General features: G+C 58.8%; 390 protein-coding genes, 17 pseudogenes, 1 riboswitch and 1 other annotated feature (2 of these 409 cut by a window edge). Of the genes and pseudogenes, 205 read left to right on the top strand and 202 right to left on the bottom strand.

All coding sequences use genetic code 11. The features are described 5' to 3' along the window. A protein-coding gene (locus tag ACR9ZQ_RS34785) for a glycoside hydrolase family 94 protein (protein ID WP_481430030.1) crosses the window boundary here: on the top strand, window positions 1-4,207 show its final stretch. It extends 4,289 nt beyond the left edge of the window; the window shows 4,207 of its 8,496 coding nt (coding positions 4,290-8,496); its start codon lies off the left edge, out of view; its stop codon occupies window positions 4,205-4,207. A 66-nt stretch (window positions 4,208-4,273) separates the two neighbouring features. Here ACR9ZQ_RS34785 and ACR9ZQ_RS34780 read toward each other — a convergent pair whose 3' ends face one another. From ACR9ZQ_RS34780 to ACR9ZQ_RS34755, 6 genes are all read right to left on the bottom strand, one after another. Next, the gene (locus tag ACR9ZQ_RS34780; protein WP_481430029.1) at window positions 4,274-5,332 is read right to left on the bottom strand and encodes an adenylate/guanylate cyclase domain-containing protein; all 1,059 of its coding nucleotides are present in this window, start codon (window positions 5,330-5,332) and stop codon (window positions 4,274-4,276) included. An 88-nt stretch (window positions 5,333-5,420) separates the two neighbouring features. Then, complete coding sequence (locus tag ACR9ZQ_RS34775) at window positions 5,421-5,867, bottom strand: SRPBCC family protein (RefSeq protein WP_113320024.1); 447 nt, start codon at window positions 5,865-5,867, stop codon at window positions 5,421-5,423. 190 nt (window positions 5,868-6,057) lie between these two features. After that, complete coding sequence (locus tag ACR9ZQ_RS34770; RefSeq protein WP_481430028.1) at window positions 6,058-6,426, bottom strand: c-type cytochrome; 369 nt, start codon at window positions 6,424-6,426, stop codon at window positions 6,058-6,060. Between the two features lie 4 nt (window positions 6,427-6,430). Next, window positions 6,431-7,018, bottom strand: a complete 588-nt coding sequence (locus ACR9ZQ_RS34765) for a GXWXG domain-containing protein (protein WP_481430027.1) — start codon at window positions 7,016-7,018, stop codon at window positions 6,431-6,433. Between the two features lie 109 nt (window positions 7,019-7,127). After that, window positions 7,128-7,757 (bottom strand): glutathione S-transferase family protein, encoded by a 630-nt coding sequence (locus tag ACR9ZQ_RS34760; RefSeq protein ID WP_481430026.1) that lies wholly within the window; start codon window positions 7,755-7,757, stop codon window positions 7,128-7,130. A 106-nt stretch (window positions 7,758-7,863) separates the two neighbouring features. Then, window positions 7,864-8,280: a DUF2000 domain-containing protein gene (locus ACR9ZQ_RS34755; protein WP_481430025.1), complete on the bottom strand. Its 417-nt coding sequence runs from the start codon at window positions 8,278-8,280 to the stop codon at window positions 7,864-7,866. Between the two features lie 132 nt (window positions 8,281-8,412). Here ACR9ZQ_RS34755 and ACR9ZQ_RS34750 point away from each other — a divergent pair, with 132 nt between their 5' ends. The 8 genes from ACR9ZQ_RS34750 (at window position 8,413) to ACR9ZQ_RS34715 (ending at window position 17,116) form a co-directional block, all read left to right on the top strand. Next, entirely contained in the window at window positions 8,413-8,880 is a 468-nt protein-coding gene (locus ACR9ZQ_RS34750) for an Lrp/AsnC family transcriptional regulator (protein WP_007823392.1), read from the top strand. A 368-nt stretch (window positions 8,881-9,248) separates the two neighbouring features. Then, on the top strand, window positions 9,249-10,943 hold the full coding sequence (locus tag ACR9ZQ_RS34745; protein WP_481430024.1) for an ABC transporter substrate-binding protein: 1,695 nt from the start codon (window positions 9,249-9,251) through the stop codon (window positions 10,941-10,943). Between the two features lie 19 nt (window positions 10,944-10,962). Continuing rightward, a complete protein-coding gene (locus ACR9ZQ_RS34740; RefSeq protein ID WP_481430023.1) occupies window positions 10,963-11,943 on the top strand; it encodes an ABC transporter permease in 981 nt (326 codons plus the stop codon). Further along, window positions 11,943-12,845, top strand: coding sequence for an ABC transporter permease (locus ACR9ZQ_RS34735; RefSeq protein WP_037096740.1), 903 nt, complete (start codon window positions 11,943-11,945; stop codon window positions 12,843-12,845). Before ACR9ZQ_RS34740 ends, ACR9ZQ_RS34735 begins: the two co-directional genes overlap by 1 nt. Continuing rightward, the gene (locus ACR9ZQ_RS34730; RefSeq protein WP_481430022.1) at window positions 12,842-13,657 is read left to right on the top strand and encodes an ABC transporter ATP-binding protein; all 816 of its coding nucleotides are present in this window, start codon (window positions 12,842-12,844) and stop codon (window positions 13,655-13,657) included. Before ACR9ZQ_RS34735 ends, ACR9ZQ_RS34730 begins: the two co-directional genes overlap by 4 nt. Continuing rightward, on the top strand, window positions 13,654-14,580 hold the full coding sequence (locus ACR9ZQ_RS34725; RefSeq protein WP_481430021.1) for an ABC transporter ATP-binding protein: 927 nt from the start codon (window positions 13,654-13,656) through the stop codon (window positions 14,578-14,580). Before ACR9ZQ_RS34730 ends, ACR9ZQ_RS34725 begins: the two co-directional genes overlap by 4 nt. Before the next feature lie 13 nt (window positions 14,581-14,593). Continuing rightward, window positions 14,594-15,064 (top strand): GNAT family N-acetyltransferase, encoded by a 471-nt coding sequence (locus ACR9ZQ_RS34720; protein ID WP_481430020.1) that lies wholly within the window; start codon window positions 14,594-14,596, stop codon window positions 15,062-15,064. Window positions 15,065-15,088: 24 nt separating this feature from the next. After that, entirely contained in the window at window positions 15,089-17,116 is a 2,028-nt protein-coding gene (locus ACR9ZQ_RS34715; RefSeq protein WP_481430019.1) for a beta-N-acetylhexosaminidase, read from the top strand. Between the two features lie 126 nt (window positions 17,117-17,242). On the opposite strand, the gene ACR9ZQ_RS34710 is transcribed toward ACR9ZQ_RS34715, so the two are convergent. Next, window positions 17,243-17,704: a winged helix-turn-helix transcriptional regulator gene (locus tag ACR9ZQ_RS34710; protein WP_025668273.1), complete on the bottom strand. Its 462-nt coding sequence runs from the start codon at window positions 17,702-17,704 to the stop codon at window positions 17,243-17,245. An 85-nt stretch (window positions 17,705-17,789) separates the two neighbouring features. Here ACR9ZQ_RS34710 and ACR9ZQ_RS34705 point away from each other — a divergent pair, with 85 nt between their 5' ends. Further along, the gene (locus ACR9ZQ_RS34705; RefSeq protein ID WP_481430018.1) at window positions 17,790-18,605 is read left to right on the top strand and encodes an oxidoreductase; all 816 of its coding nucleotides are present in this window, start codon (window positions 17,790-17,792) and stop codon (window positions 18,603-18,605) included. Between the two features lie 49 nt (window positions 18,606-18,654). After that, window positions 18,655-19,656 (top strand): NADP-dependent oxidoreductase, encoded by a 1,002-nt coding sequence (locus ACR9ZQ_RS34700; protein ID WP_481430017.1) that lies wholly within the window; start codon window positions 18,655-18,657, stop codon window positions 19,654-19,656. A 215-nt stretch (window positions 19,657-19,871) separates the two neighbouring features. Here ACR9ZQ_RS34700 and ACR9ZQ_RS34695 read toward each other — a convergent pair whose 3' ends face one another. After that, window positions 19,872-20,735 (bottom strand): helix-turn-helix domain-containing protein, encoded by an 864-nt coding sequence (locus tag ACR9ZQ_RS34695; RefSeq protein ID WP_481430978.1) that lies wholly within the window; start codon window positions 20,733-20,735, stop codon window positions 19,872-19,874. Window positions 20,736-20,889: 154 nt separating this feature from the next. On the opposite strand from ACR9ZQ_RS34695, the gene ACR9ZQ_RS34690 reads away from it, so the two are divergent. Then, window positions 20,890-21,801, top strand: coding sequence for a DMT family transporter (locus ACR9ZQ_RS34690; protein ID WP_481430016.1), 912 nt, complete (start codon window positions 20,890-20,892; stop codon window positions 21,799-21,801). A 100-nt stretch (window positions 21,802-21,901) separates the two neighbouring features. Here the strand turns inward: ACR9ZQ_RS34690 and ACR9ZQ_RS34685 are convergent, their stop codons facing one another. Continuing rightward, window positions 21,902-23,104 carry an ROK family transcriptional regulator gene (locus ACR9ZQ_RS34685; RefSeq protein WP_310390228.1) on the bottom strand — a complete coding sequence of 401 codons (1,203 nt, stop codon included), beginning with the start codon at window positions 23,102-23,104 and terminating at the stop codon, window positions 21,902-21,904. A 297-nt stretch (window positions 23,105-23,401) separates the two neighbouring features. Between ACR9ZQ_RS34685 and ACR9ZQ_RS34680 the strand changes: the two genes are divergently transcribed. Next, the gene (locus ACR9ZQ_RS34680) at window positions 23,402-24,316 is read left to right on the top strand and encodes a DMT family transporter (protein WP_481430015.1); all 915 of its coding nucleotides are present in this window, start codon (window positions 23,402-23,404) and stop codon (window positions 24,314-24,316) included. Here the strand turns inward: ACR9ZQ_RS34680 and ACR9ZQ_RS34675 are convergent. From ACR9ZQ_RS34675 to ACR9ZQ_RS34650, 6 genes are read right to left on the bottom strand one after another with little or no spacing between them, the layout of a single operon-like run. Then, window positions 24,313-25,458, bottom strand: coding sequence for a glycosyltransferase family 2 protein (locus ACR9ZQ_RS34675; RefSeq protein WP_481430014.1), 1,146 nt, complete (start codon window positions 25,456-25,458; stop codon window positions 24,313-24,315). The two genes, ACR9ZQ_RS34680 and ACR9ZQ_RS34675, sit on opposite strands and share 4 nt — an antisense overlap. Window positions 25,459-25,468: 10 nt before the next feature. Then, window positions 25,469-27,208, bottom strand: a complete 1,740-nt coding sequence (locus tag ACR9ZQ_RS34670) for an ABC transporter ATP-binding protein (protein ID WP_481430013.1) — start codon at window positions 27,206-27,208, stop codon at window positions 25,469-25,471. Further along, entirely contained in the window at window positions 27,205-28,293 is a 1,089-nt protein-coding gene (locus ACR9ZQ_RS34665; protein WP_481430012.1) for a glycosyltransferase family 2 protein, read from the bottom strand. The genes ACR9ZQ_RS34670 and ACR9ZQ_RS34665 overlap by 4 nt, the downstream gene beginning before the upstream one ends. 6 nt (window positions 28,294-28,299) lie before the next feature. Next, window positions 28,300-31,311: a glycosyltransferase gene (locus ACR9ZQ_RS34660; RefSeq protein ID WP_481430977.1), complete on the bottom strand. Its 3,012-nt coding sequence runs from the start codon at window positions 31,309-31,311 to the stop codon at window positions 28,300-28,302. Continuing rightward, complete coding sequence (locus tag ACR9ZQ_RS34655; protein ID WP_481430011.1) at window positions 31,305-32,483, bottom strand: glycosyltransferase family 2 protein; 1,179 nt, start codon at window positions 32,481-32,483, stop codon at window positions 31,305-31,307. Before ACR9ZQ_RS34655 ends, ACR9ZQ_RS34660 begins: the two co-directional genes overlap by 7 nt. 33 nt (window positions 32,484-32,516) lie before the next feature. Then, on the bottom strand, window positions 32,517-33,515 hold the full coding sequence (locus tag ACR9ZQ_RS34650; RefSeq protein WP_481430010.1) for an NAD-dependent epimerase/dehydratase family protein: 999 nt from the start codon (window positions 33,513-33,515) through the stop codon (window positions 32,517-32,519). A 698-nt stretch (window positions 33,516-34,213) separates the two neighbouring features. Here ACR9ZQ_RS34650 and ACR9ZQ_RS34645 point away from each other — a divergent pair. The 7 genes from ACR9ZQ_RS34645 to ACR9ZQ_RS34615 all read left to right on the top strand — a co-directional run bounded on the left by ACR9ZQ_RS34645 (window position 34,214) and on the right by ACR9ZQ_RS34615 (window position 40,929). Beyond that, on the top strand, window positions 34,214-34,882 hold the full coding sequence (locus ACR9ZQ_RS34645; protein ID WP_481430009.1) for a hypothetical protein: 669 nt from the start codon (window positions 34,214-34,216) through the stop codon (window positions 34,880-34,882). 385 nt (window positions 34,883-35,267) lie between these two features. Further along, window positions 35,268-35,501, top strand: a complete 234-nt coding sequence (locus tag ACR9ZQ_RS34640) for a hypothetical protein (protein ID WP_481430008.1) — start codon at window positions 35,268-35,270, stop codon at window positions 35,499-35,501. Window positions 35,502-35,922: 421 nt separating this feature from the next. Beyond that, complete coding sequence (locus ACR9ZQ_RS34635; protein ID WP_481430007.1) at window positions 35,923-36,237, top strand: hypothetical protein; 315 nt, start codon at window positions 35,923-35,925, stop codon at window positions 36,235-36,237. Window positions 36,238-36,268: 31 nt separating this feature from the next. Further along, window positions 36,269-36,535: a hypothetical protein gene (locus ACR9ZQ_RS34630; RefSeq protein WP_481430006.1), complete on the top strand. Its 267-nt coding sequence runs from the start codon at window positions 36,269-36,271 to the stop codon at window positions 36,533-36,535. Window positions 36,536-36,804: 269 nt separating this feature from the next. Further along, on the top strand, window positions 36,805-37,464 hold the full coding sequence (locus ACR9ZQ_RS34625) for an ABC transporter ATP-binding protein (protein WP_481430005.1): 660 nt from the start codon (window positions 36,805-36,807) through the stop codon (window positions 37,462-37,464). Further along, on the top strand, window positions 37,461-39,869 hold the full coding sequence (locus ACR9ZQ_RS34620) for an ABC transporter permease (RefSeq protein WP_481430004.1): 2,409 nt from the start codon (window positions 37,461-37,463) through the stop codon (window positions 39,867-39,869). Before ACR9ZQ_RS34625 ends, ACR9ZQ_RS34620 begins: the two co-directional genes overlap by 4 nt. Then, window positions 39,859-40,929, top strand: a complete 1,071-nt coding sequence (locus ACR9ZQ_RS34615; RefSeq protein WP_481430003.1) for a lipocalin-like domain-containing protein — start codon at window positions 39,859-39,861, stop codon at window positions 40,927-40,929. The genes ACR9ZQ_RS34620 and ACR9ZQ_RS34615 overlap by 11 nt, the downstream gene beginning before the upstream one ends. A gap of 717 nt (window positions 40,930-41,646) precedes the next feature. On the opposite strand, the gene ACR9ZQ_RS34610 is transcribed toward ACR9ZQ_RS34615, so the two are convergent. Then, on the bottom strand, window positions 41,647-42,012 hold the full coding sequence (locus ACR9ZQ_RS34610; protein WP_481430002.1) for a hypothetical protein: 366 nt from the start codon (window positions 42,010-42,012) through the stop codon (window positions 41,647-41,649). A gap of 296 nt (window positions 42,013-42,308) precedes the next feature. Between ACR9ZQ_RS34610 and ACR9ZQ_RS34605 the strand changes: the two genes are divergently transcribed. Continuing rightward, window positions 42,309-43,118 carry an SH3 domain-containing protein gene (locus tag ACR9ZQ_RS34605; protein ID WP_481430001.1) on the top strand — a complete coding sequence of 270 codons (810 nt, stop codon included), beginning with the start codon at window positions 42,309-42,311 and terminating at the stop codon, window positions 43,116-43,118. A 543-nt stretch (window positions 43,119-43,661) separates the two neighbouring features. On the opposite strand, the gene ACR9ZQ_RS34600 is transcribed toward ACR9ZQ_RS34605, so the two are convergent. From ACR9ZQ_RS34600 to ACR9ZQ_RS34590, 3 genes and pseudogenes are all read right to left on the bottom strand, one after another. Beyond that, a complete protein-coding gene (locus ACR9ZQ_RS34600; RefSeq protein ID WP_310389139.1) occupies window positions 43,662-43,994 on the bottom strand; it encodes a hypothetical protein in 333 nt (110 codons plus the stop codon). A 68-nt stretch (window positions 43,995-44,062) separates the two neighbouring features. After that, the gene (locus ACR9ZQ_RS34595) at window positions 44,063-44,509 is read right to left on the bottom strand and encodes a pyridoxamine 5'-phosphate oxidase family protein (protein ID WP_481430000.1); all 447 of its coding nucleotides are present in this window, start codon (window positions 44,507-44,509) and stop codon (window positions 44,063-44,065) included. A gap of 724 nt (window positions 44,510-45,233) precedes the next feature. Beyond that, window positions 45,234-45,329: pseudogene (locus ACR9ZQ_RS34590) on the bottom strand (carboxylesterase family protein); the annotation flags it as partial. Window positions 45,330-45,750: 421 nt separating this feature from the next. Here ACR9ZQ_RS34590 and ACR9ZQ_RS34585 point away from each other — a divergent pair. The 7 genes from ACR9ZQ_RS34585 (at window position 45,751) to ACR9ZQ_RS34555 (ending at window position 54,050) form a co-directional block, all read left to right on the top strand. After that, entirely contained in the window at window positions 45,751-47,277 is a 1,527-nt protein-coding gene (locus ACR9ZQ_RS34585) for an ABC transporter substrate-binding protein (RefSeq protein WP_481429999.1), read from the top strand. Between the two features lie 78 nt (window positions 47,278-47,355). Further along, complete coding sequence (locus ACR9ZQ_RS34580; RefSeq protein WP_481429998.1) at window positions 47,356-48,297, top strand: ABC transporter permease; 942 nt, start codon at window positions 47,356-47,358, stop codon at window positions 48,295-48,297. Then, on the top strand, window positions 48,297-49,166 hold the full coding sequence (locus ACR9ZQ_RS34575) for an ABC transporter permease (protein WP_481429997.1): 870 nt from the start codon (window positions 48,297-48,299) through the stop codon (window positions 49,164-49,166). Before ACR9ZQ_RS34580 ends, ACR9ZQ_RS34575 begins: the two co-directional genes overlap by 1 nt. Beyond that, entirely contained in the window at window positions 49,167-50,375 is a 1,209-nt protein-coding gene (locus ACR9ZQ_RS34570) for an amidohydrolase/deacetylase family metallohydrolase (protein WP_481429996.1), read from the top strand. Window positions 50,376-50,411: 36 nt separating this feature from the next. Beyond that, window positions 50,412-50,930, top strand: coding sequence for a RidA family protein (locus ACR9ZQ_RS34565; RefSeq protein WP_481429995.1), 519 nt, complete (start codon window positions 50,412-50,414; stop codon window positions 50,928-50,930). Window positions 50,931-50,981: 51 nt separating this feature from the next. Next, complete coding sequence (locus ACR9ZQ_RS34560; protein ID WP_481429994.1) at window positions 50,982-52,178, top strand: aminotransferase class V-fold PLP-dependent enzyme; 1,197 nt, start codon at window positions 50,982-50,984, stop codon at window positions 52,176-52,178. Between the two features lie 36 nt (window positions 52,179-52,214). After that, window positions 52,215-54,050 (top strand): ABC transporter ATP-binding protein, encoded by a 1,836-nt coding sequence (locus ACR9ZQ_RS34555; RefSeq protein ID WP_481429993.1) that lies wholly within the window; start codon window positions 52,215-52,217, stop codon window positions 54,048-54,050. 59 nt (window positions 54,051-54,109) lie between these two features. Here the strand turns inward: ACR9ZQ_RS34555 and ACR9ZQ_RS34550 are convergent, their stop codons facing one another. Then, window positions 54,110-54,307, bottom strand: coding sequence for a hypothetical protein (locus ACR9ZQ_RS34550; protein ID WP_310389122.1), 198 nt, complete (start codon window positions 54,305-54,307; stop codon window positions 54,110-54,112). A gap of 256 nt (window positions 54,308-54,563) precedes the next feature. Between ACR9ZQ_RS34550 and ACR9ZQ_RS34545 the strand changes: the two genes are divergently transcribed. Then, window positions 54,564-55,739: an adenylate/guanylate cyclase domain-containing protein gene (locus tag ACR9ZQ_RS34545; protein WP_481429992.1), complete on the top strand. Its 1,176-nt coding sequence runs from the start codon at window positions 54,564-54,566 to the stop codon at window positions 55,737-55,739. Between the two features lie 251 nt (window positions 55,740-55,990). Here the strand turns inward: ACR9ZQ_RS34545 and atzF are convergent, their stop codons facing one another. The 7 genes and pseudogenes from atzF to ACR9ZQ_RS34510 all read right to left on the bottom strand — a co-directional run bounded on the left by atzF (window position 55,991) and on the right by ACR9ZQ_RS34510 (window position 65,589). After that, window positions 55,991-57,796 carry an allophanate hydrolase gene (gene atzF, locus ACR9ZQ_RS34540; protein WP_481429991.1) on the bottom strand — a complete coding sequence of 602 codons (1,806 nt, stop codon included), beginning with the start codon at window positions 57,794-57,796 and terminating at the stop codon, window positions 55,991-55,993. 3 nt (window positions 57,797-57,799) lie between these two features. Further along, on the bottom strand, window positions 57,800-61,339 hold the full coding sequence (uca, locus tag ACR9ZQ_RS34535; protein WP_481429990.1) for an urea carboxylase: 3,540 nt from the start codon (window positions 61,337-61,339) through the stop codon (window positions 57,800-57,802). Between the two features lies 1 nt (window position 61,340). Then, entirely contained in the window at window positions 61,341-61,991 is a 651-nt protein-coding gene (locus ACR9ZQ_RS34530; protein ID WP_481429989.1) for an urea amidolyase associated protein UAAP2, read from the bottom strand. A gap of 10 nt (window positions 61,992-62,001) precedes the next feature. Beyond that, window positions 62,002-62,822, bottom strand: a pseudogene (locus ACR9ZQ_RS34525) (urea amidolyase associated protein UAAP1). After that, window positions 62,819-63,643: an ABC transporter ATP-binding protein gene (locus ACR9ZQ_RS34520; RefSeq protein WP_310389112.1), complete on the bottom strand. Its 825-nt coding sequence runs from the start codon at window positions 63,641-63,643 to the stop codon at window positions 62,819-62,821. Before ACR9ZQ_RS34520 ends, ACR9ZQ_RS34525 begins: the two are co-directional and overlap by 4 nt. Further along, on the bottom strand, window positions 63,640-64,458 hold the full coding sequence (locus ACR9ZQ_RS34515; RefSeq protein WP_310389110.1) for an ABC transporter permease: 819 nt from the start codon (window positions 64,456-64,458) through the stop codon (window positions 63,640-63,642). The genes ACR9ZQ_RS34520 and ACR9ZQ_RS34515 overlap by 4 nt, the downstream gene beginning before the upstream one ends. A 57-nt stretch (window positions 64,459-64,515) precedes the next feature. Then, on the bottom strand, window positions 64,516-65,589 hold the full coding sequence (locus ACR9ZQ_RS34510) for a putative urea ABC transporter substrate-binding protein (protein ID WP_310389108.1): 1,074 nt from the start codon (window positions 65,587-65,589) through the stop codon (window positions 64,516-64,518). A gap of 74 nt (window positions 65,590-65,663) precedes the next feature. Next, window positions 65,664-65,777: riboswitch (guanidine-I (ykkC/yxkD leader) on the bottom strand. A gap of 336 nt (window positions 65,778-66,113) precedes the next feature. Between ACR9ZQ_RS34510 and ACR9ZQ_RS34505 the strand changes: the two genes are divergently transcribed. The 9 genes from ACR9ZQ_RS34505 (at window position 66,114) to ACR9ZQ_RS34465 (ending at window position 77,769) form a co-directional block, all read left to right on the top strand. Further along, complete coding sequence (locus tag ACR9ZQ_RS34505) at window positions 66,114-68,453, top strand: helix-turn-helix transcriptional regulator (RefSeq protein ID WP_481429988.1); 2,340 nt, start codon at window positions 66,114-66,116, stop codon at window positions 68,451-68,453. Window positions 68,454-68,739: 286 nt separating this feature from the next. Further along, window positions 68,740-70,299: an ABC transporter substrate-binding protein gene (locus ACR9ZQ_RS34500; protein ID WP_481429987.1), complete on the top strand. Its 1,560-nt coding sequence runs from the start codon at window positions 68,740-68,742 to the stop codon at window positions 70,297-70,299. Window positions 70,300-70,408: 109 nt separating this feature from the next. Next, complete coding sequence (locus ACR9ZQ_RS34495; protein ID WP_481429986.1) at window positions 70,409-71,431, top strand: ABC transporter permease; 1,023 nt, start codon at window positions 70,409-70,411, stop codon at window positions 71,429-71,431. Then, entirely contained in the window at window positions 71,431-72,312 is an 882-nt protein-coding gene (locus ACR9ZQ_RS34490; protein WP_310389100.1) for an ABC transporter permease, read from the top strand. Before ACR9ZQ_RS34495 ends, ACR9ZQ_RS34490 begins: the two co-directional genes overlap by 1 nt. Further along, a complete protein-coding gene (locus ACR9ZQ_RS34485) occupies window positions 72,309-73,151 on the top strand; it encodes an ABC transporter ATP-binding protein (protein WP_481429985.1) in 843 nt (280 codons plus the stop codon). The genes ACR9ZQ_RS34490 and ACR9ZQ_RS34485 overlap by 4 nt, the downstream gene beginning before the upstream one ends. Beyond that, window positions 73,148-74,032 carry an ATP-binding cassette domain-containing protein gene (locus tag ACR9ZQ_RS34480; protein ID WP_481429984.1) on the top strand — a complete coding sequence of 295 codons (885 nt, stop codon included), beginning with the start codon at window positions 73,148-73,150 and terminating at the stop codon, window positions 74,030-74,032. Before ACR9ZQ_RS34485 ends, ACR9ZQ_RS34480 begins: the two co-directional genes overlap by 4 nt. Window positions 74,033-74,037: 5 nt before the next feature. After that, window positions 74,038-75,585, top strand: a complete 1,548-nt coding sequence (locus ACR9ZQ_RS34475; protein ID WP_481429983.1) for a hydantoinase/oxoprolinase N-terminal domain-containing protein — start codon at window positions 74,038-74,040, stop codon at window positions 75,583-75,585. Then, the gene (locus ACR9ZQ_RS34470; protein ID WP_481429982.1) at window positions 75,575-76,678 is read left to right on the top strand and encodes a DUF917 domain-containing protein; all 1,104 of its coding nucleotides are present in this window, start codon (window positions 75,575-75,577) and stop codon (window positions 76,676-76,678) included. The genes ACR9ZQ_RS34475 and ACR9ZQ_RS34470 overlap by 11 nt, the downstream gene beginning before the upstream one ends. 8 nt (window positions 76,679-76,686) lie before the next feature. After that, window positions 76,687-77,769 carry a DUF917 domain-containing protein gene (locus tag ACR9ZQ_RS34465; RefSeq protein WP_481429981.1) on the top strand — a complete coding sequence of 361 codons (1,083 nt, stop codon included), beginning with the start codon at window positions 76,687-76,689 and terminating at the stop codon, window positions 77,767-77,769. Window positions 77,770-77,907: 138 nt separating this feature from the next. On the opposite strand, the gene ACR9ZQ_RS34460 is transcribed toward ACR9ZQ_RS34465, so the two are convergent. From ACR9ZQ_RS34460 to ACR9ZQ_RS34435, 6 genes and pseudogenes are all read right to left on the bottom strand, one after another. Further along, the gene (locus ACR9ZQ_RS34460; RefSeq protein WP_481429980.1) at window positions 77,908-78,225 is read right to left on the bottom strand and encodes a hypothetical protein; all 318 of its coding nucleotides are present in this window, start codon (window positions 78,223-78,225) and stop codon (window positions 77,908-77,910) included. Window positions 78,226-78,463: 238 nt separating this feature from the next. Continuing rightward, window positions 78,464-79,695 (bottom strand): IS3 family transposase gene (locus ACR9ZQ_RS34455; protein WP_112904619.1). Its coding sequence is split into 2 segments (ribosomal slippage): window positions 78,464-79,404 and window positions 79,404-79,695, totalling 1,233 coding nucleotides; the frame shifts between segments, so codons are not numbered across the junction. After that, window positions 79,295-79,411: a sequence feature (AL1L pseudoknot), on the bottom strand. It overlaps the preceding gene by 117 nt. Window positions 79,696-79,742: 47 nt before the next feature. Next, the gene (locus ACR9ZQ_RS34450; RefSeq protein ID WP_481429979.1) at window positions 79,743-80,165 is read right to left on the bottom strand and encodes a membrane dipeptidase; all 423 of its coding nucleotides are present in this window, start codon (window positions 80,163-80,165) and stop codon (window positions 79,743-79,745) included. Window positions 80,166-80,291: 126 nt separating this feature from the next. After that, window positions 80,292-80,747 (bottom strand): annotated as a pseudogene (locus tag ACR9ZQ_RS34445) (transposase); the annotation flags it as partial. Between the two features lie 31 nt (window positions 80,748-80,778). Beyond that, the gene (locus tag ACR9ZQ_RS34440) at window positions 80,779-82,176 is read right to left on the bottom strand and encodes a transposase (protein WP_481427946.1); all 1,398 of its coding nucleotides are present in this window, start codon (window positions 82,174-82,176) and stop codon (window positions 80,779-80,781) included. Window positions 82,177-82,231: 55 nt separating this feature from the next. Continuing rightward, a pseudogene (locus tag ACR9ZQ_RS34435) lies at window positions 82,232-82,990 on the bottom strand (IS256 family transposase); the annotation flags it as partial. Window positions 82,991-83,868: 878 nt separating this feature from the next. Between ACR9ZQ_RS34435 and ACR9ZQ_RS34430 the strand changes: the two are divergent. From ACR9ZQ_RS34430 to ACR9ZQ_RS34410, 5 genes are all read left to right on the top strand, one after another. Beyond that, the gene (locus ACR9ZQ_RS34430; protein ID WP_481429978.1) at window positions 83,869-85,806 is read left to right on the top strand and encodes a GTP-binding protein; all 1,938 of its coding nucleotides are present in this window, start codon (window positions 83,869-83,871) and stop codon (window positions 85,804-85,806) included. A gap of 165 nt (window positions 85,807-85,971) precedes the next feature. Then, complete coding sequence (locus ACR9ZQ_RS34425; protein WP_481429977.1) at window positions 85,972-86,337, top strand: hypothetical protein; 366 nt, start codon at window positions 85,972-85,974, stop codon at window positions 86,335-86,337. A gap of 462 nt (window positions 86,338-86,799) precedes the next feature. Next, entirely contained in the window at window positions 86,800-87,303 is a 504-nt protein-coding gene (locus tag ACR9ZQ_RS34420) for a GrpB family protein (RefSeq protein ID WP_481429976.1), read from the top strand. A gap of 391 nt (window positions 87,304-87,694) precedes the next feature. Beyond that, window positions 87,695-88,084, top strand: coding sequence for an ASCH domain-containing protein (locus ACR9ZQ_RS34415; RefSeq protein WP_481429975.1), 390 nt, complete (start codon window positions 87,695-87,697; stop codon window positions 88,082-88,084). A gap of 168 nt (window positions 88,085-88,252) precedes the next feature. Beyond that, entirely contained in the window at window positions 88,253-89,062 is an 810-nt protein-coding gene (locus ACR9ZQ_RS34410) for a nucleotidyltransferase domain-containing protein (RefSeq protein ID WP_481429974.1), read from the top strand. Window positions 89,063-89,951: 889 nt separating this feature from the next. Here ACR9ZQ_RS34410 and ACR9ZQ_RS34405 read toward each other — a convergent pair. The 3 genes from ACR9ZQ_RS34405 to ACR9ZQ_RS34395 all read right to left on the bottom strand — a co-directional run bounded on the left by ACR9ZQ_RS34405 (window position 89,952) and on the right by ACR9ZQ_RS34395 (window position 92,661). Further along, window positions 89,952-91,067, bottom strand: a complete 1,116-nt coding sequence (locus tag ACR9ZQ_RS34405; protein WP_481429973.1) for an IS110 family RNA-guided transposase — start codon at window positions 91,065-91,067, stop codon at window positions 89,952-89,954. A 158-nt stretch (window positions 91,068-91,225) separates the two neighbouring features. Further along, window positions 91,226-91,927, bottom strand: coding sequence for an alpha/beta fold hydrolase (locus ACR9ZQ_RS34400; protein WP_481429972.1), 702 nt, complete (start codon window positions 91,925-91,927; stop codon window positions 91,226-91,228). Window positions 91,928-91,938: 11 nt separating this feature from the next. After that, on the bottom strand, window positions 91,939-92,661 hold the full coding sequence (locus tag ACR9ZQ_RS34395) for an isochorismatase family protein (protein WP_481429971.1): 723 nt from the start codon (window positions 92,659-92,661) through the stop codon (window positions 91,939-91,941). A gap of 255 nt (window positions 92,662-92,916) precedes the next feature. Here ACR9ZQ_RS34395 and purN point away from each other — a divergent pair, with 255 nt between their 5' ends. From purN to ACR9ZQ_RS34370, 5 genes are all read left to right on the top strand, one after another. Next, window positions 92,917-93,516, top strand: a complete 600-nt coding sequence (gene purN, locus ACR9ZQ_RS34390) for a phosphoribosylglycinamide formyltransferase (RefSeq protein ID WP_481429970.1) — start codon at window positions 92,917-92,919, stop codon at window positions 93,514-93,516. Window positions 93,517-93,667: 151 nt separating this feature from the next. Next, window positions 93,668-94,705 (top strand): hypothetical protein, encoded by a 1,038-nt coding sequence (locus tag ACR9ZQ_RS34385; RefSeq protein WP_481429969.1) that lies wholly within the window; start codon window positions 93,668-93,670, stop codon window positions 94,703-94,705. A 12-nt stretch (window positions 94,706-94,717) separates the two neighbouring features. Beyond that, window positions 94,718-95,500 carry a thermonuclease family protein gene (locus ACR9ZQ_RS34380; protein WP_481429968.1) on the top strand — a complete coding sequence of 261 codons (783 nt, stop codon included), beginning with the start codon at window positions 94,718-94,720 and terminating at the stop codon, window positions 95,498-95,500. A 4-nt stretch (window positions 95,501-95,504) separates the two neighbouring features. After that, complete coding sequence (locus tag ACR9ZQ_RS34375; RefSeq protein WP_481429967.1) at window positions 95,505-95,690, top strand: hypothetical protein; 186 nt, start codon at window positions 95,505-95,507, stop codon at window positions 95,688-95,690. A gap of 312 nt (window positions 95,691-96,002) precedes the next feature. Next, a complete protein-coding gene (locus tag ACR9ZQ_RS34370) occupies window positions 96,003-97,223 on the top strand; it encodes an IS1595 family transposase (RefSeq protein ID WP_481429966.1) in 1,221 nt (406 codons plus the stop codon). 1 nt (window position 97,224) lies between these two features. On the opposite strand, the gene ACR9ZQ_RS34365 is transcribed toward ACR9ZQ_RS34370, so the two are convergent. Then, complete coding sequence (locus ACR9ZQ_RS34365) at window positions 97,225-97,587, bottom strand: type II toxin-antitoxin system RelE/ParE family toxin (protein ID WP_481429965.1); 363 nt, start codon at window positions 97,585-97,587, stop codon at window positions 97,225-97,227. After that, a complete protein-coding gene (locus tag ACR9ZQ_RS34360) occupies window positions 97,587-97,865 on the bottom strand; it encodes a CopG family ribbon-helix-helix protein (RefSeq protein WP_439014760.1) in 279 nt (92 codons plus the stop codon). Before ACR9ZQ_RS34360 ends, ACR9ZQ_RS34365 begins: the two co-directional genes overlap by 1 nt. A gap of 549 nt (window positions 97,866-98,414) precedes the next feature. On the opposite strand from ACR9ZQ_RS34360, the gene ACR9ZQ_RS34355 reads away from it, so the two are divergent. From ACR9ZQ_RS34355 to ACR9ZQ_RS34340, 4 genes are all read left to right on the top strand, one after another. After that, window positions 98,415-98,885 (top strand): hypothetical protein, encoded by a 471-nt coding sequence (locus ACR9ZQ_RS34355; protein ID WP_481429964.1) that lies wholly within the window; start codon window positions 98,415-98,417, stop codon window positions 98,883-98,885. Between the two features lie 63 nt (window positions 98,886-98,948). Then, window positions 98,949-99,185, top strand: coding sequence for a hypothetical protein (locus ACR9ZQ_RS34350; RefSeq protein WP_481429963.1), 237 nt, complete (start codon window positions 98,949-98,951; stop codon window positions 99,183-99,185). A gap of 79 nt (window positions 99,186-99,264) precedes the next feature. Beyond that, entirely contained in the window at window positions 99,265-99,747 is a 483-nt protein-coding gene (locus ACR9ZQ_RS34345; RefSeq protein WP_481429962.1) for a hypothetical protein, read from the top strand. Window positions 99,748-100,054: 307 nt separating this feature from the next. Further along, the gene (locus tag ACR9ZQ_RS34340; protein WP_481429961.1) at window positions 100,055-100,543 is read left to right on the top strand and encodes a hypothetical protein; all 489 of its coding nucleotides are present in this window, start codon (window positions 100,055-100,057) and stop codon (window positions 100,541-100,543) included. Between the two features lie 1,163 nt (window positions 100,544-101,706). Here the strand turns inward: ACR9ZQ_RS34340 and ACR9ZQ_RS34335 are convergent. Both ACR9ZQ_RS34335 and ACR9ZQ_RS34330 read right to left on the bottom strand, forming a co-directional pair. Beyond that, entirely contained in the window at window positions 101,707-102,807 is a 1,101-nt protein-coding gene (locus ACR9ZQ_RS34335) for a serine hydrolase domain-containing protein (protein WP_481429960.1), read from the bottom strand. 270 nt (window positions 102,808-103,077) lie between these two features. Further along, window positions 103,078-103,389: a DUF982 domain-containing protein gene (locus ACR9ZQ_RS34330; protein ID WP_481429959.1), complete on the bottom strand. Its 312-nt coding sequence runs from the start codon at window positions 103,387-103,389 to the stop codon at window positions 103,078-103,080. 369 nt (window positions 103,390-103,758) lie between these two features. Here ACR9ZQ_RS34330 and ACR9ZQ_RS34325 point away from each other — a divergent pair, with 369 nt between their 5' ends. Both ACR9ZQ_RS34325 and ACR9ZQ_RS34320 read left to right on the top strand, forming a co-directional pair. After that, window positions 103,759-104,343 (top strand): nucleotidyltransferase family protein, encoded by a 585-nt coding sequence (locus ACR9ZQ_RS34325; protein WP_481429958.1) that lies wholly within the window; start codon window positions 103,759-103,761, stop codon window positions 104,341-104,343. 488 nt (window positions 104,344-104,831) lie between these two features. Next, on the top strand, window positions 104,832-105,341 hold the full coding sequence (locus ACR9ZQ_RS34320) for a GNAT family N-acetyltransferase (RefSeq protein WP_481429957.1): 510 nt from the start codon (window positions 104,832-104,834) through the stop codon (window positions 105,339-105,341). 185 nt (window positions 105,342-105,526) lie between these two features. On the opposite strand, the gene ACR9ZQ_RS34315 is transcribed toward ACR9ZQ_RS34320, so the two are convergent. After that, entirely contained in the window at window positions 105,527-106,138 is a 612-nt protein-coding gene (locus ACR9ZQ_RS34315) for a L,D-transpeptidase (RefSeq protein WP_481429956.1), read from the bottom strand. 142 nt (window positions 106,139-106,280) lie between these two features. Here ACR9ZQ_RS34315 and ACR9ZQ_RS34310 point away from each other — a divergent pair, with 142 nt between their 5' ends. Next, the gene (locus ACR9ZQ_RS34310; protein ID WP_481429955.1) at window positions 106,281-106,814 is read left to right on the top strand and encodes a GNAT family N-acetyltransferase; all 534 of its coding nucleotides are present in this window, start codon (window positions 106,281-106,283) and stop codon (window positions 106,812-106,814) included. Between the two features lie 164 nt (window positions 106,815-106,978). Here ACR9ZQ_RS34310 and ACR9ZQ_RS34305 read toward each other — a convergent pair whose 3' ends face one another. Beyond that, window positions 106,979-107,758, bottom strand: coding sequence for a class I SAM-dependent methyltransferase (locus ACR9ZQ_RS34305; protein WP_481429954.1), 780 nt, complete (start codon window positions 107,756-107,758; stop codon window positions 106,979-106,981). A 190-nt stretch (window positions 107,759-107,948) separates the two neighbouring features. Between ACR9ZQ_RS34305 and ACR9ZQ_RS34300 the strand changes: the two genes are divergently transcribed. Continuing rightward, complete coding sequence (locus tag ACR9ZQ_RS34300) at window positions 107,949-108,179, top strand: hypothetical protein (RefSeq protein ID WP_481429953.1); 231 nt, start codon at window positions 107,949-107,951, stop codon at window positions 108,177-108,179. A gap of 118 nt (window positions 108,180-108,297) precedes the next feature. On the opposite strand, the gene ACR9ZQ_RS34295 is transcribed toward ACR9ZQ_RS34300, so the two are convergent. Continuing rightward, window positions 108,298-108,786, bottom strand: a complete 489-nt coding sequence (locus ACR9ZQ_RS34295; RefSeq protein ID WP_481429952.1) for a GNAT family N-acetyltransferase — start codon at window positions 108,784-108,786, stop codon at window positions 108,298-108,300. A gap of 489 nt (window positions 108,787-109,275) precedes the next feature. On the opposite strand from ACR9ZQ_RS34295, the gene ACR9ZQ_RS34290 reads away from it, so the two are divergent. After that, a complete protein-coding gene (locus ACR9ZQ_RS34290; protein WP_481429951.1) occupies window positions 109,276-110,001 on the top strand; it encodes a phosphotransferase in 726 nt (241 codons plus the stop codon). A gap of 135 nt (window positions 110,002-110,136) precedes the next feature. After that, window positions 110,137-110,679 carry a P-loop NTPase family protein gene (locus ACR9ZQ_RS34285; protein ID WP_481429950.1) on the top strand — a complete coding sequence of 181 codons (543 nt, stop codon included), beginning with the start codon at window positions 110,137-110,139 and terminating at the stop codon, window positions 110,677-110,679. A gap of 683 nt (window positions 110,680-111,362) precedes the next feature. On the opposite strand, the pseudogene ACR9ZQ_RS34280 reads toward ACR9ZQ_RS34285, so the two are convergent. Next, a pseudogene (locus tag ACR9ZQ_RS34280) lies at window positions 111,363-111,629 on the bottom strand (transposase); the annotation flags it as partial. Between the two features lie 356 nt (window positions 111,630-111,985). Between ACR9ZQ_RS34280 and ACR9ZQ_RS34275 the strand changes: the two are divergent. After that, window positions 111,986-112,231 (top strand): hypothetical protein, encoded by a 246-nt coding sequence (locus tag ACR9ZQ_RS34275; RefSeq protein WP_481429949.1) that lies wholly within the window; start codon window positions 111,986-111,988, stop codon window positions 112,229-112,231. Window positions 112,232-112,625: 394 nt separating this feature from the next. Here the strand turns inward: ACR9ZQ_RS34275 and ACR9ZQ_RS34270 are convergent, their stop codons facing one another. From ACR9ZQ_RS34270 to ACR9ZQ_RS34220, 11 genes and pseudogenes are all read right to left on the bottom strand, one after another. Further along, window positions 112,626-112,985, bottom strand: a complete 360-nt coding sequence (locus ACR9ZQ_RS34270; RefSeq protein ID WP_481429948.1) for a hypothetical protein — start codon at window positions 112,983-112,985, stop codon at window positions 112,626-112,628. Window positions 112,986-113,191: 206 nt separating this feature from the next. Further along, the gene (locus ACR9ZQ_RS34265; RefSeq protein WP_481429947.1) at window positions 113,192-116,125 is read right to left on the bottom strand and encodes an FAD-binding and (Fe-S)-binding domain-containing protein; all 2,934 of its coding nucleotides are present in this window, start codon (window positions 116,123-116,125) and stop codon (window positions 113,192-113,194) included. Window positions 116,126-116,961: 836 nt separating this feature from the next. Next, window positions 116,962-117,359: pseudogene (locus ACR9ZQ_RS34260) on the bottom strand (malonate decarboxylase subunit alpha). 102 nt (window positions 117,360-117,461) lie between these two features. Then, window positions 117,462-118,253 carry an alpha/beta hydrolase gene (locus ACR9ZQ_RS34255; RefSeq protein ID WP_481429946.1) on the bottom strand — a complete coding sequence of 264 codons (792 nt, stop codon included), beginning with the start codon at window positions 118,251-118,253 and terminating at the stop codon, window positions 117,462-117,464. Between the two features lie 498 nt (window positions 118,254-118,751). Continuing rightward, window positions 118,752-119,177 (bottom strand): organic hydroperoxide resistance protein, encoded by a 426-nt coding sequence (locus tag ACR9ZQ_RS34250; protein WP_481429945.1) that lies wholly within the window; start codon window positions 119,175-119,177, stop codon window positions 118,752-118,754. Window positions 119,178-119,185: 8 nt separating this feature from the next. Further along, window positions 119,186-121,000 carry a PAS domain-containing protein gene (locus tag ACR9ZQ_RS34245; RefSeq protein WP_481429944.1) on the bottom strand — a complete coding sequence of 605 codons (1,815 nt, stop codon included), beginning with the start codon at window positions 120,998-121,000 and terminating at the stop codon, window positions 119,186-119,188. Window positions 121,001-121,078: 78 nt separating this feature from the next. Beyond that, window positions 121,079-122,065, bottom strand: a complete 987-nt coding sequence (gene cydB / locus ACR9ZQ_RS34240; protein WP_481429943.1) for a cytochrome d ubiquinol oxidase subunit II — start codon at window positions 122,063-122,065, stop codon at window positions 121,079-121,081. Window positions 122,066-122,070: 5 nt separating this feature from the next. Next, window positions 122,071-123,477: a cytochrome ubiquinol oxidase subunit I gene (locus ACR9ZQ_RS34235; protein WP_481429942.1), complete on the bottom strand. Its 1,407-nt coding sequence runs from the start codon at window positions 123,475-123,477 to the stop codon at window positions 122,071-122,073. A 93-nt stretch (window positions 123,478-123,570) separates the two neighbouring features. Continuing rightward, the gene (locus ACR9ZQ_RS34230; protein ID WP_481429941.1) at window positions 123,571-125,472 is read right to left on the bottom strand and encodes an FUSC family protein; all 1,902 of its coding nucleotides are present in this window, start codon (window positions 125,470-125,472) and stop codon (window positions 123,571-123,573) included. Beyond that, on the bottom strand, window positions 125,456-126,508 hold the full coding sequence (mdtN, locus tag ACR9ZQ_RS34225) for a multidrug transporter subunit MdtN (protein ID WP_481429940.1): 1,053 nt from the start codon (window positions 126,506-126,508) through the stop codon (window positions 125,456-125,458). The genes ACR9ZQ_RS34230 and mdtN overlap by 17 nt, the downstream gene beginning before the upstream one ends. Before the next feature lie 2 nt (window positions 126,509-126,510). Further along, a complete protein-coding gene (locus ACR9ZQ_RS34220; RefSeq protein ID WP_481430976.1) occupies window positions 126,511-126,726 on the bottom strand; it encodes a YtcA family lipoprotein in 216 nt (71 codons plus the stop codon). On the opposite strand from ACR9ZQ_RS34220, the gene ACR9ZQ_RS34215 reads away from it, so the two are divergent. Further along, the gene (locus ACR9ZQ_RS34215; protein WP_481431024.1) at window positions 126,644-126,832 is read left to right on the top strand and encodes a hypothetical protein; all 189 of its coding nucleotides are present in this window, start codon (window positions 126,644-126,646) and stop codon (window positions 126,830-126,832) included. The two genes, ACR9ZQ_RS34220 and ACR9ZQ_RS34215, sit on opposite strands and share 83 nt — an antisense overlap. Window positions 126,833-126,875: 43 nt before the next feature. On the opposite strand, the gene ACR9ZQ_RS34210 is transcribed toward ACR9ZQ_RS34215, so the two are convergent. After that, window positions 126,876-128,588 carry a thiamine pyrophosphate-dependent enzyme gene (locus tag ACR9ZQ_RS34210; protein WP_481429939.1) on the bottom strand — a complete coding sequence of 571 codons (1,713 nt, stop codon included), beginning with the start codon at window positions 128,586-128,588 and terminating at the stop codon, window positions 126,876-126,878. A gap of 127 nt (window positions 128,589-128,715) precedes the next feature. Further along, a complete protein-coding gene (locus ACR9ZQ_RS34205) occupies window positions 128,716-129,960 on the bottom strand; it encodes a serine hydrolase domain-containing protein (RefSeq protein ID WP_481429938.1) in 1,245 nt (414 codons plus the stop codon). A gap of 141 nt (window positions 129,961-130,101) precedes the next feature. Between ACR9ZQ_RS34205 and ACR9ZQ_RS34200 the strand changes: the two genes are divergently transcribed. From ACR9ZQ_RS34200 to ACR9ZQ_RS34175, 6 genes are all read left to right on the top strand, one after another. Beyond that, window positions 130,102-132,939, top strand: a complete 2,838-nt coding sequence (locus tag ACR9ZQ_RS34200) for an ATP-binding protein (RefSeq protein ID WP_481429937.1) — start codon at window positions 130,102-130,104, stop codon at window positions 132,937-132,939. A 109-nt stretch (window positions 132,940-133,048) separates the two neighbouring features. Beyond that, window positions 133,049-135,874, top strand: coding sequence for an ATP-binding protein (locus tag ACR9ZQ_RS34195; RefSeq protein ID WP_481429936.1), 2,826 nt, complete (start codon window positions 133,049-133,051; stop codon window positions 135,872-135,874). 216 nt (window positions 135,875-136,090) lie between these two features. After that, on the top strand, window positions 136,091-136,834 hold the full coding sequence (locus tag ACR9ZQ_RS34190; protein WP_481429935.1) for a sensor histidine kinase: 744 nt from the start codon (window positions 136,091-136,093) through the stop codon (window positions 136,832-136,834). Next, the gene (locus ACR9ZQ_RS34185; protein ID WP_481430975.1) at window positions 136,818-137,609 is read left to right on the top strand and encodes an SDR family NAD(P)-dependent oxidoreductase; all 792 of its coding nucleotides are present in this window, start codon (window positions 136,818-136,820) and stop codon (window positions 137,607-137,609) included. The genes ACR9ZQ_RS34190 and ACR9ZQ_RS34185 overlap by 17 nt, the downstream gene beginning before the upstream one ends. Window positions 137,610-137,637: 28 nt before the next feature. Continuing rightward, window positions 137,638-137,772, top strand: coding sequence for a hypothetical protein (locus tag ACR9ZQ_RS34180; RefSeq protein WP_481429934.1), 135 nt, complete (start codon window positions 137,638-137,640; stop codon window positions 137,770-137,772). A gap of 262 nt (window positions 137,773-138,034) precedes the next feature. Further along, on the top strand, window positions 138,035-138,259 hold the full coding sequence (locus tag ACR9ZQ_RS34175) for a hypothetical protein (RefSeq protein ID WP_481429933.1): 225 nt from the start codon (window positions 138,035-138,037) through the stop codon (window positions 138,257-138,259). Window positions 138,260-138,277: 18 nt separating this feature from the next. Here ACR9ZQ_RS34175 and ACR9ZQ_RS34170 read toward each other — a convergent pair whose 3' ends face one another. From ACR9ZQ_RS34170 to ACR9ZQ_RS34160, 3 genes are all read right to left on the bottom strand, one after another. Further along, window positions 138,278-139,870, bottom strand: coding sequence for an IS66-like element ISRle3 family transposase (locus tag ACR9ZQ_RS34170; RefSeq protein ID WP_016737534.1), 1,593 nt, complete (start codon window positions 139,868-139,870; stop codon window positions 138,278-138,280). Between the two features lie 74 nt (window positions 139,871-139,944). Continuing rightward, window positions 139,945-140,289: an IS66 family insertion sequence element accessory protein TnpB gene (tnpB, locus tag ACR9ZQ_RS34165; protein WP_003592504.1), complete on the bottom strand. Its 345-nt coding sequence runs from the start codon at window positions 140,287-140,289 to the stop codon at window positions 139,945-139,947. Continuing rightward, entirely contained in the window at window positions 140,286-140,636 is a 351-nt protein-coding gene (locus tag ACR9ZQ_RS34160) for a transposase (protein ID WP_082935752.1), read from the bottom strand. Before ACR9ZQ_RS34160 ends, tnpB (ACR9ZQ_RS34165) begins: the two co-directional genes overlap by 4 nt. Before the next feature lie 140 nt (window positions 140,637-140,776). Between ACR9ZQ_RS34160 and ACR9ZQ_RS34155 the strand changes: the two genes are divergently transcribed. Both ACR9ZQ_RS34155 and ACR9ZQ_RS34150 read left to right on the top strand, forming a co-directional pair. Then, window positions 140,777-141,115 (top strand): response regulator transcription factor, encoded by a 339-nt coding sequence (locus ACR9ZQ_RS34155; RefSeq protein WP_481429932.1) that lies wholly within the window; start codon window positions 140,777-140,779, stop codon window positions 141,113-141,115. Between the two features lie 65 nt (window positions 141,116-141,180). After that, window positions 141,181-142,677, top strand: coding sequence for a mechanosensitive ion channel family protein (locus tag ACR9ZQ_RS34150; protein ID WP_481429931.1), 1,497 nt, complete (start codon window positions 141,181-141,183; stop codon window positions 142,675-142,677). A gap of 512 nt (window positions 142,678-143,189) precedes the next feature. Here ACR9ZQ_RS34150 and ACR9ZQ_RS34145 read toward each other — a convergent pair. After that, a pseudogene (locus ACR9ZQ_RS34145) lies at window positions 143,190-143,312 on the bottom strand (cupin domain-containing protein); the annotation flags it as partial. A gap of 677 nt (window positions 143,313-143,989) precedes the next feature. On the opposite strand from ACR9ZQ_RS34145, the gene ACR9ZQ_RS34140 reads away from it, so the two are divergent. Continuing rightward, window positions 143,990-144,454: a DUF992 domain-containing protein gene (locus tag ACR9ZQ_RS34140; RefSeq protein WP_481429930.1), complete on the top strand. Its 465-nt coding sequence runs from the start codon at window positions 143,990-143,992 to the stop codon at window positions 144,452-144,454. A gap of 686 nt (window positions 144,455-145,140) precedes the next feature. Here ACR9ZQ_RS34140 and ACR9ZQ_RS34135 read toward each other — a convergent pair. Both ACR9ZQ_RS34135 and ACR9ZQ_RS34130 read right to left on the bottom strand, forming a co-directional pair. Next, a complete protein-coding gene (locus tag ACR9ZQ_RS34135; protein WP_481429929.1) occupies window positions 145,141-145,509 on the bottom strand; it encodes a response regulator transcription factor in 369 nt (122 codons plus the stop codon). Window positions 145,510-145,577: 68 nt separating this feature from the next. Then, window positions 145,578-146,228: a response regulator transcription factor gene (locus tag ACR9ZQ_RS34130; protein ID WP_481429928.1), complete on the bottom strand. Its 651-nt coding sequence runs from the start codon at window positions 146,226-146,228 to the stop codon at window positions 145,578-145,580. 497 nt (window positions 146,229-146,725) lie between these two features. Between ACR9ZQ_RS34130 and ACR9ZQ_RS34125 the strand changes: the two genes are divergently transcribed. Then, on the top strand, window positions 146,726-149,632 hold the full coding sequence (locus ACR9ZQ_RS34125) for an ATP-binding protein (protein WP_481429927.1): 2,907 nt from the start codon (window positions 146,726-146,728) through the stop codon (window positions 149,630-149,632). A 107-nt stretch (window positions 149,633-149,739) separates the two neighbouring features. Here the strand turns inward: ACR9ZQ_RS34125 and ACR9ZQ_RS34120 are convergent, their stop codons facing one another. Together ACR9ZQ_RS34120 and ACR9ZQ_RS34115 are read right to left on the bottom strand one after the other, a co-directional pair. Beyond that, on the bottom strand, window positions 149,740-150,489 hold the full coding sequence (locus ACR9ZQ_RS34120) for a hypothetical protein (RefSeq protein WP_481429926.1): 750 nt from the start codon (window positions 150,487-150,489) through the stop codon (window positions 149,740-149,742). A gap of 181 nt (window positions 150,490-150,670) precedes the next feature. Then, window positions 150,671-151,300: a winged helix-turn-helix transcriptional regulator gene (locus tag ACR9ZQ_RS34115; protein WP_481429925.1), complete on the bottom strand. Its 630-nt coding sequence runs from the start codon at window positions 151,298-151,300 to the stop codon at window positions 150,671-150,673. Window positions 151,301-151,419: 119 nt separating this feature from the next. On the opposite strand from ACR9ZQ_RS34115, the pseudogene ACR9ZQ_RS34110 reads away from it, so the two are divergent. Further along, window positions 151,420-151,833 (top strand): annotated as a pseudogene (locus tag ACR9ZQ_RS34110) (recombinase family protein); the annotation flags it as partial. Here the strand turns inward: ACR9ZQ_RS34110 and ACR9ZQ_RS34105 are convergent. Further along, window positions 151,715-153,136 (bottom strand): flagellin N-terminal helical domain-containing protein, encoded by a 1,422-nt coding sequence (locus tag ACR9ZQ_RS34105; RefSeq protein ID WP_481429924.1) that lies wholly within the window; start codon window positions 153,134-153,136, stop codon window positions 151,715-151,717. The pseudogene ACR9ZQ_RS34110 and the gene ACR9ZQ_RS34105 overlap by 119 nt on opposite strands. 351 nt (window positions 153,137-153,487) lie before the next feature. Between ACR9ZQ_RS34105 and ACR9ZQ_RS34100 the strand changes: the two genes are divergently transcribed. Next, a complete protein-coding gene (locus ACR9ZQ_RS34100; RefSeq protein ID WP_481429923.1) occupies window positions 153,488-154,033 on the top strand; it encodes a DUF4365 domain-containing protein in 546 nt (181 codons plus the stop codon). Further along, window positions 153,940-156,105, top strand: a complete 2,166-nt coding sequence (locus ACR9ZQ_RS34095; protein WP_481429922.1) for an adenylate/guanylate cyclase domain-containing protein — start codon at window positions 153,940-153,942, stop codon at window positions 156,103-156,105. Before ACR9ZQ_RS34100 ends, ACR9ZQ_RS34095 begins: the two co-directional genes overlap by 94 nt. Before the next feature lie 13 nt (window positions 156,106-156,118). Here ACR9ZQ_RS34095 and ACR9ZQ_RS34090 read toward each other — a convergent pair whose 3' ends face one another. Both ACR9ZQ_RS34090 and ACR9ZQ_RS34085 read right to left on the bottom strand, forming a co-directional pair. Further along, on the bottom strand, window positions 156,119-156,622 hold the full coding sequence (locus tag ACR9ZQ_RS34090; protein ID WP_481429921.1) for a YHS domain-containing (seleno)protein: 504 nt from the start codon (window positions 156,620-156,622) through the stop codon (window positions 156,119-156,121). 13 nt (window positions 156,623-156,635) lie between these two features. After that, on the bottom strand, window positions 156,636-157,232 hold the full coding sequence (locus ACR9ZQ_RS34085) for an ankyrin repeat domain-containing protein (RefSeq protein WP_481429920.1): 597 nt from the start codon (window positions 157,230-157,232) through the stop codon (window positions 156,636-156,638). 890 nt (window positions 157,233-158,122) lie between these two features. Here ACR9ZQ_RS34085 and ACR9ZQ_RS34080 point away from each other — a divergent pair. Continuing rightward, window positions 158,123-159,544 (top strand): ISNCY family transposase, encoded by a 1,422-nt coding sequence (locus ACR9ZQ_RS34080; RefSeq protein ID WP_477921601.1) that lies wholly within the window; start codon window positions 158,123-158,125, stop codon window positions 159,542-159,544. Between the two features lie 6 nt (window positions 159,545-159,550). On the opposite strand, the gene ACR9ZQ_RS34075 is transcribed toward ACR9ZQ_RS34080, so the two are convergent. Next, entirely contained in the window at window positions 159,551-160,288 is a 738-nt protein-coding gene (locus ACR9ZQ_RS34075) for a hypothetical protein (protein ID WP_477921599.1), read from the bottom strand. Between the two features lie 311 nt (window positions 160,289-160,599). On the opposite strand from ACR9ZQ_RS34075, the gene ACR9ZQ_RS34070 reads away from it, so the two are divergent. After that, a complete protein-coding gene (locus tag ACR9ZQ_RS34070) occupies window positions 160,600-161,967 on the top strand; it encodes an ISNCY family transposase (RefSeq protein ID WP_222350584.1) in 1,368 nt (455 codons plus the stop codon). Between the two features lie 254 nt (window positions 161,968-162,221). Beyond that, window positions 162,222-163,589, top strand: coding sequence for an ISNCY family transposase (locus ACR9ZQ_RS34065; protein WP_222350584.1), 1,368 nt, complete (start codon window positions 162,222-162,224; stop codon window positions 163,587-163,589). A gap of 361 nt (window positions 163,590-163,950) precedes the next feature. Here the strand turns inward: ACR9ZQ_RS34065 and ACR9ZQ_RS34060 are convergent, their stop codons facing one another. Beyond that, window positions 163,951-165,750 carry a hypothetical protein gene (locus tag ACR9ZQ_RS34060; protein WP_481429919.1) on the bottom strand — a complete coding sequence of 600 codons (1,800 nt, stop codon included), beginning with the start codon at window positions 165,748-165,750 and terminating at the stop codon, window positions 163,951-163,953. Window positions 165,751-166,012: 262 nt separating this feature from the next. On the opposite strand from ACR9ZQ_RS34060, the gene ACR9ZQ_RS34055 reads away from it, so the two are divergent. Together ACR9ZQ_RS34055 and ACR9ZQ_RS34050 are read left to right on the top strand one after the other, a co-directional pair. Beyond that, window positions 166,013-166,480 (top strand): hypothetical protein, encoded by a 468-nt coding sequence (locus ACR9ZQ_RS34055; RefSeq protein WP_481429918.1) that lies wholly within the window; start codon window positions 166,013-166,015, stop codon window positions 166,478-166,480. A gap of 35 nt (window positions 166,481-166,515) precedes the next feature. Next, the gene (locus tag ACR9ZQ_RS34050; RefSeq protein WP_481429917.1) at window positions 166,516-167,007 is read left to right on the top strand and encodes a CYTH domain-containing protein; all 492 of its coding nucleotides are present in this window, start codon (window positions 166,516-166,518) and stop codon (window positions 167,005-167,007) included. A 3-nt stretch (window positions 167,008-167,010) separates the two neighbouring features. Here ACR9ZQ_RS34050 and ACR9ZQ_RS34045 read toward each other — a convergent pair whose 3' ends face one another. From ACR9ZQ_RS34045 to ACR9ZQ_RS34035, 3 genes are read right to left on the bottom strand one after another with little or no spacing between them, the layout of a single operon-like run. Continuing rightward, window positions 167,011-167,949, bottom strand: coding sequence for a DUF2950 family protein (locus ACR9ZQ_RS34045; protein WP_481429916.1), 939 nt, complete (start codon window positions 167,947-167,949; stop codon window positions 167,011-167,013). Window positions 167,950-167,978: 29 nt separating this feature from the next. Further along, window positions 167,979-169,382 (bottom strand): DUF3300 domain-containing protein, encoded by a 1,404-nt coding sequence (locus ACR9ZQ_RS34040; protein WP_481430974.1) that lies wholly within the window; start codon window positions 169,380-169,382, stop codon window positions 167,979-167,981. A 41-nt stretch (window positions 169,383-169,423) separates the two neighbouring features. After that, complete coding sequence (locus ACR9ZQ_RS34035; RefSeq protein ID WP_481429915.1) at window positions 169,424-169,738, bottom strand: hypothetical protein; 315 nt, start codon at window positions 169,736-169,738, stop codon at window positions 169,424-169,426. A gap of 324 nt (window positions 169,739-170,062) precedes the next feature. On the opposite strand from ACR9ZQ_RS34035, the pseudogene ACR9ZQ_RS34030 reads away from it, so the two are divergent. The 4 genes and pseudogenes from ACR9ZQ_RS34030 to ACR9ZQ_RS34015 all read left to right on the top strand — a co-directional run. After that, window positions 170,063-170,284: pseudogene (locus ACR9ZQ_RS34030) on the top strand (DUF3302 domain-containing protein); the annotation flags it as partial. A gap of 69 nt (window positions 170,285-170,353) precedes the next feature. Next, a complete protein-coding gene (locus ACR9ZQ_RS34025; RefSeq protein ID WP_481429914.1) occupies window positions 170,354-172,072 on the top strand; it encodes a SulP family inorganic anion transporter in 1,719 nt (572 codons plus the stop codon). An 18-nt stretch (window positions 172,073-172,090) separates the two neighbouring features. Further along, complete coding sequence (gene ppk2, locus ACR9ZQ_RS34020) at window positions 172,091-172,933, top strand: polyphosphate kinase 2 (RefSeq protein ID WP_310389080.1); 843 nt, start codon at window positions 172,091-172,093, stop codon at window positions 172,931-172,933. 38 nt (window positions 172,934-172,971) lie between these two features. Next, the gene (locus tag ACR9ZQ_RS34015; RefSeq protein ID WP_481430973.1) at window positions 172,972-174,123 is read left to right on the top strand and encodes an AI-2E family transporter; all 1,152 of its coding nucleotides are present in this window, start codon (window positions 172,972-172,974) and stop codon (window positions 174,121-174,123) included. On the opposite strand, the gene ACR9ZQ_RS34010 is transcribed toward ACR9ZQ_RS34015, so the two are convergent. From ACR9ZQ_RS34010 to ACR9ZQ_RS33975, 8 genes are all read right to left on the bottom strand, one after another. After that, window positions 174,105-174,341 (bottom strand): hypothetical protein, encoded by a 237-nt coding sequence (locus ACR9ZQ_RS34010; protein WP_481429913.1) that lies wholly within the window; start codon window positions 174,339-174,341, stop codon window positions 174,105-174,107. The genes ACR9ZQ_RS34015 and ACR9ZQ_RS34010 overlap by 19 nt on opposite strands. 99 nt (window positions 174,342-174,440) lie before the next feature. Further along, on the bottom strand, window positions 174,441-174,746 hold the full coding sequence (locus ACR9ZQ_RS34005) for a potassium channel family protein (protein WP_310389172.1): 306 nt from the start codon (window positions 174,744-174,746) through the stop codon (window positions 174,441-174,443). Between the two features lie 200 nt (window positions 174,747-174,946). Next, the gene (cax, locus tag ACR9ZQ_RS34000) at window positions 174,947-176,038 is read right to left on the bottom strand and encodes a calcium/proton exchanger (RefSeq protein WP_442207496.1); all 1,092 of its coding nucleotides are present in this window, start codon (window positions 176,036-176,038) and stop codon (window positions 174,947-174,949) included. 132 nt (window positions 176,039-176,170) lie between these two features. Then, window positions 176,171-177,091 carry an amino acid ABC transporter substrate-binding protein gene (locus tag ACR9ZQ_RS33995; RefSeq protein ID WP_442207495.1) on the bottom strand — a complete coding sequence of 307 codons (921 nt, stop codon included), beginning with the start codon at window positions 177,089-177,091 and terminating at the stop codon, window positions 176,171-176,173. Between the two features lie 17 nt (window positions 177,092-177,108). After that, entirely contained in the window at window positions 177,109-178,467 is a 1,359-nt protein-coding gene (potE, locus tag ACR9ZQ_RS33990) for a putrescine-ornithine antiporter (RefSeq protein ID WP_481429912.1), read from the bottom strand. Window positions 178,468-178,487: 20 nt separating this feature from the next. Next, window positions 178,488-180,851 carry an ornithine decarboxylase gene (gene speC / locus ACR9ZQ_RS33985; RefSeq protein ID WP_481429911.1) on the bottom strand — a complete coding sequence of 788 codons (2,364 nt, stop codon included), beginning with the start codon at window positions 180,849-180,851 and terminating at the stop codon, window positions 178,488-178,490. Next, window positions 180,848-183,109, bottom strand: a complete 2,262-nt coding sequence (locus tag ACR9ZQ_RS33980) for an Orn/Lys/Arg family decarboxylase (RefSeq protein ID WP_481429910.1) — start codon at window positions 183,107-183,109, stop codon at window positions 180,848-180,850. Before ACR9ZQ_RS33980 ends, speC begins: the two co-directional genes overlap by 4 nt. Window positions 183,110-183,265: 156 nt before the next feature. Next, the gene (locus tag ACR9ZQ_RS33975; protein ID WP_481429909.1) at window positions 183,266-184,195 is read right to left on the bottom strand and encodes a cation diffusion facilitator family transporter; all 930 of its coding nucleotides are present in this window, start codon (window positions 184,193-184,195) and stop codon (window positions 183,266-183,268) included. A 166-nt stretch (window positions 184,196-184,361) separates the two neighbouring features. On the opposite strand from ACR9ZQ_RS33975, the gene ACR9ZQ_RS33970 reads away from it, so the two are divergent. Continuing rightward, the gene (locus ACR9ZQ_RS33970) at window positions 184,362-185,717 is read left to right on the top strand and encodes an amino acid permease (RefSeq protein WP_481429908.1); all 1,356 of its coding nucleotides are present in this window, start codon (window positions 184,362-184,364) and stop codon (window positions 185,715-185,717) included. Between the two features lie 14 nt (window positions 185,718-185,731). On the opposite strand, the gene arcC is transcribed toward ACR9ZQ_RS33970, so the two are convergent. The 5 genes from arcC to ACR9ZQ_RS33945 all read right to left on the bottom strand — a co-directional run bounded on the left by arcC (window position 185,732) and on the right by ACR9ZQ_RS33945 (window position 189,854). Continuing rightward, the gene (gene arcC / locus ACR9ZQ_RS33965; RefSeq protein ID WP_481429907.1) at window positions 185,732-186,667 is read right to left on the bottom strand and encodes a carbamate kinase; all 936 of its coding nucleotides are present in this window, start codon (window positions 186,665-186,667) and stop codon (window positions 185,732-185,734) included. A 1-nt stretch (window position 186,668) separates the two neighbouring features. After that, on the bottom strand, window positions 186,669-187,673 hold the full coding sequence (locus ACR9ZQ_RS33960) for an ornithine carbamoyltransferase (RefSeq protein WP_310389063.1): 1,005 nt from the start codon (window positions 187,671-187,673) through the stop codon (window positions 186,669-186,671). 40 nt (window positions 187,674-187,713) lie between these two features. Beyond that, window positions 187,714-188,940, bottom strand: a complete 1,227-nt coding sequence (arcA, locus tag ACR9ZQ_RS33955; protein WP_481429906.1) for an arginine deiminase — start codon at window positions 188,938-188,940, stop codon at window positions 187,714-187,716. 171 nt (window positions 188,941-189,111) lie between these two features. After that, entirely contained in the window at window positions 189,112-189,318 is a 207-nt protein-coding gene (locus tag ACR9ZQ_RS33950; RefSeq protein WP_113319962.1) for a hypothetical protein, read from the bottom strand. A 185-nt stretch (window positions 189,319-189,503) separates the two neighbouring features. Next, window positions 189,504-189,854, bottom strand: coding sequence for a hypothetical protein (locus ACR9ZQ_RS33945; RefSeq protein WP_481429905.1), 351 nt, complete (start codon window positions 189,852-189,854; stop codon window positions 189,504-189,506). A gap of 272 nt (window positions 189,855-190,126) precedes the next feature. Between ACR9ZQ_RS33945 and ACR9ZQ_RS33940 the strand changes: the two genes are divergently transcribed. From ACR9ZQ_RS33940 to ACR9ZQ_RS33930, 3 genes are all read left to right on the top strand, one after another. Further along, entirely contained in the window at window positions 190,127-191,347 is a 1,221-nt protein-coding gene (locus ACR9ZQ_RS33940) for a sensor histidine kinase (protein ID WP_481429904.1), read from the top strand. Then, window positions 191,337-192,005, top strand: a complete 669-nt coding sequence (locus ACR9ZQ_RS33935) for a response regulator transcription factor (protein WP_310389055.1) — start codon at window positions 191,337-191,339, stop codon at window positions 192,003-192,005. Before ACR9ZQ_RS33940 ends, ACR9ZQ_RS33935 begins: the two co-directional genes overlap by 11 nt. Window positions 192,006-192,097: 92 nt before the next feature. Continuing rightward, window positions 192,098-193,876, top strand: coding sequence for a hypothetical protein (locus ACR9ZQ_RS33930; RefSeq protein WP_481429903.1), 1,779 nt, complete (start codon window positions 192,098-192,100; stop codon window positions 193,874-193,876). 5 nt (window positions 193,877-193,881) lie between these two features. Here the strand turns inward: ACR9ZQ_RS33930 and ACR9ZQ_RS33925 are convergent, their stop codons facing one another. After that, window positions 193,882-194,847, bottom strand: a complete 966-nt coding sequence (locus ACR9ZQ_RS33925; RefSeq protein ID WP_310389164.1) for a hypothetical protein — start codon at window positions 194,845-194,847, stop codon at window positions 193,882-193,884. Between the two features lie 144 nt (window positions 194,848-194,991). Here ACR9ZQ_RS33925 and ACR9ZQ_RS33920 point away from each other — a divergent pair, with 144 nt between their 5' ends. The 7 genes from ACR9ZQ_RS33920 (at window position 194,992) to ACR9ZQ_RS33890 (ending at window position 201,704) form a co-directional block, all read left to right on the top strand. Then, window positions 194,992-195,651, top strand: coding sequence for a helix-turn-helix domain-containing protein (locus ACR9ZQ_RS33920; RefSeq protein ID WP_310389050.1), 660 nt, complete (start codon window positions 194,992-194,994; stop codon window positions 195,649-195,651). 45 nt (window positions 195,652-195,696) lie between these two features. Then, window positions 195,697-196,044, top strand: coding sequence for a hypothetical protein (locus ACR9ZQ_RS33915; RefSeq protein ID WP_113319956.1), 348 nt, complete (start codon window positions 195,697-195,699; stop codon window positions 196,042-196,044). A gap of 249 nt (window positions 196,045-196,293) precedes the next feature. Beyond that, the gene (locus ACR9ZQ_RS33910) at window positions 196,294-197,451 is read left to right on the top strand and encodes a Gfo/Idh/MocA family protein (protein ID WP_310389047.1); all 1,158 of its coding nucleotides are present in this window, start codon (window positions 196,294-196,296) and stop codon (window positions 197,449-197,451) included. A gap of 13 nt (window positions 197,452-197,464) precedes the next feature. Continuing rightward, window positions 197,465-198,349 (top strand): carbohydrate ABC transporter permease, encoded by an 885-nt coding sequence (locus ACR9ZQ_RS33905; RefSeq protein WP_025669760.1) that lies wholly within the window; start codon window positions 197,465-197,467, stop codon window positions 198,347-198,349. Continuing rightward, window positions 198,346-199,203: a carbohydrate ABC transporter permease gene (locus tag ACR9ZQ_RS33900; RefSeq protein ID WP_481429902.1), complete on the top strand. Its 858-nt coding sequence runs from the start codon at window positions 198,346-198,348 to the stop codon at window positions 199,201-199,203. Before ACR9ZQ_RS33905 ends, ACR9ZQ_RS33900 begins: the two co-directional genes overlap by 4 nt. A 76-nt stretch (window positions 199,204-199,279) precedes the next feature. Beyond that, window positions 199,280-200,485: an extracellular solute-binding protein gene (locus ACR9ZQ_RS33895; protein WP_310389163.1), complete on the top strand. Its 1,206-nt coding sequence runs from the start codon at window positions 199,280-199,282 to the stop codon at window positions 200,483-200,485. Window positions 200,486-200,570: 85 nt separating this feature from the next. Beyond that, window positions 200,571-201,704: an ABC transporter ATP-binding protein gene (locus tag ACR9ZQ_RS33890; RefSeq protein ID WP_481429901.1), complete on the top strand. Its 1,134-nt coding sequence runs from the start codon at window positions 200,571-200,573 to the stop codon at window positions 201,702-201,704. A gap of 16 nt (window positions 201,705-201,720) precedes the next feature. On the opposite strand, the gene ACR9ZQ_RS33885 is transcribed toward ACR9ZQ_RS33890, so the two are convergent. From ACR9ZQ_RS33885 to ACR9ZQ_RS33875, 3 genes are read right to left on the bottom strand one after another with little or no spacing between them, the layout of a single operon-like run. Further along, entirely contained in the window at window positions 201,721-202,821 is a 1,101-nt protein-coding gene (locus ACR9ZQ_RS33885; RefSeq protein WP_481430972.1) for a D-TA family PLP-dependent enzyme, read from the bottom strand. A gap of 1 nt (window position 202,822) precedes the next feature. Further along, window positions 202,823-204,298 (bottom strand): M81 family metallopeptidase, encoded by a 1,476-nt coding sequence (locus ACR9ZQ_RS33880; RefSeq protein WP_481429900.1) that lies wholly within the window; start codon window positions 204,296-204,298, stop codon window positions 202,823-202,825. Window positions 204,299-204,327: 29 nt separating this feature from the next. After that, window positions 204,328-204,813, bottom strand: a complete 486-nt coding sequence (locus ACR9ZQ_RS33875; RefSeq protein WP_481429899.1) for a hypothetical protein — start codon at window positions 204,811-204,813, stop codon at window positions 204,328-204,330. 111 nt (window positions 204,814-204,924) lie between these two features. Between ACR9ZQ_RS33875 and ACR9ZQ_RS33870 the strand changes: the two genes are divergently transcribed. The 6 genes and pseudogenes from ACR9ZQ_RS33870 to ACR9ZQ_RS33845 all read left to right on the top strand — a co-directional run. After that, window positions 204,925-205,311, top strand: coding sequence for a RidA family protein (locus ACR9ZQ_RS33870; RefSeq protein ID WP_477820702.1), 387 nt, complete (start codon window positions 204,925-204,927; stop codon window positions 205,309-205,311). Window positions 205,312-205,336: 25 nt separating this feature from the next. Then, window positions 205,337-206,200: a MurR/RpiR family transcriptional regulator gene (locus ACR9ZQ_RS33865; RefSeq protein ID WP_481429898.1), complete on the top strand. Its 864-nt coding sequence runs from the start codon at window positions 205,337-205,339 to the stop codon at window positions 206,198-206,200. A gap of 19 nt (window positions 206,201-206,219) precedes the next feature. Further along, the gene (locus tag ACR9ZQ_RS33860; protein ID WP_481429897.1) at window positions 206,220-206,996 is read left to right on the top strand and encodes an SDR family oxidoreductase; all 777 of its coding nucleotides are present in this window, start codon (window positions 206,220-206,222) and stop codon (window positions 206,994-206,996) included. 31 nt (window positions 206,997-207,027) lie between these two features. Then, window positions 207,028-208,944, top strand: a complete 1,917-nt coding sequence (locus ACR9ZQ_RS33855) for a beta-N-acetylhexosaminidase (RefSeq protein WP_481429896.1) — start codon at window positions 207,028-207,030, stop codon at window positions 208,942-208,944. A 254-nt stretch (window positions 208,945-209,198) separates the two neighbouring features. Then, the gene (locus ACR9ZQ_RS33850) at window positions 209,199-210,401 is read left to right on the top strand and encodes an MFS transporter (protein WP_481429895.1); all 1,203 of its coding nucleotides are present in this window, start codon (window positions 209,199-209,201) and stop codon (window positions 210,399-210,401) included. 57 nt (window positions 210,402-210,458) lie between these two features. Then, a pseudogene (locus ACR9ZQ_RS33845) lies at window positions 210,459-210,677 on the top strand (IS30 family transposase); the annotation flags it as partial. On the opposite strand, the gene ACR9ZQ_RS33840 reads toward ACR9ZQ_RS33845, so the two are convergent. From ACR9ZQ_RS33840 to ACR9ZQ_RS33820, 5 genes are all read right to left on the bottom strand, one after another. After that, window positions 210,677-211,057, bottom strand: coding sequence for a hypothetical protein (locus ACR9ZQ_RS33840; RefSeq protein ID WP_481429894.1), 381 nt, complete (start codon window positions 211,055-211,057; stop codon window positions 210,677-210,679). The pseudogene ACR9ZQ_RS33845 and the gene ACR9ZQ_RS33840 sit on opposite strands and share 1 nt — an antisense overlap. Window positions 211,058-211,212: 155 nt before the next feature. After that, window positions 211,213-211,410 carry a hypothetical protein gene (locus ACR9ZQ_RS33835; protein ID WP_481429893.1) on the bottom strand — a complete coding sequence of 66 codons (198 nt, stop codon included), beginning with the start codon at window positions 211,408-211,410 and terminating at the stop codon, window positions 211,213-211,215. Then, window positions 211,411-211,692, bottom strand: a complete 282-nt coding sequence (locus ACR9ZQ_RS33830) for a toxin C-terminal domain-containing protein (RefSeq protein WP_481430971.1) — start codon at window positions 211,690-211,692, stop codon at window positions 211,411-211,413. A 422-nt stretch (window positions 211,693-212,114) separates the two neighbouring features. Then, the gene (locus ACR9ZQ_RS33825; RefSeq protein ID WP_481429892.1) at window positions 212,115-212,729 is read right to left on the bottom strand and encodes a hypothetical protein; all 615 of its coding nucleotides are present in this window, start codon (window positions 212,727-212,729) and stop codon (window positions 212,115-212,117) included. Then, the gene (locus tag ACR9ZQ_RS33820) at window positions 212,707-213,525 is read right to left on the bottom strand and encodes a hemagglutinin repeat-containing protein (protein ID WP_481429891.1); all 819 of its coding nucleotides are present in this window, start codon (window positions 213,523-213,525) and stop codon (window positions 212,707-212,709) included. Before ACR9ZQ_RS33820 ends, ACR9ZQ_RS33825 begins: the two co-directional genes overlap by 23 nt. Window positions 213,526-213,933: 408 nt before the next feature. Here ACR9ZQ_RS33820 and ACR9ZQ_RS33815 point away from each other — a divergent pair. The 4 genes and pseudogenes from ACR9ZQ_RS33815 to ACR9ZQ_RS33800 form a co-directional block, all read left to right on the top strand. Next, window positions 213,934-214,068, top strand: a pseudogene (locus ACR9ZQ_RS33815) (IS5 family transposase); the annotation flags it as partial. A 105-nt stretch (window positions 214,069-214,173) separates the two neighbouring features. After that, entirely contained in the window at window positions 214,174-214,524 is a 351-nt protein-coding gene (locus ACR9ZQ_RS33810; RefSeq protein ID WP_082935752.1) for a transposase, read from the top strand. Further along, window positions 214,521-214,865 (top strand): IS66 family insertion sequence element accessory protein TnpB, encoded by a 345-nt coding sequence (gene tnpB / locus ACR9ZQ_RS33805; RefSeq protein ID WP_003592504.1) that lies wholly within the window; start codon window positions 214,521-214,523, stop codon window positions 214,863-214,865. The genes ACR9ZQ_RS33810 and tnpB (ACR9ZQ_RS33805) overlap by 4 nt, the downstream gene beginning before the upstream one ends. A gap of 74 nt (window positions 214,866-214,939) precedes the next feature. Further along, window positions 214,940-216,475 (top strand): IS66-like element ISRle3 family transposase, encoded by a 1,536-nt coding sequence (locus tag ACR9ZQ_RS33800; RefSeq protein ID WP_481429890.1) that lies wholly within the window; start codon window positions 214,940-214,942, stop codon window positions 216,473-216,475. A gap of 62 nt (window positions 216,476-216,537) precedes the next feature. Here ACR9ZQ_RS33800 and ACR9ZQ_RS33795 read toward each other — a convergent pair. Then, window positions 216,538-216,993: pseudogene (locus tag ACR9ZQ_RS33795) on the bottom strand (transposase); the annotation flags it as partial. A 68-nt stretch (window positions 216,994-217,061) separates the two neighbouring features. Here ACR9ZQ_RS33795 and ACR9ZQ_RS33790 point away from each other — a divergent pair. Continuing rightward, complete coding sequence (locus ACR9ZQ_RS33790; protein ID WP_481427946.1) at window positions 217,062-218,459, top strand: transposase; 1,398 nt, start codon at window positions 217,062-217,064, stop codon at window positions 218,457-218,459. A 15-nt stretch (window positions 218,460-218,474) separates the two neighbouring features. On the opposite strand, the pseudogene ACR9ZQ_RS33785 reads toward ACR9ZQ_RS33790, so the two are convergent. Then, window positions 218,475-219,236: pseudogene (locus tag ACR9ZQ_RS33785) on the bottom strand (IS256 family transposase); the annotation flags it as partial. A gap of 192 nt (window positions 219,237-219,428) precedes the next feature. Between ACR9ZQ_RS33785 and ACR9ZQ_RS33780 the strand changes: the two are divergent. Then, window positions 219,429-219,542 (top strand): annotated as a pseudogene (locus ACR9ZQ_RS33780) (IS5 family transposase); the annotation flags it as partial. Here the strand turns inward: ACR9ZQ_RS33780 and ACR9ZQ_RS33775 are convergent. Together ACR9ZQ_RS33775 and ACR9ZQ_RS33770 are read right to left on the bottom strand one after the other, a co-directional pair. Further along, complete coding sequence (locus ACR9ZQ_RS33775) at window positions 219,539-219,946, bottom strand: hypothetical protein (RefSeq protein WP_481429889.1); 408 nt, start codon at window positions 219,944-219,946, stop codon at window positions 219,539-219,541. The pseudogene ACR9ZQ_RS33780 and the gene ACR9ZQ_RS33775 sit on opposite strands and share 4 nt — an antisense overlap. Before the next feature lie 10 nt (window positions 219,947-219,956). Further along, the gene (locus ACR9ZQ_RS33770; RefSeq protein WP_481429888.1) at window positions 219,957-228,242 is read right to left on the bottom strand and encodes a hemagglutinin repeat-containing protein; all 8,286 of its coding nucleotides are present in this window, start codon (window positions 228,240-228,242) and stop codon (window positions 219,957-219,959) included. Window positions 228,243-228,378: 136 nt separating this feature from the next. Here ACR9ZQ_RS33770 and ACR9ZQ_RS33765 point away from each other — a divergent pair, with 136 nt between their 5' ends. The 8 genes from ACR9ZQ_RS33765 to ACR9ZQ_RS33730 all read left to right on the top strand — a co-directional run bounded on the left by ACR9ZQ_RS33765 (window position 228,379) and on the right by ACR9ZQ_RS33730 (window position 236,660). Further along, complete coding sequence (locus tag ACR9ZQ_RS33765; protein ID WP_481429887.1) at window positions 228,379-229,218, top strand: invasion associated locus B family protein; 840 nt, start codon at window positions 228,379-228,381, stop codon at window positions 229,216-229,218. 9 nt (window positions 229,219-229,227) lie between these two features. Further along, window positions 229,228-230,964, top strand: coding sequence for a ShlB/FhaC/HecB family hemolysin secretion/activation protein (locus ACR9ZQ_RS33760; protein WP_481429886.1), 1,737 nt, complete (start codon window positions 229,228-229,230; stop codon window positions 230,962-230,964). Between the two features lie 278 nt (window positions 230,965-231,242). Continuing rightward, window positions 231,243-231,836 carry a flavin reductase family protein gene (locus tag ACR9ZQ_RS33755; protein WP_481429885.1) on the top strand — a complete coding sequence of 198 codons (594 nt, stop codon included), beginning with the start codon at window positions 231,243-231,245 and terminating at the stop codon, window positions 231,834-231,836. Between the two features lie 233 nt (window positions 231,837-232,069). After that, on the top strand, window positions 232,070-232,300 hold the full coding sequence (locus ACR9ZQ_RS33750; protein WP_481429884.1) for a hypothetical protein: 231 nt from the start codon (window positions 232,070-232,072) through the stop codon (window positions 232,298-232,300). 198 nt (window positions 232,301-232,498) lie between these two features. Next, a complete protein-coding gene (locus tag ACR9ZQ_RS33745) occupies window positions 232,499-233,374 on the top strand; it encodes a carbohydrate ABC transporter permease (RefSeq protein WP_439018002.1) in 876 nt (291 codons plus the stop codon). Further along, window positions 233,371-234,279 (top strand): carbohydrate ABC transporter permease, encoded by a 909-nt coding sequence (locus tag ACR9ZQ_RS33740; protein ID WP_481429883.1) that lies wholly within the window; start codon window positions 233,371-233,373, stop codon window positions 234,277-234,279. The genes ACR9ZQ_RS33745 and ACR9ZQ_RS33740 overlap by 4 nt, the downstream gene beginning before the upstream one ends. Window positions 234,280-234,283: 4 nt before the next feature. Then, window positions 234,284-235,387 (top strand): ABC transporter ATP-binding protein, encoded by a 1,104-nt coding sequence (locus ACR9ZQ_RS33735; RefSeq protein ID WP_481429882.1) that lies wholly within the window; start codon window positions 234,284-234,286, stop codon window positions 235,385-235,387. A 25-nt stretch (window positions 235,388-235,412) separates the two neighbouring features. Continuing rightward, complete coding sequence (locus tag ACR9ZQ_RS33730) at window positions 235,413-236,660, top strand: ABC transporter substrate-binding protein (RefSeq protein ID WP_481429881.1); 1,248 nt, start codon at window positions 235,413-235,415, stop codon at window positions 236,658-236,660. Window positions 236,661-236,736: 76 nt separating this feature from the next. On the opposite strand, the gene ACR9ZQ_RS33725 is transcribed toward ACR9ZQ_RS33730, so the two are convergent. Together ACR9ZQ_RS33725 and ACR9ZQ_RS33720 are read right to left on the bottom strand one after the other, a co-directional pair. Next, complete coding sequence (locus ACR9ZQ_RS33725; RefSeq protein ID WP_481429880.1) at window positions 236,737-237,180, bottom strand: VOC family protein; 444 nt, start codon at window positions 237,178-237,180, stop codon at window positions 236,737-236,739. A gap of 3 nt (window positions 237,181-237,183) precedes the next feature. Next, window positions 237,184-237,618 carry a VOC family protein gene (locus ACR9ZQ_RS33720; RefSeq protein WP_310389007.1) on the bottom strand — a complete coding sequence of 145 codons (435 nt, stop codon included), beginning with the start codon at window positions 237,616-237,618 and terminating at the stop codon, window positions 237,184-237,186. Between the two features lie 258 nt (window positions 237,619-237,876). Here ACR9ZQ_RS33720 and ACR9ZQ_RS33715 point away from each other — a divergent pair, with 258 nt between their 5' ends. Continuing rightward, window positions 237,877-238,740, top strand: a complete 864-nt coding sequence (locus ACR9ZQ_RS33715) for an IclR family transcriptional regulator (RefSeq protein ID WP_310389005.1) — start codon at window positions 237,877-237,879, stop codon at window positions 238,738-238,740. A 75-nt stretch (window positions 238,741-238,815) separates the two neighbouring features. Here ACR9ZQ_RS33715 and ACR9ZQ_RS33710 read toward each other — a convergent pair whose 3' ends face one another. The 3 genes from ACR9ZQ_RS33710 to ACR9ZQ_RS33700 form a co-directional block, all read right to left on the bottom strand. After that, complete coding sequence (locus ACR9ZQ_RS33710) at window positions 238,816-239,940, bottom strand: Gfo/Idh/MocA family protein (protein WP_481429879.1); 1,125 nt, start codon at window positions 239,938-239,940, stop codon at window positions 238,816-238,818. Between the two features lie 9 nt (window positions 239,941-239,949). Continuing rightward, window positions 239,950-240,879, bottom strand: coding sequence for a sugar phosphate isomerase/epimerase family protein (locus ACR9ZQ_RS33705; RefSeq protein ID WP_310389001.1), 930 nt, complete (start codon window positions 240,877-240,879; stop codon window positions 239,950-239,952). 208 nt (window positions 240,880-241,087) lie between these two features. Then, window positions 241,088-242,146, bottom strand: coding sequence for a substrate-binding domain-containing protein (locus ACR9ZQ_RS33700; RefSeq protein WP_481429878.1), 1,059 nt, complete (start codon window positions 242,144-242,146; stop codon window positions 241,088-241,090). Window positions 242,147-242,372: 226 nt separating this feature from the next. On the opposite strand from ACR9ZQ_RS33700, the gene ACR9ZQ_RS33695 reads away from it, so the two are divergent. The 10 genes from ACR9ZQ_RS33695 to ACR9ZQ_RS33650 all read left to right on the top strand — a co-directional run bounded on the left by ACR9ZQ_RS33695 (window position 242,373) and on the right by ACR9ZQ_RS33650 (window position 254,139). Next, a complete protein-coding gene (locus ACR9ZQ_RS33695) occupies window positions 242,373-243,302 on the top strand; it encodes an aldo/keto reductase (RefSeq protein ID WP_481429877.1) in 930 nt (309 codons plus the stop codon). Between the two features lie 227 nt (window positions 243,303-243,529). Continuing rightward, window positions 243,530-244,276 carry a phosphoglycerate mutase family protein gene (locus ACR9ZQ_RS33690; RefSeq protein WP_481429876.1) on the top strand — a complete coding sequence of 249 codons (747 nt, stop codon included), beginning with the start codon at window positions 243,530-243,532 and terminating at the stop codon, window positions 244,274-244,276. A gap of 162 nt (window positions 244,277-244,438) precedes the next feature. Continuing rightward, window positions 244,439-245,137, top strand: coding sequence for a GntR family transcriptional regulator (locus ACR9ZQ_RS33685; RefSeq protein WP_310388994.1), 699 nt, complete (start codon window positions 244,439-244,441; stop codon window positions 245,135-245,137). Window positions 245,138-245,371: 234 nt separating this feature from the next. Then, window positions 245,372-246,919 carry an ABC transporter ATP-binding protein gene (locus tag ACR9ZQ_RS33680; RefSeq protein ID WP_481429875.1) on the top strand — a complete coding sequence of 516 codons (1,548 nt, stop codon included), beginning with the start codon at window positions 245,372-245,374 and terminating at the stop codon, window positions 246,917-246,919. Then, the gene (locus tag ACR9ZQ_RS33675; RefSeq protein ID WP_481429874.1) at window positions 246,909-247,985 is read left to right on the top strand and encodes an ABC transporter permease; all 1,077 of its coding nucleotides are present in this window, start codon (window positions 246,909-246,911) and stop codon (window positions 247,983-247,985) included. The genes ACR9ZQ_RS33680 and ACR9ZQ_RS33675 overlap by 11 nt, the downstream gene beginning before the upstream one ends. Beyond that, window positions 247,985-248,905 carry an ABC transporter permease gene (locus tag ACR9ZQ_RS33670; protein ID WP_481430970.1) on the top strand — a complete coding sequence of 307 codons (921 nt, stop codon included), beginning with the start codon at window positions 247,985-247,987 and terminating at the stop codon, window positions 248,903-248,905. Before ACR9ZQ_RS33675 ends, ACR9ZQ_RS33670 begins: the two co-directional genes overlap by 1 nt. 42 nt (window positions 248,906-248,947) lie before the next feature. Next, a complete protein-coding gene (locus ACR9ZQ_RS33665) occupies window positions 248,948-250,048 on the top strand; it encodes a BMP family ABC transporter substrate-binding protein (RefSeq protein ID WP_481429873.1) in 1,101 nt (366 codons plus the stop codon). Window positions 250,049-250,124: 76 nt separating this feature from the next. Next, window positions 250,125-251,324 carry an amidohydrolase family protein gene (locus tag ACR9ZQ_RS33660; RefSeq protein WP_481429872.1) on the top strand — a complete coding sequence of 400 codons (1,200 nt, stop codon included), beginning with the start codon at window positions 250,125-250,127 and terminating at the stop codon, window positions 251,322-251,324. Beyond that, entirely contained in the window at window positions 251,324-252,898 is a 1,575-nt protein-coding gene (locus tag ACR9ZQ_RS33655) for a gamma-glutamyltransferase family protein (protein ID WP_481429871.1), read from the top strand. The genes ACR9ZQ_RS33660 and ACR9ZQ_RS33655 overlap by 1 nt, the downstream gene beginning before the upstream one ends. Beyond that, on the top strand, window positions 252,895-254,139 hold the full coding sequence (locus ACR9ZQ_RS33650; RefSeq protein ID WP_481429870.1) for an amidohydrolase family protein: 1,245 nt from the start codon (window positions 252,895-252,897) through the stop codon (window positions 254,137-254,139). Before ACR9ZQ_RS33655 ends, ACR9ZQ_RS33650 begins: the two co-directional genes overlap by 4 nt. 52 nt (window positions 254,140-254,191) lie before the next feature. On the opposite strand, the gene ACR9ZQ_RS33645 is transcribed toward ACR9ZQ_RS33650, so the two are convergent. The 7 genes from ACR9ZQ_RS33645 to ACR9ZQ_RS33615 form a co-directional block, all read right to left on the bottom strand. After that, window positions 254,192-254,935, bottom strand: a complete 744-nt coding sequence (locus ACR9ZQ_RS33645; protein ID WP_310388980.1) for a tyrosine-protein phosphatase — start codon at window positions 254,933-254,935, stop codon at window positions 254,192-254,194. Window positions 254,936-254,937: 2 nt separating this feature from the next. Then, window positions 254,938-255,798 carry a carbohydrate ABC transporter permease gene (locus ACR9ZQ_RS33640; protein ID WP_481429869.1) on the bottom strand — a complete coding sequence of 287 codons (861 nt, stop codon included), beginning with the start codon at window positions 255,796-255,798 and terminating at the stop codon, window positions 254,938-254,940. Continuing rightward, a complete protein-coding gene (locus ACR9ZQ_RS33635; RefSeq protein WP_481429868.1) occupies window positions 255,788-256,741 on the bottom strand; it encodes a carbohydrate ABC transporter permease in 954 nt (317 codons plus the stop codon). Before ACR9ZQ_RS33635 ends, ACR9ZQ_RS33640 begins: the two co-directional genes overlap by 11 nt. 81 nt (window positions 256,742-256,822) lie before the next feature. Then, window positions 256,823-258,118, bottom strand: a complete 1,296-nt coding sequence (locus tag ACR9ZQ_RS33630; protein ID WP_481429867.1) for an ABC transporter substrate-binding protein — start codon at window positions 258,116-258,118, stop codon at window positions 256,823-256,825. Between the two features lie 16 nt (window positions 258,119-258,134). Beyond that, window positions 258,135-258,977, bottom strand: a complete 843-nt coding sequence (locus tag ACR9ZQ_RS33625; RefSeq protein ID WP_113321721.1) for a metallophosphoesterase — start codon at window positions 258,975-258,977, stop codon at window positions 258,135-258,137. Between the two features lie 111 nt (window positions 258,978-259,088). Next, complete coding sequence (locus ACR9ZQ_RS33620) at window positions 259,089-259,730, bottom strand: TetR/AcrR family transcriptional regulator (RefSeq protein ID WP_481429866.1); 642 nt, start codon at window positions 259,728-259,730, stop codon at window positions 259,089-259,091. A 158-nt stretch (window positions 259,731-259,888) separates the two neighbouring features. Next, on the bottom strand, window positions 259,889-261,613 hold the full coding sequence (locus tag ACR9ZQ_RS33615) for a peptidoglycan D,D-transpeptidase FtsI family protein (protein WP_481429865.1): 1,725 nt from the start codon (window positions 261,611-261,613) through the stop codon (window positions 259,889-259,891). A 365-nt stretch (window positions 261,614-261,978) separates the two neighbouring features. Between ACR9ZQ_RS33615 and ACR9ZQ_RS33610 the strand changes: the two genes are divergently transcribed. Continuing rightward, window positions 261,979-262,152, top strand: a complete 174-nt coding sequence (locus ACR9ZQ_RS33610) for a hypothetical protein (protein WP_481429864.1) — start codon at window positions 261,979-261,981, stop codon at window positions 262,150-262,152. Between the two features lie 43 nt (window positions 262,153-262,195). On the opposite strand, the gene ACR9ZQ_RS33605 is transcribed toward ACR9ZQ_RS33610, so the two are convergent. The 6 genes from ACR9ZQ_RS33605 to ACR9ZQ_RS33580 all read right to left on the bottom strand — a co-directional run bounded on the left by ACR9ZQ_RS33605 (window position 262,196) and on the right by ACR9ZQ_RS33580 (window position 270,569). Then, window positions 262,196-263,506 carry an HlyD family type I secretion periplasmic adaptor subunit gene (locus ACR9ZQ_RS33605; RefSeq protein ID WP_481429863.1) on the bottom strand — a complete coding sequence of 437 codons (1,311 nt, stop codon included), beginning with the start codon at window positions 263,504-263,506 and terminating at the stop codon, window positions 262,196-262,198. Then, window positions 263,493-265,340, bottom strand: a complete 1,848-nt coding sequence (locus tag ACR9ZQ_RS33600) for a type I secretion system permease/ATPase (RefSeq protein WP_481429862.1) — start codon at window positions 265,338-265,340, stop codon at window positions 263,493-263,495. The genes ACR9ZQ_RS33605 and ACR9ZQ_RS33600 overlap by 14 nt, the downstream gene beginning before the upstream one ends. 7 nt (window positions 265,341-265,347) lie before the next feature. Then, complete coding sequence (locus tag ACR9ZQ_RS33595) at window positions 265,348-266,085, bottom strand: hypothetical protein (protein ID WP_481429861.1); 738 nt, start codon at window positions 266,083-266,085, stop codon at window positions 265,348-265,350. A 76-nt stretch (window positions 266,086-266,161) separates the two neighbouring features. Beyond that, the gene (locus ACR9ZQ_RS33590) at window positions 266,162-268,561 is read right to left on the bottom strand and encodes a TonB-dependent receptor (protein WP_481429860.1); all 2,400 of its coding nucleotides are present in this window, start codon (window positions 268,559-268,561) and stop codon (window positions 266,162-266,164) included. Window positions 268,562-268,934: 373 nt separating this feature from the next. Next, complete coding sequence (locus tag ACR9ZQ_RS33585) at window positions 268,935-269,951, bottom strand: FecR family protein (protein ID WP_481429859.1); 1,017 nt, start codon at window positions 269,949-269,951, stop codon at window positions 268,935-268,937. A 117-nt stretch (window positions 269,952-270,068) separates the two neighbouring features. Continuing rightward, entirely contained in the window at window positions 270,069-270,569 is a 501-nt protein-coding gene (locus tag ACR9ZQ_RS33580) for an RNA polymerase sigma factor (RefSeq protein WP_310388957.1), read from the bottom strand. 421 nt (window positions 270,570-270,990) lie between these two features. Between ACR9ZQ_RS33580 and ACR9ZQ_RS33575 the strand changes: the two genes are divergently transcribed. The 4 genes from ACR9ZQ_RS33575 to ACR9ZQ_RS33560 all read left to right on the top strand — a co-directional run bounded on the left by ACR9ZQ_RS33575 (window position 270,991) and on the right by ACR9ZQ_RS33560 (window position 275,397). Then, the gene (locus tag ACR9ZQ_RS33575) at window positions 270,991-271,662 is read left to right on the top strand and encodes a L,D-transpeptidase (protein ID WP_310388955.1); all 672 of its coding nucleotides are present in this window, start codon (window positions 270,991-270,993) and stop codon (window positions 271,660-271,662) included. 13 nt (window positions 271,663-271,675) lie between these two features. Continuing rightward, window positions 271,676-272,212 (top strand): OmpA family protein, encoded by a 537-nt coding sequence (locus ACR9ZQ_RS33570; RefSeq protein ID WP_310388953.1) that lies wholly within the window; start codon window positions 271,676-271,678, stop codon window positions 272,210-272,212. 286 nt (window positions 272,213-272,498) lie between these two features. Then, window positions 272,499-273,809: a polysaccharide biosynthesis/export family protein gene (locus ACR9ZQ_RS33565; RefSeq protein WP_481429858.1), complete on the top strand. Its 1,311-nt coding sequence runs from the start codon at window positions 272,499-272,501 to the stop codon at window positions 273,807-273,809. 79 nt (window positions 273,810-273,888) lie between these two features. Continuing rightward, window positions 273,889-275,397, top strand: coding sequence for an O-antigen translocase (locus tag ACR9ZQ_RS33560; protein WP_481429857.1), 1,509 nt, complete (start codon window positions 273,889-273,891; stop codon window positions 275,395-275,397). A 71-nt stretch (window positions 275,398-275,468) separates the two neighbouring features. Here the strand turns inward: ACR9ZQ_RS33560 and ACR9ZQ_RS33555 are convergent, their stop codons facing one another. Genes ACR9ZQ_RS33555 through ACR9ZQ_RS33530 form a run of 6 tightly spaced genes read right to left on the bottom strand, consistent with a single transcriptional unit; the run spans window position 275,469 to window position 281,003 of the window. Then, complete coding sequence (locus tag ACR9ZQ_RS33555; protein ID WP_481429856.1) at window positions 275,469-276,686, bottom strand: DegT/DnrJ/EryC1/StrS family aminotransferase; 1,218 nt, start codon at window positions 276,684-276,686, stop codon at window positions 275,469-275,471. Continuing rightward, window positions 276,683-277,657 carry an NAD-dependent epimerase/dehydratase family protein gene (locus ACR9ZQ_RS33550; protein ID WP_310388944.1) on the bottom strand — a complete coding sequence of 325 codons (975 nt, stop codon included), beginning with the start codon at window positions 277,655-277,657 and terminating at the stop codon, window positions 276,683-276,685. Before ACR9ZQ_RS33550 ends, ACR9ZQ_RS33555 begins: the two co-directional genes overlap by 4 nt. Further along, window positions 277,654-278,373, bottom strand: a complete 720-nt coding sequence (locus ACR9ZQ_RS33545; RefSeq protein ID WP_310388942.1) for an acyltransferase — start codon at window positions 278,371-278,373, stop codon at window positions 277,654-277,656. Before ACR9ZQ_RS33545 ends, ACR9ZQ_RS33550 begins: the two co-directional genes overlap by 4 nt. Continuing rightward, window positions 278,363-279,466, bottom strand: coding sequence for a DegT/DnrJ/EryC1/StrS family aminotransferase (locus ACR9ZQ_RS33540; protein ID WP_481429855.1), 1,104 nt, complete (start codon window positions 279,464-279,466; stop codon window positions 278,363-278,365). The genes ACR9ZQ_RS33545 and ACR9ZQ_RS33540 overlap by 11 nt, the downstream gene beginning before the upstream one ends. Next, entirely contained in the window at window positions 279,463-280,500 is a 1,038-nt protein-coding gene (locus ACR9ZQ_RS33535; RefSeq protein ID WP_007813020.1) for a Gfo/Idh/MocA family protein, read from the bottom strand. The genes ACR9ZQ_RS33540 and ACR9ZQ_RS33535 overlap by 4 nt, the downstream gene beginning before the upstream one ends. Beyond that, window positions 280,497-281,003, bottom strand: coding sequence for an acyltransferase (locus tag ACR9ZQ_RS33530; RefSeq protein WP_481430969.1), 507 nt, complete (start codon window positions 281,001-281,003; stop codon window positions 280,497-280,499). The genes ACR9ZQ_RS33535 and ACR9ZQ_RS33530 overlap by 4 nt, the downstream gene beginning before the upstream one ends. 554 nt (window positions 281,004-281,557) lie before the next feature. On the opposite strand from ACR9ZQ_RS33530, the gene ACR9ZQ_RS33525 reads away from it, so the two are divergent. Next, window positions 281,558-282,346 carry a response regulator transcription factor gene (locus ACR9ZQ_RS33525; RefSeq protein ID WP_113321733.1) on the top strand — a complete coding sequence of 263 codons (789 nt, stop codon included), beginning with the start codon at window positions 281,558-281,560 and terminating at the stop codon, window positions 282,344-282,346. A gap of 277 nt (window positions 282,347-282,623) precedes the next feature. Here the strand turns inward: ACR9ZQ_RS33525 and ACR9ZQ_RS33520 are convergent, their stop codons facing one another. From ACR9ZQ_RS33520 to ACR9ZQ_RS33495, 6 genes are all read right to left on the bottom strand, one after another. Then, on the bottom strand, window positions 282,624-283,616 hold the full coding sequence (locus ACR9ZQ_RS33520; RefSeq protein WP_481429854.1) for a glycosyltransferase: 993 nt from the start codon (window positions 283,614-283,616) through the stop codon (window positions 282,624-282,626). Between the two features lie 72 nt (window positions 283,617-283,688). Then, the gene (locus tag ACR9ZQ_RS33515) at window positions 283,689-284,123 is read right to left on the bottom strand and encodes a glycosyltransferase (RefSeq protein ID WP_481430968.1); all 435 of its coding nucleotides are present in this window, start codon (window positions 284,121-284,123) and stop codon (window positions 283,689-283,691) included. Next, window positions 284,077-284,658 (bottom strand): glycosyltransferase family 8 protein, encoded by a 582-nt coding sequence (locus ACR9ZQ_RS33510; RefSeq protein WP_481429853.1) that lies wholly within the window; start codon window positions 284,656-284,658, stop codon window positions 284,077-284,079. Before ACR9ZQ_RS33510 ends, ACR9ZQ_RS33515 begins: the two co-directional genes overlap by 47 nt. Before the next feature lie 95 nt (window positions 284,659-284,753). Further along, entirely contained in the window at window positions 284,754-285,806 is a 1,053-nt protein-coding gene (locus tag ACR9ZQ_RS33505; RefSeq protein ID WP_481429852.1) for a UDP-glucuronic acid decarboxylase family protein, read from the bottom strand. A 45-nt stretch (window positions 285,807-285,851) separates the two neighbouring features. After that, window positions 285,852-287,345, bottom strand: coding sequence for a sugar transferase (locus tag ACR9ZQ_RS33500; protein WP_481429851.1), 1,494 nt, complete (start codon window positions 287,343-287,345; stop codon window positions 285,852-285,854). Between the two features lie 15 nt (window positions 287,346-287,360). After that, window positions 287,361-288,218: a WecB/TagA/CpsF family glycosyltransferase gene (locus ACR9ZQ_RS33495; RefSeq protein WP_310388928.1), complete on the bottom strand. Its 858-nt coding sequence runs from the start codon at window positions 288,216-288,218 to the stop codon at window positions 287,361-287,363. 368 nt (window positions 288,219-288,586) lie between these two features. Between ACR9ZQ_RS33495 and ACR9ZQ_RS33490 the strand changes: the two genes are divergently transcribed. The 6 genes from ACR9ZQ_RS33490 to ACR9ZQ_RS33465 all read left to right on the top strand — a co-directional run bounded on the left by ACR9ZQ_RS33490 (window position 288,587) and on the right by ACR9ZQ_RS33465 (window position 296,892). Then, entirely contained in the window at window positions 288,587-289,417 is an 831-nt protein-coding gene (locus tag ACR9ZQ_RS33490) for a phytanoyl-CoA dioxygenase family protein (protein WP_310388926.1), read from the top strand. A 727-nt stretch (window positions 289,418-290,144) separates the two neighbouring features. After that, complete coding sequence (locus ACR9ZQ_RS33485) at window positions 290,145-291,095, top strand: glycosyltransferase family 2 protein (RefSeq protein WP_481429850.1); 951 nt, start codon at window positions 290,145-290,147, stop codon at window positions 291,093-291,095. After that, window positions 291,092-292,192, top strand: coding sequence for a glycosyltransferase family 4 protein (locus tag ACR9ZQ_RS33480; RefSeq protein WP_481429849.1), 1,101 nt, complete (start codon window positions 291,092-291,094; stop codon window positions 292,190-292,192). Before ACR9ZQ_RS33485 ends, ACR9ZQ_RS33480 begins: the two co-directional genes overlap by 4 nt. Further along, the gene (locus tag ACR9ZQ_RS33475) at window positions 292,186-293,328 is read left to right on the top strand and encodes a glycosyltransferase family 4 protein (protein WP_481429848.1); all 1,143 of its coding nucleotides are present in this window, start codon (window positions 292,186-292,188) and stop codon (window positions 293,326-293,328) included. The genes ACR9ZQ_RS33480 and ACR9ZQ_RS33475 overlap by 7 nt, the downstream gene beginning before the upstream one ends. Then, window positions 293,325-295,535, top strand: coding sequence for a GumC family protein (locus tag ACR9ZQ_RS33470; RefSeq protein ID WP_481429847.1), 2,211 nt, complete (start codon window positions 293,325-293,327; stop codon window positions 295,533-295,535). Before ACR9ZQ_RS33475 ends, ACR9ZQ_RS33470 begins: the two co-directional genes overlap by 4 nt. Before the next feature lie 127 nt (window positions 295,536-295,662). Then, the gene (locus ACR9ZQ_RS33465; protein WP_481429846.1) at window positions 295,663-296,892 is read left to right on the top strand and encodes a right-handed parallel beta-helix repeat-containing protein; all 1,230 of its coding nucleotides are present in this window, start codon (window positions 295,663-295,665) and stop codon (window positions 296,890-296,892) included. Window positions 296,893-296,985: 93 nt separating this feature from the next. Here ACR9ZQ_RS33465 and ACR9ZQ_RS33460 read toward each other — a convergent pair whose 3' ends face one another. Continuing rightward, a complete protein-coding gene (locus tag ACR9ZQ_RS33460) occupies window positions 296,986-298,560 on the bottom strand; it encodes a hypothetical protein (RefSeq protein WP_481429845.1) in 1,575 nt (524 codons plus the stop codon). A 571-nt stretch (window positions 298,561-299,131) separates the two neighbouring features. Between ACR9ZQ_RS33460 and ACR9ZQ_RS33455 the strand changes: the two genes are divergently transcribed. From ACR9ZQ_RS33455 to fcl, 5 genes and pseudogenes are all read left to right on the top strand, one after another. After that, complete coding sequence (locus ACR9ZQ_RS33455) at window positions 299,132-300,229, top strand: glycosyltransferase family 2 protein (protein WP_481429844.1); 1,098 nt, start codon at window positions 299,132-299,134, stop codon at window positions 300,227-300,229. 1 nt (window position 300,230) lies between these two features. Beyond that, window positions 300,231-301,268: pseudogene (locus ACR9ZQ_RS33450) on the top strand (O-antigen ligase family protein); the annotation flags it as partial. A 192-nt stretch (window positions 301,269-301,460) separates the two neighbouring features. Continuing rightward, entirely contained in the window at window positions 301,461-303,668 is a 2,208-nt protein-coding gene (locus ACR9ZQ_RS33445) for a GumC family protein (RefSeq protein ID WP_481430967.1), read from the top strand. Between the two features lie 138 nt (window positions 303,669-303,806). Then, complete coding sequence (gene gmd / locus ACR9ZQ_RS33440) at window positions 303,807-304,910, top strand: GDP-mannose 4,6-dehydratase (RefSeq protein ID WP_310382150.1); 1,104 nt, start codon at window positions 303,807-303,809, stop codon at window positions 304,908-304,910. Then, window positions 304,903-305,874 (top strand): GDP-L-fucose synthase, encoded by a 972-nt coding sequence (gene fcl / locus ACR9ZQ_RS33435; protein WP_481429843.1) that lies wholly within the window; start codon window positions 304,903-304,905, stop codon window positions 305,872-305,874. The genes gmd and fcl overlap by 8 nt, the downstream gene beginning before the upstream one ends. Before the next feature lie 48 nt (window positions 305,875-305,922). Here fcl and ACR9ZQ_RS33430 read toward each other — a convergent pair whose 3' ends face one another. Then, window positions 305,923-307,779: a bifunctional diguanylate cyclase/phosphodiesterase gene (locus ACR9ZQ_RS33430; protein WP_481429842.1), complete on the bottom strand. Its 1,857-nt coding sequence runs from the start codon at window positions 307,777-307,779 to the stop codon at window positions 305,923-305,925. A 213-nt stretch (window positions 307,780-307,992) separates the two neighbouring features. Then, on the bottom strand, window positions 307,993-308,628 hold the full coding sequence (locus ACR9ZQ_RS33425; RefSeq protein ID WP_481429841.1) for a GntR family transcriptional regulator: 636 nt from the start codon (window positions 308,626-308,628) through the stop codon (window positions 307,993-307,995). 176 nt (window positions 308,629-308,804) lie between these two features. On the opposite strand from ACR9ZQ_RS33425, the gene ACR9ZQ_RS33420 reads away from it, so the two are divergent. From ACR9ZQ_RS33420 to ACR9ZQ_RS33395, 6 genes are all read left to right on the top strand, one after another. After that, window positions 308,805-310,229, top strand: coding sequence for a M20 family metallopeptidase (locus ACR9ZQ_RS33420; RefSeq protein WP_481429840.1), 1,425 nt, complete (start codon window positions 308,805-308,807; stop codon window positions 310,227-310,229). Further along, window positions 310,226-310,945 (top strand): ABC transporter permease, encoded by a 720-nt coding sequence (locus ACR9ZQ_RS33415; protein ID WP_481429839.1) that lies wholly within the window; start codon window positions 310,226-310,228, stop codon window positions 310,943-310,945. The genes ACR9ZQ_RS33420 and ACR9ZQ_RS33415 overlap by 4 nt, the downstream gene beginning before the upstream one ends. Continuing rightward, the gene (locus ACR9ZQ_RS33410; RefSeq protein ID WP_481429838.1) at window positions 310,945-311,685 is read left to right on the top strand and encodes an ABC transporter permease; all 741 of its coding nucleotides are present in this window, start codon (window positions 310,945-310,947) and stop codon (window positions 311,683-311,685) included. The genes ACR9ZQ_RS33415 and ACR9ZQ_RS33410 overlap by 1 nt, the downstream gene beginning before the upstream one ends. Then, the gene (locus ACR9ZQ_RS33405) at window positions 311,682-312,464 is read left to right on the top strand and encodes an ABC transporter ATP-binding protein (protein ID WP_481429837.1); all 783 of its coding nucleotides are present in this window, start codon (window positions 311,682-311,684) and stop codon (window positions 312,462-312,464) included. Before ACR9ZQ_RS33410 ends, ACR9ZQ_RS33405 begins: the two co-directional genes overlap by 4 nt. Window positions 312,465-312,501: 37 nt before the next feature. Next, window positions 312,502-313,359 carry a transporter substrate-binding domain-containing protein gene (locus tag ACR9ZQ_RS33400; protein ID WP_481429836.1) on the top strand — a complete coding sequence of 286 codons (858 nt, stop codon included), beginning with the start codon at window positions 312,502-312,504 and terminating at the stop codon, window positions 313,357-313,359. A gap of 267 nt (window positions 313,360-313,626) precedes the next feature. Next, window positions 313,627-314,004 carry a hypothetical protein gene (locus tag ACR9ZQ_RS33395; protein WP_481429835.1) on the top strand — a complete coding sequence of 126 codons (378 nt, stop codon included), beginning with the start codon at window positions 313,627-313,629 and terminating at the stop codon, window positions 314,002-314,004. Window positions 314,005-314,118: 114 nt separating this feature from the next. On the opposite strand, the gene ACR9ZQ_RS33390 is transcribed toward ACR9ZQ_RS33395, so the two are convergent. Then, on the bottom strand, window positions 314,119-314,685 hold the full coding sequence (locus ACR9ZQ_RS33390) for a DUF309 domain-containing protein (RefSeq protein WP_481429834.1): 567 nt from the start codon (window positions 314,683-314,685) through the stop codon (window positions 314,119-314,121). Between the two features lie 111 nt (window positions 314,686-314,796). Further along, window positions 314,797-315,717 (bottom strand): MYG1 family protein, encoded by a 921-nt coding sequence (locus ACR9ZQ_RS33385; protein ID WP_481429833.1) that lies wholly within the window; start codon window positions 315,715-315,717, stop codon window positions 314,797-314,799. 478 nt (window positions 315,718-316,195) lie between these two features. Between ACR9ZQ_RS33385 and ACR9ZQ_RS33380 the strand changes: the two genes are divergently transcribed. Both ACR9ZQ_RS33380 and ACR9ZQ_RS33375 read left to right on the top strand, forming a co-directional pair. Then, a complete protein-coding gene (locus ACR9ZQ_RS33380; RefSeq protein WP_113320331.1) occupies window positions 316,196-316,396 on the top strand; it encodes a DUF4167 domain-containing protein in 201 nt (66 codons plus the stop codon). Next, window positions 316,393-317,418, top strand: coding sequence for a fatty acid desaturase (locus tag ACR9ZQ_RS33375; protein ID WP_481429832.1), 1,026 nt, complete (start codon window positions 316,393-316,395; stop codon window positions 317,416-317,418). The genes ACR9ZQ_RS33380 and ACR9ZQ_RS33375 overlap by 4 nt, the downstream gene beginning before the upstream one ends. A 28-nt stretch (window positions 317,419-317,446) precedes the next feature. Here the strand turns inward: ACR9ZQ_RS33375 and ACR9ZQ_RS33370 are convergent, their stop codons facing one another. Continuing rightward, window positions 317,447-318,250: a helix-turn-helix transcriptional regulator gene (locus ACR9ZQ_RS33370; protein WP_310382137.1), complete on the bottom strand. Its 804-nt coding sequence runs from the start codon at window positions 318,248-318,250 to the stop codon at window positions 317,447-317,449. Window positions 318,251-318,440: 190 nt separating this feature from the next. Between ACR9ZQ_RS33370 and ACR9ZQ_RS33365 the strand changes: the two genes are divergently transcribed. The 5 genes from ACR9ZQ_RS33365 (at window position 318,441) to ACR9ZQ_RS33345 (ending at window position 323,254) form a co-directional block, all read left to right on the top strand. After that, a complete protein-coding gene (locus ACR9ZQ_RS33365; protein WP_481429831.1) occupies window positions 318,441-319,532 on the top strand; it encodes an ABC transporter ATP-binding protein in 1,092 nt (363 codons plus the stop codon). Between the two features lie 22 nt (window positions 319,533-319,554). Beyond that, window positions 319,555-320,718 (top strand): polyamine ABC transporter substrate-binding protein, encoded by a 1,164-nt coding sequence (locus ACR9ZQ_RS33360; RefSeq protein WP_310382135.1) that lies wholly within the window; start codon window positions 319,555-319,557, stop codon window positions 320,716-320,718. 82 nt (window positions 320,719-320,800) lie between these two features. Further along, window positions 320,801-321,667, top strand: coding sequence for an ABC transporter permease (locus tag ACR9ZQ_RS33355; RefSeq protein WP_481430966.1), 867 nt, complete (start codon window positions 320,801-320,803; stop codon window positions 321,665-321,667). Continuing rightward, window positions 321,667-322,479, top strand: a complete 813-nt coding sequence (locus ACR9ZQ_RS33350; protein ID WP_481429830.1) for an ABC transporter permease — start codon at window positions 321,667-321,669, stop codon at window positions 322,477-322,479. The genes ACR9ZQ_RS33355 and ACR9ZQ_RS33350 overlap by 1 nt, the downstream gene beginning before the upstream one ends. A gap of 13 nt (window positions 322,480-322,492) precedes the next feature. After that, window positions 322,493-323,254, top strand: coding sequence for an SDR family NAD(P)-dependent oxidoreductase (locus tag ACR9ZQ_RS33345; RefSeq protein WP_481429829.1), 762 nt, complete (start codon window positions 322,493-322,495; stop codon window positions 323,252-323,254). Here the strand turns inward: ACR9ZQ_RS33345 and ACR9ZQ_RS33340 are convergent. The 7 genes from ACR9ZQ_RS33340 to ACR9ZQ_RS33310 form a co-directional block, all read right to left on the bottom strand. Continuing rightward, on the bottom strand, window positions 323,251-324,294 hold the full coding sequence (locus ACR9ZQ_RS33340; protein WP_310382131.1) for an L-idonate 5-dehydrogenase: 1,044 nt from the start codon (window positions 324,292-324,294) through the stop codon (window positions 323,251-323,253). The genes ACR9ZQ_RS33345 and ACR9ZQ_RS33340 overlap by 4 nt on opposite strands. Window positions 324,295-324,303: 9 nt before the next feature. Beyond that, window positions 324,304-325,710 (bottom strand): TRAP transporter large permease, encoded by a 1,407-nt coding sequence (locus tag ACR9ZQ_RS33335; RefSeq protein ID WP_310382130.1) that lies wholly within the window; start codon window positions 325,708-325,710, stop codon window positions 324,304-324,306. Window positions 325,711-325,714: 4 nt separating this feature from the next. Next, window positions 325,715-326,287, bottom strand: a complete 573-nt coding sequence (locus ACR9ZQ_RS33330; protein ID WP_310382129.1) for a TRAP transporter small permease — start codon at window positions 326,285-326,287, stop codon at window positions 325,715-325,717. Between the two features lie 64 nt (window positions 326,288-326,351). Beyond that, on the bottom strand, window positions 326,352-327,323 hold the full coding sequence (locus tag ACR9ZQ_RS33325; RefSeq protein WP_310382128.1) for a sialic acid TRAP transporter substrate-binding protein SiaP: 972 nt from the start codon (window positions 327,321-327,323) through the stop codon (window positions 326,352-326,354). 23 nt (window positions 327,324-327,346) lie between these two features. After that, window positions 327,347-328,105, bottom strand: coding sequence for a FadR/GntR family transcriptional regulator (locus ACR9ZQ_RS33320; RefSeq protein ID WP_310382127.1), 759 nt, complete (start codon window positions 328,103-328,105; stop codon window positions 327,347-327,349). 109 nt (window positions 328,106-328,214) lie between these two features. Next, the gene (locus ACR9ZQ_RS33315; RefSeq protein WP_310382126.1) at window positions 328,215-329,288 is read right to left on the bottom strand and encodes an Ldh family oxidoreductase; all 1,074 of its coding nucleotides are present in this window, start codon (window positions 329,286-329,288) and stop codon (window positions 328,215-328,217) included. A gap of 120 nt (window positions 329,289-329,408) precedes the next feature. Further along, the gene (locus ACR9ZQ_RS33310; RefSeq protein WP_310382125.1) at window positions 329,409-330,263 is read right to left on the bottom strand and encodes a helix-turn-helix domain-containing protein; all 855 of its coding nucleotides are present in this window, start codon (window positions 330,261-330,263) and stop codon (window positions 329,409-329,411) included. A gap of 102 nt (window positions 330,264-330,365) precedes the next feature. Here ACR9ZQ_RS33310 and melA point away from each other — a divergent pair, with 102 nt between their 5' ends. The 9 genes and pseudogenes from melA to ACR9ZQ_RS33265 all read left to right on the top strand — a co-directional run bounded on the left by melA (window position 330,366) and on the right by ACR9ZQ_RS33265 (window position 340,099). After that, the gene (gene melA / locus ACR9ZQ_RS33305; protein WP_481429828.1) at window positions 330,366-331,682 is read left to right on the top strand and encodes an alpha-galactosidase; all 1,317 of its coding nucleotides are present in this window, start codon (window positions 330,366-330,368) and stop codon (window positions 331,680-331,682) included. A gap of 202 nt (window positions 331,683-331,884) precedes the next feature. After that, complete coding sequence (locus ACR9ZQ_RS33300) at window positions 331,885-332,679, top strand: DeoR/GlpR family DNA-binding transcription regulator (RefSeq protein WP_481429827.1); 795 nt, start codon at window positions 331,885-331,887, stop codon at window positions 332,677-332,679. Continuing rightward, window positions 332,676-333,637 (top strand): annotated as a pseudogene (locus ACR9ZQ_RS33295) (N-acetylglucosamine kinase). Before ACR9ZQ_RS33300 ends, ACR9ZQ_RS33295 begins: the two are co-directional and overlap by 4 nt. Before the next feature lie 27 nt (window positions 333,638-333,664). Further along, a complete protein-coding gene (locus ACR9ZQ_RS33290) occupies window positions 333,665-334,921 on the top strand; it encodes an ABC transporter substrate-binding protein (protein WP_481429826.1) in 1,257 nt (418 codons plus the stop codon). Next, window positions 334,918-335,835: a carbohydrate ABC transporter permease gene (locus ACR9ZQ_RS33285; protein ID WP_481429825.1), complete on the top strand. Its 918-nt coding sequence runs from the start codon at window positions 334,918-334,920 to the stop codon at window positions 335,833-335,835. The genes ACR9ZQ_RS33290 and ACR9ZQ_RS33285 overlap by 4 nt, the downstream gene beginning before the upstream one ends. Next, window positions 335,835-336,692 carry a carbohydrate ABC transporter permease gene (locus ACR9ZQ_RS33280; protein WP_481429824.1) on the top strand — a complete coding sequence of 286 codons (858 nt, stop codon included), beginning with the start codon at window positions 335,835-335,837 and terminating at the stop codon, window positions 336,690-336,692. The genes ACR9ZQ_RS33285 and ACR9ZQ_RS33280 overlap by 1 nt, the downstream gene beginning before the upstream one ends. A gap of 11 nt (window positions 336,693-336,703) precedes the next feature. Continuing rightward, on the top strand, window positions 336,704-337,660 hold the full coding sequence (locus tag ACR9ZQ_RS33275; RefSeq protein WP_310382119.1) for an SIS domain-containing protein: 957 nt from the start codon (window positions 336,704-336,706) through the stop codon (window positions 337,658-337,660). Continuing rightward, on the top strand, window positions 337,657-338,958 hold the full coding sequence (locus tag ACR9ZQ_RS33270) for a D-tagatose-bisphosphate aldolase, class II, non-catalytic subunit (protein ID WP_310382118.1): 1,302 nt from the start codon (window positions 337,657-337,659) through the stop codon (window positions 338,956-338,958). The genes ACR9ZQ_RS33275 and ACR9ZQ_RS33270 overlap by 4 nt, the downstream gene beginning before the upstream one ends. Window positions 338,959-339,028: 70 nt before the next feature. After that, window positions 339,029-340,099 carry an ABC transporter ATP-binding protein gene (locus tag ACR9ZQ_RS33265; RefSeq protein ID WP_310382117.1) on the top strand — a complete coding sequence of 357 codons (1,071 nt, stop codon included), beginning with the start codon at window positions 339,029-339,031 and terminating at the stop codon, window positions 340,097-340,099. Between the two features lie 76 nt (window positions 340,100-340,175). On the opposite strand, the gene ACR9ZQ_RS33260 is transcribed toward ACR9ZQ_RS33265, so the two are convergent. Further along, window positions 340,176-342,404, bottom strand: coding sequence for a methyl-accepting chemotaxis protein (locus ACR9ZQ_RS33260; protein WP_481429823.1), 2,229 nt, complete (start codon window positions 342,402-342,404; stop codon window positions 340,176-340,178). A 437-nt stretch (window positions 342,405-342,841) separates the two neighbouring features. Between ACR9ZQ_RS33260 and ACR9ZQ_RS33255 the strand changes: the two genes are divergently transcribed. Then, entirely contained in the window at window positions 342,842-343,981 is a 1,140-nt protein-coding gene (locus tag ACR9ZQ_RS33255; RefSeq protein WP_029868575.1) for a helix-turn-helix transcriptional regulator, read from the top strand. Between the two features lie 105 nt (window positions 343,982-344,086). Here the strand turns inward: ACR9ZQ_RS33255 and ACR9ZQ_RS33250 are convergent, their stop codons facing one another. Next, window positions 344,087-344,500 carry a cupin domain-containing protein gene (locus ACR9ZQ_RS33250; protein ID WP_029868574.1) on the bottom strand — a complete coding sequence of 138 codons (414 nt, stop codon included), beginning with the start codon at window positions 344,498-344,500 and terminating at the stop codon, window positions 344,087-344,089. Window positions 344,501-344,759: 259 nt separating this feature from the next. Between ACR9ZQ_RS33250 and ACR9ZQ_RS33245 the strand changes: the two genes are divergently transcribed. Then, window positions 344,760-345,950 (top strand): MFS transporter, encoded by a 1,191-nt coding sequence (locus tag ACR9ZQ_RS33245; protein WP_310382115.1) that lies wholly within the window; start codon window positions 344,760-344,762, stop codon window positions 345,948-345,950. Between the two features lie 19 nt (window positions 345,951-345,969). Here the strand turns inward: ACR9ZQ_RS33245 and ACR9ZQ_RS33240 are convergent, their stop codons facing one another. Further along, a complete protein-coding gene (locus ACR9ZQ_RS33240; RefSeq protein WP_481429822.1) occupies window positions 345,970-346,995 on the bottom strand; it encodes a LacI family DNA-binding transcriptional regulator in 1,026 nt (341 codons plus the stop codon). Window positions 346,996-347,163: 168 nt separating this feature from the next. On the opposite strand from ACR9ZQ_RS33240, the gene ACR9ZQ_RS33235 reads away from it, so the two are divergent. The 5 genes from ACR9ZQ_RS33235 (at window position 347,164) to ACR9ZQ_RS33215 (ending at window position 353,349) form a co-directional block, all read left to right on the top strand. Next, entirely contained in the window at window positions 347,164-348,408 is a 1,245-nt protein-coding gene (locus ACR9ZQ_RS33235) for an ABC transporter substrate-binding protein (RefSeq protein ID WP_481429821.1), read from the top strand. Window positions 348,409-348,484: 76 nt separating this feature from the next. Beyond that, window positions 348,485-349,411 carry a carbohydrate ABC transporter permease gene (locus ACR9ZQ_RS33230; RefSeq protein ID WP_051942136.1) on the top strand — a complete coding sequence of 309 codons (927 nt, stop codon included), beginning with the start codon at window positions 348,485-348,487 and terminating at the stop codon, window positions 349,409-349,411. 20 nt (window positions 349,412-349,431) lie between these two features. After that, the gene (locus ACR9ZQ_RS33225; protein ID WP_029868568.1) at window positions 349,432-350,280 is read left to right on the top strand and encodes a carbohydrate ABC transporter permease; all 849 of its coding nucleotides are present in this window, start codon (window positions 349,432-349,434) and stop codon (window positions 350,278-350,280) included. Window positions 350,281-350,309: 29 nt separating this feature from the next. After that, window positions 350,310-352,241 carry a glycoside hydrolase family 127 protein gene (locus ACR9ZQ_RS33220; RefSeq protein ID WP_310382114.1) on the top strand — a complete coding sequence of 644 codons (1,932 nt, stop codon included), beginning with the start codon at window positions 350,310-350,312 and terminating at the stop codon, window positions 352,239-352,241. A gap of 10 nt (window positions 352,242-352,251) precedes the next feature. Beyond that, window positions 352,252-353,349, top strand: a complete 1,098-nt coding sequence (locus ACR9ZQ_RS33215; protein ID WP_310382113.1) for an ABC transporter ATP-binding protein — start codon at window positions 352,252-352,254, stop codon at window positions 353,347-353,349. A gap of 44 nt (window positions 353,350-353,393) precedes the next feature. On the opposite strand, the gene ACR9ZQ_RS33210 is transcribed toward ACR9ZQ_RS33215, so the two are convergent. Then, window positions 353,394-354,692 (bottom strand): alpha/beta fold hydrolase, encoded by a 1,299-nt coding sequence (locus ACR9ZQ_RS33210; protein WP_481429820.1) that lies wholly within the window; start codon window positions 354,690-354,692, stop codon window positions 353,394-353,396. Window positions 354,693-354,788: 96 nt separating this feature from the next. Here ACR9ZQ_RS33210 and ACR9ZQ_RS33205 point away from each other — a divergent pair, with 96 nt between their 5' ends. The 12 genes from ACR9ZQ_RS33205 (at window position 354,789) to ACR9ZQ_RS33150 (ending at window position 365,156) form a co-directional block, all read left to right on the top strand. Continuing rightward, window positions 354,789-355,934 (top strand): M24 family metallopeptidase, encoded by a 1,146-nt coding sequence (locus tag ACR9ZQ_RS33205; protein ID WP_481429819.1) that lies wholly within the window; start codon window positions 354,789-354,791, stop codon window positions 355,932-355,934. A gap of 267 nt (window positions 355,935-356,201) precedes the next feature. Further along, entirely contained in the window at window positions 356,202-356,990 is a 789-nt protein-coding gene (gene phnF, locus ACR9ZQ_RS33200; protein ID WP_481429818.1) for a phosphonate metabolism transcriptional regulator PhnF, read from the top strand. After that, complete coding sequence (locus tag ACR9ZQ_RS33195) at window positions 356,983-357,441, top strand: phosphonate C-P lyase system protein PhnG (protein WP_481429817.1); 459 nt, start codon at window positions 356,983-356,985, stop codon at window positions 357,439-357,441. The genes phnF and ACR9ZQ_RS33195 overlap by 8 nt, the downstream gene beginning before the upstream one ends. Further along, entirely contained in the window at window positions 357,441-357,986 is a 546-nt protein-coding gene (gene phnH, locus ACR9ZQ_RS33190; RefSeq protein WP_310382108.1) for a phosphonate C-P lyase system protein PhnH, read from the top strand. Before ACR9ZQ_RS33195 ends, phnH begins: the two co-directional genes overlap by 1 nt. Beyond that, window positions 357,986-359,083, top strand: a complete 1,098-nt coding sequence (locus tag ACR9ZQ_RS33185; protein ID WP_481429816.1) for a carbon-phosphorus lyase complex subunit PhnI — start codon at window positions 357,986-357,988, stop codon at window positions 359,081-359,083. The genes phnH and ACR9ZQ_RS33185 overlap by 1 nt, the downstream gene beginning before the upstream one ends. After that, entirely contained in the window at window positions 359,080-359,994 is a 915-nt protein-coding gene (locus ACR9ZQ_RS33180) for an alpha-D-ribose 1-methylphosphonate 5-phosphate C-P-lyase PhnJ (RefSeq protein ID WP_481429815.1), read from the top strand. Before ACR9ZQ_RS33185 ends, ACR9ZQ_RS33180 begins: the two co-directional genes overlap by 4 nt. Continuing rightward, on the top strand, window positions 359,991-360,824 hold the full coding sequence (locus ACR9ZQ_RS33175) for an ATP-binding cassette domain-containing protein (RefSeq protein ID WP_481429814.1): 834 nt from the start codon (window positions 359,991-359,993) through the stop codon (window positions 360,822-360,824). Before ACR9ZQ_RS33180 ends, ACR9ZQ_RS33175 begins: the two co-directional genes overlap by 4 nt. Window positions 360,825-360,845: 21 nt before the next feature. Beyond that, the gene (locus ACR9ZQ_RS33170; protein WP_439018886.1) at window positions 360,846-361,586 is read left to right on the top strand and encodes a phosphonate C-P lyase system protein PhnL; all 741 of its coding nucleotides are present in this window, start codon (window positions 360,846-360,848) and stop codon (window positions 361,584-361,586) included. Continuing rightward, entirely contained in the window at window positions 361,573-362,745 is a 1,173-nt protein-coding gene (locus tag ACR9ZQ_RS33165; protein ID WP_481429813.1) for an alpha-D-ribose 1-methylphosphonate 5-triphosphate diphosphatase, read from the top strand. Before ACR9ZQ_RS33170 ends, ACR9ZQ_RS33165 begins: the two co-directional genes overlap by 14 nt. Window positions 362,746-362,844: 99 nt before the next feature. Further along, entirely contained in the window at window positions 362,845-363,204 is a 360-nt protein-coding gene (locus ACR9ZQ_RS33160; protein ID WP_481429812.1) for a PhnE/PtxC family ABC transporter permease, read from the top strand. Window positions 363,205-363,265: 61 nt separating this feature from the next. After that, window positions 363,266-364,075 carry a PfkB family carbohydrate kinase gene (locus ACR9ZQ_RS33155; protein ID WP_481429811.1) on the top strand — a complete coding sequence of 270 codons (810 nt, stop codon included), beginning with the start codon at window positions 363,266-363,268 and terminating at the stop codon, window positions 364,073-364,075. 121 nt (window positions 364,076-364,196) lie between these two features. Next, complete coding sequence (locus ACR9ZQ_RS33150) at window positions 364,197-365,156, top strand: S1C family serine protease (RefSeq protein ID WP_481429810.1); 960 nt, start codon at window positions 364,197-364,199, stop codon at window positions 365,154-365,156. A gap of 80 nt (window positions 365,157-365,236) precedes the next feature. On the opposite strand, the gene ACR9ZQ_RS33145 is transcribed toward ACR9ZQ_RS33150, so the two are convergent. The 16 genes from ACR9ZQ_RS33145 to ACR9ZQ_RS33070 form a co-directional block, all read right to left on the bottom strand. Continuing rightward, window positions 365,237-366,130: a haloalkane dehalogenase gene (locus tag ACR9ZQ_RS33145; protein ID WP_481429809.1), complete on the bottom strand. Its 894-nt coding sequence runs from the start codon at window positions 366,128-366,130 to the stop codon at window positions 365,237-365,239. Further along, window positions 366,120-366,524, bottom strand: a complete 405-nt coding sequence (locus tag ACR9ZQ_RS33140; RefSeq protein WP_481429808.1) for a TetR family transcriptional regulator C-terminal domain-containing protein — start codon at window positions 366,522-366,524, stop codon at window positions 366,120-366,122. Before ACR9ZQ_RS33140 ends, ACR9ZQ_RS33145 begins: the two co-directional genes overlap by 11 nt. After that, window positions 366,488-366,667 carry a TetR/AcrR family transcriptional regulator gene (locus tag ACR9ZQ_RS33135; RefSeq protein WP_481429807.1) on the bottom strand — a complete coding sequence of 60 codons (180 nt, stop codon included), beginning with the start codon at window positions 366,665-366,667 and terminating at the stop codon, window positions 366,488-366,490. Before ACR9ZQ_RS33135 ends, ACR9ZQ_RS33140 begins: the two co-directional genes overlap by 37 nt. Before the next feature lie 392 nt (window positions 366,668-367,059). Further along, window positions 367,060-367,476, bottom strand: coding sequence for an organic hydroperoxide resistance protein (locus tag ACR9ZQ_RS33130; RefSeq protein WP_113320380.1), 417 nt, complete (start codon window positions 367,474-367,476; stop codon window positions 367,060-367,062). 159 nt (window positions 367,477-367,635) lie between these two features. Next, a complete protein-coding gene (locus ACR9ZQ_RS33125; RefSeq protein ID WP_439018092.1) occupies window positions 367,636-368,961 on the bottom strand; it encodes an ATP-binding protein in 1,326 nt (441 codons plus the stop codon). Further along, a complete protein-coding gene (locus tag ACR9ZQ_RS33120; RefSeq protein WP_007826946.1) occupies window positions 368,958-369,698 on the bottom strand; it encodes a response regulator in 741 nt (246 codons plus the stop codon). The genes ACR9ZQ_RS33125 and ACR9ZQ_RS33120 overlap by 4 nt, the downstream gene beginning before the upstream one ends. 132 nt (window positions 369,699-369,830) lie before the next feature. Continuing rightward, complete coding sequence (locus ACR9ZQ_RS33115) at window positions 369,831-370,871, bottom strand: alpha/beta fold hydrolase (RefSeq protein WP_481429806.1); 1,041 nt, start codon at window positions 370,869-370,871, stop codon at window positions 369,831-369,833. 137 nt (window positions 370,872-371,008) lie between these two features. Next, window positions 371,009-371,380 (bottom strand): DUF488 domain-containing protein, encoded by a 372-nt coding sequence (locus tag ACR9ZQ_RS33110; RefSeq protein ID WP_481429805.1) that lies wholly within the window; start codon window positions 371,378-371,380, stop codon window positions 371,009-371,011. A 755-nt stretch (window positions 371,381-372,135) separates the two neighbouring features. Then, complete coding sequence (locus ACR9ZQ_RS33105) at window positions 372,136-372,873, bottom strand: site-specific integrase (RefSeq protein WP_481429804.1); 738 nt, start codon at window positions 372,871-372,873, stop codon at window positions 372,136-372,138. A 114-nt stretch (window positions 372,874-372,987) separates the two neighbouring features. Beyond that, a complete protein-coding gene (tnpC, locus tag ACR9ZQ_RS33100) occupies window positions 372,988-374,577 on the bottom strand; it encodes an IS66 family transposase (RefSeq protein WP_481426900.1) in 1,590 nt (529 codons plus the stop codon). Between the two features lie 53 nt (window positions 374,578-374,630). Further along, window positions 374,631-374,984 carry an IS66 family insertion sequence element accessory protein TnpB gene (tnpB, locus tag ACR9ZQ_RS33095; protein WP_477924912.1) on the bottom strand — a complete coding sequence of 118 codons (354 nt, stop codon included), beginning with the start codon at window positions 374,982-374,984 and terminating at the stop codon, window positions 374,631-374,633. Continuing rightward, entirely contained in the window at window positions 374,965-375,387 is a 423-nt protein-coding gene (gene tnpA, locus ACR9ZQ_RS33090; RefSeq protein ID WP_481426899.1) for an IS66-like element accessory protein TnpA, read from the bottom strand. The genes tnpB (ACR9ZQ_RS33095) and tnpA overlap by 20 nt, the downstream gene beginning before the upstream one ends. A 53-nt stretch (window positions 375,388-375,440) precedes the next feature. Continuing rightward, window positions 375,441-376,325, bottom strand: coding sequence for a hypothetical protein (locus tag ACR9ZQ_RS33085; protein WP_481429803.1), 885 nt, complete (start codon window positions 376,323-376,325; stop codon window positions 375,441-375,443). A gap of 1 nt (window position 376,326) precedes the next feature. Next, window positions 376,327-376,821, bottom strand: a complete 495-nt coding sequence (locus tag ACR9ZQ_RS33080; protein ID WP_481429802.1) for a hypothetical protein — start codon at window positions 376,819-376,821, stop codon at window positions 376,327-376,329. Beyond that, the gene (locus ACR9ZQ_RS33075; protein ID WP_481429801.1) at window positions 376,799-379,153 is read right to left on the bottom strand and encodes a hypothetical protein; all 2,355 of its coding nucleotides are present in this window, start codon (window positions 379,151-379,153) and stop codon (window positions 376,799-376,801) included. Before ACR9ZQ_RS33075 ends, ACR9ZQ_RS33080 begins: the two co-directional genes overlap by 23 nt. A gap of 11 nt (window positions 379,154-379,164) precedes the next feature. Further along, window positions 379,165-381,252, bottom strand: coding sequence for a hypothetical protein (locus ACR9ZQ_RS33070; RefSeq protein WP_481429800.1), 2,088 nt, complete (start codon window positions 381,250-381,252; stop codon window positions 379,165-379,167). Window positions 381,253-381,747: 495 nt separating this feature from the next. On the opposite strand from ACR9ZQ_RS33070, the gene ACR9ZQ_RS33065 reads away from it, so the two are divergent. After that, window positions 381,748-382,362 carry a hypothetical protein gene (locus tag ACR9ZQ_RS33065; protein WP_481429799.1) on the top strand — a complete coding sequence of 205 codons (615 nt, stop codon included), beginning with the start codon at window positions 381,748-381,750 and terminating at the stop codon, window positions 382,360-382,362. Window positions 382,363-382,548: 186 nt separating this feature from the next. On the opposite strand, the pseudogene ACR9ZQ_RS33060 reads toward ACR9ZQ_RS33065, so the two are convergent. The 8 genes and pseudogenes from ACR9ZQ_RS33060 to ACR9ZQ_RS33025 form a co-directional block, all read right to left on the bottom strand. Then, a pseudogene (locus ACR9ZQ_RS33060) lies at window positions 382,549-382,860 on the bottom strand (P-loop NTPase family protein); the annotation flags it as partial. A gap of 180 nt (window positions 382,861-383,040) precedes the next feature. After that, window positions 383,041-383,721, bottom strand: coding sequence for a phosphotransferase (locus ACR9ZQ_RS33055; RefSeq protein WP_481430965.1), 681 nt, complete (start codon window positions 383,719-383,721; stop codon window positions 383,041-383,043). Between the two features lie 404 nt (window positions 383,722-384,125). Next, entirely contained in the window at window positions 384,126-384,524 is a 399-nt protein-coding gene (locus ACR9ZQ_RS33050; RefSeq protein WP_481429798.1) for a hypothetical protein, read from the bottom strand. Between the two features lie 26 nt (window positions 384,525-384,550). Next, window positions 384,551-385,051 (bottom strand): hypothetical protein, encoded by a 501-nt coding sequence (locus ACR9ZQ_RS33045; RefSeq protein WP_481429797.1) that lies wholly within the window; start codon window positions 385,049-385,051, stop codon window positions 384,551-384,553. Window positions 385,052-385,063: 12 nt separating this feature from the next. Then, a complete protein-coding gene (locus ACR9ZQ_RS33040; RefSeq protein WP_481429796.1) occupies window positions 385,064-386,275 on the bottom strand; it encodes a hypothetical protein in 1,212 nt (403 codons plus the stop codon). 54 nt (window positions 386,276-386,329) lie between these two features. After that, window positions 386,330-387,097: a TfuA-like protein gene (locus ACR9ZQ_RS33035; protein WP_481429795.1), complete on the bottom strand. Its 768-nt coding sequence runs from the start codon at window positions 387,095-387,097 to the stop codon at window positions 386,330-386,332. Next, entirely contained in the window at window positions 387,087-388,208 is a 1,122-nt protein-coding gene (locus tag ACR9ZQ_RS33030) for a YcaO-like family protein (RefSeq protein WP_481429794.1), read from the bottom strand. Before ACR9ZQ_RS33030 ends, ACR9ZQ_RS33035 begins: the two co-directional genes overlap by 11 nt. A 51-nt stretch (window positions 388,209-388,259) precedes the next feature. Beyond that, on the bottom strand, window positions 388,260-391,232 hold the full coding sequence (locus ACR9ZQ_RS33025) for an ATP-binding protein (protein ID WP_481430964.1): 2,973 nt from the start codon (window positions 391,230-391,232) through the stop codon (window positions 388,260-388,262). A gap of 264 nt (window positions 391,233-391,496) precedes the next feature. On the opposite strand from ACR9ZQ_RS33025, the gene ACR9ZQ_RS33020 reads away from it, so the two are divergent. Both ACR9ZQ_RS33020 and ACR9ZQ_RS33015 read left to right on the top strand, forming a co-directional pair. Next, window positions 391,497-392,219 (top strand): isochorismatase family protein, encoded by a 723-nt coding sequence (locus ACR9ZQ_RS33020; protein WP_481429793.1) that lies wholly within the window; start codon window positions 391,497-391,499, stop codon window positions 392,217-392,219. 12 nt (window positions 392,220-392,231) lie between these two features. Further along, entirely contained in the window at window positions 392,232-392,933 is a 702-nt protein-coding gene (locus tag ACR9ZQ_RS33015; RefSeq protein ID WP_481429792.1) for an alpha/beta fold hydrolase, read from the top strand. 689 nt (window positions 392,934-393,622) lie between these two features. On the opposite strand, the gene ACR9ZQ_RS33010 is transcribed toward ACR9ZQ_RS33015, so the two are convergent. Further along, entirely contained in the window at window positions 393,623-394,066 is a 444-nt protein-coding gene (locus tag ACR9ZQ_RS33010) for an ASCH domain-containing protein (protein WP_481429791.1), read from the bottom strand. A gap of 334 nt (window positions 394,067-394,400) precedes the next feature. On the opposite strand from ACR9ZQ_RS33010, the gene ACR9ZQ_RS33005 reads away from it, so the two are divergent. Further along, complete coding sequence (locus ACR9ZQ_RS33005; RefSeq protein ID WP_481429790.1) at window positions 394,401-395,450, top strand: dipeptidase; 1,050 nt, start codon at window positions 394,401-394,403, stop codon at window positions 395,448-395,450. Between the two features lie 326 nt (window positions 395,451-395,776). Here ACR9ZQ_RS33005 and ACR9ZQ_RS33000 read toward each other — a convergent pair whose 3' ends face one another. Both ACR9ZQ_RS33000 and ACR9ZQ_RS32995 read right to left on the bottom strand, forming a co-directional pair. Then, window positions 395,777-396,424 carry an SOS response-associated peptidase gene (locus ACR9ZQ_RS33000; RefSeq protein ID WP_481429789.1) on the bottom strand — a complete coding sequence of 216 codons (648 nt, stop codon included), beginning with the start codon at window positions 396,422-396,424 and terminating at the stop codon, window positions 395,777-395,779. Window positions 396,425-396,459: 35 nt separating this feature from the next. Next, window positions 396,460-397,125, bottom strand: a complete 666-nt coding sequence (locus ACR9ZQ_RS32995; RefSeq protein ID WP_481429788.1) for an SOS response-associated peptidase family protein — start codon at window positions 397,123-397,125, stop codon at window positions 396,460-396,462. A gap of 339 nt (window positions 397,126-397,464) precedes the next feature. Between ACR9ZQ_RS32995 and ACR9ZQ_RS32990 the strand changes: the two genes are divergently transcribed. Next, window positions 397,465-398,385, top strand: a complete 921-nt coding sequence (locus ACR9ZQ_RS32990) for an ornithine cyclodeaminase family protein (protein ID WP_481429787.1) — start codon at window positions 397,465-397,467, stop codon at window positions 398,383-398,385. 93 nt (window positions 398,386-398,478) lie between these two features. Here ACR9ZQ_RS32990 and ACR9ZQ_RS32985 read toward each other — a convergent pair whose 3' ends face one another. The 3 genes from ACR9ZQ_RS32985 to ACR9ZQ_RS32975 all read right to left on the bottom strand — a co-directional run bounded on the left by ACR9ZQ_RS32985 (window position 398,479) and on the right by ACR9ZQ_RS32975 (window position 401,462). Continuing rightward, window positions 398,479-399,345 (bottom strand): protein-L-isoaspartate O-methyltransferase family protein, encoded by an 867-nt coding sequence (locus tag ACR9ZQ_RS32985; protein WP_481429786.1) that lies wholly within the window; start codon window positions 399,343-399,345, stop codon window positions 398,479-398,481. Window positions 399,346-399,499: 154 nt separating this feature from the next. Continuing rightward, window positions 399,500-400,831, bottom strand: coding sequence for a hypothetical protein (locus ACR9ZQ_RS32980; protein ID WP_481429785.1), 1,332 nt, complete (start codon window positions 400,829-400,831; stop codon window positions 399,500-399,502). 265 nt (window positions 400,832-401,096) lie between these two features. Beyond that, window positions 401,097-401,462, bottom strand: coding sequence for a hypothetical protein (locus ACR9ZQ_RS32975; protein WP_481429784.1), 366 nt, complete (start codon window positions 401,460-401,462; stop codon window positions 401,097-401,099). A 353-nt stretch (window positions 401,463-401,815) separates the two neighbouring features. Here ACR9ZQ_RS32975 and ACR9ZQ_RS32970 point away from each other — a divergent pair, with 353 nt between their 5' ends. From ACR9ZQ_RS32970 to ACR9ZQ_RS32960, 3 genes are all read left to right on the top strand, one after another. Beyond that, entirely contained in the window at window positions 401,816-402,478 is a 663-nt protein-coding gene (locus ACR9ZQ_RS32970) for a hypothetical protein (RefSeq protein ID WP_481429783.1), read from the top strand. 857 nt (window positions 402,479-403,335) lie between these two features. Next, window positions 403,336-405,147, top strand: a complete 1,812-nt coding sequence (locus ACR9ZQ_RS32965; protein WP_481429782.1) for an ATP-dependent nuclease — start codon at window positions 403,336-403,338, stop codon at window positions 405,145-405,147. Then, window positions 405,134-406,927: a UvrD-helicase domain-containing protein gene (locus tag ACR9ZQ_RS32960; RefSeq protein ID WP_481429781.1), complete on the top strand. Its 1,794-nt coding sequence runs from the start codon at window positions 405,134-405,136 to the stop codon at window positions 406,925-406,927. The genes ACR9ZQ_RS32965 and ACR9ZQ_RS32960 overlap by 14 nt, the downstream gene beginning before the upstream one ends. 220 nt (window positions 406,928-407,147) lie before the next feature. Here the strand turns inward: ACR9ZQ_RS32960 and ACR9ZQ_RS32955 are convergent, their stop codons facing one another. The 3 genes from ACR9ZQ_RS32955 to ACR9ZQ_RS32945 are packed head-to-tail and all read right to left on the bottom strand — an operon-like array spanning window position 407,148 to window position 412,646. Beyond that, window positions 407,148-410,465 (bottom strand): error-prone DNA polymerase, encoded by a 3,318-nt coding sequence (locus ACR9ZQ_RS32955; RefSeq protein ID WP_481429780.1) that lies wholly within the window; start codon window positions 410,463-410,465, stop codon window positions 407,148-407,150. Next, window positions 410,465-411,979, bottom strand: a complete 1,515-nt coding sequence (locus tag ACR9ZQ_RS32950; protein WP_481429779.1) for a Y-family DNA polymerase — start codon at window positions 411,977-411,979, stop codon at window positions 410,465-410,467. Before ACR9ZQ_RS32950 ends, ACR9ZQ_RS32955 begins: the two co-directional genes overlap by 1 nt. Beyond that, window positions 411,897-412,646, bottom strand: coding sequence for an ImuA family protein (locus ACR9ZQ_RS32945; RefSeq protein WP_481429778.1), 750 nt, complete (start codon window positions 412,644-412,646; stop codon window positions 411,897-411,899). The genes ACR9ZQ_RS32950 and ACR9ZQ_RS32945 overlap by 83 nt, the downstream gene beginning before the upstream one ends. Before the next feature lie 626 nt (window positions 412,647-413,272). On the opposite strand from ACR9ZQ_RS32945, the gene ku (ACR9ZQ_RS32940) reads away from it, so the two are divergent. Continuing rightward, a complete protein-coding gene (ku, locus tag ACR9ZQ_RS32940; RefSeq protein ID WP_481430963.1) occupies window positions 413,273-414,178 on the top strand; it encodes a non-homologous end joining protein Ku in 906 nt (301 codons plus the stop codon). Window positions 414,179-414,189: 11 nt separating this feature from the next. Next, window positions 414,190-415,002, top strand: coding sequence for a non-homologous end joining protein Ku (ku, locus tag ACR9ZQ_RS32935; RefSeq protein WP_481429777.1), 813 nt, complete (start codon window positions 414,190-414,192; stop codon window positions 415,000-415,002). A gap of 374 nt (window positions 415,003-415,376) precedes the next feature. Here the strand turns inward: ku (ACR9ZQ_RS32935) and ACR9ZQ_RS32930 are convergent, their stop codons facing one another. Both ACR9ZQ_RS32930 and ACR9ZQ_RS32925 read right to left on the bottom strand, forming a co-directional pair. Next, on the bottom strand, window positions 415,377-416,096 hold the full coding sequence (locus ACR9ZQ_RS32930; protein WP_481430962.1) for an AAA family ATPase: 720 nt from the start codon (window positions 416,094-416,096) through the stop codon (window positions 415,377-415,379). After that, on the bottom strand, window positions 416,059-417,567 hold the full coding sequence (locus tag ACR9ZQ_RS32925) for an AAA family ATPase (protein ID WP_481429776.1): 1,509 nt from the start codon (window positions 417,565-417,567) through the stop codon (window positions 416,059-416,061). The genes ACR9ZQ_RS32930 and ACR9ZQ_RS32925 overlap by 38 nt, the downstream gene beginning before the upstream one ends. A gap of 151 nt (window positions 417,568-417,718) precedes the next feature. On the opposite strand from ACR9ZQ_RS32925, the gene ACR9ZQ_RS32920 reads away from it, so the two are divergent. Both ACR9ZQ_RS32920 and ACR9ZQ_RS32915 read left to right on the top strand, forming a co-directional pair. Next, window positions 417,719-418,567 (top strand): hypothetical protein, encoded by an 849-nt coding sequence (locus ACR9ZQ_RS32920; protein ID WP_481429775.1) that lies wholly within the window; start codon window positions 417,719-417,721, stop codon window positions 418,565-418,567. 1,434 nt (window positions 418,568-420,001) lie between these two features. Next, entirely contained in the window at window positions 420,002-420,709 is a 708-nt protein-coding gene (locus ACR9ZQ_RS32915) for a hypothetical protein (protein ID WP_481429774.1), read from the top strand. A gap of 595 nt (window positions 420,710-421,304) precedes the next feature. On the opposite strand, the gene ACR9ZQ_RS32910 is transcribed toward ACR9ZQ_RS32915, so the two are convergent. Continuing rightward, complete coding sequence (locus ACR9ZQ_RS32910) at window positions 421,305-421,646, bottom strand: hypothetical protein (RefSeq protein ID WP_481429773.1); 342 nt, start codon at window positions 421,644-421,646, stop codon at window positions 421,305-421,307. 777 nt (window positions 421,647-422,423) lie between these two features. Here ACR9ZQ_RS32910 and ACR9ZQ_RS32905 point away from each other — a divergent pair. Then, on the top strand, window positions 422,424-422,603 hold the full coding sequence (locus ACR9ZQ_RS32905) for a hypothetical protein (protein WP_481429772.1): 180 nt from the start codon (window positions 422,424-422,426) through the stop codon (window positions 422,601-422,603). 130 nt (window positions 422,604-422,733) lie between these two features. On the opposite strand, the gene ACR9ZQ_RS32900 is transcribed toward ACR9ZQ_RS32905, so the two are convergent. The 6 genes from ACR9ZQ_RS32900 to ACR9ZQ_RS32875 form a co-directional block, all read right to left on the bottom strand. Continuing rightward, complete coding sequence (locus ACR9ZQ_RS32900; RefSeq protein WP_481429771.1) at window positions 422,734-423,993, bottom strand: phosphorylase family protein; 1,260 nt, start codon at window positions 423,991-423,993, stop codon at window positions 422,734-422,736. A gap of 1 nt (window position 423,994) precedes the next feature. Further along, on the bottom strand, window positions 423,995-424,447 hold the full coding sequence (locus ACR9ZQ_RS32895; RefSeq protein ID WP_481429770.1) for a response regulator transcription factor: 453 nt from the start codon (window positions 424,445-424,447) through the stop codon (window positions 423,995-423,997). Next, the gene (locus tag ACR9ZQ_RS32890) at window positions 424,428-427,562 is read right to left on the bottom strand and encodes a hypothetical protein (protein ID WP_481429769.1); all 3,135 of its coding nucleotides are present in this window, start codon (window positions 427,560-427,562) and stop codon (window positions 424,428-424,430) included. Before ACR9ZQ_RS32890 ends, ACR9ZQ_RS32895 begins: the two co-directional genes overlap by 20 nt. Window positions 427,563-429,040: 1,478 nt before the next feature. Next, window positions 429,041-429,772 carry a DUF5983 family protein gene (locus ACR9ZQ_RS32885; protein WP_481429768.1) on the bottom strand — a complete coding sequence of 244 codons (732 nt, stop codon included), beginning with the start codon at window positions 429,770-429,772 and terminating at the stop codon, window positions 429,041-429,043. 130 nt (window positions 429,773-429,902) lie between these two features. After that, complete coding sequence (locus ACR9ZQ_RS32880) at window positions 429,903-430,664, bottom strand: metallophosphoesterase (protein ID WP_481429767.1); 762 nt, start codon at window positions 430,662-430,664, stop codon at window positions 429,903-429,905. An 85-nt stretch (window positions 430,665-430,749) separates the two neighbouring features. Further along, on the bottom strand, window positions 430,750-431,598 hold the full coding sequence (locus ACR9ZQ_RS32875; RefSeq protein ID WP_481429766.1) for a hypothetical protein: 849 nt from the start codon (window positions 431,596-431,598) through the stop codon (window positions 430,750-430,752). Between the two features lie 654 nt (window positions 431,599-432,252). On the opposite strand from ACR9ZQ_RS32875, the gene ACR9ZQ_RS32870 reads away from it, so the two are divergent. The 3 genes from ACR9ZQ_RS32870 to ACR9ZQ_RS32860 all read left to right on the top strand — a co-directional run bounded on the left by ACR9ZQ_RS32870 (window position 432,253) and on the right by ACR9ZQ_RS32860 (window position 436,380). Next, entirely contained in the window at window positions 432,253-432,807 is a 555-nt protein-coding gene (locus ACR9ZQ_RS32870) for an XRE family transcriptional regulator (protein WP_481429765.1), read from the top strand. 995 nt (window positions 432,808-433,802) lie between these two features. Next, the gene (locus ACR9ZQ_RS32865; protein ID WP_481429764.1) at window positions 433,803-435,578 is read left to right on the top strand and encodes a cytochrome c biogenesis protein DipZ; all 1,776 of its coding nucleotides are present in this window, start codon (window positions 433,803-433,805) and stop codon (window positions 435,576-435,578) included. 43 nt (window positions 435,579-435,621) lie between these two features. Further along, on the top strand, window positions 435,622-436,380 hold the full coding sequence (locus ACR9ZQ_RS32860; protein ID WP_481429763.1) for an alpha/beta fold hydrolase: 759 nt from the start codon (window positions 435,622-435,624) through the stop codon (window positions 436,378-436,380). Window positions 436,381-436,412: 32 nt separating this feature from the next. On the opposite strand, the gene dhaL (ACR9ZQ_RS32855) is transcribed toward ACR9ZQ_RS32860, so the two are convergent. The 13 genes from dhaL (ACR9ZQ_RS32855) to ACR9ZQ_RS32795 all read right to left on the bottom strand — a co-directional run bounded on the left by dhaL (ACR9ZQ_RS32855) (window position 436,413) and on the right by ACR9ZQ_RS32795 (window position 450,751). Then, entirely contained in the window at window positions 436,413-437,069 is a 657-nt protein-coding gene (dhaL, locus tag ACR9ZQ_RS32855; RefSeq protein WP_113320385.1) for a dihydroxyacetone kinase subunit DhaL, read from the bottom strand. 60 nt (window positions 437,070-437,129) lie between these two features. Then, window positions 437,130-439,220, bottom strand: coding sequence for a bifunctional sugar-binding transcriptional regulator/dihydroxyacetone kinase subunit DhaK (locus ACR9ZQ_RS32850; RefSeq protein ID WP_481429762.1), 2,091 nt, complete (start codon window positions 439,218-439,220; stop codon window positions 437,130-437,132). A 153-nt stretch (window positions 439,221-439,373) separates the two neighbouring features. Further along, a complete protein-coding gene (dhaL, locus tag ACR9ZQ_RS32845; RefSeq protein ID WP_481429761.1) occupies window positions 439,374-440,021 on the bottom strand; it encodes a dihydroxyacetone kinase subunit DhaL in 648 nt (215 codons plus the stop codon). A 14-nt stretch (window positions 440,022-440,035) separates the two neighbouring features. Beyond that, window positions 440,036-441,031 (bottom strand): dihydroxyacetone kinase subunit DhaK, encoded by a 996-nt coding sequence (locus ACR9ZQ_RS32840; protein ID WP_310382092.1) that lies wholly within the window; start codon window positions 441,029-441,031, stop codon window positions 440,036-440,038. Window positions 441,032-441,053: 22 nt separating this feature from the next. Beyond that, window positions 441,054-441,824, bottom strand: a complete 771-nt coding sequence (locus ACR9ZQ_RS32835) for an SDR family oxidoreductase (protein ID WP_007816802.1) — start codon at window positions 441,822-441,824, stop codon at window positions 441,054-441,056. A 59-nt stretch (window positions 441,825-441,883) separates the two neighbouring features. After that, window positions 441,884-442,870: a substrate-binding domain-containing protein gene (locus ACR9ZQ_RS32830; protein ID WP_113320389.1), complete on the bottom strand. Its 987-nt coding sequence runs from the start codon at window positions 442,868-442,870 to the stop codon at window positions 441,884-441,886. Between the two features lie 94 nt (window positions 442,871-442,964). Then, window positions 442,965-444,041 (bottom strand): ABC transporter permease, encoded by a 1,077-nt coding sequence (locus tag ACR9ZQ_RS32825; RefSeq protein ID WP_439018101.1) that lies wholly within the window; start codon window positions 444,039-444,041, stop codon window positions 442,965-442,967. Further along, window positions 444,010-445,488 (bottom strand): sugar ABC transporter ATP-binding protein, encoded by a 1,479-nt coding sequence (locus ACR9ZQ_RS32820; RefSeq protein WP_481429760.1) that lies wholly within the window; start codon window positions 445,486-445,488, stop codon window positions 444,010-444,012. Before ACR9ZQ_RS32820 ends, ACR9ZQ_RS32825 begins: the two co-directional genes overlap by 32 nt. A 100-nt stretch (window positions 445,489-445,588) precedes the next feature. After that, window positions 445,589-445,762 carry a hypothetical protein gene (locus ACR9ZQ_RS32815; protein ID WP_481429759.1) on the bottom strand — a complete coding sequence of 58 codons (174 nt, stop codon included), beginning with the start codon at window positions 445,760-445,762 and terminating at the stop codon, window positions 445,589-445,591. Between the two features lie 260 nt (window positions 445,763-446,022). Then, window positions 446,023-447,006, bottom strand: coding sequence for an ABC transporter permease (locus tag ACR9ZQ_RS32810; protein ID WP_481429758.1), 984 nt, complete (start codon window positions 447,004-447,006; stop codon window positions 446,023-446,025). After that, window positions 447,003-447,998, bottom strand: coding sequence for an ABC transporter permease (locus ACR9ZQ_RS32805; RefSeq protein WP_481429757.1), 996 nt, complete (start codon window positions 447,996-447,998; stop codon window positions 447,003-447,005). The genes ACR9ZQ_RS32810 and ACR9ZQ_RS32805 overlap by 4 nt, the downstream gene beginning before the upstream one ends. Then, window positions 447,995-449,533, bottom strand: coding sequence for a sugar ABC transporter ATP-binding protein (locus ACR9ZQ_RS32800; protein ID WP_481429756.1), 1,539 nt, complete (start codon window positions 449,531-449,533; stop codon window positions 447,995-447,997). Before ACR9ZQ_RS32800 ends, ACR9ZQ_RS32805 begins: the two co-directional genes overlap by 4 nt. A 78-nt stretch (window positions 449,534-449,611) precedes the next feature. Continuing rightward, complete coding sequence (locus tag ACR9ZQ_RS32795) at window positions 449,612-450,751, bottom strand: sugar ABC transporter substrate-binding protein (protein WP_439018105.1); 1,140 nt, start codon at window positions 450,749-450,751, stop codon at window positions 449,612-449,614. A 235-nt stretch (window positions 450,752-450,986) separates the two neighbouring features. On the opposite strand from ACR9ZQ_RS32795, the gene ACR9ZQ_RS32790 reads away from it, so the two are divergent. Further along, complete coding sequence (locus ACR9ZQ_RS32790) at window positions 450,987-452,030, top strand: LacI family DNA-binding transcriptional regulator (protein WP_481429755.1); 1,044 nt, start codon at window positions 450,987-450,989, stop codon at window positions 452,028-452,030. On the opposite strand, the gene ACR9ZQ_RS32785 is transcribed toward ACR9ZQ_RS32790, so the two are convergent. Then, on the bottom strand, window positions 451,993-454,296 hold the full coding sequence (locus tag ACR9ZQ_RS32785) for an FdhF/YdeP family oxidoreductase (protein WP_481429754.1): 2,304 nt from the start codon (window positions 454,294-454,296) through the stop codon (window positions 451,993-451,995). The genes ACR9ZQ_RS32790 and ACR9ZQ_RS32785 overlap by 38 nt on opposite strands. Before the next feature lie 249 nt (window positions 454,297-454,545). Between ACR9ZQ_RS32785 and ACR9ZQ_RS32780 the strand changes: the two genes are divergently transcribed. From ACR9ZQ_RS32780 to nirB, 6 genes are all read left to right on the top strand, one after another. After that, on the top strand, window positions 454,546-455,133 hold the full coding sequence (locus tag ACR9ZQ_RS32780; protein WP_310382085.1) for an ANTAR domain-containing response regulator: 588 nt from the start codon (window positions 454,546-454,548) through the stop codon (window positions 455,131-455,133). A gap of 43 nt (window positions 455,134-455,176) precedes the next feature. Continuing rightward, entirely contained in the window at window positions 455,177-456,454 is a 1,278-nt protein-coding gene (locus ACR9ZQ_RS32775; protein ID WP_481429753.1) for a CmpA/NrtA family ABC transporter substrate-binding protein, read from the top strand. A 358-nt stretch (window positions 456,455-456,812) separates the two neighbouring features. Continuing rightward, window positions 456,813-458,111 (top strand): CmpA/NrtA family ABC transporter substrate-binding protein, encoded by a 1,299-nt coding sequence (locus tag ACR9ZQ_RS32770; RefSeq protein ID WP_481429752.1) that lies wholly within the window; start codon window positions 456,813-456,815, stop codon window positions 458,109-458,111. A gap of 59 nt (window positions 458,112-458,170) precedes the next feature. Continuing rightward, the gene (gene ntrB / locus ACR9ZQ_RS32765) at window positions 458,171-459,061 is read left to right on the top strand and encodes a nitrate ABC transporter permease (protein ID WP_481429751.1); all 891 of its coding nucleotides are present in this window, start codon (window positions 458,171-458,173) and stop codon (window positions 459,059-459,061) included. An 11-nt stretch (window positions 459,062-459,072) separates the two neighbouring features. Then, window positions 459,073-459,870 (top strand): ABC transporter ATP-binding protein, encoded by a 798-nt coding sequence (locus ACR9ZQ_RS32760; RefSeq protein ID WP_481429750.1) that lies wholly within the window; start codon window positions 459,073-459,075, stop codon window positions 459,868-459,870. A gap of 3 nt (window positions 459,871-459,873) precedes the next feature. Beyond that, window positions 459,874-461,373, top strand: the 5' portion of a protein-coding gene (gene nirB / locus ACR9ZQ_RS32755; RefSeq protein ID WP_481429749.1) for a nitrite reductase large subunit NirB. 951 nt of this gene lie beyond the right edge of the window; the window shows 1,500 of its 2,451 coding nt (coding positions 1-1,500); it begins with the start codon at window positions 459,874-459,876; the stop codon falls past the right edge of the window.

Genomic DNA, 461,373 nt, shown 5'->3' with positions numbered 1-461,373 from the left:
GTATCACCCGGTCGCCGCACTCGAAAACCTCAACAGGCTGAGGGCTGTCGGCGCGCTTGGCATGTATGGCTTCCATGATGCCGTCGACTTCACGCCGAACCGCGTGCCTGAGGGCAAGCAGTGCGCCGTGGTCTATAACTACTATGCGCACCATCACGGCATGTCGATCGCAGCCGTCGCCAACGTCGCCTTCGATGGAATGCTGCGTGAGCTTTTCCATGCTGATCCTGTCATCGAGGCAGCCGAGCTGCTGCTGCAGGAAAAGGCACCGCGCGACATCCCTGTCATGGCGGCCAAGCATGAAACCGATGCGCCTGCTACCATCCAGGGCGACCTCATGCGTCCGGAAGTGCGTCGCCTGGAAGACCCGGCATCGCGCGAACGCGAGTTGCTGCTGCTGTCCAACGGTCGCTATTCGACCATGCTGACAGCGACGGGTTCCGGCTACAGCCGCTGGAAGAACCTTTCCGTCAACCGTTGGCGTGCCGATCCGACCGAGGATCGCTGGGGTTCCTTCATCTTCCTGCGTGATACAGAATCCAACGAATGGTGGTCTGCGACGGCCGAGCCGCGCTCGATCGCCAACGAACACGTGCGCGTCAGCTTCAGCGACGACAAGGCCGAGTTCGTCAAGACCGTCGGTGAGCTGACGAGCGAGATGGAAGTCTTCGTCGCGAGCGATCACGATGCGGAGGGCCGCCGTCTGACGATCACCAATACCGGCACTGAAGATCGCGTCATCGAAGTGACCTCCTATATGGAACCGGTCGCGACACTCGATGTCGTCGATACCGGCCATCCGGTCTTTGCCCGCATGTTCCTGAAGACCGAGATTGCCGCTGCCGGCGACGCGATCGTCGTCGAACGCCAGAAACGCGGCCTGACCGATCCCGATGTCACCATCGCGCAGCTTATCGTCGATACGTCAGGCGAAAATGCCCCGACGCAATATGAGACTGACCGTATGCGCTTCCTCGGCCGGGGCCGTACCCTGACCGAAGCCGCTGCGTTCGATCCGGATGCCAAGCTGTCGGGCACGGACGGCTTCACCATGGATGCCTGTGTGTCGCTGCGCCGTAAGCTTCGCGTGCCGGCCGGCGAAAAGGTCAGCGTGACTTTCTGGACCATTGCGGCCGCCGAACGCGCCGAACTCGAAACGGCGCTGGAGCACTATCGCCAGCCGGAAAGCTTTGCCCAGGGCCTCGTTCAGGCCTGGACGAGGACGCAGAGCCAGCTGCGCCAGATCGGCGTCAACTCGAAGGAGGCCGCCGCCTATCAACGGTTCGCGCGCTACATCATCTATCCCGACATGGCGCTGCGCGCCGACAGCAAGGCGGTTCGCGAGGGTCTTAAGTCGCAGTCCGTTCTCTGGGGTGCAACGCTATCAGGCGATGCGCCGCTGATGACGCTGCGCATCACCGACGAACTCGGCACCGATCTCGTCAAGGAACTGCTGCGGGCTCAGGGTCTCCTGCAATCGCGCGGCGTCGAGGTCGATCTCGTGATCTTCAACGAGCGTGCCGGCGAGGCGGCTGCGGAAATGCAGCGCACGATCGACCAGCTCTGCGATGCGGCGCGCCATGCAAGCGAAATTGCCGGCATCCAGCGCAACATCTATGTACTGCGCAAGGACCTGACGACACCGGAAGCATATGGCGCCATCATCGCTGCCTCGCGCGTTGTTCTGCGTGGCCGCGACGGCAGTCTCATCGACCAGCTGCAGAAGGCTCGTTCCGTTGCCGGATCACCGGCGCTGCTCGGCCAGTGGGGCGATTCGACCCTGGTGCCGAGGATGGTCCGCGGTACTGCTGAGCCCGTAGAGGCCGATGGCACCGATCTCGCCTTCTGGAACGGCTATGGCGGCTTTGCGGCCGAGGGCAGCGAATATGTCGTGCGCCTGTCGGGCGGCGAGCAGACGCCGCAGCCGTGGGTCAACATCATGGCCAATGATAGTTTCGGCTTCCATGTTTCGGCCGAAGGTGCGGCCTTCACATGGAGCCAGAACTCCCGCGATCACCAGCTGACGCCCTGGACCAATGACATGGTCACCAACCGGCCGGGCGAAGCCTTCTACCTGAAGGACCTCGATCGCGGCTCGGTCATCGTGCCCTATGCGTCTCTGGCGCAGCGCTCCCACACGCGCTTCGAAGCCCGCCATGGCCTCGGTTACTCGGTCTTCTCGACGGTCCAGGATGACATCGCCCTGGAGGTCACGCAGACCCTGCATATGGAAAAGTCGGTCAAGCTGACGCAGTTGCGCATCCGCAACGATGCGGGCGAGGCACGCAAGCTGCGCCTTTATGGCTATGCCGAATGGATCCTCGGCAACAACCCGACGAAGAGCAAGCCCTTCATTATCTCCAGCTATGACAGCGCGAATGGGGCGGTCTTCGCGAGCAATCCGTTCAGCGTGAGCTTCGGGACGCGTGTCGCAGCCTTTGCGGCAAGCGAAACGCCGTCGAGCGTTTCCACAAGCCGTCGCGAATTCATCGGCCGGCACGGAACGATCCAGCAGCCGCGCACCGTCTCGGCGGGCTCGCGTCTCTCCAACGCGTTGGATCTCGATGGCGATCCGGCAGCCGCTATGGCCTTCGATCTGACGATCGGGCCTGGCGAGGTACGCGACATCTGCTTCTATATGGGCGATGCTGCCTCGCAGGAAGACGCCGCTGCTTTGATTGCCGAGATCCGCTCCGTGAGCTTCGAAGAGGTTCTCGGTCAGACCCGTGACTTCTGGAAGAATTTTACCGGCAAGACGCGTGTTTCTACGCCGGATCAGCGCCTCGACTTCATGGTCAACAGCTGGCTGCCTTATCAGACCTATGGCTGCCGTATCATGGCTCGCACCGCCTTCTACCAGTCGAGCGGCGCGTGGAACCTGCGCGACCAGCTGCAGGATTCGCTGGCCTTCCTGCTGCACTCACCGGAGATCGCCCGCAAGCAGATCCTCAATACCGGCCGACGCCAGTTCCCGGAAGGCGACTTCCAGCACTGGTGGCTGGCTGACAGCGGCGCCGGTGTGCGCACGAACATCTCCGACGATCCGGTCTGGCTCGCCTATGCGGTCGATCAATATTGCACGGCGACCGGTGATGCTGCGATCATGGACGAGATGCTGCCCTTCGTCGAAGGCGCGCAGCTCAGCCCTGGTCAGTACGACGCCTTCCTGCAGCCGCGTATCTCGGACACGACCGCATCGCTCTACGAGCATGCCGCCCTCGGCCTCGATCTCGCGATCAAGCGTACCGGGGTCAACGGCCTGCCGCTGATGATGAGCGGTGACTGGTGTGACAAGATGGATCGGGTCGGTATGGCCGGCCGCGGCGAGAGCGTCTGGCTCGGCTGGTTCCTGGCCGGCGCACTGCGCCGCTTCATCGCCTATGCCGAGGCGCGCGGAGATACTAAACGTGTCAGCCACTGGACGACGCATCTTGGCAAGCTCAAGGAAGCGATCGAAACGGCCGGCTGGGACGGCGAATATTATCGCCGTGGCTACTATGATAACGGTGCGCCACTCGGCTCCAGCCAGTCCGAAGAGGACAAGATCAACTCGATCGCCCAATCCTGGAGCGTACTTTCGGGCGAGGGCAATCCGGAACGCAGCGACATGGCGATGACGGCGGTCCTTGGCAAGCTCGTCGATGAAGAGGGCAAGTTCATCCGTCTCTTGACGCCGCCCTTCGTCAAGTCGGTCAACGATCCTGGTGTGATCAAGGCCTATCCGCCTGGCGTTCGCGAAAACGGCGGCCAGTATACCCATGCTGCCACTTGGGCAGTGCTGGCTCTCGCCCGCATGGGTCGGGCCGAAGACGCTTGGCGCGCCTTCGAAATGCTGAATCCGATCAACCATTCGCTCGATAAATCGTCTGCGGACGTCTATCGCATCGAGCCCTATGTGATCGCCGGCGACGTCTATGGCGAGGGTGCGCTCAAGGGCCGCGGCGGCTGGAGCTGGTACACCGGTTCGGCCGGCTGGCTCTACCGTGTGGCAGTCGAGGGCATCCTCGGCATCCGCTCGGAGAACGGCCGCCTGCATGTCAAGCCGGCCCTGCCGGCCGGATGGAACGGCTTCTCCGCTGAGCTCGATCTGCCGAGCGGGAAATATCAGGTTTCCGTTTCGAAGGTGGATGCGGACCGCTGCTCTGTGACGATCAACGGCACGGCGCTCGATGATTTGAGCGAGGGATATTTGTTGGCGGCCAAATGAGAACTCACTGCCGGGGCAGATTGACTGGTGTCACTGCCACGGCGATTGCCCCGATCTGCGCGTCGTTCAATCCGTTGGCAGAGTGAAGACCGCGCAGGGGTCGGCGATGCCTCGCAACCGGTGTTCACCCAGGGGAACCAGTTGTGTCGAAACCTCCGCAGCGAGCGCACCTGATATCAGCACACGATGACCAAGGGACTTGCAGAGCCCTTCCAGCCGGCTGACCAGATTGACCGCGGGGCCGATGGCGGTGAAGTCCAGCCGGTCGGCCGCACCGATATTGCCCCAGAGCATTTCGCCGAAATGCAGCGCCACGCCGAAGGGTAGCGGCGGCAGGCCTTGTGCCTGCCGCGCGATGTCGAGATGGGCCATGCCGGCACGGGCGGCCGCGACGGCGCGTAGCGACGCTTCGCAAGCTTCACCAGGCGTTCCGGTAACGGGAAAGATCGCCAGAACACCGTCACCAATGAACTTCAGCACCTCACCCCCAAAAGCGTGTACCGCGCCTGCAACACGATCGAACCAGGCATCGAGGGTGGTGATCATGAGAGAGGGCTCGGTTTCTTCGGAGAGGGCCGTGAAATCGCGCAGGTCAGCACAGAGCAAAGCGGCGCGAATGGTTTCACCGCTGCTGCGGCCGAGTGCTCCGGCCTGCACCTGCGCGGCACTGCGTTTACCGAGGTAGGCCTCTAGAAGGGTTGTTAGCGCGGTTCGTGCGGTCAGAGCCGCCAAGGGTGCTAATGCAAAGCGCGCTGCCTGGTGCAGCCGGTCCGCCTCGTTCGGATCGAACGAGCGGGATCCAGCCCAGCCCAATATCGGACTGTCGGAGCCTCTGCCGATCTTTCCTTCATATACTGGCCCAAGCCCGGCAAGCCAGTCGCCCGCAGCCTTGTTGAGCGAGCTGCCGGCAAAGTCGAGCGCCTCGATGACGGTGCCGCTCTCGGCCCGCCACAACCAGGTGCGACGCGCAATGATCGGATGTGGAACGGCAAGGGTGAGGGCTCCGCCGGCGAGCGGCAGGCCATCGGCAAGCAACTGGCGGCCAAGCTCGGCTATGAAGTGTTCGGGACCGGACGAGGCGCCGGCCTCATCGATCAGCCAGGCGAGGTGGGCGGGCAAATCCATGCCTCGATCATGCCATAGCGGTCACCTGATGTCAGCCAGACGTAGCCTTCCTCGTGAATTCGGCTTCTCTTTCAAATGAGAATCTTGGTCATTTCCTGCCATAGAAGGGATCGGGTCCCGGGTCGCGTCCGGCCGCCACGGTGCTCAGCCGACCAAGGTAGTGAGCCCAGCCCTCGGCATGGCCGGCGCATTGCTCGGCATTGGGCAAGCCGGTATGCGTCAGACGCAGGAGCGTTCCATCAGGCTGTTCGATCAGATCAATCTCGACTAGGCTGGAGCCCGGCGGCACCACTTCGCTCCCATCCCAGCCGAAACTATAGGCCAGGCGGTGGACCGGCACCACTTCGCGGAAAGAGCCGCGAGCGAAACGTGCGCCGGTAACGTTGACGAGATAGAGCCCTCCGGGCTGCGGCTCGATCTCTGCTTCCGTGCCCATCCAGCGGAGGATCTTTTCCGGATCCGTCAGCAGGGCGAACACGGCCGCGGGCGGCGCTGAAAGATGCGTTTCGCGGCGAACGACGAGGGCCTCTTGCATCGCTTTCTCCCAAGTTTGGTCCGCGCCGACCGAGCGCGCGGCGCGGTATACTGAACTAGAGGGAAGATCACTCGCAGCAAGGGTGTCATGTGTTACGAGCGCTTGAATTGCGAAGGGCGCTCATCCTGCGAATTCACGTGGAGGAGGCGACAGAGCTCATATATGCCTACCACCTTCCGCCGCCGCGCTACTACGGATTTGCCTTCAGGAAGGCGATAAGGTCGTCGATTTCGAAGCTCCAGAGTCCCCAGAAGCGCATCTTTATGCCGGGGATTTTTCTGCTCGGGCTTGTCAGAAATTCCGCAAGTTCATGCTCGTTCCACGCAAGCCCGTCTTCGCCGGCTTTCTTCAGGGCGGGAGAGTAGGCATAATCGTCTATGATAGCTGCCCGCCGTCCCACAACACCCTTCAGGGAGGGGCCGAATGTACTCCTGGTGTCATCGATAATGTGACATGAAGAACAGGCCCGGTAAATTCTCGCGCCACGATCCGCATCAGCCGCGAAACCGTTGCCCGCAACCGAAGCTGCCGTAATTGCCCATGCGATTGTTCTCAACATCGCGCTAACCTTGCGCGTCCATCTTCGTGAGTTTGAAGAAAAACCGCCTTTCGTCGTCGCGCACGCACATCATCCCAGCCAGCGTATTTTCATCCACCCGTCTGAAGTGGTCGACGATCGGCTGCTCGTTGTAGACCATTGCAGCGCTTGCGATGTGCTCGAATGTCCGAACCTCCAGTGCGGCTGTCGTGCCTCGCGCGCGGAATACCTTATGAAAATACGAAAACGTGGTTTGGGCGAGGGCGGTCCGTCCGAATGGCGCCAGCTTGATCGCAAGCCCGATAGGGACGAAGCGCGGATCGATGGCCACGAGCCGTCCCGGATGCCACTGGAAGAGTAGGGCGTCGGCCCGCATGTCAGGATGAAAGCGTTTGCCGAACCATCGCAGGTTTTCGAGGACGCCATCGAGCGGATGCCCCGATGGAACGCCGCCGCCTCGCCACAATCCGACCATCTCAACGGGCTTGACGGGCTCCAGCGACTGGAACCAGGCCGTCATATCTTTTTGCAGGTCCGCTTGCACGGGCTCACCTTCTCCCACGATCACATCAGGAATGAAGTAGCGATTGCCGGCGAAGATTCCGAGACCCAATTGGATATCTCTGTGCGGAACCTTCAAAGTCGATGCTGGATATCTGCTCTTAACCGCCGTGGCTCGCCACTAACGCCGACACCGCGAGCATGCGGTTAAACACCAGAGTTCACGGCAGCGCATCGTAACCGCCTCGCCGGAAGGACGGTCGTTCCTTGAGGCGATCGAAGTAGGCTGTGACCGCCGACAGCGCGGGTCGTTCGATCGGTGTGCGAAGCCAGCGATTGACCGACAGGCCGATCAAAATATCGGCCAGCGTGAAGTGATCTCCCGTCACGAAAGGTCCGCCCGTCGAGAGGGTATTTTCCAGGACTTCCATCGTACCGTTCCAATCCCTGGCGCTAGCGGCAATGATTGAGGGGGCCGCATAAGCGGCGTCTTTGCGCACAAGACCCTGGAACGCGCCGCGCCAGGCACTGTTCAGCTCTGTTGCCTGCCAATCCATCCATCGCTCGACCAGTGCCCGCCTCCAGGGGGACGACGGTAGGAGATCGTCGCGGCTGTGTCTGGACGCGAGATAACGGCAGATCGTGTTGGATTCCCACAAGATGCCGTCATCGCTTTCGATGACCGGCACGAGACCATTCGGATTGAGTGCGAGGAATTCCGGTGTCCTGGTCGAGGCAAACCCCGTTCCCCAATCCTCCTGCACGTAATCGATGCCGATCTCTTCGCAGGTCCAGAGCACCTTGCGAACGTTGATGGATGATTGCCTGCCAAGAACTCGAAGGACGCTCATGATCTACTCCAAACCAGTCGGCCTTGGGTATCGATTAAGACGTCACTTTGCACCACCAAACATGTCCCGGCGACAACAAAGCCCTTTGTTGTGCTTGCTCGCCGATCTAGCGCAGTAATTTAAGGGAACCGGTCAGCGACCTCACCCATTTCGCTGGCCCTGCAAGGCCTAATCCATTGATCTCTTCTTCGCTCAAGTCCGTGTCCGGGAAACTGCGCTGATAATCAGCATAATCATGCAGTGACCGCGCAAAAGCGGGAAACGGTACGATGGCATGTTCCTCCGGCTGGTTCAGCGCCTTCAACATGATCTGGCGGATCGTCTGTCCGTCGGCCTGCAGAATCGGCACTGGTCGGTTGGAGATGATATCGGTGGTCCTTCCGGTGTGGTCGCTAAGCCTTTCGGCGCCGAGAGGGGGCATCTTGGCGCCCATGCCTATGCCGATGGCGCTGACGGTATTTGCAATAAGAGCTGGCGGGAGTTTGGGATCGACGACAATGGCAATGCGGATATCTGAGAGCATGGAAAAGACCTGAGATTGCGATGGCCACAGCCTAAGCGATCCCGGCAGAAGGATCCTATCTACTATTGCTGTTCAGCGTGGATATTTGGTAGGTTTCACCCAGTTGACGTGATTTTTGGGTAGATATTACCGATGACGACATTTGAGCCAGTTGAGCTGAAAATTCTTTCAAGCCTACAGGCTGAGGGGCGGCTGACAAATCAGGAACTGTCCGAGCGCGTCGGCATGTCGACGTCTCCTTGTTGGCGAAAGGTACGTCAGCTCGAAGAGACGGGTGTGATCCGGGGTTACCGGGCCGATCTCAATCGGCGCAAACTCGGGCTTGGGGTCCTTGCCTTCATCCGAGTGAAGATCGATGGCCATAACGAGGCGGAGGCGGACGCCTTTGCCGCCGAAGTTGCACGGCTGCGGGAGGTTGTCGCCTGCTACAGCATTGCCGGAGACTCAGATTTTCTGTTGCAGGTCGTCTCTCCCGATCTCGATTCCTATGCCGATTTCGCGATGTCCGTCGTGCGCCGTCTGCCGCGTATCAAGGAAATGCAGACCACCTTCGTTCTCAAGGAAATCAAGCCGTTCGAAGGTTTTCCGGTAGGTCTTTAGGAGGTTTATCTGAACCGATAATTGGTGAAATAGCCGCCCAGCAGATGCTGGACGGCTGATCGTGCTGAAAAGTAGGCCGTCATGGCTTCAACATAGGCTGGATCAAATAGTCACGCCTTAACGAATTCAGTCTGGCGGACGGCGCTTGCGCCAGGCTTTTCGCGACGCACAATAAGTATGACAATTCAGTTTTCCCGACAAAGCCGCGGTTGGCAAGCAATCTGTCGGCATCTGCGTCGACGCGATCAAGTTCAGATGCTGGAGCCGAAATTTTAGTTTCCACCCGATTGACCGGATCGGAAATCTTGCGTTAGCTTGATTAAATCAATTTGATTGAATCTAAAAAATAACAAGCAAGGGAACGTAAAATGGGACTGGATAAGAGCGTAATCCGCAATGTTTCCGCGCGTGCCGGCTGGGCGGCGGCGACCGCCTTGACGGTGGTGATGGCGTTTGGTGCATCGGCTGTTTCGGCCGCCGAAGCCGTACTGACGATGCATATCGAAGAGCAGACGAGTTGGGTGCAGAACTTCAATCCGTTCGATCTTGCCGGCCGCCGGCAGAGCACCATGGATTTCATCTATGAGCCGCTCGTCATCTTCAACGCACAGGACGGTGGCAAGCCGGTCTGGCGCCTTGCCACGAACTACAAGTTTTCCGACGACATGAAGTCGATCACCTATGAACTGCGCCCGGGCGTGAAATGGTCGGACGGCCAGCCGCTGACATCGGCGGACGTCAAATATACGATCGATCTGATGCTGAAGAACGCTGCGCTCGATACCGTTGGTGTCGGCGAAACCGTGGCATCCGTCGAGGCGCCTTCGCCGACTGAGGTGACGATCAAGCTCAAGGCCGTCAATTCCGACTTCCCGGAATCGCTGGCCGACCTCGCCGTCGTTCCCGAGCATGTCTGGAAGGATGTTTCCGATCCCGTGGCATTCAAAAACGAGAAGCCGGTTGGCTCCGGTCCGATGACGGAAGTGCGCCGCTTCACACCGCAGGTTTATGAGCAGTGCCGCAACCCGAACTATTGGGATGCAGCCTCTTTGCATGTCGATTGCCTGCGCCTGCCGCAGATTTCCGGCAACGACCAGATGCTCGCGATCCTGCCCGAGGGCAATATGGACTGGATCGGCTCCTTCATTCCCGAGATCGACAAGACATTCGTGGCGCTCGACGCCGAACATAACGGCTATTGGCAGCCCCCGGCCGAAACCGTTGCCTTCCAGATGAACTTCAAGACCAAGGATGAGGGCAATCTGGAAGCCTATAAGGACCTCAACTTCCGCCACGCCTTCAGCCTTGCCATGGACCGCAAGTCGATGGTCGATATTGCCGGCTTCGGTTATCCTGTTGTCAACGAGCACGCCTCCGGTCTGCCACCACGTTTTGAAGGCTGGAGCAACAAAGCGGCTGAAGGCGACAAGGATGCCTTCATGGGCCTGGATACCGACAAGGCCAGCAAGATCCTCGACGATGCCGGTTACAAGAAGGGTGCGGACGGTTTCCGCACGACCCCCAGCGGCAAGCCGATCGCCTTTCCGATCATCGTCCCGAACGGCTGGACGGACTGGATCGACGCCGTGCAGATCGCCGTTGAAGGCCTGCGTGCGGCCGGCATCGATGCCTCGGTTGCCACTCCCGAATACGAACAATGGCGCAAGCAGATTCTCGATGGCAGCTTCGAGGTCGTCATGAACTCGCGCGCCGATGGCGCCACACCTTTCCGCGGCTATTACCAGAACCTCTCGACCGCCTATGGCGGGCGCATCACTGGTGCTCCCTCGCGCTACTCGAACCCGAAACTCGATGCGCTTTTCGATCAGTATCTGAAGGCGACATCGGATGAGGATCACATGAAGATCTTCAACGACATCCAGCTGCTGGTTGCCGATGACTTCCCAGTCGTGCCTGTCTTCAACGGTCCGACCTGGTATCAGTTTTCGAGCAAGCGTTTCACCGGCTGGGTGACCGACAAGGATCCGGTCATGAACCCGGAAGATCATGACAACAACCGGATGCGCCTTATGCATCTCCTGCGCCTGAAGCCGGTCCAATAAGACCGGCGAGGGAAGGGATATGCGTGTTTCCGGACGGCGCCTCGGCGTCTATGCGGTCGCCCTGGCGTTCGCCATCGTGATGAATTTCATTCTTCCCCGGCTCATGCCGGGGACACCCGTCGATGCGATGGTCGCTCAGCTCGGCCCGCGGGCCACACCCGCAGCCGTCGAGGCGATCAAGGTTCGCTTCGGTGCCGTCGATCAGCCGATGCTTCTGCAATTCGTCGATTATCTGAAGGGGCTTGCGAGTTTCGATCTCGGCGTCTCGGTCAAATATTATCCTCAGACCGTCGTTCAGGTTCTTGCCCGCTCGACGATCTGGACCATTTTCCTCGTCGTGACCGCCATCATCTTTTCGCTCTGCATCGGCGTCGTGCTTGGCGCGGTCTCGGCATGGCGCCGCGGTGGCCGCTTCGACACGATCGTCTCGCCGCTATCGGTCATCATGATCTCGGTGCCGCCTATCATCATCGCGCTGACGACGCTTTTCGTCTTCGGCGTCTCGCTGCGCTGGTTTCCGGTCGGTTACGCCTATGACCCGAATCTCGATCCTGCGTTCAACTTCACCTTTGCCGGCAGCGTCTTCATGCATGCCATCCTGCCGGTACTGACGCTGTCGCCTTTCCTGATCGGTGAATTCCAGACGACCATGCGTTCGTCGATGATCTCGATCCTCGGCGAGGACTATGTAACGATGGCCCGCGCCAAGGGTCTCAGTCATCTTAACGTGATGTTCGGCTATGGCGCGCGCAACGCCATGCTTCCTGTCCTGACAAACCTCGCCCTCATGCTTGGCGCTGTTTTCGGCGGTTCGATCGTGACCGAGATCGTCTTCAATTATCCGGGGCTCGGCCTGACGCTCTATACGGCGAGCATTGCCCGCGATTATCCGGTCATCCAGGGGCAGCTGCTTCTGATGACGCTCGCAACGCTCGGGGCCAACTTCCTCGTCGACATCATTTACGGGTTTATCGACCCCCGACTGCGGGATGCTGTGTAATGGGCTTCACGCTGAGATCCATCCTTCGCCAGAAGAAGGCCGTCGCCGGCCTCATCATTGTCGTCGCTCTCTGGCTCATGGCGCTATCTGCACCGATCATTGCGCCCGGCGAACCCGGCGCCCGTGTCGGCCGCTCTCACCAGCCTCCGTCCATCGAGCATGTGCTCGGCACGACGAAGATGGGCCGCGACGTCTATCGCCAGTTCGTCTGGGGTGCGCGCAGTTCGCTCACCGTCGGTTTTGCAACGGGCATCGCAATCACCGTAATCGGCACCGCCATCGGCCTCGTCGCGGGCTATGTTGGCGGCAAGACGGATGCCGCCCTCGATCTCGCAACGAACGCGGTGCTCGTTGTTCCGAATATGCCGCTCTTGATCCTGCTTGCTTCTTTTGCCGGCACGGTCGGGCCGATGACAATCATGACGATCATCGCCCTGACCTCGTGGCCATGGGGTGCCCGTATGACACGGTCGCAGACGATGGCGCTGCGCAATCGCGATTTCGTCACCGCGTCGAAAATGATCGGCGAGCCCGCCTGGCGGATCATCTTCGTGGAGATCCTGCCGAACCTCACACCGCTGATCGGTATCAACCTCGTCGGCAGCATCATCTATGCGATCGTCGCGCAGACGACGCTCGAATATCTCGGCTTCGGCGATCCGCTGAAAGTGTCCTGGGGCACCATGCTCTATAATGCCCAGAACGCTTCGGCGATCATGGTCGGCGCCTGGTGGGATGTCGGTGTCCCGGCGGTCGGCATTGCCGTGACGGGCCTTGGCCTCGCACTGCTCAATTTCACCTTCGACGAGATCGCCAATCCTCAGCTTCGCTCCGGGCCGGCGCTGTCGCGCTGGTTCCGCCTGACCCGTGCCCGCAACCGTCAACTGGAGGCCGGCCGATGAGCGACAATCTGCTGGAAATCGAAAAGCTCAACGTCGACTACCTGCTCGACAAGGGCGAGTTCCGTGCCGTCAGGGACGTGTCGTTCAGTATCGGTCGAGGCGAGATCTTCGGGCTGGCGGGTGAATCCGGTTGCGGCAAGAGCACCATCGCCTATGCCATCACGCGGCTTTCCAAGGCTCCGGCCTGGATCAGCGGCGGCAGCATCCGGATGGACGGGCGGGATCTTCTCAAAATGCCGGAGCGGGAGCTGCAGAGGATCCGCTGGAAGCGCATCGGCATGGTCTTTCAGAGCGCCATGAACTCACTCAATCCTTTGATGCGCGTTGAGGCACAGTTCCACGATGTGCTCTACCGGCACACCGGCTGCTCGCGCCAGGAGTCACGGGCGCGCGGCGAGGAGATGTTCCGGCTCGTCGGCATACCGCCGCAGCGCATCAGCGATTATCCGCACCAGTTTTCCGGCGGCATGCGCCAGCGCATCGTCATTGCCATCTGCCTAGCGCTGAGGCCGGAGCTCATCATCATGGACGAGCCGACGACGGCACTCGATGTCGTCGTGCAGCGCGAGATCCTCGAACAGGTCGTCGATCTGCAGCGGACTTACGGTTTCTCGGTACTGTTCATCACCCACGACCTGCATCTGATGGCGCAGCTTTGCCAGCGTATCGGCATCATGCTGAAGGGCGAACTGGTCGAAGTCGGCGATGTCAGGCAGGTCAGCCAGGCGCCGCTGCACGACTATACGCGCAAGCTCTGGAACGCCATTCCCCAGCTTCCGAGCAAGCCCCATCTTTCAGGAGCATTGGCATGAAGTCCGAGGCACACCTGTCCCCGGCCGGAGCCGTCATACGGCTCGAGGAGATCAGGCGCCAGTTCGGCCCGGTACATGCGCTGAAGGGCGTCTCCTTCTCGCTCTTTCCCGGCCGTGCGTTAGCACTTGTTGGCGAATCCGGCTGCGGCAAGACGACCTGCGCCCGCATCATCGCGCGTCTCGACCGGCCGACCGGCGGCAAGCTGTTCTTTCACGGGCAGGATCTGACCGCTCAGGGGACGGCAAAAGACGAGCGTCTTTATCGCAAAGACGTGCAGATGGTCTTCCAGGATCCGTTCTCCTCGCTCAACCCCGCCTTCACCGTCGGCCATCATCTCTCGCGGCCGCTGCAGCTTCACAGCCAGAACACATCGCGGAGCGCCCTTGAGAATGGCATTACGGGATTGCTGGAAAGCGTCGGCCTGGACCCGGCCGTGTCGAAGCAGAAGTTTCCGCATGAGCTGTCGGGCGGCCAGCGTCAACGTGTCAACATCGCCCGGGCACTTGCGGTGTCGCCGAGCGTGCTTGTCGCTGACGAGCCGACCTCGATGCTCGATGTTTCCATCCGCAAGGATATTCTCGATCTGCTCGCCCGGGTGAAGCAGGAGAATGAGCTGGCGATGCTCTATATCACCCATGATATCGCGACGGCGGCCCACGTGGCCGAGGAGATTGTCGTGATGTTTGCCGGTCAAATGGTCGAATGGGGCGACACCGAAACGGTGCTCTCCAGTCCGCGTCATCCCTATACCCAGCTGCTGCTTTCCGCAGTACCTGACGGCGGACGGCCCTTCGTAACCGGCGGCAGCGCGCGCTTCCTTGAACAGGCAGCGCGCGTCCGGTCACTCAGCCGCCCGGAATCCACCGTGATCGAGCAAATCGGTCCCAATCATTTCATGCGCGCGCTCGGCGCGCAGAGCTAACAGGACGTCTTTCATGGATTATCTCGTCAACCTGTCGACCCTTCCGCAGGACACAAAGTCACCGGACGCCATGGCAAAGGCAGGTGTCACCATCCGCCGGGCACTGCCGCCCGAACTAAAGCTGATTGCCGGCTGGATCGACGAGCATTTCGGCGAAGCCTGGGCAAGTGAGGCAACGGTTGCGATGACGCGCCAACCGCCGACCTGCTTCATTGCCACGCGCGAAGGCAAGCTTGTCGGCTTTTCCTGCCACGAGGCGACCGCACCCGACTTCTTCGGGCCGACCGGTGTCGACGAGAGCCTGCGCGGGCTTGGCATCGGCAGGGCACTGCTCTTTGCCAGCCTCAATGACCTGAAAACCATGGGCTATGGCTACGCGATCATCGGGGATGTCGGCCCGTCCACCTTCTACGAAAAAGCCGTCGGCGCAACTGCGATCCCCGATTCCGCTCCCGGCATCTATGCCGGCATGCTCAAGTCCTGATTTCGACAATACGAATAGAAAGAAATGATCATGTCCACACCGCGACCTCAGACCCTGCGGCTCGAAACAGTCTGGAATCCGCCGGCCGAGGGCAAGGATTTTTCCTATGTCCTGCAGCTCAAGAACCCCAATGCCGAGCCGCTATCCGGCTTCTCACTCTGTGTCAGCGGCCCCGGGCGGGTCGATCCCGCCGGTCGCGTCGAGGGTGCGACGGTTTCAAAAAGGCTGTCAAATTTCACCGAATTTCATCCTCCGGAAGGCTTCGTTCTCGATAGGGGCGAGACCTGGACGATTTCCGTCCATGCATTGAGCTGGCAGTTCCGTCATTGGACGGATGGTGCAACGAGCGCCTATCTGGCCTTTGCCGACGGCAGCACAGTTTCGCTTGGGCTCGAGCCGACGCGGTCTTCCGCCAGCAATGCACCATTGAAGCGTGGCGCGGAGATCTTTCCGGTACCTGCCAATGTGCCCGTTCAGGTTTCAATCATTCCCTGGCCGAACCACGTCGCCGTCGGCTCGCGCCAGCCCTTGCCGGCCGGGTTTTCGCTGCAGGCCGACGATCCGGACGCAAAAGCGGCTGCCGACAGCTTCAAGGCGCTGGTCGACCATCTCTTCGCTGTCGAAGGCATCATCCGCACTGCCGCGGAAGGCGCTTCAAGCGTCAGCTTGAAGAAGACTGCCGGTTTCGGCCCCGAAGCCTATCGGCTGAGCTTCGAAGGCGAGGCGATCACCGTCGAGGCGAGCAGTCGCGCCGGCTTTCTCTACGGCCTTGTGACGCTCGGGCAGATCTGGCGCGGTGCGCGCCTGCATCCGAGAACCTTCCAGTTCCCCGCCTCGGGCGAGATTGTGGATGAGCCGTCGATGGGCTGGCGCGGGCTGCATCTCGATGTTGCCCGTCAATTCTATGGGGAGGCCGAAATCAAGAAGCTGATGGCGGTGCTAGCGTGGAACAAGCTCAACCGTTTCCATTGGCACCTCTCCGATGACGAAGCCTGGCGCGTCGAAATCGATGCCTATCCGGCGCTGACCGAAATCGGTGCCTGGCGTGGTCATGGTCTTGCCCTGCCGCCGCTGCTCGGCTCCAGCCCGGCCCGCACCGGCGGCTACCATACCAAGGCTGCCATTCGCGAGATTGTCGCCTACGCCCAAGGGTTCGGCATCGAAATCGTGCCGGAGATCGACATACCCGGCCATTGCTACGCCATGCTGCAGGCCATACCGGAACTGCGCGATCCGCAAGAGGCCGGCAGCTACTATTCGGTTCAGGGCTTCCCGGACAATTGCATCAATCCCGCCCGAGAAAAGACCTATGAGGTCATCGAAACGATCTTTTCGGAACTCATCGAGCTTTTCCCCTTCAAGACCATCCACATCGGCGCCGACGAAGTACCGCTCGGCGCATGGTCGGGCTCGCCGGAGGCGCTCTTGGAGCTGCGTTCCCTCGCCGGTGATGAGGTTGCCGATGCGCATGCCAAGCGCCTGAACGTCATCACCAATACGCATGGCGCTGATGATATCCATGGTTCGGGTGCGGCCTTCCTGCAGGCAGAGTTCCTGAAGCGCATTCAGAGCTTCCTCGCCTCCAAGGGCTGCATTACCGGCGGCTGGGAAGAAGCGGCGCATGGCGACGTCATCGACAAATCGAAGAGCTATCTTTGCAGCTGGCGCAATGTCGAAGTCGCGGCCGAACTTGCCAATCGTGGCTATGAGATCGTAGTCTGCCCGGGGCAGGTCTATTATCTCGACATGGCGTTGCGGCCCGACTGGGATGAACCGGGCGCCAGCTGGGCCGGCACGTCGGATGCCGAGAAGATCTATACGTTCGACCCGGTCGGCGGCTGGACGGAAACCCAGAAGCAGAAGCTTCGCGGCATTCAGGCCTGCATCTGGTCCGAACCAATGACCGATCGCGCCGTCTTCGATCGCCTGGTCTTTCCGCGCCTGTCCGCGCTTGCCGAAACGGGCTGGACGAAACCGTCCTCCAAGTCGTGGGAGCGTTTCAGGGCGCTCGCAGGGCTGATGCCGCTGCTCTACGGGCTGCAGCAATCGTAAGCTCAGGTTAGGATTGAAGACTATTTTTGCCATCACCGGAGACGGTGATGGCAATGGATACGGACATTGCTCTCAAGCTGCGAGCTTGAGCGTCGCAGACCCACCGAAGCAAGCCTGCGCCGGCAGTCAGTCCTGTTGATCCTGCGGTGGAGCGGCGCATCCGGGTTCGGCAATGCGAATGGGGCGGGTTCCAACAGGAGCGCCGGTTGCGCGATCGATGGTGACGGGATCGATCTCGGTTCCGGTTTCAGCATCGAAGAAGCGGGTGACTTCGCCGCCGCCGCGGTGCTTGCGGCCCCATGCGCCGATCGCAAACAGAACTGGTAAAAAGTCGCGGCCGGCCTCTGTCAGCACATATTCGTCGCGCGGCGGGCGCTCGGAATAGCGACGTTTTTCCAGCAGCCCTTCCTCCGTCAGCGATGACAGCCGCCCCGTCAGCATCGTCGGGGCAATGCCGAGGCTTTTTCGAAAATCATCAAAGCGGGTCAACCCGGCATGGGCGTCGCGCATGATCAGCATGCTCCACGCATCGCCCACGAGCGCCAGGCTGCGGGCGATAAGGCAGGGCTGATCCGAGAGTTTTTTCATGTCGATATCTTTTTAGTAGTGACTTACTATCAATTTAATAGTAACAGAATGCGCATCGATGTTCCATGACAAAACGAAGGCAGAGATGAGCAAGAGAGAACGCGGCATTGCCCTGGTCACCGGGGCGTCCTCCGGCATCGGGCTGGTGACGGCGAAAGCGCTGCGGCGCGACGGTTACCGTGTGTTCGGCACCAGCCGAAGGTCGATGCCCGATACCGCCGACGGGATCACGATGCTGATCTGCGATGTCACCGACGATCAATCCGTGCAGGGCGTCGTTGACGAGGTTCTGAGCCGGGCAGGGCGGATCGATCTTCTCGTCAACAATGCCGGGATCGGCCTGCTTGGTGGCGCCGAGGAATCGACGACGGCACAGGCGAAATCCGTATTCGACGTCAACGTCTTCGGCACCATACGGATGACGAATGCGGTACTGCCGGTGATGCGGCGGCAACGCAGCGGCCGGGTCGTCAACCTAAGCTCGATCCTCGGGCTGATCCCGGCGCCCTTCAACGCGCTCTACGCAGCGACCAAGCACGCGGTCGAAGGCTACTCGGAATCCCTCGACCACGAAGTGCGCACGCAAGGCATCCGTGTGGTGCTCGTCGAACCGGGCGTCACCCGTACCTCCTTCGAGGAGAACATCACGCGGCCGGACCGGCCGCTTGCCATCTATGATGCGGTACGCGCCGACGCCGAAAAGCTGATGCGCGAAATCATCTCGAAGGGCGATGCACCCGAGGTGGTGGCCGCAACTGTCGTCCGAGCCGCCAATGCGCCATCGCCAAAGAGACGCTACACGGCCGGAAAAGCCGCCGGACAGGTGCGCTTTATCCGCCGCTTTCTGCCCGAGTCCTTCGTCGACAGGAACCTCCGGAAATTCAACAAGCTTCCCGACTGAGCCTGCCTTGTCGCTGTGCCGGCTCACCACAGAAACGAAAGTTCGTCCAATGAAAGCATTCCTGATCGATCGCTACAAGAAAGGCGGCGCCCTCAGGCTCGGCCACAGCCCCGAACCGCAACTGCGTGCAAACGACGTGATCGTCGAGATCCATGCTGCCAGCGTGAACCTGCTGGATGCCAAGATCCGCGACGGGGAATTCAAGCTCGTCCTGCCCTATCGGCTTCCGCTGGTGCTCGGCAATGATGTCGCGGGCGTCGTGGTCCGGGTCGGGGCGAATGTCCGGCAGTTCAAGCCGGGCGACGAGGTCTATGCGCGGCCTGGCCGGGATCGAATCGGGACGTTTGCCGAGTATATCGCCATCGATGCGGCCGATGTCGCGCTGAAGCCTGCCAATCTCAACATGGAAGAGGCCGCGTCGATTCCGCTGGTGGCGCTGACCGCATGGCAGGTTCTGGTCGAGCGTGCCAAACTGCAGAAGGGACAGAGAATACTGATCCATGCGGGCTCCGGCGGCGTCGGCACGGTTGCCATCCAGCTTGCCAAACATCTCGGCGCCCATGTTGCGACGACCACTAGCACGGCAAACATCGATCTGGTGAAAAGCCTCGGTGCCGACGTGGTGGTCGATTACAAGAAGGACGACTTCGAAAGGGTGCTGACGGGCTATGACGTCGTGCTGAACAGCCTCGGCAAGGATACGCTGGAAAAATCGCTCGCCGTTCTGAAGCCGGGCGGCAAGCTGATCTCGATATCAGGTCCGCCCGACCCCGATTTCGCCAAGGAGAACGGCTCGGGCTGGCTGCTGCGGCAAGTCATGCGCCTTTTGAGCTTCGGCATCAGGCGGAAAGCAAAACACCGGGGGATCGGCTATTCTTTCCTCTTCATGACCGCAAACGGCGCTCAGCTCGGCAAGATCACCTCGCTGATCGAGGCAGGCGCCATCCGCCCCGTCATCGACCGGGCCTTCGAGTTCGAGAAGACCAACGAGGCGCTGGACTATGTGGAAACGGGCCGCGCGAAAGGCAAGGTCGTCATCGCGGTGAAGTGAGGTCTGGAAGGCCGAAAAGCGCTCGGTTTAGCCGAGCGGCTTTTGCAGGCGTCGAGGCGCGGATTGGTTCGGAAAAGAGAAGTGCGCAGGCATCCGCGTCGATAGCTATGGGTACCCGGCCGAAAACAGCGGAAGTACCAGCGCCGGCGTTATCCGTCAGAGATCAAGGCTGCCGTCTCGCCACAACGAACAAACACTTGTCAAGCGAAGGGACTTCACTGTCGTTGCCGGTAGGCAGAGGGTGTGACGCCTGTGCCCAGCTTAAATGCCCGTGTCATGTGGCTCTGGCTGCTGAAACCGCAGGCCGAAGCGATCTGCACGATTGGGTCCGTGCCGCATAGCATCGATTTGGCGCGCTCGACACGCCGGTGGGCCACCCAGCCATGCGGGGACACACCATAACTTGCTCGGAACATCCGCTGAAAATGAAAGGCGCTGAGCTGCCCGATCGCCGCCAGATCCTGCAAGCGGATTGCCTCATCGAGATGGGCCTCGATATACTCCAGACTCCGGCGCCGCACATGAGGAGCGAGCCCGCCGCTGATCGTGCAGGGACGCATCCCTCCATAACGCGGATCAACGAAGAAATCGTTGATCGTCTGTGTCATCGCTTCTTCAGCCTGCAGATGACTGCCCGCCACCATCGCTTTCGTCATCTGAAGAAGCGTACGCGCCAAGGCGGGTGCATCTGCGAAGGTCACTTCGGGAAGGGCCATAAGCCGAGCATCGCGGTCAAACGTCTCCGCAAACATCCGGCGCATCTGATCATCGGGAACATACAGATGGACGAATTGGGAGAAGTCGGAGATTTCCCATTCGGACGAGTGCTCCTGTGGCATGATGCACAGGACTCCCGGCCGACCGCGCGCGGCGGGACTGCCATCCAGGCGACGCGTTCCCGCGCCACCCCTCAGATAAAGACTGAACGTATGACCGTTCGGCCGCTGATAGCTCATCCTGTCGTGTGCATTGCTCCAGATTGCAGCTGATCGCCCGAACCCCAAATCGATAGACTGTGACATCCGCGCAGTGGGAGATGCGGACAAAAACCTGAAAACCGAGGGGTGACTATATTTCACCAATTCTTCCCCACACCTGACCATGCCGTGTGAATAATACCGGCGGACGACCCGCATGGCGAGCCGGAAGTCCGGGCAGATCGATTTCATAGCAAGAATCTGCAAGAGGCCTGCTCACGGTTCGCCTATCGGTCGGGAAAACGAGGATCACTCCATGGCAAATGCCGCTCTCTTCATCGCGACCGTGCTTATATGGGGGACGACATGGATCGCCATTGCGATGCAGGTCGGCCCCGTGTCGGTCTTGGTCTCGGTCTTTTACAGATTTGCGGTCGCAGCAGTGATCCTTGTCACCATCCTGGCTGTCATGCGGCGGCTCAAGCTCCCTGCCTTGCGCGATCAGCCTTTCATTCTTGCGCAAGCGCTCTGCCTGTTCAGCCTCAATTTCATATGCTTCTACAACGCAGCCGCCTCGATCCCGTCCGGGCTAATCTCCGTGATCTTCTCGCTCGCAACGATCTACAATGCCGTCACTGCCCGCCTCTTCTTCGGCGACCGCATTACAGGCCGCACGCTTCTCGCAGCCGCGCTCGGAGCAACCGGCCTTCTCCTCCTTTTCGGACAGGACGTTGTCGTCGATTTCGATATGGGTACGTTGAAAGGGATCGGGCTCGCGGCGCTTGGCACGCTGTTCTTCTCGCTGGGCAATATGGCATCGCGTCGAAACAGCGCTGCCGGAATCTCACCGCTTACCGCCAATACCTGGGGCATGACCTATGGCGCGATCATCCTCCTCTTCCTCATTGCCGTGACGAAAACGCCGATCGTGGCGCCGCCCAACATCACCTATCTTGCCGCACTGCTCTATCTCGCGGCGATCGGATCGGTGATCGGCTTCACCACCTATCTCATGCTGGTATCGCGCATCGGCTCCTCACGCGCTGCCTATGCCACCGTCCTGTTCCCAATCGTCGCCCTGTCGCTATCGACTGTTTTCGAGGGTTACCACTGGAGCGGTCTAGGCCTCATCGGCCTGGCGCTGACGCTTCTCGGGAACGTGGTCATCTTTGCGCGACCTCTGGCCCGTCGCCCGCACCAAGCCGATGCGAGGCCGTCTGCCTCCTGAGGGCGCCGATAGGGCGGTCATCGATACTTTCGATGACCGCCGCGTAAACATCTTCCTTTCGAACGGAGCTGTGGCGGTGACCTGACCAATGAGCCTCGGCTCAGCCGAGGGGCTTCTGCAGAACATCGAAGCGCGGATTGGTTTCGGAAAATATCGGCAGGGCGGCGGCGCCGAGAATTGCCGTATCCTTGCCGGTCATGCCGATCATGACGCGAGGAATGGTCCGCTTCTGGCTGGGGTCGATCGGAATGTGCAGCGGCTCCAGCCGCTCGGCGAGCCGCTGCATCAGCGATGTCGATATGCTGCCCCCCAGCACGATGGTCTGCGGATCAAAGGCCAGTTCCAGAAAATCGACGGTCTGCCGCAGCGGCTGGACGGCCTGGTCCAGCCAGGCATCCAGACCGTCGCCGCCTTTGGCGATCAGCGCATCGAGTTCATCTGGCAAAAGCTCTTCAGCATTCGCAATACCCATGAATTCATATGCGACAGTCGGCGATACGTAGCGATCGAGGCACCCGCGCTTGCCGCAGCTGCAGAGCCGGCCATGCGGCTCAACGATGATGTGGCCAATCTCGCCGGCATTCTGCCGGCTGCCTTTGTAGAGGTGCCCATCGAGAAACATGCCGGCGCCGATGCCGCCGCCGCCGGCAAGAAAAAGATAGACGAAGCTGCTGAAGCCGCGGGCAACACCATGCAGGCGCTCGCCGATGGCAGCCGCCGTTGCGTCATTCTCGACAAGCACCGGCACCTTGACGCGCCGTTCCAGCTCATAACCGACTGGGAAGTCCTGCCAACCGGGCAGGTTCTGCGGGCTGAGCGATGTGACCCCTCCTTCCGCATAGCGGCCGGGTAGGGCCATGCCGACACCGAGCAGCCTGTTGCGATCGAAGGAGAAAGCTTGCTGCAGATCCTCGACAATAGAACCGAGGACAGGCATCGCCTGTTCGGGATCGGGATGTTCGACGTGACGCTCGATGCGCGCACAGACGGCGCCCGAGAGATCGGTCAGCACACCGCTGGCACGCTGGCGGCCAAGTTCGAGGCCGACCGAATAGGCACCGTGCGGGTTGATCGAGTAGGGAATGATCGGCTGACCACGCGCAAGCTTCTGCGCTTTCGCTGGGACGAGCAGGTGAGAACGCTGCAATTCCTCGACGATGTTCGAGACTGTCTGCGCCGTCAGCGCGGTCATACGGGCGATCGCGGCGCGCGACAGCGGACCGTTGGTACGGATAGCCTCAATCACGACACGCCTGTTGTGTGACTTGGCCTGCTCGAGATTGGTGCCTGAAATCGCTTTCATGATGTCTTTATGGAGGTTGAGTATCACCATTGCCACAAGACGACCATGTGGGGAAGGGGAGAAGTGTCCAGTCTTTTCAATGTGATCGCGCCGACAATTGATACCGATTGTTTCGCCGGTTCTTAAAGTATCACTTTAACGGCTGTGTCGCGGAGATCGATGCTGTTGACGGCGTCGGACAGGTGTCGAATTCCCCGGCATGATAGGAGATCGGTCATGAAAGTCGCCTGCACGCAATCGACGGCGCCAGGATGAAGTTCTATGGCAGGTGGAAAGCCTAACCAATTGGGACGAATCATGAATTTGCGCATCAGCCGCACCGCAGGAAACACGGTACTCCTTGGCGTGCTGCTGATGCTTCTCGGCGATTTCCTGTTTTCGCTCAATGATGCCATGGGCAAATGGCTGGTGGCGAGCTTTGCGGTCGGTCAGGTCCTGGTGATCCGTTCGCTCGGCTCCTTTCTGATCCTTGCACCGATGATTGCCAGGCAAGGACCTCGCTCGCTATTTCAGGTCGAGCGTGTGCCCTTGCAGATCCTGCGGGTGATCCTGACGACGGGGGATGTCGCATTTTTCTATGCCGCGGTCGCCTACCTTCCGCTCGCCGACGTCATGACCTTCTACATGGCCGGCCCCATCTATGTAGCCGCCCTTTCGCACTTCTTCCTCGGTGAAACGATCGGCTGGCGCCGCTGGCTCGCCGTCATCATAGGCTTCATCGGCCTCGTGATAGCGCTGAGACCTTCGACGGCCATGTTATCCTGGCCGTCGATCTTCGGCCTGATCGGCAGCCTTTCCTTCGCGCTGACGCTGATCCTCGGCCGTCGGCTGCGGCAAACAGGTGATGCCACGCTTGTGACATGGCAGACGGTCGGCGCCCTCGTCACGGGTCTAGTTCTAAGCGTGGGTGACTGGCGGGCCATGTCCATCCTCGACTTCGTAGCGATGCTGGCGCTGGGCATCGTCGCGGGCAGCGCCCATATGATGATCACGCGCGCGCTGAAGCTTGCCCCAGCCTCCCTGCTTGCACCGCTGCAATACAGCCTGCTCTTATGGGCAATCGTGCTTGGCTATATTTTCTTCGGCGAGCTGCCGGACAGCCAGATTTTGATCGGCTCCGTCATCATCGTTCTCGCAGGCCTCTTCATCTTCCATCGCAAGAACATCGTGGACGTCACGCCCAAAGCCGACGTTCCACCCGATGGCCATTAGGGGTCAGGCTGTCTTGTGGTGATTTCACCGCTGGGGAAATCTGCCCGCTCATCGCTCTCACGGATTGAACTCAGCCTGGCATCCACAGCAGTCAGTCGCATCAGATGACGTCGTGAGGAGGGGGTCTCTTCCGCGCCCTCAACAGGCGAAAGGATGATTTGCTCGTCGAATTTTGATTTGTTCAACATACCACGCGCCATTCCTGGCTTGGGAGCATGGCGCTGCTTCATGACAAGCAGGATGGCTTGCCTTACGAAACTGAGCATAAAACGCGGGTTTTGAAAAATCGCCCAAGCGGTCACCATTGACAGATGCAGATTCCCCGCCTTTCTGTACTGCCGGAATGCATATTTTTGAGTGAGCGCGATAGCGCTTCTGGCTGCGTATCTCGGAAGCCGCGGATTTGCGGCGATCGAGCGCTTGATTACTTCCAAAAGACCTTGAGCCATTCGCGTGTAATTTGACGACATGTTGCCGGGATATTTTCTGTATCCCACAAGGCGTTCGGGAACGACTTCCATGCAATAACGTGCGGCAAGCCTGAGTTCGAAATCGACGTCTTCGCAGCCTCCAATACCTGCTGCTGCGTATGAGCTATCAAACCCACCGATCTCAAGCGCAACGTCCCGTCGGACGAGAAGCGCGCTTCCGTTACCTATATATTTGAAATTCAGATGCCGGGCATAGATATAGCCCCTTGCGATTTTGGATCCGCCGAGCCCAATGATCTCGTCGTCCTTATCGATGATATAATGCAGCACATAGACCGCGGCCCATTGTGGAGATAAGCGACTGAGAGCGTTGACCTGCTTCTCGATTTTCGTCGGGTGCCAGAGATCGTCGGCGTCGAGGAATGCTACAAATCGACCTGATGATGCTTCGATTCCGATATTCCTTGCGGCAGCGACACCGCGGTTTGGTGTGGACAGGAGGCGGATGCGTGAATCCGTGATGGCTATCTGCTCGACCAGTTGTGCCGTGTCATCCGTGGAGCCGTCATTGACGACAATGATCTCCAGGGCGGTATAGGTCTGGCGTGCAGCGGATCGAAGCGTGCGCTCAATATACGCGGAAGCGTTGAAGGCCGGAATGACCACCGAAACCAAGGGCTGGGTGGAATAAAAAGCGTCTCCTCGATCCATTGATTATTCCTTATGCTGCTGGCGGGACGAGACAGATCTGATGCTTCATCAGGCTGGCAACGGACGATCTATGGCTGACGATAATCAGTGTCCGGCTCTGGTATTCCCCAAGCAGAAGGGAAAGCACCCGCGCCTCGGTCGCTTCGTCAAGCGCGTTGGTGGCCTCGTCGAGGAGCAGTATCTCGGGCCGGCCGGCGAGTGCACGTGCCAGGCCGATGCGCTGCCGCTGGCCGCCAGAAAGCCTTATTGCCTCATCGCCCAGCCATTCATCGAAGCCGGAAGGCAGTTTCTCGATGAACTCAGTCGCGCAAGCCACATCTGCCGCCCAGCGGACATCCTCCTCGGAAATTTCGCGGCGGAACCGGATGTTGTCGAGGACCGTACCTTCCATCAATTCGACGTCCTGACCCGAAACTGAGAATAGCCGCAGCCAGCTCGATCGTTCGATGGCCGAAAGATCCCTGCCGTCGAAGGTTATGCGACCCTCACTCGGCTGGATGAGGTCGAGCAGCATGTTGAGGATCGTTGTCTTGCCGGAGCCGCTCGGCCCGGTCAGCGCGGTCGTCTCTCCTGTCCTGATGGAGAAGCTGGCTCGGCTGACGGCAGGAACGCTGCTGCCTTCATAAGAGAAGGAGACATCATGGAAAACGATTTCCTTCTGTAGATGTTTGAGCTTTTCTCCGCAGGCGACCTGTCTGGTATCGTCCGCCTCGGAGACTATCGCCAGAACGTTCTGTAAGGGGGCCTCCAGGGCATGCAGGCCAAGGATCTGGGAATCAAATTCCTTGATATACGGTTGAAGCCTGTAAAGAAGGATGGTCGCCGACAACGCTGCGCGGAAGTCTACCGGCAGAAATTGCGAGGACAGGATGATCGTCAGGATCACGCCGAATGTCAGCACCTCGCTCAAAAGTGAGGTTGCCGCACTCATCCGGTCGGAATGGGACCAGGTTTTCCCGACATCCGTGGAAAGCGCGTCGAAAATGCTTTCGTGGCGCTTTTCCAGGCCGAAGCTCTTCACCGCCTTTAAGGTCTGCAGCGTGGTCCAGGTTAGTTGTGTCAGGTCCTCCACTGCCGAAATGGCGGCCGCGCCTGTACGCCGATAGGCCTCGGCAAACAGGCCGAGGGTCAGGTTATGAACAACGCCGAAAATAAGCCCGAGCACGGCGATCGGCCATGCCATCACGAGCATTCCGGCACCGAAGATGACGATAGTCCCGAGATTGATCCCAAGGCGAACCAGGCTCGCGTGAGCCGAAGCGACCGCATAGGATTCCGTTGCGATCACATTCATGAGGTCGCTGCGTTCGTAATGCTGAAAGCGCTGAAATGGGATCGTCAGGATTTTTGAATAAAGACGATGCCGAATGCTGCCGCTGATTTGATGGCTAACGGTGCTCGCGATGATCGAATTGGCGAAACCCAGAACGATCCTGAGGATGATTGCGCAGATCAGGATGGTGACCAGCATAGATTTCGATATCGCGGTTTCAAACCCACCGAAAAATGCAGGAAGTCCGGCGATTGCAGCGCTGGAAGAGGAGCCCTGCTGGCCGAGAACAAAAACGAGGCTCACCAGGAAGGTGATCCCGACCATTTCCATCAGACCGCTCAGGATGCCGACCACGACCATCACCGACGTCTTGAGCCGAAGCGACGGCACGAGTTTCAGAAGCTCGCGGAAGCGGGCTGCGACGATCAGATTGAAGGCGCCCGCCGGCTTGGCGGAAACGGATTTTTGCAGTGTCATGATGCACCACCTCCGCGCGGTTCGATGAACACGCCAGTCTGTCCAACAGTCGCCGCTTCAAAACGGTCACGGAATGATGTGCCATTCTCGGGGAAAGCGATGACTGTCATTGCTTCCCCTGGGGCAGGCCGCTTTCCGGTCACGCGTGCCGACAATCGATTTGCCAATCGTCGTGCGCGGCCCTTGACTGAGCGCCAGATAAGACCGGCACCATGAATGGCGAGCCTCAGAGGGAAGCGCCCAGCCATCATCGGCGCTAGCTTTCTGACCTGATCATGGTCTTTGCTGGAAAGCGCCTTATGGAAATACCACCGTGCCGTATCGAATTCCGCGGTAGTGGCGGCGGCGGCAAGGTGCGGGTGGCGTTTTTTGACCTCTGCCATCACCAGGGTGTGAGATCTCAGCATGCGACAGGCATTACTCGACATGTTTCCCTGAGCAAAACGGTATCCCGTCAGAAAATCAGGGACCGGGGCGAAAGGCAGCCTTTCGGCCAGCGCCAGATAAAGCTTCTGATCTTCGCATCCCTCAGCCTTCTGATCGCGCAGCGACGGATCGTAGCCACCACACGCCAGGACATCCGCACGCGGCATGAGCGGCGTGCTGCCGTTGCCGATAAAATTTTCCCGAACCATGATTTCGAAGACGTCGCCCTTGTACAGCACAGGTTTTGAATGGGCGAAAATCACGTCATTCACATCGATGGCCGCGTACCAATTGTAGGCGACCCCATGCCCGTCGGGGAGGCTTGCGAGCGCTCGGAGCTGCAATTCGATTTTGCAGGGATGCCAGAGATCGTCGGCATCGATCGGGGCAATATAGCTGCCGGCCGCTTCGCGGATTGCCAGGTTGCGGGCGCGAGCCACGCCGCCGTTTTCTTGTCTCAGGACCCTGATGCGTGAATCTTGAAGGCGATATTCGTTTGCCAGTTCGTAGGTTTCGTCCTCAGAACCATCGTCGACCACGAGAATTTCGAGGCATTCATGGGTCTGTTTCGATACGCTGCGAAGTGTATTCGCGAGTGTTTTCGCAGCGTTGTAGGCAGGAATAACAACCGTGACCAAGGGGAGCGAATCGACGTTCATGGTTCGCTATCCAATGAAGGCGTCGGGTTGGCCCATCAGCTCGGCGAAGGCCTGGAGAGGACGGTCCCCGCGAACTTCAAGGCGTGGCAGGGATAAGGGGTGGTCCGAGAAGCTCGTCCTCGCGGGTTTTGTTGAAAAGCCGATCTCGTAACCGGCTTGAGCAAGAATGCCGGGAACGCGGAAATCGGTGGAACCGAAGGGAAGGGCGATGGACATCACGGCCTCGCCCAACCGGCTTTCCAACGCATCGCGCGAAAGGACCGCTTCGCCGAGCAACGTGGCATTGTCCAGCGAACTTGCCGGCCTGTGAGACGCAAGATGGGACCCGAAACGGATTCCTTGTCGGTGCAAGCTCTGGATATCGGCCCAGGACATCAGCGGTGCCGTATCCCCGTAACCGGCATCCCAATCCGACCTGCCGCCCACGTTGTCCGTCACCACGAAGACGTCTGCGCTAAACCCGCTTTCAGCCAGGATCGGGAAGGCATCGGTGAGAAAATCGAGATAGGCATCGTCAAAGGTCAGAACGACGGGCCGCCCCTGGATGGGTTTGCCCTCACGCAACAGCTTGGTCAGGCTCTCGGCCGTCAGCGCATAATAGCCCTGCCGCCGGAGGAACCGCATCTGTTTACGGAAGGCTTCCGGTGCGACCCGAAAGCGATTGAGCGAGTCCGGCCCGTCGAGTGCGATTCTGTGATACATGAGCACCGGAACCGAGGTCACGACCTCATTCGTCCTTGCGGCCTCGCGATCGACGCCGGCCGGCCCCCAGATTATGTATTTGGCGACGTTTGCATCGAGCGGTGCACCATAGGGCTCGATATGCACGACTGGTATTGCCGCATTGCGCTTTGCGAACCGATGAATGGCATAAAGCTCCGTCTCGATCGTTTCTTCCAGAACGAGATCAGGCAGGTTTGACAGGACCTTCTTGATCGTGCCCATGCCAAAGGGATTGTTCCAGTCGAAACCGGTTCTGCCGGGCTCGTCGCGCCGGAGATAGGCGTGGGCCGTGACAAGATAGCCGCCTGGTTTCAAGGCGGCCGCGATTTTCCGGCATGCCTGCTCCAAGCTTGCCTCGTCGTCTATGAAGTAGAGGACCTCCGAACAGATGATCAAATCCTGTTCGGGCGGAAGTTCGTTTTCAACGAAATCCAGGACGCGAAGCTCCACGTTTGGAAGATCTCGGCATCTCTCGGTTGCCCTTTCAACAGCGCGGCTGGAAATGTCCGCAGCCATCACGAAGCCGACCTTTTGCGCAAGCTTTGCCGTGAACAGCCCTTCCGCGCAGGCAAGCTCCAGGGCTTTTTCGACCCCGTCCGGAATGAGGCTCAGCGTCTGCTCGTATTTGACCTGTTCGTATACCGAGACATAGTTCCAGGGATCCGGGCGCTCGAAAAAACGTTCCCAATATTCCTTTTTCGTCGTTGCCTCAGGCAGGGCCGTTTGTTCGCCTCTCACTTCAGAGGACTCGTCGGTCCTCGCGACGACAGGGGTGGCAAGCCGTTGCTGATAGTCGGATTCCGTCTCCAGCAAGGATGCGTCATTATTCCCTCGTCTTCTAGCTGCAGTTTCGACGAGCGCGGTCAGATGTACCTTTTTGAAGAGATATTTGATCTGCCGCCGTCGCCCGCTGCGCTGTCGGACAATTTTGCCGAAAGCTCCCATATTGCGAACGGCTCCGGCCGTCCAGGAGCGGGCATAGGAGAACGTTAAAGGTGTGGGCAACCGATCTTCGGCCTGCAATTCATCGATAATCAGGCGAACTTGAGTGCGAACCGAGAGATCTCCCCACAAGGGGCCGACATGCGATCCGATATATAGTCCTCTAGCAAAGACGTGCAGCAGCAGCGTATCGGCCCCATTAACCTTGGTGATCCAGGCCAGCTTGTCGATGTCGATGGCAGCCACCTGCAGATGGCCGAGCGCGAAGGAGCGAGACATGTCGGGTGCCGAGATTGACCAGACAACGAGCTCTTCCACCCGGCGCCCGGTTCCGGGCAGGGAGTGCCGCTCAAGCAATTGTACGAGATCGAGGAATGCCGGCTTCCAACGCTCCAGCAAATCGACGAGATCGGCGGGACGCGCTACTTTCAGGCCGATCTGCAATCCATGCAATATCACTTCAGTCAGGAAGTTCTCATAACCGGAAGCGTTGGGAAATTCGGGCAGAAGCTCTGCAAGCGCGGCAAGTTCGTCTCCCGCGCAGAGGTTGACTGAGGCGGCCCAGGCGAGCATTCGCAATTGACCGAGCGCAGGCGCCGTCCATCGGGCGTCCTCACCATCCGGCGACAGCCCCTCTTTCGAGCGCAGCGCTTGCGCCCTGCTGGTGACACGGACTGCATCCCTCAGCATTTTCAGCGGATCACCAGAGAGAGAGCCGGTCTTCATGCGATAAAAGGCAAGGCACCTTTCGACCTGCCGGAACGAAACTCCCGCAAAAGCCATACGGAGCCAGAGATCCCATTCCTCGCAAGTCTGCAGTTCGACATCCAAGCCGCCCAGCCGGATGAAAAGGTCTCTGGGAAAGACCACCGTATGAATGGCCAGGGCACAGAAGGACGAGAATTCCCGCTTTGCCTTGTCGCCTGCGAGGTCAGGGGGTATTTCGACACCCAGCATCCGGCCATCAGGCGTGACACGGCGATGGCTGCAATAGGCAATGATCGGTTGCTGGCCATCGGCGGCAACTGGCAGCATGCTTTGGATGAAAACAGGGTCCAGCCAGTCATCCGCATCAAGCATGCAAAGCAGGGGAGCGGTTGCAAATCCGGCGGCCGCGTTACGCGCCGCGGATGCGCCGGCATTCGGCTGACGGTGGATCAGGATCCGGCTATCCGCTTGCGCAAAGCCCTCGAGCACTTCCCAGGTATCGTCTTTCGAACCGTCATCGACGACCACCGCCTGCCAGTTCGACACCGACTGTTTTTGCAAGCTGCCCAAGCAGTCGGCCAGGGTTTCCGCCGCGTTATAGGCGGGGATAAGGAACGATATGTCCGGCTTCGATGCGGTTACCATGCCGGCATCTTCCAGCGGCGAAGGACATACCAGGCGCCGTTCAGGCATCCCAGCATTTCCTCCTTCAGAAAGAAGTTGTCCGAGGTTGCTCCCCTCGGCAGCCGTTTCCTCAACTTTCGAAGATAATACCGGGGCAGGGCGACAAGGATGCGCCGCAGATTGCCCCGGTTTCCGGTGTTCTGGTACTGGATGAGCAGGGCCGCCACATGGCCGCTCATATATTGGCGGATCTGCTTGGCGAGCCCCTTCATCTCCTTGCGATGGAAATGCCAGGAAACCGCGGTCGGCTCGTAGCGACAGGTGCCGCCGTGGTGGAGAAGTCGATTCCAGAGTTCGGAATCGCCCGAGCACCCTGCCGCGCCCATATCCAGCCGCACGTCGAACAATCCGATATCGTCGAATATCTGGCGGCGGAATGCCTGGCTTGCTCCCGCGCCTATCAGCCAGGCAGGCGCCCCGTATGATGCGCTCTGGCGATAGAAGTCTTGACCGAAGTCCTGACGTGTATAGCCTCTGCCAAATCCCCAATGGGTTTCGAATATCAGTTGCGCGGGCGTGGAAAGCTCTCCGGGAAGGACAAGGCCGGTAACGCATCCAATCTCGGGCCGGTCAAAGGCCTTCATCAGGTTCTCCAGCCACAGTTCATGCAGCACCACGTCGTCATCCGTGAACGCCAGGAACTCGGTCTTTGCCGCGCGCACGGCGGCATTGCGGGCGTAGTCCAGCCCGACCCTATTCTCGCGTACGTAGGTCGCGCCGGCGGCCTCCACGACGCGGCGCGTACCATCACCGGCTGAGGCGTTGTCGACGACGATTACCTCAACTGGAGGCAGGGACTGCTTGGGGATTGACGCGAGACATCTAGCCAGTTCGTCCGGCCGATCCTTGGTGCAGATCAGAAGGCTCACGTCGCGGTTCCTGATCGGCGCCTGCATCACATTCCGAGCGTGTTCGATGGTCTCCGGCAACACGGCGCGCGCAGCCAGAGCGTTCGGGATTTCTGACCCCTCGATATAGGCCTGACCGACGGGAAGGCCTGCGGAGACGAAGACGACGAGCCCGGCGCTGATCGCCGGGGCATTCGGACCAACGTCATCCGACGAAAGATCCAGGTATCGGATGGGCACAGGAAAGACATTGTCTTTCATGTCACTCGGTATGGCGTCACTCATTAGTATACTCTGCGCCAGATGCCGGGGAACTGTTCAGCGTCCTGCCTTGGCCAGCCGGTGGGAGCCCGCCTGAGCTGCCTCTGTCGCGGTAATTTTCATCTCCTGCCTGAACCACTCCAGAGTCTTTGCAACGCCTTCTTCATAGCTGATCGCGCACGACCATTCGGGCATCACGTAGTTCGCATTCGTCAGATCTGGCCGTCTGTTTGTCGGGTCATGCGGCGGCGAGGGCTCGAAGACGATCGGAATGCCGCCCATCAGGCGCGAGACATACTGCGCCACTTCCAGGACTGAGATCTCCCGATCGTTCCCGACGTTAAGCGGACCCCTGTAATCCGTTTCGTTCATCCAGAAGTAACGTGCAAAGCCATCAATGATGTCATCGACATAACCCCAACTTCGGGACTGCAGGCCATCCCCGAACACCGTAATGGGGCGGCCGGTCAGGGCCTGGGCGACGAAGTTAGAGACGGCTCGGCCGTCGTCCGGCCGCGTCCTCGGTCCATATACGTTGAAGGGCCGAACGATCTTAAGGTCCAGACCCTGCGTGCGCTGCATTTCGAACAGTAAGGACTCGGTGCAGCGTTTGCTTTCGTCATAGGATGAGCGTGGCCCAGTGCAATCGACCTGGCCCTTATAAGACTCCGGCTGCGGCGAGACCAGCGGATCGCCATAGACTTCTGAGGAAGAGGTGAAACAGAAGCGGCCTCCTCTTTTCAGAAGGTCCAGAAGACGGAAGGCTCCAATGAGATTTGCCGAAATGGTTCTCTTGGGTTCCTTCATGTACCACGGCGGCGAGGCCGGAGAAGCAAGGTGATATACTTCGTCAAACTTATCCGAAGTCTGAAGCTCTTCCACGTCGGATTGCACAAAATGGAAGCGGGGATCCTGGATATGGGAAATATTTGCCTCGCGGCCAGTCCAAAGATTGTCGACAAGAACCAGCTTTTCGATGTCGGTGCGATTTAAAAGCCTATCGCACAAATGTGATCCGAGAAAACCAGCTCCGCCTGCTACAAGCACCTTCTTCATTACTTCTCCAGCAGATGACATGTTTCGCTTTTCTGGAATTTAAAGTTCAGAACTTCGATTGTTCAGTTCGGCGAGTGGCGGTTACTTTGGATTTTTGCAACGCCTCTATATACAAATCGATGCGCCAAGAATGATCTCCATCCAATGCACCGTTCTAGAGAAAGAATACTGACGTCCGCCTTCGGCGCACCTCAATGTCCTCGATAAAAAGCAACGCAATCGTGTTCTAGCTTTTTTGCGCGCTGGCCAACACGGACTTAAGTCCGATATAGCCGACCTTCCTCTGAGTGGACGCCGAAACGCTTAAAGAACGAGACGGATGCGCGACCTGCGGCCCAAGCCAAGGGCATAGCTGGAAGGTATGTTGGACGCAGATGGGTCGCCACTCTTGCCAGCCGAAGGCGGCGCAGAAGAGATATTCTGCGTTGTCGCCAGTTCTGAGCTAGGTCCTTGAAAGGCAGGCCAGTCGACATCACTTGAGGTGCTATCGGATCGTTGCACCGATAGCACCATTCCCAGGGGCTTTATAGGAACTGTGGTCGCCGATGACATGATGTCGTCAGTTCGCTCGATGGCGCCGGACCGGCGGAAACGGAGTTCCCTATCATTTAAGTTCAAGGCAAACTGAAGCGGAAAGTGCTGATTCCGTCTGTGCGTGCCTCTATGCAACTCACATCTCCCATTCAACGAGGTGACTATTGACGCAGTTCTTCGAAACCACTCAAGGGATCATGGCAATGGGCGCGTTCATCGGCGCTGGCGGTTTGGCTTCTGGTTGCTTGCTTACCATCGTCATTGGCTTTGCGAAGTCTGGGATCAACCGGCCCCAGAAAACCGAAGCTAGAAACCTTGCGATGATGACGGTGCTGGCCTTGGATGACTTTGTCGGAGCCAGCTATGCGGCCATTCACGACATGCCCGAATTCAATCCCATGGATGAAGGCGAATTCGCGTTTCACGTTCCAGATCCGACCCTTGCGCTTCCACAGGGCGCAAATTGGGACCTTCTTGACCACGAGCTTTCAGAAGAAATTTTGTGGTTGTCGAACCGGGTAAAGACCCTTTCCTATGCGTTGGACAGTCTCGACCTTTCCAAGCCCGGATACGATGGCTTCTTCGAGCGGCGCCAGGAAGGTTATGCTGGTCTGGCGGCTGAAGCGATGGACATCATTGAGCGTATGCTCGAAGAGTTTGACCTCACCCTGCCTGCCAAGCCCGACTTTTATCGCCAGCGTGAAGGTCTCGTTTCAGCTATCCAAAAGGCTGGAGAAAACAACTCGCGGCGCCGAAAGGCAGGCCCTGTCGCGCCGTCGAATGGTTCAAATGTGCTGCAGCTCTTCCCCAAGGCGAATGAGGACGCCGAGTAAGCATTCAAGATGCCATCACTGATCCGGGCTACTTTCGGCCGGATGATCCGTCGCTGCATAGCTGCATTGCACAAAAAATGTTTTCCAACTGGTCAAAAAAAGAGCATAACGATTACAGCTGATGCAACACGACGGCTTTCCTCCCAGTTCCGTCGTTTCAGCTGTTCCCCTCTGGAGGTTTATAACCTTCACAATTAATGGGCCACGGTTCTCCGTCGGCCCTCTTTTTTGCCAGCGAAGATCGTGTGTCGCCGCTGGATAAGTCCCGAAGTCTTCGGCCTTGGATGTCCGATCGCTCCGAGGGCATCGTGCTAGGTTGACGAAAGCAGTTTTCACCATAATAGGGTCAGGCCGAACAACGCCAGAGAACATGAACCGGAGTACAATGGTGACCGAACCGACCGTAGCAGATGCAATAGACCGCGTTTATGTTTCGATTCAGTCTGACAATGCTGACATCGACGCACATATCGCATCCCTCAAGGCAGCGTTGGTCCGGGAGGGTTTGAAAGAGGCCGTATTCGACCCGGCAAGGCTCGTGCAGAACAATCGTTCCGGTAGGAAGCTCATGCAGGCCTACTTTCGGCAGCGTGGCGTGACGGTGAAATTCTCAGCTTAGTAAAGCCTCCCAGTGACGCCGGAGGTAGAGGGCACCTTTTGCAATGTTCGATGAGGGTGTCTCGGGGATCGCGACAGGCTGACGCTGAACTCCGTGAACAGAACGTCGACGCGACCAGGGCGAGGGGACGAAGAACATCATCCCTTTCACCAAATCGATCGCCAGGGTAATCCCCGGCCGCGACGGCTCCATAGAAAACTTATAGGGCGCTCAACCCGTTTTCCGGGGAGCGCCCTTTTTGTTGCTCAAAGCGCAAAAACCGACAGACTCGGCAGGCGATTTGACGTGCGGCGGAGATATCGGAGGGACGGCTTTGCGTAAAGAGCTTTTACTGCAGATCTGCCACGCTTGTGTCCTCGCAACGAATAGAGCACCATTTTGCGTGGATAAGTGAAGGCCTTATGGGAGGTTATCATGATGTATGCACGCGATCGGCCTTCCCGCCCATCGCGCGATGCCCGACGCGTACGTGACCGCACACCATCTGGGGGACATGCTGAACGAGTCCACCTTCGAGCAGTTGGTGGAATGGAGCCGAGAGCCGGGACGGTTGCCACGAGTGCCTTCTGGCACCGAGCGCGGCAAGAGTTGGGATCAACGGGATATTGCGATATTGCAAGTGTTCGCTCGCGATCGCGATACCGACGTCCGTTTCAGCGCGGAGACCGAACTTCACCGTCGTGGCGACGCGGAAGTAACAGTGACTGACAAAGACGAGCAGGGAACGTTGCTTTAAATGTGGTGCGCCACGCCGGGGTGAGGTTTTGATGTCAGAACGAATGTCGGAACGCGCCAAGGGCGACATCGACGCCATTTTGGAACGGCTCTATAGGGCTTCCCCGGAGCTGGATAAAATCGCCGCCGATTGCGAGAGAGTTTTGCGGCTCAACGCCGAAACCAGAGGCGATTACATCTCGCCGCGAACAGTGCAGGCGTTTTCCGAAATGCGCGATGCGATAGGCAAACTGTACGGTTCCGCACAGAATGCGATGAGCGAAGCTGATAGGTTCTTTAAGCCGAAATCGTCGGTCTGATGTGCTGCGAGTGCGCAAAAGGGGCTGTGGTGCCAACGAAATCAGGAAATGCTGGATGAACCAACCCAGCGCCGTCGGTATTTTGCTGTTGCTTGGCATGCCACACGGCCAACACCGGCGGGACCGGTGCCTTTTGCGTCAATCGACCAGCTGGATGCCTTTAATGGAGTGCCAGTGGCCGTGCATCTAGTATAAATCTTTCGAATTTCGTTTTCGGCGTTCTGCGCTGCACTCGATACCGCCTTGATGAGCCGCATTGTGAGCTTCTGATGATCCTGTCCCTATCTGGCGTTCGCAAATCCTACACCACCGCCGAGGGGATAATCGACATTCTAAAGGGCATCGACCTGGATGTCGCACCCAACGAAAGCGTCGCCCTGACGGGTGAATCTGGGAGCGGCAAGAGTACACTTCTCCATCTGGCGGGCGGCCTTGACCATCCGGATGGTGGGTCGGTGATGATGGAAGGGCAAGATCTCGCTGCATTCAGTGATATCGAGCGTGCCAGGTATCGGCGAACGCAGGTTGGCCTCGTCTTTCAGCAGTTCAATTTAGTCCCATCGTTGAACGTGGGCGCCAACATCTCGTTTCACGCCAAGCTTGCCGACAGGTACGACGCGGCCTGGGAGGCGACCCTGACGAAAAAATTGGGGTTGGAGACCTATCTCACTCGATATCCCGAGCAGCTGTCCGGCGGGCAACAACAGCGCGTGGCAATTGGGCGAACGTTAGCGGCACGACCGCGTCTCATCCTGGCTGACGAGCCGACTGGCAATCTGGACGAGACCACCGGCGACGCCGTGCTTGACCTGATGTTGTCACTCGGGCGTACCGCTGGGTCGGCCCTACTTCTCGTAACCCATTCGTCGAGGCTGGCGGACCGTCTCGACCGAAAAGTTGTCCTTCGTGGCGGGAGGATCGCCGATTGAAAATCGTTGCTTTCACCGCGTTGCTGTCGCACTGGCGGCGAAAGCCATTGCAACTCCTGACGCTTGTCATGGGGATCGCTCTTGCGACTGCGCTTTGGTCCGGTGTGCAAGCCATCAACGCCGAAGCTCGCGCTAGCTACGCCCGAGCCGCCTCCGTCTTGGAGCAGGCCGCTTTGGCGCAAATCGTATCCAGTAACGGCAGCGGGATTTCCATCCAAACATATGGCAAATTACGCCGGGCCGGCTGGAATGTATCGCCGGTCGTCGAAGGCATGTATCGCTTCGGCACCACGCGGATAAGGCTGATCGGCGTCGACCCGCTCAGCATGCCAAAGGAAGGTCAAGTGGCGTCTATCGCTGACGGCTCCGACCTTTTCAGCTTCCTCTCCGCCCCAGGCCAGCTGATTGTCTCGGCGGCGACGGCGGATATGCTTCGCGGCATGTCCGACATGGGTTTAAAACTTTCGGACAGGGTGCCGGACGGCGCTGCCTTCGTGGACATCTCGATCGCCGACCGGCTGCTTCAGGCACACGGGCGGATAAGTCGACTGGTCGTCGCGGAAGATCAAAGGCCAGGACTGGATCCAATCGATGAAATCGCCCCCGAGGTCGTGGTGCGCGAGAACCGCGATCAACCGGATGTTGCTCGCCTTACGGATAGTTTCCATCTCAATCTTACGGCGTTCGGCTTCCTATCGTTTGTCGTCGGACTTTTCATTGTGTATTCGGCGACCGGCTTGGCGTTTGAGCAGAGGCGAGGAACCTTTCGTACGTTACGGTCGCTTGGAGTTTCACTTGTCGCGCTGACAGCAATGCTGGTAATCGAACTTGCAGGGATAGCACTGATCTCCGGGTTCCTTGGTGTCATATTGGGTTACTTTATTGCGTCGGCGTTGATGCCCGGCGTGGCGACAACTCTCCAGGGCCTCTATGGCGCCAGCGTGCCTGGCTCCTTGTCGATTCGTCCGCAGTGGTGGGTGGCCGGATTGGCGATCGCGCTTGGCGGGACAGCTTTATCATCGGCGCAAAGCCTCTGGCACGTTTGGAGGTTGCCGATCCTGGCCGCTGCCCAGCCGAGAGCTTGGGCCAGAGCGTCGACGAGGGCGCTTATCTTTCAAGCCGGAATCGGAGGGGTATTGCTTGGTCTCGGCTCGATCCTGGCATTGGTGGGTTCGGGCCTCGTGATGGGATTTGCGGTGCTGGGGTGCCTGCTGCTTGGTGCCGCTCTTTTGTTGCCAAGTCTCCTCGCCACCGGCCTTACCGTAGCTGAACGCGTTTCTCGCAACGCGCTGACGCAATGGTTCTGGGCCGATACCCGCCTGCAGCTGCCTGGCTTGTCGCTCGCGCTGATGGCTCTCCTGCTCGCACTGTCGGCAAACATCGGCGTGGGGACCATGGTTTCCAGCTTCCGGTTGACTTTCCTTGGATGGCTGGACCAGCGGCTGGCGGCGGAACTCTATGTCACGGCCAAGGATGAAGATGACGCCAAACGGCTTCGAGGATGGCTTCCTCAACATGCGACGGCGGTTTTGCCGATCTGGAGCATTGAGGGCAATGTTCTGGGGGAGCAGTTGCAAATCTTTGGCGTGGCTGACGATGCGACCTATCGAGACCATTGGCCCTTGCTCGTGGCAGACCCAAAGGTATGGGACGCGGTCGCCTCTGGGACGGGCGCTCTTATCAATGAGCAAATGTGGCGACGCGGCGCCGTCAGACTGGGTCAAAAGATCGACATGCCAGGTGGCTGGAACGCCACCGTCGTCGGGATCTATTCGGATTATGGTAACCCGAAGGGACAGGTGATCGTCGGGATAGACACTCTGGTCGCACATTATCCCGATGTCTCCAAGCTTCGTTATGGAGTGCGAGCTCCGCCTGAACGCGCTCAAGATCTGAAGCGGCAGCTCGTTACCGAGTTCGGACTCCCCGAAACCGCCATTGTTGATCAAGCCTCGCTCAAGCAGCAATCCAGGGCGGTTTTCGAGCAGACATTCACCGTCACCGGAGCATTGAACGTCTTGACGCTTGGGGTGGCCGGATTTGCAATGTTCTCCAGCTTGCTGACGCTTTCAGCGATACGGTTTCCTCAACTTGCCCCGGTCTGGGCAATGGGCGTTCGACGGCGCGACCTTGCGCTCTATGAGGTTGGCCGCACATTGGCGCTCTGGCTCGCCACCTTCGTCGCCGCGATTCCGGTCGGCCTTGGATTGGCATGGGTGTTGTTGGCGATCGTGAACGTAGAGGCGTTTGGCTGGCGTCTCCCGATGACGGTTTTCCCCTTGGACTGGTTGTGGTTGGGGGCGATCGCGCTCGTGGCTGCTCTTGTGTCCATTGCAGTGCCGGTTCGACGCCTGGCCATCATTAATCCGGCCGATTTGCTCAGGATTTTCTCGAATGAACGTTAAGATGCTGGTTTTTGCACTGGCGGCACTTTCAGTTGCGGTTCCGCTTCAAAGCAGTCGATCCCAAGGCTTCGCTGGGCTCGGCACCAACGCGGAGGGTTTCGCCGCCCCCCGGCAAGGGCACGTTCTCTCGTTCCCAGCCGATCACGGCGCCCATCACGATTTCCGCATCGAATGGTGGTACGTGACAGCCAATCTCGAAGGCGATGATGGCAAACGCTACGGAGCGCAGTGGACGTTGTTCCGATCAGCTCTGGCACCCGGTGATAGCCAGGGTTTTGAGGATCCGCAGATTTGGATCGGCCATGCGGCGGTCACTACGGATCACCAGCATTACGTAGCGGAACGTCTGGGCCGGGGAGGTGTCGGCCAAGCAGGAGTTGTCGCCGCGCCGTTCGAGGCCTGGATCGACGATTGGAAGATGAAAGAGGCCGGGCCGCCGGCCTCCGATGATCTTCGTGATCTCCAGCTCGCCGCTCACGGTACAGACTTTAGCTACAGCCTTGACCTGAAGGCAACGGGCCCCCTTGTCTTGCAGGGAGATCAGGGATTTTCGGTAAAGTCCGCGAAGGGTCAGGCAAGTTACTATTATTCGCAGCCCTTCTATGAGGTGTCAGGGGCGATCGAACTCGCCGGAGCGAAGCTGAGAGTTGCGGGGAAGGCGTGGCTCGATCGAGAGTGGTCGTCTCAGCCACTTGCGAGCAATCAAACCGGTTGGGACTGGTTCTCTCTGCATCTCAACACGGGCGACAAGCTTATGGCCTTCAGGCTGCGTGACGACAAAGAGGGTTTCATTTCGGCAAACTGGATTTCGGCTGATGGACACAGTACGCCGCTTTCCAAGGATGGCCTCCAAATTCAGCCGGTGCGACGGGCAAAGGTGGACGGACGCGACATGCCAGTAGCCTGGCGCATCCAGGTTCCGGGAAAGTCGTTTGACGTGACCACCGGTCCGTTGAACGATCAGTCATGGATGGCAACGTCCACGCCGTATTGGGAGGGCCCAATCGCCTTCGAAGGCAGCGTGTCGGGGGTAGGTTACCTGGAGATGACCGGATATTGAGGGCGGGCTTAGATTAGATGTGGGGAAGATCAGTCCGGTAGACAAACCCGGCCTACCGGTGCTGAGCGAAGCCGTAATGATCGAGTTCGAAAGTTATCAAAAAGCTTGCCGACCAGATGGGGCTGCAAAGAGAGAAGGGCGGTTCAGTTTTCCGAACCGACGCCCCGGTTCATCTCCGAAAAGATTACGGCGATAAGCCTCATGACGTGTCGATACCACTTGTTCGGAGGTCTAGCGTCTTGCAAACGGCGTCGCCGCCTTAATTCAATAATCAGAGTTTATAGCCTCTCGCACTCGATCATCTTCGAACATTGGGCGCTCCCACATTTCCGTCAGGCCAATCATCCCGTTCGGTCGTGATGTTCTCGTGACAAGATGAAGGCGTGGTGAAGTGGAGCACGGGCGATGTTTCGAGGCAAACCAATGCGACAAATGGTGACGACCTTCCTGACAATCTCGTCAGCGTTGCAACAGGCCTCGGCGACCTGGTTCGCGCGAAACGACAGTAGCGGGAAGTTGGTCCCCGTCGGTATCGCCGCGAATCCTGACGAAAGCTATACAGCGGCCTTCGTCCCCTGACGCACTGGATTGAATGCATCGTCAGGCAATAGGTACGCCTGAATTCTATTTCCCGATGGCCACCGACCGAGGGGCTACCACAACTGTTTCGCCACGGCACCGAGCGATGCAGCATTCGTCTGTTTTGCGAGCGGTGACTTAACCGGAAATCTTAAGGTTCTGATTTGATGCTTGGGGTCTTTCGCCTTGCTGCAGCACGAATACGGCTTCTCCGAAGATCTCCCGCCGCCGCTGTATCCTGGCGCTGAACGCGCGAGCTTCCTCCGTCTTTGGATGGTCAGTCTCAAAGGAAGCCTCGTTCTCAACCATGTCCAGGAGGAGGTTGCGCATCACCATGTTTTGCTCCCTCAAGTGCATCACCTCTAGGTTCAGCGGAGATGTGGAAAGCTTCCGTGCAATTGCTTCGTCAAGAACGGCCTGAGTGAGCCGCGCCTTGATTACATAGTACCTTCCCACGTAAATCGCGCAGGCAATGACGAACAGGGCAGGGATGATGTACAGCATTTCAGGGCTCCGATTGCCAATCTGAGATCGTGATCCTGGGAGCGTATTTCAATATGCCCGCGACGTGAGGCAATCGCAAACGTTGGAGCGCCACGCGCCATGAGGAGCGAAACCAAGCAGCAATCTCATGCCACGTTCAAGCTGCGTTCATCGGCGCGGCGCTATAAATCATTACGAGACAAAATGGATGAACGACACCTCCTAAACGGCTGTCTCCGCTTAACTATTTTATAGCGGCGGAAGCCGTCCAGCGAAGCTCATGGTGACGGCAGAACCGCGCCGATAGGGAGTTGAATGTGAGAAATGCCCTTCTTAAGATTGCGGCAACTGGCCTGCTTTTGCTGGCGCCCGCGATAGCTGAAGCCGCCGAAGGCTATTCCACGGCGAACGTCAACATGCGCGCCGGTCCAAGCACCAGCTATCCCGCAGTCGCCGTGATCCCGGTCGGCGAATCTGTCGAAATCCACGGCTGTCTTGCAGATGTTCCGTGGTGTGACGTCGAATTCTACGGCGGCCGCGGCTGGGTCGCTGGTCGCTATGTTCAGGCCGTCTATCAAAGTCGCCGCGTCTATGTCGGCCCGGAATACTATCGACCGCTTGGAATTCCGACGGTGGTCTTCAGCGTTGGCAACTATTGGGACCGCTACTACCGTAACCGTGATTTCTACCGCGACCGAGACCGCTGGCGTCGCGGCCCGGACTTTTACCGCCCGCCGCCGCCCCGCGACTTCGACAGGCGTCCTGATTTCGATCGACGCCAGGACGCTGACCGGCGCCCCGATTTCGACCGCAGGCCCGACTTTGACAGGGCCCCGGATGCCAATCGCGACCAGAGACGTCAACCTGATTTCAATCGCGATCGCGATAACCGAAGGCTGGACGCCACTGGTGACCAGAACCGGCGCCCGCAATTCGATCGCCAGCCGGATTTCCGCCGCGACGGTAATGATGGTGGCAACCGTGACCGACGTGATTTTCAGCGTCGGGGCAACGACGACGGCGATAACCGCAACATGCGCCGGGGAGGCGATAACCGCGGGCCGGATAACGACCGTAGGAGACCACGTGGCGCCTGCGATCCAGGGGATCCGAATTGCAACAACTGATTTATAGGGGCGGCATTTTTGCCGTCCCCTTTCTTTTGCGGGAGCCTACGGTGACGAACTACGTCGCGCTCCCGCAATTGCTCACGTAGTCGGTAAGGCCCCCGTCTCGCGGTCAACAAATGACGCCACGGGGCTCAGGTCGCTTTTGTTTGGTTAGGAGTGAGACATTCTCGGCACGAAAAGCTCAAGGAATTGTATTGCGTCGACCTAAGATGGTGGGAAGCGCTGGGATTTGACGTCTGGTGATCTTGAGCGCCTTATAAGGCGGACTGCATCGCCTATCGAACAGCTCGCTTCCCTCCAGCCGTCCTCAGGCAGCATCTGCTCGGTAATGTTCCACTGAGTTTGCGATGAATAGGAATAATGAGTTTAGCCTAGGGTGTACTTCGATGGGGCTCATGGAGGTCGACCAAAGGTGTCGCTCCCCACCGATCCGCAGTGAAGTGCACTAATGCTGGAAGCGTCCTTATAAAAAATGAAATCGGGCGGCCAACTGCTGACGTTCTTCATCAAACCTGAGTTTTAATTCCCCCAAAATTATCGTTACCTTTCCTCTTTCAGTTTTAGGCATGCATGTTTTATGTCCTCAAGACCATCCGCTTGGACTTGAGCATCTCTCAACAAATCTTCCGCGTAGTTTTGCGCATCGACTATGTCTCGGAAATGAAGCCCCAGATTTCGGCCGGCAATCTCGACGCCGCGCAGTATATCTGCGGTCAAGTCTGCCGTTTCCTGTCCGTCGTGGAGACTAAGCAACCTTATCGAGCAACTCAAAGCGATGAGCTCGAGAACAAGAAGACGAGCTTCAATCTCTCCACTTGTTGGTGCAGTGGCAATACTGTGGTCGCCAGAATTTTGGCCTTCAATTTTTGGCATGGCAGAAATCCTTTGGTCAGACGAGAAAGCGGCTCTTTGCTTTCTTCACTTCGCGAAATTTCCCTCGGTTAGCTTGCCGTGGCGCGGCCGCTTACATCGACTATATCGAGCGCAAAGAAAATGTGCGTCTTTGCAACTGCATCTGTCCATCTGGATGGCGGCTTCAAAGCGCCTGGCTCCCACCAATCGAGACGTCGCGCGAGCAGAGACCAAGCCTGATGCTTCTCTTCGCGACTTTCGTCGCCTTCAAGATCAATATATCTCGCGTCGATAATTACACTTTTCCAAGAGTGCTTGCTTTTGAGCTGGTCAATTTGGACGCAAACATTTGGGTTCTGTCTCATGATCTCCAACTTTTTGCCGGGCAAAGTGAAGATATACAGCCTGTCATCGACACATGCATATTGAACAGGCACAACATAGGGGATGTCGGCGTGAGCGCATGCCAACCTTGCAAGCCGTTGTCTTTTAACGACGGCAATACACTCCTTGTATGGCATTTCCCGAATGTTCATAATTGCCGTACCTTGTTATATGGATCTTCGATCGGGTAACGATAGGCCCGCCGGCTCCATGGATTTCGGCGGTTCGAGTGTCCGCCTGAAGCGATATCGGTGACGCGGTAATCAAGACTGATTGACGTGATGACGTCGGATCCTGAAGTCGGCGACAACTGCCTGATTGCCCTTTCCTACTCAGGGCTCAGGACCTCACTGCCTTGGAGCTGCAGATCCACCTGCCCTATCCAGAGCTTCGTCAACCATCTCTTTTGCATATTTCGAAGCAGCGGCGATATCAGCGCCAGGCAATTTCGCCCGCGCACATTTTCGTTCGATAGTGCGCTGAAGTGCCTTTATGAGCGCGGCTTGGCCGTTGGCATCACGACGCCTCAATAGCCTCGTTAGGGAAACAGTCGCCATCACCCGGAGAACGAAGGCACGGCCCTCAAATTCCCCCAAAGACGGTATCGCGCTGCCTTGCGGGCCACCGATACTGTCGCGCTTTGCTCTCAGCATAGTATCGCTCCTGAAGAGGGATGCGTTCATCCAAACTGTTAGGATGATCTTCAATTCGATTAGTGCATTGAGGCAAATCAAGGATCATTGTAAAAATGCCGAGTTGGCACCGGCCGTTCGGATCCGATCAGGTTGGACTTCCTTTGAAGACGGCCGCATGTAGTATCCAGACGTCATCGGACTTAACGATGATTTGGGCGTCCCGTCCAATGGGCACACGTCATCGCAGATTACCGACGGGCGGTGCGGCATAAGGAATGCCCTTGAAGCTGACGATGCCGTGCGACGTGCTTCCCTCGAGTTGACCAGAATCCATGGTTGCGCGGGCAAGTAGGTGTGGTTGAGCCCGAACTTTAAAGTGAGCGGTTCCTCTGGGGGCTGATCAACAAAGTGTCGCGTCGGACAAAAGCCGCTGCTGCCGCCGAACATATCAGCGAAGTCGCCCGGGCGCGAGGGATGTAACAGCCGCCGCTCATTCTAGCGCAAGACCCACCGCGTTCTGGGTATTAAAATTGCATCATTGTACTCAAAAAAGGCCGAGATTGCTCCAATCAACAGGGGCATCGTGCGCGTAAGGTCGCACCGGGTGGAAGAACAAATCGTGTTTTGTACCATCCGTCCGCGCACCTATTCATTTCAACAATGGAGCCACTTTCCCGATTGACAGGACCACTTCCGTCGTTATTCTATTATAAAAACCGATATAACATAATTGTGGAACATTAAACCGGGAGTATGAAATGAAGACACTTGTCGCATTCCTTCTCGGCACTGCGCTGGTCGCCTTGCCGACAACTTTGCTGGCTCAGGAAAAGGGTGGCGTTATCAACGTCGCGACGATCGGCGAGCCGCCGACGCTTGACCCTATGTCCTCGACTGCCGACCTCGTCGGCATCGTCACGCAGCACATCTTCGAAACGCTCTACACCTTCGACAAGAAGTGGAATGTCACGCCGCTTCTGGCTGAAAGCCCGCCGGAAATCAGCGCCGACGGTAAGACCTATACGATCAAGCTGCGCACCGGCATCAAGTTCCACGATAATTCCGACATGACGTCTGAAGACGTCGTCGCCTCGCTGAACCGTTGGACGAAGATCGCCTCGCGCGGCAAGCAGGTCGCAGGCTTCATCGACTCCATCACCGCCGCCGATCCGGCGACCGTCAAGATCGCGCTGAAGCAGCCTTATGCGCCATTGACCTCGCTGCTCGCCTTCAACAACTCGGCCGCCATCATCATCCCCGCTGAAAAGCAGGATGAACCGATGAAGGAATTCATCGGTACCGGCCCCTATATGCTAAAGGAGCGCAAGGCGGACCAGTATATCCAGCTCGTCCGCTTCGATGGCTACAAGTCGCGCGATGGCGAGAGCGACGGTTACGGCGGCGCGCGCCACCAGTATCTCGACGAAATCCGCTTCGTGCCGGTTCCGGATGCAAACACCCGTGTCGAGGCGGCCGTTTCCGGCCAGTATGATTATGTAGACTCGATCCCGGTCGAATCCTTCGACAAACTGAAGGCATCAAGCGCGTCGCAGCCGGTTATCCTGAAGCCATTCGGCTATCCGGTCTTCGTCTTCAACACGAAGGAAGGCCTTGCCAAGAATGTCGAAGTCCGCAAGGCAATCCGTCAGGCGCTCAGCATGGAAGACATGCTCGCCGCCGCTTTCGGCAGCACGGATTTCTATACGCTCGACGGCGACATCTATCCTAAGCCCTACGTCTGGAATACCAATGCAGGTGTCGAGGGCAATTACAATGTCGCCGATCCAGAAGGCGCCGCCGAAGCGGCCAAGAAGGCCGGCTACAATGGCGAGCCGATCCGCATTCTGACCAGCCGCCAGTACGAATTCCATTACAAGATGGCGCAGGTTGCCGCCGAATACCTGAAGACAGCGGGCTTTGCCGTCGACCTGCAGGTCGTCGACTGGGCAACGCTGACACAGCGCCGCACCGATCCGAAGCTCTGGGATATCTACATCACCCACAGCCCCTTCCTGCCAGAACCGGCACTGATCGGGTCACTGTCTCCGAGCTCACCCGGTTGGTGGGATACGCCGGCGCGCAAGACCGTCGTCGATGCTTTCACTTCCGAGGTCGATCCGCAGAAGCGCGTGGCACTTTGGGCAGATGTCCAGAAGGCCATGTATGACGAATTGCCTTACATGAAGATCGGTGATTTCAACGCCGTGTCGGCGAAATCGACCAAGCTCGAAGGCGTCGACCCGGCTCCGTGGCCGTACTTCTGGAACGCATCGGTCAAGAAGTAACGCACCGTCGCGGGATACCGGTGCGCCTGCGCCGGTATCCTTCTTCCATTGTGCCCACCCGGCACCGGGACAGACTTCATGATACGTTACATTTTCCAGCGCCTGCTCGGCATGATCGTGGTGATGTTTCTCGTCGTCACCATCGTCTTTGTCAGCGTGCGCGTTACCCCCGGCGATCCGGCTGCCGTCATGCTCGGCCCCGATGCGACGCCGCAGGACATCGCCGATCTGCGGGCCAGCCTTGGCCTCGATAGGTCGATCGGAGTGCAATATCTCTATTATATCGGCCAGTTGCTGAAGGGCGATCTCGGACAGTCGATCTTCCTCAATATGCCTGTTACCTCGGCGCTGCTCGATCGTGCTGAACCGACCTTCTTCCTGACGATCTTTTCGCTTGTTATCGCCAGCCTCATTGCGCTGCCGATCGGCATTTATGCCGCCTATCGCCGAGGTTCCTTCGTCGACCAGGCGGCAACCACGCTTGCAATGTTTGCCGCCAGCATTCCGAGCTTCTGGCTCGGCCTCATCCTGATGCAGGTCTTCGCCGTCCGCTTCGGACTGTTTCCTGTCTCAGGATACGGCGGGCCGGGCTCGACATTCCTCGACCGCATGTATCACCTGACGCTGCCTGCATTTGCGCTGGGCATCGTCTCCTCGGCGCTCATTCTGCGCTTCACGCGCGCCTCGATGCTCGACGTTCTCGGAGACGATTATATCCGCACGGCCCGCGCCAAGGGGCTGATCGAACGCAGGGTGATCCTCAAGCACGCCCTGAAGAATGCGCTGATTCCGATCCTGACCGTTCTCGGCCTCACCGCCGCCGTGCTGATATCCGGTGCGGTTGTGACCGAGACCGTCTTCGGTCTTCCGGGTGTCGGCAATCTCGTCGTCTCGGCGGTGCTGCGTCGCGACTATCCTGTTATCCAGGGGGCGCTTCTGGTGATCGCCGCACTCTACGTCCTGATCAATTTTGCGATCGACATGCTCTACCTGCTCGTCGATCCGAGGGTGCGCTACTGATGACGGATATCGCGATCAAGCCGGCCGAAAGTGAAGGCCGCAAGTTCCTCCGCCAGTTCATGAAGCGCAAGACAGTCGCCGTTGGCTTGCTCATTCTCACAATTTTCGTGCTGCTGGCGATCCTGGCGCCATGGGTTGCACCCTATTCGCCGTCGAAGCTCTCGATCATCAACCGTCTGAAGCCACCGAGCGGGACATATTTCTTCGGCACGGACGAGTTCGGCCGGGATGTGCTGTCGCGCACCATCTTCGCCGGCCGCCTGTCGCTGCTCGTCGGCGTCGCGGTCGTCGCACTTTCGGCGGCGATCGGGGTCACGCTCGGACTGCTTGCGGGCTTCTTCAAGAAACTCGACACACCAATCGCTCGCCTGATTGATGCGATGATGGCCTTCCCGGATATCCTGCTGGCGATTGCGCTTGTCGCGGCTCTCGGCCCGTCGCTGACGACTGTCATCATTGCGCTGTCGATCGTCTATGCACCGCGTCTAGCCCGCATTGTCCGCGCCTCGACGCTTGTTATCCGCGAGTTGCCTTATGTCGAGGCCGCACAAGCGCTGGGGATCTCGACCTTCCATATCATGACGCGCCATGTGCTGAGGAACCTGCTCTCGCCGATCATGGTGCAGGCGACTTTCCTCTTTGCCAGCGCCATGCTCGCCGAGGCCGGCCTTTCTTTCCTCGGCCTCGGCGTCAGCCCGGAAATCCCGACCTGGGGCACGATGATTGCCGCTGGCCGGCAATATATCGGTCAGGCCGACTGGATGACGCTGTTTCCGGGCGTCGCCATCATTCTCTCCGTGCTTTCGCTCCAGATGGTCGGTGACGGTCTGCGCGACATGCTCGATCCCAAACTTCGAAAGGACCTTTAAATGACCGGTGAAAAAGTGGGCAAGCCGCTCCTCCTCACCAACGTAAAGCCTGTTGGCTTCGGTGCCGGCACGCCTGATGGGGCAATCGACATTCTGGTCGATGCCGATGGCAAGATTGCCAAGCTTGGCCCGTCCCTGGCTGTGGCCGATGACGTGGCGCGCCTCGACGGCAAGGGTGCCTTCGTCTCGCCCGGCTGGGTCGACCTGCACGTGCATATCTGGCATGGTGGCACCGACATCTCCATCCGCCCGTCCGAATGCGGCGTTGAGCGTGGCGTGACGACGCTGGTTGATGCCGGTTCTGCTGGTGAGGCCAATTTCCACGGTTTCCGCGAATATATCATCGAGCCGTCGAAGGAACGCATCAAGGCTTTCCTCAATCTCGGTTCCATCGGCCTGGTTGCCTGCAATCGTGTTGCGGAACTGCGCGACATCAGGGATATCGACCTCGACCGCATCCTCGAATGCTACGCTGAAAACAGCGAGCACATCGTCGGCATCAAGGTGCGCGCCAGCCACGTGATCACCGGTTCCTGGGGTGTCACCCCGGTCAAGCTCGGCAAGAAGATTGCCAAGATCCTCAAGGTGCCGATGATGGTGCATGTCGGCGAACCGCCGGCGCTCTATGATGAAGTGCTGGAAATCCTCGGCCCCGGCGATGTCGTCACCCACTGCTTCAACGGCAAGGCCGGTTCGAGCATCATGGAGGACGAAGACCTTTTCAATCTCGCTGAGCGCTGCGCGTCTGAAGGCATCCGCCTCGACATCGGCCATGGCGGTGCCTCCTTCTCCTTCAAGGTGGCGGAAGCGGCAATCGCCCGTGGCCTGTTGCCATATTCGATCTCGACCGACCTGCATGGTCATTCGATGAACTTCCCGGTCTGGGATCTGGCAACGACCATGTCGAAGCTCTTGTCGGTCGGCATGCCCTTCGACAAGGTGATCCATGCTGTGACCCATGCGCCGGCATCCGTCATCAAGCTGTCGATGGAAAACCGTCTGAGTGTTGGTGCTGCCGCCGAGTTCACGATCTTCGATCTCGTCGATTCCGACCTCGAAGCCACCGATTCCAATGGCGACGTCTCGGTGCTGAAGAAGCTCTTCGAGCCGCGATATGCGGTGCTGGGCAACGAGGCATTCACCTCCAGCCGCTACGTGCCGCGTGCCCGCAAGCTGGTGCGCCACAGCCACGGTTATTCCTACCGGTAAGACCAGAACACAAGACATAGCATCACAGGAGTTTGCGTGAACCAGTCTTCCGCCACCGCCGGCCCGCCCGTTACCGCAGGTCAGCCCAGCACGTCGCCCTACGAGCGGCTAGTAGCGCTTGGCATCAAGCTTCCGACCCCACCGCCGCCGATCGCTAATTTCGTCACCCATGTGCAGGAGGGCAACATGCTTTACCTGTCGGGGCAGGGGCCCCGCGAGCCGGACGGCTTCATGCATGTCGGCAAGGTCGGCGCCGAGGTCGGCGTCGAAGCGGCCTACGCGCATGCAAAGCTCACCGGCATCAATCTGCTTTCCGTCATGCATGAGGCGCTTGGCGACCTTTCGCGTGTCAAGCGTGTCGTCAAGCTGCTCGGCATGGTCAATGCCGTACCGCATTTCGTCGATCATCCCTCGGTCATCAACGGCTGTTCGGATCTCTTCATCGACGTCTTCGGCGACGAGGTCGGACAGCATGCCCGCTCTGCTGTCGGCTTCGGATCGCTGCCAGGAAACATCACCGTCGAAATCGAGGCCATCGTCGCGCTCAGGGATTAATGAGGATGCGCATGATTGCTCCTGCCCAACAGATTGAAATTGGAGACACCCATGTCTGAGGACATCCGCATATCGATCGGCCTTCGCCCGGTCATCAACGTTTCCGGTACCATGACCAGCCTCGGCGCCTCGATCGTCGTTCCCGAGGCCATCGCCGCTATGTCGTCGATCCTGCCGCAGTTCGTTGAGATCAACGATTTGCAGCGCAAGGCAAGCGGGGTTATCGCCCGGCTGACCGGCGGTGAGGCGGGTTTCGTGACCGCCTCCTGCTCGGCGGGCATTTCGCTCGCCGTCGCTGGCGCGATTACCGGCAACAACCTGCTCGCCATCGAAAAGCTGCCGGATGTGGTGCCTGACAAGAATGAAGTTCTCGTCCAGATGGGCCATATCGTCAGCTACGGCGCACCAGTTGATCAGGCGATCCGGCTTGCCGGCGGCAAGGTTGTGATGGTCGGACAGGCAACATCCACCCATCGCTTCCATATGGAGAACGCGATTACCGAGAAGACGGCCGCCGCCGTCTATGTCGTTTCGCATCATGTCGTCGACTATGGCTTGCTGAACCTCAAGGAATTCGTCGAGATTGCCCATGCCAAGGGCGTCCCCGTTATCGTCGATGCAGCCTCGGAATATGATCTGCGGATATTCCTGGAGCAGGGGGCCGATGTGGCGCTCTATTCCGGCCACAAGTTCCTGGGCGGCCCGACCTCGGGCATCGTCGCCGGCAAGAAGGAGCTGGTGCGCAACGCCTTCCTGCAGAATATGGGCATCGGCCGTGGCATGAAGGTCGGCAAGGAAAGCATTTTCGGCGTCATGGCGGCGCTCGAAGCCTGGGAGACGCGTGACCACGCAGATATCCGCGAGCGTGAGACTGGTTATCTCAGCCTCTGGAAACAGACGCTCGACGGTCGCCCCGGCGTGACCGCACTGATCGAGCCGGACCCGACCAACAACCCGCTCGATCGCATGCGCGTGATCATCGATACCGATGAGGCCCATATCACCGCCTGGGACCTCGCCGATGCGCTCGGCCGCGGCTCACCGCCGATCATCGTGCGCGATCACGAAGTCGAGCATCGCTACTTCTACCTCGACCCCTGCAATCTGCACCCGGGCCAGGAGAAGATCGTCGCCAGCCGCCTGGCCGAGGAGCTCGACAAGGCGCGCGCCTCCAACGAGATCATTGCAACACCGATCGAAAACCGCAGCAAGCGACGTTTCGAAGGTGCGCTGAAGTGGCCGGATTGATCCGAGAAACAAGGCGCGAATTCTAAGGAAGCGATCATGACAGGCATCCAGGCACAATCCATCGCAACGGCGGAGCCGGTTCTCTCCGTCCAGAACCTGACGACATCGTTTCTGGTCGATGGCGCCTGGAAGCCGGTCGTTCGCAATGTCTCCTTCGATGTCGCACCGGGAGAGACGGTCGCGATCGTTGGCGAGAGCGGCTCCGGCAAGAGCGTGACTTCGCTATCGATCATGCGCCTTCTGCAGGCGGATTCGAGCCGCATCGAAGGCAAGATCATACTCGGCGGGCGCGACCTTCTGGCCCTGCCGGAAGGCGAGATGCGCAAGGTTCGCGGCAATGATGTCGCGATGATTTTCCAGGAACCGATGACGAGCCTCAATCCGCTCTTCACGATCGGCGACCAGATTTCAGAGGCGTTGTTGTGCCACCGGCCGATGTCGAAGACCGAAGCCCGCGCCGAGACGATCCGCTTGCTCGAAAAGGTGCGCATTCCTTCGGCTGTCTCGCGCTTTAACGAATATCCCCACCGCTTCTCCGGCGGCATGCGCCAGCGTGTGATGATCGCCATGGCGCTTGCCTCACGGCCGAAGCTCCTGATCGCCGACGAACCGACGACGGCACTCGACGTGACGATCCAGGGCCAAATCCTCGATCTGATCAAGATGTTGCAGGAAGAGGAGGGTACGTCGGTTCTGTTCATCACTCATGATATGGGCGTGGTTGCCGAGATCGCCGATCGTACCGTCGTCATGTATCGCGGCGAGCAGGTGGAAACGGGAGCGACACCCGATATCTTCCATCGTGGCAAACATCCCTACACCCGTGCCTTGCTGTCGGCTGTACCGGTGCTCGGTTCCATGCAAAATTACCGGCGGCCGTTACGCTTCCCCGTCGTCAATACGGCGACGGGAGAATCAGACATTCCGGTCGAAACGGCTGATACGGTCGTCGCAACATCTCGCCCGGTTCTAGAGGTGAAGAACCTCACCAAGCGCTTCGACATTCATTCCGGGCTCTTCGGCAAGCTGACTGGTCGCGTCCACGCGGTCGAGAACGTTTCCTTCGATCTCCATGCCGGCGAGACGCTGTCGCTCGTCGGCGAGTCTGGCTGCGGCAAGTCGACGACCGGGCGCGCAATCATGCGGCTGATCGAGGCGCAGAGCGGTTCTGTCATTGCCGATGGCAAGGATGTGCTGGCGCTCGGCAAGGCGGGCATGCGCGAGATGCGCAAGACCGTGCAGATGATCTTCCAGGATCCCTTTGCCAGCCTCAATCCCCGCATCCGTGTCGGCGACGCCATTGCCGAGCCTTATCTCGAGCACAGAATGGGGACGGCAAAGCAGGCGAGGGAACGCGTCGCAGACCTCCTCACCAAGGTCGGCCTGACGCCCGACATGGCCTCGCGCTTCCCGCATGAGTTCTCCGGCGGGCAACGCCAGCGTATTTGTATTGCGCGTGCGCTTGCATTGGAGCCGAAGGTCATCGTGGCGGATGAAAGCGTTTCGGCGCTCGATGTGTCGATCAAGGCGCAGGTCATCAACCTGATGCTGGACTTGCAGCAGAGCCTCAATCTCGCATTTCTGTTCATTTCTCACGACATGGCCGTCGTCGAGCGCGTCAGCCACCGCGTCGCGGTCATGTATCTCGGTGAAATCGTCGAAATCGGGCCGCGCGCTGCCGTCTTCGGCGACCCACAGCACGACTATACCAAGAAGCTGATGGCAGCCGTCCCGGTTCCCGATCCTGATCGCCCTCGCGAAAAGCGGTCAGTCGCGAATGACGAGATCAAGAGCCCGATCCGGCCCGTCGATTACAAGATCAAGCCGCTCGGGTACCGTGAGGTATCGCCGGGGCATCTGGTGGCAAACTGAGCGCAGTTCGGGGGCGACAATTTCAGCCGCCACGACGCTTAACGCCGCGTCAGGGAATCTTAGTGGGTGATATCGTCGGCTCGAAGCTGGTCGATCGCGTCAAGGGCTTCGTCTGCCGTCCAACCGGCGCGCAATGCCGCGGCAACGAGCCGGACCTCAGCCTCCATTTCGAGCCTTAGGTAAAGTCCCTCCAGGGCCTCTTTGGCCGTAACCACGTGATCGTCATGCGGCACAACATCAGCAGTCCGTAAGGTCATAGACACGTTCCTTTCCTTCCTCGAAGTGGGGTTGTGCTTCTTGTTAGCGCGATAACAGGCTTTCTTGCGTCCCAGGGAGGATTTACGCAGCAGCGCCGATTTTGTTCCACACATTTTGCTTCAATCGGCGCGCGCATGAAGATTTTTTGCGGCGATGATACCCGACGCCCGGGAATGACACGACCGATGGACCATTGATAAAATTGCGGTAGAACGGCAGACCTCCAAAAAAATCCGGAGGCCGAAGGACGTGACCATGCCCCGCTTGCAGGAACTGATAGACTGGATCATCGCCGAAGGACTATCGACAGATACCATTGAGACCATTTTGCAGGGCGTCGCGGAACGACTGACGGATCTTGGATATCCAATCCTTCGTGCGTCGATAGCGATGCCGTCGATCGATCCCCTGCAGCGGGGATTTTCGCTTGCGTGGTATCGTTCTTCCGGCTTCTCGACGGAAGTTCAAGGGCATGACGAAGCGGGTCAGGAATTGTTCCGGCGCTCTCCCATCTCCTTCCTCCTGGAGAATAATCTGCAATATGCCCGTTGGCGATTGCCGCCAGGACCGGATGCTCCGGCGATTCCACTGCTGACTGAATTGACGGAGCTCGGAGCCACCGATTATCTGATGAAGCTCGTTTCATTCCCCGGCGATACCGCGCTGGCGGGCGTCAGCTTCTCGATCGCCGTTGATGACCCCGATGGCTTTTCGGACAGGCTGATTGCCGATCTGGAGAGGTTGGTCCCGGCGCTGTCACTCGCCTGCTGCCGCATCGCTACCACGCGGGTTGCGAGCGATGTGCTGGCTGTCTATACGGGCACACGGACCAGTGGACGTATTCTGAGCGGTCATATCAAGCGCGGGGACGGTACCGCGGTCTATGCCGCGATCCTTCTTGCCGATCTCAAGAAGTTCACTTCGCTCAATGAAAAGCATCAGCCTGAACGCATCGTTGCCTGGCTCAACGAGCATTTCGAAGCGATCGGCGCTCCGGTCGAGCAGGAGGGCGGTGAGATCCTGAAGTTCATGGGCGACAGTCTGCTCGCCATCTTCCCTGCCGATGTCGATAACCCTGCCGAGGCATGCGGCCGCGCCCTGGCGGCTGCACGAGCTGCCATGGACGCCAATGACGATGTCAATCGCAGGCGAGCGGAAGCCGGAGAACCGGGGCTTCTTGTCGATATCGTCCTTCACGTCGGCGAAGTGTTCTATGGAAATGTCGGTGCGGCTCGCCGCCTCGACTTCACCGCCATTGGCAGAGCGGTCAACGAGGCAGCACGCATGGAAAAGCTGGCCGACGAGATCGGCCACAGCCTGCTGGCATCCGCCGATTTCGTTTCGCAGGCGCCAGGCCGTTTCGAGAAAGCGGGCATTTTTCCGCTCAAAGGTGTCGCTCGTCCAGCCGCGATTTACGCCTGGCTGGATTGAAGCGACTGTCGCCAGCGGCGCCGTTATCGGCGCCGTGGGAGTTACCGGGCCGTCGCTGCGGCTCTCACTCAAAGTCATAGAAAAGTTTGTACCAGCCGCTGCTCGATACGGTGGCCATCATTTCGACCCGTCTCGGCCATGGAGCGGGCTGCGGACAAAGATGACAGGTCGACCTCGTAGCGCGCCCGCACGCGCCAGGAGTCCATTCATCAGCAGCCGGACTATGAATTTCACTGTCGTACCCCTCCGGTTCAGGCGGCCGATTTGCTGCGCATATAGTTCCGCCAGCCGCCGAGAGCAGTGATCTCCTCGGCCCCCTTCACAGCATGGGCTTCGCAGAGGAAGCACGACACGCTCGAACCGTCCTCCAGCGTGACCTTGCCGATACCAAGCGGGGCAGGGATCTTGGCAACGAAACGGCCGAAGCCCTCTGGGGGCAAGGCCCAGACCTCAATCTCTAGTCCGAGACCGTCCTGTCCCGGTTCGCGCACGAGGCCGGGCTTCTGCGGGGTCGTATTCGGCAGCACGAAGAGGCGATAATCACCTGCTGTGCGGCAGGCCTTTACCAACGTGCCACCCAATGTGGTCAGTTCGTGATTGAGCGGCATGCCCGTCAGATGCGCACCGACCACGGCGATGGCGATGGTATCGTCTGTCAATGAGGCGACACGGCTCTGCTCGGGGATGACCGCAGCGCGATCGACGCCCATGCCGGCGGCGGCAGCGCGGTGCAGCGCATCGGCAAGGGGAGCCAGCGCATCGTCGGTGAAGGCTGGCGAAATCAGCGTCACACCGCCCGGCAGGCCATTGGCGCCGAAGCCGGCGGGAACGGCAATCGCGGCGCAATCGAGCAGGTTGACGAAGTTCGTGTAGCGGCCAAGCCGGCCGTTGAGCACGATCGGATCGGCCTGCATGTCGGCAACCTTGTAGGTCGTCGGTGCCGTCGGCAGCAGCAGGACATCCGCCTTCGCCCATTCGACTTCCGTCTTACGGCGCAGCTCTTCGAGCTTGTAGCGGCCATTAAAAGCTTCGACGGCCGTCTTGCCTTTGGCGCCTTCGATGATCTTGCGAACCGTGGGATCGAAATCGGCGGCGTTGCTCGCCAGGAAATCTTCGACGGCTGCCAGGCGCTCGGCAACCCATGGGCCGTCATAGAGGAGAGAAGCTGCCTCACGGAAGGGCGCATAATCGAAGGGAACGATCGTCGCGCCGAGCACCTTGGCCCGCTCGATTGCCTGATCGTAGAGCGCTTCGACATCGGTATCGCCGAAGAATTCCCGCTCTGCGCCGTCGAGAACGCCGACGCGCAGGCTGGCAATCGGAAGGGAAGCCGGCTTGGCGCGCCTGGAGAACGGGTCGGCGGCATCGAAGCCCTCGGCAATCTTGCGGATTGCGACGCCGTCGCCGACAGTCGCGGCAAAGATGGTTATGCAGTCGACGCTCTTGCAGGCTGGCACGGCGCCGGTATTCGACAGCAGGCCCGGAGTGGGCTTGATGCCGACGAGATTGTTGAAAGCGGCCGGCACGCGGCCTGAACCGGCCGTATCCGTGCCGAGCGCGAAGGTGGCGAGGCCGGATGCCACCGTCACTGCAGAACCGGAGCTCGAACCGCCTGAAATATAGTCGGCATCGAAGACCGATCGTGGCGCTCCATGGGGTGAGCGCGTGCCATTGAGGCCGGTCGCAAACTGGTCGAGATTGGTCTTGCCGATTACGATCGCACCTGCCGCCCGCAGTCGTGCAACGACAGTTGCGTCCTTCTTGGGACTATAGGCGAAAGCCGGGCAGGCGGCGGTGGTCGGTAGCCCCGCCACGTCGATATTGTCCTTCACCGCGAAGGGAATACCCCAGAGCGGCAGGCTGTTCGGCTCGGGCGCACGTTCCATCAGAGCTCGTGCTTCAGCCCGCAATGTATCATCAGGCGCCGGTGTGATGAAAATTGCCGGATCCTTCGAGGCGGCACGACGCGTAATGACGGTCTCGATGACATCGAGCGGACTTTGGCCTGCCTCATAGGCTGCGCGAAGGCTTGTCAGATCAAGAATGGTCGGCAGCATGGTTCAGCATTCCTCCAGAACAACAATGATATCGCCCGCTTTGACGTTTCGTCCGGGGCCGGCGCGCAGGTCGCGAACACGGCCCGGCGCATGTGCGGTGACGTTGATTTCCATTTTCATGGATTCGATGATGGCAAGCGTGTCACCGGCCGCGACCGGTGCGCCCGGCTCGACCAGAAGTTTCCAGATATTGCCGGGTACGGCGCTGGCAACGCCGAAGCAGCCTTCGGGAATATCTCCGTCAGGGCTTTCACCAGTGCCTTCGTCGGTGACGAAGCTGTCGAGGCCCGCCTCCTTCCAGCGCTGGCGCTCGGAATCGAAAGCCGCCTGCTGGCTCGCCTTGAAGGTCCCGATCGAGGCGGCATTCGCCTGCAATTCCTTCTCGTATGCTGCGTAGGAGAATTCCGTCTCCTCGATTCTCACAGGATAACCGCCATGGAGGAAGGCGCTACGCGCCTCCGTCAGCTCCTGGTGGGTGACAGGAAAGAAGCGGATCTGATCGAAGAAGTTTAAAAGCCAGGGCTTGCCCTTGGCAAAGACCGGTGTCTGCCGCCAGGTGTTCCACACCTGGATGGTGCGGCCGAAAAGCTGGTATCCGCCGGGGCCCTCCATGCCGTAGATGCACATATAGGCGCCGCCAATGCCGACGGCATTTTCCGGCGTCCAGGTGCGGGCCGGATTGTACTTCGTCGTCACCAGCCGATGGCGTGGATCGACCGGGGTGGCGACCGGCGCGCCGAGATAAACGTCGCCGAGGCCGAGCACGAGATAGCTCGCATCGAAGACGACGTCGCGCACCGCCTGTTCGTCCGCCAGCCCGTTGATGCGGCGAATGAATTCGATATTGGACGGGCACCAAGGCGCGTTCGGCCGCACGAGTTCCTGATATTTGCGCATCGCAAGTTCCGCATCCGGATCGTTCCAGGAAAGCGGCAGATGCACGATGCGGCTTGGCACCTTGACGTCCTGGGCTGCCGGCAGGCTCGCCTCGATCTCGGCCAGCAGGCCGAGCAGACGTTTACGGGTCAATGCCGTACCGTCATATTGGATCTGCAGCGAGCGGATGCCGGGCGTGAGATCGATGATCCCGGGCAGGCGGGCCTGCGATACGGCCTGCATCAAGAGATGTACCCTGAGCCGCAGGGCGATATCGAGCGTCATCGGTCCATATTCGACCAGCAGATTGTCATCACCCTGGCGGCGGTAGACGACAGAGACAGGTCCGCCGTCGCTCTTGCCAATAACAGGCGAGCCTGTGTCTTCTTTCGCCCGATGCACGACCGGCCCGGCAATCGGGTCCTCAGACCGCGTGACGGGATGGAAGCGGATGCGATCGCCCGGCTTGAACTGGCCCATCTTCCATTGCTCGTCGCGAGCGATCACCGCTGGGCAGACGAAGCCGCCGAGGCTTGGCCCGTCCGGTCCGAGGATGATCGGCATGTCGCCGGTGAAATCGATCGCGCCGATCGCATAGGCATTGTCATGCAGGTTGGAGGGATGAAGGCCGGCTTCGCCGCCATCGCTGCGCGCCCATTTCGGCGCGGGACCGATGAGGCGTACGCCGGTGCGCGCGCTGTTGAAATGCACCTCGTAACTCGTCGAAAACAGCGTCTCGATATCGCCATCCTGAAAGAAATCAGGTGCGCCATGCGGACCGTAGAGAACGCCGACCTCCCATTCGCGCGTCAATTCCGCTGGTTCGATTGGTGGCTTTGGCGGTTCGGCGGCGGCCTGACGGGCAAGATGCAGCACATGGCCGGTCTTCAGCGTGCCGGTGGCGTTGCCGCCGAACTGGCCGAGCCCGAACGTGGCGCGGGAGCCCAGCACGACGGGAGCGGAAAAACCGCCCGCCACGGCGAGGTAAGCTCGCTGCCCTGGCCCATCGATGCTGCCGATCGAGAGGATCTGGCCAGCGCGGATTGTTGCGGCTTCGTCATGCGGCAGTTTCACACCATCGGCGCTCATCGCCATCCTGGCGCCGGCAAGCGCAACCACAGTGTCGGTATGGAATTTCAGCACCGGACCGGACACTGTCAGCTCCAGTGCCGCGACCATATCGCCATTGCCGACGAGACGGTTGGCATGCCGGAATGAGCGCTCGTCCATCGGACCGCTCGGCGGCACGCCGACATGCCAGAGGCCGAGCCTGCCCGGCAATTCCTGAATGCTCGACTGCGCGCCCGGGGCGATCACCTCGATAACGTCAGGCACGAAGGAAAAGGCGCGCAGCGCTGTCGTCGCCACCTTGCCGCTGGCAAGAAGCTCGGAGCTGGCGATGGCGCGAAGATAATCGAGATTGGTCTCGATGCCGGATATCGATGTTCCGGAGAGTGCTGCCCTCAGCTTCTCGATTGCCGCTGGGCGATCCTCGGCGGAAACGATCAGCTTGGCGAGCATCGGATCGTAGAAAGGCGTCACCTCTGTGCCGGTCTCGATCCAGCCGTCGAGGCGGACATCTTCGGGGAAGACGACCTCCGTCAGCAAGCCGGCGCTCGGGCGGAAATCGGCGTGCGGCATCTCGGCATAGACGCGCACTTCGATCGCGGCTCCCTTCGGCTGCAGAGCCTCCGCACCGGCAAGCGTATCCTCGCCCGCGGCCTGGCGGATCATCCATTCGACGAGGTCGATGCCGAACACGGCTTCCGTAACGGGATGTTCGACCTGCAGGCGTGTGTTCACCTCGAGGAAGTAGAATTCCTCGCGCACGGGATCATAGATGAATTCGACGGTACCGGCGGATTCGTAGGAGACAGCCGAACCGAGATCGACGGCTGCCTTGTGCAGGCGGGCGCGGGTTACGGCCGAAAGACCGGGGGCGGGGGTTTCCTCCACCACCTTCTGGTTTCGCCGCTGCAGCGAGCAGTCGCGCTCGCCGAGCGCGATGACCTTGCCTTTGCCATTGCCGAAGATCTGCACCTCGACATGCCGTGCCTCCGCCACGAAACGCTCGATATAGACGCGCGCATCGCCAAAGCTTGCCCGCGCGGTGCGTTGCACGCTTTCGAAGGATGCCTTCAGGCTTTCGGGATCAGCGCAGAGCTGCATACCGATGCCGCCGCCGCCGGCCGTACTTTTCAGCATCACCGGATAGCCGATCGTTTCTGCCGCCGAGAGCGCTTCATCGGCGCTCGAGAGCAGGCCGGTGCCGGGCAGGAGTGGAACGCCGCTCGCCTTGGCGAGTTCGCGCGCCGTATGCTTCAGGCCGAACGCGGAGAGGTGTTCGGGCCGCGGGCCGATGAAGGCGATGCCTTCGGCGGCGAGCCGCTCGGCAAAACCGATATTTTCCGAGAGAAACCCATAGCCGGGATGCACTGCTTCCGCCCCCGTCGCCTTGCAGGCGGCGATGACGGCATCGACATTGAGATAGCTTTCGCTCGCCGGTGCCGGCCCAAGCCGGATTGCTTCATCGGCCACCATTGCGGGTTTGGCGAAGCGGTCGGCATCGGAATAGACGGAGACCGACGCAATGCCCATGCGCCTCAGGGTCTTGATGACCCGGATGGCGATTTCGCCTCGGTTGGCGATCAGGACTTTCTTGAACATGTCAGTCCTCGCCATCCCAGATCAGCACCCGGATCGGCGTTGGGTCGAAGCCGTTGCAGGGGTTGTTGATCTGCGGGCAGTTGGAGATGACGCAGAGCACGTCCATCTCGGCGATGAGTTCTACATAGTCACCCGGAGCGGAAATGCCGTCGACGATCGTCATCTCGCCATTCGGCTTGATCGGCACGTTCATGAAGAAGTTGATATTCGGGACGATATCGCGCTTGCCCATGCCGTGCTTGCTGACTTCAAGCACGAAATTGTCGCGGCAGGCGTGAAGATATTTTGTGCCATGGCCGAAGCGCACGGTGTTGCTCTCGCAGGAGCAAGCGCCGGCCGAGGTGTCATGGCGGCCGCAGCTGTCGGCCGTCATGGTCAGCATGACATTGCCTTCGTTCGACACAATTTTCGTACCGATGCCGATATAGGCGGCACCCTGCATGCGCATCGTATCCTGATTGGAATAGCGCTCGGAGACATCATCGGCACGATAGAAGAGCGTGTCGATCGCCTGCTGGCCGTAGCTGTCCTCGATGCGGATCGTCTGGCCCTTGCGCACGATGCCGGACCACGGTGCTTCGGCCGCGATGAAATGATCCTCGATGGCGGTTTCCGGGCTGCGGGCAGGGGAGGTCTGGATGAAATCGGACACCGGTCTCTCCTCAGGCCTGCATCAGGATGTTGTTTTCGAAACCACGCACGGCTTCGGCAGTTGCCGTGCGGCAAAGATCATCCGCAGCCGGAGCCGCCACCTTGTAGCGGGTGATGACAACAGGCTTCGGTTGGTAGGTCGGATCCGGATCGAGGGGATGCGGGCAATTGGAAAAGCCGACCAGCATGTCCATTTCGGAACGCAACTCGACGTAATCGCCGCTGTTGGAGCGTTTGCCCTGCCAGCCAAAGCCACCGGCCTCGGCAAGGCGCACTGGCGCGAAGAGATTGAGGATGCCTGGAATATCGCGACGGTCGAGGCCGAGCTTGACCGCAGCGAGGACGAGGTTGTCGCGGGTGTTTCGGGTCTTCTGGCCGGCATATTTCGCTGCGTTCGAGGCGGCCGTCGAGCCACCCATCAGGCAGTCGTGAGCGCCGGAACTGTCCTCGATCATCGAGAACATGACGCGGCCCATGTCGGAGAAGATCACGCGCCCCTTGCCGAGCGCCGTCGTCCACTGGACCTTGGCGGTATCGACGAGATTGATCCGCTCGCTCGTATCATCGGCATTCCAGGCGACGAGCGCCACGGTGGAATTGCCTTCGGCCTGATCGACGCGGATCGCCTCGCCACGCAAAAGCTTCGTCGACCAGTACCAACCACCGGGGATGGTCTCCTGGTGGATGACGGTGTTCGCATCGATGGCCGGCGCCGGCAGCGGGCTTGGGCCGGGCAGGGCCTTGGGGGCGAATTCCAGGCCCTTCTTCTGATGCTCCTCGTAGCGCGCACGATTGGCGGCGATCTCCTCGGGGAGCGTCTTACATGCATCATTGCATCTCTCCTGACGGTGCCAGGTCGTCCCGGCTGTGCCCCGGGGAAGCGACCGGGCCGTCCCGGTCGGGGCTGAAGATCGTTGACTGGCCGGCAAGGCGCGGCGGCCAGATGGAAATGTCCTTTGTAATGGTGGCGCCGTAACGCTCCTTCTCTTCCGGCCGGTCGCGACGGCGTTCGAAGGCGACGACGCGGCTGGCGAGTGTGAAGGCCTCGCGCATGTCGTGGGTAACCATGACGACGGTCATCTGCGTTTCGTGCCAGAGCCGCTTCATCAGCGTGTGAATTTCGGCGCGGATGCCGGGATCGAGCGCGCCGAAGGGCTCGTCGAGCAACAGTACCTTCGGCTTCATGATGAGTGCCTGGGCGAGCGCAAGGCGCTGCTGCATGCCGCCGGAAAGCTGGGCCGGATATTTCCCCTCCGAACCGGCAAGCCCGACCTCGGCGATCAACTGGCGCGCTTCCGCGATGACGTTGCGACGTGCCGCGCCAAAGAGCTTGGCCTTGTAGCGCGCGGCGGACAACTCCTTGCCGAGCAGCACATTGCCGAGCACCGTCAGATGCGGAAAGACGGAATAGCGCTGGAAGACGACACCGCGATCCGGTCCCGGCTCCTGTGGCAGCGGCACGCCGTCGAGCAGGATCTTACCCTTCGTCGGCCGTTCCTGGCCAAGCAGCATGCGCAGGAAGGTGCTTTTACCGCAGCCGGAGGGGCCGACGAGGGCGACGAAGGCCCGCGAGGCAACGGTCAGCGATACATCCTCGAGCACGATTTGGTCGCCATATTCCTTCCAGACCCTTTCGATCCTGAGTTCGCTCATGCCTGCTTCTCCAGTTCTGACCAAGGGAAGACGGCAATGCGCAGACGGTCGAGCAAAGTGTTCATCACCACGGCGAGCAGGGTGATCCAGACCACATAGGGAAAGATGATATCCATCGAGAGATAACGGCGGACGAGGAAGATGCGGTAGCCGAGGCCGGAATCCGAGGAGATCGCCTCGGCCGCAATCAGGAACAGCCAGGCCGGGCCGAGCTGCAGCCTGAGGCAGGTAATCAGCCGCGGCAGGATCTGCGGCAGCACGACGCGCAGGCCGATCTGCCAGGAGGAGCCGCCAAGCGTCTCGGCCTTGACGATCTGTTCGCGAGGCAGTTCCAGCGCCTTCAGTGCCAGGTCGCGGATCATCGTCGGAGCGACACCAATGACGATGAGGGCGATCTTCGAAGTCTCTCCGAGACCCATAACGATGAAGAGGATTGGCAGAAGCGCCAACGGCGGAACCATGGAGATCACGGCGACAAAGGGGGAAAGCAACGCCCTCAGATAGGGCAGCATGCCGATCAACATGCCAATTGCGAGCGCAATTGCCGTCGAGATGCCGAGGCCGGAGAGCAGGCGGATCAGGCTCGCGCCCGTGTCCGACCAGAGCAGAAATTCGCCGGTACGCTGGTCGGCGACGAAGGCCAGACGGTTGATCGCATCGGCAAAGCCGGCAAGGCTTGGCAGAAGCTTGTCATTGGCATTTTCCGCCAGTCGTGCGGCCGAGCCAAAGGCATAGGCGACAACGAGCAGCACGAAGGGTAGCAGCATCAAGGCAAATTGCGTGCCCCGGCTCGGCCTCGTGTTGATCCAACGCATGGGAACTGCTCCGCTGGTGAAGGGAAGGGGCGCGGCTAAGCCGCGCCGCCATTGCGATCAGAGCGAACCGTCGGCGGCTGCCTTCATGTAGGTCTCGGTGAAGCGCAGCTTCACATTGCCCGTGTCGCCCAGTACCTTGCCATCGGGCATTTCAATGCCGATGACGTCAGCGGACGGCGCGCCATTGCCGAGCAACCCCTTCTCGAAAAGGAAGGTGCGCACCAGATCCATGGTCTTCGGCAGGCCGGGCGAGGCGGTGAAGGCAACGGCATCGGCCGGCTTGTCGAAGAGCTTGGTGGCGGCCAGCTGAGCTTCGAAGCCGGCGAGATCGGTGCCCGAAGCGGAGCCCATGGCCTGGCGGGCCGCCTTGCCTTCGGCAGTATCGGCTCGCAGTAGGGCAGCCGTCTCGTACCAGATGCCGGCGAGTGCCTTGCCGAAATTCGGATTGTCCTTGAGCACGCCGCTATTGGCGACCATCAGGTCGATGATTTCGCCTGGCACCTGCGAGCTGTCAAAAACCTTCTTGGCTGTGGGATCTTCGAGGATGGTCGAGACCAGCGGGTTCCAGGTGACAACGGCGGAGACATCGGCGGTCTTGTAGGCCGCGACCATGTCGGCATCAGACGTGTTGACTACCTTTACGTCGCGCTCCGTCAGCTTGATGCTTTCGAGCGCTCGGGCGAGCAGATAGTGCGAGACGGAGAATTCGACGAGATTGACGTTCTGGCCCTTGATATCGGCAAGGCTCGCCTTGTCCTTCAGGATGACGGCGTCATTGCCATTCGAGAAGTCGCCGACGATGACGGCGGTCGTATCGACGCCGCCGGCGGCCGGGATCGACAGGCCGTCCATGTTGGTCAGCGTCACGGCATCGAAGGCGCCGGCCGTATACTGGTTCATCGACTCCACGTAGTCGTTGAACTGGGTGACATCGATCTTGATGTCGTATTTGTCGGCCCATTTCTTGACGATGCCGTGGTCAGCCGCATAGCCCCAGGGCATCCAGCCGACATAGATCGACCAGGCGACCTTGAATTCGGTCTTCTGCTCGGCCCTGGCGATGGAGCCAAAGCCCAGCGCCAGCGAGGCGGAAAGAGCGGTAATGGAAAGGATCTTCGAAAAAGTCTGCATTGAAATTCCCCTTTTGCTTTTCTTCAAAAGGGATCGGCAATGACCATCGTGCCGCCAATCCCTTGGCTTACGAGGTCTCCCGGGCTTTTGTCCCGCCGTGCACCCGACAGGATTTCTCCCCCACCGGTAGTAGCTCTCGGACCAGTCGCGCTTTTTTGAAAAACGCCGGAACCCTAGCCACCAACTCTACCTGTCTCGAAGCAATCGCTATGCCAGATCGCGTATGTGTTTGATTTTCAAAGATTGGCGTGTGTCGCGCATTATTCAGCGCTGTGAAAGTGCATACTGATGCCTATCTGATGGGCAATTTGTGAAATGGCGTTGATAAAACGCACAAGAGTTGTGCGGCCGCAAGAGACCGGCTAAATCAGGAAGTAGTCGGTTTCTGCAGCAAAGTGACCAGCACGTAGATCGTCAAAATACTCCTGAGAAAGAGCTAGTTCATTCGGTACCTCACTGCTGCTATGACATGCGTGAAGAGGGTTGATGAACGCATGTTCACCCCAGAGAATTGAGTACAGCATTTGGTCCACAGACCTCGAGTCTTTGATGCTCTTCTGGCGCGCCGCGAGCCGATCGTCGTTCTCGATGCGCCCGCCGGCATGGGCAAGACGTCGGCTCTGAATGAGATTGCCGCTCATTTCGGCGCCGAGATTTACGCCGATGAAACGGCACCCGCATGGCGACCTGATCAGGTCTGCATCTGGGATATCCCACCCCATGGCAAGCCGGCCGCCTTACCTGAAGCCTTTCTGTCGACTCAGGCGCAGATTTTTATCGCAAAGCGCCCCGATACGTTGCTGCCAGGCCTCTCGCGAGCTATCGCCTATGGTCAGGCCTATGTCGTGGACCAAGCCTTTCTGCTCATCGATGAGCACGAAGCAGCAGAGATTTTTGCCGATGGTGCGTTCGATATCATGCATGTATCGGGCGGGTGGCCCCTGATTGCATTCAATCCGACATTGAGCGCTGAACGCTTGAGCGCATTCCTCGAAAGCGAGCTTCTTCAATCCGCGCCACCCGAAGTCCTTGTCGATCTCCGCATCGTTCTGGATACGGGCAAAGGGGATTTTCGCGAACAATCCCATTTCCTTCCCCTCGTTGCGGAGAACGGCCTGCGCGTAAAGGCGATCGCCAGCGAGATCGATCGTGCGCTCGATGCCGTGATAGCGGAGCGGATCAAGGTGCTAGCAGACGCGAAGGCGATTGCGGACAGTTTTGCAGCCCATGGCCATCCGATACGAGCGATCGAGATATTCCAGCGCATTGGCCTATACGACAACGCGCTCAAGGTCTTCACAGAGGCGAAAGGCATCTTCCTCCTCTATTTCCATGGGCCGGAAGCCTATGATCGAATTCTCGCCGGATTTCCGCGAAGCTACGCGCTGCAAAGCGAAGTCCTCGTGCTGGCACTTGCGCTGCAGGCATTGAAACTCGGGGATGTGTCGCGTGCGCGTCGACTGCTTGCCGACCGTTTCGGCGATTTGGCCAACGATCCGGAGGCAGTCTTTGCCCAGAATGCCGTGTTCTCTCGAGAATTCAGGGCATTCCGGCTGCTGATGCTCATCTATGAGGACTATTTCTTCTCCGAAAAGCTCCTGGAAACCTGCTTCGCGCTCGTTGCCGAATTCCCGCTCGACGACCATCTCTTTCGCGGCAGCTTCTATAATTCCGTGCTCGAATTCTACATCCGCAACCGACGTTTTGCGGAGGCAGAGGAAGTGGCGCAACGTGCAATGCACCATTACGAGCGCGCCAACGCCCCGATGCTCTGCTTTTATGTCAGCCTCCATCAGGCGCTGATCCGTCTCTTGATGGGTGATGCACTGGCGGCCCGCAAACATTCGCTCCGGGCTGCGGAAAGTCTTCGCGAGCTTCCATTCGAAAGCCGAAATGATCGGCGTCTTCAATTGCTCCTTGAGGCCTGCGTCGAATACGAGACCGGACGGGCTGAACCGCTTGCGCGGTTTCTCAGCCTCGAGATCGACGATTTCTCCCATAGCGAGATCTGGCCAAGTCTGCTGGAATTTGCGTTGCACTACGGCAGCCAGGCACTTGGAGACCATTTCTCGACGATCGCGGCGCGTAGCTTTCTCGATCGTTGGCGAGTTTATCAGGTGTCCAACCGCCAATTCCAGGCGATGATCGAAATCCGCGAAGCGGCCATCCTGCAGAATGCAAATCGCTGGCAGGAGGCGTCGCAATGCCTTGCAGCAATCATGTCGCGCGTCGACCGGAACCGGGTGGTGAGCAATGACGGAGAGCTGGTCCATTTGCATGATCGCGACGAAATAGCGCTCGCGCTCGCATGGCTGCGCCAGATAACGTACGAGCAACCCGCACGCCCTGGCCTGGAAGGCCTGATCGAAGGCATTATCGGCAACCTGCATCTGACCGACCGCCAGCGCCTGAGTGGGCAGATCTGGCTCGCCTATATTGCCAAGCGCCAGCGCAACCTGACGCGTGCCCGCGCCATCCTGCAGAAGATCTTCGAGGATTGCGCCCGGCTCGGCGCCATTGCTCCGCTTTCGGAAGAGCGTGTTTTCCTGGAGGAGTTGATCGACAACCAGCGCATCGGTGGCTTCCTGGCGACGTCGCTGCCTATCAGGCAGATCATCCGCAAGCTGCGCGACAGTGGAAGATTGTCGAGCCGCTCTGCCGGCGGGCGCAATGACCTGTCGCGGCGCGAGAGCAAGATCCTGCTGATGATTTCGGAAGGCGCTGCCAACAAGTTCATTGCCAGCACCCTCGGCCTCAGCGAGGCGACGGTAAAATTCCATCTCGGTAATGTCTATCGCAAGCTCGGCTGCCGCAACCGGCAGGAGGCGATCAGCGCGGCAAGGGCGCTCGGTTTTGTCAGCTGATTCAGAATTCGGGCGAGATTGGCGTCTCCACGGACACAAAACCTAGACCATTTAAACGAAAACCTAGACCCGTCATCTGTTGAGCAGGTTGCTTTGCATATGCAATCTTCTTCTCAGACCTCCTCTGGCGGACAATCGGATGGGTCAGCGAAGGGAATGCGGCAAACCGGCAACCCAAGTGCTGGATGTTCCTCTCGAGCAGACCGTACGGTTTAGTGCCGGGTGGAAGGCGGTCCAACAAAAGCGATCAAAATGGTCGCAGGGAACTTTTGAACCGGGAGATATCATGAGCAGATTACAGCTGATTGCTTCTACCGCTATGGCCGTGCTTGCCGCCGGCTTTGCGGGCTCGGCCGCGGCCAAAACGACCGTGACCATGAATACCGTCCAGATCTTCGGTACGATCGATCCCGCCAAGATCTCTGATTACACCGACTATATGGCTGCCGTGAACCTCTATGATGGTCTGGTGACCGTCGATTCCAGCGGCAACCTGCAGCCTGAGCTCGCCGAGAGCTGGACGGTCTCGCCGGATGCCAAGGAAGTGACCTTCAAACTGCGTTCCGACGCGCATTTCAGCGATGGTTCGCCGGTAGAGGCTGCAGACGTCGTCTATTCCTTCGAACGGCTTTTGAAGATCAATCTCGGGCCGGCCAACCTTTTCGCAGACGTGCTGAAGCCGGGTTCGGTCGTGGCCGTCGATCCGCACACCGTTAAATTCACCCTCTCGAAAGCCTTCGCGCCGTTCCTCAGCACGGTCCCGGCCGTCTTCATCGTCAATGCTGACGTGGTCAAGGCCAATGCCGGCAGTGATGACGGCCAGACCTATCTTTCGACGAAGACTGCCGGTGCGGGTCCCTACACCCTGAAGAACTGGGACCGTGGCGCGTCAATGACGATCGAACGCGATCCCAAATACTACAAGGGCTTCAATGACGGCCCGATCGACGAAGTGCGTTGGATCATCACCAATGACGAGGCGACCGTACGCTCGCTTGCAGCCTCTGGCGAACTCACGATGAGCAGCCAATACCAGGCGCCCGATACCTACAAAGCGCTGCAGGAGATGGGCCGCTTCAACATCGTCAGCGAAGATACGACTATCGGCTTCTACCTGAAGCTCAATACCAAGGTACCGCCGACCGACGATATCCATATTCGCCGTGCACTTGCCTATGCAACCGACTACGACACGATCCGCAGCGTCATCGTGCCGGGCGGTCAGCTGAACGGTCCCCTGCCTTCAGGTTTTGCTGACTATTATGCGAGCGACCTGCCGGCACCGAAATACGATCTCGAGGCTGCCAAGGCGGAGATTGCCCAGTCGAAATATGCCGGCGGCGAGATACCGATCACGCTCGGCTATGTTGCCGGCACCAAGTTCGAGGAAGAGCTCAGCCTGCTGATGCAGTCGAACCTCGAACAGCTAGGCTTCAAGGTGACACAGCAGGCCGATCCGTGGAACCGAGTGACGGAAATTGCCGGCAAGGTCGAAACGACGCCAAACGTCAACCAGATCTTTTTCGGCCCGACCTATCCTTCGCCGGATTCCATGTTCTTCACGCAATATCATTCGAAAGCGGCCGGCACCTGGGCTTCGGCCGAATGGCTGCAGGATCCGGCAATCGATGCCCTGATCGATCAGGCTCGCGAAACGCCCGATAAGGCCAAGCAGGCCGAGATCTACAAGGAATTGCAGCACAAGATCGTCGATCTGCAGCCGGATGTCTTCCTGGAAACGCAGACGGTACAGCATGCCATGGACAAGTGCCTGGAAGGCTTCCATGCCGTGCCGATGCAGTCCTTTGACTACAAGTTCACCCGTTATCGCTGGACCTGCAAGTAACGGCTGAGCGCGTTTCGGGCAGTGTCACCCTCATGACGAACTGCCCGGAAAGGATGGCCCGAAAGGGCCGTCCACATCCTCTATCATGAATTGAAACAGGGCTGGAACATTGGAATTCCTCCTCTTCCTGGTCAGGCGCGCCTTGTGGTCGCTGCTTGTTCTTTTCGGACTGTCGGTGGTGATCTTCACGATCGCTCGCGGCATGCCGGGGGATCCGGTGAGATTGGCGCTCGGGCCGCGTGCCAGCAATGAACAGGTCGAGCAATTTCGCCAGACACTCGGCTTCGACAAGCCGCTGATCCAGCAATACGGGATTTATGTATCCGGGCTCGTCAGCGGCGATCTAGGCGTGTCGCTTCTGACCAAGCGCCCGGTCAGCAACGATATCCGCGAGACCTTCGCAGCGACCTTTGAACTGGTGCTCGCAACGATCACCATCGCCTTCCTGTTCGGTGTTCCTTTGGGTGTCGCTGCTGCGCGCTGGAAGGACAAATGGCCAGATAATTTGGTGCGGCTGATTGCGATCTTTTCCGCCGTAACGCCGAGCTTCTTCCTTGCGCTGGTACTGCAGATTCTTGCCGGCTATGTGCTGCATATCCTGCCGACGACCGGGCGCCTGCCGCCAGGCATGGTCTTCAGTGCCGATATTACCGGTCTCGTCACGCTCGATTCCCTGCTGCACGGGCGGCTGGACGTTTTCGGCGAGGGCCTGCGCTATCTCCTTCTTCCCTCACTCGCGCTCTCTGCGGCGACCATGGGTCAGATCGCCCGCATCACGCGCTCCTCGATGATCGACGTCGCCAGTCAGGACTATATCGAGGCGAGCCGTGCCTTTGGCGTTCCCGAGCGTGTGCGCGTCTTCAAATATATGTTGCGGCCGAGTTTCGTCCCGCCGCTCACCATTTCCGGCCTCGAATTCGCATCGCTGATCGGCAACGCCTTCGTCGTCGAACTCGTCTTCGCTTGGCCCGGCATGGCCGCCTATGGCGTGCGCACCATCATGCAGAAGGACCTGAACGCAGTCATGGGCGTGGTGATCGTCTCCGGCGTCTTCTTCGTCATCGTCAATCTCGTCATCGATGTGCTGGTCGGCATTGTCGATCCGCGCATTCGTATCCGGGGGAGGCGCTGATGTCCGATACGCCTGTTATCGAGGCAGAACGCCTCTCGAATGCCTATCAGAACTGGTATCGCTTCTCGCGCAATCCGACCGCCGTCATCGGTGCAGCGATCGTCATCATCTGCGTGCTCGCCGCGATCCTCGCGCCATGGATCACGCCGCATCCCGAACATGTCGGTGCTGCCGTCAATTTTCGCGCCCGCCATCTGCCGCCATCAGGCGACTTCTGGTTCGGCACGGACAATGTCGGCCGCGATATCTTCAGTCGCGTGATCTTCGGCATGCGTATCTCCTTGCTTCTGGCGCTGGTCGTGCTCGGCACGGCCGTTCCGATCGGCACCATCCTCGGCATTCTCGCCGGCTATTTTGGAGGCTGGGTCGAGGTGCTGATCATGCGCGTGACTGATATCGCGCTCGCCATCCCGCCGCTCGTCATGGCGCTCGCCGTCGCCGCGGTGCTGTCGCCAAACCTCATCAATTCGCTGCTTGCCATATCGGCGCTCTGGTGGACCTGGCATACACGACTGATCTATTCGATCACCAAGCAGATCCGCGCCCAGGAATTCATCGAGGCGGCGGAGACACTCGGTGCGAGCAAGTTCCATATCCTCTTCCGCGAGATCCTGCCGAACTGCGTCTCGGCAATCGCCGTGAAGACCTCGCTCGATTGCGGCTTCGTCATCCTCGTCGGCGCCTCGCTCTCCTTCCTGGGCCTTGGCATCCAGCCGCCGACGCCGGATCTCGGCACGATGGTCGCCCAAGGCGCCGCCTTCCTGCCGGATTACTGGTGGGAATCGGTTCTGCCTGGCTCCGCCATTCTTTTCGTCGCGCTGGGCTTCAACCTGCTGGGTGATGGCCTGCGAGACCTCTTCGACGTCCAGGAGGTCCGATGAGTTTCCCTCTCCTGCGTGTCAGCAATCTCTCGGTCGAGTTCTCCACCTATGGCCGCACCAGCCGCGTGCTGCACGACGTCAGCCTCGACGTCCCGGCCCGGTCGCAAGTTGCCCTTGTCGGCGAAAGCGGCTCTGGCAAGACGGTGACGATGAAGGCGATCATGGGCCTGCTACGCCAGCCACCCGCCCGCATCACATCCGGCGAGATCTATTATGATGGCGCCGATCTGCTCACCATGCCCGAGAAGGACCGGCTGCGGCTGCGCGGTACCGCCATGTCCATGGTGTTCCAGGACCCGATGAGTTCGCTCAATCCGGTCTTCACCGTTGGCGACCAGATGGGCACGATCCTGAAATATGCGGATAAGCGTCTCGGCCGCTCGCGCTCGCGCAGGGAGCGCGTGGTGCGCGTCCATCAGGTGCTCGAACAGGTTCGCATGCGCGATCCCGAGCGCGTTACGCAGGCCTTCCCGATCATGCTGTCAGGCGGCATGCGCCAGCGCGTGCTGATCGCCATGGCGCTCTTGAGTGAACCGCAGCTTTTGATCGCCGATGAACCGGGCACCGCGCTCGACGTCACCACGCAGGCGCAAATCCTGAAGCTGCTGAAGGATCTTGTTGAAGAGCGCGGTCTGGCGCTGCTGATGATCACCCACAATCTCGGCGTTGTGCGCGAGACCTCGAACTATGTCTATGTCATGAACAAGGGCGCCATTGTCGAACACGGCGAGACCGCCGGTATCTTCGACAATCCGCGCGATCCCTATACCCGCAGCCTGATCGATGCCGTTCCGCGGCTGACGGGTGGCACGCGCTCTAGCGGGGAGGTGACCGCATGAGCACGCCGATGCTTGAGATCCGCAATCTTGCGAAATCCTTTCCCGTTCGCAATGCCTTCGGCCGCCAGATCGGCGAGGTGAGGGCGGTTGACGACGTTTCCTTCTCGATCGAGAAGGGGAGGGTCTACGGCCTCGCTGGGGAAAGCGGCTCCGGCAAATCGACCATCGCCCGCATGATCATGGGGCTCGAAAAACCGGATGCCGGCGAAATCCTGATTGATGGCGAAGGTCTTGCGAAAGCGGGGCGTCACCATTCTCGACATGTGCAGATGGTCTTCCAGAATCCAGGCTCCTCGCTCAATCCGCGTCGTACCGTTGGCCAGTCCGTCGCCGTGCCGCTCGATGCGCACGGTTTTGCCGGCAACAGGCGTCAGCGCATTTCCGAGCTCCTGGAGATGGTGCAACTGCCGGCGAATTTCGCCGAGCGTTATCCGCACGAGCTTTCCGGCGGTCAGAAGCAGCGCGTGGCGATTGCACGCGCCCTTGCCGTCGAGCCGAAACTGCTCGTGCTCGACGAACCGACCTCGGCGCTCGACGTCTCGGTACAGGCGCGTGTCATCGACCTGCTGACCGATCTCGCCCGGCGCATGGATCTCACCTATCTTTTCATTTCCCACGATTTGAGCCTGATGCGTAACTTCGCCGGCACTGTCGGCGTGCTCTATCGCGGCCAGATCGTCGAAACCGGGGTGGTATCCTCCGTCTTCGAAAACCCATCCCACGATTATACACGGCTTCTCCTCGCCTCCGTTCCCGTCGTTTCGAAGGAGGAAGAGGCGATGCGCCCGAAGATTCCATTGATCGACGGGGAGATCCCGACAGCCGAGAAATTGCTGGCGCTCAGGGAAGTCGATCAACAAGCAAGTCACCAACGAGGTTAGGACTGATGATCAGAATTGGTATTGACGTCGGCGGCACCAATACGGACGCCGTCATCATGAATGGACCGGACGTGATTGCCGGCGTGAAGTCGGCGACAACAGCAGATGTTATGAGCGGCGTCGTCAACGCGCTGCGTGACGTGCTCGCCGCCTCTGGGATGGAGGCATCCGCGGTCGACTTCGTCATGATCGGCACGACACATTTCACCAACGCCGTCGTTCAGCGACGCGATCTCGCCCAGACGGCTGCCGTGCGGCTTGGCCTTCCGGCCACCGCCTCGCTGCCGCCGATGGTCGACTGGCCGGAGGATCTGAAGCAGGCAATCGGCAATCATGCCTATCTCGCTCACGGCGGCAATGAATTCGATGGCCGGGTGATCTCGCCGCTTGACGAGGAAGAACTGTTAAAGATTGCCGCCGACATCAAGGCGAAGGGCATCGACACGATCGCCATCACGTCCGTCTTCTCGCCTGTGAGCACTGACTTTGAAAAGCGCGCTGGCGAGATCTTCGAACAGGCTCTTCCAGGCGCTCATATTACGCTGTCCAGCGAGATCGGCCGCATAGGCCTGCTCGAACGCGAGAATGCGGCGATCATGAACGCCTGCCTGCGCGATCTCTCGGCCCATGTGATCGATGCCTTCCGCAAGGCGATCGCGGAGACCGGCATCAAGGGCAAGTTCTTCCTGACGCAGAATGACGGCACACTGATGGATGCCGCCTTCGCCGAGAAATTCCCAGTCCTGACCTTCGCCTCGGGTCCCACCAATTCCATGCGCGGTGCGGCCTTCCTCTCTGGTGTCAGCGATGCAATCGTCGTCGATATCGGCGGCACGACATCGGATGTCGGCTCCCTGTATAAAGGTTTCCCACGGCAGGCCACGGTCGCCGTCGAAGTGGGTGGCGTGCGCACCAATTTCCGCATGCCCGACGTCTTCTCGATCGGCCTTGGCGGCGGTTCGCATGTCGTCGAAACGGAGAATGGCATCAAGGTCGGTCCGGTGTCGGTCGGCTACCGTATTCAGACGGAAGCGCTCATCTTCGGTGGAAAGACGCTGACAACGACCGATATCACCGTTGCTGCCGGCAACGCGACACTCGGCGATCCTGCCAAGGCTTCCCATCTTCCGGCCGATCTGCTGCAGCGCGTACAGCAAAAGATCCACGACATGCTCGAGGATTGCGTGGAGCGCTCCCGCCTGTCTCCCGATCCCTTGCCTGTCATTGTCGTCGGCGGGGGCTCCATCCTCGTGAATCGGCCGATTGCAGGACTCGAAGTGATCAAACCATCGCATTTCGGCGTCGCCAACGCCGTCGGCGCGGCGATCGCGCAGGTCTCGGGTGAAGTCGACCGGGTCTATGCACTCGCCGAAATGGGACGCGAGAAATCACTCGAAGATGCCAAGAGCCGAGCCATCGAAGCAGCGGTTGCGGCAGGCGCTGCACGCGACTCCATCGAGATCGTCGATGTCGAGGATGTGCCGCTCGCCTATCTGCCGGGCAATGCTACCCGCATCCGCGTCAAGGCTGTGGGAGAGCTCAATGCCCGCTGAAGGTTACCTGCTTAGGGAAGAGGATCTGTTGCCGCTGTCGATCGGTGCCGCCCTGCTCGGTACCGGCGGTGGCGGCAATCCCTATATCGGCATGCTGCGCGCCCGCGAATTGATGCGCAAGGGAGCGCAGGTGCGAGTGATACCGCTGGAGGCGCTTGCGGAGGACAGCTGGGTCGCTGAAGTCGGCGGCATCGGGGCGCCCGTTGTCGGTGTCGAGAAGATCGAGGAAGGCGGCGAATGCTATCGCGCGATGCGCGCGGTCGAGGAGGCCGCGGGTGTCAAGGTTTCGGCAGTGATTTCCGCCGAAATCGGAGGCGCCAATTCCATCGAACCGATCATTGCCGCCGCGATGGCCGGACTGCCGGTCGTCGATGGTGATGGCATGGGTCGCGCCTTCCCCGAGGTGCAGATGACGACTTACATGATCTACGGCGCACCGGTTTCGCCGGCGGCTATCGCCGATGAGAAGGGCAATGTCGTCGTTTTCAAGGACGTCATCGACATGTTCTGGCTCGAGCGTTTCGCCCGCGACACGGCCGTCGCCATGGGGGCAGGGGCCGGCTTCGCCACCGCGCCGATGCGCGGCGACTTCGTCCGCCGCAACGCCATTCCCGGCACGGTCAGCCAGGCACTGGAAATCGGCCGCACCGTGCTCGATGCCCGCGCCAAGCGTCAGAACGTGGTTGAGCGCGTGATTGAAAGCGCCGGCGCCAAGCTCTTCTTCACCGGCAAGATCGTCGATATCCGCCGTGAACTGAAGGGCGGCTTTGCGCGTGGCCATGCCATCATCGCCGGCACTGGTGACTGGACGGGTGCGGAAGCCCGCATCGCCATCCAGAACGAAAACCTCGTGCTCTGGATCGACGAGAGGCCCGTCATCATGGTGCCAGACCTGATCATGAATCTCGAAATCGATACTGGCGAGCCGATCACCACCGAGATGCTGCGCTATGGCCAGCGCGTCGCCGTCATCGGCCTGCCGGTGCACGATTTGATGAAAACGCCGCGCGCACTCGAAATCGTCGGGCCGAAAGCCTTCGGCTTTCCGGAGCTGACATTCGAGCCGCTGGTTACGCGCGAAATCGCGCGATAGGGGGAATGATGAAGACGTTGAGAACGATCCATGCCGAAGATCTCGAAGACATCGCGATCGGCGGCGCTATTCTCGGCACAGGTGGCGGCGGCGATCCCTATGTCGGCAAGCTGATGGCGCAGGAGGCGATCCGCAAGCATGGCCCGGTCAAGCTTGTCGATGTCGACGACTTGCCGGACCACGCGCTGGTCGTGCCCGTCTGCATGATGGGCGCTCCAACCGTCATGACCGAAAAGCTGCCCCAGGGCGACGAACTGATGAATGCTTTCCGTCAGCTCGAGAAAGTGCTGGGGCGAAAGATCGACGCGGTGCTCTGCGGCGAGGCAGGCGGCATCAATTCGACCACGCCTTTCGTCGTCGCTGCAGCAAGTGGCCTGCCGCTCGTCGATGGCGACGGCATGGGGCGCGCCTATCCCGAACTGCAGATGGAGACTTTTACGCTGCACGGCGTCTCGGCAACGCCGATGGTGCTTTGCGACGACAAAGGTAATTCACTGATTCTGGAAACCGTGAGCAACGGCTGGACGGAGCGTCTGGCGCGTGCCGCAACCGTCGAAATGGGTGGTTCCGCGCTGCTCGCCTTCTATCCGATGAGCGGGGAGGTCGCTAAGAAGGCGGTTGTGCGTGGGACGCTGTCGCTCTGCGTCAACCTCGGCCGCACGCTGCGGGAAACCCGAACGGCACATGCCGATCCGGTCACCGCGATCACCAAATTGCTCGGCGCGAGCATCATCTTCCACGGCCGCGTCAAGGATGTCGATCGCCGCACCATCGGTGGCTTCGCCCGGGGTAGTGCGCGTTTCGACGGGCTCGACGAATGGAAGGGCCACGGCTTCAGGCTGGATTTCCAGAACGAATTCCTGATGGCTGAGCGGGATGGCAAGATAATCTGCACGACGCCTGATCTCATCACGCTGCTGGAGGCTGAGACGGGGGCTCCCGTGACCGCAAACTCCTTGCGGTATGGATTACGCCTCGTGGCGCTTGCCTTCCCGTGTAACCCGCAATGGCAGACACCGGCCGGGATCGCCTTGGTGGGGCCGCGCTACTTCGGTTACGATACGGATTACAGGCCTTACGCGTTCACCTAGGTGTGGGACGGTTTGCTGTGATGGTTGGAGTGTGGCGATGGTTCGAGTGTTCAGCACGGCTTTGTATGCGCTGAATACCGAAGTTGTGGCGCTTTCCGCATGACTGCCCAGCTTTAACTGTATGGTCCGTCCGGCGATCTACGGAATGTCTCTCGACTCTAGTTCCGGGCAGCTTGACTCGTTTCCGAAGGTGATCTCCTTGCGATCCCCGTTAATGGTCAGCCCTCTGAAGGTCAGCACGTTCTCGTCGCGATAGACGATCTCGCTGCGGTAAATGCCGGCGCGTATTGCTCTGTTTCTGGCCCGACTGACGTTGCACTGCCCGATTGGCGGCGTCACATGCCAATTGGATGTGCCTTGCGTGTCGGTCTGCCAGCCGCCCGCGGAAGCAAACGTCGAACTGGCGAGCAACGCAAATGCTGAAAGTACAAGTTTGGACGACAATCGAGACTTCACGATGTTACTCCGAGGCAATTCCGCTATCGATGCCTCTGCTATTATCCGAAATTGCTCAATAGATCATCCAACGGCGCCCCAATCGGCTTTGACTTCTCGGCGAATGGTGAACAACCACTCTAACAACATGCTTCCTCTTTAGCCCGGGTCATCCCTTGCCGACTTATGTTGCTGCTTCGCAGTAGCGGGTTTGGGAGTCTGAACCGCCCCGGCTTTGCCGGAGACCGTTTGGTTTAAGTTATGCGGCCATGGCTGGTGCATCCAGCATGGCGTAGTAACGTTGTTCGGCTTCGGCTGGCGGGATATTCCCGATGGGCTCCAGAAGACGCCGGTGGTTGAACCAATCGACCCATTCGAGGGTGGCAAACTCCACGGCTTCGAAGTTGCGCCAGGGTCCTCTCCGGTGGATGACCTCGGCCTTGTAAAGACCGTTGATCGTTTCGGCCAGAGCATTGTCATAGGAGTCGCCAACACTTCCGACGGAGGGCTCGATGCCCGCCTCTGCCAGTCGTTCGGAATAGCGAATGGACACGTATTGAACACCGCGGTCGGAATGATGAATGAGCCCGCCGCGATGGACGGGCCGCCGATCATGAAGCGCCTGGTCCAGAGCATCGAGGACGAAACCCGCATGAGCGGTCCGGCTCGCCCGCCAGCCGACTATCCGGCGGGCGAAGGCATCGATCACGAAAGCGACGTAAACGAAGCCCTGCCAAGTGGCCACATACGTGAAATCGGAAAGCCACAGCCTGTTTGGCGCTGGAGCCTTGAACTGGCGGTTGACGCGATCGAGCGGGCATGGTCCGCCCTTGTCGGACACGGTGGTTTTGACGGGTTTGCCGCGAATGATGCCTTGAAGGCCCATCGCCCTCATGAGCCGAGCGACGGTGCAGCGGGCGATGTCGTAACCCTCTCGCTGCAACTGTCGCCAGACTTTCCGCACGCCATAGACCTGGAAGTTCTCGTTGAACACCCGGCGTATCTCGACTTTCATGGCGATATCATTCCGCTCGCGGGCCGATAAGCGGCCCACGTCCCTGCGCTTGGCAATGACCTCATAGTAGGTGGACGGGGCAATCGGCAGCAGTCTACAGATCGGCTCGACCCCGAGCACCGCGCGGTGTTCGTCGATAAAGGAAATCATCGCTTCAGTGGGCGGTCGAGCTCCGCCTGGGCAAAATATGCCGACGCCTTGCGCAAAATCTCGTTGGCCTGACGTAGCTCGCGGTTCTCCCGCTCCAGAGCCTTCATCTTCTCGGCCACATCGCTCGGCAGGCCTGCCCGCTTGCCACTATCGACCTCCGCCTTCTTCACCCACTCATTCAGTGTGTGCGCCGAGCAGCCGATCTTGGCCGCAATCGAAGATACTGCCGCCCATCGAGAACGATGCTCGGCTTCATGGTCCGCCACCATTCGAACGGCACGGGCGCGGACTTCAGGAGAGAATTTGTTCGTCGTCTTGCTTGCCATAGACCCTACTTCTCACGAGTTGGGGTCTCCGGTAAATCCGGGGCGGTTCATTTCGATATCGTTTGCCGACCAAATCCGGCTCTACCCATAGCCTCGAACAAGTGCGGCACTCCACTGACATCCTTAATCTGGCTCGGCACCGTGGTGCCGTCAAAATCTGATCCAAGCGCTACCCGGTCCTCACCAACGCGGTTGATGAGATACTCGATGTGGCGAACAACGGTATCGAGAGACGTATTATCATCGAGATGCGCGTCCGCGCGGATGTCATAGACCGCGGGGTTGAAACCTATGACGCCGTCCTCCCGACATTCGAGACGACGTCGGAGTGAGGCGGCGTAGATGTTGAGCGCGACCGCAAACGCTGGTTGGTGCGATGTTACGATCCGCCGAGCAAATGGGATTGCTCGATCATTGACAGGACGCGTTAGGCTCGACTGAACGGAACAGCGTCTAGGAGATGTGCTCATGACGACGGGCAATGTAGAGATGAGTTTCGTAATCCGCCGATCATCCCATAAACCGGATCGATGATGTCCCAGGGAGTGGTGTAGCTCGTTCGATCGTCGAGCTTTCCGGGCAGGGCCGGGAACGGGTCAACCTGCAGCGGGCAAGTTGATCAGCGGATCATCGCTCATTGTAGCGATGGTTTCCAGTGTCATGTATCGCGAGCGCTGAACAGCCCACTCGTCATTTTGCTCTAGCAGCAAAGCGCCGACGAGTCTGACGATGGCATCGTCGTTGGGAAAGATGCCGACGACCTCTGTCCTTCGCTTGATCTCGCCGTTCAATCGCTCAATGGGGTTCGTGCTGTGAAGCTTGGTCCAGTGCTGCTTGGGAAAGGTCATATAGGCGAGGACATCTTCCTCGGCGCTATCCATGAGGCCGGCGAGTTTCGGCACTTTCGGCCTGATCTGATCGGCGACGTTGCGCCACTGTTGGCTGGCAGCTTCCGGCGTGTCCTGGGCAAAAGCCGTTGCAATGAAGGCTGAGACCACGCGTCGCCCGCTCTTGCCGGCATGCGCCAGCGCATTGCGCATGAAGTGAACCCTGGGGCTGTTGAAGAACCAATCGTCGGCGGAGCTACGCGGAAGTCACCGACAAGGCGATTCCAAAAACTTTCCTTTGCCTGGAGGGATGTCGGGCTGAGCTGGTAGCTTCTTGGCTGTACACGAACAGCAAAATTGACAGAAAAGCACTTGCCAGTCGCTTCAAGTTGACTGCCGCGGCCGTCAGATAGGCTTGGATTTTCATATTTATGAGGCCGCGCCGGATCGCTCTTGATAGCCCGTGCCAAGTCTTCGCTTCGCCGTGATATCCCTCTGAGCGCCAGCGGTGACGCTGGTACAAAGCTCGGTCCTCGTCCGACCATCGTTCTCTTCGGCGACGAGCTCGCAGGAGTGCCGGATAGTCATCGCCGAGCACTACCGCCTTGTTCACACGGCCATTGGAAAGGCAAAGTCGCGCCAGATCGCAGTGCCGACAGTCTGCCGCACGAGATGTAAAGAAGCGCCCATGTTTAACGGCACGGCCCGCCTTCAGCATCTTGCCACGTGGACATTTAAGGGTGTCGTGCTTGGCGTCATAACGAAAGCGGCGCATAGGCACAGGGCTACGGATTGGCTCTGCCTTTGCCGGAATAACCGCTTCGATCGCGCGTTGCTCCATTCCTGCGAACACCTTAGCATACGCATAGCCGGCGTCGGCCGTTGCCGTTTTGATTATCGTGCCGGTCATCGCGGCGACCGCGTCGAGACGACTGAGTATAACTTGCCCCTCATTAATCTCGCCTGTGGTGACCTCCACATCTAAAATTACGCCGCAAGCATCATCCACCACGGCATGTTGCTTGTAGGCCGGCTCCAGTCTCCGATTACGCCCGTTGGTCGCCATGGACGCGTCAGGGTCGGTGACGCAGACTTTCTTGTATTTGCCTGTTTTGCGGCTTTTTCGTTCGCTCTCAGCGGCTTCGTTGGCGTCGGTGACCGCATCTATATGGCGGACCGCAAGACTTTCCCAACTGACGTCGGCCCGAATGAGTGAGGCGTCGACATGAACGACCTCACCCTTGGCGACTTTGGCCGCTACGCAGACCTTTACCGTCCGCTCAAAGATAGTTCGGAAACGTTCTGCACCCCAGCGCTGACGGATACGGGTCAACGACGAATGGTCCGGGAGAGCTTCGTGCAGACCGAAGCCGATAAACCAGCGAATAGCGATGTTTACCTGAGCCTCCCGCATCAGCCGACGGTCATGGACAATTCCGAGAAGAAAGCCTGCAAGCATCAGCCGGACTGCTACTTCCGGGTCGATGCCGGGTCGGCCGAAGCCCGCCGCATAAAGCTCAGCCACCTCCTCGTGTAGCCAGGAGAGGTCGAGAACTCGATCGACCTTCACCAATACGTGATCGTCAGGGACCAAATCCCGAAGCGAGCCGCACATGTACAGTTCAAGCTGATCGCGTTCCTTACGGCCGAGCATCGTGGGGGCTCCAGAGAATCAACGACTGCTCAATTGAATCAGATACATAGCACTTCTTCAACAGCCCCACCCTGCATCTTTGCCAGGTAGCGGAAAGGACCTTGGAAACGGCGGCTTTGATGCCTTCGTGGGCATCGGACACGGCGAGTTTGACGCCACGCAAACCGCGCCGTGTGAGCTTACGCAGGAACTCCGTCCAGATCGGCTCAGCCTCAGAGGTGCCGATTTCCATGCCGAGCACTTCGCGTCGACCATCCGTGTTGACGCCGATCGCGATGATCACCGCGACGGAGACGATGCGTCCGCCACGCCGGACCTTGAGGTAGGTGGCATCGATCCAAAGATATGGCCAGTCACCTTCGATGGGGCGGGAGAGAAAGGCCTTCACCTTGTCGTCGATCTCTTCGCAAAGCCTGGAAACCTGGCTTTTGGAGATGCCACTCATGCCCATCGCCTTGACCAGGTCGTCCACCGAGCGGGTCGAAACGCCCTGGATATAGGCCTCCTGGATCACCGCGGTCAGTGCCTTCTCAGCCATGCGACGCGGCTCCAGAAAGCTTGGGAAATAGCTGCCCGTGCGTAGCTTCGGAATACGAAGTTCGACAGTTCCAGCGCGGGTCTCCCAGTCGCGATCGCGATAGCCGTTACGCTGAGCAAGCCGAAAGTCGTTCTTCTCGCCGTAGGCCGCACCGGTCTTGGCACCGACCTCCAGCTCCATCAGCTTCTCGGCCGCAAAGCCAATCATCTCGCGCAGCAAATCCGCATCAGCACTCTTCTCAACAAGAGAGCGCAGGTCCATCATGTCATTGGTCATCGGTGGTCTTTCCAAAAGGTTGTGCTTGAACAACCCAACCCTACCGGAAAAAGCCGATGACCACCGCTATCGACCTACACCACCTCTAGGGACATCATCACCGGATCGATGAACTGTTGCCCTGGAATACGCTCAAGTCGGCGATTGTCGCGTCCGTTATGCAGCCATAGAGTGAGTTCCCAATCTAAGCACCACAAGCCAGTGGAGTTTGTCAGGTTCCGGTCGGGCCATTGATTGCGGGGGGCTGACAACGTTGCCACGGGGGCAGTTCAAGAATGAAGGTTTGGAAAATCGCGAGTGTAGCTGCTCTGTTCGCTTTGGTTACGCTCTACATCTACCAGGAAATCCAGTTCAGAAAGCCGCTAACGACAGCCGAAATCGACGGACTCGCAGCGATTACTGCAGGGCAGATGGACTGCGGCTGGCCCTATGACTCGACGCGCAAAGGCAAATGGCTGAGGCAAAGATCGGTCGCCGAACGAAAGGCGGACGTGACATTCCAAGCAAGGTTCATGACTGCGATGGGAAGATATCAGAAGCTTGACCCAGACGAGAAGTGTGCGTTGTTGAACAAGTTTCCTGACTTGGTTCGACGGTGGCACGATTAGCGCTGGCAGCGGATGGGTCTATTCCGAATTGCTGATCACCCGATCAAAAGAGTCGATGAACCGCTGTCTGGGAGCGAAACTTAGCACGACGATAACGACTGACCGGACGCTTGCCGATCAACCTTGACGATATTGGCTATCTTTAGTTACGATGTCACTTGCTTCCGGGAATTGCTCGCGAGGTATCGTAAGACGCTCATTCGGAGGTCCCAATGCGCCGAGTCCCTTCTCAAAAAACTCAGATCGGAAATTTTGAGAAGATGATTAGATATGCGCGTTATGAATCTGGGCATTCTGGCCCATGTGGATGCAGGTAAGACCAGCCTCACTGAACAACTCCTCTTCGAAACCGGTGCCATCGACAGGCTGGGAAGCGTGGATGGCGGAAACACCCAGACAGATAGTCTGGAATTGGAACGGCAGCGTGGAATAACCATCGCTGCCGCTGTCGCCGCTTTTCGTATCGGCGACCTTCGCGTCAACCTGATCGATACCCCCGGTCACCCTGATTTTATCGCCGAGGTGGAACGGGTATTACGACTGCTCGACGCGGCGATTGTCGTTGTTTCGGCCGTGGAAGGAGTGCAAGCGCAGACGCGTGTCCTTGTCCGTGTGCTTCAGCGACTTGGCATTCCTTTCCTGTTTTTCGTCAACAAGATGGATCGTGCCGGTGCGCGGTATGATGAAGTGCTCTCCGATATGGCGAGGGAATTGGCGGTCCGGCCACTTACCATGTCGACCATCGGCAATATCGGCAGTCGCCAAGCCTACGTCGAGCCTGTCGATATGGAGATGGATCAAAACATCTCCCACCTTTGCGAGGTGCTTGCCATCGGCGACGAAACGCTTCTCGATGACTATGTCCTGGCTCCCGAACGATTGACCGCAAAGAGATTTCGAAGCGCCATCGCGACACAGGTTCGTGGCGACCTTGTGCATCCAGCCTACGGAGGAGTTGCGATGACGGGACTTGGTGTTCCGGAACTCATCAAAGGGGTAGTCGACCTTTTGCCCAGCCGCGTCCCGGACACCTCGGCCGATCTGCGCGGCAGTGTTTTCAAAATCGAGCGTGGCTGGGGCGGTGAAAAAATCGCGTACATTAATGTGGAAGCCGGGACGATAGGCGCTCGCGATCTTATCGAACTGCCGACCGGACCCGCCAAGGTCACAAGCCTCCAGGTATTCGGCGAGAAGGGATTGCGCAGATGTGACCACGCCGCCGCAGGGGAAGTCGCTAAGGTTGCGGGGCTCTCAGGCGTCAGGATCGGTGACGAAGTCGGGGTAGGCAGCAAACAAGCGTTTACGCGACAGTTTGCTCCTCCCACGTTAGAAACACATGTCGTGCCACGGCGGGCGTCTGACAGAGGTGCGCTGTGGCTCGCCTTGCAGCAGCTTTCGGAACAGGACCCGCTTATCAACCTGCGCACGACCGACGATGCGCATGAAATGTATCTGTCCCTCTACGGGGAGGTTCAGAAGGAGATAATCGAGGCGATCCTGCTAGCCGACTTCGGCGTCGATGCGGATTTTGAGGAAAGCACCGTCATTCATGTCGAGCGCCCGACTGGATCGGCGACCGCGCTGGAAACCATCTTCAAATCCCCCAATCCATTTCTTGCCACGGTGGGTCTGCGGGTTGAGCCTCGATCTCCGGGCTCCGGCAATGCCTACACGCTGGAAGCGGATGTCGGGCAGATGCCGATCAGTTTCTATCGCGCAATCGAGGAGACTATATCAGATGCCCTCAAGGCTGGTTTTTACGGATGGCAGGTTATTGACTGCCACGTTGTGCTTACGGCCGTTGGGCAAAGCTCGCCAGCCACGACGGCAGCAGATTTCCGAGGATTGACGCCCTTGGTTCTGGCTGACGCACTTTCTCAGGCTAAGGTGGTCGTTTGCGAACCCGTCGAGCATTTTCGGCTGCAGGTTCCAGCGACGACGCTTCCTATGCTGATCACCCTGCTTGCCAAATGTGGTGCATCTATATCGGAAACGGTGATAGAGAACGCCGTTGCCCGGCTCCAGGGCAAGATTGCATCGGTTCACGTTCAAAGCATTCGCCGTCAACTACCGGGGCTTACCGGCGGTGCGGGTGCAATGGAAACTGCGTTTGACCATCATGCACCGCTAACCGGGGCACCTCCCAGTCGGTCCCGCTCGTCGGCCTCTCCATTTAACCGCGCGGAGTATCTCGCTATGACAAGGTAAGGCGCACCAGTATAACGAGAGAAAGAACGATCACCAAAAAGCCGGGCCGGGAATGTCCGCGCCCGGCCCGCCAATAGCCGTCATTGAATCATTGTAGCCGCTTGAAATGGTTGCGCCCACAAACAGAAACTGCTTTTCTCCGCGACACAACTTAGGCGGAGCGCCATGCTGGACAAGATTCGATTGATTGCGGCTCTCGTAGCTGTGCTCGCTATCCCATCGTTGGTCAGAGCAGACGACGGTCCATGGAACAGCGAAACGTTTGAATATTATGCGTCGATCATTCGTGAGCAGCCAGCAATACGTCCGCGAATTATCAAAGGATGTTCTGAGAGCGGGTTGTCGGCGATGAGGGATCGACTGCGGGCAGAGTTCGAATTGGATAGCGGAATGCCCGCAGAGAAGGCTGCTGTCGAGGTGTGCCGTCGCTTTATCACGGGAATCGCGTCCGGTGCGGTCAAATATGAAACCTATCGAGCATGGGTGGAGACGCCTGACGATAAGAGTGTTGTCATTCCTGATTACAAGTGAGGTCTGGTTAGGACCCGACAGCCGACTTCAGCCGCGTGTTCGCGCCGTACTTCCACGGCATTAGCTGGTTGTCGATCTGTAACCGGTGTTCTGCCTCCACAATGTCCTCGTCTTTCTGATCTGTGATCGGTTTTCCATGGACGAGCAACGGGAGTTTCTCCACGGAGACTACATTGGAGGTTCTCACACGACCAGGAAGGCTGGACGTGAGGCTAACCGGCACGGGCCAGACGAGGTCAAGGCGCAGATTATTTCGCGGTGCACGGCGAAACCCCGGAAAATTCCAGCTCCCGCTGGCCCAAAATCGGGAAGCACTTCAGGCCAGAGCGATGGAAAGTGAGGTCGCAGAGCGATATGGGTTCAAGGAGAGCCAGAAGGATGCCCCGGCTGCAGCGCCAATGTTGGGCAATCCCACGGCCGACATCTCTACCGCATTCCGGCGGTTTTCTCGGAGGACTAACGATGGCTCTGACGAGCAAAATCTCAGATTATGACAGTCGCTGGCCGTCTATGTTTATTGCAGAAAAACAGCGGATTGCGGGCAGCTTCGGCGCTGAGGTTGCTGCGATTTATCATGTAGGCAGCACTGCGGTTCCTGGACTTTCTGCAAAGCCGGAAATCGACATCTTGGTCGAAGTCTCGGAACATCGCAACGAGACCGCACGGGATGACTCCATGCGCACCCTGGGATATGTTCGTGGGACAAACCTTTCAGATGGACATCACTTCTATCGCCGGGATGTCGACGGAGTGCGGACGCATAAGGTGCATGTCTGCATGGTCGGTCACTGGCAAATTGAACGAATGTTAGGTTTCCGAAATCTCTTGAGGGGCGACCCCGTTCTTCGGCAACAGTATCAGGAGTTGAAGCTGCAGTTGGAGGCAAGCAATCGCGACGGGATCGTGGAATACCTTGCAAAGAAGGCTCCCTTCATCGATGCCCTGATGGGGCCTCCTCCCGAGTGATCCCCTCACTCATGCAAATTACCTCCTGTTCTGAGTGCCGCAGAAGACCTACGGGGCGTTTGTGACGCGGCTTTTGCACGAAAACGTTGACGATCAGGAGCGGCAAGGTACGCGACCCGCCACCACTCGCCATCTCCGGCATTTCCAACAATAGCAGTCCGTGTCATCTCGGTTCTTTCCGGGAAAAGGTAACAGGTTGGCCCCCAAATATCTGCCCATCGACTTGGTCCTCTTGGGCGACTTCAGATTTCTTTGCGCGAGCGTTTCAACGAAGGTATCTGTTGTAGGAGCCCCATAAATCATCAATCCTCGGTGTAGAGATTTCCGCGTTGCAATATGATCAGTGACGAACTGCGTTCAGGGGTCCAACGGGGAGACCCAGTGGGAAACATTGGATCGCTTCGCCTTCGGCGATCATCCAGCTCTTGCCGATGAGTTGCTCGACCTCGTTTTACGTGCCCTGAAGACCGCGACATGCTGGCCAATCGAAGAAGGACAACAAACGGAAGTCGGTCGCCGATCCGTCGTATGTGACGGCAAAGGCCGTCCAAGAGCAGTATTGGAGACAGTCTCTATTGAGCAGGTGGCGTTCGATCAGGTCACCCAAGAGTTTGCAGCCAAGGAAGGAGAAGGAGATGCAAACCTCGACCATTGGCGTATCTCGCACCGCGAGCATTTCGAGCGGGCGGGTGCCTATCGGCCTGACATGTTGCTGTGGTGCGAAACTTTCCGGTTGATCTCGATAATCGAAACGTCACCACAATCCCCGGATGGCCGCTAAGGGGCCGCTCGGTCAGAGCCTGCGACAGCGACCTTGCATGCCGGTAGGGCCATTGTGGATGAAAAAACGGTCGCGGGTTGATTTGGTGAGCTTCGTCACAAGAGAATAGGGTCTCCTGGGCGCTGGTAGACCACTGCAGACCTCGGAAGGAGAGTTAGAATGCCTCCCATGGGTGCCTTTAAGCTCGCACAGCTAGAAGAAGCAAGAAGCAACCTCATTTCGACCGCACTGGTGCATTTTAAAGCCGATTCCGACGTGTTGGGCATTTTCGTCGGCGGATCACTGGCAGCGGGCACGGCGGATGCCTATTCCGACATTGACCTTCGCATCGTGGTGTGCGCAGACCGCCATGAGTGGTTTGTGGAGCAGCGCCGCGAAATTCCAAGGCAATGGCCAGGTTTTCGGTTCAACGAGTGGCTTCCCCGTGCACAGCACTGTGTGTCGCACTTCGAGCCATTCGGAGAGATTGACATATTTTATTACAGCGCGGCCAGGTTGACCCCTTCGCCGTGGTTTCGGCTGCCGATCCAGATTCTTCACGACCCACTGGAGATTGTTGCTGATTTGATCCTGCGGTCGGCGAGCCTTGAGTTCACCGTCATCGAGGATGACGTCGATTTTTCGATTAGCAAGGGCTTGGCTGCGGCGCATGAAACCTATCGCCGGGCGCAGCGCGGTGAACTTTTCTATGCACAAACACTCCTGGACGAACTGCGGCAACATATAATGCAAGCCGACGATTGGTTGTTCAATCGAACCCCGGAAGCGGCTGTTCTTTCAAAGTTCGAGCGACGTGCAAGTGAGGCGGTCCGGACGGCCCTGATGGCCTCCTATTGTCCGTGTGACGCCGATGCGATCTTACCTGCCTTGCAGCGCTTGTTGACGCTCTATCGGGAGCAGGTCCTGGGGCTGCACCGGAAGTTTCGGCTAGATCGGAGCATCGCAAACGACATCGAGGCCTTGGAGTTTCTCGGGTAAAGTCAGGTTGCGGTTTTCCACGCCACCTTGACAGAGATTTTATAGTCGTTGGCGGCGATTACGTTCATGATGGAGATGGTGATTACGCGCCAAAGGCGCGACCGGAGATGAGGATGCCTGGCTACAGTGCTGAGCAAGTTTTTGCGCCTTTGATGAGTGAATCGGCCTGGCATGTCATTGCGGTTTTCGGGACCGACGATTACGGTTCGCGCGGGAGGGCCGCCGCGTGAAGATTTTGCTTCCGACAATTGGCACACTCTTGTATCTCATGACCGCAACCACGACCGCATATGCTTGCGCCGCACCTCGGCCGTTCTTTTACAGCCTAGTTGCCGCCGACGCGATCGTGCGGGGGAGCTTATAAACTACGAAGCCACAACGCCAGGCCGTGCGCGTGTGACATTCGAAGTTTTCGAGAGCCTGAAGGGCAGTATCCCCACAGGTCGACTTTCCGTGGACTGGAATCATCGCCTCCAAGGTAAACCACGCACTATGCCCGACGAGGCGATCGTCACCCTTAGGAAGCTCAGCTCTCAAGAAGGCGACAAGTACGAAGTTATGTCTGGCTGTATGGTCCAGGGAATATACTGGACGGCTGCCGATAAAAAGATTGCGATGAAGGTCTTGGAAAATCACGGTCGATGATCGCTTCTGGCGCACAGTTGCCGTGTTCATCATGCTGCGATCAACAAAATCTAGTTCGGTCAAGGTGCGAGCGGCACGCCGCTCTGATGCGCGGATTGGATACCGCATTCCCGATAATGCGTCCGGGGCTATTCCTATCTTACTACGGGCGTCGGTCGGTACCGGCCACAAAGCGGCTGACGGATGTTCCCCTGCCGTTGTCCCGCCTCCGCCCATGCGCGAGGTGTAAGTTGGCTGCGGTGACCTATGTCCTGTTCGCCTGCGCCTCCCTTGCAACAGCCCACATGAAGCCAGCCAGTTCACGAGCAATTGCGGTGCAAACTACCGTCGTTCGTTTTCCCCGTGCTGCGAGCAAGCGATATCGAGCTGTCAATCTGCTCTGAGCTTTCCACGCGGTCTCTCTGACTGCCGGAGGCGCTTCTCGCAGGAGATAAAGCTTCCTCACGCCCAGCTTAGGTGGATGCCGGTACGTCCAGGCACTCTCAACAAGCATGTGCCGAACTCGTCCATTGCCAGCCTTCGTTATCGCGCCTCGTCTTACGGTCTCCCCCGTGGATCGCTCGCCAGGAACGAGACCGAGATAGCCCATCAATTGGCGTGGGCTTTCAAAGCGGGTCACGTCACCGACTTCCGTGGCAAAGGTGACGGCGACAATCAGATCGACCCCGCGCAGCGTTTGCAGCGCTCGAACAACCGGGCCGAGAGACCAGTCCGGAACGAATTCCTCAATCACTTTCTCCAATCGTTCGACACGCTCCTTCGAGATGCGAACTGCCTCGACCATTTCTTGCAGTGCTATCTGATGTGCCGGATGATCGAACCACTGCTCTTGCAGCCAGTGCAGATACCGCATCGTCCAGCCTTTCTTGCGCGGATAGACGCGCCCGTGCTTGAGCATGAAGGCACTTACCTGTTGCCGATGAACCCGCAACGTCTCGACAGCGGCAGAGCGGGCGCGAACGAGATCTCGCATAGCTTCGTGACCCTCGTCGGGAACCCAGACCGCCGTGAGCTCGCCGGCCCTCAATAGCCGGGCGAGCGCAAGCGCGTCTCGACGGTTCGTCTTGACGCGATCACCAGGCTTTCTCGGGATCAGCGACGGAGCGACCACCATGCAGTCATGGCCCAGCGACTTGATGAGCCGGTGGAGGCCGTAACCGGTGGGGCCAGCCTCGTAGCAGAAATGCACCTGATCAAACTTTGCGGCTATACGCTGGATAATGCGGCGCATGCTGGCATCCGATGCCTCAACCTCGCCGACATAACGGATCTCTCCGTTCCGGCCAGATTCAGCAATCGCAATCGCATTCCTCAGCTTGGCAACATCGATTCCAACAAAAGCTTCTCTATAATCTGCCACGGCTCGTCCTCCTGTGATGAGGATCGGCTCGGCCTGTCCGAGCAACCCTCGGAAGACCAGTGTAGGGCGAGCCACCTCAGCCACGAAGAAGGACATACGGACTTACTTTTTACCCACGAACACAACTTGAGAATCGACAGCAAATGATTGACGAGCAGCTAACCGCTCATCTGATCGATCAATTGACGGACTATCGAATTTAGCGCCTCTGGCCGTTCCATCGGCACGTAGTGCCCGCATTCGGGGATGACATGCAGGCAACCGTTTAAGGCTATATCGGCTTGCTTGGAACTGGTCGCGAGTCCTGGTAGGACGTCGTCCGCGCCCGTGACTATGCGCACTGGGCCTGGAAATGTCGAAAGGACATCATCTCGGCTTTGGCGGGTGTGGAATGCCTCAACGCCAAGCACCACATCCTCAAGTGGTTGGCGCATGAGGATGCGCTTGGCTTCGGCGATGATCGCGGGTGAAGTCGAGGTCGAAAAGGCAGGCTCCCACCATTCGCGCCAAGCAGCCCCCAGCCCTTGTTCCCGAAGGGTTTTGATAGCTGTTGCGTGAAACTCCGGGTCCTGCCGTCGCGCAGCCTTTGTCCCGATAAGGACTAATCCCGCGACACGCTCCGGAGCGAGCGCGGCAACCTCCAAAGCACATGAGCCACCAATTGAGCAACCTACGACGATGACTTGGTTACCTCTGGGGAGTTTTAGTGCTTCGGCCGCCCAATCCTCTACACGATCACCGAAACCATAAAGCGTCGGCGCATATGTTGCCCCTGGCAAGAGGTCGAGTTGGGCGGCCCACATCGATCCATCCAAAGGCAGCGCATGGAGTAGTAGAAGTTCCAGATTCTTTCTACACATCGCAGAGAACCCTATGCAGCCGTCGAAGTGGACAAGAGGCTGAGAGCTTCGTTTGTCGGTCGCACATCGCCAAAGCTCCGATAGATATTGTGGAGTGCTGCGTTGTGGTCCTGATCACGCCTAGCAGCCGTCCCGTCAGCTATGAAAATTACCCGGAACCCGCTGGCGTAGGCGTCTCGGGCCGAGGACTCACAGCAGATGTTGGTCAACGTTCCGGTGATGAAAACCGTGTCGATGTCGCGAGCGCGAAGGACAGCTGCCAGGTCCGAAGACCCAGGAAAAAACGCGCTGTAAGCGGACTTCTCGAAATACAGGTCTTCCACTTTCGGCGATAGAACAGGCCACACTCTCTCTGATATCGGGCCAGTCCCGCCCGACGTCCTGAAAATCTCCGCTACCTCTACGCCAAAGAATTCCCGTGTGAGGCCAGGATGTGGTTGATCGGAGCCCGGAACGACCCACGCCACTGCGCCACCAGCGAGCCGAAGGGCGTCTGCGAGGCGAATGATGTTGGGAAGTATCCCTCTGCAATAGCCGCTTTCCTCGACGAAAAACGGGACCATGTCGATCACGATAAGGGCCGTTCGGCGAGCGTCGACAAATTCGTATGCATGCCGTCGTCCACGTCTCTGCTCCTGTCGGTCGTACTCACGCTGCTCAATCAGCCAATTGTGGAGCTTTGGGTGTGGGCCGGTAACATTCGGTGCAATTGCGCTGCCCTGATCAGAAACCATCTCGGCAAATCCTTGTGCGATGCAACGATGATCAGCGGCCGCTACATTGGCGTCAATGACGTCAACCTAAGATGTCTGGAGCGCAGTCCTCGCATTATCAGAGGAAGCCTCGACGACTTCGCTACGGACGCTTCAGACCGGAAGCAGACGAGTGATTGCGGCCGGATCGCGCCACATCCGGTCATTGAAAATCTTCCCCAGTTACCATTAAAGGGAACTCGATAGTCATTTGTGCATCGACCAACGAGGCGTTGAATGAACCGGCTTGGCATCGCATTTTTGGCGTCGAACAACGGCACTTCCTTTCGCGCCATCAACGAGGCCATTCGAGAACATCGCATCGACGCGGCTGCAGTCGTGTTGATCAGCAATAAAGCTTCATCCTCAGCGCTTGGTTATTCCGAGGCCAACGGTATCCCCTCACTCCACATCCCGACAAAGGGCATGGAGACAAGGGCAGATCAGCGGCTTAGGGAGACACTCATCAAGCACGGGGCTGAACTCGTTATTTTGTCTGGCTATCTCAGGAAACTCGGACCCCTCACGCTGGAAGCTTTTGATCGACGGATTCTGAATGTCTACCCAGGGCTTCTACCGAAATATGGCGGCTTGGGGATGTACGGGCGCAGGGTACACCAAGCTGTGCTCGACAACGGAGAGACTGAAACGGGAGCTACGATCCATCTCGTCGATGGAGAATATGACCATGGTCGAACCGTCGCCACTGAAGCTGTTCGGATCGATCCATCGGACGATGTGGTCTCGCTGGAACGACGGGTGATGAAAGCCGAATGCGGCCTCTTCATCGACGTTATCCGTCGCATCAGTGCGGGCGATCTACGCCCGCCACTATAGGCTGGAAGTCTGCTTTGGGCTGAATGCCGCCATGATCTTCGAATGTCGCGTCTTTCAACTCGATATTTGCGTGCAATTTAACCGAAGTATTTCACAATTCATCCTCAGGTTGATGCGATAGAAGCATCTTTCAGGCGGATACGACGACTTCATGCAGTACCAACTTCTCAGTCTCGTAGGCCCGGCTTACGCCTTTGGCTTCCTGGCCCTGTGTTTCTGGTGGCGTTGGTGGTTGCTTGTGTCCGCTGGAATCGTGGCGGCTGTTCTGGCCAAAATCGAATTCGCGAGCGTCAATGCCTCGGACGGGGCAGGCGCAGCATTTGGGATCATCCTCGTCGTCTTTGTGGTGATTGGTGCCGCGAGCGGTTTCGTTGCAAGCGGAATTGTGCTCATCGGCCGCACCGCTCAATTGCAGGCGCTGCGGGCCGTATTCGTGCTTCCTGTCGTTTTCATCTTAGGCTTCGGAAGTTATTTCGTCGTCACCTGGACCCAGCAGAAAACCAGGGAGGCTCGCTATAGGCCGGCCGCTGCCGCATGCCTCGACAACTTGCATCCAGCCCGGATCGCCGATGTCGACATCGCGATTCCAGTCGCGCCTGGTATCTTTCTCTACGGCGAGGGAATGAACAGCGACCATTACCTTCTTTGGAGCAATCCAGATGCACGCGCCTTCTGTGGCGAGGCAGATGGGGGCAACGCGACGTTGAAGTCGGTTGTCTTCATGCTGGACGGCCTCCCGGCGCGGAGAGAGATGGAAACCAAACGACCGTTCTGTTCGCGCCCACACCCTGAATATCCCTGGGCGGAAATGGCCTGTCACCTGATCCCGATGGACGTTATCCCTGATAAGCCGGTCAAAATGACCGTTTCCATCAAGGCCCCGAGCGTTGATCCCTCGGTCCGGGAACGGGAGGCCATGTTGAAGAACCAGCCCACCGTGGCTTCCGACGGCCTCAGAACCTATCGCTCACAAAATGACCTCTATCTGCAGCGGCCGGACGGCTATTTCGCCCGATGCCACGACCATCGTTCCAAAAGCCAACCTTGGCTCTCCTGCACGGCAACGGAGGAGTTATCAGACAAGCTCGCCATCTCGTATGATTTCAGGAGCACTGCGGAGCTTTTCATAACGCAGTCAGCTACCGTCGCGGCCAATGCCCGAGCGATCTTCAATTCCCTAAAACCGTGAAAGCTCGCTCCAATGGACCCGGCTGGCAACCTCCGAAACGATATCGAAACAGCACTACTTCGCCAGAACCTAACGGCTTGGCAGCGAACCTTTCTGACCGACATCCACGCTCGTCTCGAACGATCCGGTGGACAGGCTCGCCTTTCCGATAAACAGTGGCGGAAGATTTTCGAAATTCTCGGGCGACAGAACAGCGTAATTACGCAGCCGCCGACTATCATCAGCGGCTATCCAACTCGCCATCGGGCAAGGAGATCATTCAGGCTCCCTTTGGGCCGCACCGGCAGACGGTTGAAGTGGCGTCTCGAACGCCTGGTCCTGGGACTTCTGATCGTCGCAGCTGTGGCCATCGCCCAGCAGATATTCGAATTCGGATCAGGACAATTTCAGTCAGCTCCCGCGACGACGCTTGCGTCGCAGACACAGGAATTTACGGTGACCGATGGAGACACTGTTCACGTTGTTGGCGAGGCGGCAGGTACCCGGTTGGTTGGCTTTAATACACCGGAGAAGTTTTCGCCGGAATGCGAGTACGAACGCCAGCAAGGCGAGCGGGCCTCGGCACGGCTTCGGCAACTGGTCGCCCATGGCCGCGTCCAGCTGACAAAGGTCGCATGCGCATGTGCGCCAGGCACGCAGGGGAGGGCGAAATGCAACCACGGGCGCTATTGCGGCACGCTAACCGTCGACGGGAAGGACGTCGGCAGCATTCTCATCAGTGAAGGCCTTGCTGTGCCATTCGTCTGCGGCAGAACGAGTTGCCCGCCGACGCCCCGGCCATGGTGCACGGGATGACGCAATGAACGGACCTTCTCGCAACGCAAATGGCTTGTTAACGCTTGTCCGCACGTTGATCCGCTTCGTCTTAAGCTTCGTTTTCTGGGCGATCCTCCTTGTTTTTGCGGCCATCGTCCTCGTGCCCATGTTACTGATGGCGGGCAAGGCTCCTCCGACCCCAGTGCTGCCGACCAACGAGACGAGATAGCAAATCTACAACCTGGCATGAAGCAAGGGACTTTCCGGCGGATCGCATGCTGAACGCGAGTTGATATCGCGGCGACGTCCTCTCGTTGAGATGCGCCATCCAATTCGGGTGCTCCTGGCGTCGCAACCTTATGATATTCCTTGGGGCTACTTCGCTAGTCGACCAAATCCGACGAGCTTCAACTGCCCGCCACAAAAACAAGCAAACCTCCAGTATTGGAACGGCTTATCCCTCTAGCGCCGGTTTAACCATATCTTGAGGTTCTGGCGGCTGACGCTCGCCAAGGCGCACGCCCTGGTTTAGTTGAGGCGCATGGCCCACCAGTCTGTCTTCAGATGGCGATACGACCGCCCCCTTTCGCTGGAGCAGTTCCAACTGCAATTTCCGGACGACCACTCCTGCGCGGCGTACCTGGCGAAGAAGCGCTGGCCCGACGGGTTCGTCTGCCCGCACTGCGGATCGCGAAAGGGCTGGAAGCTGCGGTCGAAGCCGTGGGTCTGGGAATGCGGTGGCGACAAGGCCGACGAACATGGCGAGCTGATCCCGTGCCGCAAACAGACCTCGGTCATCGCTGGCACCATCATGCACAAGACACACCTGCCGCTGCGGCAGTTGTTCCTGGCCGCGCACCTGGTGACGACGCACTCGAACGGCATTTCGGCCCTTCAGCTCCAGGCCAAGCTGGGCATCGGCTCTTACAAGACGGCGTGGCTCCTCCTCCACAAGCTGCGCCGTGCTATGGTCAATCCCGACCGAGAGAAGCTGGGCGGCTACGACGAGGTCGTGGAGATCGACGAGACAAGCATTCCATTCCGGACAAAGGACGAGCCTGTCGGTGGCGGACAAGGCCGCAGCCCCATCGGCAAGCTCAACGTGATCGGTGCGGTGGAATGGCGCGACGAGGGAAGGTCGGGCCGCATTCGGCTTGAGCCGATCCGCAGCAACGGCAAGGAATCCCTGCATCCTTTCGTCCTGCGCAACACCGCTCCCCACACGACGATCTTCACCGACGGCAACCAAGCCTACCAGGGAATCCCGGACCGCAAGCACGCCTCCAAGGTCGTGGGCAAGCTTCCCGCTCACCTCTGGTTCAAGCGCATACACCGCGTCTTCTCGCTGTTGAAGCGGTGGATGATGGGCGTCTACCACGGCGTCCGCCGCCGTCACCTCGACATCTACCTCCAGGAGTTCGTCTTCCGATGGAACCGGCGGCGGCAATATCGCGCGGCGTTCGACAGTCTCGTCGCCATCGGCAATGAGGTCGGTCACGCCAGTCTCCGCGACATCGTCGGTAGGCCTCCGGTCCTCAAGACCCTCATGGAACAGGTGCGGGACGGGACGGATGTGGATCGCCGACAGGCTTACCTGGAGGCCCTCGCCAAGGGCGTTCCCAAAGTGTACGCGCGGCGACTGCTCGATTCCGAGTATGTCGCGCCGGAACCTCGTATCTATCGGCGCAACGTTCCGCCGCGCCCTGTCTTGGCCAGATCACGGTCGGCATTCGTGTTCGCTCCATATCCACTAGGCCTGTAAGTCAGAACCCTGGCTTCGCGCCGCCGGTATACGTCTCTTTTTTGTCGTCTTCATCATCATTGTCGTCTGCAACGCTCAGCTCGGCTGGCGCGTATGCGTCCTTCTGCCGTGCGTCCCTGATCGCCGCAATCTCGACCATGCCGTTGCGTTCGCGAATGGTGAGTACCAAAGGAGGCATGCTCACCTTTCGCGTCCCTTCCAGAATTCCTTTTTCAGTCATCTGCGGAAATGATGAAAGGAGGCCTTTCTGCCTCTCCAGACGTTCAATGAGCTTTCTGGCGGCGGCAGGGTTCACCTCCGCAAGTTCGGCAACCTCGCTCAGGAACCAGCGCTCCGCGCTTTTGGATAAACGAACAGGAGGCATCAACCGACCAGCTTACCGCGTCGATATTCGGCGGCATCGACGATTGTCCGGGCCTTCTCAAGCACGTCCTCAAGATCGACGCTTTCCCCGCGATCCAGTTCATCGATGCCTTGAGCATCTCGGAGAATTTCAGCCCCTTCACCTGCCAGGTATTGACTGAGCGCCTTCTGCATCACCCAAGTACGATCTCGGTCCAGAATCGCGGCGATCCGGTCAAATTCCGCAACCAAAGGTGCCGGCAGCCTCAGGGATACTTGAGCTTTTTCGGTATGCAGCATGGTCGATGGCTCCGTATTTCGATGAAATACACTGTAACCCATTCATGGCGAAAGTCAATCTTCACTGGGCTTTGCGGCGTGGAGGGAATCGCATAAGCCCTTGATTAATCGAAGTTTAGATGAATTTTATGGATCATCAATATCTAGTGGCTCCGGAACTAACGGGATAAGCCGTGTATTGGATACCCAGCCTCGACATGCCCGAGGGAGAGATCAGCTATAGCGGAACGACAAACAGACCAAAGGAACGTGCTAGGCCTAACCCGGGACCTGACGAGTTGGTCGTGGAAGCTTTTTGGATCGTTGGATACGATGATGACCGTTCGCACGGGCGAAGAACGATTGAATGGCTAAAGGAGGCAAGACAGCTCGATGGTCGTTCAAGGATTTGCGAATGTACGCGCGGCTGATCTTCGATAAGGATGCCATCCCTCAGCACGAAGTCATTGTCGACGGACTTCGCACCCTTCTATCCCGCTGGCGGACGTCGCGCTGATCACGAAAGGACGAATTGCAATGGGTGCAAATTCGACGCGAAATCGGAAACGAATGCTTCAGGAAAACCTGAAGGCGATGCGACCTGAAAACCTGGTCCATCCGGAGGAGCGTCTTCTACCCGCAGAGTTCCGTGAAAAGCTACGAAAACATGGGCTAGTTGGTGGTGCTCTTCCACTTTTCGTCAGTACCCACGCCAGCTACCCGTCTGGCTATTCGATAGCTTTGCCGGAATCTGGCGGTGGCAATACGCTTTGGGGCTGCGAGGCCTATACCCGAGATGACGATGGGCACGACCAACTAACGCGTATGGCAGACCTGAAGCTTTGGGGAGAAGTAGGCAACTGGAACATCTGTGTGTGGGAATGGGTGCCTGGGCCGGGCCCTGGCGACTTCAAGAAGAGACATATGTCCTTGGACGAGGCTCTTGAGAGCATACTCAGCTACTTTTTCGACCCAAATGATGAGAATTTCAAACAAGCTGAACTCGCCCGCCTCGACATGGATCGGCGAAGCCGACGTTGAAATCATTTCCGCAACGTCGCTCAGGTCATTGACGCGCTTCTTTGCGCGGCTCAAGTTCATCAGATGGACGACATATACTCGCCTGACATTCCCAGAGACGATCCTGAACGCTTCATCCGATGCCAGGAAGCCCTCCATCTCGCGTTTGCAAGCTTCGTGGATCGAGCAGTCGCGCTCGGTTGGCAGGCCGACGAAGTGCTCACCGTCATTATCGAGCTGGCGGACAATCACGCACTCATGCTCGCAGCCAATGCAGACCTCGAAGCGGCGTTGACACCCTTGAGAAAACGCCCCTCTTGACTCCTCCGAAAAATAGAACAAAATAAGAACATCCGTACGGCAGTAGCTTCTAATCCTAACCAAACAAGGAGGATTCCGCATGCCTACGATCTTATTCAGACACGAGCCGGACGTCTCGTCGCAGGACGTTATGAAGGTGGCGGTCTTCGCCGAATATGTCGGCAACCAGTGCTTCGACGTCTTTGGCGGTGACGGATCAAAATCTCGGTCGGAGACCCTGTCGCTTCGAGCGCAGGAAGTGCCCGACGCGCTCGATTTCGGAGACGAGCCACACTTTTCGCATGAGACGATACAGAAGATCATCGATCTCCGAAGTATCGTTGCAGATATGTGCTTCGATAAGTTCGGCGAGCGGGGACACATGGGAAAGTCCATGGACTTGATCCGAATGGATCAGGAGGTGAATCAGGTCCTCGACAAACTTGTCGTCGTCCAGCTGTCGCCTGAGGAGGCAGAAGAGGCTGAAGCCGATTGGGACCATGAATCCCAGTTCTATCCAACCGTGGACGGTGGCAGTTCCGATGCAGTTCGCCACAACATGGACTTCCAGGCGGACGTATGAATCGTACGATCTGATCAACGCCACAACCTCGATAAACGCGGCGGCCAGCGGCCGCCGTTTTCTATAGTCCTGTCGCTTCAAGCGTTCTCCTAAGACGTATTGGATAGTCCCGCGCGAGACCCGGCCCACGGCGGGTACTACAGCAATCCAGACAATGCGCCGATCGCTTGAAATATCGGATATTTTGGGGGGAACGCTGCAAGTCTCCCTTAACCTGGATCGTGCTTTCTAGTGTTGCTGACTGGGGAGAGCGCGGAGCCGTTCTTGACAATCGGCGTTCCCCGTCGTCGGCCATATCGGGGGGAAGATGTTGACGGAACTCAATCTGAAAGGACAACTCACTTTGAAACGCATCTTCAGGTCGCTTGTCGCGCTCTCCATCTTGTCGGGGTGCAATTCTACCGCGACTACCGGGCCTGCCAAACTCCCACGTCCGGCCTCAAGCACATCCGCAGACATTTCAGAGCTTGCTCAATTCAAGTCAGACCCGAAGACACTGACAGCCACCCGCTCGTTTCCAGAGAGTTTTGATGTGATGTATAAACGTGTCGCAAATCAAGCGGACCGTTGTTTCAATGGAGCAAGTGATCTTTATGCCGATCAAGGTATTGGAATTGCGTTCAACAATTACGATCTTGGCGGCGCTTATGTGTATTGGGTAAAGATCGAAAAGGCAGGCACAGGTTCGAAGGTTACGGTCTATACCGGCAATAATATGGCGAAACAAAAATACGTTGACGACATGTTCCGGTGGGCGTCCGGCGATACAAAATGCACCAAAGGTTGGATTCTCTAAAGGCCGCAAGCTCGCTCAACATCGGATAGATTAGCAGGCCTTCGGGTGTCATTTCGCCCCCTACCGAAACTGATCTCTTTTACTTAGCGGGTCACCCTCTGGCGCGGCGCTCGGCGGAAGGAACAAGACGCGCAAGCTTCGCGAGCCGCATCGTGGGCAACGCAAGCGGTCGGCAAGATTCAGGATCGGGAAATCTCGGCCTCTGGTGGCGACAAGCGTCGCCATTTCGAGGTCGTATTTCCAATCGCGGGAAGGCGGCGCTGTCCTCCCACGTGGTCGGTCATCGACTGAGCTGCGTCGCCCAGCGTTGCGATGACGGACGACAGCAGCATCATCGCGACTACTCAGATGCCGGATCGGGCCCCTGACTGAAATATGGAATCTAAGCAGCTACTGAAGCGCCTACAGGCGGAAGCCTCGCCTCAATCTCAGATGATCTTGATAACCCATCTCCCCGCAGTTATGTTTTCCGCATTGGGTGCCTTACCGAACCTGCTGCCGGGTTGAAGGGTGAATATCGCAATTTAAGGGCGGCCGTGTTTAACAAGGTCGATGGGTAATCGGCGGACTTCGACACAACACAGCGGATCGTCTTATGCGCCCGTCTCCGACTTTCATATTTTCGGCTGCCAACGTCGCAGCGTTAAAGAAGGCACTCCGTAACGAGTATCCCAATATCCGGTCATCGCACGCAGATGAGGCTTTAGCCGCGTCGTTCGGGTTCAAAACGCACGCTGCAATGCTCATTGTTTTGCGCCAACTAGATGGCGCTGCCCGCTTGATCGTTGGAGTAGATCATGTTCAGCTGGCCGTTAGACTGGCGCAACTCGGTTATCTACACGTTTCAGCCGCCCGCTTATGGTCTTTTGTTTGGACGATTGAATTTCCCGTTCGCCAATACGATGACGAAGGCGAGCGTAGTATTAGGATGCAGCTAATGCCTGATGCTGCAAACTCCCCGTAAAGCGAGGCTTGTTCCGACCCCAGTTGACTTATGGGCATCTCATGCGGTTGCCGAAGCGGTCGAGCGAACACCGAGGCTGCGGCCCAAGATTGGAAACTGACCATCCGCGGGGATGTCATGTGAGCGTCTGGAGCAACCGCCTATTAGGGCAGCACTCAACGAATTTCAGTTATCAGAACGAGTGCAAAGACGGTGATTTTCAGGTGTCTGCCAGACTGGGCAGGAATACATTGTACAACAGCGCGGCGGGTGCCCTCCACTGATCTGGGGAATTGTAATTGCCGGCGGTGATGGCGAGGACAAAGTCAAAGCCTGGGAAGATGAACAGCCGCTGCCCACCATTGCCGAGGGCAGCGATGAAACGCTCGCCATAGGTTCCTGTCTTGTCTGTTACAGCTTCCTCGCCCAGATACCAGAGATAACCGTAATGCATTCCCGGCCAACCGATATCAACGATGGCGGCAGGTTGGAAACTTTCATCGAGCCACGATTTTGGAATGACACTGCGGCCTTGCCATTCGCCGCCCTGCAAGATCACCTGCCCGATGCGGGCCAGTGAGCGAGGCGACAGCCGTAGCCCCGATGCAGCCGACGGCTCGCCGTCTTGGCCCCGAATCCATTCCATGGCGTCAATGCCGAGGGGATCAAACAGCACCTCTTTCGCGAAGTCCGGCAAGCTCTGGCTGGTCCCTCGCTCAATGATCTTGCCAACCAGCGCAACCGCCCCGCCACTGTAAATCCAGCCCCTTCCCGGTTTGGCAAGGATCGGGCGATCCAAGATGAAGCGATAGCGGTCGGGCGCTTGCTCCATGGCGATCTCGCTATTGGCAGGATCGGTATAGGGGGCGTTTTCGTTCCATTCCATGGCCAGCGTCATGGTCAGTGCATGGCGAATGGTGATGCGCTCGCGTTCAGGATCACGGCCAAGATCAGCATATTCCGGAAACTGCGCGACGATCGGCGTGTCGAGGGCCGGCACGCGCCCTTTGGCAAGAGCTATACCGTAAAGCACACCGACGATGCTTTTAGTAACGGACCGGATGTCGTGAAGGGTTTCTGGCCCGAACTTAACATTTTCCAGCGACTCCCCCCATTTCATGTCGTCGCCGTCCATATAGCGTTCAAAGACGATACGACCGCCGCGCAATGCGACAACCCCGTGCACACCCGATAGCTTTCCGCCTTTCGCCAGATCGTCGAAACGCGTTACGGGGTCGGACTTGAATCCTGTCTCAGCTGTCGCAGCAATCTGCCAATCGGTATGCTTTCCGTCCGCGATGGCGGGTGTCGTGCTGACCATTATTGTTGCTCCCATGTACTTGAGGATGTCTCTGCGATTTGCTCGGGTGGTCATTGGCAACCTGTCAATTAAGGGGTCTGCTTTGTGATTTCTTGATAGATTTTGCTGACCTCGAACAACTTCAGCCCATCATCGCGGACGCAACGAGCTAAGGCATTCTTCAGACCGCCAGGTCCTTATTGCGAGGATCGTCGAGTTGCATTCACTCCTCGGAGGCAATACGGAAAAAACTTCGGGTGGAGTTTGGAAGCCACCATACTGAGGGATAGACTAATTGCACTGCTGGGAGGGCCGATCAGGTTGGGTCTGTTCCAATCCGTGATGGACGACAGTTAGAGCAGCAAAGCCAGCTTCATTGGCCGCACGTAAGAGGATTTCCCGAAATTGCTCCGGTGAGATGTTTCCGGTAATGGCGTCGACGCAAGCTTTCACGGCAGCCACATACTCCTCGCCGTCATCGGACGGCCAGTCCTTCATTAGGAGATGTGCTGCATCACCCAGGGTGCGCACGATTCTGCGTGTTGCTCTGTCGCGCAGAACAATCCCGACCGGCGTGAATGCCGATGATGTATTCCAGCACATTTTCCTCAACCCCAAGGCACTAATATTTCAATCCTCGTGTGCAACATACGCGCGTATTATATAATTTGGAATTGAAATTATCCTGGAGAAAGCGACCCCATCGAAGCTGTCGGGTATAAAAGAAAAGGGCGCTCTACGACACATGTCGGAGCGCCCTGAGCTGCGTCAGCCTTTGTTGCGTTGGTGGACGACCGCAGCAACACCAGTTGATTGGATTTGTAATAGATTGCAACCGGAGGCGTTTCGACCAGGTGTTTTACGACTATGTATATTTCGCCTCCACTCGATGATGTGGTGTGGCAGAATCGGTCAGAATCGGTCGTGCTGACACACCATTGAAATTGATCGCGTTCGACGGAGGAAGTTGGCATGAAGGAACAGTTCCTGCGATTGCAAGCCGTTGTTCTCGACAGCCCTTTATTGCCGGTCCTGCTGGAAAACTGGGACAAGGTTGCTCTGCCAGATTCCTGGCTAGTGGCTGGGGCGATTGCTCAAACGGTATGGAACCATGAGGCGGGGTTCCCTCTGGCTCATGGCATCAATGACATCGATATCGTCTATTTCGATGCCAATGATCTCTCCGAGGACACCGAAGCGGAACACGCAGCTCGAATACGTAGCGCCTTTTCCGAACTGGGTGTTTGGATCGATGTGAAAAATGAGGCAAGGGTTCACCTCTGGTACGAGGCGAAATTCGGCTTTCCGCTCAAACCATACCTGTCGACCGTCGATGCTATAGCGACGTTTCCGACGACGGCCACGGCCGTTGGCCTTCGTCCCGACACTGGCAGCCTGGAGTTTTGTGCTCCCTTCGGCCTTTCTGATCTCCTTGAGGGTATTGTCCGTCCGAACAAGAGCCAGATCAGACAGGAGATTTACGAGCAGAAGGTCAACCGATGGATCAAAATATGGCCGAAGCTCCGTGTTGTGCCTTGGGTTGAGGAAGAAGGATGAGGAGCGGTTCTGTGTCGGTGCCGAGCCAGCTTCGCCGGAAGGACCCGGCTCGGCGATGTTGCGTTTTATACGCCGAGGTCGCCGATCTGTATCGTTTCGAGTTCCTTCGGCATGATGCATCCTCAATGAAGGGCAGTTGCCGTGATCCGAACTAAGGTCGATACGTGGCAGGAAACCATAGAGAGGTTGCTCAGCGCGCCGTTTCGTTCGAAGATTGGAGTCCGAAACCGCCGCGTATCGGTCACATAACGCTATTCAGGTTCTCTGCGGAAGAATGGCTGTGGGTACCAAACATCGACGCCGAGTTGTTGCCCATCGAACTTAAAGTAAAAACGCTCCATGGCACGGCACATTCGGCAAATTGATTGTGGACACCCAGAGAGGGCGTGCACGGAGAAGAAGTTTATGTTTGCAACGCAACAGCGCAAATCGACCTTCGCGACGCAAACTCGATATAGCGCTCCGATTATCTCGACGGAGAACATTGGATGTCCCACCAGACCATCATATTAAGTGCAGGGTTGGAGGACAAGGCGACAATCGCTAACCTGCAGCTCTATCTATATGACATGACAGCTGATTTACCATTTCCAGTTGGGCGTAACGGCAGGTTCGAATACGACTACCTGGATCGGTTCTGGCAGCATCCATATCTGATACTGCATGATGATGAACTGGCTGGTTTCGCCCTCGTCATAGACCGAAGTCCAGTCACGGGAAGTGCCGAAAGGCACTTCATCGCGGAGTTCTTCGTGCTTAAGGCGTATCGAGGGAGGGGAGTTGGGAGGAGAGCGTTTCAAGAAATTGTCCACAACCATCCTGGTGCGTGGCAGATCGGCGTCATTGAAAAGAACGTTGGAGCGAGTGTGTTCTGGAAGCAGGTGACGCGGCCCTACCAACCTACATTCTACTCACATGGTTTCGATGGTGAGGATTGGCTGATCTATGAGTTTGCTTCGGCCAAATCTCAGCCCGATGCGTTACCACATTCGGCCTAACAGACTTGGGCCACTCCAGGGAGGAAATCCTCGAAATTCTACGCCTGGAGTTCGAAAAGCCACGCGGCCACGGCCAGAGACATTTCGATCCTTGAAGACGATGTCGGAATAGGCAGTCGCTTGCCAAGCATGACATCTGCGAAGACAGGGGCGAGGCCCCGACGGTTCGATCAAGCGAAATTCGACTATCGCTGGACGATCACCTGGGTCCCCGGTTGCACCATCTCGTAAAGCTCCTCGACGTCTTCGCGATACATCCGAAAGCATCCGCTCGATGCATTGGTGCCGATAGAGGAGGGATCGTTGGTGCCGTGGATGCGGAGCAAGCCGTCGGCAAGGTAGATCGCTCGGGTACCGAGGGGGTTTGAGGGACCTGGCCCTACGACGGTTGGTAACCTTGGATTTTTCTGTCGCATGCTTGCAGTTGGCCGCCATTCGGGATGCTCGCGCTTGGATACAACCCGCGTCGACCCGTACCATTGTTTGCCTTCGCGCCCGACTGCGATGGGATAAGCAAACTGTTCACCCCATGCCGTCGTGTAGACAAGCGTGTGCTCGCGTGTCGCGATCACGATCATCCCCCGTGCGCTCGGTGTCGCCCGTCGCCTGCGCTCACGCGAGGGTTCCTGGTATCGAGGCGTTGGCTCGTAGTAAGGAGGAGGAGGCGGATAGGGACTATATGGATCGTCATAATAGTAGCCGCCGTAGTCGTCGTAGCCATCGTCCGGCCGGTACTCTTGGGCTTGAGCGTTAAAGACCGTCAGCAAAAGGGCCGCTGCGAGTGCCAGCAATCTCATTTTATGCCATCCGCTTGTTATACAAGCATGATTGGGCGGAATTTCTGTGGCGGCACTATGGCAGGAAAACGCTATGAGCGGTCATTGTGCCAGCCCCCGTTTGATTTAGACTAACTGCATTGATCGGTTCGTAATCGAGGTAATGATGACTTGCTTGGAAGGCCCAAGCTTGCGGCTACGGCCCGCTTCGCCTGACGATGCCGCAGCCCGATTTTCCCTGGGAAACAACTCCGACATTGTGAGGATGTTCGGCGTGAGCCATTCCGACACGAAACCTATGACAATGGATGCCGCGAAAGCGTGGGCTCACGGCCACGCGACCAACCCTTACGCTTGGATTATTGAACTCGCGGGACGGCTGATAGGAGAAATCAAACTCCACGGCATTCATGCGCAGGATCGCCGAGCATCAATGGCAATCGCAATCTATGATCCCATGCAGCTTGGAAAGGGACATGGAAGCGAGGCAATCCGCCTGCTTTTGCACCACGCCTTCGCGGAGCTGAATTTCCACCGCATTGGCATAAGGGTCCTTGCCTACAATGAGCGAGCAATCAGGGCCTACCAGAAGTGTGGCTTTGTGATCGAGGGACGGGAGCGAGAAACAGCCTTCGTAGACGGTCTATGGCATGACGACCTAATGATGGGCATACTTTCCAGAGAATTTCAGGCGTAGTCCTCGCCGAAGATGTCGGATTCCTGCCGAAACTTAGCCTGATTTGGGCACATCTCTGCCTGGCGGCATTCAGGCGGTTTCTCCTGATGTTACGATCCGCCGAGCAAAATGGGATTGCTCGATCATTGGCAGGAAGCGTTAGGCTCGACTGAAAGGAATAGCGCCTAGAAGATGTGCTCAAGACGACGGGCAATGTAAAGATGAGTTTCGTAATCCACGTCGAACTCTCCCCCTTGACCGTCTACCGCATTCGCAATTTCGACGAGCAATTCTTCGCGTATTGCTCGACTGAGCATCCGAACATCTGATCGCGTGCGTAGGAAATTAATATAGCTCGATGTTGTGTGCTGCCTACTCCACGAATAGCACCGATGCTCAACTGGACCGAACAATTTCGACTCGTCAAACCAGCCTTTGAAGGGGCCACTTGGGAGGTACCCCGCTTCAGGTGGTGCTCCCCAGGCACCCGTGTGACGCAGGAATATTCCTTTGAACTGTTCAAGTAAGGATGTGGGCAGTCGTACAGGGACATGTCCGAAGACTGCTAATGATCCGTGTGGCGAAAGCACTTCGGCGGCTTTTGCGAACCGCACTTCCGGGGAAACCCAGTGCCACGACTGTGCTGCAATTATCAGCTGGAAGACGGCCTTGCTGGCAGGCCACGCCTCGAATGTTGCCTCGACGAGTTCAACGTTGGTAAAATTCGCCAAGGTCTGATGTGCAGTGCGGACCATTTCAGGTCCGGGATCAAGGGCAAGAATCTGCAAATCCCGGGTCGCGAAACTCTTCGTTGCCTGACCCGTTCCGCAGCCGACTTCGAGAACGCTGTCGTTTGGTTTCAGCTTAGCGTACGAGACAATATCGTCGATGAGAGCGTCGGGGTAGTCGGGGCGCGAAGCGTTGTATACGCTCGCTACCTGATCGAATGTAAAGCGCTGTTCCATGAATGACCCCGTCTGGCGGTGATAAGATACCATAAGTGCCAATTGAGGACCGCGTTTTACAAGTCGCAAAAATCTGCCCCCCGAGATCAATGAGTGCGAAAGAGGTTTCATGAAGGTGTTTCCGTTGCGATCCGTCGAACAAGTGGGATTATTCGATCAATGACAGCGATCATTACGCTCGGGCTTTTCCATGGAGTTTGATCTCCGTGGCCTGAGTGATGATTGCCGAGCTGGATTTTGGCTAGGCGTTGACCGCGCGGCCGAGAAATTCCGTGATATCGGCCCGGACGTTGGGCCTTCGGTCTATGTGATCCGCTTATTCCACGAAATGCGCAACATTCAGGGCGAGGGTGGCGACAAACAGGTTCCCCCAATCGATCTCGATGAAATCTGGTTTGACGATGACACAAAGACGGCCTGAGCATCCGCGAGAGGGTATGCGGCCCCTTCGGATGCTTTGAATTTGATGCCGCCGCCACCCTGGCAGCACCTTGGATTTAGCTGCTGCGCGAACTTCGCTGCCGTTGCATCCGTACTGTTCATCGCCTTGCCAGCATTGGCAAGATCAAGCCCCATTCTGTCTCTTGAGGCGGTCCAGACGGCTCGAATCCCAACTTCTTGTAGACGGCTATCGCCCGTTCATTGTCTGGATGCGGATCGGTCGCGATCACAGGTACGCCCTCATCGAAAAGAGCCTGCATCCTCTTTGCGATAAACGCTGAACCATGTCCAACGCCGACCATTTCGGGGTCTCCGATATATTGATCAATTCCGCGCGACCCTTGGGGGAGGCCGGCAAAATGGTGGTCTTCCCATCCGTGTACCGTGTAGTCCTGCATGAACGCAAAGGGGCGTTCGTTCATGGAAATGATCCAGCGAGCCACCCTAGAATCAGCAAGTTTTGTTTCGCTGTATGGCTCATCAGAGCCCCACCATTCCATGACATGTGGATTCGACCGCCACGCTTTCAGTAAAGCGAGATCATCCAGGGTTGCTTTGCGAAATTCGTACGGATGGGTCCCCAACATTCGATCATTCTAGCAAAGTCTGTGATGGTGGGTACGGGCCAACATCAACCTCTAGTCACGTTGCGGCTCCGAGTGGTAGTTCCACCGGCAACGAGAAGACGAATCCAGAGATGGTCCCTTGATCAAATCGCACACTCATCGTCGAGCAGGTAAATCCCAAACCCAGTTGAGATCGTTGAGGGCAGCCGCCGTATGGCATTCAACAGTCGGCAGGCCGGATTCATGAAGAGCCTTCGCATACTTGACACTGCTGTTGCGGGTTTTCAGAAGAATCCAGCGAACCATCTCCCAACCGATGCTGTCTTTGGCACCTTCGAGATGTCCCGCACGGTCCGAGTTGATGAGGGTGCGCTTCCCCGAGAACCACGATGCGCTCGCCAAGGGGATGCAAAGGCACATAGGGACACTTGTCGGGAAACCAAAGTATCTCCCTTTGGTGGAAATATGCCAAGCTGTCAACGTTGACACTGTGGAGGTCGGGTGGGACTGATGGAAAGCGAAATTCCCTTGAACGGTGGCCGTGTGACCAAAGATGTCGTGCGTGTTGGCGATACTGTTCGACGTCCGCCGACGTTCAACTCGCCATTCGTCCACAAACTTCTGGAGCACCTTGCGGCTTCGGGTTTTGATGCTGCCCCGCGCTCAAGCGGTTGTGACGAATTCGGGCGCGACATTTTCACCTACATCGACGGTGACGTGCCAAGGGACCTGTCCTGGCACGGTGACGATGTCCTGATCGGAGCCGCGCGGTTGATACGCCGATATCACGATGCGACGGAGGGCCTTGTTGCATCGCTCCCTGCGCGGGCGGTTGGACTTGAGGTGGTTTGCCATAACGACTTGTCTCCCTGCAATTTCGTGTTTGGTTCGGGACAGCCGCTGGCAATCATTGACTTCGACAGCGCATCACCTGGACCTCGCCTACACGATCTGGGCTACGCGGCATGGATGTGGCTCGATCTCGGTGATGACGATATCGAGCCTGATCTGCAACGACGCCGGTTGACCATGTTCTGCGGGGCCTATGATGAAAATGTGGATTTGCCGGGTGTTGTCGATTTTATCTTGCTTCGCCAACGGATTCTCATTGCTCAAGGGCGACGCGTTGGTGATGCGACTATGGAACGCTGGGCGGACGATTGCCTCCAATGGACCATCAGGAACCTCTACAATGCATTCGACACATCGGACATCAATCGCGGTACTGGCCAGTAACGGCTACCGGAAACGTCTGGTCGAGCGCACACGCCCGTGCGAAGCAGGCGATTTCGTCAATTGGATTTGCACCGACAGATGAATTCCCGTTAAAATTATCGAAATCGATATGACCGCGAATGTTCGGGAGGCGCAATGGATTCTATCAACCCATCAACCGCCTTCGAGCGGGTTCTCATCATGGGAAACGGCGGCTCCGGCAAGACGTGGCTCGCCCGCCGCATCGGCGAACAGCTTCACCATCCTATCATCCACCTCGACGATATCCATTGGGAGCCGGGTCGGTACGGGATTGCTCGCGACAGGACGCTCAGAGACGAGATGGTCACGGCTGCAGCTAACGACGACCGCTGGATCATGGAAGGGGTCTACGGCCAGCTGGTGAACCTGGTTCTGAACCGCGCGACAGCGTTGATCTGGATTGATCTGCCCGAAGAAGCTTGCATCGCAAATGTCAAAGAAAGGGGCATTCAGGGCGGCGAGACCCAGACGCAGTTCGATGGGCTCGTAACGTGGGTGGCGGGATATCGGACGAGAAGGAATAACTGGAACTCATTCGAGGCGCACGCTCGTCTCTTCTCCGCATTTCCCCTCCCAAAATTCCTACTATCAAGCCGTGATGCGGTTACTGAATTTGCTGATCGGCTGTTCATGGATATCGGAGCCGCCGATAAATGAACCGAGCTTTTCAACCGGCGAACGGCGAGACGGGTTGATGCTCGTCAAGGTGTCGAGGACCCGGACGGGAATCGTATCGATGTAGGCCAAGTGATCTAAGGCCGCTTTCCGAGGCCGGGCGGAATGGCTTCTGTCCGGCGTCGCGAAACTCCCACAGACCGTCCCGAAAACTCCGATGAGTAATCGCCAGGCACAGGGGAGTTGGCCAATCTGAAGGCACTTGCATCCGCGATTGATATACCTGTCATCAATGCGCGGACCCGATCAAATCATCCATGCGAAACGCTGGGCGACTTGGCGTTCGTGAGAAGCGTGCGCGGAACCTTGGAAGGACTGAAAGTTGTCGGCATCGCGCCTGATGCCAATATTCTCCGGTCGTGGGTCGAAGCCTCGGAGTCTTTGCCGATAAGGGTTACGCAGGTTTATCCGGAGCGATGGCATATTGCCGATCCCGCACTGCTCAACGCGAACTTCACGACAAGCACCAATATCAAGGCTGTCTTTGATGCTGACGTGATTATAACAGATTCCTGGCCGAATGAGGAACAGGAGAACCGGCTTCTTCCATACAGGTGTCAGCCAGTCTTTTGGACAAGGCACAAAATAACGCGATCTTCCTGCCGTGCCCACCGGTCGCCAGAGGACGGGAGGTAACGGCGGATGCGATGCTGCACCAGGCTTGCCAAAGCCGACCAGCGAAAGCGTTCTTGCTGCATGCTCAGAACGCGCGACAGGTCGGCTACGATCCGCTTCAGCTTGGCGTTCTCCTCTTCGAGCTGTCGCAATCGCTTCATCTCCGAAGGCATCAGCCCCGCGTATTTTTTGCGCCAGTTGTAGAAGGTCGCATCGGAAATCCCTGCCTTGCGGCAGACCTCACCGATCGGCGTCCCATCCTCCGCCTGCTTCAAAACGAATGCGATCTGCGCTTCCGAAAACTTTGAGGCCTTCATCGAATTCTCCTCTTCTTCCCAACAGGGATCATAAGTGGAAAATTCCAGGTCCGAATGGCCTAATTTAACGGGGGCACGTCACTAAGCCTGACTTTCAAGTACCCATTTCTCTATCGTTACGACGACATCTATGAAATGCTACGTCTACTTGTCGTTCAGATCGGCGATGATACCGCAGACGATTTCAGGAACCGAGACCTGGAAGTCACGAAGGCTTTGCTCAGGACCCTATGGAACATGAGGCACGACGAGGCCCATTGGTTTACCTTCACCCAAGCCGGACCCGGCACCAAGATTTGGGAACCTGAAATGATCGGGAAAGCCGCTGGGCGTGGTGACGCAGGAAGGTATCGCGAATGGCAGTGACAGGAAACGCGATCAGCTTATTTTGTGCGGTGGCGCTTGGCCTAGTGTGCGCAGCTATAGTTTGCTTCGCAATGTTTTCAATCATGATCCAGGCACCTGTCTCCAACCCGTTCGTCTGGTGGAGCTTGACTAGCTACACGGGGTTTGCCGCGGTCTTTGGTTCCATTTTCCTGCTCACGTTTTGCATGCTGATGCGCCTCTACGTCTTTGCCTTGCGTCGCGCGCGGCAGGACTGAGCGTAGCGGGGCCCGGACTAGAATCCATCCAACTCGACGGCTGACCGAAATATCAGCCCTCTATGCGGTCCCAGTTCGAAAAATCTGGAGCGAAACGCCGTGGCTCTATAGAAAAGCCATTGTCGCGGTCATGCGTGATGACGACGTAGCTTCCGTCATTTACGGCATAAAATTGGAATGCAAGGGGCTCTTGAGGCACAAGTGCGCCCGGGTGGAGTTTCGAAACGACGGAGGTTAATGGCCAGGGCTTTTGCCGCTCGTTAGCTTCGCAGCGAGATTGCGCGGTGACGACCGGCGACTGGCGCAGATGCCAGGCAGCTTCAGTGATGTGGGAGTAACCTGTCGAAAAAACGAGCGAGGCCTGAACGCCCTGGCATTCAGGCCTCCTTTTAGCTCAGTTCACAGAGAACATGATGCTTCCGTCGGCTGCTTGCTCGGCATCGATGATATCCTTGACGTCGACACCGCGCTTGCGCAGCCGGTCGACCAGGTCCTTATTGGAGTTAATGGAAGCCTGAATGTGCTGGATGCCCTGCGGGCTACGAGGTGCGTCCGCATCAACGCCGGTGGTGGCATCGAACTTGTCGCCATCGTAGTTTTCCAGATAGCGGACGGCGAACGGCTTGTTGTAGGTCTGCAGCGTCTTTTCGATTTCCGGTCCACCGTTCATCGTCAGTGAATCGGCGTGGCTGATGCCGGCGAAGCCGATGGTGGACATGGCGAGGATCAGGCCGAAGTTTGCAAGGCGGTTCATGTTCGTTCCTTCCTGTTTTGATGGTTGCGCAGCTGTGGAGCTATCGCTCCCCTCTGCTTGGGCGCTGTGTTCAAATCACCTTTGTCAGTGACGGCCTAACCATACAAATCTCAGTATTTTTCTAAATAGAACCTTGGTATTTTTCAGCATATACTTTGTTATAGGTTGTCTTTACTTTATAGTTTCCGCATTATCTGCAATTATTCCTATTGAGGTCGGCTCAATTCCTCGAGAAGGAAAACGAAAGACTCGTACGGTCGTCCGGTGGCGTGGCGTAGCCCCATCTCGCAGGTTCGGTTGGACGTGATGTACGCCGAGGCGGGCACGGCATCGACGCCGGCCTTTTCTTCCCGGGTCGCCGATCTGACGATCTCCGGATGGAGAAGCCCGCGGTCGCCAGCCGTCCCGCAACACGTTGTTCCGATGGGCACGAACACGTCATCTGCAAGTGCATTGCCGATTTCTCGGAGGGTCTTGTTGAGACCCAGATGGGTCATCGAACAGGTCGGATGCATCGCCACTCGCTCGACTTTCCCCGTGATGTTGAGGTTGGGAAGTAGGTCGTGGCACCAGGAGATCACGTCGATGAACTTGAGCTTGCTGTGGCGCACTTTCCGATTGTCATCCAGATATAGGCCGACGTCCTCGGCGATGCCCAGCGTGCAGGAGGCGGCATCGATCACGATCGGCAGCCTTCCTTCATCGCTCCACTTCCACATCGCGTCGGAGATCGAAGCAGCCATGAACGAATGTGCCTTGTGATAGCCCTTTGAGCTAAACGGGGTTGAGCAGCAAAGTCCGGCGACATCGGGTGGTATCCACAAAGGGCGTCCGGCGCGCTTCGACAAGAGCACGATGGTCTCCGGTAACGATGGCTGCTGATGTTTGTCGGGATCGCGGCCGAACATCCTGTTGATGCAGGCCGGGAAGTACACGGCGGAGGCATTGCTCAAGCTAGTCTCCGGAAGGGTACTAGGGGCAGGAAGAGGCATGGGTCCGGGGACAGCCGGCATCAAGTCGTTCGCCACCACCGCGCGAGCCACGGCGGTAACCCCCCTGAGCGTTCGCGCTCCCATGAGCCGCGTGGCGATATCCGCTGCCTCCAGTCCCGTACGAGCGAGCTTTTCGACCGTCTTCCAGCGTTTCGCAACCGAAAGAGCAATCTCCTCGTCTTTTGCGCTACGCTGTTTGTGGCGAAATTCACGCATGAGCGCGCCGGTATTGATTTCGATCGGGCAGGGTATCGCGCATGTGCCGTCGCCTGCACAGGTCTCTACACAACTGTATTCGTATTCGCGCTGCAGTTCTTTGAGGACTTCCGAGCCCTCCGGCTGTCGCGCCATTTCCCGCCGCAGCGCGATGCGCTGGCGCGGAGTGGTCGTGACGTTCCTGCTTGGACAGACGGGCTCGCAGAAGCCGCACTCGATGCATTGCGTCGCGTTTCGGACGTTTTCGATGGCCGGGATTGATTTCAGGGACTTGAGATGAATCCCGTCGTCCTTGGTAAGGATGACGTTCGGCGCGAGGATGCCTTTTGGGTCGGCCAGCCTCTTGATCCGCCACATCATGTCAGTGGCCTTCTTGCCCCATTCCTGCTCGACGAAGGGGGCCATGTTCAGACCGGTTCCGTGTTCAGCTTTGAGTGACCCGTCGTATTTATTGACGATGAGGTCCACCAGCTCCGTCATGAATGCCGCATATCGCTCGCGGCCCTCCGCTTCCTCGAGGTTGGCAACAAGGTTGAAATGGAGATTGCCATGGGCCGCATGACCCGCAACGCCTTGGCCAAAGCCGTGCTTTTCCATAAGGGCCTGCAGATCGTGGGCCCCTTCGGCTAGGCGCTCCGGTGGAAAGCAAACATCCTCGGTGATCAGCATCGCTCCCTGGGGACGCTGCTTGCCAACCAGTCCAAGCAGGCCTTCGCGGACGTGCCAGGCAAGCTCGACCGCCTCCGCGACGCTCGTGAACGTAAGCGGGCTGATGAGCTTCCTGTCGGCAACAAGCGCAGCGACCTGGCTTTGCAGGATTGCCAGAGCGGTGTCGTCTTCCGCGCCGAATTCAACGAGAAGGGCGGCCGCCTTTGGGTCGAGCGTCGTCCAGTATGCCGGCGTGCCGGGAAATGCGTTGCCGGCCGCGACGAGTGCTGGAGCAACCATCAGTTCGACGGCGGCCGCGCCAAGTGCAACCAGGTTCGGAACGATGCTGACGGCCTCGTCGATCGTCGCAAATGGCAGCCACGCTACAGACGTGACCGCGGGGACGGGGATCGTCGACAAAACCGCCTCGGCGATGAAGCCCAATGTTCCCTCGGAGCCGACGAGAAGGCGGCGATATATCGCTAGGGGAGTGCTTTCGTCGAGGAGGGCGGCCATGTGGTAGCCGTGGGTATTGCGGATCGAATACTTCTTCCGCAGCCGTTCGGCCAGCTTGGTGTCTTCGAGAAGTTCGGCGCGCAGATCGAGCAGCCCTTTCGCAAACTCCGGCTCCAGTTCCGCAAATCTAGCTTCCGCATCGGGGGCCGCGGTATCGAACACGTTGCCGGATGGCGTGAGGATCGTCATGGATTCGACGGTGTGGTAGGCGTCGCGTTCCAGAGTGCACCGCATGCCGCCTGAGTTATTCGCGATGACGCCGCCCAAGGTGCAGGCTGCCTCACTTGCCGGGTCTGGCCCGAGTTTGCGGCCGTACTTGTGGAGCATCGCATTGGCGTGCGAAAGAATGAGGCCGGGCTTGGCACGGAACCTTTTGCCGTTGTCGAGGACTGCGCCTCCGTACCAATGTCGACGAACGTCGACCAAGATGTCATCCGATTGGGACTGACCGTTGAGGCTCGTGCCGCCGGCACGAAAAGTCGCGTGGTGACCGGTCTCCCGACAGAAAGTGAACAGGTTGGCCATTTCCTCGACGTTGCGAGGCATCACGACTACCTGCGGGATGAGACGATACGGGCTGGCATCGGATGCGTACCGGACGAGGTCAATCAGACGATCGAACACCCTGTCTCTTCCGAGAAGATTGACCAGGCCCTGTTTGAGGCGGTCGGGTGTTCCCGCGGCCAGGGATTGGGGGACGGCGTCCTTTTGACTGGGGCCTTCGGGTCGACCGAAAAGTGCTGCGTCCGCTTCAAAGAGTTTTCCCATGCGAGCCTTGCCCCTGGCTTGGTGTTGGACGGGTCTCCGCACAGCTGCCCGTGCGGGTCGGTTCCCCAAGAGGTTTCCGGGAACAGTTGCGGGAGGATCGGCCCGTCTATTCGGCTTCGCCAGTTTAGAGATGCATAAAGGTGTAAAGCGCCGAATGGAGGCCGTTGACGTCGAGCACTACTGACGCAACGCGCCTGCTATCCAGGCACGAACGCCCGCCACGCTCCTGAAGTCGGAAAGCGATCGGGCTGGAATTGCAGGGTAGGCGGCGGCTGCCATGTCTCTCAGTGCCCAGCCAGGGCCGAGTTCAAGGAACGTATCAACGGGAACAGCGTCTCAAGGCTGACCAATGGCATGGATAAACTTGCCGCGCCTCTGCTCCGCTATCGACGCAAGCTTCGAGGTTGTCTGCCCACATGACCGTTTGAGAGATTTGGGCCGTTGGCGAAATTGCCGCGTGGGGCGTGTCGGGTGTCCTCAGGCCAACTCACGATCTGAGCCTAGTCGCACGCCGCGCCGAGCTATGACCGCCGACAGCTCTCCGGGTGACGGGCTTTCATCCGGGGGTTGTCGCTTGTTCAGATGCGGGAACTCTGCGGAAAAGCAGGGTGCGAAATCGCCATTATCAACCCCGACAAAGCGTGTAGTTGGTGGCCACCGCAACGGGCTCGAAGCCATTGAGAGCGATGCAAAGTCGGCAGGCGCGGCACGAATCCTACCTATCCCGGTAGACGTCGCATCCCATACATCTGTGCTGACGACAGCTTCAAAGAAATTTCGGGCGGCGTTGGCCGAAGGCATTGCGACATTTCCACCGCCCAATTCATATCGTCTCATCAGCGGTAGCTATAACCCGCGCAAACGACTCGGCGGGGAAGGCTATCGCGTAACCCGCCGAACAGCATCGTGGCGATCCGAGCGGACTGCGGGCCAGAGTAGGCATAGTCCAATCGCGTCGCGACGCCTCTTTCGAAGAGATCGAGGTGTTCTGGTAGAACGACTCCCGACTGGACCAAGTGCAGGTCGTTGACCCGTTCGATGTCGACAGCCAGGAGAGCCGAACTCAGCAGGCCTGCTTTTGATTGTCGCCTTCCAAGCAGACACGATCGCCCTTGCGAACAATAGCTTCGAGAAGCTTCGTTGCGTCGCCCGCATTGACAACCCTGCCTTTCGACAGTTTGCGACCGGCTTCGATACGGCTGTCCCGTGCATCGCGGTTCTGATGCCACTGCATAATACGCTCCTGGTTTGCTCGGCAGATATTCGGTCGTGATCGACGCGCCGGGCGGGCGCAAGGAGGGCTGTCGCGTTCGAAGCCCTCCAGCATAGGTTTCCGCTATTTCTTGGCGACCGCTTCTGCCTCGACCTTGCGTGCCGCCTCGGCGATCACCTCTGCGACTTCCTTGGGATGGGACTCATAGACGGAGTGGCTCGCGCCCTTGATTTCGATGGTGTGGCTCTTGGCGCGTTGGTAATACCACCGCTCCAGGTCCGGATTGATGATCTGGTCGTTGCCCGCAACGATCGCCCAACTAGGCTTCGTTTTCCATGCCGCTTCAGTCAACGGCTGGGTGAAGACCTCGGCGGATGCCAGGACCTGCGACTTGGCGGCGAAAACAGCCTGCTCCTTGGGCAGGTCCGGAGCGAACAGCTTCGGGAATTGCTCTGGGTCGAGGTAGGTGTAGCCGTCCGGGGTCTTCTTAATCGCGCCTGGCGTCTTGGCGAGGATGCTGGGCGTCTTCTTGCCCAGCGATCCTTCATCCTCGCCGACATCCGGCGCATGGGCAGCAACGTAGACCAGTCCGACGACCGAGGGATGTACGCCTGCCTGGGTGATGATGGACCCGCCATAGCTGTGGCCGACCAAAAGCGTCGGGCCGTCCTGCATGTCGAGAACCCGCTTTGTCGCAGCGACGTCATCGGTGAACGAAGTTTCGGGTTCCTGGACCATCGAAACGTGAAATCCTTTCTTGGACAGGATTTCGTAGATCGGCTTCCAGCCGGAACCGTCGACCCAAGCGCCATGCACGAGGACGATGTTTTTCACCGGTTCGGCAGCTGCGGGCGTTGCCATCGATGCGAGGGGAAGGAGAGCGGAAAGAGCAAGGCATGCGGTCGCGTATCTCATAATCAAGTTTCCTTCGTTGCTGCTGCGAAAGGCTGTCGCCGTTCAGGTTTTGAATCGAGTCTAACGTTGCCAAATCATGCAAATCCCCACGCGGACGCCACGTCGATCACGCCATGGCCGAGCGTTCGGAATGTTCCGTGGAACCGTGGATGGGCTCCCAAATTATGCTTGGTTGTGAGGTGGCTGAGCAATGCTGTAGCCGGCTGCGACTTGAAACCACATCAAGGTATAGGTGGAGGTCACACTCAGTATCAGGGTTCGAGGGGGAGCCCCGCGAAAACGTTGTGATTGTTCAAATCAGCGACTGGAAGGCATGGGCGAACGGGGATTTTCTCAAGTGCGGCGTTCAGTGAACATGAAGCGATCGTGGCAGCGGCGTCGCGAAGGCGATAGTATCCGCAGCTGGTTAGAGGAATCGATCGGCGCAACAGCAACGATAGGAACCTATCCACTGAGTGAGATTGACGGTTCCAACCAACCGCCCTCTTCTTCCCATCGTTAACGCGATCGGGTCACCCTCTCCACTTTCACGTTTCCGCGGATCGCGTTCGAGTACGGACAAATGGCGTCCGCCCTGGCGACCAGCTCGTTGATTAAACCCGGTTCGACGCCCGAGATGGAAATGTTGAGGGTTACCGACAGGGCGAAGGTCTTCATCTCTGTCATACTGAGGCCTACCTCACCGACGACTTCGATATCGTCATCGGGAATGTGATGGCCGGCCTCCCGGGCGGCGCGAAAGAGGGCATTCTCGAAGCATGCGGCGTATCCGCCCGCGAAAAGCTGTTCGGGATTCGTCGCACCGCCTTTTCCACCGAGTGCGGTGGGCATTTCCAGCTTGAGATCGAGAATGCCGTCGTCGCTCTTGATCCTACCGTGACGCCCGCCCGATGCGGTCACCCGTGCTGTGTACAGACTGTCCATGACTTCTCCTATTCATTCGACCCTATTGCCGCGAGCGGCAGGGCCACGAAAAACGTTGCGCCGCCGAGTGAATTGACTTCGGCCCAGATTCTTCCTTCGTGAGCTTCGATGATCGATCGGCAGATCGCCAAACCCATCCCGATGCCGTGCTGCTTCGTTGTATGGAAAGGCTTGAAGAACACCTCTCCGTCACCAGCAAAACCTGGGCCGTTATCATGGCACGAAATCTCGACGTGATCCGCTTTTCGGCTTGCGCAGACCCGCACGGACCGGGTTTCGGTATCGTGTTGGGCCAGAGCCTGGACCGCGTTGATCATCAAGTTGATGATCACCTGCTGTAATTGAATGGCGTCTCCGTAAATCTTCCCGAGGTTATCATCGGCCTCGACCGATAACTGCACGCGGCTCCGGTGTGCTATCGCCTCGATGTATGATGCCGACCCGGAGAGCAGGGCGTGGCAGTCGATCTCCTCGAACTCGGCGTTGCCTTTTTCGAAGAGCGTTCTTACCCGGCCGACGGTATCGCTGGCGAGGCGCGCGTAGCTGATCATTCGTTTGGCGATGACGGTCATCTTTTCGATGTCCGGCACATCCCGCTCCACCCACCGCAACAGAGCCGCTCCGCTCGTCACCAACGCCCCGAGCGGCTGGTTGACCTCATGCGCGATCGAGGCGGCAAGCTCACCGGCCGTTGCGATCCGTGATACGTGGGCGATTTCAATTTCGCTCTGCTTGAGCTTTTCAGCGTTCCTTACGGCTTCGGTGACGTCCATGATGACAGCGGTGTACCGGACGCTGCCGGGTCCGTTTCTCTGGCCAAGCACGCGGAGGTATTTGACGCGACCGTCGTCGAATCTAATACGGAAGGTGCCCTCGATCTCCGGAGAGCCATCATGCAGTTCCTGTCGGAGCCGCTCGAGCCGCGGTAAATCCTCGTCGTGTATTCGTGATCGCAGGAGCGAGAATGACGGCTTCTTGTTCCTGTCGTACTCCAAAATCTGATAGGTTTCGTCCGACCAGAACAGCCGATCGGAATCCAACTCGAAGCCGAAGCTACCGATCTTACTGAGTTCCTGGCCTTTGCGAAGATATGCCTCGCTCACTTGGAGCCTCTTCTCGGCGTTCCGTCTCTCCTCGACATCGAATAACGCACCGTACCAGGCCACGATATTGCCCGCACGATCGTACGAGGGCGTGCCGATGCTCACGCACCACCGATACCCCATTGTCTGATTTCCGACACGTGCCTCGTAATGGCCCTCGGAACCGTTGAGCAACAGGCTACGCCAGTATGCCTCGATTCCGGCGCGGTCGTCGGGATGAACCCCGTCCCGCCATCCCCAGCCCTTGGCCTCTTCTAATTCCTGACCCCAGAACTCCAGCCAGCGACGGTTCGCATAGTCCAGGTACCCATCGGGACGGGTGCGCCAGATCATCGCTGGTATCTGTTCGAGAGTTCGCTCGAACTCCGCAGCGTTCCGGTCGCTTATTGCCTTCTGCTGGAGAGTAATGTCGGCATCCACCCCAATGAGTACGGACCCGGAGAGCGTCCGTGCATGCTGGAACACATGCCATCGAAATTTTCCATCCGCTGTCTTGATGCGGAGCAGAAGCTCATCCGGTTTGGTTGTCGACTCGATAAGGTCGAGACCTTTGAGGTCGTCAGTGTGTACGAAATCGCGCCAAGCGTGACCGAGGAGGCTATTCTCCGCCGAGCCCGTGAGCGCGCTCCAACGCCGGTTGACGTGGACGGCGCGACCGACTTCGTCAATCCGGAGGACTAAGGCGGGAAGATTATCGATGTGGTTTTTCGAAATCGTCATGCCAGCCCATCCTCGACGAGGACGTGTTCGCACGGTCCTACTTGGTCGACTAGGGAACTCGATCTGAGAGAACGTCGCTCAATCATAGCCTTCCTCTTCGACAGCTTTGCCTTTGAACAGCCAGTAGACGACGATTGTGTAGATGAGGGTGAGGGGGAAGACGAAAATGCCGGCTCCCCAGAAAAGAAAGGCGAGGCTGGAGGCAGGTGCCGCGGCATCATGCAGGGTGATGGAGAACGGAATAATGTAAGGCAGGAAGGATACCGCCAGAGTCGCGAAAGCCGAGACGAACAGGATGACCGCACCGACAAACGGCGAGGCATCGGAGCGGCGTTCGACTCCCCTCAGGATTAAGTAACATCCCAACAACCCGATTACCGGAAACAGAATGAGGCTCGGGCGCTCAATCCACCGGGACATAACTCGCAGTTCCATCACAAGGGACGCTATGAAAGCCAGGCCGACGAAGACCAGTACGGAGATAAGAAGCCTCACGAGCTGCCGGTAGGCGGCCGCCCTTAGGTCGCCCTCAGTCTTTTTCACAAGCCAGGTGGCTCCGAGAAGGGCGTAGCCTAGACACAATCCCACCCCGCAAAGAACCGAAAATGGGGTCAGCCATCCCAAAGGGGTTCCGGTGTACCGGCCGGCGTCGTTCGGAATCCCGATAACCATCGCACCGACGGCGGCTCCCTGTACAAAAGTCGCGATAATCGAGCCGGCCGAAAAACCGGCGTCCCAAAGCCATTTCTTCGTGATGCTTTTCTCGCGAAACTCGAACGCTACCCCGCGGAAGATCAATGCGCCAAGCATCAAGATCATGGGCAGGTAAAACGCACTTAGGAGGAGCGCGTAGACGACCGGAAACGCACCGAAGAGGATCGAGGCAGTCAAGACGAGCCAGGTCTCGTTTCCATCCCAGACCGGTGCGATGGAATTAAGCATCTGCTTCTTGTGTTTGGCATCGTGAACGAACCCGAAGAGGATGCCGACACCAAGGTCAAATCCGTCAAGCAGGACGTACAGAAGAAGGGTCAGAGCTAAGGCGGCGGCCCAAAATTCAACCATGTCAGTTACTCCGCAGGACTTGACGGTGTGCCAGGACTACCGCCTGTCATTGCCAGGGGACGTTTGAAGTTCGCACCGCTTCCGATGGCCTCTGCCGCCTCCGGTGGTCCGATGCGCAGAAGCCGGTACACGTAGATGACGCCCGCGATAGCGATCGTGCTGTAGATAATGGCGAAGAAGACAAAGCTCACGGCAACTTGGCCCACGGTCAGAGAGGGCGTCACCGCGTCGGCGGTCCGCAAGAGGCCATAGACCGTCCAGGGTTGCCGCCCGACTTCCGCCGTGAACCAGCCGGTCAACGTGGCGATGAACCCCAGCGGGAAGCTGAAGAACACCCCCCAGAGCAGCAGTCTTCGATTGCTCAGGCGGCGGGTGTAGATGATCCACGAGCCGTACCAAGCGAGCGCGAGCATGATCAGGCCGCATCCGACCATGATTCGGAAGGCGAAAAACGGGATAAGGACGGGCGGACGCTGATCAAGGGGAAAGCTCTTTAGACCAACCTCTTCGGACGAAAAGCTCATCGAACCAATTAAGCTGCCCAGGTAAGGGATCGCGATCTGGTAGGAGTTCGTCTCGGCCTCCTCGTCGGGCCATGCGATCAGAACTTCAGAAGCGGGCTTTTGGTTTTCCCATCGGCCCTCGATGGCAGCGAACTTGGCGGGCTGCTTGTCGTGCACGTAGTCGCCCGTGAGGTGCCCAAAAAAAATCTGGAGGGGCACCAAGAACGCGGCAAGACCGAGACCCATGCGCATCATGGCTATCCCCTCGGCGTGCAGGCGTCGCTCGATGAGATACCAAGCACCTGTCGCCGCCACACAGAAGGACGTCGTAACGTAGGCTGCCAGGATCATATGGGGAAAGCGCACCCAAACCACGGGGCTGAAGATGATGGCATGCCAATCGGTGGGCACGAAGACGAAATCCGGGCGGATTTCATAGCCAACAGGCCACTGCATCCAAGAGTTATTGACCATGATCCAGAACGAAGACAGGCTTGTTCCGAGCGTGACCATGGCGCAAGCGAAAAGGTACAGCCACGGCGGAACGCGACCCCGGCCGAACATCATCACCCCGAAAAAGCTTGCCTCGAGCGCGAACGCGGTGAAGCTTTCGTAGCCGAGGAGAGGACCTTGGATCGGCCCCGTCCTCATGGATAGTTCGCTCCAGTTTGTGCCGAACTGAAAGGCCATGACGATCCCGGTCACGACGCCGAGACCGAACGCTATCGCGAAAATCTTCAGCCAGAAGTCCGAGAGACGTTTGTAGGTATGGCGTCCGGTCGCCAGATACATCGCGTTCAAAACCGTCAGCCAGGCGGCGAGGCCGACCGTGAAGGCAGGGAAGATGATGTGAAAGGACACGGTGAATGCGAACTGGAGTCGCGATAGGAAGAGCGCGCTGATTTCCATTTTTCTAACCTCCACTATCGTGGTTGCAGGTGTCGTTTGGAGAGGTCGAACCGCTTGGGAGGGTTCGAGTGGCCTTTATTGTGAAGGGCATCGTCATCGCCAATCTCCCAGGACTGTTTCCAGCTGGCGGAGCGAGAGCGTCAACGTGCTCGAATATTGCGCTTCCCATTCGTTGGGGGGGATGTCGTCGTTGCTTGTCTGACGGATATTCCTCGCGGCGAGAGCGGATAGAAACTCCAGGTGCGGCGCGATAGCACTCAGGTCTTGGTCGGAGAAGAATATCTCGGTGCCCAAACGTTCGATCTCGGCGGCTATTATCTGGAACCGTTTGATCGTGCCGTCCTCTGTGCGCGTCCAGCCGCGCTCCAATGGAAGGCGGTACATTGCCTCGTCGAGCCGCCCGAGGGCCCGTTCGACTTCGCTGATAAAAGCTACGGCTTCGGCTTGGTTCGCCCTCAAAGTGCCGGCCAGCTTCGATAGGTTGGTCAGCGCTTTGGCTACGTCGCGACGCAGAGCTTGGTCGAGACGGACCGGCCAGATGAACGTGGCGACCAGATAGACCGCGATATTGCCGACGAGAATGCCGATGAAGCGATCTCTTGCAATCTCCATGTCCAGGCTCGGGCCGAAGCCATTCAGGATGCTCAGATAGTAGACAAGACCGATTTGGATACCGGCATAAGACATCCGCTCGCTGCCGGTCGCTAGCCACGCCGCCGGCAGGGTCCCTACGAAGATCAGGATCATAAGGCCACCGACGGAGTCGACATGGGGAACGGCGAAGACGATGGTGCCGATCCCTATCGCGGCTCCTACGAAACAGCCGCTGATGCGCAGTATCAGCTTGTGTAGCGTGTCGCCCGCCGTTCCCAACGATGCCACGTAGCACGTGATCATCGCGGTATGGATGCCCTGCCAGTTGAGGCTGGTGTAGATGATGTAGCAGACCATCGCCGCGAAGGTGGTCTTCAACGCGTATCGTTGATAGGCGGGATTGGTCAGGGCGTCTGGGACAAAAAAGGGTACTTTGGGGGATGAGATGGCTGTCTGCGCTTTCGCATCGGCTAGGCTGGCTAAGGCCTGGTGAACCGCCCGTTCAGGTGCGGACGCGTCGGCGCGCAGCTGTTGCGGTGGAGGTATGTTCTGCCCTCTGGCGAGTGCGTCCCTCGCTGCGTCCACGTCGTCGGCAATTTGGTCGCGGCCGTCACGTGGGACCAGACGATTGAAGCCGGATGCGCCAACAAGCATGTAATACGACGAGGTGATGTCGCCCGCGATCTGGTGCAGCGTGCTCGTCGGCGCGAGATGGAATTTCTTCACAAGGCCCGCTCTCTTGATCGCGGGCTCGTTCCCACCGTGCAACAGCTTGCGGAGGGCCTGCGTTGCATGAGGAGACGGTGACCTGATTGCTTGCGACGTCGCCGCAAGTCTCTCCTGCAGCGAGCGCTTGAGTAGTTGGAGGGTCGGGGTTCCCGTAGTCAGGCTAAACAACGCGACCACTCCCATCGGCATGGCCACCATTTCCCAGTAGTACCTGAGGCCTGTCGAGAAAACGTCGCCATTCGGGGAATCGTATAAAAGCGATAGTATGACGGAGATCAGCATGCCAAGGATGCTCGCCATACCGCCGAGCTGGCTGGTTGCGGCTAGAAAGAGCATGAGGAATGACACGATAGCCATGCACAGCAAGCGCAATGCCGGGGAATCAACCGTCCAACGCGATATAACGACCACGACGACGATCACTATCGCGATGAGCAGCGTAAGAACGATTGCCTCGAGAACGGTCTCGCCGCTGCCTGGCTTCATGATCAGAGTGACGAGGTAGCAGCTTACGGCTGCCTGAGGCAGTTCGAAGCTCATCGCAAAGGTCGCGACCAGGGCAGCCGCCAACGCCATCCGCCAAGTGAGCTGCAATCGGCCCGGGAATGGCTCCAGTTCGGTAAAGATCGTCCTGAAGCTACTTGTCCGGAGGAGTTCAACAGCGTTTGTCATGATTCACCACAACAGCTGCTGAGGCACCGACGCGCATCAGGTCTTCAGGTGGCTCGAGAAGTTCGATCCGCACTGGAAAGCGCTGAGTGAGCCGGACCCAATTCAAGGTCTTGGGAACGTAGGGGAGGTTGCGCGGGACATTCACCAGGTCCTCGGACGAGACGCCCCAGCCGATGCCGACAACACGGCCTCTAATTTCCACCGAGCCCTTGGACAGAGCGTAGACCTTGGCGCAAGAACCGACCTCGATCCCATCCAGTTCCGTTTCCGAGTAGGACGCCGAGGCGTACCAGATTTCCGTGTCCACAAGACTGAACACGGATTGTCCAGGCCCAACGATTTGTCCCCTCGCGGTCGAGAGGCCGACAATCCGCCCGTCGTTCAGCGCGCGGATATGTGTGTCAGCTAAATTCTGGCGTGCCATGTCAACCGCCGCCTGTCGGGATCGGACGGTCGCGTTGGCCGTGTCGAGCGTATCGACGACGACTTTGGCGGCATCCGCCTCGTCGAGGCTTTGGGTTAAGGCAAGCTGCGCGTTGTCACGGGCGCTCACGGCATCATCGACGTGCTGCTGCGTGGCCGCGCCTTTGGCCACCAGGTCCGAGTAGCGGCTGAGTGTGTCTTCTGCGAGCTTGAGATTTGCCCTAGAGCGACTGATCTGCTCGGCGGCTACCTGGGCGTTTTGCTGTTGTCCAGCGATCATCCGTCGCTGACTGTCGCGGGTCGCCTCGGCGAGCTGAAGGTCCGCTTCCGCCTGTTCCAAAGCGATCTTGTAATTCACGGGATCGAGCGCGAAGAGAACATCACCGCGATGAACGCGGTCGTCTTCCTTCACATTGATGGCGATGATCTGGCCGCCAACCTTGGGGGCCACGTCGACCGTGTTCGCGGTGATTATCGCGTCGTCGGTAAACGGCCCGGATCGGGCTCCCTGATAGTACCACCCGCCGGAGGCAGCGCATGCCACGAGGACAACGACCGCGACGGCGATGCCCTTCTTGTTGGATTTGGTAGGTGCGTAGACGGTTTGGTCCATGGTCAGCGTCCGTACAACAGGCGAGCGAAACCAAGCGCGATAGCGGCTGCCATGCCGGCGTATACGAGAAGACGAAGCGGGATTACGTCATCGACGCCAGCTCGGATCAGGATGACCCGGATGAGGATAGCCGAGATGATGCCGCCGAAAGCGCAGATCAGCCAGAAAGGGAAATACGCTCCGGCGATAGGCAGAGACGGGCTTGCGTCGAAGGCCAACGCCTTCGAACCCCATAATCCCACAGCCACGGAAGCTGATATTTTGATTCCGGCTTCTGACATAACGTACTGGTTTCCGTCGATGTTGTGGTTTGCGCTGTGGTGATGCGGGGGAGCCGATGCATCGGTCCCCCGCATTGGCCTGGCGACTAGATGTTCTCGGTCACCATCTCCCACACGTCCTGACCCTTCCCTTGAAGGATCGCCCGCGCGCTATAGACGGCCATACCGATGACAGCCTCGGGGGCCACGAAAGGGGTGGGAGGGTTGACGAGTTGCATCGGGTTGACCTTCACGTCTAGCAGCGCCGGACCTGGCTGAGCGAGCCATTCACGAACGGCTCCTTCGAGGTCCGTCGCCTTCGTGACGCTGCGCCCCCAAAGGCCCATTGCACGAGCGACGTCGCCAAAGCTCGGATTTTTCAGGTGAGTGAAGACCGGAACCAAGCCGGCGGCCTTCTGCTCGATGTCCACGAACCCGAGCTTGGAATTGTCGTACACGACCAACTTGAGCGGGAGGTTTTCCTGCACGGTGGTGAGCAGGTCGCCAAGAAGCATGCTGAGGCCGCCGTCGCCGCAAAGCGCGATGACCTGCCGGTCAGGCTGAGCTTTCTGAAGGCCCAGCGCCGACGGCATTCCCCCGGCCATAGTTCCATGAAGCATGCTCGCGAAGGTTCTGCGTTTTCCGCCGGTTTCGATGTGCCTCATCATCCAGACGGCGGGCGTGCCGTCATCGGCCGCGAACAAGGCGTCTTCCGCCGCGAGCTTGTTGATGATCTTGGTAAGATAGGTGCCTGAGATCGAATCCTTCGATGAGGGCTTCTCCGCGTCCGCGGCCTTCTTGTCTTCCTCATGCCGTTGAATGAACTCCCGCATGAATGTCTCGTCCTTGTGCAGCTCCAGGCGCGGGAGAAGTGCTTCCAGGGTCGCCTTGACCGTGCCCACCGCTCCGATCGTTACGGGATGACGTCGGCCAAGGTGGGTTGGGTCGATGTCGATCTGGATGATCTTGGCTTTGTCCGGGTAGAACTGCCGCCAGGCGAAGTCGGCACCGAGCAGAAGCAACACGTCGCAGTGAAGAACCGCCTTGTAGCCGGCCGCACCGCCGATCATGCCGGTCATGCCTACGTTGTAGGGATTGTCGTACTCGACGAAATCCTTGCCTCGGGATGTATGCGCCATAGGAGCTTTGAGCCGCGCGGCGGTAGCGATGATCGCGTCGTGGGCACCTTCGCAGCCGGAGCCCGCATAGATCGCGATGTTCTTGCTCGAGTTCAGGATTTTCGCGATTTCGTCGAGGTCATCGTCGTTTGGGCGGATGACCGGAACACGTGCATGGACACTGTAGGGCGGCTCGTGTTCCACAGCTGCATCGGCGACGTCCGCTGGAATAACGAGAACGGCGACACCGCGACGGGTGAGAGCCGCCTGGCACGCTGCGACGATCTTCCGTCGCGCTTGGTCAGGTGTCAGGATCATATCGCAGTACACACTGCAGCCCTTATACACCTCGACGAGATCGACTTCCTGAATGGACTGGAACCCCAGGTCGCTGCGAACGATCTGCGTGGCGATAAGAAGCACCGGGGCGCGGTTCCTATTCGCCTCGTAGAGCCCGTTGATAAAATGCAGGCTGCCCGGACCGCAGGTTCCTGCGCAGGCGGTCAGGCGACCCATCAGCGAAGCCTCGGCCGCCGCAGCGAACGCACCGGCTTCCTCGTGGCGCATGTGGACCCAGTTGATGTCACTCTTGTCGATTGCTTGCGCGATCAGATTCATCGTGTCGCCCACGATGCCGTAGCACGTCTTCACGCCGGCGCTTTCCAGCGTGTCGATAAGCAAATCTGCTACTTTCTTGCTCATTTGTTTCAGCCTCATCGGTTGGATTTGGTGCCGGACCCGAACGTCGAATTCGCAATTTCTGGCGTGGATGTTCGAGCCTGTTTCCTTCGAAACGGGTTGAAAGAGGTACGATCGCCAGCGTTGGTGGTTACAACTCTTGGTTCCGGCGCAAGTGGGTGTACACACACCGTTCGAACTGCTCGTACCGCTGCATGAACCGTGGTTCGAAGAACGGCAGCGACTGGCTCATGAAAAGGCCTGCCACATCTGCGGATCGGTCGATCCAATAGTGGGAGTTCAGCACACCGGCCCATCCCGCGGAGCCGGCGCTGCGCATCCCGGGGATGTCGTCCTCGTTACGAAGGAAGCCGAAGCTATGCGTTGCCCTGGAATGCGGAAATGGATCGACGTCCGCGGTTACCGGAGCGCAGGAGACCATCTTCTGGAACGACAGACCCTGCATCTGATCAGCGAACAGCCGCTCGATCGAAGAAGCGGAAAGAAGACGCTCGCCATCCAGTTCGCCATCGCTTAACAAAAACCGCATAAATCTCATGAAGTCGTACGGGGTGCTGTATAGGGCAATACCCATGCCATAGACCTCCGGGTGGGATGGCGGGTCCATGGCAATGGTCGTGAAACCTCCGTGCTCGGCGCGCATGGACGTCACGCACAGTCTGCTCCGATGGGTATCTTCCAACTCGAAGAGTGTATCGTGGAGTCCGAGCGGGTCGAAAATCTCTTCGGCACAAAACCGATCGATCCGGCGTCCGTCGATCCTCTCGACGACCAGTCCCAGCCAGTCGATGCTCGGGCCGTAGCCCCAACGTGTCCCGGGTTCCGTCATCATCGGATAGAGCATCGATTCCAGGGTGCCGTTTATGATACTCGGGTGACCGGTTTTTTTCATGTATTCGGCGACCGAGGGATTCCAGAACTCGTATTCTAGGCCGGAGGTGTGCGTTGCGAGATGTCTCACCGTCGCCTTGATCGTCGGGGTACGAAGCTTTGCTCGGGTGCCGTCGTATCCTTCGAGCACTCCGATCCGGGCGAACTCGGGGACGATCGTCTCGATGGGGGTGTCCGGGTCGAGTAGTCCCCGCTCGATAAGCATCATGATCGCGACCGCGCAAAAGGGCTTGGACATGGAGAATATCCGGAAGAACGTCCGATCGTTTGCCGGAAGTCCGGGGCCTGCTTCTCCGGCGGCTCCGGAGTACATGATGCCGTAGCGGTCGCCGACCATCCCGACAAGGAACGGCGCGTCTCGGTCTGAAACGCTTCCATCCACGATGCGCTGCAACTCGCGCGGAAGTGTATAGCCGCTGCCGAAATGCGCGGGTAAACACGCGGTAAGGTCGAGCTTTTCTGCCGATTCACTACTGGCCAACATATCCGCGCCTCCATTGCAGGTCCCGTGGTGGTCCACTTGACGAAACCGATTTTGCCTGCTCCCCACTATGGGCATTTCGCGGACTTCGGAGAGTCGTGATATGTTAATAAGTGCAAATCGGTCCACAGGAGCAATCGAGCTGTGACCAACACCGACCCCGGCGACGTCGCCCATTTCGGCCCGTTTGTCCTAAATCTTCACGAACGCATACTAACAAGGGAAGAGGAAACGATTCCGCTCGGCGCTAGGGCTATGGACATTCTGATGAACCTCGTTCTCCGAGCTGGAGAGGTGGTCAACAGGTATGATCTCATCGATCTTGTCTGGCGCGGTGTCGTCGTCGAAGACGCTAATCTACGAGCCCAGATTACCGCTCTGAGACGCGCACTTGGCGACGGACAGGACGGGCGCAGGTACATCGTCAATGTGCCGGGACAGGGATATAGTTTCGTGTCGAGTGTGGATTGGTCCACGGGCTCGATTCCCGTTCGCGACGCCACTCGATCAAGTCCGCGGCCGTCGCTGCCTACACCACTCGAGAGAGTTTTCGGCAGGGACGAAACCGTTCGTGCGTTGAGCGAGTCTCTCACGCGCAACCGGTTTGTCTCGCTGGTCGGGGCGGGCGGAGTGGGCAAGACAACCGTCGCGGTCGCGGTGGCAGACAACATACGACAGACCAATCTGGATCGCGCCGCGTTTTTCGTCGATCTGAGTTCCGTGCGGGAGGATGCGGACGTCGCGATTTCGATCGCATCGGTTTTAGGTTGTTCAGCACCTGGTTCGGACGTCGAGGCGGCGCTCATAGCCTTCTTGTCCACCCGGCAAACGCTTATCGTTCTCGATTGCTGCGAACACGTCATTTCAGCGTGCGTGAGAATGGTTGCCCTCATTATCGACCGCGCACCTGACACATGGGTTCTGGCGACCAGCCGCGAACCTCTTCGAGTTGCGGGCGAAACCGTTCACCTCTTGCCACCGCTGGAAGTTCCGGACGAAGAGGCAACAACCACTGACGCCGTACTCGCGTTCTCAGCTGCCGAACTTTTCATGGAAAGGGCGACATCTGGCGGTTACGAGGGGCCTTTGACAGACGAAGACGCCGCCGTGGTCGGTGAAATCTGCCGCAGGTTGGATGGTATCGCACTGGCAATCGAACTGGTGGCCAGCCGAGTTGGAGCCTACGGCATCAACGGAGTGTCAGAACTTCTGGCAACGGGAGCAGGCCTGCGAATTTCAGGAAGGCGTAACGCGTTGCCGCGCCATCAGACGCTCGAAGCGCTGGTCGAATGGAGCGTCGCGTTGCTTTCGCGGGAGGAGCGGGACGTTTTCGTACAACTCTCGGTTTTTGAAGGGCCATTTTCCCTCGAAGCGGGTCAAGCGGTGGCGAGTGGCGAAAGCTCGATTGAGAATGGAAGCTCGATCATCACGTCTCTGGTAGAGAAATCCCTGCTGTTCGTCACGCCGACGATCGGCGGAACGCTCTACCGCATCTTGGATACCACCCGGAGCTACGCGTTCAGAAAGCTATCCGAAAGCAGATTCGATCAAGATACCCATCGGCGGCACGCGGCCTATCTGGTGCTCTTTTTCCAGCGCCTTTCTGTGGACGCCGCGACCGAAGCTTTCCGCATTAAGTCGCTCAATTTACATCTCGGCGACCTGCGAAAAGCACTTGCGTGGAGTTTCTCGGAGGAGGGCGACTCCGCAATAGGGGTGGAACTGGCGGCGAATTCCGGCAATGTCCTGCTTCAGCTTAGTCATTTCAACGAGTGTTACGCCTGGTGTTCGCGTGCCCTCCCAAAGCTGGCCTCGGAGAAGACGGGCACCTTGGTGGAACTCAAGCTTTCCGAGGCGCTGGCGTGCTCAGCCATGTATGCCTTGGGCAACGGGGATGAGACGAAGGCTCTTCTGAAGAACGCCGCAATTCTCGCCGAGAAGCTGGAAGATGACCGGCGTCTGCTCAGGCTGTTGACGGAGCTGAATTTTCTTTATTCCAGGCGTGCGGACATCCCATCTGCGCTCAATACCGCGAGAAAAATTTCCTCCACGGCGCGGCGTGTGGGCCTGGTCGAAGACGAGATTGCTGCCGAAATCATGCTCGCGATTGCTTGCCATCATGCTGGAGACCAAATTGGTGCCCTCCAACATAGCCGAAACCGGTTACGGATGACTTTGCAAGCGCCGCCGGCCAAAATGGACCTGGTGAGCGAGGCTCGTGGTGGCTTCATGCTCGCTCGAGCGCTCTGGCTGAACGGCTATGCGGACCAAGCTCTTGCGATAGCTCGCCAAAAAATGGTGGAGACGGCAGTCCACTCACACCATGTTTCGTACTGTATCGGCCTTACTTACGCTATCCCGTTCTTCATCTGGTGCGGAAACTTCGACGAAGCTGCCGGCGCAGTCGAGAGCCTTCTGAGCCACGCGCAACAGCAAAAATTAACGGACTTCCGTTCTTTGGGCCTTGAGTTGAAGGGCAGTCTTCTCGTGGAGACGAACCGAAGTGAGGAAGCCGTGCCGCTCTTACGAGATTCATTGCGCACACTGGTTTCGACGGAGTACCATATCGTTTCGTCCGCGATCCGGTGCTCGTTGGCGAAGGCACTGTCGAATGTTGGTCGATCAGCAGAGGCAGAGCCAATGTTGGAGGAGGCTATTGCCACGACAAAAGCGTTTGGAGATTTGTTCAGCTTGCCCGATCTCCTTCGGACGCATGGCGAAGTTTTGATGAAAGCCGCGGAACCCGATCTCCAAAAGGCCGAGGCGCAGCTCACCGCCTCAATCTCGGAATCAAGACGTCAGTCCGCGATCGGGTGGGAACTCAAAGCGGCGATTCCGTTGGCGGAACTCTGGATACAGCAACTCAAACAAGACAAGGCCCATGGCTTACTAGGGTCGATCTACGCCCGGTTCACCGAAGGCTTCGATACCATGGACTTGGTCAAAGCACGCTCCCTCCTTCGTCAGCACATTGCGGTCTGACGGTCGAGGATAACGGGAAAGCGCCCGAAAGAGGAAAGCCGAGACTTGCACCGATACTGACTAGATTTTTTAAGTTTGAATAATACTGGTGCACAGGAGCACTCGAACCGTGACCAAATTCGACCCGGGAAGCATGGCGTACTTTGGTCCGTTTACCCTGAGCTTCCAAGAAAGAAGCTTGAAAAGGGAGGGCGAGATCGTGCCGCTCGGAGCACGAGCAACCGATATCCTAATGAACCTTGTCCTGCGAGCTGGCGAAGTGGTGAGTCAACGAGAACTCATTGATCTGGTCTGGCGCAACGTTGTCGTCGAAGACGCTAATCTGCGTGCTCAGCTTACGACCGTCCGGAAGGCGTTGGGGGAAAGCAGGGGAGGCAGTCAGTATATTCTGAACGTCCCGGGTCAAGGATACTCCTTCGTTGCGCCGGTGACCAACGTTAAGACGCCGGAGGTCCGTCGCGGTGTGCCGGCCTCGATCGAAAACCTGGTGGGGCGGTGTGAGACCGTTGCGGCGCTTAGCGACTTGATTGCGACAAACCGTTTCGTCAGCGTGGTAGGGGCGGGAGGAATAGGCAAAACGACCGTGGCTCTGGCGGTGGTGAACCCGCCGCTGTTTGGACGTGACGGGGAGAAGGTCTACTTCGTTGACTTGAGCACAGTGGCCGGGAGCGCTGACGTCCTACCTGCGATCGCTACAATGTTGGAATGTCCGACGCAGGATTCTTCCCCTGATCGGGCTATCGTCTCATTTCTGGCGGCCAAGAAAGCCCTGTTAGTTCTGGATAATTGTGAGCACGTCGTAGGTACGATTTCCGAGATTGCGGGCAGAATCTTCAGAAGTTGTCCCGAGGTTAGGCTGTTGGCCACCAGTCGGGAGCCTCTCCGCGCTGAAGGAGAAACGATCTATATTCTATCCCCCCTCGAGCTGCCGCCCTTAGAAGTAGCGTCTGCGGTAGAGGCTATGCAGTATCCCGCGGTCCAATTGTTTATGGCACGAGCGAAAGCAAGCGGTCACGAGGCTGTTCTGATGGATGACGACGTTGTTGTCGTCTCCAGCATCTGCCGTCAGTTGGACGGCATCGCACTTGCAATCGAACTCGCCGCGAGTCGCGTCGGCAGGTTCGGCATCGCAGGGACCGCTTGGCTTCTCGCAGACGGAGCGGAATTGCGGGACCAAAGCGGGCAGAGCGCACATCATCGCCACGAAACCCTGCAAGCGATGCTCGATTGGAGTGTCAAGCTCCTCTCGATACAGGAGCGAGAACTACTGCAACGGCTCTCGGTTTTCGCAGGCCCGTTTCTTCTGGACGCGGCCCTGGAGCTTGGCTTCTCGGAAGAGGGAGGCTCGACCCACGTCGGCTTCCTTCTCAACTCATTGGTCGAAAAGTCGCTGGTCTTTGTCACGCCGATCGACGATCGCGTCTACTATCGACTGCTTGATACGACACGTGCTCATGCGGCCGCGGGGCTCGCGCAAGCTGGCCGAACTGCCGAATTTCTCGGACAGCATGCTGCCTATGTTGCGCGCTATCTCAACCGAATAGCCGGCAGCGAGACAGCAGTCGATCCCCGGGCCACCGCTGCGTTCACGCCCCATCTGGGCGATCTTCGAAAGGCATTGGCCTGGTGCTTTGGCGAAGGCGATCTTGAAACCGGTATTGCGCTGGTAGATAGATCGGCTCCTCTGATGATGCATTTATCCCAATTCGGAGAATGCCAGCGATGGTGTTCACGAGCACTGTGCGTGCTGCCTGATGATCTCGTCGGCACCGAAGTGGAACTGGGCCTCAGAGAGCCGCTAGCGCGCTCCGCGATGTACTCCCTGGGGAATGTGGACGAAACTCGCTCCTTGATCGTGTCAGCGCTTGCGTTGGCGGAGAAACTCGGTGACGACAGACGCCAACTTGGCCTGCTGACGGACCTGAACGTTTTCTACACAAGGCGCGGAAACAGCGCGGCGGCATTGGAGGCAGCAAACCGGATCGCCGCGCTTGCAAGGAAATCCGGAGTCATCGAGAGCGAGATTGCGGCAGAGTTGATGTTGGGGGTTTCCAGTCACCAAGCCGGCGATCAAGCAGCTGCCTTGTTTCATTGCCGCCACGGGTTTCAGCTCGCACATGACGCGGCCCCTGTAAAACTCGATCTCCTCAGTGAGGCACGCGGGCGTTTCATGCTGGCACGGGCGCTGTGGCTCGTGGGCTTCCCGGATCAAGCGCTGAAAGTCGCCAGGCAGACCATCAGCGACATTTCGAAATATAGCCACCACGTTTCGTATTGCGTCGCACTGGCCTACACCATCCCGGTTTTTTCGTGGTGCGGCAGCTATGATGAGTCAGAGGACGCCATCAGGAAACTTTTGTCTCAAGCTGAGCGATACTCACTTTCGGACTTCCTAGTCCTTGGCCGTGCTCTCGAGGGCCAACTTCTTGTCGAAACCGGCGCAAACGTCGAAGGCGTAGAGATTTTGCGTGATGCGCTCCGCGTCTTGCGCAGTAACAGCTACAATATCATCTCGTCGTCCATCGGCTGTTCGCTTGGCAAGGGCATGTCAAAACTAGGTCGCTTCGAAGATGCGATAGATACAATCGAGGACACCATTGCCCGAGCACACGCGATCGGAGAAATCGTTTTTCTTCCCGATCTCTATCGAACCCATGCCGAGGTATTGCTCGGCAAACCTAAGCCGGAACCCGCCAGAGCGGAGAACTTATTACTCGCCTCTATAGGTGAGGCCCGTAGGCAGTCCGCCAGAAGCTGGGAGTTGCGCGCCGCGATACCGCTCGCACGCCTATGGCAGGTCACTCGCGGCTCGGAGGACGCGAAGGCCATGCTACAATCCTTGTACCTCGAATTCGACGAAGGATTTGGGACTATGGACCTTCGTATGGCAGCGGCCCTCCTCAAAGATTTGGAGAGGGAAAGAGGTGCGAAATAACGCGACTAATTCTCCGATTTGCAGATATATGCAACGTTGAACTCGCCTTCGGCACCTATCTCCAGCAAGCTCCCTGGGAAAATCATTCATAACCGAAGGCTATGCCGCGGAGGTCTGCACACTCGTATTTGGGGTCTGGCGACCGCACCGAGCACGGTTTCAGGAATGGGACCGCAGCCGTAAGATTCAGCGGTGCACCGGGTCCGGGAGTTCTCCATGCCAGACAGCGCGTTCAAAGACCGGCATATAGAATCGACGTATCTGGCCCACGAGGTCAACAAGGCTGCGTCCGCTCTCTTGCTGAATGCCGAAAGCGCGAAAAAGTGGCTGGATAGGTCACCGCCAGACCTCGCGCGGGCAAAGCGATCGCTCGATCTGGTTATTCGCAACGGCCGGCTCGTCACAGAGATCGCGGAAAGGTATCGCAGAAACTTGGCGGCCTCTCGTGCTCATCGCGCCGCTACCGACGTCAATCGCCTACTGAATGATGTGCTAGGGCTGCTTGACGCTCAATTCTCGGAAGCGCGCATATCTCTCAAACGGCAATTTCTCGATGACCTGCCTTTGATATCAGCAGACCGGCTGCAGCTCGAACAGGTTTTCGTCAATCTCCTAAACAATTGTATCGAGGCGATGGCTGACGTCGAAGTTCAAGCGCGGCGCATCCGGATTGGAACTTCACAGGTCGACCGAGGGGTCATGATCGCGATCGAGGACGCGGGCGTGGCCGTCTCCGACGAAATCGGCCAACACGTCTTCGATTTCCTCTTCACGACCAAGCCAAACGGGTCAGGTCTCGGATTAGCGCTTTGCCATGAGATCATCGCCCGTCACGGCGGTCGGATATGGGTCGAAAGAAACGAGATTCGAGGGACGACCTTCCGCATCGTCCTGCCCCAGGCAACCTTCAGACGCAATTCGGATGAATTAAATGGAGCAGAAAATGGATTTGAAACTTAAGGGGAAGACGGCACTGGTAACCGGTGGCACAGGTGGGATCGGACTTGAGATTGCCCGCATTCTTGCTGCTGAAGGCGTTTCGGTCACGATCCCGGGACTGGACAAGGCTCGGCTTCATGCCGCGATCTCCGAAATCCACAGCTCCACGCGTAAGACCGTTCATGGTATCCACACGGATGTGGCGACCGCCGATGGCGCAGACCTGATCGCGGCGGAGGTGCCAGAGGTCGACATCCTCGTCAACAACCTCGGAATTTACGAGATTAAACCATTCGCCGAGATCACCGACGACGAGTGGTTTAAATTTTTCGAGGTCAACGTGCTGACCGGAGTGAGGCTCTCGAGGTCCTATCTCGCGGGAATGCTCGCTCGGGATTGGGGCCGAATAATCTTCATCTCGAGCGAGTCCGGTCTCATGACCCCTGAGGTAATGGCGCACTACGGTATGACCAAGACCGCGCAGCTGGCTATCTCACGAGCGCTGGCAAATGACACCCGCGGGACTTCCGTTACGGTCAACTCTATCCTTCCGGGTCCGACTAGATCGGTAGCCAGCGAAGGCTTCTTGAGGTCGCTGTCTAAGAACCCGACGGCTTCCCTGGCAGAGGTGGAGGCGGAGTTCTTTCGCACACATCGATCGTCGTCGCTGATTCAACGTCTCATAGGCCCCGAGGAGATCGCCAACGTTGTTGCCTATATCTCTAGCCCGCTAGCGTCGGCCACGAACGGCGCGGCAATTAGGGCAGACGGCGGCGTTGTTCCTACTATTGCTTGAGGACACAAACTTTATCTAGGAGCGAGCAATGCGTGTGATCATGCTGCTGGTATTGTTGTGCATGGTAGCGAGTATCCTCACTCTCCTCATACTACCGGGCGACGACGACCAGGTGCCGTCGGGTGATCCGCTCGAGGAAAGCCTCAAAGCCGCCGAGCAATGAGGCTTCGTGCCCAACCAGAATTATCTCCATCCACTCACAGGCAATTCTGCTGGAATCTTCGGTGGGGCGAAGGCAGGGTCGGCTGCCCCGTTGAGCCGGTTTCCTGTCACCGACGTTAGGCTGCCGTGGCGTGGGCGCATTTGTACTGAGGTATAGGTGCTCCCGTGTTCCAATACGAAGGGCGGTGACGACCTGCCACTAAGTACAGTGTCTCGCCCATTGTCGCTGGATTAGTTTCCTTTCCACAAAATGGAGGCGTCTGATGCTTAGAAACTCGATAGCCGTGCCAACCGAATTCTTCGTTTCCCACAGACGCTTCGTACTCATTGTCGATCCGGCGATCGACAGCCGTAGCGAGCTGGTTCAGACCCTTGAAGACGAAGGATACGATGTCCTTCTTGCATCGTCCGTCGGGGCCGCACGACGATACGTCAGCGGTGAGATGATCTCTTACGCTTTACTCGAATTGCGTTTGGCAGATGAGTAAGCGACAAGCCGGGGCCGTTCAGGCGGCGTAGTTCCATGGCATGAGCGCGTCGATTTCACTGCTGGGCCATCCATTCGCAAGGCGCTCAAGCGTCTGGGTCAACCAAGCTTGCGGATCGACTGCATTCATCTTTGCCGTTTGCAGGAGCGTCGCGATGGTCGCCCAAGTCCGGCCGCCACCGTCGCTTCCAGCGAATAGACTATTTTTTCTCGTGATCGCTTGGGGTCTGATTGCTCGCTCGACTATGTTGGAGTCGAGTTCGATGCGGCCGTCGGTCAGGAAGCGCTCGAAGATGTCTCGACGCGAGATGGCATACCGCAGAGCTTCGGCGAGTTTGGATTTTCCAGAGACCCGTGGCAGGGTCGCCTGCCAGAGAGTGAAGAGGTCACGGACGATCGCTGCGGAGATCTCCTGGCGTGCAGCGACACGAGCTTCAGGGCTTTGGCCGCGCACACGCTCCTCGATCTCCCATAACCTCGCCATACGCTCGACGGTGTCTGTAGCGACCTTCGAGCTCTTTGCGACATGCAACTCGTAGAACTTTCTCCGGCTGTGCGACCAACAGCCGGCCAGGATGGCGCTGTCATTGCCTCCATCTTTCCGGACGAGCTTGTTATAAGCGGCATATCCGTCGACCTGCAGGATTCCACGATAGCCGCTCAGGTGTCGTGCGACACACTCGGTGGCTCGACTGTCCTCGAAGCGATAGGCTACCATCGGTGGACCGCTGCCCCCAAAAGTCCGGTCATCCCTGGCATACGCCCATAGCCATGCCGTCTTCGCTGATCCGGAACCAGGTGCAAGTGTGGGCAAGGTCGTTTCGTCGGCAAAGATCCGTTCGGCCTTCTTGATCTCATCGAGGATGTAGTCGGCGAGGATATTGAGCTCGAACCCCAGCTTGCCCATCCATTGAGCCATCAGCTTGCGGTCGAGTTCGACCTTGTCGCGTGCGTAGATGGCTTCCTGGCGATAGAGTGGCAGCCCGTCGGCATATTTGGAAACGGCGATCTGGGCCAGAAGTGCTTCCGTCGGAATGCCACCTTCGATGATATGTGCCGGAGCCGCCGCCTGGACGACACCATCCTCGTTCCTAAAGGCATACTTCGGCCGGCGGGTGACGATGACACGGAACTTCGCTGCCACGACATCCAGCCGCTCGGAGACGTCTTCTCCAATCAGGATTTTGGTCTTACCTGCATGTTCTGGAAGCTCTTCCGGTTCGATCACGACCTCGACGCGCTCAAGATGAGGCGCAAAGCCCTTGCGTGGCCGCGGAGCGCGTTTGCTGTCCGCGCTACCGCGGCCTTTCGTGACCTGAGCCTTGATCGTCGCAATGCCGGTCTCGATCTCTTCGAAGACAAAGGCATGCTGCTCGTCATCGACGGTGGATGATGCAAGCCTTTCCGAGCGTCGGCCAAATCGGGCGCGATCGAAAGCCTTCAGGATCTGCGTCAGCCGCTCGATGCGCTCATCGGCGTCCGCGTTGCGGGCCTCTAGATCGTCAACCTGCTTCTCCAAAGCCTCGACGCGGGCTGCTTTTGCGGCCATAGCAAGAACCATGGCTTTGAGAGCCTCTACATCATCCGGGAGCTCAATCTCGGGCCGCGTCATGGGTATGATCAGAGCATATTTTGCCGCGCTCCGCCCATGCTTTCAGGGACCTGATTCACTTCGCCGCAGCGGTTTTACCCAACAATCTCGGGAGGCTTCACCGGCGTGGATCGAACCCGCTTCCAGTCCATTCCGTCGACTAAAGCCAGAAGCTGGGCATGATTGAGCTGGACGCGATGATGGCCGATCCGGGGCCAGCAGAACTGGGCTTTTTCCAGCCGCTTCGCATAGAGGCAAACGCCGGAGCCATCCCACCACACGATCTTGACTCGGTCTGCTCTCTTGGCCCGAAAGACATAAAGTGCACCGTTGAACGGATCACTGCCAGCATCCCGTACCAGCGAAAGCAAGCTGTCCGGCCCCTTTCGGAAGTCGATGGGATGGCTCGCAAGAAAGACCTTCACGCCGGACGGGATCATGCCGACCGCACCGCTCGGATCACCCGCTGCAGGTGTGCTTCGCCGATATCTGCGTCGGCCCGGATAACGACGTCGCCGATGATAAGCTCGATCATCGCACGTGTGCCAATCGTCCCAGTCTCCGTCTGACCAGCCCGATCTTGCGAGGAGGATCGTTGTCCGTCACGAGCATCACGACGCCAGCCAAATAGCTGCGAGGGATGTATGCCGATGCGATGCGCAATGGCCGAGACGCTTGCGCCGGGCTCCATTGCCTCAGCCACAGCCCGCGCTTTAAAATCATCGGACCAGCGGCGCCGAAATTGCCGTGGGGCGCCCTCAAGCCGTTCCGGAACAGCCTCGATCATATGGAAGTTTCTAGTTCCAGAGCTAGGCGCAGACATAGAAGCTCACAGTTTGTGAATCGTCTGTCCGCAATACAGCGGCCAACGCTACTGACGCCAGATGGGGTCAGCTTGTCGCTTACGCAGATGAAAGCACTTTCGACTTGATCAAGGAAATCAAGGTCCGGCATCCTCAGGCTCGAGTCCTGGTGCACAGTGCTTATTGTAACGTGCCGACCGCGGTGAGGGCGACAAAAGCCGGGGCGACGGATGTCCTTCCCAAACCGGTCGACATCCGCTTTGTGATGCGCCTGCTCTTGGGTGACGACTATCCCTTCTCCGACGTCGCGGGGCAGCTGCCATGTCCCGACACCATCAGAAAAGAACACATTCGTGCGGTCTATACCGCGTGCAATCGAAACGTGGCGCGTGCCGCGCGCGAGCTTTCGATGCACCGACGAACGCTCCAGCGTTTGCTGAATAGGACAGGCATAGGGCTCTAGGGCCGTGTGTAAAGCGGACGAGGTGAGGCCAGGCACCTTGATGTTTTTGCTGAGGTGGCCGATCCATGTCTGACGCCGCATCCTTGGCCCAGGTGCTTCATGACCCCATGCTGCAAGTGGGTGCCCTGGCGATCGCAGGCATTTTTCTGATCCATTTCCTGTTGAAGCGGTTTCCGATGACCCGGCTTATCGCACAGGTCTTGTTCTTCATCGGGCTAACGGCACTGCTGGTCTATCACGGTATCGTCCCGTATCAAGCCGAACACCAGGCAACGCAGATGGTTGAACGGGTGTTCATATCGCTGGCTAAAATCATCTGGTGGTTAGACGCTGCGTGGGCTCTCGTCGGTTTCGTCAGAGTTTATATCAAATTCGAGGGCCAGCCACGCGAAGGGCGGTTAGTTCAGGACCTGATCGTGGCGCTGATCTACCTCGGCGCTGGATTGTCGATCGTATCTTATGTTTTCGGTGTGCCGGTCGGCACGTTGATTGCGACATCGGGCGTCTTCGCGATCATCTTGGGCCTGGCGCTTCAGAGCACGCTTAACGACGTATTTTCCGGTATCGCCCTGAACCTGGGTCGTCCGTATGCGATCGGCGATTGGATTGTTCTGAGTGACATGACCGAGGGCCGGGTGGTCGAAACGAATTGGAGGTCGACGCACCTGCTCAATGCAACCAACGACCTGGTCGTTCTTCCCAACAGTTTCCTTGCAAAGGTCGGTCTTACCAATCTTAGCGCTCCGGACCCCAGTCATGGTGTATCCCTGACCGTCAGAGTGGCACCCACGGCACTTCCCAGCGTCATAGCTGGCGTCATGCGGGCGGTACTTCTCAACAGCAGTTCCGCTCTCCTGTCTCCCCGACCGGACGTGCGGATCAAAAACATCGACGCGGTCGCCGTGGAATTGGAGCTGTTGTTCAAGGTGGCGACTGTTGGTCAAGCTCCCCACGCGAGAAACGAAGTCATAGACCTCGTCTACAGACATTTGAAAGCGGCTGGCCTCTCGTTCGCGGGGTCAGAAGCGTCGTCGCCAGCCGCAGAGACGAACAGCGAGACCAAACGGAAAACTCCTTTATCGCTACTGGATGCGGTCCCTTTGTTTTCATCGCTCAACGAAGACGAGAAGGAGACGTTGGCCGCCTCGATGAAACGACGCGCATATAAGAAGGGCGAGCAGATCATTGAGCAGGGCGACACCGCCACGTCGCTCACGATCGTCCGCGCCGGAGCAATTGTCGCCACGCGGATTGAGGTGGACAAAGAACGCGAGGTGGGGCGTCTGGCTCCGGGGGACTATTTCGGAGAGACGGGTTTACTCCTGAACGTCGGAGAGGTGGCGAGCTTGCGCGCACTCACGCCGGTGGTCGTGTACGAGATCGACCAGTTAAGCCTCGCGTCGCTACTTCAACAGCGGTCCGCCTTGGCGGAGGAGCTTGCGACGACGCTTTCCCAGCGGGTCGAATTCGGGCAGTCCATAACGGAGGCCGCCAGCCCCACGCGCGAGCGGACCGTTCCATCGTTGGTCGCCAGAATACGAAAATTGTTCAGTGTCCCGTGACCATGATACGATGGTTACGAACCATAGAGCAGGCGCGGGGTGGTAACGTCGTAGAGTTTTCCTCGAGGCGGCCGAGCGTGTCCATTGATGCCGTGTTAGCTGGAATATTCCAGCAGCGGGGAAGGTCTCGACAGGGAGGCCGCTGCCGAGGTTTCGCAAACCTCTTCAACATGCACTCAGGTGCCCTCAGCGTTGCGAAATCGGCAATGAGCAAGTGCTAGATGTTCGCGATAGGCGCGTCGCTCACGCCAATGTCACGATGAGTGGGGACCTCGGCCTTCTCCAAGCGAAAATGGCCCCTTGCTGGTGGCGTGAGCGCTAGCAAATGGCTCAGGGAAACGTCGGTGCAGAACCTGCTGGTGACGACATTGATGGCGAGAACGGGCTCCGTCCCCGTGTCTTGATATAAGGGCCCAGAGTCTCGGGCACAAAGCCGACATCCTGCGCGTGATCGAAGTTGCGAGCCTTGTTGGTGGTGTCAAACACCGACATAGGCGCGCGCCCTTGCACGTTTATTGCCACTCGTCGGCATCTGGGTGCCAATGCGCTTCCCGCATTCCACCGGACCCGATCTCGATGATGAGCGCTGACAGTGTCGTGATTGGGAAGACGCGGGAGTCGATGGTCTTGACGGTACCACCACTACTGAAGGGGCGCTGTCACCACGCGGTGATCATTCTGACGCGGGGCCGATCAGAGTCTATCGGATGTTTGACTGTTCGATTGAGCGCTGGAGGTCTTCGATCCGCCGGGTATAGCCAGCGGTATCCTCAACGTTGGATCGAACGAAACGGACAAGGCCGCATCGGAAGGTGTATCCGTTTCCGGTCAACGGATTTTCAAAGCGCACAGCGAGCGACAGCTTATTGTCGGACTCGGTGAATGCCGTGTGGACTAGGGTGATCATCTGGCTCTCCATCAAGTTGGCTGCTTGGAATGATGCCCGGAATGCCCGGCTCAATGAACTACACGAGTGTCTAGGTGTCCAATTGCTTATCGTTGCGGTCATCAAGACTGGTGGGCAAAAGAAAGAGGCCATCCTTATGGGATGGCCTCAGCTGATCGCGGTCCGCAGCTTCGGGAGGATTGGGAGGAACCCGAAGCCCAAATAGCCGATAGTGTTCGGCGACGCCCCATCGGGAGGAGGAAACGAGACGATAAGCAAACGCTAATCCAAGGGCGCAATTTAGAAAACTGTACTTTGGTGTAGAGGGCCCTGCACCGGTGTGCGGTAGCGAGCTTGGCAACTCTACTGCACCTTCGGCAACTGCGGCCGAGGGCCATTTTCCGAAGGTGAATGGGAGAATTTGAAATGTCCGCCAAGACCGTGTTTCTTGCCGCTTTCTTGACCGCTGCATCGGCTAGTGTGTCGCATGCCGCCGGTGTCGAAGTTGGTAAACTCGATTGCGACGTCTCGTCGAGCGCTGGCGCTATCCTGGGCTCCAAACAGACGACGAGCTGCGTTTTCAAGCCGTCCGGCAACGGTGAAGCCGTCCGTTACTCCGGTACGATCACCAGGTTCGGACTCGATATCGGTGACGTTGCCAAGAGCCGTTTAGTTTGGCTTGTCTACGCCCCCACGCGTGGCGACCAGGGTGATCTCCAAGGCACTTACCGCGGCGTCGACGCCAACGCCAGCCTCGGCCTGGGGGCAGGGGCGAACGTGCTGGTCGGCGACGGCAAACACTCATTTAGTCTGCAGCCCGTTTCCATTGAGGGCGAAGAGGGCGTCAACCTCGCTGTTGGTGTCTCCGAGTTCAAGCTGGAAGAGCTTTGACCTACCGGGCGGGCCGGTAGCCTCTCGCGATCGGGACCGCTAGCGCTCCGCGATTTTTCGGATGAGTGAGCAAGGTCGATGGCGGGTGTCGTCGGCCCAAGATTTGGATTCCATCTGATGAAAAGCGTGCATTTCATTGACCGATACCGTGTTAGGTCTGTCGCAGCCGAATTGCCCGTACGATCGTGGACGCGAAGCTTCTTGCACTGACACTCGTTCTCCCGGCGGGGGCACGGGGAGGTCTATTGACGCCCGGCTTCACTCTTGTGGCGTTGTCGGCGGCATCATCGGAGCGATGCTCCAGCCCATCCTTCCGGCCACGCGTCCGGCACTTTGGCGGCGCTGGGCTCAGCAGCGTTTCTATCATCTTCGATGGCCCTGCCACTCACCGCGGTATTCCGTCCCCGTAATTCACCGACCCGCCAGATTGGTTCATTCTGCCTATCGCCCTCTCGATTGCCATAGCGAAGCTCGGGCGACTTGCCGCAGAACGAGTTGCCGAGCGGGTGCCACGATCATGTTCGGCGCGGGCAGGCGTCTGACGTCGTGTCGTAAGGCAACGAACCCGGCGGTGAGGTTACAGGAATCGCGAGTTGGGCGGATAGTGAGAAATCTTGGCCAGCGCGTTCGTCCGCGGAGGCGCGTACTTGTCACGGGAGGGTGACTTAACGCGATTTCAGCGGGCCTCAGTGACCGATCGCGGATCGCAGTCGTTCGATGAACTGTTCGACTTCGACCGGCTTCGTGAAAACAGCTAAGGCTCCGCCGTTCATACAGCTCGCTCGGGTCTTCTCGTCTTTGTAGGAGGTGACGAAAATCATAGGTGGGCTGTCGTCGACGTTGTTGAGCAAATCCTGAAGCTCGATGCCACTCAGACCGGGCATCTTGACATCAACGATCATGCAGTCGAACCCGTCCCGTCGCTCGGATGCAAGAAAATCCTCGGCAGATGCGAATTGAACACATTTGTAGCCGTAGGAGTCAAGAAGGTCGTCCATCGCTTCACGAATGGCTGCGTCGTCATCGACGACGGCTATGACGGGAACGTGTGACAATTGTTTGGACCTTCTTTAAATCGTTGGTTTCTGCATAGTGCGCCTCCGCGCTTGCCCGTGAAACCATACTAAGTGACAGGAGGAGATGTCCCCGCGAACAGCGTCTTGGCTTTCTGAACCAGTTCGGCGATCGTCCGCGCTTCCATCTTGCGCATCACTCCACCCCTATGAAGCTTAACAGTCACTTCGCTGATCCCGAGCTCGTGAGCGATCTGCTTATTCATCAAGCCGCGGACAACTGCCTCCATCACCTCCCGCTCGCGCGGGGTGAGAGTGCGGACCAATGTCGCCACGGCCTCCACCTCGGCGGTTTGCCGTCTTCGCTCACGATCACGCTGGATCGCCACGCTCACCGCATCGAGAATATCCTGGTCTCTGAAGGGCTTCGTCAGGAAGTCTATCGCTCCGGCCTTCATCGCCCGGACGGTCATAGGGATGTCTCCGTGCCCGGTGATGAATATTATGGGCATCTTATTGCCCATACGCTCCAGCTGCCCCTGGAATTCAAGTCCACTGACCCCGGGAAGCCTTATGTCAAGGAGAAGGCAGCCTGGCGCGTCGAACACCACTCGTGATAGAAATGCGGTCGTGCTGTCATAGGCCTGCGCCTCGAAGTTCATTGACTCGAGGAGCAAGACCAACGACTCCCGCGTCGATGGATCGTCATCAACGATGAAGACAATCGGCTCCTGGCTGTTGGCGCGATGGTTTTTAACCATGCGCTATCTCCAAAAAGATCGTCATTGGCATTGAACCCCAACCCTTTACATTCGCCCGTGCATTCGCATGCCGACGCTTCGCATTCTATCACCATCTGGACTCGCACCTTGGCTCGTTGGTCCAGCTCCACAGCTCGAACGGCGCTGCCGTTCGCATCATCCCCATGGAAAATAGCAGTCTTCGTGCATCGAAGACGGCTGGCGGAGCCCCTGTCCGGTCCCGCTGCTTCAGACGGGGAGACGCCGGAGCATGCCAACTGAGAGCAGGCGTCGCCAATGGTGGCAAGGTTGGGAGCCTATCCGGCCCGCTCCCCCGCGGTAACCACACTTTGGTACAGGGGTGCCTATACGACTTGAGGGTGCACGCATTTGTAGTACCCGTTAAGTTATCGGCGTCAGACTGTTTGATTTTGTAACCGTGGGGGCTTGGAAAGCGAAGGCCCAATCACAACGACACAATCATACGGCGGTTTAGAAAGCACCGGAAATACAATAGAATGGGGGACGTTTTGGCTTTGGCTAATCGACTGGGGGCGGTGCCAATGGGCGGCAGACACGTAGCGGAGCAGGTAGCAGTCCACTTTGGTCCTTTTCGATTTTCGAAGGCTCAACGATCCCTGACACGCGATGGTGTTGCGGTAGCAATCGGGGGACGGGCACTCGATATTCTAACCGCACTCGTCGATCGTGCGGGCGAGGTCGTCAGCGGGCCCGAACTGATCAAAGCGGTCTGGCAGGACGTGATTGTCGAAGACGCCAATTTGCGGACGCAGTTGACCGCATTGCGGAAGGCACTGGGCGATGGGCAGGACCGTGCACGCTACATAGTCAACGTGCCAAGTCAGGGCTATACCTTCGTTGCGAACGTGACCCAGGAAATCAATCGCGGGATGATCGACCTGGAAGGCGCGGTGCAAAAGACGGAAGCATCCATTCCCAAACTGCCCCGTCTGATGGTTGGACGCGAGAAGGTTGTCCACAAGCTAGTCGGTACTTTGGCGCTGCGGAGGTTTGTCACGCTGGTCGGGACCGGTGGCATCGGCAAGACAACAGTTGCTGTGGCAGTGGCCCAATCGCTCGACCGATCAAATCCCGACACGAACGTCTGCTTCGTCGATCTCCAGACCGTCAACCACCCATCCGACGTAGCAAGGTTCGTTGCGTCATCGGTCGGGTGCGCAGACCACGCTTCGCGTCCCGAGCAAGCCTTGATAACCTACCTTTCCGACAGAATGACTTGCCTGATTTTGGACAATTGTGAACATCTGATCGATGCGATATCGCCCTTGGCGGAGCGGCTTGTGCGCAGTGTTCCGACGTTGTGGGTGCTCGCGACAAGTCGCGAGGCACTGAGGGTCTCCGGCGAGAACGTTTTCTTGCTTCCGCCGCTCGAAGTCCCCGATGACGGACCGATCTCGGCAGAACGCGCATTGCAGTCGCCGGCGGTGCAGTTGTTTATGGAGCGGGCACGCGCCGGAGGTTTCCCGAGGCAACTCAACGATATCGATGCGCCGCTCGTGGCCGATATCTGTCGTCGACTTGACGGGATAGCTCTTGCGATCGAGATCGCCGCCAGCCGAGTGGGTTTCTACGGTATAAGGGGCACGGCCGAACTCCTGGAGACGGGCGGGGCGTTGCGTCTGCCCGGTAGCCGATCCTCATCGCCCAGGCATCAGACTCTCGAGGCGTTGCTTTCTTGGAGCATAGAACTGCTGTCGCCGCAGGAAAGGGCAACGTTGTTCCAACTCTCGGTGTTCGCTTCGGTGTTCTCGCTGGAGGCCGCACAGGCTGTCCTTAGGGAGACCGATCGCGATCCCGATGATTTGAGGGATGTACTTACGAGCCTGGTGGACAAGTCGCTCGTTCTGATCGACGACAATCGAAGTGGTATCAGATACCGTTTGCTCGACCTGACCAGGTCGTTTGCGCTCGGCAAGTTGCGCGAAGACGGATTGGAAACCGAACTGGTCAAACGACTGGGGACCTATCTCAAAACGGCGCTCGGAAGCTTGTCCGTTGAGGCGACGAGTTGCTCGATCAACCGGTGCTTCCACTATCTGGCAAACCTGCAGACCGTGCTACCTTGGTGCTTCTCGGAGGACGGCGACCCCGGTCTCGGTGTCGAACTGGTAGCCAGCGCCACTCCAGTTTTCATGGCATTGTCACAGTTTTCGGATTGCCAGAAGTGGACACGGCGCGCCGTGCGCAGTCTATCGCCGGAGGAAAAGGGAAGCGCGCTACACCTCAGGCTGCTTGAGGCGATGGCGAAATCCTGTATGTACACGCGAAATGCAAGCCACGAAGCCCGCGTGCTCATCCAAGATGCCCTTGATTTGTCGCGGACCCTGCGAAACGGCCGCTGCCAAATAAACCTCCTTGCTGACCTGAACGTGTTCTTGACCCGGCAGGGCAAATTCCAGGAGGCCTTGAATGCCGCCGAGCAAAGCTTCGCGGTTGCTCGAAGCATAAACGGCCGCGCTGAGATGATACTCGCGCAGTCCATGCTCGCCGCCTCGTATCATCTCGTCGGTGATCAGAAGGCGGCCCGCGGGCACTCGAACATTAGCCAATCACTGGTCGAAGCCGATCCGTCAATCCACATTGACGTCTTCCATGAAGCCCGCGCAAGGTTCGCTCGCGCTCGCATTCTTTGGCTCAACGGACTTTCCGACCAGGCACTTGTAGCAGCAAGGGATTCAATCGCAGAAAGCGCGGATCACAAAGAGCATGTCGTGTTTCCTATCACGCTCGTCTACGCAACGTCGGTGTTGCTATGGTGTGGGGAGTACGACGAAGCGTCAGAGCACATCGATACCGCGATCACGGTGACTACGAAACGCGGTCTCAGTGCATTCAGGACACTCGCTTTGGCACTTAGGGGCGAGCTATTGGTGGCAACAGGTGAGGTGGGACGAGGTGTCGACACCCTCAGGGAAGCCATCGATGCCATGCATGCGGAAAATTACGAGATCACGACGTCATCCGCATCCGGGATTTTGGCCCAGGGACTGGCGGCAACCGGCAGGAATGATGAAAGCTTGGCTGTCGTCGATGCAGCTATCTACGCGGCTGAGCGGAGATCGGAAAAGCTTTGGATGCCCGAATTGCTCCGCATCAAAGCGGAGGTGCTCCTGACCCAAGGCGTTTCCGAGTCCGAAAAAGCTGAAGCTTGTCTACTTCAGTCGATCGACCTGGCAAGGAATTGCTCGGCCTTGAGCTGGGAACTTCGATCTGCGATCGACCTGTCTCGGATGTGGTGGACCGGCGGAAATCCCGATGCCGCCATAGGGCTGCTCCAGCCAATCGTGTCCCTGTTCACGGAAGGTGCCAGCACGATGGACGTAAGCGCTGGCCGCGCATTACTGCACCAGATCACGAGCCAGAAAGCTTCCGCCATAGCGTGAAGTTTGGGTCGACGATTATGCGCCACGCGAAACGACAGCCACTAAGGTAAAGCCCGAGTTGTGGTCTCTGACCAACCACATTTCGTGATCGCCGCTCCTCCTAACGGCTAAAGCTTCGGCGCAGGAGCCGCATTGCTGGCGCTTTTCGCTTTCGCCGCGTCGATCCTCCTCTGGGCGTCGAGGTTGTCCGCGTCGAAATCCTGCGCGAGATGGAGCTGGTCCACCATCTTCATCTCGAGTTCATTAGCCAGCCCCGTGGAATCGCCCCGGACGTCAAAGTCGATATAGATGCCGCACATGCTCGCGGACTGCTTCGCTTTTCTTGCGGTAAATTCATCAAGACCAACGGGAAAATCACTCGTGCCAATGCAGGCCATCGGCAACTCGAGCTTCTCGGCCTGCGCGTCATCTGCGCCGAATTTCCACGCGGCCCAGATGCCGGTGGCGCTCCTCCCTGTGACCGAAGGCTCTCCGAATTTCTGTACAGCGGCCGCGTATACCAACTCGGTCGTCGGTCGTTGCGATGGCCGGAATTTCAGCTCGCGTGATGCCGCAAAGAGCTTATTGCCGGACCCCAAGCCCGTGAAGGCGAACTGCATGCGTTCGTGTTCCATGTCATCGGGATTGACGATGTCATTATATAGGGTCCGGCCATTTGCGACCCACTCGGTTCCTTCTGGCAACTTCCACTTCACAAACTGGTATTGCGCGTTCGGCCGGACTTCCTGGAACTTAGCGATGACCTGGTCGGCGCTCATTCCCAGAGCCATTCCATTGATGTCGATTTCGGCCGCCAGCGTCGCAGTGACTCCACGGAGCAGTAATGCTGAAATGGCAATGACTAAAGTGGTTTTCATATTCCCGTTGTCTCCGTTGAGGCGAAATCAGTCGCGATGGAGGCGCGCCTGAACGGGCAGACGATCCGTCATTCGAATTGGGGTTTCGGCAATTTTCGAAGGGGATTTCACCCTCTACGCGAATTCAAGACACCACAGCAGGTAGCAAGGTTACCGAGTGCTAAATCTGTCTGAGCGGCGCTTACAAGGAACGGGCGACGAGGTCGTGGAGCGTTCGCGCATTTGCCAGACCTTTGAGGCGTTCGACGCGGTGTTCAACTGTGCGTGGGGACAGTTCGACCCGAAGCCCGATCTGCCTCATCTGAAGTCCTTCGCGCAAGAGCTGGAGGATCGCCAGGTCGATGTCATCGAGGTCCTTGCGTAACGGGGCGGATTTCAGAAGGTAATGGATGACGCCGAAGACAAGGCACCAATCCGCTCCGGGCTTCTCTACCTGACGCGGGAGCGTCAGCATTTCGAAATTTGTCTGCAAATCACCGTGGAGTACGGTTTCCGTGACGAGCGACGGCCGACGGGTGACAAGCGCCTTCTCAACCGATGGGTGGAGATGGCCTCTTGGCAACATTGGAAGCCGGGTCTTGAGGAGTTCGGGGACGTCTTCATAGCTCGTCGGAATGCTGTAGTCACGGACGACGTTAACCCGAAATTCGGAGAGTCGGCCGACGGGAAAATCGATGACGGCGAGGACCATGTTTGTTGCCAGACGCTCTCTGACCGCCTGATAGAGGGAGAGCGGGTCCTCGACATTTTCCCGGGAAATCCAGACGTCGATCAGCTGCTGGGCAAGCTCCCCGAAGGAAACGAACCTCATCGGCGGATGGTGTCCCGTAAAATGTCTACAGGAGTGGCCAGAAACGACCGTTTTTGTCATCGGTCGTCCGTGTTTTTGTCCCTTGCCTAAATCATTGCAACTATTCCCGGATTGTAATCATGCAGTTCCGCGCATCCGCCCGTCGAAAACGGTCGTTTATGTCAGCGCGCGGGGAATGGAATTCGATGGCAAAGGTCGGCTATGCGCGGGTATCCACGGAAGATCAACGGCTCGATCTTCAGCTCGCGGCGCTACGCAAGGTCTGCGATCGGTTAGTGGAGGACCAGGGCGTCTCGGGTTCGACAAATAAACGACCTGGCTTGATCTCGGTGTTGCGCTCGCTGAAACCTGGCGACACTCTTATCGTGTGGCGGCTCGATAGGCTCGGCCGTTCAATCCAGGACCTAATCCACATCATCGAAAAGCTTGGGAAACGGCAGATCGATTTTCAAAGCCTAACCGAAAATATAGACACCGCCTCAGCTGGCGGCCGCCTAGTTTTTCACATGCTCGCTGCCATGGCTGAGTTCGAGAGGTGCTTGATCCGGGAGCGAACTTGCGCGGGGCTCGAAGCTGCCCGTGCCCGAGGGCAGCGCCTCGGTCGGCGGCCAGCTCTAAATGAGGATGAGCGCCGCTCCGCCTACAACGCAATCGTAGTGGAAGGGGAAGAAGCGACAGAGGTCGCCAAAAGATATCGGGTCCACCCAAGAACACTCGCCAGGCATATTGAACGCATGCGCTGATTACTGGAACAGCTGCGCGAGGTTTCCAGGTGCCGCGTTCGCAATTGCCAACGACTGCATCGCGAGCTGCTGTTGGGCTTGCAGCGCCTGCAACGTGCTCGCTGTCGTTTCCATATCGGCATCCGCCGACGCCGCTCGTCACGGAATCGATCATCTTGTTGTTGATCTCGTCGTACATCTCCAGCGATTTCTGGACGGTGCCGACATACGCCATTTTCGATGTGATCGCCTGAATCTTCTGGTCTAGGTTCGCCACGAAGTTGCTGTAGAGTCCCGTTCGATCCGATCCAAAGCGTACGACGTGGTTTTCGAGCGCCTGGAGGACATAGGTCGGCCCGACGGGATAGGCCTCCGGATCGCCCGTCGTCGGATTGGAAACCGGGATGTTATACCAATACACCCCCAAAGGCGTGAACGAACCAGGAGCGTCGATAATGTCACTGTCGTCGAACAGCGTTTTCTCCGGGTTGAATTCCCCCGGATAGGTAGTGGGGAAGCTACCGAAGTCGTCGTTGAGGAGCAGCGTATCCATGGCCTTGACGTCCAACGTCTGAACCTTGCCGTCGGCATAGCCGATGATAAAATTGAATACCTGCTCGCTCGCTTTCACGTCTTCGTTCTTGCCGTGGTAGAGCATATTCACACCGGCGAACGACGCGGACAACATCGCCGCCTTCGCCTGGTTCTGGAGCTGCTGTATCGCCTGATCGATCTTGTAGACGTCTGATTTGGCGTATTCCGGGTCGAGACTGAACCCCGGCTTGACGGCATCCCGCATGCCGGCCTGAGGCATGCCGCTCGCGGTTATCGCGAGATTCCTGATCTCGACAAAACTGTCGAGGACCGTCTCCATCCCGGCATAGGCCGTGTCTACGATGCCCTGCGCCAGGCCGACGCTGTCGGTGACGACATTCATGGCCTTCACGTCCGAGCGCATCGTGGTTGAGATAGACCAGTAGGCGGCGTTGTCGTCAGCCTTCGCCACTCTCAATCCAGATGACATCTGCTGCGAGGTGTCGGTGAGGCTGCCATTAATCGAACGCAACGTGCTAAGCGCCGCCATCGCGCCGTTATTTGTGGTGATGCTGCTCATGATACCCCGTCGTGCGGCTGGCTCATCGTGAGCCGATTCATACAATCCTGGGTTTGGAAAGTCGGCGACGGCGGTTAACAACGAAGCGACGCCGAGTGGGGGAAACTACCCTGCCGCACAAATAATGTGACTGCCGCGCGTGCGGGAGGAAAAAACAGGGAACGACGTGTTCCGAGGCATTGGCAGCCACGTGTTCGTCTGCCTATCATCCCCTATGGCCAAGACCATCACGCAGAATCAGCTGACCGGAGAAATCGGAGAGGCGGCGGTCCGCCTACGGTTTCTCAAGATCGGATTCCAGTTTGACGTCCGCTCGCGGCTCGAAGCAGGCATCGACCTATCGCCGAGGTGATGATCGAGGGGCGGCCTCTCGCCCACATGATTGCGGTCCAGGTCAAAGCCACGAAGACAGGTCTTTATCCTGGCGAAGACGACAACGGATTCCATTATCTGCTGCGGACCGAAGACCTCGATTACTGGCGGGGAAGCAATCTCCCCGTGATCATCGTTCTGTTCCGCGAGACTGATTCAGCGTTAACCGGCCGCGAAGCGCGCCGGACCGTGATGGTACGTGATTGGGCGTACACCCTGCCTTTTCCGCCTCGGCACTTTGTATACAGGTTCATGCGGCTCGAACCCGTATGGCAACCTACTCGCGGCCCGGACTCGGCAAGGATGGCCCGCTCGGTGACCATTAGTCGTCGTGTGTCCAAGTTAGGCCGTAAAAGACCTGGTTGCGGTGCCCGCGCGCCCTCGGCCGTGCTAAGATGCCCAGTTCCTGCATCGAAAGGGTGGGCAGAGAAATGGAGAGGCGTCTCGCCGCGATACTTTCCGCTGACGTGGTCGGCTATAGCCGCCTCATGGGGGTGGACGAGTCCGGTACGCTGGAGCGGCTGAAAGCCTGCCGCCGGGAACTGATCGATACCACCGTTGAAGAATACCATGGCCGGATCATCAAGCTCATGGGTGATGGCGCGCTCGTCGAATTCCCCAGCGTCGTGGATGCAGTCCAATGCGCTGCCGTGATCCAGCGGAAAATGTCCGGGCGCGACCATGACGTTTCCGAGGATATGCGCATTCGGTTGCGCATCGGCGTCAATCTTGGCGACATCATAGTCGAAGGCGACGACATCTACGGCGATGGCGTCAACATAGCCGCCCGTCTACAGGGAATTGCAGAGCCTGGCGGAATTTTCATATCCGGCACCGCCTTCGACCAGGTTGCCCACAAGGTCGATGTTGGCTTCGTGGCTCTCGGCGAGCAGAGGCTGAAGAACATAGCCAACTCGGTTCGCGTCTATCGCGTTCTGATTAACCAAGCCAATACTGGCAAGGTCGTCTTTGCCCCTCGGGCAAGGTGGCGAGGTACGATGCTGTTAGCGCTCACTGCGCTATTGATCGCGACCACAGCGGCTTTCGTCGCCTGGCGGTGGTCTTTACCGCAACGCCCATCTATCGCAGTACTTCCCTTCGCCAACTTGAGCGAAGATCAATCCCAGGATTATTTCGCCGATGGCATTACGGACGACCTGATTACCGATCTCGCCAGGCTTTCGAACCTTGACGTCATCTCCCAGAATTCCGTGTTTGCCTACAAAGGCAAGCCCCACGTCCTGGATGAGATACGAACTGACCTCGGCGTGCGCTTCGTCGTTGAGGGCAGCGTACAGCGCATCGGCGATCTGATTCGCGTCAACGGGCAACTGATCGATACCTCAAGCGGGGACCATCTGTGGGCCAATCGTTTTGACCGGGGCGCGACAGAGGTGTTTGCCGTGCAGGACGAGATGGGTCGACAGATCGCCGATGCGCTCGGACTGAAACTGACACGAAGCGAGACCGAGCGCATCGCCCGTCCTCCGACCACCAATCTCGAGGCATATGATTACTATCTGCGTGCCGAGCAGGCCGCCCGTACCGGACGCCGTTCCCGGATGCAGGAGGCATTGGCACTCTTTGACAAGGCGGAGGCACTGGATAGTGGGTTTGCCGAGGCATTCGCGGCCGATGCGCACGCGACGTCCTTTGTCTGGCGCAGCACATATGACGACGTTCTCCAGAGCGCGCTGGCGCGAAAAAGAGCCTACGAGAAGGCAAGTCGCGCCCTTGCCCTCGACCCCGAACTTCCGTCACCCTACGCGGTTCTCGCCATCATGCAGGCTGTAGACCGACGTTACGAGCAGGCGATCGCCTCGGCACAGAAGGCCGTGTCGCTTGGTCCCGCCAATGCCGAAGCCCATATGGCGGTCGCATATGTTCAATTGGTCTGGGGCAATCACGCCGACGCCGCCGCGGCTATCGAGACGGCGCTCAGGTACGACCCTAACCCCTCCGCCATCGACCGATACACGGCTGGCATGGTTTTTTATCTGCAGCGCGACTACAACAGGGCGATAGACAGTTTCAAGCGCGCGGGCTATGGCTCTCAAGGCAACGGCGAGTTTGTTACCGCACTCGCCATGGCCTATGTCCGTGTCGGTCGCATTGATGAGGCTCGAGCGACTGTGGCCGAGGCAGGACGCCTTCTCGGGGGGCGCGATTGCCTGGCGGCGTGGCGGCTCGGCAATGGCCATTTCCGGGAAGAGGATTTGGCGTTTTTCCTCGACGCTCTGCGTGAGGCTGGCCTGCCGGAGTGGCCGTTCGGCTTCCACGGGGACGAGCTATATCGCCTGAAGGGTGCCGAGATCGCCGCCATCGTCATGGGCAAAGTTCTGCGGGGAACGAACGAGCCCACCGAAAGCCTTGCGATCATGCAGGTTCAGATGGACGGCAAGGCGGCATTCCGCTCGGCCACCCAGATGATGACCGAGACGGTTTCTGTCAAAGGCGACCTCCTTTGCGAGCAGAGCGAAAACGCATTTGGCCAGCCCGATTGCGGTCCGGTCTACAGACATGCGAAGCCCACCGACGAAACCACCTATGCTTACGTGAATTCGTCCAAGGTCTTTTATTTTTTTGCTGCCAAATAGAAGGCGTTCGCGGTCAGTGATACTGATCCTGCTCGAGATCGGCGGCGACCTTCGGCCACTTGGCATCGGCCTTGGCGACAGTGTCCGCCGGATGGGCGGCAAACCCCTCCGCGTCCGCCTTGTCATACATCAAATAAAGCTTGCCCTCGACGATCTTGAAGGCTTCAGGGTCGATGTTGACCGTGACAGACCCGTCGCTCACCTCGCCCGTGCAATAGCCGCCGTACTGAGGCGCGTATTTAAGCGGTTGGCTCATGAACATCTCGCGATGCTTTGAATTGGCGAAATGCCAGGGTGTCCCCATCCATTCGTAGGAGATTTTTTCCGAACCTTTCGTCGCTTTGCCTTCGGTAAAGTAGGCGACCGTGTCGTATCCCATGATAGCTACACCGCCGAAGTACCCCGTGTTTACCGAGTTGTCGGCTACTGCCGGCGATCCACCGACAGCCCATACGACAGCGAGACCAATCATCGCCAAAGAGCGACCAATGCATTGTGTTCTGCTTCCAGAGTGCATCTTCGCCTCCTGTTCATTCGTGAATTTCCATGCACTTCGTGTAAAATTCCGCCTCGCCGAGGACGCTGAGCGGAGGACACGTCACGCCATGCCGCTTGAATAGCCGGACGATATCGAAATTGCCCTTCCATATGGCCCTCGTGATCGGCGCGTAGCCGTGAACCTCCACGTGGCCGACGTCAGCTCCTTTAGCCAACAAGAACTCAGCAAGAGCGACGTTGTTCTCTTCACCCGCAACCATGAGCGGGGTCACACCCGCTTTATTGGACGCATCGTCGAGAATTGCTCCGTGGTCGAGGAGGAGTTTGCTGATGGGTACGCTGCCCGAGTACGCAGCTGCATGAAGTGCAGTGAAGCCGCCAGAGTTCCGAGCCATGACGTCGGCGTGCTTGCCGATCAGTAACTCAACGATGGCAATCTGATTTGCGAGGGCTGCATTGATAAGTGGCGTTGACTGGTCGCGAGTGCGGCTGTCGACATCGGCACCCGAGGTAAGGGACTGCTCGACGGCGAGGGCGTCTCCCGCTGAAACGGCATCGAACAAGGGATCACCCGCGGCCGCCACTGTCGCCGATAAAAACAACGCTCCCGATGCAAGCAGCCAGTGCATAGCCTCACCCCGGAGTTTCAATCCATAATAGCACAGCACACCCTGACTTGGAATAGTCAGCACTCGCTTGGTCGACGGCACGGGACCATGGAATGCGCCCGTTCGCATAGGCGGACAGGTCGGTGTCCCGGGGGCGGCGTGGCGCTTGCCAGGCAGCTTGGAGAGACGACGACGGGCTGCTTCCTCGATGTCGATGGCATATTCTGTATTGGCTGGGTCGATGGTGCGGGTGCCTGGAATCCGCCCGTGCGAGTTGGCGGTAATCCGGGTCGTCCAGGTGGTGCGGTCGCGGTCGCGAAGCAGACTGACGACACTTTCACCTGGAACCCACTGGTGAGGATCGGTGAGCGAGGAGTCCCGGCGGGTCCGTCGCGCTCGCCAAGCAGACCGCCGGAACCGTATCCGCCGCCAAATAACGTGTCTGCGAGGACGGTGATCTCGTGTCCGGTCGACCACAGAAGCAACAATGTCATTGGAATTCGCACCCTTTGCCCATATGAGCTTGATCGCAAGGGGAAGTTAAAATCCAGTTTAATGACGTTGGCCGGGCCGCCTCGTTCTGAGCGCTATGGTTCAGGTCTTGCGCTCCTTCTTTTTCTACCCGGTCTAGGCAGAACTCTCTGGGGCGAAATCAAAGGCCCGAACCGGCGAATTCGTGTGGATTTAGGCGAGACCTAGTGCCCAGCGACATTCGGGCTATGGTTTAGGTGCGGCTTTAGTTCCATAAGATAGATTATGCGATCTTTGTATGTAGTGGCTATTTAGTAATGCGACAGTTGGGCCAGTTAGAGATGCGACAGTCTCGCCTCTCGACGACTGGTCAATGCCAATGTCGGGAGCAAGGATGACGATCTTCAGCCTGGTCGAGACCATGAGCGGTCGGAGTCGTCATGTCCTGTTTGATCACTATGTCGCAGAAAGAATTGCATCGCCTCGAACTCATCCAGAAGATCCGTGACGAACGCTTGAGCGTTGTCCAGGCTGCCGAACGGCTCGACCTCAGTCGAAGTCAGGTCCATCGGCTGCTGCAGGCCTATGACCGGGATGGTCCGGCCGGGCTTGTTTCCAAGAAGCGATCACGGCCGAGCAACCGGCGCCATAGCGATGAGTTTCGCAATGCGGCGCTGGACCTGATCCGCGAACGCTATCTGGATTTCGGTCCGACGCTGGCGCGTGAGAAACTGATCGAGCTACACCAGATCTCGGTAGCTAAGGAGACATTGCGGCAATGGATGACCGAGGCCGGCATCTGGGTCTCACGCAGAGAACGCAAGAAGCGGGTTTTCCAGCCACGCGGCCGACGTGATTGCTTTGGCGAACTGGTGCAGATTGACGGTTCGCATCACAGGTGGTTCGAGAACCGTGGTCCCAAATGCGCCCTGCTCGTCTATATCGATGACGCGACTGGCAAGCTGCTGCATCTACGGTTTGCCGGATCGGAGAACACATTTGACTATCTGCACGCGACGAAGGCCTATCTGCAGCAATGGGGCAAGCCGCTAGCGTTCTACAGTGACAAGCATGGCGTTTTCCGCAGTACGCATGCGTCTGAGAAAGACCGGACGAGCGGCCTGACACAGTTCGGTCGAGCGCTTTATGAGCTGAACATCGACATTATCTGTGCCAATACCCCGCAGGCCAAAGGCCGGGTGGAGCGCGCCAATCAGACATTGCAGGATCGGCTGGTCAAGGAGTTGCGGCTTCGCGGCATTGACACGATCAAGGAAGCCAACGCCTATGTGCCTGAGTTCATTACGGATTTCAACGCGCGTTTTGGCAAGCAGCCGCGTAATCCGAAGGACATGCACCGGCCGTTGGCCGATCACGAGAACCTCGACGGCGCCATGTGCCGCAAGGAGGTCCGCACGCTGTCGCAGGCCCTGACGCTGCGTTACGACAAGGTCTTGTTCATTCTCGATCCGACTGATCTTTCCAGGTCTCTGGCGGGTAAGAGGGTTGTTGTCTGCGACTATCCGGACGGGCGTCTCGAGATCATGCACGAGAGCTTTGCCCTGCCCTACAGAACCTTTGACACGTTACGCTCCGTGCATCGCGCCGAGGTCGTCGATAACAAGCGGCTGGACGACATGCTGTCTGTTGTCGCCGAGCTGCAGGCTGGGCGGGAGCAGCAGCGCAGCAAGGGCGGACCACGGCGAACTGGGCAGACGGACCATATGTTCGGCATTCGCGATGGCAGCACGGGGAACGGCTACCAGAAGCGTGGACGCAAGCCGAGAACGGATTACATGAACGATCCGCTGGTGATCGAACGGCGGGAGAAAGCGTTATTGAGGCAGCCGGCTGCGGAATAAAGGGCGTCAATGCACGCCGATATCGCTCTGCGTATCTGACTCCAATTGCAGGCAGGCGGACCAAAGCGGCGTCTTGTGGAAGGCTCCGTCTTGAAGAAGCGTGAGCCCTTCTCGTGCCTCATAAAGCAGGCCCAGCCAGCACAGGCGTCGCAGGACGCCATATTGGAGATCGGATTTGAGCTCCCAGGCTTCCAGGGTCATTTCGGTAGCGGACAGAGGTGCCATGTCTGGATAGAGGGTCTTCAGGACGTCCAATGGCGTGCAGCCTTCTCTCGCCTTGATGTTGAGAAGATTGAGGAACATGCGCCACCAGCGTAGGCGCGCTTGCACCTGCGCTTCCCGCTCGGTGGCATGGACATACGAATAGAGGTAATCCGTGGCGACCAGATCGAAGAAGGCTTGCGGATTCACCAGAAACTCCCGGCCGCGTCTGGTTGGCAGCAGCACATCCTTTTTCCGGCGAAGCAGCTTCAGATGGCGGGTCATGTCGCGCACGACCCAGAGCGGCGGCATGTCGCTTTCGTTCAGCACTTTGTTCATGCTGTAGAGGTCTTCGGCTGTGAAGTCGGGCCAGAGGAAGTTCACAGCGGCCCAATGTACGAATTTGCGGTTCATGGCGCCGGTCGCCGTCAATCCTATGCCACCCTCACCGTCAGCATAGGCAACGGACAGAAGCATGCCGCGAAGAAGTGGTGACAGCGCGGCGACATCGACGTCACCCTGCAGCTTTATTTCCGGAAGCATCGCGCGACTTTGATCCCTACCCCGCCCCATGCAGGTGCGCGGGAGTATCGGCCGGCGACGGAACAATTGCCACTGAGAAAGCTAAAGCCGAAGGGGTGCCCCTCACCCGCCCCCGCTCCGCCCTTTCAACCCGGCCCAGCCGGCCGGATCGGGGGCTGATCATCAGAGCCAGTGTCGCGTTTCTAACTGGCTGACAATGGCGCAGTACTAATCAGCTTTGACATTGTATGTAGCCGCAAAGTTGAAGTGTCCTGTTTCTGCAAAGTTGGAATGTCACTCTCCCCGGGTTTTAATGACCTGGGAGATTGCGGATGGGACTGATTGCGATGAGCGAGCGTGATCTGCAGCGGATCGAGATTTTGTCCAAGGTGATGGCCGGCCGGATGACGATGGTGTCGGCTTCGCATGTGCTTGATCTGAGCACGCGCCAGGTCCGCCGTCTTCTGGAGCGGATGCGCACTGACGGCGCAGCATCAATCCGGCACAAGGCGATCGGCCGGCCGTCGAACAACCGGATCAGCGATGGTGTTCGGGATTACGCGGTGACGCTGGTTCGTGAACGCTACGCGGACTTCGGTCCGACGCTGGCGGCCGAGAAGCTTGCCGAGCGTGATGGATTGCGGGTGTCGCGCGAGACATTGCGTGGCTGGATGTCGGAGGCCGGGCTTTGGCTGTCGCGCAAACAGCGTCGAACGTTTCATCAGCCGCGGCTGCGACGCGAGGCCTATGGCGAGCTGGTGCAGATCGATGGGTCCGAGCATCGCTGGTTCGAGGATCGCGGTGACCCGTGCTCGCTGCTCGTCTTTGTCGATGATGCGACTGGTCGATTGATGCAGTTGCGCTTTGTGCGCTCGGAAAGCGCCTTCACTTACTTCGAGGCATTGGAGCTCTATCTCGAGCGTCATGGCGCACCGGTTGCCTTCTATTCGGACAAGCATTCGGTGTTCCGGGTGGCGAAGAAGGAAGCCAAGGGTGGCCAGGGCATGACCCAGTTCGGGCGTGCGCTTTGCGAGCTAAGCATCGAGATTCTTTGCGCAAATTCCAGTCAGGCCAAGGGGCGTGTCGAGCGGATGAACCGGACGCTGCAAGATCGGCTGGTCAAGGAGTTGCGGCTGGCCGGGATCTGCAACATGGAGGCAGGCAATGCGTTGTTGCCTGGCTTCATGGAAGACTACAACGCACGCTTTGCGATTGCCCCTGCCCGGCCCGACGATCTGCATCGTCCAATGAATCTTGCACCGGATCGGTTGAAGGAGATCCTGTGCAAACGAGAGCAGCGCTATGTCGGATCGCAGTTGACGTTTTCGTTCGAGCGCAAGCGGATCATGCTGGAGGAGACTGAGGTGACGCGTGGTCTGGTCGGACGCTATGTCGAGACCTATGCCTATGCTGACGGACGCCTGGATGTGCGCTGGAAGGGGTATTGCCTGCCCTACACGGTGTTCGACAAGGATCAGCGAGTGACACATGCGGCGATTACCGAGAACAAGCGGCTTGGCGATGTGCTGGCCTATATCAAGGAACGCCAGGATCAGCCGCAGCCGAAGGTGAAGACCAACAGCGCCAAGAATGGCTATACGCCGCGTGGCCGCAAGCCTGGGCCAAAGACGGATTTCATGAACGATCCGGCGGTGATTATGCGGCGCGCGAAGGCGTTATCGCGACCTGCTGCGGAGTGAATGGTCGATCGGATAGTCTCAAAGCTAAAGCCGAAGGGGTGCCCCTCACCCGCCCCCGCTCCGCCCTTTCAACCCGGCCCAGCCGGCCGGATCGGGGGCTGATCATCAGAGCCAGTGTCGCGTTTCTAACTGGCTGACAATGGCGCAGTACTAATCAGCTTTGACATCATGTGTAGCCGCAAAGTTGAAGTGTCCTGTTTCTGCAAAGTTGGAATGTCACTCTCCCCGGGTTTTAATGACCTGGGAGATTGCGGATGGGACTGATTGCGATGAGCGAGCGTGATCTGCAGCGGATCGAGATTTTGTCCAAGGTGATGGCCGGCCGGATGACGATGGTGTCGGCTTCGCATGTGCTTGATCTGAGCACGCGCCAGGTCCGCCGTCTTCTGGAGCGGATGCGCACTGACGGCGCAGCATCAATCCGGCACAAGGCGATCGGCCGGCCGTCGAACAACCGGATCAGCGATGGTGTTCGGGATTACGCGGTGACGCTGGTTCGTGAACGCTACGCGGACTTCGGTCCGACGCTGGCGGCCGAGAAGCTTGCCGAGCGTGATGGATTGCGGGTGTCGCGCGAGACATTGCGTGGCTGGATGTCGGAGGCCGGGCTTTGGCTGTCGCGCAAACAGCGTCGAACGTTTCATCAGCCGCGGCTGCGACGCGAGGCCTATGGCGAGCTGGTGCAGATCGATGGGTCCGAGCATCGCTGGTTCGAGGATCGCGGTGACCCGTGCTCGCTGCTCGTCTTTGTCGATGATGCGACTGGTCGATTGATGCAGTTGCGCTTTGTGCGCTCGGAAAGCGCCTTCACTTACTTCGAGGCATTGGAGCTCTATCTCGAGCGTCATGGCGCACCGGTTGCCTTCTATTCGGACAAGCATTCGGTGTTCCGGGTGGCGAAGAAGGAAGCCAAGGGTGGCCAGGGCATGACCCAGTTCGGGCGTGCGCTTTGCGAGCTAAGCATCGAGATTCTTTGCGCAAATTCCAGTCAGGCCAAGGGGCGTGTCGAGCGGATGAACCGGACGCTGCAAGATCGGCTGGTCAAGGAGTTGCGGCTGGCCGGGATCTGCAACATGGAGGCAGGCAATGCGTTGTTGCCTGGCTTCATGGAAGACTACAACGCACGCTTTGCGATTGCCCCTGCCCGGCCCGACGATCTGCATCGTCCAATGAATCTTGCACCGGATCGGTTGAAGGAGATCCTGTGCAAACGAGAGCAGCGCTATGTCGGATCGCAGTTGACGTTTTCGTTCGAGCGCAAGCGGATCATGCTGGAGGAGACTGAGGTGACGCGTGGTCTGGTCGGACGCTATGTCGAGACCTATGCCTATGCTGACGGACGCCTGGATGTGCGCTGGAAGGGGTATTGCCTGCCCTACACGGTGTTCGACAAGGATCAGCGAGTGACACATGCGGCGATTACCGAGAACAAGCGGCTTGGCGATGTGCTGGCCTATATCAAGGAACGCCAGGATCAGCCGCAGCCGAAGGTGAAGACCAACAGCGCCAAGAATGGCTATACGCCGCGTGGCCGCAAGCCTGGGCCAAAGACGGATTTCATGAACGATCCGGCGGTGATTATGCGGCGCGCGAAGGCGTTATCGCGACCTGCTGCGGAGTGAATGGTCGATCGGATAGTCTCAAAGCTAAAGCCGAAGGGGTGTGCCTCACCCGCCCCGATCTGATCTTGCAAGCGGGATCAGCCGCTCAGATCGGAGCTAATCGCCGTGCCGTGCCGAAGCGCAAAGTGACATTTTAACTTTGCCAACCAGCGGACATTCCAACTTCCCCGCCACATCATGTGTAGCCGGGTACATTCTATTTTCAAGTGCGACTTGCGAATGATGCCAATGGGTTATCAATCGCAAGGAAAATGCAATGAAACGCACCTACTCCCACATTGGACTGGGCGAACGACGCAAGATTGCTCGCTGGCGAACGGCTGCCTCAGTGCTGCGGTCATCGCAATATGCGATACCCACTTCAATTAAGGGGCGCTTTGTCATCTGAAACAGGCAGTCCGGCGGCCTTCAATCCGGCAAGGAAACGCTCCTGGTCCTCGGTCCGGGCCAGCCGCTTGGCGACTTCTTGCCTGACGTTCGGGATCAGTGCGGGTGACCGAAGCTGGATCCAATCGAGTTGCTCCTTTGCTTCGGCCGTTTTTCCAAGGGTGCCGAGGATGGAGAGCAAGACAAGGCGATGCATCGGATTATAGTTCAAGTCCGACATGCGCGACCAAAGTTCCGCGGCTTGGGTGTCACCCCGCATGAAGGCACAGAGCGCCATCCCGACCTCGTAATAGCCGCGCGGCCCCGCGTTCCTGCTGATGGCGTCGGAAATCAGTTCACAGCCTCTGCTCCATTCTCCCGACATCGACAGACGCAAGCCGTATTCACCCGCCACTTCCGTGTCATTCGGATTGCTGGCATAGGCGGCCTCGCCGGCGCGCAGGGCTGCGACCATGTCATTGCTGAAAAAGTTGGCCAGCATTAGCGCTTGAAGGGCGCGCGCATTCTTCTGGTCGAGCTGCACGGCGCGTTCGGCAAGCTCCTTTGCAAGATTGAGCGTGGCGGCGGTCGGCTTGGTATTCAATTGATACGGAAAGCGGAACTCATCGAGATGAACCAGCGAAAGGAAGGCAGCAACATTGGAGTCGTCGGGTGTCTTCTCGACGGCCCGCTGCAGACAGGACTTCGCAACCTCATGGGCCTTCACGGTCATCTCGCTGCGATAGCTATAGTAGGACAGAATGCAGGAAAAAGCGTCCGGGCTCCCGGCAATGCTTGCGGTGTCCGCCTTGAACATGACGCCGAACGGCCGCGCTACCGCCGTCGCGATGTGGTCTGCAAGGCTCGCCTGCGTTTTCAGGATGCCCTGCACTTTCATGTCGGCATTATAATTGTTTGCCCAGATGACAACTCCGTCCATCCGTCGCACGAGCCTTGCCGTTGAGCGCACGGTGCTGCCTTCCAACCGCACGCTTCCCTGGAGAGCATAGAGTGGCTGCGACGCCTGGCCTTCTCGATTGCGCGGCAGGGGAGCGACCACGATAATATCGTTGAAAGGGACAAGCTTTTCGATAATAGCGTCTGTGATACCCCGAGAAATATCGGATGCCTGTCCGCCATCAGAGGCGCTTTCAAAATGCTCGACAACGATGGTTGGGCGACTGGTTACTCCCCTCGCCGCCTTGGTTTCCGTGTCGAACAAGTTGGCATGCTGAAGCATCGCTGCCATCGAGACAAGGACGATCCCCACGCATCCCGCAAGAAGCCAATATCGGAGGCGCGAAACATGACTGCCCGCCCCGTCTCGGCTGATCGTGCTCCTGACGACATTGACCTGCTCGGCCTCATCTCGTCCGGGTATAGGCCGAGGGGCTCGTACGAAGCTTGAGATATCCGCGTGCTCGATATCCTGTCTGACGTCGAAGACCGGTACATAGCCGCCACGGGGAACCGTGATGATGATCCGGTCAGTGCTGCCGGCGGTTAGGTAATAGTGTTCCAGCTCCCGCCTCAGCCGGCCGGCCTCGATGCGGACACAGGGATCCTGCTGAGCATCGAAGTTTGCATCCCTGCCGAAAACAGCCTGTGCTATGGTAAAGGCCTTCAAATACGCGCGCCGGCCCGCAAGTGTTTCGTTTACAATAAATTCAAGGAATCGCCCCGCCCGCTCGGGAAGTCGAAACTCCGGGCTGGATAGAATGCACTCAAGTTGCTGCAGCACCTCCTCCTGCGAAGATGCGCTGCCGCAAGCTCTGTCAACGCCTGCATTTGCCATCGGTTCCCCCGAATCCGATTGATCACAACCTGCAGTATGCAGTCGTCGACGATAGTCCCATGTCGCCACGACGGCAACGAGATTTAGTAGAAACGGCTAATTTAAAGGAAGGATTTCGGAAATCGATCGCATGATCGTTAGGGTGACTACAGCTGGACATAAGCTGGCGTAAAATACCGTATCCTACCGCAATGGACGTGTATTTTACTGCCCTCGTCTTCCCGTGCGCTCTATCATCATCCTCATTCTGGAGGAGCCGGCGATGACATTAAATGGGACGCCCACATCCCAATCTATGACGAGCACAGAGGACCTGCGCAAACACGCTCTGGAACTCCAGCTTCTGGAAATGGAGCGCAACGAAAAGATCAGGGCACGTGAGGCAAAGAAACATGCCGAATTCGTCGAGGATTTTTTGCGCAAACAGATCGGGGAAACGGAACGCGCCGTCATTAAGCGGCTGGTTACGAAAGCGGCCGCAGACGGTAAATGCGAGGCGCTGATCTACAGTTTTCCATCGACTTTCTGCACGGATAGCGGCCGCGCCATCAATAACAACCTGCCCGGCTGGCAGAAGACATTGCAGGGCAAAGCCAAGGCGCTTCTCGAACTGTTCGAGGAGGTCGCCAAACCGCAGGGTTACGGGCTAAAGGCGATGATCATCAATTTTCCGGATGGCATGCCAGGAGATGTTGGCTTCTTCCTCACCTGGGAACCGCCTGTCAACTGACCGGCAACAGCAGGCTTGAGCGAGGGAATATCGAATTGAAAGCGACCGAGATCGAGCGAAAGTTTCTGGTCCGCGACGACAGCTGGCGCGTTTGCGCCGGCGAGCCGCATGTGCTGCAACAGGCCTATCTTTGCCGGCGCGATCAAAACCCTATCCGTGTCCGCCTGATCGATGGGTGCTCGGCGCGCCTAACGATCAAATTTCGTACGCCGGGCCTTGCCCGGGAGGAATATGAGTATGAGATTCCGGTCGAGGAGGCGCGCGATCTCTTGCTCCGCGCGGCAGGCCGTATCATCGAAAAGACCCGCTACCGAGTTCTCCACGATGGCAAGAGTTGGGATGTGGATGTCTTTGCCGGCGCATATGAGGGACTGACGCTCGCCGAGATCGAAATGGCGAGCGAGGATGAGCAACCGAACCTGCCTCAATGGCTGGGGCGCGAGGTCACGGGCAAGAAGCGATACTCCAACCGCGCGATGGCGGCTGCATTGCGTCTTTCGCCGGCGGCGCAGGACCCTGCCGGCTGAATTCTATTCGCTTACCACGGTCCAACTGGCGTCAGGGTTGAAATCCTTGATTGCCGCCGCGCGCTCTTCCGTTTGGGGCCCAAGATCCCGCTGGTAGATGACGCTTGCACCATTGACCATGAATGTCTGGACGCCCGTGACCCTGTATTTGACCGGCCAGGCAATCAGCGCAAAGCCGCCGGTCATATAACCGTTAATGACGTAGCTTTGCTTGCCGCCAAGCACGTTGTCACCCTGAGATGTCAGGATGCGGTAACGATAGCCGTAATAGCCCTCCCCGCGCTTGGCGGCACCGAAGGCTGCCGTCTCGACGAGCGCGCTTGCCGGACTTTCCTCGGGATAGAGGTTCGGATCCCAGTACAACCCGTCTAGCTTGCCAGGACTGCTGATCAATTTCTTTGCGAATTCATAGATGCCGTCGCCGTCGCGATCCTCCGATGCATATTGATACTGGGCCGCCACATATTCATGTATGGTGTCGATGGTGGCGAGTTCGTTTTCGCCAATGCGGCGATTGACGATCTCTTCGAGGCCGCGCTCAGTGTCGAAGGACCATTTGCCGTCCTTGCCTTCGGTCAGCGGAAACGGCAACGGCCAGAGCCGATCGCCGATCGCAACAATCCTCATGCCTTCGAAATCCCGCAAGACCGCCTGCCGCTCGGCGCCCTCGCGGATCAATCCGTAAGCGATCATCGCCTCGTTGCTGGAGCGCAGCTTGTCCGCCTTAAGGCCCAGCAGAGCGGCAAGATCGTCGATATTGCTGGAGCCCAGCACCGATTTCAGCTTGTCGAGCGCGAGCTCCGGACTGTCGAATTTCGGTGAGGACGTTGCCGCTTTGTATTCGGCGAGATCTGTCTGCGCTTGCGAAAGCGCCGGCGCAGGCGGCATCGCACAAAGCGCTGCCGCGAACATGAGCGGAATTACGGTCGATTGGCGTCTCATCATGCAACTCCCTGAGCTGGAAAGAGGTCTCACCGCCGTCCGCCACCACGGCCGCCACCGCCGCCACGACCGCCGCCACCCTGCGGGCGCGGCCGATGCTGGGCGGGGCGAGCTGACTGGCGATGGGCACCCATGCTCTGTGCTCCCCGTTTCGAGGCGACAGCTTCGCGGCGACCGGACTGGACGTTGCCAAGTGCGCTTGGTTGCCGTCCGCGATTGTCGGGTCTGGAGGCCATTTGTGGCTTGTTGGGCTTCTTGACGGATTTCTGCGCAGGTTTGGATGGACGATTGGCTGCTCTCTCAGGACGAGCCTCGGGTCGATTTGCAGCCGTTGGGCGATTTGCGGCCGCCGGCCGATTTCCCGCCGTTGGCCGATTTGCCTGCGGTCTGTCCTTCAGGCCCTGCGCCGTGTTTTTCCGAATATCCTGGGCACGTGCCGCGTTGGCCCGATTGCCGGGCAACTGGCTCGCCTGGATGTCCTTGGCCTTGTTGCGCAGCTGGTTGCGATTATCGCCTTGCAGGCCGGACTTGATCGCCGACTGGTCGATTTTCGCAAGTTGGTCCTTGCTGATGTTCAATTTGCTGCGGTCGACATTGCTCCAGTCGACGTCGTTCCACTTCATCTTTCCGTTGAAGTTACGGTCGTTTAGGCAATTGTTGCAGTCGATGTCGATATCGCCATCCCAGCGGCCGCCCCATACACCCCAGTCATCCCAGTTAACGACGGCCGCCCAGGCAAGGCCGGTCACAGCGCCCGCAAAGAACGCCGCCCCGGGGTAATAATAGTTGTCGTAATAATCGGGATAATAGGAGATCGGCGCCGACACATAACCTGGTTCATACAGCATTTCCGGCGGATATTGCGGGATATAGATCTTCTCCGGATCGGTCGGCCGGATGATGATGTTGTCGTTTTCGGTGACGACCGTGACCTTGTCATCCGTCTTGATAATGTTCTTTTCCACCGCTTCGTCGCGAAGCTGCTGGATGGCGATCAGGACATCCTTCTGCTGATTGGTGAGCGCATCGGCAAGGGACTGGGTCCAGTCGAGATCCTCGCTCATCATCTTGACGATGTCAGGATAATTGAGCAGCGAGACGACGCTGCCGTCCCAATCGCTCTTGGGTTTGAGTTCGGAATTTTTCTTCTTTGCCTCCAGGAAGCGCTGCGCCTCGACGATCTGCAGAGGAAAGAGCGAAGCTGCCGAAATTGCCGCAACCAACTCATCCGGATAGAGCGCGATCCGCGCTACGAGCACTTCAAGCTCGTCATCGGAAAGAAGCGCGGCTGCGGGCTGCTCGGCACTCACCTGCGCGGGAGCCGCCGTTGGGAGAGGGACCTGCGTCTGTGCTCGCACTGGGAGCACCGGTTGCAACGCAATAATCGCCAGCGCAGAGAATCCACCAAGCAGTTTGCGGGATATTGCTTTCATCACGCACGTAACTCCCTTGGACCATTGAATGATAGATACGCTTACGAAGATTTGGGGCCGGTCTGCGGGAACGGCCTGAGCACCACAATTTTCGACTGGGCAATCGCCTCCCCCATCTCTTTCAACAGGGCATCGACGAGACCCGCATATTCCAGCCGCCGCGCTTCCCGAAGCTCCTCCGGTAAGCGCTCAACGTGCGCCAAAGCCTGTGCCGCAGCAGTGAGATCCTCACACATGCTGTGAAATTGCTCGTTTACATAAAAAAGCCTCTGCACCAGCCGCTTCTGGTCGGGAAAATAAGTCTCAGCCGCCTCCAGGGCGGACAAAAATGTCGAACCTTGTTCTCCCGGCACCATCCCCGCCCCCGCTGTCAAATTGCGCTAAGCAGACGAGAAAAAGTATATAGCAGAACGATCGGCAGCAGACGTAAAATACACGATCTTACGTTAGCCGGCTTTCGAAAGCCCACTGGAATCCCAGGCGCGAATGCTGACATGACCGCTGCCTCTTTGATCCAGCCTTTTTACCTTCACACAGAGATGATCTCCGCAAACGGTGGAACTTCCAGTGCTTCAATAGAGCTTACGCGATGCTACGGGCCTCAGCACGAAAACGAGCCTAATATGCCGCTGTCGATAGCGATGAAACGGCTCGGCAAGGCCAGCCCGAAGGGAGCGATCGTGTTTCTCGACTATTTTGCCTCAGGCGTGCTGGTCTTTGTCGTCGTCACCCTTTTCTGCGCGGTGCTCGCAATCGACATTCATCATCTCATGGCCAAGGCACGAAATCATTCCCATCAGGACGCTATCCATGTCGCCGGATGCGTGAGGCTGTTCACCCTGCATGCAATCAGGCCGTTCCTGTTCGTCTGGGCCACCTCCCGCCGGCAGGATCGCGGCTGGGAGGCGCCGATCGTTTTTCTGCCAGCGATTTGATGCCGGAGAAGCTTGAGGAAGCAAGAGGAGTCCGCGGTGATAAGCAGTCTTCCAGTGTTGCGAGGCTTGGCCGGTTTCAACAAGGCCTGGTTCCGGAGCGATATCCCGGCCGGGCTGTCGATCGCCGCCGTCGGCCTGCCGAGTGCGATCGCCTATCCTGCCATCGCCGGTCTGCCTCCTGAGACCGGCATTTATGCGAGCATTGTCGCGCCGATCGCCTATGCGATTTTCGGGCCTTCCAGGCTGCTGATTGTCGGGCCCGATGCTGCGACGATGACTGTGCTTGCGGCGGCGATGGGCACCATCATCATAGCCGAACCCGCAGGCACGGATGTCGACCGGGTGGCCATCGCTTCGGCGCTTGCGCTGGGGGTTGGCATCTGCTGCATCGCCGCGAAGCTGCTGAGGCTCGGTGTCCTCGCAAGCTTCCTCTCCCGTCCGATCCTGGTCGGCTTTTTCGCCGGCGTGTCGCTTTCAATCCTTGTCGGACAGATCGGCCGGTTCACCGGCGTAAAAATCGAATCCGAGGGATTGATCTCACCGCTGGTCGAATTGTTTGCCAAGAGCAACCTGATCCACTGGCCTTCGCTCACTCTCGGGCTTGCGATGTTCGCTTTGCTCTGGATCGTCCGTGGCTTTAATTTGAAAGTTCCAGGCCCGGTTCTGGTCGTCGTCGTCTCGGTCATCCTGTCAGCGATCTTCGACTTTCAGGGCCGTGGCATCGCTGTCGTCGGCGACTTGCCGAGCGGGATGCCGAGCTTTTCCCTGCCGGCATTCTATAAGATGCCGATCGACAAGATCGTGCTCGGCTCGGCCACGATCTTTCTAGTCAGCTTCGGCGCCGGCATCGTAACGGCCCGCAGCTTCGGGTCGCGGACCGGCGAGGAGGTTGATGCCAATCAGGAACTGATCGGACTCGGTGCTGCCAATATCGCGCCCGGCCTTTTCGGTTCGTTTCCGATCAGCGCGTCGGATTCCCGCACTGCCATAAATCTATCGACGGGCGGCGTTTCGCAGCTCGCCGGGCTCGTTTCGGCAGCTACACTGATTGCGGCGCTGGTTTTCCTGAATGGCGCATTGCGGGTTCTTCCAATTCCTGCGCTTGCGGCAATTCTTGTGGCGGCTGCCATCAGCCTCATCGATATTCACGAACTCAAGAAGATCTGGCGTATCAGCCGCATGGAATTCGTCTTCGCGCTCATAGCCATGTGGGGAGCGATCAGCTTCGGCGTTCTCAACGGCGTGATCGTCGCCGTCGCCGCAACCTTCGCCTATCTACTGCGTCAGACCATGTTTCCACGCGACGGCCTGCTTGGCCGCATCGAAGGTCGGCACGGTTTCTTCGATCTTCAGCGCTACCCGGAAGCCCGCCCCGTCCCGGGTGCCGCGGTCTTCGCGGTCCAGGGCAGTATCCTGTTCTATAACGCAGATTATGTCCGTATCCGGCTGATGTCAGTCGCAAAGGCGCTTCCCGCCGACACCAAATGCCTGGTGCTCGACGCCAGCGCCATCACGCAGATCGACAGCACCGGCGCGACTGCGCTCGAAGCCGTCGCCGAAATTCTCGTGACACGGAACATCATCTTCGCATTCGCCGATCTCAGCGATGAGAGCCGCGCCATTCTCGAACGGGCCGGGGTTCTCAAGACTGTTGGAGCGGAGAATATTTTCAATGGCAGAGAAGAAGCCCTGCGGACGCTGATTGGCGATATCGACCAGATCGGCAATGCCGCACCGGCGGGTACTGCCCCTTAATGACAGAAGGAGGGAGACATGGACGAGAATTACGAGGCCAAACTAGCCGATGGTGAAGCATCCAGCACCGGCAAGGGCAAAAAGAAAAAGAAGTCGTGGGATTACGAGAAGGAAATCACCCGGCTGCAGGTGGAACTGGCCCATCTTCAGGCCTGGGTCAAGAAATCCGGTGCACGGATCGTCATCGTCTTCGAGGGGCGCGATGCCGCCGGCAAGGGTGGGATGATCAAGCGCATAACAGAAAGGGTCAGTCCGCGTGTCTTTCGCGTGATCGCCCTGCCCGCGCCGACCGACCGTGAGAAATCGCAGATCTATATGCAGCGCTACATCGCCTATCTGCCGGCCGCCGGCGAAGTCGTGATTTTCGATCGTAGTTGGTATAACCGCGCAGGCGTCGATCGGGTGATGGGCTTTTCCAGTGAGAAAAAAGCGCAGCGCTTCCTCGAGCTGGCGCCGCGTTTCGAGGCTGCAATCGTCGAAAGCGGCGTCATTCTGCTCAAGTATTTTCTGACGGTCAGCGAGGAAGAGCAGGAACGGCGTTTCAGACGCCGGATCGACGATCCGTTGCGGCAATGGAAGCTCAGCCCCATGGATGTCGAATCCTACCAGCGCTGGTGGGACTATACGCGCGTCTATGACGAGATGCTGAGGATGACGGACAGCAACCACGCGCCGTGGTGGATCGTACCTTCCGATGACAAGAAGCGGGCGCGGGTCAACTGCATCTCGCACATCCTGCAATCAATCCCCTATGAGCGCCTGAAATTCGAAGCGCCGGACCTCGGAAAGCGCCAGAAACGCCCATCGGCCTACGTCGAAGATCGCGCTATCCGGCATGTGGTACCCGACACGACGTCATGACGATGGGTCCGGCTAGGCACAGCGGAATGGGTGTAGTCATGGAGCAGGTCAACGATGCGACCCCGCAAAGGAGCAGTGCGGGGCAGATTTCGGTAGAGGCACGCGTCAGCGATCTCGTCCGACTGGGCATCATCGGGCTTTTCGCCTATTGGACCCTGGAGCTTATCGCTCCCTTCGCGTTGATCGTCATCTGGTCAGCCATTCTTGCGGTGGCGCTGTTTCCAATGTTCGATGCACTCTCGCGGCTGATCGGCAACAGGCCAGTGATTGCGGCGGTCGTCGTCGTCGTTGGTTGCCTCGTCCTGATCATCGCGCCGCTCGCCCTGGTCGCGGTCAATTTCGCAGACACTGTGCAGGCGTTGATCAGCAAGGTGTGGACGGGAGAGTTCACCCTGCCTGCAGCACCGCTAGCCATCAAGGAATGGCCCGTCATTGGGGAGCGGCTTCACAATACCTGGAACCAGATTGCCGGCGACATGGCGTCCACCATCATCAAGTTTCAGGCGCCCATTCGCGAGGTGATGGGCGCTGTCGTCGCAAAGCTCGCCTCGATTGGCGGCGGTGTCTTGAGCTTCGTCGCCTCGATCATGCTCTCCGGCCTGTTTCTCACGCGGGCCACACGACTGGCGGCCGCAACGCAGCTGCTGGCAAACCGGATCGCCGGCGAGAAGGGTGTCGGCTTTGCCAGGCTTGCAGGAACGACAGTGCGGAATGTCTCGCGGGGCGTCATCGGCGTCGCCTTCCTGCAGACGCTGCTTTGCGGCTTGTGCTTTGCCTTCTTCGACATTCCGGCACGCGGTGCGTTAACCTTCGCGGTCTTCATGCTCTGCGTGATGCAGCTGGGTCCCGGGCTGGTGCTTCTGCCCATGATCATCTGGGCATGGTTTTCCTGGCCGTCGGCCGTCGCTCTTGTCTTTACCTGTCTCGCGATACCGATCACAGTTGTCGACAACGTCCTGAAGCCCATACTGATGGCGCGCGGTCTCTCGACCCCGATGCCCGTCATCCTGATCGGGGTCATCGGCGGCACGCTCTCGCACGGGCTTCTCGGCCTGTTCCTGGGACCGGTGGTCCTCAGCGTCTTCTATGAATTGTTGCGAGCCTGGGCCTGGCCTGCGACCGCAGCAAGCGGAGCAGGGCATGATCCTGCCACCGGTTTCGACGGACCGGTTCAGCGGTCAGCGCAATAGACGAGAACCTCCCGCTCTATTTCTAGGCAAAGCTGCTCATATTCGGTAATCAGTTTGTCTTCTCCCGGATGCTGGGTTCGGAAACGGTCCAGCGCATCGACGGCAAGATCGTAGGCCTCAAACATTTCCCCCAGCGTCTCGCTGGCTATGCCAACAAGATGATGACGGATGTCGGGAAGTCGGAGCATCAATTTCCTTCGTCCACGCTCTCGGCTCATAAAGTAGCTCCGTATATCTGCTCGGACGGTTCGATTGGATCACTTCACACCAGATTGAATTGCGCGATCCCGAGGGTAAGAGCGTAGCCGAACGCGGAATCAAGGTTCCCAGTCGTCGGCATTCAACGCTTTTACAGTGACGGCAGCGACAATGCCGGTCAGCACAATTCCCGCAAAGCCGATCACCAACGACAATATTCGCGACGAAACATGTTTGGGGGTAAAATCGCCGTAGCCGATGGTCAGGCCCGTGACGAAAGTGAAATAGACAGCTTCATCGATGCGCCAATTTTCTATGCGCCAGATTATAAGCCCGGACACGATCATCACCGAGACGATCCCCGACAGGATTGGCCAGATCACACGAAGCTGCCTTGCGAGCGCGACGAAGAACAGGCGCCGCATCTCCCTATGGGTCAATTTATGGTCAGGTTTTAAGGGCACGTCGTTGACCTCCCTGCGGTTCGGGCCAGGGATAAGTGTAGGTTGCGGCACCAAATCTTCCGCCCTAGTTTCACGGGTCTATCTGCTGAGAGGCCATTTCACATACGACAGTTGCCAAAGGCGCGTCCACGACCGCCCCCCCTCCCCGCAGATGCGCCCCATTACGTTCGGTCGGGCAAAACATACAGCGTCATGGCGAAGATCATATAAACCATCAGCACCAACACGCCGATGAACCATGCCGAGCGCCCGCTATTGGTGACAAACATCGCCGTGATTGTCGCCAGGAAAACCATGACCACGACGCCAGGTGCAAACTGCAGATCCATCGGTGTCGGACCGATCAGATAGCTCAACAATACCAGCACGGGGGCGACAAACAGCGCGATCTGCGACGCGCTGCCGAGGGCAATACCCACGCTCAGGTCGAGGCGGTTCTTGCGCGCACCGGAAAATGCCGAAGCCATTTCGGCGGCGCCGCCGACCAATGCGACGACGATGAAGCCGACAAAGGCAGGCGTCATCCCGAAAACCTTGGCTGCCTCCTGCACGGACTCGACGAAGATCTCGCTGACCAGCGCAACCAGTATCGTGACACCGGCAAGTGTGGCGAGGGCCGTACCAATCGGCCACGGCGCTTCCTCCGCCTGGGCGTGCTCGGCTGCGGCAAAGGACTCGCGATGTGTTTTGAGAGTGAACAACAGCCCCAACCCATATCCGACGATGAGCAGGATCGCCAGGCCGAAGCTGAGCTTTTGGATGACTGCAGTCGCCGACGCCGAATCCATCGAAGCAACCGCCGACGGCATCAGCAGGCCGATCGTGGCGAGGAAGAGCAGACCCGCCTGAAGACGCGCATTGGCTCGATTGAACTCCTGACTGTGATGCTTGAGGCCGCCGAGCAAAAACGACGCCCCCAGCATGAACAGCGTGTTCGTGACAATCGCACCGGCGACGGATGATTTTACGAGGGTATATTGTCCGGCACGCAGGGCAGTCAGCGCTATGACGAGTTCTGTCAGGTTTCCAAGCGTGGCGTTGAGCAGCCCGCCAGCGGCGTCGCCCGTTTTTGCCGCAACGGATTCGGTCGCGTGGCTCAGGAGACCGGCGAGCGGTATCACAGCAAGCACCGACAGGATGAAAAGCAGAGTATGAGCCTCGGGGGCGACGCTGGCAGCGACAAAGACCACGGGTACCGCGACGAGCAGCCACAGCATCGGATTGTCACGAATTTCTTTCCAAAGGAGGCTCACGCCACCACTCCCATTCGGCAATCTGAATCCATGTTTGTAGCTTCGGCATACAGACGGGTTACAAGTCAGGTTGACCTGCTCCGGAGCGCGCCACCCTCTTCGACCGTCGATGATCGGTCGCAATGCGCAGTGCTATTCCGGCAGCGCCGTCTGCCGGAAGAATGTCACGGTCGCTTCATCCGGCGGCCCGAACCAAGTGGTGAAGAATGTCCGGAAATCCTGCGCGGCATAGGCTTGGCTCAGCGCACGGTCGACGGCGAGACGAAAGTCCTCGTCGCCGCGTGCCAGCTCGAGACCAAGCGGTTCGTACGTGAAATGACGCTGCAGAACGATGAGGTTGCCGGAATTGTCGCTGCGGGCGGCAGCATCCATGAGGATCGGCATGTCACCGAAGAGCACCGCCGAACTGCCATCCAGCACGCGTTCGATCCCCTGCTGGTAGCTATTGACGGGCGTCGCCGTTGCAGAGAGCTGGAAAGTCTTGATCCTGTCGGTCAGCCAGCCTTCACTCGTCGTGCCCGCAATCGAGGAGAAGGTCTTGTGCTCCAGGATCGTGCGGGCCGGTGAACCGCGCCAGACGGGACGGCTCGACGGTTCGCCATATTGCAGCACTTCGCGTAGCGCCAGCGGAGAGCTCGCGCTGAGGAGCGCGCCGGTACCGCTCGGGAAGATAGGGATGGAGAACGAGACCTGCTGCCTGCGCGTCAGCGTCACCGGTTCCGCGCCGCAGACAAGGTCCGCCGCGCCGCTCTCTATGGCTTGCGTTTTGGCGTCGCCCGACAGGGAAACCCATTCCACATCGAGCTTTGACAGGTTTAGCTGTGCTCGCAGGCTATCGGCAATCTTGTTGCAGAGGGCAACAGCGTAGCCGTCGGGCTTGCCCTGTTCGGCGTTGAAGGAAAATGGCCTGGCATCCGCATCGTAGCCGAGCTTCAACGCACTGTTTGTTCTGACGCGGTCAAGCGTCTGCGCCCACGCGGGTGTGCTGATAGCAGCCGTCGCGGTGAGGACAGAGACGGCAATGACCGTCCAACGACCATTTCTTCTTGACATGTCTGGTCCTCCCTCCGTTACTTGGTCGGCGCCCCGCTCACGCCATTGGCGAAACGCGGAGCGATCAGGCCGTAAATGATGAAACCAATACCTGTGACGATCATACCGCCGAGCACGGCGTCCTTGCCGGAGGCGTAGATGGCAAACACGCTATAGGCCATGCCGATAAGTGCGATCGTAGCGTTCAGCCGGTATTTCGCCTGAGGCACACGGGCCGTCTTCATCATGACGAACAGCGCCGACAGAGCGATGATGTAAGGCAGCACATTGGTGACAACAGCGAGGTTGACGAGCGCGGAAAACTGCTCGCTCAGCGTCGGCGATATGGTCATCAGGGCAAGACAGGTCTGCAGGATGCCAAGAATGATCATGCCGCGCACAGGCGCTCCCATTTCGTTCACGCGCGAGAATATCGATGGGAACATCCGCTCATCGGCAGCGGTTTTCGCTGTCTGGGCGATCGTAAACTGCCAGCCAAGCAGCGAGCCGAGGCAGGCCAATACCGCCAGCGCCATGACGATCGAACCGATCGTCGAATTGAACATGGTGGCATAGGCGAGCGCAAACGGCCCTGTGGAGGTGGCGAGATCCGCATTCGGCACGATGCCCTGAATGACCGTCGTCGACAGGATGTAGATGACAGCAGCACCCAGCGTGCCGAACATGCAGGCAAGCGGCACGTCGCGCTTCGGGTTTTCGACGGCATCGGAATTCTGAGCGGCAAACTCCATGCCTAGGAAGGCCCAGAGCGTCAGCGAGATGCTCGATCCCATCCCTTGCCCCAGCGTCAGCCCTTTCGGATTCCAGGCTGCGGCAAAGGTGCTGGAACTGAACCAAAGCCAGCCGATGATCGACAGCAGACCAACGGGAAGGATGACACCCCAGACCGTGATGGAGCCGATGCGGCCGGTGATGCGCGGACCACCGAAATTGGCGGCCGTGGTCAGCCACAGGAGCACGATCAGCGCCAGGCAGGTCATGATGGGTGTCGAGGTCAGCACCGGAAAGAACCCCGCCAGATAACCGACGGCTGAAATGCCGATCGCCACGTTGCCGACGGCAAGTGAGAGGAAATAGAGGAAGAACACCATGAAGTAGCCGTCTTTCCCATAGGCGTCTTCCGCATAGGCGGACATGCCCCCGGGGCGCTGATTGAACAGCCCGGCCTGAGCGAAGCCATAGGCGATTGCCATCGAGCCGATGGCGGTCACGAGCCAGGAAAGGAGCGAGATTGCACCGACCTGCGCCATGTTGGCGGGCAGCATGATGATGCCCGATCCCATCATGTTGACAGCAACGATGAAGGTGAGTTGCACGAGGTTCATCTTCTTCTTGGCTGTAGCGTCAGTTGCAAGATGCATCGTGTTGTCTGTCATGATGAAATCCTCCCCAACCCCTACTCGCGCACGACATATGTGTGGAATTTGATCCGCCCATCGATCCGCTCCTGGAACACGCCCTGGACCTCGTAATTGAAGCCCGGAAACCGGTTGAAGGATTCTTCGAAGGCCAGAAAATAGTCCCGCATCGGCTGCGCTCTGTCGTCCCAGCGCTCGCCTGGCACGATCACGCCGATGCCGGGCGGATAGATCAGTGCCAACGTCGCGGAAATGCGGCCGGCGGCCTCCGTCAGCGGCACATAGTCGACATTGTTGGCGACCAGCGCCTCATAGGCCCGCTTGGGGGCGATTGCCGGCTCCGGGAAGCTCTCAGAGCGGAAGCAAAGGCGCTGCAGTTCCTTGACGCCGGCCTCTCGATAAAAGGAATGCATCTCCAGGCAGACCTGACGGACCGTATAACCGGCATAGCGCTCGCGGTTGGCCGCATATACGGTCGGCAGCACTTCCTGCAGCGGCGCGTCGCGGTCCCACAAGTTCTTGAACTTGACGAGCTTGGCAACGAGCGTGTTCAGCTTGCTTTCGTCCTCGGCCGGGGTCAGCAGGAAGAGGAGACTGTTCAAGTCGCATTTTTCTGGCACGACCCGCTGTTCGCGCAGATAGTTGGCGACGACAGTCGCCGGGATACCGAATTCGCGATAGCCGCCAGTCTTCCGGTCAATGCCGGGTGTGAGTATTGTGAGCTTGTTGGGGTCGACCATGGTGTAGCCGGGCGCATAGCCTGCATAGCCATGCCATTTTGCCTCCGGATCGAACCGCCAGCATTGCTGCTCGCGTTTCAGTATCTGCGTTGGGACATCTTCCCATCTGGTGTCGGCGAGATCGCTGGTATGTTTCGAGCCTGAAACCGAGACCCTGTCTGGAACGAAGGGATCGAAGAACCACTGTTCTTCTGGGCTTGCTGCTTTGGTCTCGTAATGATCCACGAAGCCGCGCAGTTTCTTGCGCACCTCGATCCCGAGTTCGATGCAGCGGTCCCAGAGCATCTCACCGGCCTTGCCCTCATGCACCTTGGCGTTAACATCGAGGGAGGCGAAAAGCGGATAGAAGGGAGAGGTCGATACATGCATCAGCAGCGATTCATTGAAACGCTTGTGTTCGACGAACCTGCGCTGGCCGCTGATATGTTCGTCCCGCTTGTGGATCTGCGATGCCTGGGAGAAACCTGCGCCCTGCTTGTGAACCGACTGGGTGGAAAACAACCCCGGCATATCAGCCGACAATTCGTTTAGCCGCATCGGGCTATGGCCCTCGAAGAGCGGGTGGAAGGCATTGTAGCCGATCCAGGCCTCGTCCCAGAGCACGTAGTCACAGAGATGGCCGATCTTCTCCATCACTTGGCTGACATTGTAGATCGTGCCGTCATAGGTCGCGAGCTGGATGCAGGCCAGGCGGAAAGGTCGTTCCGCCTTCGCACGGCTCTTGTCGGCGACGAGCGGATGCTCCTCTATCTTTTGCCTCAGCCATGCCTCGTCCCACGCCGCCCAATCGACGGCGCCGATCATGCCGAAGGAATTGCGGGCAGTCGGCAGATAGATCGGGATAGCGCCAGCCTGCACAAGAGCGCCCTGATGCAGGGATTTGTGATTGTTGCGGTCGAAGAGCACGAGATCGCCGCTGCGCAGCACCGCGTTGGCAACGACCTTGTTGGAGGTGCTCGTTCCGTTGAGGATAAAATAGGTACGATCCGCCCCGAAGATGCGGGCCGCCTGTTTCTGTGCTTCGACGGCAGGGCCTTCATGGATCAGGAGATCGCCGAGATCGACATCCGCGTTGCAGAGGTCGTTGCGGAAAATGCTCTCCCCGAAATACTTGAAGAAGAGCTGTCCGGCCGGCGACTTTCGATAGAACTGACCGCCCTGATGCCCTGGACAATCGAAGGCGATGTTCGCCTCGCCGTCATAGGCCATCATGCCGCCGAAAAACGGTGGCAGGAGCGACCTGCCGTAGTTGACCGCGCTGGAGACGATCTGCTTGGCATAGAAGGTTGGCGTCTGCTGGCCGAGATAGACGAAACCATCCACCTCGCCCGCCATTTCCACGACATCCATATCAGCAATCGTCAGCGTATCGGCCATCGCCCAGATCGGCGTGCGAAAGCCGATATCCCTCACGGAGCGAAGGAAGCTTCGTGCCGCCGGTAACTGCCCACCTTCGACCGAGCCGATATAGGCACCGACCTCAGCATCCTCAGATACGTCGGCCGAATAGTCGTCGCGCACCTCCACCTCGAAACCCTGGGCGGTGATCTGTGCCACCAGCTCCTGAGCCTGAGAATTATCGCGGTCTATGACGGCGACGATCTTCAGCATCTTGTGAAACGGTATGGCGACCGTCGGAGATTTTACATCGCGCGGGATCATTCCTGCCCCTCCCCTGCAATGCAATCGACAAGATAGCGGCGTCCGCCGTCACTAGGAGCGAAGCGAAGACCGTGGATATCGGTTTCGAAACCGGGGAACTTGCTGTCGAAGTCACGGGCGTAGAGCAGGTAATCCTGAATGGACTTCGTCAACTCGGTGATCCGCTCGCCTGGCATGATCAGGGGAATTCCGGGCGGATAGGGAACGATCATGACAGCGAGGATGCGATCCATGAGATTGTCGATCTCGACACTCTCGATCCCGCCCTTGACCAGTCGATCGTAAGCGTCGGCGGGCCGCAATGCCATTTCGGGCAGGACTGTGTACATTTCGCGCTGCGCCTTCGGCACATCGTCCTTGCGATAGATCGCATGAATTTTTTCGCAGAGATCTTTCAGCCCCATGCCGGCGTAGGCTTGCGGATGGGTGGCTGCCAGCGCCGGCAGCGCCCGGGTCAATGGCGCATTGGCGTCATAAAGATCCTTGAAATTGAGCAGCTCGGTGACGAGCGTGCTCCACTTGCCGCGGGTAATACCCATGGAGAAGAGCACGAGAAACGAATAGAGGCCGGTCTTTTCGATCTCGATGCGTCGAGATGACAGGAACTTGGTAATGACGGCGGCCGGTATGCCATGCTCGTCCATGACGCCGCTTGCCGAGAGGCCCGGCGACAAGATGGTAACCTTGATCGGGTCAACCATGACATGATTTTCGGCAAGCCCGGTAAAACCATGCCAGGCATCATCCGGCTTCAGAGCCCAGTCGGCATGGGTATCGCTCGGGGTCTGCTCGGCAACCGTCGGCTCCCAGACGTCGAACCACCAACTGCCCTCTGTTTGTTTTCTTACCGCATTCATGGCCCGGCGGAAGCTGATGGCCTCGTCGATCGTCTCCTGCACCAGCGCACGCCCGGCCGGCTGCTCCATCATGGCGGCCGCGACATCGCAGGAGGCAATGATGCCATATTGCGGCGAGGTCGAGGTGTGCATCATGAAGGCTTCGTTGAAGCGCGTGATGTCGAGACGCTTGTTCTCGGCATGCTGGATATGGATCATCGATGCTTGAGAAAAGGCGGCCAGCAGCTTGTGGGTCGATTGCGTTGCAAAGGTGATGGCGTTTTGCGAGCGCGCGGGTTGGTTCGACGAAATTCCGTGGAAGCCATCGTAGAATTCGTGGAAATTGGCATAGGCATACCAGGCCTCGTCGAAGTGCAGCACCTCGACCGCGTCACCCAGCGACGCCTTGATCGCATCGACATTGTAGCAGAGCCCGTCATAGGTCGAGTTGGTGATGACCATCAGCCGGACCTTGCCGCTCGTCTGCCCTGCAAAAGGACTTGCGGCGACTTTGCTGGCGATTGCCTCAGGCGTGAACTGGTCCTTCGAGATCGGACCGATAATGCCGAGCCCGTTGCGAGACGGCGTCAGATAGATGGGCGTTGCACCCGTCATGATGAGAGAGTGCAGGATCGACTTGTGGCAGTTGCGGTCGCAGAGCACGAGATCACCGCGCCCGACCATGCCATGCCAGACGATCTTGTTTGCGGTCGAAGTGCCGCCAACGACGAACAGGGTCTCATCCGTGCCGAATATTCGCGCCGCATTTCGCTCACCCTCGGCGATAGGACCGACATGATCGAGAAGCGAGCCAACGCTGCCTACCGATACGGAAATATCGGAGCGGAGCGTGTTCTCGCCGAAGAACGTATAGAAGAGCTGGCCGACCGGGCTTTTGCGGAAAGCGACACCGCCGCCGTGGCCGGGTGTGTGCCAGGAATAGGCGCCTTCCAGCGTATAATCCATCAGCGCCTTGAACATTGGCGGTGGCAGCCGGTCGAGATAGTTGCGGGCGGCCTGCGCGATGGCGCGCGCCATGAATTCCGCCGAATCCTCGAATAGCCGGAAAAAGGCATTAGCGTGGCGCAGCACTGAGGCTGGAACGTCTTCGGCGGTTGTATCGTCGCCGAAGAGGAAGATCGGCAGTCGGTCATTTCTTCGCCGTTTCGCGGCCAGGACCTCTCCCAGCACCTGCCAGCGCGTGGCCTTGTCCTCGGCTCCGTCCACGGAGACCAGCCAGCAGGATTCGGTGTTGAAGACATGGACCAGACGACGAGCGTCCTCGTAGGAAACGCCGGAGACGATCCGGAATCCTTCTCTCTCAATGGCTCCGGCGAGATCGCGCATGCCACGGCCGGCGGCGCTCTTGCCGTCAAAATCCTCGTCGATAACAGCGATCGGAAATGCCGTCTGGAAATCCATGCGTTCCTCCAGAACCCTGATGTCAAAGGCAGCGGCCGGCAAGCGGGCGCATGCATCTCAGGTTGGGGATCGTACATGACGGGTGGTGCAGCGTCGTTGATTGCAATCAACGTGACGCGAAGCATTTCGAGGCCGTTGGCCGCGCGGGAATGCGCGCTACTCCGCCCATTCCCGATCGGCGGTAAAGGCAATCGTCAGCCAGCGATTGGCACTCTCGTCGCCGATCGCTTGCCCGATCTCGTCGCGGAGTGCGTCCCACTCCTCCACGGTCTTTGCGGGAAGCCCTTCGGGCACGATGAAATAGAGTTCGATCTGCTTTGCGCGGCCGATCTGGGCGACGTAGGCACGGTGCGACAGGAAGCCGAGGCGGCGAACCGTGTCCGAAGCAACGCGATCGACATGTTCGTGCAGATCGACAGGGGCAATCAGCAGGATTTCGGTCAGCGCCTTCCAGACGGTGCTGATCGGGAGCGGGATCATGACAAGACAAACGAGAGCCAGGACCGCCGGATCCATGTAGCTCGCAAGCCAGGCAACAGATGTCGCCTGTACGGCGATGCCGATCAAAAACGCGATGAGCAGCGCAAACGCGATCCCGCCCGACATGATCCAGGCCTTGATGTCGAGCGAGATGAAATCGGATTTGATGCTGCGGTTCAGCCTGATGCCAATGAAGGCCATGACAGCGCATACGAGCATGGTCGCCGCGGAATAGGCCACCGCCATGCCGAACTGCAGTTCATGGCCGCCGTTCAGGATGCTGATGATCGCGCCGATCAACGCGTAGACGCCGACCGTCATCAGCAGACAGCCATTGAGCATGAGGACGATTGGCTCCAGATGCCAGAAGCCCATGGTAAAGCGGTTTCGGATCCTGCCAGACTGGGCGTCGCTCTGCGTCGATTTGATGATCAGGCTTGAGACCCAGAGTGCAAAACCCGTCATCACTGCATCCGCCAGCGAATAAACGCCGTCAAAGGCGATCGAGAACGAGCCTGAGAGTATGCCGAAGACAACGCCGAGCGTCGCGACGACGACGGTCGCTGCAATGGAGATCCTGAGAAACCCCTGCTCGCCCAACAACATCACTTCACCTCCAGCCCCCTCATTCTAGCTGCTTTATCTCGATGATGAAGGCTAGACCAGTCCGGCAGACTACGCATTGATCCGGATTGCGGCAGCCCATTTTTGCAACGACAATCGCTGCCTGAAGAGCCATCGGCTCCCGGAAGCCAACTCACGGGAGGACGTCATGACAACCTCGTCGAATGGCAAAAGCCTCGGACTTGCCGCCTGCACCGCTATCGTGGTCGGAAACATGGTGGGATCGGGCTTTTATCTTTCGCCGGCAGCAGTGGCACCCTACGGCAACCTGGCGATCATCGTCTGGATCCTCATGGGTGCCGGCGCGATCTGCCTCGGCCTCACCTTCGCCCGGCTGGCGAGACTGGTGCCCGCTGTCGGCGGCCCCTACGCCTATACCAGGCTCGCCTACGGCGATTTTGCTGGCTTTCTGATCGCCTGGGGTTACTGGATTTCGATCTGGACGTCACTGCCGGTCATCGCGATCGCCTTTACCGGCGTGATGGTCGACCTCTTCCCTGCCCTCAGTAACCGCTTCACTGCGACTGTGCTGACGCTCGGCGTGATCTGGGCGATCGTGCTCGTCAATCTTCGCGGTGTTCACGCGGCGGGTCTGTTCGCACAGGTGACGACATATGCCAAGCTTCTCCCGTTCGGCGCCGTTGCCATCATCGGCCTTCTCTACATCGACACATCGCATTTCTCGGAATTCAATCCGAGTGGCCAGCCGCTGCTGCAGTCATTTGCAACGCTGGCGCCGCTGACAATGTTTGCCTATCTGGGGTTGGAATCGGCGACCGTTCCTGCCGGCGATGTGGAGAATGCAGAACGGACCATTCCCCGTTCAACTGTACTTGGGATCTCGATCGCCGCCACTCTTTACGTACTCGGCACCGTCGTGGTGATGGGCCTCGTTCCCCGCGAAGAGCTCATTCACTCCGTCGCGCCCTTCTCTCAGGCTGCCGGGGTCATGTGGGGACGGTCCGGTGAATTGGTGATCTCGATCGCGGTGCTGGTCTCCTCGATCGGTGCGCTGAACGGCTGGACCCTGCTGATGGGGCAAGTTCCAATGGCGGCTGCGCGCGATGGACTGTTTCCGCCGCTGTTTGCCCGATTGTCCCAGCGAGGCGTGCCGGCATGGGGGATGGTCATCTCTGCCTCGTTTGCGACGATCCTGGTGCTCGTCCAGGCGCTTGGCTCGGAAGGTTTTGCCGCGGTCTATCGTCTGATGGTCGGGTTGAGCACGATGGCTGCCGTCGTTCCCTATGCCTTCTGTTCGCTTGCCAGAATCCTCATTGCAGGCGCGACGGATGGGCGGATGCCAAGGGTCAGCGTGATCGAAGTCATCGCCTTTGTCTTTGCAATCTTCACCCTTTACGGCTCCGGCGCCGAACCGGTGCTGTATGGTCTGGTACTCTTGATGCTTGGAATCCCCGTCTATGTCTGGCAAAGGCGAAACGCTGCTGGAGCGACAGACAAAGAGGCAGGATCGAGTGCAGCAACGCGCCCGGCCGTGTCAGGATAGCGTGTCTTGGAAGATCAGTGCCAACTCAGGCCATCAAAGCCGCCATCGATGATCGTCCCGCGTTCGCCGCGCACCATTCCGGCAATGTCGGCAAGTGAGCCTATCGCCGCCGCCTTGCCGTTGGCACGGGCGAAATGACAGGCCGCCTCCACCTTCGGCCCCATCGAGCCGGCCGGGAAGGAAAACTGCTTCAGATCATCGGGACGAGCGCGATGGATCGCCTTCTGGGACGGCTTGCCCCAATCGGTATAGACGGCCTCGGCATCGGTCGCCATGATCAGGAGATCGGCATAAAGCTCGCGGGCCAGAAGCTCCGAGCAGAGATCCTTGTCGATGACGGCTTCGACGCCGATCAGCTTCCGATCGGCACCCTTTTCATACATGGTCGGTATGCCGCCACCGCCTGCACAGACAACAATCGTGCGCTGTTCCAGGAGCCAGCGGACCGGGCGGATCTCGAAGATGCGTTTCGGCGCCGGCGAGGCGACGACGCGACGCCATTTTTCGCCATCCCGCTTGAAGACCCAACCCTTTTCCGTGCGTATCCGGTCCGCCTCGGATTTGTCGTAGACCGGGCCGACGAATTTTGTCGGGTTCTGAAAGCCGGGATCGTCAGCATCGACTTCGACCATGGTGAGGAGTGTCGCCAGGGGCTGCTCGAAGGGCAGGAGATTGCCGAGCTCCTGCTCCAGCATGTAGCCGATCATGCCTTCGGTCTCGGCGCCGAGAACATCGAGCGGATAGGCTTCCTCCGGTTTATAGGCCGCCCCCTGAAGCGCAAGCAGCCCGACCTGCGGCCCGTTGCCGTGTGTTATGACAAGCTCATGTTCAGCCGCCAGGGGCGCGATCGCCTCAGCCGCGGTGCGCGCATTTCGCCTCTGGGTATCGGCAGTCATAGGCTCGCCGCGCCGAAGAAGCGCATTGCCGCCCAGCGCAATGACGACACGCATGTCAATCTCCCAAGGTAGCCACAAGTAGGGCCTTGATCGTATGCAGGCGGTTTTCCGCCTGCTCGAAGGCAACATTGGCCTCGGACTCGAAGACGTCGTTCGTGACTTCGAGGCCGTTCGCCATGCCGTAGTCTTCGGCGATCTGCTTGCCAAGCGTGGTTTCGGTATCGTGGAATGCCGGCAGGCAATGCATGAACTTGGTCTGCGGATTACCGGTCGCTTTCATCAGGTCCTGATTGACCTGGTAGGGGGTAAGCAGCTTGATGCGTTCACGCCAGACATCTTTTGGCTCGCCCATCGAAACCCAGACATCCGTGTGGATGAAGTCGACGTCCTTGACTGCCTCTCTGGGATCCTCGGTGACCAGCAGGCGTGCGCCCGAGGCCTGCTGCAGATCCTTGGCGATCTTCATATATTCCTCAGACGGCCAAAGCGATCTTGGGCCGCAGATGCGCACGTCCATGCCGAGCAGGCAGCCCACGATCAGCAGTGAATGCCCCATATTCGAGCGCGTGTCGCCGACATAGGCATATTTGATGGCGGCGATCGGCTTGTCGCTGTGTTCACGCATGGTCATGACGTCGGCAATCATCTGCGTCGGATGATATTCATCCGTCAGACCGTTATAGACTGGCACTCCTGCGTAACGTGCCAGCGTCTCCACGCCCTTCTGCGCGGAACCGCGATATTCGATCGCGTCATACATGCGGCCGAGCACCCGCGCCGTATCCTTGAAGGATTCCTTGTGCCCGATCTGCGAGCCGGACGGATCGAGATAGGTGACGTTGGCGCCTTGGTCCGAGCAGGCAACTTCGAAGGCGCATCTCGTTCTCGTCGAGGTTTTCTCGAAGATCAGGCAGATTTCCTTGCCTTTCAGATGTTCCTGCTCGGTGCGGGAATATTTGGCCCGCTTCAGATCGCGCGCGAGATCGAGGAGATAGCGGAACTCCCGAGGGGTGTAGTCCTGCACGGTCAGAAGCGAGCGATTGCGCAGATTAAAGCTCATGGTCTTGCTCCGTCAGTCTGTTTGGTGGGTGAAAACGTCATTAAGCCGGGTCGCGCCAGATAGGGCACGTCATGCAGTGCCCGCCACCGCGGCCGCGACCGAGTTCGGAACCGCGGATGGTGATGACCTCGACGCCCGCCTTGCGCAGCAGCGTATTCGTATAGGTATTCCGGTCGTAGGCGACGACGACACCGGGTTCGAGCGCGACGACATTGTTGCCGTCGTCCCATTGCTCGCGTTCGGCCTGATAGGAATTGCCGCCTGTTTCGACCGTGCGTATTAGCGGCAGATCGAGCGCTTCGGCGACGACATCGAGCATCGGCTGGCTTTCGGGATGGATCTCGAATGTGCCGTCATCGTCTACCGGATACATGCTGTAGCAGCGGATCTGATCGACGACCTCGGCAAAGAGCGTGACAAGATCGCGATCACAAAAGCTGAAAACCGTATCGAGATGCATGGCTGCGCGGCTCTTCGGCATCAGGCAGGCGATCACTCGCTTTGCGGCCTTGTTTTTGAACAGGGCCTGCGCCACCTGACCAACGGCCTGATAGGTCGTTCGTTCGCCCATGCCGATCAGAACAGTGCCATTGCCGATCGGCATGACGTCACCGCCCTCCATCGAGGCATTGGCAAACTGATTATCGGAATCGCCCCACCAGATCCGGAAATCGCCGCCGTGGAATATAGGGTGAAACTTGTAGATCGCGCGCTGGATCAGCGTCTCGGCGCGTCTGGCCGGCCAGAACATCGGGTTGCAGGTCACCCCGCCATAGATCCAGCACGAGGGGTCGCGCTGGAATAGGGTGTTGGGGATCGGCGGGATGACGAAATCGGTTTCCGGAAGGGCACTCAGCATCAGCGACTTCGCTTTGACGTCGGGCAGGTCGGAGATCGCAATGCCGCCGATCATGAAGGCGGCAAGCTGTTTGGCCGGCATCTCGTCGAGCCATGGCCGCATCGCCTCGGCGATCTGGGAGCCGAGCACGTTCGGGGTGATGCGTCGATCCAGTATGAAATCGCGCGCTTGTTTGTTTGAAAACGTCTGGTCAAGCAGGTCATGGGTCTCAAGAACTTCGACCCCTCTTTCCTGCATCTTCAGGACAAAATCATAGTGATCCTTCTGGGCCTCATGCACCCACAAGACATCGTCGAAAAGAAGGTCATGGCAATTCGCGGGCGTCAGCCGCTGGTGCGCCAGAGACGGTCGGCAGACCATGACGGTTCTCAGCTTTCCGACCTCAGAATGAACACCGAAACCACGCATGCGGTCCTCCTTCCAGCCCCCAAGGATGACGGCGCCGCCGCCGGCCCTTGAACACATCCAGCCTGTTTGAAAGCCTACTTGGGCAGACACGGCGATGTCATTGATTGCAGACAAGGTGCGGTGCAGCATTTGCAATTTCCGACCATCCGGGATGAGGAGAGTGCAGCCTGTTCAGTGAAGGTCAGACGTGTCGCATCGCTGCATCTGCCATGCGCGCCAATGGGTCGGGTGGAGATCGAGCATCTCGCCGGTCAGGGCATTTGCCCATCCGCCAGGCAGACGCTGGCAGGGAAAAACCAAGGCATGGACGCCTTCGTCGTCGATGACGGCGAGTTCTATATCCTCTTCGAACGGAGCTTCGACGACCAATCGCCACATCACCGAATCCTCCCCGACGATGCGCGAGCGTCGACCGACAAGAGGCCCTATTTCGGCGTGCCAGTCGCTCGGCCGGCGTGGTTTTTTCTGCCAGCGCGCGGATGCCGCAAAGACCTCCGCTATGACCTGCCTTTCGATGGATTCGCGACAGCGCAGACTTCTTCGTCGGAAACCTGCGGGCCCGCTCATTCGATGTAGAACGTCAGATTGCCGTTGCGGGCGCGTGTCACCCATTCGATCTGGTCGGGTGTCAATTTCTTGGCCTTCAGCTGCTGAACGAGCCATGGGTTGGAACGGATCGCCGTTCGGATTTCCTTGACATGTTCAGCGCTGCCCGGCCTCGGCATCGCGCCGACTTCGACTGCGGTTCGAAAACTGACAATGGAAAACCGCTTGTCGTGATAGGCTCTGATGTGCTCCGGCAGGTTTTCGGCCCAGTTCATGCGCCGGAATTCCTTGCGGCTCTGCTGGGCGCCGACAGGGGTCACCAACGACGCAGCGGTCGCAATAGCAATGGCAAGGACGAACTTCCTCATCTTCCAGCTCCCTCAAAATGGCTGTAAACCCATCGCGTCCCAGAGTAGCGGAACAACGAGCCAGAGGCATTGAGCCGGATCAATGGAGATGAGGTCGGCCCAAAGCGTCGGCTCGCCGGGCTTTCAGCAGGTCCGGTTGTAAAAAAAGACCAATAGAGTCTACGCGATACTACACTGATCCCCCGTCCAAAGATGGTAAACTCCTGTCATTGTTGAGGAGTGAAAGGCCGTCGAGGCACTGGATCACTTCTCAAAGCGCGGAGGAGACCATCATGTCCACCAAGATGGAGGCGCCGCATGTTACCGAATTCAGCACCCATGTCTCAAGCCTGACGGGACGAACCTCGTTCACAGGGTCGCGAATAGCGCGCAATAAGTCCGCGCGCGGTTTGTGCAAAGAGAACGGGTCAGAGGCGAACTGGATTCGGCAACTCCACGAACACATGCCTGACGCCGTATTTTTCATGACCGTCAACAATAGAATTGCAGCCTGTAACAGGGCTGCGGTGACCCTATTCGGTTATGAAGAAGATGAATTGCTCGACCGCAAGATCGACTTTGTCTGGTCTTCAACGCCGGATGTTCAGATCAGGGGACGCTGGGCAGACCAGGGCGCGGTGCGTGCCGGTCTGGCAACGACCAAAACCGGCGTTCAGTTTCCAACTGCCCTGACCATCATCCGAGAACAAGGCGAAGGACGAACCTTCGCTGCGGCGATCTTTGAGGACTTCCGGACAGAGCGCGAGACATTGCAGCAGGTTCAGGAGCTCCAATGTGAGCTGGCGCGTCTCGCAAGAATAGTCACGCTTGGGGAAATGACAGCGACGCTGGCACACGAACTGTCCCAACCGCTGTCTTCGATCGCCGCTTACTCTGAAGGTTGCAGGCGCCTTATGGCGAACGACTACCGCCGGCACGGTGTGGAGCTTGGCGAGGCCTTGTCGGAAATCACGCAGCACGCCTTGTGGGCGGGAACGATCGTCAAGAACATCCGGGAATTTGCAAAGCGCGGCGCCGGCGAGAAACGACTGGAGGCGATGCACGGGTTGATACCCGAAGCGACGACGCTTGGGCTCACCGGATCAACCCGGAAAGGCCTTCACATCGATTTGCAGCTCGAAGCGGAGCGGGACATCGTGGTCGCAGATCGCGTCCAGATCGTCCAGGTGCTGATAAATCTTCTTCAGAATGCCGTGGAGGCGACCGACGGCGTCGAGCAGCCGACTATCGCGATCCACACCAGGACCGACGATTTCTCGCATCTGATTGTCGACGTATCCGACAATGGCTGCGGAATTGCCGCCGAGATCGAAGAGGCGCTGTTTCGTCCTTTCGTGACTAGTAAACCGCGGGGACTTGGCATGGGCCTGGCATTGTCCAAACGCATCATCGAAGCCCATGGGGGCCACATCAGCGCGCGCAAGGGAATACAGGGAGGCTCTATCCTCTCATTTTCGCTTCCGCTGGCGGAGACCACAATCGATGGCGAATGATCTTACGATCCATCTCGTGGACGACGAGGAGTCCCTCCGGCGCTCTCTAACGTTTTTGCTGGTGTCGGCAGGCTTTGCTGTTCGTGCACATAGCTGTGCGAAAGCCTTTCTGGAACTTCTGCCGCTGTCGGGGCGAAGTTGTCTGGTCACCGATCTGTGCATGCCGCATATTAACGGCATCGAATTGCTCCATCGCCTGCAGCGTCTCAGTATGGACGTGCCGGCGATCGTCATTACCGGCCAGGGAGATATTGCCGCGGCTGTACAGGCAATGAAGGCGGGGGCATTCGACTTCCTGGAGAAACCTCTGAAGGAGGACGTGCTGATTGCGGCCATCAATGGAGCGATGGGACAGAGGCGGGCCGGCGGCGTTTTACCTGATTCCGGGGGCGTCGCCGCACGGCTCCACCAGCTCACGGAGCGTGAATACCAGGTTCTGACCGGCGTGCTCGATGGCTTACAGAACAAGATGATTGCGTATCAGCTTGGCATTAGCTCGCGCACGGTGGAGGTCCACCGCGCCAATGTGATGGCTAAAATGGGCGCGCGCAATCTGGCGGAGCTCATGCGCATGGCCATTACCATCGACGCTGCGACGCAATCGCCTGAAACTGCGAAGGCTTTGCCGATCGGCGGCTGGTCAACTTATATTCGATAATCCTAAAGCAAATCTTGCAACCTCGGTCTTGTGGGGTATGATGCGTTAGAATTGACTTATATAGTTGCGTGATCTTTGTCGTAGGGACGGTTATGAGAAGCGCAAAGGTCAATGCTTTCAGCAGTCTTGGGCCGACGGCTGACGAAGTTTGCCGACAGGTTGAACGAATCCTTACAAGCGAGGAATTTCACGCGCCGAAGCGCGGGCGAAATTTCCTGGAATTTGTCGTCAACGAGACGCTTGCCGGTCGATCGGACTTCTTGAAAGCATTTACGATAGCAAATGTGGTCTTTGGCCGGGAGGCTTCATTCGACCCGCAGAATGATCCGGTTGTCCGGATCGAGGCTGGCCGAATACGAAAGGCGCTCGAGCGTTATTATCTCGTCGCAGGCGAGAGGGATGACGTCGTCATTACTGTGCCCAAAGGCGGATATGTCCCGCATTTCGAATATGCGCGGGGTGCGCCCACTCCGACTGAGCCCATCGAAACCTCGGACAATCTGCAAGATGTTGAGTACGAAGATCAAAGTCATTCGCTTGAGGAAACACCTCGGCCGGGGTTGGTCACCCTCATTGGTCTCGTGGCTGCGCTGGCCGTTGTCCTCGCTCTTCTGCTCCTAGCCCTCACGTTCGCATTGTCTTCGCGTGATGCTCCGACCGCAGCATTGCCGCTGACACGTCCTGAGCCAAAGGTGATCGTCGAGTTTTTTGCCGAAAGCAGCCCAGCGGACGTTGGCTCGGATATCGCGCGTGGCCTGAGGGACGATATTATCGGACAACTCGCCCAGTTCGATGACATCGTCGTCGTCGCTGATCCGCTCCGTGATGAGCGCGTCTCAGCTGCCGACTACATACTGCAGGGTAATGTCCAGATCGATGGAAGCAGGCTGCGTGCTGCTGCCAGGCTGGTGCACCAAGTGGATGGAGCCGTCGTCTGGGCCAATAATTTCGATGGGGATCTTCAGGATCAGAGCCAGCTTGTGATTCAAGGCAATTTCGCGCGAAAAATCGCCGATGCGATCGCACAGCCCTATGGCGCCATCTTTCAGACCGACACGGATATGATAGCGCGAACGGCACAGATGGAAGACCGAAGTGCCCATGAATGTACATTCGTCTATTCCAGCTATCGTCAGACCATGACAGCGCAAAGTCACAGCGCGGCGCGCGAATGCCTGCAACAGGCCACCCAGCGTTTTCCCGACAATGCGGCGTCCTGGGCGCTGCTGTCTATGGTCTATCTCGACGAAATCAGATTCCGCCATACGCTCGGTACATTATCGTCGACCCAGCCTCTCGCGCTGGCGAGCGCTGCGGTGAAGCGGGCAGCATCGCTCGCGCCGGACAATCCCCGCGTGCTGCAGGCGCAGATGCTGGTGAGCTTCTTCAGGGGGGATATCGACGAAGCCTTAAAGGCAGGCACCGCAGCCTATGCTGCAAACCCTGATGATGTGGAAGTCGCAGGCGAGTACGGCTTGCGATTGGCGATGTCTGGGAAATGGCAGTCAGGCTGCGAGTTGCTGTCGATCGCCCTCAACAAGGGTATCGGTACCAGAGGTTATTACGAGGTCGGTATGGCTTTGTGCGCATTCATGGAAGGAGATCTCGAAGAGGCGGAGAAGTGGTCGCGAAGGTCCGATCTCGATGGTAATCCCATGCATCGCCTTGTGCTGCAGTCCATTCTCGGTGCTGCCGGAAAGACTGATGAAGCCATGCTGGAAAAGGATTGGCTCAATATTCACGCGCCCATTTTGATGACTGACATACGCCAGGAGGTCTCGCTCCGCCTGCAGCGGCCGGAGGATCAGGAGCGGTTCCTGAACGGGCTGCGCGCCTCGGGATTGGTTATCAGCCCCCTGTCAGCAAGATAAGGCAGCTACGGATCGGCGCCCGCGTCGTTCAGCCTGTGGTTGTTCGAAATAGTCACCGCGATTTGTGTGGCGATCTCGTCCTCGACGTCGAGAATGGCCTGGCCGCGCAGGTCTCGATCATATTGATTTGCCCAGGTGACCGCGCCATCGGCGGCATTTATCAGGCGGACATGCAGATGAAGGATCGTACCCTCGATGAGCGCGCTTCCCTGCAGGCTGAAAAACGAACCGGTCGTTTCCGCCCCGGATCGGCCTGGAGCAAGCACAGTAAGGCTCTCCACCTTCATGAGCTTTGCAATCAGCTGATCGGCCAATCCCTTCACGAAATCAGGTCCCTGCGCACTGCCGCCGAGAGCGACGAAGGGTTCGACCGCAACCCTGACCTTGCTCTCCGACTTTGATGCGGCAGGCGCCGGCGACGTCTCTGGTGGGAAGAGATAGGCTTCAAGCGGACGAACAAGAGCGAGTATGGCCATTGCCCCAAACAGCGCGGGGACGCCGATCGGCAAGAGGAGATCACGATAGCTCACTGCCCGCTCCTGCCCGGGGGCGCGCCGCTTGCTCTCGCGGTTCTGCGAGGCGGAAATTTCTGCTACATACGAACTGTCTTCTGCGCTCGAAAAGTGCGGCGCATAACCTCCTTTGGGGACGGTAATCCGGATTGGGTCACTGCTTCCGCAGACCAAGTAGTATCGTTCGAGCGCTCGACGGATCCGCCCCGCCTCGATGCGGACAACTGGATCATTCTGTGCATCGAAGGATGCATCACGACCAAAAACCGCTTGTGCAATCGTATAGGCCTTGAGCTGTTCGCTGCGCCCTTCAAGTGTCTCTTCAACGATATATTGCAGGAAGCGGCGCCCGCGCTCCGGGGCAAGGAATTCCGGACTGGCGAGAATAAGGTCAAGCTGCGCATGCACGCTTGCAGAGTCTTGAAGTGCGCGGTTTTCCCCTCCCTCTTCCGATACCATCCAGACCTCCCGCGATACCTTCGTATCGCTCTCATCAAGGGGAATGGCTTTATACACCCCTTGGTGGTTCGGGGCTTCCGTAGCAATACGTAAGGGATATCTCGAATACCGGGGCGGGGAGCGATTGCTTATGCTGCGATGCGGATGGGAGCGACGCATATGCTTCAAAACCAAACGATCGTAAGGCAAACGACAGTTTCTGGCCATCGCTATGGCAGCGTTGCCGGAACGGCCAAGGATCAATCGATCCGGCTCAAGGCCGACGAGACGATCTATAGCGAAGGTGAACACGCGTTTGCGATCTACCAGGTCGAAGCGGGCGCGGTGCGGATTTATCGCCTCACGGCAAGCGGGCAGCGATATATTCTGTCCTTTTGCGGCAAGGGCGAATGGTTCGGGCTCGAGACGGGCAATGTACGAACCGATTTTGCAGAGGCCGTCTGTGAAACCTGTATAAAGCCCTTTCGCGCCAATCAGGAGGCAGTCGTCCCCATAGACCTTCTCCACATTGCCCTGACGAACCTCGCGAAGGCACAGCACAAACAGCTCGTCATCACCGAGCAAAGCGCACTGAAGCGGGTGGCCGCCTTTGTTTATGAAACGGCTGATCGTTATCCCGGAGATTGCGAATTTGATATGATGATGTCGCGCAGCGATATTGCCGACTACCTCGGGCTGACGGTCGAGACCGTTGCCCGTTGCTTTACGAAACTACGTGAAAAACGAATTCTCTGTCTCAACGGCAAACTGCAACGCATTGTCCGACTTCTCGACCGTGATGCGCTCGTCGCACTGACGATCTAGCTGCAGCGGATTTCGAAGGTCGATCTTGAAAAAGGGGATTGAACGATGACGCATGCATCCGGTCGAAGATTGAACGCATCAGCCAAAGCGGTCCTCGCAAGCCTGATAGCACTAACGGGCCTTCCACTCGCGGCTGCGGAGGCACAGACCTCTCCATTTGACCAATTTCCAATACTTATCCAATGCAAGTACAAGGAAACCTATCACGTTTTCTACATATCACGTATTTCAGAGGACGGTGTCGCAACCTATGTGGCATCCGAACGCATGGGCGGTACGATCACCCTGGACGGTCAAGCGAAGGCAACCGGCGGCGCAAGTGGCGGCAGCTGCGTCGGCAAGACTTTGGCAGAGCTTCGTGCATCTCACCAAGCCTATGACTTGAAACCCTAAAGCCCACCTTGTGTCCTCTCCGTCACGCGAACGCTGCGGAGTGAACCGCCGGTCGCATAGTCTCGAAGCCAAAGCCGAAGGGTGTACTCCAGCCGCCCGATCTGATCTTTCAACCGGTCACATCGGGGGTGGAGCGGATTGATGAAAATTAATTTCATCAATCCGCTCTGAACCCCGTTTTCAGTTGACGGCCCGCGTTTTTTGTCCCAACTTGAAGAAAATAAATTTCGAATTGGGAACATTGTTGGCATGAAAGTGGGAATCATAGGGCTGGGATTCCGGCTCGGCTATCTTGGCTATGTTTTCAAGGCTATCGACAGCAGCTTCGAGATCGTCGGTTACGTCGATCCGGAGCCCGCGGGACTTCCCGGATTAACGGAAAAGGGCGTCTCTGTCGGCAAGGCCTATGCTTCACCGCAAGAGCTCCTCGCCTCCGAAAATCTCGATCTCCTGATGATCGGCTCTCCCAACCACATGCATCTCGATCATATCCGCCTCGGTCTTGAGGCTGGTCTCAAGGTCTTCTGCGAAAAGCCGATTGTCACCACGATCGCCGAAAGCATCGAGCTTGCCCATCTGATGGCCAAGTTCGGCCATGAACGGCTGATGGTCGGCCTCGTGCTGCGCTACTCTCCTCTTTACAAGGATCTGCGCGCCATCCAGGCCGAAGGCAAGCTTGGCCATATCGTCTCCATCGAAGCCTCTGAACATATCGAACCCTATCACGGCGCCTTCTTCATGCGCGACTGGCGCCGCTACGAGCGCTATTCCGGCAGTTTCATGCTGGAAAAATGCTGCCATGACCTCGACCTTTATAATGGTGTGATCGGCGCCCGCCCCGAACGCGTCGCTAGCTTCGGCGGCCGCAAGAGCTTCATTCCCGCCAATGACCCGGCGCGCGAAGGCATCAACGATCTGGAACTCTTCCACCGCAAGCCAAGCGGCTGGATGGGCTCGGACAAGGTGTTCGACAGCGACGCCGACATCATCGATTATCAGGTGGCGATCGTCGAATACGCGAATGGCGTCGGCATGAATTTCCACACCAACCTGAACGTTCCCGACCAGTTCCGCCGTTTCGCCATCATGGGCTCGCGCGGCATGGCCGAGGGGGACTTCGTCCGCGGCTATCTCGATGTCCACGAGCAGCTGACCGGCAACAAGATCGTCGAAAACAAATATGCCGCGACCGAATTGTCGCAGCATTACGGCGCCGACGAGCAGATGGCGGCCGATATTCTGCAAAGCGTGCGCTCCGGGTCGGATCTGCCGGTCTCTACGCTGAACGCATTGGAGGCAGGCATCCTGGCACTTGCCATGGATGAGGCTCGCATGAAGAAGGCCGTGATCGACCTTCGTCCCATATGGGACCGGTTCGACGAGGCGCTACACGCCAGAGCGGCCTGAGGAGAACGGCAAGATGAGTGCTCAGAAAAGTGCCGTCATCTTCGCCTGGATCCTTCTCCTTCCGGCTGTCCTCTATGTGCTCGCGATCGTCGCCTATCCGCTGGTCGATACGTTCATCCTGTCGTTTACGGATGCATCGCTGCGCAAGGTGACGAACTGGGTCGGCTGGGTCAATTACGAGAAGATCTTCAATTCCACCTTCGCAGAAGTCATTGTCCGAACCTTCATCTGGACCTTCTTTTCGGTCGCCCTGAAGATGATCATCGGCACCTTCGGCGCCTCCATGCTGAACGCCGCCGTGCCCGGCCGTTCATTGTTTCGACTGCTGACCATGCCGCCATGGATCGTGCCGATGGCAATCGGCATCTTCATGTGGGGTTGGATGTATAATGGCCAGTTCGGGATGATTTCCGGATTGCTGCAGCGCTTCGGCCTCGTCGACGGTCCGGTCGCCTTCCTCGCCTATGGCAGCACCGCCTTCTGGGCAACGATCGTGACCGACGTCTGGATCGGCGTCCCGCTGGTGACGATCTACTTCCTCGCCGCGATCCAGTCGATCCCGAAGGATCTCTATGAAGCAGCATGGACCGACGGCGCCGGCCGCTGGTACCGGTTCCGCCGCATCACGCTGCCGCTGATGGTTCCGGCCATCATCACCATGTCGATGCTGTCGCTTATTGCGACCTTCAATTCCTTCGACATTATCTGGATCCTGACACAGGGTGGTCCGAGCGGCGAAACGACGACGATGATCATCGATACCTATCAGACGGCGATCGGCTCGAAGAAATATGGCGAAGGGGCAGCGCGCGCTGTGCTGATCTGCATCTTCCTGTCGCTCTTCTGCTTCGCCTATTTCCGCGTCACCCGCCGCCTGAACCCGGAGAAGCGCGCATGAGCAGCCGTCCCATGATCGATCGCTACAGCTGGTGGGAAATCATTCTCATCTACTGCGGCATAGCGCTCTTCCTGTTCTTCGTGCTGTCGCCCTTCGTCGAAGGCTTCCTGGTCTCGCTGAAGCCGCTCAGCCAGCTCTTCTCCTCGCCCTACCGCTTCTGGCCGGAAAACGGCTCGTTCGAGGCCTACCGGACGATGTGGATCAGCGTACCCGGCTTCGGTCGCTACATCTTCAACTCGTTCTTCATCTCGATTATCGTCACCGTGATCGTGCTCTGCCTCGTCATTCCGGCATCCTATGCGTTTGCGAAGTTCGAGTTCAGGGGTATGGGCATTCTGCTCGGCGCCTTCCTGACGGTGAACATGTTCTCCGGTGCCGTCCTGCTCATCCCGCTCTTCCGTCTGATGCGCACCATCGGTGTTTTGAACACCTATCTTGCGATGATCGTGCCGGGCGTCGCCTTCCTGATCCCTTCGGCGATCTGGCTGCTGCGCACCTACATGATCCGCATTCCACAGGAACTCAACGAAGCGGCTTACATGGATGGCGCCAGCCATTTTTATACGCTGCGTCGTGTCATTCTGCCCATTGCGATGCCGGGGATTATCGTCGTCGCGATCACCACCTTCATCGGCGCCTATGCCCAGCAGTTCATCTTCGCGCTGACCTTCAACTCGAAGACTGAATACATGCCCCTGCCGGTGGGACTCTTCGCTTACTTCGGCAAGCAGGAGGTCATCTGGAACGAACTGATGGCGGCCTCCTTCGTCGGCATTGCGCCGGCGATGATCGTCATCTTCTTCCTTCAGCGCTATCTCGTCGGCGGCCTGACCGCCGGTGCGGTGAAACAATAAGACCAACAATAAAGAGTGAACAGCTAACAACGAGAATGGGAGTAACGACGTGAGCATTACCATCAAGACTGGCCTTATGGCGCTCGCCCTGCTTGGTTCGACGGCACTGACCGCGGTCACGGCCCAGGCAGCCGACAAGGAAATCAGCTGGATCTATTGCGGCGACACGATCGACCCGATCCACACCAAATATATCAAGGAATGGGAATCCAAGAACGCCGGCTGGAAGGTTGCGCCGGAAGTCGTCGGCTGGGCGCAGTGCCAGGACAAGGCAACGACGCTGGCTGCCGCCGGCACGCCGGTCGCCATGGCCTATGTCGGCTCGCGCACGCTGAAGGAATTCGCGCAGAACGACCTCATCGTTCCCGTTCCGATGACCGATGACGAGAAGAAGGGCTATTACCCGCATATCGTCGACACGGTCACCTTCGACGGCAACCAGTGGGGCGTTCCGATCGCCTTCTCCACCAAGGCGCTTTACTGGAACAAGGATCTCTTCAAGCAGGCCGGCCTCGACCCCGAAACACCGCCGAAGACCTGGGCCGAAGAAATCCAGATGGCAAAGACCATCAAGGAAAAGACCGGCATTCCGGGCTTTGGTCTTTCTGCCAAGACCTTCGACAACACGATGCACCAGTTCATGCATTGGGTTTACACCAACAATGGCGCGGTGACCGATGCCGAAGGCAAGATCACGCTGGACAGCCCGCAGATTCTTGCTGCACTGAAGGCCTATAAGGATATTTCGGCCTCTGCCGAAGAAGGCCCGACCGCCTATGAGCAGAATGAAGTCCGCGCCATCTTCCTTGATGGCAAGGTCGCGATGATCCAGGCCGGCTCGGGTGCCGCCTATCGCCTGAAGGATACGAAGATCAACTGGGGCGTCACGACGCTGCCGCTCGGTCCGGATGCCAAGGGTGCAGGCACGCTGCTGATCACGGACAGCCTTGCAATCTTCAAGGGCTCTGGTGTCGAGGACAAGGCGATGGAATTCGCCAAGTACATCACCTCGCCCGACATCCAGGGTGAATACGAGCTGCAAGGCGGCGCAGGCCTCACCCCGCTGCGTCCGTCCGCAAAGGTCGACGAATTCGTTGCCAAGGACCCCTTCTGGAAGCCGTTCATCGAGGGCATCAGCTACGGTGGTCCCGAGCCGCTCTTCACCGACTACAAGGGCTTCCAGAATTCGATGATCGAGATGGTCCAGTCCGTCGTCACCGGCAAGGCCGAGCCTGAAGCCGCTCTGAAGAAGGCTGCAGGCGAGATCGAGGCCTTCAAGTAAATCGACGTCGAGGATCGCAGGTCGACGATCTGCGATCCTCACCGACCAATTCATGCGCGTTCAGGCCGGGACCGGAGACAGATTTTTGGGACAGCTTCAGCTCAACAAGGTTCAAAAATTCTATGGCGACTACGAAGTTCTCAAAGGCGTCGAGCTTGACGTCAGGGACGGCGAGTTCGTTGTCTTCGTCGGGCCTTCGGGATGCGGCAAATCCACCCTCCTGCGCATGATCGCCGGTCTTGACGCGACGACCAAGGGCGACATCATCATCAATGGCGTCAGGGTCAACGACCTGCCGCCGGTCAAGCGCGGTATCGCCATGGTCTTCCAGTCCTATGCGCTCTACCCGCACATGACGGTTTTCGAAAACATCGCCTTCCCTCTTCGTGTGGAAAAGATGGAGGAGGAAAAGCTCAAGGCCAAGGTCGAGAATGCCGCACGTATCCTGCATCTCGAAACGCGGCTGCAGCAGAAACCCGGCATGCTTTCCGGCGGACAGCGCCAGCGTGTCGCGATCGGCCGCGCCATCGTCCGCGAGCCGAAAATCTTCCTGTTTGACGAGCCGCTCTCCAATCTTGACGCCGCCCTTCGCGCCGACATGCGCATCGAACTTGCCAAGCTGCACCGGCAGCTGAAGGCGACGATGATCTATGTGACGCACGACCAGGTGGAAGCCATGACAATGGCCGACCGCATCGTCGTGCTGGATGCCGGCAATATTTCCCAGACCGGCGCGCCGCTCGAACTCTACCATAAGCCCGCCAACCAGTTCGTCGCCGGCTTCATCGGCAATCCGAAAATGAATTTCCTACCCGTTACCTGCACGTCTGCAAGCGAGGCCGGCGTTACCGTGGACTATCGCGGCCAGCCGGCAACCCTGCCTGTAACGCCACGCGACGGCATGGTCGGCAAGATGATGACGCTCGGCATCCGGCCGGAGCATATCCAGCTCGGAACCGGCGACATTTCGCTGACGGTTGCACCCAGCGTCATCGAACGGCTTGGCGCAAATACTGTGGCCTATGTTGCACTCGGCGGCGAAACGGAGAACTTCTGCGCCATGCTGCCCGGCAGTGTGGGCATTCGCACCGATGCGCCGGTCGCCGTCGGTATCAATGCCGCCGATTGCCATCTCTTTGACGAGGAAGGTATCGCCTTCGAACGCCGTGTGGAACTAACCGAAATCGATATGAACGTGCTGGCTCCTGCGACGGCCTGAACGGCTGATTGTTCAGCTACCAGACAAGCCCACGCGCGGCAACGTCCTCGACGCGCGTGACGATGCCGTCGCGATGGAAGACCATCGTGTCGAACAGGTTCGACACCACACATGTGTGGTTCGGGATGATGAAGAGCTTTTCGCCGATCTGGGGCCGCGCACCAGTGCAGGCCGAAAGGTCGATGACGCCGTGCTCTTCCGAGAGGCTGGTTATCTTCGCCTCGGGATATCCGACGACGAGGCCGAAATCGGCAAAGCCCTGAAGGTCGGAGGTCAGCGCCTTCGAGCCTGCGTCGATAACGGCACGGTCCGCATTCGGCCGCGACACGACGGTTGCCAGGACGTGCATTGCGCAATCGTCTTCTGTGCAATGTCCCATCCGGATCATCTGACGGTCATTGTAGATATAGGTCCCTGCCCGATGCTCCGTCGCCGATTTGACCAGATGCGCCTGAAAGAGACTGGGCGTGCCGCCATTGCTGACGATCGGGCAGGCAATTCCCTCTTCCGTCAGCCGTTTCAGCGTAGCCTGGATGAAAGCCTCGACGGCATCGGCAGCCTGCGGCTTCGGATAGGTGAGGATACCACCGAATGTCAGCCCGTCGGCAGCAGCGATGCGTCTGGCGAGCGAGACCGCCTGTTCGGGCGTCTGGACGCCGCAGCGCGCGCCGCCGGTATCGCATTCGACGAGGACGGTCAGCGGTTTGCGGCCGGAAAAATGTGAAGACAGGCCATCGACCGTCACGTCGCTGTCGGCAACGACCTTGAGACCCGAAATGCGATCGTTCAGGGCAGCAAGCAGTCCGAGCTTCGGGGGGCCGATAATATTGAAGGTAATCAGGATGTCTTCGAAACCGGCTTCGCCAAAGACCTCGGCCTCTGTCACCTTCTGGCAATTGATGCCCTTGGCGCCGGCCGCGACCTGGGCCGCTGCGAGCGCCGGTATCTTGTGCGTCTTGATATGCGGGCGGAAATTCAGCCCGTGCTCGTCCATGTAAGACTGGACCCTTGATATGTTGGCGGCCAGCTTGTCTTCGTCGATGATCGGTCGGGGCGTGGAAAGATCGGCGATCCTGTCTCCAGCCTTGGCGACGACGGCAAACCGGTTGTCATGCATCTCAGGCAGCTCCGCGTTCTGTTCCATGAGGATCGGCCACAATCGGCCAGATGGTCTTCGGCGCGCGGCGATAGTGGGTCGTCGCCGGATTGTTGGGATAGGGGGTCCCCGCCGAACAGTAGAGTATTTCAGCAGCGATCTTCGAGAAGGATGCGAAGAAATGGTTGGTCGATTTGATCACCAGGATCTTCTGCTCGGTCGGATCGATGCCCATCACCGAAAACAGGCTCGGATCGAAGCTCTGCGCCCGCGTCGAGTTCAGAATGATATCGATACCATCAAGAACGATATGCGCCGCATCCCCGAAAGGTGCCAGGCTTTCGCCGAACTGCATTTCGGCATTCTTCACCAGTTTGACGACCTTCACCATCCCGTCGACGGGATTGCCGGTCCCCGGTGCCGACTTTGCGCCAAAACGCAGCGGAATTTCAGCGCCCTCGCCTGCAGCAAAACAGATCTGAACGGCGATCGGATCCCAGATGGTGCCGATCGCAGCATTCTCCACTCGGCGGGCCAGAAGCTCTTCGAGAATGACGGTGGCATCGCCAGCGGTTCCGCCGCCCGGATTATCCCAGACATCGGCAATGACGACCGGCCAGGCTTTCGCAGCCATCGCCCGGGATACGGCTTCCTTCTCGTCGATCTGCGGCACCATGAAGGTGCCGCGCTTGGAAAACAGCTCCAAGCCGAGTTCGCGCGCCAGCGCCGCACCCTTTTCCGGATTGTTGTCCGTGACCACAAGCAGCTTGGTGCCCATCTCGGGCACATCGCCGACCATGAAGCCGTGGACTACGGAGATCGACAGGATTTCCGGATCTTCCTTCTCGATCCGCATGATCTTGTCTACGAAGGAGCGCATCGGATCGCGCGATGTCGGGAAAACGTCGATCATCCGGCAGTCGAATATCGAATTGACAGGCTTTACCCTGCCCTCGAGCGCGTCGACGGCGATGCGCCAGAGATCCTCGGCGCGGTCGACGAAATCCGTATGCGGGAATTCCTTGAAATAAACCGCGAAATTCAGCGCCGCGATGCGCTTCCGGGTCAGATGGCTATGCGGATCGAGTTCAGCGCAGATCAATACGTCAGGCCCAACGATGTCGCGGATGCGCGTCAGGAGATCGCCTTCCGTGTCCTCATATCCCGCGGCCACCATTGCCCCATGCAGCCCCATCACCACGGCATCGACAGGCATTGCGGCGCGGAGCTGGTCGAGAATTTCGTCCCGCAGCCCTTCATAGGCCTGACGGTTGACGAGGCCGGCCGGGTCTGCCCAGGCTGCCGTGCCCTCGATCAACTCCCAGCCCTTTTCAGTGGCGACTCGGCGACCGACAGTGATCGGCGCGGTACAGAGTGTGGGCGTTTCCGGATGCTGGCCGGGCGGGGCATAAAGAGACGCTTCGAAAGCGCGGCGATCCACACAGATCGGGGAAAACGTATTGGTTTCGGTCGCCAGTGCTGCCGTGAAAATGCGCAAATGAGTTGGCCTTGTTTTGCGGTCCCGCCTCAACCCATCGGGTTTGGTAGGTAGCCGGTAAATCCGCAGATTTTCCACCGTCCCTCGTGGAACCTGCAATAATAGAGCGTCTGCCACTGCATGAGGTCACGGGTACCATCACTCTTCGTCAGGCCGCCGTCGAATTTCTTGCGGACAAGCGCCATGTCACCCTCGATCTCGATGTCCTCGAGCGTCGTGGTGGTGAAGATCGCGGTGCGGGTATCCTCGGCGAAGCTCTGTGTGGCAAAATCCTTTGCCTGTCTCAGCCACTCGTCGCGATAGGCCGAAAGTGCGGGGAATGCCAGACGCCACTTGTCGGGGCTGACTTGCTTGCGGCCATCGATGCCGATGAAGCCTTCCTCAACGAAATCATCTTCGACCATCGACCAGTCGGCTGCCAGAAATGCGTCGATGTCGCGGGGCACGAGCATCTCCCAGATGGCGTGCCGTGCAGTATCGGAGGACGGAAAAGGATTCTTGAAAGGATCTCGCATCGTCGCTCCCGATTTAAATTCTTTTCATAAATGGCGTTTTTCACTGGTCAAAATCTGCTTTCTATGGTCCCTTGTCAACTTATCAAGAAAATAATTTGCAGGGATCCCGACATGTCCATCAAGCGATATGGCACTGTTCAGACCGGCGCCGGCGGCAAGCCGCTGCCTTTCGCGCGCGCGGTCGAGGCTGATGGCTGGCTCTATGTTTCCGGTCAGGTGGCAATGGAAAACGGCGAGATTATCGACGGCAATATCATTGCCCAGACGCATAAGACGATCGCCAATGTGCTCGCCATTCTCGACGAAGCCGGATACGGCGTCGAGGACGTGGTGCGCGTCGGCGTCTGGCTGGACGATCCGCGCGATTTCTGGACATTCAACAAAATCTATCAGGACTATTTCGGCGCACATCCGCCGGCCCGCGCCTGCGTCCAATCGTCCATGATGGTGGATTGCAAGGTCGAAATCGACTGCGTTGCCTACAAGAAGAAGAGTTGACTGACGGATCGGCGGGAGGACAGGCTTGGATATCTTTTCCACATTGCAGGAAGACAGGAGCCGCCTCTCCGCCTCCGAGAGCCGCATCGCCGACATCATCGTCAACGATTTCGAATTCGCCGTGAATGCCTCGATCATCGAGCTTGCCGAACGCGCAGAAGTCTCGCCACCGACGGTCACACGTTTCTGCCGCCGCCTCGGCTGCGGCAGCTTTTCCGATTTCAAGGTGCAGCTTGCCCGCACCGCCCATGTCGGCGTGCGTTACCTGAAGCCGGAATCAAAGAGCAGCGATCCGGCCGATGTCGCTCAGGATATCATCACCAAGGCGCAGAACGCCCTTTTTCTGTTGCACCGCTCGCTGGACCTGACCGCGATCGAGGCCGCTGTTGCGCAGATCGCCAAGGCGGAGATGATCTATGCCTTCGGATCGGGCGGCAATTCTTCGATGATCGCCGATGAGCTGCAGAATCGGCTCTTTCGCCTTGGTCTCAGGATCACCTCCAGTTCCGACCATAGCATGCAGCTGATGATGGCGGCGGCAGCGAAGGCTGGCGATGTGATCATCGGCTCGTCCTTTTCAGGGCGCAACGCCGAGCTGGTGCGGGCCTTTGCACTGGCACGCGAGGCCAAGGTCAGGACCATTGCGCTGACGCAAACCGACAGCCCGGTCGCGAGAGCCGCCGGGATCGTCGTGCCGATCGATCTTCCGGAAGGAACGAACATCTTCCGCCCGACATCGACGCGTATCGCCTATATCGCAACCGTCGATATCCTAGCGAGCCTCGTCGCCTACGCCATCCAACCGAAGGCGACGACGACGCTGAGACGCATCAAGCAGCAGCTGGTCACACACCGCGATGGGGATGACAAGCAGCTGCTAGGAGACTGATCAACAAGAGGGAGCGACAATGACGCAATCAGTGGCCATTGTGACAGGAGCAGCAGGCGATATCGGCGCGGCGATCGCCGATCAACTCGCCGCCGATCATGACGTCATTCTGCTTGCGGATATCGATCCCGTCACTGCGGCAGCCGTTGCCGGCAGGCTTGGACCGGCCGATCGTTTCGTCACCGTCGAATGCGATGTAACCAGCGAGACGAGCGTTGCGGCTCTTGCCGGGCGCGCAGCTCGGCTCGGCAGCCTGCGCACCCTCGTCAACAATGCGGGTGCAGCCCGCGCCGTCAGCCTGCATGATACGACGCCGGAGATCTGGCGTGCCGACAATGCGCTCAATCTCGAAGCGGCATTTCTCTGTTTTCGCGCCGTCGAAGACCAGCTGAAAGCGTCGCGGGGCTCCATGGTCAACATTGCCTCGGTCAACGGCATGAACGTGTTCGGGCATCCTGCCTACAGCGCCGCCAAGGCCGGCCTTCTGCATTTCACCCGGCTGGTCGCCGTCGAATATGGTAAATTCGGCATCCGCGCGAATGCCGTTGCCCCCGGAACGGTGAAGACGCAGGCGTGGGAAGTTCGCGCGGCGGCCAATCCCAATGTCTTCGAGGATGCCCGTCGCTGGTATCCGCTGCAACGCGTGGTCGATCCGAAGGATGTCGCCAATGCCGTCGCCTTCCTGGCTGGTCCCCAGGCTGCAGCGATCACCGGCGTCTGCCTGCCAGTCGATTGCGGTCTGACAGCCGGTCAGGCCGAGCTTGCCCGCACTTTTTCCCAGTCCGAGCACTACTGAAAATCGTAGGATACACCGAGAGGAACGAGATATGAAACCGGCCGACTATCGCCTGGAAAGCAGCTGGAACCCTAATGGCGGGCCGAATGGCGCCTTCACCTTCACGCTTTTCAATCTTTCCAGCAAGGCGCTTTCTGGTTTCAAGCTTGTCTACACCTCGCTCACGCGGGTGATCGATGCCGCCGCATGCAGCAATGCCACCTTTCTAAGACGCAACGCCAATTTTCATGAATTCGAACCACCGGCCGGCCTGATCCTCTCTGCCGGTGAAAGCTGGACCTTCAGAGTTGCCGGCCTGCACCGCCCGGCGCGACATTGCACTGATGGCGCCAAGTCCGCCTATCTGACGCTGTCTTCCGGAGAGCATGTGCCGCTCGCCGTTTCCGATCTGCTTCTCGAAGGCCGTACCAGCGAGCCTCCGCCCGCGCTTTTGCCCGAGGGCCGGCTCGATCTGCCTTTTGCGCTGCAGCCGTGGCCGGCCGAAATCGATGCGAAGCCGGGCGATAGCTTTCCGGTCATTCTCTATCCGGAGGGTGCCAGCGCAGACGAATTGTCGGCAATATCCGCCTGCATTTCTCTAACCCGCCGCCTTTTCGAAAGCGACCATTCGGTTTTCAATCTGGTCGCCTCGCCGCAGGGGCGCGCCCTTACGTTCAGCAAGGACGCCTCGCTCGACACCGAAGCCTACCGGCTGACCTTCTCGGCCGATCGCGTGACACTTTCCTATTCCGGCGCTGCTGGGCGCCAGTATGGCCTGACCTCGCTCGCGCAAATGCTGAACGGCGCGCGAGTAAGTAAGGGCAAATTCCGCTTCCCGGTTTCCGGTACCATTTCCGATCGGCCCCGCTACAGCTGGCGCGGCTGCCATCTCGACGTTTCCAGGCAGTTTTATCCGGTTGATGACGTCAAGCGGCTGATCGACATCCTTGCCTGGTTCAAGCTCAACATCTTCCACTGGCATTTGACCGATGACGAGGCCTGGCGTCTGGAGATCAAGGCCTATCCGCAACTGACGACAACGGGCGTGTTGCGAGGCCCGGACGAACCGCTGCTGCCGCAGCTTGGCAATGGCGCAGAGCCTGTCGGCGGCTTTTATACCCAGGATGATGTTAGGGACATTGTTGGACATGCGAGTTCCCTTCATGTCGAGGTAGTTCCGGAGATCGATATCCCCGGCCATAATGCGGCGACGCTGGTTGCCCTGCCCGAACTGACAGACGGCCAGGAAGCGCCGGATAGCTACCATTCTGTCCAGGGCTATCCGAACAACGCGCTGAATCCTGCCGTGCCGCTGACCTACGAATTCCTGGAAAAGGTCTTCGACGAAATGGTCGAGCTGTTCCCTTCGCCTTACATCCATATCGGCGGCGATGAAGTGGCGAACGGTTCCTGGCTCGCCTCGCCCCTTGCCAGGAAGCTGATGGCCGAAGAAGGCATTTCGGGCACGTTCGGGCTGCAATCCTACTTCCTGAAGCAGGTCAAGACGATGCTCGATAAGCGCCGCCGCAAGCTCGCGGGCTGGAACGAGGTCGCCCATGGCGGCGGGGTCGCGGCAAAGGACTGCCTCTTGATGGCCTGGGAAAATCCGCAGGTCGGCATCGACCTTGCCGAACAAGGCTATGACGTCGTCATGACGCCGGGTCAGGCCTATTATCTCGATATGGTCCAGGCCGAAGCCTTCCAGGAACCGGGCGCGAGCTGGGCCGGTACGGTACCGCCGGCCCACACCTATGCCTATGAGGCAGCCGGCGAATTCCCGGAGGAATTGAAGCATAAGCTGAAAGGCGTCCAGGCCTGCATCTGGTCGGAGCACTTCCTGTCGCGCGGCTATTTCAACCGCCTCGTCTTCCCACGTCTTCCGGCAATTGCCGAAGCTGCCTGGACCCCGAAAGCGTCGAAGGATTGGGACCGTTTCGCTGCGATCGCGGCGCTTAGCCCGAAGTTTTGAGCTGGCAACGATGAAGATTGACATCGGGATGATAATCGCCAGCCCTTACCGAGGGTTTGGTCGGTCAAGGCATCGAGTATCGGATGAGCATCAGGCCGCCCGCTTTGTCTTTCCCTTGAATCAGGATTTCGGCTACACGCCGCATGCGCGCCTTCCCACCCTCAGGCGCGACCGAGATTGATCATGACGATCCTTGTGCGGACGCGGTTTCCCCCTCCCCACAAGGATCGCCTCAAAGCCAGCTGGCGACGATAATGAACCCCTTGATACCCGACGTTTTCCGTAATCCTGCAATCCGGGTGAGCATGATCGCCATCTTCACGTTCGGATTTGCCGGAGCGACGACGACCCCCTATCGGTCCGTGGTCGGCATCCGCGAGCTCGGCCTGTCGAATGAACTCTATGCGGCGCTGATCTTCGCCGCAGCGGCGGTCAACGTGATCGTCAGCATTCTGCTTGGCAATCTTGCCGACCGGCTCGGTGAATATCGTACGATGATGCTTGTTGCGGCGACCTTCGGCGTTGTCGGTTATGGCGCGGTCTTCTTCTTCCCGACGCAGGACATATTTGTCCTCAGCGCGCTTCTGCTACTGCCGGTCTATGGCTGCCTGAACTCGTTGCTCTTTGCCAATGTCCGGGCCGCAGCCCATGGAATGGCGCCGGCTGACGTGGCGACAGTCAATTCCGGCGTTCGGGCGATGATCTCGCTTTCCTGGGTCCTGGTTCCTGGGCTCACGGGGGTTTTGCTCTCCTCCTCTTCGACCATGCTGCCAGCCTATCTCTTCGCCGCTATTTCCTGCCTGGTCTGTGTGGGGCTCGTCGGCTTCTTACTGCCCCGACAGAGCGGCACGGATCGTGCGGCCACCCACCATCTCTCCTATCTCGCCGCGCTCGGCCAGGTGATTTCCCCGAAAATCTTCAGCCGGATCACGGCCATCGCGCTGATCAGCAGCACATTGCATGTGAACGACGCCATTTTCCCCCTCGTCGTAACCGGCGCCGCCCGCGGCACTGTCGCCGATATCGGTATTCTGGTCGGGATCGTCGCTCTCGTCGAGGTGATCTTCATCATCGTCTGGTCGCGCCTGCTGCGCCGCATCAGCCAACTCGCAGCCCTTGCAGCCGGGGCATTGATCTATGCCGTCTACCTGCTGCTTCTGGCTTTTGCCCATGAGCCTTGGCATGTCTATGCCCTCACCTTGATCAGTGGCACCGGCGCGGCGTCACTGATCTCCATTCCAATCACCTATCTGCAGGATTTGATCGCCGAGCGGCCCGGTCTCGGCAGCGCGCTGATTTCCGTCAACATTTTTCTCAGCGCCGGACTGAGCGCTCTTCTCTTCGCCGCTGGCACAGCCATCACCAGCTATTCTGGCACTGCAGTGGTCAGTGCCCTCTCTGGTCTTCTTGGTATCGCTTGGCTGCTATTTCTCGACAGACGCCGGTGCCCGTTCTGAGGCTGGAATTCGTCGGATTTCTCTTCCTCGTCCGAGAGCTTGGCACCCCTCGCGCCCTATTTCTTGATCGTTACCGATGACATCGCCAAGGAGCGGCGACGGCGCTTGAGAAAGCTTCGGCGCCATCTGCACCGCTTTGGTCATTGAGAAACTGGAGGCTTACTGGTCAACAGAACAGATCGCCTGCCGTCTTCTGGCCGACAGCGTTAGCCTGGTTCGCATCGCAAGGAGACGATCTACCGCTTCATCTACCGCGCGGAGGATTACGGGCTAGGCTATTTAGTGAATACTTGAGAAATGAGTTTCAAGGTTTTACTGTCAAATCGCGAAGTAAACCCGTCCCAATGCTGGGCACATATATCAGATCCATCGAGCCACATACCTATCACGCGGCTTGCATTGGGTTCCGCCATTACTTCTTGGTGTTTCACCACCAAGACAGGATTTTTGATCGATTTGATCGGCCATCCTGATGATTGACCATGTTGATCGCGCACTATCATATTGAGGTAACCCAACGCTGAAAGGTTATCAGCGGATTTGCCAATGTAGAGATAGATAGTTCCATTCTCCAGCGCGGTGGATTGCTTACAGTCTACCGCGTTGATCTGAGATGAAATTTCATCGCAACGGTATAACATCAGCCTATCCATCATCAATTCGGTTCATTTCCTTTCGAAGGTCATTCCTGATCCACCTTGCACGCCATCTCAACGATCAGTCGCGAAAATGCCTCGGATACGAAACCCCCGCTGAAGTGTTCATCGCGCATCCTTTTGGTGTTGTTCGTCCGGGTTCAGGGTGTTCATTTTCAGGTTGGGACGAATGCAATCAAACATTGATTGTCTTTTTTTCCTACCAGGCTGACTGGCTTGATTTGTTCACCCCCGTCAATGGAAAGAACCACAGGCAGATCCTGATCTTCAAAGGACTGAAGCTCCCTTATCAAGGATCGAATTGTCTTTCCTTTCTCCGTCCAGCTTTTCCCGTTATCTTCGTCGATATCCATTTAATCACCTATGCGGTTAAGGTTCTCGTCGTAAGTACCAAGTCTATTTTCTTTAGTTCCAAGGTTTTTAATCGATGTGCCCATTTTCCAAGCGCCGCCGTTGTGGCTATCGAGGTCTCTGGTGAGATACAGGTTTCCTTTTTTATAGACCGCCTGACCTCCGTGGATCGTTTCGTTTATCTTTGTGAAGCCAAGGGCTTCGGCTGCTATTCTGGCCTCTTTGTTGGTTTTATAGAACGGTCCGATGTTACCCTTACCCGCAAAACCTCCCAAGATCGCCATTGCAACGATCGTGTTGATATCGAGACCCGTCTTAGCGAGAGCATCCACCTTTTCAGACCAAGTAAGCGAGCCATTGTCCCAGATCGCCCAACGCTCAGCCCCCATCTTCTCGGCGAACGCGTAGCCCTCTGCGTTGCCTTCCAGAAATTGTCGGAAGTTTTCGCCGCGCGGCTCTCCATCCAGCTTTTCGATTGCCGCGAATAGCCATTGGTCCATTTGGGCAAGTCCCATGTTTGGAGCATTGCTGCTTCCAATAGCGAAACCGGCGGAACGCAGGATCGCAACACGCTGCGCGGGGCTTAGGCTGTTGAGATACGCATAGATCGCGTCCTTGCACTCTTGATAGGTTTTTATGCCGAGCTCTATCAAGCTTCCGTCATACTGACGGATGCTGCAGCTCGTCTCATAGGCATATGCGGGTGTTATGATCCAGTCGAGGAGATTGAAGCCCTGCTGCTGGCCGCAGCCAACGAATTCACCACCATTCGCCAGCGCCTGGATGCCTGCCTTGACCTGGGCTTGTTCTTCGGGCGTGAGTTCGCGTCCGAGAATGTATTTGTCCACGAAACCACCGGGGCAAGTGCCCCGCTCAGACCCCGTCCCAGTGCATTCAGGCTCGTATCAGAGAGATAGAACTCGATGCCAACATGTACGTCCTTCGTGATTTCATAGGCATCTTCAGGGTCCCGGTTGAGCTCATCCAAAGGCGAGGTCGCGCCTTGCGCTTCCAGTGCCGCCTGCTTCTGCTCATCCCGGATGATGATCTCGCCTGGGCCGACAGTGGCTCGAACCTCCTGACGGGTATCGTCGAGCTGATAGGAACCGTCCAAACTCGTACGTGATTGTGAGGTCTGGTCGGGGCGCTGCGGTCCTTTTCCGGTCAGGTCGATATTCGCTGTGATGTCAAAACCTTCATAACCCTGCGTACCCTCGAAGTTCTCGAACGTCAGCGTCCCGGTATTGAGCACCAGATCTCCGCTTTCAGAGATGATTTTGCCGGCGCCGAGATGCGTGTTACCGCCGACCGTCACGTCCATCCGGCCTGACGAGACCCGACTGCTCGCTGATCCAATTGGTATTGCCGGAGCCGAGGCCACCGCCCGGTGAAATCCCGGTCAGTGAAAGTCCGCCATCAAGAGGCCCGCCGAAGCCGATCCCGAGCGACGCAGATGAATTGGAACGCGTGCCGGTATCGGGAACCGAAATGATATTGAGGTCACGCCCAACGTCGGCAGTCACCGTATCGCCGGAGACGACGGCGCCCTTGAGGTTGGTATCGCGGCCAGATTGCAGGTTGATATCGCCCAACCCGGTCACATGGGTATTGACTTGCGTCGTCCCCTCACCGTTCGATTTTCCAACACCGGCATGGGCACTGCCGCTGACACCGACGCCAACACCATTCAGCGTCACTCCCGCTGAAAGACCGATGCTAGCGCCCGCAGACATATTGCTGGAAGACGAGTTGCTGGTAGCCTGCGCACTTTCCAGGTTGATGTCATTGCCGGCCTTCAGCGTGATATCACCCACCTTGTCGCTGTCGGAAACCGTCGGCAGGCCATTCTCATCATAGCGCGCGACGATCTGGGCGCCGTGGCTGTTGATGTCGCCGGACGTTGCCTCGATGGTGACCGACTGGCCAGCGCGAATGCTGGTGACGACGGGCGTAGAGGTTTCCGCGTTCTCGCGGGATTTCGAATATTCGAAACCGATGCTGACGGAAGCAGAGGCGATATTGCCGGTGCCACCCGCGATTGCCTGCAAGTCCTTGATCGCATCATAGGCCCTCAAGCCGGCGAAGGCTGCATTGGCGGCAGAGTAGCCGTCAGACACGTTGGCGATCTTGCAGCGGTCGCGCAGGCCAACAAGACGGCTCGGATCATCTGGGCGCTTCTGAACCAGGGCGGGACTTATCGGCGTGCCGCTCCACTGGCGATTACCGCGGCCGCTGTCTGATGGACCCAGTGATCGCCAAAATGATCTGACCGGCGCAGGGCTGGCAGAGGGCAAGGTGCAATAACAGGCGATGAACCCATGGGACGAAATCCCGAAACGAGTGAAGCTACTGCCCCCAATGCGCTCAAGCGCGTAAACTTGATTCAGCTCCTCGTTCGCAGATATCATCAAGGCCAGCGGCCATGTGCCGCGCGCAAAGGCCGGACATATGACCGCACCGTTCCAATGTATGAAATCGACTGAAAAAGCTCTTGCCACGCGGGCCGTTCCACATATGGGGGCAAGGTCAACGGGATCAGACCGGTGATCCCGCCGAAGGCCAGCCGGAAGAACCCACCTGCCTGCGACTTCCGGGCCTACAAGGATCGTAACCGCATCGAGCGAATGTTCAACCGCCTCAAACAGTGTAAGCGACAAGCTGACCCCATCTGGCGTCAGTAGCGTTGGCCGCTGTATTGCGGACAGACGATTCACAAACTGTGAGCTTCTATGTCTGCGCCTAGCTCTGGAACTAGAAACTTCCATATGATCGAGGCTGTTCCGGAACGGCTTGAGGGCGCCCCACGGCAATTTCGGCGCCGCTGGTCCGATGATTTTAAAGCGCGGGCTGTGGCTGAGGCAATGGAGCCCGGCGCAAGCGTCTCGGCCATTGCGCATCGCATCGGCATACATCCCTCGCAGCTATTTGGCTGGCGTCGTGATGCTCGTGACGGACAACGATCCTCCTCGCAAGATCGGGCTGGTCAGACGGAGACTGGGACGATTGGCACACGTGCGATGATCGAGCTTATCATCGGCGACGTCGTTATCCGGGCCGACGCAGATATCGGCGAAGCACACCTGCAGCGGGTGATCCGAGCGGTGCGGTCGGCATGATCCCGTCCGGCGTGAAGGTCTTTCTTGCGAGCCATCCCATCGACTTCCGAAAGGGGCCGGACAGCTTGCTTTCGCTGGTACGGGATGCTGGCAGTGATCCGTTCAACGGTGCACTTTATGTCTTTCGGGCCAAGAGAGCAGACCGAGTCAAGATCGTGTGGTGGGATGGCTCCGGCGTTTGCCTCTATGCGAAGCGGCTGGAAAAAGCCCAGTTCTGCTGGCCCCGGATCGGCCATCATCGCGTCCAGCTCAATCATGCCCAGCTTCTGGCTTTAGTCGACGGAATGGACTGGAAGCGGGTTCGATCCACGCCGGTGAAGCCTCCCGAGATTGTTGGGTAAAACCGCTGCGGCGAAGTGAATCAGGTCCCTGAAAGCATGGGCGGAGCGCGGCAAAATATGCTCTGATCATACCCATGACGCGGCCCGAGATTGAGCTCCCGGATGATGTAGAGGCTCTCAAAGCCATGGTTCTTGCTATGGCCGCAAAAGCAGCCCGCGTCGAGGCTTTGGAGAAGCAGGTTGACGATCTAGAGGCCCGCAACGCGGACGCCGATGAGCGCATCGAGCGGCTGACGCAGATCCTGAAGGCTTTCGATCGCGCCCGATTTGGCCGACGCTCGGAAAGGCTTGCATCATCCACCGTCGATGACGAGCAGCATGCCTTTGTCTTCGAAGAGATCGAGACCGGCATTGCGACGATCAAGGCTCAGGTCACGAAAGGCCGCGGTAGCGCGGACAGCAAACGCGCTCCGCGGCCACGCAAGGGCTTTGCGCCTCATCTTGAGCGCGTCGAGGTCGTGATCGAACCGGAAGAGCTTCCAGAACATGCAGGTAAGACCAAAATCCTGATTGGAGAAGACGTCTCCGAGCGGCTGGATGTCGTGGCAGCGAAGTTCCGTGTCATCGTCACCCGCCGGCCGAAGTATGCCTTTAGGAACGAGGATGGTGTCGTCCAGGCGGCGGCTCCGGCACATATCATCGAAGGTGGCATTCCGACGGAAGCACTTCTGGCCCAGATCGCCGTTTCCAAATATGCCGACGGGCTGCCACTCTATCGCCAGGAAGCCATCTACGCACGCGACAAGGTCGAACTCGACCGCAAGCTGATGGCTCAATGGATGGGCAAGCTGGGGTTCGAGCTCAATATCCTCGCCGACTACATCCTCGATGAGATCAAGAAGGCCGAACGGATCTTTGCCGACGAAACGACCTTGCCCACACTTGCACCTGGTTCCGGATCAGCGAAGACGGCATGGCTATGGGCGTATGCCAGGGATGACCGGACTTTTGGGGGCAGCGGTCCACCGATGGTAGCCTATCGCTTCGAGGACAGTCGAGCCACCGAGTGTGTCGCACGACACCTGAGCGGCTATCGTGGAATCCTGCAGGTCGACGGATATGCCGCTTATAACAAGCTCGTCCGGAAAGATGGAGGCAATGACAGCGCCATCCTGGCCGGCTGTTGGTCGCACAGCCGGAGAAAGTTCTACGAGTTGCATGTCGCAAAGAGCTCGAAGGTCGCTACAGACACCGTCGAGCGTATGGCGAGGTTATGGGAGATCGAGGAGCGTGTGCGCGGCCAAAGCCCTGAAGCTCGTGTCGCTGCACGCCAGGAGATCTCCGCAGCGATCGTCCGTGACCTCTTCACTCTCTGGCAGGCGACCCTGCCACGGGTCTCTGGAAAATCCAAACTCGCCGAAGCTCTGCGGTATGCCATCTCGCGTCGAGACATCTTCGAGCGCTTCCTGACCGACGGCCGCATCGAACTCAACTCCAACATAGTCGAGCGAGCAATCAGACCCCAAGCGATCACGAGAAAAAATAGTCTATTCGCTGGAAGCGACGGTGGCGGCCGGACTTGGGCGACCATCGCGACGCTCCTGCAAACGGCAAAGATGAATGCAGTCGATCCGCAAGCTTGGTTGACCCAGACGCTTGAGCGCCGATGATGTCCCAGGGAGTGGTGTAGCTCGTTCGATCGTCGAGCTTTCCGGGCAGGGCCGGGAACGGGTCAACCTGCAGCGGGCAAGTTGATCAGCGGATCATCGCTCATTGTAGCGATGGTTTCCAGTGTCATGTATCGCGAGCGCTGAACAGCCCACTCGTCATTTTGCTCTAGCAGCAAAGCGCCGACGAGTCTGACGATGGCATCGTCGTTGGGAAAGATGCCGACGACCTCTGTCCTTCGCTTGATCTCGCCGTTCAATCGCTCAATGGGGTTCGTGCTGTGAAGCTTGGTCCAGTGCTGCTTGGGAAAGGTCATATAGGCGAGGACATCTTCCTCGGCGCTATCCATGAGGCCGGCGAGTTTCGGCACTTTCGGCCTGATCTGATCGGCGACGTTGCGCCACTGTTGGCTGGCAGCTTCCGGCGTGTCCTGGGCAAAAGCCATTGCAATGAAGGCTGAGACCACGCGTCGCCCGCTCTTGCCGGCATGCGCCAGCGCATTGCGCATGAAGTGAACCCTGGGGCTGTTGAAGAAGTGCTATGTATCTGATTCAATTGAGCAGTCGTTGATTCTCTGGAGCCTCCACGATGCTCGGCCGTAAGGAACGCGATCAGCTTGAACTGTACATGTGCGGCTCGCTTCGGGATTTGGTCCCTGACGATCACGTATTGGTGAAGGTCGATCGAGTTCTCGACCTCTCCTGGCTACACGAGGAGGTGGCTGAGCTTTATGCGGCGGGCTTCGGCCGACCCGGCATCGACCCGGAAGTAGCAGTCCGGCTGATGCTTGCAGGCTTTCTTCTCGGAATTGTCCATGACCGTCGGCTGATGCGGGAGGCTCAGGTAAACATCGCTATTCGCTGGTTTATCGGCTTCGGTCTGCACGAAGCTCTCCCGGACCATTCGTCGTTGACCCGTATCCGTCAGCGCTGGGGTGCAGAACGTTTCCGAACTATCTTTGAGCGGACGGTAAAGGTCTGCGTAGCGGCCAAAGTCGCCAAGGGTGAGGTCGTTCATGTCGACGCCTCACTCATTCGGGCCGACGTCAGTTGGGAAAGTCTTGCGGTCCGCCATATAGATGCGGTCACCGACGCCAACGAAGCCGCTGAGAGCGAACGAAAAAGCCGCAAAACAGGCAAATACAAGAAAGTCTGCGTCACCGACCCTGACGCGTCCATGGCGACCAACGGGCGTAATCGGAGACTGGAGCCGGCCTACAAGCAACATGCCGTGGTGGATGATGCTTGCGGCGTAATTTTAGATGTGGAGGTCACCACAGGCGAGATTAATGAGGGGCAAGTTATACTCAGTCGTCTCGACGCGGTCGCCGCGATGACCGGCACGATAATCAAAACGGCAACGGCCGACGCCGGCTATGCGTATGCTAAGGTGTTCGCAGGAATGGAGCAACGCGCGATCGAAGCGGTTATTCCGGCAAAGGCAGAGCCAATCCGTAGCCCTGTGCCTATGCGCCGCTTTCGTTATGACGCCAAGCACGACACCCTTAAATGTCCACGTGGCAAGATGCTGAAGGCGGGCCGTGCCGTTAAACATGGGCGCTTCTTTACATCTCGTGCGGCAGACTGTCGGCACTGCGATCTGGCGCGACTTTGCCTTTCCAATGGCCGTGTGAACAAGGCGGTAGTGCTCGGCGATGACTATCCGGCACTCCTGCGAGCTCGTCGCCGAAGAGAACGATGGTCGGACGAGGACCGAGCTTTGTACCAGCGTCACCGCTGGCGCTCAGAGGGATATCACGGCGAAGCGAAGACTTGGCACGGGCTATCAAGAGCGATCCGGCGCGGCCTCATAAATATGAAAATCCAAGCCTATCTGACGGCCGCGGCAGTCAACTTGAAGCGACTGGCAAGTGCTTTTCTGTCAATTTTGCTGTTCGTGTACAGCCAAGAAGCTACCAGCTCAGCCCGACATCCCTCCAGGCAAAGGAAAGTTTTTGGAATCGCCTTGTCGGTGACTTCCGCGTAGCTCCGCCGACGATTGGTTCTTCAACAGCCCCACCCTGCATCTTTGCCAGGTAGCGGAAAGGACCTTGGAAACGGCGGCTTTGATGCCTTCGTGGGCATCGGACACGGCGAGTTTGACGCCACGCAAACCGCGCCGTGTGAGCTTACGCAGGAACTCCGTCCAGATCGGCTCAGCCTCAGAGGTGCCGATTTCCATGCCGAGCACTTCGCGTCGACCATCCGTGTTGACGCCGATCGCGATGATCACCGCGACGGAGACGATGCGTCCGCCACGCCGGACCTTGAGGTAGGTGGCATCGATCCAAAGATATGGCCAGTCACCTTCGATGGGGCGGGAGAGAAAGGCCTTCACCTTGTCGTCGATCTCTTCGCAAAGCCTGGAAACCTGGCTTTTGGAGATGCCACTCATGCCCATCGCCTTGACCAGGTCGTCCACCGAGCGGGTCGAAACGCCCTGGATATAGGCCTCCTGGATCACCGCGGTCAGTGCCTTCTCAGCCATGCGACGCGGCTCCAGAAAGCTTGGGAAATAGCTGCCCGTGCGTAGCTTCGGAATACGAAGTTCGACAGTTCCAGCGCGGGTCTCCCAGTCGCGATCGCGATAGCCGTTACGCTGAGCAAGCCGAAAGTCGTTCTTCTCGCCGTAGGCCGCACCGGTCTTGGCACCGACCTCCAGCTCCATCAGCTTCTCGGCCGCAAAGCCAATCATCTCGCGCAGCAAATCCGCATCAGCACTCTTCTCAACAAGAGAGCGCAGGTCCATCATGTCATTGGTCATCGGTGGTCTTTCCAAAAGGTTGTGCTTGAACAACCCAACCCTACCGGAAAAAGCCGATGACCACCGCTATCGACCTACACCACCTCTAGGGACATCATCTGAGCGCCTTGCGAATGGATGGCCCAGCAGTGAAATCGACGCGCTCATGCCATGGAACTACGCCGCCTGAACGGCCCCGGCTTGTCGCTTACCAAACAGTTCCGTCGCGTCGCGACCCGATACCACAAGACACGACAATCCTTCTTGGCATTCTTCGCACTGGCCGCAGCCAAGATATGGCTGCCATACTTTGTCAATAGGACCTAGTTAAAATCGACTTGGCACTCAGACAGTGGAAAACTTCGTCCGTCGGAAATTATGAAGCTTCCATCTTCAATTCGGGCTAGGAGCAGACCAAGGCTCTTTGCACCGGTATTAACATCTTTCCTCCAACCTTCGACGTCACCATGATATTCAATTGCATGGAATAAGGGGCCATCCGGTGGTGTAATTCTGCATCCGCTTTCATTCAGTCCTCCTCGTGTCGCCGCCCTAGGTTCAACGTTTCGTGTGAGGTTGTTGAACTGCCTACGAAATTCGTTTTTTCCATCATCTGAGAAATATACAAATTCGACCCCATCGACCCCTTGCGTACCGGGAATTACCCGCGCGTTACGCCGCTCAAACTTGCCACCAAATATTCTTTCCAGCCTATCGAGTTCGCTAGTCATATCCCCTCCTTTATTTGACGGGAGTAAGTAAGAATTTTACGTTTGTTATTCCGTTTGCGAGGAACACCTTCGAATAATAGTTTGCAAACTCTACGCTGTTCGTGTGGTAAATTACACCGCCCGCAAAAGCTTGCGAATATTTCTTTGCCTGTGCTAGCACTTTCGCTTGCTCGGTCTTTGACCAAGGCCAGGACCCGATGCTGCCGAATGGATTTCGGATCGATTTCGTCCAACTGTCGACATATTTCGCTTCGACTGCGGTCAATTTTCCATTTATTCGTGTGACGTCGTCTGCAACCCCGTTCACTACCTTTCCGTCAACCACGGTCTGGTATTGACGCTCCTCAAGTGTAGAGTTGTCATATCCTTCCCGCACATTTTCTTCATAACTGGCCGCTCGCTTGCGAACCGTGCTGCCATTAGCCGTAACAGGTGCTGTTTCAAGGAGTTGATCCCCCTTAATGCTTAGAGTTGGATCTGAAGGATCAAAATCTCCCTGTATTTTAGGCCTGACTCCCGCCAAACCCTCGGCTGTACGGATATCATCCATACATAGGAAATCACAGGCACCCAATGTCGTCGTAATGGAGCGGGCAAGTAAGCCTTCGAACTCACCAAAGAGTTGTGTGCCTGCCGTCACTTGAGCAAGATATTGCCAAGTCTCACCTTCTACATCGCTTTGCCATCCATAGAGCGTATTTGCAATCGCCATAGGCGAGGCGTTCGGATCCAGCGTCCAGTCGGTGTTCCCGATGAGAAGACGCATCTGGTCACCGTCCTTAATCTCCTTCAAATGCTCACTAACGCAACTTAAATTGCTACCACACAATTTAAGTTCAGTGAGGTTAGTACGCGATTGGAGGATTGCAGTGTTCCAGGCACTCTGACGACAAGCCACCGGATTGGCCGCTTTCTCGCAGGCGACGAATTTTTCATAGAGTTCCTGCAGCTCTTCATGTTTGAGATAATTGTTTTGGTAGTTCGCGGCACCATATCCGGCGCCCTCGACGCCACCCACAGCTCCGCCAACACCAGCCGCAATGGTTGCGCCGATCAGCTTGGCGAGCGCTTCACCTTCTGGCGTTCCTTCGTATTTGGTGCCTTTGAGCATCCCCTTGACGAGCTTTTCTATGGCCGGAGCCATTAAGGTTGTCACGGCGCCGCCGAGAGCGGCTTTGATCGCTCCCTCCCAACCGTTGACGCGCCCGAGGATACCAGCACCAATAGCATGCAGGAGTGCGCGCCCTTCACCACCCTCTTTCCAGAGATCTCGTTCTGCTTGGGTTGTGGCCTTTGCATATAGATCAGTTGCAATATCTCCAACCAAAGTGGCCATGGTCTTCTGAGCTTCCTGCAGATCGGCCTGGGTCTTGTATTGGTCGCGCAGAATGTGCTCTAGGTCCGGCAGACCGGGTAGCGAAGTGTTGGTGTTATCGGTGTCGCGGCGGATCGTGCCGATGTCCTGAATCTGATGGGCTGGATCGGTGATCGTGATGCCGATGTTTGCGCCGATAGCCGAGTAGGCCTTGCCCGTTTCGCTCTCGCCGGCCTTGACCGGCGGTGCGATGGACAATCCGCCGACGCCAATCGAGCCGCCATAGGTCTCGGCTTTCCACTTGGAATGCGTATCGATATCCGTGACGGTCAAAGTGCCGGTATCGATTGTGTTGCGGTAGGAGGGCGCCTCGCTCGTGATCAGGCCGCCCACCAGCGAGGTCTGGCCGCTGACATCGATATCGAGACCGCCGGTGCCGGCATGGATGCCGGATTGCTCCGAGACGACAGCAGCATTCCCGCTGGCCTTTTGCGTCACGCCGGATAATCCCGATGCGCCAAAGCCGATCTGGCCCGAGAGATTGAGTTGATCGGCACTGGCCTTGGCGGTGTCCACCTGGCTCTCGATCGTCAGCGAGCGCGCGTCGACGGTGACCGAGTTGCCGGCAACGGTCGCGCCCTTCAATGCCAGGTCATTGGTGACGATATTGACATCGCCGGTGCCATTGAGATGCGTGTTGGTGTGGGTAACCGCGGTCGTGTCAGAGCCGCCCTTGCCATAAGAGCCACTGACGCCGAAGCTGGCATCACCACAGCCGTTCTTCGTCGTGCAGCCGAGTTTGACGCCAATGCCGGCATTCCAGGAGCTGTTCGAATCGGTCGAATCCGAGGTGCCGACGGCGGCATTGAGATTGATGTCGCCATTCTTGGCCGACAGGAAAATGTCGCCGGCCAGCGGATCATCAGAGAACTTTGGCAGACCGTATTTGTCGTAGCCAGCCGCGATCTGCGCGCCATCGCTGGTGATGGAACCTTTCTCAGCCTCCATGGTGATGGAGCGGCCGGCGAGGATGCCGCTGACGACGGGCGTCGAGGAGGAAGTCGAAGAGCTGCTTTCCTGATGACTGATGCCGGCGTTGATGCCGATCTCGAAGGAGAGCCCGGTTCCAATCTTGGGATCCTTGCTGGTCAAACCGTCATAGACGCCCCTCAGGTTTTTAATGCCCTCATAGAAACCGAGGCCGACAATAGCCGTATTCGTCAGCGCGTTGACGCCGCCGGAATCTGACAGGCGCTCGGCCGAGTTCATGATGCTCTGGGCAGCACTTCCCAACTGGCTGGAGACGGAAAGCGTCACGCCGGCGAAAGTCTTCTCGTGCATCTCCTGGTAATTGGTCTGATCCTGCGCCGACAGAAGATTGATATCCTTGCCGGCGAGGAGATTGACGTCACGCTCGGCCGAGGCCTGAACCGCCTGCAGATTGACGTTGTTGCCGGCGGAGATGTTGAGGTCGCGACCGGCCGTCAGGACCGAGGTGGCGTTCGTATTGGATCCCTGCGCCGTCTTGTCGGTGCTCTTCTGCGCACCGATACCGATCGAGAAGCCGCCATTGCCGCCGGAGAAGGAGATGCCGAAGCCGGACTTCTTCTCCTCTTCCGACCGAGCGAAGCTCTCGGCACCGGGCGTGATGTTCACGTCGCGGGTCGCCGACAGGTTGATGTCGCTATCGGCGGCGACCGAAGAACCGATGATGTTGAGGTCCGTGTCGCGCGCCGTCAGCGTCACATCGGTTCCGGCCGAGAGCTGTGAGCCGATGTTGAACGTGGAGGCCTGCTTGACGGACTTCTGCTCGCTGCCCCAGATCGACAGGAAGCCGCCGCCGGAACCGGCACCGAGACCGGATGTCTTCTGGGAGGTCTGCAGTTCATGGGCTTCCTGCGCGCCGATGATCGAAACGCTGTCACCAGCAATGGCGATGCTATCGTCAGCCGTGACATTGGAACCCGCTATGACAACATCCCTGCCTGCGTCGAGCGTGATATTGCCGGAGGCGCCGAGTTGCGAACCGACTGTCGCCTCGTCATAGGCGTCGTAACTCCAGCTGCGCGAAGACAGGAACCCCTTGCCCTTGGAGTTGATCGTTTCATCGACGACATCCTTGCCCGAGGAGACGATGAGATTGCCGCCGGAATGGATGTCGAGGTCGGCCTTGTGATCCTCGTCGCCGGCCTGAAGCCCAGAGGCAGAAATGACCGTATCCTTGCCGGACGAGATGGAAATGCCGGTCTTGCCGCTGATCGACGAGCCGGCGACCAGTTCGCGGTTAAGCGTGGCGTCGGTTGTCGCGTTTCCTCCGGACTTGTTGTGGAACTCGTAGGCTTCGCTGTCGCGCGCCTCGGCGATCGTCACGTTGCCGGCGGCTTTGAGATCGACGGATTTATCCGCCTCGATGCCGCTGCCGATGATGGCGAGATTGCCTTCGCCATTGGCGCCGGCCGAGACCGAGACGTCGCCCTTCGAGGTGATTTGCGAGCCGAGGTGCGTGGTGAGTTCGCCGGAGTTCTTCCCGTAGGCGAGCGAGGTAGTGTTCTGCGCGGCGGCGATATTGATGTCGTGGCTGGCCTCGATCGCGGTATTGCCGTCCGTCTTTATGGACGAGCCTGAAAGCAGGATATCCTTGTCCGCCTTGATCGTGGCATTGCCGCCGGCGACGAGCTGGGATTCCTGCTGCGTGGTTGACTTGGTCTTCGTATAGCCGTCGTCGGTCTGCCGCGTCACATCGGTCGTGACAATGTTGACGGAGCCCTTCTCGGCGGTGACGCCGAGCGCGCCGCCCGCCTTGGCCGAACTGCCGATCACGTTCACATCGTTTTGCGCCGTGATGGAGATGTCGCCATCCGCATTGATGCGGGTTCCAGTCGCATTCTGCGAGCCATTATTGTCGACCTTTTGCGCCTCGAGCGTGACGTCGCGGCCGGAGAGTTCGGCCTTTCCGCCGGCCTCGATACCGGCGCCCTGCAGTTTGAGGGTTTCGCCGGCCGCAAGCTTTGCATCGCCGCCTGTCTCGACCATCGCATTCGGATTGACGACGTTCTGGCCGCCAACCGTCGACGTCTGCGCCGTCAGGGTGAGGTTTTGCGACGCCTTCAACGACAGATCATTGCCCGCCTTGAAGCTGCCGCCGTTGGCCGAGATATCGGTCGCAGTCACGCCAAGGTCGTTCTTGGCGACGAGAGCGCCGGAATTGGCAACCGTACCCGCATTGATCGACACCGAACTGCCGGAAATCAGGGCGCCGGCAACCGTCAGGCTAGCCTTGTCGGTATTGGCGACGTAGACGGTTGGGACGAGTACCTCGACCCCTTGCACGGTCTTCTTTTCGTACCAGACCATCGTTTCGGTCAGGTTTGCCGCGAGCTCCGGCGATATCTCCTCACCGATTGCGAGATTATGCGCCTTTGCGAACTCCAGGCCATTGTCGAGCAGGCTCTTCATCTGCTCGATCGCGTCGCTGCCGGGAACGAACGAGCTTTTTCCGAGGCCCTCCCCTACAAGCTGGCGAAGCTGCTGATCGACAAGCTGGTTCTCGAAATAGGCATCGCCAAGGAACGGTACCTCGCGATCCGGCGCATAGCCGATGCGGTCGATGAAGTAGCCAGAGCCGTAGAACTTGCCGACATCGAGGAAATCGGCACGTGTTTCATAGAGGAAGACCTGGCCAGGGATTGTTCCGCCAAAGCCGCCTGAATTCGGCTTGGACGCGCTTGCGCCAAGGGCGGCGTTCGGTGCGAAGAGCGCTCCGCCCGCCGTCAGGCCGTTCAACGCGGCTGTGGGATTGGCGGCGTTCGAGCCGGCCGCAAGACCTGTGTGTCCTGCAATCGTGCCGCTCCCGACGCTGTTGTTGAGAGTGCCAAAGCTGACATCGAGCGCACCTGCGGCCTTGATATTGGCCGATGCCAGCCCGACCGCCTCGGTCTTTGTCAGCACCGAGGTTCCTGCCGCCATGTCCCTGGAGGGATTGCGATTGCCGCTCGCGTCATAGGCCTCGCACGCCCCTTGCGCATAACATTCGACGAGGGTTTTGCGGGTTCCCATCACGCCCTGGTTATTCAGCGTGCCGCCGCGAAGAACGGCATTGCCCTCAGCTTCGATCGAGCTGCTCGCGTTAGTGAGAACTGTGGAATCGATCAGCAGGTTTCTGCCGGAGCGAATGAGCGCCTCGGAAGAGAGCGTACCATCAAAAACATCCTCATAGACGCTTTGCCCGATGCGGGCATTGTCGTCCCAGGTATAGATCGTGCTCGTATCCCTAGGTTTCCCCTGCTTGGAGACGATGAAATATTTCGACGGGTTGTTCGGATCGAGCGTGATATTGCCGTTTGCATCGCGCGGCACACGGGTCTGGATCCAGTCACGGATCGAATCCGAACTGCTGGGGCCGACTTCCGTTATCCAGGTCCATGCACGGAAGGATGTGCCGTCGGCGAGGCGCGCTTCCGACCAGAGCTTGTCCTGATAGGCCTCCCATTGCTGGCGCGGCAGATCCGGAAAGAGATAATCACTCGGACTGTCATCGTTCGAGCCCTGATAGAGCTGCATGAACGGCTGGCCGGCAACAGCCTGGTTCAGGCGGAATGCCGCCAGCGTGTCCGAGTTGATCCGGACGGATTTCAGGCCCGGTAGATTGAGCCGCTTGTTGGTGAGATTATCGGTGACGAGCGAGACGTCATTGCCGGCCTGGATAAGGCCCGAGATATTGGTGATCGAATGGTTGCGACCGCCGGCGGCATCGGCCGCAATCGTCAGATCCCGGCCGACAACGATCGCTCCCTGATCATTGACGAGGTCGCCCCGCACATACAAGCGGCCATCCTGGCCGGCATAGATGAGACCGGTTGCCGTGTTGGAGAAATTGCCGTTGGTGGTCAGCGTAAGATCGCGCCCGGCTGCCATTTGTCCGGCATTGGCGAGTGATGCCAATGTCAGCGTCATATCGGTGGCAGCCAGAAGCGATGTGGAAGCGGTCGTTGAAACGGTCTGCGCCTTGACCGCGATATTGCCGGTGCCTCCGTCCGAGGAAAGCGCACGCAGAGTGGTGCCTGCCATGTTGGCCGAGCCGGACAGATTGAGCGCCACGCCGCCGAAAGTCAGGGTACTCGAGGAGAGATTGGCACTATCGGCATTGACGATCAGCGTACCGGATGTGGCGATCTTGCCGCGGTTGCCGCTGAGATCCAGGCTTTGAAGCGAAAGCGTGATATCGCCCTTGGCGACGGTCTTGTGATCGAGGCTGATGGTGCCCTGATCGGCCCCGAGCTCGGCCTTGGCGAAGCTCTGCAGGCTGTCGTAGGAAATATTCTTTTGCGCGTGAACCGTCAGATCGCCGTCGCTGACGATCTGATCTGCGCTGACCGATCCGCCTGTTGCCTCGAGCTTGGCGCTCCCTACGCCCCCCTTCATCACGAGCGGGCCGCCCGCCGCCGCGCTGCTCGCCTCGAAATCCACCCCTGATACAACCTTGCCAAGCGCCAGCGCGCTCGCTTGTGCGGTAAGCTTCCCGCCTGACAGCAGGTCACCGGCAATGGCAATGTCCGCTCCGGCGGATAGCATCGTATTGTTGAAGCTGATCAGCGAGCCGGCGCTGATTGTCCCCGAAGCTGCATTCACCGTCAGATCGCCGCCGCCGGCCTTGCCCAGTCCGAAGATTGCGATATCGCCGGATGTCGAAGCTAGTTTTATGGCACCATCGGCGATGATCTGGTCCGCGACGATGCCCTGTCCTGACTTGATATCGGCGTCCTTGCCCGCCGAAATATTGCCGGCCGCGATCGCCCCTGACGAATTCAACGTCAGATTTCCAAGCGCCGCAACTTCGCTGTCGATCGTTAGAAGCCCGGTGCCATTGGCAAGAGCGACATCCTCATCAGCGGCGACAGTCTCAAGCGTCATGCCGGCAGCAGCATCAACGACGACGCTTTTCTTGGACGTGAGCTTCTTGGCCTCCACCTGCCGGTTCGAACGGATTTTCACACCGTCACGGCCCGATGCGTTGCCGAGCGAAATCTTGCCATCTGCCGACAGCGTGAGATCACCAGCATTGGCGGCCATGTCGGCGCGCATGCGCACCCCCGCCCCCTTGTCGGTCACGACGATCTTGATGCTGTCAGCCTGCATGGCACCGAGCGCGGAACCATCAATGGCGAATTCTCCGGCATCGGCCGCCCCGTCAAGCGCGGTCGCCTCGCCCGTCGCGTAGTCGAACCTGTTGCGTCCGACGGTGAAGCGCATGGCTTTGCCGGCCACCGGGCCGTCGACGCTCACTTTACGGGAGACGACATCGAAGAGATCGACCGCGCCGTCACCGCCTGCGAAATTGCCGCCTTTGGCTCCAAAGATCACATCGCCGCCCTGAACCGTGAAGCCGGACAGTTTTCCACTGGCGTCAATGTCCGGCTTGCCAGTGGTCAAGGTTGCGTGCGGCGTGTTGATGAAGCCGCAACCTGAGCATGTGATGCCATTCGGATTGGCGATAACGACATCGGCGCGCCCGCCGAACACTTCGACCGGCCCTTCCAACGCGCTTCGATTGCCGCTGGTGACTTCATTCAGGATGACCGAGGCCGGGCCGCTGTTGTGCAGGTTCGGGTTGCCTGGCGTGACGCCGCCGAGCTTGGAATTGCCAATCTCGGCGTTGTAGTTATTCAAAATCAGACCAGGCGTTCCGACATTGAAGTCGCCGTATTTATTGTGGGAAAGGCCGGCACTGTTCGGCGTCACGATATCGATCAATGGAATGCCGTTTGGCGCCGCCCCGATGTCGGGCCGGTTTGCGGCCGGTGCGCCCGCATCCGGCGTCACCTGCTGGGCTTGCAGCAAGGCCGGTTGAAACAGGAGAAGGCCACTTAGAAACGTTGCAAGTGCCCTGCGCGCCAGACCGGAAGAAGCATGCCGCTCTTTGCGCTTTGTGGATCCGACGGGAACTCCGCGCCAAACGGAAAAAAGCAACCCGGACTTGCCCATGCTGTCACAACCTCTGTCATCGACCAACCGGTTGCAACGCAGCAAACGGGAAATTAGCCAATGCGACAACCTAATGGTGAAAGTCAACGTGTACAGAAAATCGGTTCAATCTTAAGATGATGATTTTCTTAATGCGATGTCGACGATTTCAGACAATACCGATCAGAGCTTGTTGCCTATACTCAAAAAGATTCATATAAATCAATATGATAAATCGGAATTCAATGCCAAGCCCACTATGGAATCCGCCGATAGGAATGGCGGGCAACCTTTTGTTGAGACAGCGTTCAGTTTGGCGAAAGATTCAATCTTTACGAGGATTGTCATGAGCCGGAAATTGCTCGTCTGGCGAGCGTTTGCGACATTTGCGAAGATAAGACGGTGGGGCATGGGATTGCGTTATTGCGCGAAAGGAATGGTCGTTCTGGGTACTACTGCAGCGCTCTTGTCTGCTGGACCGATCGTGATGCGGGGACCGAGTGCCATTGCTGCGGAGCCTCCTATCCAATCGACACGTTTCGATGATTGGTACTATCGCTGCGTTGACGCCGATACAGGCGACGGCAAGAGCGTGAGGCAGTGCGAAGTTGCGCAGATCGCCCGGGTCAAGGAGGGTGAGAAAGATGCCAATGTCCTGACACTGGCGATCGCAAAAACCGCCCCTTCCACCGGAAAGACGTCCTCTGGTACCGGTCTGCTTTTGACCGCATTGGTGCCGCTGAACGTGGTTCTGCCCGTGGGGCTCGGCCTTGCGGCAGACGGCAGGGATGTTGTCACCATCCCCTATCGCAATTGCAATCAGGCAGGTTGCTGGGCACAGCAGGCGCTGAGCAGGGACATGCTCGACGCTCTGCAAAAGGGAAGCTCCGGTGAAGCGCGACTGCGCCTGATGAACGGGCAGAACATTAATCTGCGCTTTTCCCTGAAGGGCCTGACCAAGGCTCTTGCCGAACTTCAAAAACCGTCCAGGACATAGAAGCGCCTCATGCGAAGCATTTCCCTGATGTCTTGGCTCGCGGTTTTCGCCATAGCAAGCTTTGCGGCAGCCAAAAGTTTTGCGCAATCGGCCGAACCGCCGAGATCGCCTGCAGACGAGTTCATGCGCAGGCAGACCGATCTGAAACGTGCGCAGCGGCTCAATGCCCTCCAGGCTGCCACGCCTGAGGATTCCGGGGCAGAAGCGCCACCGCAGATCGATAAGAGCGAGGGACCGTGCTTCGGCATTACGCATGTCGAGGTGCAAGGCGTTACGCTGCTGCCGCAGACAGCACTCGCGCCAGTTCTCGAACGCTATAAAAACAGCTGCATAGGCCTTGCCGACATCAACACTCTGCTGAAGGGCCTGACCTTTCTCTATGTGGACAAGGGCTACATCACCTCACGCTTCTATGTTCCGGAGCAGGACATCGCTGCAACGAAGACACTGCGTCTCGTCGCAGCGGAAGGATCGCTTTCGGATATCTACCTGAACGGTACGCCAGTCACCGCCGGCGGCGTGCTGGCAACGGCCTTTCCAGGAATGCGAGGCTGGCCGGTCAATATTCGCGACGTCGAACAAGGCCTTGACCAGATCAACCGGCTCTCCTCCAACAACGCAAAGACTGCGATGTTGCCGAGTGCGCATCCGGGCGAGTCAATCCTCAACGTCGAGAACAAGCCGGATAAGCGATGGCATCTCTCGGCCGCAAACAACAATCTCGGTCAGGCTTCGACGGGCTATTCCCAAACGTCGCTGTCATTTGGGATGGACAATCTGTTCGACCTGAACGACCTTCTCTCGCTTTCCTATCAGCACACTGGACCGGACTATCCCTGGCCGAATGACGGGGTGGGCCGAAGCAATAGCATTTCCGGCTCATTCAGCGTGCCTTACGGCTATTGGACACTGAGCTTAAACGGATCCTGGTATCGCTACAGCAGCACGATTCCCGGCAACTTCACCGATATCGAAACTTCGGGCGATTTAGGCCAGTTCGGTTTCAGCCTCGATCGGGTGTTGCTGCGCGATAAGGACTCCATCACGACGCTGAATACCGCTCTCAACTACAAACAGACCGATAATTTCCTGATGGGCAGCCGCATCGAGGTCGGCAGCCGCCAATATAGCGTCGGCAGTCTCGGCATCTCCCATTCGCGCCGGATGCTCGGTGGGGTCTGGGTGTTCGATCTCGGCTATAGCCAGGGGCTCGATATCTTCGACGCAGTCAAGCGCGGCGAGCCGGCAGCCGCCGATGCCGAGCCGGAATTCTCAAAATTTTCCGCCACACTCAATGTCACGACACCCTTCGAAATCTCCGGCCAGAACTTGCAGTATGCCACTGTAATCAACGGGCAATATTCACCGGACAATCTGTTCGGGGCCGAGCAAATCTCTCTTGGCGGCTATAGCAACATACGCGGTACCCGCGACAGCGTGCTGTTTGGCAACAATGGTGTCTTCATGCGCAACGAGATCGTCTGGCGCACGCAGCCATGGGCAAGCAGTGCTCCTCTCGTCAACAGGCTGGGCGAATTGCGGCCCTATGCCGGGATCGATTACGGCCACGTTTTCGGGCAGGAGTGCTTCAGCATCGAAAGCGGCGACATCGCCAGCTGGACGGTCGGAAGCCGTCTGGCAGGCGGGACGATCAATGCCGATCTCGGCTATTCGCACATCTTCAAGAGCACGGCAGATACCAGCATGAGAGATTTATTCTTCGTGAGCGCTGCGCTGTCATTCTAACACAGTGTCACGGTGCGACCCGATCCAACTCGTCCGATATCGCAACGACCGGCCGCGAAAATGCCTCCGCTGCACCCCCCGGCCGAGGTGTTCATGGCACATTTGCACGAGGGAGCCTGATCCCCTACCCTTGCAAACCGACAATGATGCACTGCGATCAGATTTTCTACGTGTTATCAGGAAATTACGCACTTTCGCAGCGCCTCACTTCGTCTTAAGGCGCGGAGAAATACCCGGGACTGCAACTTCACCACTGTGGGCTTCAAATGAACGAGCATATGAAGGCTGTTGAACTCAAGAAGGCCTTTCGCCTGATCAACCACGGGCCAACGATCCTGGTTTCCGCGCGCCACGACGGCATCGACAATGTCATGGCTGCCGCATGGTGCTGCGGGCTCGACATCGATCCGCCGAAGCTCACCGTCGTCATCGACAAGAGTGCCCAAACACGCACGCTGATCGAGGCGAGCGGGCGTTTCCTCATACAGGTGCCAACGGTTGCCCAGCTGTCGCTGACGCGCGAGGTCGGGAACCGCAGCCTGTTTGAAGAGCCGGACAAGCTGCAGAAGTCGGGGGTTTCTATTTTCGACGTGCCGGGACAGGACCTGCCCTTCGTGGAAGGCTGCTCGGCCTGGCTCGCCTGCAACCTGATCAATGAGCCTCATATCCAGCATGCCTACGACCTGTTCATCGGTGAAGTAACGGCGGCATGGGCAGACGATCGTGTGTTCCGCGATGGACACTGGCATTTTGAAACGGCCGGCCCTGAATGGCGCAGCCTGCACCACGTCGCGGGTGGCCATTTCTATGCGATTGGCGAAGCGCTTTCGGTTGAAGCCGAACCTGTCGAGCGCGCGCAATCCTCACTCTGAGCAGAAGGCCAATTAGCCCTTGGTCGCTCCTGCCGTCAGCCCGCCGACGAAAAGGTTCTGGATGAAGAGGAACAGGAGAGCGATCGGCACCGTCATCACCATGGAGGCGGCCATAACCGCTCCCCAATCGGTGTTGAACTCGGTCGAGAATTCGGCAAGCCCGATCGGCAGGGTCTTGACCGAGGAATGCGTCGCAAATCAGAGCGCGAAGATGAATTCGTTCCAGGTGCTGCTTGGCGTCGGTGCTCATCCGGGTCTGCGCCACCCTCCCTCGTAACTTCATCGCCTTCGAATATACGACCGGCGATCCGGACTGGTGGTACGACATCGTCGAAGGGCTGCCGCAGGCGATCGTCAAGGATGGCTTTGTCGATGTGATCGAACGGCCGGGCATGGGCGTCGACCTCGTGCCCGAACGGGCAAGACAGTATCTCGCGGAAGACCACCAGATGTTCTTCGATTGATCGGTGGTCCGAGAGCCCTCACCTTTCCAACTTCAGCGCGAACAATACCGAAGGGCGCAGCCAATTGTTATTTGACATCGCAATTTTTTGATTCCTATAGTTGATCCGTTTATGAACTGCATATAGTTCATATAGAAACAGGATAGCAGCGATCCGGAGGAGCGGAGCGCTGTCAACCTGAGGAGGAGGAGGAGGCTCATGGGAATCCGATGGAGCCGCGTCATTCCGCATCTGGCCGTTGCGCCTGCTGCGCTGTTGACGCTTGTCTTTTTCATTGGGGCGATAGGCTGGACCGTCTATCTCTCCTTCACGGCATCCAGGCGCTTTCCCGACTATGAACTGGTCGGCTGGAAGCAGTATTGGCGGCTGTTTCACGATCCGTCCTGGACCCTGTCGCTTCAGAACCTCGTCATCTTTGCCATCGGCAGTCTGCTGTCGATCGTGATGGGCTTTATTCTCGCAGCCTTGATCGACAAGGAGGTGCATGGCGAAGGCATCTTCCGCACGGTTTTTCTCTATCCGCTTGCGGTCTCGCTGATCGTCACCGGCCTCGTCTGGCGCTGGCTCTTCAATCCGGGCCTTGGCGTCGAAAATGTTCTGCACTCGATGGGCTGGGAGAGCGCCTCCTTCAATTGGCTTGCGAGCCAGGATACCGTCATGTTCGGGGTCATTCTGGCGGCGGTCTGGCAATCGACAGGCTTCTTCATGGCGCTCATGTTGGCTGGCCTGAAGTCGATCAATACCGAGATCTGGCAGGCCGCGCGCCTCGATGGCGTGCCCTTCTGGCGACTATACATCGAGGTCATCATTCCCATGATGAAACTCACCTTCCTGACCTGCATCATCCTCCTCTGCATCGGCGTTGTGAAGGCCTATGACATCATCGTCGCCATGACCAATGGCGGACCGGGCGGGGCATCGGTCATGCCGGCCTATTTCGTTATCGATGCTTATTGGCAGAAGCAAAATCTCGGCTTCGCCTCGGCGGGTGCCACCGTCATGCTTTTGACGACACTCGTCCTCTTCCTGCCGCTCGTCATCATCACCGCAATCCGGCAAAGGAGGGACGCATGACGGCGATATCCGCTACATCGCAACCCGGCCGCGCGACGAAAGTGCGCCGGCGCCCGCTGATCCGGCCAAGCCGGGTAGTGATCTTCGTCTTCCTGCTGATGGCAGCCGCCTTCTTCGCGGTTCCACTCTATGTGGTCGTCGTCACATCCTTCAAGACGATGGATCAGATCCGCGAGGGACAGATTTTCTCGCTACCCTCGCCCTGGACGGTCGATGCCTGGTCCTATGCGTGGATGCAGGCCTGTTCCGGCATGAACTGCAACGGCGTGCGCGTCGGCTTCGTCAACTCGCTTTATATCCTTGCCCCCAGTCTGGTGCTGACGATCTCGTTCTCGATCGTCACCGGCTACGGGCTGGCGCTCTGGAACGTCAAATGGGCAAACGCCTTTCTTTTCGTGCTTTTCATCTGCGCCTTCGTACCGTTCCAGATCATCATGTATCCGCTGATCAAGATCACCGGCTCACTGCATATTTACGGCACGACATTCGGCATCGCGGTCATTCACAGCGTCTTGTCGATGCCTTTCCTCACATTGATCTTCCGCAATTATTTCAAGGGCATGCCACCGCAGATCATTGCCGCCGCGATGATCGATTCCGGCTCCTTCTGGCGGATCTTCTTCGAGATCGTCCTGCCGATGTCGGGCAATATCATGATCGTCGTGCTGATCCTGATGATCACGGGCATATGGAACGACTTTCTGGTCGGCCTGACCTTCGGCGCGCAGGACACGCAGCCGATGACGGTCGTGCTCAATAACATCACGGTCACGACGACCGGCGCCAAGAATTATGCGGTCGACATGGCCTCGGCTCTGCTCACCGCGTTGCCACCGCTGGTCATTTACTTCGTTCTCGGCAGATTTTTCGTGCAGGGCATCACTGCCGGCGCCATCAAGGGATAGAGGCATGCCTTCCATCGCATTCAACAATATCGTCAAGAAGTTCGGTGCGCTGACGGTCATCGAGAACCTGAACCTCAGCGTTGGCGACGGCGAGTTTCTGGTGCTGCTCGGACCTTCCGGCTGCGGCAAGACAACGCTTCTCAATCTTCTGGCCGGCCTGCTCGAAATCGACGACGGGGAAATCCTCATCGATGAGCGGGATGTGAGCTATCTCGATCCCAAGGATCGGGGCCTCGCCATGGTTTTCCAGTCCTATGCGCTCTACCCCACCAAAACCGTGCGCGGAAACATGAATTTCGGGCTGTCCTCCCGCGGCATCACGCGGGCGGAGGCGGATAGGCGGATCGACTGGGCGTCCAAACTGCTGCAGATCGAGCACCTGCTTGACCGCAAGCCGTCCCAGCTTTCAGGCGGCCAGCGCCAGCGCGTTGCGATCGGCCGGGCGCTGGTCAAACAATATGGCGTCTGCCTGTTTGACGAGCCGCTTTCGAATCTCGACGCCAAGTTGCGCAACGAGATGCGCATCGAGATCAAGAAACTCCACAACCAGCTCAAAAATACTGTCGTCTATGTTACCCACGATCAGGTCGAGGCCATGACCATGGCGACCAAGATTGCGGTGATGAACAAAGGCGTCATCCAGCAATTCGGCACACCCGATGAGATCTACAACGAGCCGGCCAATCTCTTCGTCGCCGACTTTGTCGGCTCGCCGGCCATGAACTTGCTCGATTGTGTCGTCAGGCGTGACGGCAGCGATCTCGTTGCGGTGGATGAGAAGGACAGCATCCGCATCAGCCTCGGCGAATATAGGTGGAAGGCAAAGGCTGCGGAAGGCAAGCCCGTCAAGATCGGCTTCCGGGCGGAGGAGCTTCTGACCGAGGAGCGCCAGGACGCCGGAAATACCGTCCGATTCGACTGCCCGGTCGAGTATTTCGAGAAATCCGGACCTGACGCCTTTGCCTTCCTGACCATGTCGGGAAGGAGCATCGCCGTCCGTATCGATGGGCGTGACGCAAACCGCTATCGGGGCAAGCCGGCTCTGCCCGTCTATCTGCCGCTGACCAAATTGAACGTCTTTGACGCACCGAGCGGCCAGCGGCTGTAACCAGATTAAAAGGGAGGAATGTTGCATGACGAAATGGAATTCGCTGAAGAGACTATCGCTCCTGCTTGCTGCGACGACACTTGCCGCGAACGCCTGGGCGGATGAAGTCGTCGTCTATCACACCTGGTCCAAGCCATCCGAGATCGCGGCACTCGGCGTTCTCAGGGATGCCTGGGCAAAGGACGGTCACCAATGGAAAGATCTGTCAATCGCGCATGACTCCGGCGCCAATGTCAGCCTGATGAACATGATCACCGGCGGCAATCCGCCTGCGATCTTCATGAATTCCGATCCAGGCATCTATAGGGATCTGAACAAGCAGGGCCTCGGCGTGCCGCTCACCAAGCTGTTCGACAGCATCGGCGCCACGAAGAACTTCCCGCCCTCGGTTCTCAAGAACATTACGGTCGACGGCGAGATCATGAAGGCGCCGGCAACGGTGCATATCGACGGGATGGTTTACTACAACAAACATGTCGCCGAGGCCGCAGGCGTCGACCCGAAGTCCTGGAAGTCGCTCGACGACCTCTTCGCAGCCTTCGACAAGGTCAAGGCCGCCGGCTATATCCCGATCGCCCAAGGCGGCGATCAGTTCCAAAAGGCCTATCTGCTGCAGGCCCTGATCGCCTCGGAAGAAGGTCCTGACATCTACAATCGGTTCTATGGTGAAAAGCCCGACCGTACGGTGATCGATACGCCGGAAATGCGGGCGGCGCTGAAACGCTTCCGCCAGATCGCCGACCACACCGATTCGGGCTCGCCGAACCGCCAGTGGAACGACACGACCAATCTCGTTATTACCGGCAAGGCCCTGCTGCAGATCCACGGCGACTGGATGAAGGGCGAGTTCATGGCCGCGCAGAAGAAGCTCGGCGAGGATTTCGACTGCATCAACATCCCGGGAACCAAGGCTGTCGTCGTCACCGTCGATTCCTGGGGCTTCCTCAACACCAACAATGCTGACACCGCAAAAGCCCAGGAAGACTTCGCCAAGCTCGATGTCGATCCGAAGCTCAATGCCGAGTTCGTCTTGAAGAAGGGTGCAAGCCCTGTTCGTACCGATGCCGATACGACGAACCTTGATGCCTGCAACAAGCTCGTTCTGGAGACGCTGAAGGATCCGACGAAGCAGGTTTCCAACCCCTTCAATATGGCAGATGCTGACTGGTATCGCACCATCTGGCAGGAAGCCGACAAATATTGGAGCGATCCGAAGCGGACGGATGACGAGTTCGTGCAGGCGATGCAGGACGCCTACGACCAGATCTTCTGACATCTCGCAACGAGAGAACCCGGCAGGTGACTGCCGGGTTCTCTCGTTATTTGCCACTACCGCAGAAACAGTCGGTTCAGACTGATTCTTTATGCAGTCTTTTGATGGCCTGCAGCTGAATGCAATCCCGCGCCATCTCCATGACCTCGATCTGCGTGCCATCGGGATCCTCGATCCAAGCGCCGCGATTACCGTCGATGCCGATCTTGGTCGGCCTTGGCTTGCTGGGCTGGATGCCAACTTCCGCAAGCTCTTCGAACGTCTTGTCGATATCTTCGACGGTGAGGCAGATATGGAAGATGCCGATGACGTCAGGGCCGGATTCCGGCCTCTTCACGCCCTTCGGGAAAAGCTCGAGGTATTGATCATCGTTGATGCGCAGATAGACGATCCATGCCTCGCCCTGATCGTTGAGCAGGCGCGTCATCTCGCGAAAGCCGAGCTTCTGATAAAAGGCCAGCGACTTGTCGAGGTCGTTGACGCGCAATGCGATATGGCCGAGATGATTGAAAAGATCCATGGCTCAGCCCCGTCCATTGATGCGGCGAACGGCTGCCGTCTGCATCGCATCTGTGCCAAGCTGCATCAGTTCGATGCGGTTGCCTTCAGGGTCGGCGATCCAGGCCTGATAGTTGTTGTCGACGCCGAGCTTCTTTTCAGCCGTCAGGACAACGCCGCGGCTGGTGATATCGGCGATCGCCTCGTCGATATTCTCGACTTCGAGGCAAAGATGGTTATAGCCGACATTGGCAAAAGGCGGCGCGCTGTCGCCGACACCTTCCGGAAACAGCTCGATGAACTGCGTGTCGGTGATCCTGAGATAAACGATCCACAGGCGGCCGTCGCGCTCCAGTCGGAACATTTCGTCGAAGCCGAGCTTGTTGACATAGAAGTCGAGCGAGCTGTCGATGTTCTTCACACTGACGGCCACGTGTCCGATCGATTTCACACTCTTCATTGCATCCTCCTCCGTCTTTCCGTTTCACCGCGCGTACTGGCGCAGCCACTCGCCGAACCTCCCGATCCGGCATCTTTTCGGAACGCCGCGTGCGGAATAAATCGACGTGACGTTTCTTATTTGAACTGATATAAGTTCACGTAAGAATTTATCGGCATTCGCGCGCCGGAGTCAATCGAAAGGAGCCGCGATTGCGTGAACTCCACGCATTGCTTATGGAAGGCAAAGCATTGCCTGATGGGCCTGGCAGGATTTTCAATGACCGACATTAGTGAAGACGCCGCGCAGAAATATCGTATCCCCGTCATCGAGCAGATGGTGGAGGTGTTCGCGCTTCTGGAACGAACGCCGGAAGGCGCGACGATCCGCGACGTGGTCAAAGCGGTACGGCTGTCACGCACTACCGTCTACCGGATGCTCAACACGCTAAGCGCCTACGATTTCGTGCATCGCTCGCCAGCGGGAAGCTATACGCTCGGCCGCCGCCTCCTCACACTTGCGGCCCATGTCGCGCCGACCGTTGCGAGTTACGACCTGCTAGCGATCGCGCAGCCGCATCTCAACAAGATCTCCGAGCTTCTGGGTGAAGGCAGCAAGCTGACGGTACCATCGGGCGACAATATTCTGGTTGTCGCCTCGGCGCAGGGACACGGCCAATATGCGCTATCGGCGACGGCCGGCCAGCGCCTGCCGTTTCATGCAGGTGCGGCCGGCAAGATCCTGCTTGCCTTTTCACTGCAGGAGGACATCGAGCGGCGTCTGACCAAGCTTGAGCGCTTCACCAACCAGACGATTACCGATCCCAAGCAGATGCTTGAAGAGCTTGCGCAGATCCGCAAGCAGAATTGGGCGCGGGACATGGGCGAGCAGATGTCCGGCGTTCACGCAATCGCAGCGCCGGTCAGAGATCATCAGGACACGGTCATTGCAGCCGTCAGCGTTCCTTTCGTCACAGGCGTCGACGAAAAGCGCGTAGCAGACATCAAGCAGGCGGTGATCGCGGCCGCGCAATCGATCACCAACGACATCCGATCCGCAACGCCCGCGGCGGGGCTCGCCACAGAGAAGCCTGCACCAAAACACTCAGCTGAGAAGACGGTAGCAAAGCCGAAACAGCGATAGACGTCTAGCGGCCTAAGGCCTCTTCCCCTCGGCGGACGGTGCATTCGCGCATCGCCCGACCGGCCGGGAGGAGCCCTACGTGAACTTGCCTTCCTTCAAATGCTTCGGGATCGGATCTGGGCGGCCGCAGCTGCTGCGGATGGCTACCGGGCGCTTCGACTGGGCGGACCGTTCAAAGGCGGTCATCACCTCAAGCGCATGAAAAGCGAGTTCCGACGAGACGCGATGTGGCCTGCCGGAACGCAGTGAATCCACCATCTCGGCAGCACCAAGCCCTCTCAGGCCGAGATGACCGGGAACGCCTTCGATGTAGGGATGATCGACTGCCACCTCTTCCCAGGACTTATCACCCTCGGTGAAGATCTCGACCTTGCCCGTGAAATTGTTCGGGTCCGGCGTCACCATCGAACCCTTGGAACCGTAGATTTCGATCTGGTTGTGCTTGTGTTTGATGACGTCAAAGCTCGTGGCGATCGTCACCGTCGCGCCGCTATGGAACTCCATCACGCCGGTCAGATGCGTCGGCGTCAGCACTTTGATCGTCTCGCCGAAACGTGGCTGCGTCTTCACAGTCCGCTCTATGCGGGTGACCTTGGCAGCGCCGAAGACTTCGCGAACCGGCCCGAGAAGAGCAATCAGATTGGTGACGTAATAGGGGCCGACATCGAGCATCGGCCCGCCGCCGCGACCGTAGAAGAAGGCCGGATTGGGATGCCAATGCTCGTGACCCGGCAGAAGCAGCATGGCGGTTGCGGATATCGCCGTGCCGATGCGGCCTTCATCGTAGAGGCGCCGCGTCAGCTGATGACCGCCGCCGAGGAAAGTATCGGGTGCGCAGCCGAGCCGCAGATCGCCAGCGCGGGCAAGCGCCATCAGTTCCTCGGCTTCTTCCATGGAAACCCCGAGCGGCTTTTCGGAGTAGACGTGTTTGCCGGCAAGCAGCGCCTTCTTGCTGATCGAATAGTGAGCGGTCGGCGTGGTCAAGTTGATGATGAGGCCGATTTCGGGGTCGGCGAGCATTGAATCGAGCGACACCGACTGGACGCCGAACTGCTCGGCAAGCTTGCGCGCGGGCTCTTGGTAGAGATCATAGATCGACTTCACGCGAATGAAATCGAACATATGCAGCGTCGCGACATAGGTGGCGCTGATATTCCCGGCACCGACGATGCCGACCTTCATGGGGCTGTTCCCGCTCATTTCTGTTCCTCAGGCGATGATGATGTCGAGTTCGGCAGCGCAGTCGCGCAGGTAGCGGATGCCGCGTTTCATTTCGGAATCGAATTCCGGCGTGGCTTCCCGGAAATGGGTCCAGTGCGATGCGCCCGGTGCATCCTCGAGCTCCAGGGTGATCGGCCCGGAATAGCCGATCGTTCGCAAGGCCGCGAAAATCGCCTTCCAGTCGATCTTGCCGCGGCCGGGGCGCCAGTGGGCATTGGTGTGCCCTTCATTGTCGGAGAAATGCGTGTTGTAGATCCGGTCTCCGAGCGACAGCACCACGTAATGCGGCATGTCGCCGGCAGGAAAGAGATGACTTGGATCGAAATTGAGCCCGAGATTGGGAGCGCCCGTGCGCTCGATCAACCGCAGCATTCCTTGACCTGAGCTCACCCAGCGATAGGGATGCGGCTCGATGGCGACACGCAGCCCGGCATCAGCGGCAATGGCGCAGGCTGCCGCGAAACCTTCGACGACGACCTCATATTCCTCCGCCCAAGCCCATTCGGGCTTCACGACAGCCGACCATTCCTGGGCCGTCGGCCGCTGCAGGATCGGCCTGATATCCGATTGGAAAGGATAAGGCGTCATGCTTGTCATGATCGGCGCGCCGATCTTTGCCGCCAGCTCGACGCCGCGTTTATAAGCATCCAGGTCCACATGGGAGACCGGTGCGCCATCATCACGCGAAAATGGCAGATTGTAGAAGAAGTTAGTCAGCGTCAGCCCCTCACCGTCAGCGATCGACTTGAGCTCGCGGATCGTCTCGTCGGTGTAATAACCTAGCATGTCGACCGACCATGCAGTCAGCTCGAAACCCTTGCAACCGGTGGCCGCCAGCCGGCGCAGAGGCGCCGCATAAGGCGGATTCCAGTTGAACGTCCAAATTGGCGAGCCGAAAAAAAGTGCTTGAGCACCCACGCCGTCCTCCCATCATTATCGCAGCGTCTTTATCTTCCTTGGGAGCGCTCCAACCCGCTCCAAAAGTCAATTCGTAACGTTACGAATGCATGGTAGCAGCTATTCTGTCAACGTCTTCCCCCATGGAATTTGGGGCGCATTGCGGTAGGGAAAGATGAATTCGTAACGTTACGAATAACTTGACCCGCGCAAGATTTCTGAGGGATTTTTAGCGCAGGCTGAATTCACTGCGGCGTTCGACAAAACTGGCGCGGACAATCTCGCTCAGGCCGGATGCCGGCTCGCCCTGTATCGACCTGTAGAGGAGATCGCTGAGACGCTGTCCGATGACGAAATTCGGAAAATAATAGGTGCTGATCGGCGGATTGTAGAAATCGTGGAGACGACTGCCGGAATAGGTCACGATGGAAAAATCCTCGCCGACCTTTCGCCCAAGGTCGGCCAGAGCCGAAACGAAGCCGAGGGCTGCCTCGTCGCTTGCCACGAAGGCGCTGGTGACGTCAGGATATTTGGCAAGCGCATCCACGGCGATCTTCTTGCCGCTATCAGGCGTGGTTGCGGTGAAGAACATCCGCTCGTCAGGAACCGTCAGGTTCCTGCGGTTGAACTCAGCAGTCCAGCCCTTGATGAATTGCAGGCTGTAGGTGAACTGGCTGGAGGGCGCGACCAGCAGCGGCGCCTTGTGTCCGGCATCGAGCAGTCGCGCCGCCGCAGCCGCGCCGATCTCCTCGTGGTCGATATCGATGCTCGGATGTTTGCTGAGCAGCTCGGTGCGGCCGAAGGTGACGAAGGGCATGCCGACTTCCAGCAGATATTTCACCCGATCGTCCTGAGGCCTTGTATGGGTAAGGATGAGACCATCGACGGTCCCCTCCTCGACAAGATCCCGGACGGTCGTCAGCGGGTCGTCAGCCTGAAACTGTGGGGCGACCGTCGTGCGGTAGCCATGTTGTTTCATTGCGCCGCAGAAGCCCTCGATCAGCGAGGCCACCACGATATTCATCTCGCCCTCCCGATGGAACGGCATGATGACGCCGACGGCATGTGTCTTGCCCGTTCTCAGATTGATGCCGCCGAGGTTCGGTCGGTAACCGAGATCGGACGCGGCTTTCTTGACGAGGTCGATCGTCTCCCGGTTGACCTCGGGGCCATCCTTCAAGGCGCGGCTGACGGTCGTGACGGAAAGGCCGAGCGACTTCGCCACAGTGCGCAACGTCACCCGCTGTGCAGCCCGGCGGGATGCCGCCAGTTTTGCTTGATCCGCCACGCAGATTTCCTCCAATTTGACAGCCGATGTCCTTGCTGGAACACGGCGATCTCTAGCCTATCATGGGAGCTTCGTCCAAAGGGAGCGGCGGAATCCGAAGCCGACATCTGCAAATTCCCGACGCCATCGGTCGTTGACAGCAACAGCTCCGGCTAGCCACGCGGCCGGCGTTCCCGTAATAAGCGGATAACCATTCAGTTATTTCGCAACCCCTGAGGTATTCATCATGAAATTCTATAGGCTTCCGCAGACCGACCTCGACGTGTCGAGCATCATCCTCGGAATGATGCGGATCGCCAATATGAGCAATGGCGAAATCCAGCAGCTGGTCGGCGGCGCACGCGATGCCGGCGTGACCTTTATCGACCATGCGGACATTTATGGCGGTGCTCCGCATCGCTGCGAGGCTCGTTTCGGCGAGGCGATTTCCCTCACCGCCGCCGAACGCGAGAAGCTTGTCATCCAGAGCAAGGTCGGCATTCGCAAGGGATTTTTCGATTTCTCCGCCGAGCATATTCTGGCATCGGTGGATCAGTCGCTCGCAGCGTTGAAGACTGACTATATGGACGTGCTTCTGCTGCATCGCCCTGACACACTTGTCGAACCCGAGGAAGTCGCAGCAGCCTTCGACACGCTCAAATCTGCCGGCAAGGTCCGCCATTTCGGCGTTTCCAACCATACACCTGGCCAGGTCGAACTGCTCAAGACCGCGGTCACGCAACCGCTCATCGTCAATCAGGTGCAGCTCAGCATCACCCATGCGCCGCTGATCGCATCGGGCGTTGCCGCCAATATGGCCGGGCTTGATCAGTCGATCGATCGCGACAACGGCCTGCTCGACTATTCCCGAATCAACGGCATGATGCTGCAGGCCTGGTCGCCGTTCCAGAAGGGCTTCTTCGACGGTGTCTTCCTCGACGACCGTGAAAATTTCGGCGATCTGAACGACGCCATCGACGAACTCGCGAAGGCCTATGGCGTCACGCCGACGGGTATTGCGGTTGCGTGGATCACCCGTCATCCGGCAAAGATCCAGGTCGTGCTCGGCACCACGAAGCCGGAACGTGTGGTCGAAGCCGCGGCCGGCTCTTCTGTCTCACTGACCCGCGAGGAATGGTATCGGCTGTTCCGAGCTGCAGGACATACCGTGCCCTAACCTGCCCGAAGAGACGGTCGCCCGTCAGTTGGGTGGAACCTTTCCCCAATCCGGTCAATGAGTAACGCCGAGCATCGCCCCGCAGATCTCCTCGTGGTCGATCGTGCGAGTGCTTAAACTCTAGGCCGGCGTTTGGAGGGGCGACCACCTGGTCCAACGCTTCCCGGCCATTGCGCACCGCCTTCACGCCCGTCATGATGCCTCATCCTCAGCATATACGGGCAGCCATGCGCATCTTTCTCGTTCGACACGGCGAATCTCTCGGCAACATTAGCGAGAGCGCCTACCGGCAGTTCGGCGATCACAATGTTCCGCTGACGGAATGGGGTTACCGGCAGGCGCTGGCAGCGGGGCGCAGCATAGCTTCCTATCTGGCAGCGTTACCTGGTGTTACAAGAAAGGCGACCATCTGGCATTCGCCATATCTGCGCACGCGCCAGACGAAGGACGCAATCATCGAGGCCTCGTCTGCAGGCGCCATCGGCGATGTGCATGAGGATTATCTGCTGCGGGAACAGGATTTCGGCCTGTTTACCGAGATCTATGACCGTGCCGAGCAGCGGCGCAAATTTCCGGAAGAATTTGAGAAATGGGCGCGCCTTCGCAACAGTAGCGGCAAGTTCTATGCCCGCCCGCCTGATGGGGAGAGCCGCGCGGACGTTGCCCAGCGGGTGCGGCTGTTTCTGCAAACTGTTATGCATGACATCGGCAGCGGCAACGACACCGTGATCATCATCGGCCACGGTGTCACCAACCGTGCCTTCGAGATGAATTTCCTGCATCACAGCGTCGAATGGTTCGAGCGCTCCGATAATCCAGGCAATGCCGATGTGACTCTGATCCACGGCACGCGTGTGGAAGGCTATCGCTCGATGCTTCTGCACAAGGCCGACGACCGCGATCCATCCGAGGCGACCGAAATGCGCGACGCCTACGGTTCGGAGCTGACGATCGCACCGAAGACCGATATCTAGAGTCTATAGGCAGCGAGACTAAGCCTTCAAAAGAGGGTAACTTTCTATCATCTGATCTAGAATATTTCAGCGTGGCATAGACGGATTCGCGTCACAAGTATCGCCTTGTTGTATGCCTGATGGCGCTATAATGTATGCAGAACCAACCGAGCCTTTGAAATCATGTCATCCAATTCCGACCGGGTGGATATCGCCCATCGCACACTTCGGCAGGCCATCATCGAACAGGCGCTGAAAGCCGGCACCAAGCTTCCCGAAGACGAGATCGGTCGGCATTTTTCGATGAGCCGCACTCTGGTCCGCACGGTGCTGGCCAAATTGCAGGCCCAGGGACTGGTCGACACCTACCACAAGCGCACGGCCACTGTGGCCCAGCCGAGCCTCGATGAGGCGCGTGATGCTTTTGCCATCCGCCGTGCACTTGAGCGCGAGATGATGAAGGCTGTCATCAAGCGCTGGAACCCCGCCATCGAAAAACTGTTGCGGGAACATGTGCAGGAAGAGGAAGCCGCTCACGCGAAGGGAGATGTGCGCCTGTCGACCCGTCTTGCGGGCGAATTCCACCTGAAACTTGCTGAACTGTCAGGCAATGCTCTGCTCGAGCGCTACCTCTCCGAACTCGTCTCCCGCTGCTCGCTCATCCTTGCGATGTATAGCCGGCCGCATTCGAGCGAATGCGCGATCAGCGAACATTCCGGCCTCATCAACGCTTTGAAAAAGGGCGACCTGGCTGCGGCGGAACATCTGATGGACGAACACCTATCATCCGTCGAAAGCCGCGCCCTGATCGAAGACGATCTTGCCGCAGAACCTGATATCGGGTCGATCCTGTCCCGATTTTCCACGCGCGCAGCCGGCTGATCTGCCGGCTTTTCAATCATGTATACAAGATTCTGACTATTATGTAGACGTGATCTGCTTTCCACGTTTTCTAGATTTATAGTCGCGCTTTCCAATAAGACGGCCTATCGCCATTTTTCTCTCAACGAATTCGCGTGTTTAGCCCCTCATAGGCTTAGGGCCGTCATTTACGATACATTCTGGCATCCATATTGCATACTTGATTTTCAGTATCATGTAGCCTGGATTTCGCTCATGCCGCATACCGTGTCATCATCGCCGGAATACCGTCTGGAGTTGCGAGGCATCCGGAAAGCCTATCCGGGCGTCATCGCCAATGATGGGATCGACCTCAACGTCAACCCCGGTGAAATCCATGCGATCGTCGGCGAGAATGGTGCCGGCAAGTCGACGCTGATGAAAATCATCTACGGCATGGTCCGCCCTGATACCGGCGACATGCTCTGCGATGGCAGGGAGGTGAGCGTCGCCTCACCCGCCGATGCGCAGAAACTCGGGATCGGCATGGTGTTTCAGCACTTTGCGCTCTTCGATACGTTGACCGTCGCCGAGAACATCGCCCTTGCCCTGCCGGGCAAGCAGAAGATCGAGACATTGTCCGCGAAAATTGCAGATGTCGCTGCCCGCTACGGTTTGCCGGTCGAGCCGGACAGACATATTTACACGATGTCCGTCGGAGAGCGGCAGCGTGTCGAGATCATCCGCGCGCTCCTGCAGGATCCGCGCCTGCTGATCCTCGACGAACCAACCTCCGTCCTGACGCCGCAGGCGGTCGAAAAGCTCTTCGTGACGCTCCGGCAGGTCGCGGCCGAAGGCTGCAGCATTCTCTATATCAGCCACAAGCTCAATGAGATCAGGGATCTCTGCCACAAGGCGACAATCCTGCGTGGCGGGCGTGTCACCGGCGTCTGCGATCCTTCACAGGAGAGCCCGGCCTCGATGGCGCGGATGATGATCGGCTCAGACCTTGCAGAGTACCGCCATCGTTCGCATAGCGTCGCCGGTGAAAGCCGGTTCACCGTCAACGGCCTTGATCTGCCGACAGCAGATCCTTTCGGCACCGCGCTGTCCGGCATCAACCTTTCAGTGCGGGGTGGAGAAATCCTCGGCATTGCCGGGGTTTCCGGAAACGGGCAACAGGAACTGCTCGCGGCTCTCTCGGGTGAAACCCGCCTGGCGAGAAACGATGCCATTACCATCGACGGCGCGCCGGCCGGCCATCTCGATCCGGCGGGGCGGCGCAAGCTCGGCCTCTGCTCGGTGCCCGAGGACCGTCTGAGGCAGGGTTCAGTTCCCTCGCTGCCACTATCAGAGAACGTGCTTCTCACCGCCAATAGCGGCGGCGCCGTCAGGGCCGGCCTCATTCGTTTCGACCGCGTTCTTGGCTTTGCCGAGCGCTGCATCAAGGCCTTTGACGTTCGCTGCCCGGGACCGACAGCGCCCGCCGGCAGCCTGTCAGGCGGCAACCTGCAGAAATTCATCATCGGTCGCGAAATCCTGCAGGAGCCCGGCGTGCTCATTGTCTCGCAGCCGACCTGGGGCGTCGATGTGGGTGCCGCCCTCGTTATCCGTCAGGCTCTGCTCGACCTGCGCGAACGCGGTGCCGCCATCGTCATCATATCGGAAGAACTGGATGAACTGTTCGACATTGCCGACCGCATTGCCGTGATTGCCGGCGGCCGACTGACCGAAGCACGGCCTCGCGCCGAGACAGATCGCAACGATATCGGCCTCGCCATGTCAGGCAGCAAAATGGAAAGGGAGATGGCCGATGCGCTTTGAACCGCGCCCGAAACCCTCCGCGCTGATGGTGTTCCTGTCGCCGGCGATCTCGCTCGCTCTGACAGCAATCGTCGCGATGATCATTTTCGCCTCCGCTGGCCTGGAACCATCAGGGGCGCTCGTTACCTTTCTCACCGCCCCGGTCGGCGATCTCTATGGTTTCGGCGAATTGCTGATCAAGGCTGCCCCTCTTGTGCTGATCGGCATCGGTCTTGCCATCGGCTTCCGTGCCGGCATCTGGAATGTCGGCGCGGAGGGACAACTGACCGTCGGCGTGATCTTCGGTGGCTATGTCGCCTTACATTTCGGCTCGGATGGTGGCGTCTGGGTGCTGCCGGCCATGGTGATATCAGGTGCCATTGGCGGCATGCTCTGGGCGGCAATCCCTGCCTTCCTGCGTGTCCGCTTCAATGCGTCTGAAATCCTCACAAGCCTGATGCTGAACTATGTCGCCGGCCTTTGGCTCACCTGGCTGATCTTCGGAGCATGGCGCGACCCGGCCGGCTTCAATTTCCCGCAATCCGAGTCACTCGCACCGGCCGCCCTCTTTCCGATCCTCATAGAAGGCACGCGCATGAATGCCAGCATCGTCTTCGCTCTAATCGCGGTCGTCCTTGGCTGGATCTTCATGAAACGCAGTTTCATCGGCTTCCAGCTGAAAGTCACCGGCCTGTCAGCGGGAGCCGCGCGCTACGCCGGTTTCAGCCTCACGCGGGCGGTATGGATCGGAATGCTGGTCAGTGGTGCGGTTGCCGGCATCGCCGGTGTCGGCGAGATCGCCGGGCCGTTGGCGCAGATCTTTCCCAATGCCTCGCCCGGCTATGGGTATACGGCGATCATCGTCGCCTATCTCGGCCGGCTGAACCCGCTCGGCATCCTGTTGTCAGGGCTCTTGATGGCGCTGCTCTATCTCGGTGGTGATCTCGCACAGATGTCGCTCGGCATGCCCTCCTCGATCACCGGTCTGCTGCAGAGCACGCTGCTCTTCTTCCTGCTGACGGCAGATGTCCTCGTCCACCACCGCATCCGTTTCAGGACCTCCGGCAGAAAGGGCGTCACGGCATGATGAGCCAGCTTCTTCCCATTTTCATTGCCACGCTGATTGCCGGTACGCCGCTCGTCTATGCAGCCCTTGGCGAACTGGTCACAGAGCGCTCCGGTGTGCTCAATATGGGCGTCGAAGGTATAATGGTGGTCGGTGCAGTCATCGCTTTCATCACCATGCAGGCGACAGGCGAACTCTGGCTCGCCGTTCTCGCCGCCATGCTGGCGTCCATGCTTTTGGCGCTGATGTTCTCGGTGCTGGTCGTCAGCTTCCGCGCGCATCAGGTGGCCGTCGGATTGGCGATGACCATTTTCGGCACCAGCTTCGGTTCCTTCATCGGCAAGAGCTATGTCGGCATGGCGATCGTCATGGAGCCATCGAGGCTCTCGGCTTTCGCAGGCAGAATTCCGCTGCTCGGCGCCGTGCTCGGCCAGTTGCACCCGCTGGTCTGGCTTTCCTGGGCGCTGTTTGCCGGCGTTTGGTTCTTCCTCTATCGCACCCGCTTCGGCCTCATCGTTCGGGCCGTCGGGGAATTGCCCTCCTCGGCCCATGCCATCGGCTACCCTGTCGTACTGATCCGCTATCTCTGCACGCTCTTCGGCGGTGCGATGGCGGGGGTTGCTGGCGCCTATATCTCAATCGTCTATACCTCGCTCTGGACCGAGGGGTTGATCGCCGGACGCGGCTGGATCGCCGTGGCATTGGTGGTCTTTGCCACATGGCGGCCGGGCCGCTGCTTTCTCGGCGCCTATCTCTTTGGCGGCGCGACCATTGCGCAGCTCTTTGCCCAGAGCGCCGGGATTGGCCTGCCATCAGAGCTGATGTCCGCCCTCCCCTATCTCGTGACCATCGCCGTGCTGGTGCTGATCTCGCGCAACGCGACGCTGATGCGCCTCAACGTCCCCACTTCCCTTGGACAGCCCTTCGTCGCCGGAGGCTGAACCTCACGCCACATGCCAACAAAAAACAGAGAGGAACTGAAGATGAAATTCCAATCCAGACGTGATTTCCTGAAGACGGCCGCCGCAGGCTCGCTGCTCGCCGCAACCGGTGTCCGGCCGCTTCTTGCCGCCGATGAAGTGCTGAAGGTCGGCGTCATCCATATGGGGCCGATCTCCGATACCGGCTGGGAATATTTCCAGGCCAATGCCTGGCATGCTCTGGAGAATGCCTTTCCGGGCAAGGTGAAGGTGACCGCGCTCGAGAACATTGCGCAGATCCAGGATTGCGAGCGGCTCTTCCGGCAGCTTTCGTCCCAGGGCCACAAGCTGATCTTCGGCACCACGTTCTCGCAATATGCTTCGCTGAAGAAGCTCGCACCGACCCTGCCGAGCTCGCATTTCGAATGCTGCGCCGGCATTGCCGCGGGTACCAATCTCGGCGTCTTCGAAGCGCGCGAATATGAAGGCGCCTATGTCACCGGCATTGCCGCAGGCCGCATGACGAAGTCCAACATTCTCGGCTGGGTCGGCGCCTTCCCCGTGCCGCAGGTCATCTACAGCATCAATGCCTTCCTGCTTGGTGCGCGCAGCGTTAACCCTGACGTTGTGGTCAAAGTCGTGTGGGCCAATGCATGGGTCGATCCGGCCAAGGAAAAGGATGCCGTCGCAGCGCTCGTTGCCCAAAGGGCTGACGTTCTCTCGGGCAGCCCCAACACGCCGGTTCAGGGCCTTGCCGCGGAGGAGAAAGGCGTCTGGTCGATCGGCAATACCGGTGACTTCTCGCGCTATGTGAAGAAGAAGCAGCTCGTCTCCTACGAACTCGACTGGAGCTCGGCCCATATCAACGCCGCCAAGGCGGTGATGGAGGGCAACTGGAAGCCGGAAAGCACCTGGCTCGGCCTTGGCGAAGGCGGCTATGTCAAGATGACGACGAGCAGCCCGGACCTGCCGGAATCCGTAGCCAAGGAAATGAAAGCGGCCGAGGACGCCATCGTCGCCGGCAAGCTGAAAGTATTTGCCGGCGAGATCAAGGACCAGAACGGCAAGGCAAAAGTCGCCGCCGGCCAGGAACTGGCCGAGAATGACATCAAGGGCATGACATGGCTCATTGAAGGCGTACAAGGTACGCTGCCGCAGAACTGATCCTCCATCGCTGGAGAATAGCCGGACCCTGCATCGGGCGGGGTCTGGCCGATAATGGAAGGGAAAGGAAACATCAGTGAGTGCAGTGGAAACAGTCTTCACCAACGCAAAGCTTGCCGACGGTACGCTGAAAAACATCGTGGTGCGGGACGGCCGGATCGCGGCGATAGAGCCGGCAAGCTCCAGCGAAGGCGCGAAAGATGTCGTCGAGATTGGCGGAGCGCTCCTCGTGCCGAGCTTCGTCGAGGGTCATATCCACCTCGACACGAGCTTCTACGGAGACAAATGGATCCCGCACAAACCGTGCACCAATGGTTTCGACGTGCATGAGCGCGTCGCCTTTCAGGCTGAGAATATGGCTGCCGCAGCGCCCATGGACGAGCGTGCCCGCAACCAGCTCGATCTCTGCATTTCGAACGGCGCCTTGCAGATGCGCAGCCACGTGATGGTCGATGGGTCGGTCGGGCTCAAGTCGCTCGAAACCATCCTGAAAGTACGCGAGGAATACGCTGACATCATCGACATTCAGCTCGTCGCCTTCCCGCAAAGCGGTATCCTGAAGAGCCCGGGTACGCCGGAATTGATGGATGAGGCGATCGCAATGGGCGCCGATCTCGTCGGCGGCCTCGATCCGCTCTCCTTCGACCGCGACATCAAGGGTCATCTCGACGTGGTCTTCGGCATTGCCGAAAAGCGCGGCGTCGATGTCGACATCCATCTTCACGACGCAAGCACGCTTGGCGCGATGACGATCGAGGAGATCTGTGCTCGCACAACCGCCCTTGGTATGCAGGGGCATGTCGCCGTCAGCCATGCCTACGGTCTTGGCGATCTCGCGCCCGACGCCGCCAAGAAGATCGCTACCCTGATCGCCAGGAGCGGCGTCTCGATCATGACCAATGCGCCCGGCAACCACAATTTCCCTCCTGTCGCACTGCTGCGCGCTGCCGGCGTCACCGTCTTCAGCGGCAGCGATAATATCCGCGATTCCTGGTGGCCCTTCGGGGATGGCGACATGCTGCGCCGCGCAGAGATTATCGCCTACCGCTCCGGCTTCTACACCGATGCGGAACTCAGCGCCGCCTTCGACGTGGTGACATCAGGCGGCGCCAAGGCGCTGCGGCTGGAGGGCTACGGCATTGGTATCGGCGCAAAGGCCGATTTCGTCACCCTTGCAGCCGAGCATGTGCCGGAGGCCGTCGTCGCCATTCCAAAGCCACGCCAGGTCTTCAAGGAAGGCCGCCTCGTCGCCGAGAACGGCTCCGTGATACGCTGATGTCCAATCCCGTCACCCAGAATAGTCGAGCTGACACGCCGTCCCGCGGCGCCATGATTGTGACGCCGCATTGGCTTGCCAGCGAAGCAGGCGCGAAGGTGCTGCGGCGCGGAGGAAATGCCATTGAAGCGCTGGTTGCCGCCGGCGCAGCTCTTTCGGTCACCTACCCGCATTTCTGCGGGCTCGGCGGCGATGGCGTCTGGCTGGTCGCGGATGAGACGGGCAAGGCACAAACCTTCCTAGGTATTGGTCAGGCGGCGGGCGTCATTCCGGATGGAGACATCCCACTTCGCGGTGCCCACTCCACGCTGACGAGCGCCTGCCTCGTCGATAGCTGGGAGAAAGTGCTTGCCCATTCCGTAGCCGAATGGGCAGGGTCGGAGAGCTTACCAGGCCTGCTTGATGACGCGATCGCCCTGGCGGACGACGGCTTCGAGGTCAGCCGCTCGCATGCCTTCTGGTACGAATTCCGCCGCAGTGAACTCGGAAGCTGGCCGGGCTTCACGAAGCTGTTCCGATCAACAGGCATTCAGCGGCAGCCGGAACTTGGCAAGACACTTGCCGCTATTGCCCGCCATGGCACCCGTGAATTCTATGAGGGCGCGCTTGCCCGACGGATCGCCACGGGGCTTGCAGAAGCCGGCTCGCCGCTTTCGGCCGCCGATCTCGCTGCAACGCGAACCGATATCGCGCCTGCGCTCCGGCAGACTTATCGCGACACAACCCTGCTCGCACCGCCTCCCCCTACCCAGGGAATAACGACGCTCGGTATCATGGGCGTGCTCGACCATTTGCCGATGACGGATTTTCCTCCCGACAACGCGGGCTTCTACCACAGGCTTGTCGAAGCGGTGAAACAGGCCTTTCTCGACCGGCACGCGATCGCCGATCCCCGCTTCGCAGCTGATGTTTCACAGAAGCTGCTCGATCCGGTGCGGCTCGCAGCGAAGGCGGCGGCAATCGATCCCGGCCGCGCACTAGCATGGCCGCAGCCCTATCGACATGGCGACACGGCCCTCCTTGCCGCTGTCGATAGCAAGGGGCGCTGCGCATCGCTCCTGCAAAGCATCTACTTCGACTGGGGCAGTGGCGTCGTGGTCAGCGATACCGGTATCCTCTGGCAGAACAGGGGGGCGGGTTTCAGCACCGACCCCGCCAGCCCCAATGTCGCCAGTCCCGGCAAGCGACCGTTCTACACGCTCAATCCCGGGCTCGCGCTCAAGAACGGCCGCCCGCATCTCGTCTACGGCACGCAAGGAGCCGATGGACAGCCACAGACTTTGTCGCTGCTCCTCAGCCTGCTAATCGACCATGGGCTCGATCCAGCCGCCGCGCTATCCCGCCCGCGCTTTCTGCTCGGTCGCACCTTCTCCGATAGCCGGGATAGCCTGAAGATCGAGGAGAATGCTGGCACGGAAATTGTCGCCGCGCTCGCCGCCATGGGCCATGAGATATCGACGATCGACAGCTTCAGCCCGCTCGGCGGCCAGGCCGGCGTGATCCGCATCGGGCAAGATGGGATGATTGACGGCGCCCACGATCCGCGCAGCGACGGAGGCGCGATCTCGCTGTGACGATCACCAACCAATTGTTCGATCTCGTTATCCGCAACATCCGCATTGAAGAAAATGGCGCTCTCGTCGACATAGCCGTGCGAAAGGGTCTGATCGCTGACATCGGATCCGATATACGGTGCGAGGCCATAGAAAGCGTCGATGGCGAGGGCGCTTTCGCCTTCGGTGGATTTGTGGACACGCACATCCATCTGGACAAGGCCTGCATTCTTGACCGCTGCACGATTTGCGAAGGCACACTCGCCGAGGCGGTGCGGGAAACGGCCAAGGCCAAAGCGGGCTTTGAGGGAGAGGATGTCTACGCCCGGGCCGCACGCGTCGTCGAGAAGGCGATTTCGCATGGTACCACGCGGATGCGGACCTTTGTCGAGATCGACCCCCGCGCCGGCTTCCGCTCGTTCGAGGCAATCAAGCGCATCCGCGCGGATTATGCCTTCGCTGTCGATATTGAGATCTGCGCCTTCGCGCAGGACGGGCTGACGAACGAGCCCGAGACATCAGGCATGCTCGATGACGCCCTTTCCAATGGTGCGGATCTGGTCGGCGGCTGTCCCTATACGGACCCCGATCCCAACAGGCATATCGAAATGATCTTCGCGCTGGCACAAAAACATGACGTGCCGGTCGATTTCCATCTCGATTTCAGCCTCGATCCTCACAGAACAGATCTGCCGACGGTGATCGAGGCCACGCTCCGTCACGGCTGGCAGGGTCGCGTGGCGATCGGGCACGTCACCAATATCTCTGCCATGTCGCAAGCAGAAGTCGTCGCCATCGCCGACAGGCTGGCTGAAGCCGGCATTGCACTTTCCGTTCTGCCGTCCACCGATCTATTCCTGAACGGGCGCGGTCATGACCGGCTGGTGCCCCGCGGCGTCGCGCCCGCCCATCTGCTGGCAGGCCGTGGTGTCTCCACCTCCATTGCAACGAACAACGTCCTCAATCCCTTCACCCCCTATGGCGATGCCTCGCTGATCCGAATGGCCAATCTTTTTGCCAATGTCGCCCAGCTCTCGCGGGATGAGGACATGGCGTTGGTTTTCGACATGGTGACAGAAGTGGCGGCACGCCAGCTCGGCGGCATGAGACGGTTGCAAGTGGGCGCCGAGGCGACGATCGTGCTGCTCGATACTCCCGGCCCGCGTGCGGCGGTACGCGAGATCGCCCGCGTCATTGCCGGCTGGAAGGGCGGACGCAGGAGTTTCGATAATGGCAGACCGCGCCTTTATCGGCCGGGCTGACGACGCTCGATTTACGCAGGCTGCCCTCTAGCTCAACGCGTCAGAGCAAGCCTCAATCGCACAGCCGCTGCCTGAGGCTGGTGATTTCCGCTTCGCCCAAGCCTATCTGCGCGAGATAGGAACCAACGCGGCCATAATGCCCGGCAAGGTACCCGAGTGCCCGGGCCATGCTCTGCGGTGCCGAGGCGAGTATCAGGTCTGCAAGGTCCGAAGGTACGCCGCGTGCGATTGCCCGTGCCCGGAAGTCGGTAAGCAAGGGCGCGAATATCGAGCCGGTCAGCGCATAGTCCTCGATAATCGTTGCTTCATCGACGCCGGCGTGCGCCAGCATCAAAGCGGCGATGATGCCGGTGCGATCCTTGCCGGCCGTGCAATGGAAGAGAACGATCCCATCGGGTGCGTGTGCGATCGCCGTCAGCACCCTGGCGATCGCCGGCTGGCAATTGTCGAGGGCGTGACAGTAACGGTCGCCCATGTCGAAATCGGTCGCTTCCACTGCCATCAATTCGACCGGCGCTAGGGCCGAAAACAACGAGACGTTTTCGTAGTAAACGCGCGGATCATTCAAGAACGGATTGGCTTCACGTGCGAGTTCCTGAGAATTGCGCAGGTCGATCACCGTCGTGACCCCATGGGCGATCAGCGCCTCGATGTCGGCTTCGCTCAGCGCATGCAGGGCGTCGCCGCGCAGGACCGAGCGCCAGCGCGTCTGCCTGTCATTGCCAGCCGGATAGCCGCCAAGGTCGCGCACGTTATGGGCGCCTTCCAGCGCGATAAGTCTCTCATAATTTTGCATGATCAGCGGATTCCGGATTTCATGAAGGATTCGATGACGTGGCGCTGGAGCACGAGATAGATCAGCAGGATCGGCAGACTGGCGAGTGCCGCCGCCGCCATCAGTGGCCCCCAGAGGTTGCCCTCCTGGGTCATGAACATCTGCAGGCCTATCTGCACGACCGAATTCTCCGGCTTTCGCGACAGGAGCAGCGGCCAAAAATATTCGTTCCAGGCGGAAATGAAGGCGATGATCGACAAGGAGGCAATGGGCGCGCCCATGTTGGGCGTGACGATCTGCCAGAGGATGCGCAGGCTTCGTGCCCCATCCACGCGGGCAGCCTCCAGCACTTCGGTCGGGAAGGCCCTCATGCCATGATAGAGAAGCAGGATAGCAAAAGCGTGGGCGGCATTCGGCACGACGAGGCCCGTCAATGTGTCGAGCAGCCCTAGCCTGGAGGCGAGCACATAATTCGGGATCATCGTGACCTGGAAAGGCACGAGCCAGGAGAGCGCAATCAGACCATGGACGACAGACGATAGCCGCATTCGCCAGCGCACCAGCGCGTAGGCGGCAAACATGCCGGTCACCACCTGCAGCAAGGCAGTCGCGGCTGCTACGATCGCCGTGTTGAAGAGCATCTGCAGCATCGGCACGCGCGTTAACACGAAGAGGTAATTGTCGAAGGTCGGACGGGATGGCCAGAGTGCAGTGGAGAAGATCTCGTTCTCCGGCCGCAACGATGTGACGATCATCCAGTAGATCGGAAAGATCGAAACGAAGGAAAGGAGCACCATGATGGCGTGCACGCCGAGTTTGCGCACCAATCCGCGGGACGGAGCCGATCGGCTCGGCCTATGATCGTCGAGTTTGTCAGTTGTCATAGAAGGCAAACCTCTTCGTCAACCACATGCACAGGGCAGCAAGCACCGCGAAGCCGGCAAAAGCGATCATACCGGCGGCCGAGCTCCAGCCAGCTGAAAGCGTCTGGAAGCCGTATTCCCAGAGCAGGTAGAAGATGTTGGTCGTGGACTTCAGCGGGCCGCCATTGGTCAGCACATTGATATAGGCAAAGCTCCACTGCGCGCCGAAAAGCACCGTCATCATCGACAGAAGCAGGATCGTCGGCGAGAGCAGCGGCAGCCTGATATCGCGGATGATGCGCCAACGGCTGGCACCGTCGATGCGCGCCGCCTCGATATAGGACGGGTTGATACCCGCATTGGCGGCGGAAAAGAGCAATGTCGAAAAGCCGATCAGCTTCCAGCCGGTGATCCAGGTCAGCGTCGGCAGGGCATAGAGGGGATCGGTCAGAAAGCCGATGCGGCCGAGGCCAAGACCCTCGAGAGCAAGCGTTATAAGCCCCTGGTCTTCGTTCAGCAGCCAGCGCCACAGGATGGCGGCTACGACTGGAGCAATGATCATCGGCACGAAGATCAGAGACCGGTAGATCGTCCGGGCACGGCCGCCGAGATCCTGCGTCCAGATCGCCACGAAAAGCGGAATGATCACCGACATCGGAAACAAGCCGATCGTGTAATAGAGCGTGTTCCAGAGAGCGTTGCGCATTTCCGGCAGCGCCAGCAGCCGCTGGTAATTGGTCAGTCCTGCAAAGCGTTGCGGCGACGTCGGCAGCATGTTCCACTGATAGAAAGACAGGCGGAATGTCTCGGCAAGCGGGATGTAGGTCCAGACCATCAGCAGGATGAGCGCAGGCGCCAGATAGAGCCAAGGTGCAATGGTAAACCGTTCGCGGGTCATTTCCGACCGCACCGAAGCCATTTTCGCTGTGGCGGGTGTGGCCACCTCTGCCTGGATATCTGTCATTGGCGAAAGCTCCGATCGACTGTCGGTAAAGGGCGGCCCTCGTCGCCGCCCCTCACCTTCCTCGTGAAGATCAAGATAGGCTTATGGCATCAGGTCCTGACCCTGCTCCTGCGCACTCTTCAGCACTTCGACCGGGTCGCCGCTTCCGAAGACAGCTTCGCGAACACCGTCCATCATCATCTTTTCGACCTGGCGATAATTCGGTCCGGGAAAGGCGATATTGGCGGTCAGTCGGTCGAGCTGTTTGATGTTGGCCCGGAACATCGGATTTTCCTCGAGCCAGGGGCCGAGATAGTTCGGGTCGTCGACGATATCGAGGCGCAGAGGCAGGTAGCCGATCTTGCTGGTGATGATCGTGTAGGCTTCCTTGCTCGTAAGATATTTAAGCAGCTCATAGGAGGCGCGCTGCTTGTCGGGGTCCCTGCTGAAGACGAAGAGGGCACTGCCGGAATTGGTCGGCGCCGTCGGCTTGTCGCCAAAGGAAGGCATCGGTGCAAGCCGCAGCTCGAACTTGCCCTGAGCCGACTTCTTGACGCTGGACAGTAGTGCGCTCGTATAGAGGAACATGCCCATGTTGCCGGCGGCAAACGTGTCGGATGCGCTCGCCGGATCGATCTTGGCATGCGCGCCGCTGTCGACCATGTTGCGCAGCATCTTCACGGCGTCCGCCGCGTCCTTGTCGGCAAAGGTCAGCTTGTCGCCGTCGCGCACCTTGCCGCCATTCGACATGACGATCGACTGATAGACGAAAGTGCCGTCGATCGGGCCGTAGGCGCCGGGGAAGAAGCCGTTCTTGCCGGTCTTCTCCTTGATGGCCTTGCCGGCAACGTTGATATCGTCCCAGGTCCTCGGTGGCTTGTCCGGATCGAGGCCCGCCTGCTTGAAGAGGTCGGCATTGTAAAACAGGATCGGTGTCGAGAACGTGTAAGCCAGGCCATAGGTCTTGCCATCGACTTTGCCGAGCTCGAGGCCCTGCGGAATCATGCCGGCGAACTGATCCTTCAGTTCGTTCGCATCGACCATGTCTTCCAGCGCGTTGGCGCCAAGGTCGCTGGCGACGTATATCAAATCGCGGAACACCAATTGCGCCACGTCTGGCTGCTTACCGGCGACGATATCGGCCTGCACGCGCGACATGATCTCGTTGGACGGGACGGCAACGGTCTCGACCTTGATGTTGGGGAATTTCTTTTCGAAACCGGCAATCAGTTCCTTGGTCGCATCGGCCCCGGCACTCGCCGAGGCGAGATTGTAATTGTAGAAGCTGATCGTCACCGGCTTGTCGACGGATGCGGGCATTCCGGCGAATACGCCTGATGGTAAGAGCGAGACGGCGGCGAGTGCTGCCGTGAACTTCAAAGTGGTTCTGCGCAACATGGATGTCTCCTGAAATTTATTCGGCCGCGACGGGCACGGCCCGCGCCAACAGCATTTCGAGTGGATAGGTGTTGAGTTCAGCGCGGTCCGATGGCAGCGGTACGAAGGCCATGGTGAGGCCGGACGGGCGGATGGTGCCGATGCCGAAGGAGGCGCCGCGCACCATGCGCAAAATGTCGGTGCGCAGAATGTCGGTCGCTGCATGCTGGCCGGTGCCGACAACGACGGGGATGCCGTGCCAGACAGACACGCGGTCATGATGGATGTGGCCGCTGAGGATGCCGATGATATCGCGGCCCTTGAGCAGCGATCTGAAGCGTTCCGACTGCGGAAAATGAATGGTCCGCCAGTGGGTTGTATCGGGTTCTTCACCTAGAGCCGGCGGATGATGAACGACGATCAGCTTCGGCAGATCGGGATGCGTATCCAGTGTCGAGGCCAGCCAGTCGAACTGTTCCGGATCGATTGTTCCGCCGATCAGTCCCGGCGTAGAGGAGTCGATCGTGACGATGTGGATGCCATCGACGACGACATCGTGATCGTAGGGGGCATCCGGATCTTCGGTCGTAACGCCCATACCCTCGTAAAAACCGGGACGGGTGTCGTGATTGCCGAGCGCATAGATCACCGGCACGTCGATGCGTGCATCCATGATCTCCTTCAGTCGACGGAAACTCTCCGCATCACCGCGATTGGTGAGGTCGCCACTGGCTATCACGAATTGCGGCTTAGGCGTGACTGTGGCGACCAGATCGAGCACTTGGTTGAGCGTCTCGGTCGTATCGCTGTAAAGATGATCGTCATCGGCGGTGCCGATGTGCAGGTCGGTCAGATGAATGAAAGTGGTCTCGCGGCGCATCGGAAGGCTCCCTGACGGTTCTCTGATGAAAACCGATAGAGGGGGCGTGTTTCGCAGGCGTGACGGATTTCGAATGCTGTTCGAAAGACGTTAGGACTTCATCCGCGAAACTCAGGAAGCCCGACGGAACATCGGCGCAATCACCTCCACCATGCGCGCTATGACGAGATCCGGATTGTCGAGATCCATCTGATGATTGGTGAGAAGCTCGGTGCGCTGCCTGCTGCGGGTGACCTGCGAGCGGATGCCGAGCGCACAGTTCAGGCGCCAGCCGATATCCACTTCCTCGAGCCAGGGCGCGATCCGCTTCAATTGCGGAATGAAGGCCCTGTGATGCTCGACATCGTCGATGATGCGACGATAGTGAGGCGCACCGTCACGGTGGGAATGGGCCATCGAGGTGAAGTGCGACAGCACTGGATAGCTCGATGTCGGATCGGTCGCCCAGCGGATCGACGGACCAACAAGGGCTGCAATCACCTCCTCGATATCGGGGGGATTGGGCGCCCGCCGATCGACGGCTTTCTGCAGTAGGCTCAGGCGCTCGGTGTTCAGCCGGCGATAGACGCGCTCGGCAACGGCAGTGATCAGTTCTTCCTGGGACCCGAAATGATAGGCGATCGCCGAAGGCGTCGCTTGCGCCTGGATCGCAATCCGGCGTGCGGTCAGATCTTCGGGGGCATGCGCCTCGCAAAGCAGCAGCTCGCAGGCATCCATGAGGCGTTTTGCAGTGACGTTCGTTCGACTGGACATGAGGCGCGCACCTTCGCCCAATGACCTAGGCCGCAAGTATGTAGCCCGGATGACGCAACGCGATGAAAGTTCGATGAACTTCATTGCCGGCAACGATGCCTGCACTGCTCAGCAGCAAAAAACCGCCACAGAAGATTTCAAACCGCGCCCGCTGCCCCTCAATATGAGGCCAGCAGGTTCTGCCCGAAATCCGGTTCGACGCCCAGAATGGGCGCGGCGCGGCTAATGATGTCATGCACCATGGGTGCTGCCGTATTCGTCGCGAAGGTGAGCCCGTGCTGGCCGGTCAGCGGTTCGTCGATGAAGGATAGCACGACATATTTCGGTGCATCGATCGGGAAAGCCGCGAGATAGGCGTTGAAGCTCAGCGTGTGCGAATAATGGCCGTTCACGACCTTGTTCGCCGTGCCTGTCTTGCCGCCGACATGGAAACCAGGCACGTCGGCCGTGCGTCCGGAGCCTTGTTCGCCATTGAGCTTGAAGAGTGCGCGGATCGTGTCGCTTGTGCTTTTCTTGACGATCTGCTGCTCGGTTTTCGCTGCCTCCTCGGCCGAGCGCGGCAGGAAAGTCGGCTCTATGAGCTCACCGCCATCGACGAGAGCGGCACCGGCAACCGCTGTCTGCAATGGCGTGGTCGCGACACCATGGCCGAAGGAGATCGTGATCGAGTTGATCTTCTTCCATACTTTCGGCTGCGTCGGCGTTTTCACCTCCGGCAGTTCGGTCTGCATCTTCGTCAAGAGGCCAAAGCGGGTCAGATAATCCTTCTGGCGATCCATGCCGACCAGATCCATCATCCTCGCCGTACCGATATTGGAGGAATAGCGGAAGATTTCCGGAATGGTCAGCCAGCGGCGCGGCACGTCATGGTCATCATGGATGATGAAGCCGCCGTAATGCAGCGGGCCGGTGGCATCGAAACTGTCGGAGAGTTTGACCGTGCCGCTGTCGAGCGCCAATGCCATCGAGAAGGTCTTGAAGGTCGAGCCCATTTCGAAAGTGCCGTTCGACATGCGGTTCAGCCAGCCTTCGCTGCCGGTCGCCTGCGGGTCATTCGGGTCGAAATCGGGAGCGGACGCCATGGCCAGAACCTCGCCCGTATGGATATCGAGGATGACGGCACCGGCAGCCTTGCCCTTGTAGGTGGTGATAGCGTCGGTGACCACGTCATGAACGACATTCTGTGCCCGGATGTCGATCGACAGCTTCACCGGCTCCAGATTTTCGCGCACCGCAAGCCCAGTGGATTCCAGATCAGAAAGGCCCTGCATGTCGAGATATTTCTCCATGCCGGCCATGCCCTTGTTGTCGATATCGACATAGCCGAGAATGTGGGCCGCCGTGCGCCCGCCAGGATAGAAGCGCTTCACCTCCGGGCGGAAGCCGATAGCGGGAAGGCCGAGAGCCAGAACCTCGCTTTGCTGCTTCGGCGTCAATTGGCGACGCAGCCATGTGAATTGCGAACGCTTGTCCGACAGTTTCTGATAGAGCGTTTTCCGGTCGAGTTCCGGGAAAAGCTGCGTGAGCTTCTCGACCGCTTCATCGACATCGACCATATGGCTTGGCTCGGCAAACATCGAAACCGTGCGGATATCGGTCGCCAGAAGCTCGCCGTTGCGGTCGAGGATATCCGGCCGTGAGGCCATGATTGGATTTGGCGGAATGCTCGATGTCGTCGTGTCGACGGCAAGGCCATAATAGATCAGCTTGCCGAACATTCCGACGTAGACGATGCCGAGGACGCCTGCGAGGGTGACAATACGGCTTCTGGCTTGCCGGACCGTTCCGGCGGTCTTGCGAGCGGCTCGCGTGAAGGGGGCAGATTCGAAGGTGAGCTTTACCAGCCGACCGCTTCTTACGCTGATACTATGAATGATCGACATTGCCACACACCGAGAACAGAACGCACCTGCGCATACCCACCCGTCGGCATCAACTCTCGAGGGGAGGCATGTGCGGATTTAAAGCCCTACGCGGCGGAACACATTCCCACGGCTCTGGTAGAACGTTTAAACTTCTGCCCATCTGAGACCTGGATGGTTAACAAGGTCTTATCCGGCTGCGTGCATTTTGTCGCAGCCGCTCTGCGCGGCTCCAAGAACCACCGCAGGATTTAAAACGATTTTAAAATAACCGTCTCTAAAACTAATCGATTTTAATTTTACGGTTAAAATTTTCTTGTTGCAGCGCAAAAGAATTCGGGCCTAAATCCCTCCGAAGGGTCAATTTGCTCCTCGGAGGAACGCATATGACTGTGACATTTCCGCTGACTGAAAAGCGCAACGCCGATGAGCTGCTCAAACATCTAGTCCAGCACAACCTCTCCTATCCCGGAAACTGTGCCGTTTCGCTCAAGGCTCACGTTGCCCTTGTCACTTCTTCCTATACGTTCGCGCTCAGCACTGCACGGACAGCTTGGTAGCGATCGACAGCCGCGCTTTGATTTCTAACGATCGCCATCGGCCTCAGTCCTCCCGAAACGCGCGGAAGATCTGGTCGGAAAGCGGTTTGACGAGATAGGAAAGGGCGGTGCGGTCAGCGGTTTTGATCATCACCTCGGCCGGCATGCCGGGGACAAGCGTGAGGCTCTTCAGCTTTTCTTTTTCTGCTTGCGGAATAGCGACGCGCACCAGGTAATAGGACTGGCCGGACCGCTCATCGGTGGTCAGATCGGCCGCAATTCTGCTGACAAAGCCGTTGAGTTCGGGCGTCGTACGAAGATTGAAGGCGGTCATGCGCAACAAGGCGGCATGTCCGATCTGGATTTGATCCACATCCTTCGGCGCGATCTGAACTTCAAGGGCCAGATCATCGCCTTCCGGCACGATCAGCATGATCGGATCGCCAGGAGAGACTACACCGCCAACGGTATGGACCGCCAATTGGTGCACGATGCCGGATTGCGGAGCGACAATATCGATGCGTTTCAGGTCGTCTTCGGCTGCCACTTTGCGCTCGACATATTCGCCGATCTGCGCCTGGACCTCCCGCAATTCGCGGCCGACTTCGGTTCTGAGATCCTGATCGATCTGCAGGATCTGCAGCCGTGTTTCCGTAATCCGGCCAGCCGACTGGGCCTGGAACGCAATCTTCTCGCCGCGTTCTCCGCCGAAAGTCGCAGCCTGGGTCTTGAGGCCGTTCAGCCGCTGGTCGGAAACGATACCCTGTTCGCGCAACCTGTTCAGAGCGGATATTTCCGTATTGAGAACCTCTATTCCCTCGCCATAAGCAACTTCCTGAGCCTTCAGCCCGGCAATTTCATACTCGAACTGTGCGATGCGCTGATTGAGCTGGGCTTTCTGCCCTTCCCTCGCGTCGCGCCGAGACTGGAACAGACGAGACTCACTGTGGATGGCTGCAGCCACTTCCGGATCCTTACGATCGGCAAGCAGCCAGTCCGGAAAAGCAATGTCATCTAGGTCGTCACGTTCGGCTTCAAGTCTCGCCAGCCGTGCCGCCAGTTCGTTGAGCCGCTTCGTGACGATCGCGAGGTTGGCGCGGGTCTGGGTGGAGTCGAGACGCATGAGGACGTCACCGGCCCTGACCTCATCACCCTCACCGACAAGGATTTCTCCGACGACCCCGCCCGTCGGGTGCTGGACTTTCTTGACATAGGAATCGACGACAAAATGCCCCGGCGCTACCACCGCTCCGGCAAGATCCGTCACCGAGGCCCAGGCCCCGGCGCCCCCGACCATAGCGAGCGAGGCGATGACGCCCACCATCAGGTGGCGCCGGATTGAGCGACTGACTTCGCGGTCATCAATGTCTGACATCGGCATCCTCCTGACTGTCCGGGCTAGCGCCATTTGCTGCATCGGATGTGGCCTGAGCAACGTTTGCGATCACTCGCAGCGGTGCAATGCTGGAGCCTGTTGCCTGAAAGCCCCGGCCCGCCGGCAGGCCCGGACCGCTCTTGAGAACTTTGGAAAGAACCTCGTCGCGGGGGCCAAACGCCTTTTGTCTGCCGCTCTCGATCATCAGCACGTGATCGACGATCCCAAGCGCACTGGGTCTATGAGCAACGACGACGACGATACCCTTGCGATCTCGAACCGCGGCGATGGCCCTGACGACAGCTGCTTCACCTTCGGCGTCCAGATTGGCGTTGGGCTCGTCAAGAACGACCAGAAACGGATCGCGATAAAGGGCACGCGCAAGGCCGATACGCTGGCGCTGACCTGCCGAAAGTGCGGTTCCGGCCTCGCCGATCTGCGTCTCATAGCCGAGTTCGAACTTCAAAATGAGCTCATGGGCACCGGCCGTGCGCGCCGCGGCGATGATCGCTTCCGCATCAGGAGCTTCCTCGAACCTCGAAATGTTTTCGGCAATGGTTCCGTCGAACAGTTCCACGCCCTGCGGGAGGTAGCCGATATGCTCACCGAGTGCGGCACTGTCCCACTGGTCGAGGCTTGCGCCATCGATCCGAACCTTGCCTGCCGATGGCTGCCAGGCGCCGACGAGGATACGCGACAAGGTCGATTTTCCCGATCCGGACGGACCGATCACGCCGAGCGCGCTTCCTGCCGCCAACGAGAAGCCGAGCCCGGCGAGCGTCGGTTTTCTTTCGCCCGGAGGCACCACGGTCACGGCCTCGATGTGCAGTTCACGTTCGGGGCGCGGCAGAGCCGTGACGGGGTTGGCCTCAGGGATCTTGTCGAGCAGGTCCTGAAGCCTTGCCCAGCTCTGGCGTGCCATCAGAAACGGCTTCCAGTTGCCGATTGCGAGTTCGACCGGGGCGAGCGCCCTGCCCATCATGATCGAGCTTGCGATCATGATGCCGCCCGTGGCCTGCTGCGTGATCACGAGATAGGCACCGACAGCAAGGATGGCGGACTGCAGGATCATGCGCAGCGATTTCGACATGCTTCCCAAGCCGCCGCCGATGTCGCCGGCCCGCCGGTTGGCCGCAAGATAAGCGGCATTGACCTTCAGCCATCGTTGGGCGAGCCGCGTTTCCAGCCCCATCGCACGAACGACTTCCGCATTGCGACGGGTGCCTTCGAGCAGGCCGTTGCGGGCCATGTTCTGGGCGATGGTCTCGCGGATGGGGGCTTGTGACAGGGCGTTCGTAAGCAGTGTCAGCGAGAAGAGAATGATCGCGCCGGCAAGCGCCGTCACGCCGATCCAGACATGGAAGAGGAAGCATATGCCGAGATAAAGCGGCATCCACGGAAGGTCGAAGAAGGCCGTCGGTCCGGTGCCGGACAGGAAGCCGCGGACATTGTCGAGATCCCGCAACGGCTGCAGGCCGTCACCTTGCGACCGGCTCACCAACGGAAGGCGGATCACGGCCTCATGAACGCGGGCGCTGAGCTTTCCGTCGAACCGCTCGCCGATCCGCAACAAGACACGGGCGCGGACGATATCGAGGACAGCCTGAAATGCGTAGAGGCCGGCGGTAAGCACCGCCAGACCAATCAGCGTCGGAACGCTGCCGCTTGCGAGCACGCGGTCATAGACTTGCAGCATGAACAGGGGCGATGTCAGGGCAAGCAGGTTGACGACCCCGCTGATGAGGGCGATGCTGACAGCGTTGCTCTTCAGGGGAAGGATCGTCGCCGCAGCGAAACGCTGCGACGACGTCCGAACCAAAAACTGGTTCCTCATCGGCCAATCACGCGACGAAGATCAGATCGGAGCTGTCAAGCGTGCCGCCGCCGGCGAAAGCGACATCGATGCTGCTCCGGGCGTAGGAGATCGTCGAGCCGGAAATACTGCCGCCAGCCGTGACGAAGTCGCTGTAATCATCCCAGCCATAACCGTCGAGAACGATCAGGTCGTTGCCGTCAACGAAGTCGGTGACGGTGTCGTCGCCCCATCCGCCGGCATTCAGATCGGCGCGATAGTAGAAGGTGTCGAAGTCGCTCGCACCGGCGCCTGTCAGCGCATCGTCGCCAGCAAAGCTGTAGAGGGTCTCGCCGAGGCCGCCGCTATTGCCGGTCTGCGTCGTACCCTGTTCGCCGAGATAATCGTAGAGATGCGTCAGGTCGGCGAAGTTGGAGAGGTAGTAGATCGCATAGGTGAACGCGGTCGAGGCTGTGGCATCCGACAGGTCCAGCGTCAGCACGGTGCTGAGATCGTAGCCGGCGGTCGTGCTGCCGGTCAGATGCGAGCCGAATTCCAGCGTGTCGAGCGAGCCGACGAAGCCTCCCGGCGGAATATAGCTGAAATCGCCATTGAGAATGACGCCCGACTGGGCGGTACCGGCGTTGCCGGCGACCCACTGGTCATAAGGCGCCGAGCCCGGGCTGAACGAGCCATGGCTGCGATATGAGAAGGAGTTGAGCCACGTGGTTTCGAGATAGTTGACCCAATCGGGCGCACCGGCGGGGACCTGAATTCCTACACTCATTGTCTTTCTCCATTGATGGTTGGTTGTCCGTCGATCGACGAACCTCGGATCCGCGACCTGCCGGCCGGGAAATTGCTTAGAACTTGAAGTTGAGCGATGCCGTCGCCGTGCGTCCCGGTCCGGGCAGACTGATGGTCCCGAGCGCCGGGACGTAGGCGACATCGGTGACGTTGTTGACGGCGAAGCGAAGCTTGACGGTGTCGTTGAAGGCGTAGGACCCGTATATGTCGTAGAGCGAATAGTCTTCGGTGACGTAGTTGCTCGCCAACACGCCGATGTTGGGTGACGTGCCGCCGACATGGGTGGCGCGACCGCCGATCGTCAGCTTGTCGTCGAAAAGCCGCATGCCCGCATCGATGGTGAACTTGTTGCGCGGCGGCACGAAAATGATCGAGGGCTCGATCTCGTAGCTCGTGCCGTCGTAGTTGTAGCTCGTGCCGAAATCCGTCTTCAGATAGGTATAGGAAAGGCCGGCATACCATTTGCCTGCGTCGTAGCTCGCCTCCAGTTCGATGCCCTTCATGCGCGTTGTGCCGTCGACATTGACATAAGAAGCGTAGTCGCGGCCCGTTTCGGCGCGATGAACTGTCCCGAGCGCGATATAGTTTTCGATCTCGCGATAAAAGCCGACGGCCTTCAGGCGCACGCTGTCATCAGCGGACAAAAGCCCGTCGGTGGTGGTATTCACGCCAAGCTCGAAAGTGTTGCCTTCTTCGGCCACGAGATCGGGATTGGGGGCGTTTTCCACGAGATTGACGCCGGGATGACCGCCCGTCAGGAAGGTTTCCATGATCGTCGGGGGACGGAAGCTGCGCGAATATTTGGCGAAGGGCTGCAGCCAGTCGACGGGTTTGACCGCGAGCATGGCGGAGGGTAGCAGCGCGCCGTCCGAATTGTCGACAGGGATGACATTTTCCGGATAGACCGTCACGCGATCGATGGTGCCTGTCCAGATCCGGCAGGTCACACCATTAGGGAAGTACAACCGGCATCTCCGGTTATCGATGGTCTTCACTTCCAGGCCGTAGAGCGATGCATCGCCCGACAGATTGTAGTAGTCGTAGCGCAGGCCGGCCTGCGCCATCAGCCAATCGTCATGCTCGAAGGTGGCATTGGCAAAGGCGCTATAGACATCGCGATCGCCTGATGGGGTCGTGCCGGTATAGGTGGCTGTCATGTCGACGCCGTTGAGGAAGTAGTCCTCGAGCGTCTCCGTCTTGCCGCGATCGAAGAAAGCTTCGACACCGTAATTCAGCGAAAGTGAACCGGCCGAGGTGTCGAAGCGGCTGGTGTTGTCGATGCTGAAACCCAGTGTGCCGAGAGCGTAATTGACGGGAAAACCGTCGTCGTTGATGGCCGAGCCATAGCGTTTCTCGCGGTTTCGCGTGTGGTTGTACCAGAGGCGTGCGTTGAGATCGATGAGCTCGCTGTCCGGATCCCAGTGAAGGCTGCTAGTAAGAGTATCGTTCAGGACCTGCTGCGTGTCCTCATCAAGGTCGCCATCATTGTTGTAGGAGCCCTGGCTGAAATCGGAATCGTTGCGAAGCCAGGTCAGCGATGTGTCGAGATCGTCGGTGAGTTCCGCCTCAGCCTTCAGCAGGTAGGAGTAGGAGTCCTGCCCCGTGAAGATCGCCGCTCCGTCATGCACGGAGCTGTCATAGAGCTTGATGTCGCCGTTCTCGCCAATGTCATAGGCGCCGATCTTCTTGTGGCTGATGCCACCGAGCACCGAGAAGCTGTCCGACAGTCTGACCGCCGCCATGCTTGCCCCATCGAACTGGAACTCGTTGGTGCCGACGGTGGCGTTTGCCTCGCCGCCCCACTGGCGGCCGTCCTCTATGAGATCATCGGCCTCGACGGTACGGAAGTTGACCGAACCGCCGAGTGCGCCGGCTCCGCCAACGCCCGACGTGCCGCTCTTTTCGACGTCGATTTCGCGGATGAAGGCAGTTTCGACATAGGTTCGCTGCGTTGATCCATGGCCGTTGCGCTGAAAATTCTGCCTCGCCCCGTCGATCATGGTGACGACGCGGTTCTGATCCTGAAGACCGCGAATATTGACCGTGACGCCGGGGTTCTGCCCCTCGGAGCGGTTGGCATAGACGCCGGCGGCCGTGTCGAGCAGGTCGCGCGCGTTGCGGGCGGGTGAGCTTTGAATAGCTTCCCTGGAAATAACGCTGACGCTTGCCGGCTCCTCGTAGACCCAGTCGGGCGTGCCGCGATAGCCCGAACCGGAACTTGCACGCCGGCCGCCCTTGATGACGATCGGAGCAAGCTGGGTAACACCATCCTCCTGCGGAATGGCGTTCACGATCTCGGCGCTGCCGATCATCGCTGCGCCGCCATCTCCGGAAATATGTGCCGATATTCCGGTTCCCGACAGCATTCGATGAAGCGCGTCGGCAGGCGTCAATCGGCCGACGACGGCGCTGGTGTTCACTGAGCCTGTCGGCGCCGACGACAGCGTGATTTGCATGCCGGACTGACGCCCGAACGCACGGATTGCACTCGCCAGGGGCTGGGACGGGATATTGAAGGGGAGTGCGGTGGCCGCTTGTGCTTGTACCTGACCGGCCGGCGTCGACTGCGCGTGAGCGCTGGTCACGACCGATAAAATTACGAAAGCCGTTGTCGCCAACAACCGCGCTCGCCGCACGCGCCCGCCCGATTGGCGCGTCCCGTTGAACCCCAAAACCCCTACCCTCACCCGCATGCTCACTCTCGTCTCTCCAGTCGTTTGCGCCGATGTCGTGCCCGGCGCTTTCAACGAAATGACGATTAGTGCTCAGAGTTTTTTCAGGTCTTTGAGTGGATTCCGCTAAATCTTGATAATTACAGTCAAATTTTTTCTAGAACCGGCTGACGATACGCGCGAGCGAGGATATTGAGCGGACCTTCCCGCCATAAGGCTCGACCAGCGCACGCAGCGCCTGATCGGGTTGCTTGAGATTGTAGAAGCCCGTGACCTGCTGACGGGCGAGTGTCGCGTCGGGAACCGATATCCAGGCCGGGTGGTAGCGCTGGATCTGCTCGATCACCGAACCGAGCGTCGCGTTGACGACATAGAGTTCGCCATTGCGCCAATTGGCAATCTCGTCGACCGGGATCGTGTCCTTCGTCATGACCGCGCTGTTCGGATCGACGGTCAGCAGATCTCCGGGCACCAGTCGTTCGGGCCGGGTCACAGACGAACCCTCAACAGATGCTTGAACGGAACCATGCGCGAGGGCAATGCTGGTCAGCCCGTCGGCGAGCTGTACATCGAAGGCCGTGCCGAGCACCTCGACACGGACGCCATTTGCCTCCACCATAAAGGGCCTGTCCTTGTCCGGCGCCACCTCGAAATACGCCTCACCGGCAAGAAGCTTGATGCCCCGCCGTCCGTCGCTGTAGCCCAAGGCTATCGAGGTCGCGGCGGCCATCGTTACCGTGCTGCCGTCCTCAAGGGTGATCGTGCGGGTCTCGGCCGTGGACGTTGAATAGTCGGCGCTTAGGCGAAGCAGAAGGCCGGGCGCAATGACGAGCCCAAGACAGAGCGCGGCCACGACCGCCGCCGCCACGGCAACCCGCCGCCATGATGCGCGATGCCGAGCCGCTGGCGGCTTGCGCATGTCGGGCCGGACCTCCGATCTTGGCGCATACTCCCACTGCGATCGCATGGCCGGGACCACCTGCCCCATCGCGGCCCATGCCTTCCTCGTGCGCTCCCAGGCCAGGCGGTGTTCGCTACCGCTGCTCAGCCAGCGATCGAAGCGCACTTTGAGCTCAGCGTCTTCAGGCCCTTCCTGCAGGAGAAGGAACCAGTCAGCCGCAGCCTCCAGCGCCTCGTCCGAAACATCAGGCCTTTTATCCGGTTCGACGGCCATCAGTTCCCAGTCTTTCCTGTAGCCAAACCACGTCGCATCCCCACTGTTTTACCGCTTCACGAACAATGACGTTTATCTCGTCCGTTTTTTTCACGCGGATTCGAGATTCTTAGCGGATCATCCCATTTTTTTGGCGAATTCGACAATTGCGGCTTTGATCAGCCTGTGGACGCCAGCCACCGAAATGTCGAGGTGGCTGGCGATGTCCTCCATGCGGTATCCGCCGAAACGATGCATTTCCACGGCGACGCGCGTCTGCTCCGGCATTGCCGAAAGGATCGCCTCGACCTGTCTGACCTGATCGCAGAAGAGTGCGTTCTCCTCGGGTGTTCCCGCATCAAGGGGGAGCCCCCACCATGGCGTATCCTCCGGACGGGCGCGCAAATCGCGCTTCTGGCGCCTGCGCACGTCGAGCGCGAGGTTGCGCACCATGCGGAAGAGGTACGCCTTCAGCTTCTGGGGTGTGGCCGCGTCTTCCGGCACGAATTTTATGAAGACCTCCTGGACGAGGTCTTCCGCTTCCTCTCGCGAACCGACGATGGGCGTAGCGTATCGAATGAGGTCGGAGCGATGTGCCGCATAGACCGCATACCGCCGGTCGTCCTCCCTGATGCCCATAGCAATATCCAAAAAGAAACGCGGAGATGAACAACCGGCAGGCCAGCCAAACGCCGGATTGCAAATTCCGCATATTTCGCAACGAGAGAGGTAAATCAAAAAAACTTGACAATTTCTAGCATGTTTTTTTCAAGATTGAATTTGAAGGAGTTTCTGAGTTGAGCGACGGTTTGATCAACAGCTCGATACACGGAATCGGGATCCAACTTCGCAAGGCCGCACAGTTCTTGGCCGCCTCCTGACTATGTTATGCAGGTGGGCATAGCGCCGTCCTCTCCGAGTAACGATCAGAGCAACGCAGACCCCGGACATTAGCAACTCCATCTCAGTCTTTAGGGGATGAGAAGAGTTTTGTGTTGTGGCAAATGAAAAATCTGATTTACTGGCACCGCGCTGCTTGGCTTTGAGGGGGATACGGCCGATGGTGTGGACTCGCAGGGATATTCTGCTTGGTGGATTGGCGTTACTCGGCACCGGCGCGGTACAAAAACCGGCTTTTGCCCAGGCGGCTTCCTATTTTGCCGGCACTGCCGTCGATAATGGCGTCACGTTCCGAGCGACCAACTTCGCCAAGATCGACAAGCAATGGCACCGCCAAGTTGTCAAATATTTCAGCAGCGAGCCGATCGGCACCGTTGTCGTCGATACGCGCCATCATTTTCTCTATGTGATCATGGAGAACAAGACAGCCATTCGCTACGGCGTCGGCGTCGGCCGCGAGGGTTTCAAATGGTTTGGCCGCGCCACGATCGACAACAAATCGCTTTGGCCACGCTGGACCCCGCCTCCGGAGATGCGCAAGCGTCATCCCGAACTGCCGGAATTCGTGGCGGGAGGCTCACCGAAGAATCCACTCGGGCCCCGTGCCATGTACCTGCTGCGTGACGGCGTCGATACCGGCTATCGCTTCCACGGCACGTTGGAACCGTGGAGCATCGGCAAGGATGCCTCCAGTGGCTGCATTCGAATGTTCAACGAAGACGCCATTGATCTTTACCAGCGTTGCCCGATCGGCACCGCGGTGCAGGTTCTGCCGCATATTGCCGACCAGGCGCCCGCCGCCGAGGTCAGCCAGGCCACCCCGGTCGAATGAGGAAATCACCCTGATGTCTGTTTTGACCGCATATGCGAGGCGTCTTGCCGCCTCGGCCATGCTTCTGGCGCTCACGGCCTGCACCACCACCGATATCGCCGCCGTAGAGGAGCCTGCGGCAGCACCGCTGACCGGCCAGACCAACGATCCCGCTCCCGGTTTCGAGAACGTCAAGGCTGGCAGTGAAGAGGATTTCATCCTCAGTATCGGCCGACGGATCTACTTCACGCAAGATTCCGCCAAACTCGATACCGTCGCCATGACAACGCTGGACAACCAGGCTGCCTGGCTGAACAGGAACCCGGCCTGGCTGATCAAACTGCAGGGATTTGCCGATGATTCCGGTTCGGAATCGAAAATGAAGAACCTGTCGCAGCAGCGCGCCGATGCCGTCATGGCCTATCTCGTATCGAAGGGCGTCGACGCCAACCGCATGTGGGCCAAGGGGTACGGTGCGGACCGCGAAGTTCGCGACTGCACGCAACGCTCCTGCAAGGTGCAGAACAGACGCGTCGTCGCCAATCTGCGCACGGAGCGGGATGCGATCTGATTGAATTTCCTGGCTTATGACGCCAATCTGTGGGGACGCCTAACCCCTCCGCTTCCAACGGACGTTCGTGAGCCGAGGACTTATATTCCCGTTCGATTTGGGTTGAAGCACCCTACCCCGTCTCATCAATAGTGATGAAGCCAAGCATCCGGCCTTCATCTTCCTCAAGGCTTCGCCAGGCTGCACACTGGTATTGCGGCCTCGGACCCGGTGTTCGGGGTGCGCGCAGCGCCTAAGGCATTGAACCTGTATCCGTTTAAGGATGCTTTGCAGGCTGGACATGTATATGAAGCTTTCGTACCGCGTTCCTCACATGTTCTTTCGTGCGACGTTTGCCGTCAGCGCACTCGTCTTTTTCACCGGCGCTGTGTCGCCAACTCTCGCCGACAGCACACCCTTTGCTCCGCAAACGAAAATCCGTCTGACGGTCGTCCAATGGATGCCGTCCAAGGGCCAGTTTGAGCGATGGGATGCGATTGGCGGCGAATATACGATTTCGAATGAAGGCGCAGTCTCCCTGCCCTTTCTGGGATCGCTGTCCGTTGGAAATCTGGATAATGCCGGCCTTACCAACGAGATTGCCAAACGCCTGCAGGAAAAGATGGGTTTGGCCCAGACACCTGCGGTCACCATCGATGTTCTCGACTACCCGTCCATTTATGTCGTGGGAGACGTAACCACGCCGGGGGAATACAAGTTTCGCTCCGGCCTTAGCGTCCTGCAATCTCTGGCCATGAGCGGCGGCCCACTGCGGCCGGGAGCACGGCAACGATCGCAGACGATCACGCTTGCCGGCGACTTGCGGGAAATCGACCATTCGCTGCTGCGCAGCTCCGCAAAGCTCGCGCGGCTGCAAGCGGAAATGGCCGGAGCAAAGGAGATAAGCTTCGACCAGCCGCCCGCCGCCGACCAGCAATATGCCGCCAGTATCCATGACGAGGAGAGGGTCATATTTCAGGCTCGCGCAAGCGCGCTGGACAGGCAGTCGACGGCGCTTGTCGAATTGCGCAATCTCTTGAAGGCGGAAATCGATACGCTGGAAGAGAAGCTGAAGGGTTCGGATGACAATATCCAGTCGGTCGAGGAGCAGCTGACCAGCGTCAAGACACTGGTCGAGAAGGGGCTCACGATCACCTCACGCCAGATGGATCTGGAACGGTTGCTCACCACCTATCGCTCCGACCGGCTCGACCTCGTCACTGCTATCATGCGGGGTCGCCAGGCGATCAACGAGACGACGCGCAATCTCGAGGGACTTTCCGACACACGCCGGAGCGAAGTCGCTTCCGAGGTGCAGGCGGAAAAGGCCAACCTCGATCAGCTCAGATTGAAGCGCGACACGACGCAACAGCTGCTTCTTGAAGAACTCTCCAACGGCAGCAACGTGAGTGACAGCGGTCAAGAACTTCCGCTGACATTCACCGTGAGCCGGCGGGACAATGGACAAGTCAATCAGTTCCAGGCCTCCGAAACGACGGAACTGGCGCCGGGTGACGTGGTCAAGGTAACACAGCCCCGCATCGCGGATGCGCCGTCCGAGGACGCCACTTCGCTGCCTGCTCAGACAGAGGCGCATATCAGTCAGGTGAGCCGGTGACGCGCGAAAAGCATGTGCCGCAGTCGCGCTTTCGGCGGGCGGTTGAGCGTCATCACGGGATAAACGGCTGGGGCTTCTGATGACTTTGCGCATGACCCCACCCAGCAGCCAGACCTATACTCAGATCCTCAAGTCGACGATGTTGATGGGCGGCTCTTCGCTCGTGAACGTTGCACTCAGCATTATCAGAAACAAAGCCATGGCTGTTCTGCTCGGGCCGGAAGGCGTGGGGCTCATGGGCCTTTACGGGTCAATCCTCGATATCGCGCAGGCGATTGCCGGGCTTGGCGTGGGAAGCAGTGGCGTGCGCCAGATTGCCGAAGCTGCGGGCACCGATGACGCAGAAAGGATCGCGCGATCGGCGACAGTGCTCAGACGCATATCGTTGGTGCTCGCATTGCTTGGTGCGCTCCTTCTCGCCGCGCTGGCATTCCCGGTCTCGAATTTCACTTTCGGCGACCACCAGCATGCCGGTGGCATTGCATTGTTGTCGCTGGCAATCTTCTGTCGACTGGTCTCCGCAGGGCAGACTGCAATGATCCAGGGCCTGCGGGGCATTGCAGATCTTGCCCGCATCAACGTGCTTGCCGGGCTTTTCGGCACGGCGGTCAGCATCCCGCTGATCTATTTGTTCGGCATGCAGGCGATCGCACCGTCTCTCGTGGTGATCGCGGCTGCCTCAATCCTTCCGACCTGGTGGTACAGCCGGCGGATCTACCCGCATCCCTCGCCAATGCCCGCGCGCCAGTTCGGCCGGGAAGTGTCGGCGCTGCTCAGGCTCGGCTTCGTCTTCATGGCAAGCGGGCTTCTGACCTTCGGTGCAGCCTATGCCATCCGCCTCATCGTGCTGAAGGAGGGTGGCGTCATGGCGGCGGGATTGTATCAGGCAGCCTGGGGCCTTGGCGGCCTCTACGCCGGCTTCATCCTGCAGGCTATGGGAACGGATTTCTATCCACGGCTGACAGCAGCAGCGGACAATGATGCCGAATGCAATCGGCTGGTTAATGAACAGGCGGAAATCAGCATGTTGCTGGCCGGCCCCGGTCTGCTCGCCACGCTGACCTTGGCGCCGCTCATGATGAGCCTGTTCTATTCTGCGGAGTTTCACGGGGCCGTGGATCTTTTGCGCTGGATTTGCCTTGGAATGATGCTCCGGATCATCTCCTGGCCAATGGGCTTCATTGTCGTGGCGAAGCGTACCCAGGCGATTTTCTTCTGGACGGAGGTGGCGGCCGCAGTCGTTCATGTGGGGCTCGCCTGGTTCTTCGTATCGCTGCTCGGCACGCCAGGAGCCGGCATGGCGTTTTTCGGCCTCTATGTCTGGCACAGCATTCTGATCTACGTGATCGTGCGGAAGGTTACCGGTTTTCGCTGGTCCACCGGCAATCGCAGGCACGCTTTGCTTTTCCTGCCTGTCTCGGGATTGGTCTTCCTGGCGTTCTCGGTCCTGCCGCTATGGCCGGCGACGGCGATTGGCTCCGTCGCTGTGGCTCTCACCGGGCTCTATTCGCTGCGCATGCTGGTCGATCTGCTTCCGCCAGAATCCGTGCCAGCAATCATCCGGGGATGGATTGCGAAGTCTGCATAACGAACAATGCGCGCATCTGGTGATACGCGCATTGTTCGTCATCGCAAATATTGCGTCATGCAAGAACGCTGTCAGGCGAGAGCGACGTCCAGATCGCGTTGCACACTCGCATGACCGGTCACGGCTTCAGCAAGCGCTCCGCGAAGTGCCTCGACAACACGTGCGATGTCGAGCTCCGTCATCTGAGCATAAAGCGGCAGGATAATCGTTTGCTGTTGCGCTGATACGCTTCGCATCAGGCTTGTGGCAACGCGATGCGAGCTCCGGTCGGAATAGGCTCTCTCCAGATGAATGTTCATCACGCCGCGCCGCGTCGAGATCCCCTGATCGAGGAGGGCTTGCATGACCGCCCGTTGATCGACCGTTTCAGGCAATCTCACACAGAAGCTCTGCCAGTTGCTGCGAGCCCAACGTGGCTCCACCGGCGACAGCCCTGCTGATATCACGGACAGGTGCTTACGATACTGCTCGGCAAGCAGCCTCCGCTGCGCGATCAGCCCCGGCAGACGCCGCAATTGCTCGCGTCCGACGGCGGCCTGAAGGTCAGTCATACGGTAGTTGTAGCCCAGTTCGTCATAGTCTTCGAAGATCACCTGTTTCGAGCCGTGACGAACGGTATCGGTAACGCTCATGCCATGCTGGCGCCATAGCCGGAATTTTCGGTCATATTCGGGATTGGCCGTAGTCAACATGCCGCCGTCACCTGTCGTGACGACCTTCCGGGGATGGAAGGAAAAGCAGGCAATGTCGCCATGCGCCTTGCCGATCTTTTCCCAGCGCCCGTCCCAGAGGATTTCGCTTCCCGTCGCGCAGGCTGCATCCTCGATAACCGGTATCTGAAGGCGCTTGCCGATCTCCACGATCGGGCGGAGATCGCAAGGCATGCCGAGCTGATGCACGCAGAGAATTGCTTTGGTGCGCGGTGTGATTGCGGCTTCGATCAGGCTGGCGTCGATATTGTAACCATCCGCCTCGATGTCGACAAAAATAGGCACCCCATCGCAATACCGAATGGCATTCGCGGTTGCGATGAACGAATGGCTGACCGTGATGACTTCATCGCCGGCACTGATACCGACGGCCTTCAGGGCGAGATGCAGCGCAGTCGTGCAGTTGGAAACGGCGCAGGCATGCGCCGCACCGACAAAGGCGGCAAATTCGCTCTCGAAAGCAGCGACTTCCGGCCCCTGCGTCACCCATCCTGACAGAATAACGCGGCGCGCAGCCTCCGCCTCCTCCTCTCCAAGAACGGGTTTGGCGACCGGAATTGTAGACGGCGACGGGCTCATGCAGCTTGACCTCCTGCTGCGGCAGTCTTCAGCTGCCACCAGGCAACGAGGTCGCGAAGCCCTTGTTCCATCGATATTTCCGCTTTGAATCCAAGGAGTTTCTCGGCCTTGCTGATATCGGCAAGACGACGGGTCACGCCATTAACCGCACGAGCCTCTTTGTGCTGCGGTTCGAGTGATACCCCCATGATGCTGCTCAGCATCTGCGCGAGTTCAAGGAGGCTTATTTCCCTGCCGCTCGCGACATTGAACACTTCATCCGTAACATCGCTCTTCGCAGCCAGCAGGTTTGCCCGGGCGATGTCGCGTGCATCGACGAAGTCCATCGTCTGACTACCGTCTCCATGGACAACCGGCGGCATTCCGGCGGCCAGACGCTCCATCCAGCGGATCAGCACTTCGGTATAAGCGCCGTAAACGTCCATTCGCGGCCCGTAGACGTTGAAATAGCGAAGCGCCACATAACGCAGGCCGTACATGTCCGCGAAACTGCGAAGCAGCCCCTCGTTGAACGTCTTGGCCGCCCCGTAGATCGTCCTGTTATTGTAGGGATGATGCGCTTCGGTGGTCGGAAAGCTCTCGGCAAGCCCCAGCACAGAGGCAGAAGAGGCAGCAACGACCTTCGACACACCTGCCTTGACGGCGGCTTCAAGGACATTGAACGTGCCCTCGGCCAACACATCGAAGGCGAGCCGCGGATCTTCCGCGCATTGCGTAATGCGGATGGCCGCCTGATGAAAGACGATGTCGACGCCTTCGAAGGCTTTTGCCAGAAGCGCTCTGTCGCGGATATCTCCCTCGATGATGTTAACGGACCCACTGGCTATTGCCGTGCTGAGATTGTCCCGGCGTCCGCGCACGAAATTGTCGAGGATGATGATCTCACGCGGTTTTTCCAATGCGACGAGATCGGCAATATGAGACCCGATCAGGCCGGCTCCGCCGGTAATGAGCACCCGTTGATTTCTCACGATCTTCCTCCACGCGATATATCCAGCACAGGATCGGCTTCCGTGCGCCAGCGAATGAACTTCGCCGGCACACCGGCGACAACTGAAAACGGCTCGACATCGGAGACGACGACTGCGCCTGCTCCGACGATTGCCCCCTTCCCGATCGTCACGCCGGGAAGAATGGTCGCGTTCGTACCGATATCGGCCCATGCGCCGATGCGGACCGGCTTGATTTCGAGATCCGTGCGGATGATTGGCACGTCAACCGGCAGTGCCGTGTGGGTCGAGCCAAGTACTTTGGCGCCAGGCCCCCAGCCGACACAATCCTCAATGACCAGGTCACGCGCGTCGAAATAGGCCATCGGGCCAATCCAGACATTGTCGCCGATCACGCAAGTGCCGTCGAAGCGCCCCTGGATATAGGCCTGGGCACCGATGAACACGCCATTGCCGATTTCGAAGGTCTCCGGATGTTTGAAACCGGCACCACCTGCGACCTGCAGTCCAGTGCCGCAGCTGCGCGCAATCGCTTGCCAGATGGCTTTCCGCATCAGGGTGTCGACGACACCGTCACCGCTGGCGAAGCGACCGTAGAGCTCGATCAGGCCAGCGCGCCCGTATGATTGCCTGAGTTCTTCGGCTAACCCAGCCTGGTAGGCAGGGTCCGCCGGCCTTTCGTGGCGGCCATGGACCGCCTGCACGACCCTGGCCTCGCCTGCACGACTAGCTGACATAGGCGTACTCCAGCGCAGCGGCCACCTGATCGACGTGCCACGCAGGCATCTCGGGATAGATCGGCAGCGAGAGGACTTCCCGTGCCGCGGCTTCCGAGACCGGGAAATCACCGGCTTGGTAACCAAGGTCGGTATGGGCCTTCTGCAGATGAACGGGGATCGGATAGTGCAGCCCGGACTGAATGCCTTCTGCAGCGAGCACGCGCTGAAGCGCATCGCGATCACGGCTTCTGATGGCATAAACGTGGTAGACGTGGCGCCGCTCCGCGGCCTCGACAGGCGTCTTTAAATGCGCCGATCCTGCAAGCAGCGAGGAGTAGCGGCGACCATGCGTTCGACGCGCCTCGGTCCAGGCTTCGAGATGCCGGAGCTTGATACGCAGGATAGCGCCTTGAATGGCATCCATGCGATAATTGAAGCCCTTCAGCAGATGGTGATAGCGCTGCTCCTGACCCCAGTCACGCAGCATGCGCATCGTCTTGGCGTGATCGTCGCTGTTCGTGACGACGATACCTCCCTCGCCGCAGGCGCCAAGGTTTTTGCCCGGATAGAAGCTGAAGCAGCCGGATGTGCCGATGCTGCCGGCGCGCGCGCCCTTGTAGCAAGCTCCATGTGCCTGGCAGGCATCCTCGATGACCGGTATCCGGTAATGGTCGGCGATCGCCTTGATCGCGTCCATATCGGCCATCTGGCCATAGAGGTGGACGGGAATAATGGCCTTGGTCCGGGACGTAATCTTCGCCTCGAGCTCGGCCGCATCCATTGTGAGCGTCACGGGCTCGACATCGACGAAGACAGGTCGTGCACCTGTGTAGCAGATCGCCGACACCGTCGCGACAAAGGTGAATGGCACGGTGATGACTTCATCGCCAGGGCCGACACCCGCCGCAAGAAGGGACAGATGCAAAGCACTCGTCCCGGTATTGACGGCAATCGCATGCTTGACGTTGCAATAATCTGCGAATTCCTGCTCAAGACGGATGACCTCCTCGCCCAGTATGTATTGTCCCGAGGCCAGGACGCCGAGCACGGCGGCGTCGATTTCGCTCTTGATGGATTGATATTGTGCTTTGAGGTCCAGAAAGGGGATCATGCAATGCGCCTCGCCTCTTCGAGCTCGATGATACGGCCGCGCTGAGCGAGCGACCGACTTGCGGCTTCAAGAATGCGAACGACACGCAGGCCGGCATGGCCGTCCGTGATGGGCCGCGAATTCTGCTCGATGCACTCAACGAACTGATCCAGTTCGCGTTTCAATGCCTCGGTCATATCGAGCTTGGGCGCCCACATGTCACCACTGCGGTAGCCGACCATCATCTGATGCACCTTCTCGCCATAGGCCTGAGAATTCGGGTTCAGCGTGATGCCCTTGTCGTAGACTTTGATTTTTTCGCTGGGCTCCAGATCGTCGTAGACGACCATCTTGTTGCTGCCGCCGATCAGCGTGCGGCGCACCTTGACGGGTGCCAGCCAATTGACGTGGATGTGAGCGATGAGCTTGCTTTCGAAGAAGAGCGTCAGATAGGCGATGTTTTCCGGCTCGCCGAGTACATGGCTCATGCCCGTCGCTGAAACAGCCACCGGCCTTTCCTGCACAACATGGTCCAGGATCGAGAGATCGTGCACCGCGAGATCCCAGATGACGCTGACATCGTGCTGGAAAAGCCCCAGATTGACGCGAACCGAGTCGTAATAATACATGTCGCCCAAGCCGCTCTCGACCAGTTCGCGCATCTTGCGAACGGCACCTGTGTGGACGAAGGTATGATCGACCGCCAGCACGAGGCGTCGGCGTGTGGCCTCTTCGACCATCCGCGAGGCTTCCTCCGTCGTCGAAGCCATCGGCTTTTCGACGAAGACATGCTTTCCGGCCATCATAGCCTGCATTGCGAGCTTGAAATGGGTGAAGACCGGCGTCGCGATAGCGATGGCATCCACTCTCGGATCGCGCAGGACTTCCTCAAAATCATCAGTAATCGTCACTGCGGGGTAGCGGCTTTTGACAGCCGCCAACCGTTCGACATTGAGATCACAGACTGAAATGAGTTGCGCACCGGCCGCTTCCGAGATGTTGCGAACCAGGTTCGGGCCCCAATACCCATATCCAACAACAGCAATACCGATCATCGCATTCCTCCCGACGCTTGCATGTCAGCTGCCCGGTCATGAACGCGACCGGTAATCCTGGCCGGAACACCGGCGACAATGGCGCCCGCAGGCACATCTTTTGTTACAACTGCCCCGGCGCCGACCTGCGCGCCTTCTCCGATGGTTACGCCAGGCAGAATGGTCGCATTGCTGCCGATTGACGCGTGGCGCTTGACCAGCGTGGGGATAACAACCCAGTCTGCTTCGGTCTGCAGACTGCCATCCGCATTGACGGCGCGCGGGTACGTGTCATTGGTGAACATCACCCCGTGGCCGATAAAAACGCCGTCTTCCAGCGTCACGCCTTCGCAGATGAAGGAGTGGCTGGAGATTTTGCAGTCTTTTCCGACGAGGACGTTTTTCTGGATTTCGACGAAAGTGCCGACGCGCGTTCCCGCGCCGATCGTGCAGCCATAGAGGTTTACGAGATCTCGATGATGGATGACGCAGCTATCATCCAGCTTTACGTTTGATGCAATCATACGCATGCACCCCTTACTCTTCTACAAACCGGATTTCTAAATGAAACCGTCAACCATATGATTGCGCCCAAGGTTTCATTTCGAAAAAACAAATATTTCTTTCCATTCAAAGAGAATTGTTTTCGCCATCGGAGTAAAGAAACAAAACGTCTAAGCTTATTCACCTAAAGACGTATCTACCTATGACGATGTACGCCGAAGTTCATAGCCAACGATCAACATTGGTGATGGAGCAAGCGCGGACCGGCCCCGATCATGCGCCGGGGGTGAGCATTATTTTCATGCGTTTAGCAGTTCGTCCGTAACCGAGGAGCAACGTAATCAACCCCTCCGCGAATGACCTAGTATCGCATGAGTTTATACCAAGAATTAAGTCCTCTTTACACCTTACGATGGAACTAATCTGCTCCTTTAGCCTATATTAGCTAGTTTAAGATAAAAGGAACTGTGGTATCTAGTTCCTACTTTAGTGCTGCCAAACCCTCATATCTGAAGGGCTTGAGTGTTCGGTTGTTGTTGAGGCGTAGAGAAACTCGGCTGGGGAGGATGAAGCAGTGAATTCAGCGCTTGTACCAAATTTAGACCTTAGGCAGGAAAATGTAGCTCTTCCACTTAAGGTAGAGAATAGTTCTACTGGTTTGAGCTTACAGTCGAGGCCAAAGCACTCTTTGGTTATCCTCGACAACCGTGAACTTGATCGGCAATGCCTCGCGCAGTGCATGGCCGCCTACAAGACGGATTTACTTATACTGGCATTCGGAAGTGTCGAGGAGTGGAAGCAGAAATGCGACGAATATCCGCCGCTTTCGGCAATCCTCCTGAACATTGGCGGCAAGAAGATCGATGAGCCCTCTGTTTCGGGGCAGATCAGGAGCCTTGCTGCGGAATTCGGGGCGATACCAGTCATCATATTGGCTGACAGCGACGATTTCGGCCAAATCGTGAGGGCGATCGAATACGGGGCCAAGGGCTACATACCCGCTTCGGTAAGCATCAGCGTCTGCATGGAGCTGATCGCACTGTCGGTAGCGGGCGGCGTTTTTGTGCCTGCAAGCACGCTATTCGCCATGCGTCACCTGCTGGAGTCCAGCAATACGACCGCTCGTCCGCTGGCCGGGATCTTCACGGATCGTCAAGCCGAAGTCGTAGAGGCACTTCGGCGCGGAAAGGCGAACAAGATCATCGCCTATGAGCTCAATCTGCGAGAAAGCACCGTCAAGGTACATGTTCGCAATATCATGAAAAAGGTCAAAGCAACGAACAGAACGGAAGTTGTGTTCAAGCTAAATGATCTGTTTCAGGGTGGTATTTCCGGCTTCAGCGCAAATAAGACGCTGTGCTGACACCGTCGTCCGATCAGAGCTTTTCACATGCCGCAAGCACGTTCTTGCTCTAACTTATCCCGGTGGCGCAGACCAAAAGGCCACCGGGTTCTGTTTAAGCTGCGGCACCTCGGACCCGCTGTCGCTTACCCGAATATCTGACGTCGCCATAGCGCGTTCGAAACTGTCGAAGATCTCCGATTCTGCCTTACATCCGCGTTTTGGCGTGGGCAGCGATCAAGCGCTCAACCATCGGCTATTGTTTCCGTGCCCTGCGGATGAACCAGATGAACCCCACTCATCCTGCAACTCGTCGCCCAATAGAATTCAAGGCACACCAGTATTTGGGCCCAATGGTTTGCTTGCAGACCAACTTCATCCAGGGCAATGAATTTCGCACTTCGGGGGAAACCTCCAGAGCGAAGCGCTGAATAGCCACGGCTGTGGCAACATCGAAATTATTGAACGCCATGCCGGCCAGTCGAAGCGCCTCTTTCCCGAGATCTCTGGCAAGAAAGCGTCTTAGTTTCTCATCTTTCTTGAGGCTATCTGCGCCCTGGCGAAACAGAATATCGAAAGCCTGTTTTCTTTGTCGAAGGTCGGGAAGAATACTTTGTCCATAGTATTGCAGCGACATATTCGAAGCATGTCTGCGGTATACTGCTTGATCTTCGTTGATGTAGCCCACTCCGGCATGCGATGCGAGCCGCAGCCACATCTCCATATCGCCGGCATGGGGCAGTTCCTTATGGTAGCCGCCGACCTGCTTTTGCAGCGTCGTTCTCACGACGGCCGTCGGCGTCGGAACCAGGTTGCTTGCTCCGCTCAACCGCATGAACTGCGGACCGGACAAGACCCGTATGGCGGGCACATTATTGTCTCCGAGAGGATCGACCCGCTTGGTTATGATGCCATCTGACTCAGCGATGAGTGCGTTCCCGAACGTGAAACCTACATCCGGATGATTGTGCATAAGCTCCGCGGCGCGGCCCAACGCGCCCGGCAAAAGATAATCATCTGCGGAAAGAAGCAGGAATAAGTCGCCGCCGGCCCACTCGATCCCCTCATTATAGGTGGCAATGTGGCGCTTGTTTACCGTGTGCCGCCTATAGGCCACCCGTTTGTCCCGGGATGCCAAGGCCATTCCGACTTCCGGCGTGTTGTCTGGCGAGGCGTCATCCAGAATTAGGACGCGCACATCGACATTGGCTTGCGAAAGAACGCTTTCAACACATTCCTGCAGGAAATGAGCGTAGTTGTAACACGGAATTACGACATCAACACGTTGCAAACTTATTCCTCCGCAGGCAATCGTTTCGTTCGGGCCATTTCATGACACCCTGAATTCGGCTTGCTTTCGCTCTTATGTGTTCTTCACTCCCCGTTTCACTCGCGTCAACGTTGAAGCGTGCGCCCGTATCGCCGACTTCGTGCAAGACCATGCAGCTCTCAAGAAGGCGGATCGGGCAAGCAGCCGGGAGCCTGCACGCTTCAAGCCGCTCTGAACGCGCTCCCGACGCGTGAGCGCAAAACGGGTCCGGGATCGAAACGTATCGTAAAATGCGACATTCGGGCTCAAGCTTCCTGATTTCCAGGGCTTCACATTGGTCACGAAATGAACGATCGCGGGCTTATGCTCGAGAGTGATACGAGCAAGCGCCTGCGTAGGCTCGAACTGAAAATTCCAGGCGCGGTCCAGGACTTTCCACTTTCCGTCGCAGGCGACGTTAAGAGCGTCCTGATCAGAATATTCAGTGGTCGGAAAGCGATCGAGATAGTCCAAAGACCGTTCCGATATTCGCTCGGTTCGCCATCTTGCAAGGTCGATAAGAAGAATGCCGGCGTTGAAGTAGCGCTCGAACTCGAGCGCCGCCTGTAGCACCCCGGCCGCTGCTCACCACATTGTCCAGCCAGTAATCCGGTACGGCCCCGATCACTGCCTCGCCCAGATCGATATTCCACAACTGTTCGAGCGCCGTCAGCACGAGGATGTCACCATCCAGATACAGAGCCCGGTTGCAAGTCTCCGGGAGGAACTGCGGCAGAAGGATCCTTGCGAAGGTCATCTTCGAGACGCCGGGGCGAGTGGAAAATCCGCTCGCGAAGGACAAGGTACCGATGGGATGCCACTGGATGACGGCAGAGTTTGCGGGCAGAGAATCAAAGATCCGTCGCTTGGTTTCTTCGCTTATTCCTTCATGAATGACATGGATATCCAGGGGCCATGCGCTTCTGTTGTTCTCGGCGACCGATCTAAGGGCGGTCGCCAAGGGAACGGCGTAGGCCGCATCGACCGCAAAGACGATAGGCCCCAACCGTTGTTTTGCGCCCACAGGGGCTGCTCCTGTTGGTATGCTATGCACATTCATGTTTCCGGCACCATCCCATCGAAAGAAAACGAGCTTCGCCTTATGATCGACGCTGCTGTTCACGTCCCGATCGATACGGCTTCCTGAACAGGAAGGCCGACGGCCGGGGTAGGCAGATGGGTGTAAGCCGGTTGCGGGGACTGGACGCCAGGCATGCTCCTGGTTCCGCCAGAAAGCTTCCACTCGAAATAGGCGATCGTCTTCTCAAGCCCCTCACGCAGGTTCACCGTCGGCTGCCAGCCCAGGTCCTGTTTTGCGCGGCTGATGTCCGGCTTGCGCTGCGTCGGATCGTCGACCGGCAGAGGCTTGTAAACGATGCTTGATTTCGAGCCCGTCATTTCGATGACCATTTCGGCCAGTTCCCGGACCTGGAATTCTCCCGGATTGCCCAGATTGATCGGGCCTGTGACACCGGCCGGCGCGCCCATCAGGCGGATGAAGCCCTCGATCAGATCGTCCACATAGCAGAACGAACGCGTTTGCGTGCCGTTGCCGAAGATGGTGATCGGTTCGTTTTGAAGCGCCTGAACAATGAAATTGGAGACAACACGGCCGTCATTGGTCTGCATGCGCGGCCCGTAGGTATTGAAGATCCGCGCCACCCGGATTTCCACGCCATACTGACGATGGTAGTCGAAGAACAATGTTTCGGCGCACCGCTTGCCTTCGTCATAACATGCCCGCGGCCCTATGGGATTGACGCTGCCTCGATATTCCTCGGGCTGAGGATGGACTGCCGGATCACCATAGACTTCGCTCGTGGAGGCCTGAAAGATCTTCGCCTTGGTGCGTTTGGCAAGGCCAAGCATATTGATTGCCCCGTGTACATTGGTTTTGACCGTCTGAACGGGATCAAACTGATAATGGACCGGAGATGCCGGACAGGCGAGGTTATAGATCTCGTCGACCTCCACATAAAGCGGGAAGGTAATGTCGTGGCGAAGGATCTCGAAGCGTGGGTCGTCGAGAAGATGCAGCACGTTGTCGCGCGAGCCGGTGTAGTAATTGTCCACGGCGAGAACATCATTGCCTTCTCGCAAGAGCCTTTCGCACAGAAATGATCCCAGAAAGCCGGTGCCGCCGGTTACCATAATTCGCTTTTGTCCGTGCATTGGTGTGCTCCGTTGTTGATGGTTGCCCCGTAGAAACGAGGATGGTTAGTAGGCTCCCCTGCGCTTGAAGACCGCAGGAATTGTGCTGAGAAGAATTTGGCAGTCGAACCACAGGGACCGGTTGTCGATGTAGAACTCGTCGAGTTGCTGCTGCAGCTCGATATCCGCATTGCTTCGTTCGGATATCTGCCAAAGGCCTGTGAGCCCCGGCGTTACGGAACGGCGTTTGTTTCGAAATTCGCCGTCCATAGCCAGGAGGTGATATTCCGGAAACGGACGCGGTCCGACGATGGCCATCTCGCCTGCAATGATGTTCGCCAATTGCGGGAGCTCGTCGAAGCTTGAAGAGCGCAGGAGATGTCCGATAACCGGCAGGACGCGCGGATCGTCCTTGAGCTTGAAGTGGGCCAACCACTCGGCCCGCATGGTGGGGTTCTCTCGGAACAATGCCTCGAGGCGCTGTTCGGCATCTCTGTACATCGTCCTCAATTTCAGGACGTGCACCGGCTTGCCAGACAGTCCCTCCCTGGCATGTCGGAAGAAGACGGGTCCGGGATCGATGGCGTAGATTGCGGCGGCCGCAATCGCGATGAAGGGCGCAACCACGATTGCTGCAGGGACGGCGATTGCGAGATCGAGGATCCGGCGAACCAGATCCGTGTTGACCGAACTCCCACCGGTGGTGAGGCGAATACCGATCTCTCCGCCGACATCCGCAGGTCGCAAGCCGCTGACCTTGAGGCTCGGCGTATCGGACAGGAGAATGACTTCGGCGAACTTCCCGCGCATCGCCGCCAGGTCGGGTACAAGCGCGCCCGCGTCACCCGCAATTAGGGCAATGGATGGCCCGCCATCGGGCGATGCTTCCGGCGTCTCAGGGGAAAAGGGCTCCGGCCTGATGCCATACTGCCAATGGTCCTTGAAATGCGCCATGAGCGTGGGGAGAAGATTGCGGCCCCCTATGATCACCGCGCGCTCCCCCCAGATTCCAAGTCTCCAGCACAGGCCTCGTGCGAACCAATGCATGAATGGCTGAACGATCAGCCCGAGGCCGAGGAAGCCAATGATGGCAAGCAGCAGCCGTTCCCCTTCCGGTAGGATGATTGCTCCGAATGCCGCCAGGACAGCCACCTTGACGGCAGCCATCGTGCGCCGCCGCAGATGTTCGTGGTCGTGCAGCCGATATCCGGGATAGAGGCCGGCCGATGCATAAAGGACGATCGCAGCCAGCGCTGCGAGGGTGAAAGCACGCTCCAAAACCGTGCTCTCCGAACCACTGGGAAGAAAGGACAGGAGAGTAAAATAGGCAACCAGATAGCTTGCAATGTCGCCGGCAACCAGGAATGACGACGTTGCGAGCCGCGGAAGCCGGCGCCGCAGTGCGATCGGCATATTCAGCCCTGACTGCCCCAAGGGATCGGCAGACCTGGCTGCTATCGGTGGCACGGAACCTGCCGGAATTGCCCGCGACGCCATGTCATTTGTGGCGGATGTCTTCGACGGACCCGATGTTATCGCTGACGGCGCAAATGAGGACATGATGCTTTTACTCCTCTACGGCCTTTGTCCCGACGTACCCAATCCAGAAACGGCGTCTTCGATCGGAAACTTCCGAAGGCCCAGTCTCTGGAAGGCAGTCAGTGAGATGAAGGTCGGCACGACGAGCGCATAGCGCCGCCACAGCCGTCGCGGCTCGCATAAAAGACGAAACACCCATTCGAAGCCGCTTCTTTGAATGATCCTTGGAGCTTGGCGCTTGAGGCCGGCGTGGAAATCGAAGGCAGCGCCGACACCGATGAGCATCGGTGCCTCCAGACGGTCGCGCATGCGCGCCATCCAGAGCTCCTGCTTGGGAGTGCTCAACCCGACCCAGATAATATCGGCACCCGACCGATTGAGCCGGTCGGCAATATCTGTTTCCTCCTGCACCGACAGTTGGCGGAACGGCGGCGCATAGGAGCCAACGATCCGTGCTTGCGGAAATTTTGCCAGAAGGCGCGCTTGCAGTTGCTCGAGCGTTTCGGCTGTCGCGCCGTAAAGGAAGTGCCGCAAGCCTTTGGAGCTGCCGGCATTGAAAACGGATAACATGAGATCAGGCCCGTAGACCCTGTCGCTTTCCACATGACCAGCGTGTTTCAGTGCCCATACCAACGGCATGCCGTCGGGGGTTACGAGGAACGCCCGGTTATGGATGGACCGAAGCTCGGGATCTTTTTGACACCGCACGATACCGTGTGCGTCGCGAACGCACACATATTCTTTCCTGCCGTCTTCAATCACCTTTTCAATAAGTCCGGTCGCGCTTTTGAGATTGACTGCGGAAACTCGAACACCAAGGACATTCGTCCACTTCAGGGAATCCTTTGGACCAAGGACTGAAGTTTGGTTTCTGTCTGCTGGTGAATTTCTCATGACCTACGCTTTTGCCAACTGAAACTGTAGCTAGAATATGCTGGCAAGCCTGTTGCCTCCATACTTTCAGCTGCAGCTATTGGACGTAGAAAGACTTCACATTTCTGCGTTCTGTATAGAATGAAATACAATATTCGAAGTAAGGCAGCATCCCCGGGGTATGCCTGATTGCTCTTTTTGATAAGCGTTACCCCAAAATAGCGGTTTGACCTTCGCGCAGTCGCAGAAGACAGTCACTTTAGCGCGACCAAAGCTGGGGAGGTTTGAGCGCAACAAAGCCGGGGAGAGAGACTATGGTGAATTCAACAGGGGTGAATTCAATAGACGAATTGCGGGTGCCGGCCAGAGAGCCTTCAAAGGCGCCGAGCATGACCAACCAGCTGCAGAACGATTTGACCTCTGATGGCTATATCGTCATCAGGGATGTCCTGACGCCTGAGCAGGTGGAAAGATTACGGCGGGCTGCCAAACAATATCTGAGGTCCGGCGGCAAGTATTTGTACGGCGGCAAATTCCAGCTTCACGCCATGTATGTCGTAGACGAAGTCGCCAAGTTTATGACTGCCGATACGATCCTCAATCGCCTCAAGGAAATTACGCAACCGCTCGATGTCGTTCTTACAGGCGAATGCGATCTCATGATCAACACGACATCGTCGTGGCATAATGACGTCCCTCACCATCCTCGCTGCGTTGATGGAAGTATTTTCTCGGACGAGAGCTTCAGGGTCTACAAGATCGCATTCTACCTGCAGGACCAGGACGAGAACTCGAAAGCCACATTGAAGGTGCGACCGAGATCCCATCTCAAGGGGTTGGTCCAAAGCCTGCCAGCGAAAGGCCTTGGGATACGGGCGGGCGATGCAATCATCTTCGACGTGCGTATCGAACACGCCGGGCAGATGCCGACACTGGTTGACAGGAGCCTGCGCAAATTCTTCGAGCGGATCGGGCCACTGCTTCGCCTGGACGTTCAGAAGGCATTCACCGTGACTCGATCGATCATTCGACGGCTCGGCAGAACGCCTGACCGCGTCGCGGTTTTCATGACATTCGGTCCGTCGGATGCAGAGACCTACTCCTATGCCGAGGAAGGCCGCCATCGCCATCCCGGCGTTCGGGGAACGCTCAGTGCGGACGTGCTGACACAGCTCGCCGTCAACAACATTGTTCCACCGATTATCGGGGCGCCTGCCTAACCACATCAGGCCTTCAGGCACCGATCTCAATGCGCACAATCGTACAGGCCATGACTGCGCACCATCGAAAATGGTGCGCAGGACCATGTTGGTCGCGCGGTGAGCCGCCGGCGGTGCCGAACAGTGCGGCACTCTCGATCAGCTTGACTGCGATCCTGATACCGTCGCCGCCGACAACATAGGTCGGCGATATCAAAACAGCCTCACAACAATCCGACCGCATCCGCAACGAACTATCCCCCATGGCGGCGGCATCTACGTCTAAAGCATGCAGCCATTATCCAGGGACCAGGTTGTACTTACGTCCTCCGCGGTTCTCTCCCCCAAAGGGGGGCGGCCAGGGGTTAGGGGATTGCCAATAAGAGCAGATGTTGCGTGTGTCCATTAACCGGTAGCTTGGAAAGGAATGCATAGCGCAAAGGACATGGCTGGGCAGTAGCTTCTGATGACGTAAGGCGATGGTTCCGGCGCAGGCTGATTGTTCGTAGTTGATGCTTAGAGGGTTGGGATTCCTATGGTTTCGCGTTCTGGTCCTAGTTCTGCACATTACATAATGGAAGCGTCACTCGTTCCGGCATTTTTGGCGGCGACCTCTCCAGTTCCATGCGAGATCCCGGCCAAGCAAAGGGATGCCCTGGATGTCGCCATCATGGAGGTCTCGACGGACACGATCATGATCATGTTGCTGCACCACAGTGCAGCGCAGCAAGCCGCTTGAGAGGGTGTCATGGAGCGGCAGGGCATCAGCGTTCTTATCAACAATTACAATTACGGTCGCTTCGTCGGACATGCGATCGACAGCGTCTTGAACCAGGAGGTTGCTGACGTCGAGATAATCGTCGTCGACGATGGGTCCAGCGACGAGTCGCGCTCCGTTCTGGAAGCCTATGACAGCCGGGTGAAGGTGATCTTTCAGGAGAACTCGGGACAGGCGGCCGCGATCAACGCCGCCGTGAAGTTCAGCTGCGGCGGCATCCTCTGTTTTCTAGACGCCGATGATTGGTGGGCGCCGGGCAAGCTATCGGCGACGGCAGCGGCTTTTCGCTCGCATCCCGAAGTATCGCTTGTCTACCACCGACTTCAGCCAACTTTGATTGATGGCTCGCCGACCCTCAAGCCGATCCCCCGGACCCTGTGTTCGGGAGACCTGTCGCCGCAGTTGACCAAATCGGCCGGCTGGTGGCCCTTCCCGATGACATCGGCCATTTCCGTACGGCGCAGCGCGTGGGATGCCGCAGGGCCTATTCCCGAACAGTTCCGCATATCCGCCGACGCATGGCTTACGGGGATCTATCCATTTCTTGGCGACGTTGCCGCCTTGCCGGACTCACTTGGATTCTACCGAATTCATAACAACAACTGGTACCGGCCAATCGATGATGTCTGCATGCTGAAAAGGCGAATGGCGCACTGGCAGCGTAGTGTTGAAGCGACGAACCGGTTTCTCTCATTCCACGATTTACCGGGAAGGCTCAGTCTCTCAGATCACTATCCCTTTCAGATGGCTGCAGCAGAGCTCGATGGCGTTAATGCGCGCACCCGGCTCAAGCTTGTTGTCGAAGGGCTGCTATTCGCCGGAGAACCAAACCTGCTGCGGCGGACGCGCGACGCGTTGCGTAGCGCCTACCATCTCCCACGCTCCAGTCGGGACGTGGGCTTGTCGGAGGCAGCGAAATGAAGGCGCTGCTGCTGGTTTCTGAACTGGAAGACTACACCATTTCCTTCGCGAGCGGCGTTGCCCAACACATGCCGGTTGTCCTTGGCGTCCCGCGCCGGCGCTACGCGCATCTTGCTTCCTGGTTTGATCCGGCCGTCGATCTTCACCTTCTGGACTGGCCGCGGCACCGCTCGCTTGCCAATCCCTGGTTCCTGCATCAGCTCACGCGTCTCATCCGGCACGAGCAGCCGAATATCATTCATCTCTTGAGCAATTCCACGCTATGGCTGAACTTTGCCGCGCCGTTCTGGCGCCCGATCCCGCTCGTGACCACCGTCCACGATGTGGAGGTGCATCCCGGCGATTCCGATACGCGCACGCTGCCTGGCTGGGCTCCGGAATTGATGGTGAGGCAGTCAGGGCATGTCGTCGTGCATGGCGAGGGGCTGAAGCGGATGGTCCTCGATCGATATTCAAAGTCCCCGGACTGCGTCCATGTCCTGTCGCATCCTGCCATCCATCGCTATGCGGAACTCGCGCGGCGGCAGAACATGGCGCGGCGTGCCGCCGATGGAACTGTGCGCGTCCTGCTCTTTGGACGGATTTTCGCTTACAAGGGCCTGGAATATCTGATCCGTGCCGAGGCGATGCTCAAGGATGCGTTCCCCAATCTGCACATTACGGTCGCAGGCCGCGGCGACGATCCCTGGGTCTTCAAGTCACTGATGGGAGAGGCCGGCCGCTACGATATTCGCAACCGTTTTATCGAAGACGAGGAGGTCGCCCAGCTTTTCCTCGACGCCGATATAGTCGTCCTTCCCTACACGGAAGCATCCCAAAGCGGCGTGCTCAACCTTGCTGCGGCGTTCGGCAAACCCGTTATCGTGACCGATGTGGGCGAATTGCGAGCGACCGTTGAGCCCAACGGGTTGGGAATGGTGGTCCCGCCAGGCAATGCAGAAGAGCTGGCAAAAGCCATCCGGATATTGGCTGACAATAGCGAGCTTAGAAACAATCTCGGCGCCAACGCGCTCGAATGGGCCACAGGACCGAATTCGCCCGAACAGGTGGGCGCCCGGGCCGCAGCCGTTTATCGCGAGGTGGTCGGATCATGCTGATGAAGGTACGCACCGATGGCCATCAGATGGCGATGCGGAACACCGCAAGCGTCCGCCACTATGTTCCTGGTGGCTGCGAGAACGGCGGCGGCATCGGCAGGCTGGTCGGTTATATAACCAGCACGGCGAAAGAAGGTGGGGCAGAACATGCCGTCACCGATACAAGAGGGCCTCGATGGTCCGCGGCGACGTCGTCACTGCGTCTGCTGGGCGCCATCCTGACGATGGCAAAGGATCGAATTGTCGATCCGACACGCATTCACCATATCCATATCGCGGGCCGCGGCAGCACCTCCCGAAAACTGATCCTGACCGAGGCTGCCCATTTGCTGGGGTGCTTTCACATATTGCACCTGCACGACTACGACTATGCCAGCGACTTTGCTGCACGCTCGCCGCGTCAGCAATCGCTGATACGCCGGATGTTTCAGCGTGCCGATTGCGTCGTGGCGCTGGGCCAACGGGATCGCATGATACTCGCGACACTTATGGGCGTAGACGAGCACCGCCTGGTGATCGCTCACAATTGCGTGCCCGATCCCGGCGTGCACAATGTCTGTGCCGGCGAACCGCCGTTGATCGTTTTCCTCGGTCGGCTGAGCGAACGCAAAGGCGTTCCGGAACTTCTGCTCGCCCTCAGCCATCCGGTCATGAAAGAGCTTCGGTGGCGCGCGGTGCTGGCAGGCGATGGGCCCGTAGAGGATTATCGCCGCCAGGCTGCAGACATGGGCCTTTCAGGTCTGGTGGAAATGCCAGGATGGCTTGGCGCCGACGAGACGCGCGCGCTGTGTGCCCGTGCCGATATCCTGGTCTTGCCATCGCATGCCGAAGGCCTGGCAATGGCGGTGCTCGAAGGACTTTCACACGGACTTGCTGTTGTCACCACCCGTGTTGGAGCGCACGACGAGGTCATCTCCGACGGCGAAACCGGTGTCTTCGTCCCAGTCGGAGACAACGATGCCTTGGCCGCGGCCCTGGCGAAACTGGTTACGGATCCAGACGTCCGCAGCCGCCTGTCGGCCAAGGCGCGCGCCCATTATCTCAACCATTTCAGCATGAAGGCATATATGCGGTCGATGGAAAAACTCTACGAAACCATCTCCGCGCAACCTCAAGCAAGGGTTAGCGCACAATGACAATTTCAACTTTTCCGCCAGACCGCAACGTTCCGCTGCCGGCGGTGCATTATGAACCCCGGTTTCAGACGGAGATGAAATCGGAGGAGTTTGATCTGACGTCTGGTTTACGTTTGCTCCGTCGCAGGATGGTGATGATCGCGGCTCTGATGGTGGTGCTGATGGCGGCTTTCATCGTGCTGATATCAGGGTTGAAGCCGAGCTATCATGCCGGGTCCCGGCTAATGATCCACAAGCCCCTGGCGACCGCGCTGAGCACCGGCGATGCCGGCAACAATGCGCCGCTGAACGTCACCTCCGAGACCGAGCGGCTTCTGTCCAGAAGCGTGGCGGAGCGGGTCATTCGCGACTTGCGGCTCGACGAGCGGCCGGAGTTCAACCCGGCCCTGCGCCAGGCCTCTATCGTCGATGAGATCAGGGCAACGTTGCGCGGCCTGGTGAGCAGCGATAAGCCGTCGCAGCCGGCAGGCGGCAGTCTCGAACCGATCATCCAGGCCTATTACAAGGCGCTGAGCGTATGGCGTGACGGCCAGAGCGACGTCGTCCAGATCGGCTTTACGGCCGGCGATGCCGAACTGGCAGCCGCCGTCCCGAACCGGCTCATCAGCATCTATCTCGAAGAACGCAAGGACAGTATCCGCGGCAGCCTCGACACGGCGGAAGCATGGATCGGCCAGCGCATCGGCGAACAGCAGGATCGCACCAGGGCAGCCCGCGATGCTGCCGACGCCTATCAGGAAACGATGGGCGTCGTTCAAAATGACGATGATCAGAGCGAACAGATCAAGGCGATCGTCGAGCTCAGCGACCGGCAGACGAAGATCGGACAAAGCCGCGCCGACATCAAGGATACGATTGCCGCACTGGAAGCAGCCCACGACCCTTCGCTTGCCGCTCAGAACAAATCCATTCCCGACAGCATCGGCGTGATGCAAGGCGATCTGCGCACCCAGCAACAGGATCTAGCGCGCCTTCTCGACATCTATGGCAACGATGCTCCCGCCGTGGTCGACCTGCGGGCAAAGATCGACAAGTCCCGCGCCGATCTCGGCACTGCGGTCGACCGGTACCTGCAGTCTATGCGCGCCAAGCTGACCGCCCTTGATGACGAGGATCGCACAGTCCGATCGGCACTGACGGCCGCCTATGAGCAACGGTCCCGCTCTTCGCTGGCGCAGACCGAACTGGTGCGGCTGCAGCGCGTTGCCGACAAGGAACAGGCGGCCCTGGACAAGCTCGAGGAGCAGCGCCGCAGCCTGGTCGGACAGGCCATGCTGCCGGGCGCCGAACTGGAGGTTCTCTCACCGGCTGCAGTCCCGCTCGTGCCGCAGGGACGCAGCCGGCTGTTCTATCTGATCGGCGCCTTCTTCGCATCGATCTCAGTTGCGGTGACGGCCGCCTTCGTGGTCGAGATGATGGACAGGACGGTGCGCAGCTTCGACCAGATCACCACAATGGCGCGCATCGTGCCGGCCGGCTTCGTCCCGCATTTGCGACGTAAAGACCGGAGAGATCCGTCGAGGCTGTTCGGGCAAACGCAGATCGGCATGTTCGACGAAGCGATCCGCACCGTGATGATCTCGCTCAAGCAGGCCAATGGCGGAAAGCTGCCGAACAGCATTGCCGTGACCTCGGCCCACAGCGGCGAAGGCAAGTCGCTGGTGGCCGGATCGCTGGCAATCGAACTGGCCGCCAACGGAACGCCGGTGCTGCTTGTCGACAGCGACATCCGGCGCGGACATCTCGACACGCTGTTCAGGTCCGGCCTGCAACAGGGGCTGAATGAGTTCCTGAGCGGGCAGGCAAGTCTTGAGGACGTCGTCTATCACCATCCGAGCGGCATCGACTTCATCCCGACCGGCAATCCCCGTCTGCAGCGGCGCGTGCGTTTGACCGACGTGGCCGAGATCATCGAGATGGCCCGCGCCAGGGGCCAGATCGTCATCTTCGACAGCGCGCCCGTGCTCGCCTCGGCCGATACGATGCATCTGACGGCGCTCACCGAGCGAACGCTGATGGTCGTACAATGGGCAAAGACCAGCCGACGGGCCGCCGAATTCTGCCTGCAGCAGCTCAGAAGCGCCCGCAATGCCGACATCGTCGTCGCCATCAACAATGTCAAACCCAAACGCCACGCCAAATATAACTTCCGTGACTCCGAATTATACGCAAGGTCGTTGATGAAATACCACGATTTTAAAGTGTAAAACTGAGCATTACGAAGAGTTTAATAGCCTTGAGCGATCCACCGCCGCCTTGGGCAGTAGGTGAACGCCATCAATCATCAAAGCCCATACCCGGGGATCAGCAGACTACACGGACAAGAGAAGAGTGATGACGGACTATTATGTTGCCACTGACGGAAGCGACATCGCCAAAGGCAGCTTGTCTGCACCATGGAAGACGATCGGCCGCGCCATGCAGGCGCAACTCAAGCCCGGCGATCAGGTGGTGATAAAGTCAGGAACGTACCATGAGCAGATCGTGGTGACGAAGGATGGTGCGGCGGATAATTACGTCACCATCCGCTCCGAATTGCCGGGCGACGCTTTACTCAGACCACCTTCTTCGGACACCTACAGCACGCTGAATGTGCGGGCGAACTACGTCAAGATCGAGGGTTTCGACGTCGTTGGCGGCGGGGGACATGCGATCGATATTGAAGGATCGCACCATGTCACGATCAAGGACAACATCGCCCATGACAGCGGCGGCTCGGGTATTTCCAGCGCCAAATCGGATTGGCTAACTATCGAAGACAACCGGGTCTACGGCAACGCCGCGACGAACGGCTATCAGTGCAGCGGCATCTCGCTCTGGCAGAACATGGATCTCGCCGCAGGCAATGCCGAATTCCGCAACATCATCAGGAACAACATAAGCTACAACAACGTGCAAGGACCTGCCATCAACTGGGAACATACGGATGGAAACGGTATCATCATCGACGGCTTTCAAGACACGAAATACCGCTACGGCACTCTGATCGAGGGCAATGTCTCCTACGGCAATGGTGGCAAGGGCATCCACGTCTTCCTGAGCGACTTCGTCACGGTGCGCAACAATACCGTGTGGCACAACAACCATGACAATGCCAACAAGGGAAGCTGGCGGGGCGAGTTGAGCAACGCCATGGGTAGCTACAATACCTGGGTGAACAACGTCGCAGTGGCGGATCCGCGAACGGACTCCAGAAACCGCGCCATCAACGATGTCAGCACTAACGGCTACGTGAACAAGGATGTGAAGTGGTACAACAATATCACCTTCAATGGCACTCCGCGCGAGGCATCGGTGCTTTCGGACGGCCAAATGCCGGACGCCGCCAACGGGAACCTGCTTGGGCTTGATCCGCTGCTTTCGAATCCGGCCACGGGAGATTTCCACCTGAAGCCGGGTTCGCCGGCCATCAATGCCGGAACGTCCGCCTTCGGGCTCGGATCTGTCGACATGGACGGGCAGGCCCGCGTGAACGGCAAGGTCGACATCGGAGCGGATGAGGCCACCTACAGTGCGGACACGCCGCCGAATGCTCAGGACGTTTCTGGCTCGGCACCGCGATGAATACAGTCTCCGAGAACATTTTCGCCAACGGCGACTAGATCATACCGAGCTCAGTGGCGATGATCGCAACAGCTCGACGCGCAATAAGGGCGCTTAGCCGCAAGGCAATGAACCCGTCGATGGCGCGCGTCGCCAGATCTGGAAAGCCTGAAAGGTTTCAGTGATTTGAAAATGCTGGTCGGACAGGAACGTGGCCAGCACCCCTTCTGGATCGTAGATATCAGGCTTGCTGGTGACGACGACGGTCGGAGCTCCCAGTGCGGAAGCAAAACCTGGCCGCGGCTCAGAGACATTGAGCGCGCTGCCGCACGCCTGGCCCAACGGCACATGGTAAACGAGGGCGCCAAGTGCGTCGGCGCTCCACCAGACGCGATCACCCTCAGCGAGGGCTGAACGTACAACGGCAGCCGCAGAGCGATAGTCGTCCTTCGCGTGACGAGACGCGAATCTGATGCTTGCGCCGGAGGCCAATCCCATCACCAGAAAACCAAGCACCGCGAGCTTGCCTACAGGCTGACGCCAGAGCAGCGTCACGCCTGCCGCCTGCAGCGCCAAGACGACCGCGATTGCGGGCGCGAGATGGCGACCGACGACGCGCCAGTGCAGAATATATCCGGCAATCAGGATCAGTGCAGCTGCCACCGTGAACGCGACCGCACAGGCCGCCAGCGTGCGAGGCGGAATATTGCGGATGGCATGGATCATGCCGGCCAGTGTCACCGCCGCGACCAGGATGGCATAGCTCGCCAATGCAACCAGGTAGGAGGAGACGACCGCCCCCTCCCCGGCGCGCAGATCCGTGCGGCCCGGCCCGAGGCCTGCAAAACCCAGCAGCTCGTAGGCCGAGAAAACCAGAGTCCGCGCGTCGGTCGTCGCCACTTTGGTGCCGCCCGCCCCTCCAAGCACCGTCCAGAGATAGTAGAGCCCGAGCGGCGCCAGCACGACCACGAGCAGAACCGACGGCCCGATGATGTGGCTGATAGCAAGCCGGCGAACGTGCCAGGGTACGGCACAAGCCGCGGCGGCAACGGCGGATGCAGCCCATATCGCGCCGAGCAAGCTGCTTCCGGCAAGAGCAATAAGCCCGAACGCAAGCAGCCAAACTTGGTAGGGCCGAAGGAGCGGACCTTCTGCGCCGCGATCGCTCGCGGCAACGACCGCGCGTTCGAGCAGGCCGAAGACCATCAGGCTCGCCCCGATCTGCATGCCATAGGGCCGCGCCTCATCTATATAGTACCATAGAAACGCGCTGGTCCCCGCCACCAGAAGCCGATCAACCCGGCCGTTGGCGAAGATGTAGAGGCCCGGAACAAGCCAGAGCAGGTTCATCACCCTCAGCGCGACCTCGCCGTCGCCTGCAACCTTCTCCCAGGCCCAGATCGCCACGAGGAAAAACGGCATCTGCGCATCGGAGCCAGTCTCCGCGACCATACGGGCCAGAAGCGCCCCGAAGTGCGGCTCCGCTGCACGCCACGCCGTATTGGCCTCGTCTATCCAGTAGCTCTGTCCGCTGATCGCCGTGCAGAGCGCCACCAAAGTGGCGACCATGGCGAACCACAGAGTGACGTGCCGCGACAATGGGCGCAAAAATGATCTTGATTTATTGACCGGGTTCGATGGCCCCGCGATCTCCGCGCCCAGCGCCAGATTGAGGTCAGATATGCCCATCCACGTACAAGTCTCCAAACCGTGTCCAGCGCGCCGCCGGTAATACATCTATCCCGGCTTCGATCAGCGCTAAGACTAACGCGTTCTTCGTTCGAGCAACAATCAGCACAAAGTGGTACGCGTACGTCTTATGGCTCGCTTTCTACCAGCCGGCATAAAGAATAAAGTTCGTTTTCTACAGAGGTTTGCGTGTCATCACAGACGGAGATTCCGAGAGAAGTTCGATGAGCCTCGGAGCTTGCCAGTTCGGCAAGCTGGATGGAGCCGGGAATGGTCAAGAGTAAGATTAGTGTAAAGAGTAATCGGATCGAGCGGTTTCCTCAAAAGACCTATGGGTGGCCCCGCTGCCTTGGCAGAGCCTTTTATCGGGCCCGATCCCTATTCGTCATGTGCCGGCAGTTGCTCAATCGGCTGAGCGCCGATCGTCATGCGGTAGCTGGCACCCGTGGTCCAACCCATTTCATCACATCGGGGGCTTAACATGTTGCCGCACAGCACGGAGTTCCCCCGCACATGGCCAATTGCCACAACTGATCTTCCGCCCCGCGGCATGTCCGATACGGACGGCCTGGTGCTGAGTATCGTTGTGCCGGTGTTCAATGAGGAGGAGACGATCGTGCTCTTTCTCCAGGCTCTGGATGCACAGACCAACGCGATCCGCAACGCTCTCGGACCAGGCGGACAGGTGGAGATTCTGTTCGTCGACGACGGCAGCCGAGATCGCACTGTGGAGATTATCGAAAGTCTCGTGGCGCAGCGACCGGATATCGGCCTGATCTGCCTGTCGCGAAACTTTGGCAAGGACGCAGCACTGGCAGCCGGCCTTGCCCATGCACGCGGCGACGCAATCATCCCGATGGACGTCGATCTGCAGGACCCGCCGGACATCGTTCCGGATATGGTGAGCGCCTGGATGCGCGGTGCAAAGGTGGTCAACGCACGCCGCAAGAGGCGTGGCAGCGACACCTGGCTCAAGCGTTGGAGCGCCACGGCTTTCTACGGGCTCTATAATCGGATGGCCGATTATCCCATTCAGGACAATGTCGGCGATTTCCGGCTGCTGGATCGCAGTGTCGTCGATGTTCTGAACGGCATGCCGGAACGCATCCGCTTTATGAAAGGTCTGTTCTCCTGGGTTGGCTTCACTCAGGCGACGGTTGAATACGACCGGCCGAAACGCACGGCGGGCACCTCCAAGTGGGTATATTGGCGCCTGTGGAACTTCGCTTTGGACGGGATCACCGGATCGACGACGATGCCGCTGCGGATCTGGACGTATGTCGGCCTCGTTGTCGTCTTTCTGGCGCAACTCTACGCAGCCATCATCATTGGGCGAACGCTGATATTTGGCGTTGATGCACCTGGTTATGCATCAATAATGGTCGTCATTCTGATGTTCGGCGCGTTCAACATGATCTCCGTCGGGCTTCTCGGCGAATATGTCGGCCGCATTGCAGTCGAGGTCCGGCAACGGCCGCTTTATCTGGTGGAGCATCTGACCGGCCGAGCCGCTGCGGGGTCGGCTACCGGCACCGTTGCCGATCCGGCACGGCGTGACACGCCCGCCGGCGCCAACTCTCTGCGGCGGGTCGGCATCGCCGCAAGTTCCGCGGTGACGAGCGCGAGAGCGTCGGAAGGCCAGTTGAGCAGCCAGTATCCGGCAGAATGACATGGTGGATAAGGCTTGCTACCCGGCAGTCTACAGCCCTAGTGTCATCCTGCCTTGGCGTTCGATGGAGTGCGTCGGCGTCATCATCGCGCTGCTCCTTCTGAGCGGTTGCGTTTTTCCCCTGATCGATCGCGATGGCTACCTGGATGCCAGCGAGATGGCGACTCTTCGCCTGCTTGGCATGCCTATCTATCTGATTTCTCTTGGGCTCTTGGCTCGAAATCAGGCAGAACTGCTGATCGCCATTCGCCGTAGCCTGCCCTTCGTTGTGCTCCTCCTGTTGCCGCTTGTCTCCGTGCTGTGGTCGCCCAGCCCCGCCCTCACTTTGCAGCGGGGCATTGCGCTCATTCTCTCCGTATCGCTTGCATATCTTCTCGCCATCCTGTTCACGCCGCGGCAATTGTTGTTGCTGACGGTTGTGGTGCTTGGCTCCGGCATGGTGTTCAGTCTTTTGATGGCTGTGGCATGGCCCAGTCGTGCGTTCACCGTGGGCGAGAGCTCTCTGAGAGGGGTCTTTGACAACAAGAACGCGCTCGGGTGGAACGCCGCAATAGCGACTTTCGCATGCAGCGTGACGGCGGCGGATCGACGGGCGGGGCTGAGAATCCTCAGCATATTGCTGGTGGGCGCCAGTCTCGTTTGCCTCGTCGCGTCCCAGTCGATGACGGCCATGACCTCACTTGCCAGCGCGGTGGTGGCCACGGTTTTCTTCCTTGCTCTATCAAAGACCCGCGACCTTGGACGGGTGACCCTCGTGCTGGTCTGTCTGCAATTGGTCGCGCTGGTCCTTGTAGGCCTCAGCGAACTGCTCGTTCCCCTGCTCGAAGCGCTGGGCAAGGATGCGACGCTGACCGGTCGTGTTCCGCTCTGGCGGGAAGTGGATCACGCAATCGGAAGGCGGTTGTTGTTCGGCTACGGCTATCAGGCCTTCTGGGCCGATTCCAACCCCGATGGCTGGCACGTCCGAGCCGCGGCGGGGTGGCCGGCGCCGCACGCCCATAATGGATTTCGTGACACATTGCTAAGCCTCGGGCTCCTGGGATTCATCCCCCTGGTCTGGACCATTGCCCGCGCGGTGCGGCAGGGTGCGACGCTGCTGTGTGATGCTCCCGAGGAAGGTTGGCTGTGGCTGAACGTGCTGGTCATCATGTTCCTCGTGATGAACCTCACGGAAACGATCCTCCTCACTCAAAATAGTCTTCTCTTCGTCCTGTTTGCCACTGCCGTGATTATGTTCGCGATCCGGTTTCCGACCGAAGCGAGAGATCTGACGTCTGGTTTACGTTTGCTCCGTCGCAGGATGGTGATGATCGCGGCTCTGATGGTGGTGCTGATGGCGGCTTTCATCGTGCTGATATCAGGGTTGAAGCCGAGCTATCATGCCGGGTCCCGGCTAATGATCCACAAGCCCCTGGCGACCGCGCTGAGCACCGGCGATGCCGGCAACAATGCGCCGCTGAACGTCACCTCCGAGACCGAGCGGCTTCTGTCCAGAAGCGTGGCGGAGCGGGTCATTCGCGACTTGCGGCTCGACGAGCGGCCGGAGTTCAACCCGGCCCTGCGCCAGGCCTCTATCGTCGATGAGATCAGGGCAACGTTGCGCGGCCTGGTGAGCAGCGATAAGCCGTCGCAGCCGGCAGGCGGCAGTCTCGAACCGATCATCCAGGCCTATTACAAGGCGCTGAGCGTATGGCGTGACGGCCAGAGCGACGTCGTCCAGATCGGCTTTACGGCCGGCGATGCCGAACTGGCAGCCGCCGTCCCGAACCGGCTCATCAGCATCTATCTCGAAGAACGCAAGGACAGTATCCGCGGCAGCCTCGACACGGCGGAAGCATGGATCGGCCAGCGCATCGGCGAACAGCAGGATCGCACCAGGGCAGCCCGCGATGCTGCCGACGCCTATCAGGAAACGATGGGCGTCGTTCAAAATGACGATGATCAGAGCGAACAGATCAAGGCGATCGTCGAGCTCAGCGACCGGCAGACGAAGATCGGACAAAGCCGCGCCGACATCAAGGATACGATTGCCGCACTGGAAGCAGCCCACGACCCTTCGCTTGCCGCTCAGAACAAATCCATTCCCGACAGCATCGGCGTGATGCAAGGCGATCTGCGCACCCAGCAACAGGATCTAGCGCGCCTTCTCGACATCTATGGCAACGATGCTCCCGCCGTGGTCGACCTGCGGGCAAAGATCGACAAGTCCCGCGCCGATCTCGGCACTGCGGTCGACCGGTACCTGCAGTCTATGCGCGCCAAGCTGACCGCCCTTGATGACGAGGATCGCACAGTCCGATCGGCACTGACGGCCGCCTATGAGCAACGGTCCCGCTCTTCGCTGGCGCAGACCGAACTGGTGCGGCTGCAGCGCGTTGCCGACAAGGAACAGGCGGCCCTGGACAAGCTCGAGGAGCAGCGCCGCAGCCTGGTCGGACAGGCCATGCTGCCGGGCGCCGAACTGGAGGTTCTCTCACCGGCTGCAGTCCCGCTCGTGCCGCAGGGACGCAGCCGGCTGTTCTATCTGATCGGCGCCTTCTTCGCATCGATCTCAGTTGCGGTGACGGCCGCCTTCGTGGTCGAGATGATGGACAGGACGGTGCGCAGCTTCGACCAGATCACCACAATGGCGCGCATCGTGCCGGCCGGCTTCGTCCCGCATTTGCGACGTAAAGACCGGAGAGATCCGTCGAGGCTGTTCGGGCAAACGCAGATCGGCATGTTCGACGAAGCGATCCGCACCGTGATGATCTCGCTCAAGCAGGCCAATGGCGGAAAGCTGCCGAACAGCATTGCCGTGACCTCGGCCCACAGCGGCGAAGGCAAGTCGCTGGTGGCCGGATCGCTGGCAATCGAACTGGCCGCCAACGGAACGCCGGTGCTGCTTGTCGACAGCGACATCCGGCGCGGACATCTCGACACGCTGTTCAGGTCCGGCCTGCAACAGGGGCTGAATGAGTTCCTGAGCGGGCAGGCAAGTCTTGAGGACGTCGTCTATCACCATCCGAGCGGCATCGACTTCATCCCGACCGGCAATCCCCGTCTGCAGCGGCGCGTGCGTTTGACCGACGTGGCCGAGATCATCGAGATGGCCCGCGCCAGGGGCCAGATCGTCATCTTCGACAGCGCGCCCGTGCTCGCCTCGGCCGATACGATGCATCTGACGGCGCTCACCGAGCGAACGCTGATGGTCGTACAATGGGCAAAGACCAGCCGACGGGCCGCCGAATTCTGCCTGCAGCAGCTCAGAAGCGCCCGCAATGCCGACATCGTCGTCGCCATCAACAATGTCAAACCCAAACGCCACGCCAAATATAACTTCCGTGACTCCGAATTATACGCAAGGTCGTTGATGACCTATCAGAATTTCGAGACATCGCCGATCTCGGCATGGTTCACCCTGCGTTGGCTGCACCCGTATCTGGGGATGCAAAAATGAGGGCCAGACGTTTCGATCACCGCGAAATACCGCCTGTCGATGGGCGAGGCATTGCACCTGCATGGGGCGGCATGACGCCCGTCTCCTGCGGCATCGACTTCCCAGAAACAGCGCTAGTATTCGAGTTGGAGAGCGATCATGGATACCGGAATGAGACATGACAGGAAAGTTGCACTGATTACGGGCGTAACAGGTCAGGACGGTGCGTATCTGGCCGAATTGCTCCTGGACAAGGGCTATATTGTTCACGGCATCAAGCGGCGTTCGTCGTCCTTCAACACCAATCGCATCGAGCATCTCTACGAAGATCCTCATGTCGAGAATCCGCGCTTCATCCTGCACTACGGAGATATGACCGACGCAACAAACCTCATCCGGATCGTCCAGGAAACGCAGCCCGACGAGATCTACAATCTTGCCGCACAAAGCCACGTCCAGGTGTCTTTCGAGACGCCGGAATACACCGCCAACGCGGATGGGACGGGCACTCTGCGGCTGCTTGAAGCCATTCGCCTTCTGGGCTTGACCAAGAAGACCCGTTTCTATCAGGCATCCACCTCCGAACTCTACGGCAAAGTTCAGGCGGTCCCGCAGAACGAAACGACGCCTTTTTACCCCCGATCCCCTTACGCGGCTGCCAAGCTCTATGCCTATTGGATCGTCGTGAATTATCGCGAGGCCTATGGCATGCATGCCTCGAACGGCATCCTGTTCAACCATGAAAGCCCGATCCGCGGCGAAACCTTCGTGACCCGCAAGATCACCCGGGCGGCGGCTGCCATCCATCTCGGCCTGCAGGACCGGCTCTATCTCGGCAATCTGGATGCCAAGCGCGACTGGGGACATGCACGAGAATATGTCCGCGGCATGTGGCTGATGCTGCAGCAGGACGAACCGGAGGATTATGTTCTTGCGACCGGCGAAACACATTCGGTTCGCTCTTTTGTCGAGAAGGCCTTTGCCAGGGTAGGCATGCCGATTGGTTGGCGTGGGGAGGGTGCCGAGGAAAAGGGGTACGACAAGATATCCGGCCGCTGCGTGGTGGAGGTCGATCCTGCCTATTTTCGACCCACTGAAGTCGACCTTCTGCTCGGAGATCCGACAAAGGCGCATACAAAGCTCGGCTGGAAAAACGAGATCAGTCTTGACCAGCTGGTTGCGGAGATGGTTCGCGAGGACCTGAAAGTCATGGCCCGCAATGTTCCCTTGGTCGGTGCGAACAAGGGCCTGGTCCATGCCTGAGGTCATCTACAGCCTTGCGGGCAAAAAAGTCTATGTCGCGGGGCACCGCGGCATGGTGGGCTCAGCGATTGTACGGCGTCTCGCGTCCGAGGGCTGCGAGATCTTGACGGCCCTGCACGCCGAGGTCGATCTGAGACGGCAGGATCAGGTGGAGGCATGGATGGGGAAAAACCGTCCCGATGCCGTCTTCCTGGCGGCTGCGAAGGTCGGCGGTATTCTCGCCAATGATACTTATCCGGCCGACTTCCTCTACGACAACCTGATCCTCGAGGCGAACGTCATCCACGCCGCTTATAAAGTTCGCGTCGAAAAGCTGATGTTTCTGGGTTCGTCCTGCATCTACCCGAAGTTCGCCGATCAGCCGATCGTCGAAGACGCGCTTCTCACCGGATCGCTGGAACCCACGAATGAATGGTATGCGATCGCCAAAATTGCCGGACTGAAGCTTTGCGCTGCTTACCGAAAACAGCATGGCAAGGATTTTATCTCGGCCATGCCCACTAATCTCTATGGGCCAGGCGACAATTTCGACCTCGATTCAAGCCATGTCATGCCGGCGCTGATACGCAAAGCGCATGAGGCCAAGCTCAACGGAGAGAAGGAAATACGCATCTGGGGCACCGGAACGCCGCTGCGCGAGTTCCTGCATGTCGATGATTGCGCCGACGCCTGCGTCCATCTCATGAAGACCTATTCCGCCGAAAGTCACGTGAATGTCGGCTCAGGCGAAGACATTAGTATCCTCGAATTGGCAGGGCTTGTCGCAGGGGCCGTCGGATTCGAAGGCGAGATCACGCGGGACCTCACCAAACCGGACGGCACGCCACGCAAGCTTATGAGCTCCGACAAGCTCCGCGCGCTCGGCTGGTCACCGAAGATAGGCATGAAGGAAGGCATTGCAGACGCCTACCAGTCCTTCCTGAAGGGGAACTATCTCGAACGCCACAACGAGGCTGCAGAGTGAGCGGCAATCTGGCCATTGTCGCGGCAATCGGGCTGACGCACCTGATCGTCAGCGCATCAAGGTCACGGGCCGCTTGAGTTTGCGCTTCGCCTTGCTTGCCGAAGGGGAAGTCTTGGGCCGCAGCGCTTCTGTTGCCCTGTCGCGGTCAACCGGACGGCCGAACAGATATCCCTGCACATAGGGGCATCCGAGGCGCCGCAGACGTTCTGCCTGATCTTCCGTTTCTACACCTTCGGCCACGATGCTGGTACCGAGACCGATCGACATGTCGAGAAGGGCTTTGACGATGACGGCGCCGGGTCCGTCGGACATCCGGTCAACGAAGGTCTTGTCAATCTTGATGATATCGACGGGGAAATTCAGCAGATGCGTGAGCGAGGCATACCCCGTGCCGAAATCATCGAGCGCCACAAGCAGCCCTTCCCGTCGAAGCTCCTCGATCGCTTTTGCGACCTTCCCGTCTTTTTCGTCCATATAGACCGTTTCGGTGACCTCGAGCACGACATGCTTGAGAGGCGTGCGGTGGCGTGCAAAAACGCTTTTGATACGCTCGCAGAGATTTCCCTGATTGAAATCCGCCATCGATACGTTGACGCTGACATATTGAAACGAGAGCCCGAGATCGAGCCAGTATCGGATGTCGCGGGCGACCTGCTCCAGCATCCGGTCTGTCAGGAGATAGCCCACCGACGGATCCTGGAGCGCCTCGGCAAACGCGCCGGGTGAAAGGATCTGGCCACCGTCCGTACGAATGCGGCACAAAGCCTCAAGGCCAACGATTTCCTGCGTTGGAAGGCTGACAATCGGTTGGTAATGCGCCTCTATCCGATCTTCGGCCAAGGCGCTCGTCACCGTCTGCAGCGCACGAAACCGGTTTGCGATCGCCCCGGCAAGATCGTCGCTGTAAAGCACAAAACCGCCTCTGGCTGTCTGCTTGGCATGGTGGAGTGCGAGATTTGCATGTTGCAGAAAGGTCGGAACGTCGGGTGGCCCGGACGGTTCGAAGGTCGCACCTCCGCAGGTGACCGAGACCGGCAGGAGATGTTCGTCGCGCTGCGGCGTCCGGTTCTCCATAGCACGTAGAATTTCTGCCGAAACCGCTGATAGGTCCGTTGCGGAACGATTTTCGATCAATACTGCAAACTCATCGGCGTCCACCCTGAAGATAGCCGCCGGCGCCGCGATCCGTGCAACCGTTTGACCGACCTCCAGAATCAATCTGTCGCCGGTCGCATGCCCGAATGCGTCGTTGACCCGGCCGAGATGATCGATATCGACGAGCAGAACCGAAAGAGGGGCAGAAGCACCGTCGACGGCCGCCTCTAGCGTTTTCAAAAAGTTGGCGCGGTTGCCGAAGCCGGTGAGATTGTCGAAAAAGGCGAGCCTTTGATTATCGGCTTTCACCTCCTCGCGCTCGAGCACCAGCGAGCAAAGGTCGAGACACCCGGCGACGATCATGCGTTCTTCGGGCGTGGGGCCGCGATTGTCCTTGTAGTAAAATCCGAACGCGCCGAGCACGCGTCCGTCGCTGCGCAGGATGGGGCTCGACCAACACGCCTTGACGCCATGCTCTTTCGCAAGGATGTCGGCAAGCGGCCGATAGGGGATCCAGAGCGGGTCTGCAAAGATATCGGTGACGGCGATCGGCCTGCGGAAGTGGGCAGCCGTGCCGCACGAGCCAACATCAGGCCCGATCGGTATTCCGTCGAGCGCATCCGAATAGGTTTTGGCGATCGTCGGCCCCGCCAGGGGATGCAGGAGCCCTTCGCGGTCAACGGTCACGATTGAGCAAATGACGCCGGCTGCGAGCCGTTCAGCATGCTCGCAAATACGATCGCAGGCGTCTTCGAGGGAAGACCCCCGAGCCAGCATATCCAAGATTTCCTGCTGAAGCTGTCCACGCATGCCCGGCCTCGTCATGTTGCCTTTCGCTCGAATGGCCTCGAAACCCGTTCGTCCGGTTACGATCGAAAACTAGCAGGTACTATGTTACGGGTTCGGAAATTTATCGACTACAATTCGAAGCCCGAGACATATGGTACGTTCTCGCCTTTAGGGCAGTCGCGGTCGCAAGTTACAACGACGGCGGAGTGACAGACCAGGATAGGTTAGGCACGTTTAGCCCTGAAGAATATGTTGCCGCACCAGTTCCTTCAGACGCTCCGTATCGGCAGCTTCGATTGCATCGACCATCAGGTGGTGCTCCCGGCCCGACTGTTCCACACGGGCGCGCGTGCGCCACTGCGAAACCGGCGCCGATGAGGTCCGCTGGCGAATTTCCGTGATGAGGTCGACCAATTCCTGATTGCCGCCGAGGATCAGCAATTGGCGATGAAAGGCGAGATTTGCTTCGTAGAGTTCCAGCATCGTGCCATTCAGCACCATGAAGTCGAACTGCTCTGCCAGTCCGCGCAGATTGGTGATGTCCGCCGGCGAGGCGTTCTGAATGATCGTTCCGACGATGGCCGTTTCCAGGATGATGCGGATCTCGCTGACTTCCCGCGCGCGCCGACCGTCCGGCTCGTAGACATGGTAGCCGCGGTTCGGCACATGTTCGACAAGCCTCTTCTGGGCGAGGCGATCGAGAGCCCGGCGCACTTCAGGCCGCGTGCAATTATAACGTCGCTCGAGATCGATCTGCTTCAGCCATGTTCCAGGCAAGAGGACACCGGCCAGAATATCCTGAAGCACGAGATCCGTCACGTCGCGCCCATTGGACACTCCCTGCCCCGAATTCATCATGACATCCGCCATTCGAACTTCTCCTGACTTTCTGCATCGATACCACGGGCTGACGCATGTCCGTAAGGCAGTCGAACAGTCTGCCGTGATGAAAATTTATTCGTGCACACGGATTGCGCATAAATTTTTTGTATCCTAAATTGGTACCAATTTTGGATACTATGCAAAATGAAGCTGTTTTGGAAGTCATGAAAAACTCGGACGCCGTGTGGGACATCGTCGAAGCCAAGCGCGAAGCCTTCTTTGCGCTCAGCGACCGGATCTGGGATATGCCGGAGACGAATTACGAGGAGTATCGCTCCGCTGAGGAGCACGCGCGCCAGCTGGAAGCGGAAGGATTTCGTGTCGAGCGAGGCGTTGCAGGACTGCCGACGGCTGTCATGGGCGAAGCCGGCGAAGGTGGCCCTATTATCGCGATCCTCGGAGAATTCGATGCGCTGCCGGGGCTTAGCCAGGAGGCCGGTCTCGCTGAAAAGCGTGAGGTGACGGCAAATGGCAATGGCCATGGATGCGGCCACAACATGCTCGGCGCCGGTTCGATGCTGGCGGCAGCAGCGGTGAAGGATTTCCTCGCTGCAAACGGCCTCAAGGGTCGCGTGCGCTATTACGGCTGCCCGGCAGAAGAAGGCGGGTCCTCGAAGGGCTTCATGGTTCGTGCGGGTGTCTTCGATGACGTCGACATTGCCATTTGCTGGCATCCGGCTGCCTTTGCCGGCGTCAATAACCCGGTCTCGCTTGCCTGCAACGAACTCAACTTCCACTTCACCGGCCGCTCCTCGCATGCCTCGGCAACGCCGCATCTCGGCCGCAGCGCACTCGATGCCGTTGAGCTGATGAATGTCGGCGTCAACTATATGCGCGAACATATGCCCTCGACAGCGCGTATCCATTATGCCGTGACCGATACCGGCGGGTCGGCGCCGAATGTGGTGCAGGCCCGTGCGACGGTGCGCTATCTCATCCGCGCCCGGAACCTGCCCGAACTCCTGTCGCTTGTCGCCCGCGTCAAGAAGGTGGCGGAGGGCGCAGCCCTCATGACCGAGACGTCGGTGCGCAGCGAAGTGATCAGCGGTGACGCCAATCTCGTCGGCAATGTGCCGCTCGAAGAACTGATGTTTGCCAACCTCGAACGCCTCGGCCCGCCCGTCTTCGATGACAACGACCGCGCCACTGCCCGGACATTCCAGGCGACCATGAGCGCCGAGGACATCGCCTCTTCCTACGCACGCTTCGGCCTTAAGCCGAAGAGGGACCAGCCGCTTTGCGAGGAAATCTTCCCGCTTTATGCCGGTGACAGCACGATTGTCGGTTCAACCGATGTCGGCAGCGTCAGCTGGGTCGTGCCGACGGTGCAGATGCGCGGCGCGACCTATGCGATCGGCACGCCCGGTCATTCCTGGCAGCTGGTCGCTCAGGGCAAGCTTCCGGCAGCCCACAAAGGCACGGAACACGCGGCAAAGGTCATGGCCATCACCGCCATCGACCTGATCCGCAATCCGGCTCTCATCGAAGCGGCCAAGGCGGACCTGAAGGGCCGCCTCGACGGGACGCCATTCGTCAATCCGATTCCGGATGATGTTCAGCCACCGCTGCCGGAGAAGCAGACACCATGAACCAGCCCGGGATCCTCGAGCTCATAAGCTTCGGCCCCGATGGATGGGGCAAGGCGCTTATGGCCGGCGCGTGGATGACGATTCTTGTTGCGCTTTCCGGCTATGCCATCGGCGCGGTGATCGGCACGTTCGGTGCCTGGGCGAAGATATCGGGCGGGCGCGGCCTCCGGATCGCCGCCGACACCTATACGACGGTCCTTCGCGGCATACCGGATCTCTTGGTCATCTACCTCTTCTATTTTGGAGGCAGCGCCGCCGTCACCGCTCTCGGCCGGCTTTTCGGCGCGGAAGGCTTCCTCGGTTTTCCGGGCTTCCTCGCCGGATCGCTCGCCGTCGGCGTCACCTCAGGTGCGCAGTTTACCGAAGTCTTCCGCGGGGCGTTCAAGGTCGTCCATCCTGGTGAGATCGAAGCTGCAATTGCCTGCGGCATGGGCCGTATATTGCGGTTCCGCCGTATCGTCGCGCCGCTGACGCTTCGCCACGCGCTGCCGGGCCTTGGCAACGTCTGGCAGGTCGTTCTGAAAGAGTCCGCGCTCGTCTCCATCACCGGCGTCGCCGAACTGCTTCGCCAGACACAGGTGGCGGCAGGTTCGACCGGTCTCCCCTTCGATTTCTATGTCGTCGCGGGAGCGATCTATCTAATTATTTCAACCTGTTCCAGCCTTTTCCTGAGACGCGCTGAGAAGCACTTCTCTCGCGGCGTGAGGAGAGGCTGATGGATTGGCAATTTCCCGGCGAAACCTTCGTCAGTCTCGTTTCCGCAATCCCGCTGACGCTTCAACTTGCCGCGACCTCGATCGCGCTCGGCGCCATCCTGGCGCTCGCGATCGCACTGTGCCGGCTCTCCGGCATGATGGTGCTCGAATGGTTTGCGCGCGCCTATGTCTTCGTCTTCCGCGGAACGCCGCTGCTCGTGCAGATCTTCCTGATCTATTACGGGCTCGGCCAGTTTCCCGAGGTCAGGCACAGCATCTTCTGGCCGTTTCTGCGTGAACCCTATTGGTGCGCCGTGCTTGCGCTGACAATGAATACGGCCGCTTACGCCAGCGAGATCATTCGCGGCGGACTTCAGTCTGTGCCTTTCGGCCAGATCGAGGCGGCGCGCGCCTGCGGCATGCCCCGGCTTATGCAGTTCCGCCGCATCGTTCTGCCGCTTGCAATCCGGCAGGCGCTACCGGCTTACAGTAACGAGATGATCGCCATGGTGAAGGCAACGTCGCTCGCCTCGATCATCACCCTGATGGAGGTGACAGGCGTCGCCGCCAGGATCATTTCCGAGACTTACCGGGCAATCGAAGTCTTCATCGTTGCAGGCGCCATCTACCTGGCGATTAACTTCCTGCTGACGCGTCTCGTAAGCCTTGTCGAATATTGGTTGAGCCCGCATTTGCGCCAGCCTGTTCCCCACCATCCGGCGGCCGCCCCCGCATCCGCACTCGAAGGAGACGCCCGATGACAGCGGCGAATGCCCCTCTTTCTCCGATCGCGCTCAGCGTGAAGGATCTGCACAAGAGCTTCGGGCCTATGGAGGTCCTGAAAGGCATCTCGCTTGATGCGCATGAAGGCGATGTCGTCTCGATCCTTGGCTCCTCGGGTTCGGGAAAGTCCACCTTTCTGCGCTGCATCAACCTTCTGGAGATGCCGAATTCCGGCGAGGTGACCGTCGCAGGCGAGACGATCCGCATGGTGGCCGACCACAAAGGCGGCAGTCGGCCGGCGGAACGCGGGCAGGTCGACCGTATCCGCTCGCAGCTCGGCATGGTCTTCCAGAGCTTCAATCTCTGGTCTCACAAGACGGTGCTCGAAAACGTCATCGAGGCGCCGGTGCATGTCCTCGGTCGCTCGAAGGCGGAATGCATCGAGGAAGCCGAGGCCTTGCTCGCCAAAGTCGGCATTGCCGAGAAGCGCAATTTCTACCCCTCGCATCTTTCCGGTGGTCAGCAGCAGCGCGCGGCGATTGCACGCGCGCTTGCCATGCGGCCGAAGGTGATGCTGTTCGACGAGCCGACCTCGGCGCTCGATCCGGAGCTCGTCGGCGAAGTACTACGCGTCATGCGCGCGCTCGCCGAGGAAGGCCGCACCATGCTGGTCGTCACCCACGAGATGGGCTTTGCCCGCGATGTCTCTAGCCGGGTCGTCTTCCTGCATCAGGGCGTCGTCGAAGAGGACGGCAAGCCGCAGGAGGTCTTCGCCAATTCCCGGTCGGACCGTTTCCGCCAGTTCATCAGCAAATAGTTTTCTCAGCCCAAACAAAGAAAAGGGGAGCAAAAACATGACGTTCTTTTCAAGGGTTCTGTTGGCGACATCAGCCGTAGCCATCATCGCAACGGCCGGCATCGCGCATGCCGAAGACAAGAAGTGGACGACGGTGACGATCGCCACCGAAGGCGCCTTCAAGCCCTATAACTTCACCAAGCCGGATGGTTCGCTCGATGGTTACGAGATCGAGCTGACCAAATATCTCTGCGACCACATGAAAGTCGAGTGCAAGATCGTCGTCCAGAATTTCGATGGCATGATCCCGGCGCTGAACGCCGGCAAGTTCGACGCCATCATCTCCGGCATGTCGGCGACGGCCAAGCGCGAAGAGGTTATCGCCTTCAGCGATTCCTACGGCTCCACCGGCCAGGCCTTCGCAACCTCGAAGGCGGGCGATCTCGCAAACCTGCCTGAAAAGGGCCAGGTCTTCTCGCTCGCCAGCGATGAAGCGGGCGCTGCTGCCGAGATCGAAAAGATCAAGCCGGCGCTGCAGGGCAAGACGATCGGCGTGCAGACGGCCTCAACCGCAGCGACCTTCGTCGACAAATATCTGAAGGGTGTCGTCGATGTGAGAGAATACAAGACGACGGAAGAGCATGATCTCGATCTCAAGGCCGGTCGTGTCGATATCGTCATGGCGTCCATGGCCTATCTGAGCACGGCTTCCGAGAAGCCAGGCAACGAGGACATGACGACCACCGGCCCGCGCTTCCAGGGCGGCTTCCTCGGTCGCGGCAGCTCCGTTGGCCTGCGCAAGAGCGACACCGAGTTGAAGGCCATGTTCAACGACGCAATTGCCGCCGCAAAGGCGGACGGCACGATCAAAACGCTGTCGGAGAAGTGGTTCGGCTTCGACGTCACGCCGAAGTGAATAAATTTACGATTGATACCCGGCGAGTGAAATTCGCCGGGTATCGCCATTCAGCCTGGCATCGGGCCTGCGCGTAGCGTTCCACCGATCTCCTTGATGGCAAAGACGTCGGACCAGCCGTAGTGCTCAACGTTCCGTCGCGGAATATTCATGGATAGAGCCTTGCAGCGCTCGTAAAGCGGCGCCTTTACCGCTATTCGTGTGGCTGCGAATATTGCGATCGACAAGCCCGATATTGGGACCGAACCCATTGCGAAGGAGTCAGCTATGGCCAATCTTCCCGATATGACGAAACACCGCGGCTTTCCATCGGGCATGCCGGGGAGCGGCATTCAGTTCACCATCCGCCGTGCCAATCCCAGGGGCGTGACGCCGATCAAGGCCCTGCCACGCCGCGCCCGACCCGGCACGGCAGAGCACCGGGTCGATGCAGCCTTCCTGCATGCGCTCTGGCATCACTTCGGGGCAGTGCCCTTCGAGCGTGGCAATCTGGACGCGGCTCGGCTCAACCTGCTCTTTGGACGAGAAGTGGTGGCTGTGGACAAGGATTTCGATCCGATGTCCTATGAGGCGATGCTCGTCATCGACGAAAAGGTAGCACGTCAGAATTTCCCGGAATTGTTTGAAGATGTCATGGAAATTTGATGAGAGCGCTGGCGATGGGCACTGAGCGTTGGGTTCACGGCCATCATCATCGGAAAGCCGAGCACGTAGCGATTGCCCATGTTGTTGTCTCAATCAGAGCTGCCAATAGATCCCTTATGGCGCGAAGCTTCGTGGGTTTCCTAGAATGAAATCGTAAACCGGTTCGGGCTGTCCCAGCCCGGTCGTCCGCAAAACCGGCGGAATGCTTGCCGATGCTTCTGCCCTGTCAGCAAGGATCGCTGGCGACATTCCAAGTGCCTGCGAAAAGGCCCCATGCGGGACTTTCGATAGTTGACGAAACAGCCCGGCGGCGCGGCCTGCATGACGCATGGCCGGTGTGCGCTTGCCTTCGCGGATCTTCACGCCGGCAGCAGAGAGCAGGATCAAGCCCTTAAGCAGGGTGCGCAGCGCACTGCCTCTCGCCGCGACCTGCCAGATCCCTTCCCAGGCCTCATGGGCTTCCCAGTAATAGCCATGGTTGAAAAGGTCAGAGCCCCACGCGAATTCATCGGAATCGAGTGTCGGAAGAACCGGCGCAGGCTCGACCCGGTAACTGTGCCCTGTCGGATCCCTGACGGGATGGGGCATTCGGCCGGGCAAATAGGCGTAGCGCGGAAAGCTTCTCTGCGGCAGTAGACGAGGACGTTGCATAACCTCAACAATCATCATGCCGGTGACCATGATCGCAAGCGAAGCTGCGCGCAAGCCGGCCGACAAATCGCTTCGTCGCCCGCCATTGGACCGGCTTTCCTTATAAGCGCGGAACGACGTCGCCGACGCACGCCGATCGTCCTACGAAAGGGCCTCGTCTACGGCGATTTGTGCCATCGCAAGTGCTGCTTCGCGGGTTGTCGCCGCCGCGACGAAGAGGCCTTTGTGGCAAAAGGTTGCTCCTGCGACGCCGCAGACGCGCTCGAGTTCCTGGCCGGTCAATCCCGCCCAGGATGCAGGCAAATCGGCGCGCAGCTCGAAGCCCTCGTCTGCGCGGCGGATACCGGTCAGGCACCAGTCGTTTCCCCGGGGGTGAACAACGAAAAGCAGATGATCGGCCTTCGCCCTGACGATCGCCGCACGAAAAGGCATGCCCATCGGCAGTTCGAGGACGCGCCCCTCGCCTGGTTCGTTGATCGCCCTGAGAACGAGAGCTTCGGCGCGCAGCTTGGCATCCTGCGTCGCAATACCGGCCTCGACGAAGCTTCGCGCGATCGAAAGAGCGGCATGGAACGCCCTGTCATCGGCCTCGGGATCCTTGGCATCGAAAACCGGCTTCAGGGTTTCCAGCAAGGCCGGCAGCGTAAGGCCGGCCAGCTCGCCTGCGATGGAAGGATCAAGTGCACCATTGTCGGTCAGATCGACAGGCAAGACGAACTTGGCGTCGAACGAAGCATGCACCGATGAAACATGCGCTTCGGGCACTCCCAGCGCTGCAAGATAATCCGCTCCATAGTGTTTCCAGACCAGGCCGAAGGAACTGTAGGGCCGTCCGTCCCCACGTACGGGCGCGCCACGTTGATGGTGGTCGAAAATACCTGCGGCGGGATCATACTGCCCGCCGACATCGTAGATGATGCGATCGGTGGCCGGTGTGGTCCATCCGACATTTCGGCTGCGAATGATCCTGGCCTCCGGGAACAGCCGGGTCAGGATGACGCTCGAAAGCAACTCATCGGCGTGGAAGCCGCCGGAATGCGTAACCAGGTATGAAGGGGTCATTGTCAGATGCGTCTCTCGGAACCGGGACTTTGTTGCCCGTCGTGATAGCCTGCGTCGGTCGCGAGCTCAACAGCGGGTGCGGGAAGCGACAGAATTCTTTAGATCCGGATAGCTCGCAGGCATGCTGGACGTGATGCAGCCACAATGCTGCAGTAATATCGTAGACATCCGAGGATATTGTATCCTCGATGATGCAGGCTCCGTTGCCCGATTGCCGACGCGCGCTTGCCACCTTCCCATCAGCGATTTGTAGCAGCCGCAGTGGAGTATTGCTTCTGCGCGTGGATCTCATAGAGACCAGATCAGAACGACCCCATCTGCTGGCGGAAACGCCGCCTCGCCGATCGCTGACGCACCTTGCCGCAGTCTCCTAAGACAAGGCATCAGTTGCAAGCTGCGACGGCGGATCATCGCCGCAGCGCGCTCAAGCAATCATTTTCAGACAATCAGGAGCGAACCCGCGCGGTTCGGATCTATCATGAATAATCACCATTTCGCCCACCCCAATAGAAGTGCTACACCATCGAGGCAGCGCCTGCTGGATCGACACAAGCAGTACCTTCAGTTTGCCGAGCTGAAATCTTTGGCCGGCGACCGGATCGGCGCAGAAAATGACTACCAGCATGCCGAACACTTCTTCCGCAGCGCTGCCCAACAGAAAGACGCCGACCGACTATGAACGCAACGATGACGGCCGGCCAAGACGCCGGTACCGAAAAAGCCTGGCTCAAGATTTTCTCGAATTACCGAAAACCCAATACAGGCCGAAGCCTGTACGAACTGGCCGTGACGCTGATCCCATTTATCTTTCTTTGGGCAGCAGCGTGGGTTGCGATCCACTTCGGCTATTGGCTCGGCTTAATCCTCGTCATCCCTGCCGCCGGATTCCTGCTGCGGCTCTTCATGCTGCAACATGATTGCGGGCACGGCTCGTTCTTCGGACGGCGTCAGTGGGATGACTGGACAGGGCGCGCGATCGGCGTTCTCACGCTCACACCCTACGACTATTGGCGACGCGCGCACGCGGAACACCATGCCTCAGCCGGCAATCTGGACGAGAGGGGGGTCGGCGATATCACCACGCTGACGGTCGAGGAATATCGCGCCCTGACGAGGCGAGGAAAACTCACCTATCGCCTATATCGGCATCCCCTGGTCATGTTCGGCATTGGCCCTGCCTATCTTTTTCTCTTCAAGCAAAGACTGCCGTTCGGCATGATGCGCTCCGGGGTGTTGCCCTGGCTTTCGACGATGGCGACCAACGCAGGCATCGCTGCGCTGGCCGTTCTCCTCATTTGGGCCGTCGGCATCGTTCCCTTTCTGCTGATCCATCTGCCAATCGTTCTGCTTGCCGGATCGGCTGGTGTCTGGTTGTTCTATGTTCAGCACCAATTCGAAGATACCCACTGGTCCAAGCCTCCGGAATGGACGTTCCCCTATTCCGCCATGCATGGCGCCTCGCATTATGATCTGCCGCGCCCGCTGCGATGGATCACCGCCAATATCGGCATGCACCATGTCCACCATCTATCGAGCCGAGTGCCGTTTTACCGGTTGCCGGAAGTGCTGCGTGACTATCCGGAGCTGGCGAAGCTTGGGCGCATCAACATTCGTGACAGCCTCAGCTGCGTGAAACTCATCCTCTGGGACGAGACCGCACGACGGCTGATTTCGCTGCGCGAGGCAGAGGCGCGCGCCTAACTGCAGCCCCGGCGCGCGCAGCAATCGGTCAGCTCAGATTTTTCAGATAAAGCGAGAGCAGCTGCGTCTGTGAGGAGATTCCGAGCTTGCGGTAGACGTTGCGGCGGTGAACCTTCACCGTTCCCGTCGAAATGTTGAGCTTCAGGCCGATCGATTCCGACGAATGGCCCTGCAGCACCAGTTCGACGATTGCCGTTTCGCGGCCCGTGAGGTTGAGGTCGTGCCAGACGGTATCGGCGCGCGGGATGCCCTCGCTTTTGCGGCGACTCCTGCCTCTTGCGGCAAGCTGCGTGTCGAATCGCGGCGCGAGCCCAGCCCAATACTGTTTCACCATGCTGGCCACGAGCGGCTCGACCTTTTTCAGCGTGGCGAATTCGGCGGGTGGGAAAACGCCGGTCTTTTCGCGCCGCATCAGCGACAACACGACCGTGATATCGCCATCGACAGGTACGAAGAAGCCGATTTCCTCGGCAAGTCCGGTCTGGACGTAATAGGTGCGATAATATTCGCTGGAAAAGAACCGGTCCGGCGCCAGCTCGCGCATCCTGAAGACGCCTTCACGCCTCTCCCGAGCGGTATGATAGAAGGGATCGAGCAGGTAAGGACCGGCCTGATAGAGCGTCACGAAAACGACGTGCTCTTCGCGATCGAAGGTGCTGTAGAGATCGATGGGCCGCTCTTTTCCGCGATAGGCGAAGACGACGACATAGTCGAAGCGCACGAGTGCGGCCATCATCTGGCGGAACGTATCGCCGAAGCCCGCATCCGTCATGGCTGACTTGCCGACCGTAGCATTGAAAGCGGCAAACAGCGTCTCCAGGTCGATACTCACTAGCCCTTCCCCTTCGCCGTACCGCACAATTTCACACAGCCCGGATATACACCTTCCACGAAACGTTGTGCGCCTAAATACCTCTCTCGGGGTATATACCGCGCAGGAAGCTCAGGCTTACTCTTTCCTTAACGACGGTGGCAATAAGGCAGCGACAGACTGCCATTCCAACCAACCGCAGGGAACAGACGTGGCATCCGCTTCGACGAACGATATCGAATTCCGTTCGGTCACAAAGAACTATGGCGCTGTGACCGCCGTAACGGACATCAACCTTACTGTGCCCAAGGGCGCGTTCCTGGCGCTGCTCGGGCCTTCGGGCTGCGGCAAGACGACCTGCCTGCGCATGATCGGCGGCTTCGAACAGCCGAGCGAGGGCACCGTGCTGATCGACGGACGTGAGATGAACGGCGTTCCGGCCTATCGCCGACCCGTCAACATGGTCTTCCAGCACTACGCGCTGTTTCCGCATTTCAATGTCGAGCAGAACGTTGCCTACGGGCTGAAGCAGATACGCCCGAGGGTCGGGTCAGCGGAGATCGACCGCCGTGTCGCCGAGGCGCTCGAGATGGTCCGGCTTGGCGGCTTTGCCAAGCGGCGGATTCATGAAATGTCGGGTGGCCAGCAGCAGCGTGTGGCGCTCGCTCGTGCCATCGTCAATCGCCCCTCCGTCCTGCTGCTCGACGAGCCGCTGGCAGCCCTCGACAAGAAGCTGCGCTCGGCGATGCAGATCGAGCTGCAGACCTTGCAGCGCGAACTCGGCATCACCTTCGTCCTCGTCACCCACGACCAGGAAGAGGCGCTTTCGATGGCTGATGTCGTCTGCGTCATGAGTGCCGGGCGCATCCGTCAGCTCGGCAGCCCGCAGGAAGTCTATGACCGCCCGGCCGATCTTTTCGTCGCCGATTTCGTCGGCAAGACCAACCGCATCACTGCCGCGATGGAACCTGATGGTACGACGCTGCGGCTGGCGGACGGGTCGGCGATGGCCTCCGGCAAGCGGTTGGCGCCAGGAGACGTCATCGCTGCACTGCGCCCGGAGGCGATCCATCTGACGCGCGAAGCGGCGTCATCAGGCACGTCGTTCAAGGGGACGGTGACGCACCGCATCTTCCTAGGCTCCTCTGCCGAATATGCCGTCAGTGTGCCGGGGCTTGGCGACTTCCTGATCACGGCCGATCGCCGCAGCATGAACGAGAGTGATCTCGTGGAGCCGGGCGAAGAGGTTTTTCTCGGCTTCGACCCTGCCGCCATCCATGTCTTTCCAGCATCGAATGCATAAACCAAAACAAGGGAACAGCATCATGAGCAAGGATTATAAGGACAATCTGCCCATTTCCGCCGAAGGTTTCATAGACGAGTTCATGCGCCTGAAGCGCGGTTCCGTCAGCCGCCGCCACTTCCTCGGCATTACCGGCCTCGGTCTTGCGACCGCCGTGCTGTCTCGCTTCCCCGGTGCACTATCGACGCCCGCCTATGCCGCAGAAGATCTCGGCACGCAGATGTCGATCGCTACATGGCCGAATTACCACGACCCGGCGACCTTCGAGAACTTCAAGGCGGCAACCGGCGTTGCGGTCGAGGTCAACGTCTTCGGTTCGAACGAGGAAATGCTCGCCAAGCTGCAGGCCGGCGCTTCCGGCTGGTCGCTCTTCGTGCCAACCAACTATACGATTTCGACCCATCATAAACTCGGCCTGATCGAAGAACTCGATCTCTCGAAGATCCCGAACTTCAGCCAGGCAAGCGAAAGCCCGCGCTTCACCAAGGAAGGGCAGATCGACGGCAAGACCTATGCCGTGCCGAAGAACTGGGGCACGACCGGCTTCTCCGTCAATACGTCTAAGATCAAGACCAAGCTTTCGAGCTGGAAGGACTTTTTCGAGATCGCCCAAACGGAAGCCGACGGCCGTGCCATGGTGCATGACTATCAGTTGACGACGATCGGCAGCGCGCTTGTTTCGCTCGGCTATGACTTCAATTCGATCAAGGCTGACGAGCTTGCCAAGGCGGAAGAACTGCTGATCAAGGTCAAGCCGCATCTCTTCGCCATCAATTCCGACTATCAGCCGTCGATGCGTTCGACCGATGCATGGCTGACCATGTGCTGGACCAATGACGGCGCGCAGCTCAACCGCGATATGCCGGAGCTTGCCTACATCCTCGGCACCGACGGCGGCGAAATCTGGACCGACTATTACGCAATCCCCAAGGATGCGCCGAACAAGGCAGCCGGCTACGCGCTGCTCAACTATCTGATGGACCCGCAGAACGCGGTGAAGGAGCACATCGCCAACGGTGCGCCGACCACCGACAGCCGCATCATTGCGCTGCTGCCGAAGGAGGTTACGTCCAACAAGATCGTCTATCCGGACGAAGCAGCCCTTACGCCACTGGAATTCGGCGCCGCCGTCACGCTCACCGATCCGGGTCGCGCTGAACTAATGGCGCGTTTCAAGTCGGCCTGACACCACCTCTGAATGCCGGTCTCCCGCGGCTTACTGCTGGAGCCGGTTCAGCTCCTTGATCCGGCGGATGAAGACCAAAGCCATGCCCCTGCCCCACGCCACCAAACGGCGCCTGATCACCGTCGCCCTTGTCGGCCCGGCCAGTATCTGGCTGTTCGTCTTCCTGGTGCTGCCCTTCATCGCCATCATCGTCTTTGCCTTTGGCGAGCGGGCGCCAGAAGGCGGTTATCAGGCGGCCTTTACCTTCGAGCAGTTCGCCAATCTCGGCGCGCGGTCGGCAGCCTTCGTCAATACACTGATCCTGGCGCCGATCGGGGCGGCTGCCTGCCTCATCGTTGCCTACCCAGTCGCCTACTACCTCGCGGTCAAGGCAAGCCCGCAGCGCCGGCTGCTGCTCGTCTCGCTTGTCGTCGTTCCCTTCTGGACCAGCCTGCTGGTGCGCACCTATGCCTGGATGTATCTGCTCGGCGCACGCGGCATTCCGCATCTGCTCGAATTCGTCGGCATCGAAAATGTCAGGCTGATCAATACACCCGGCGCTGTGCTGCTCGGCATCGTCTACGGATACCTGCCGCTGATGATCATGCCGATCTATGTCAGCCTTGAAAAGCTGGACCGCCGGCTGCTCGAAGCTTCGGCCGACCTTGGTGCAAAGCCTATCTCGACCTTCTTCGGTATTACCCTGCCCCTATCGCTGCCGGGTGTGATGACCGGCGTTGCGCTGGTCACGATCCTGCTTCTCGGCGAATATCTGATCCCGCAGCTTCTGGGCGGCGGCAAGGTGTTTTTCATCGGCAATGCGCTCGTCGATCTCTTCCTGCAATCACGCAACTGGCCGTTCGGTTCGGCAATTGCTGTCACGCTAGTTGCTGTCGTCGTCATCGTCCTGCTCGTCGCCATGCGCGTTGCCTGGCGCGTCGCCGGTACGCGGCAGGTGGATCTCATCTGATGCGCGCGCTCGTCACCTTCGTCTATCTGTTCCTCTACACGCCGATCGCGCTCGTCGTGCTCTTCTCCTTCAATGCCGGCCGCAACGCCAGCGAGCTCACCGGCTTCTCGACGCAATGGTATGGCCGGGCTCTGTCCAATACCTTCCTGATGGAGGCGCTGCGCAACAGCCTGATCATCGCGGTCACCAGCGCCTCGCTCGCGGCGATCTTCGGCACTATGGCCGCGATCGGCATGGAACGGCTCGGGGCACGGACCCGAGCGATCTTCGACGGGCTCTTTGCAGCCGCGATCGTGGTACCGGGTGTCGTCATCGGCATTGCAACGCTGGTTGCCCTCGTCGAAGTCTTCGGGTTCGTCAATCCTGCTATCGCCGCCCTCTGGCCAGGCGACCAGCCGCCAAAGCTGGCACTCGGCTACGGCTCGATCATTGCCGCGCACGGGCTCTTCACCATGGCGTTGGTGACGATGATCGTGAAGGCGCGCATCGCGAGCCTCGGTCGAGATATCGTCGAGGCCTCCAGCGATCTCTACGCCACACCCTTCACGACCTTTCGGCAGATCGTGCTGCCGCAGATCATGCCGTCGATCCTGGCGGGCTATCTGCTCGCCTTCACCTTTTCCTTCGACGATTTCATCATCGCCTTCTTCGTGGCGGGCTCCAACACGACGCTACCGATCTATGTCTTCGCCTCCATCCGCCGCGGCGTGACGCCGGAAATCAATGCAGTCGCGACGATGGTGCTGATCGCCTCGCTTGCCCTCATTTTCATCGCGCGCTTCCTGATGCGCGAAAAGACAACGACAAACTGACCGGGGAAATGCCATGATACTCAGAGATCGCGTTGCAATCGTTACGGGCGCAGGTTCGGGCATCGGACGGGCCGGCGCACAGATCATGGCGCGCGAAGGCGCCTATGTCGTCGTTGCCGACATCAATTTCGCAAATGCCGAAGAAACCGTCGGTCTGATTGCCGAGGCGGGCGGCAGCGCCGAAAGCATGACGGTCGATGTCACCGACGACCAGGCGCTTGAAACCGGCATTGCCGCTGTTGCTGCGCGTCTCGGCCGGATCGACATTCTGCACAATCACGCGGGCGCGCAGGTGGCCGGCGATCTGGAACAGGTTGCCATCGAAGGCTTCGACAAGTCCTGGAGCCTGAATGTGCGGGCGCATTTCATGGCCGCGCGCCTCGTCATGCCCATCATGAAAAACGCAGGCAAAGGCGTAATCCTCAACACGTCCTCGTCGTCGGGCGTGCTCTACGACCGCGAAATGATCGCCTACACGACGACCAAACATGCTGTCATCGCCATGACCCGGCAGATGGCGGGCGATTATGCGAAGTTCGGCATCCGCGTGAATGCGCTCTGCCCGGGATGGGTCGACACGCCATTCAACGAACCGTTCATCGCGCAGATGGGCGGGCGCGACGCGATCGAAGGCTACATCGCCGAGAAGGTGCCGCTCGGCCGCTGGGCGGATGTTTCGGAGATAGCCGAACCGATCCTGTTCCTGGTCTCGGACCGCTCGTCCTACATGACGGGGCAAATCCTCGTCGTCGATGGCGGCGAGACCGTCGTTTAGGCTGACTGGAAAGTCAGTTGCACTTTGCAGGCCAGCGAACGGTCGCCAGCAATTTCAAAGGCTGAAACGGCGTCCTCGAGGGGCATCCTGTGGCTGATGATCGGCCGCACATCGATTTCACGGCGGGAAATCAGGTCGACGGCGGTTGCGAACTCCTCATGGAAACGCTGCGTTCCGTGGATGTGCAGTTCCTTGCCGACAATGGCGTTGAGCGGCACAGGAACGTCGCCGGTGACGCCGACCTGGACGATGGCGCCGCGCGGCCGGACCGCCGCAATCGCGCTATGGATGGCCGGCGCGGCAGCAGAACATTCGAACACGAGATCGAAATAGCCTTTTCCTGCCTGGAATTCGGCAAATGACTCTGCATCCCGCGCCACGTTGATCGTGCGGCTGGCGCCCATGGCTTTCGCCCGCGCGAGCGCTGCGTCGGCGAGATCCGTGACGACGATTTCGCCGGCGTCATAATGACTGATAACGGCAACCATCAAAGAGCCGATCGGTCCGGCACCTGTCACCAGGACTTTCTTGCCGGCAATGCCGGGGGCGCGCGATGCGGCGTGCAGGCAGACGGACAGCGGCTCGCTGCAGGCTGCTTCCGCAGGCGTTATCGAGGCTCCAACCTCAACACATTGTTTGGCCGGCACCACCAGCCATTCCCGAAACATGCCCTGCTCATGCGGCAGGCGCATCGCACTGCCCATGAAACGCATTTCCAGGCAGTGGATCGGCAAGCCGATGCGGCAATATTCGCAAGCACCGCAGGGCTGGCTCGGATTGACGGCGACCAGTGTTCCGGCCTTCAGGGTGACGCCCTCACCTGCCTGCTCCACGGTTCCGGCGGCCTCGTGGCCGGGTATCATCGGCTCGCGAACCCTGACCGGACCGAAACCGCCATCCTGGTAATAGTGCAGGTCGGAGCCGCAGATGCCTGCGGCTGCCATCTTCAAAAGCACTTCGCCCGGACCGGGGGCTGCGACCGGATCAGTCTCGATCCTGAGATCGCCCTTTGCATAAAGCCGTGCCAGACGGGTGTGCATCACATTCTCCTATTTCAGAAGCCCAAGCTGCTGGGGCAGCCACAGGGATATCGAGGGAACGAAGGTGATCAGGATCAGGGCGATGAAGAGCGGCGCAAGCCAGGGCAAGATCGCCATCGTCGTGCGTTCGACGGACAATTTCGCCACCCGCGACAACACGAAGAGTACCATGCCTAGCGGAGGGTGAAGCAGGCCGATCATCAGGTTCAGGGTCATGATAAGGCCAAACTGTACCGGATCGATGCCGAATTTCGCGACGATCGGCAGAAGGATCGGCACGAGGATGGTAATGGCGGCGATTGTGTCCAGAAAGCAGCCGACGAAGAGCATCAGCAGGTTCACAAGGATCAGGAACACCCACTTATTGTTGGTAATCGACAGGATCGCATCAGACAGAAGCTGCGCAGCCTGGCTCACCGTCAGCAGCCATGCGAAGACCGAAGCGGCAGTGACGATGAAGAGAACGGAAGCCGTAGTCTCGATCGTGTCGAAGCTCGCCTTGGCAAGTGTCGAGAGCGTCATCGTGCGATAGCGCACGAGGCCGAGGAAGAGCGACCAGAGGACGGCAGCGACGGCCGCTTCCGTCGGCGTGAACCAACCCATGGTCATGCCGCCGATCAGGATGACCGGCGTCATCAGCGCCATGACTGCGGAAAAACGGAAATACCAGTCGAGCGCCAGAAGCACGACAAGCGCGATGCCCGCTGCGGCATTCATTGACACACCGGCTCGCATCATCACGTAGATCGACAGCGGCACCAGCAGGACAACGACGATCTCGAGACCTGCGGAAAGGAGTTGCTTGACGTCGAAGGGCGCATCAGAACCCCAGCGCTTCACGTAGGCGAAGGCTGCGACTGTGATCATCATCAGCAGCGTCATGACGATGCCCGGCAGAATGCCCGCCATGAAAAGAGCGCCGATCGAAACATTCGCCATCATGCCGTAGATCACGAAAGGCAAGGATGGCGGGAAGATCGGACCGAGCGTGGCAGACGCCGCCGTTACCCCGACCGCGGCCTCGACGGGGTAGCCGTGATCCTTCATTGCCTTGATCTCGATCGTGCCGATGCCGGCCGCATCAGCAAGCGCAGTGCCCGACATGCCCGAGAATATGACGGAACCGATGATATTGACCTGTGCGAGACCACCTTTCATCCAGCCGACGAGCGCGACGGCGAAGGAATAGATGCGGCCGGTGACACCCGCCGAATTCATCAGGTTGCCAGCAAGGATGAAGAAGGGAACAGCGAGAAGCGGGAAGCTTTCGACACCCGCAATCATACGCTGGGCGACGATGATATCGGGCGCAACGCCGTAGAGGACGATATAGAGAACGGAGGCGACGGCCATCGATATCGCGACGGGCACGCCGATCAGCATCAGCACCAGAAATGAGCCAAGCAAGAGCAGCATCGGGTCATCCTTCGACAGCGTGGAATTCTTCGGGGCGCTCCAGAACGGAGTAGCCGCGGCGCATATTGGCGATGAAGACGATTACCGCACGGATCAGCATCAGCACGAAAGCTGCAAGCACGCTGTAGAAGACGATGTTGCGCGGCAAGTCGACGGTGACCATCTGCTCGTCGGCGACGATCTGCACGTAGCGCCACATCAGATAGCAGCCATAGGCGAAGAAACCGATGCGGACGATATCCACGAGGGTTGCGAGAACGCGCGCAAGACCTGCCGGCATGTAATGATAGAAGACGTCCACCTGGATATGGCGCGACGTGCGCACGCACATGACGGCGCCGAGAAAGACGACGCCGATCAGGCAGTTGACGGCGATCTCTTCGGTCCAGGCATAGCTGTTGTTCAGCACATAGCGGGTGAAGAACTGCAGAAAGACGCAACCGGCCATCAGCCAGAAGACGAGCAGCGTGATCCAGTCTTCGATGGCGTAGTCCGAGATATTGGCGGTGGGCGCATGCCCTTCGAATTCGTGGCCGATCTCCTCGGCAGTGACTTGCGTATGGACTTCTTGTGACATGATCGGCCTTATTCCGGTTAGGAAGGAAGGGCGCGCGGCGCTCAGGCGGCGCGCCCTCGGGCACTTACTGGATCGCGCGGATCGCCTCCCAATCGGCCTTTTCGTAGCCGAAGTCCTCGAACTTGACCTTTTCCGCGACCGTCTTCTCGAAATCGGCCTTGTCGACCTCGGTGACGCTCAAGCCCTTCTCTTTGAAGGTGGCGATCAGGCTGTTTTCCTTGCCTTCGATGGTCTTGGTCGTGCGCTCGGCAGCTTCCTGCATGACCTCGCCGAAGATCTTCTTGTCCTCGTCCGAAAGGTTCGACCAGAGCGTCTTCGAGATCACCGTATTCAAGTGATCGACGATGTGGCCGGTCAGAATGATGTTCTTCTGGACTTCGTAGAACTTCTTGGCCTCGATCGTCGTCAGCGGGTTTTCCTGGGCCTCGACCGTGCCGTTCTGCAAAGCGAGATAGACCTCGGCAAAGGCGATCGGCGTGGTGTTGGCGCCGCAGGCGCGCGGCATGGCGAGGTAGGCCGGAACATCAGGCACGCGGATCTTCAGGCCCTGCATGTCGGCGCATTTGGCGATCGGCTTGTTGGCCGTCGTATGGCGCGTCCCGTAATAGCTGACGGCGGCGATATGGTTCCCGGTCTTGTCCTCATAACCTTTGGCCAGACGCTTGAAGACGTCGCTCTTGGTGTAGGCGATCAAGTGTTCCGGGCTGCGGAAGATATAGGGGAAATAGGTGACGCCGATCGGCTTATAGTCGCGGGCGGCAAAGCTCGATCCGGAAATGATGATGTCGACCGTTCCGAGCTTGAGACCCTGGTTAATATCGGCTTCCTTGCCGAGCTGCGAGGCCGGATAGACCTCGATCTTGTAGCGGCCGTTGGTCCGCTTGTTGATCTCTTCCGCAGCCCAGAGGGAATCCGTGTGGAAAGGTTCCGATGTCTCGTAGACATGGGCCCATTTCAGCACCGTCTGGGCATGTGCGATCGCCGTCGTCGCCATGATTGCGGCGGCAGTGCAGAGTATCGTCAGTTTCAACTTCATCACTCTCTCCTCCTGAGATCTCGTTAAGTGGCTGCTTTTCCCTTGTTTGGCCCGGCCGTGTGGCCGCGCCCCTGCTCGCCCGAAAACTCCTCCCCGAAGCTTTCGGAAAACCTCTTCTGCGAATTCGTGAGATGCGTGCGCATGGCGGCCTTCGCCCCCACCGTATCGCCGGCGGCGATCGCGTCGCGGATAGCCCGGTGCTCTTCCAGCGCGCTGCGCCACGACACCGGTCCTTCGAAATGGCTGGCAAGCTTTTCGAAATACGGCGTCATGCGCATGTCGAACATCTCGCCGGTAACGCGGATCAAAGTCGCATTGCCGACGATTGCGGCGATGCCGGTATGAAAAGCGCGGTCGGCGACAAGCACGGCGCGCGCATCCTCTACCACGCCGCTCATCGCTCTCAGCGCCTCATCGAGAACGGCAATGTCCTCAGGGCGGGCGCTTTTTGCGGCCTCCTCTGATATCGCGCATTCGATGATGGCGCGGGCCTGCAGCAGCTCGAAAGGCCCCTCCACGGGTTCGCGCTCACTGCCGGTCGCTTCGGCCGCATGTTTGCGCGTGACATAAATGCCCGAGCCCATGCGGATATTGATGTATCCCTCGACTTCCAGCACGATCAGCGCTTCGCGCAGCGTGGGGCGCGAAACCGAAAGCTGCTCCGCAAGCTCGCGCTCGGCCGGCAGCCTCTGGCCGACGGCGAGTTCGCCTCGGATAATCATCATACGAATCTGGTCCGCCACCTGCCTGTAGAGGCGGCGTGATTCAACTGCCGAAAACATTATGGCCTCCTCGGCGCGCTTCTCCTCAAGCGCACAACTGGCCAACTGGCCTGACCAATTGATCCGAAGCTATCATCGAGGAAGTTGTGCGTCAATCCGACGCATGCACTCAGACCGGGCTGGCCAGTTGATAAGTGGATGCAAGGGCCCTAAGGGCCTCGACCGTCGCCGGATCCAGCGTCACGCCATGTCTTTCCCGCTCGGCGGCGACAGCCCATTCCCGATCGCCAGGCGCCATCACCCTGAAGCCCTCACGCGGCGGAGATGCCCTCAAGGTTTCGACGTAGCGTTTCATGGCAGCGTCAAAGATTTCAATATCGAGGAAGGCTGCAGGGTTCAGCGCGATGACGAAGGCACCGAGCCCACGCGGTGTCGAAAAATCCGGCCCGGGCATCGGAGCGATATCGAAACTCAGCTTCATGCCTGTGAGCACAGCACTCAAAATCTCGGGAATGCCTGCAAGCCCTGCGCCCTTGAAGCCGAATTCGCCGCCGAGCGGCGCCAGCATGTCGGCCACATCGGGATCGGTCGTGTCATACCCCCGTTCATCGGAGGCGACTCCTTCGGGCAGTTGGCGGTCGAGGCTGCGATAGAGCAGCACGCGATTATAGGGCACGGCGCTCGTCGCCATGTCGAAGAGCCACGGGTTATCTCCCTTGACCGGGACAGCGCAGGCGATCGGATTGGTTCCATGAAAGCGCATGGCGCCGTCGTGCAGACGCACGAAGCTATCGGAATTGCAGAAGGCAAAACCGATAAAGCCGCGTTGGGCGGCATCGAACGCATAGGCACCTGCCGGTCCGAAATGCGAGGAATTGCGGATCGCAACCGCACCGATTCCGAATTCCCCGGCAAGACGCGTCGCATACTCCATGGCCGCATAGGTCGCGAGCGCACCATGGCCATTATCCGCATCGAGCGAAGCGACGGCGCCGAAAGTGTTTACCAGCGCGAGATGCGGGCGCGGATTGAGGCGTCCTTCGGTCAATCCTTTCACATAGTGAGGAAGCAGGCGCACACCGTGGCTGTCGATGCCATAGCGCGTACCATGCAGCATTCCCCGCGTCGCTGCATCCGCAGTCTGTTGGTCGGCGCCGGCCGCGATAAAGATCTCTCGGCAGAAATCCTCGATCGTTGCCAGGGACGCTAGGGCGCCAGCGGTTTTTTTGCTGTCAGTCGTCATCGGCCACAATCCGTTCGGGTGGATCGTCTGCAGACTCTAACGCGCTGGCGAGAAGATTCGATAGCCGCATCGCGCCTGAACCTGCACTTCTTTCAAACCCCTGTCCGACCTGTGCAAACGTCACGGCTTGCCGAGCGACAGGCGGAACTGCCGGGGTGTCGTGCCGGTCCGCTGCTTGAAGATGTCGTAAAACCGGCTACTGGAGCCGAAGCCGCAGTCGAGGGCAATCTCCAGTATCGAATCCTCGGTCTCGGCCAGCCGCTGCATTGCTCTCGCGAGACGATAACGCGTCAGATATTCCATTACGGAAATGCCGAGCACATCGCGAAACGCCCGGTTGGCGGTGGTTGGATGCACATTGGCGCGCTTTCCAAGATCCGCCAGGCTGAGCGGTTCGGAAAAATGCCGGTTGATCAGGTCGGTCAGCACCTCTGAATGGCGGATGGCGGGGCTTACCGGCGTCGCGGCGGCTGCGACGGACGAGCCTCGATCATCGGCGTGATCAAGGATGAGCCGGCGCACCCTGAGCTTGGTCTCGTCCGCGATCAGCTGGCGCCGGACGGGATCGCCCCTGCCCCATTCCTCGACCCAGGCAGAGACGGTGAGCGGCGTCGTCTCGCGGCGGCGGGGCTCGACCACGAAGGCACCCTGCATGATTGCCTGTCTCGCCTTCTTGTCGATGGAGAGCGCAAGAAAGTCGACGAGCGGAAGGTAGACGCAGATGAGCGGCGCCTCCGGCGTCACCAGGATTGTCTGGTGGGGAATGGCCGCCCAGAAGAGGACAAGACGCCCGGCCTCGACCCGCTCCTGCCGACCATTGAAGAGATAGGTCATGGCACCATCGAGAAGCAGGTTGATCTCGACATGGTCGTGCCAATGCGCTGCGCTCATGGCATCGGCCGTGTGGCGCTCGATCAGGAAGCTCCGCGGCGACCCCGCCCACTCGCCGCTCCTGTTGAAATGATCGTCTTTCATGCGTCCAGCGCTTCAATCCGGGAATACTCCCTTCAATAACAGGAAGAAATTCTGATTTGGAAGAGGCACGACTATGGTGACCTTGATTTGTGGGAGACTGAAATGCCGAAGATTTGCCTCGTGGGTGCGGGCAGCACCGTTTTTGCGCAGAACATTCTGGGGGATGTGCTGTCCACACCTTCGGGCAGCGATTATGTGATCAGCCTGTTTGATATCGACCCCGAACGGTTGATGACATCGGAGATCGTTGCGCGGCGCATCTGCGAGGCGCTCAATCTGCAGAGGGTAAGGGTAGAGGCAACCCTCGATCGTCGCGAGGCGCTGCGCGGATCGGATTTCGTTATCCTGATGATGCAGGTCGGCGGCTACAAGCCGGCTACTGTGACGGATTTCGACGTGCCGAAGCGATACGGCCTGCGGCAGACCATTGCCGATACGCTCGGCATCGGCGGGATCTTCCGCGGACTTCGCACCATTCCGGTGCTGGAAGCGATCTGCCGCGATATGGAAGAGGTCTGCCCTGACGCGCTGCTGATGCAATATGTGAACCCGATGGCGATCAACTGCTGGGCGATCAAGGAGCTGGCGCCCAGTATCCGCACGGTTGGCCTTTGCCATAGCGTACAGCATACCGCCGCCCATCTCGCCTCCTGCCTCGACGAAGACATTGCCGACATCAACTACATCTCGGCTGGCATCAACCACGTCGCCTTCTTCCTGAAATACGAGAAGCTGCATGCCGATGGCCGGCGCGAGGATCTTTACCCCCGCCTGAAGGCTCTCGCCGGCGAGGGACACGTGCCGCCCGACGATCGGGTGCGCTTCGATGTGCTGAAGCGGCTCGGTCATTTCGTGACGGAATCCAGCGAGCATTTCTCCGAATATACGTCATGGTATATCAAGGACCGCCGTCCGGAGCTCATCGACAAGCTCAACATCCCGCTCGACGAGTATATCAGCCGCTGCGAGCGGCAGATTTCAGAATGGCATGCGCTGCGCCGGGATCTCGAAGGCGACAAGCCGATCGAGGTCTGCCGCAGCAACGAATATGCCGCGGGCATCATCCACGCCGCCGTCACCGGCAATCCAGCGCTGATCTATGGCAATGTTCCGAACAACGGCCTGATCGAGAACCTTCCGGCCGAATGTATCGTGGAAGTGCCCTGCCATGTGGACAGGAACGGCATCCAGCCAACCCGCATCGGCAGGATCCCCACGCAGCTCGCCGCTGTGATGAAGCTCAGCATCTCGGTTCAGGAACTGACCGTTGAAGCAGCATTGACGGGAAAACGCGACCGCATCTATCAGGCAGCCCTGCTCGATCCGCATACATCGGCAGAACTGTCGCCGGACGAGATCTGGGGCCTGGTCGACGACCTGATCGAGGCACACGGCGACCTCCTGCCCAGATATAGCTGAGATCGGCCACAGGCCTATTCGCTCACCAAACAACAGCCAAGAGGCACGTCGTCATCAGAGACGACGTGCCTTTCTTTTTGATCCTGCATCACCAGATCGGCCAACATGGAAAAGATCATAAACGATCAGATTCTTGATTGACATTGATCGTATTGAGTGGGAACTTTGATGCAAGAAGCACAATTGCAGCAGGGGACAATCTGTGAACCAGACTGGCGGCGTGAAGACTGATCGGCTCGATGCCATCCGCAGCCATCTCTACGCGAATGGCTTTTCCACCATTCAGGACCTGGCCGACGCTGTCGGCGCCTCCTTGGCAACCGTGCGGCGCGACCTGCAAATTCTCGAACAGGATGGCGCGATTGACCGTGTGCACGGCGGTGCCCGTATCGCCGAGGGTTCCTCGGTCGAAATGGCCTTCCAGGAACGGGAAAAGCGCCAGCTTTCGGCCAAGCGTGCGATCGCCAATGCGGCCTATGAACTGCTTCTGCCCCGCACGGCGATCTTCCTCGACGCCGGCACGACGGTTCTTCAGCTTGCACGCCTAATCCGCATCAATCCGATGCCGCTCCGCATCTTCACGAACGGCCTGATTGTCGCTCAGGAATTTCTCAACATTCCGAACCTCGAGGTCGTGCTTCTCGGTGGCCAATTGCGCAGCGAAAACGCCTCCCTCGTCGGCCCGCAGGCCGAGGCGATGCTCGAAACGATCTGGTTCGATCAGCTGTTTCTCGGAGCAAGCGCCATCAGCCCCGACGGCGCGATCTACAGCGTGGACAGTGCCGAAGCTAGCCTGAACCGTCGCATGCTCACCCGCTCTGCCAACGGCTATGTGCTCGCCAATTCCTCGAAATTCGGGACGATGGCAACCTACAAGGTCGCGCCCCTGAACGCTGCAAAGCTCATCACCGACAAGGGCCTGACGCCCCAATGGCGCGCCGAACTCACCAACTTCGGTATTGACGCGACCTATGCCGAGCTCGGAGCAAAAGAATGAGTAACGAGCTGATCCTCGGCATCGATGGCGGCGGCAGCAAGGTGCTCGTTACACTTGCCGACAAAGACGGCCGAATTCTGCGCACAGCGCTCGGCGGCGGCGTCAATCCGATGGACAATCCGGACTGGCAACAGGAGCTGGAGCGGCATATCGAACCGTTCCGCAATGAGCCGGGCCTGGCCGCCGTCGGCGCTGCCCTGCCTGCCTATGGTGAAGTAGCGCATCTCTCCGCGCTCCAGAAGCAATGCATTGATGACGCCTTTCCGGATATCCGCGGGATCGTGCTGAATGACGTCGACGCCGCCCATCTCGGCGCCTTTGCCGGGCGCCCGGGCATCCTCGTTCTGTCGGGTACCGGTTCCATGTCCTGGGCGCGCAATGGCGCGGGCGCCTCCGCACGCGCAGGCGGCTGGGGCGATGTGATCGGCGACGAGGGCAGTAGCTATTGGATCGGCCGCGAAGCTCTGCATCTCATCAGCCAGAGCCTCGATGGACGTGCCAAGCCGACGGCGATGGCGCGAGCCATTTACGATCATCTCCAGCTGGATATTGCCGACCCGATGAACGCGCTCGGCGGCTGGATCAACGGGCTCGCAAGGCCCCGTGCGGGTATCGCCGCGCTCTCCATCCTTGTCGATCGAACCGCTCAGCAAGGTGATGAGACGGCCATTGGCCTGATCGAGACGGCGGCCGAAGAGCTTGCCAAACACCATTGGGCAATCGCCAGCCATTGTGAAACCGGCACGGACTGGACCTACGCGGGCGGCACCTTTTCCAGCCGTCTTTTGCTTGAAGCCGTCGAACGGCGGATTGGCCGGCGGGCGGTTTCACCCGTACTTCCCCCATTGGCGGCGCGCTTCTGGCCGCCGCCCAACTTCTCGACTGGCCGCTTGACGAGCGCTGGTTCGGGCAAATCGCGGTCGCGGCCGAAACCGTGATCGCGCGATCAAGACAATGACTGTCAACGATAAAGAAGGATGGGAACATGCGTAAATTGATATTGCCTTTGCTTGCCTCCGCCGCCCTTGCGATCGCCCTGCCTGCCTTGGCGGACGACGCCAAACCGCTTGCCGGCCAGTCTATCACGGTGCTGATGCCGTCGCCGCAGGGCGCCACGGTTGCGGCCGATTTTGAAGCCGCGACCGGCATTCATGTCGATCTCCAGACCCTCTCTTGGGACGATATCCGCCCGAAGCTGGTAACGGCGCTGGTCGCCGGCACGGCACCAGCCGATGTCACCGAATTCGACTGGTCATGGACGGGTCAGTTCAGCGCCGCCGGCTGGTACATGCCGCTGAACGAAGTGATCGACAAGGATAGTGTCGATGATATTGGCGTCGCCAAGATCTTCACCGTCGACGGTCAGTTGCTCGGCGTACCCTACACGAACGACTTCCGCGTCATGCTCGTCAACAAGAAGCATTTCACGGATGCAGGCATTACCGAAATGCCGAAGACGCTCGACGCGCTGGTCGAGGCCGCAAAGAAGATCAAGGAGAAGGGCATCTCCACCTATCCGATCGGCCTGCCGCTCTCGGCGACCGAAGGCGCTTCCACGAGCTGGTATCTGCTGACCAAGGCCTTTGGCGGCGAACTCTTTGACAAGGATTTCAAGCCGCTTTTCCTTACCCCCAATTCAGCCGGCTACAAGGCGCTCGCCTTCGAACTGAAGCTCTTGAAGGACGGCCTGGTCGACCCGGCCTCGACAGGCCTCAAGGACAGCCAGATCAACGAGAGCATGTTCGCCCAGGGGCTGACCAGCATCATGATCTCGGGTGAGCCTGGCCGCCTAGGTCAGATGAACGACCCGAAGCAGTCCAAGGTCGCCGGCCAGGTGGAAGCGATCCTCGTGCCGACCGAAAGTGGTCAGACCCGCAGCTTCGGCCTTCCGGAAGCGCTCGCCATTCCGAATGTCTCGCAGAACAAGGAAGCGGCGGTCGCCTTCGTCAAATGGTTCACCAGCAAGGAGTTCCAGAAGAAGAATGCCGCAAACGGCTTCCTGCCGACACGGACTTCGGCTCTCGCCGAACTCAATACGGAAGGCAAGCTGACGAGCGGCGACGCACTTGTCGCGCAGTCGAAGACCGTCGAGCCTCTGTTCCAGCAGGGAACGCCGCCGTGGTATCCGCAGTTTTCGAGCGCGGTAAACACGGCGATCAACAGCGCGGCAAAGGACCAGGTCACCGTTGATCAGGCCATGCAGAGCATCGCCGATGCAGCCAAGCAGGCGATGGCGCAATGACAACAGCCACCGCTGAAGGTGTGGCAGCCAAGCGTAGTGTCGGCCTCAACGCCGACACCATGCTCGGACTGCTGCTGGTGCTGCCGATCCTCGTGACGATGGCATCTCTGGTCTTCTATCCGATGGGACGGACGGTCTGGGACTCGCTGCACCGGGTCAATCCGATGCAGGCCGGAACGCCCTTTGTCGGATTGGAAAATTACATACGCATGCTGTCGGATGGCCAGCTGGCGACGACCTGGACGAATACCCTCATCTACGTCGTTCTCGCCGTCGCTGCCGAAACCATCTTCGGCGTGCTTGCTGCAGCGCTCATCAATCAGATGGGGGTCGGGCGCCAGTGGGTGCTTGCGGCTGTCATCCTGCCCTGGGCGCTCCCCGGTGTCGTCAACTCCGTCATCTGGCTATGGATCTATCAGCCCGGCGCAGGCCTGTTGAACGGCATCCTCGTCGCACTTGGCCTGCCTTTCGAAAATCATGTCTGGTTCAACGACCGGACGAGCGCGATCATCGCGGTCACCGTCGTGCATGTCTGGCGCATGATGCCACTGACGATCGTCATCGTGCTTGCGGCCATGCAGAGCATCCCGGCGCATCTCTACGAGGCTGCCCGTATCGACGGCGCGACACGCGTGCAGATGTTCAGCCTGGTCACGCTTCCGCTCGTGCGCAGCGCAATCGCCGTTGCCATGACGAACGCGACGGTCAATGCCTTCAATCTTTTCGACGAGGCCTGGGTGCTGGCCGGATCGAGCCTCGAAACGCGGCCGATCCTCGTGCAGATCTATCTCGAGACGTTCCAGAACCTTCGCTTCTCATACGGGATGGCGCTGTCGGTCGTCATTACGCTGGTGTCGCTGCTCGTATCGCTCGTCTATGTCCTCCGCGTCTATCGCAACACACGGTTCGACTGATGAAACCAACCATTCTCTATCGCCTGATGATTTGGGCCGGTCTTGCGATGCTGCTGATCTGGTCGCTCGGCCCGATCTACTGGACGATCGCAAGTTCCGTGACGCCAACGGAAGATTTTTCCACGCGGCCGATCCATTTCTTCCCGCAGCATTTCACGCTCGACCATTATTCGCGCCTGCTCGGCATCAACATTGCGCGGATCGGCGGGGTGGAAGTATGGAAGCAGTTCCGTGCAGCACTGCTCAACAGCGTGATCACGTCTGCAGCTGCCACGGCTCTCTGCGTCGCGATCTCGGCACTCGGCGCCTATGCCTTCACCCGGATGCGCTTTCCCGGGCGTCAGCTTCTGTTTGGCGCTGTCGTCGCGACGCTGGCCATCCCTGCCTATGCTGTGCTGATCCCGCTCTATCAGATCATGATCAAGATGCATCTGGTCGACACCTATACCGGCGTCTCGCTGATCTATGTCTCAGCCTATCTGCCGCTCTCCCTCTGGCTGTTGCGCAGCGTCTTCGAGCAGCTTCCGATCGCGCTCGAAGAGGCGGCACAGCTTGATGGCGCGGGTCGCCTCTTCATCTTCTTCCACATCGTGCTGCCACTCGCCGGACCCGGCCTGACGGCGGCCGCTATCCTCACCTTCCTGGGGGCGTGGGGCCAGTATCTCGTTCCCCTGATCTTCTCGCCGCAGGCGACGAAACCGCTGACGGTTCTCATTCCTGAATTCGTCACCAAGAACTTCATCGACTACGGGCTGATCACGGCAAGCGGATCGATCGCGATCGTCATCCCTGCCCTCGTCGTCATCTTTCTTAACCGATACCTCGTCAGCGGTCTGCTGGCTGGTTCGGTCAAATAATCGGAGACATCATGAACACGACCGAAAAGGTAATCTTCGAGCAGTTCCCCTATTGGGAAAAAGCCATCGGCTCGAATACGGCAAGCGGCAAGGCGGACGACCTCCTCGTCTTCGTCGGCTGCGGCACCTCCTTCAACCTCGCTTTGTCTCTGGCCGCCTATGCCAACAGCCTCAAGCGCAAGGCGATCGCCGTCCCGGGAGCGGAATGGCTGAACCGGCCTTCTTACTTCTGGCCGGAATGGCAGAAGACCCATGTGGTCGCGCTCTCGCGCAGCGGCGAAACGACGGAAACGGTCGCCGCCGCAAAGGCGAGCCGCGCTGTCGGCGCCTTCGTGACCGCTGTGACGGTCGAGCCCGAAAGCGCACTCGCCAAAAACTGTGACCAGCTGATCTGCTCTCCGACCCATCCCGAGGAAGGCATCGTCATGACGGTTTCGGCAAGCCTCATGGTATTGCTCAGCCTGCAGCTGATCGGTCAGACCGTGCCTGCCTCGGCCGTTGCATCGGCACGTCAGCTCGCGAATAAACTCGACTCCGCCCTGCCCGAAATTATCAAGGATCGCTCTCACTTCGTTTTTCTCGGCGGCGGCCCCCTTTTCGGCATCGCGCTCGAAGGAGCGCTCAAGTTGATGGAAATGAGCCAGCTGATGACGCAGGCCTTTCATCCGCTCGAATACCGCCACGGGCCGATCAGTCTCGTCGACGAAAAGACGGCTGCCATCATGCTTTACAGCACGGACCAGAGACAAGCCGAGGCCAAGCTCGTCGGCGAGTTACGCGAGAAAGGCGCCGTGGTCATCGGTATCGGCGGCCCCGGCGATCTGGAGCTTCCTGTTGATGTCGATCTGTCGCTTGCCGGTCTCATTGTCCTGCCGGCGCTGCAGATCCTTGGCGAACGCGCAGCGCAAGCAAGACAGATTGATACCGTCTCGCCGCGTCATCTTACCAAGGTCGTCACACTCGTATGAGCGCCGTGATCGATCAAAACCGCCAGACCGCACTGGCGAAACTGTTCGGCGAAAGGGGCCTGCCCCTGCCGCGCGGCATCACATCCGTATGCTCGGCCCATCCGCTGGTCATCGAGGCGACATTGCGACACGCGGCCCGGCGGGGTGATGTCGTCCTGATCGAGGCGACCTGCAATCAGGTCAATCAAGAAGGCGGTTATACGGGCATGAAGCCGGTGGACTTCCGGGCCTTCATCGAGCGCATCGCGACAGAGGTCGGCTTTCCCGCAAACCGCATCATTCTCGGCGGCGACCATCTCGGTCCAAACCCATGGCGAAAGCTTGCTGCCGAGGATGCGATGGCGCGTGCTGAGGCTATGGTGACGGCTTATGTCGAGGCCGGCTTCGAAAAGCTGCATCTCGACACGTCGATGGGCTGTGCTGGCGAGCCTGTGGCGCTTGCCGACGAACTGACCGCCGCAAGAGCGGCACGTCTGGCGAAAGCTGCCGAAGAGGCTGCCCGTCGCAGCGGTCGACGTCTGCCGGTCTATGTCATTGGCACCGAGGTGCCGCCGCCCGGCGGTGCGACCCATGCACTGGACGAGTTGGAGATCACGCGGCGGGAAGCAGCTTTGAGGACGCTTGATGTTCACCGTTGGGCATTTGCCGAAGCCGGCGTCAGTCCAGCTTTGGAGCGCGTTATCGCCATCGTCGTCCAGCCGGGTGTCGAGTTCGGCAACGCCAATGTCGCGCTCTACAGGCCCGAGCGCGCGCAAAATCTGATCTCTGCGCTCGATGAGATGAAGGGACTGCTTTTCGAAGCCCATTCCACCGACTACCAGCCGACAGCCGCGCTTTCGGCTCTGGTCGACGGCGGGTTTGCGATCCTGAAAGTCGGCCCCGGCCTGACCTTCGCATTGCGGGAGGCGCTCTACGGCCTCGATGCGATCGCCGGTATTCTTGGCGATGGTAGGCCAGGCAGCGGACTGGCGGCGGCGATGGAAGAGATCATGCTCGCTGAGCCCAGCCACTGGGCTGGCCACTATGGTGGTACGGCTGATGAGCAGCGATTGCAGCGGCATTTCAGCTACAGCGACCGCATCCGGTACTACTGGCCCGACGCGCGTGCGGCGGCAGCAGTCGACGAACTACTCGCCCGGTTGCCTGACGAAATCCCGGAAACGCTGATCAGCCAGCATCTCGCCCGCCTCTATCCTGGTGTGGTCGAAAAGCGTGTCGCACCGAGAGCCCGCGATCTCTGCCTTGCCGCTGTTGATGCGGCACTCGCTCCCTATGCCGCCGCGACAGCGCCTCGATAAGCGAGGCGCTGCATATCGCTCTGCCCGAGCGAGCGCAGATCCGAAATCAGATTTTCAGCCGGAGACAGTTATGGCGTCCGTAAACGTGGCAAATGTCCGCAAGAACTATGGTCACTTCGAAGTATTGCACGGGGTCGACATCGATATCCGCGACGGAGAATTCGTCATCCTTGTCGGCCCTTCCGGCTGCGGCAAGTCGACCTTGCTGCGCATGATCGCAGGGCTTGAGGAAATCTCCGGTGGCAACGTCTCGATCGGCAGCAAGGTCGTCAACAACGTCGCCCCGAAGGAGCGCGACATTGCCATGGTCTTTCAATCATATGCGCTTTATCCGCATATGACGGTCGAAGCGAATATGGGATTTTCGTTGCGACTGGCGAAAGCACCGAAGGAGCAGATCAAGGCGCGTGTCCGCGATGCGGCGCAGATCCTCGGTCTCGAACATCTCCTCGACCGCTACCCGAGAAATCTCTCCGGCGGTCAGCGTCAGCGTGTTGCCATGGGCCGCGCCATCGTCCGCCAGCCGCAAGTCTTCCTCTTCGACGAGCCCCTGTCCAACCTCGATGCCAAGCTTCGCGTGCAGATGCGCTCCGAGATCAAGCAGCTGCATCAGCGGCTGAAAACGACGACCATATATGTGACGCATGATCAGATCGAAGCCATGACCATGGCCGACCGGATCGTCGTCATGCGCGACGGCTATGTTGAGCAGATCGGTTCACCACTCGATCTCTACGACCGGCCGGCCAATCTCTTCGTGGCCGGTTTCATCGGTTCGCCTGGCATGAATGTCATCAAGGGCCGGATCAGCGCGTCCGGACCGCTTGAATTCATCGCCGACGGAGGGGCACACTTGCCGCTGCCGGAGGCTGCTGTGGCAATACGCGGCGCGGAGGTGGTCTATGGCGTCCGTCCGGAGCATCTGATCGTCAGCCAGGAAGGCGTGAGCGCCGAGGTGGCGGTCATCGAACCGACAGGTGCTGAAACCCAGATTAACGCTAAGCTTGGATCGGATTCCCTGGTGGCGACGGTGCGAGACCGGCTTTCCCTGCAGGCCGGCGATACCGTCAGAATGATGCCGGATCTCACTAAACTGCATCTCTTCGACGCCAAAACCGAAAAGCGCCTGACGAGCGGCTAACGGCTGCTTTGCGCTACTGAATGAAAACGGTGCGGCGATGATCGCCGCACCTTGTCTTGCTTTGACGGATCGAACCTCAGAACTCTTCCCAGTTGCCGCCCTTCGTATCCAGTGCGGCGTTTCCTGAGAATGCGGAGGCAATCTTGCGGCCGAGCGCCCGGGCGGGTGACGGCGTCGGCGCATCGTTTCGCCCGGCGCTTCGAGCAGGCGCCGAATGCGAAGCATAGCCTGCTTCGTTCAGTTTGAACTGAGCGAGAAGCTGGTTGAGCGATGCAACTTCCTTCGCAAGATTGTAGCTGGCAGCGGTCAACTCTTCGACCATGGCAGCGTTCTTCTGCGTATCCTGGTCCATCTGATTGACGGCCGTGTTGATCTGGTCGAGGCCCAACGACTGCTCCTGCGATGCTTCGACGATCGCAGCGATATGGCGGTTGATTTCCTGAACCTCCGAAACGATCGCCTGAAGCGCCTTGCCGGTATCGTCGACCAATTGCACGCCTGCATGCACCTGTGCATTCGAGGCCGTGATCAGATCCTTGATCTCTCTGGCCGCCGTTGCGGAGCGCTGCGCCAGTTCGCGCACTTCCTGTGCGACGACGGCAAAGCCCTTGCCGGCCTCGCCGGCTCGGGCTGCTTCAACACCGGCGTTGAGCGCCAGCAGGTTGGTCTGGAAGGCGATGTCGTCGATCACGCCGATGATATTGCCGATCTCACCGGAAGACTTGGAGATCTGCTCCATGGCGAGCACGGCCTTGCGGACCACCTCACCAGAATGTTCGGCGCCGGTTTTGGCACGGGCCACGAGCTGGCCGACATCCTGGGCGCGTTTGCTGGAACCCTTGACGGTCGTGGTGATTTCTTCGAGAGCCGCAGCCGTCTCTTCGAGAGCCGCCGCCTGCTGCTCGGTGCGCTTGGCGAGATCGTCGGCAGCCGACTTGATCTCGTTTGCTCCCGAGTCGATGCCGCGGGCATTCTGCGACACCCGGTTCAACGCGGATTGCAGCTTGTCGGCGGAGTCATTGAAGTCGCTGCGGACGCCATCGAGCCTTGCCACGAAGGGCTGCGCGATCCGGTAGGACACATCGCCCTCGGCAAGCTTTGACAGGCCGGCAGCGAGATTGTCGACGGCAAACTGCACATCGGCAGCGTCCTTCGCCTTTTCCTTCTCGCGCTCGATCTGTTCTCTTTCGCTCAAGCTGCGATTGGCTTCCGCCTCCTGTTCGAGGCGAACCCGCTCGATCGCGTTCTGCTTGAAGACTTGAACGGCACGGGCCATCGCGCCGATTTCGTCAGGCCGGCCCTGACCTTCGACCTCGACATCGATATTGCCTGCGGCCAGGCGCGCCATCGTGCCTGTCGTCTTCTTCATGACCGACGCAATCGAACGCGCAAAGACGAGGAAACCGAGCAGTGAAATAAGTGAGACGACGACTGCGCCGATCCCAGCCATCCAGAGCGCCTGCTGCGATGCTTCGACGACTTCCGTAACATCGGAGCCGATTTCGAAGACACCGATCTTGCGGCCGGAGAAATCTTCGAAGGGAATGGCGGTGACTTCATAGTCGTTGTTGCCGAGAACGGCATGGACACGGACGCGGTCGCCGTTGAAACCCGCCTGCAACTGTTCCTGGGTGAGGATCGTCTTGTCTCCGAAGGTCGAGGCCTGCGGCACAAATTTCCCGTCCTGCAGGATATGGACCGCAACTTCGGCATCGACGGATTTTGCGAGCGGCGCAAAATAGTCATTCGTGAGCGAGGTGCCGACATCGACGACGCCGACAGTCTTGCCGTCCTTGATAACGGGGGCCGAGGCAAACATGCTGACGGCGGTCCGCCCGGGTTCAATGCCCGCGTTCAGTTTGCCCTGCGTCAGCGCCGCAACGATCATCTTGCGACGTCCCTTGAGGTCATCGCCGAAGGTGTCAGGCGTATGGATACGTGCGACTGCGAGGCCATCGCCATTGCTGAAGGTGATGAGCTGAAGGCCCTGCGCTTTGATCGCCGGCAGGCTGGCTGTGTATTTTGCAAGAATGGATGCCCGATCATTCTTGGCGATAAGATCGGCCGTTTCGGGCTCACCGGCAAGGGCTACTGCAAGCCCGGCAGCAGCGCGTTTCTGCGCATCCATATCGGTCTGGATGACGTGCAGGTCGGCCGAGAGCTCCTTCTGAAGCGATTGATCGCTCATCGCGCTCTGGCGATGCCAGGCAAGACCACCGATTGCTGCGCTCGCAAACAAAACCGCAGCGAACCCGTAGGCTGTGATGCGGATCCAAATCGGCCGCTTAATCTGTTCTTCGCTCATATCGTCCTCTCATGCGTCGAATACCTTAATTCTTGAGGGGAAAACTTGTTTTTTACTTAATTTTGAATGGTCAACATTATGGACATAATCTGCGGGCGCATATCGCCGTCAGCGCTAGCAAGCGGCGCTTTATCCCGTATAGATTGCGTCTATTTCCGTCGCTTTGGCGAGTTCGAAACTCCACGCCTAAGGGATGGACGAGCATCAACAACGCAACATCCCGTATCGCCTTCCATGCCAAACTCCATCGGCGTCTCATGGCAGGAACCGACCAGATGGGTTGAGATACTCGGCCTTATTCCTTGATAGGCCACGGAGTTTTCTATCATCACCCAATCGGGTGATGCTCAAGTATCAGTCTCTCCTCTAAAAGATTTGACTAGACTAATATTCGGCTTCGGCCGCTCATATGACTTTACCAATCGAAAGACAGTCAAATGGAGCATGCGGATATTGTCGATGCCATCTATCGGGCTTCCGTAAACATACAGTTGTGGTCCAGCACATTATGCTCGGTTGTCGACTATGTCGGGGCAACAGCCGGCAATATTGTCTATCAGGCCCCTGATGGAAAAAGCAGCTTTCTGATCCCCGGCCGGATGCGCGAAGATCTGAATGACCTTTATTTGCAGCATTACGCCGGCAATCCCTATGCAAAGGCGTTCGAGAAAGTTCAGCCGGATCAGGTGGCGATCGGCAATGAGCTCATCGATGATGCCGCCGTTCGGCGCACCGCATACTATGCCGACATCTGCGCGCCTCAAAATATCTACAATCAGCTCTTCGTTCCTCACGCCAGCCTGCACGAACGCGGCGGTATCGGCGGGGTAGCGCTTTTTCTCTCCAAGACCCAGGACACCGAAAACGCCCAGGCGGCCCGGAAGCTCCTGCAATTGACGCCGCATCTTTCCCGCTCGATAGAGCTTTCCCTTCATGTCGGAAGCATAAGACGAGAAGCCAGCCTTCTGCAGCGGCTGCTCGAGGCCCTGCCCGATGCGGCCATGCTGCTCGATGGCCAGGGCGAAATCGTCTTGCTGAATTCCGCCGCAGAAGACATCCTGAGACGGGGCGACGGCCTTTCCATCAACAGACATGAGCGCTCGGCGCTTCCAAGCGTTTCCAGCAGCTCCAAGGCTCTGGCTCATGCGATACGGCAAGCCATCGAAATCGCAACCGGAACCGCCACGCAATTGCAGGGCGCTGTCCAGATTCTCCGACCGTCGGGCCTGCCGCCCTACCTCGCGCAGGTCACTCCACTACCGCCAAATTCCTTCGTCGCATGGGACTCGGCAGATTCCGGCGCCCGCGTGCTTCTTCAGATCGTCGATGCAGAAAGCCGCGCCACCGGGCAGGCAGAGCAGCTTCGCAGCATCTTCAGCCTAACCGCCGCGGAAACGAAGGTGGCTGTGCTTGTCGGCTGCGGATTTTCGGTTCCAGAGACCGCGAGGATGCTTGCCCTGTCTCCCAACACCGTCAAAACACATACAGCAAGGCTCCTATCCAAGACGGGTGTGCGATCTCAAGCGGCATTTGCGCGACTGATGGCGTCCGTTCCCGCGCGGCCCGGCCGGCCCTAATCCCGTTTCCGTCGCAAAGTGATAACGAGAGGCATTGTAAGACCGAAAAATACGGGAAGGTGCTGAAGGGACATCCCCTTCCCGCTCAAAGCATCGACTTCTCGATCAGGGATCGGGCGTCGTCAGTTCCGTTTCCTTGGTATCGACGACGAATACGGCCAGAATTTTTGCCGGCTTCGTCTTGCTGGCATTCGCACTTACCAAGTGATGATCGCCGGGTACTTCGATCCAGTTCTCACCGGTTTTGAAGACCTTTTCCTTGCCGTCGTTCACCTTGCTTTTGATTTGACCCTCAATGACGGTCGCGTAGATGAAAGCACTCTTCGCGTGGGTATGCGCGGGATTATATCCGCCCGGCCCGTATTCAACGAGAACGCCGCGCATACTTTTGCCCGGGACGTTTGGCAATTCATGGTCGAAGACGACCGTGATCTTGGCATTGTGGGCCTTCTGGGCCGCGAAAGCCGGGGCTGCGGCAAGTGACAGCGCCAGCGCGGCAGTGGTCATGGACTTGAGCATCGTATCTTTCTCCTCTGAGGCTCGCTACGACCTGGGCAAGCTAAGTCCACGCACGAGGAAAGGTCAGATATACGATGGTTTAACGCGCTGCCCTCCGGCTGTGATGACACAGTCCACCAGTCTGTCGACAACTAGTTAAGGTTGTTGTTGCGGTTGCCGTCAACAAGATATATCTCGGAAATGCCACTCGAAATTGTCTTTTCTCGCCGTCGCTGCGATTGAGACCAAACTCCCGAACCGATCATCCCGGAGCGATCGAATGCATATCCAGCCGCAACACCGGATCTATGTCTGCTTCTTTCTCTTCGCCATTTCGATGGGAGCACTGCTTTCGCGCCTGCCCGACCTACAGGACGCCCTGGGCGTCAACAAGTCGGAACTCGGCCTCACGCTGATCGGCGCAGCGATCGGTGCGTTGATTTCCTTGACATTCGCGTCGCCGCTGATTGCGCACTTCGGCGCGCGCAAGACGGCGTTCCTGACGGTGCTCGGCACGTCCGCGCTACTGGCAACCATCCCCTGGGCCAATGCCGCCTGGCTGGTTTTCTTCATCCTCTTCTGTGAGGGCTTGCTGGCCGGCGCCCTGGAGATCAATCTCAATGTCGAGATCGATCGCATCGAAGCCCAACTCGGCCGCGGCGTGATGAACAGGGCACATGGCTTCTGGAGCCTTGGATTCTTCCTGACCGCACTCGTCGGCTCTGCCGTTCGTCAGGCGGGCGTGCCAATGCATCTGCATCTTGCGCTGACATTCGCTTTCGTCTTGATCGTCGGCATTGTCGTCATCTCGGGCATAGAGAATGCGCCGGCCCGTGCCGGAGTTGAGCATGTGGAAGGCCCAAGTATCGCGCTGCCGACATGGGGGCTGATGCCACTTTGCGTGATCGGCATTGCCGCCTTTCTGGTGGAAGGCGCAGGTATCGACTGGTCGGCGATCTATATGCGTGACACCTTCGCGGTCGAACCCTTTATCGGCGGCCTTGGGCTGACGCTGTTCACCTTTTTCATGGCGGTCGCCCGACTGTTCGTCGATCCGCAAGTCGACCGATTTGGCGCGCGCGCCGTCGCAACGTTTCTGCTGGTTCTCGCGGTGGTCGGGCTTTGCGCAGTCTGGCTTGCGCCACACCCCTATGTCGCGCTGTTCGGTTTTGCGCTGATGGGCGGCGGCTGCAGCGCGGTCTATCCGCTCGCCGTGTCTGCCGCGGCACAGCGAACTGATCGCCCAGCCCATCTCAATGTCGCAGCTCTCGGGCAGATGTCCTTCGTCGTCTTCTTCCTGGCTCCGCCCCTTCTCGGCTTTGTCGCCGAGCATGCCGGCATCAGAGTTTCCTACCTTGTCTGCCTGCCGATCATCGTCGCAGCCCTTTGTTTGACAAAGGCGTTGAAGCCGCGCGCCGTTGACAACAAGGAGGGTGCCGAGGACGAAGCCAGCCAGGCCGCATGCGGATAAATGGTCAGCCGTGCCGGCCTCAGGATTGATCGCCCTGGCCGGCAGACCGGCGAATGACGAGCGTACAGGGCAATCTCTCGACGCCAGGTTGGATCGGTTCACCTTTCGAGAGACCGAGGATCGCAAGCCCGGCCCTGTGACCGAGTTCCTTGAGTTCCATGTCAACGGTCGTGAGCGGCGGGCGTGTCTGCCGTGAGACGACTTCCCAATTGTCGAACCCTACGACCGCAACGTCGCCGGGGATGGAGACGTTTCTGTCGCGCAGCGCATCGATGACGCCGCGAGCGATCTCGTCGCTGCCACAGAAGATCGCATCCGGTTTGGCCCCGGATCGCGAGAATACCGTCTCGATCGCCGCATGCCCCCATTCTTCCGACCAGTCGCCGAACATGACCTCGGCCGTCGGCCCGACAAGCTGCCGGTAGGCCTCGGCGCGAATGCAGGCGGCGCGATAGTTCTGCTCGCCGGTAATATGCAGGATGCGCGACCGGCCGAGGCGCTGGAGATGTTCGACCGCCAGCCGCGCACCCTGAGCGTCATCGGGATGAAAACTGACGCTAAGTGCCGGTCCCTGCGCGAAGACATAGACGACCGGAATGCCCAATTGGGTCAATTCCGCCGGTGGTTCCAGGTCAATGCGCGTCGCGGTGAAGATGATGCCGTCGACCTGCCGGTCGCGCAGCGCTTCGAGATGCAGTCTTGCCAGCCTTGGATCGTTGTTGGTGGCGCAAAGGAAGAGGGAGACGCCATGATCGACCAGCACTTCCGACACGCCCGACGCCATCGGCAGGGTCAAGCGCCCGTACGTATCGTTGGTCAGCATGCCGATCGCATGGCTGCGCTTGGTCAACAACCCACGCGCGAGCGCATTCGGTCGAAATCCGATCTCCTCGGCGATCCGCCTCACCTTTTCGCGCGTTTCGGCATTGGTTCTTCCAGTGCCGTTCAACGCATTCGAAGCCGTTGAAATACTCACGCCCGCAGCCTTCGCCACGTCACGGATCGTATGCCGGCCGCCACCCAATTCCTTCAAATTCGCACCCATTCAACTGAGTTGTTAAAACCTTTTAGCAGAAATAAATTAGCTGATAAAAGGTTTTAACAAAAAGATGACCGTTTAATGCATACAGCCTGTCGACATGAAAAATTTTCTCCTTTAACGTCATCTTCGTCTCGAGGCAGAGGAGCCTCGCATAAGAGAAGGGGAACCCACATGTTACATTTGAAAACCACGATTGCCGCTGTTGCGCTGCTGGCGAGCTCTTCTCTCGCCAGCGCAGAAGAAATCACGCTATGGGTGCGCACATCTTCGGGTGCCGTGCTTCAGGGCCTGGCCGAAAAATACAATGCTTCGCATTCCGACAAGGTTAACGTCACCCAGATCACCGCCGAGCAGATGGTGCCGAAGCTCGGCGCCGCAATTGCCGGCGGCGCAGCCCCTGATGGCGCAGTCCTCGATCTGATCTACCTGCCGACCTTTGCGGCCAATGACAGCCTTGAGGACATCAGCGACTTCGTCAAGGGCCTGCCCTACTCGGCCGCACTCAGCCCGTCGCATATCCGCCTTGCTACCTATGACGGCAAGGTCTACGGCGTGCCGGCGCTGCCCGATGCCTCGATCATCGCCTACAACACCGAACTCTTCAAGAAGGCCGGCCTCGACCCGGACAAGGCTCCAGCCTCGCTCGAGGAGATTGCCGCCGATGCCAAGAAGATCCATGCGCTCGACAAGGAGACCTATGGCTTCTACTTTGTTGCCAATTCCGGCAGCTGGCTGATCTACGATTTCCTGCCGCATCTCTGGGCCGCCAATGCCGACGTGCTCTCCGATGACGGCCGCACGGCGACCGTCGATACACCGGCGCTGCGCGACACCATTGCTGCTTATCGTGACATGTGGAAGGAAGGCGCCATTCATCCGACCTCCCGTTCAGGCAACGGCAATAACGCCGTCGAAGCCTTCGCCTCCGGCAAGGTCGGCATCCTCATGACCGGTTCCTACATCGTCAACCTGCTGACCAGCAAATATCCCGACGTCAAGTTCGCCGTCGCTCCGATCCCTGGTCCTAAGGGCGGCGCATCGAGCTTTGCCGGCGGCGATACGGTGGCCCTCATCAAGGGCATCAGCGAGGAGAAGAAGAAGGTCGCGCTCGACTTCGTGAAATTCTACATGGAGCCCGAGCAGCAGGTCTACATTACCCAGGAATCCGGCATGCCGTCGCGCACGGATCTTGCCAAGGAAGCCTATGCCAAGTTCGACCCGCGCAACCTGATCGCCTATGATATCCTGGCAAGGGCGCGCACGCCCTATACCTTTTCCTCGGATGAACTGTTCGTCAGCCGCACCGGCCCGTTCCTCAACCTGATTCAGGGCACGATCTTCGGCGATGATGTCGACGGCTCGATCAAGAAGGCGCAGGACGACTTCACCAAGATCCTCGACCGCACCAATCCGTAATCGCGTCTCAAGCGGGGCGGCCTTCCGCCCCGCTCCTTCCGCGGATGCCGACGCGCGGTTTTGAAATCTTCGAGGAATGACAGTGGTCGACACGCCGACAACACACATAAAACAGCCGATCTCCGGAGAGCCGGAGCCGAAGGGCTGGCTAGGACTGGCCTTCATCTTGCCCGGCTTCCTGTTCATCCTGGTGCTGTTTCTCGTTCCGCTCGCCATGACGATATGGATGAGCTTCTACAACTGGCCGCTGCTTGGCCGGAAGAAATTCATCGGTCTTGCCAACTACGGCGAACTGCTGGGCGACATGCAGCTCTGGCATTCGCTGGGCTTCACGATGCTCTATACCGTGCTGGTGACGGCGGCAATCTTCGCCGTCGCCTTTCCCTTGGCGCTGCTCGTCGATCGCCCACTGCGCTCGGCCGGCTTTTTCCGCACCATCTTCTTCATGCCTGTCGTCATCGGTTTCGGCGCGGCCTCCACACTCTGGATGTGGCTGCTCAATCCTGACAGCGGCGTCTTCGCTCAGGTCCTGCGTGGCATAGGTCTCATCAGCTCGGCACCGCGCCCGCTCGAAAGCTTCTGGCCAGCGATGGCCGTGATCATCCTGATGGTCGTCTGGAAAACCGCAGGCTTCACCATGGTCATCCTGCTGACCGGCCTGCAGGGCATTTCCAACGATGTCATCGAGGCCGCCAAGATCGACGGCGCCAGCGTCTTCAGCCGGTTCCGCCGTATTACCCTGCCGCTGATGCGCAATTCGCTGGTGCTGGCTCTTGTCCTCAATGTCACCTCCTCGATGCTCGCCTTCGACCAATTCTTCATCATCACCCAGGGTGGGCCGGAAAACAGCACGATCTCGGCGGTGTTTTCCATCTACCTGGCGTCCTTCTCATCCTATCGGCTCGGCTACGGTTCGGCGCTCTCCTTCGCGCTGCTGATCGTGCTGGTCGCCATCAGCGCCATTCAATTCGTGCTGCTGCGCGAGCGCCCGGAGGAAGGCTAATGACCCTGACCCCATCCAAGATGAACACCAATCCGCGGGGCGGCCAGACGGGCTACCTGCTCTTCCTGCTGGCATCGATCCTGTTGGCGATCTTCTTCATCATGCCGATCGTCTGGTCGCTGGCGAACTCCTTCAAGCCGGCTGCCGAGGCGCTCGCCAACCCGGCTGCGCTGTTTTCCAAGACCTTCTCGCTGGAAAATTACCGGCGGCTCGAGAATGTCGGTGCCGGCTGGTATGTGTACGCTGCCAATTCGGTGATGATCGCAGTCGGCACGGTTGTGCTGACGGTGGTCGTCTCCGTGCCGGCCGGCTACGGCTTCTCCAAGTTCCGGTTTCCCGGCCAGTCGATCCTCTTCGTGCTGATCATGGCGACGATGATGATCCCGTTCCAGTCGATCCTGACACCGTTGTTCCTGATCCTGAAGCTCCTCGGGCTGCAGAACAACCTCTTCGGCCTGGTGCTGATCTACGTCACCTTCCAGCTGCCGTTTTCCGTCTTCATGATGCGCAATGCCTTTGATGCCGTGCCGAAGGCGCTGATCGAGGCGGCGCGCATCGATGGCGCCTCGCAGGCAACGATCCTGCGCCGCATCATGCTGCCGATTGCGCTGCCTGGCGTGGCGACGGTGGCGATGTTCGCCTTCCTCAATTCGTGGAACGAGTTCCTGGCCGCGCTCATCTTCCTGTCGGACCAGAACAAGTTCACGCTGCCGATCATGCTGGTGAACGTGTCCTCCGGCCTTTACGGCATCATCGACTGGGGTGCACTGCAGGCCGGTATCGTGGTGACCATGATCCCCTGCATCATCCTCTTCCTTCTTCTGCAACGCTATTATGTGCGCGGCCTGACGGCCGGCGCCGTGAAATGAGAAGCGGCCCGTCCGCTCAAGGAGTTCCCATGCCCATCGCCCAGAAATCACAGTCACGATCCCCGATCGACCGCTACCTGCCGGCCGACCATACCCGCGTCGCCTTCAATGGCGGCTTCTGGAAGAGCTGGACGGAAACCGTCCGCGACGTGACCATCCCCACCCAGCATATGCGGCTTGACGAGGAAGGCTTTCTCGAAGTGCTCGATTTCGACAAGCCGGCCGGTCCGTTGGCGCGGCCGATCCAGCCGAGTGGCCTGTCGATGCAGCATTTCTTCGATTCCGATTTCGGCAAGTGGATCGAGGCCGCGAGCTACACGCTGAAGAACAATCCGAATCCGGATATCGAGGCCAAGATCGACGCGATTGTCGAGAAGCTCGAACATGGCCAGATGACTGACGGCTACCTCAACAGCTGGTTCATCCGCCGCGAGCCGGAGAAGCGCTGGACCAATCTGCGCGACCTGCATGAAATGTATTCGATGGGCCATCTGCTGGAAGGCGCCGTCGCCTATTTCGAAGCGACCGGCAAGCGCCGCTTCCTTGACGTGATGATCCGTGCCGTCGATCATATCATCGACACGTTCGGCCGTGAGCCGGGCAAGCTGCGCGGCTACGACGCGCATGAGGAAATCGAGCTGGCGTTGGTCAAGCTCTACCGCGTCACCAAGGATCCCCGCCACCTTGATCTCGCCACCTATTTCGTCGACGAACGCGGCAAGATGCCCTCTTACTACGATGAAGAGGCGCGCAAGCGCGGCGAGGACCCGGCCAGCTATGTCTTCCAGACCTATGCCTACAGCCAGGCACACATGCCGGTGCGGGAACAGACGCAGGTCGTGGGTCACGCGGTGCGTGCCATGTATCTGTTCTCGGCCATGGCCGATCTCGCCTTCGAGAATGACGACGAGAACCTGAAGAGCGCCTGCGACCGGCTCTTCGACAATCTGGTGGGACGCCAGCTCTATGTCACCGGCGGCCTCGGCCCCTCGGCCTCGAACGAAGGCTTCACCAGGGAATACGACCTGCCGAACGAGACGGCCTATGCCGAGACCTGCGCTGCCGTGGCGCTCGGCTTCTTCAGCCACCGCATGGCGCAGATCGAGCTCGACAGCAAGTTCACCGACAAGCTCGAAACCGTGCTCTACAATGGCGCGCTTTCCGGCATCTCCCGCGACGGCGAACATTATTTCTATGAGAACGTGCTCGAAAGCCATGGTCAGAACCGCCGCTGGAAATGGCACTACTGCCCCTGCTGCCCGACCAATATCGCCCGTTTCATCACCTCGCTCGGTCAATATTTCTATTCGACCAAGGCCGATGAGGTTGCTGTCCACCTCTACGGCGAAAATGCCGCGGAGCTTACGGTCGGCAATTCCTTCCTGCGTCTGAAGCAGAAGACCGAATATCCCTGGAATGGCGATATCGGGATTTCGCTCGGCCTCGATCAGCCGAAGCGTTTCACGCTACGCCTGCGCATTCCCGGCTGGTGCCGCGATGCCAAGGCCTCCGTCAACGGCGAAGCAATCAAGCTGGATATCATCAAGGGTTATGCGGCCATCGAACGTGAATGGAAGGATGGCGACGAGGTTCGCCTCGCTTTCGACATGCCGGTCGATCGCCTCTATGCCCATCCGGCGGCAACGGATGACAATGGCCGCTTTGCGCTGCGGCGCGGCCCAGTGATCTTCTGCGTCGAGGAAGCCGATCTCGGCACGGAGCCGCAGCGGCTGAGGTTGCCCTTGCAGGGCGAGATTGCCGCAAATTTCGACGAAACGCTCCTCGGCGGCGCCACAGTTCTCGAAGGCGATGCGCTGGAAGCCGATGCCTCCGACTGGCAGAATTCGCTCTATCGCACCGAGCCGCCGGCGCTGAAGCCGCGGCGATTCAAGGCGATCCCCTACCATCTCTGGGCAAACCGAGAGCCGGGCGCAATGGCCGTCTGGCTGCACGAAAAGTAGGGAGATCACAATGGCACGCCTTGAACTGCGCAACGTGGTCAAATCCTACGGCATTTACGAAGCCGTGAGCGGCATCAACCTCGATATCGAGGACAACGAATTCGTCGTCTTCGTCGGCCCCTCCGGCTGCGGCAAGTCGACGACGCTGCGCATGATTGCCGGACTGGAACACATTACCGGCGGCGATATCGTCATCGGCGATCAGGTCGTCAACCGGCTTGGCCCCGGCAAGCGCGACATTGCCATGGTGTTCCAGAACTACGCCCTTTATCCGCATATGAGTGTCAGGGAAAACATCTCCTTCTGCCTAGAGCAACAGAAGCTGCCGAAGGCGGAAATCGACGAGCGCATCAGCCGCGCGGCCGAGACGCTGCATATTACCGAACTCCTGTCGCGGCGCCCCGGCCAGCTCTCGGGCGGCCAGCGTCAGCGCGTCGCCATGGGTCGCGCCATCGTGCGCAATCCCAAGGTCTTCCTGTTCGACGAGCCGCTCTCTAATCTCGATGCCAAGCTGCGTGTGCAAATGCGCACCGAGATCAAGCGCCTGCACCAATTGCTGCCGACCACGACAGTCTATGTCACCCACGACCAGGTCGAGGCCATGACCATGGCCGATCGGGTCGTCGTCATGAATGGCGGCATCATCGAACAAGCCGGGCCGCCGCAGGAACTCTACCATCATCCCGTCAGCCAGTTCGTGGCCGGCTTCATCGGCTCGCCGTCGATGAATTTCCTCACTGCGATGCTTGAGGCCGAGGGAGATGGGCTGGTCGTCATCCTGGAAGACGGTAGCCGGCTTGCCGTTCCCGCGAACCGGTTTCAGGAATATCAGTCGCATGCCGGTGAGGCGGTCATCTTCGGAATCCGGCCGGAATCGATATCAAGCCTGACGCCGAAACCCGGCTTTGAAACCATCGAGGCGAATGTCGACCTGGTGGAGCCGCTGGGGCCGGAAACGATGATCTATTTCGACATCGGCTCGGTCAGCATGTGCGCCAATGTCGATCCTGAGAGCGACCCACGCCCACGCACGAAAATGCCGCTCTCCTTTAACATGAATCGCATGCATCTCTTCGATCCCGTCGGCGGCAGGTCGCTTTCGGCCTGACGACGGCCTACGCGCGGACATAGCAAAGGTGGAAACCCCTCGGATCAACCGAGGGGGCCGCCGCGATCGCGCACCATCTGCCTTAGACGCGTGAAGACAGCGGCTGACTGGCGCACGCCGTCGTGTTCGAATTCGTTCGTCACCCAGGTCTTGATATTGCCGACATCGCGGGCGGTCGCGAGTGACAGATCGGCATCGACATACATGTCATCGAAATAGACCGCTGCGGCGACCGGGATCTCGCTTGATGCCAGCCGGACTGGATCGTAGAGCGGTTCGAAGCCATCGTAGCGCGCCAGCGCTTCCACCGCGTCGCGGAACGGCCGCAGCGAGCGGATTTCCTCGAACATCCACGGATACATCATCTCGCCGGTCAGATAGAGTGGCCGGCTCTCTTCGCCGAATTCGGCGAATTCCGACCGGATACGCTCCGCCGCCCAGCCGGTTGCACCCTTGCCCTGCCCGTAAATGCTTTCCTGCAACACGGCGAACATTGGATTTCCGTCATAGGAAGTCAGCGACATGACGGAGGCAAGGAAAGCATCGGAGAACCGCGTTTCCTCCGGATCGGAGAAGGCTTCGTCCACCAGCCAGTGTACGTTTTCGTAACCCGGCGCCATACCGAAATCGATGCCGATGGTCTGCAGCCTGCGCACTGTCAAGCGGTCCCCGTCAGGCAGGCGCACATCATCGGCGGCAATGCGCTCGGCGATCCGAGCGATGCGGTCGCGATCGGCAGGATAGCGCTGGTAGTATTCCCGGTTCTTGGCAGCAACCCGCAGATAAGTGCGGCGATAAACCTCATCTGCCGTTGCCGAGAGCCCAGCCAGCCCGCCCGTGACATAGCAGGCAGCCAGCCCCTCCGGCGCCTGCGACAGATAAGTCAGCGTCAGGAAGCCGCCATAGCTCTGACCAAGCGTCTCCCAGCGCACGCCGCCGAACACGGTCTTCCGGAGATGCTCGCAATCGGCAATGATATTGTCGGCCCGAAAATGGCTGAGATAATCGGCTCCGGCCCTCCCGTCCGTAAAGGCAGCCATGGTGGCGCTCTCGATGCGGGTGCTTCTGCCCGTACCGCGCTGATCGAGCAGCACGACGCGGTAATTCTTGAGCGCCTCGCCGAGCCAGGACGGACCGCCGCCGACCGGTCGCGGCGACTTGCCGCCCGGGCCACCCTGCAGGAAGAGAAGGACAGGCAACTTTTCCTGCTTGCGTGCGGGATCGCAAACCTCGCGCGCGAAGACCTTGACCGAGGCGCCATCAGGCTTTTTCCAGTCGAGCGGCACGTCGACGAGATGGTCGCAGACATGAACGCCGGGGATCGTATATTCGCTGACGAGCATGATCAAATCCTGTGGAATGTTTGTCGACACACTGCCTACAATTGCCCTATGCTGGAATCAAGCATTCAATTTTGACAAAGATAACGGATATATAGCGTGTCTCTCCCGGTCTGGTCCCATCCCGTCGCAGCCATCACTGATGAAGAACGGCGCAACCGCCTGTCGCGCTTGCGCGAGCGCATGCAGACGCACGGCATCGCCGCCACGCTGCTCGGCCCGACAGAGAGCTTACGCTATTTTACCGGCCTGGTCTGGCACCTGAGCGAGCGGCTGCTCGGCGCGGTCGTGACTGACGATAAACTCACTTACATTGTACCCGGTTTTGAGCGCAGCCGCGTCGAGACCCTGGCGCACCTGCCCGGCGAGATTGCCGTCTGGGAAGAAGAGGAAAGCCCTGCCGCATTGGTATCACGGCTCGTCGGTCCGTCCGGCAAGCTCGCGCTCGACGATGCATTGCCGCTTGCCTTCTATCACGCCTTTACCAGAGAGATGGCGGCGACCCGCCTTGTCGATGCAGGGCCTGTCATCCGCGCGCTACGCGCCATCAAATCGCCGGCTGAAATCGCCCTCATCCGGTATGCGATGGGTATCACGCTAGATATTCATCGCAAGGTCCACGACACGCTCGCGCCCGGCATAGCCGCCTCGGACGTTGCGCGCTTCATCGACCAGCAGCATCGCGCTGCCGGCGCCGATGGCGGCTCGACCTTCTGCATCGTCTCCTTTGGTGCGGCGACAGCACTGCCGCATGGGGCGGATGGCGAACAGATCCTGCAGGCGGGTGACGTCATTCTCGTCGATACGGGCTGCCGGATCGACGGTTATCATTCAGATCTGACACGCACCTATATGCTGGACGAGGGCAATCGCGAATTCGTACGCGCATGGGCAATCGAGCGTGAGGGCCAGCAGGCCGTTTTCGATGCGGCAAAACTCGGCACGCCCTGCGAAAGTCTGGACGTGGCCGCCCGCAACGTGTTTGTGCGGCATGGGCTCGGACCGGACTATCGCCTGCCCGGTCTGCCGCATCGCGCCGGCCATGGCCTTGGCCTCGAAATCCACGAGGCGCCCTATATCGTCCGCGGCAACGAAACAGCGCTGGCACCGGGCATGTGCTTCTCGAACGAGCCGATGGTCGTCTTCCCCGGCACATTCGGCGTTCGCCTCGAAGACCATATCTACATGACCGAAGATGGCCCGCACTGGTTCACGACGCCCGCGGAAAATCCCTACGCGGTCTGAATTTCGTTTCCCTCCCACGCCAAGTCATCTGGTGCCATCGGTTCTCCTGGCGTCGGACATGAACGCGACGCCGATATCGGATGGTGATCCGTCGGCAGCCTATTTGTACATCCGGTTTGTACATCCGGATCTTCCGGATCGGGCCTGCGCGACCGGTTCGCTTCAGTCAGCTAGTCAATCAGCGAAGAGTTCGTCCGCCGCTTACACAAAAGCGTCACCGACAGCCGCTATATTTAAGTCATCCGAATGAATTTTGGATTCATCCGAATGAATAACGAACAACATTCGATCGAAGCAAGATCGCGGTCCGGCCACTGGCAGATCGTCGAGAAACAGATCAACAGGGATATCGCGTCAGGCGCGCTCCAGCCGGGAAGCCGCCTGCCGACGGAAACCGAGATCATGGAGCAGTTCCAGGTCGGCCGCCACAGCGTACGACGGGCTATCGCCGAGCTTGCTGCTGCCGGAAAGGTGCGGGTCGAGCAGGGGCGCGGTACCTTCGTGGAAGAGCACTCCGTCATCACCTACAATATCGCCCGGCGAACGCGCTTCCGCAAAAACCTTCTGGAACAAGGACGCGTTCCCTCCGGCCAGCCGGTCTCTGAGTCGGAGATCGTGGCGCCGCCGGGGATCTCCGCAGCACTAAAGCTCCCGGAAGGCGCAAAGGTCTACATGATCGCCCGCCGCGGCTTTGCCGACGATGTGCCGATCAGCCTCAGTCATTCCTACCATCCGGTCGAGCGCTTCCCGAACATGCACCTGCGCCGCCGCGCGGGTGAATCGGTCACCAGCATCTACGCTGCCTTCGGCATCCCCGACTATGTCAGGCAGAGCACCATGATCCTCACCCGCCGCGCGATTGGTGACGAAGCGCAGCTTCTTGCCCAGTCGCCCCAGCAGCCGGTGCTCGTCGTCCAGAAAACCGACGTCGACATGGAAGGCCGGCCAATCGCCTATTCCGAGACCGTCTGGGCCGGAGAACGCGTGCAATTCAGCATTGATAACGAGCCGGAAGATCGCGCTGCGACCCCGGCGAAAGGACAGGACGATGAATGACATCATGGAAGCCGGCGCGCCCCCTGCCAGCTTCAACCATGCAAGCATGCTCGACATACTTGCCAGGGCCGATGCGGAAGGGATCAAAGCCGTTGCAGAGGAACTGCTCGATGACGTGGGAGCGGTTGAGGTTCTCGTGAACCGCACCGGCCTTGCGATGCTGCCCTACACTGACACCGTGCATAACACGGCCTTCCATCTCGGCGAAGTGCTGATGGCCGAGGCCCATATACGCCTGTCGGATCATGGCGTGGAAGGTTATGGCGCCGTCGTCGGGCGCGATCTCGAACATGCCATGGCGATCGCCGTCATCGATGCGAGTTTCGCAGGCAGGATCGGCAAGACCGGCATCGAGACCTTCCTGACCAGCGAACAGCGCCGCCAGATTCAGGACGACGATATCAGGCTGCGCAAGGTCGAAGCGACGCGCGTGCGCATGGAGACCTTCTGATGACACAGACCTTGCTCCTTCCGACTGATGAGGACATGCGCACGAACGCCACCTTCGATGCGCTGATGTGGGCACTTGCCCGTCCCGGCCGCGTCCAGCCCCTGCCCTTTCAGGGCCTTCTTGCGCTGGCCGAAAGCCTGCTCGACCGCGAATGCAGCTTCTTCTGCACCGATGAGAGATTGAAGGCAGAGATTGTCGGGACCGGCGCCAATGCCGTTGCCCTGCATCAGGCGGAATATGTCTTCGCATCGATCGGCGACCGCGCCGAAGTCTCCGCGCTTTCGGTAATGCTCAGCGGCAATCTGCTCTATCCAGATGCCTCCGCAACGATTTTCGCGCCGGCCATCATCGGATCGGGAACGAGGCTTCGCCTGACAGGCCCCGGCGTCAACGGTTCCATCGATATCGCGGTCGGCGGCGTGCATCCGGATTTCTGGGCGCTGCGCGCCGAAGCCACCCACTATCCGCTCGGCTGGGACATCTATCTAGCCGACGGCGCAAGCCTGATCGGCATTCCCCGCTCCACCAAGATAGAGGTGCTCTGATGGCCTATGTTGCAACACGTGGCGGAGAACACGCCATTGAACAGTCCGAGCGCTTCTATCGCGAAGAACTCGGACAGATCGACAAGGCCCGTGTCGACGCGATCGGCGAGAGTCTGCCTTACTTGGTCGACCGCGTGATGGGCGAAGCCTCGCTTTACGCGCCGGAGCTTGCCGCATTGGCGCTGGCCCAGTCCGGCGGCGACCTCTACGAGGCAGTGCTGCTGCTGCGCGCCTATCGCACCACCCAGCCGCGCCTGACGATTGCTGAACCGGTGCGCCAGCGGGATCTCTTTACAGTGCGGCGTATTTCGGCAGCCTTCAAGGATATTCCAGGCGGCCAGATCCTCGGGCCGACGCTCGATTATTCGCACCGTCTGCTGAATGTCGATGTGCTGAACGGCGCGACCTTCGTTCCAGAACCGGTGGAAGCCGCAAAGACACCCGCACCCGCCACCCAGCCGTCGCTCACCGACTGGCAGAAGGCGCAGGGCCTGATCGAGGAGACATCAACGGAAGACGTACCGCTCGACGAGATCCCCGATGTGACGCGCGAGCCGCTCCCCTTTCCGGCAAGCCGCGCCCACAAGCTGCAGAGTCTGGCCCGTGCCGATACCGGCGGGACGCTGGCGCTCGGCTACTCGACCATGCGCGGTTATGGCAGCGTGCATCCGACCGTCAACGAATTGCGGCTCGCCGAAGCCGAAGTGCGCGTCCGCCATCCGCGCGGCACGCTCTTCAGCGCCGGACGCGTGCGCGTCAGCCAAACGGAAGTCATCTCCAAGACCAAGAGCCTCGAACTCGGCTTTTCCGCCACGTTCGGCTGGAACGAGGTAAAGGTCATTGCCGCCGCCTCGCTCGATCTCGCCTCCAATCAGCCCAATCCCCATCCGGCCTCGAATGAGGAATTCGTCCTCTACCATACGGAACCCGTCGAAAGCTCGGCCTTCTGCATCCATTTCAAGCTGCCGCATTACGTGACCTTCCAGTCGAGCCTCGATGCTATCAGGCGCGTCAAAGCCGACAAGGCAGCCAATGAAACCGGCGCACCGCAGGACGGCGCCGTCAAGCAGGCCGAACTCGAAAAGGCAATGCCGTGAAACTCGATCAACTGACAAAACCCTGGGCGGCCTTCAGCTATGGCTTCCTGGACGAATCCGCCAAGCGCGAGATGCGCCGCCGCATCCTCAAAGCCATCGCCATTCCCGGTTATCAGGTGCCCTATGCCAGCCGCGAAGTGCCGATTGCCCGCGGCTGGGGAACCGGCGGCCTGCAGGTGACGCTGACGCTCCTGAAGCCGACATCCGTCGTCAAGGTCATCGATCAGGGTGCCGACGATTCGGTCAATGCCAGCAGCATCCGCAAGTTCCTGCGCCGGGTTAGCTCGGCCCGGGAGACATTGGATACGCTGGAGGCAGACATCATCCAGTCGCGCCACCGCATCCCAGAAGAGAAGCTGCGCGAGGACCAGATCCTCGTGCTGCAGGTTCCCAATCCCGAACCGCTGCGGCCTGTCCAGCCGGACATGTCAGAAGCGCGTATCATGCATGGTGATGCCGATTACGGCCAACTCTGGTTGACCCTCTACGAGCAGCTGGTGCGCTCCGGCCGGATTATGCAGGGTTCCAGCTATCCGAGCATGGTCAATGGTCGCCATGTGATGACCCCTTCGCCGATCCCGCGGTGGGATGTGCCGAAGATGAACCAGGCGGCGAACCTCACCATCCTCTCGGCCGGCCGCGAAAAGCGCATCCATGCCGTGCCGCCCTACACGCGCGTCGAACCGCTTGTATTCGACGACGTGCCCTACCCGGTCGAGGATCATGCTGACAAGATTTGTCACCGCTGCGGCGTAACAGGCTATTTCATGAACGAACTACCGCAGGATGATGGCTCCTCCACCTTCGAGGTTTCCGACAGCCAGTATGGCGTCAAGCATATCCGCAAGCAGGACGGCGAGACCGTTGCCATCGGCGAAACCTATTACAAGCAAGGCAAGATCGAGCAATGAGCGCCACCCCCCTTTCCGCCTCAAATCTTTCGGCATCGGGGCGCCAGCCGCCGCGGCTGATGCTGTCCTCGCCGATCCTGACGATGAACGGCATCCGCAAGAACTTCGGCGAGGTACAGGCGCTGCGCGGCGTCGATGTGACCGTCTATCCCGGCGAAGTGCTCGGCATCGTCGGCGAATCCGGTTCCGGCAAATCGACTTTGCTCAGGATGATGAACCTAGAAGACCGGCCGGATGACGGTGAATACAGGCTGGCGCTTCCCGGCCGCGAGGATATCAACCTCTTCACGCTCGACCGTTTCGAGCGGCGCATGCTGCGGGCGCGCCATATCGGTATTGTCTACCAGAACCCGCATCTTGGTTTGAGGATGAACCATACGAGCAGCGGAAATGTCGCCGAGCGGCTGCTGATTGCCGGCGAGCGGAATTTCGCAACGCTTCGTGCCCGCGCCAAGGGCGCACTCGATGCCTCGGAATTTCCGGTCGCGCGCATGGATGCCCGTCCCGCGGAACTCTCCGGCGGCATGCAGCAGCGCGTGCAGCTTGCCAAGGCGATTGCGCTCGAACCGGCGCTTCTGCTGCTCGACGAACCTACCACGGGGCTCGATGTCAGCGTCCAGGCGCTGGTGCTCGACACGCTGAAGCGGCTGCAGCGCGAACGCCGGATCACCATCGTCATCGTTTCGCATGATCTCGGTGTTATCCGCACGATGGCAGATCGTGTGATGGTGATGCGTAACGGCGAAGCCGTCGAAGAGGGGCTCGCCGACCAGATCTTCCAGGATCCGCAGCATGAATATACCCAGCAGCTCGTGCATGCGAAGCTTTGAGAGGAGACCGAGCCGGTGAACATGCACACACATCCTGCCGCTTCGGCACAGACCATTCTCTCCGTCCAGGGCCTCGCCAAGCATTTCGAGATGCATCATCTCAAACGCACGCTGCACGCCTTCGACAAGGTCGATTTCGAACTCCGCGAAGGTGAATTCATCCTGCTGACCGGCGAAAACGGCGCCGGCAAATCGACGCTCTTGCGCACGCTCTACCGTTCCTACGTACCGCGCGCCGGCCACGCCTATTATCATACGCGCGAAGGTGTCATCGATCTGACAGTCGCAGCCGACGTCGATATCGCCCTTTTGCGCAAGCGCGAGATCGGCTTCGTGACGCAGTTCCTGCAGGCCCGTCCGCGCGTGGCGGCCGAAGAACTGGTCGCCGAGCCGCTGCGCCTTGCCGGCCAGCCTTACGACGAGGCGATTGAACAGGCGCGCCGTTGGCTTTCCGCCTTCGGCGTCAAGCCGGGACTGTGGGCCGCTTATCCCTCTACCTTCTCCGGCGGCGAGCAGCAAAAGGTCAATCTGGCGCGCGCCCTCATCCTGCCGCAGCGGCTCCTCTTTCTCGACGAGCCGACTGCCTCGCTCGACAAGAATGCGCGCCGCGCACTCGTTGCCCGCCTTGCCGAGCTGAAGGCTGCAGGCGTGGCAATGATCGGCGTCTTTCACCACCCCGACGATGTCGCGGATCTCATCGACCGCGAAATCAGCCTTCAAACCCGACAGATCCAGGATGGAGCAGAGAATGTGGCTGAGTGATTTCGAAATCGTGCTGCGCGATAGGGTCATACCGCGCGGCGCTGTCAGGATTAAAGATGGCATTATCGCCGACATCAGAGAAGAGCCGGTGGCTGGGGCCGATATTTCCGGCGATGGCAGGCTGCTGCTTCCAGGCTTCATCGACATGCATGGCGATATGATCGAGCGTGAGATCGAGCCGCGGCCGAATGTGCGCTTCCCGCTGGAACTCGGCATTTTCGAACTCGACAAGAAGCTTGCCGGCAATGGCATCACCACCGCCTATGCGGCGCTGTCCTTCCATGCCAATAGCAGCTATGGCCACATTCGCTCGGAAGAGCATTCGCGCTCGATCATCCAGACGCTGGTCGAACTCCGGAAGAACGATCTCCTGATCGACCACAGGGTTCACGCACGCTTCGAAATCACCTTCACCCATGCCCGCGCCGTCATCGAAGACCTGCTGCGGGCCGGCGCCCTCGATCTCGTCTCGCTGATGGACCACACGCCGGGCCAGGGCCAGTACCGCGATGTCGAACGCCATATCAAGACGATCGCGCGCAACAACAAGATCAGTCTCGAACAGGCTGCCCAGCGTGTTCAGCAACGCATGGAAAACCGCGCCCAGAACAATGACGCGGTCGACAATCTGCAGGGCATCGCCGCCACCGCGCGCGACCATGGCGTCATCATCGCCTCCCATGACGACGACAGTATCGAAAAAGTGGCGATCGTCGAGGGACTCGGCGCGCGTGTCAGCGAGTTTCCGGTGACGATGGCGGCTGCACAGGAGGCCCGCAAGTTCGGGCTGGCAACGGCCATGGGCGCACCGAATGCGCTTCGCGGGCTTTCCTATTCAGGCAATCTTTCTGCCCGTGAGGCCTATGAACGCGGCGTTCTCGACATCCTGGCGAGCGATTACCATCCCTCCGCCATGCTGCCGGCTGCCATCGCACTTGCGGAAGCCGGATCGGGCGGACTGCCGGCTTCTGTGGCGCTGGTCAGCGCCAATCCCGCCAAGGCGCTTGGGCTGACAGATCGCGGCGCGATCGAAGTTGGACTGCGTGCCGATCTCGTCATCGCCGAGCATGGCCGCCTTCCGCGGGTGCGGGCCACTTTCTGCCGGGGCAGGCAGGTCTATTCGGACGGAATTGTCCCGCGATTTCAAAAGGCTGCATAAGAAGCCTCTAGCGGCGAAGCGCCGAGAGCTGCCATTGAATAAAATATATCCGGGATTTCCGGATGTATTACTTGATAAAAACAGCGTAACTACCCGGGCGTGTTTGCCATCGCCGTTTCGGAAATCGGCACCTTCGCCAAGCTTTTTTCGGAAGCGATCGAAAATACCTCGCGCAAACCCGTCGATGGCGTTCTCGCATCGGGCGGCGGACCGCTGCAGACGATCCGCCTTGCCATCATGCCGCAGGCGATGCCGGTGATCCTCTCGATCATGCTCTACAATTTCGAATCCAACACGCGCTCAGGCACCATTCTCGGCATTGTCGGCGCCGGCGGAATCGGGTTTCTGCTGGCGGACCGCATTGCCGCCCTATCGCTGGCCGGAAGCCTGGACGATCATCTTCCTGATCGTCGCCGTCGTTTACGTTATCGATCTTTCCTCCGCCTGGCTGCGCGGTAAGATCATCGGCAAGAATGACAGCGCACGCTAAGCGGCGGAAGAGCGCGGCAAGGGAGACGGAATGGCAAGGATAATGGTGGTCGGCAATGCCAATGTCGACCGAATCTGGCGGCTCGACCGACCGCTGGTGCCCGGCGGGAGGCTCGCCTGCCAATCGATTGAGGAGCGCTATGGCGGCGGCGGCTGCAATACCGGCCTGGTCCTGCTCGATCGCGGCCATGAGGTGATACTCGTCACCAGTCTTCACGACGATGATCGAGGGCGCACCTATCTGAAGGATCTCGGCAAACGTGGCTTCAACACCGATTTCGTTGGCCTCGTGCCCGGAAAGACTGCAGCCGTCGACATCCTTGTCGACCCCAGCGGCGAACGCACCATCATCGCGCCTGCTGGCCGCCGCAGGCCTGGTATCGAAGCCCTGCCGCCGATCGATGCTTCGCTCGTCTACCTCAATGCACGGGCGATGAGCCCGGCCGCCCTGCGGCAATTGGATGATTTCGACCAAGTGGTTTCGCAATATCCGCTCTCGGCTGAACGCCGGCCGGCCAATGTTCTGATCGCTTCGCGCTCGGACGTGAAAGGAGCGGCGCAAACCGCCTGGCAGGCAGCTGCTGAAATCGCCGCGCCGCGGCTTGAAACCCTCGTGCTGACGAGCGGCATGCAACCCATCGAGATCGTCAGCCGGCAGGATTCGATCATCGTCGAGTTACCGCCCGCAGCCCCCGTGCGCGATACGACGGGAGCGGGGGATTATTTCGCTGGTGGTTACATTGATGCCATCATCGGAGGTCTTGACGCCGGCGCCGCAGCGCTGGCTGCCTGCAAGGTGGCGGCTTCGTATCTCGCCGCTTCCGGAAATCACAGCTCTTGAAAGACCGCCCTGCAAGTCTCACCTGATATCTCCATTGTTCACCTGTCGAACGACAGCCCTTTGCCTCCAGCAGTCGCTGCCGGTCCTCAACGTCGACGCCTCGCGCGTCGGAGGAGATTTCATGGGATTCATTGATCGTGACATTCAGCCGTCGTCAGACGCCGGACTGCTGGATGCCTATTCCGAAACGGTGTCCAATACCGTCGACATGGTCGGCCCGGCAGTCAGCCGCATCGAGCGCATCGGCGGACGGGCGGGGCATGGTTCCGGCTTCGCCATCTCGCCCGACGGTCTCATCGTCACCAATAATCACGTCGTCGGCGATGCAAAGGCCGTCACCATCAAGACGCCTGATGGTGCAGTCGTAAAAGGCCGGGTGCTCGGCCGGGATGAAGACACCGACCTTGCCCTGATCCGGGCCAACGACTGGTCCGGCGCCTGGGCGCAGCTTGCCGACTCGAAGAAGCTGAAGCGCGGGCATATCGCTGTTGCCATCGGCAATCCGCTTGGCTTCGAATGGACTGTCACAGCCGGCGTCGTTTCCGCTCTCGGACGCTCGATGCGCGCCGCAAGCGGTCGCCTGATGGAAGATATCATCCAGACCGACGCGGCGCTTAACCCCGGCAATTCAGGCGGTCCGCTGGTCTCTTCGTCAGGTGAGGTCATTGGCGTCAACACCGCGGTCATACAGGGCGCGCAGAGCATTGCCTTTGCGGTCGCATCGAATACCGCCAAGCATGTCGTGTCCGAAATCCTCCGCTTCGGCGAGGTCCGCCGCGGATATATCGGCATCGCAGCCGATACGGTCGATCTGCATCGGCGCATTGCGCTTGAGGCCGGCGTTCCCCAACGGACAACGGTCCGCCTGCGCCGCGTCGAAGACGATGGTCCTGCAGCCAGGGCCGGCCTTCGCGAGGGTGATTATCTGCTCGCAATCGGCGGCCATCCGGTGTCGGGGATAGACGACGTCGTCCGGCTATTGGATGGGTCGACGATCGATGCCGATGTCGATGTGCTGATATTCTCCATCGCAGGGCGGATCGAACAACGCACCGTTCGCCCCGCAAAAAGAATACATTAGCATCTGCGGTAGCCGGATAGAGAAGAGAACGAAGTCGAGGCTCGCCTTCGTTCTCCAGTGGCGGCAATCGCTCCGCTGCCTTATGCGACCAGGCTCTGCGCCTCGATCTCGGCGATGAACTCGGCAACCGTCTCGCCGATGATTTCAGGATGATCTTCCTGCAGGTAGTGCAGGCCTTTGCCCAGCTTGATCAGCCGGCAATTACGCAGACGTTTTGCAAAATCCTCGGCAAAGGCGGTCGGAATGAGGGCGCCGGGATCGCCAGCGAAGAGAAGCTTCGGATAGTTCGATACCGCCAGAGCCTCATGCGCCTTTTCCATCGTCGCATAGACATCTGCCGGCTGGCCAGCGATCGGCAGCTCATTTGGAAATCGCCAGGTCGGTCGGCGCGAGGCCGGTGTCGGGAACGGCGCTCGATAGACGGCCATCTCCTCCTCGCTGAATTGACGGAGCGTCGCCCCCGGCAGTACGTCTTCAACGAAGATATTGTCCTGGAGAACGAGCGCCTCCCCCTCTCCCGGCGTGCGGAATCTGCGAAAAATCTCACGCTCGTCGCTGTTCAGCAGAAATTCGTCCCAGGTCGGGATCGGTCTGATGAACTCCATGAAGGCCAAGCCTCGGACGAAATCGGGACGACGGGCGGCGAGATGGAGCGCCAGCCCGCTTCCCCAATCCTGGGCGACGAGATAGGCCGACTTGATGCCCATCTTCGCTATGAAGGCGTCGACGTAGCGCACATGGTCTTCGAATCGATAGGCAATATCCGGCTTGCCGGATTGGCCGAAGCCGATCAGGTCCGGAGCGATACAATGGGCGGCATCTGCGACATGCGGAATGATGTTGCGCCAGATATAAGACGAAGTGGGATTGCCATGCAGAAGGAGGGCGACAGGGCCGTCCGTTCTGCCGGCCTCGCGATATGCCATTTCGGAATCGAGCACCGGCACGCGCGGCAGACTGATATCATGCCTCATGGCTGTGATCCTTGAACACGGTGGCAAAGACGATCTTCTTGAACCGCTCCAGGGGCTGGGCATCCCGCGATACTTTCATGCGCAGGATCGCGCCTTCCCATGAAGCAAGGAGGAATTCGGCCAGATCTTCCGGACTGATCGCATCATCGATCTCCCCGGAGGCCTGTCCTTCGGCAATGCAAGCCGTAAATGGCGCGCTCCATTCGCCAAAAATTTCCGATAGCCGCGTGCGCAGCGTCTCGCTCTGCGGGGCCGCCTCCAGGCTGAGATCGCCGATGAGGCAGCCGCGGCTGAAACCATCGGCAGCCAGACGGCCGGTGATGATATCGAGATATTTCTCGATGCGCTGGCGTGGCCTCAGCCCCGCATCCCCAGCGCCGTCTCGATGGCGCACTGAAGATCCTGAAAGTAGAGATCCAGCACCTCCTTCGTGAATTCCTCTTTGGAACGGAAGTGGTTCGTGAACGAACCCTGTGGCACGCCCGCTTCGGCGACGATGTCGCGGACCCCCGCGCCAATGTAACCCTTGCGGAACATGACCTTTCGGCCGGCTTCGAGAATTGAGTTTCGATGTGAATGTTTTGCCATACGCATTATAATACGTACGACCGTATTTATGTCGAGACTGAGATCGTTTTGCGACGCAATCGGAGCCAGACAGGTAGAAAGACTTAAAAAAATAAGGCACCCGCTAAACGGCGGGTGCCCTACTCATCGCTCTCAGCGATGACAGATTGCAATCACCTTACAGGGACCCGGGTGCCCCTGAGGCCGCAGCAAGCAGACCAAGCAGTGGCGACGGCTCATCAGAGAACACGTCATAGATACAGGGGGCTGCAAAAACCGCTGCTCCCAGAATGAAGATAATGATCCTTTTCATCGAAGCCTCCGTGGATGCAGCCAGCTGCACCCAAATTGAGCCGGGATGTTTAGACGAGATTGAGCTCGACATTGATGTTGCCGCGCGTCGCCTTCGAATAAGGGCAGGTCTGGTGGGCTTCCTCTATCAGCGTGCGGGCGACTTCAGGCTCCAGACCCGGCAGGCTGATGTTCAACCGGGCCTGCAGGAAATAGGCATCGCCGGTCATGCCGAGATCAACTTCAGCGTCAACAGCAGTATCGGCGGGAAGCCTCAGCTTGCGCTTGCCAGCAGCAAGGCCCATCGCCCCGATGAAGCAGGCCGACCAGCCGGCTGCAAAGAGCTGTTCAGGATTGGTGCCTGCATGGGCGCTGCCGGGAGGCGAAAGCTTTACATCGAGCTGCGCATCGCTGCTGCGGGCGGCGCCGTCGCGGCCGCCGGTGGTGTGGGTCTTGCCGGTGTAGAGAACTTTTTCAATCGTCGTCATGAGAGCACTCCTTGGTTTCGTGTCGCGACCTGCGACATCTGGTGACGGAGTGGTTTTGACGGTCTGACGTATCCCGTATGTTTCCAAAATCGGCCGAACTGTATCAAAGCGTAGCGCCGGTCTATCTGGACATTTTCGCATACAAATGCAGCGAAAAAATCAATTGGCGCGGATCGTCACTTCGGCCGCGAGACCACCGCCCTCGCGGTTGTAGAGCCGCACAGAGCCGCCGATTGCGGCTGCCAATTGCTGGGCAATGGCAAGGCCAAGGCCTGTGCCGCCAGTCTCGCGATTACGCGACTGTTCCAGCCGGAAGAAGGGTTGCATGGCGGCTTCGAGCATGGCGTCCGGAATGCCAGGGCCTCGGTCCATCACGGTGATGGCGATCGCCTCCTCGCCTTTCCGCTCAACGCTGATTTCGGCTGCGCCTGCGAATTTCAGCGCATTGTCGACGAAGTTCGTAAGAATGCGGCGAAGCGCATGCGGTTTTGTCGATGCAATGCCCTGTACGAGGCCAACGACGCTGACGGCCTTGTCCATGTCCTGATAGTCATAGGCGATGCTGTCGATGAAGGACGAGAGGTCGATGCGGGAAAACTTCTCGCCATTGCCATGGGCGCTGCGGGCATAAGCGATCCCATCCTGCACGAGACGTTCGATCTCACCGAGATCGCGCACCAGCTTGTCCTTCTCGGGGGAATCATCGGTCATATCGGCGCGCAGCCGCATGCGTGTGATCGGCGTCTGCAGGTCGTGCGAGATCGCAGCCAGAATCTGCACTCGCTCTTCGAGATAATGCGCGATCCTCTCGCGCATGGCATTAAAGGCGCGCGCCGCATGCGCAACTTCGCTCGGGCCACGCTCGCTAAGCGGCGGACCTTTCTTGTTGGGATCGAGTGCGTCGGCCGCAGCCGCAAGAGCCCCGAGCGGCCGGATTGCCTGGCGCACGGCAAACCAGGTGCAAAGCACCAGTAGCACCATCTGGATAGCAAGCACATAGGGCAACCATGCCGCAATCGGCATCGGAGGCCGCGGCGTGATGTCGATCGTCAGCGGACTTCCGTCACTCAGCGTCAGATGCGCCTGCAGCCGGCTGATGTCGCCCGGAATCGATTCCATGCGGATCGGATAGGTGCCGCCGATCGCCTCTTCGATCCTGCCGCCGATTTCCCTGCCCTTGCTGGAATTGTCCGGCACACCGGGCAGACCCGGTCCAAGTTCGAAACGATAATTGCCGCGGCTGAGACGATCGAGCAGGTCGCTGCGCTGATCCGCGGGCAGGCGGTCGAGAACGGCGATCGAGGTCGCGACATCACTTTCCAAAGTGCCGAGCATGACTGCCTTGGCCGACATGGAACGCTCGACGAAGAGGACTGTGAAGGACAGGCCATAGGCAATCGCCAGGCCCGCCAGCAGAATGAAGAAAAGACGAGCCCGCAGCGTGCTCGGCCAAAACCCGGAGCGAAGAGCAGCCCCCACGCTCATGACCTGGCCTCTTCAATCTCCACCGGAACGGAAAAGACGTAACCTTCGCTGCGCACCGTCTTGATATAGGTCGGCTCGCGGGCATCATCCCCCAGTCGCTGCCGAACGCGGCTGACCAGCAGGTCGATGGAGCGGTCGAAGAGTTCCGCATCGCGGCCCTGCGTGAGGTTCAGCAGTTGGTCGCGGTTGAGCACCCGCTGCGGATGGTCGATGAAGACGCGCAGCAGCCGGTATTCGGCGCCGCTCAGCGCAATCTCGGTTCCTTGCCTGTCAAGAAGATGCCGGCCGACCGTATCCAGGCGCCAGTCACCGAAGCGAAGCCACTGTCCTGCCTCCGAAATCTGCAGGTTCGGCGGCAGCGCGCGGGTGCGGCGTAAGACGGCCTTGATGCGTGCCAGCAATTCGCGCGCGGCAAAGGGTTTCGGCAGATAGTCGTCGGCGCCCATCTCCAACCCGATGATGCGATCCATCTCGTCGCTGCGGGCCGTCAGCATCAGGATAGGCGTTGCCTTATGCTTACCCGCACGCAGCTCACGACAGAGCACGAGCCCGTCATCGCCCGGCATCATGACATCGAGCACGATGAGATCGACCGTATTGCCTTCGAGAAAGCTGCGCATCTGGCGGCCATCGGCGGCGACTGACGTCCGAAGCCCGTTCTTCTTCAGATAGCTCGAAACCAGTTCGCGGATTTCACGATCGTCATCGACGATCAGGATGTGGTCGACGTGCTCCATGTCGGGACTTTCGGATCCTCTATCTATTGGCGCGCAACAGAACTGTTATCTGCAGACCCGCTGCTTACTGTTTTGACTCTGAATTGGCTGCCGCGAAACAGGGAATTCCGTTCGCGGCAGCCGAGGCAGACTTTAGAAGCGATCGACATCCAGAATGGCCTGGGCAAAGGCCTGCGGTGCTTCTTGCGGCAGGTTATGGCCGATGCCGCCAGTGATGTTGCGATGCTCATACCTGCCGGTGAACTTCTTGGCGTAGGCCGAAGGCTCCGGATGCGGCGCGCCATTGGCGTCGCCTTCCATGGTGATGGTCGGTACGGTGATAACAGGAAAAGCAGCGAGCTTCTTTTCCAACGCGTCATACTTCTTTTCGCCATTGGCAAGGCCAAGTCGCCAACGGTAATTGTGGATGGTGATCGCAACATGGTCGGGGTTTTCGAAGGCTTTGGCAGAGCGGTCGAAAGTCGCGTCATCAAATTTCCACTGCGGCGAAGCAAGCTTCCAAATCAGCTTTGCGAAGTCATGCCGGTTGGCCTCATACCCCTCGCGGCCGCGTTCAGTGGCGAAGTAGAACTGATACCACCAGGACAGCTCGGCCTGCGGCGGAAGCGGCTTCTTGTTCGCCTCCTGACTGCCGATCAGATAGCCGCTAACCGAGACCAAGCCCTTGCAGCGTTCCGGCCAGACAGCGGCCAGGATGTCCGCGGTGCGGCCGCCCCAGTCATAACCGCCGATCACGGCGCGCTCGATGTCAAGCGCATCCATGAAGGCGATGATATCAGTGGCGATGGCAGCCTGCTGACCGTTGCGCGGTGTCTTTGCGGAGAGGAATTCGGTTGAGCCATAGCCGCGCAGATAGGGGATCAATACCCGATAGCCGGCATCGGCGAGCGCAGGCGCTACGTCGACGAAGCTGTAGATGTCATAGGGCCAGCCATGAAGAAGGAGCACAACCGGGCCATTTGCGGGACCGGCTTCAGCGTAGCCGACATTGAGCACACCAGCCTTGACCTGCTTCAGCGGTGCAAAGGACGTGTGCGAGCCCGCCTTGACGGCGGGCGCTGTAACCTGTGACTGGGCACCAGCGGCGCTGGTCAGGCCGAATTCGACCGCCGCCATGGTCATGGCCGCAACACCGAAAAAACGACGACGCTGAAGATTGATTTCGCTGGACATCGGCTCTCTCCGTTTCAAGTTGATGGCAGGGAGAAAACAGCTCGCATGTATCCCCGATGTTTCGGGTATCTGCTTCAATTGCATGCGGATGTAGCATCCGGCCTTCCGGATACGTTCTGATACAATTGGCTGCCTTCTCAATCGAAAATCCGTTGGATGAGGAAATCACGAAGCACCGCGGCATTGTTGTGCTCGTCATCGCTGGTGGCATAAAGCAACGTGACGGTGCCTTTCCTTATGAAATCGGTCACGAGCTCCAGCTCTTCCTTTTTGTGCTCAAGCTCTGCGGTGTAGCGCCGGTGGAACTCCTCCCAGCGATCAGGCTCATGATTGAACCAGTGGCGCAACTCGGTGCTTGGCGCGACATCCTTTAGCCAGGCAGTCAGTGCAGCACGCTCCTTACTGAGACCGCGCGGCCAGATGCGATCGACCAGCAGTCGGGCGCCATCCGCATCCGCCTTGGCCGCATAGACCCGCTTGAGCTTTATCGTCTCAGCTCTGGTTGTCATCTGATCCTCCTCATTCACCGATCATCCCTCTTCTTGTGGGATCTCGGCTGGGCGAAGCGCTAATGCATGGAAGATAGCGCAGCCCTTATCGGAGCGCTTCCTACAGTTATTTCCACGTATTGCTTCAGTAGGAGCAGTCGTTTTCCCGCAAGATTTAGAACGATCTCAATGAGATGACAGAACTACCTTCAGGAAAACTATTACTCTTCAGAGAGTACTGTGAGGCATTCGAGCCAGTCGGAAAAGCCAGACGTACGTATAGCTCGTAAGTAAGTGAAAAGGTGGCCCGATCTGGCGTGGTGGGGGCGGCCCGGTCTCGCAGGGTGAGGACTCGTCGACTGCAAGGCTCCATGTCTGCGCCGAGCTCTGGAACTGGAAATGTCCAGGTGATCGATGCAACGATCTTAGGGTGGCCACAACAAGTTCGGCGGCGCTGGTCCGACTAGACTAAAGCGCAAGCCGTGGCCAATGCGACGGAGTCCGGCACGAGCGTCTTGGCGATCACCCTCTCGAAAGAGAAGCGGACATGAGATACTCCCCGAGAAGCTAATACCCTGACGTTTGAAGGACCAGCGGTATCCAATTGAGCTATGCCGGACCTTGTGCGGCTCTCTCTTGTCCTGGGCGACTAGACGGGACTCTAAGTGAGATCGATTTCGCGCGACTCCCCACGGCTCGACACCAAGTCAATTTGGTCACAGCTGGCACACGATCTCGTAGACCGAGCGATAAAGAGCCAATCGTAGTGTTCCTATCTAAGTTCCGCGATCATCGTAGGCAAGTCTTAGACCGTTCGTGGTCGGCATTGCCGGATTGAACCGAGGATCGTTTACTATGATCTCGAGGGCCTTCAAAAACATTGAGTTGTCATCGCTCTCGCTTACTCGTATCGTAAGTTGTGTTAAAAGGTCTCCACCTTTCTTCGACAACGACCGCTTCTCCATTACGATTATGGTCCAGAGCTTGTGGAAAAATTTCGCCGCCGCTGTTCCAATTTTAGTGAGGTGCTTGAAGAGAGGTTGGTCCATATAAAATTTTAACGTGGTGGATACTTTGGCGTGGCCCATAAAACGAGCGAGATTATCCAGAACCATGTTTACCAGCGCATGGTCGAAATGGTAATGGTTCTGTGCGAAGTATTCCTTCCACAGTGCGGCCGCAGTCGTTGTCGCGAAGTAGCCTCTTAGAGAGTGGGCGCTGCGTTTGATACCACAGGCGCGAAACGCTTTACCGACGATGTCGCCAATCGCGCCTGGCGACAATTCATTGTTCTTTTCTTTGTGTGAGAGGAAAACTTGATCAGCTGGCGTTTCGAGTTTGTCCGCGGCGCTCCAGACTATGACCTGGCGTGATCGGAAACCCCATATTCCGTCGAGCAGATCACAAACCAAGTTTGGAGGAAATGGCGCATTACGCGTCTTTCCCGCCCCAGAGCCCTTTCCGATTACTTCCACAGGGAGAAACGCAAATTCTTCGCCGTGCTTCAGAGACATCACCCTCTGTTTGATTTTTGATTTAAGCTGTTCGTCGGTAAGCGCGATTTTCGATGCGCATTGACAGCGGTTGACGGATACTCGCGCTTAGCTGGGTAGCAGTACCCAGCCTTATCAGGCCGCGATGGTCTTGGAGTAATTGAACGGCAGCAGGTCGCCAATGTCGGCAGTTTCTTCGCGCTGAGGCAACTCAGTGAGGACGTGGCGCAGCCAGGAGAGCGGATCGACGCCACAGGCGCGGCAGGTCAGCATCAGACTGTAAATCACCGCGCTTGCCCTGGCTCCGTCAGCGGTATCGCTGAACAGCCACGATTTTCTTCCGGTCGCAAAAACTCTGATGTCGCGTTCCAGAATGTTGTTATCGATCGGCATCCTGCCGTCGCTGGTGTAGCGCGTCAGATAATCCCATTGGTTCAGGGTGTAGGACACGGCATCGCCGAGCTTTGTATCCGGCACGACCTTCGGCGCGATGTTGTCGAGCCATGTCTTTAGGGCGTTGAGGACAGGCAAGCTGTGCTGTTGCCGGAAACGGCGAATGCAATCGGCCTGCGTTGCGCCGGCGTCGGGCTTTCTGTCTTGCGCCTGCTTTTCGATCCGGTAGAGCTGCTCGAAGAACCGGAGCGCCTGTTCCGGCGGCCCGCCTCCATTCTTCCTGGTTTTGAGAGCCTCGACGAAGCGCCGCCGTGAATGAGCCATGCATCCGACATGGGTTGCGCCGTGTAATGTGCGCCAGGCGGTGTAGCCGTCACTCACCAATATGCCGCGATAGTCGCCGAGGAAGGTCTGCGGGTGGATCTGGCCGCGGCCGGGCTGATAATCGAGAAGCACGATTGGCTCGTCGCTGTTCTCGCCGCTTCGATAAGCCCACATGAAGGATGTGCTGGTGGCCTCCTTGTCCTTTTCTTTCAGGACCTGGACCGTCGTCTCATCGCCATGAATGAGAGGTTGCGATCGCAGCCGCAGTTTCAGAGCCTCATAGATGCGGTGCAGATGCTTCTCGCTCGAGCCGATGACCCAGTGAGCAAGTGCGCCACGGCTGATGGGAACGCCGGCCCGCTCGAATGTTTGCGCCACGCGGTAGAGCGGTGTGCCGTCGACGTATTTGTGGACGAGTGCGAAGGCCAGCGTCGAAGCGGTAGCGATGCTGCCCGGCAAGGGTTGCGGTGGCATCGGTACGATTACCACAGGCGTGTTGATCCCGGTACGATCGCAGTGGCGGCAAGCGTACTTGAACCGCACATTCTGCAAAACCTTTGCCTTGACCTCGATATGGAGCTGCTCGGTAACAGCCTCGCCCATGCGGTGCATTTGGCTTTTGCAACAAGGGCAAGCTTTCTGATCGTCAGCAAGGTCGTATTCGACACGCTCGCGGGGCAGGTCTTCTGGCAGAGGTCTGCGGCCCCGCTTTTTACCCGCGGCGCCATCGACTGCTGGCAGGCCTGTATCCGGGAGATCGGTGACGTCGTCGCCATAATCACGATCTTCCTCGTCCGCGGCTTCTTCGGCTTCGTTGAAGAGGCGATCAATGTGCTTTTCGCTGCGCGGTGCAAACCGATGCAACCTTGCCAGCGCCAGTTCTTCTTCCAGCTTGACGACCCGTCGCGAAAGCGCTTCCTTCTCGGCTTTCAGCGCAGCGATTTCGGCAGCGTTTGCTGCCAACTGCGCCATCAGTTCTGCAACGCTTGGTTCGCTGGCCCGAGTCATCAGATTCTTGAATCTGAACCGCCCCCGTGCGTCAACAGCTCAATTCGCCATCTTCAGCCGGCGATCTGATATTGCCGCACCGGATGGCGCACCATCGCGTCGATATCGATGCCGTCGAGGATCCAGTGCAGTTGCTCGGTCGAGAGCATCACCACCGCAGTCTCTCGGCGGGGCCAGCGGAACCTGTCTTCCGTCAACTTCTTCAGCACCATGACAAAGCCGGACCGATCAAAGAACAAAAGCTTCACCCGATCACGCCGGCGATTGCAGAAGGCAAACACCGATGGAGCAAACGGGTCCAGCTCCATCACCTCTTGCACCAGGACCGCGAGGCTGTTGATGCCCGCGCGGAAGTCGATCGGCTCCCGATGGAGATAGACCTTGAGGTCAGCGCCCAGCCTGAACATGACCCAACGCTCCTATGATTGCCGCCAGGCCATCGACATCGCTGCATTCCAGCGTCAGGCTGACCCCGTTCGGCAGCACCGCGCTCAGCTTGGATGCATGAGATCGCTTGCCGACAGCCTCCACCTTCGTCAGTGGACCGCTGGCAGAAGACGAGTGCATATCCGTAGCTATCTGAACCGGAACGAACGTAGATACCGCAGGCAAAGCACGATCTTCTCTGGCTCTCTTCACCCACTTGCGAACGAGATTGGCGTTGACGCCGTGCTCCAGAGCTAGACGCGAAACCGAAACGCCGGGCTCTAAACACGCTGCGACAAGCTGATCTCGGGAGGCAGGGTCATATCGACGGCGGCCGTCGCGACCAACAAGCCGCACCTGCAGTTTAGGAGCATCTTCATCCATGATTTGGTGTCCACCTATTTTGGTGGACACTTCATGCCTCAGAGCGCTGCGTCTCAAAAGGCGCACCGAAATTCGCGCTTACGTTCGTCGGCGTGGATCGCGCAAAGATCGACTTCTAACTCAGTGATGCCAAAATTGTGCAACGCCTTCGATATATTTGCGATCAAAAGCTCACTCACTTCGGCGCACCGAAGGCCACCCTCCGCCATGGTTCTAGCAATCAACCAATTCCGCCTGGAAAGCACCTCGAGCTCTTCGGGAGGAAATGCGAGCTTCAGTCGCTGCTGCTCTCGAAACCCCTGACCTAGCAGATAATTGTATAAAGCGGTCAACTCGGGCTTCGTTGGAACTCTCGGGACCCGTAGAGGCGGCGAAGTCGTTTCTGATCGAACCCACACATCATAGTATATCCGTTTGCGCTTGTGGAATTGCTTCTTCAGTCCGATTGGGAAACTCTTGTGCGTCTTGTTATTGCCCACAAAGCAAGGGGATGGAACGCCATCCCAAGTGAAGGGCATCGCGTACGGCAGGTTCCTATAAAATTCGAAAATGTGATGGAGCTTGCGCTCTATTATGACGTTGCGCGCAAGCTGTTTAGGAGTGAGCCTGGTCTTCTTGCGTCCTATTCGTGTCGCTACCCAACCTAGCTCCGTTCGCCATCGTTCAAGAAGCTCATCGTCGGCGCTCTGATATGCTATGCCGTTATTGGCGAGCCAGACGAACCAAGCGCGTAAACTATATGCTTCAGGCTTCATCGAGGAGATTTTCACCCGTTTTTCGACTGCCGAATAGCCGAAATAGTACAAAACCGGCTCGCAAATCGTCCCGTCAGGCCAACGCAGTAACGGGAGACGCGGCCGCGGAGCTCCTGACCAGACTAAATTGCTTCCCGCGAAGGTCAGGCGAAAATCAAAAGTGGTGTGAGCGTTAGCAGTCATGTTACAAGGCACCCCGAGCAATCGTTGCTCTCAATCGAGCTATTTCTTCAAGAAGCTCGAGATTCCTAAGTTCGAGGCGCTCTATCAGATCGTTCTTCTCCGAGACCTTTCTCCTGAGAGCGGACACGTTACCTTTCTTGAGTTGATCGATGTCTGATAGCGCGTCGAAGAATGCTTCGATTATCTGTTTGTTCTTTTTGTTCTCTGGATTGTCGAGTTTTACATCCTCCCAGCTCCATAGACCGCGAAGTGGATCGTGCCAGTCGCGAAGTCCCTTACGGGAGTTTGGAAGATACGCCTCGGCCAAGATGCGGGGTAACGATGTCGATATGTCCTGAAGGAATGCAACTTTTCGCCGTAGGGCGGCCATCGCCCTACGTTCTTTGGCTTTCCAATGCAACCTCCGTTGCTGCTCGGGAGTGAGATCGGTATCCCAGCTTTCATCGACGGGGAATGGTTCGAACTGGACGCGCTTAACGTGGCCGTTGTTTGCCATCGACCGCCCTTTCTGCTTCCGTAATCAGGGTGAATATGTCATCGACGTATTCCTCGGCGCTGGCTGCAAGTCCGGGAGTGGCTGCTGAAGTTATCTCAGACTGGATGGAATGAGCTCGCTGAATGAGCGAGTTTTTGCTTTCTTCGAAACACGCACACAACTCACAGCTAAGGCACGGGTGCAAACCGGAAAACAAATAATCAGGACGGGTGTTACTCGCAGCCTCAGTGGGCGTCTGCCATGGTGGTCGGCGCGTCTCCCGAGCTATAAGGCAATTGGCTATCTTCGTATGTTCCTCCACCCCCCTCTTAAACAGACAATAAAAGAAACCGCCTGGCACTGGCTCCATGAAATTGTCCAAAGCGGCGCGAGTGACCTGTTCTAAAACACTCTGCCTGGCACCCGAGGTGTCGTTAGTCGGTGTCGCTGAAAAGTGAATTAGCGAATAGGCGCGTTCTTCCATCTCCTTCAAGGCATCGAGCATTCGAGCTGCCCCCTTGCCTATCGGGTGCTCGAATCCATCGAAGACCTCCATCATTTTTCGAACAAAGAACTCTTGTCTGCCTTGATTCCATACAACGCGTCGTTCGTCGCTGTCTCTTAATGCGACTCTCGCGGCTTCAAGATAACGACTTTGTTCCGGTGAGAGGTTTCCTATGCCGACCTTGGTAAGCTTCACCACTTCGCTTCTCAGCCAGGAAATTGCTCCGGTCTCGGCATCGTCCATATAGATACGGGTCATGTCGCCATCGGAGGTGTGGCGGAGCATTCTGTTGGCTCCGTCGAAACTGCCCCATAGATTGCCGTAATAGAATGCAATCACAAAGCCCTTGCGCAACATGTGGAAATTGAAATTCCACTCGCTCTCGCCTTCCGGAGGATCGATGCCCGCTGCCTCGAAAAACCCATCAAACGCAATGAACCTCGTAGTCACCTTGAACGATGAGCCGTCCGCAAAACCGCAAGCAAACTGAAACAACCAAGGCTCGGAAGTTTCGTGCCTGGCTTGCGCCGACATCCTATCCAACAACTCGACAGCCCTTGCCACAACCTCGGGCACCGGGATGGCGTCTACATCTTGGATCGTTTTCTCTATGTAAATGGTAAGTTTTAGGGTGGGTTCTCTCAAAAGACACCCGTGCCGAAGGTACGCCACTTCGTTCCTTCGGCGACCGCCAAATGCAGCAATAAGAATTGCGCATGACGCGTATAGGAACGAAATCGCATGCGATAAGCGTAGGCTCTCTTCCGGAACAGGAACATGCGCAGACGGGCTTAGGTTCAAATAGGGCAGGCCCTCAGGCCGGCCTCGGTTCAGCCGCTGCATCAATGCCCGCAAGCGCACGCCTGAAGATTTCTGCGGCTTTGCCGGCAATTCGGCTCTAGCCTCTAAGCATTGCAGAATAAATTCACTGTCGATCAATATCCACTTCGCAGCGACCCGGACGATGCGCATCAGGTCAGCCGGAAGAAGGGTCTTGGTACGGCTTATACTAACAATCCGTGGTATTGGCGGAATCTGAAACGCTAGACCGTCGTGCGGAAGAAGACCTTTTAAGGATAGTCTGTCCAGCGCGAGCCAAGGGTGCATTTTCGTTTGATCGTCCTTAACACGTTCTGAGGACTTCGGATCAGTGTTTAGCCTGTATAAGACGAGGACGTCTCTCTTGACGCCGCTTGATGCTAAGAAACTATCCAGTCGTTCATCAAACCAGTGTCGGAACTTCCCCGAGCGCCCCAACGAGGGCACAGGAACACCCAGTTCCGCAGCGAAGATTTTCCAATCCATCCGGAATTTAGGGCCTACTCTATACAGGGGCAGTCGGTAATTTTCGTCAGCAAGGAGCAGGTCAAGCCGACGCTCAAGAGGTATGAGGTCGGTAGCATCGTCCGAGACGCCGTCTCTTAAAAACTGGTCGTAGTCTTCGAGGGTCAGGCGGGAGTTGGCATCCACGCCTTTTGCGTTGCGCCAGCGGACAAGCCAGTCAAACCCGCCGAGAAGCTTCGTGATTTTATAAGCGCCGAGCTTTCTCGCGGTGGCTCGGGCGTTTAGCGCTTCCACGCAAAGAATTCTTCTCGTCAGAGCATCGTTCGCGCTCATGGGATCAGTCAATCGGTGATTTCGAAATCCGATCACAACATCGAAGCTAACCAGAAAATTGGCATCTCGGACTTTGGTGGGATCGGCGGTCTGAATTACCCAGAATTTATCAAGGAGGTTGCGTTCGGCCCCTTCCTTGTAATCGCCATCCCTTCGCTCGGCGGTTTTGATAACTCCGGACGGAACAGGGAGATTGCCGACCGACGAGAGGTATTGCAATTGGGAAATCATTGCGGCTCACCTCAAATTTCGAGAACTCTTGGAAGAACGATCATGGAGCTGGCCAGCGATTGGTAAGCCAGCCGCGCCGCCGATACGTAGCGGTCACCGAGACCGGTATCGAACGCGTACTTCCTTATCGCCTTTACGAGTGCTAGATGCGCCAAGCATTGTACTCGCCACCTCCCGACCCCGACTACCCGTCGTGCACTGAGGATTGCACGGCGCAGAAGATAGAGTTCTGTGAAGGACGTTTGCGATGGTACGAATTCGATGTAACGCTTCTCTGTAGTCGCAAGTTTTTTGCGCTTAATCGCCAGGCACGCAGATATGCCAGACGCGATCGACATATGTTCGAACCACGCGACGTCTTGCTCAGGGAGTTGGAGCCGTAAAGCGAGCTCGGCGTCGTCACGGACCATTTCCACCTGGAAACAGTTTTGCCAGAACGCGATAGCTTGGTCTAACTCCTGCTGCAGCTCCGGGTCGTCGTAGTGCCTTAGGATGATGGCCGTGCCAGTGTGGCTAGTTGCATGCTTCGTTGCTTCTAGCGTACCCAGGCGTCGTCGTGTAACCGACATAAAACTTTGACGGATCGCCTTATAATTAACACCGCTTTGGCCGAGCAAACCACGGGAAGCCACGAGATTATCAGCTGTTCGCGCTACACCACGAGAGTTCAACGACAAAAAAAAGTAATCAGAATACAGATTGGAAAGATCGTACTGCCGGATTACCCCGACCATCTCCGCGTACCTGTCCATCACATCAAGCAAGGTGTTGTCGGAGGTCACCAGAGATGCTGAGCCAACCACATCACCGCTTGCCTCATCCCATACGACATTACGCTGTTCTGCCGAAAGTGACGGATGCCGGAACCTCCTTTCGAGCAGTGCGCTAACGAAGTGTCCCGCCCGGGCTTTGAAGGCGGCTAGGAAGGCGGTCTCACCTAACCCCGCTTCATCATCCTCGCGATAAGCGTACGGATCACGAGGCAAATCCTCAATTTGGCTCCGATTCCAGCCGGTCGCGCAGCAGAGACGTGATTTAACTGCCGTAGTTGTTGCCGACGTCGGCCCTAGACAGGTCAGCATCAGTGAATGGATGGCACGCGGCGACATGATACCCGTGGGCAGGAACTCTGCTGGAAAGCCGGCGTTGGCCCAGACCTCTGAGTATTTTGCAACCCCAATATCGCGATTCAGAGTACAGGAACCCGTTGTCTGCAGTTCGACCGACAATGAAGACAGCATTGACTTGACTGTGTGCCAATCCGCCGAATCGACGTCGTTTGGAGCCGTGGCCGACAGGAGCACGGACCGCCCGAAGCGAAATCGTGAATAACCTTGTTCGAAAAGAGCGTGCGAAGCATTCGAAACCAGTTCCAGCGCCACTGCGTCTCTATGGGCGGGCGCGACACCTTCAAGTTCAGGCCAAGACAGCCTCCCTAATGATTTTGTCGGAGATTTTATGTGGCGGGGATGCGGCAATAGCTTCCAGTAAAATGGCGGATAGTTTCGTTCTGGAAGCTCCCCCAACGCCTGTAGAACTTTACCGAGCGCGCTTTGTGCCGTTCGCGGCCAATTGTCTTTAAAGTGCGCCTTGTGAGTTTCGATATAGAGAAGGAGTACCGCGGCGGTCTTCTGGGCCACTTCCGCAACAGGGGTTTCCGGCGGCGTGCCGCTACGATAGATGTTGAGAACCTCAACCACTCGTCGATCAGCGCAGCCGAGTGCCCAATCGCAAAAACGTCTCGTTATGCTGTCGCTCGACTTTGTCACACAGAGTTGCTCGAGATCAGCACCTAGTATCGATCCCAGATTCGGAATGAGACTATCCCAGCTAGGTAGCTTCTGCGGCGGCTTGCGTTCGACGAAACCATCGTTCTCCGTGCCTGCGGGCCGATCTCGCTTTCCTGGCCACAGGCCGTGCCGCTGCGTGCGTTCCTGCGGTCCGATCGGCATTGAGCGCCTGACCGCCGCAAACGGACCGATGAGTGGCTTACCAACTGCGGCTTCTGGTTCACCGGAACTGTTGGCTTGCAGTTCTAAGGAGTGTCCCCTCTTCAGTCGTTGTTCATTGCGCGAGCTAAGCTCTTCCACTTTACTCATCCCCGCCTCTGTATTGCTTCCACGCGAAGGAACGTAGCCGCGAATCAGCTGCGTCGCAACCAATTTTAATTAATGAACTCAGTGTGTTATGCGAGTTCTTTAATTAATTCAGTTAGCGTCAAATTGAAATTCAAGACTTCGAACGGCCAGCTTCTGTGCGGAACGAGACGGCTTGTCATCCTTCGGAGATGATCATCGACGGCGACAAAGACGTAGGTGTCGACGGCATCGAGAGACTCAGCGAGGCGGCGCGCTGAGGTCTTTATTTTCCAGTCCTAGCATCGGATGTCCCTCAACCCAGCAGATCGAAAGTTCGACGACTGCGAATCCGCAAGATGGGCTCGCCAGCGACCTTAACCGGGTGAAGAATGCCGGCGTTAGGAAAGCCCTTGCGAGCCTCATCAAATCCGTTTCTACAGAAGTGCACGATGATCCACATCGGTCTGCATCTGGTTCCGCCTGGAGTGTCGATGAGCGAGGTTTAGAGGATAATTAATGCCTAAATTTTTCGCCGCATTCGTGTTCCTTGTGACCCTTTCGGCTATTTCCGCCGAGCAATCATCCGCAGCCATGTGGTTGGCGAGAGGTCCCGGCAACACAAGCATGGCCGCGGACTCAGCCTGTAAAGCCCGCGAGATTAATCCGCTAGACGACGGCCATCTGTGGATTGATTGCTGGATAGCCGAAAAGAACGTCACGCTCCTGATCGCTTCGGCCGCGCCTTTCGTAGCAAACGACTTCACCCACCGAAATGCAGGAGAGTTTTTTTCAAAGTTTACGGAAGGAACCGAATGGTCCCTCTTTAAGGAAAATGTTACGTTCTTCGGCGGTTCGTCCTTCCCTGGCTTTGAGCCCTTCGCTCAAATGAGATTGATCGGAAGGCTCTGCGACGCCGGGAAACAATGCGCGGACGCAGAGGAAAAACTCGTCGCCTTCAAGGTGCTTGGAACGGCAAGGACGACCGTTGCGCTGATCGTGATGGGAGACGTGGAGCAAAAGGAGAATATTGTGAAGGGCAAATCCGTTGCCACTTATCGCTTCTTCCCTGATCCTATCACCACCATGATTGACACCTTCAACTTCGCGACCATTCAAAACCGTCCATATTGATTTAGTCATTCTGATCGTCGCCCGTGGTATCGAGGAATTCCAGGTCCTCGACGTGAATCGCGAAATCAGAAAACAGGCCAAATTCCCCCTCCGCTAACAGCCGCAAGCTATGTCCCCTCGTCCGAGAGCGGCTGGATAATTGTCGCTCTCGAATCTGAAGGCATCCTAGCTGGATTCATTCGGCTCGATGCAAGCCTCTTCGGGCAAATCAATCCAGATCAACGCTGTCGCGCGCCTGAGGACCATGTTCACCAACTGGCCGTACACCCCTTCCATGATCCAACGATCCTCGGCAGCTGCCGCCGTGACCATCTCGTCTCTCAGCGTCCTGTCGCGAGCAATCCCGTACCGACCCGGCTCCCAATGGATATCGTCGAGGTGGATGATAGGATGGTGAAGCTGTTCGCCGATGCGGCGGGCGAGCCACGTCTTGCCGGAGCCGCCGTTTCCCATGATGAGAACCCGCTCGAAGGCGGTTGATGGGTTGATAGAATCCATTGCGCCTCCCGAACATTCGCGGTCATATCGATTTCGATAATTTTAACGGGAATTTATCTGTCGGTGCAAATCCAAATTGACGAAATCGCCTGCGTCGCACGGGCATATGTGCTCGACCAGACGTTTCCGGTAGCCGTTACTGGCCAGTACCGCTATCGGCGTCCGATGGGTCGAATGCATTTAGAGGTTCCTGATCGTCCATTGGAGGCAATCGTCCGCCCAGCGTTCCATAGCCGCATCACCAACGCGTCGCCCTTGAGCAATGAGTATCCGTTGGCGAAGCAAGATAAAATCGATAACACGCGGCAAATCCACATTGGCATCATAGGCCCCGCAGAACATGGTCAACCGGCGTCGTTGCAGATCAGGCTCGATATCGTCATCACCGAGATCGAGCCACATCCATGCCGCGTAGCCCAGATCGTGTAGGCGAGGTCCAGGTGATGCGCTGTCGAAGTCAATGATTGCCAGCGGCTGTCCCGAACCAAACACGAAATTGCAGGGGGATAAGTCGTTATGGCAAACCACCTCAAGTCCAACCGCCCGCGCAGGGAGCGATGCAACAAGACCCTCCGTCGCATCGTGATATCGGCGTATCAACCGCGCGGCTCCGATCAGGACATCGTCACCGTGCCAGGACAGGTCCATTGGCACGTCACCGTCGATGTAGGTGAAAATGTCGCGCCCGAATTCGTCACGACCGCTGGAGCGCGGAGCAGCATCAAAACCCGAAGCCGCAAGGTGCTCCAGAAGTTTGTGGACGAATGGCGAGTTGAACGTCGGTGGACGTCGAACAGTATCGCCGACACGCACGACATCTCTGGTCACACGGCCACCGTTCAAGGGAATTTCGCTTTCCATCAGTCCCACTCGACCTCCACAGTGTCGCCCCCGTCGTGGAGCGAGCACCGTTGATGCCGCAGCGATTGGCCGGTGCCACTGGCGCTATCCTTATCATTGATCCCTTTGCGCGCGACATATTCGTCGATCTGGCGTCGAAGTCTAGCGGAGCCCTCGAATGCATGGCGAACATGCTCTTCCGCATCGTCGCTGAACGAGAGGCGGCCATCGTCGACGCATGTTTAGCCGCCCCAGCAAGACAACGCGTTGCGCACTGAGGGACTGCAGGCTGATCGTGTAGAGCGCACCTGTCAGCGGTCATCCGGGGATGGGTCCCTGTTGAAGAATTTCCCTGCGCTTCACATCCCGATCCTTCGCCACGTCAGGCGCACGCAGCCGGGCCACTATCCCTTCCACCGAGACGGCTACGACGGGGGCTTTGTGGTAGGCGACTTGACCGGAGGTGATTTGACGGCAGACGGTTTGGCCGGCTGTGTCTGTTTGGCGGGGGCTAACCGCGGCTTTAGATGGTTCACAAGCGCGGCCAGGTCCTTGAACTGCGCGAGTTCGTCGAGGATCGACTTTGCAGGTGGGAATTCGAATATATCCCCGTCGCTCAGACGCTTCCTTCCCTGGACCGTTTCGGCCTTGACGTTCTTCCCGGCCACATGGATCGTTGCCCATCCGTTTTGGTCGCTAGGCTCTACATCGTGGTTGTTTCCCGAGGGGACGTTGCCAAGCGGAAACCGAACACCGGACTGCACGTCTGTGATCACCACATTGGTCAAGGCTTCCGTGAAATGAATAGTCACCGTGATAGGCATGACGTTTTTCCTCCGCTGACGAAACGCTAATCGCGGCCGAGACGACCGTCCCGGTGCGCCAGAGATGCCGTGATCGCATAGGACGACGGCGATCTCTTGCCGGGCAGGTTCGCATCGAGGATCACCGTCTTGACGTCGCCGTAATTCAGAACGATCTCGAGCAACTCCTCCGATGAACGGACGCGCCACATTTGATACGGCACCGCCACCCCTACTGGAAGATCGTCGAAGCCGCACCCGACGGCCGCCTCGGCGCTGGAGCCTTTGACAATGAAAACCCTCTTGGTGTCCATGCGGTAGCAATGGCCCTCGAAAGCGTAGCCATAGCCCAGTACGATCGAGTACCGGGCCTCGGTTTGTGCCACTCCCGATCTGTAGAGCTGCATCTGCAGCGCGGCGTTTCCGTTCTCGCCCGCGTCGAACTCGCCGTAGTCCGTGCCGGTATTCAGCTTGACGCCGTATAGGATTACCGTGTCCGAAAAGTATGTCCCGACCCTATCGGGTGCTGGTACGCTTACATCAACCATTTTGAGCCTCCTTTACCAGTGTATCTGCCTCCACCTGATGCAGTCTTCGATCTGCCGGACGTACGGGCGCGCGCGCCCTTCGTAGCCCGCGTCCAGAAACGCTTCCGCTGCCGCCTGGAATGTCAGGCTGTCGGGATCGAGACGTCGCCACGACCTGACCACGGCTTCTCCGACGATATCCCTTGCTTCCTCAAGCGCGGCCTTGCTAGCGAAATGACGAAGCTCGTAGTCCGGCTTCGGACCGCGCAGGCCGTCTTTGATCAAATCGGGAGCCAACTGTTGGCGCAAGCTGCCGAAGCGGCGCGGGTCGAGATCGGTCACTCCCCTTTCGAAGAGGATGGTCTGGTAGATTTCGACGAGGACGTCGAACATCGCCGCCGCGAAGGGCTTCGACCTGTCGTGCACGTCGTCACCGACGTCCGCGACTTTGAGCGAATTGTTAAACGACCTGAGCTGCTTTTCGTCGCTGAGTTCGGCGAAGCGATCGAGTTCGTTGTGGATCAAGAGGTTGCCACCCGTGCGTCGCAGGAGCCGGTCGACCGCCGTATCGAAATGGAGAAGGCCGAGGAGCGATATGAAATCTGCGACCGCCTCGTGATAGGCGAAGAAGTCGGTCCCCCGCCCGTCGCCATATGGAATGCCGAGTTCGCTCAACAGAACGAGATGGCCCACCTCATGCGCGACGGCATCGAAGTTCAGCGCAAAACACGAAGTGGGCGTCGGCTGGTCGCTTTCGCCTAGTTCCAGAAAGCCGAAACCCGACTGCGCGTTTTCCCAGTCGGATATGCGCGGCACGATCTCCAGACGCTGGTAAGTCGGCTCGAAGAACCACGTGATGCGCCGGCCGATGTATCCCTCGCAGATATCCAAGACGCGGCGCGTGCAGGCGTAACTGTGAACCGAAAGGAAGGCGGGCGAGCCGGGGAGGATGTGGTCGAAGTGCCCATCGGGTCCCGGTTCGACGGGAGGGCGCAGTAACCCCCGGTAGGGCGGAAGATACGGAAGGCGATAGGGCCGCTTGGGTTCGACCGGATAGGCAACGTACATGCGACTGTCGGAGGGTCCTGCCACGATAGGGCCCGCAGAGTTGCCGATCCACACAACCTCCGGCTTTTCGTATCCGCGAATGAAAGGGGGCTGGGGGAAAACGAGAAAGCGGGTCCCGACGGGCGGTCCGGAGACCACCGCATGCACCCTATCTCCCGGATTTGCGATGGCATCCAAGGCTGCCCCCAATCGCCCGCAATCCCCCTAACCGGGCGAGGCAACACTATACTATCAATGAGGGCCATTACTCAAGATTTTATCCATAAAATTGTAGTATTCCATGTCGTAGGAGAAAGCCTCTGTTAGTTCAAAGTTCGTCGGTCGCGGGATTTTCTCTTGATCAAATCTTCTCGACGACAGGAACGCGAGAAGACCGATAGCATCGGCTCTTTTCTGTCGGCGCATCCCGTCGGCGAGCCAGCGATCAAGACTTGCGAGTTCCTGTCCGGCGATACCCTGTTCGGCTGCCACGGAAAGGAGCTTTCGAAAACTCCTTTCCGTGTAGTGCATGGAGCGTGCCAGTTCCTCGAGCTTCACTCGAAGTTGCCGTCCGACAACGCGTGCGCGTTCTGCCTTCTTCAGTGTGAGCCTGATGTCGATCATGGCGTCCCCCATGGAAAAGGACCCGAATTCCGCGGGGGCCATCGCAACCGCGACGTCTGCGTCGTCGGCGAGAGCGGTTCGGCGGTACCACCTGAAGACCATGCCGTAGCCGGCCATCCCGTAATCCCCCAGTTCCGCAGCCCTGAGCGCTCCCATACTGGAGGCTCCCAAAACGTGCACGCCGCGCGACATGGCCCAGAGGATTTCCTTGTGCCGTACCGCTGGCGACTGGGCAAAGACGCCGTCGATGAGGACGATCGCCGACGGCGCATGCTCGGACACCGCCCGGACGATATCTCCGTTGCCCGCCGGAGTGAGATACAAAGCGTCGAGGTGCCGCCGGGCCTCCGCGACGCTCAGGGTAGGCCCCAGGAAGACGACGATATCAGCTCCCATTCTGGAACTCCGGGTCGGTTTCGAGCGGCGGCGTCACGACCCTCACCACATGGAGCGGGATGGCTTCGTCGGAAAAGAGCAGCACGACGATCGCGGCCATCGCTCCGGCGCGCCGCAGTGCATGCAACGGAGCGAGCGGCAGGTCGGCATTTGCGATATCCGGCGCGGGGTATGCAAACCCGGCGACTGCGAGCTCCCGCCGCCACGCCGCCAGCTCGCCTGCGTCCTGATAACGGTAGATGTGGCCTGCAACGTCCTCGCGTGCGGCCGAAATGACCCCGAGCCGGGACTGACACGCTTCCAGCAGTGCCTTGGCGAGCGCACGGTCGTGGGTCCGGTCGCAGCCGAAGCCTTCGGCCGGCCATGGAGCCAGAGGAGCCTCCCCGGCGCTCTCCATGACCTGACACCAGTAGACGGGGAGGCCGTGTTCGGTCGGGATCGACCATATCCCGACGGCGCAGCCCGCCGAAACCAGCCGCCCGGCGATCTCGCCAGCGGCTCCCCCGCGAACGGATCGGATGTCAAGCCGATAACGGTCGAAGAAATGGGGTATCCGCAACGCCGCACAACGCGCGTGCCTTTCCAGCAATTCGAAGCAGGCATGCTCGATCGCGCCCCGCCAACTGGTGCCGGCCGCGAGACCGGCGGTGTTGCGCGGCAGCCAGCGGGGATGCGGGGAGGGTACGATATAGGCGGTGTCCACCATGGCAAGCGGGACATGGACCGGACTCGACAAGAAAAGGTTCCAGCCTTCGATCCAGTCCAGCGTGTCGTCGGCGTCACCTTTGGCGGACAGGTGGGACCAGTAACCTTCGCGGTTCATGGCCCGAAGACCCGCCCGCTCCACCCGTTCCCCGGAAATTCGCTCGGACGCCCATCCCTCCAGCGATTCCATGAGCGCCGAAATCGCGGCTTGCCCGAAGGTGAGGCCCTTGCCCTGATTGACGCTCACCGATCGCGACAACGGTCTCACAGCCTGGGCTACCGGTATGCCGATGCGGTCAAGTTCGGTAATCGAACCCAGCCGGGTGATGCCGAATTCCCTCCTCCTTGCAAGAATCCGGCGGACGGTCTCCTGCGGATCGGGAGAAGGCGCAACGGGTGCCGCCAAGATGCTCTCGAGTATAGCTCCGTGCAGCACGCCCGCCCTCCGTGGATTTCCTCAAGCCAGGATTTTCAAGTCGCGTTTGGCTCTTTTCGAAAGCCATGCCGCTCCCTGGGAGTCGGCGATCCGGATCGCCCGCCCGAGATCGCTTTTGACACGGGCGGACTTGTCTCCAAGTCCCTGTCTCACGTTTGCCCTTCGGCGGTACAATTCCGCCAGCCAGAACCACTGGCCGCTCTTGCGGCCGAGGAGGATCGCGTTCTCGATGACGGAAAGGGCCTCAAGGGGCCTTTCCGTCCGTTGCAGAACCTCCGAATGCATATCGGCGTGTATGGACAGGTTGTCGTCGGTCCCCGATCGCTGCTGAAGGGTTAGCGCTTCTTGAAAACGTTTTGCTCCGCTTTCTGTCGAGGAGGCCATCAACTCGGCCCAGCCGCAGTACATGTTGGCGCGGGCCTGGCTTGCGACCAGTCCATGCTCCTCCGCCAGCGAGAGCATTTGCTCACCGAGGGCGCGCACGTCCTCGTACTTGCCCTGGCAACGTCTGAGGACGATGGCGTAGTAGAGCGCGTGTACGAGGCTGCCGGCGTGATCAGTCGCCACGGCATGTTCCAGAGACTGGCCGATCGCTGTTTCGCTCGAGTCGGCCCGATCGACGATGAGATAGGACAGCGCACTCTCGCCGAGCCCGCACACCTTCGCGTCATGGCCGCCGAAGAAAGCTCGATGCGTGACCGCCCTGTCGGCATCGTACAATTCCAGGCCCCTGGCGACGCAGTCGAGGCAAAAGCCGTGCTCGCCGGCGTGGAAGCTGGTAGCCCAAGCGCAGTGGTATGATTGCAGTCTCGTCTCCGGATCGCTGACCGTCCTCATGTCGTCGACCAGGATGCGGGCGCGTGATTGTTGGGACCTGACATCAGGCGCTGTGAACCACCATCCCCAATAGGTGGGGAAATGAAACTGTCTCGTCTCCGTCCCGCGCCGCCTCACGAGCTGCATTGCCCGCGAATATATCCTGCGCGCCCTCTCAGAACCTTCGCCCTCCAATGCCGTCGCCACCACTCCCTGGAGTTGGAACATGTTCAGGATGAGGTCGCCGCGCCCCGGGTGCCGACGTGACAAGGAGGCGATTTCCGTGGAGCAGAGGTCGAGCGAGAGCGCGGCTTCCTTCATTGCGGATCGCAGCACGCATGCTTCAGCCGCCATCAACGCAAACTTCGCGGCATCGCCGTGCCTGCCGGCCTCCGCACATTGCCAGGCAGCGATCTCGGCGGGCAAGGGAGGCACGCTTTGCTCGACCAATAGTTTGGCGATGCGCATGTGAATTCTTCGCCGATCGCTTTTCAGCAAGCTGCTGTAGGCCGCCTCCTGGAGGAGCACGTGACGGAACTGGTACGTGTCTGCCTGATTGGAAGAAGGTTCGATGATGCCGTGGGTGGCCAGCAGCTCCAAATGGCTGCCGAGTTCGTCGCGATCCGCCTTCTCCAGGAGATTGCCGAGCATCCCGACGGTGAATTGCCTTCCGACGACGCTCGCAAACTGCGCCACACGGCGCGCCGCCCCGGCCGCCGCCAGCCTCGATGCCAGCAGGTCGTTCAACGACGACACTCCGCCTTCGAGGAGGAGCCCCTGCCATTCCGATGCAGGTTGACCGGACCTGTGCCTGGCTCGGAAGAAATGGGCGAGTTCTTCGGCATAGAGGGGCAAGCCGTCGGATTGCTCCAGTATGAAATCAGACAGACCGGCGGGAGGCGATCCTTCCCACATCGAGGTGACCAGTTCGCGGATCGCCATCGACGGCAGGCCAGCGAGCGCCAGACGTGACGCCACCGCTTCCGCGCGATCGACGCGAGATGTCTGAATGACGAGCATCGGCAGTCTGGCGGCAAGCGCGCATAGGCTGTCCAGCAGTTCCACAGTCATCTCGTCGGCCCAGTGGACATCCTCGAAGACGATCAGGATCGGACCCGAAGCCGCTCCGGAGCAAAGCAGGCGGGCGGCCGCATTGATCACCTTAGCGCGGAAAGCCCGCCCTCTCAGATCGGTTACTCGAATGTTTCCCGCAGTCGCGCCGGATGGCTCGGTGGTGAAGGCGGCGATGATCTCCGCTGCATACGCGTCGACTTCGATCCCGGCGGCCTGGAGCGCTTCCCGAAGCGCGGTACCGTCGCCGCCTTTCAAAACGCGGGCGTCGACTGCGGCTTCCAGAAAGCCAATGAACGGATGAAATGGGTGACCTTCAAACCGTCTGTTGCACTGGAACGCCAATCCTCCGCCGTCGATACTCCGGCGAAGCTCCGAGATGAGCCGGGATTTTCCGATGCCCGCCTCGCCGATGATGGCGAATGAACTCCCCTTTCCATCCCGCGCGGAATTCCATGCCTCTACCAGGACCGCCAGTTCGGCGTCCCGACCCATCATCGCCCGGCCGACATTGCGCGGTGGGGGAACCGGGCCGGCCGCGGGCTTCTTCGCTTCCGGCCGCCAAAGCGTGACCGGCGTAGCGAAACCCTTGAGTTCGGCTTCGGCGATTCGGCTGTAGTCGAATTTGCCTTGGGTGAGTTCGTAGGTCGCATCCGCGACCAGCACCGAGTTCGGTTCCGCCTCAGCCTGTAGCCGAGAAGCCAGTATCGGTGCCGTGCCCACGATTTCGTCACTCTCCGACCCAAGCACGACTAGACTCGTTGCTATCCCGATGCGAAGCCTGAACGCCTCTCCTGTCTTGCGTGTCCGCGGCGTGGCCAACCGGATCAGTTCAAGCGCAGCATCGACGGCACTCTCGGCCGCATCCTCAGACTGCTCGGGATACCCGAAGAAACAGCACCCCCCATCGCCCAGCCGTTTGTGAAGGAACCCGCCACGCTTGCCCACGATCGCCTCGGCGGTTTGATGCAGGGCAGCGACGGACCGGGAGAACTGCTCCGGGCCGTTCCGAACCAGAATCTCCGTGGAACCGACGATATCGTAGAACAGGGCGGTAACCTGCCGCCGCTCGCCTGCAAGCCGTAATCGCGCGTCGAGGCCATTCATCGTGCTTGTCCCCAAATCGGCAGACCAGCCAACCACAACTCCGGTGGCTTGCGCAAGCGTTTCGTGAGGCATTCTCAAATGCAACTGTCGGCGGAAGCACATTGTTCGCCGACGAGGCCGCGGTGCGCACTTGACTGCCCCGCGCAGGGATCGCGGATGCTCACGCAGTGGACGGGGACTGCGCTCCAGACATCTTAGGTTGACGTCATTGACGCCAATGTAGCGGCCGCTGATCATCGTTGCATCGCACAAGGATTCGCCGAGATGGTTTCTGATCAGGGCAGCGCAATTGCACCAAATGTTACCGGCCCACACCCAAAACTCCACAATTGGCTGATTGAGCAGCGTGAGTATGACCGGCAGGAGCAGAGACGTGGACGACGGCATGCATACGAATTTGCCGACGCTCGCCGAACGGCCCTTATCGTGATCGACATGGTTCCGTTTTTCGTCGAGGAGAGCGGCTACTGCAGAGGGATACTGCCCAACATCATTCGCCTCGCAGACGCCCTTCGGCTCGCTGGTGGCGCAGTGGCGTGGGTCGTTCCGGGCTCCGATCAACCACATCCTGGCCTCACACGGGAATTCTTTGGCGAAGAGGTAGCCGACGTATTCAGGACGTCAGGTGGAGCTGGCCCGATTTCGAAGAGAGTGTGGTCTGGCCTATCCCCACAGGAACAGGACCTGTATTTCGAGAAGTCCGCCTACAGCGCGTTTTTCCCTGGCTCTTCAGAATTGCCATCAGTTCTTCGCGCTCGGGGCATCGACACGGTTCTCATCACCGGAACTTTGACGAACATCTGCTGCGAGTCCTCGGCCCGAGACGCCTATGCCAGCGGTTTCCGGGTAATCTTCATAGCTGACGGGACGGCTGCCAGGCGCGATCAGGACCACAACGCAGCACTCCACAATATCTATCGGAGCTTTGGCGATGTGCGACCGACAAACGAAGCTCTCAGCCTCTTGTCCACTTCGACGGCTGCATAGGATTTCTCCGCAATGTGTAGAAAGAATCTGGAACTTCTACTACTCCATGCGCTGCCTTTGGATGGATCGATGTGGGCCGCCCAACTCGACCTCTTGCCAGCGGCAACATATGCGCCGACGCTTTATGGTTTCGGTGATCGTGTCGAGGATTGGGCCGCCGAAGCATTAAAACTCCCCAGAGGCGACCAAGTGATCGTCGTAGGTTGCTCAGTTGGTGGTTCGTGCGCTTTGGAAGTTGCCGCACTCGCCCCGGAGCGTGTTGCGGCGTTGGTCCTCATAGGGACAAAAGCTGCCCGGCGGCCAGACCCTGCGCTTCAGGCGATAGCCGTCAAAACCCTTCGAGAGAAAGGGCTGGAGGCGGCGTGGCATGAATGGTGGGAGCCAGCTTTTTCGACCTCGACTTCACCCGCGATCATCGCCGAAGCGAAGCGCATCCTCATGCGCCAGCCGCTTGAGGATGTGGTGCTTGGCGTTGAGGCATTCCACACCCGCCAAAGCCGAAATGATGTCCTTTCGACATTTCCAGGCCCAGTGCACATAGTCACGGGCGCGGACGACGTCCTACCAGGACTCGCGACCAGTTCCAAGCAAGCCGATATAGCCTTAAACGGTTGCCTGCATGTCATCCCGGAATGCGGGCACTACGTGCCGATGGAACGGCCAGAGGCGCTAACTTCGATAGTCCGTCAATTGATCGATCAGATGAGCGGTTAGCTGCTCGTCAATCATTTGCTATCGATTCTCAAGTTGTGTTCGCGGGTAAAAAGTAAGCGGCGCGTCGCTCGCACCTTGACCGAAGTAGATTTTGCTGATCGCAGCATGATGAATACTGCAACTGTGCGCCAGAAGCGATCATCGACTGTGATTTTCCAAGACCTTCATCGCAATCTTTTTATCGGCAGCCGTCCAGTATATTCCCTGGACCATACAGCCAGACATAACTTCGTACTTGTCGCCTTCTTGAGAGCTTAGCTTCCTAAGGGTGACGATCGCCTCGTCGGGCATAGTGCGTGGTTCACCTTGGAGGCGATGATTCCAGTCCACGGAAAGTCGACCTGTGGGGATACTGCCCTTCAGGCTCTCGAAAACTTCGAATGTCACACGCGCGTGGCCTGGCGTTGTGGCTTCGTAGTTTATAAGCTCCCCCGCACGATCGCGTCGGCGGCAACTAGGCTGTAAAAGAACGGCCGAGGTGCGGCGCAAGCATATGCGGTCGTGGTTGCGGTCATGAGAGACAAGAGTGTGCCAATTGTCGGAAGCAAAACCTTCATGCGGCGGCCCTCCCGCGCGAACCGTAATCGTCGGTCCCGAAAACCGCAATGACATGCCAGGCCGGTTCACTCATCAAAGGCGCAAAAACTTGCTCAGCACTGTAGCCAGGCATCCTCTGACCGAGCGGCCCCTTAGCGGCCATCCGGGGATTGTGGTGACGTTTCGATTATCGAGATCAACCGGAAAGTTTCGCACCACAGCAACATGTCGGGCCGATAGACACCCGTCCGCTCGAAATACTCGCGGTGCGAGATACGCCAATGATCGAGGCTTGAATCTCCTTCTCCTTCCTTGGCTGCAAACTCTTGGGTGACCTGATCGAACGCCACCTGCTCAATAGAGACTGTCTCCAATACTGCTCTTGGACGGCCTTCGCCGTCACACACGGCGGATCGGCGACCGACTTCCGCTTGTTGTCCCTCCTCGATTGGCCAGCATGTCGCGGTCTTCAGGCCACGTAAGACGAGGTCGAGCAACTCATCGGCAAGAGCTGGATGATCGCCGAAGGCGAAGCGATCCAATGTTTCCCACTGGGTCTCCCGTTGTACCCCTGAACGCAGTTCGTCACTGATCATATTGCAACGCGGAAATCTCTACACCGAGGGTTGATGATTTGTGGTTCGTACAACAGGATACCTTCGTTGAAACACTCGCGCAAAGAAATCTGAATTCGCCCAAGAGGACCAAGCCGATGGGCAGGTCTACATATTCGATGGACATAACGACGCGATCATATCCATGGTCGACGATGGCGCTACTGGTCGAGATTTCTGGTTCGTTCGGAGAATGGTCATCTTGATCGTGAGCGGTGTTTTCTCACACATTGACGAGGTGCGGACATCGCCTTTCATAGAAATAATTCCGTTGCCAAATCCTCCTATTCACATTCCCAACGATCATGAGGGGATAATGACCGACATTCGGTTCTTCGATGGCCACAACGATGCGGTTCAGTTCTTCGCGGAATACCGGTCTCCCGGTCGAGACTTCCTTGCAAGGTCTGAAACTGGACATCTCGATCTGCCTCGCGCCATTGAGGGTGGGATGATCGGCGGACTGTTCGCGCTCATGGCGAAGCCTGAACATGCACCCGAGGGCAATGTTATTAAGACCGACGATGGGTATGAAGTGATCTATCCAGAGAGCTTCCCGCTGTCGGCTGCCAGACCTCAGATTGGTAGGCAGCTTTCGGCATTGAGGGCCGTAGTCGAGCGATCCGCCACGAAAATGCGCTTGGCAACGACCGTTGACGAAATTATAACTGCCAGGTCTCAAGGACAGTTCTCTGTAGTCCTGCACATGGAGGGAGCGGAAGCGGTCGACGCGGAATTCGAATACCTGCACACGTTGTATCAGGGCGGCCTGCGATCCTTGGGACCTGTATGGAGCCGTCCGAATATTTTCGGCCATGGCGTCCAATTCGCATTTCCGCGATCACCGAATATAGGCCCTGGACTGACGCCTCTTGGGAAAGAACTCGTCAAGGTTTGCAATAACCTTGGCATCATGGTCGATCTAGCCCATATGAACGAGGAAGGCTTTTGGGATGTTGCATCATTGAGTAACGCCCCGCTCGTTGCAACACATGCCTGTGCCCACGCTATCAGCCAATCCACAAGAAACCTGACCGACCGACAACTTGATGCCATACGGGATACGGACGGCGTCATAGGTTTCAACCTCGCGGTCTATGACATCCGCGCGGACGCGCATCTCGATGCAAACACGTCTCTCGATACCGTTGTTTGCCACATCGAGTATCTCATCAACCGCGTTGGTGAGGACCGGGTAGCGCTTGGATCAGATTTTGACGGCACCACGGTGCCGAGCCAGATTAAGGATGTCAGTGGAGTGCCGCACCTGTTCGAGGCTATGGGTAGAGCCGGATTTGGTCGGCAAACGATATCGAAATTCGCCTGTGAGAACTGGCTTAGGGTGTTTAGCCTCACTTGGAAGTGATGCTTCGTGCTTCGTTAGCGCTGAGGAACGCACCCCCAGATATTTTCGGTAACGGCGTACCGTTTGCGTAGCTTTGTCGCCCGAGGATTTCGAAGACCTTCTTCCACTGCCTGTCCGACAAACGCGCCTGCCCCTGCGACCGCTCGAGCCGCGGATGGATGTCCGTCAGGAAATTGCGCTGCCAGGTCGTCAACCTCTGGCGTTGCAAGGCTTGCTGATATCACTTCGGAGATTTCCGGCCGGGTCCATGGCGCTCACGGCCATATCTAAAGACGGCGGCCTAAGCCGGAGGTAGCAAAAAATCGTAAATGCGGCCGGAGGCGGACCTATAGGAGAGTGGGAGTTTCCGACACGGCTTGCTTCTTGGCTACCCAGAGATCGTTCGTCCTTTCCATCAGGATCGATTCAGCTGGATATTTGCGCTGCTGCAACGCGACGAGATCACCGAGACTCCCATGCATCCACTTGTCATATTCGTCATGACGCAGGAGCACGGGCATGCGGTTATGGACGAGTGCGACCGCCTCGTTGGCATCAGTCATAGCGCCGGAATAAACCGAGCCCCACTCGTCACTAATTCGCCACAAGCCACCCCATGCAAAAATTGGTTCGTCTTTCATGCTGAACCAGGTTCTGGTCATGCGTCCTTTCACACCCTCCGCTTCCGCGAAGCCAGTCAACGGGATCAGGCATCGCCATTGTGGCTTGCTGGCCAGCCCCACCCACATATACTTCTTCAAATCAGCGATGTTGTTGACTGGCTTCGGCTTGGCATCAGGTTTCATATCCTTGAGCCGTAGCGGAAAGCCCCACGTCATCGAGCGCATCTCTCGGATGCCGTCGTTCTCGATGATCACGGTGCCCGGCGTCCCGGGATAAACCTCTGGCCCAGCGTTCGACTGGATCGGGTTCGGCACTCGAAAATACTCGGCCACCTCGGCGGCGGTTTTGCGGACTGTGTAGAGGTTGCACATTCGACAGACCTTTCGGCAGATGACGCGCGTTGGGGCTAGATAAGCATATTGCTTCGAGTTGCCCAAGCCTTCCCAGGCGGGATGCCACTACGCCAGCGGTCACGGGTATGCAGGATTTCGAAATCGTCCGATGGAGGCGGGTCCCGGAACTGAAACTCAATGACATCCTGGATAGTGCCGTGCAGCCATCGTTCATATTCTTCCGGCTTCAGGAGAGCTGGCATCCGATCGTTATACGGCCGCACCTTTTCGTTGGCGGTCATCGTCATCCCTGCGAAGACCGGGCCGAATTCGGCAGTGTTTCGGCAAAAACCCGCCCAGGCCATCAAAGGCTGCCTGCTCATCGAAAACCACGCGCGTGTCTTCTCGCCCTTCGGGCCATCAGGATTAGCGAAGTGCGTCAGCGGGATCAAACAGCGATAACGGGGGTCGACCACAGTCTTATTCCAGAGTGGATTGGTCAGGTCGGCGACTAGACCGATACGGCCGGGCGGCTCCCCGTTGTGGCGCATCTCGGATGTGTGACGCGGGAATCCCCAGGTGAGCGATTTCAGGAGGCGTACGCCATCCCTGTCGAAAATCACGAGGCCGGCCGAGCCTTCGATCGTTTCGGTCGGAACGTCGCAGGAAGGCGGCACGTCGACGCGGAAGTGGTCGGCGATCTGTTCGATTTTCCGCGCAATTGCAAATAGGCGCGACATTAGCGGCCTCGGGTTTCGCCAAAACGGTTGGCCTTTTTATCACACGAACAAAAAGAGAACAACAATCGCCTTGAGGCGGTAACACCATCTGGGTGCAAGGAAATGTATTTTCGGCGAATGAGGTTCGGGGCACGTTCGGTAGAACGTGCAATCTTTTTGTCACCCGGTGACCCTATGGTTCGGTCCAGCCAGATTCCCGCGGGTCGGGCTGCGCCGGCGTTCACATAGATCACATCGGCTGAATCGAAAGCTACGACCTGGCAGTGGAATCCCGCCGCGGCTATTGACCTCAAGGTCGGTTCAGGTTGCAAGCATACCTAATGCCTTGGAGTTTCGATCATGACGAAGATATTGCAAGACGATGATCTGAGAGATTGCTCATTCATGAATGTTGCGATCGACGCCGTAGAAAATGCCTTTCTCGCTCGCGCTCATGGTCAGACGGTATCCCCGCCGCGACACCATGTATCGTTCCCAGGACGAGGCGATCTGGTTTTTACGATCGGTGGTTCTTTGGGAGAAAGGCCAGTTGCGGGCTTTCGGGCATACGAGACATTTGAGGGGACAGAACACTCGCAGATCGTTGCAGTCTGGTCTGCAGACGACGGCAGGTTGAAAGGGCTCATTCTCGGGGAACGGCTCGGCGCGATAAGAACTGGTGCGATAGGCGGTGTCGCTATTAGGCACCTCAGTTCACCAGAAGCCAGCGTCGTTGGTGTGCTGGGGAGCGGGCTTCAGGCGCGAACCCAACTCACAGCTGCGGCCGCCGTGCGCAAAATCACCATTGCCCGAATTTACAGTCGCGACGAAACTCGGCGAAACCTCTTCGCCCGGGAAATGCAGGCGGAGCTTGGAATCGAGATAAGGTCAGCAGACAGTGTCCGCGAGGCTGTGAGCGATGCCGATATCGTCATTTGTGCCACGTCTAGCAATCAACCCGTTGTCAACGCGTCTGATCTGAAACGGAGTGTGCATGTCAACACGGTCGGCCCAAAAACGCTCGATGGGTATGAACTCGGGCTAGATATTGCGGATATGGCAAACATTATAGCGACCAATTCCTCCGAACAGACGCGAGCGTACGCTTCCTCCTTCTTCCTGAACGGTTCAGGCAATGAGGATCGCATGGTGGAGCTTTCTGATATAATTGCAGGGAGGGAGCTCGGCCGGACGTCGGCGGATCAGACCACCCTGTTCTGCTCCGTCGGCTTGGCCGGCACTGAAGTCGCGGTAGCCTCAGCAATCTTCGACAGCTTGTAAGTTAGACGTATGCCAAGCCTAAAGCCGTCGTATCCTGTTAGTTTCTGAACTCTCTGTAGGATTTCTGCGACGGGCAGATTGGCAGCCTGCTGCCTAAGCATAGGCTAGGCACCAGCCGGGACCGCGAACCCAACATTGCTCGGTCGGCAGCTCATCACTACGGTGCAGCCGCGTCACTCTCTTGTGCTCCCCACTCTCGAATGCCGCCGCGAGCGCTTTTTCCGATTCCGCCTCGCGCATTCCTTCACAGGGGAAGATGGCCACCGGCGAAATCCATTGCGCGTGGAATTCCTCACCCTTACGCGTCACGAGGAACATCGCTCCTCGAAGATGCATGTTGCTCCAATTGCTGCTGGTAAATCCAAGGTCGGTCGTAAGCGGTAGGACCAGCCTCCCACCATCATTGAGCCGGTCCAGCCAGATATCCGCCGGTCGGGTTGCTCCTGCATTCACATAGATCACGTCGGCTGCATCGAAAGCCACGGAACTGCCATCTCCCTGAACCACGGAAACGTTCCGATAGGGAGCGAGATTTGCTTTCGCGCGGGCAGCAAGCTCCGGCTCGAACTCGATCGCCGTCACCTTGCCGGATGCGGTAACGAGGTTCGCCATGATCGCAGAATAGTAGCCAGCACCAGCACCAACATGCACGATATGCTCGCCGGCTCGCAGGGCGGCCTGCGAAAGCAAAAAGGCATGAAGTGAAGGTTGTCCATTGTTGATGTGGCGCTCGGGGATGATGCCAACGATGTCGTCGGTATAAAGGTAGACAGGATCGGCGGTCGGGGTCGGAACATAGGCTTTCCGCATCCGGAAGATCGGCCACGGACCCGGACCAAGGAAATCCTCTCGCGGCACCGCGGCGAAAGCGGTCTCGACACGCTCATCTACGATCCTGACAGCCGCCGTGATCTGCTTCGCATACGCTTGACGCACGATCTGTAATTCGTCCGGTGTCATAGGCAGAACCACCCGAAATATAGCCCCTACTTATTTGGGGGCTTGTTTTATCTATTGCTGCGACGAGAGAATAGGTGGTTCCGCGGCAGCCGCAACGTCTCCAAGTGGCGCAAGGCAAGGCCGATGCCGCCGGAGCCTTCCACGTTGATCGCCGTCATTTCAAGCAGTCTGCAGCCCGTTCGTCCTTTTTCGAGACCAATAGGTGCAGACCCCGACTACCGTTGATAAGCAGCGCCCTGTTTTCAACAGGGAGGCGGAAGGCATCGGGGGCTGTTCTCGTCGGCATCTCGCCGCTCCTGTCTACAAAATCCCACTTGTTGTCGGCGTTTAGTGTGTAGATACCGTCGGCGGCGGGCTTCACAAGTATATTGCCGACAGGGAATTCGATTGGTCGCGGAAACTCGTCCTGCGAAGGAAACGTGATCGAAACCTTCCGGCCGTGTATCGCAGCGATCTCTCCGACATATACCTCAATGCCGTCGAAGCTCTCGTACGTGTGCGTTGCTTGATGGGCTGGAAGTTCTGCGGGGTCGCGTGGAGGCCACGGCACCGTGTAGTTGTCGTTGTTGGTCGGCTGAATAAAGATTTGCTTGTCTGCCGTTACACGCGCCGCTCGAATGCCGTTGAAGCTATCGTCGAAGACGATGATTTTCCCGGCATCATCGCGCAGGTAAGCGTGGCCGTAGGCGGTAAACAACAGAAGGTTCAATTCGGGAAGGTCAAAAACTCGGCCAGGTCCACCGGGTGCCACGCTCGCATCCCAGAACATGGATTCGACGGTGCCTGACGATTTCAGGAGATACAGTCCCGAATTATCTGAGATCACCGTCCCGCCGAACCTGGCAACGTAAACAGCCGAAAAAGGGCGCACAAATGGCTTTCCATCGGCGGCAAACAGACGTTGGAAGTGCTTCTCCCCTCTCTTCAGCCGGAAAACGCCGAGCTTCGAACTCACCCCGACAACATCGCCGTTTGAGGTGTCCGACGCGTATTCGTCACCATAGTGATTGGGGAATGCGCCGCCAAATGGCACGAAGGTACCTGACTCGTCGATGGTCCACACACCCCCGCGGTTCCAGGGAAATATGATCGCTCGATCCAGCCCAGGGACCGCCACCACCTTCGATGTCATGCGGAGCGATTGGAACATCTCCTTCTCTATGGGAAGGCCGTTGTGGACTGGAACCAGGCAAAGTGGTGAGGAGATGCCGGAGATGCCGCCCCCCGGCGGGATTGCGGGGAAGCTACCGGACCTCGTCGGTAAAGAGTCGGCTGCCAATGTTATGGGATGCGTCTGAACGTCGGCCTTCTTACCAGCAAGACGCTCGGGAGGGCGGGCTCGAAGAGAAGGCTTGGGCGCATCGTCAGCTGTCGGAGATGTGAACCATAGGTGGCCGACGTTCCTTAACGCAACTCCCGGCCAGAGGGGAGCGCCAATCAAAGTGAACGCAAGCCCAAACCCAGCAAACGTCAACCAGCGTTTCATGACAAATCCTTGGCCCTAAAATCGTGTGCAATGAATAAGCTACTGAGGGTTCTCGTGTGGAGAGCAATCTTCTCGCTCACGCATGCCATCGCCGAGGTGATTCAGGCCATACATACTGAAGCGCTTGGTATCGGAGGGAAATGGGCAGCCCTGAGAATGGCAAGCGAACAAGTCCACTTCTGGCGCGAACCGGTCATGCCTACGGCCACAACTGCCGCCGCATCCCGCCATTTCAATCAACGACCACTGCGGCCCTTAGTGGACCTTACTTGTAATCGGGGAAGACTACCCTCTTGTCATCAGGCGCATCTGCCCACGCACGATAGGCCTCGTATTTCACCGCACCGGACGCAATTCCCTTGACCATGCGACGGCACACCTCGGCAGTCGCCTTCTCTGGAGGCATTCCGCTATCCCGTTCGACCTCTGTCCTTGCTCGATCGGTCATGGCTGCCAACCCATTCTCAGTACATGCTTGGATAATTCGTGAATGGGTCGCCGGCTGTTTACGAATGATAGAAGCGTAGTATTCGAAGGTTTCTCTGTTCCATGCACCGCCATCAGCCCGGACCAAAGACGGCATCGCGACCGCTGTGATGAGTGCAGCAAAAAATTGAATTCTGTTCTGCAAATAATCCCCCAGGGTTGCGCCGCCAAGAAGAGCAGTTTTTCGATGTGGGCGCAACTATTCACGCGGGCCGCATGATCGCTGTTGGCGCAAAGCCATCACATCCCAGCCGTGCCTACATCTGCCTACGCAACTTCGTCCTCGCTAGTCTCAAGTGAGCGAGATCGTATTCGAGATTTTGAAGGGCGGCGGACAGCCGATTCCAGCCAACCCGAGCGCGAAGCTTATAAATATCTCACTGGTCGGTTATCGTCATGGCAGCGCTCTGCATAAAATCGAGGTTATTGACAACAACCAGAAGGCAATCAGAGATAAACTATCTACGCTCCCCAGAAAGATCATTTCACGAGGCGTTCATGAAAGGTTCGACTAAGCCCAAAAGATTGCGGGTCCCAGTGTTCTTCGCGATTTTTGTTTGCTCCTGGTTATTGCTGGGCCTTGTTTCGTCGGCTGTGGTGGTCGGTTCCAATTTCATTCCGTCTGCCGAGTGGTTGGAATGGACAAATCCTCTGCGTGTCATTGTGGGCTCCCTATCCGCCGCGCTTTTTGTCTGGATTGGTTGGAAAGGCGCTGGAATGAGCAAACTGAAACGCGTCCTCGGTGTCATAGTCGGCCCGTTTGTGGGTTATTTTATGGGAAGCAGTATCCTGTTCATTTGGCCGTTGCTACTCCCACTGATCGCAGGCGATGAAGTTGCGCTTCCGTTCAAGGTACTTCGACTAGCCGATCGCTTGGGAAAGAACTGCCACTCTGCAGTGATGTTGGAAGACACGCCTTTTCTTATAGGCCGAGTGTGCAACGTCCCTGATGACATTAGGTTACGCCTGTCACCGGGGATCGGCGTCTTCGTACGCGGCTGGGGAACGCGTCTCGGCGTGTACGCGCATGACTTGAGCCTGACCTCAACTGACCTCGCTTCACGAAGTTGGCCGCAGAGCCTGACGCACGGCATACCCATGCGCGAAACCCCACATGGAATTCTTACGAACACCGGTGTTTCCAGTATTTGTCGTTGCTGATGACCGCAATTGACGCTTTCCAGCCTAGTGAAAGTTCCTCGACTTCACCTTGAGCGTATCGATGTGCAGGTCTGGAACTTATCCCGAGCCGGATACTATGCCGAGCCCGTTCCCTAAGGCCCGAGATTTCCTATAAACCAAGCGCAATGGCTCGGCATAGTTTCATATGCCCCAAAGCCGGTTAGGCGAGCCTGTCCGGCTTTCGGCCCGAGCCGTCGGGACAGGAGAAACGCCAGCCTCCGCCTCGATACGGAACAGCACTTCTTCCGCCTCCTCGGTCTTTCCTACCCGTTCAAGACATCGCGGCGTTCCGGGAAGATGACGCCGAAGATACCAGGCCCAGATCGTTCCCAGCCCCCGACGATGAACATCGCCCGCCAGCCGAAACGGAATGATGGCCATGGAGGCGAGGAAAGTCGCGAAGACGCGCTCCACCGATCAGGGCGATCAGGCCGACCTACCGACCGCGGTCCGCTGGGGCACGAACTCGGTGATAAGCCCGTAGCCCATGACATACTCGGCATCATTCCGAGGACCATGACGGAACGCATCGGAATGAGCCAGGCCATTGACGGCGCGAAAGCGGATAGGATTGCCATCATGCCGAAGAGCGTAGATTGAATTGGTACGCGAACAGACGACCGTACCGGTCGCTAAGCCAGCCTCCGAAAGCCCCGCCGATCGTTGGTCCGCAAAGGTCGCCGACATGAACCACGAGTTCAATTGCAAGGTCGACCATCCAGCAAACATCGATGTCGATATCGCTTGCTAATCCTCAACTCTTCTCTTCGAAAGCTGCATTGGGGCTCGGAGACTCAACCGCTGCGTGATAAGCGGATGTATCGAAGAGGTTCAGCATGCGGGTCACTCGTCTATCTATTCGCAACTTTCGCGGGGTCCGAGAAGCAATGCTGCTCCTGCCCCGCCACGGTGTTTTCATTGGCGACAACAACACCGGAAAGACCACCATATTGGAGGCGCTGGACCTCGTACTGGGGCCGGACCGGCTCAACAGACAGCCGCCGATCGACGAACACGATTTCTATCGAGGAATCTATCTTGCTCCACAGGCGACACCTGGGTCCGATACGCCTAGCGATCCCGAGGAAACTCCTCCGCGGATCGAGATCGAAGTCTCGGTCGCCGACCTTTCCCCCGAGCAGAAGGCCCGTTTCGGCGACTACGTCGAATTCTGGGATAACGCCAGCAACACCTTCTACGACGTCCCCAATCCCCAAGGGGTCGACACCTCGTCGATCATTGAGGCGATCCGCGTGACGTTCCTTGGATACTATGATCCGGAAGAAGACGACTTCGAGGGCAAGACCTTCTTTTCGCGGAGCCTTGCAGAGTCCGATCGAGGCGTCCCGTTCGCAAAGAAAGACAAGCAGCTCTGTGGCTTTCTATATCTGAGGACCCTCCGCACGGGCGCAAGGGCACTCAGCCTGGAGCGAGGTAGCCTGCTCGACATCATCCTACGGCTGAAAGAGGTGCGTCCCCGGATGTGGGAAGACACCCTTTCAACCCTCGCCGACCTGCCCGTCGCGAGCGATCCGGCATTGGGCATCTCGCCGGTCCTGGAGAGCATCAATAATGCCCTGAAGAAATACGTTCCCAAAGAGTGGGGCGTCGAGCCTCACCTGAAGGTTTCGACACTGACACGCGAGCACCTCAGAAAGGTCATAACCGCCTTCATAGCCACGGGCGACGGAAGCCATGCCGCCCCGTTCTATCGGCAGGGAACCGGGACTATAAATATGCTCGTCCTCGCGATGCTGTCGCAGATTGCCGAAGGGAAGCAGAACGTCATTTTTGCGATGGAGGAGCCGGAGACGGCTATCCCACCCTATGCGCAGAAGAGGATCGTGCATGAGGTCCGAACGCTGGCGTCGCAGGCGCTTTTCACCTCGCATTCGCCCTACGTCCTCGAGGAGTTTCCACTCGAGGACACAATCGTACTCAGTCGATCGAAGACGGGGGAACTGATCAGGAACACCGTCGCCCTACCCGACAACGTCAAGCTGAAGCGCTACAGGCAGGAGTTCAGGACGCGGTTTTGCGAGGGCCTGCTCGCCCGTCGGATACTCATCGCCGAAGGCGCGACGGAGACGACCGCGTTTCCGGCGGCATGCCGTCGGCTGTCGGAGTTAAACCCGAAACGATATTCGTCCGTGGAAGCGCTTGGCATCTGTGTCGTCGATGCCGGAGGGGAAACTGCGATTCCAGGAATGGCGCAGCTTTACCGCGGCCTGGGCAAGGCGACATATGCGATCTGTGACAAGCAGAATGATACGAACCTTTCGCTCATCGTCAAAGACGTGCAACTCCTCCTGATGCATGATGAAAAGGGTTTCGAGGCAATGGTCCTGAACGGAGCGAACAACGCGGCCATGAAGCGCTTCGCGGTGTCATTAGACTGGCCGCAACATCTAAAGCAGAAATACAGCAAGCCCGAGGACGATGCCAAGGCCGCCCTGGAAGATTACTTCATCTGGGGAAAAGGCAACGGGAGCATCGCGGACTTCGTGGCTCAGTGCTCTGAAGCCGAAATGCCCGAATGGCTGAAGACCGCCTGCTCTAAGCTCAAAGACTTCTGCACGGTCCCCGATATCTTCGACTTAATTTGGGGACAGCCACTCCCCGAGGTGCCTGAAGATGCAGTTGAGTAAAGGGCAGTTGGATATCATGGCCTCGAAAGGCCACCTCCTCGTAACCGGGGGGCCTGGCTCCGGGAAAACCACGATATCGATATTGAAGGCCGGTCAGATCATCGACGCGCTGCCATCGGGCCACAAGGTGCTTTTTCTGAGTTTCGCCCGGGCGACAGTATCACGGGTAATGGAAGCCATCGATGCAGAGAAGGATGTCGGCCCGGAGATCAAGCGGCGTATCGATGTCGAGACATACCATTCGTTTTTCTGGCGGATATTAAAAGCGCACGGATATCTGCTCGGTTTGCCTCGGCGGCTCACCATCCTAACCCCTCCTGCCGAGGCGATCGCCCTCTCGGAAGTCAGGCATAGCCATCCGGGTTCCTCCGACGGCGGAAAGGCGGCGCGTGAGGTAGCCGAGGAGAAGGAACGGTGGCGGTTGGCAAAAGTGGAAGGTCGCGTTTGCTTTGACTTCTATGCTGATCTCGTTGGAGACCTACTTCATCAGAGCAGCCGCGTGCGGCAACTGGTGTCTACGATGTACCCTTGCGTCATCCTCGACGAATTTCAGGACACAAACGCCGGGCAATGGAGAGTCGTGCAAGCCCTTGGACGTGAATGCCGCCTGATCGCGCTGGCCGATCCAGAGCAGCGCATTTTTGATTTCATCGGAGCCGATCCTAAGCGGCTTGATGATTTCCGTGGCGAATTTTCGCCTACGGAAGTCGATCTCAGCACCGACAACCATCGAAGTTCGGGCACGGAAATCGCTAAGTTCGGCAACGACGTCCTGAAGGGCGTCTTCCAACAAACCTATGCAGGAGTTGAATTCGAAGTCTTCGAAGCGTTCTCGAATTTGGCGATGTCGAAGCTGGTAACGACCATATATGGCGCGCGCCAGAGACTTATACATGCTGGCGTGAAGGACTGGTCACTGGCGATCCTGGTGCCGACGAAAAAGATGACCCGGTTGGTCTCTGACATCCTGCGCGAACCGCCGGGAGGCATGGCGGCCATCCGGCACACGCCCGTCATCGACATGGAAGCTGCTATCCTTGGCTCGGAAGTAGTTGCCTTTTTGATGCAGCGCCCGGGTTTCCACCAGTTCGAAGACTTCGTCGAACTCGTGTGCAACTACTACCAGGGCAAAGGCGGCAACGAACCCACAAAAAGCGCGCTTGAGATGGCAGCCAGACTGCATAAGGCGCACCAGGAGCTAAAGGATAGCCTGCGCGCGCAAAAGCCGCTTAGGAAGAGCAGTATTATCAACGCCACCCTTGCCGCGTACGAGAGTGCGCGCGGATTGGTATTCACGGGCAACCCAGATACAGATTGGCAGCTCGTGAGAAGCGCGCTGTCCGTTTGTGCTTGTAGCAGACTGAACGAAATCGCTACGGAGGTCCGCAACATACGTATCCTTGAACGCGGCACGGAACTTCGCCACGCCCTGTCGGAAGACTGGAGGCAGAACGGTTCTTACCGCAATAGCCTCAAGATAACTCGCCAGGCGTTCGTTCGGGAACACTTCTCCATCGGCGGGAAACCGGAGCGAGGCGTAGTCGTGATGAATATGCACAAGGCCAAGGGAAAACAATTCGATGAAGTGATCGTGTTCGAGGGTTGGCCGATTAAGCAAAAGGGAAGGATCATCTACAACGGCGACCGGATCGTCCGTTTCAATTCGAAGGACGAGGTGGATGATCAGGTTCGACAGAACCTGAGGGTGAGCGTCACCTGCGGGAAACGACGCGTAACCGTGATGACGCCCCGAATTGATCCTTGTGTCCTTCTCGTATGACCGTAGCCATCTCTCCTTGATGCCGACGGTGCAGCCACCCGACCCTCGTCGTCGGAGAAGGGCAATCGACGTCGAGTTGAGTCCCCGTGCGGCGAGCCGTAAGCCTCGGGACCGATGGCCTGCGGAGGCAACGCGCAAAGCTTCAACCTGCTGCGCTCCGGCTCAGACGACGGCGTGCTGCTCTTGAAGAGCATCGAACCGGCTGTTCGGACAAATGACATTATGCCGAGCCATTGAGCTTGGTTTGCCGGAAATCTCGGGCTTTAGGGAACGGGCTCGGCATAGTATCCGGCTCGGGATACGTTCCATTATGCCGAACTCGGCATAATGGAACGTAGATGTCCCTGGTCTGCACCGCAGGCTTAGGATTGTCCCGTGGGTCCGGCCCGCCACCATGCTTGACCTGGTCGCCCCGTCCGTGGGGCAACGGGAATTCTCCATCTCTCGCCCCGATATTCGCAAGGTCCGATGACAGGTCGAACAGCCTCTGGGCGACAAGGTGAACGACCTCCCCTTCCCGTTGGATTTTGCCGTTAATGGCCATCATGCTTGCGCCCATCAGTATACGCCGCTGACGCTCGAACAACGACGGCCACACGACGGCGTTGACGATCCCGGTCTCGTCTTCGAGTGTCAGGAACATGACGCCCTTTGCTGATCCCGGCCGCTGTCTGACGAGAACAAGCCCGGCCGTCATCAACCATCGGCCATCCCGTTGGCTCATGGCCTCGGAACAGGTGACAATGCTCTTCCTCGCGAGTTCATGGCGCAGAAAACTGACCGGATGCCGCCTTAGCGTCAGACCGGTATGCGAGTAGTCCTCCACGACCTCCCTGCCCTGTGTCATGGATTTCAACCTCACCTCGGGTTCCTGCATCTCCGGGATCGTCCTCGCTTCGCGTTCGGCCGCCGCGGCCCACAGTTCGAGGGGTTCATCGCGCAAGGCCTTGATGTACCATGACGCCTGCCGGCGCTCGAGCTTCAGCGACGGCAGGAACGCATCGGCTTCGGCCAACTTCTCGAGCGCTGCTACAGGAACGCTGGACCTTCGCCACATATCGTCGACGGATGCGAATGGCTGGTCGGCGCGCGCGATGACGATCTTGGCCGCATCATTAAGGGCAAGGCCCTTGACCATCCGCATCCCCAACCGAACGGCGAAGCGATCGGGTCCTTCGATCGGCTCCATGGTGCAGTCCCAGCGGGATCGGTTGACGCAGACCGGACGGATTTCGACGCCGTGTTTTTGGGCATCCTGAACGATCTGGGCGGGCGCGTAGAAGCCCATCGGCTGGCTGTTGAGCAGCGCCGTGCAGAAGGCATCCGGGTGGTGGCACTTTACCCAGCACGAGGCATACGCAATGAGCGCGAAGCTCGCGGCATGGCTTTCCGGAAAGCCGTAGGAGCCAAATCCTTCGAGCTGGCCGAAGGTCTGCTCTGCGAATTCCGCGGTGTAGCCGTTGTTGATCATCCCGGTGATCAGCTTGTCTTTGAACTTCGAGACACCGCCGGTGAATTTGAATGTCGCCATGGATTTGCGCAGTTGGTCTGCCTCCCCCGCCGTGAAGCCGGCACAGACCATGGCCACCTTCATGGCGCTTTCCTGAAAAAGGGGAACGCCGAGGGTCTTCTTCAGCACCGCCTCGAGTTCGGGCGTGGGGTAGACCACCTCTTCCTTGCCCTCGCGTCTTCGAAGATAGGGATGCACCATGTCGCCCTGGATCGGACCAGGGCGCACGATCGCCACCTGAATCACCAGGTCGTAAAAGGTTCTCGGTTTCAGACGGGGCAGCATTGCCATCTGCGCACGGGATTCCACCTGGAATGTCCCGAGCGTGTCAGCGTTGCGTATCATCGCATATGTCCGCGCCTCCTCCTGTGGGACGTCCGCAAGCCCCATCGGAAGCGCCTTGTGTTCTGCAAGCAGCTCGAATGCCCTGGACATGCAGCTGAGCATTCCCAGCCCGAGGACGTCCATCTTCATAAATTTCAAAGCTTCGAGATCGTCTTTGTCCCATTCGACTACCTGGCGGTCTTCCATCGAGGCAGGCTCGATCGGCACCAAATCGTCCAAACGATCCTGGGTCAGCACGAAGCCGCCAGGGTGTTGCCCCAGATGGCGCGGAGCACCCATCAATTGCGACGACAGCTCGAGCGCCAGACGCAGGCGATAGTCTGCCGTGTTGAGATTGTTCTCCTTGAGCTGTTGCGCTCCGACACCCTCAGACCAGCCCCAAACCCCTGAGGACAGCTGTTCGATCAGGTCTGTGGGCAAGCCTAGCGCCTTGCCCACATCCTTCAGCGCCCCTTTGGTGCGATACCGGGTGACCGTGCACACCAGCGCCGCCCGGGAACGACCATAGGTCTCGTAAATCCACTGGATCACTTCCTCACGACGATTGTGCTCGAAGTCGACGTCAATGTCCGGCGGCTCGTCGCGTTCGCGCGATACGAAACGTTCGAACAACAGGTCGGAAGTCTCGGGATTGATCGATGTGATACCAAGGCAATAGCAGACCGCCGAATTCGCGGCCGATCCTCGTCCCTGGCAGAGAATGCCCTGAGAGCGCGCATATCTGACGATGTTGAAGACCGTGAGAAAATACGGCGCGTATTGCATTTCGCGGATCAGTTCCAGCTCATGAAGGATCGCCTTCCTGACCTTTTCCGGAATGCCTTCCGGATATCGTTCAGCAGCCCCCTCCCAAGACAATTTTACCAGCGACTGTTGGGCATCGAGGCCCGGGACAATGGCCTCGTGGGGATACTGGTACTGCAACTGGCCGAGGTCGAAACGACATCGATCGACGATCTCGCGCGTCCGAGCCAGCGCCTCGGGATAGTCGGTGAACAGCCGATACATTTCCTCTGGAGGCTTGAGGAACCTGTCGGCATGCCGCTCTCGGTCGAACCCGACGTCGTCGATGGTCGTGCCGTTTCGAATGCAGGTGACGATATCCTGCAGCTGCCGCCGCCCCGGCTCGTGGAAAAGGACATCATTTGTCACGACGGTCTTCACTCGGTGTCGGGCCGCCATGTTCGACAGGTTGTGAAGCCTGAGGCGATCATTCGGCCGACGCCGGAGGCAAAGCGAGACGTAGGCGCGATCGCCGAAGATCGCCGCAACCCTCCTAAGCTGGCCTGCGTAGATGTCATCTGCCTCATCCGGCACGAGGATTGCCAGCAGCCCTTCACGGTAGGCTTCGACGTCGGTGATATCGAGGATGCACTTGCCCTTGCCACCACGGCTTTTCCCGAGCGACAGCAATCTGGTCAGCCTGGAATAGGCGGGGCGGTCCGTTGGGTAGACGAGAAGGGACATTCCGTCCGTCAGGTCGAGACGGCATCCGACGACGAGGCGGACCCCTGTCGTTTTCGAAGCTTCCCAGGCGCGGACAATGCCCGCGAGACTGTTGCGGTCAACGACGCCTAGCACGTCGATGCCATACATCGCAGCAGTCGCGAACAACTCCTCGGCTGAACTCGCTCCACGGAGAAAGCTGAAATGCGAGGTCACCTGGAGTTCGGCATATCTCATCACCCGAACACTCCGTGGAGGAACCACATATGGGAGCCCGTGGCCCCATCAACGCCGTCACCAGCTCGGAAGACCCAGTACCGCTCGCCGGCATCGTCTTCCACGACGAAGTAGTCGCGGACCGCGCGCATCTCCAACGGCGTGGTCCACCATTCGCCGAATATGCGCTCGGGGCCGTCGGCCCGCTTCACACGGCGGCGTTTCCCCCTCCACGAGAAAACCGCCGGCGGCTGGTCCGGCAGGACCGCGATCACGTCGATCTCCTCCGGATGTAGCAACAGGCGCGAGGGTCTCGGCCATTTGGCGGCCCAGGTTGCTCCAGTTTCCTCCACGGTCGGCCCGACGCGTGCCACGGAGCGCTCGGGGACGTCGGAAGCAACTGGCGTGACCCGGTAGAGACGTTGGCCACGGTTGCCGAGGATGTCGACCAAGGGTGTGATATCGACGACCTGCTCTTCGATGAGGGACGAGGCGATCTGCTTCTCTTCGAGCGGCTCGGCCATGATCGCCACGAGGACCATTCGCTCGATCCCGTAGCCCGGATCGATTTTCTCGATGCGGTCGCATAACAGTTTGGAGAGACGGGCCGGGTCACGCACAGGCTTCGCCAATCCGGCTCGCAGGGACTGTCTCGTATTGTCGACGCGATGGATCACAAGGTCGGACCGCCTGACGGCAAGCCCACGGGTTTCCAGCACCGTCGTCAGCTCGATAGCGAGACGTCGGACGTATTTTGCAATGGTCTCCGCAGCGCCGATCGGTTCCTGGAAGTTGCGCGACACCTCGACCAGTTCGGGCGTGCGCAGCGGCTCGATCGGTTCGGCGACGCGGCCGAACAACTGGTCGAGCCGCCTTCCCGGCTCCGGACCGAACCGAAGCGTCAACGGCGCGCGCGGCAGTACCGACAGTTCGCCGACTGTCTCGATGCCCATGGCCCTCAATCCGTGGGTCGTATCCAGCGGTAGTCTCAGGCAGTGGATCGGCAGTCCGACCACCGCCTTTGCAAGACCTCCTATCGGAACGACCGTTGTCTCGGCAGATGTCAGGCGGGCGACCGCATGGGCGGCACCCCGCGTGTCGGCAACTGCCGCCCGTGCTGTCAGACCCCGCGCGCGAAGCGTGTTCACCAGTCCCGAAATCAGGCGATCCTCGCCACCCTGAAGATGGTCGGCCCCTTCTGTGTCCATCACGATCCCGTCTGTTCCGTCCACCGCGACGACCGGGCTGTATTGTCGCAGCGCCCAAAGTGCCAGGCGTTCGAGCGCAGCAGCGTCCGCGGTGGGGTCGGCATCGACGGTCACGAGATTGGAGACCATCGCCTGCGCCTTGCTCGCCGGCATGCCGACATGGAGACCGAGCTTTCGGGCATTAACGTCCGCAGCCGAAATCCAGCGTTTCGATCCGCTTTTGGCGATCACCACCAAAGGCTGGTCAGCCGGAACGGCGTCCTTGCCATGTCGTCTGATCCGATCGGTCGGCAGAAACGGGAAGTAAACAGATACGACCCTTGGCATCACAGGCTCCTATTTCGAACTCAGCACACTCGCCTGCTTTCACGCGCATCAATTCAGCCAGCCACCTGGCGCGGCCCACTCCGACGACGGGTAACGGCTCGGAGGGCAGCACGCTGATCCGCCATCTCGTCGTCGATGCCGTCGGCTGACCATAGTCGGAAGCCTCGGACTGCCTTCGCCACCTCCTGAGGGCGATCGCCATCGTCCCGGTCTTCTCGGCGGCCAGATGCAGACGGCGAGACGACGTCATGGGCAATCGCACGATCTCGCCGACCACCGCTCCGAGGCCACCGAACGCCAGGCCCTCTTCCATTGATGCCAGAACGTCCTCCTCGCGATCGCTTTCGCAGAAGATGACCCGATCCGGATGGAGGCCCGCCTGCGAGACCGCCGGAAAAAACAGATCGGGTCTCGTCAGGCACCAAAGGACTTTGCCTTTCGATCGGGCGGCTATTCCGGCAACCATCAGCGCGGCGGCCGCGCCATCCACCGTTCCCGTCCCGCCGCCGGCGAACTCATGCAACGCACCGCAGACCAGCCCGCCCCCAGGCAGCGCTTGATCGATTTCCGGAACACCGAACGGGAGGACAGCCGCCTTGCGACCAATCCCTCCCTCGAGATGCGCGATGCGCTCCCTCAGCTCGGAAATGATGGTGTTGGCGCTCATCTGGGCCACGTCCGATCTTGATCACATACGTTTCATATCTCGCTGAAAGCGACTATGTTCTTTCTTTGTTCCCAATCAGCATGTAAGTCAACGCGCATGTTCGGGGGATCAATTCCTAATCCACTGGCAGTCCACAGAGCCGGAAGCTTCCTATGTGCAATAGAATCAATGCTCACAGATCGCGAAATGGTACGCATAAGAAAAAATACCTATATCCCGTCTCTGACGATCCGGGACTTTCGCCACCCGACCATCGTCGTGGAGTGTCGCAGCTGCGATCGTCGAGAAACTCTCGACCGCCAAGTGCTCGTCAAACAGTATGGAGCGAGCCTCAGTTTTTCGCAGCTTCGCCGTCGAATTTCGATGGGGTGTCCGAGAATGATCTCCGCGGACGGCATTGACCGATGCGAGACCAGGTTTCCGGATTTGATCGAGTTGGGCCCATCGGCGACAGACGACATCGCCTGAATCACGACCGTAGAATTGGCCCAATTGCTCGGTCAAGGCGTCCCAATTCAAGACTTCAACATCAGGTCGTAAGCCATTGAAAAATGATTCGTTTCGAGTCGGAACGAATCACCTGCTCCGGACTTGAGTCGCGAATCACTGATTCGGAGTATCGCGTCATGGCGTCAGGGCACCGTGCCCAGTGGAAGGGCTTTCTGAAAGTCGGAGAAGTCAGCTGCGGGGTGGCCCTCTACACGGCTGCCTCTACCTCTGAACGCATCACGTTCAACACCATCAACAAGGCGACGGGCAACCGTGTGCATCGTATTTTCGTCGACAGCGAGACCGACGACCCGGTCCCGAAAGAGGAACAGACCAAAGGTTTCGAGATCGACGACGGTCGTTACATCATGATCGATCCGGAAGAGATCGCCGCTGCGATTCCCCAGAGCAACAAGACGCTCGAGATTGAAGCGTTCGTCCCCTGCTCCGAGATAGACGACGTCTATTTCGACAAGCCCTATTACTTGACCCCCAGCGACCGGGTTGGCTCGGAGGGGTTTACTCTTCTGCGCGATGGCATGAAGAAAACCAACGTCGCGGCAATCGCCAGAACAGTGCTGTTTCGGCGGATGCGCACGGTGCTCATTCGCCCGCACGGCAACGGGATGATCGCCACGACCCTGCAATACGATTACGAAGTTCGTTCGTCGAAGACGGCATTCGAGGGAATACCGAAGCTGAAGATCGAGGGTGAAATGCTCGATCTCGCCAAGCATATCATTTCAACGAAGATCGGCGAGTTCGATCCGGCCACGTTCGACGACCGCTACGAGCAGGCGGTGGCGGAACTTGTGAAAGCCAAGATCGAAGGCAGATCGCTACCGAAGCCAAAGAAGGTGCAGGTTTCCAAGCCAAACGACCTGCTGGCGGCCCTTCGCGAAAGCGCAGGCCTCGCAGGCAAATCCACCGGACAACCGAAACGCACGGCCGCCAATGCCAACAAAGGCACCCAACGGCAGCGCGCTGAGCGCGGGGCGGCCAAATCCGCCGCTCCAGCCGCCCCGCAGCGTAAAGTTGGATAGGACAGCGAACAATGGCACCCCGTCCGTACTGGAAAGGCTACCTCAAGCTATCCCTCGTCACCTGCCCGGTGGCGATGTCACCGGCGACCTCGGAGTCCGAGAAAGTTCGCTTCCATACCCTCAATCGCGCTACCGGCAATCGCGTCGTCTCCAGATACATGGACTCCGTCACGGGGAAACCAGTCAAGGATGAAAACGAGGCCAAGGGCTACGCCCGCGGCGAGAACGACTATGTCATCCTGACGGACGAAGACTTGGACGCTGTTGCGCTCGACACTGTACGTACAATCGACATCGAAAAGTTCGTGCCAGCCGAATCCATCAGCTGGACCTATCTGGAGAAAGCCCACTACCTCACCCCTGACGATCCGGTCGGCTATGAGGCCTTTTCCGTCATCCGCGATGCGATGAAGGCCTCGAAGGTTGTCGGCGTGTCGAAGCTTGTCATCGGTCGCCGGGAACGAGCGGTCATTCTCGAACCCCGCGACGAAGGCATCGTGCTTTGGACCCTTCGCTTCGGCGACGAGGTGCGTCCGGAGGAATCCTACTTCGAAGGGATCGACAGCGACTCCGAGAAGGATGCCCTGCCCTTAGTGGAGAAGCTGATCAAACAGCGGACGAAACATTGGTCACCGACCATGGTCACCGATCCCATACAGGAAGCCTTGCTGGCCCTCATCGAGGAGAAGAAGAAAGCACTGAAACCGAGGAAGACCGCGAAAGGCAAGAAGGCTGAAACCGCTCCGGCCTCCAATGTCGTCAACATCATGGATGCCCTTCGCAAGTCCGTTGAGAACGACCTGAAATCGCGCAAGGCCGGATAAGGACGAATTCAATGAACGACATTGCATTCGCACCGATCAGGGAAGTCGCCGTTGGTCTCCCCGACGCAGATCATTTCAGCACCGCCACGACGTGTCGGGCATGATGGGACTACTGATGCCCTAACGCTGGCCAAAGGGGGCAAACGACAAGGCATGGCAGCATGCGCTGGCGACCTGTCCCAGAGCTATTGATTTCGAAACAGATGCCGGGAAGCGGGAAGGCTTGTGTCGCCGCCAGGGGGTAAGAATTGGCAGAATGACCTAGTTCGCAGAGCACATAGCCGCTTATGTTCGGTGCACTTGCCAAAACCATCGCTCCCCTAGCCAGACTTTAGTAACTGCCTATTTAGTTTTGCGTATTCTATGGCGCTTGATTAGTGACGGGGTGCGATCATCATGTCGTAATGCGCTGAGTGTCCGCTGACCTCGAATACCTTCTTGAACACCTGAAGAAAGCGATCGACAGTAGCTGCGTCGCAAGCCAGATACAGGTCCTCATGGGCGTTGTGCGACCCGTCATTGATCCACGAAAACAGCGAATTGCAGATTTGCTGCTCTTGGCCTGCGAATTTGTCCACGATGTCGTCTTTGTCCATGTTGCCCAGGATCGTGAAGTAGTTCTCCAAAATCCTGCGAAGGGTGTTCTGGATGGTCAGTATGGAACGGTTCTCGTTCCTGACCTCCTGCCACAGCATTTCGTAAGATGTCTGGATCGGGTTCTGTGCGTGTCCCTCGATGATCGAATAGTCCTCCTTTTTCCGGACCACCCAAAACGTGATCTTCGTCTGCCACTGTTTCTTCGGATCGAAGGTAACCTCCTTGTGGAAGTAGATATTGTGGGTGAGCACAAAGATTTGCTTCAGCGTGGACGCCTGATCCAAGACCTTGGCGAAGAGCTTTCTAATGAGGCTGACGATAAACAGGACGTCGCTATCCAGGCTCGAAACAGGATCGTCGATGACTACGATCCTGTTGTTCGTTATCCCGCTCTCGGACACGCTTCCACTGATCAGGTAGTAGAAATATAAGAAGACGATGAAAGTTTTCTCACCTTCACTAAGGGTTTCCCGAGCCTCGGTGCCATCGCCTCGGATGACGGTGTAGAGTTCGATTACCTTCGCCGGATGTGGCCAGCTTGAAGTTCCGGAAGCCGAATGAATCCAGGAGAGCGTTGATCGCGTTCACAGTTGGCTGGACGCTGGTTACTTGCCGCTCCAGTTCCCGCAATGCGTTGGATTTCTCTCGCTTCTCCTGCTCCTTCGCCTCGATGCCGCGCGTCAGCCCGTCAATGGCGCTGTTCACGGACCGACTGTTGGTCTTGTAGCTCTCCAGGGTGATTTTAGCTTCCTCGATGATGTATCGCCATATCTCGGATATCAGAGTGGCCCGTTCCGCGACGATGTTGTCGATGAGCGCATTATGTTCGTCGACCTTGCTGTTCGCATCAGCGAGGATCGCGTTAATCCCATCGACAATCTCGCGGACCGTTTCGAGCTCCACCTTTGAACTTGGTTCGGACTTCTTTCTCGCTAAATGTTGAATGTTGAGAGCAAGCTTCGTGCGGAGCACCTCTGCTTTCTGTTCGAGCGAGGTCCGGTCCAGATATTCGACCTGCGAGGCCATCGCGTGCTCAAGCTGGCGAATGATGCCGTTGGAGTGTTCGCCGTAGCCTGTAGCGAGACGTGAAATTGCTTCGACATCGGCCTGATATGATTCATCGAAATAATCTTCGAGATCGCGGCGGAATTTGTCGTCGGTCGTTTGTTGGCAGAATGGGCAGTGATCGTCGTTTTGCCGGAAAAAACCGAGGCCTTGTTTGACCCAGTCGCTGTTTCCGAGGCGCTTGATCATGTCGGATATGAAGACACCTTCCTTCCCGACCACTCGCTTCGAGAGAATAGGTTTCGCTTCCAGTGCGATCAGGTCCGATGCTTCAAGGCTCGAGACACGCTCAAGACGGACTTTGGCCTCCGCAAACATGGTGCTGGCACGGCTTTCCAGTTCATTGAGCGGCTTCAGTGCCGCAGCGTTGTTTTCGAATTCTCGAAACATCCGATCCGCAAAATTGGCGCGCGAACTCAACACACCGCGGAAGGCCTCTTTAAATCTGTCCTCGTACTGGGTCTTCGATTTCCAACAGGCCTCGTGAAAGGTTGCGTTCAGTTCAGAGTGTTCCTTTCGTCTGCCGCCCGTACCGTCAGTTCCTCCGAGGGTGTGTCTGCGATCGCGTATCGTTCTCTGAATTTCGTCGATCTCCTTCTTGAGATCGTCGATACGCTGAAGGGTTTCAGCATTATCGTGACCGAGCGTGAATATGCCCCGCATTTGGGCCGTGAAGTTTTGTTCAACGAAATCCCGATTATAGACGAGGCATTCGAGCGGAGTTCCGGCTGTCCAAGTGACAGTCGAGGTTGCGTATGTTTCCGGCTTGGCGATCACGCGGGATATTGTCGTCTTACCAGAACCGTTCGCGCCGAAAATGAAATTGATTGGCCGCAGTTGGGTTAGAACTGCTGCTCCTCCAGTGTAGCTAGCAACAGTATCAATCGATATTTGTTCAATCATGCCTCGCCCCCCGATTCCTCAGGCGAAGAATACTCGCTCGGATGGCATCAGCAATTGTTAAAATACACGCAATAAGGAATCCTCAAGATATTGAGGTTATCAAGGCACGTAAAATGTCATGACGAAATATGATTCATCTTGAGGAGAAAAGATGTTGCGTTCCGGTCTATTTTTATTGGTTTTAATTGCTTCTTTCGGCGGCGGACATAAGTTTTCAGATGCTGCTGATCGCTACCTTCCGAAACATTACACGTTTCAAGAACTTCCAGAGTGTCCAACTGATTACCGAATTGCCGGCGCGAGTATCGCGACAACTCCTTCTGGAGAGAAAATATTAGAAATCGGACGAAAAATCGGCAATTTGCCGGGAGCAACCCCGAGCTACAGCAACCCTGAAACAACCCGTAGCGGTGGAGGGTCTCGTTCGGTTTGGCGTGTATGTTCTCTAGGAACCGGTTGGGAAGCGACGCTCACGAGTGACATCCCCTCAGGGCCAATCATACTCCCCACAGAATCGTGCCTAGATATTGAGATGTCAGCTTTGAAGCAGAGCTACACCTGTCCCAGTTCGTTCTTCAACGGAAGCTGCGAAGATCGCTTCTATTTCGTAGCGACTACGAAGCCGACGGACAGGTATAAGCGGGCTTGCTACACCCACGATATGACAAAAAAACCCTACACGAATTTAATCGGGGCTCCCCTGTCATTGTTTGAGGCTAAGCCCGAGGCGTTGTTCAAGTCGGGCTACTTTCGAATTCCAGGATCGACATCCGCGAGGGTGGTGATCTATTCCGGAAGTCGAGACGAGGCATATCGGGTCTGCCCGAACACGGGTGGCGTTCTCGTCGAATCGTCGAATAGCATCGACGGAAACACAACTGACACGTCGTTCAAGACTTCAGTGCCAGGCGAGTGTCCTACCGTTCATGGCCGCATGATTTGGGTTCGTGTCACAGGCAACGCCGACACTTCAGGACAGTATCAACATCAAAATTTGTGATCGGAAGAGTACCACAACGTCTTCGGCTCTGGTGCGCGGCAGCTATTCTGAACCACGCCTCGAATAGCCAGCGCAATCGAATGTGGCGAAATACCCCCCACAGAACCGAGGTATGTGACGAAAAACCAATCGTTTGTGGGGATGAACGCGTTCGTCACCAATTCGTTGACTCAGCAGATCGGCCAGCCCCGGATCAGCTCTTCCAGATAGTTGGCGATGTCGACCGCCGCGCTATCTGCCAGTCGCCTGTTCCCATGTCACGTACCGCCAGTGCTGGTTTGGGTATCCAGCGTCTTTGCACGGGACCATGAATGCTCGGCCGTTGTGAATCCCCAAGCAGGACGCAAGGTCCGAAGTCACCATCGTGCCATCTGCATGGATGTCCCATTTTTGGTAGTGAGGGTCCCCGCAAACCGTTAAAGCGGCGGGCCAGAGCGTGGGTTGTCCGCCTTGGTGATGTACGCCGAGGCACCGCGTGCGTTCGAATGCATTGTAGAAATGCGCGTCATTGGGTCTCTTATGCCAGACAGTATAGTGAAGGCGGCCACATTCGAAGGGGACTATGCGTGCAAGTCCAAACTCGAACCACATATCGGTTCCGAGGCACTCTCCCGTCTCTACGTTTTGGATGACTTTCCAAGTCCAGATGTCCCATTGGTTGTTCGGCCCTTCGCTGCAATCCACTATACGAACGGGCCAAGCGGGCGCATCAGCGGTTGGCACGCCTAAGCACTGAGCATACGTATCGTTCTTGATGTACGAAGCATCCTTCCCGGGCACGGCTGACCAGTTTGTATGAGCCTCGGAGCATCCAACTAAGAACAAGTATGTTTCTCGTGGCGCGAGACATTTTCCTGTAGACACATGTTTGATCTTCCCGCTGCCATATTCCCATTCGGCAACGCGCTGATCGACGCAGTTCAACAGGAACGCCTGCTCTTCCAACACGCCCAGGCAAGTTTGCTTTCCAAAATTTTGAACGATCAATCGTGCCTCTGCATTTTGGGGCAGCACACTCAGAAATCCAACGCACAATAAGAACAGAATTGGTGCCAATATACCGCGATTTACGCCAGTCTCCTCCCCAGTTTCGGCATGAGATGATCCGTATCAGAAGTTGTTTATATTTGCGATTTGGAATGTTTTAGCATGCATAGCTAGTTTGGCGTATGCGGCGAGCGGCTGGGCGATGTTGACGACCCTTGAGTCCGGGGGAACATCAGGTGGTGGCATCTCAGTGGGGAGAGAAATGCGCGGGGCTAGAGCGCTGCCGGCCGCGACGCGAATAATCGTAAACCCATTTCCTTTGGCAACGAGCCAACGAAACACGATTTCCTGGCAAGTGCCAAAACGTGCGACCGTGGGGCGAAACGCAGAGTAGGTCCACTTGAGAGTCAAAGTATGGCACAATCGGACCAGCTTGGGGGAGCGAACATGGACCACGATGAAAAGAAGAGGATAGGCGAGGCCATTCAGCGATACATCGTTGAAAAAAAGCTAAGCAGGGAAGGGTTTGCGCACAAAGTCGGTATTTCGCTTAGCAACGTGAATAAAATGGTCACCGGTCTGTTCACGGAAAAAGGCTTGATCAAAGTCGAGCAGAGCACGGGAGTGCGTTTCCAAACTCGTGCCTCCAACGAGTTTTATGGAAACTATACGTTTGCAGACCTTGAAAGCTACCAGGGAACATTCGAGTATCTCCGCTATTCGTTTCAGGACGAAACGACGATCGTCTGTTTTTCAATGAGGATCGATTGGTCCGACGAGGATGCGTGTCTGCGAATAAGTCACAAAGGGATAGGTGACAGCAAGTTTAAGCAGTTCGGCCACATTTCCAGGCCGAAGAGCGTTCCGTATATTGTAATATTGAGCAACGTCGTTGGTCATCACAGCCTTACAATCCTCGGTGTGAAGGATTTTACGAGGGTCATGCATGGAGGCATGTACGCCATCGCCAAGATAGACGACCTAAATTTTGCTCCTCGGTTTCTTCCCGTGGCCCTATGCGGCACCAAAGAAGAAACCGAGACCCGAGATTTCAAACCAGGCGATGGGGACTATGAGCGGTACCGGCAACTCATCGAGAAATCGCGGGTAACTGTGGCAGACCAAGCGCGCTTTTTATTCAACAGTCAGCCATGAAGCCGTTCGAAAAACAAACCTCGGAATCTTCGGTCTTAGTAATTTCGAACCTATGTTCCTTGCCCGTTGAAGCGGAAGTATAAGTGCAACTCCCTCTACCTCCAGCTAGCTGACACGCAAAAGGTCCATATCTTGAGCCCCCAAGGTCTACCGAGCCACCAAAATCATTCCGAATGTTACCGTTGCCTTCGATATTCCAGCAACCTCCGACATGAGAACTGATCGTAAGTGACCTCGCGTTCAGTCTGAAGCTGGGATACCCGAGACAGACCAAGTGACCGTCTGCGGAGCGGGTTGTAAGCTCCAAAACACGGCGAACCTCTCCGGTTTCGTCCTTTGTCGTTTGTATCGAGAACGTTCTTTTTAGATTGAAAAGGTTTCCCTCCCACTCCTGCGTGCGTCGGTAAACCTCGTCACCTGGTGCCTCTTCAGGCGGCATTCCGCCAAATGGATTGGTGAGTTGCTCCGCTGGATGGGCTTGTGACGCCGCTCCGACAAATACGGAGATACAGGCGCATTTTAGCCTATGCCAATAACACATGACCCCTCCGCATCGCACGAAGAGCGCGATACAATCGCGCTCTTCGTTTGTACATCAATAGGTGGAGAAGTGGAAGGTATCGCCGTAGTCAGTGAGTTCCACACCAGTGATGGTACAGACATTTTCGTGCAACACGTGCTCTACACCGTCACCGGATACCAGCATGATATCCAGCTCGCACTGATTGCCGCGTCTGACGGAGATGGATTCGCCATCCTCCAAAATACGTGAGCCTAGCAGATCATGTCCCCACTCGGTGAGAGGTCCGCGGACATGAACCTCGATGACGTCCTCACCGCTATAATTCTGAAATTCAAGCCTGTTGCCGGCGGCCTCAGCCAAGTCTGCGTTCAAAAAAGTCATAGCAGTCAGGGTAGCCGCGATAAGCGTCTTCATGGTGTCTATCCTTGTTTTGAGTTGACCGTTCCGACGGAGGCAGTTTACCTGATGTGTCTCTGTCGTTTGCCGTTAGCTCTCTATTTGCCTCCGACGACCAATAAATGCGCCTCCCAATTTTCATTAGGAAGTGTCTTTTCTTTCCCGGATTTCTGACAATGAACCATCGATGTTGAAAAGAGGCGATCCCAACAATCGACCGCTTTTCACGCGGCCTTCGCTAACCCTTGCTTCACCGATGCCGCGTATGTTTCGCCGAAGGACTGACTTGACGAGGAACTGCCTTGAACACGTCGCAAGACATAGTGGCGATACTCAGCGGGATAACCGCTCCGCGATCTGTAAGCTGACGACACCGTCCTCTCAGCCGCCGATGGCTGACCTTTCATCCCGATGATCGTCTCACAGAACTGAATAGCGAAACCCGCATTCCTTGGCCAACGGCCACAGCGGCAATGACCAGAAATCCGATGGCTAGGCGTTCGAGACGCCACTTCAACCGCCTGCCAAAACGCGGTCTGAATGATTACTTTGGCCGATGACCAACGGGAGGTGAACGTTTTACTACGGCGTGAGAAGAAACTATATTGATCTCGATAGTGGGCCCAGCAAAGTGAGATTCAAAAGTATCGGCGAGGTTTTCCGGCCATGTCGTGATCACGAGATAGTCTTTCGCAAGGCCATTGCGTTGGTCTCAGAACCGTGCATTCTGCGCAGCAGGCAGCAGAACGACCAAGATCAGCAGCTTCAGAAGATTTTTGAAGCCGGGAGTTTGACTTGGAAAACGCGAAAGAACTGCTCACCATCGAGATCGGCAAGTTTAAAGCCTCCGCAACAGGCCGATTTACCGTGTTCGTGTTCCTCTTCTTTATCGCCGTGATGCTCTTCACTGCCGTTTTCATCGGTGGATCGCAGGCAATCGAATGGATTGGCGGCTTGACCATTGGACATAAATGAACTCCGCCAGAGCGGGATTGTAATCGGGCGGTGGCAGGAGAAACGGCCAAGTAACGTCCCATCACCATCCCCGTTGCTGGACACGGTGGGCTGTGTCATGAGCCTAAAGCCGATCGAAGCACTGGAACCCTCAGTGGTGAACCCTTTGGTCCCGCTCCGTTCCAACGGCGTTCCCTGCGAAATAGGCCTTAATGATCTCAAGAGCGCATGCTGCGCTCGTGTGGGCAGCGTAGTCTTGATAGGTGTCGTTCTTGCCGGAGTTGGCAAAGTCACACACGGATTTGACCACGAGCGGCATCGGTCTCGGTGCAGCCATCTCAGCAGCGGTCGCATAAACGGCATATGCTTCCATCTCCACCGCCACAACCTTGCGCTTTGCGGCGGCCAGTTCTTCAAAAAATCCGTCGTCCGCCCGTACAGCCGCACCAGATGCCATCGCGCCAACAACGACATTGAGGACGCTGTTTATCTTCTGAGCCTTGTAGCTTCGTCGTATCTCGTCCAGCAGTTGCTGATTTGAAGACAAAGCTTCCGCGTGTTTTCGCAGCATAGGATCGAGTGCAATTTGGACGGGATCGGGAGCGAATCTAACCTCTCCGTCCTTGTTGTGGAACTTCCCGCTGCCGTAGTCCCACGAGATATTCGCTACCACGACGTCGCCAAGCTGGATGTCCCCTTCCCGGCCCGCACATATACCGGTCATAACAACCAGCCGCGGTCGATAGGCAGCCGACACCTTGGCAACAACGGCGGAAGTCGCCACCATCCCCATCTGGGCGGCATGGCAGGCGACAACCCTGAGAGTTCTCGACCCGACCGTCAACGTTCCCGACCAGTATTGCGTGGGATCGGTGTCGCGTCTCAAAGGCTTCCATTCGCAGTCGAGATCGAGCACCGCCGATAGCTCCGGCTTCGCGAGGGCGCATACGAACGCGACATCGTAATCGTAGTCTAGCCCCGTTGTTATTGCTTCGATCGAGGACTGGATGTAGCGGACCTTACCAGACAGCTGCTCGATCCACTCAGAGGACGACGTGTCGTACTTCAGGATCGACCAGAGGCCGTTGTTAAAATCAGCCTCTGATTGATCGCGGGCGTCATCGAAGGACGTCAACCCGACGATATGCTTAGGACGCAGGAAGGAATCGCGCGCCATGATGTTCCTGAGCAACGACTGGCCGCCGTCCAGCTCCGCCTCCCCCAGGCGCGTTTTGGGGATCATCAGGTCCAGGATCAGAAGGTCGAACTGGGTTTTGCGGAGTTCGGTGGCTGCGTCGAAGGAGTTCGTGACATGACTGATGTCGTTTAGCGTCGGCACCCCTGCGCGCAACAGTACCTTCGAGATCGCGGATGCCTTGGCGCTGTCGTCGTCTACGATCAATATTCTCATGCTAGACTTCCAGACCTTGCATCATGGTATTCAGATTCATTGCCCATTCGTCGATTGAGGCGTGGTAGTAAACCGAGCCAACGTAGTGCTTTGGATATTTCGACTTGAGTTCGGCGTCGAGATCAGCGAGCCTGGTGACATTGGGCGCTTCACCGAAACTCTCGAACTGCGTTAAGACAATAACCTTGCACTGAGCAGCGGTTCTCGCGATCTGCCTTAGGAACTCCTTGCCACCGAACGGATGCATCCGCCCGTCGAGTTCCAGGCCGCTAGCGTCGTAGTTTGGCAGCGTCATGTCGAGGATGACCAGATCAGGCGAACTCCGCATCGCCTCCCGCAATCCCGTCACTAGAGACGAGCCGAACACCAGGTCTACGGCCGGATAGTTCGTCCGCAAGAATTCAAGTATTTCACGACGTTTGTTTTCGTCGTCTTCAACTACCAAAATACGCACAGTCGTGCTCCTCCGTGGGCTGCCGAAGCAATCGGTAGGTGAATCTAAGTTTGCAGGTGAATTCTCCGCTGGCTGTGTCGATGCCGATATCCACGGGTTCCTTTACCGACGAGAAGGCCATGATCTTCGCCAGCTTGGGGAAACCTGTCCCGCCCTCCGTGCTGAGGTCTTTCGACGAGTCCGCGCTCTTGAGCTTGATCTTCGCGTCCTCGATCTTCTGGCGATGAATCGAAATGTCACGGCACTCGCTTGCGAACGACATTTCCAGGATGCCGCCATCGACGCCTTCGATATTGATGCGCACCTTGGGTCGCTCGAGATCGGCGTGCTTCACGACATTCCCGAACAGTATGTATAGCGCGTCGGTGAATACTATCAACGCGTTCCCGAGTTTCAGGTCAAGCTGACCGGTCAACGTGACCACGGGATCGAAATGAGGATGTAGACGACGCACCATCTCCTTTCCGATCTCGACCAGTACTTCGATGCTGAGCGGCGAGTTTTCGATCGTCTGAGGAACGTCGAACCACTCGGCCATCTCATTCAAGGCGTCATGCAGCCCGGAGCGCGCCCGCACCATCGCGTCGTTTAACATCGGAAGGTTCGATGCACTGACGCTCGATAGTATATTGCCCGAGGCCGCTGTGAAAAGGGCGTCGAATTCGTCCCTTAGCTCATTTCGGATGTAGGCCTGGACTGTTCCGAGGACGTTCCCCATGTGCAGCCAGAAAATGGCGAAGAACGAGTCCAGAAATTCGTCGAAGTCCACGATTTCCTTGGCATCAGACGAGAAACTCAGGACGACGGCCTCCGCGAAATGATAACTGATAAGACCCTTTGGTTTGTCCGGTCGGCGTATCTGGACGTAATCCGACGAGAAGCGATCGACCAGGAGATCGTACTCCCTCGAAAACACGCTGAGCCGCTGGGAAACGCGGTCGGCGTCGTCGTGACCCAGATGGGGCTGCAGCAATTCGTACCAGTATTCGTTGGGGCCGTATGCGCCGCCCGACGACACTGTTGTGAGCAGGTGCTGCTCCTGGGAGGGACGCCTGAGTTGACCTGAAATAGTGCCGTGTCTGATGCGCAGGCTAAGGTAACTGTTAATGCCGTGCCGGCTGTTCAAGCTGCTTTCTCGACATAGCTCGCCGAGTATCTCCGCGAATAGGGCCGACACTTCGTTGTCGGGGATTTCAAACGGCTTAGTGTCGGGCGTGCCTGCGGCAAGGCGGTTTAGGATTTCGAATGCCACCGAAGGCGAGACGGTCTCCATACCCGCATCGATCAGCGCGCGGAATTGGTCGAACTTTCCGCGCAGGTTCTTTCGCGCCCAATCTCGTATCGGCTCTTCATCCATAGAGATTTTACTACGGTCGAGCGACTTGATTGCCTTTGTGACCTCCTGACGCCGAAGGATCAGGGTTATTTCGTCTTCGTACGTCGAGGATCGTTCCGGAGCGAGAGCCTTGAGTTTGGACAGGATGGCCAGGCGCTCTTCATCGAGTTCGAATTGGCTCTCGTATGCGAGTGAAAGACTGAGAGTGTCCTCGGTGCAGATCGCCCAGAGGAAGAACACCAGTTCCTCGACATCGGCGGCGTGATCTGCGTCGAGTTGCGAAGGGCGGCCTGCTCCGCGCGCATCGAGATAATTGTCAACTGCGTAAGACAGCGGCGAGCGGAAGTCGCGATCGTGGTTCTCCGAGAGGAGCCAAACGACGAGCGCCATGTTCGTGGAACCCACGTATCGCCCCACGGTCAGGTCATCAAGGCGGGCGGCAAGCCGCTCATAAGGAAGCCAGTGGAGAAGGCTTGGTTCGCGTCGATACAGACCAGCGCAGACGTCGACAGCTTCGTTTATCCGCCCTGCCGTCAACATGGCTTCGATCTCGCACCACATCGCCATCCTGGTGGCTGGCAATCGTTCTCCCCGATCCGCCTGAAGGACGTCCGCGACTTCACAATGGTTCCGTTCCTTCGTTCGAACGGAGAAATCCCACCACCAGCGTGACCGTGCCGAAGTCTTTCCCGTCGGCGGGCAAACAGGATCGAAACGAACGTAGTCGACGATGCTCTTGGCGACGCCAACATTGGAGATCAGGAAGTCGCTGTAGTGCTTCGAAACTTCGTCCGGGAGGAACGGCAGCGCAAACAGATCGTGGGCCTTGTGGCACATGAAGCGTCGACGCTGCAGAACGTCTCCGCCGTCGGGAGCTGGAGCTTCTCCCAACGAGAAAATCGTCCCGGAAGTTTCGCCGATACTGAACCTCGGGAAAAAGAGAGCCTGTTGAAGGAGGCGTTCCCTGGCCGCCTCCAAACGTTCGGGAACAAGCTGCATGTCCACGATCGAATTTCCTACAGCCGAAATGTTCTGCCTGTCGGACGGCGCTACGCCGAGATTCGTCAACTGGTATACTTGATGAAGCGTCGGGGCCGGGAGGCTAGAAGCATCCTCGTCTTCTATCAACAAGGTGTCGGCGGCGAGGTCACCAGTTTCGAAGCCCGCGGCTGCCGAAAGATTACCCATGAGATAGGATATCTTCTGCACCCTGACGTCGCCCACCACTGACATGAAGGGCAGAAAGCAGCGGTATATCGCATGAGAAGCCGCTCTGCCTTCGGCAGCGGACACCCGGGCGAGCTGGACGCAAAACTCGTAAAGGTCGATAATGGAATGCGTCTGGACCTGCGCGAGCATCTCGGCCTCGTCGCCGTCGCCGACATCCTCGCCCGCAAGTTGGAAACAAAGGAACCGCTTTCCATTCGCATCGGTCCAAAACTGATCGATCTTGCCCTTTATCTCGGTTCGAAACCTGCTCGGGTTCTGATCGTTTTCCGACCGAACACCGAACCAGTAGCAATAGAAATTTGCGGCGACGGAAGCGCCTCCGACTGTTTGAGCAGATATCCAGTTCTTCTGCGCCTCAAGGCCGTGCACCAGACTTGTCAGCCCGATCCGCGCTGACATCATCTCCAGGGACCAGCAGAGGCTCTCGTTTATGTCGTCTACGACGTCGAGTGCCTCGACGTACCGCGCCTGACTCAGGCACTCGTCCAGTAACTCGCGTTTTGCAACATATGACCTGATTTGGTCCTGATAAGCCTGGAGCGTGCCCAATCCCCACGCCAGCTCCCTCTCAAGCGAAACAGTCGCAAAGGGCGGGACCGAGCTTATGTATGACACGGATTGGGGAAAGACGCCGTCTATCGGCGACCTATGGCGTTGGCTCCGCGCGATCCACGTGGCGATGTGGGGCAGCGACTCCAACGGATACGACGCCCTAAGGACGTCGATAGGCAATCTTAGATCGATCCCACCCCTGACTGCATTGCGCCATTCCGAATGCTGGGGAGGATTCCGCTTCCGGCTTACGGGCAACCGAGTATCCTCTTCTCGAATACTTGATTACACTTAGACGAACACCAATCAATGTTAGGTTGCCGGTCTTCCACTGCAATCTGCAATGCAACAACGTTGAAGACGCTTTTCCGAGTTCCTAAGGCAAGGATACCACCCGATGTTAAATCTTTGGTAGCGAGCCACGACCCGCCAATCCGTTTACTCGATGCGCCTCAAACCGACATCTCCGATCCTCACCGGGCGGAAGACCTCTCCAGAGCAATTAAAATCGCCGCCACTTTCGCCGACTACTTCGATTCGTCACGTGAGGCCGAATTTGTGGGGTGAGTGGCGGACTACGTATGTATTTGGCGAGGCATGGATGGGGACGGAGCTTTGGGACAAATTTGAACTCGAGACCAACTGTGAACGCCAGTTCTAACAGCCCATCGATCTCACCAGTCGGATCGGCCGAAGAACCATTTTTGATTCGCTCGGAAAGCTCCCAACCAATTGTCCGGAACTCGAGCTGCGGTTCAAGCTTTTGAACCAGATTGTCAAGTTCGAACCTGTCTTCGGTCATTTCCGCGCGCCCACCTTTGGATACGGAAATGGTAACAAGGGCACCGGGACGCTGAAATCCCACACGGTCCGCAAGACGCTGGGCCTGCGCTAGATCGTGAACAAGCGTCCCAAAAATGGAGATGCCCAAATCAAATGCCGGGAAACGCCCATATCAGACCGCGCAGGGACAAACCTTTTATCAACAAGAGATAGTCCAGACGTATCTGGCGCTGCATAATCTTTGGTGACCGCTGCGGGGCTCGAACCTGCGACATTCGACTTACGTTCGCATTAGCAATGTCTCTCAGGTTCGCATAAGAATGCGTGCGTCAATCAAAACGTCCACCATGTTCGCATAAGAAGCAATTTTGTCTGTCATTTTCGCATAAGGGGGGGCGGCGAATAGCCAATGGCCGCTTCGACGCACCGCTCCTGTAAGCAGTGGTTCGACGGCGCTCAGGATTATGATCGCCCACGTGAAAGGATATCCTCAGGTACAGCTCAGTTCTGGCATCATTTTGAAGTTCATGCCACATATTCCAGCCATTTGGGGGACGCCAAGAACAGACGCGATTGCCACCCCGCCGTCGTTTGGCGGCGCTGTCGGCACGAGGCGAGCGATTAATCGTATCGGTAGTCGTTCTACCCACCACAATGCTGGCATCGGCACTCACGCCTCGGGCTTCGCAGGCCTACGCTGCTTCCGGGACAACAAGATTGCCGACAACGGCCTGCGCGCGCTCCAACCGGTAATGCGCCTCACCGAGAACACCCCAAAGCGAATTAAAGCTTTCGCTATCCAGCATCTCCGAAACGGATTTGAGTGCGGATTGAACCGCCTTCGCGCTTTCGACGAGCTCAACAGGTGGGCGTCTTGCGATAGCTGTGCAGGCACTTGCCAAATCTATCAGTCGTTGGACCGTTTCGCGTTGGTGGCCGGCGGAGACTTCAGGCACGTGGGATTGAACTGACATCAATTCACCGATGACGGACGTTATGTCATCGCTTAGCTGCGGGTCGCCGGCATGGAAACCAGGCGTAGCGCTCAACATCTCGAGAGCATCAAGTTCCCTCTGCGTATCAAGTTCCTCAGTGCTTTTGCAGTCCATAAACTGCAAGGCATGCACACGCTTGTCGTCACCGACTCTTTCGTACAGCGGCAAATCCGAACACACGCGTCCATAGGAAGTGATGACGACGTACAGGTATCCCTCCTCGCTGGCATATTCCAGAACATCGAAGAGATCGCTGGGAATGAAGTCAGCACCAACGCCGTTCTCATCCACGGCGTGGAAGAAGAAGCCCTGGTCGCCAAAGTGCCCACCCGGAACCGGCCAGTCGATGGCCCGCGTCTGCCAAAGAAACCGTGCGGTTCGCGCAGCGAGGTGCCGCTCATTGAGTACCAACGTCTGTTCTGTTTTCATGCTTTGCAGCCCTTGCCACGCTCGATTGTCAATGTAGTCCTTCTCCCACATCAAAATGGTTGCCCGGAAATGAGGGGGGCGCAACCCCAAAACTGGACAGAGGCAGAAGAAGTTGTGACGTCTTCAAGCCCTAGATTTCCACAACGAAACCAGGCGTAAAATCGGTTTTCTCTCTCGGATACCCTCTCGGGTTCGATACAATCCTCGTGCTCCCGACACGGTAATCATTGTGGTGATGCACGTGGCCATGGACCCAAAGTGCTGGCCCTGTCTCCAAGATGAGTTCTTCCAAATCCGACGCGTAGCAGGCCGACAGTGGATCATGTCGAAACTCCGCGGCAACCGATTGGGGCGACGGTGCGTGATGGGTGACGACGACTGCTTTTTCGGTTGAACGGTCGCGAAGTTCCGCAGCTATGAACTCCCTCGTCTCGACATGCTTTCTGTAAGTGTCGATAGGCCTGAATTTAGAGTACGGACTCTTTGAAAGCCTGATCTTATCGTAATCGTTCATGTCATGAGCTGCGTATGACATCGCGACTTGGGGATTGATGCCGAACAGCCGAAAATCAGACCAAAGCGTCCCTCCAACAAACGACACGCCATCGATCTCAGCCACGGCGTTCTCGAGGAAGTGAACACCCGGATGGCTTTCTGCCACGGCCTCCTTCAAGCTCTCCTGAACTGCATCACCGTAGTACTCGTGATTTCCCGCCACGAAAATCACGGGAAGTTTTCCCGCAAGTTTCTGCGTCAGCCACCGCAAACTGGGAAGAATGCCCTTTGTCAGAACGTCGCCTGCGCAGACCACGACATCTGCCTCAGTTGGAGGTTCACAGTTGAACGGTTCGCCGAATTCCAGATGAAGGTCGGATATCGCCCAAATTTTCATGGTCGGGGCCTTCAATCAGAGCCTAGGACCGGAAATGAAAAATGCTTGCGGCTGCTGGCACAGCGCCGCTCGTCGCGTGCGATTGTTATCGCTCAGCATAATTTCGGCCCCAGTCTCTTTGAAACAAATACGGAAGTTCCGGAAGATACCGGGCAGCAAACGCCGGTCGCATGTTTAACGCAACCGGGTCGTATTTTCTTGTTAGCCCCCGCCCAGCCTCGTCCTCTGAAAGCCAACCATCACCAAGTCGCCAACGTTCGTGGAATAGGTCATCTAGCTCGAACGCGATCCACAGTTGGAGGTTTTCCACGGCTTCCGACCTCGCCTTTGGCGACGAGGAACCTCGCGCCATCATCGCCAACCATTCAACGATGTCCTGCTCGGTTATGGCAGTGATGCTCTCGATCTCGGCGACGATATCCTCTGGAATGGTAGCTAGCGCGATGTCACGACCCTCAATAAAGCGCTTGTCTACCGTGAAATCGATGGCCCACTCCTGGGGATCGTCACGCCAGAGGATTGTCTCCGCCTCTTCTGTCCATCGTCCGTCCAGGATCAAACCGAGACTCTGGAAAGCCGCAAATGCCTCGGGCGCTAGAAACGCGGGTCCGCACCCGTTTGCAGCACGGATATTGGGTCGAAGAAGACCTGACGGTTTAGGCGCGTCTCGCGTTCCCGGATGATGCCGGTACCCGAGGATGTTGTTTTGAGCGGCCAAACTTACCACGATCGCAGCAAGATCGTCCCACCGCGGCAAAACTGTGGGCAATGCGGGTTCCGGAGCGGGCACCGCGCCCAACGTCGCAAAGGTCGCATAGCCAAGCCTTATCAGCGCATCGCAGCCGGCTTCGTAACAACTCGTATACTGGTGCTCCCATTTCCCAGAGTGATCGCGGGGGAGCTGCGTGGCGAGAAAGTCGACGACCGGTTCCACCCAGTCCCGTCCGTATACTAGCCCAACGGGCTCGGCTCCGGGCGCTATCCGTCGTTTGTTTGGGATGCAACCGGCGGCAACTGATTTGCCCGTAACCAACTGCCCCTTAGGTGGGCCTCTTCTCTCCACCATAGACCGCAAGCCTCTCATTGTCGTTCCATCCTCATCAGGAGACGTAGTCGTCAGAGATCGGCGGGAGACGCCCCTGCCAATGGTCAAATTCGACTTGCGACCCCAAACGGTACCATCGAGATAAAGTCCTCGCGATGCCGCGATGGCGGTCCAAATAAAAGAGCTCGCTAGACGCAGCAGTTCGACCATCCTGGATCGAGGGATGAGCAAAGGTCCGTCCAACGAGGCATGGTACCCTTCTGCTTGCCAGGCACCAAGAGTTGATCGCCACTGTGGGAAAGCCAGCGTCGATTTTGTCGACATTCTCCAGATCATCTGCGAGACGGCGAAGCATGGTCACCAGGCTCGCGCGGGGCGTACCGAAGCACTTGCCCGCATCCGATTCGTCGTGTGTCACGCTAGGTCCCTATTAATAATGTCCGAATCAACTTCACACTGCCCTTTATAGACTCATTTTGAGTTATTTAAAGACCTCGGAGTGCCGTTGTTGACATTATTCAAGTCGGCAGCTCTCTCGCAGAGATGAGGATCATTGCACCCGCTGAGGCATTACGCGCCGCGCGCGCGCTCTTGGGAGTCTCGCAGCGCGATGTTGCGGACCAAGCGGGCATTCCTCAGAAGTCCCTTTCGATCGTTGAGAACTCCGATTATCTCCTTGCGGACACCAACTTACGTCTTATCGAATTCTACACTGGCAAGGGCATCGTTTTCCTGGGCGAAGGATTGATCGGCTCCGAGGTCGTCCGTTGTGGAGCCTGCTGGGCTGCTCCTGAAAATCCCGGAAAGCCGGCGGCTAGCGCGTCCTTCCACGCTATGGACGTATCCGTCTCGTTCAGGGCGGCACGCGCGTTCCTGAACCGAGAGCGGAGAGACGTTGCCGAAGCAGCGGGACTAACGGTCGCCGCGGTGAGAGGCCTGGAAGCGGGGAAGAAATGGGCTGAATCCTACCAGAAGCTCGTCGACTTCTATGAAGCGGAAGGCATCGAGTTCACGGGATGGGGCGAGCCCTCGACGCAGAAATTCTATGGTGTCGGTGTTCGATGGAAGGCAGAGCGCAAGGCAGGCCCGCCCAAGTGACGAATGACAGTTTGCTGCAACCGCAAATTCGTTACGCTACCGAGAATGTAGCCGGTTGAGAGCATCGCACGCGCAGGCTGAACGCGAGCGGCCCTTCCTTTGAAGGACAACGGGCTTAGATGCGTCGATCGATTACAATTTGTTCTTTTCGCTGAAATTGCCCTGAGTTCCGATCGTGCTCGACAGACAAAGGTCGCAATGTTGTGGTCCCCGGACCATTAGCCGATCCGAACACTGAACGGGAACGCTCATCATCAACCTTGGGCAACGCCGTTTCACCTCAGCGATGCCCGTAAGCCCGACACCCGAGTCGCTGCGGAATTAACAAAATTCCGTATGGTACGTTCTGCTTCGATCGAGACATCACACACTGAGCTCTGGAGCCATGAGTGTCCATGCCGTCACCTCGATATAGACCGCATCAAGGTGCCTCGTAGCTTGGATCGTCCTCACGCTCACAAGAGCGTATAATCTTAGCAATAGGGCATTTGAAAGGGAGCACACCTCTCAGGTGTGGCCAACGAACCCCACTGGCAACGGACATCCCCGTTTTCGCCATGCACAAAACAGCCGAGCATCCGATCATTCAGCACAAGTATCAAACCGACGCCAATTCCCTATGACCGAGCCCGCTGACGCGGGTCCAGAGACCCATCTGCGTTGTACAACCCATCGCCGAGGTGACTGTTGAGCAAGGACCCGAGGGTCAACATCGCCCCTGCAATTGCCTGTGTGTGAGGCACTGCTTTGCAGGGGCTCAGACCCTCGACTCAGTGTGGTTGCATTACAGAAACCTGAAGATGGAACGAAATGGACCGACGCCTCCACATCACTCCCATAAATGACCTTTCTTGGTAATACGTGAAAACACTTCGGTACATATTGCCGGGAAACCAGACACATCCGAGATACATCGCCCCGGCCAGATAGCCGCGTTGCTGGTCGGGCTGCATCGCCGTCCAGAGCCCGATCACCTGGTTTCAAAGGAAACGATGATGACGCTTCTTATCATTGCCTATCTAGGAGGGGCGCTGACCATATTCAGCCCCTGCATCCTTCCCATCCTGCCCTTCGTCTTCGCCCGCGCCGGACAGCCATTCGTGCGCAGCACGCTGCCCCTGCTGATCGGCATGGCCGCCACGTTCGCGTTGGTAGCCACACTTGCCGCCGTTGGCGGCAGCTGGGCGATCAACGCCAATGAATATGGCCGCCTTGCCGCGCTGACCTTGCTTGCCGTCTTCGGCGTCGGTCTTCTTTCGCCGCGTGTTGCAAGCTTCATCACCCAGCCGGTCGTCGATTTCGGTAACCGGCTGCTGAACGCTTCCGGCAAGACCGGTGCTGCGCCGACTGTGGCGAGCGCGCTTGTTCTCGGCGTTGCAACCGGTCTGCTCTGGGCGCCATGCGCCGGGCCGATCCTCGGTCTCGTGCTGACGGGTGCGGCACTTCAGGGCGCCAACCTGCAGACGACATTCCTGCTGCTCGCCTATGCCGCCGGTGCCGCCACTTCGTTGGCTATCGCACTCTCCGTCGGCGGAAAGATCTTTGCCGGCATGAAGAAGTCGCTCGGCGTCAGCGAGCGCATTCGTCAGGGCCTCGGCGCTGCTGTGCTTGCAGGTGTCGTCGTTATCGCACTCGGTCTCGACACTGGCCTGCTTTCGCAGCTTTCCTATGCCAGCACCGCGTCCTTCGAGCAGGCCGTTCTCGACAGGGTGAATGTGAAGCCAACCGATGGAGGATCGTCCGAAGTCGCGAGCAACGACAAGACGATCGGTATTGCCGATGCGAAGAAACCTTTCCGCAGCGATCTGCCGGTCGAAGGCCGTGCGCCATCGCTGGACGGAGCCGTCGAATGGCTGAACTCGCCGCCGCTGACGACGGAACAGCTTCGTGGCAAGGTCGTGCTCGTCGATTTCTGGACCTATTCCTGCATCAACTGCATCCGCACTATCCCCTATGTCCGCGCCTGGGCTGAAAAATACAAAGACCAGGGCCTGGTCGTGGTCGGCGTGCATGCCCCGGAATTTGCCTTCGAAAAGAGGATCGACAATGTCAAAAAGGCCATTGGCGACTTCAACATCGGCTATCCGGTCGCAATCGACAACGACTACAAGATCTGGCGCGCCTTCGACAACAGCTACTGGCCGGCCCATTATCTGATCGATGCCAAGGGCCAGATCCGCGAACATCACTTCGGCGAAGGCAACTACCGACAGACCGAGCAGGCGATCCAGGACCTGTTGCGCGAAGCCGGCAGCGAGATGGCAACAAGCGCACCGGTCGTGCCGGATGCGAAAGGCGCCGAGGTGAGCCCGGACCTGAAAGACATCGGCTCCGACGAGACCTATATCGGCTATAAGCAGGCCACCGGCTTTGCGTCCAATGAGAGCATGCGCGCCGATGCCACCAAGGACTATTCGGTCAAGCAGCCGGGTCTCAACCAGTGGGGACTTGCGGGCAAATGGACTGTCGGTGCCGAAGAGGCGACCCTGGATCAGGCAGGCGGCGGCATCGCCTACCGCTTCAGCGCCCGCGACCTGCATCTCGTTCTTGGCCCAAGTACTGACGGCAAACCGATCCGCTTCCAGGTGACGGTCGACGGCAAGGCGCCAGGTGACGACCATGGCAGCGATATCGATGCCGACGGAAACGGCACGGTGACCTCGACCAAACTCTACCAGCTCGTGCGCCAGTCCGGCGCGGTGGAAGCACGCAACTTCGAGATCCATTTCCTCGATCCCGGTGTCCAAGCCTACGCCTTCACATTCGGCTGAACACTCCTTCTCTCATTTAACTTGAACAACAGGAGCAATCACCATGAAACACAAGTATTTTTCTACTCTCGCCCTTGCCTTCGCCACCAGCGTCGTCGCTTTTGCTGCCCAGGCCGCCGAGGTGAAAAACATCGTCATCGTCCACGGCGCACTCGCCGACGGCTCCGGCTGGCGCCAGGCAACCGAAATCCTCGAGCACCGCGGCTTCAACGTCACCATCGTCCAGGAGCCGATCACCTCGCTTGCCGATGATGTCGCCGCCGCCAACCGGGTGCTGGACTTGCAGGACGGCCCGACCCTGCTCGTCGGGCACAGCTATGGCGGCATGGTGATCACCGAAGCCGGCAACAGTCCCAATGTCGCGGGCCTGGTCTATGTCGCGGCCTTCCAGCCGGACAAGGGTGAAAGCCTCATCGGCCTGGCGAGTTCCAAGCCGGCTGGCGGCATGAATATTCGTGAGACGAAGGACGGAAAATACCTCTATCTCGATCCGGCCGCCTTCGCGAACGACTTCGCCGCCGACCTGCCGAAGGACGAGGCCGCGTTCCTAGCGAAATCGCAGGTCTTCGCCTCCAAGGAGGCCTTCTCGGCTAAGGTCGGGGATCCCGCCTGGAAGACTAAAAAGAGCTGGACGATCGTCGCCACCGAAGACCGTTCGATCAATCCCGACCTCGAACGTGACATGGCAAAGCGGGCCGGCAGCACGGTGACGGAGATCAAGGCAAGCCATGCCGTCTTCGCGTCTCAGCCGGAAACGGTCGCCGATGTGATCGCGAAGGCAGCCGAGGCAGCCGGCAAGTAATCGGATCAAAAGCGGTGACCGGAGCCGGTGGATCACTCCGCCGGCTCATTTTCCGTGAACGTTTCCTTCATCGCCTTGATGATGACGACGGCCGATGCCGCGCCCGGATCGATGTGGCCAAGGGATCGTTCGCCGAGGCGGGCGGCACGGCCGCGCGTGGCAACCATCGAACGGGTCGAGCGTGCGCCGGCGTCTGCGGCTTCAAGAATGCCGTTCCACATGTCCGAGACGCTCGCCTGTCTGTCGCGGGCAGCCGCCGCCGCTTCTGTTGCCGGGATCCAGGCATCCAGCATCGTCTTGTCACCGCGCTGCCCCTTGCCGCGGTCCCGGATACCCGATGTCATAGCCTCGACAATTGCAGCTTGAGCGGCGATCGAAAGCGTCTCGTCCCGCTTCAAAGCCTGCGCTGCCTTGCGGAAAGCAGTGGCATAGAGCGGGCCGGTCGATGCGCCAACAGCATCGAGAAAGGCGGATGCGGCAAGCGAAAAGACCTCTGATGGCAATATTTTATCGAGATCGTGTTTCGCCAGTTCGCCATTCACCGCCTGGAAGCCGAGCGACATGGTAATGCCGTGGTCGGCATCGCCGATCGCGCCATCCAGATCGGAGAGATGATCCTTCTCAGCCGAAATCGCCACGGATATCCGGTGAAACATCCTGCTGAGGCGGCGAGCCGCGTTTGCCGACATGCGTATCCTCCCAATTCATGCAGCCCAGCCCCCTGGGATGCTTTTATGCTTTTATGCTTTTCAGTTTACGACCCTCAGAAACGCCGTATCGCAGGGGTGATGCAGCAGATCCGTCAATTCCTGGTCGAGATGCAGGATCGATATGGATGCGCCGACCATATCGAGCGATGTGCAATAATGCCCCACCCAGTTCGCTTCGATCTTGATCCCCTTCGCGCTCAGGCGCTGCTCCACCCTTCGGTAGAGAATATAGAGTTCCATCAGCGGCGTGCCGCCGAACGAGTTGACGAGAACGGCGACGCGGTCCCCCGACACCGGTTTCATCTCCGAAAATATGCGATCCATGACGACATCGACCACGCCGTCGGCGCTCATCATCTTTTCGCGCATCACGCCCGGTTCGCCGTGAATGCCCATGCCGATTTCCATATCGTCGGGACCGATCTCGAAATTGTGGCGACGCGTTTGCGGCAGCGAACAGGGCTCCAGCGCAACACCCATCGTGAACGTACGGTCATTGGCTTTTCGCGTTGCTGCCTCGCAAGCATTCAGCGACAGGCCACGATCGCAGGCCGCACCGGCAATCTTGAAGATGAAGAAATTGCCGGCAACACCGCGGCGTCCATCCCGATCCTCCAAAGGCGAGGAGGAGATATCGTCGGTCGTCACCACGGTGCGGACTTCGATATTGTCCTCTGCCGCCATTTCGGCAGCCATCTCGAAATTCATGACGTCGCCGGCGTAATTGCCGTAGACGAAGAGCACGCCCTCCCCGCCCGACGCTGCCTTGGCGCATTGCAGGATCGGCCCCGGAGGCGGCGAGGAAAAGATATTCCCGACCGCGACGGCGTCAGCGAGCCCTTTGCCGACATAACCGAGGAACGCCGGCTCATGGCCGGTGCCGCCGCCGACGACCAGACCAACCTTGCCAGCCCGCGGGCCCGCGCGGGCAACGAGAGCGCGGTTGGAGCCGTCGACCGGGCGGAGGTAATTCGCATGCGCTTTGACGACACCCTCGAGCATTTCCTCGACGACATCATCAGGATTGTTCAGGAACTTCTTGATGTGGGTGCGAGCGCCGTTCAGCGGCGCCGACACCTCGCTTTCCGCGCGCGGACGCTGGGAGAGCTTTTGGGCGATCTCGGTGACGCCATCAGCATTCAGGATGCCGCGGCCGGTGGCTGCATCGGTGATCAGGACATTGACATAGCCGCCGCGCAGCGCGGCGAGGATCGCCGGCACCTTGTCGAACCCGCCGGCAACAGCAATGCGCATGTTGATCTTCTTCAGGAGGTCGAGCGAAATGCCGACGGTCCGGTCGTCCAGCGGACCGGCGACGGGCCGTCCGTGGCCGTCGATGAAGCGTCCGGCAACGACACCGGTCGCGTCCTTCGCCAGATAGTCCTGCAGCGATACCGACTCAAAAAAGCCGCTGGTGTGGATAGTGGAATTCGGCCGCATGGAGGCGATGCCGAAAATCACCCTGTTTGCCCGCGAAAGCGCCTCAAACTGCTGATCGATCAAAGGTTCGCGCATCAGCATGTTACGCAATTCGGCGCTGGAAACGATGGCAGGCGCAGAAATGTTGATAAGCCGGCCATCGACCGCGTCGGCAAAGGCCGCGGCACAAAGTTCCGGCGTGTAGGCGAAGGTTGCGCTCGTCCCACCTGTCGCCTGCACGATGGTCATGTCCTGCAGTCCCGAAATGGCGGCCTGCTCGCCGACCGCCATGATGGTGCGGCCCCAAACGACCGCCATTGTATCCCCGGATTTCAACAGTTTCTGCAGTGCCTGCGCGCCGGCTGCGCCAAGCCGTTCGATCAGCGGCCGGGCATTGTCGTCGCTCGGCACGACAAGACAGTCATGCAGACCGAAATGCCTCTTCAGTTCCTGGGCGATGGTGAGCGAACTCAGGCGCGAGGGTTCGATGGAAATATTGACGATGCCGCGGGCGCGCGCATCGGCGAGGTAGCTGTTCACCGTGGCCCGTGAAATGCCCATGGTTTCGGCGATATCGCCTTGGGTCATGCCATCTTCGTAGTAGAGCCAGCATGCCCACACATAGGGATCGTCGCCGTAGCGCAGCGGGATTGGTTCAGCCGCGATATCAGCCGTAGTGTTCTTTCGTGCCGATGATGTCTTAGCCGTCATCCTGCCTGGTTTCCCCTCGTCTGCAATCGACGGCGAAGATGAGCGCAAAAGCTGCCGTTTTCAACGTACCTCGGGCCGATTGTTCCCGGCCGCCGAAGCGGCCGGGAAGGTGATGCAAGGGAGGATCACGGGCTCTCACCAAAGCCCGATTTGTCAGGCGGGCTGGAGCCTCGTTTCCACGCCATCAGCCAGCGACTTCAGGATCAACGCGCAGGATGTCGCCCCCGCGTCAAGCACGCCGAGCGAACGTTCGCCGAGACGGCTAGCGCGACCGATCTTGGCGACGAGATCGCGTGTACTGTCCCGTCCGGCCTCCGCAGCTGCGATGAGAGCCTGAAGCGCCTCGCCAAAGGACTTTCCGCTGTCGATCGCCGTATCGAACGCACTGATCGCCGGCACGAGCGTGTCGAGCAGCGTCTTGTCGCCCACCTTGGCCGAGCCGATCGCCTGAATGCCATCGAGGCCATTGTGGAGCATGGTGCTAAACGTCGCGGCGTCGATCGCATCAGACTTCTCGATCGTTTCGGCAAACTGCGTGAACATGACGCCATAGAGCGGCCCCATGGAGCCGCCGATCTCCGTCATCAGCACGGTGCCGAGCGTGTCGAGCGCTTCCGCCAAGGACATATCTGCCCCCTTGACGCGTTCGGCCGCCATGCCAAAACCCTTGGCCATGTTGACGCCATGATCACCGTCGCCGATCTTGCCGTCAATTTCGCTCAGATAGGCGCGGTTTTCGATGATCCGATCGGCAAGCGAGAGAACGATATCGCCTGATTTGGCATTCCGAAATTGCTGCATTCGCCTGCCTCCCCTCATAGCATCGCAGGGCACTGAACATCAACATTCAGCAGCCGCTTCAGCTCGTCGTCCAGTGCCATGACGGTCAGTGTTGCGCCGACCATTTCCAGCGATGTGAAATAGTTGCCGATATAGACCTTATAGATCTTCAGTCCGCGTCCGGTGATCTCGGATTCAATCGTATCGTGGAGAATATAGAGCTCGTTGAGCGGCGTTGCGCCAAGCCCTGACACGATAACTGCGACTTCGGCTCCAGCAGGAAGCTGGTGATCGTCGAGAACGATCTTCGCCATCTCCTCGGCAACTTCCTTGGCGGATTTCAGCGGCTCGACGCGCACGCCGGGTTCGCCATGGTGGCCGATGCCGACCTCCATCGTGCCGGGCTCGATGGTGAAATTCGGATGGCCGACGGAGGGCAGCGTGCAGGGGCCGAGGCCGACGCCGATCGAACGGCAATTGTCGATCGCTTTCTGAGCGGTCGCACGAACCTCTTCGAGGCTCGCGCCCTCTGCAGCCTTCGCCGCGCCGCACTTCCACATGAATATCTCGCCGGCGACGCCGCGACGCTTTTCGCGCTCCTCAGGGCCTGCTGAACATACATCGTCATTGGCAACGACGGTGACGATCTCGATGCCTTCCTTGGCCGCCAGCTTGATTGCCATCTTCACATTCATGTTGTCGCCGGCATAGTTGCCATAGAGGCACACGACGCCATTGCCGCCATTGGCTTCGCGCGCGGCATCGAGGAAGCTCTTTGCGGTTGGCGAAGAGAAAAGTTCGCCGACGGCCACGGCATCCAGCATGTTGCGGCCGGTATAACCAATGAAGGCCGGCTCATGGCCCGAACCGCCACCGGTGATGACGCCCACCTTGCCGGCGACCGGTGTGTGACGAGCAGCAATGACACGGGGATTTTGTGCCGATAGCCTGACGATGTCGGCATGGGCCTTGACGAAACCCTTGACTGTATCCTCGACGACCTCGTCCGGATTATTGATAAATCTCTGCATTATAACTCCTATCTACCGCGCGTCAGATAATGGTGTAGCCGCCGTCGACCAGAAGGTCCGCGCCATTGATCATATCGGCACCGTTGGAAGCCAGGAACACCGCCGCCGCCGCAATCTCCTCTGGAAACGCAAAACGGCCGGATGGAATGCGCTGTTTCAGCGCCTCACCGCGTGGGCCGTCCCATGCCTTCCTGCCGAGATCGGTCAGGACGACGGTCGGAGAGATCGTGTTGACGTTGATGCCGTGCTTTCCCCATTCGGCAGCCAGCGTCTTGGAAAGACCGATGACGCCGAACTTCGAGGCACAATAGGCAACATGCTGGTCGATGGCGACCGTGCCTGCCTGTGAGGCCATGTTGATGATCTTGCCGCCCCTGCCCGCCTTGATCATGGCGCGGCCGGCGGCCTGGGACACCAGGAAGGTGCCTTTGAGATTGATCGCGATGGTCTTGTCCCACGCATCGAGGCTGAGTTCCTCTGCTGGCGCGAGCATGACGACACCGGCGCTGTTGACGGCAATATCAATGTGACCGAATGCGGCCACCACGTCGGAAACCACCTTTTCGACCGATTGCGGGTCCGACACATCGCAGACGAATGATTTCGCGCCGTTGCCGAGTTCGTCGGCCTTGGCCTTCGCGACCGATCCATTGATGTCCACCACGCCGACGATCGCGCCTTTGGCGGCCATGGCGGATGCGATGGCGCTGCCGATGCCGGAGGCCCCACCCGTGATCAGAGCGACCTTGCCGCTCAAGGAAAAGTTCAAATCAACCTGTTTTGAATCAGTCATGGCTTTCTTCTCAACCTGTCGGGATATGGGGCGGGATCTTCATCCCGCCCCAGGGAGGATCACTTGCGAGTGGAAAGCAGCTTATCGACGTTTTCAGCCGTCACCGGGGTCCACGGGACATTATAGGTCTTATCCTTGCCGTCGTTCCACGGCATATCCTTGTAGGTGGTCCAGATATCGGATTCCGGCTTATAGTCGCCCTTCTTGGCATTGAAGATCGCAAGATCCAGAGCGCCCTGCGCCTGGGCGCGAGCATCCTGAAGGATCGAGGTCATCTCACCGGCCTTGGCGGCCCGCAGCGCATCGGTGACGCCGTCGATACCGGCGATGGCGAAGCTCTTGACGTCGAGCCCGGCAGCCTTGATCGCCTCGATGGCGCCGAGCGCCATTTCATCGTTCTGGCCGATAATGCCGTTGATCTGGTTCGGGTGCGACGTCAGCCAGTTCTCCATCAGCGTCTGGGCTTCGGCGCGCGACCAATTTGCAGTCTGGTCTTCGAGAACCTTGACGTTAGGGCACTCGGCCAACGCCTTCTTGTTACCCTGCAACCGTTGGATCTGCGCCGACTGGCCGACCGGGCCCTCGATGATCACGACATTGCCCTTGCAGCCGATCTTGTCCAGCACACTCTTGGCTTCGAGATAACCGGAAACCGTGTCATCGGAACCGACATAGGAGGTCAGTTGATCGGAATTGACGCGGGTGTTGGAGCCGATGACCGGAATGCCGGCGTCGACGGCGGACTGAACGGCAGATGCCCCTGCATCAACGTCGATCGGAGCGAAGATGATGGCGTTGTACTTCTGCGTGATCATCGTCTTGAACTGGTCCTGCTGAACCAATGCGTCATAGCGGCCATCGAAAACCGTCAGTTCGACCTCGCCGCTCTTGACGGCGGGGTGGTCCTGCAGGGCCGCAGTCCAGATCTGCATGAATTCTGCATTCAGGCCGTAGGGCGCTGCGCCAATCTTGATCTTCTCCTGGGCTGCGGCCGACGTAGCCAGCAGTGCCGTTGCCGAAGCAAGCGCAATCAGAAGCTTTTTCATTTCATTTTCCTCCACCTTGGGTTTAGGCTGCCAGCATGGCTTGCCTGTCGGACGGGGCGACCGAAGCGCCTGCCCCGAATTTCTGTTGTTGAGCTCAGGCTCCGAAATTTCGTTTCTGGTCGAGCATGACGGCGCCGACGATGAGGGCGCCCTTCAGGACCTGCTGGTAGTAGGACTGGATACCCATCAGATCGAGACCATTGTTCATCACGCCGATGATGAGAGCGCCGATCAGTGTTCCCGTCACCCGGCCGACACCGCCGGAAAGGCTCGTGCCACCGATGACGACTGCCGCGATCGCGTCCAGTTCATACGCGACGCCAGCCTGCGGCAGGCCCGAACCGGTGCGGGCGCTGAGCAGGATGCCTGCAAGCCCTGCCAGGCCGCCGGAGATGACATAGACGGTGAAGCGGATTCGGTCGGTGTTGATGCCCGAAGTCTTGGCCGCATGCGGGTTGCCGCCGACGGCATAGATGTAGCGGCCGAACCGCGTACGGTTAAGCACCCACCAGGAAGCCACAAAGACGACCGCAAGAACGATGACGGGAGCAGGAAGACCGAATACATCACCGGTGCCGATCCAGCGAAAGGCGGGTGTCAGCGCCGGAACCGGGCGACCGCCACCGTAGATCAACGTCATGCCACGGGCAGCCGAGAGCATGCCGAGTGTGGCGACGAAGGCAGGCACCGAGAAGCGCGAGACGATCGCGCCGGAGATCGAGCCGCAGACAACACCGACCAGGACACCGACCAGCAGGCCGATAGCGACCGGATAGGGCGAACCGATGACCCCGGCCGTTTCCGAAGTGGTGGCAAAACTGGCGCTGACGATGCCGGCGAGTGCTACGACAGAGCCGACCGACAGGTCGATGCCGCGCGTCAGGATCACGAAGGTCATGCCGATCGCCAGCACGCCGTTGATGGACGTCTGCAGCAGCACGTTGGAAATATTTCCGCCGGTCAGGAAAAACTCATTCGAGAACGACAGGATAACGACCAGAAGCAGGAAGGCGAGGAAGATGCCGTATTCCTGCACGATCAAACGCCGCTGTTCGGTCTTGAACCAGCCGCCCGCACTCTTGTTCTCACTCACTGACACTGCCTGCTCCTCTGCTGCCGGACGAACGCCCTGACCCTGGTCAGGTTGATAAGTGGACGAGTGATTGGGCATTCGTCTCCTCCCGGCTGTATATTCCGGCGCTCTTGCCGGCGCGCATCACCATGATGCGGTCCGACATGCCGAGAACTTCGTCTATTTCCGATGAGATCATCACCACCGTGCCGCCGCCTTCGGCGAAGTCGCAGATGATTCGGTAGATTTCGCGCTTCGCGCCGACATCGACGCCGCGTGTCGGCTCATCCAGCAGCAGGACCTTGGGGTTGCGCAGGAACCATTTGCCGAGAACGACCTTCTGCTGGTTGCCGCCGGAAAGGCCTGATACCGGCATGGTGTCGCGCGCTGCCTTGATCTGAAACTGCTCGCGCATCCGCCTGCTGGCATCCACTTCCTTCGCATGGTCCATCGCAAAGGCGGGGCTCAACTCCGGCAAGCTTGCCATGCAGATATTGGCGCGAACGGAATCGGAGAGATTGAGCCCCGTCTGCTTTCGATCCTCGGTTACCAGCGCCAGTCCATGAGCCATCGCGTCCGAGGGCTTCGCGACCGAGATCGGCGCACCGTCCACTGCAATGTGTCCCTTCGATGGTTTATCGAGGCCAAAGAGGCAGTTGAAGATTTCCGTACGGCCGGAGCCCATAAGCCCGTATATGCCGAAGATCTCGCCCTTATGGGCGGAAAAGGAAATGTCCTCGATCTTGTTCGGGCAGGAGAGCGCACTGACCTCCAGACCGATCTGAGGTGTCGGCGTATTGGTCTTGACGTATTCTTCCGACAATTCCCGTCCGACGATCATGCGGATCAGGCTCGGCCGGTCGATCTCCGACAAGGGGCCGGCACCGACGAAGGAACCGTCGCGGAAGACCGTGTAGGAATCAGCGATCTGGAAGATTTCCGACAGGCGGTGCGAGACGTAGACGATACCGCGCCCCTGGGCCTGCAGGCGGCGGATCGCCGCAAAGAGCTGCTGGGCCTCACGCTCGCCGATCGCCGATGTCGGCTCGTCCATGAAGATGACTTCGGCATCGTGGCTCAGCGCCTTGGCGATCTCCACCAACTGCATTTGCGCGACCGAGAGGCTCATCATGTACTGGTTTGCGCGGATATCGAATTCCAGTCCATCGAGCAGCTTCTGTGCCGCGCGGTTCATGGTGCGGAAATCGATGCCACCGAAACGGGCTGACGGCTCACGGCCAAGATAGATGTTCTCGGCGACCGTCATGTGCGGAACCGGGCTCAGCTCCTGCTCGATGATTGCAATACCGGATGCGAGCGCATCAGCCGGACTGGAGAAATCCACCCCCCGGCCCCGCCGACGAATCGAGCCGGCATCGCGCTTGTGAATGCCCATCAGAATTTTCAGGAAGGTCGACTTGCCCGCACCATTGCCGCCACACAGCGCGTGGACCGAGCCGGCGCGAAGTTGGAAGCGGCCGTCGCGCAGGGCTGCGACGCCGCCAAAGGACTTCTTGAGCCCCTCCACTTCCAGCAGAAATTCCACGTCCGTCTCCTCCACGCATGCGTCTGGCGAGCACGTTTCAGCGCGCCATTCGACATCCGGAAACCTCCGCCCGAATATCGATGCTGACAATATTCGATTGCTATTCGACAAATGTCAAGCGACGCACAATCACGTAAATGTCAGGGTATCCGAGAGCCAGGAACGGCGCCGAAAAAGCCAGCAATTTCAGGGCGACAAGCGACAGCGCGGCGGAAATGAGGGCGTGTGGAACATCATGCCGACGTGGCGCAAAGAGATTATCGACGGCGAGCATGATCGGGCCCAGCTCTTCTGAGCAACGGTCACCGGCGTGTCGATTTCTGCCAACACGCATCCGTGCGGCGTTGACTGACGATGCCTATTCTGCCGAGCGCGCCACCAAGTCATCATCACCGTTGATGCATGCGTGGTCGGCCCGAACTCGCCAAAGCGATCGTCGATACCTATCTCGCCCGCCAGCTTCGGCCCGAATGGTCTATCGGTCGAAACGTCAGGGCAATCGACGGCCAGAACCAGGGAAAACACTGAGTTTCGTCACGAGATCTTCTGCCGCCCGTAAAGCAGCAGCATGCCGATGATAACCGCGCCATAGATGAGCTGGCGGCCGGCCTCCTCGATCTGCATGACCGAGAGGATCGACTGGAGAAGGGTGATCAGGATGACGCCGGCAACGGTTCCGAGATAGGAACCCTTGCCACCGAGCACATGTGTGCCGCCAAGCACCACGGCGGCGATCGAAGGCAGCAGATAGGCGTCGCCCATGGATTGAGATGCCTTCGAGGCGTAGCCGGCGAGAAGCACGCCGCCGAGCGCGCTGAGCCCGCCTGACATGATGAAGGCCAGCAGGGTGATCCTACGGGTATTGATGCCGGACATGTACGCGGCGCGCTCACGATTACCGATCGCATAGAGCGCCCGGCCGAAGGTGGTGCGCGTGAGCAGGAAGACGGCAAGCAGGCCGACGGCCAACCACACCAGAACGCCATTCGGAAGCCCTGGTATGGCATAGCCGGTTGCCAGAAAGCGCATGGCGGTAGAGGCCGAATCCTGCGGCGAAAAACCGCCTGTGTAAACGACCATCAACCCTTGCGCGACGGCATTGGTCGCAAGCGTAATGATCATCGAGGGAATGCGCAGATAGGCGACTGCGATGCCGTTGACGAGGCCGATCGCGGCACCGCAGAGAATACCGAAGGGGATTGCGAGGACCGCACCCGTCATTCCGTAAGCAGTGGCGGCGCAGGCCATCATCGCCCCTGTCGTCACCACCCAGGGCACAGACAGGTCGATTTGTCCAAGCAGGATGACCGCCATCATGCCCGTTGCGATAACGCCGAGGAAGGAAGCTACCTTCAATTGCTGCAGCAGGTAATCCGGCGACAGGAAGTTGGAGGAATAGAGCGAACCGCCGAGAAGCAGCAGGATGATGCACCCGAAGGCGATCGCCACCGCCGGATCGACACCGCGCAGCCGGGCGGGCACAGGAATTTGCCGCATGGTGGAAGCATCCTCGCTCATTGGAACCACTCCAGACGATTGCGAACGCGCGACAGGCCGATGCAGCCGATGCTGACTGCCAGCATCAGCACCACGCCCTGGAAGAGCGGCTGCCACAGCGGATCGAGATCGAAGACGAACAGCAGGTCGCCGATGGTGCGGAAGGCCAGCGCACCGAAAACGGCGCCGACAGCGCTTCCCTTACCACCCGCAAGTGAAACACCGCCGAGCACCACTGCTGCGATCGAATAGAGCGTATAGGCGTTGCCGCTCGCAAAGGCCGCCTCACCCGTATAGGAAAAGAAAGTCAGATAAAGCCCGCCAATCGCCGACAGCAAACCAGCCAGTGCATAGGCAGCAAGCTTTGCCCGCTTCACCGGCATGGCGGACATATAGGCGGCGTTTTCGGCCGAGCCCACTGCATAGGCGGTGCGGCCGAGCACCGAACGGCTGAACGGCACCCAGATCACCAGGACGACAAGCGCGAGCACGACAAGGCTTGCCGGGATGACGCCGAAAAGCTTCGAGGTAAAAGTATCGGCGAGATCTTCATTGACCGAGCCGCCGGGTGTGGGCCGCAACAGCAGCGCCAGTCCGTAAAAGACCGCACTGGTCGCAATCGTCGTGACGATCGGCTGAAGCCGGCCGAAAATGATGACGAGACCATTGAGAAGGCCGCAGGCGAGACCGGTCAAAAGTACGGCCACGACACCCAACCCGGTCTGCAGCGGCGTGCCGACGACAAGCCACGAGGCGAGGCAGTTGCACAGGATCAGGATCATGCCGACCGAAAGGTCGATGCCCGCCGTTATGACCACGAAACACTGCGCCATGGCCACGAAAGCGAGCAATGTCGCCTTGTTGGCAGCCGTCTGCACCACATTGGGCGTGAAGCCAGCGGGATGGTTCGAGACATAGATGATGAACATCAGGATGAAGAGGAGCGCTGCAAAGAGCGTGCCCTTCTGCTGAACGTACCGGTAGCGCCATTCACCAGTCGCCTGCCTGCTCATTGGGCCATCCTTTGCTGCGCCTCAGCGGCGCCGATGTTGAGGGCGGCGCTCACCAGCTCGCGCTCGTTGATCTCGTCTCCCTCGAGAATGCGGATGATGCTGCCATCATACATGACGAGCACGCGGTCGCAGCAACCGACCAGTTCGTCATAGTCGGTCGAATAGAAGATGATGGCTGCACCCGCATCGGCAAGCTTGCGCAGCAGGGCATAGATTTCCTGCTTAGTGCCGACATCGATGCCGCGTGTCGGATCGTTGAGCAGGATGATGCGCGGCCGGTTCATCAGCCATTTGGCGATCACGACTTTCTGCTGGTTGCCGCCGGACAGCGAAGCGACGGGCATGTCGATCGTCGCGGCCTTGATCGCCAGCAGCTTCAGAAGTTCGTCGATCTCCCGAAGTTCGGCTGCGCGATCGATCACGCCGTTGCGCGAAACACGATCAAGCGCTGCGATCGACAGGTTTTCGCGCACCGTCATCGGCAGCATCAACCCCTCGGTCTTGCGGTCCTCCGGGATCAGCGCCATGGAAATCTCGCCCGATTTCGCCGCACCCGGACTCTTCAACCTGACCGGTCTGCCATCGACCGTCACCTCGCCCTTGAGGTCCCGCAGCACGCCGAAAAGCGCCAGCAGCAATTCGCGCTGCCCCTGCCCGTCCAGGCCGCCGAAACCGATAATCTCGCCAGGGCGCACGTCGAAATTGATCCCGGAGAGCCGATCTCCCCAGGAGAGGTCGCGACAGGACAAAACCGGCGCGCCCGCCCTCGATTGCAGCGGCTTGGGCGGAAAGACGTTGGTATATTCGCGTCCGATCATCAGCTCCACTACCTGCTGGTCGCTCTTGGTGCCGGCGGGATAGGATTCGATACTGCGACCGTTTCTGAAGACCGTGCAGTCATCAGCGAGCTCTGTGATCTCATGCATGCGATGGGAAATATAGATCAGCGCCATGCCCTCGGCCCTGAGCTGCTTCAGCACAGCAAAGACCTTCTCGACATCCGACTGGGTCAGCGCCGAGGTCGCCTCGTCGAGGATCATCAGACGCGGTTTGCGGGCAAGCGCCTTGGCGATCTCTACCATCTGACGGCGAGAAAGCGGCAAATCCTTCACCAGGGATGATGGATGGATATCGGCAGCGCCGGCACGGGCAAGTGCTTCCTCGGCAATCTGGCGCTGCCTCTTACGGTCGATCATGCCGAAACGCAGCGGCGGATTGCTGATGACGATGTTGTCGGCCACGGAAAGATCGGGAATGAGCGACAGTTCCTGGAAAACACAGACGATACCGGCAGCATTGGCGGCGGCCGGCGAGGCGAACGAGACTTCATTTCCGTCCAGCAGCATGCGCCCTTCATCCGGCGCCACCACACCGGCCATGATCTTGATGAGGGTCGATTTTCCGGCCCCGTTTTCGCCGAGCACGGCGTGGATCGCGCCCGTTCGAACAGCGATATTAGCTTCCTTCAGCGCAATCGCGCCGCCATAGCGCTTCGATATGCCTTCCAGGCGCAGAAGCGGTTCGGAAAGGGTCATGCATCCAGCCTCCATTCGGTCTTGTCGAGATCGAGGCTGCGGGCGCGAGCGCCCGTAGCCAGGTCCGGATGGTGGTGCCTACTGGTTTTCCTTGGTCTGCCCCATGATTTCCTGTGCGGAGAAGTTGATGCCGCAGGTCGGGAAGGAGTTGCCGACGAAGAAGTTGTCGGACTGGGTGGGGTAATAATCCTCCCCTTCCTTGAAATCGGGATCGGAAACGAGGGCCGTCGGTAGCTTGACGGCCTGCGGAACGACCTCGCCTTCAAGAGCTGCGATGGCCGTCTTGATGGCAACAGCAACCTGTGCTGGGCCGGTGCCTGCCGACGAGCATTTCAGGCCATCCCCCGCATGGGCCGCGCAGAATTTACGGAAGCCATTTTCCGTCTCACCGCCGAAGGGCACGAAGGGATGCTTCGCATCGATCATCGCCTGCACGACGCCAGTGTCGCCGCCCTGCGCGGTGATGCCATCGAACGGGCCATTGGTGGCGATCGCATCGGCCGTTGCCTTCTGCGCTACGCCATCATCCCACTTGCCGACGACTTCAGTGACGGTGAACTTCTTGCCGGAAGCGTCCAGTGTTTCATGAATGCCGCTATGGCGATCCGTATCGACGGAGGTGCCGGCAACGCCGCGCACTTCCAGGATCTTGCCGCCCTGCGGCAGGTGCTTCACCAGCCAATCGGCCCAGATGACGCCAAGGCCCTTCTGGTCGACGTTGACGTTGATCGCATCCTTGGTGTCGAGGATATTGTCGAAGGCGACAAGAACGACGCCGGCTTCCTTGGCGCGCTTGATGACCGGACCGAAGGCTGTCGGGTTCTGGGCGTTGACAACGACGGCATCATAGCCGGCATCAATGAAGTTGTTGATCGCCGAAATCTGGGCCGGAACGTCCTCGCCGGTGGACACGACCTTGAATTCTTTCAGCTTGGCGGCGACATCCGGCTGAGCGGCGTAGGCTTTTGCCGTCTGCACCATCTGGATGCGCCAGGTATTGGCGATATAGCCGTTGGCAAGCGCGATGCGGTAAGGACCATCCTTCTTCGGATATTGCAGGAATTGGGTTTCGGCCGACCACGGCACCATGCAGTTCGGATCGGCGGCGGGGCCGGACACGACCTTTGGCGCCGCCATGGCCGTGCTGCAGAGCAGCGCAAACGCCGACGCGGAAAACGCGGCGATACGGGCCATCTTCGCTTTCTTCACCTTAAGCATTGAATGTCTCCTCCTCAGGCGGACCAGGCCGCCCCTCCACAAAATCTTATTGGCATGCTGATCCCGGAAGGCTCCATCCCATCCTTTTCCGGTGTAATTTGAGCCTAACATAGTTGACAGCGCTGTCAAATCGGATTTGCTAGCGCTGTCAACTGTAATCATCGATAGGAAATATTTCGCAGTTGCGAGATACATTACAGATCGGCATGATTTTTCTGTATAAAGCGAGATGACAATGCGAAGAATAACTTTGGATGACGTGGCAACTCTGGCCGGCGTCAGCCCGATCACAGTTTCACGCGTACTTCGCAAACCCGATGCGGTCTCGGAGGCGCTGCGGCTGCGTGTCAATGCCGCCGTCCAGGAACTCGGCTATGTGCCGAATATTGCGGCCAGCCGGCTTGCCTCGTCGCGCACGCATGCAATCGGCGTCATCGTGCCGACCCTCTATAACGTCATCTTTGCCGAATATCTCTTCGCTCTGCACGACGTGCTAGTCGGGGCGGGCCTTCAGGTCATCGTCGTCAATAGCCGGTATTCCGAACAGGAAGAGGAAAATGCCATCAAGGTACTGCTCGGCCAACGAGTCGAAGCGATCATCATCGCCGGCATTCATCATACGCCGCTTGCCCATCAGCTTCTGATGCGGGCGCATTTGCCCGTTGTCGAGACATTCGAGTTATCGCCCGATCCGATCGACCTCAATATTGGCATGCTGCAAGATCGCGCCGGGCAGGCAGCAACGCAGCATCTCATCGACCGTGGCTTCAAGCGTATTGCCTTTCTGGCAGGCAATCTCGACCATCGTTCCCAGTCCCGCTTCGACGGCTATCGCCTGGCAATGCAGGAAGCGGGCTTGGAGAACCTTGAGATCGTCACCCAGCGGCCGCGGCACAGCTCGGTTGCGCTCGGCTCCGATCTCCTGGCCCTTATGCATGAACGTGGCGGCCGCCCGGAAGCGATATTCTGCACCGACGACAACGTGGCGCTCGGCGCCATGCAGGAGTGCCGCAAGCGCGGCATCCGCGTGCCTGACGATATCGCCATCATCGGTTTTCATGATCTGGAATTTTCCGCCTGTGCGTCACCATCCCTCTCATCGATCGTGACGAGGCGTTTCGAGACGGGCAAGCTTGCCGCCGAAAAGGTACTGACGGCTCTCAATTCGACGAGCCGCCAGCCGCCGAGCCAGATCGATCTTGGTTTCGAGGTCATCGCCCGCGAAAGCACGGGCGTGACCATCAGGCAGCAGCCTGGGCCTCGCTCTTGGCGATCGTGACCGGAACACCCTTGTAGCTCGGCGTGCCCGACTTGCGGTCATAGTGATCAAGGGCAATCACCGCATTCATTTCCGGATAATAGCCGGCCACCGAACCGACGGGGATACTATACTCGACAGCCGTGAAACCGATAACGGTTTTCCCGCCACCGTTGCCGGTGGCTGAACGGATATCGATGCGGTCTCCGTCACGCAGGCCTCGTTCAGCAAGATCCCGACTGCTCATGAAGATGACGTCACGGCGGCCGAAGATGCCGCGATAGCGATCGTCGAGGCCATAGACGGTCGTGTTGTATTGGTCGTGGCTGCGCAGCGTCGTCAGCACCAGTATCGTTGGGTCCTTCAGGCGGGGATCTTCGTCGAGACCGGGGGCGACAAGGAAATTCGCCTTTCCGCTCGCCGTCTTCCAGACGCGATAGGAAGCCGGAACATCGAGCCGGAAGCCGCCGCGGAGCCGGACGCGACTGTTGAACTCGTGAAAATCCGGAAAGACGACTTCGATCTTTTCTCGGATTCGATCGTAATTGGCGATCAGCCCGTTCCAGTCGATGCCGTATTTTGTACCGAGTGTGGCCATCGCAATGCCGGCGATTATGGCGGGTTCGGATTTCAGAAACTCGCTCGGCGGCTTGAGGAAGCCGCGCGAGGCATGCACCATCGACATAGAATCTTCCACCGTTACGGACTGCGGGCCTGATGCCTGGGTGTCGAGGTCGGTCCGCCCGAGGCAGGGAAGGATGATCGAGGTCTTTGCCGTCAGGAGATGCGAGCGGTTGAGCTTGGTGGCGATATGGACGGCAAGATCGAGCTTGCGCATCGCCTCAAAGGTGACGTCCGGATCGGACATGGCGACAGCCAGATTGCCGCCGAGGCAGATCAGCGCCTTGGACTTGCCGGCCGCAATTGCCTCAATGGACTCGACCGCATCATGGCCCTTCTCTGCAGAAGGCCGAAAACCGAAGGCGCGTTCCATACCGTCGAGCAGCGCCTTGTTCGGGATTTCGGTAATGCCGACAGTCCTGTCCCCCTGCACGTTGGAGTGGCCACGCAGCGGGCAGAGCCCTGCGCCCTGGCGGCCGATATTGCCGCGCAGCATCAGGAAATTGGCAAGCTGCTGGACATTCGCCGTTCCATTGGCATGTTGCGTGATCCCCATGCCGTAGCAGAGAATAACATTGCGGGCATTGAGATAGACATCGACAGCGCTGTTCAGCGCCTCCATGGTAAGGCCGGACACGCCGAGGATATCGGCCCAGCCGGCATTGGCGAGATCCTCCTTCAGGGCATCGATGCCGACAGTGTGTTCGGTAATGAAGGCCCGATCGAGAACGCCTTCGCCGCCGGCTGCGACATCGGCCTCGTCGCGCTCGAAGATCAGCTTCATCAGCCCTTTGAGGGCAGCGAGGTCGCCGCCTGTGCGAAGCTGATAGTAGGCCGACGCAATGCGTGTCGAGGATAGGGTCACCATTTCCACCGGGTTTTGCGGCGCGGCGAAACGCTCGAGCGCCCGCTCCTTCAGCGGGTTGAAGACGATGATGGGAACACCGCGACGGGACGCCTCATGCAAGGTCGTCATCATGCGGGGATGATTGGTTCCGGGATTGTGGCCGAAGCTGAAAATTGCATCGGCATGATCGAAATCCTCGAGCGTCACCGTACCCTTGCCGACACCGAGCGACAGCGGCAGGCCGACACTCGTCGCCTCATGGCACATGTTCGAGCAATCGGGAAAATTGTTCGTGCCATAGGCCCGCACGAAAAGCTGATAAAGGAAAGCCGCCTCGTTGGACGCGCGCCCGGACGTGTAGAACTCGGCTTCGTCCGGACTTGCGAGCTTGTTGAGTTCCGCACCGATCAGGCTGAAGGCATCATCCCAATCGATCGCTTCATATTTATCCGTGGCGCTATTGTATTTCAGCGGATGCGTCAGCCGGCCCTGGTCTTCGAGCTTGTGATCGATCCATCCCCAAAGCTCAGAGACCGTGTGTTCGGCAAAGAATTCCGGCGCGACACGGCGGGCGGTCGATTCCCAGGTGATTGCCTTTGCGCCGTTTTCGCAGAACTCGAAGGAAGACGTGTGTTTGGGATCGGGCCAGGCACAGCCGGGACAGTCGAAGCCTTCGGGCTGGTTTGCCTTGAGCAGGGTCGTACTTCCCTGCGCAACGATCTGCTGATGCTTAAGCGTTTTCGCCACCGCCTTCAACGCATCCCATCCGCCTGCGGGGTGACTGTATGCCTCAACGCCTTCCGGACGCTTGTCGCTCATCTTCGCTCTCCGTCTTCAAGATGGCCCGACGATAACAGCGAGTGTCCGGGCGGTGCATTATACTGAGGCATAGGTAGCGCAGCCGCTGACAACGGCATGGATGTCGCAATCTTTTTTCGAAATTCCCAACGCAGAAGAGGCACTGCACATATACCAAGCAAATGGCTCATTATTTCATCATTTTACCAAATGCCTAATAAATTGCCTTTTCTGCTTGTCCCCTTTGCTGCATTGCGTCATAAATGATGCATGAGCCGGCTCGATCTGACCATCCTTGTGATCGATGAAAACACCATTCGCGCCTCCATCATCGAAGAGGGGCTGCGAGAGGCGGGGCATGCGCGTGTGACGGTCATCCATGAGGTCCAAGGCGTGGCGCGCATCATCGATACGCTGCGGCCAGACGTCATCATCATCGATATCGAGAACCCCAATCGCGACATGATGGAGCATCTGTTCCAGTTGACCCGTACAGTCGGCAGGCCGATTGCCATGTTCGTCGACCGCTCCGACACGGCCTCCATCGAGGCCGCGGTGGATGCCGGCGTATCAGCTTACATTGTCGACGGGTTGAAGAAGGAGCGCGTCAAACCCATTCTTGACATGGCGGTCAGCCGTTTCAATGCCTTTAGCCGGTTGCAGCGCGAACTTGCCGATGCCAAGTCGGCCCTGGAGGAGCGCAAGGTCGTCGAACGCGCCAAGGGCATATTGATGAAGATGCGCGGCCTGTCGGAGGATGAAGCGTTTGCATTGCTTCGTCAGACGGCAATGAACGAGAAGAAGAAAATGTCCGACATCGCCCAGAGCGTCGTGACCGCGGCAGGACTTTTAATGTGATGGCCGGTCTGGTTGCGACTGTCCGGAGGAAGCCGGAGTGAACATGATGACGAAAAGCCTCGATCCCGATGCCGGCCTGCCCGCGCCCGCCCGCGCCAACGGCGAAGGCTCCAGAACGCTGAGGGCCGGCTTCATCCCGCTCGTCGATGCTTCCGTGCTCATCGCCGCAGCGGAATTCGGCTTCGCTGAGCGGGAAGGCCTGACGCTCGATCTCGTCAAGGACGTCTCCTGGGCGAACGTTCGCGATCGCCTCGCTTTCCGGCAATTCGATATCGCCCACATGCTCTCGCCGATGCCCGTTGCCTCCATGCTCGGCCTCGGCTCCAATCCGTCGCCGACGATTACGCCCTTCTCTCTCGGGCGCGGCGGCAATGCGATCACGCTCTCGATCCGCCTGTTCGATAGGATGCGGAATGCGACTGGGCTTTCCGAAACTGCCAGCGCACTCGAAAACGCCAAGGCGCTCTCAACGGTCCTGGCGGAAATGAAGGCAAATGGCGAGTCGCTGCCAACCTTCGGCGTCACCTATCCTTTTTCCTCGCATAATTACGAATTTCGCTACTGGCTCGCCGCCGGCGGCATCGATCCGGACAAGGACGTCAAACTCGTCGTCGTGCCGCCGCCGCTGACCTCGGATGCATTGGCCGCCGGCGCGATCGACGGCTTTTGCGTCGGCGCGCCCTGGAACATGGTGGCGTCCGAGCGCGGTGTCGGGCGTATCGTCGCCACCAAACAGGATATCTGGCCATCCGCACCGGAAAAGGTGGTCGGCATGCGCCCGGAATGGGCGGACAGCCATCCAGAAACGGTCTCCCGGCTGATTGTCGCTCTCGACGCAGCGGCACGCTGGTGCGACCGGCCGGAAAACCACGATGCGCTTGCCGAGGCGCTGGCGGATGCCCGCTACATCGCAGCACCGGTCCACATCATCCGTCATGTGCTGGCCGGCGAGTTCAGCCTCGATGCAAAGGGGAACCGGCGCATCATCGACAATTACTTCATGTTCCATTCAGGCTTTGCCAATTATCCGCGCACGAGCCAGGCGCTCTGGATCTACAGCCAGATGATCCGCTGGGGCCAGGCCGAACTCGGACTCAACCCTGCACGCGCAGCCGCTTCCGCCTATCGCCCAGACCTTTATCGCACAGCCCTAGGCGAGGGCAGCGCACCTATCGATGCCGACGTACGCATCGAAGGCGCCGACGAAGATGATCGCTTTATGGACGGCCATGTTTTCGATCCATCGAAACTGCCTGACTATATTGCGGGCTTTGCGGTGAAGAGCGCCCTGCCCTTCATTCCGCATCCTGATGAAACCTGAAAGGTTGCTGCGTTGCATAAATCACTTGCAGCATTTTCGACCCGCAACTGAGCAATCGCACAAAAGTTTTGCAGAGCGATTTCATGCTTCGAAAAGCAGCAACAGGTGCAAGCCGAAGAAATTTCCTTTTATTTCAATAATTTGCAGAAACACCAACAAACTGGCACGCTGCTTGCAGGAGTAAAATCGCACCGGTCAACGGCGACCGGGTGCGGGATGAGCGCGTCATAAGCGCTCGCAACAGACATCGACGTCGCAAGGTTTTTGCTGTCCGGGACTTCTCCCTTCCCGAGGACGCAATCTCCGAGCGGCGTTTTTTTATTCCGAAAAATCCGGCAGCACCCAGAGGAGCCCGCGCATGACCAAGATTTTCACGACCGCGATCAGCCGTCGCAGCATGCTGAAGACCACCGCCGCCGCCGCCCTCGTGAGCGCCGTTCGCACTGCATTTCCTTCAGGCGCTTTCGCTGCTGCGGCCACACCTGAGGTGACCGGCGTCAAGCTTGGCTTCATCGCCCTGACGGATGCGGCGCCTCTCATCGTCGCCAAGGAAAAGGGTCTGTTCGAAAAGCACGGCCTTCCTGAAGTCGATGTGGCGAAGCAGGCCTCCTGGGGGGCAACGCGTGACAATTTGGTTCTCGGCGGTGCGGCCAATGGCATCGATGGCGCGCATATCCTCTCGCCGCTGCCCTATCTCATGCACACCGGCAAGGTGACCCAGAACAACCAGCCGGTGCCGATGGCACTGCTGGCACGTCTGAACTACGACAGCCAGGGCATCTCGGTCGCCAAGGAATATGCCGATACCGGTGTCGAGCTCGACTCCTCCAAGCTGAAAGCCGCTTTCGAGAAGAAGAAGGCCGAGGGGAAGGAAGTGAAAGCCGCCATGACCTTCCCCGGCGGTACGCATGACCTGTGGATCCGCTACTGGCTCGCCGCCGGCGGCATCGATCCGGACAAGGACGTCTCCACCATCGTGGTGCCGCCGCCGCAGATGGTGGCGAACATGAAGGTCGGCAACATGGATGTCTTCTGTGTCGGCGAGCCTTGGAACGAACAGCTCGTCAACCAGGGCATCGGCTTCACCGCGGCAACGACCGGCGAGCTCTGGAAAGGCCATCCGGAAAAGGCCCTCGGCATGCGCGCCGACTGGGTGGAAAAGAACCCGAATGCCGCCAAGGCCCTGCTGATGGCCATCATGGAAGCCCAGCAATGGTGCGACAGCATGGACAACAAGGAGGAGATGGCGACCATCCTCGGCAAGCGGCAATGGTTCAATGTGCCGCCGAAGGATGTGCTCGGCCGCCTGAAGGGCGACATCAACTACGGCAATGGCCGTGTCGCCCATGGAACCGATCTCTACATGAAGTTCTGGGCCGGCGGCGTCTCCTACCCCTTCAAGAGCCACGATACCTGGTTCATGGCAGAGAATATCCGCTGGGGCAAACTCGCGGCGAATACGGATATCAAGGCGCTGGTCGACAAGGTCAACCGTGAGGACATCTGGCGCGAGGCCGCAAAGGACCTCGGCGTTGCGGCGGCCGACATTCCGGCCTCGACGTCGCGCGGCAAGGAAACCTTCTTCGACGGCAAGGTCTTCGATCCAGAGAACCCCTCTGCCTATCTCGACAGCCTCTCCATCAAGGCCGCTTCGTAATCCCCGCCTCCGGCGCGTGAGGCGCGCGCCGGCCTTTTATTCCATGAAGGAGCGAACGCATGTCAGCGCTTGCAAAGAATGAAACCATCAAGGCGGCTGTTGCGCCGAAGACGGCCAATGTCGTCCATCTCGCAAAGAAGCCGGCGCGCAAGATCGATCTGCAGCTCCTTTCGGTCGCTGCCGCCCGCAATATCGTGCCGCCGCTGATCGTTCTCGCGATCATTCTCGGCCTCTGGCAGATCCTCTGTTCCTCGCCGAACGCGTCGCTGCCATCGCCGCATCAGGTCTGGCAGGAAAGCTATGATCTGATCGCTTATCCTTTCTTCAACTACGGATCTCAGGATATCGGTCTCGGCTGGCGCGTACTGGTTTCGCTGCAGCGGGTTGCCTATGGCTTCGGCCTTGCAGCCATAGCCGGCATCGTCATCGGTGCGGTTATCGGCCAGTCGATCTGGGCGATGCGTGGCCTCGATCCGATCTTCCAGGTGCTGCGCACCGTGCCGCCGCTTGCCTGGCTGCCGCTGTCGCTCGCGGCCTTCCAGGACAGCAATCCCTCGGCGATCTTCGTGATCTTCATCACCTCGATCTGGCCGGTTATCATCAATACCGCCGTCGGCGTGCGTAATATCCCTCAGGATTACCGCAATGTCGCCGAAGTGCTGCGGCTCAACCAGTTTGAGTTCTTCTTCAAGATCATGCTGCCCTCGGCAGCCCCCTACATCTTCACCGGTCTGCGCATCGGCATCGGCCTGTCATGGCTGGCGATCGTCGCAGCCGAAATGCTGACCGGCGGCGTCGGCATCGGCTTCTTCATCTGGGATGCGTGGAACTCCTCCCGCCTGCCCGACATCATCGTGGCCCTTGCCTATATCGGCGTCGTCGGCTTCGCCCTCGACAAGCTCGTGTCCGCCATCGGCAAACTTGTCACGCGCGGCGCCCAGGCCAATTGAGGGGATCGACCATGAACGCCTATCTGAAACTCGACCATATCGACAAGCATTTCGACCGCGCGGGCGCCCGCACCGAGGTGCTGAAGGACATCAACCTCGTCATCGACAAGGGCGAATTCGTCTCGATCATCGGCCATTCCGGCTGCGGCAAGTCCACGCTGCTCAACCTGATCGCCGGCCTGACGCCTGTGTCAAAGGGAGCGGTGCTGCTCGAAAACCGCGAGGTCAATGAACCCGGCCCCGAACGCGCCGTCGTGTTCCAGAACCATTCGCTGCTGCCCTGGCTGACTGTCTATGAAAACGTCAATCTCGCCGTCTCGAAGGTCTTCAGCAATGAGAAGAGCAAGGCCGAGCGCCACGACTGGGTCATGGCCAATCTCGATCTCGTGCAGATGGCTCATGCGAAAGACAGACGCCCCTCCGAAATATCGGGCGGCATGAAGCAGCGCGTCGGCATTGCCCGGGCACTCTCGATGGAGCCGAAGATCCTTCTGCTCGACGAACCCTTCGGCGCTCTCGACGCATTGACCCGTGCGCATCTGCAGGACGCCGTGATGGAAATCCACGCCCGCCTCGGCAATACGATGGTCATGATCACCCATGATGTCGACGAGGCCGTGCTGCTTTCCGACCGCATCGTGATGATGACCAACGGCCCCGCCGCCCGCATCGGCGAAGTGCTCGACGTGCCCATCGCCCGACCGCGCAACCGTATCGAACTCGCCTCCGACCGAACCTACCTCAAATGCCGCGAAGCCGTGCTGAAGTTCCTCTACGAACGTCACCGCTTCGTCGAAGCCGCGGAGTAAACCATGACCGAAAAACTCGTCATCATCGGTAACGGCATGGCGCCTGGGCGCATGCTGGAACACCTCTTCGAACAGGCGCCGGGCCGTTATCAGGTTACGATCTTCAACGCCGAGCCGCGCGTCAATTACGATCGCATCATGCTCTCGCCGGTCCTCTCGGGCGAAAAGACCTACGAGCAGATCGTCATCCATGGCGACGGCTGGTACATCGACCACGGCATCACCCTCTACAAGGGCCACAAGATCGTCTCGATCGACCGCGACAGGAAGACAGTCACGTCGGATCATGGTGTGACCGAGAGCTATGACAAGCTCGTCATCGCCACGGGCTCTGTGCCCTTCATCATTCCCGTTCCCGGCAAGGATCTGCCCGGCGTCATCACCTACCGCGACCTCGATGACGTGCAGGCCATGCTGCTCGCCGCCCAGTCGCGGCAAAAGGCGATCGTCATCGGCGGCGGCTTGCTTGGGCTCGAAGCGGCCGCCGGGCTTGCCCAGCGGGGCATGGATGTCACCGTATTGCACGTCATGCCGACGCTGATGGAGCGCCAGCTTGATCCCGCCGCCGGCTACCTCTTGCAGAAGGCCGTTGAGGAACGCGGCATCAAAGTCATCTGCAAGGCCAATACCAAGCAGATCATCGGCAACGGCAAGGTGGAAGGCGTCGAGCTCGACAACGGCACGATCATTCCGGCTACGCTCGTCGTCATGGCGGTGGGCATTCGCCCGAACGTCAATCTTGCCAAGGGAGCCGGGCTTGCCGTCAATCGTGGCATCGTCGTCGATGCCGGCATGCAGACCTCCGATGGCGACATCTACTCGCTCGGCGAATGCGCCGAAGTCGGCGGCATGGTCTATGGCCTTGTCGCACCGCTCTACGAGATGGCCCGTGTGGCAGCCTCCCATCTTGCGGGCGATACCAAGCCGGGCTTCGTGCATTCCGATACGCCGACCAAGCTCAAGGTTACCGGCATCGAGCTCTATTCTCTGGGTGATTTCACCGACGGTGAGGACCGGCAGGAAATCGTGCTGCGCGATGCAACCGCGGGCGTCTACAAGCGCTTGGTGCTGAAGGACAACCGCATTATCGGCACGGTGCTTTATGGCGAAACCTCCGACGGCGCCTGGTTCAACGATCTCAAGAAAAAGGCGGTCGACATCTCCGAGATGCGCGACACTCTGATCTTCGGCCAGGCCTATCAGGGAGGGTCCCCGCTGGACCCTATGGCGGCCGTTGCAGCCTTGCCGGATGATGCGGAAATCTGCGGCTGCAACGGCGTCTGCAAGGGCAAAATCACTTCAACGATCGCGGCCAAGGGGCTGACATCGCTCGATGATGTGCGCGCCTATACCAAGGCTTCGGCCTCCTGTGGCTCCTGCACCGGCCTCGTCGAGCAGCTCATGTCCTTGACGTTGGGTGATGCCTATAATCCGAAAGCTGTGCAGCCTATGTGCACTTGCACGGAACTCGGCCATGATGATGTGCGCCGCCTGATCAAGGCG

It is taken from the genome of Rhizobium sp. KNZ14-9A, from assembly GCF_056755015.1.
The sequence above is the reverse complement of the archived record's forward strand: the minus strand, read 5'-3'. Positions and strand labels throughout refer to the sequence as shown.

Bases quoted from the DNA above. Each gene is read 5' to 3' on its own strand.
- ACR9ZQ_RS34780 (WP_481430029.1), bottom strand. From the start codon at position 5,332: ATGGATTTGCCCGCCCACCTCGCCTGGCTGATCGATGAGGCCGGCGCC.
- ACR9ZQ_RS34775 (WP_113320024.1), bottom strand. From the start codon at position 5,867: ATGCAAGAGGCCCTCGTCGTTCGCCGCGAAACGCATCTTTCAGCGCCG.
- ACR9ZQ_RS34770 (WP_481430028.1), bottom strand. From the start codon at position 6,426: ATGTTGAGAACAATCGCATGGGCAATTACGGCAGCTTCGGTTGCGGGC.
- ACR9ZQ_RS34760 (WP_481430026.1), bottom strand. From the start codon at position 7,757: ATGAGCGTCCTTCGAGTTCTTGGCAGGCAATCATCCATCAACGTTCGC.
- ACR9ZQ_RS34755 (WP_481430025.1), bottom strand. From the start codon at position 8,280: ATGCTCTCAGATATCCGCATTGCCATTGTCGTCGATCCCAAACTCCCG.
- ACR9ZQ_RS34750 (WP_007823392.1), top strand. From the start codon at position 8,413: ATGACGACATTTGAGCCAGTTGAGCTGAAAATTCTTTCAAGCCTACAG.
- ACR9ZQ_RS34745 (WP_481430024.1), top strand. From the start codon at position 9,249: ATGGGACTGGATAAGAGCGTAATCCGCAATGTTTCCGCGCGTGCCGGC.
- ACR9ZQ_RS34740 (WP_481430023.1), top strand. From the start codon at position 10,963: ATGCGTGTTTCCGGACGGCGCCTCGGCGTCTATGCGGTCGCCCTGGCG.
- ACR9ZQ_RS34735 (WP_037096740.1), top strand. From the start codon at position 11,943: ATGGGCTTCACGCTGAGATCCATCCTTCGCCAGAAGAAGGCCGTCGCC.
- ACR9ZQ_RS34730 (WP_481430022.1), top strand. From the start codon at position 12,842: ATGAGCGACAATCTGCTGGAAATCGAAAAGCTCAACGTCGACTACCTG.
- ACR9ZQ_RS34725 (WP_481430021.1), top strand. From the start codon at position 13,654: ATGAAGTCCGAGGCACACCTGTCCCCGGCCGGAGCCGTCATACGGCTC.
- ACR9ZQ_RS34720 (WP_481430020.1), top strand. From the start codon at position 14,594: ATGGATTATCTCGTCAACCTGTCGACCCTTCCGCAGGACACAAAGTCA.
- ACR9ZQ_RS34715 (WP_481430019.1), top strand. From the start codon at position 15,089: ATGATCATGTCCACACCGCGACCTCAGACCCTGCGGCTCGAAACAGTC.
- ACR9ZQ_RS34710 (WP_025668273.1), bottom strand. From the start codon at position 17,704: ATGAAAAAACTCTCGGATCAGCCCTGCCTTATCGCCCGCAGCCTGGCG.
- ACR9ZQ_RS34705 (WP_481430018.1), top strand. From the start codon at position 17,790: ATGAGCAAGAGAGAACGCGGCATTGCCCTGGTCACCGGGGCGTCCTCC.
- ACR9ZQ_RS34700 (WP_481430017.1), top strand. From the start codon at position 18,655: ATGAAAGCATTCCTGATCGATCGCTACAAGAAAGGCGGCGCCCTCAGG.
- ACR9ZQ_RS34690 (WP_481430016.1), top strand. From the start codon at position 20,890: ATGGCAAATGCCGCTCTCTTCATCGCGACCGTGCTTATATGGGGGACG.
- ACR9ZQ_RS34685 (WP_310390228.1), bottom strand. From the start codon at position 23,104: ATGAAAGCGATTTCAGGCACCAATCTCGAGCAGGCCAAGTCACACAAC.
- ACR9ZQ_RS34680 (WP_481430015.1), top strand. From the start codon at position 23,402: ATGAATTTGCGCATCAGCCGCACCGCAGGAAACACGGTACTCCTTGGC.
- ACR9ZQ_RS34675 (WP_481430014.1), bottom strand. From the start codon at position 25,458: ATGGATCGAGGAGACGCTTTTTATTCCACCCAGCCCTTGGTTTCGGTG.
- ACR9ZQ_RS34670 (WP_481430013.1), bottom strand. From the start codon at position 27,208: ATGACACTGCAAAAATCCGTTTCCGCCAAGCCGGCGGGCGCCTTCAAT.
- ACR9ZQ_RS34665 (WP_481430012.1), bottom strand. From the start codon at position 28,293: ATGAACGTCGATTCGCTCCCCTTGGTCACGGTTGTTATTCCTGCCTAC.
- ACR9ZQ_RS34660 (WP_481430977.1), bottom strand. From the start codon at position 31,311: ATGGTAACCGCATCGAAGCCGGACATATCGTTCCTTATCCCCGCCTAT.
- ACR9ZQ_RS34655 (WP_481430011.1), bottom strand. From the start codon at position 32,483: ATGAGTGACGCCATACCGAGTGACATGAAAGACAATGTCTTTCCTGTG.
- ACR9ZQ_RS34650 (WP_481430010.1), bottom strand. From the start codon at position 33,515: ATGAAGAAGGTGCTTGTAGCAGGCGGAGCTGGTTTTCTCGGATCACAT.
- ACR9ZQ_RS34640 (WP_481430008.1), top strand. From the start codon at position 35,268: ATGGTGACCGAACCGACCGTAGCAGATGCAATAGACCGCGTTTATGTT.
- ACR9ZQ_RS34635 (WP_481430007.1), top strand. From the start codon at position 35,923: ATGCACGCGATCGGCCTTCCCGCCCATCGCGCGATGCCCGACGCGTAC.
- ACR9ZQ_RS34630 (WP_481430006.1), top strand. From the start codon at position 36,269: ATGTCAGAACGAATGTCGGAACGCGCCAAGGGCGACATCGACGCCATT.
- ACR9ZQ_RS34625 (WP_481430005.1), top strand. From the start codon at position 36,805: ATGATCCTGTCCCTATCTGGCGTTCGCAAATCCTACACCACCGCCGAG.
- ACR9ZQ_RS34615 (WP_481430003.1), top strand. From the start codon at position 39,859: ATGAACGTTAAGATGCTGGTTTTTGCACTGGCGGCACTTTCAGTTGCG.
- ACR9ZQ_RS34610 (WP_481430002.1), bottom strand. From the start codon at position 42,012: ATGCTGTACATCATCCCTGCCCTGTTCGTCATTGCCTGCGCGATTTAC.
- ACR9ZQ_RS34600 (WP_310389139.1), bottom strand. From the start codon at position 43,994: ATGCCAAAAATTGAAGGCCAAAATTCTGGCGACCACAGTATTGCCACT.
- ACR9ZQ_RS34595 (WP_481430000.1), bottom strand. From the start codon at position 44,509: ATGAACATTCGGGAAATGCCATACAAGGAGTGTATTGCCGTCGTTAAA.
- ACR9ZQ_RS34585 (WP_481429999.1), top strand. From the start codon at position 45,751: ATGAAGACACTTGTCGCATTCCTTCTCGGCACTGCGCTGGTCGCCTTG.
- ACR9ZQ_RS34580 (WP_481429998.1), top strand. From the start codon at position 47,356: ATGATACGTTACATTTTCCAGCGCCTGCTCGGCATGATCGTGGTGATG.
- ACR9ZQ_RS34575 (WP_481429997.1), top strand. From the start codon at position 48,297: ATGACGGATATCGCGATCAAGCCGGCCGAAAGTGAAGGCCGCAAGTTC.
- ACR9ZQ_RS34570 (WP_481429996.1), top strand. From the start codon at position 49,167: ATGACCGGTGAAAAAGTGGGCAAGCCGCTCCTCCTCACCAACGTAAAG.
- ACR9ZQ_RS34560 (WP_481429994.1), top strand. From the start codon at position 50,982: ATGTCTGAGGACATCCGCATATCGATCGGCCTTCGCCCGGTCATCAAC.
- ACR9ZQ_RS34555 (WP_481429993.1), top strand. From the start codon at position 52,215: ATGACAGGCATCCAGGCACAATCCATCGCAACGGCGGAGCCGGTTCTC.
- ACR9ZQ_RS34550 (WP_310389122.1), bottom strand. From the start codon at position 54,307: ATGACCTTACGGACTGCTGATGTTGTGCCGCATGACGATCACGTGGTT.
- ACR9ZQ_RS34545 (WP_481429992.1), top strand. From the start codon at position 54,564: ATGCCCCGCTTGCAGGAACTGATAGACTGGATCATCGCCGAAGGACTA.
- atzF (WP_481429991.1), bottom strand. From the start codon at position 57,796: ATGCTGCCGACCATTCTTGATCTGACAAGCCTTCGCGCAGCCTATGAG.
- uca (WP_481429990.1), bottom strand. From the start codon at position 61,339: ATGTTCAAGAAAGTCCTGATCGCCAACCGAGGCGAAATCGCCATCCGG.
- ACR9ZQ_RS34520 (WP_310389112.1), bottom strand. From the start codon at position 63,643: ATGAGCGAACTCAGGATCGAAAGGGTCTGGAAGGAATATGGCGACCAA.
- ACR9ZQ_RS34515 (WP_310389110.1), bottom strand. From the start codon at position 64,458: ATGCGTTGGATCAACACGAGGCCGAGCCGGGGCACGCAATTTGCCTTG.
- ACR9ZQ_RS34510 (WP_310389108.1), bottom strand. From the start codon at position 65,589: ATGCAGACTTTTTCGAAGATCCTTTCCATTACCGCTCTTTCCGCCTCG.
- ACR9ZQ_RS34500 (WP_481429987.1), top strand. From the start codon at position 68,740: ATGAGCAGATTACAGCTGATTGCTTCTACCGCTATGGCCGTGCTTGCC.
- ACR9ZQ_RS34490 (WP_310389100.1), top strand. From the start codon at position 71,431: ATGTCCGATACGCCTGTTATCGAGGCAGAACGCCTCTCGAATGCCTAT.
- ACR9ZQ_RS34485 (WP_481429985.1), top strand. From the start codon at position 72,309: ATGAGTTTCCCTCTCCTGCGTGTCAGCAATCTCTCGGTCGAGTTCTCC.
- ACR9ZQ_RS34480 (WP_481429984.1), top strand. From the start codon at position 73,148: ATGAGCACGCCGATGCTTGAGATCCGCAATCTTGCGAAATCCTTTCCC.
- ACR9ZQ_RS34475 (WP_481429983.1), top strand. From the start codon at position 74,038: ATGATCAGAATTGGTATTGACGTCGGCGGCACCAATACGGACGCCGTC.
- ACR9ZQ_RS34470 (WP_481429982.1), top strand. From the start codon at position 75,575: ATGCCCGCTGAAGGTTACCTGCTTAGGGAAGAGGATCTGTTGCCGCTG.
- ACR9ZQ_RS34465 (WP_481429981.1), top strand. From the start codon at position 76,687: ATGAAGACGTTGAGAACGATCCATGCCGAAGATCTCGAAGACATCGCG.
- ACR9ZQ_RS34450 (WP_481429979.1), bottom strand. From the start codon at position 80,165: ATGAGCACATCTCCTAGACGCTGTTCCGTTCAGTCGAGCCTAACGCGT.
- ACR9ZQ_RS34440 (WP_481427946.1), bottom strand. From the start codon at position 82,176: ATGCTCGGCCGTAAGGAACGCGATCAGCTTGAACTGTACATGTGCGGC.
- ACR9ZQ_RS34430 (WP_481429978.1), top strand. From the start codon at position 83,869: ATGCGCGTTATGAATCTGGGCATTCTGGCCCATGTGGATGCAGGTAAG.
- ACR9ZQ_RS34425 (WP_481429977.1), top strand. From the start codon at position 85,972: ATGCTGGACAAGATTCGATTGATTGCGGCTCTCGTAGCTGTGCTCGCT.
- ACR9ZQ_RS34420 (WP_481429976.1), top strand. From the start codon at position 86,800: ATGGCTCTGACGAGCAAAATCTCAGATTATGACAGTCGCTGGCCGTCT.
- ACR9ZQ_RS34410 (WP_481429974.1), top strand. From the start codon at position 88,253: ATGGGTGCCTTTAAGCTCGCACAGCTAGAAGAAGCAAGAAGCAACCTC.
- ACR9ZQ_RS34400 (WP_481429972.1), bottom strand. From the start codon at position 91,927: ATGTGTAGAAAGAATCTGGAACTTCTACTACTCCATGCGCTGCCTTTG.
- ACR9ZQ_RS34395 (WP_481429971.1), bottom strand. From the start codon at position 92,661: ATGGTTTCTGATCAGGGCAGCGCAATTGCACCGAATGTTACCGGCCCA.
- purN (WP_481429970.1), top strand. From the start codon at position 92,917: ATGAACCGGCTTGGCATCGCATTTTTGGCGTCGAACAACGGCACTTCC.
- ACR9ZQ_RS34385 (WP_481429969.1), top strand. From the start codon at position 93,668: ATGCAGTACCAACTTCTCAGTCTCGTAGGCCCGGCTTACGCCTTTGGC.
- ACR9ZQ_RS34380 (WP_481429968.1), top strand. From the start codon at position 94,718: ATGGACCCGGCTGGCAACCTCCGAAACGATATCGAAACAGCACTACTT.
- ACR9ZQ_RS34375 (WP_481429967.1), top strand. From the start codon at position 95,505: ATGAACGGACCTTCTCGCAACGCAAATGGCTTGTTAACGCTTGTCCGC.
- ACR9ZQ_RS34370 (WP_481429966.1), top strand. From the start codon at position 96,003: ATGGCCCACCAGTCTGTCTTCAGATGGCGATACGACCGCCCCCTTTCG.
- ACR9ZQ_RS34365 (WP_481429965.1), bottom strand. From the start codon at position 97,587: ATGCCTCCTGTTCGTTTATCCAAAAGCGCGGAGCGCTGGTTCCTGAGC.
- ACR9ZQ_RS34360 (WP_439014760.1), bottom strand. From the start codon at position 97,865: ATGCTGCATACCGAAAAAGCTCAAGTATCCCTGAGGCTGCCGGCACCT.
- ACR9ZQ_RS34355 (WP_481429964.1), top strand. From the start codon at position 98,415: ATGCTTCAGGAAAACCTGAAGGCGATGCGACCTGAAAACCTGGTCCAT.
- ACR9ZQ_RS34350 (WP_481429963.1), top strand. From the start codon at position 98,949: ATGGACGACATATACTCGCCTGACATTCCCAGAGACGATCCTGAACGC.
- ACR9ZQ_RS34345 (WP_481429962.1), top strand. From the start codon at position 99,265: ATGCCTACGATCTTATTCAGACACGAGCCGGACGTCTCGTCGCAGGAC.
- ACR9ZQ_RS34340 (WP_481429961.1), top strand. From the start codon at position 100,055: ATGTTGACGGAACTCAATCTGAAAGGACAACTCACTTTGAAACGCATC.
- ACR9ZQ_RS34335 (WP_481429960.1), bottom strand. From the start codon at position 102,807: ATGGTCAGCACGACACCCGCCATCGCGGACGGAAAGCATACCGATTGG.
- ACR9ZQ_RS34330 (WP_481429959.1), bottom strand. From the start codon at position 103,389: ATGTGCTGGAATACATCATCGGCATTCACGCCGGTCGGGATTGTTCTG.
- ACR9ZQ_RS34325 (WP_481429958.1), top strand. From the start codon at position 103,759: ATGAAGGAACAGTTCCTGCGATTGCAAGCCGTTGTTCTCGACAGCCCT.
- ACR9ZQ_RS34320 (WP_481429957.1), top strand. From the start codon at position 104,832: ATGTCCCACCAGACCATCATATTAAGTGCAGGGTTGGAGGACAAGGCG.
- ACR9ZQ_RS34315 (WP_481429956.1), bottom strand. From the start codon at position 106,138: ATGAGATTGCTGGCACTCGCAGCGGCCCTTTTGCTGACGGTCTTTAAC.
- ACR9ZQ_RS34310 (WP_481429955.1), top strand. From the start codon at position 106,281: ATGATGACTTGCTTGGAAGGCCCAAGCTTGCGGCTACGGCCCGCTTCG.
- ACR9ZQ_RS34305 (WP_481429954.1), bottom strand. From the start codon at position 107,758: ATGGAACAGCGCTTTACATTCGATCAGGTAGCGAGCGTATACAACGCT.
- ACR9ZQ_RS34300 (WP_481429953.1), top strand. From the start codon at position 107,949: ATGGAGTTTGATCTCCGTGGCCTGAGTGATGATTGCCGAGCTGGATTT.
- ACR9ZQ_RS34295 (WP_481429952.1), bottom strand. From the start codon at position 108,786: ATGTTGGGGACCCATCCGTACGAATTTCGCAAAGCAACCCTGGATGAT.
- ACR9ZQ_RS34290 (WP_481429951.1), top strand. From the start codon at position 109,276: ATGGAAAGCGAAATTCCCTTGAACGGTGGCCGTGTGACCAAAGATGTC.
- ACR9ZQ_RS34285 (WP_481429950.1), top strand. From the start codon at position 110,137: ATGGATTCTATCAACCCATCAACCGCCTTCGAGCGGGTTCTCATCATG.
- ACR9ZQ_RS34275 (WP_481429949.1), top strand. From the start codon at position 111,986: ATGGCAGTGACAGGAAACGCGATCAGCTTATTTTGTGCGGTGGCGCTT.
- ACR9ZQ_RS34270 (WP_481429948.1), bottom strand. From the start codon at position 112,985: ATGAACCGCCTTGCAAACTTCGGCCTGATCCTCGCCATGTCCACCATC.
- ACR9ZQ_RS34265 (WP_481429947.1), bottom strand. From the start codon at position 116,125: ATGGGAAAACTCTTTGAAGCGGACGCAGCACTTTTCGGTCGACCCGAA.
- ACR9ZQ_RS34255 (WP_481429946.1), bottom strand. From the start codon at position 118,253: ATGAGATACGCGACCGCATGCCTTGCTCTTTCCGCTCTCCTTCCCCTC.
- ACR9ZQ_RS34250 (WP_481429945.1), bottom strand. From the start codon at position 119,177: ATGGACAGTCTGTACACAGCACGGGTGACCGCATCGGGCGGGCGTCAC.
- ACR9ZQ_RS34245 (WP_481429944.1), bottom strand. From the start codon at position 121,000: ATGACGATTTCGAAAAACCACATCGATAATCTTCCCGCCTTAGTCCTC.
- cydB (WP_481429943.1), bottom strand. From the start codon at position 122,065: ATGGTTGAATTTTGGGCCGCCGCCTTAGCTCTGACCCTTCTTCTGTAC.
- ACR9ZQ_RS34235 (WP_481429942.1), bottom strand. From the start codon at position 123,477: ATGGAAATCAGCGCGCTCTTCCTATCGCGACTCCAGTTCGCATTCACC.
- ACR9ZQ_RS34230 (WP_481429941.1), bottom strand. From the start codon at position 125,472: ATGACAAACGCTGTTGAACTCCTCCGGACAAGTAGCTTCAGGACGATC.
- mdtN (WP_481429940.1), bottom strand. From the start codon at position 126,508: ATGGACCAAACCGTCTACGCACCTACCAAATCCAACAAGAAGGGCATC.
- ACR9ZQ_RS34215 (WP_481431024.1), top strand. From the start codon at position 126,644: ATGATGCCGCCGAAAGCGCAGATCAGCCAGAAAGGGAAATACGCTCCG.
- ACR9ZQ_RS34210 (WP_481429939.1), bottom strand. From the start codon at position 128,588: ATGAGCAAGAAAGTAGCAGATTTGCTTATCGACACGCTGGAAAGCGCC.
- ACR9ZQ_RS34205 (WP_481429938.1), bottom strand. From the start codon at position 129,960: ATGTTGGCCAGTAGTGAATCGGCAGAAAAGCTCGACCTTACCGCGTGT.
- ACR9ZQ_RS34190 (WP_481429935.1), top strand. From the start codon at position 136,091: ATGCCAGACAGCGCGTTCAAAGACCGGCATATAGAATCGACGTATCTG.
- ACR9ZQ_RS34185 (WP_481430975.1), top strand. From the start codon at position 136,818: ATGGATTTGAAACTTAAGGGGAAGACGGCACTGGTAACCGGTGGCACA.
- ACR9ZQ_RS34180 (WP_481429934.1), top strand. From the start codon at position 137,638: ATGCGTGTGATCATGCTGCTGGTATTGTTGTGCATGGTAGCGAGTATC.
- ACR9ZQ_RS34175 (WP_481429933.1), top strand. From the start codon at position 138,035: ATGCTTAGAAACTCGATAGCCGTGCCAACCGAATTCTTCGTTTCCCAC.
- ACR9ZQ_RS34170 (WP_016737534.1), bottom strand. From the start codon at position 139,870: ATGACGCGGCCCGAGATTGAGCTCCCGGATGATGTAGAGGCTCTCAAA.
- tnpB (WP_003592504.1), bottom strand. From the start codon at position 140,289: ATGATCCCGTCCGGCGTGAAGGTCTTTCTTGCGAGCCATCCCATCGAC.
- ACR9ZQ_RS34160 (WP_082935752.1), bottom strand. From the start codon at position 140,636: ATGATCGAGGCTGTTCCGGAACGGCTTGAGGGCGCCCCACGGCAATTT.
- ACR9ZQ_RS34150 (WP_481429931.1), top strand. From the start codon at position 141,181: ATGTCTGACGCCGCATCCTTGGCCCAGGTGCTTCATGACCCCATGCTG.
- ACR9ZQ_RS34140 (WP_481429930.1), top strand. From the start codon at position 143,990: ATGTCCGCCAAGACCGTGTTTCTTGCCGCTTTCTTGACCGCTGCATCG.
- ACR9ZQ_RS34130 (WP_481429928.1), bottom strand. From the start codon at position 146,228: ATGGTTAAAAACCATCGCGCCAACAGCCAGGAGCCGATTGTCTTCATC.
- ACR9ZQ_RS34125 (WP_481429927.1), top strand. From the start codon at position 146,726: ATGGGGGACGTTTTGGCTTTGGCTAATCGACTGGGGGCGGTGCCAATG.
- ACR9ZQ_RS34120 (WP_481429926.1), bottom strand. From the start codon at position 150,489: ATGAAAACCACTTTAGTCATTGCCATTTCAGCATTACTGCTCCGTGGA.
- ACR9ZQ_RS34115 (WP_481429925.1), bottom strand. From the start codon at position 151,300: ATGAGGTTCGTTTCCTTCGGGGAGCTTGCCCAGCAGCTGATCGACGTC.
- ACR9ZQ_RS34105 (WP_481429924.1), bottom strand. From the start codon at position 153,136: ATGAGCAGCATCACCACAAATAACGGCGCGATGGCGGCGCTTAGCACG.
- ACR9ZQ_RS34100 (WP_481429923.1), top strand. From the start codon at position 153,488: ATGATCGAGGGGCGGCCTCTCGCCCACATGATTGCGGTCCAGGTCAAA.
- ACR9ZQ_RS34095 (WP_481429922.1), top strand. From the start codon at position 153,940: ATGGAGAGGCGTCTCGCCGCGATACTTTCCGCTGACGTGGTCGGCTAT.
- ACR9ZQ_RS34090 (WP_481429921.1), bottom strand. From the start codon at position 156,622: ATGCACTCTGGAAGCAGAACACAATGCATTGGTCGCTCTTTGGCGATG.
- ACR9ZQ_RS34085 (WP_481429920.1), bottom strand. From the start codon at position 157,232: ATGCACTGGCTGCTTGCATCGGGAGCGTTGTTTTTATCGGCGACAGTG.
- ACR9ZQ_RS34080 (WP_477921601.1), top strand. From the start codon at position 158,123: ATGTCCTGTTTGATCACTATGTCGCAGAAAGAATTGCATCGCCTCGAA.
- ACR9ZQ_RS34075 (WP_477921599.1), bottom strand. From the start codon at position 160,288: ATGCTTCCGGAAATAAAGCTGCAGGGTGACGTCGATGTCGCCGCGCTG.
- ACR9ZQ_RS34070 (WP_222350584.1), top strand. From the start codon at position 160,600: ATGGGACTGATTGCGATGAGCGAGCGTGATCTGCAGCGGATCGAGATT.
- ACR9ZQ_RS34065 (WP_222350584.1), top strand. From the start codon at position 162,222: ATGGGACTGATTGCGATGAGCGAGCGTGATCTGCAGCGGATCGAGATT.
- ACR9ZQ_RS34060 (WP_481429919.1), bottom strand. From the start codon at position 165,750: ATGGCAAATGCAGGCGTTGACAGAGCTTGCGGCAGCGCATCTTCGCAG.
- ACR9ZQ_RS34055 (WP_481429918.1), top strand. From the start codon at position 166,013: ATGACATTAAATGGGACGCCCACATCCCAATCTATGACGAGCACAGAG.
- ACR9ZQ_RS34045 (WP_481429916.1), bottom strand. From the start codon at position 167,949: ATGAGACGCCAATCGACCGTAATTCCGCTCATGTTCGCGGCAGCGCTT.
- ACR9ZQ_RS34040 (WP_481430974.1), bottom strand. From the start codon at position 169,382: ATGAAAGCAATATCCCGCAAACTGCTTGGTGGATTCTCTGCGCTGGCG.
- ACR9ZQ_RS34035 (WP_481429915.1), bottom strand. From the start codon at position 169,738: ATGGTGCCGGGAGAACAAGGTTCGACATTTTTGTCCGCCCTGGAGGCG.
- ppk2 (WP_310389080.1), top strand. From the start codon at position 172,091: ATGGACGAGAATTACGAGGCCAAACTAGCCGATGGTGAAGCATCCAGC.
- ACR9ZQ_RS34015 (WP_481430973.1), top strand. From the start codon at position 172,972: ATGGAGCAGGTCAACGATGCGACCCCGCAAAGGAGCAGTGCGGGGCAG.
- ACR9ZQ_RS34010 (WP_481429913.1), bottom strand. From the start codon at position 174,341: ATGAGCCGAGAGCGTGGACGAAGGAAATTGATGCTCCGACTTCCCGAC.
- ACR9ZQ_RS34005 (WP_310389172.1), bottom strand. From the start codon at position 174,746: ATGCGGCGCCTGTTCTTCGTCGCGCTCGCAAGGCAGCTTCGTGTGATC.
- ACR9ZQ_RS33995 (WP_442207495.1), bottom strand. From the start codon at position 177,091: ATGTCAAGAAGAAATGGTCGTTGGACGGTCATTGCCGTCTCTGTCCTC.
- potE (WP_481429912.1), bottom strand. From the start codon at position 178,467: ATGACAGACAACACGATGCATCTTGCAACTGACGCTACAGCCAAGAAG.
- speC (WP_481429911.1), bottom strand. From the start codon at position 180,851: ATGATCCCGCGCGATGTAAAATCTCCGACGGTCGCCATACCGTTTCAC.
- ACR9ZQ_RS33980 (WP_481429910.1), bottom strand. From the start codon at position 183,109: ATGGATTTCCAGACGGCATTTCCGATCGCTGTTATCGACGAGGATTTT.
- ACR9ZQ_RS33975 (WP_481429909.1), bottom strand. From the start codon at position 184,195: ATGTTGTTGGGCGAGCAGGGGTTTCTCAGGATCTCCATTGCAGCGACC.
- ACR9ZQ_RS33970 (WP_481429908.1), top strand. From the start codon at position 184,362: ATGACAACCTCGTCGAATGGCAAAAGCCTCGGACTTGCCGCCTGCACC.
- arcC (WP_481429907.1), bottom strand. From the start codon at position 186,667: ATGCGTGTCGTCATTGCGCTGGGCGGCAATGCGCTTCTTCGGCGCGGC.
- ACR9ZQ_RS33960 (WP_310389063.1), bottom strand. From the start codon at position 187,673: ATGAGCTTTAATCTGCGCAATCGCTCGCTTCTGACCGTGCAGGACTAC.
- arcA (WP_481429906.1), bottom strand. From the start codon at position 188,940: ATGCGTGGTTTCGGTGTTCATTCTGAGGTCGGAAAGCTGAGAACCGTC.
- ACR9ZQ_RS33950 (WP_113319962.1), bottom strand. From the start codon at position 189,318: ATGTGGCGATTGGTCGTCGAAGCTCCGTTCGAAGAGGATATAGAACTC.
- ACR9ZQ_RS33945 (WP_481429905.1), bottom strand. From the start codon at position 189,854: ATGAGGAAGTTCGTCCTTGCCATTGCTATTGCGACCGCTGCGTCGTTG.
- ACR9ZQ_RS33940 (WP_481429904.1), top strand. From the start codon at position 190,127: ATGTCCACCAAGATGGAGGCGCCGCATGTTACCGAATTCAGCACCCAT.
- ACR9ZQ_RS33935 (WP_310389055.1), top strand. From the start codon at position 191,337: ATGGCGAATGATCTTACGATCCATCTCGTGGACGACGAGGAGTCCCTC.
- ACR9ZQ_RS33930 (WP_481429903.1), top strand. From the start codon at position 192,098: ATGAGAAGCGCAAAGGTCAATGCTTTCAGCAGTCTTGGGCCGACGGCT.
- ACR9ZQ_RS33925 (WP_310389164.1), bottom strand. From the start codon at position 194,847: ATGGTATCGGAAGAGGGAGGGGAAAACCGCGCACTTCAAGACTCTGCA.
- ACR9ZQ_RS33920 (WP_310389050.1), top strand. From the start codon at position 194,992: ATGGGAGCGACGCATATGCTTCAAAACCAAACGATCGTAAGGCAAACG.
- ACR9ZQ_RS33915 (WP_113319956.1), top strand. From the start codon at position 195,697: ATGACGCATGCATCCGGTCGAAGATTGAACGCATCAGCCAAAGCGGTC.
- ACR9ZQ_RS33910 (WP_310389047.1), top strand. From the start codon at position 196,294: ATGAAAGTGGGAATCATAGGGCTGGGATTCCGGCTCGGCTATCTTGGC.
- ACR9ZQ_RS33905 (WP_025669760.1), top strand. From the start codon at position 197,465: ATGAGTGCTCAGAAAAGTGCCGTCATCTTCGCCTGGATCCTTCTCCTT.
- ACR9ZQ_RS33900 (WP_481429902.1), top strand. From the start codon at position 198,346: ATGAGCAGCCGTCCCATGATCGATCGCTACAGCTGGTGGGAAATCATT.
- ACR9ZQ_RS33895 (WP_310389163.1), top strand. From the start codon at position 199,280: ATGGCGCTCGCCCTGCTTGGTTCGACGGCACTGACCGCGGTCACGGCC.
- ACR9ZQ_RS33885 (WP_481430972.1), bottom strand. From the start codon at position 202,821: ATGCATGACAACCGGTTTGCCGTCGTCGCCAAGGCTGGAGACAGGATC.
- ACR9ZQ_RS33875 (WP_481429899.1), bottom strand. From the start codon at position 204,813: ATGCGAGATCCTTTCAAGAATCCTTTTCCGTCCTCCGATACTGCACGG.
- ACR9ZQ_RS33870 (WP_477820702.1), top strand. From the start codon at position 204,925: ATGTCCATCAAGCGATATGGCACTGTTCAGACCGGCGCCGGCGGCAAG.
- ACR9ZQ_RS33860 (WP_481429897.1), top strand. From the start codon at position 206,220: ATGACGCAATCAGTGGCCATTGTGACAGGAGCAGCAGGCGATATCGGC.
- ACR9ZQ_RS33855 (WP_481429896.1), top strand. From the start codon at position 207,028: ATGAAACCGGCCGACTATCGCCTGGAAAGCAGCTGGAACCCTAATGGC.
- ACR9ZQ_RS33850 (WP_481429895.1), top strand. From the start codon at position 209,199: ATGAACCCCTTGATACCCGACGTTTTCCGTAATCCTGCAATCCGGGTG.
- ACR9ZQ_RS33840 (WP_481429894.1), bottom strand. From the start codon at position 211,057: ATGATGGATAGGCTGATGTTATACCGTTGCGATGAAATTTCATCTCAG.
- ACR9ZQ_RS33835 (WP_481429893.1), bottom strand. From the start codon at position 211,410: ATGGATATCGACGAAGATAACGGGAAAAGCTGGACGGAGAAAGGAAAG.
- ACR9ZQ_RS33830 (WP_481430971.1), bottom strand. From the start codon at position 211,692: ATGGCGATCTTGGGAGGTTTTGCGGGTAAGGGTAACATCGGACCGTTC.
- ACR9ZQ_RS33825 (WP_481429892.1), bottom strand. From the start codon at position 212,729: ATGGACGTGACGGTCGGCGGTAACACGCATCTCGGCGCCGGCAAAATC.
- ACR9ZQ_RS33810 (WP_082935752.1), top strand. From the start codon at position 214,174: ATGATCGAGGCTGTTCCGGAACGGCTTGAGGGCGCCCCACGGCAATTT.
- tnpB (WP_003592504.1), top strand. From the start codon at position 214,521: ATGATCCCGTCCGGCGTGAAGGTCTTTCTTGCGAGCCATCCCATCGAC.
- ACR9ZQ_RS33800 (WP_481429890.1), top strand. From the start codon at position 214,940: ATGACGCGGCCCGAGATTGAGCTCCCGGATGATGTAGAGGCTCTCAAA.
- ACR9ZQ_RS33790 (WP_481427946.1), top strand. From the start codon at position 217,062: ATGCTCGGCCGTAAGGAACGCGATCAGCTTGAACTGTACATGTGCGGC.
- ACR9ZQ_RS33775 (WP_481429889.1), bottom strand. From the start codon at position 219,946: ATGACTAGCGAACTCGATAGGCTGGAAAGAATATTTGGTGGCAAGTTT.
- ACR9ZQ_RS33770 (WP_481429888.1), bottom strand. From the start codon at position 228,242: ATGGGCAAGTCCGGGTTGCTTTTTTCCGTTTGGCGCGGAGTTCCCGTC.
- ACR9ZQ_RS33765 (WP_481429887.1), top strand. From the start codon at position 228,379: ATGTCGACGATTTCAGACAATACCGATCAGAGCTTGTTGCCTATACTC.
- ACR9ZQ_RS33760 (WP_481429886.1), top strand. From the start codon at position 229,228: ATGCGAAGCATTTCCCTGATGTCTTGGCTCGCGGTTTTCGCCATAGCA.
- ACR9ZQ_RS33755 (WP_481429885.1), top strand. From the start codon at position 231,243: ATGAAGGCTGTTGAACTCAAGAAGGCCTTTCGCCTGATCAACCACGGG.
- ACR9ZQ_RS33745 (WP_439018002.1), top strand. From the start codon at position 232,499: ATGGGAATCCGATGGAGCCGCGTCATTCCGCATCTGGCCGTTGCGCCT.
- ACR9ZQ_RS33740 (WP_481429883.1), top strand. From the start codon at position 233,371: ATGACGGCGATATCCGCTACATCGCAACCCGGCCGCGCGACGAAAGTG.
- ACR9ZQ_RS33735 (WP_481429882.1), top strand. From the start codon at position 234,284: ATGCCTTCCATCGCATTCAACAATATCGTCAAGAAGTTCGGTGCGCTG.
- ACR9ZQ_RS33730 (WP_481429881.1), top strand. From the start codon at position 235,413: ATGACGAAATGGAATTCGCTGAAGAGACTATCGCTCCTGCTTGCTGCG.
- ACR9ZQ_RS33725 (WP_481429880.1), bottom strand. From the start codon at position 237,180: ATGGATCTTTTCAATCATCTCGGCCATATCGCATTGCGCGTCAACGAC.
- ACR9ZQ_RS33720 (WP_310389007.1), bottom strand. From the start codon at position 237,618: ATGAAGAGTGTGAAATCGATCGGACACGTGGCCGTCAGTGTGAAGAAC.
- ACR9ZQ_RS33715 (WP_310389005.1), top strand. From the start codon at position 237,877: ATGACCGACATTAGTGAAGACGCCGCGCAGAAATATCGTATCCCCGTC.
- ACR9ZQ_RS33710 (WP_481429879.1), bottom strand. From the start codon at position 239,940: ATGAGCGGGAACAGCCCCATGAAGGTCGGCATCGTCGGTGCCGGGAAT.
- ACR9ZQ_RS33695 (WP_481429877.1), top strand. From the start codon at position 242,373: ATGAAATTCTATAGGCTTCCGCAGACCGACCTCGACGTGTCGAGCATC.
- ACR9ZQ_RS33690 (WP_481429876.1), top strand. From the start codon at position 243,530: ATGCGCATCTTTCTCGTTCGACACGGCGAATCTCTCGGCAACATTAGC.
- ACR9ZQ_RS33685 (WP_310388994.1), top strand. From the start codon at position 244,439: ATGTCATCCAATTCCGACCGGGTGGATATCGCCCATCGCACACTTCGG.
- ACR9ZQ_RS33680 (WP_481429875.1), top strand. From the start codon at position 245,372: ATGCCGCATACCGTGTCATCATCGCCGGAATACCGTCTGGAGTTGCGA.
- ACR9ZQ_RS33675 (WP_481429874.1), top strand. From the start codon at position 246,909: ATGCGCTTTGAACCGCGCCCGAAACCCTCCGCGCTGATGGTGTTCCTG.
- ACR9ZQ_RS33670 (WP_481430970.1), top strand. From the start codon at position 247,985: ATGAGCCAGCTTCTTCCCATTTTCATTGCCACGCTGATTGCCGGTACG.
- ACR9ZQ_RS33665 (WP_481429873.1), top strand. From the start codon at position 248,948: ATGAAATTCCAATCCAGACGTGATTTCCTGAAGACGGCCGCCGCAGGC.
- ACR9ZQ_RS33655 (WP_481429871.1), top strand. From the start codon at position 251,324: ATGTCCAATCCCGTCACCCAGAATAGTCGAGCTGACACGCCGTCCCGC.
- ACR9ZQ_RS33645 (WP_310388980.1), bottom strand. From the start codon at position 254,935: ATGCAAAATTATGAGAGACTTATCGCGCTGGAAGGCGCCCATAACGTG.
- ACR9ZQ_RS33640 (WP_481429869.1), bottom strand. From the start codon at position 255,798: ATGACAACTGACAAACTCGACGATCATAGGCCGAGCCGATCGGCTCCG.
- ACR9ZQ_RS33635 (WP_481429868.1), bottom strand. From the start codon at position 256,741: ATGACAGATATCCAGGCAGAGGTGGCCACACCCGCCACAGCGAAAATG.
- ACR9ZQ_RS33630 (WP_481429867.1), bottom strand. From the start codon at position 258,118: ATGTTGCGCAGAACCACTTTGAAGTTCACGGCAGCACTCGCCGCCGTC.
- ACR9ZQ_RS33625 (WP_113321721.1), bottom strand. From the start codon at position 258,977: ATGCGCCGCGAGACCACTTTCATTCATCTGACCGACCTGCACATCGGC.
- ACR9ZQ_RS33620 (WP_481429866.1), bottom strand. From the start codon at position 259,730: ATGTCCAGTCGAACGAACGTCACTGCAAAACGCCTCATGGATGCCTGC.
- ACR9ZQ_RS33615 (WP_481429865.1), bottom strand. From the start codon at position 261,613: ATGTCGATCATTCATAGTATCAGCGTAAGAAGCGGTCGGCTGGTAAAG.
- ACR9ZQ_RS33610 (WP_481429864.1), top strand. From the start codon at position 261,979: ATGACTGTGACATTTCCGCTGACTGAAAAGCGCAACGCCGATGAGCTG.
- ACR9ZQ_RS33605 (WP_481429863.1), bottom strand. From the start codon at position 263,506: ATGTCAGACATTGATGACCGCGAAGTCAGTCGCTCAATCCGGCGCCAC.
- ACR9ZQ_RS33600 (WP_481429862.1), bottom strand. From the start codon at position 265,340: ATGAGGAACCAGTTTTTGGTTCGGACGTCGTCGCAGCGTTTCGCTGCG.
- ACR9ZQ_RS33595 (WP_481429861.1), bottom strand. From the start codon at position 266,085: ATGAGTGTAGGAATTCAGGTCCCCGCCGGTGCGCCCGATTGGGTCAAC.
- ACR9ZQ_RS33590 (WP_481429860.1), bottom strand. From the start codon at position 268,561: ATGCAAATCACGCTGTCGTCGGCGCCGACAGGCTCAGTGAACACCAGC.
- ACR9ZQ_RS33585 (WP_481429859.1), bottom strand. From the start codon at position 269,951: ATGGCCGTCGAACCGGATAAAAGGCCTGATGTTTCGGACGAGGCGCTG.
- ACR9ZQ_RS33580 (WP_310388957.1), bottom strand. From the start codon at position 270,569: ATGGGCATCAGGGAGGACGACCGGCGGTATGCGGTCTATGCGGCACAT.
- ACR9ZQ_RS33575 (WP_310388955.1), top strand. From the start codon at position 270,991: ATGGTGTGGACTCGCAGGGATATTCTGCTTGGTGGATTGGCGTTACTC.
- ACR9ZQ_RS33570 (WP_310388953.1), top strand. From the start codon at position 271,676: ATGTCTGTTTTGACCGCATATGCGAGGCGTCTTGCCGCCTCGGCCATG.
- ACR9ZQ_RS33565 (WP_481429858.1), top strand. From the start codon at position 272,499: ATGAAGCTTTCGTACCGCGTTCCTCACATGTTCTTTCGTGCGACGTTT.
- ACR9ZQ_RS33560 (WP_481429857.1), top strand. From the start codon at position 273,889: ATGACTTTGCGCATGACCCCACCCAGCAGCCAGACCTATACTCAGATC.
- ACR9ZQ_RS33555 (WP_481429856.1), bottom strand. From the start codon at position 276,686: ATGAGCCCGTCGCCGTCTACAATTCCGGTCGCCAAACCCGTTCTTGGA.
- ACR9ZQ_RS33545 (WP_310388942.1), bottom strand. From the start codon at position 278,373: ATGTCAGCTAGTCGTGCAGGCGAGGCCAGGGTCGTGCAGGCGGTCCAT.
- ACR9ZQ_RS33540 (WP_481429855.1), bottom strand. From the start codon at position 279,466: ATGATCCCCTTTCTGGACCTCAAAGCACAATATCAATCCATCAAGAGC.
- ACR9ZQ_RS33535 (WP_007813020.1), bottom strand. From the start codon at position 280,500: ATGATCGGTATTGCTGTTGTTGGATATGGGTATTGGGGCCCGAACCTG.
- ACR9ZQ_RS33530 (WP_481430969.1), bottom strand. From the start codon at position 281,003: ATGATTGCATCAAACGTAAAGCTGGATGATAGCTGCGTCATCCATCAT.
- ACR9ZQ_RS33505 (WP_481429852.1), bottom strand. From the start codon at position 285,806: ATGCACGGACAAAAGCGAATTATGGTAACCGGCGGCACCGGCTTTCTG.
- ACR9ZQ_RS33500 (WP_481429851.1), bottom strand. From the start codon at position 287,345: ATGTCCTCATTTGCGCCGTCAGCGATAACATCGGGTCCGTCGAAGACA.
- ACR9ZQ_RS33495 (WP_310388928.1), bottom strand. From the start codon at position 288,218: ATGAGAAATTCACCAGCAGACAGAAACCAAACTTCAGTCCTTGGTCCA.
- ACR9ZQ_RS33490 (WP_310388926.1), top strand. From the start codon at position 288,587: ATGACCAACCAGCTGCAGAACGATTTGACCTCTGATGGCTATATCGTC.
- ACR9ZQ_RS33485 (WP_481429850.1), top strand. From the start codon at position 290,145: ATGGAGCGGCAGGGCATCAGCGTTCTTATCAACAATTACAATTACGGT.
- ACR9ZQ_RS33480 (WP_481429849.1), top strand. From the start codon at position 291,092: ATGAAGGCGCTGCTGCTGGTTTCTGAACTGGAAGACTACACCATTTCC.
- ACR9ZQ_RS33475 (WP_481429848.1), top strand. From the start codon at position 292,186: ATGCTGATGAAGGTACGCACCGATGGCCATCAGATGGCGATGCGGAAC.
- ACR9ZQ_RS33470 (WP_481429847.1), top strand. From the start codon at position 293,325: ATGACAATTTCAACTTTTCCGCCAGACCGCAACGTTCCGCTGCCGGCG.
- ACR9ZQ_RS33465 (WP_481429846.1), top strand. From the start codon at position 295,663: ATGACGGACTATTATGTTGCCACTGACGGAAGCGACATCGCCAAAGGC.
- ACR9ZQ_RS33460 (WP_481429845.1), bottom strand. From the start codon at position 298,560: ATGGGCATATCTGACCTCAATCTGGCGCTGGGCGCGGAGATCGCGGGG.
- ACR9ZQ_RS33445 (WP_481430967.1), top strand. From the start codon at position 301,461: ATGTTCGCGATCCGGTTTCCGACCGAAGCGAGAGATCTGACGTCTGGT.
- gmd (WP_310382150.1), top strand. From the start codon at position 303,807: ATGGATACCGGAATGAGACATGACAGGAAAGTTGCACTGATTACGGGC.
- fcl (WP_481429843.1), top strand. From the start codon at position 304,903: ATGCCTGAGGTCATCTACAGCCTTGCGGGCAAAAAAGTCTATGTCGCG.
- ACR9ZQ_RS33430 (WP_481429842.1), bottom strand. From the start codon at position 307,779: ATGCGTGGACAGCTTCAGCAGGAAATCTTGGATATGCTGGCTCGGGGG.
- ACR9ZQ_RS33425 (WP_481429841.1), bottom strand. From the start codon at position 308,628: ATGGCGGATGTCATGATGAATTCGGGGCAGGGAGTGTCCAATGGGCGC.
- ACR9ZQ_RS33420 (WP_481429840.1), top strand. From the start codon at position 308,805: ATGAAAAACTCGGACGCCGTGTGGGACATCGTCGAAGCCAAGCGCGAA.
- ACR9ZQ_RS33415 (WP_481429839.1), top strand. From the start codon at position 310,226: ATGAACCAGCCCGGGATCCTCGAGCTCATAAGCTTCGGCCCCGATGGA.
- ACR9ZQ_RS33410 (WP_481429838.1), top strand. From the start codon at position 310,945: ATGGATTGGCAATTTCCCGGCGAAACCTTCGTCAGTCTCGTTTCCGCA.
- ACR9ZQ_RS33405 (WP_481429837.1), top strand. From the start codon at position 311,682: ATGACAGCGGCGAATGCCCCTCTTTCTCCGATCGCGCTCAGCGTGAAG.
- ACR9ZQ_RS33400 (WP_481429836.1), top strand. From the start codon at position 312,502: ATGACGTTCTTTTCAAGGGTTCTGTTGGCGACATCAGCCGTAGCCATC.
- ACR9ZQ_RS33395 (WP_481429835.1), top strand. From the start codon at position 313,627: ATGGCCAATCTTCCCGATATGACGAAACACCGCGGCTTTCCATCGGGC.
- ACR9ZQ_RS33390 (WP_481429834.1), bottom strand. From the start codon at position 314,685: ATGGTCACCGGCATGATGATTGTTGAGGTTATGCAACGTCCTCGTCTA.
- ACR9ZQ_RS33385 (WP_481429833.1), bottom strand. From the start codon at position 315,717: ATGACCCCTTCATACCTGGTTACGCATTCCGGCGGCTTCCACGCCGAT.
- ACR9ZQ_RS33380 (WP_113320331.1), top strand. From the start codon at position 316,196: ATGAATAATCACCATTTCGCCCACCCCAATAGAAGTGCTACACCATCG.
- ACR9ZQ_RS33375 (WP_481429832.1), top strand. From the start codon at position 316,393: ATGAACGCAACGATGACGGCCGGCCAAGACGCCGGTACCGAAAAAGCC.
- ACR9ZQ_RS33360 (WP_310382135.1), top strand. From the start codon at position 319,555: ATGAGCAAGGATTATAAGGACAATCTGCCCATTTCCGCCGAAGGTTTC.
- ACR9ZQ_RS33355 (WP_481430966.1), top strand. From the start codon at position 320,801: ATGCCCCTGCCCCACGCCACCAAACGGCGCCTGATCACCGTCGCCCTT.
- ACR9ZQ_RS33350 (WP_481429830.1), top strand. From the start codon at position 321,667: ATGCGCGCGCTCGTCACCTTCGTCTATCTGTTCCTCTACACGCCGATC.
- ACR9ZQ_RS33345 (WP_481429829.1), top strand. From the start codon at position 322,493: ATGATACTCAGAGATCGCGTTGCAATCGTTACGGGCGCAGGTTCGGGC.
- ACR9ZQ_RS33340 (WP_310382131.1), bottom strand. From the start codon at position 324,294: ATGCACACCCGTCTGGCACGGCTTTATGCAAAGGGCGATCTCAGGATC.
- ACR9ZQ_RS33335 (WP_310382130.1), bottom strand. From the start codon at position 325,710: ATGCTGCTCTTGCTTGGCTCATTTCTGGTGCTGATGCTGATCGGCGTG.
- ACR9ZQ_RS33330 (WP_310382129.1), bottom strand. From the start codon at position 326,287: ATGTCACAAGAAGTCCATACGCAAGTCACTGCCGAGGAGATCGGCCAC.
- ACR9ZQ_RS33325 (WP_310382128.1), bottom strand. From the start codon at position 327,323: ATGAAGTTGAAACTGACGATACTCTGCACTGCCGCCGCAATCATGGCG.
- ACR9ZQ_RS33320 (WP_310382127.1), bottom strand. From the start codon at position 328,105: ATGTTTTCGGCAGTTGAATCACGCCGCCTCTACAGGCAGGTGGCGGAC.
- ACR9ZQ_RS33315 (WP_310382126.1), bottom strand. From the start codon at position 329,288: ATGACGACTGACAGCAAAAAAACCGCTGGCGCCCTAGCGTCCCTGGCA.
- ACR9ZQ_RS33310 (WP_310382125.1), bottom strand. From the start codon at position 330,263: ATGAAAGACGATCATTTCAACAGGAGCGGCGAGTGGGCGGGGTCGCCG.
- melA (WP_481429828.1), top strand. From the start codon at position 330,366: ATGCCGAAGATTTGCCTCGTGGGTGCGGGCAGCACCGTTTTTGCGCAG.
- ACR9ZQ_RS33290 (WP_481429826.1), top strand. From the start codon at position 333,665: ATGCGTAAATTGATATTGCCTTTGCTTGCCTCCGCCGCCCTTGCGATC.
- ACR9ZQ_RS33285 (WP_481429825.1), top strand. From the start codon at position 334,918: ATGACAACAGCCACCGCTGAAGGTGTGGCAGCCAAGCGTAGTGTCGGC.
- ACR9ZQ_RS33280 (WP_481429824.1), top strand. From the start codon at position 335,835: ATGAAACCAACCATTCTCTATCGCCTGATGATTTGGGCCGGTCTTGCG.
- ACR9ZQ_RS33275 (WP_310382119.1), top strand. From the start codon at position 336,704: ATGAACACGACCGAAAAGGTAATCTTCGAGCAGTTCCCCTATTGGGAA.
- ACR9ZQ_RS33270 (WP_310382118.1), top strand. From the start codon at position 337,657: ATGAGCGCCGTGATCGATCAAAACCGCCAGACCGCACTGGCGAAACTG.
- ACR9ZQ_RS33265 (WP_310382117.1), top strand. From the start codon at position 339,029: ATGGCGTCCGTAAACGTGGCAAATGTCCGCAAGAACTATGGTCACTTC.
- ACR9ZQ_RS33260 (WP_481429823.1), bottom strand. From the start codon at position 342,404: ATGAGCGAAGAACAGATTAAGCGGCCGATTTGGATCCGCATCACAGCC.
- ACR9ZQ_RS33255 (WP_029868575.1), top strand. From the start codon at position 342,842: ATGGAGCATGCGGATATTGTCGATGCCATCTATCGGGCTTCCGTAAAC.
- ACR9ZQ_RS33250 (WP_029868574.1), bottom strand. From the start codon at position 344,500: ATGCTCAAGTCCATGACCACTGCCGCGCTGGCGCTGTCACTTGCCGCA.
- ACR9ZQ_RS33245 (WP_310382115.1), top strand. From the start codon at position 344,760: ATGCATATCCAGCCGCAACACCGGATCTATGTCTGCTTCTTTCTCTTC.
- ACR9ZQ_RS33240 (WP_481429822.1), bottom strand. From the start codon at position 346,995: ATGGGTGCGAATTTGAAGGAATTGGGTGGCGGCCGGCATACGATCCGT.
- ACR9ZQ_RS33235 (WP_481429821.1), top strand. From the start codon at position 347,164: ATGTTACATTTGAAAACCACGATTGCCGCTGTTGCGCTGCTGGCGAGC.
- ACR9ZQ_RS33230 (WP_051942136.1), top strand. From the start codon at position 348,485: ATGACAGTGGTCGACACGCCGACAACACACATAAAACAGCCGATCTCC.
- ACR9ZQ_RS33225 (WP_029868568.1), top strand. From the start codon at position 349,432: ATGAACACCAATCCGCGGGGCGGCCAGACGGGCTACCTGCTCTTCCTG.
- ACR9ZQ_RS33220 (WP_310382114.1), top strand. From the start codon at position 350,310: ATGCCCATCGCCCAGAAATCACAGTCACGATCCCCGATCGACCGCTAC.
- ACR9ZQ_RS33215 (WP_310382113.1), top strand. From the start codon at position 352,252: ATGGCACGCCTTGAACTGCGCAACGTGGTCAAATCCTACGGCATTTAC.
- ACR9ZQ_RS33210 (WP_481429820.1), bottom strand. From the start codon at position 354,692: ATGCTCGTCAGCGAATATACGATCCCCGGCGTTCATGTCTGCGACCAT.
- phnF (WP_481429818.1), top strand. From the start codon at position 356,202: ATGAATAACGAACAACATTCGATCGAAGCAAGATCGCGGTCCGGCCAC.
- ACR9ZQ_RS33195 (WP_481429817.1), top strand. From the start codon at position 356,983: ATGAATGACATCATGGAAGCCGGCGCGCCCCCTGCCAGCTTCAACCAT.
- phnH (WP_310382108.1), top strand. From the start codon at position 357,441: ATGACACAGACCTTGCTCCTTCCGACTGATGAGGACATGCGCACGAAC.
- ACR9ZQ_RS33185 (WP_481429816.1), top strand. From the start codon at position 357,986: ATGGCCTATGTTGCAACACGTGGCGGAGAACACGCCATTGAACAGTCC.
- ACR9ZQ_RS33175 (WP_481429814.1), top strand. From the start codon at position 359,991: ATGAGCGCCACCCCCCTTTCCGCCTCAAATCTTTCGGCATCGGGGCGC.
- ACR9ZQ_RS33170 (WP_439018886.1), top strand. From the start codon at position 360,846: ATGCACACACATCCTGCCGCTTCGGCACAGACCATTCTCTCCGTCCAG.
- ACR9ZQ_RS33165 (WP_481429813.1), top strand. From the start codon at position 361,573: ATGTGGCTGAGTGATTTCGAAATCGTGCTGCGCGATAGGGTCATACCG.
- ACR9ZQ_RS33155 (WP_481429811.1), top strand. From the start codon at position 363,266: ATGGCAAGGATAATGGTGGTCGGCAATGCCAATGTCGACCGAATCTGG.
- ACR9ZQ_RS33150 (WP_481429810.1), top strand. From the start codon at position 364,197: ATGGGATTCATTGATCGTGACATTCAGCCGTCGTCAGACGCCGGACTG.
- ACR9ZQ_RS33145 (WP_481429809.1), bottom strand. From the start codon at position 366,130: ATGAGGCATGATATCAGTCTGCCGCGCGTGCCGGTGCTCGATTCCGAA.
- ACR9ZQ_RS33135 (WP_481429807.1), bottom strand. From the start codon at position 366,667: ATGTTCCGCAAGGGTTACATTGGCGCGGGGGTCCGCGACATCGTCGCC.
- ACR9ZQ_RS33130 (WP_113320380.1), bottom strand. From the start codon at position 367,476: ATGACGACGATTGAAAAAGTTCTCTACACCGGCAAGACCCACACCACC.
- ACR9ZQ_RS33125 (WP_439018092.1), bottom strand. From the start codon at position 368,961: ATGAGCGTGGGGGCTGCTCTTCGCTCCGGGTTTTGGCCGAGCACGCTG.
- ACR9ZQ_RS33120 (WP_007826946.1), bottom strand. From the start codon at position 369,698: ATGGAGCACGTCGACCACATCCTGATCGTCGATGACGATCGTGAAATC.
- ACR9ZQ_RS33115 (WP_481429806.1), bottom strand. From the start codon at position 370,871: ATGTCCAGCGAAATCAATCTTCAGCGTCGTCGTTTTTTCGGTGTTGCG.
- ACR9ZQ_RS33110 (WP_481429805.1), bottom strand. From the start codon at position 371,380: ATGACAACCAGAGCTGAGACGATAAAGCTCAAGCGGGTCTATGCGGCC.
- ACR9ZQ_RS33105 (WP_481429804.1), bottom strand. From the start codon at position 372,873: ATGTCTCTGAAGCACGGCGAAGAATTTGCGTTTCTCCCTGTGGAAGTA.
- tnpC (WP_481426900.1), bottom strand. From the start codon at position 374,577: ATGACTCGGGCCAGCGAACCAAGCGTTGCAGAACTGATGGCGCAGTTG.
- tnpB (WP_477924912.1), bottom strand. From the start codon at position 374,984: ATGTTCAGGCTGGGCGCTGACCTCAAGGTCTATCTCCATCGGGAGCCG.
- tnpA (WP_481426899.1), bottom strand. From the start codon at position 375,387: ATGGATGAAGATGCTCCTAAACTGCAGGTGCGGCTTGTTGGTCGCGAC.
- ACR9ZQ_RS33085 (WP_481429803.1), bottom strand. From the start codon at position 376,325: ATGACTGCTAACGCTCACACCACTTTTGATTTTCGCCTGACCTTCGCG.
- ACR9ZQ_RS33080 (WP_481429802.1), bottom strand. From the start codon at position 376,821: ATGGCAAACAACGGCCACGTTAAGCGCGTCCAGTTCGAACCATTCCCC.
- ACR9ZQ_RS33075 (WP_481429801.1), bottom strand. From the start codon at position 379,153: ATGATTTCCCAATTGCAATACCTCTCGTCGGTCGGCAATCTCCCTGTT.
- ACR9ZQ_RS33070 (WP_481429800.1), bottom strand. From the start codon at position 381,252: ATGAGTAAAGTGGAAGAGCTTAGCTCGCGCAATGAACAACGACTGAAG.
- ACR9ZQ_RS33065 (WP_481429799.1), top strand. From the start codon at position 381,748: ATGCCTAAATTTTTCGCCGCATTCGTGTTCCTTGTGACCCTTTCGGCT.
- ACR9ZQ_RS33055 (WP_481430965.1), bottom strand. From the start codon at position 383,721: ATGGAAAGCGAAATTCCCTTGAACGGTGGCCGTGTGACCAGAGATGTC.
- ACR9ZQ_RS33050 (WP_481429798.1), bottom strand. From the start codon at position 384,524: ATGCCTATCACGGTGACTATTCATTTCACGGAAGCCTTGACCAATGTG.
- ACR9ZQ_RS33045 (WP_481429797.1), bottom strand. From the start codon at position 385,051: ATGGTTGATGTAAGCGTACCAGCACCCGATAGGGTCGGGACATACTTT.
- ACR9ZQ_RS33035 (WP_481429795.1), bottom strand. From the start codon at position 387,097: ATGGGAGCTGATATCGTCGTCTTCCTGGGGCCTACCCTGAGCGTCGCG.
- ACR9ZQ_RS33025 (WP_481430964.1), bottom strand. From the start codon at position 391,232: ATGAATGGCCTCGACGCGCGATTACGGCTTGCAGGCGAGCGGCGGCAG.
- ACR9ZQ_RS33020 (WP_481429793.1), top strand. From the start codon at position 391,497: ATGGTTTCTGATCAGGGCAGCGCAATTGCACCAAATGTTACCGGCCCA.
- ACR9ZQ_RS33015 (WP_481429792.1), top strand. From the start codon at position 392,232: ATGTGTAGAAAGAATCTGGAACTTCTACTACTCCATGCGCTGCCTTTG.
- ACR9ZQ_RS33010 (WP_481429791.1), bottom strand. From the start codon at position 394,066: ATGATCAGTGACGAACTGCGTTCAGGGGTACAACGGGAGACCCAGTGG.
- ACR9ZQ_RS33005 (WP_481429790.1), top strand. From the start codon at position 394,401: ATGACCGACATTCGGTTCTTCGATGGCCACAACGATGCGGTTCAGTTC.
- ACR9ZQ_RS33000 (WP_481429789.1), bottom strand. From the start codon at position 396,424: ATGTGCAACCTCTACACAGTCCGCAAAACCGCCGCCGAGGTGGCCGAG.
- ACR9ZQ_RS32995 (WP_481429788.1), bottom strand. From the start codon at position 397,125: ATGTCGCGCCTATTTGCAATTGCGCGGAAAATCGAACAGATCGCCGAC.
- ACR9ZQ_RS32990 (WP_481429787.1), top strand. From the start codon at position 397,465: ATGACGAAGATATTGCAAGACGATGATCTGAGAGATTGCTCATTCATG.
- ACR9ZQ_RS32985 (WP_481429786.1), bottom strand. From the start codon at position 399,345: ATGACACCGGACGAATTACAGATCGTGCGTCAAGCGTATGCGAAGCAG.
- ACR9ZQ_RS32980 (WP_481429785.1), bottom strand. From the start codon at position 400,831: ATGAAACGCTGGTTGACGTTTGCTGGGTTTGGGCTTGCGTTCACTTTG.
- ACR9ZQ_RS32970 (WP_481429783.1), top strand. From the start codon at position 401,816: ATGAAAGGTTCGACTAAGCCCAAAAGATTGCGGGTCCCAGTGTTCTTC.
- ACR9ZQ_RS32965 (WP_481429782.1), top strand. From the start codon at position 403,336: ATGCGGGTCACTCGTCTATCTATTCGCAACTTTCGCGGGGTCCGAGAA.
- ACR9ZQ_RS32960 (WP_481429781.1), top strand. From the start codon at position 405,134: ATGCAGTTGAGTAAAGGGCAGTTGGATATCATGGCCTCGAAAGGCCAC.
- ACR9ZQ_RS32955 (WP_481429780.1), bottom strand. From the start codon at position 410,465: ATGAGATATGCCGAACTCCAGGTGACCTCGCATTTCAGCTTTCTCCGT.
- ACR9ZQ_RS32950 (WP_481429779.1), bottom strand. From the start codon at position 411,979: ATGCCAAGGGTCGTATCTGTTTACTTCCCGTTTCTGCCGACCGATCGG.
- ACR9ZQ_RS32945 (WP_481429778.1), bottom strand. From the start codon at position 412,646: ATGAGCGCCAACACCATCATTTCCGAGCTGAGGGAGCGCATCGCGCAT.
- ku (WP_481430963.1), top strand. From the start codon at position 413,273: ATGGCGTCAGGGCACCGTGCCCAGTGGAAGGGCTTTCTGAAAGTCGGA.
- ku (WP_481429777.1), top strand. From the start codon at position 414,190: ATGGCACCCCGTCCGTACTGGAAAGGCTACCTCAAGCTATCCCTCGTC.
- ACR9ZQ_RS32925 (WP_481429776.1), bottom strand. From the start codon at position 417,567: ATGATTGAACAAATATCGATTGATACTGTTGCTAGCTACACTGGAGGA.
- ACR9ZQ_RS32920 (WP_481429775.1), top strand. From the start codon at position 417,719: ATGTTGCGTTCCGGTCTATTTTTATTGGTTTTAATTGCTTCTTTCGGC.
- ACR9ZQ_RS32915 (WP_481429774.1), top strand. From the start codon at position 420,002: ATGGACCACGATGAAAAGAAGAGGATAGGCGAGGCCATTCAGCGATAC.
- ACR9ZQ_RS32910 (WP_481429773.1), bottom strand. From the start codon at position 421,646: ATGAAGACGCTTATCGCGGCTACCCTGACTGCTATGACTTTTTTGAAC.
- ACR9ZQ_RS32900 (WP_481429771.1), bottom strand. From the start codon at position 423,993: ATGAGAATATTGATCGTAGACGACGACAGCGCCAAGGCATCCGCGATC.
- ACR9ZQ_RS32885 (WP_481429768.1), bottom strand. From the start codon at position 429,772: ATGAAAACAGAACAGACGTTGGTACTCAATGAGCGGCACCTCGCTGCG.
- ACR9ZQ_RS32880 (WP_481429767.1), bottom strand. From the start codon at position 430,664: ATGAAAATTTGGGCGATATCCGACCTTCATCTGGAATTCGGCGAACCG.
- ACR9ZQ_RS32870 (WP_481429765.1), top strand. From the start codon at position 432,253: ATGAGGATCATTGCACCCGCTGAGGCATTACGCGCCGCGCGCGCGCTC.
- ACR9ZQ_RS32865 (WP_481429764.1), top strand. From the start codon at position 433,803: ATGACGCTTCTTATCATTGCCTATCTAGGAGGGGCGCTGACCATATTC.
- ACR9ZQ_RS32860 (WP_481429763.1), top strand. From the start codon at position 435,622: ATGAAACACAAGTATTTTTCTACTCTCGCCCTTGCCTTCGCCACCAGC.
- dhaL (WP_113320385.1), bottom strand. From the start codon at position 437,069: ATGTCGGCAAACGCGGCTCGCCGCCTCAGCAGGATGTTTCACCGGATA.
- ACR9ZQ_RS32850 (WP_481429762.1), bottom strand. From the start codon at position 439,220: ATGACGGCTAAGACATCATCGGCACGAAAGAACACTACGGCTGATATC.
- dhaL (WP_481429761.1), bottom strand. From the start codon at position 440,021: ATGCAGCAATTTCGGAATGCCAAATCAGGCGATATCGTTCTCTCGCTT.
- ACR9ZQ_RS32840 (WP_310382092.1), bottom strand. From the start codon at position 441,031: ATGCAGAGATTTATCAATAATCCGGACGAGGTCGTCGAGGATACAGTC.
- ACR9ZQ_RS32835 (WP_007816802.1), bottom strand. From the start codon at position 441,824: ATGACTGATTCAAAACAGGTTGATTTGAACTTTTCCTTGAGCGGCAAG.
- ACR9ZQ_RS32830 (WP_113320389.1), bottom strand. From the start codon at position 442,870: ATGAAAAAGCTTCTGATTGCGCTTGCTTCGGCAACGGCACTGCTGGCT.
- ACR9ZQ_RS32825 (WP_439018101.1), bottom strand. From the start codon at position 444,041: ATGCCCAATCACTCGTCCACTTATCAACCTGACCAGGGTCAGGGCGTT.
- ACR9ZQ_RS32815 (WP_481429759.1), bottom strand. From the start codon at position 445,762: ATGCTCGCCGTCGATAATCTCTTTGCGCCACGTCGGCATGATGTTCCA.
- ACR9ZQ_RS32810 (WP_481429758.1), bottom strand. From the start codon at position 447,006: ATGAGCGAGGATGCTTCCACCATGCGGCAAATTCCTGTGCCCGCCCGG.
- ACR9ZQ_RS32805 (WP_481429757.1), bottom strand. From the start codon at position 447,998: ATGAGCAGGCAGGCGACTGGTGAATGGCGCTACCGGTACGTTCAGCAG.
- ACR9ZQ_RS32800 (WP_481429756.1), bottom strand. From the start codon at position 449,533: ATGACCCTTTCCGAACCGCTTCTGCGCCTGGAAGGCATATCGAAGCGC.
- ACR9ZQ_RS32795 (WP_439018105.1), bottom strand. From the start codon at position 450,751: ATGCTTAAGGTGAAGAAAGCGAAGATGGCCCGTATCGCCGCGTTTTCC.
- ACR9ZQ_RS32790 (WP_481429755.1), top strand. From the start codon at position 450,987: ATGCGAAGAATAACTTTGGATGACGTGGCAACTCTGGCCGGCGTCAGC.
- ACR9ZQ_RS32785 (WP_481429754.1), bottom strand. From the start codon at position 454,296: ATGAGCGACAAGCGTCCGGAAGGCGTTGAGGCATACAGTCACCCCGCA.
- ACR9ZQ_RS32780 (WP_310382085.1), top strand. From the start codon at position 454,546: ATGAGCCGGCTCGATCTGACCATCCTTGTGATCGATGAAAACACCATT.
- ACR9ZQ_RS32775 (WP_481429753.1), top strand. From the start codon at position 455,177: ATGATGACGAAAAGCCTCGATCCCGATGCCGGCCTGCCCGCGCCCGCC.
- ACR9ZQ_RS32770 (WP_481429752.1), top strand. From the start codon at position 456,813: ATGACCAAGATTTTCACGACCGCGATCAGCCGTCGCAGCATGCTGAAG.
- ntrB (WP_481429751.1), top strand. From the start codon at position 458,171: ATGTCAGCGCTTGCAAAGAATGAAACCATCAAGGCGGCTGTTGCGCCG.
- ACR9ZQ_RS32760 (WP_481429750.1), top strand. From the start codon at position 459,073: ATGAACGCCTATCTGAAACTCGACCATATCGACAAGCATTTCGACCGC.